Below are 461373 nucleotides of genomic sequence, written 5' to 3'. Positions count from 1 at the left end.
ATGCGGGTTGCTGCAGCCCATGATATCGCCCTTGTTTTCAAAGATCTGGATGTGCTTGATCCATGGATAAGAAGCTAGGTCTTCAAATTCCGACTGCCATACGTCAACCACTTTGCTAATCTCTTTGGTGGTCATCTGGGGCAGGGTGAGGTCATGCCTCGGCGAGAAACTGATTACCCGGCAAATACCTTTCTGGCTGTTAGCTACCAGCAGTTCTTCTTCATTTAAACCGCCATCCGGCGTATTCAGCAACAGCGATGAATAGTCATTGGTAAACACAAAGCTTCCTTTATAATCGGGATTTTCGCTGCCATCGGCCCTTTTGTTTGTGGGGCACAGGTAACAGGCCGGATCATACTGCGGGCGGTCGTCGGCTTGTGTAGCCTCAACTTTGCCTTGCCACGGGCGTTTTGTACGATGCGGCGATACCAGGATCCAGTCGCCTGTTAAAATGTTTAACCTACTGTGAGGATGCTCTTTAAGATCAAAATTTGTGTCCATTAGTTTAAAATCAGGTAATAATTGGCTTATACATGTAAGGTAGACAGTTATACCTTAGCGATTTCAAAGTTGGTAAAAATAAATGTAAATCATACATTTAAAATAAATTTTTCAAAATAAATAGTTACGGTAGAAAGATTGAGAGTATTTGTAGAAAGGAGGGGGTAATGTCATACGAGTAGGAACGACGAAGCAACAACATTCTGTACAGGCGGCTATGCTTCCTTGCGGCTGCCGCGCTTCGCTCAATGACATGCTTTGGAAGTTTAGAATCCCAATCCACCGGCCTCCACCACTGCCGAATCGCAGATATAAGTTGGCACAATGCCGGTGGCGGTGATGCGGTTTTCGGCGTCTTTGGCTTGGGTATTACCGGATAGCACCAGTACGGTATCCAAACCAAATTTATTGCCGCCCAGAATGTCAGTTTGCAGGGTATCACCTACCATTACAATATCTCTTTTACTGATCGGCCTGCGCTCGCGGAGCAGATCGTAGGCAAACATGAACATTTGCGAATCAGGCTTACCGAAACGAATAAACTCTTTACCCACAATTTTTTCTATCATACTGGCTAAGCCGCCTATGGCTATAGATACATCATGCTTGGTTAGCGGATAGGCATGATCGGTATTGGCTACAATGGCCGGAATGGTGCGCTTACGCATGAGGTTAACTGATTTGTTCAGGTCACGTCCCCAGTCAAAACCTTCGTCATCTAAAAACACCAGCGCGTTAACCCTGTCAATATTGCTTTCGTTTACTTCGCTGATAGGCAATGTATGCAGCCCAGAGCTGTCAATGTAATGGGCAGAATCGGGCGTGCCTAAATAGGCTACGATACCGTCGTTCACCTTCAGGTCAAGATATTCTTTGGTAAGCATGCCCGATGATATGATCCTGTCGGGCGTTATGGCGGTCAATCCTTTGGTGGTATAGGATTCGGCTAATTGCACCGGGCTTCGTGATGCATCGTTGGTTACAATATAATACTCCTTACCTTGTTCTGCCAGGTAAGAAAAAGTGCGCTCAATACCCGGAAGCAGGCCGCCATAGTTTTTCAAAACCCCAAAAGCATCAAAAAAAACAACTTCGTATTTATCAATTATGGATTTAAAGTTGTCTATCCTGGTCATGCTTATCTGTTTTAGGGCTTTTTATAAAATAAGCCTGAAAGATAGTTAACCTATTTTAATTTTAAGGCCTCAATGATCTTTTCGGCATCAAAATCCCTGTCTACCGATGGTAAATAGATGTCAAAAGCTTCAGCCTGTAGTTTTTTGGCATATTGTTCGCTAAAAAAGTGCTTACCATCTTTAATTACGTAATTCAGGATAAAAAAACGATAAGCTTCTTTTAAAAAGCGGATCTCATCGGCAGTAAGCGGGTTAACTTTATGGTATTCTTTTAAAAAAATAATGAATCGGTCTTCCATCATAGTGTTGATCACGTAGCTGAAAACAGTACGGTCGCCAATATCAGAAACTACGCGACTGAAGAAATAAAAATCGAGCAAACGGTAACTCATCCTGAACCAGTCATAATCCCAGCGCGAGTAAAGCTCAAGATCAGGTGTTACCGAAAAGTTGCCGATATTCCAGTCGATAAATACAGGAATGATCTCGAACGAGCTCATGTTGTATTTGGAGCGGTTTTTCAAAAAGGTTTCACAGTGGTATTTTAAAAAGTCGGCCTGCATGCCGGTACCAAATTGTTTTGGGTTGCTCTCGATTTGTTGCTGCAAGGTCCAGATATCGGTGCGTAAAGTCTTTGACGATTTAGGCAGCACATTTTTAACCCTTGAGCAGGCTTTATGGAATTTGCCAACCTGCTGACCAAGTTTTTTAATATGGTTTTCTTCTAACCGGCGTGGCAGGCGCTGTAAAATACGTGTAGGGTTATAGAAAACCACCCAGGCATCGGTTTTGCCGTGTTTATGATGATAGATGTAAACGCGGTTGTTTTTTTGTAAAGAACGAGCCAGGAAATTCTCAAACGGGTAAAGCAGGTTAATAGCCAGCGTTTGAATAATGCGGTGGTCCTCCTTAAAATGTTCGAACTTGCCAAAGTATGAGAGTTTGGCTATGATAATATCATCGTCATCAAACGTAATACGGTACACGTGATTGGTTGAAACCATAGCGCTGATATCTTCAATATCGCGGATGGTTTTTGACGCGTCATACCCTTCCCAGGCCTTGCGGATAATAAAAGAATAGTCCATTTGTATGTGTCTGCCGGCAAAGTTACGCCATTGGCAGCATTCGGTTTATAATTAAGGGTGTAAATATATTGTCTGAACCCGAATTTTTCGAATTAAAAAATTAAACAGAATATTAATTCTACTCATTCCCAAAATTCGTTTAATTCGAGTTCAGACATCCTTCCGGTTCAGATTATATAATCTCAAAATACCTCTTCAACTCCCAGTCGGTAACGCTTTTGGCAAACTGGCGGTATTCCCACAGCCGGGTTTGGGTGAAGTGATCAACAAAACCTTCGCCAAAGAGCTCTTTGGCCAAGTCGGAGTTTTGCATTGCCGTGGCGGCTGTATGCAGGTTTGGCCATAGTACACCATTACGTTTGTCTTGGTAACCATTGCCTGTTGTTGGCTTAATATTTAGCTCAAGCTTGTTTTTAATACCGTACAAGCCCGAAGCCAGTGCTGCAGCCATGCCCAGGTATGGGTTGGTATCTGAACCCGGGATGCGGGTTTCCAGGCGGGTATAGTTTTCGGTGGTATTGATAACACGTAACGCGGTAGTGCGATTTTCTACGCCCCAGGTTATGGTAGTGGGTGCCCAGGCCCCTTCAACAAGGCGTTTGTAGCTGTTGATGGTTGGCGCGTACATAGGCAACAGGTAAGGCATGCAATATAGCTGGCCTGCAAGGTAATGCTTATGCAGGTCGCTCATTTTGTTTACATCATTGGCGTTGTAAAACAGGTTTTTTGATTGATCTTTAGTCCACAGGCTTTGGTGGATATGGCCGCTGCAGCCTGGCAGCGTTTCAGTCCATTTGGCCATGAATGACGCTATAATGCCGTGTTTATAGGCTATCTCTTTAACTGCGGTTTTAAACAGGGTTGCTTTATCAGCGGCAGCTAAAACTTCATCATGCAATATGGCAGCTTCATATACTCCCGGACCAGTTTCGGTATGCAGGCCCTCAATCGGGATATTGAATTTGGTAAGCAGATTAAACAGATCATAATAAAAATCGCTGTTTTCTGATGTACGCAGTATAGAATAGCCGAACATGCCCGGTGTGAGCGGTTCAATATTAGTGAACTTTTTATCGGCAAGGGTTTGCGGTGTTTCTTTAAAATTGAACCATTCAAACTCCTGTGCAAATTCGGCGTGATAGCCCATCTCATCACATTGCGCTTTAACATGTTTGAGCAGGCTACGCGGACAGGCCGGCAAGTCGTTGCCGTCGGGTTTGCTGAAATCGGCTAAAAAAAAGGGGATATCATCCTGCCAGGGCACATTACGCAGGGTCGACAGGTCAATACGGCAAAGTTTGTCCGGGTAACCGCTTTGCCAGCCGGTTAACTGTACGTTATCATAACAAACATCGCTGCTATCCCAGCCAAATACCACATCGCAAAAGCCATAGCCACTTTGCAATCCATCAATAAATTTTTTAGGGTGGATCACCTTACCGCGCAAAATGCCATCAATATCGGCAAAGGCGAATTTTATTTTCTGGATGTTATTCTGTTCTATATACGCTTTGATCTCTTCTGTGTTCATGGTATAAAAGTATGGCCGGTTAAGGTGCAGCAAGATAGCTATTATGGCTTAAACTATAAAAAAATAGCCTGTGCGTGTATAATACGCGTTTGCGCTTACCTTTGTTTGAGCTATTTATGGAAACAACAAGTCAATTTTTATTTGTGTATGGCACATTGCTGCAGCCCGGCAATGAGTTTGCAGCGTATCTAAATAAACACTGTAAATTTATAGGTGACGGAAGAATAAGAGGGCGACTTTATGATATTGGCGAATATCCTGGCGCAGTGATCGGTAATACTGAAGAACGCTACATTTACGGTAGTATTTTTATGATGGATGACCCCGACATTATATTAAAGGTAATTGACGATTATGAAGGTGTCGGTGGGTTATACCAACATCCGCATGAATATATAAGGGAAACGGTGAGCATCTATACCACTAATGATATCATGGAGTGTTGGATGTATCTTTATAATTTACCTGTAGCCGCTTATAATGAGATTGCCACGGGTGACTATATCCAATATTTAAAAGATACTTCTGTCAAAAATAATGTTGCTAAGCAGCCATTTAAATAACGATGTTTTTTCATTTCAAAGATAGATTTCCGAAGTTGAATGCCTATTGGGACAGATACCTGCCATTTCAGAAACGCATGGAGGTACCGGCTAAAACAGTGTTACTTCAGGAAGGCAAAATATCTCAGCATTATATCTTTATTGAAAAAGGTTGTGTACGAACATTTTTCAATAACAATGGTGATGATAAAACGGTACAATTTTTCTTTGAAAATGAAGGGTTAAGTTCTTTCGATAGTTTTGTAAACAACGTGCCAAGCTCGTTCACAATCGAAACTATTGAACCATCGGTTATTTATCTGTTGCCCAGGCAGTATGTTTCCCAATTAATGGATGAGTTAAGCCACGAGCCCGATTTTGCACAAATGATATTACAGATGACGGCCCGGCGGCAAATGCATTACATTAATGAGTTTGTTTCCATTATTCGCGATACACCTGAACAACGCTATCAGCTTCTTTTAAACGAGAGGCCGCATATCATACAGCGAGTACCTCAGCATTATATTGCCTCGTATCTGGGTGTAAGCAAAGTACATTTAAGCCGCATAAAAAGCAAACTGGCAAAAGGCAAATCGCATTTCTGAACTTGATAACATATGTTATCGTCCCGGTTTGTATGCCTGGCTAATTTTGTGTTATCAAAAAAAGAAAAATAACATGAAAGCAGCAGTAATGTATCAACAGGGAGGCCTACCTCAATATACAGATTTTCCTGAACCGGCGGTTCAAAACCCCGACGAAGTATTGGTTAGTGTAAAAGCAGTAGCTATTAAACATCTTGACAAAAGCAGGGCATCGGGCAAGCATTATTCGAGCGATGCACTTAATGAAAACGGTCGTGTAATTGGTGGCGACGGTGTTTGTGTTCTTGAAGATGGGAAACGCGTATATAGTATAGGTGTAAGCGGTATGCTGGCAGAAAAGGCTGTTATAAATAAAAACAGGATGGTGAAAATACCTGATGGTGTGGATGATGCCGTTGCGGCCGCTTTGCCAAATGCAGTTATTGGCGCCGCTATGGGACTTAAATTTAAGGCCAATATCAAACCCGGAGATGTTGTGCTTATCAATGGCGCCACCGGCTTTACCGGGCGTGTAGCCGTACAGATTGCCAAACACTACGGTGCAAAAAAAATAATTGCAACCGGTAGAAACAAAGCATCCCTTAACGAACTGTTGGCACTTGGGGCCGATGAGACTATTTCCTTAACGCAGGATGATGACGGCTTTAAAGCACGGTTATCAGCAGTACATTCGCAAACACCGATAGATATTGTCATAGACTATTTATGGGGGCATACTGCCGAAATGATCCTTACTTGCTTAAAGGGTAACGGTTCATTTACCAATAAAATAAGATATGTATCTGTAGGTAGTATGGCCGGAGATCTTGTACAGCTTTCGGCGGCAACCCTCCGAAGTGCTGATCTTCAGTTAACAGGGTCGGGACTTGGCGCATGGTCAAAAGCACAGGTAGGTGAACTTTTTAGGGAGATTTTACCGGAGATGTTTGCGCTTGCGGCTGCAGGTAAATTAAAAGGAGATACTGTTAAGGTGAATTTAGCAGATATTGCCGAACTCTGGAACCTGGAAGTGCCTAACGGGCAACGCCTTGTGGTGATAATCGACAATTGAGGCATTTCAAAGCATAATATCCCGGTACAAAAAATCCCCCGGTTATAAACCGGGGGATAAAATAATAACTATTTATTAGGGGGATTAAAGCTTAGCTGATTTTACAGTTTTGATGATCACAGCAGCAACTTTGTATGGATCGGCAGCTGAGTTAGGACGACGATCTTCCAGGTAACCGCTCCAGTTGTGGTCAACAGCGTACAGAGGGATACGGATAGAAGCACCACGGTCAGATACACCATAGCTAAAGTCATGGATAGAAGCTGTTTCGTGTTTACCGGTTAAACGCTGATCGTTATCAGCGCCGTAAACAGCGATACACTCAGCAACTGCAGGGCGGAAAGACTCGCAGATAGCTGTGAAAATTTCTTTGCTGTTTGCAGTACGTAAAGTAGTATTTGAGAAGTTAGCGTGCATACCTGAACCGTTCCAGTCTAATTGACCAAGCGGTTTGCAATGCCAGTTAACAGCAACTCCGTATTTTTCGCCAATTCTTTCCAATAAATAACGTGCAACCCAGATCTGGTCACCAGCTTCTTTAGCACCTTTAGCAAAGATTTGGAATTCCCACTGGCCGGCAGCAACCTCAGCGTTGATACCTTCAACGTTTAAGCCTGCTTCTAAACATACGTCTAAGTGTTCTTCAACAATTTCGCGACCGAAAGCATTGTTTGCACCTACTGAACAGTAGTAAGGGCCTTGCGGGCCAGGGTAGCCACCTGCAGGGAAACCAAGTGGTTTGTTTGTTGCGGGATCCCACAGGAAGTATTCCTGCTCAAAACCGAACCAGAAATCATTATCATCATCAGCAATGGTAGCACGGCCGTTTGATTCATGTGGTTTGCCATCAGCACTTAATACTTCGCACATTACTAAGTAAGCGCTTTTTCTTTGCGGATCTGGAACAACAAAAACTGGCTTTAAGATACAATCAGATGAACCACCTGGTGCCTGCTCAGTTGAAGAACCGTCAAAGCTCCAGTTATCTAAATCTTCTACTTTTCCGCTAAATTCTTTAACGATTTTTGTTTTGCTACGCAGGCTTTGTGTTGGTTTATAGCCGTCAAGCCAAATGTACTCGAGTTTCGTTGCCATTTTTTAATTAATTTGTAAAGTTGGGGTTCTAATTATAGTTTTTGTATTAATCTCAATAATTATTAAGGCGAATTTAAATTATTTTTACAAAATTCATTACAAATGTTAAGAAATTTTGTATTTTTTTTCAATAACACGTTAATTATAGCTGCAAACCTGTAAAAAAGGGTCTGTAAAACTGTGTTTTTAACAATTTCATATTTTCGGAAATGAATAAGGGCTGTTTTTTATCAATAATGCAAATGTGCATGTACGGGGTAGCCTTGCAGGTATAATACAAGCAGATATACTTGCCTCTTCCGGTAAGGCTGAGATAAAAATTATTGATACAGGAACTTAGTCGCTTAATTTTTCTGATATGTTCTTAATAGCGTCGTCGAGCCTGGTGGCCGAATCGTAAAGATGCTTTTCAACCTGTAAAAACTCCTCTTTTTTGTCTTTGCTTTCGCTCATCAGCTCAACAAGGCCTAATATATTGGTAAGATGTTTGCGTACCTCATGCGAGTTGATAAAAGCCAGCTCGTTTTTTTTGGTATCATATAGTAATTTTTCATAGTGCCGTTTTTGCCTGGCGCTGCGATATAACAGGGCAATAACAGCAAACATGAAAACTGTGGTAATGCTGATGAGGATCAAAATAAGGCGTTCGCGCCTGTATTTTTCGGCAGTATCGGTAAACGAGGTTTCAATTTTATCAATTTTTATTTGCGCCGATACGTTGCCCACCTGTGTAGTATTATTCAGGCTCTCTTCTGATTGTTTCAATGCAAGGTCAAAATTCTCGACAGCCAGTTTGTAATCGCCCCTGTCCCGGGCTATTTTTCCAAGCAATTGATAAAGATGATGCTTTATTTCAGGGTGATTATCAGAATATGGAAGCGCGAGCAGTTGGTTAGCTATAGCGCTTGCCGAATCCGGTTGTCCGTTCAGGTAAAAAGCATCGGCCAGATTTTGTTTCTCAACATCGTTAGGTACATATTTTTTGTCCCTTTGAAGGTTTTTGATTTGTGTTATAGCTTTGTTATAATCATGTTTTAACAGCGATATATAATAGGCAGTACGATATTGGTAGCTGAATAGTTTATAACTTTTGTTGTTTGGCCCCATTAAATCATCATGACATCGCTGCAGCGAATCAAGGTTTTTCATCCTAAAAAAATTCTCGGCCTTGTTATAGCTTATTATCGTGTAAAATCTGTCGTCCTTTATCTTATTTTCCTCCTTGATATGGAATGCCTGGTTAAGGTAATATAATGACTGGCTATACAGGTTGAGTTTGTAATACAGATCGGATATATTGATGTTCAAGAATACCTGCAATAGCGGATCGTTAAGTTTTAAAGCTTGTTTTTGAGCCAGGCCGTAACTGTATATAGCGCCTATTGGGTTGCCTTTATCTGTTTGAATAAAAGCAAGATGGCTAATAAACGAATAAAGCAAAAAATCGGCTTTGTTCTTTGAAGCCTGATTAATGGCTTTAACCATAGCACTTTCAGCTTCGGGGAGTTTTAAAAAGCGTTTCTGAATAATGCTTTCAATAAAGTATTTTAAAGCTTCCTTATCGCCCACATCGTATTTATCAAGCTCCTTATAAACTTCATTTTTACCCTGCGGGATTGTATTTACGGGCCCCTGCTGAAAGCGGAGCTTAATATAATTAACCAGTTTTTTATCCTGAAGATCCCTGTTCTGGATCTTTAAAAAATGAACAAGACTGTCTTCAGGAAGATATATATAAGGATCAGCTTTTGAATAGCTCACACCAAATATTACCAGCAAAAAACAGTAGAGGAATTTTTTTAAGCTACGCGGCATGGAGCATAAAAATACGTTGGCGCATGATAATTTCAAATACTTTGTACCATTTAATTTTAACTGTCAAATTTATCAAGCAGCTTCAAAAGCGTTTCAAAGTCTTTAGGATATGGAGCATGGATGGTAACTTCGGTTTCGGGATTGATACGAAATGTTACTTCATAAGCATGCAGGGCAAAGCGCTTCATGATAGGCAGCTCTTCCTGATCTTTACCCAAATGATATTTGCGCTTTATTTTAGAGAGAAAAACAGGCTCGCCCTTATACATCTCATCGCCGGCTATGGAGGCTCTTTGTGTAGCCAGGTGGATCCTGATCTGGTGCATACGGCCTGTAACCGGGCGGCATTCAACCAAAGTATAATGTTTATAATATTTTAACGACTGAAACCAGGTTTCGGCACGCTTGCCTTCCTGCCTGCTGATGGTTACACTGCCCTTGCCAACATTTAATATAGGCAAATCAACAAGCAGGTTATCGAAAGTATGTGTGCCGTCAATAACCGCGTGATATACTTTTTTAACCTTACGCTTTTCAAACTGAATGGAAACCGACCGGTAAGCCTCGGGATTTTTTGCAAAAATAAGCGCGCCGGATGTTTCTTTATCAAGGCGATGACAGATCTGCGCATCGTCCCAATAAGCCTTAGCCAGCCTTAACATGCTGATCTCGCTGCTGCCTTCGCCCCGTTCATCAAGTGAACTTATAAAAGGCGGTTTGTTTACAACAATAACGTCGTCGTTCTCAAACAGTATCAGATCGGCAAATTTGGGAAACTTCATAGCCCGCAAAAATACGGTTTATAATTTAAACAGCTGCCACCGTATTTTATTCATTTATGCTGCTAAATTAAAGCTGCAAACAGGGGGGTAAGGAATTAAGTTGAATGTTAATAAAAGTTTTAGCTAATATTTACTCCATATCATCATCGTTTAATAAATAAAACTTCCTGTTTTTCCTCGTTAAAAAAGTGTACCTTCGCGCCGTTATTTTCATGGTGGTGCTGAGCGCTTTTTTGCCTGTAATCCCTTCATCGACAATAAAAAAGAATTAAATAAACAATGAAAAAAATTGGCGACTACAGGAAACTCCTGAACGTGACCGAAAATGCAGAGTTAAGCGAGTTACGTTCGGTTTATAAAAGCATGATGAAAACCTGGCACCCCGACAGGTTTCAGGACGACAACAGGGCAGAGGCAGAAGAGAAGAGTAAAACAATTATTGAAGCTTATCATTTTTTGGTAAGCATTGCACCTGAAACCCGTGCTCAAACTTTGCCTGATTATACAGCTACCACAACGTTATCAAACATTGCCGATTTTGAGTATAAGCAACAGGTACTGAAAGTTACTTTTCTTGATGGTAATGTGTATGAATATTTTGGCGTGCCCAAAGCGGTTTATATCAAACTGATCAATGCTGATTCGCCCGGCCGGTTTGCCCGCAGGCATATTTTTAACGAGTTTGTATATCGCAGTGTAAATAAACTGGTTGCTTCGGCTTAATTATCTTATCCTACCTGGTTAAGCCTTTCTAAATCATCGGCGGTGTCAATGTCAATAGCGCCCAGCGGAAAAGGGAGTATAAAAACGTCATCGGTATGTGCTTCAATGATTTTTTTTGCACCTTCGGAGCCTTGCAGGTCAAGTAGTTCGGGGAAATATTTTATATCGAACAAAGCGGGCGCGCCCAAAACATCACGATAGCCGCAGGCAATAATACCGCAGTCATTAACTTCTTTTTTTTCCATTAATTGTGATATCAGGAATGAATCAACAAATGGCTGATCGCAAAGCATCAGGATAATTGAAGTTATGCGGGGTTCAAGCCTCAAAATTTCGGCTACACCAACTTTTATTGACGAGCCCATTCCCTCTTCCCAACGCGGATTGTGAATGACGCCTACAAGTTGTTCATCTATATTGGGACGGATTAATTGTTCATTGGCTCCTAACACCACAATAACTTTTTCGCAATGCAGGCAGGTAAGCGCGGTTTGAATTGCCCGCTGTAAAAGGGTTTTACCCTGGTAAATTTGGTTTTGCTTGGGCGAGCCAAAACGATTTGATGCGCCCGCTGCCAGAATAATAATCCCTGTCATTTTTTATAACTGTTACATTAGATGTTGGTATAACTGTTGTTGTAATGCCTTGTTAATGATCATGCATTACCATTTTGTAGCTTCCGGTCCTGCGGTTTATGTTTGTTAGGCTCAGGGGGCTTCCTTTTTATAAATTCTTTGGGGCGGATGCTTGCCTTAATACGGTAATAATTTAATTAAAGTTTTAGTCGGATCTATTCATTTATAACAATTTGATTTTTTGTGCTTTATGCGTGTATTGGAAAAGGGGTGTAACCCTGTTACGCTTTTGTAATTTTATTTCAGACCGGATATATCACTGAGGAAGGGAATAAAAATACATTTCGTAAACGTCTCCAAGCGGGGTAATGCTTATTTTTACAATTGCCGTGCATAAACTAAAAGGTGTAATGGCTGTTAATTAATTAAATTTACAGGATAAAAAAGCTATATTTTGTTAATAGATAATCATGGACGGAAGATCAGCTATATGCGCCTCGCGGTGACAGACAGGTGCAACCTGCGCTGTTTTTACTGTATGCCTGAGGATGGCTTGAACTGGCTTTCACGTGCCGAGCTCATGACCTATGAGGAAATGCTGCGCAGCTGCAGTTTGCTTGTAAAAATGGGTATCGAAAAAATCCGTATTACCGGGGGCGAGCCCTTTGTACGCAAAGATATTATGCATTTGCTCACAGCTATATCCAGGCTGGACGGCTTAAAAGAGCTGGGCCTTACAACTAACGGCGTACTTACAGCTCCTTATGTGCCCGAATTAAGAAAGATAGGTGTACGGTCAATAAACCTGAGCCTTGATACGCTGGATGCCAACCGCTTTTTTACCATTACCCGCCGCGACGAATTTGCTAGTGTGATGACAGCCTTAGATGCCATGCTGAGCCATGATATGGAAGTAAAGATCAATGCCGTGGTGATGGATGGCAAAAATATACAGGATATTATCCCGCTGGTTGAATTGGCCAAAGAGTTGCCGGTAAGTGTCAGGTTTATAGAAGAAATGCCTTTTAACGGCGATGGTCATGTGTACGATGGATTACATTGGGATTATCTTCGCATTTTAGATGAAATAAAAAGCAAGTATCCGCAAATAAAGAAACTGGATGACCCGGCTTATTCTACTTCATACAATTATCAGGTCCCGGGGCATAAGGGTACAGTTGGTATTATAGCCGCTTATTCGCGTACATTTTGCGGCAGCTGTAACCGGATCCGCATAACGCCTCAGGGTGGGTTAAAAACCTGTTTGTATGATGATGGCGTGCTCAATTTAAAAGATCTGATGCGTGCGGGAGCTTCTGATGAAGTATTGGAGGATGCCCTGTTAACCGCTTTTAGCCACCGCCCGGCAGATGGCTGGGAAGCCGAGCGGGCACGGGTAGCCAAAACAGGTATCCACGAGTCAATGGCCACTATTGGCGGATAGTTTTAAACTACATATATATGACAACGGTTGAAGAAGCTGAAAAACTGGTGCTTGCGCAAATTAGGGATTATGGTACTCAAAGCCTCCCGTTTGAACAGGCTCTGGGTTGTGCCCTGGCCGAAGACCTGAAGGCCGACCGTGATCTGCCGCCCTTTAACCGGGTAACCGTGGATGGTATCGCTATAAGATATGAAGCTATTGAGAGTGGGATCAATATTTTCCGGATCAAAACTACCCAGGCAGCCGGTGACGAGCCGGTTCAAATCGACAGCGCCGATGAATGCATCGAGATCATGACCGGTGCTGTGTTGCCCGCTTCGGTTGATACAGTGATCCGTTATGAGGATGTGGAGATCATCGCCGGGTCGGCGAGCGTACACACCCGCGACATAAAAAAGGGGCAGAACCTGCATTTGCAGGGCCTTGATAAAAAACAAAATGATGTTATATCAACGGCAGGACAGGTGGTAAGCCCCGCTATCATTAGTGTGGCGGCATCAGTAGGTAAAACCCACCTGCTTGTTAAAAAAATGCCGCGGGTGGTAATAGTTTCGTCAGGAGATGAATTAGTTGATGTGCATGAAACGCCGCTGCCGTACCAGATCCGCAAATCAAACAGCTATATGGTAAAAGCCGTTTTAAAACAACATGGTACCGATGCTGATATTTTGCATATCCCCGATGAGCCCGCGGTTACTAAAGAAAAGATCCAATACTGTTTACAAAACTATGATGTACTGCTGCTAAGCGGCGGTGTTTCGATGGGGAAGTTTGATTATATCCCCCGGGCACTTGAGGAATTAAAGGTTGAAAAGTTGTTTCATAAAGTAGCCCAGCGGCCCGGTAAACCCTTTTGGTTTGGCAGGCATAATAACGGTGCATTGGTGTTTGCTTTTCCGGGTAACCCTGTAGCCACATTTATGTGCCTGCACCGTTACTTTTTAACATGGCTTAATACAGCGCTCGGCTTGCCCGCGAAAGCCGTCACATATGCGGTATTAGGAAAAGATTTTACATTTCAGCCGGCTTTACAATACTATCTGCAGGTAAAGCTGCAAAGTAACGGGCAGGGCCAATTGATAGCTACACCCGTTGAAGGAAATGGTTCGGGCGATTTTGCTAACTTAGCAGATACCGAAGCTTTTTTAGAACTTCCGCCTGAAAAGAATAATTTTAAAGCAGGAGAGGTGTTTAAGGTTTGGAGGTTTTAGTTTTTGGGATTTCACCGATTTTCTTTGTTGATTACACCGATTTTTTGATTTGATCGAATCCATAACATAATAAGTCGCTATAAACAAACAAAGGAATCATGGCCCTAACAAATCGATGAAATCACAATAAGAAATCAGTGTAATCATAATAAAAAATAATGTTAACCCACATAAACAAACAAGGCGATCCTAATATGGTTGATGTAACTGAAAAGCAGGTTACACACCGTACTGCTACTGCGCGTAGCATTATTAGTTTGCCGGCAGAGGTATTTGAACTTTTAGCAGGGAATGAATTGCAGAGTAAAAAGGGCCCCGTTTTTCAAACAGCTATCATCGCCGGTATCATGGCCGCAAAAAAAACCGGCGACCTGATCCCGCTTTGTCATCCGCTGGGTTTGGATAACTGTAATGTTACTATCCGAATAAATGAGCAGCAGGAAGTGGTGGTTGACTGTACTGCAAGCATTACGGCAAAGACAGGTGTGGAAATGGAAGCGCTGGTAGGCGCTTCAATAGCGGCACTTACTATTTATGATATGTGCAAGGCCATGAGCCATGATATAGTGATAAAAGAAACCAAACTGATCTCAAAAACAGGAGGTAAACGTGACTTTAAAAGATCATAACCAGCCATCAGGCACGCATAAAAAACACGCTAAACTGGCCCGCCCTTCAACCGGTAACTTCGGCCGTAACGAATGGGCAATTTTAGGTGGCCCCTGTACCGTGATCAAATTATTGGCCGATGATGTGATCCGTTCACTTTCTCCGGTTTATAAATGTGCTTATGTGGATATGTCACATAATGATGATATTACTTTGCTGCCCGGCAGATTGGTGAGCGGCGCTTCGCTTGATTATACCGACCAGGTAAACTATCAGCAGTTTAACTATCAAAACCCGGTATATCCTTATCAGCTTAAACAGCAATTTTCGTCTGCCGACCTGGTATTAGTTAATGGAAATCACCAGCAGGCTAAGGCCCAGGTAGTTATTATCGACGTTAATAAAGAGGCGTCACTGCAAAAAAGGACAGGTCAGCTCAATAATATTCAGCTTTTTCTGCTGGCCGATAATGCAAGCGAAATCCCGGACTTTATACAGGAAGTTACACCCAACTGGCATCAGATCCCAATTTTAAAAGTAGATGAACGTGAAAAGATCGTTGCCTTTTTTGAAGCCGCATTAAAGTTAGCCAAACCCGTTTTAAATGGACTGGTATTGGCCGGCGGTAAAAGTACCCGAATGGGTTTTGATAAAGGTGCGGCCAAGTGGCATGGCAAGCAGCAACGATATTATATGGCCGATTTGCTCAAAACCTTTTGCCGGGAGGTTTACATTTCTGGTCGCCCCGGCCAGCAGCAGGAAATTGACCCTGCTTATCCCGTTATTGAGGATACATTTACTGGTTTAGGACCTTATGGGGCAATTCTTTCCGCTTTTCGCGAACAGCCGGATGCCGCCTGGCTGATCATAGCCTGTGATTTGCCTTTGATGGATGAAGCTACCCTTCGCAATTTAGTGGCCTGGCGAAACAGTTCGTCGGTGGCTACGGCTTATCACAGCCCGGTAACCAATTTCCCGGAACCTTTGATAGCCATATGGGAGCCTAAAAGCTACCCTGTACTTTTATCGTTTTTGGCGCAGGGGTATTCATGCCCGCGTAAGGTTTTGATCAATAGTGATATTACATTGTTAAACGCACCACAACAGGAGGCGCTGACCAATGTCAATACGCCTGAAGAATTGGAGAAAGTAAAATCAATGATCCACCATACAATAGTTGCTACTAATGAATCAGGATTTACAACGATATAACTGCCAGATAGCACTGCCCGGTTTTGGCGAGGAAGCCCAGCAATTATTGCAGCAAGCCCGCGTACTGGTTGTCGGGGCTGGGGGGTTGGGCTGCCCGGCTGCACAATACCTGGCATCAACCGGAATTGGCACATTAGGAATTGCCGATTTCGACCAGGTATCGATAAGTAACCTGCACCGCCAGGTATTATATAACCCTGCTGATGAGGGGAAAAATAAAGCTGAAGTGGCTTGTTTACGCCTACAGGCTCAAAATCCGAGTATTAAGCTCGTACCTCATGCCATCAAAATAACATCCGATAATGTGATGGATGTTATCAACAATTACGACATTGTGCTGGATGGTACCGATAATTTCGAAACCCGTTACCTGCTTAATGATGCCTGTGTTTTGGCCGGTAAGCCGCTTGTTTATGGTGCCATTTATCAGTTTGAAGGGCAGGTTGCCATTTGGAACGTAAGCAACCCCAAAGGGGCAAATTCGCCCAATTATCGTGATTTGTTCCCCGAAGTGGATGCTACCCAGATCCCTAACTGTACTGAAGGCGGAGTAGTACCTACACTGGCCGGAATCATTGGCTGTATGCAGGCCAATGAAGTAATCAAGTACATTACCAAAACCGGTGAATTACTGGCCGGGAAAGTGCTGATCTTTGATGCACAAAGCATGCAAAGCCGCATCTTTAAGATTGGCCCGGTAACAAAAACACATATCCGCAGGTTAAAAACAACTATCACTATTCCAACCATCAATGCAGATGAACTAAAAAAACGGATCCTTTTAGATGATACGGTAGAACTTATTGACGTGCGTACCATCCACGAGCGTGAAGCCTATGATATTGGCGGTACGCATATCCCGCTGGACGAAATAGAAGAGTACCTGGCCTACTTTACCAGCCCGAATACCAAAGTCCTTTACTGCTCATCAGGTAAACGAAGCGAGGAAGCCGTAAAACTTATCCTCAAAATGATCCCCGAGGCCGATGTGTTTTCATTGGAAGGCGGGTTAGAAGAGTATAAGGCTGATTAAATGATTTCGGATATCGGAATTTCGATTTCGGATTTTTTTAATTTGAATCGAAAGTTTGTGCCGTTGTTTGTGTTGTCACCAACAACTTTTTTGTATCCTAAGCTTTTATAATGACGAAACCTCCAACAAGCGGCAGCTACGGAGCGGGAGTTGTTGGTGACAACACCAACAACGACGAGGAAAATCTCCCATTGAAAATTGAAAAATCCGAATTTCAAGTTCCGAAATCCAACATCCCCAAATCCTAAGGATGTGCTGCTACCCAGACATCGCCGTCCTCAAAGCTTTCTTTTTTCCAGATAGGGACGGTTTGTTTAAGTGTATCGATGATGTACCTGCAGGCATCAAAGGCAGCGTCACGGTGCGCTGCTGAAACGGCAATAACAACCGGTACCTCGCCAACCTGCAGCAATCCGGTACGGTGGTGGATCAGTATTTTTTGTACCGGCCAGCGTTCAAAGGCCCAGGCAACAATCTTATTCATTTCGCTGATGGCCATTGGCTCGTAAGCTTCAAAATCGAGCCTTAAAACTTTTTTTCCTTTGGTTGAATTGCGTACGGTACCAATGAATACATCTATCCCCCCGGATTCATGTGACATGATCCAGTCGATACATGATTGGATATCCAGTGTTTGGGCCGATAGGAGGATCTGTGTGTTCATAGCAATGCAAATCTATATTTTATCTGCCAATGATTTCATGAGGTATTTGGGCGATTCAGTATAACCCTGCTTGTAATAAAACCGGTGGGCGTCGGTCCTGCGTGTATGGCAGTGCACCTCTATCCTGTCGGCATCACGTTCTTTGCCAAGTTCGGTAATATAACCCTCAAGAGCCTTACCAATACCTTTGCCCCGGGTGTTTTCATCAACAGAAAAACAACTTATGCGAATAAAATCACCCTTAACAACCAGTTGAGTTAAAAAATCAATGGCGATAAAACCTGCAACCTTACCTTCATCTTCATAAACCAAAACCTTCGATGAAGGTTGCTCTAACATTCGTTCAAGGTTACCCGGCAAAAAATCTTCAGTGCCTGGATAGCCCAATTGTGTTAGCAAATTTGATATTGCAGTATGATCGGCAAGCGTTGCGCTTCTGATGGCCATTCTATATTAAGTTGATTGTTTTATATTGATGAAATTGAGGGTAAGTCCTAAAATACTACTGCAAGCTGCCCACTAAAAACTGTAAACTGCCGCTAAAAAGTTTACTGCCACTGCTACTTAAAAACTGCAAACTGATCTACCCCCCGCTTACCGGCGGAATGATCGCTATTTCGTCGCGTTCGTGAATAGTATCGCCGGGCAGGGCATATTCGTTGTTAACAGCCAGCATGTATGATGAAAGCTGCTTTAAACGCGGGTATTGTTGCTCAAGCAGGTATTTTAAATTGGAGATAGTTGCATCGTTGGTCATTTCCAGGCTAACTTCGCTGCTTCCAAATATCTCCTTAGCCACTCCAAAAGCCAGTATGTTGATCTTCATATCTCAAAAATATTCAAATTAGCTTACAAAACGAGTACTGGGTTTTAAATTTAACAAATCAACATATGTAAGTTCATTATGCGGGTTAAAGCCTCCGGGTTTGAGCCTAAACAAAAAATAAGCGTGAAGCCTTAACCTTGCCGGGGTTTACATGTGTTAATACTATTTTTAATGTAATTAATTGATTGTTAATTGGATAGTATAAAATTGCTCGAATTTCTGTTAACCCTGTTAACCCCTTGCCTGCCTAAGTTAACGGCTGTTTTGCAGACGCTTGCCTCAAAAACAATTCAAACGAAGGGACTTAAACTTGCCTTCTGCATATAAACTTGCATAAACAAACTATGCCATAAATTGTATCTTTGAATATGTCTTCGCCATCAGTTATTCATATCCCGGTTGTAAAAGTTAACGCTAACCGAAGCGCAAGGGAGGAGGATAGCATAGCCATTGAAGAACCACTTGAAATTAAACTGGAATATGGTCCTGCAGATGGCAGAGAGTTACGTAATATCTCTGTAACTATGCGTACCCCCGGTCATGATGCCGAACTGGCAACCGGTTTCCTTTTTACCGAAGGCATTATTAAAAATGCAGATGAGATAAAATCAGCTAAACACAGCTTTATAACCTGCGCTGAAAACAAGAAGAATACCATGCTGGTAACACTTGAACAAGATGCACTGCCGTACCTTCAAAATACCGAACGGAATTTTTATACCACAAGCAGTTGCGGTGTGTGCGGAAAGGGTTCTATCAGCGCTATTCGCATAGTAAGCAATTTTGCCGCCGGGGCAGATGATGGCAATGTGATTCATAGTTTGGTACTTAATCAGTTACCGAAGATTTTGCGCGGGCACCAACGGGTATTTGATGATACGGGCGGTTTGCATGCATCGGCTTTGTTTACTCCTTTGGGTGAACTGTTATTATTAAGAGAAGACGTAGGCAGGCATAACGCTTTAGATAAGCTGATAGGTGCTGCTATGATGTATAACTGGCTGCCGTTGCAGCAAACAGTATTGTTACTTAGCGGCAGGGCGAGTTTTGAGCTTATTCAAAAGGCCGCGATGGCAGGCATCAGTATTATTGCGGCAGTAGGTGCGCCGTCAAGCCTGGCTATAGAACTGGCAAACGAATTTAATATTACACTGATTGGCTTTTTACGCGATGAGCGCTTTAATATTTACGCGGGCGCGCACCGGGTAATGGTCCCCGATGAGGCCGTACTAACGGCACCATCGGTGTAAACTGATTGATACCAATGAAAATAAGGATAAAAGGTAATTCACTAAGATACAGGCTCACTAAAACCGATGTAGCCAAACTGGCCGAAGAAGGTTATGTTCAGGAAACCGTCGATTTTGGCAGTCAGCAGCTTATTTATGCTTTGAGACTGGTTGATGATGAGCATCTTTCGGCAACCTATAAGGAGAATGCCATAACACTATATGTGCCAAAAGCTGTGGCCACCGGCTTTGCCGACGACGATAAGGTAGGTTATGAAGGTAAACACGGCAGTTTGCATTTACTGGTTGAAAAAGATTTTACGTGTTTGGATGAAGTCGCCGAAGATCAAAGCGATAATTATCCTAATCCCTTAGCAGCTAAAAAGCCATGAGCAAGCAAGCAGAACAAGGACCGGCAGCAGAGAATCCTGAGGAGCTACTCGACCTGAAAATAACACATCCAAAAGACTGGGCGGCGGGTGTCCCTGCTGTTACAGTGGCTATGGTTGATATATTAAAGGAAGCAGGCCTGGCAAGAGGTATGGAAGGCTTGTTTCATATGAACAAAAAGAGCGGTTTTGATTGTTCTGGCTGTGCCTGGCCCGACCCGGATGACGACCGTTCGCCCATTGCCGAATACTGTGAAAATGGTGCCAAAGCCCTTGCCGAAGAAGCTACTACCAAAAAGCTCACTGGTGATTTTTTTGCTGAAAATTCGGTAGCGGATCTTGCCAAACTTAACGATTATGAGATAGGGAAGAAGGGACGCATAGCCCAACCAGTATATCTGGCCAAAGGAGCTACACATTACACACCGGTAAACTGGGACTTCGCGTTTAAAAAAATAGCGAATGAGCTTAACGCTTTGGCGTCGCCCGATGAAGCTGCATTTTATACATCCGGCCGTACCAGTAACGAGGCTTCATTTACTTACCAGTTATTTGTGCGCGAGTTTGGTACCAATAACATGCCCGATTGCTCCAATATGTGCCATGAAAGTACCGGTGTTGGCCTTGCCGATACTATTGGCATTGGCAAGGGCACAGTCACCCTTAATGATTTTTACGATACCGATGTAATCATTATCATGGGGCAAAACCCAGGTACCAATCATCCCCGGATGCTTAGCGCGCTTGAAAAGGCTAAGCAGAAAGGCTCAAAGATCATTGCGGTAAACCCCTTGCATGAGGCTGGGTTAATGGGTTTTAAAAACCCGCAAACGGTAAAAGGCATTTTAGGTATCAAAACGCAATTGGCCGATCTGTACCTGCAGGTAAAAATAAACGGTGATATGGCTTTGCTAAAAGCCATGGAAAAACTGCTATATAAAGCCGAGCGGGAAAATCCCGGCAGCGTCTTCGATCATGAATTTATTAAAAAGAACACTACCGGTTACGTTGCCTTTTTAGACAGTCTGAACCAATATGAGGTTGACGACCTGGCTAAAGCTGCCGGTTTAACAGTGAATGAAATTGAACAGGCGGTTGATTTGATTAAAAATAAAAGCCGCATCATTATTTGCTGGGCTATGGGCATCACCCAGCATAAAAACGGAGTGGATACCGTAAAAGAAATTGTGAACCTGGCCATGCTTAAAGGCGCCATTGGTAAACCCGGTGCCGGTTTGTGTCCGGTGCGTGGTCATAGCAACGTACAGGGTAACCGTACCATGATGATCTGGGATAAGCCAAAACCGAAGCAGTTGGATAAACTCAAGGAAGTTTTTGGTTTTGAGCCGCCGCGGGGCCATGGTTATGATGTTGTTGAATCTATTAAAGCTATGGACGAAGGCAAACTTAAAGTGTTTTTTGCCATGGGCGGCAATTTCCTTTCGGCTACGCCGGATACCCTGTTTACGGCACAGGCCTTGCGTAAACTTAAACTTTCGGTACATGTATCAACCAAATTAAACCGTAGCCATCTGGTTCATGGTGAAGAAGCTTTGATCTTGCCAACACTGTCACGAAGCGATAGAGATGTTGTAAATGGCGAGGATCAATTTATAAGCTGTGAAAACTCCATGGGGGTTGTCCAAATGTCAAAAGGGATGCTGAAGCCTGTATCTGAACATCTGATGAACGAGAACCAGATCATTTGTAATCTTGCTAAAGCCACATTAGGTAATCGTGCCGTTGTCGACTGGGATAAGTACGCACAAAGCTATGATGCTGTGCGCGATGCGATTGCCAAAGTCATTCCGGGCTGTGAGGATTATAACCAAAAGGTACGTTTGCCCGGCGGTTTTTACCTGCCAAACGCCGCCCGCGAGGGTAAGTTTATCACCGAAAAGAATGGAGCTGTTGTGCCTTTCAATATCGCCCCGTTGCCGAAGCATGAACTGGCTGCCGACGAATACCATATGGCAACCATCCGCAGTCATGATCAGTTTAACACCACCATATATGGCCTTGACGACCGCTACCGGGGCATTCACAATGAGCGCCGGGTAATTTTGATGAATGAAAAAGATATGAAAAAAGCCGGTTTCAGGGCGCAGGAAAAAGTTAACCTGTTTAATTATGATGATGGTGTTGAGCGGGTAGCGAGGTTGTTTGTAGTTGTGCCTTACAACATCCCCGAAGGGAATACAGCTACCTATTACCCCGAGGCCAATGTACTGGTTCCTATCAACAGCGTTGCCGAACAAAGTAATACGCCCACATCCAAACTGGTTAATATCAAAATCAGGAAACACGTGGGTTAATAACCATTCTAAATACTTACACCTTAAAACAAAAGCGTTTACATAATACTTATCTCCTTAAAAAAAGTATTATGTCATTTGATCAATATCACGAGCCGGCAAATGAACTATCCGACGAAACCCGCACCTTTGCCCGAATGATAGTTTCATTAACCGAAGAGGCTGAGGCTATAAACTGGTACGAACAGCGGATTTCTGTCGAGAAAGATAACCAGGCCAAAGCCATTATGCAAAACGCACAGCAGGAGGAGTTTAAGCACTTTGGTATGGACCTTGAGTTTTTACTGCGCAAAAAGCCGGTATGGCGTACTACGCTGCAAGCTATCCTTTTTAAAGAAGGTGATATTGTTGAGCTGGGCACCAAAGGTGAAGAAGCGGCAGAATAATAGTCATTTTTACATTTTTAGTTTTATCATCGTTACATTAAGTTAGGGCTATTGTATTATCTTTAGCGCTTAAATTAATACGGCCCTACTATAAAAGAATATGATCTGGTACGAAGAGGATGTGAAGCAGCTGGAAATTAAGCGAACCAAGCTTGATTATGTGCCGCGGGTAATTTTTTATGGAAGCTCATCCATTCGTTTGTGGAATACGCTTGATGTTGATTTTGATGACATGCAACCAGTTAACCTTGGCTTTGGCGGTTCTACACTGGCTGCTTGCGTATGGTTTTTTGAGCGTATAATGCATTCTTATAACCCCGAATCCATCGTAGTGTATGCGGGCGATAATGATCTCGGCGATGGCCGCAACCCTGAAGAAGTTTTTATATTTTTTAAGCAGCTCACTGTCGAGGTTGAGCGGCTTTTTGGTAACATTCCCTGCTATTATATATCGCTTAAGCCAAGCCTTGCCCGCTGGCCTATTGTTGAAAAGTACAGGTACACCAATAGCCTAATTGAAAACGAGATAATACACCGCCATAAAAACTGGCAGTTCATCAATATATTTAATCAGATGATAGATGCTTCCGGTAAACCAATACGAGAATATTATGATAAAGATGGTTTGCATTTGAGCAGCGCCGGTTACGCTTTGTGGAAAAAAGCTGTTTTACAGCGAATGCCACAAAGTATCAAATTAGCTTAATATAGGGTTTACACGCATTTGTCATCTTTCAGCGGTTTAAAAGATGAAAAGAGAGTACCACAAGTGGTTCAGTCCGTCGCTTCAGCGCAATATGGAATTGCTGGTTTTTGGCCATGCGGGCGCCTCTGTTCTATTTTTTCCCACCCGCACAGCCCGGTTTTATGATTATGAAGACTGGAAAGTAATTGAAGCCTTACGCAGTAAAATTGAGGCAGGTCACCTGCAGGTCTACTGTGTGGATAGCATCGACCGTGAAAGCTTTTATAATGAGTTCAGTCATCCCTACCATCGCATGGAAAGGCACCTTCAGTATGAGCAATACATTTTACAGGAGGTAGTGCCCTTAATGAAAACACTTAACGCCGCCGGTTCAATTATTTCGGCAGGTTGCAGCATGGGGGCCTATCATGCGGTTAACATAGCGTTTAAACATCCCTTGGTATTTGTGAAAGTAGTAGGTATGAGCGGGCGCTATGACATTACCCAGGCTATGGGCAATTTCCGCGACCTGTTAGATGGGTACCGCGATGAGAATGTGTATTTCAATATGCCTAACCAGTTTTTAAATAACCTGCATAGCCCCGAAATTATTGACCAGATCAAGCGTCTCCAAATTATCCTGGCCGTGGGCGAGGAGGATGCATTTTTGGAAGATAATAAATACCTAAGCACCGTATTGGCCAGCAAAGGCATCCAAAACAGCTTGTATATTTGGCACGAGGAAGCACACCGCGCCCGTTACTGGCGTAAAATGGTGCAACTTTATTTCTAAAAGCAAAACACTTTCCTGTTTGTTTATCTGCTATAATTTAAAATATTATGGCACTATTGAATTAGTACAGGGCGATATCACAAAAATTAAAGCTGATGCCATTGTAAACGCGGCAAACACCTCGCTCATGGGCGGCGGCGGTGTCGATGGCGCTATCCATCGCGCCGGCGGACCGGAGATTCTGGAAGATTGTCGTAAGATAGTAGCCCGGCAGGGCGGCTGCAAAACCGGGCAGGCTGTAATTACAACCGGCGGTAAGCTGCCGGCTAAATATGTGATCCACACGGTTGGCCCCGTTTACAATAGTGGTAAAAGAGGTGAGAATGAACTTTTGCAATCCGCTTATTTAAATAGTTTGAAGCTTGCTGCCCAAAATGATGTGCATACCGTAGCTTTTCCTAATATCAGTACCGGCATTTATCATTTTCCAAAGGACAGGGCTGCGGCAATCGCTGTTAAAACGGTTAAAGATTTTTTGTCAGATAACGAAGTAGTTGAGAAAGTCATATTTGTCTGCTTCGATAACGAAAATTACAGCTTGTATAATAAGCTGCTTACTTAGCAGCAGACTGTGCTTATCCCTTATATGTTGTAGACCCAGACTTACGAAGTTTCTAAAACTTCGTAAGTCTTCACAGGTTAAAATAATCTGGAATTTGTCAACCCAATGCTAAGTGCATAAATTGCAACTATGCATCCTGCTTTAAAACAACATCTTGAAGATAAATTAATCCTCTCGCCTGAACATGAGCGGCTGATTGCTAATTGTTTTAAAACCCGTTTTACCAAACGAAACGAGATACTGGTTGAAAAGGGGAGCATCGCAAAGCATTTATATTTTGTGGTAAAAGGATGCCTCCGCGTGTTTTTAACCGATGATGAGGGCAACGAATCAACCCGGTTCCTGATATTTGAAGGGCGCATGGGTACCGCATTCCCGAGTTTCATATTGAAAGAGCCCTCTGTTGCATCTATTCAAAGCCCCGAGCCATCAGAATTATTGGTATTGAGCTATGCAGATCGCGATTTGCTACTGAAGGAGATCCCCGGCTTTGAAACTATGTACCGTACGGGTCTTGAGCTTGATTATATCGCATCCATCCAGCGGATAGAAAGCCTTATCACTATGGATTCAAAAGCCCGTTATAATATCCTGATGCAAACCCAGCCCGAAATCATCAAAAGACTGCCCAATAAAATAGTTGCCGATTACCTTGGCATCTCTCAGGAAACCCTGAGCCGCCTTAAATCAAAAAAGTGATTTATTGACTATTGTCAATCTTTTTGACTCACTGAATGTGTTGCTTTGTGATATAAACGCTAACATTATGTGGAAACAAACCTTCACCATTATTATAATCTTGCTATCAGGCCATCTTGCGATTGCCCAAAACTTAGGCGAGCGTACCCTCAATTTTAAGGACGAAAGCCGTAATAACCGTCCGGTGGTAACCGAAATCTGGTATCCAACTGCCGATACATTGAAGCCTGCAGATAAGCATTTTTCGCCCTTTTTACGGCAACCGACGGTCCGTAATGGCAAGCTTCCCGCAAATATACTGCCGCTTATCCTGCTTTCGCATGGCACAGGTGGCGGCCGGTTAACTTTGGAGTGGCTGGCCCAGGCCATCGCAAACAGCGGTTGTATAGTTGCTGCTGTCGATCATTATGGCAATACCTACGATCATAAAATTCCCCTTGAATTTGTTAAGCCATGGGAACGCCCGCTGGATATCAGTTTTGCTCTTACATCCTTATTGAATAACCCCGAGATCGGCCCCCTTATTAATCAGCAAAAAATAGGCGCAACCGGGTTTTCATTTGGCGGCTATACTATGATCGCCCTGGCCGGTGCAAAGCTCGATTTTGAACAGGCCCGCAACTATTACAAAACCACAGGCCGCAAAGAGCTGGAAATCCCCGAATTTCCGGGCTTGGTAAAATTACTGGACGATAGCTCCATGATCGCCGATTCTAAACATGTGCCCCCGCTAAAAGATAACCGGATCAAAGCATTCTTTTCCATATCGCCCGCATTAGGCTTTGGTTTCACTCGTAAAGAGCAGGTAGCTGATATTAAAGGCGCCTTGTATATTGTAGGCTCGCAAAGTGATAGCATAGCCCCGGTTAAAACCAATGCAAGGCATTATCATCAGCTCATTGGTAGATCAAAATATACAGAGTTGCCCGGTAAGGTTGGCCATTACGTAATGCTTGGTGAAGCCATTGACGCTGTAAAAAAAGAAGCTCCGATATATTTTACGGATGATCCTTCGGTTAACAGGCATGCCATTCACTTACAGGTGGACAGCTTGGCTGTCGGTTTTTTTAAGACGGCGTTAAAGTATTAGTCGGCCGGTAAAATTTAACAAAACCTTATCATTAGGTTAAAAACATTTTTATCGTGCAGGAGTTGATAGTTAAATCTGAATCGTAGAATTTTTTCCTGCCGATACTATGAAAGCTTTTGTGTTAGGTTTGCTTATCACACTTTTTGCCGGTGTTAATGCCGGTGCGCAACCAAAAAATGTAAGCGGCGTTTACGCCGGTATTGAAATAACCTTACCTGTTACTATGGGGGGAGGCATGGGCCGCAGTGATGTTGTTTTCCAGTTAAGGCCCGATGGTACTTTTAACGATTTGCTTGAAAAGCCCGATTGGAAAACACATGTTGCAGGTCGTTACCAGGTACAGGGCAATACGCTCAAATTGCAATACCTCAAAGGCTCCAAACAGGAGTATAAAATTGAATCTGACGGCGATATCGATGCGGGCTCTTTTAGTATCCTAAAGCTCAATACTGCCGACAGGGTGCCTGCCGGTTACTACCAATTTACCCACGCAAGTAGCATGGGAGGAGGGAATACCGGGCAGGTATTTGTTGGCACATCGGGCTCAAAAGGTCTTTATTTTGATGGGAAGGGTAATTTTAGCCAAAATAGCTCTTCAGCCACTATGGTATCGGGTGAAGGCATAGGCGGTGGCGGCGGTCGCAAAGACAGCGGGGCTGGTACCTATACAATTAAAGATGGAGTACTTACCCTAAATTACAATACAGGTAAAACCGAAACGCATAGTTTCTTTTGCCGTCCCGGTGAAAAGCCGGTAATGGCTGCCATAGACGGCAATATTTATTTTATGGAAGATAAAGCGCCTAAAAGCGCGTCATCTTCATCTAAAACAACATCCGGGTCTTCCGGCAATGCCAAAACAACTGCCGGAAACCAGGCAGCTGAAACCGGTGATAATGATGCTGCGGGTTTATTAAACAAGGCTGCCGAAGTACACGGCGGTGCAAAGCTCAATGCAATTAAAACCATGCAGATCTCTGCTACGATGACGGGCCTCGATTTTACCATTAAGATTGACCTGTCTGCTCATCGTGTCCGCTCTGAGATTCGCAAAGGTGGGAAGTTGTTGCAGGTTGAGCAAATGGAAGGTGATAATGGCTGGCAATGGCGTAACGGCGATAAAAAACCGCTTTCATCTTCCCGCATATCGCAATTGAAACAAGGTTTCCGTTCAGGAGCGTTATTATTCAGGAAAGAGAACCTCGACCATATTCAAAATGTTAAGGCACAGGAGGGTAAAAATAACGTGATGATAGTGAGCTATAGTTTTGACGGCGTAACCAGTTTTGCAGTGTTAGACGGTAAAAATCAGCTGGTTGGCGAAGGTACTAAAGTAGGTTCGGTAGTGCAGATATCGGCTTTTACCGGTTTTAAAACGGTTGATGGTATTGTTTTCCCTGCCGCCGAATTACAAACAGAGGGTGCGCAAAAAAGCAGCATTACATATAACGATTATAAAATAAATCCAGCCTTTACCGAAGCTGATTGGGCAGATGCCCGTTAAGATCATGCCATGGAGTTTTGATAATATATATTATCAAATAGCTGCAAACGCCAATTATATAATCCGCAATTGCAAACAAACCTTACATAATAGCTGCCGTTATCTCGCGGCCTTCCCGGCAGATGCCATAAATGATCAGCGTTAAAATTAGAAGGTACGCAAATGCCGAATTGGATTAGATTAGGGTTGTTACTATGCAAGTGGCGGGTTTAAACCTCATCACTCAAACGATATAGTTAAAATATACGGCCCCGGGCATGGCTGCACCCCACACAGGTTTATATATTTGAAGTTCCAACTCCAATACAACCTCATGAGAATTAAGTACTATCTGCCGCGGGTATTTGTGGCATCCGCTTTATCTATCAGCTTTAGCCTTGCAGCCTCGGCACAGCAAAAGAACATCTATCATAAAGGCTGGATAGATTTTAACAAGAACGGTAAAATGGATGTGTTCGAAGACCCGTCACAACCCATTGATAAGCGCGTGGCCGACCTGGTAAGCCAGATGACCGTTGAAGAGAAAACCTGCCAAATGGCTACCCTTTATGGTTATAAGCGTGTGTTAAAGGACGAAATGCCCGTCCCTAACTGGAAAAATGAAGTATGGAAAGATGGCATAGCCAATATTGATGAAGAACTGAATAATCTTACTTCGCATACTGATGATGCGCCTACACAATATTCATACCCGTTTAGTAAACATGCATCGGCCATTAATAACATTCAAAAATGGTTTGTTGAGGAAACCCGTTTAGGGATCCCGGTTGATTTCACCAATGAGGGGATTCACGGCCTTAACCATGACAGGGCCACGCCGTTGCCCGCGCCGATATCTATAGGCAGCACCTTTGATAAAGAACTGGTTTATGAGGCAGGTAGAACCGTTGGCCGCGAGGCTAAAGCTTTGGGCTATACCAATGTTTACGCCCCCATACTTGACCCCGCCCGCGACCAACGCTGGGGCCGTGTGGTTGAATGTTATGGTGAAGATCCCTTTCATATTGCCGAAATGGGCAAGCAGATGGTGTTGGGCATCCAGGAAGGCGGCGTAGCGTCAACCCTTAAGCACTTTGCTGTGTACAGCGTACCTAAAGGAGGCCGTGATGGCAGTGCCCGTACTGATCCGCATGTCGCTCCGCGCGAAATGCACCAGCTATATTTGTATCCCTTCCGCAGGGTGATCCAGGAGGCGCATCCAATGGGGGTAATGAGCAGTTATAATGATTGGGACGGCGTACCAATAACTGGCAGCTATTACTTCCTTACGCAGCTTTTACGTCAGCAATTTGGCTTTAATGGCTATGTGGTAAGCGATAGTGAGGCTGTTGAGTTTCTTTATTCAAAACATCATGTTGCTGCCGATTACAAAGAAGCTGTAAGGCAGGCTGTTGAGGCTGGCCTTAACGTGCGTACTAATTTCACTATGCCGCAAACCTTTATTATGCCTTTGCGCGAGCTGATCAAAGAAAACCGTATCTCCATGAAGATCATCGATACCCGTGTTGGCGAGGTATTAAAAGTGAAGTTCAGATTAGGTTTGTTTGATAGCCCTTATGTTAAAGACCCTAAAACTGCCGATAAAATAGTGCATACCGATGCGGATAAAGCCATGAGCCTGAAAATGAACCGCGAGTCGATGGTATTGCTAAAAAATGCAGGCAATCTGCTGCCGTTGGATAAAAAGAAATATCCTAATATCCTGGTAACTGGTCCGCTGGCTAAGGAAACTAACTATGTTGTGAGCAGGTATGGTCCATCGCACAACCCGGTTATTACCGCGTTTGACGGTGTTAAAAATTACGTAGGCAGCGATGCCAAAGTAAGCTATGCTAAAGGCTGTGACATGATTGATGCTACCTGGCCGGAGAGCGAAATTATTGAAACACCGCTAACCGCCCAGGAGCAGGCCGGTATTGATTCGGCAGTTGCACAGGCTAAACAATCGGATATTGTGATTGCTGTGGTAGGCGAGGATGTTGACCGTGTTGGCGAAAGTTTATCGCGTACGGGTTTAAACCTGCCGGGCAGGCAATTGAAGTTGATCCAGGCTTTGCAGGCTACCGGAAAACCTGTGGTAATGGTGATGATCAACGGGCAGCCGCTTACCATCAACTGGGAAAATAAATATGTGCCGGCCATTTTAGAGGCCTGGTTTCCGAGCGTACAAAGCGGGCAGGTGATTGCCGAAACCTTATTTGGCGATAATAATCCCGGTGGAAGATTGCCGATCACTTTCCCAAAAACAACAGGTCAACTGGAATATAATTTTCCTTTTAAACCGTCGTCACAGGCAGAGCAGGGCGGACAGAACAGCTGGGGCAAAACCAGTGTGAAAGGAGCTTTGTACCCTTATGGTTACGGGTTAAGCTACACCACATTTGAGTACAGCAACCTGCAGGTATCGCCCGAAAAAGGTAATTCTCAGGGACTTATGCAGGTTAGCGTTGATGTAACCAACACCGGGCAGCGCAAAGGCGATGATGTGGTGCAGCTTTACCTTAAGGATGAGGTAAGCAGCGTTACTACTTACGAGTACGATCTGCGTGGCTTTGATCGCGTTACACTAAATCCCGGCGAGAAGAAAACAGTGCAGTTTACCTTGCACCCTGATGATTTGGCCCTGCTGGATAAAAATATGAACTGGACTGTTGAGCCGGGTAAATTTATGGTGATGATAGGCAGTTCATCTGTTGATATCAAATTGAAAAAAGAGTTTGAGATAGAATAAAAGAGATGTTTATGACTTACGAAGTTTACAAAGCTTCGTAAGTCTGGTATCTATTAAGCAGAAGGGATGCTTTTACAAATGATTTTTTTGAATAAGTATACCAGATTTGGTCAAGCGTGACTATCTTTATACTAAGTATAGTTTTGCTTTAATTTTATATAAACATCTCTGCTAAACCTTGTAAAAACATCCCTTATGATCTTAGATGATACCTGGGTATCGGTAGAAGCCGTATCCGACGATGATATTCCGTTGCTGGTCCGCTACAGACCCAATTTATCAAACTTTTTTGAAACCGGTGTTTACCTGCAGCGGATGGATGTAACCTGGAACTATGAATCATTTGATCCGTCATTGTTGCCCCCAACTGATGAAATGTTGCTGATGGAACAGGTAGAGGATGCTTTAGTCGATCTGCTTGAAGATGGTCATCAAAGCATACTGGCCTTTGTATTTACCGGCGAAAACGAACGCTGGTGGGCCTGGTATACCACAGATATTGAGGAAGCAGGCGACAGGTTAAACGATGCCTTATCCGAATTTGATGAACTCCCGATTAATATCACGGTTATTGACGACCCGGAATGGGAAGAATATTTTGGTGTAATGGAAGATTTTGGAGAGGATGGGAAATAAAGATTGCCCCCGGTTAACCGTTAATTCCGATGCCCGTTTGGCCGTTCCAACTTCTGAAATGGTATTTTGAGGATATTCAAAAACTTGCCGGTAGTTTCTTTATCCATATGGGTATCAATGCCGAAACGGGTGTTTTCCTGTTCAAGTTCGCCAAAGGTGCCAAAAAGCCTGTCCCAAATACTTAGTACATCGCCGTAATTACGGTCGGTATGTGGTAGTTGATAATGATGGTGTACATGGTGCAGGTTAGGAGTTATAAAAATCAGGCCAACAATTTTGTTAACACGTTGTGGTAACCTGAACTCGGTATGGGCCAGGATATTAAATAATGATTGAAAAGTTTGCCTCAATACCAAAACGCCAATTGCCGGGCCGCAAATAAATACCCAAAGCATTAAGCAACAGGTGCGTACACAGGTTTCGCCGGGATGTTCACGTACTGTGGTCGAAACGTCAACATGAAGATCGCTGTGATGCACGAGGTGAAATTTCCACAGCGGATCTATCTTGTGCATTACCACGTGATAAACGTATTCGCAAAGGTCAAGCAGCATAAAAAGGCTTATATAGTAAACCCATTTATTATGATGACCGGGTATGTAATTGATTAGCCCCCAATGATGTGCGTTGGTCCAGCCAACTATGAGTAAAACAATCGTGGTAAGTAATAGTTGGATAGGGAGGGCTGTGAAAATGAACAGCAGGTTGGTTTTATTGTGCTGCCAGCGTTTTTTTACCGAAATCATACCAGAAGCAACGCAGACTTCCATCAGCCACAGTGAGCAGATAATAAAAGCATATAAAGCAACTTGCACAGCATCCTGATGCCGGTCGAGGAATTGGGTAATAGTCATTCTTAAATTAGTAGGGTAATCGCCTTTGATATTAGAAGGCAATTAGAATGCAATATCTTTTTTTTGAATGAATGTTTGATGAAGTATGTTAAGCGGTTGTTAATGTACTGTGAATGGAAGAGGAGCACATTTGACAGTATAATTTGTCCTGGGTTATCCGAACGCTGAAAAATCATTATAAATTTATCATATGAAGATTCCGAAAATTACCGGCATAATTGACAGGCGCATATTGGTGAACTTTACCGCGGATGCGGACATAGCAAAAAAAATAGTGCCACCGCCCTTTACTCCCAAGCTTGTTAACAGCAAAGCTATAGCAGGGATCTGTTTGATCAGGCTTAAGCACGTTCGCCCTAAAGGTATGCCTGCTTTTTTAGGCGTAGGTTCGGAAAATGGCGCACATCGAATAGCCGTACAATGGGAGGAAAACGGGGAATTGAAAGAAGGAGTTTATATACCTCGACGGGATACCTCGTCCTTATTTAATACGATTGCAGGTGGCAGGGTATTCCCCGGTAGACATCACCAGGCCAAATTTGACGTTAATGAGCACGACGACCAATATCACGTGGCTTTCACCAGTTCGGACGGAACGGTGATTAGTGTGGATGCAAAAGTTGCTGATGAACTCAATCCGGATTCGATATTCGGGACGCTTGATTGATGTAGCTTCTGATTTCTTTAAGGCCGGGGCAACGGGATATTCACCCAATGGCAATAAGTATGAAGGGTTAGTGTTATATACCGATAACTGGAAAGTACAGGCGCTCGAAGTGAGTGCTGTTAAATCAAGCTTTTTTGAAGATGAAAGCATTTTTCCGAAGGGTTCAGTAACGTTTGACAATGCGTTACTTATGACCAATGTTCAGCACGATTGGTCATCCGGCTGCGATAAACCGATGGTGGTGAGCGCTTAATTATTACTTTTAAATATCTTTGCGCTTACGCAAATGAAATTATCAGCTACAGAACAATCCACGGGCGGCGATCTGCTGCTGCTTATCAATGAAAAACATTTCGACAGGATGTTTTTTACCCGCGATCGTCAGCATAAATACCTTACCATAGCCTGGAACCGTGGCGAAAAGCAAACTGTAACCATCGATGAGGTGGATTATGATTTTCTGCCCAACACCATTCTGCCCCTAATGGTTAACCAATCTTTCCGTTTTGAGCGGCCTGAAGATATAGTAGCCTGGCAGTTTAACCGCGATTTTTATTGCATTGTTGATCATGACGAAGAAGTAAGCTGCGTGGGCTTCCTGTTTTATGGTAGCTCCGACCAGGTTTTCGTTACCCTTGACGAAGCCATGCAGTTTAAACTGCAACGCTTGTTGGATATTTTTATAGAAGAGTTTGAAACAGCAGATAATATCCAGATAGATATGCTCAGGATGCTGCTGAAGCGGCTTATCATTATCGTAACCCGCCTTGCCAAGGCGCACAGCGGGCCTCGTGAAGTTTTGGCCGATGAAAAATTTGGTACCATTCGTAAGTTTAATTTGTTGGTAGAGAATAATTACCGTGAACACCATACCGTGGCTTATTATGCGCAGCAGTTAAATAAATCGCCTAAAACGCTTTCCAACCTTTTTGCCCTGTATAACCATAAGACGCCTTTACAGGTGATACAAGAGCGTTTGATTATTGAGGCGAAGCGCCTGTTGTATTATACTGATAAATCGGCCAAGGAAATTACTTATGAATTGGGTTTTGATGACGCAGCTTATTTTAGCAATTTCTTTAAAAAACACACCTCATTTTCACCAACCGATTTCAGAAATAATAAGGTTTTAGTTGCCGAAGGGAAATAATTACAAGTACCCGGGAAATTTGCCCATTCCGCAGGGCTGCTTAAGTTGCCACCTTTGTATTGTTAATTCAAAACAACAAAAATTAACGTTACAAAAATGAAAACTTTCGCAATTCCAACAAGAGAACAAGTAACTCCAGAAAACCAAGCCATATTTGATACATTAACAAAAGTGGTAGGCCGTGTGCCAAACCTGTTTGCAGTTTTTGCAACTTCAGATCATGCGCTGGCTAACTATATAACTCTTTCAAACGGTAAAACATCTTTACGTGCTAAAGAAAAAGAAGCCGTAAACCTTATCGTGAGCCAGGTAAATGATTGTGCTTATTGTTCTGCCGCACACACTGCCATTGCTAAAATGAATGGGTTTAATGATGACCAGATCGTTGAGATCCGTGGCGGTTCAGCTTCATTCGACGCGAAAATTGATGCTTTAGTTAAGGTAGCTAAATCAATTACCGAAAATAAAGGCCATGCCGATCATCAACTGGTTGAAAACTTTTACGCTGCCGGTTATACACAAGCTAACCTGATTGACGTAGCCGTAGCAGTGGGCGATAAAACAATTACCAACTATGTATACGCCTTGACCCAGGTGCCGGTTGACTGGCCTGCTATTCCTGAATTGGTTAAATAATATCCCTGATTTATAATTATAGTTTACACCCTTATGCCCGCCCTGCACTGCAGGGTGGGCATAAGTATTTATCTTTAAATTGTTTACATCATGAACTTTGCACGTTTTGCTTTTACCGATGGTGTTAAAAAGCTGCAGCAAAAATATGGCAGCCGTAGTAGTTATGCCCGTATGGAAAGCCTCATGGCTGATAAAGATGGCATTTCCGAACCTGAACAAATATTTATTGAAAGCCGCGACAGTTTTTATATGGCCAGTATAGGCGAAAACGGCTATCCATATATTCAGCACAGGGGAGGCCCTGCCGGTTTTATCAAAGTTATAGATAACCATACTATTGGAGTGGTTGATTTCAGGGGGAACAAGCAATATATTTCGGTTGGTAACGTGATGACCCATCCGCAGGTATCTTTATTTTTGATGGATTATCCGCATAAAACAAGGCTCAAGATCTATGCTGATGCCCGTATTGTTGAACTTGCCGACAATCCCGAATTATTTGACCTGATTGATCCCGCTGAGTACAAACATACACCTGAAAGAATGCTCGTTTTCGATGTAAAAGCATTCGACTGGAATTGTCCGCAGCATATTACACCGCGCTACACCGTTGAGGAAATTAAGGAAGCCTTCGCACCGCAAAATGAATATGTGCTTAAACTGGAGTATGAAATAGCTAAGCTAAAAAAGCAACTGGAAGAAAAATAAGCGGCTTTGATAAATAGACCGCAATAGTTTACCTTTAATTAATGCTGATAACAGCAGGCGTAAATTAATGAACATAATTCAACAAATAATCCCCATGCTTGCCTACGAAGATGGTATTGCGGCCATGAACTGGTTGTGCGATGTTTTTGGTTTTACTGAAAATATGCGGATGACGGATGCGGCTGATCACCTTGCTCATGGGGAGCTCAAAATGGGCGAAAGCCTGGTTATGCTGGCTGAGCCTACGTCCCATTATCAAAGCCCGGCACATCATGCCCAGAATTGTGATATCGCTGCTAAATGGAGCGCTGTACCTTATATTATCAACGGGGTTTTGGTGTATGTAGACGATGTTGAACAGCATTACAGAACTGCTAAAAGTAAAGGCGCAACGATATTAAGTGAATTGGAATATGGCTTTCCCGGCACCCGCTATCGTGCTGCCGACCTGGAGGGGCAGCGCTGGATGTTTATGCAAATTAAAAGAGATTAAACCACCTTATGACTACGCTGTTCCATTTATTGTTTGTTGTAATTAAATCATCCATTCTTGGGTTGCTTTATACCCCGGTAGTCTGGTTTTTATGGGTGCTGTTTTTAAAAGCACAAAAAAAGTATACCGGCTTTAAATGGTTCAGCGTATTTGCAGTTTATAAAATTGTCAGTATATCGCTGATCGTGTTTTCCTTTACCTATTATGGCAATCATGGCCTCGGCGATGAATCCCGGATTCCTTTGGGGCATGGAGAAGCTATGGAGGAGAGCGACCAGTTTGCTTATTTTGTGCCTAAAGGGAAAAGTGAACAAATCCATGTGGATACTTATTTTAAAAGGCGATAACCTTTGCATGTCGATTGATTCGGGATATAAAGTTTATAACTTAAGAACTAAAGGTGTTGTTAATTTCAGTGATGAGCCAATGTATAACGCTTTTGCTGTTTCATACGGTTTACCATTATCGCGGCATTTAAAAGATTTCAGATCGCAATATGATGAATACTGGAGCGGATGGCGGTTTTGGCTGCTGCCATAGTAAATTATTGGGTTCAAATAGCCGTGATAGCAAGTTTTAATCAAAACTTTCGCATATTTTATATCGTACACCAATATAATAGATATTTTTGTGCGTTGTAGGCAAAAGGCACATTAATGGTGTCCATGTACATACAACAGGTTTACTGTAATATTTACAGTTGTACTTATTAACTTTATTTTTAATTTTATAAAATTCAGAACACTAAGGTGTTGCCTGTTATAAACCAAACTATAATAATTGTTGATGGAACTTACGAATAAAGGGGTAAAAGGCAGCCAGTTAAAAAATATGATCATTAAAAGGCTTTATTTTAATAAGGCCATGTCGTGTGCCGGATTAAGTGAGTTATTTGATAAAAGTATCCCGTCTATAGCCAAAGCTATAAACGAGTTAATGCACGAGGGTTTTGTGGTTGAACAGGGGTATGCCCCTTCAAGCGGCGGCCGTCGCCCGTTAATGTATTCGGTAAAGTCAAGCGCTATGCACATTTTAGCTATCGCGCTCGATCAGCTCACCGCCCGTATCCAGATGTTTGATCTGCTGAATAATCCGGTTGCCGATATGCTTACCTTTGAGCTTAAACTACTCAATAACCCCGAGGCGTTGCCCACGCTGGTTGAGCAGATTAACAACTACATAGCAAACAGTGGGATCCCTAAAGATAAGATTGCCGGAATAGGCATCGGTATGCCCGGCTTCATCAATATCACCGAAGGTATCAATTATACCTACCTTGATGCCGGCGGACAAAGCTTAACTGCCTACCTTACTTCCAAAACAGGCATCGCCACTTATATCGATAATGATTCAAGTCTGATAGCCCTCGCCGAACAAAAATTTGGTATTGCCAAATCACAGCAGGAAGTTATGGTAATAAACCTGGGCTGGGGTATTGGCCTGGGGATGATCGTAAATGGAAAACTGTTCCGCGGCCACAACGGTTTTGCGGGCGAGCTAAGCCATATCCCGCTATCGGAAGATGGTTCCCTTTGCGAATGTGGTAAACGCGGCTGCCTGGAAGCCGAAGCATCATTATTGGTAGTTGCTCAAAAAGCCATAGCAGGTATCAAAAAAGGCCGTGTAACCAGCTTAAAATATAATGAGGAAGATCACTCCAAACTAATGGGAGATGCCCTGATAGAGGCTGCCAATAACGGTGACCAGTTTGCTATCGAACTGTTATCCGACGCCGGTTATAAAATAGGGAAAGCCCTGGCCATCCTTATCCACATCATGAACCCCGCCATCATCGTATTAAGTGGTCGCGGAGCTAAAGTTGCCAAGATACTGATGGCCCCGATACAACAAGCCCTTCACAAGTACTGTATCCCGCGTCTGGCAGGCGGTACCGAACTATTGGTATCTGAACTTGGGTTTGATGCTGAGTTAATTGGTGCGGCTGTATTGGTAATGGAAAACTTTGACAGGGTGGTGAAAAGCAAAGCTGCAAAAGCGGCTAAAAGCGCGGCAGCGTAAAAAATATCCGGTTACCGTCATTGCGAGGCACGAAGCAATCGCGAACTATACAGAGGTACTTGCACAGTTACTCTGCTAATTGGGGATTGCTTCGTACCTTATAATGAGGTATTGGGGGGATGATCTTTATTTTCATCCAAACACTTTCTCCGAAAATTCCATCGCCTCCTGGAATTTATCCATATTAAGCCCTGTGGGCTCATTTTGTATTTTAAGGTAGCCTATCAGGTTTTCGGTAGCAATGTTGCCTGTGAGGTCGTCTTTGGCCATTGGGCAGCCTCCGTATCCTTTTAATGCAGTATCAAAACGCTTGCAGCCGCTTTCATAGGCTGCTGTTATCTTAGGTTGCCAGGTATTTGGTGTGGAATGAAGATGGATGCCAAACTCAACGTTGGGGAATAACCGACAAAGATTAGGATAAATACTGCCGATCTGTGCCGCATCTGCGATGCCTATAGTATCGGCAAGGGCAATGTCCTTTATTCCCTCGGTTGTCATTTTTTCAGCCCATTGTTCAACAATGCCGGTATTCCATTCATCGCCATAGGGATTACCAAAACCCATAGAGAGGTATACCAATAACTGTTTGCCGTTTTTACCACACAATTCATTCATGCGCTGCACATTTTCAAAGGCTTGCGTTATAGTGGTATTGGTATTTCTAAGCTGAAATGTTTCGGATATGGAAAATGGATAACCAAGGTAAGTGATCTCTTCATGTTTAGCCGCGTCTTCTGCCCCGCGATAGTTGGCTATAATAGCTAATAGCTTTGACCGAGTATTACTCAGATCGAGTTTCTTTAATACCTCCGCTGTGTCCTGTAACTGGGGGATAGCCTTGGGCGATACAAAGCTGCCAAAATCTATCGTATCAAAACCCACCTGTAAAAGCAGGTTAATGTATTCCGCCTTTATATCGGTAGGAATAAAATCATGAATGCCCTGCATGGCATCGCGGGGGCATTCGGTTATTTTGATGCTCATTTTTGGAAATCTTAGGTTTTAAGTCTTAAGTCAAAAGTCATCAATTTAGTTTAGAAAACGCTAAACTTCCAATTTAAAACTTTTGACTTAAGCCTTAAAACCCGAGACTTTAGATTCAGGACTTAAGCTAATCAACTGTATTAGGCAAATGCTGATCCTCAGTTAAGCCTTCACGCTCAAATTTGCGGATAATAAGCCTTGTACCGCCATTATAGGTTACATAGCTCGATACCCAGTTAATGAATACAATCACCTTATTACGGCCGCCTAAAAGCGATATCAGGTGCACAAACATCCATACAAGCCAGGCAAAAAATCCCTGGAATTTTACTTTGCCCAAATCGGCCACCGCCTTATTGCGGCCAATAGTTGCCAATGAGCCTTTATCGTTATACTTAAACGGTGAGGTTTGTTCGCCGTTAATGATATGAATGATATTTTTAGCCACGTGCTGGCCCATTTGTATGGCTACCTGCGCTACGCCGGGGTGTCCCTTAGGGGTTTCATCGGTGATCATGGCTGCAACGTCGCCAATTGCAAATACGTTGTTAAAGCCGGCAACGCGGCCAACGCTATCCACTTTTATTCTATTTCCACGTTCAATAACCTCTTTATCAAAGCCATCGGGCACAACACCCATAACCCCGGCACTCCAGATCACATTTTTGGTGCGAATGCTTTTACCGCCTTCAAATTTGATTTCCTCGCCGTCGTAGCTTTCCACCTTTACGCCGGTTAGCACTTCAACGCCCATATTGGTCAGGAAGGTGCGGGCCGCGTTGGATGCCTGGTCGGAGAAGGGGCCAAGTACTTTCGGTAAAAAATCGACCAGGTACACCTTCATGTCCTCCTTTTTAAGTTCAGGGTAGTCTTTAGTCAAAACGTGATTACGAAGCTCGGCCAGTGAGCCTGCAAGCTCAACACCCGTTGGGCCAGCGCCTACCAGTACAAAAGTAAGGTAGGGATCGCGCTCGGCCTTGCCAACTTTAAGCAGGGCTTCTTCAATGTTCTGCAAAATAGAGTACCGGAGGTTCAAGGCCTCGGGGATCGACTTCATCGGCATGGAATAATGCTCGATATCTTTATTGCCAAAAAAGTTGGTTGTTGAGCCTGTTGCTATCACCAGGTAATCATAAGCTATATTGCCTATGGTGGTTTCGAGTATGTTATTTTCCGCATCCACCCTGGTTACTTCGGCAATCCTAAACCGGAAATTTTTTTGACTGGCAAAATTTTTCCTTAATGAGAAAGCTATCGACTCCGATTCGAGGCTGCCCATAGCCACCTGGTATAAGAGGGGCTGAAAGGTATGGTAGTTGTGCTTATCCAGCATCAAAACGTCCACAGGTTTGTCCTTTAGTTGTTTTGCTACCTGCAGGCCGCCGAAGCCGCCGCCTACGATCACTACAAGTGGAAATTTTGAATTATTTGATGTGTTCATTTGTGCAGGGTATCTGTTAAAAAACTTTTTAAGGGCAACGTAATGCGCTTTTGGGAATATAGCGCAATCTCCGTGCCGCCAATAACATTTATATGAAATACGGTGTAAGTATAGTTCATTGTACGCGATATGCAACACCATCTGTCGGTGATATTATGGCTTTTTCTAATGAGCAGTATTGCATTGTACATCAACAAAAAAGGCCCCAAATTACTTTGGAGCCTTTCAATAATTTATTCTTTTCCTTATTTCAGGTCTTTCTTTCCAAAGTCAACGATCACCGGTGTTGCCACACAGATCGACGAGTATGTACCGAAAAGAACACCAATTAATAACGCGAACGAGAAGCCTTTGATAACGTCACCACCAAAGATGAACAATACTAACAATACGAATACCACGGTTAATGCAGTGATAATTGTACGGCTTAATGTACTGTTGATGGCTTTGTTGATGACCTCTTCTGGTTTTTCGTTTTTGTTAGAGTGATCAAGGAACTCGCGGATCCTGTCAAATACTACCACGGTATCGTTAATTGAATAACCAATAACCGTTAATATAGCCGCAATAAACGCCTGGTCAATATCCAGTGAAAACGGAAGGAAGCCATTGAACAACGAGAAGAACGACAATACCAATAAGGCATCGTGAGCGGTTGCAATCATGGCACCCAAGCTGAACTGCCATTTACGGAAACGGATCAGGATGTAAGCCGAAATCACAAAGATTGCGAACAATACCGTGTAAATAGCTGATGTTTTTAACTCATCGGCAATAGTAGCACTTACTTTTGAACCACCTAAGTCGCTGTTAGCAATTTTGGTTTCGGGTTTTTTATTTAACAAGTCCACCAGTGTGCCTTTTACTTTAGCATCAGCAGCTGTTGAGTTATCGTTAAACAAATAGTTGGTAGTGATACTGAATTTATCCCCCATGGTTTTAACCTCGGTACTACGGCCTAAGGTAGCATCAATAGCCTCGTGAATTTGTTCTGTAGTTACCGCTTTGTTGGTAAAGCTAACAATGTAGTTACGGCCGCCTTCAAAATCCACACCGTAGGTAAAGCCGCGGGTGAAGATAGATACCAAACCCGCTGCAATGAACAAGCCCGAGAAAATGTAAAACTTAGTACGGTTTTTAACAAACGCAAAGTTTGCATTTTTGAAAGTATGTGAGCTCCATGGGTTTGAGAACTTGATATCCATTCCTTTGTCAAGCATCCACTCAAATATAACTCTTGAGATCAATAGTGAACAGAACAATGAAGTAGCGATACCGATCATCAATGTAGTTGCAAAACCCTGGATAGGGCCTGAACCGAATACGAACAGGATTAAACCGGTAAGGAATGTACTGATCTGTGAATCGAGTATTGAAGGTAATGCATGTTTGAAACCATCGGCAACTGCAATCCTTAATGATTTGCCTAAGTTTAATTCTTCACGTACACGTTCATAAACCAGTACGTTGGCATCTACCGCAATACCTAAGGTTAATACGATACCCGCAACACCAGGTACCGTCAATACCGCACCTAAGCTGGTGAGTACGCCCATCAGGAAGAAAATGTTGATAATTACCGCAACTACCGCTACAGTACCTGCACGGTTGTAATAAGCGATCATGAAGATCAACACCACAACTAAACCTAAGATACTTGAAGTAATACCTGCTGAAATAGCTTCCTGCCCTAATGACGGACCTACAATTGACTCAGATACGATGTGGGCAGGAGCCGGTAAACGGCCTGCTTTTAATACGTTGGCTAAGTCGCGCGTATCATCAATGGTAAAGTTACCGGAGATTGATGATACACCGCCCGAAATTTCGTTTTGTACGGTAGGAGCAGAGTATACGTTATCATCTAAAACGATGGCGATAGCTTTTTTGTTGGTGCCCGATGATGCTTCGGCCGTAACCGCACGCCATTTTTGAGCACCTTCTGAGTTCATGATCATCACAACCTCAGGGCTGCCTTTCTGGTCGTTATCGGCACGGGCGTCGTTAATTACGTCGCCTGATAATACCGGGCCATTTTCGGCACCAGTAAGTTTAATAGCGTATAACGCGAAAGTTTTGGTGTTTTTGATGGGTTTTACTTCCCACAAAAATTTGATGTTACGTGGAATAACTGCTAAAACATCTGCACTGTGCAGGTATGAATTTACTTTAGCAGTATCCTGAAGTGGAGCATAACCAACAACAGGGCCCTGGCCTAATTGCTGCTGGCCGTTTGCACCCTGGCCAACGTTTAATGACATTACTGCAAACAACGGGTGTTGTGCAGCTAATTTTGTTTTGCTTAATGAAGCAGCTGAAGTATCGTTTTTAGCAGCATTCTTTTGAACTTTGCTTAACAATGAACCTCCTTTAGCTGTATCAGCTTTTCCGGCTGCAAGTTTAGCAGTGGTATCAGCTTTCGCTGATTTACCAGTGTCCGCTTTGGCAGTTTTGCTTTTTGCCGCAAGCAGGTTGTCAATGTTGATCAGGTACTGGTAAGCTTCCGCATTATCAAAAGTTTCATAGAACTCCAATTTGGCAGAACCCGAAAGCAATTTGCGAACACGCTCTGGTTCTTTAACGCCTGGCAGCTCAACTAAAATCCTGTTTGAGCCTTGTTGCAACTGGATGTTTGGCTGGGTTACACCAAACTGGTTGATACGGGTGTTTAAAACAGTAAATGATTGTTTAACCGCAGTTGAAGCCAAATCCTCAAGATAAGTTTTAACCTCGCTGTTTGAAGCGTTGAACTTCAGGTGGTCCTGGTTATCTTTTGTTGAAAAGATAGCGGCAAGTTTACCATTGGGGTTTAGCTTTTCGTACTCGCTTACAAATAAAGCGATGTAATCTTTTTGGTTGGTTTGAGCATTGGCCTGCAATTTATCGGCGTTAGCCAAAGCCTGGTTAAAAGTAGCATCAGGATTGTTGTTGGCAATTTTCCTAACCAGCTCATCAAGCTGGATCTGCATAGTAACGTTCATGCCACCCTTAAGGTCAAGACCTAATGCAATTTCCCTTTGCAATACATAAGCGTAATCATGTTTTAATAGCGGATAAACCGGTTGATTGGAAATAGAATCCAAATAAGCTTTTTCTTTCTCAGGATCTCCCTTTGAGTATACTTTGGCATCCTCCCTAACCTTATGGGCCACCCACGTAAATGATAGCTGGTATAAGCACACCACTGCCAGTAGTATGGCGAAAAATTTAATAACCCCTTTGCCTTGCATCGAATTTGTAATATGTAATAAATTAGTTTATAAGCTTTTTTTCAATAAGGCAGCAAATCTAATAAAATTTCGTAAGCACAAAATTTTAAATTAAAACAAAATCATGACAAAAAATGTTAGCGCCGCACAAGTGTGATAAAAGAATATTTATACTTGTTTTTTTCGTCGGGCTCAAAATCTTCACGATCTGTTTCCTGCCATTCATCAGGATTTAATTCCGGGAAGAAGGTATCGCCTTCAAAATCCTGGTCGATAATGGTGAGATATATGCGGTTTGTAAAGGGAATAGCCTGCCGGTAGATCTCAGCTCCGCCAACAATAAAAACTTCGTCCTCGGCCTTGCAAAGCTCAATAGCCGCTTCAATGGATGGTACTACCTCGCAACCTTCAATACTGATGGCCTGCCGGGTAATAACAATGTTGCGGCGTTTGGGCAAGGGCTTACCAACCGAATCAAAAGTTTTACGGCCCATGATCACGGTATGCCCGGTAGTAACATCTTTAAAATGCTTCAGATCATTAGGCAAATACCAGAGTAATTTATTGTCTTTACCGATAGCGTGGTTTTTGGCTATGGCTACGATGATGGATAAAATCATTTTATTTGGTCATTAAGTCATTGCGTCATTTGCTTCGTGTCATTTTGCTTTGCATCATTTTACTTCGCGTCATTGAGTCATTTTTTGACTTGTAGTTATGCATTGCCTTTCCCAATGAATTTGATATAGATGTTTAATTTTACGTGAATTGTTTCTAATTCCCGGAGCAGCGATTGATATTCGTCGTCATTGATCAGGCTTCTCGTATTTGCCTTTTTGAGCCAACCTTTGGTTTCAATTACTGATCCGCGGCTAAAATAGCAGAAGTTCTTATTCTCCTTGTAATGATAGCGTCCAAATCCTTCAGCAATGTTTGCACCAATCGAATCAGATGAGCGAACAATTTGTTTACCCAAAGTGTCTTTAGCAAAGTATTCCCATTTAGCCACTATAAACCAAACCCTGTCGGAAAATGCTTCTGAAAGATTATACACTTCAAGTTCTTCAATTCTATTACTCATGATAAGATTAGGACAGCTAAAAGCAGGACAAGCAAAAAATGACTTAATGACCCAATGACGCGAAGCAAATGACCAAACTACACCGCCACTTCGGCCTTAATATGCGGCCAGGGATCATAATTCTCCAAAGTGAAATCTTCAAACTTGAATGAGAAGATATCTCTTACCTCCGGATTGATTTTCATGGTTGGCAGGGGGCGAGGATCGCGGCTTAGCTGCAGGCGCGCCTGGTCCATATGGTTGTTGTACAAATGGGCATCACCAAAAGTGTGTATAAAGTCGCCAAGATCAAGGTCGCATACCTGTGCCATCATCATGGTGAGCAACGCATAGGAAGCTATGTTGAACGGAACGCCAAGGAAAATATCTGCACTGCGTTGGTACAACTGGCACGAAAGTTTTCCCTTTTGTTCCCCCTTCAGGGGGTTAGGGGGCTCTACGTAAAACTGGAACAAACTATGGCATGGCGGCAGGGCCATCTGGTTAACCTCGGCAACGTTCCAGGCCGACACGATGATACGGCGCGAGTCGGGATTGTTTTTAAGCTGGTTCACCACCTGTTTGATCTGGTCGATATGACCGCCATCTGGTGTAGGCCACGAGCGCCACTGTTTGCCGTACACGGGGCCAAGGTCGCCATTTTCGTCGGCCCACTCGTCCCATATTTTTACGCCATTTTCTTTCAGGTAGCGGATATTGCTGTCGCCGCTCAAAAACCAGATGAGCTCATGGATGATAGATTTGAGGTGCAGTTTTTTGGTGGTTACCATCGGGAAACCATCCTTGAGATTGAAACGCATCTGGTAGCCAAACACACTTACTGTACCGGTGCCGGTTCTGTCATGCTTTTGCGCTCCGGTTTCCATCACATGTCTCATCAGGTCAAGATACTGTTTCATTTTATTTTAAGTTAGATTCGGTTGATTGAGTTAAATTGGGTGATTAGGTTAATGCTTTGAGAAGGCAATGACTTAATGACCTAATGACTCAATGACCAAAGTTTCAAAAGGCAAAGAAAAATAATCTACCTTTGGTTTCCTACGGATGTTGGCAAATACATCACGTGTTAATTAATTTGTATGATTTTATTTCCGAATGCAAAAATAAACATCGGCCTCAATATTACCGAACGCCGGCCGGATGGTTATCATAATCTCGAAACCATTTTTTACCCTATCGACATTAAAGACGCCCTTGAAGTAGTGAAAAGCGACAAATTTAGCTTCACCTCAAGCGGGCTGGATATTCCTGGCCTACCGGAGGATAATCTCTGCGTTAAAGGTTATCAAATGCTCAAGCAGGACCATGACCTGCCACCGGTGAGCATTCATCTGCATAAGCATATCCCGATAGGCTCGGGGTTGGGCGGGGGATCGGCCGATGCCGCATTTTTTATCAGGTTGATGAATGATGAATTTAAACTCGGTCTTTTGGTAGATGAAATGACCAATTACGCGCGCAGCCTCGGTGCCGACTGCGCTTTTTTCATCGAGAACAAACCTGTGTTTGCTTTTGAACGCGGTGATGAATTTGAGAACATCAGGCTCGACCTGTCGGCTTACAAAATTGTGTTGGTAATGCCGCCTGTCCATGTATCAACAGGGGAAGCTTTTCGCGGTATAAAGCCGACCCCGGTAAAAGATTCATTGTTCGATTTGATCAACGAACCGATAGCTGATTGGAAGAAGCTTATCAAAAATGATTTTGAACAAACCGTGTTTGAAAATCATGCAGAAATCAGAGGCATCAAAGCGGCCCTTTATGAGGCAGGGGCCATATACTCAAGCATGAGTGGAACCGGAGCATCCGTGTTCGGTATTTTTGCTGAAACTCCCGATTTGAAATTTTTGGAAGGGGAGAACCAAGTGTTCTATTTGTGATGTCGGATTTCGGATGTTTGATTTCGGATTTGGTAGGATTCGGGAAGCTGTCCCGAAGCAAAATAAAAGCATCATTGCGAGGTACGAAGCAATCCCCGATTGGCAGGCCATCCGTGTATTGTTTGGGATTGCTTCGTACCTCGCAATGACGTTGTGATATAAAGCAATTCTGCTACCAAACTTAATCATCCTGCTGCATGTAAATGCCGGATGATTTATCGATCATTTTATCAGTCGATAGACCATCCGGCATTTTCTTTAAAAGAAATATCCGATTCCAAAATCCTATTTCCAAAATCCGAAATCAAACATCTGAAATCCGAAATCAAAGCCCCGCGTCTTCACTCACGCCTCGCCCTATGCCTTCCACCCAATCGTGCTCGCCCCAGCCTTTGGCAATAGCGGTTAATAAACGGCCGTGTACGGCGTTTGCAATAGGCATGGGCATCTCGCTTGTCTGCGATAATTTAAATGCGAGGCGCGCATCTTTATAACCCAATTTTGATTTGAAGCCTACTGGTTGATATTGCTTGCCGGCAAGGGCCTTGCCGTAGCTCTGGAAAATTGGAGCGTTGAAAAGCGTCGAGCTGAAAAAGTCGGCTACCTGCATTCTGCTTAGTCCGTTTTTTTCGGCAAGGGTGAATGCCTCGGCCATCATTTCCATGGATGCCATGATCATAAAATTGCCTGCTATTTTAACCACATTTGCACCTCCCGCCGAGGGGCCAAAATCAATCACTTCCTGGCCAAGTAAATCAAGTATAGGACGAGCATCAGTTTTAGTTTGTTCATCACCCGAAACGCAGATCCAGAGCTTACGTGCAGCGGCTGCTTCGGGCCTTCCGAATACAGGAGAAGCGAGGTAACGATTTCCTGCCTGTTCATGTAACCTGGCCAGTTCTTCAGAAGTTCCAGGTGAAATAGTGCTCATGGATATGTGTACAGCATTTGGCTGTAGCGTTTTTAAAATTCCGCCGTCGCCTACAGCCGATTCTCGCAGCACTTCGTCATCTGATACCATAGTGATCAAAAATGGCACATTTGCCGCGGCTTCGGCAGGACTCTGGCATTTGGTTACACTGTCGGTGCCAAGCTCGTCTACCTTTGAAAGTGTGCGGTTGTAAACCTGCAAATGGTACCCTGAGTCAATGAGGTTTTTGGCCATGCTGGTACCCATGTTGCCAAGGCCTATAAATCCAATCTTTGTTTTCATATTTTAGCTGATGTATTCCCTGTCTTCGTCACTTAGTGTATCGGTGTCGTCTTTTTTGTGCATGGCGTCATGATAGCCTTCAATATCGAACTTTTGTTTTTTAGGCCATGCCACGATCAAACCCAATATAAAACCTGTTACCGCAACTACCAGCATCATCATTAGTTTGGATACCCTGAAAGTGGCGAACAAAAATTTGAAGTAAACCTCGTCGGTATTTTGCATTAGTACGATGGTAAGCAAAACTGCGATGGCTACAATGACTATTGTTTTAATGCTCATGATGGATGTTGGTTTTAGAGTAATACAATATCCGCTTTTTAAATGTTTAATAAAAATTGATCTCATGTAAATCGAGGTCATGGAATTTGATCGCGAAATAGTGCGGAGATGTGTCTGCATTTTTAGGTTCATATTTTATTGGCTGTGTCCACCTCTGGTAGCTCTTCAATTTTAAGTCGCCCAGATTTTGCCCGGTTGATAATTGCCCTTTCAAAAATGAGGTGACAATAACCGCAGTGAAATTTTGCCCGTATTTTTCAAAGGCTAAAATCAGAACTTTTAATACCCCTGGAATTTGATATTGCGAGGATTTCTTTCGCCCAAAATTTCTTTGCGAGAATCCTACGAGAGTGAAAAAAAATCCGTTCGAAAACTGATTTTGTATACAAGCAGGAGAGATGCTGCGATTTTTTTTGATTCCCGAATAGTTACTTCATTACACTTTGTAAATTGGGTTTTGACTTTTGGTTGATTAGAAGGTTTACACTAAATAATTACATGTATTTATTTGATTTTTAAATTTATATGATACTTTAAATCGGCTTTAAATTTAAATGCTAATATTTTTAGTTTTTGGAGATTTTACTTAGATGAATTTTGATTAACTATCTATTTATTTAAATTTTATAAGTAATTGATTTTTAAATTTATATGTTTAGTATATAATTGAATTATTTAAGTTTGTAGATTTTAAAAAATGGCTAAAAATAGGAATACGTAGATTCGATGCCCTGATTTTTATATTGATATTTAATACACTAAGTTAAAAATGGATTTTGCCCCTGTTTGGCGCTAATGCATTAGTTGAGCCGGGAATGTCTTAAAAAATTTAAATGGCTTAGGGGGGCTAAAAAAAGGCTAAAGCAGCCTTAGGTGCTTAGCCCCTATTTGGGAGAAAATGACGAAAAAATTAAGGTGATTTGAGTTGTTGAAAGGCTGCTTTAAGAACAGGCAGAACCACGGCTATTATAAGTGTTTGTATAAAACAAGAATATGGGGAGTTAAGAATTAAGCTACAGTTTTGCGCCTTGTTATTTGCTTTCGGGCTACGGGGTACAAAAAAATTGTTGACAGGATAAGGAATGCTCCGCCCCAAAATCCGGGCGTCATTTTGTTGAGATCTCCGAAAAAAATAAACGAAAGGATGATACCGTATACCGGCTCGAGGTTGGTAATGAGCGCCACCCGGAAAGCCGAAAGTTCGCGCATTACAGATACGCCGGCCACGTAAGCAAGCGATGTGCATACGGTGCCAAGTAGTACCAGGTAACCGATATCTGCTGGTTTCAACAGCATGGCCCTGGTGTAACCGGAGGTTATAAACAGGTATATCGAGATCCAGACAAAGGCTCCGGAAAGTTCATAAAATGCAATAACCGGCGCTTGTACTTTTTGCACCTGACGCGAATTAATGATAGAGAAAAGGCTGGCACAAACAGCGCTGGCAAGCCCTGTTATGATACCCTTAGTGTATCTGCTTTCGAATTTGAAAATCAAAACAATGCCAGTGATAATTAAGATGCCGGCCAATATTTCAAGTTTCGAAATACTTTTTTTGTTGATCAACGGTTCAAAAATTGCCGTGAAAAGTGTGATGGATGAGAGGCAAACCAGGGTGACGGCGACTGTGGAAAGTTTGATGGCAGCGAAAAAAAGGATCCAATGCCCGCCCACAATCGCGCCAGTGAGTACCAATTTTACAAGGGTTTTTCTGTCAACCTTAAAATCAGTTTTGTTGAATTTGAAATACAAAAATAACGATGAAAAGGCAATAAGTACCCTAAACCACACCAATTGTACGGCCGAAATGGTGATCAGTGCGCCCAAAATTCCGGTAAATCCCCATACAAAAACTGTAAAATGGAGAATAATTAGGTTCTTATTTGGGGATGAAGGGGTGTTTTGCGTCATTATTTGGGTGCTTTTAAAAGCAGATAGTAACCTAAAATGCCAAAAACGATGTTAGGAATGAATACCGCTATTAAAGGTGTCATGCCCCCTTTTACCGAAAATACAAGCGCAAACCGTTCTAATATAATATAAGCGAAGCATAATAAAATACCTATCCCCAGGGGTAATCCAACACCTCCGCGTACCTTTCTTGACGATATGGAAACACCGATTAAAGTAAGTACAAAGGCTGATAAAGGGTATACAAAACGGTGATATTTTTCAAAATAAATGGCCTTTAAATATTCCGGGCGGCGCAGTTTTTCCTTGTCAATATTCTTGTTCAGGTCGCTTAAAGACATGGCCTGGTATACGTTATCATATACAATAAAATCGCTCGGGTGCATATCCAAAACAGTGTCTTTTGGCGTGTTACTTGTAATGAATTGTTCTTTCATTCCGTTTACATATTTAACACTGTATTGTTTAAGCGACCAGATCCGTTTTAAAGAATCGTATTGAATTTGTTCGGCAATCAGTTTTTCACGCAACGTATCACCATTAAATTTCTCCATTATAAAATTGTAACCGAAGTGAGTTGTGGGATCGTAATTGGCAAGATAAACAAAAGTATGTTTGTCAATTTGCATGTGTACCTCCACCTTAGTCGGGTCATTGTCCATCATGCCATTGGCATTTTCAAAGTCGATTTTCAGCCGGTTTGTGAAAGGAATAAGGTATACATTTGCAAAAAAAGACACCACAAATATGATTGATGAAGCGATTACATAAGGTCTTAAAAATCGATTAAAACTTGCCCGGCCGCTCAATATCGGAACAATTTCTGTTTGGTTTGCCATCTTGGCTGTAAAGAAAATCACCGCCAAGAAGTTGATCAGCGGCGATAACATATTCAAATAAAATGGAATAAAACCCGCGTAATATCTGAAGACGATATCGTGCAAACTGGCGTGTTTATTCAGGAAGTTATCAAGCTTTTCTGACACGTCAAACACTACAGATATCACCATGAAAATGCCCATAGTAAATATAAAAGTGCCAAGGTATTTGCCAATAATAAACCTGTCGATGATCTTTAAATATCTATGAAAAAAAGCTTTCATCTGTCGGTTGTTTGATTGTTAATTTCCATGTTTTTCCTGGAGATTTCTTGTGATTTTATGAGTTGTTATAAACGCTGTCCAAGGCGCTTTACCATCATGTTTTTCCAATCGTAAAACTCACCCGCAATAATTTTTTTTCGCGCCTCTTTAACCAACCATAGATAAAAATGGAGGTTGTGCAAGGTGGCGATCTGAGCGCCTAACATTTCGCCAGAGTGGATCAAATGACGTAAATAGGCTTTGCTGTAATCCCTGTCGGCAAACAGATCGCTGTCATCTTCAATGGCCGAAAAGTCGTTTTTCCATTTCTCATTTTTGATGTTGATGATGCCGTTTTTGGTGAAAAGCATGCCATTGCGCGCGTTCCTGGTTGGCATAACGCAATCAAACATGTCAATACCCAGAGCTATGTTTTCCAAAATGTTTACAGGCGTACCTACACCCATTAAGTAACGCGGTTTTTGCTGCGGTAATATATTGCATACAATTTCGGTCATGGCATACATTTCCTCGGCCGGTTCACCGACCGAAAGGCCGCCTATGGCATTACCTTCACGCTCATATGAGGCTATTACTTCGGCAGATCGTACACGCAGATCTTTATATACCGAACCCTGTACAATTGGGAAAAGTGTTTGACTGTAGCCATATTTTGGTCCGGTGCTGTCAAACCTGTCGCAGCAGCGTTTCAGCCAGCGGTGGGTCATTTCTATCGATCGTTTTGCGTAGTTGTAATCGCAGGGATAGGGGGTACACTCATCAAACGCCATGATAATATCGGCGCCGATAATGCGCTGAATGTCCATTACATTTTCGGGAGTAAACAAGTGTTTTGATCCGTCAATATGCGAGCGGAAAGTAACCCCTTCCTCTTTTATTTTGCGTACCTCGGTTAATGAATATACCTGGTAGCCGCCGCTATCGGTTAAGATGGGACCGTCCCATCCATTAAATTTATGTAGTCCTCCGGCGCTTTCAAGTGTATTTAAACCGGGGCGCAGATATAGGTGGTAAGTGTTGCCCAATATAATTTGCGCCGAAATATCCTGTTTAAGCTCGTGCTGGTGCACCGCCTTTACAGTGCCGGCAGTGCCTACCGGCATAAAAATAGGGGTTTGTATGGTACCGTGGTCGGTAGTGATCTCGCCGGCTCGGGCCTTTGAAAGCGGGTCTTGTGCTGTTAAGTTAAATTTCATTTTAGGGTTGCAAAATTAGCAAAAAAAACCCTCATGCCCGTCCTTTCCAAAACGGCGGCAGGATAAAAGCTATTTATAAACGTGCTGAATATTAAAACCATGTTAATTAAAGTACTTTTATTTTAAGGGGGATTAAATAAGAGTACATTAAACTTCAAATTAACGCTGATATTGAGCCTTAATTTCATTGATTTTTAACAAATTTGCCTCATTATTTTTTTTGTTTGGAAACGTACTTACACGACGCGCTTTTTATTCTTTTTCAGCTTTGTTTTATAGTTCAGCTATATTACCTGGTAAGCAGGCATACCCGCCTTGCAGGCCATAAACCCGCCGAAGGGCCGCCGCCCAGAGTCTTAATCCCCATTTCTGTTATTATCAGCGCCCGCAACGAAGCCCGTAACTTAGAGGAAAATCTCCCATCGATACTGGAACAAAACTATCCTGATTTTGAGGTGGTTGTTATCAATGATTGCTCTTTTGATACTTCCGACGAGGTGCTTGAAACCATGCAAAAAAAATACGCCCACCTGAAAGTTGTTACCATTACCGAGCATGACCGCTTTAAAACAGGTAAAAAGTTTGCCCTTACCTTAGGCATCAAGGCATCAAAAAATGAACACCTTTTATTTACCGATGCTGATTGTAAGCCAGCTTCCGAAAACTGGATAAGCCGTATGGCAGCCAATTTTACAAGCGGTGTGCAAATAGTTTTGGGGTACTCTCCTTATTATAAAAAAGGTGGTTTTATTAATGCTTTTACCCGCTTTGAAACCATAAAAACAGCAACCAATTACCTGTCGGGCGCGTTAACCGGCGACCCCTATATGGGTATTGGACGCAACCTTGCCTATACAAAAACGTTATTTTTTAGTGCAAAAGGTTTTGCTTCGCACATGCACGTAATATCAGGCGATGATGACCTGTTTGTTAACCAGCATGCTACTCCTGATAACACAGTAGTTGAATTGAGCCCCGAATCATTTATGTTTACAGAGGCTAAAACCACATTTAAATCGTGGTTTAAACAAAAAAAGCGACACATGGGGGTGGGGAAACTGTATAAAAACCAGCACAGGCGTATGCTTAGTTTTGATGCAGTTAGCGGCTTTATATTCTATATTTTATTAATATTATTCCTTATTTTAAGATATGAACCGTTACTGGCATTAGGTTTGTACGTTTTTAGGTTGATATTACAAATGGCCATTTATAATCGTATATTTAAAAAACTTAATGGCAAAGACCTTTGGTGGTATCTCCCCTTTTTTGACCTATTATATTATACATATTTAAATGTTTTTGGATTGATCGGTACCTTTTTAAAAACTACTCAATGGAAATAAACGCCAACTTTACCGAGAACGCAAAGAATGATTTTCACCTGGTAGTGAAGGCCAGGCAAGGGGATCAAAAAGCCTATGCCGATTTGATGCACCGTTATAAAGACTCGATTTATTTCATGGTGCTTAAGATGGTAAACAACAAAGAAGATGCAATGGACCTAACGGTTGAAACGTTTGCCAAGGCATTTGAAAAACTTGAAAAATACCAGCCCGATTTTGCTTTTAGCACCTGGCTTTTCAGAGTAGCAACTAACAATTGCATTGATTTTATCCGCAAAAAGAAACTAAGCACCATGTCAATTCATGGCATGATGGACGATGAAGGGGATGAAAAACCGCTGCAAATTAAGGCGGATAGCCTTAACCCCGAAGAAACATCTATCAAAAAGCAACAAACTCAGGAGCTAAGATCATTAATTGAAAGCCTCCCCACGCGTTATAGGAACCTGATTACCTTACGCTATTTTGATGAGCTTTCGTACGAAGAAATAGCCCAGCAACTCGATCTCCCGTTAGGGACGGTAAAGGCGCAATTATTTAGGGCAAGGTACCTGCTTGGCAATATTATTAACCGTTTTAACAGGGATGACATCTGAAATAATTCTACAATATTTTCCTGATTTAAGTGCCGAACAGCGTGAGCAATTTGAAAAATTGCCAGCTTTATATGAACACTGGAACAGCCAGATCAACGTAATTTCCCGCAAAGATATTGATCTTTTATTTGAACGTCACGTGCTCCACTCGCTTGGGATTGCCAAAGTAATGGCTTTTTTACCGGGCGAAAATGTGCTTGATGTGGGTACCGGTGGGGGCTTTCCTGGTATTCCCCTGGCTATTTTATTCCCCGAAACACAATTTCATTTGGTTGATTCTATAGGCAAAAAAATCAAGGTTGTTACGGAAGTAGCTGCAGCCTTAGGCCTCAGAAATGTGAAAGCATCACACCTGCGGGCCGAACAAATTGCGGATAAATTTGACTTTGTAGTATCACGCGCTGTTACCCAATTAAAGGATTTTTATCCATGGGTAAAAGGTAAATTCAACAAGCAATCGAATAACAAATTACCCAACGGTATCCTGTATTTAAAGGGCGGCGATTTGGAGCAGGAGATCAAAGAATCGGGCTTAAAAGTTATCCAATATCATCTGAAAGATTACTTTAAAGAGGAGTTTTTCGAAACAAAACAGGTGATATACGTGAAGGGATAATCTATTTGTAATCCACCTTTCTGATTATAAATATGCACATAAAGACGCTACTGCGTTAAAGTAAATCACTTTACGCCTTCGCGTCTTTGCGAGAAATCATTTATAAAATGCGGTTTAACTTCTATATCAAATGATCATGATGCTGGTTGTCGGTGCGTGATGCTGCCCAAAAAACAAACCCCAGGAAAAATAACGCACCACCGGCAAAAACAGGTAGTTTAAATGTCCATCCACCATTTAAGCCGGTAGTAATAATTGAACTGCCAGAGCTATCTACCGCATTGATGGTATGCTTATAAAAAAAATTACCTGCAATAAGCATCACAATGCCTACTATTGCTAAAATGATCCCAAACTTTTTCATATTATGAGGTTTAAAAATGAACAAAATCAGGTTAACGGTAAGGTCCAGGAAGTATAATTGGTACTTATTAAACAAAGCGTATTTTAATGTGTTTGCTTTGTTTTAGATATATTTTAAAAGAAATTGTCCCGATTGGATATATCTAAGTTACAAATTTTTGGATACTAAAAGAAATTATTTAGCTATTTGTAAAACAGGGCGGTTAAAGAGAACGGAGGGATTTACGCAGAAAATTGCCGGGACGGTTTTAGGCCGGTCGGCAATTATAAAAGCTTGTTTAAAGCTTTATCTTTATTTGTTTTCTTTTGCGGGGTAGCCTACCACAATAACTTCGCGAAGGGTAGTTGAAGCTTTTGTAGAAGCCATTGCCTGATCATATTGCTTTGAAGGTACAGGGGGGTAATAGTTATGATTGTCAGCAACTAAAGCCATAGATATGGGTAAATTATAATGGCCTGATTTTATGCCGAGATTACCGTCGAAATTATTTACAACTCTTAATATTTCATTATCTATATCCTGATCAACGCCTTCGACAAGGGCCACTTCACTTATTTTACCATTAATAATATTAAAATTTAACGTCACTTTTCCCGAAATGTGGTTTTCACGTGCTTTTGACGGATAGCGTGTGTGTTTAGCGACGTACATATATAGGGTTTGAAATGGATCTGCAGGTGGCGGGGGCGGCGGGACACGTTCTGCAACAGCTGGTGTGGGGGCCTTCGGGGTAACAGGTGCCCCTTCTATCACTTTAGGTGCTTTCTTTATCTTTTCCGGATTTGCAGGCGGTGGCGGAGGTGGCAGCTTTACATCAATAACCTTAGGTTTTTTGCTGTTTGCGGGTGGAGCAGGCGGAGGTGGTGGAAGCTTTGGATAAATTAACATTTTAGGAAATGTATAGCCGTATTTAGTTTTCAGTGTAGCCAGTTCTTCCGGGGTAGCTTTGCTTTTATAGTATTCTTTTTGCTCTCCGTTCTTTTCGGTAATAATTACCCTGAAATCGGTTTTTTTATTAACAAGGTAACCGGTTTCTTCGTATTTAAAACCTTTGGCAGTAACATCTGCTTTTTTTATTCGGACTGGGTCTACTTTTACAGTGTCGGCGGGGGCTGTATGCGTATTGGCCACCTTTTTATTGACAATTTCCTGTTGGGGTATCAGATCGAAAAAAACATAAGTTTTACTGAATACCAGGGTTGATGCACAAAGCAGGCCGGCGCATATGGGTACGGCCACGAGGTATTTTAGCCTGGCTAATTTCCCCGAACGTTTTTGGTTTAACATAATTATCCTCTTTTTTAATAAGTTATAATTGAAAAATGAATGCGCCAGGGGCGAGCCGTTTAACCCATAAGCATTGCTTACCAAAAACGACGAATAGCTGAGGGCATCACTTTCCTGCGCGGCAGTTTGCTCGTCGGCTATATATTCATGGATGGTTTTCAGGCTGATTTGCAATAAATAAACCAGCGGATTAAACCAATTGATAATCTTGATCAACTCCAGAAAAACAATATCAACCGAGTGTTTTTGACGAATGTGAACCAGCTCGTGCCTGATAATGATATTATTAGCTTGGGTTTTTGTGCCAATAAAAAGGTAGTTAAAGAAGGAAAAGGCGGTGTTTGATCCCTCTATATTGATGAGTTTATACTTATCATTAACCAGAGTTTTGGTGGCCTTTGTTAGTTTGACCAATTGATAAAGCCTGATAAAGAGTACTGTGGTAAGTACTATTGTACCAAGTATATAGGCGTAAACCAAAATATCGTTAAAGGTTAACGTTGGCTGCACAGTAAGCTTTTGCACGGTGGTTTGGTAAGCCGTTTGCGGAATGATAACGATTGTTTTTGTTGCAGTTTTAACCGGTTTTAGCCAGCCAATTTGTACAACGGGTAATACAAATGAAATCACACAGCTCAATAACAGGTATATACGGTTTAAGGTATAGTGTGTTTCTTTATTTAAAAACAAGCAGTACCCTGCATAAAATACGCATAGGTACAAGTTTGCTTCAAGCAAATAATATAGCCAGTTCATTGTTGTTTGCTTTTAAGTTTATCAATTAATGATGTTAGCTCGTCCAGTTCTTTTACGCTGATGTTCTTTTCATCCACAATAAAGGATACCAAACTTTGATATGAGTTGCTGAAATAGTTTTTCATCATCTTATCAAATGTGAATTTTTTGTACTCCGCATCGCTGATGAGCGGAAAGTAAACATGCGAGTTACCATAGGCCTTATGGTCGATAAAGCCTTTGCCCTCCAATACCCTTACCACAGTCGACACTGTGTTATAAGCGGGTTTAGGCTCCGGCATTTCTTCAATAATGTCTTTAACAATAGCTTCTTTCAGTTGCCAAAGGATCTGCATTACCTGCTCTTCGGCTTTGGTTAGTTCTTTGATACGCATAGTAAACTATTTTTATAGTTGAATAAAGGTAAAACTATTTTTATAGTTTGCAAACTATTTTTGTAGTTTTTTAATAGGCGTGCGAATTAGGAATGTGCAGATATGCAAATTAAATAAGGAAAGACATATGGTTTAAAGTTGAATATGATATCCACACTTTATATATTGTATTGCAAATAACAGGTCCTGCTTGAAAATCGCCCGAATATTTATAATTTGCAAGGCTATAATCCGTACGTCTAAACCCAATGTCATTACTCCATAAAGTAGCTTTATCTTTTGTTAAAAACCTCGGGCCGGTAGCGGCTAAGTCACTGATCGCATATCTTGGCAGCGTAGAAGAAGTGTTTAATGCATCGCCCGAAAAAATGACCAGGATTCCGGGAATAGGTGAGAAACGCGCTGTAAAATGGGATTTTGACGATGCTTTGAGGCAAGCCGAAAAGGAGCTGAAGTTTTTAGAAGGTCACAATATCGATGTTATTTTTTATACAGATGCCCGTTACCCCAAGCGCTTAAAAAATTGCCACGATTCACCGGTGCTGCTTTATGCGAAGGGCAAAATGGATCTTAACCCGCCCCACATTATTAGTATAGTGGGCACCCGTAACGCTACCGATTATGGCAGGCAATTATGCCGCCAGTTAGTTGAGGAATTACAGCAATATAATGTATTAATAGTAAGTGGTTTGGCACATGGTATTGATGTAGCGGCACATAAAGAATGTGTAAAGCTAAACGTGCCAACCATCGGTGTACTTGGCCATGGGCTTGACAGGCTTTATCCTGCTCAAAACCGGGCCACTGCCGATAAAATGCTCGAAAACGGCGGCTTACTATCCGAATACCCTTCAGGCACCAACCCCGACAGGGAAAACTTTCCGCAGCGAAACCGGATAGTTGCCGGTATTGCCGATGCAACCGTGGTGATTGAAGCCAGTATAAAAGGAGGTGCACTCATCACGGCCGAAATTGCCAACTCCTATAACCGGGATGTTTTTGCTTTTCCGGGCAGATTGGGTGATGAATTTTCTGAAGGATGTAACTTCCTAATCCGTAATAACAAAGCAAGCTTGCTCACCTGCACCGCCGATCTGGCTTTTAGTCTTGGCTGGGAAAAGAACGATGCCAATAAACCTACAGAGCAATTTATGCTGCCTTTTGATTTGTCGGCAGATGAACGGCTGATCATGGAGATATTGCAGCAGAATAAAACGCCGCTTGCCATAGATGATCTTACTTTAAGGGCTAATATGCCTATGAGCCAACTGGCCATGAACCTGCTTAATATGGAAATGCAAGGGTATATCAGTTCGCTGCCGGGGAAAACTTATAGAGTGAATTGAGTGGGGAGTCCGAAAGTCGGTAAGATTCTTATTTAACGGTAATTTTTTTCCGTAAAATTTGAAATAGTTTCGCCTCGCTGGCGACTGATGAAGGTCAAATAGTATTTTTTCTTTCGGACTTACGGACTTCTCTGACTTTCGGACACAACGCTACCCCTTCGGTGAATCAAAATGCGTCAGTGTCCCGTCTTCTTCGCTGATGGATTGCCATGTATCGTTTTCAAAGGTAATGATGGCCACGGCACAGGTAGGCATCTCTTTTAGCTGGCTGGTGAGGTAATATAGTATTTGGCTTATACCCGGGTTATGGCCAACTATGCCTATATAATCATATTCATCGGGCAGGCTATTAACTACTTTAACCCAGGTGTTTTCGCTGGCTTCGTAAATTCTTTTGTCTTCCCCAGGAGCCGGTAATTTAAACTGGTTAGCAAAAATTTCGGCAGTAGTTTTGGTACGCAGTGCAGGGCTGGTTATTATAATTTGAGGTATTTGTAACTGTCCTTTTAAAAGGGTGGCCATTAAAACCGCATCCTGCATACCTGATTGTTTTAAAGGCCGGTCAAAATCAACATAACCGCTTTCATGGGTAGCTTTTGCGTGGCGTATTAATAATAACTTTTTCATGATTTTGAACGGCTTAGCGATCGGTTTATAATGTTACGGCCTTGTGATTATAACGTGAGACATTTATAATAAGTTTCCAATAATACTAAATAAATAAGGAGAAGCTGTTGCTTCTCCTTATAATAAAAGACAGACAAAGTCTGCTTCAATTTTTTCACCGGGTTAATTAAAACGCATAACCAACTGAAATGCCGAAAACACGGTTTGTAAGTTTAATGCCATCAACGTTTGTGATGTTGGTAAGACCCCAATCATAATTAGCATTGATCAGGAAACCGGTTTTGAATTTAAAGCCAACAATGGCATTTAAACCAGCGTCTGTTCTTTTGATCTCGTCCTGGCCGCTGCCAAATTTAATGTCTTCAGAATTGCCGTTGTTGTCTTTTGCTTTGCCGGAAATACCCATGCCAAGGTAAGGGCCGGCACCAAAGTAAAAGTCACCGACCACCGCAGGCACGTGGTACACAACATTTACCGGAACTTGCAGGTAATAGAGTTTTACTTTGCCGCCAGAGTTTGCTTCGCCATCAAAAGAAACACTTGATGATCCGCCTTTACCGGTAAAGTTTAAGGCTGGTTGTAACGATACATTGCCAAATTTAAAATCGACAAAAGCGCCTACATTGAATGTGGTTAAGCTGCCCGAATTACCGGAGCCGCTAATCCCGTCAACTGTAGCATGTAACGTTGCGAAGTTTACACCTCCTTTAAAACCAACGGTAGGTAATTGTGCAAATGCTGCGAAAGATGCCATTAAAAGGCACAGGCTTAGTAATGTTTTTTTCATCGTGTAAGGGATTTAAGTTAATACGCAAAAGTATACAAATACACTAACATTAAAAGGTATCTGATGCTTTTTAGTAAAATATTAACAATTGTGGATTTGTAAGTATACCTTAGGCAAGGTTTTATACTCTTAATTAGCGATTGGAGAAATCTACAATATCGGTCTCTGGCATATCATTCATACATTTAAAGTGTCCGAGCGGGCATTTTTCAAGTCCGAATTTGGAGCAGGGGCGGCAGGGTAGTTCGATACCGGCGATCAGCGTTTCTTTTACTTTGTAAGGCCAAACTCCCAGCAGATCGGGCGTTGTGCCCCCCCAAACCGAGGCTATCGGCACATTAAAAGCTTCGGCAATATGAGTTAAACCGGTATCAAAACCAATTATATTTTTTGCGCGCGATACCAGGAAAACCGATTCATCAAGAGAGGTAATACCACAAGCATTGTAAACAGATGTGCCTACAGCCGCGGCAATTTCATCGCCGTTAGCCTTTACATCATTGCCGCCCAACAATAAAACAGGCAAATTAAGCTGCCTGCAAATGCTGATGATCTTGTAATTAGGCATCCTTTTGGTAAAATGTGTAGCGCCTATTACAAAAGCAACATAGCCATGTTGATGGCTAACCGGCAGTAATTTAGTTATATCGTGTTGGGCTTTGATATAATAGTCTATAGGTTTATCGTCATTAACTACGCCTAAAAATTTAACGGCTTTTAAATACCTGTCTACAAGGTGTTCCTCACTTACCAGGTTGCGTTTCAGCTTTAAACTCAGCCATTTCAGGATCGGCTGTTTTTTGTAGGTGGATGCCCTGACGCCTGTTCGCAGCTTGATGATGCTTGTGCGAAGATTATTATGTAGATCAATGATCTGATCATACTTTTCTGCCTTAATGTCGTTAATGGTATCTGTTAACGAGGGTTTTAGTAACAGCAACTTATCAACATACGGGTTATTATCGTAAATGTATTTGAAAGCTGGTTTGGTTAAAAAATGAACTTCAGCATCGGGGACCTGCTTTTTGAGGCCGCGCACAACAGGCGTAGTATAAATTATATCACCCATCGAGCTAAAGCGGATCACCAGTATCTTCATGTCGTTATTAAGTTCAGGAAATCTGGTTCCTGATTTTTTCGATTATGGAAGTGGATGAATACCCTTCAACAAAATTAATGGTTTTAACCTCGCCTCCGTTTGCTATCACTTCTTTAGCCCCTACAATGTTTTCAACCGCGTAATCAGCGCCTTTTACCAGGATATCCGGCAGGAGGGAGCTGATTAAATTCAAGGGCGTATCTTCCTCAAAAACCACAATAGCATCTACAAAAAATAATGCCGCCAACAGTGCTGCACGGCTGTTTTGATCATTTACCGGGCGGGTTGGCCCTTTGATGCGCCTTACCGAGCTATCGGCATTAAGGCCGATCACCAGCTTGTCGCCAAGCTCTGCCGCTTTGGCCAGGTAGGTGAGATGGCCTATGTGCAGCAGGTCAAAAACACCATTGGTGAACACTACCTTTTTGCCTTCGGCCTGCCAGTTTTTGATCTGCGTTTGCAGTGATTGCAGGTCGGTTATTTTATCAAGAAGGGTTTTTTCGAAGCCGGTTCTCATTTGTTTTTTCTGTAGAAACGCTTCTCAGGCGTCCCCTTGTTATTGCTCACTATAAGACGCATGTGATGCGTCTCTACGGTATTATTTAATCAAAAAGGTCATCAACGGCGGTACATAGGATATGCCCGATAAGGATATGCATTTCCTGGATACGCGCGGTAATGTTTGATGGCACGATAATATTCAAATCGCAAAGTCCGTTCATTTTACCGCCATCCCTGCCCGAAAGTCCTAAAGTTTTAACCTCCAGTTTTTTAGCCGACTCAAATGCCGCCAGGATCCCCGCACTGTTTCCACTGGTCGAAATGCCGACGAACAAGTCGCCCGGTCTGGCAAAGGCCTCCAGCTGGCGCGAAAATACATGCTCGTAACCATAATCATTAGCGATAGAGGTAAGCGCGGAAGTATCAACTGTTAAGGCGATGCCAGGTAAAGGTTTACGATCTTTCACATAACGCCCGGTAAGTTCGGCTGCGATATGTTGTGCATCTGCAGCGCTGCCGCCGTTACCTGCCAGCAGTACTTTATTGCCGTTTTTTATGGTTGAGGTAATCATATCACAGGCTGTCTCGATATCGCCGCCAAGCGTATCAATTACCCTTTGCAGCGTATCCTGGTGATCTTTAAGTTCGTTTAATATTTTTTCGTTCATTCGTTCACTGGTTCATTAGTTCATTGGTTGGTTAGGGCAAGCACATTCAAACCATTGGCCTTTAACCTCTGCCTTACCTTTCGCTTTTTAAAATATCCTCAACAATCTCATCTACCGTAGTTGTTGCGCTGCCCACGTGGCGAATTACTATAGCAGCCGCGTGGTTGGCCAGTTCGCATGAATCCTCAATGCTTAAGCCTCCCGCCATAAAGTATGCCATGGTGGCCAGTACAGTATCGCCGGCACCTGTTACATCAAACACTTCGGTTGCCTTTACCGGTAAACTTTGATAGCCCTCTTCGCTTAATATTACCATGCCTTCTTCGGATAAGGTAACTACTATATATTGAGTCCCGGTTTGTTCAAAAATTACCTTACCGGCCTGTTGCAGGCTTTCTATCGAGTTGATCTTATCGGTTTTAGCAGCTTCAGACAATTCCTTGCGATTAGGCTTAATGATAAAAGCGCCTTTGTATTTTTCGTAATTAAGCCCTTTGGGGTCGATGATTACTTTTTTGCCTTTAGCATTTGCTGCTTTTATAATGCCCTGGGTTAGGAACGGCGAAAACAGGCCTTTGTTATAATCAGATAAAAGTACCATATCTGCGTTGTCAATATAACCGCTTAGCTTACTAATAAGCTCGTTGGCAATAGGCTCCGATACTTCGTCGGTAACTTCACGGTCAACACGTACCAGTTGGTGGCTGCCAACAACAACGCGGGTTTTTACTGTGGTAGGGCGGTTGCTATCTTTAATAATAGTGTCAGTTTCAACCCCTTCGTCGGTCAGGATTTTGATCAATTCTCCGGCAGCCTGGTCATTTCCAATTATGCCGGCAACAATAACTTTTGCACCTAATGATACCAGGTTTTGAACCACATTACCGGCACCACCTAATGTAGTGGTTTCGTTTTTAACGTTTACAATAGGCACAGGCGCCTCGGGCGAAAGGCGGGTAGCATTGCCCCATATATAATGGTCAACCATCAGGTCGCCAATTACCAGTATTGCCGGTTTGTGAGCTGCGGCCTGTATGGATTGTACTTTATCTTTTAGGTTCATTTAATTTAGTCATTGTTTCATTGCGTCATTAGGTCATTGTTTATCGCGTAAAAAACACTAACATCTGATCACTAACATCTCTTTGCAGCAAACGCCTTCGTAATTTCAGCCAGGGACATAGCGTTCATACACATTTCTTTATACAAACCGCCTTTACGTGCGGCAAGAATACCGTAATGCATATCTGTGAAGCCTTCAATACGGTGGGCATCGGGGTTTATAGACAACATAACACCTTTATCTAAAGCATATTGGTGCCAGCGCCAGTCGAGGTCGAGCCTTAACGGGTTGGCATTGATTTCAATAACTACGTTATTCGCTGCGCAGGCATCTATCACTTTTTTATAGTTGATAGGATATCCGCTACGACTTAGTAAAAGTCTGCCTGTTGGGTGTCCCAATATAGTTGTATAAGGATTTTCGATTGCGGTGATCAGTCTTGACGTAGCCTTTTCCTCGTCCATTTTGAGGATTGAATGAACTGAGGCTACAATGAAATCAAACTTTTGCAGGATCTCGTCAGGATAATCAAGCGAACCATCATACAAAATATCCGATTCAATACCTTTAAAAATATGGAAACCGTCGAGTTTTTTATTCAGGGCATCTATTTCTTCATGTTGCTGCAATACCCGTTCAATGCTTAAGCCCTTGGCATAAAAGGCGCTTTTACTATGATCACACATGCCCAGGTATTCCAGTTTCAGGGTATCCCGGCAGTATAAGGCCATTTCTTCAATGCTGTTTACACCATCGCTCCATGTGCTGTGGTTATGGAGCGTGCCTTTCAAGTCGTGCCAGTTAATGAGCGTTGGCAGTATGTTCTTTTCGGCTTTTTCAATAAACAGGGTACCTTCACGCAATTCGGGCTGCATCCAGCTTAAACCGGCTTTGGTGTAGATCATTTCTTCTGTTTCTGGCTGTTCAACAGGAACATTAATCCTGTCGAAAACGGCTTGTACATGATCATCAGTACCTGTATTGATAAATAGTTCTTTGTAATAATCAGCCTTATCTACACAAACAATATCAACGAGCAAGCCATTTTGCAACTCGCCCTGAATATGGTTTTGATTTTTACTTATATTGCAAAGTATGGTTGAATTTACCAGCGCTTCGTAGGCAACGTCATGGTTAAGACTGCCAACTACAATCACAATTTCGGTAATGATCTCATTTAAACGCCTGAATTCGCCCGCGAAGTGTTTTAGCGCATCAGGGAAAATGGCTTTTACCTCATCCATCAGTTCGTTGGCCTCCTTTTCAACCTGGGCAAAAAGGAATTTACCATTGCTCGCCATCCTGAACTCAATAGCCTTACGGATCTCTTCCTGCGTTTTAAGACCGAAGCCCTTTGCCTCTATCAGGCGGTTTTCATTGCAGGCATAAAAAAGCTCACCGGTATTTTCAATGCCCAGCTCTTTCCAGATAACAGCTACCTTTTTGGGGCCGATGCCTTTAATACCCATCATTTCAACCACACCGGCAGGGGTTTTATCCAACATATCCTGCAGCTCGGTCATGGTGCCGGTTTCAAGCAACTCAGCAACTTTGCCGGCTATGCTTTTACCTATGCCATCAATCTTCTCCAGTTCGTCCAGTTTTTTACCGGCGATAGGGAAGGGGAGCTTATCAACCTTAAAAGCTGCGTTGGCTACCGATTTGATCTTGAACGGATTAGCCTCATGCAGTTCCATGAGTTGCGAAAGTAATCGAAGTGTGCGGGCTATGGGTTTATTTTCCATAATTACAATGAGGCGGTAAAAATACAAAAAGCCATTGTAATGACAGCTTAGGTGGTGGGTTTGTTTTTGCGGAAGCGATTTTCACGCAAAGCCGCTAAGCATTCTTAAATTATATGATAAGTAATCATTGGATTCTTTAACTTTAATAAAAAGATCATGCCCGGTTACAACGACATCCTTTATGCTGCCGAAACTCATTCTGTTGATGGGATAAAAGCGTATTTTAATAAAGGCGGCAGCCCGAACGAAGTTCATGATGGCATGCCTGTTTTTACCATGATGGTTGAAATGTATGCCCGCAGTCTCCGGTTTAAAGAATGTGTACAGGCATTTATTGATGCGGGGCTTGAGTATGAAGATAAGGCACTACTGGCGGTTTTGGCCGATGATGAAGAAATGTTAAAACAGGCCTTGACGATAGAGCCATCTGCTGTTAACAAAACCTATTCTTTATATAATAATACCTATACTCCTTTAACGGGTGGAACACTCATGCATTTTTGCGCCGAATATAATAGCCTTGCCTGCGCCAAAATACTTTTACAGCATGGGGCTGATGTAAATGCCAAAGCAGCTTATGATGATCATGGTTTCGGCGGACATACACCTATTTTTCATACGGTTAATCAAAACGGGAATAGTTCTGTTGATATGCTTCATTTCCTGTTACAAAATTGTGCAGACTTGTTGTACAGCGTTACAGGATTGATATGGGGCAGGGGATACGAATGGGAAACGTTTATTCCGGCAGTAAACCCGATAAGCTATGCTATGATGGGCTCATTGCCACAATTTCGCCGCAGAGAGCAGAGTATTATGGAGGTAGTTAGCCTGCTTATAAAGCACGCCTACGGGATTGACTATGTGCCGGTGAACGTTCCAAATGCTTATTTGAAGAGGGGATAAGATGTATTATATTTAACAGACTTATGCAGTTTTCAAAATTTTGCAAGTCTTACCGGACAACAAAAAAGCCACCCAAATCGGGCAGCTTTTCACAATCAAAATTAAATGTATTAATGAAATATTATTTGATCACCAAATCGTAAGGAAGGCGGGCTTGCGGAGTGCGCATCATTTGAGTGATGCCTTTGATCTGTTGATAAACACGGTAATTTTCGCCAAGTTCGTTTTTCACCATGCGGGTTTGTACTTCGGCGCTTAAACCGCTGCCCACCTTGTTGAAAAAGCTTTTTTGCTCGGGGTAACTTACAATATTATAGGTTTTGACCTTGGCTTTTTTGGCAGCTGAAGTGATAGCGTCGTTGATATTCCCCAAACGGTCAACCAGGCCAATTTTTAGGGCCTGCTCTCCGGTCCAAACACGGCCCTGGCCAATGCTGTTAATGTAAGCCTGTGTTTTGCCGCGGCCTTCGGCCACTGCTTTCGTAAATTCATCATAGCCACGGTTCACACTGTTTTGTAATATCAGGCGCTCGTCGGGATTAAGCGGACGGCTAATATCGCCCAAATCTGCATACTTCCCGGTTTTTACACCATCAAAGGTTACACCCAGTTTATCGTTAAACAGTTTTTGCATGTTTGGCAATACGGCGAAAATGCCGATAGAACCGGTAATAGTATTAGGCTGGGCAATGATCGAATCGGCCGCACATGAAATGTAATAACCACCCGATGCAGCATAATCGCCCATAGAAACAATGATCGGCTTCTTTTCGTGGATCAACTTTACTTCGCGCCAAATCACATCAGATGCCAGTGAGCTGCCGCCCGGCGAATTTACACGCAATACCACAGCTTTAACTTTATCATCCAAACGGGCTTTGCGTAATGCTTTCGAGATAGTTTCCGAACCGATACTGTTGTCGTCGCCATCGCCACCGGTAATATCACCTGATGCATAGACAATAGCAATGCGGTTTTTAGATGATGAATCATCCTCCTTATCGTCCGAATCATCACTTTTGCTTTTGGCGTAATCCCTAAGGTCAACGCTTTTTAAGTCGTCTTTTAAATCGGTACCGGTCCGCCTTTTCAAATCGTTCAGGATCTCATCTTTATATTTTAAGCCGTCAACCAGTTTCAATTTATAGGCATCTTCAGGAAATTGAATGCGCATATTATCAGCATAGCTGAATAATGAATCCCTGTTAAGGCCCCGGCTTTTGCTGATGCCGGTTAAAAAATGATTATATAGTGAACCAAGATATGAAGTTACCTGTAGTTTATTGGCATCGCTCATCTTGGTAAGGAACAACGGTTCAACAGCGCTTTTAAAGGTGCCAACTTTAATGATCTGTGCTTCTATGCCTAATTTGTCCAGTGCACCTTTTAGAAAAGTGGTTTGGGAGCTGAAGCCATGAAACTCAAAAATGCCTTTTGGGTTAATATAAACTTTATCGGCAACCGATGCCAGGTAATAAAAGCCCTGTGTATATACTTCGGCGTAGGCTACAATAAATTTACCTGATTTTTTAAAGTCGATAAGTGCGTTGCGGATCTCTTCGGTAGTGGCCTGGCCGGCGGTCATATAACTCTCATCAATGTATATGCCTTTAATATTATCGTCGGTTTTGGCTTTTTTAATATCAGCCAGGATATCATTTAAGCCGATTGATTTATCTTCATTCAAACCCAAAAAATCCAGACCGGCAAGAGGATTGTTTGGTGTACGCTCGGTGATCTGATTTTTTAGCGACATGTATAAAATAGAGTTTGGGCTAACATCTACAGTTTTATCACTGCCGGCGGATGCAATAAGGCCGATAACAAGAACTGCTCCTACAACACCTATTATTATACCCGAAATAATTACCCCTACAATAGTGGCCAGAACGAATTTGAAGAATTGTTTCATTAATGTTATAAATCTTTTTAACTATGCAAACTTAGTAATAAGGAGCCGTATAATGCTAAGAGCGGTTTCCATTATATTTGTTACAACATGATTGATGTTTTTTTACTGCTTGGGAGCAACCTCGGTACCCGCGAATTGTTTCTGCAGCAGGCAATTGAATCTATTTCGGCCCAAATTGCTCCGGTTAAACTGATATCGTCGGTTTATGAAACCCAGTCGTGGGGTAAAACCGATGAGCCCGACTATTTAAACCAGGTGCTGATGCTCCAAACTGATCTTTCGGCGCAGGATGTGTTGGAAAAAATATTGGGTATCGAATTACAAATGGGCCGTAAGCGGGAGGTTAAATGGGGATCGCGCATTATTGATATTGATATTTTGTTTTATGGCGATGAAGTGATCCATGATTTTAACCTGGTGGTGCCCCATCCCGAATTGTATAAGCGCAGTTTTACGCTGATCCCCCTGGCCGAGATAGCGCCTGATCTTATTCATCCTGTGTTCAAAAAAAATATTTTGCAGCTAAAGGATGAACTAAAGGATAACTTAATCGTAAAAAAGCATATTTTTGAATAAACACAAAGCTTTTATAATGGCAGATATTTCACCAGAACAGGACCTTGATCTTTCTTTTTTATACGAGATTGCCGATGGCAGCGACGATTTTATTGTTGACTCGATCGGGATGTTCCTTGAGCAATCGCCCGATTTACTTAATACGATCAGCAACGCGTTAAATAACCAGGATTGGGCTTTAGCAGCCCAGGCAGCTCATAAATTAAAGCCTAACCTTGGTTTTTTTGGTATGCCCATAAGCCAGGCTACCATACAGGAAGTTGAGCTGGCCTGTAAAGCCGGTGGTCAAAACCCAACCGAAATATTTGAAAAATTTAACCAGGTAAACAGCATGGTGTCAGCAAACCTCATCACTTTAAAACAAATTAAGGCAGAGAAGGAAGCTAATTTATAGGTGAAAGGTGAAAGGTGAAAGGTGAAAGGTGAAAGGTGAAAGGTGAAAGGTGAAAGGTGAAAGGTGAAAGGTGAAAGTTTCGCCGGTTAGATATAAAAAGCAAAGGCAAGAGGTTTCCCTTTTGCCTTTTGTATTTTATAAAGTTTTAGTTGTTTATGCAGATAAGAAACCTTTGGCCTTTTACCTTTCGCCTTTATCCTAAAAAAGCCTTTCGCCTTTAACCTAAACTTCTGATATTTTAAAAGTATAGCTTTCCATAATCAGGTTGGCCAGTAGGTTTTTGCAGGCCTGGTCAACTTTGGCGCTGGCAGCTTCGGCATTTTCGGCTTCTATTTCAAGCGTAATGTGTTTGCCAATGCGCACGTTGTGAATTTCGGCTAAGCCAAGGTTTTTCATGCTACCGGTTACTGCTTTTCCTTGTGGGTCAAGTATTTCTTTTTTTGGCATTACGTCGATTTCAGCCTGGAACTTTGTCATTTGTGAGTTTTGTTTGAATTAGAGATAAGGTGATATAAATAAATATAACCACCGGAACGGCCACAAATTTAAAAAATAGTATGAGTATTGCCGAAAACAAGAGCAGTAAATAACGGAAAATGTTTTTGTTAAAGTCGCGGTTCTTGAATTTAAGCGACATGAGCGGTATTTCCGATACCAGTAGCGTACACATTATTAAAACCAGAACTGTTAGAAAGTAAGGATTTAAAATGTAATGCGCCAAAGCATCGTACTGTTGTACTATTAAAGGCAGCGATGCTATAAGGATGGCGTTTGCTGGTGTCGGTAACCCGATAAAGCTATCTGATTGCCGCGTGTCGTTATTGAATTTTGCAAGCCTCAATGCCGAAAATACCGGTAAAAGGAATGCAACGAAGTTTAACAGGTGACTTATGCCGTTTAATTGCGGGGCCTGTAAAAATAGTTCGTACATGATCACTGACGGCAATACGCCAAAGCTTACCATATCGGCCAGCGAATCGAGGTCTTTGCCTATAAATGAATAAGAGTTTAAAACCCTTGATGCAAGGCCATCAAAAAAATCAAATATTGAGGAAAGAAAAATGGCATACGCAGCCACTATGAGGTTACCCTGGAAAGCGAAAACTATACCTATACAACCGCTAAAAAGGTTGGCGCAGGTAATAGCATTTGGAAGGTGTTTTTTGACGCGTCTCTTCATTTCGCCATCGAAATTATCAGGAATTTATTAAGTAATAATGAAGTTACAAATAATATTCTACTTACTTATAACTTCATTATCGCTAAAATATTACGAATTCATCGAAATCAGAAATTCTTCGTTAGTTTTTGTGCCCCTAATTTGAGCTTGTAAAAACTCCATTGATTCCTGCGAATTCATATCAGCAAGGTGGTTGCGGAGAATCCAGATACGCTGAAGCGTGTCACGGTCAAGCAGTAAGTCGTCGCGGCGGGTACTTGAAGCTGTAATGTCGATAGCCGGGAAAATACGTTTATTCGATAATTTACGATCCAGTTGTAACTCCATGTTACCGGTACCTTTAAATTCTTCAAAAATAACCTCGTCCATTTTTGAGCCGGTTTCGGTAAGCGCTGTAGCAATGATAGTTAATGAACCGCCATCCTCAATGTTGCGGGCGGCACCAAAAAAGCGTTTAGGTTTGTGCAATGCGTTAGCATCAACACCGCCTGATAATATTTTACCTGATGCAGGGGCAACAGTATTATAAGCGCGTGCCAAACGGGTGATAGAGTCAAGAAGGATCACTACGTCATGACCACACTCCACCATACGCTTTGATTTTTCAAGCACAATGTTAGCAATTTTTACGTGGCGCTCAGCAGGCTCATCAAAAGTGGATGAAACAACTTCGGCGCGTACGCTGCGGGCCATGTCGGTAACCTCTTCCGGACGTTCGTCTATCAGCAATATAATAAGGTATACTTCGGGATGGTTTTTGGCAATAGCATTGGCCACATCCTTTAATAACATGGTTTTACCTGTTTTTGGCTGTGCCACGATTAAACCACGCTGACCTTTACCAATAGGCGAAAACAGGTCCATGATGCGGGTTGAATAGTTGTTCGGATCGGTGAAGAGGCTCAGTTTTTCGGAAGGGAACAATGGTGTTAAGTGATCAAAAGGAACACGGTCACGCACCTCGGCAGGGATGCGGCCGTTGATGGCCTCAACACGTACCAGCGGGAAGTATTTTTCACCTTCTTTCGGTGGGCGGATGCTGCCCCTAACCGTGTCACCTGTTTTAAGGCCGAATAGTTTTATCTGTGATTGTGATACGTAAATATCATCGGGAGAAGTAAGGTAGTTGTAATCAGATGAACGAAGGAAGCCATAACCATCAGGCATAATTTCCAAAACACCTTCATTTACAATTACATTATCAAAGTCGAGATTGATTGGCGGTTCCTGTGCTTTTTGCTGATTTTGGTTGTTGCTGTTAACCCTGCGCTCAAACTTTTGCGGGCGGGCTTCCGGAACAACTTCTTCCGTACGGGCAACTATTTCACCGGCTTGCGGCGCTTCTGTTTCTGCAGTTACAGCAGGAATTTCCGTTTCCGGATCATCCTGTGATGGCTCATCATCCTGTGCATCAAAAAGATTGGTATCATCTAAAGGAACCTCTATACGTGGTTTTGATGAATCTTTGGTTTTTATAACACGGGTCCTTTTTCGGGGCTTTTCAATTGTTTCAGCAGGCGCTTCGCCTGGCGCGGGTGTAGGGGTATAGTTTGATTCAATCAGATTTTGTTGAGCCCTGGCGGCTTCAATAAGCTGTTGTTGTTCAATAATACGGGCAACAAGCTGAGCTTTACGTAGTTCGTCGGCCTCAGCAATACCTAAATTTCTGGCAATTTCGCGCAACTCAGAAACGAGTTTGTCGTTCAATTCAATTTTATCAGACATGATATGAATTATAGTTCAATGGGATTTTTTAATTGTAATTTGTTTTCAAACGGCAAAAATTTCTATGCAAGTGTTAAAGCTTGACCACATGTAAAAACATATGAGGCTATAATTGAAAGAAATTGATCTTGAAACCTTGTTTTAGTAAACATCCAAACCCATGCAAGTATTATATAAAGTGATAATAAAAAGCGTGGTGATTTAAATTGTTTCTTTAGTGCAAGAAAAATTCAATGGAAAACGATGCAAGTGTAAACAATTATTCTTTAATTTCAAATTAATTAAATAAATATCACTTATATCAGAACACATAAGCCAAATTTTTAGTTTTTTTGACAATTAAAATATTATTCAGCCGCTGATGATGTCCCGCCAGGAGTTAATTGAACAAATCAAAAAAAAGAAATCGTTTTTATGTGTTGGGCTTGATCCCGATCTCAACAAGATCCCGGAATTTTTAAGATCGTATCCCGATCCTGTACTTGAATTTAACAAACGCATCGTTGATGTTACGCAGGATCTCTGTATAGCTTATAAGCCTAATGCTGCTTTTTACGAAGCCTATGGTATAAAAGGATTACAAAGCTTAATTGATACCTATAAATACCTGCCCAAAGATTGTTTAAGTATCATTGACGCTAAACGGGGCGATATCGGCAATACATCCGATAAATATGCCAAAGCATTTTTTGATGAGCAATCGGGCGGGATGAGCTTTGATGCCATTACCATTACACCTTATATGGGTAATGACAGTGTTACGCCATATCTTGCTTACGAAGGTAAGTGGGTTATTATTTTGGCCCTAACATCATCTGTTGGCAGTAAGGATTTTCAATACCTGCAAACCGGGAACGGCTATTTATATGAAAATGTGATAAAAAAGGCCAACACCTGGGCCGGAGCCGACAGGATCATGTATGTAGTAGGCGCAACCAAAAGCACCGAGTTTACTAACATCCGCGCATATGCGCCTGATAATTTTTTATTAGTACCCGGAGTAGGGGCACAGGGAGGAAGCCTTGAAGAAGTTTGCAAATACGGCATCACTAAAGATTGCGGCCTTATCGTAAACTCGTCGCGTTCTATATTATATGCAAGCAATGGCGAAGATTTTGCCGATGCCGCCCGTGCGGAAGCACTAAGTTTGCAGCAACAGATGCAGGCGGAGTTAGAAAAGGCAGGCATTATATAAAGCAAGTCAGGCGTGTACGCTTCAACTTTCTTTAAGCTAAAAAGCCCGAAGTCATAGTAACTCCGGGCTTTGCATATACCTTTCAGCTTTCGCCTTTATCCTTTTACCTGAAAAAAATATTATTCAAAATATTCCTTCATCCGTTCAAAGAAACTTTTTTCGTTTTTGCCCGGATTGGGTTTAAAGTTAGGAGAGCCCTGCAGTTTTTCCAGGATCTCGCGTTCCTCGCGGCTTAATGCTTTTGGTGTCCATATGTTAATGTGCACCAGTTGATCACCGCGGTGATATGAATTTACTTCCGGTAAACCCTTGCCTTTCAGACGCAGGATTTTGCCCCCTTGTGTTCCGGGGTCAATTTTTATTTTGGCTTTACCGTCAATGGTTGGCACTTCAATAGATGTGCCTAAAGTTGCATCAACAAAGTTTACATGCAGATCATAGATCACATTGTTGCCATCACGTTTTAATGTTTCGTGAGGTACCTCTTCAATCAGGATGATCAGGTCGCCGGGAACACCGCCGCGTGGGGCTGCATTACCTTTACCGCTCATGCTCAACTGCATACCTTCGCTAACACCTGCAGGCACCTGGATGGTGATCAATTCTTCACCGCGAACCACGCCGTCACCATGACAAACGTTACATTTTGACAGTATGGTTGATCCTTCGCCGTTACAGGTAGGGCAGGTGCTGGTAGTTTGCATCTGACCCAAAATGGTATTGGTTACTCTACGTACCGCTCCTGAACCACCGCAGGTTTTGCAGGTTTGGAACGATGATTTGTCTTTAGCCCCGCTGCCATCGCAGGTTTTACAGATGATCTGTTTATTTACTTTGATCTTCTTTTCGGCGCCGTTGGCAATTTCCTCGAGGGTTAAGCGTACTTTGATACGCAGGTTGCTGCCGCGGGCTACACGCCTGCCGCCGCCACCGCTTTGACGGCCGCCGCCAAAGAAACCTTCAAACGGACTACCACCACCAAAAATATCGCCAAACTGGCTAAATATGTCGTCCATATTCATACCACCGCCACCATAACCACCACCATTTGGCGATGAAGCGTTGGCTGCGTGACCAAACTGATCATAACGCTGACGTTTTTCGGGAGTGCTTAATACTTCGTAAGCTTCGGCAGCTTCCTTAAACTTTTCTTCCGCTTCCTTATCGCCCTGATTTTTATCAGGGTGATATTTAATAGCCATTTTACGATATGCTTTTTTTATGTCATCAGCACTTGCGCCTTTCGCAACCCCAAGCACATCGTAATAATCTCTTTTAGCCATAATTTTAAAAATTTCGGATTCCGAAATTCAGATTTCGGATTTATTATTATTTAATATTGTGTAAGATCAGGATAGACTATCACATCCGGATAAATCCGAAATTGAAAGTCTCAAATCCGAAATCAGTTACGCTCCTACAACCACTTTAGCAAAGCGGATCACTTTGTCGTTAAGGGTGTAGCCTTTTTCCATTTCGTCCATTACCTTGCCTTTAAGGTCATCAGTAGGTGCCGGAATATTGGTAATAGCTTCATGCAGGTCGGCATCAAAGGCATTGCCTATTGATGTCATTTCTTTCAGGCCTTTTTGGCCAAGTATATTTTTTAGCTTGTGTTGGATCAAAGTAACGCCCTCTTTAATCGGGGCAACTTCGGTAGCCTTATCCATGGCACGCTGCGCGCGTTCAAAGTCGTCAAGTACAGGTAGTAAAGCCACAATTACATCTTTGCCTTCAGTTTTGCGGGCTTCCTCGCGTTCTTTAATGGTACGCCTTCTAAAGTTATCAAATTCGGCATATAAACGCAAGTACTTGTCATTAGCCTGTGCCAGCTCGTCTTTCAACTTTTCTTCGGCAGTTGGGGCAGCGGCAGTTCCCTGTTGGGTTTCCGTGGCTGTAGCTTCTGCTACCGGGGCTTGTTCCTGCCCTTCATCATGTAATTGCTCGTTGTTCACTTCGTTTATATTTTCAGTATTATCCGTATTTTCTTTCTTCTTTTTCTTCAACATATCGTTAAATTTCATAGCGAGTAGTGCCAATCAAGTATCTTGCCACAACTGTAAACCAGTCAAGCTGTCAGTAGCATGAAATGATTTTAAGAAAGGGTGACAGGCGAACCGTTGATTTGTCACCGTTGGTTTTTGATTGCGCTGATTTCGTTTATTGTACTTGAAGAGTGTTTATGACTATTAGCCGGCATGATTTTGACTTGCCGGCGAATTTAAAACATCAGTTCAATCATTAAATTAAAAGGTCAACGAAATCAACGTAATCATCAATGATCAGCGGTCATATCTCCACATCTTCCAAAACCTTACCGTTCTCGCATTTGATAATACGCGATGGAAAAGCGCGGATAATGTGATAATCGTGCGTGGCTACCAGTACGGCAGTGCCCGATTGGCTGATTTGTTTGAGCAGGAGTACAATTTCTTCAGATGTTTCAGGGTCGAGGTTGCCTGTAGGTTCATCGGCCAGGATTATTTCCGGGTCATTAAGCAAGGCGCGTGCTATAACTACACGCTGCTGCTCGCCGCCTGAAAGTTCGTGAGGCATTTTCTTTAATTTTGACCGCAGGCCAACCTTTTCAAGTACATCAAGAGCTTTATCTGCAATCAGTTTTTTATCGTTCCAACCGGTGGCGCGCATTACAAAGTTGAGATTTTGCTCAATGGTACGATCGGTAAGCAACTGAAAATCCTGGAAAACTATACCCAGTTTACGGCGCAGGTAGGGAATGTCGCGGCTGGGCAGCTTGCTTAATTCATAGCCACAGGCATGACCGGTACCCGCTTTAATCCCCAAGTCGCCATAAATTACTTTCAGCAGGCTGCTTTTCCCTGATCCTGTCTGACCTATCAGCCACACAAAATCACCTTTATCAACATGTAAATTCACGTTTGAAAGTACCAGGTGAGCCTGTTGAAAAATATCAACGTTGTTTAGTTTTATTATAGAATTTCCAATCATTGTTTTATAACTCTAATTTTAAGATCTGTCCAAACGGCAGGTCTTTGATAATATTCATGATCTCGTCGGCCTTGTCGCCTAATCCAACCTTATCAAGCGATTTATCCGGTCTGTCAACCCTGAAATAAGCCAACAGCGTAAACTTATCATCACGTAGTTGTACATAATCGGGTATTTTGGCAACCCCTTTAACTTTTATGATATACATTTTTTTTAAGGTTAAAGCTGAAAGGCAAAAGGCAAAAGGTGCCTTTTGGGGTGAAAAAGGTAGTAACCTTTCGCCTTTTACCTTACTTTTTTATAATATACATTTTTTTAAGGTTAAAGCTGAAAGGCAAAAGGTGTCGTTCAAGTACAATAGGGTAGTAACCTTTCGCCTTTTACCTTTGTCCTTTCACCTTACTTCCCAAAGGTATTTATTTTATTTAAAGACTTGACAAAAATTCCATCGTATCCACGCCGTCGGCATAATCCCATAGTTTGGGTTGCTGGCTTTGTCCAAAACCTACCACCTGGCTTGTAACCTGCAGCGGTAGTTTGCTCACTATACACTGGATATTTTCGGCATTCTGATCAACGATATTTTCGGCCTCTGCCATGTCATGATAATAGTTAAAAAACAATACTGACAGCGGAGATGTCAGCCTGTCATCTTCTTTAACCATCAAAAAACCATTATCAAAATGTTTATCACCATTAACCAGGTAAATGGATTTATTATAATCGTAATTATTGTTGTATTTATGATGATTAATGATGGCTTTATGATCTTCTATCGATTCGAAAAAGAAAGTAAAGTCATACCCCTCCGGTACCAGTATTTTGGATACGTTACGACAGCCAAGGCCATAATAATCTAAAATATCATGTCCCAGGCTAAATAAGTCTGCAGCGCTTTCCTTGCCGCTTAAAACGGCAATACTGTTACGGTTTTTACGAATGATGTTAGGCACTTTGCCAAAGTAATAATCAAAATAACGTGAGCTGTTGTTGCTGCCTGTGGCTATGATGGCGTCAAAACCTTCCAGCCTGTCAACAAAGTTAAAGCTGCCGGCAAAAGCAGGATCAATAGCTACCAGTTTTTCCAATACAGCTTTGATGAGTCGTGCATCCTGTGATGAGGCTTTGATAAGCGCCTTGTTGCCGGAAGCAATAACACAAAGCACGTCATGAAACCCTACCAGCGGGATGTTGCCTGCCAGTATAAGCCCTACGTTTTTTGCAGGTTTGCCTGTTTCAAGCACATATTTCGAAAGCCATGTAGTTAGATCTTCCACGTTAAGCATGGCGCCTATGGCTGTAACGGCTTCTGAAACACTTGCCGGCGTAAACCAGGCATTATGATATTGTTCGTTTTCAATGAGTGCGCTTAATGCCGCATCGGGGGCCAGGAGTTGCCTGCCTAACTCCGAAAATGAATTTATTGAGTTTTTTGGATTAATTTTTGACATATATATGTTAAGGGATTAAACCCTTAAAGCCTTTTTTTGTTATATTTGTACGCTTGTAATTTGCAGGCAAAGTTAATTGAGATTATTAGATATTTAGAAATATGGCGATTAAAATCACCGACGAATGCATAAACTGCGGGGCCTGCGAACCGGAATGCCCTAATAATGCTATTTATGATGCAGGAGCGGCCTGGCGTTTCAGCGATGGGACTGGCCTTAGAGGGATAATTGATTTTGGCGATGGTAATACCCTGAATGCCGAAGAAACACAAGCTGCATTATCTGACGATATTTATTATATAGTACCCGATAAGTGTACCGAATGTGTAGGTTTCCATGATGAACCCCAGTGTGCTGCGGTTTGCCCTGTAGATTGTTGTGTTGATGACGAAGATATCCGCGAAAGCGAAGAAGAGTTGCTTGCCAAAAAAGAGTGGCTGCATATGAACGAATAGGACATTATTTTAGGGATATAAAAAGGGATATGCAATGCATGTCCCTTTTTAGTTAGCGATGATTCGGCGAGTGATAAATTAAGTATTAAGGATTGCCGGAAGATTTCTGTTGGGTTAAATATTTCAAAAATATTTTGTATTATCGTATAGCTTTTACCCCAAAAGTTACTGATACCAATTATTAAATAATATCATATTAAAATGTTAACCGCGTATAGATTAAAAAATACGTGCCAGATTTTTGTTTATTTGACATTACAGAACTATGGAGTACGGGATATGTAATCTTGCTGTAATCCCGCTAAGGGCCGAGCCCAGTGAGCGGAGTGAGCAGGTATCGCAATTGCTATTTGGCGAAGTGTTTGAAATTACTGAGTGGCAAAACAACTGGGTTAAGATCATTGCCGAGGCGGATGGGTATATCGGGTGGATAGGCCGCTTGCAATTTGCTATGCTTGGTCATGTAGCGTATAAAAATATCAGGAACCATCCCTCAAAGCTCACTTACCAGCCGGTTACGCAGGCATGGAAAATGAGCGACAATAGTGTTGTTTATTTGCCGGCGGGCAGCTCGCTTGCTTTTTTAGAAGGGACCTCATGCCGCATTGGCCATGAACGTTTTGAAATAATTGGTAAAATTGGTGAGCCTGAAGATATTGCTGCCACCGCTAAAGCATTTCTGAACTCTCCTTACTTGTGGGGCGGGCGAACGCATTTTGGTATTGATTGCTCGGGCTTTACACAAATGGTTTACAAACTTAAAGGCCTCAGAATTAAGCGGGATGCAAGCATGCAGGTGAAAGAAGGTATCAAGGTTGATTCGATAAAGGAAGCACGGTTAGGCGATCTGGCTTTTTTTGATAATTCCGAAGGCAGGGTAACTCACGTGGGTATTATACTTAATAATGAGCACATCATTCATGCATCGGGCAAGGTTAAAATTGATACTATTAACGAAGATGGTATATACTCACGGGAGCAAAAAAAATATACCCATAACCTGTGCGGCATAAGGCGTTTTTTTAATTAGCTCCATGCCTTATTTACCCCAATAATGTAAAGGCATACGGAAGGAAGATAGTTTAATTTGGTAAGACAAGTTTCCTGAAAAAAAGAAGGATGTCAACTAAATTTAATCTCCCATGAAATGATCTTTTTATCGTCACTTACCGAAAGGAGTTGGTCGGGAGTTCCCCATGCTAATTTATTGACAGATAACACATGGCCTGGATAGCCTTTTTCCCTGCTGATATTTTTGTAGAGTTTAAAATCGTCCGATCCCCAAATCTTGATACTTTTATCCATGCTGGCGGTAGCAAAATAGGGTAGGGTGGGATGGAATGCAATATGGTTCACCGCAAATAAATGGGCAGGAACATTTTTTATTTCATGATAACTGCTGCTATCCCAAATCTTTACCTGTGCATCTCTTGAGCCGGAAGCGATGTAACTCCCATCGGGACTGTAGACAAGCGCAAAAACAGCCATAGTATGGCCGTGAAGAGCTTTAATAATAGTATAATCTTCCAGGTCGTAAATGGCGATGTGATTATCCCGGCAACCGAATGCCACCTGTTTTTGATCCGGCGAAACGGCAATACAACGAACGGTGTCCCTGGATACTGTTATGCTGTGCACCATTTCAAGCGTTTTAAGGTTCCATACAGATACGGTGCCATCTTCCGATGCTATTAATAACTCATCTTTTTTAACTGATGATTTGATATCGAAGATAGCCTTGCGGTGGTGCCTTAAAGGTTTGAGCAATTTTTGCTGAATAAAATCAAACACCAGAACTTCGCCGCTGCGCAAACCCGCAAACATTAGCGGATATCCCTCCGGACAATGAATAGCATAAATAGATGCATTGACCGGGAACATCACTTTAATAAAAGTGAAATCATTCAAGCCCCATTCAACCAGTCCTTTATCATTTCCGCCCGTAAACAATATGCCCGGCTTTTGCGATAACTCAAGCGTGAATATTGGGTTGGCATGGCCTGTGAGCTCGGCTGTTTTTTGGATGGTGATCATTTCAGTTTGCAGTTGCCGGTTGGTAGTTTATAGTTTTGTATTTTGCAATATTAGTTAAAACTCTCCAACTGCCTGCTGCAAACTCAAAACTGCCAACTATTTACTTATGTCTTGATTCTAAATTTTTAGCGATAGTTTCCAGTGTTAAACCTTTTTCACGAAGCAGAACCAATAGATGGAAAACCAGGTCTGATGATTCATTGATCAGGTCGGTTTCTGTTTCGGCAAGGGCGGCGATAACAGTTTCAACTCCTTCTTCACCAACTTTCTGGGCTATTTTGTTAAGGCCTTTGTTGCGAAGTTTATTTACATATGATCCTTCAACCGGGTTAGTATATCTGTCGGCAATGATATTTTCCAGCTCCAGGATAAAATTTTGATTAAATTCGGTATTGAAGCAGCTGCGTGAGCCTGTATGACAGGTTGGGCCGTCGGCTTTCACTTTGATCAGCAGCGTATCATTATCGCAATCAATGCTGATGCTTTTTACATGCAGGAAGTTGCTGCTGGTTTCCCCCTTAGTCCATAAACGGTTTTTTGTACGGGAATAAAAAGTAACGATATTTTCCTGAACGGTTTTATCATAAGCTTCCTGGTTCATGTAACCCAGCATCAGTACCTCTAAAGTTTGCTCGTCCTGTATAATTACGGGGACAAGTCCGCCGGTTTTTTCAAAATCTATATTCATTCTTTTCTTTTAATTTCCTCCCTGGGGAGGGGTGTATTGGGAATGTGCAATGGCAGGGAGGGGGGTACATCTGTTGCTGAAACCCCTCCCTACACCCTCCAAGGGAGGGAATCGCGCAAGGCCGCCGCGTTGTCTCAAATCCTAACTTCTATTTTATTGCTTTGCAATATCCGCTTTAAATCCGGTATCAAAATCTCACCATAATGAAACACTGAAGCCGCCAGTGCTGCATCCACATTGGTTTTCTCAAATACATCAACAAAGTGTTCAACCTTGCCTGCACCGCCCGAGGCTATCACCGGGATATGCACGGCATCATTAACAGTTTTCAGCAAACCATTATCAAAGCCGCCTTTGGTGCCATCATGATCCATAGAAGTGAGCAGGATTTCGCCTGCACCACGGCTTTCAGCCTCCAGGATCCACTCCAGTGTTTGGCGCTCGGTTGGCAGCCTGCCACCATTCAGGTGTACTATATTTTTATCACCAATGCTACGGGTATCAACCGCTATTACTACAAACTGAACACCGAAGGCATTAGCAAGTTCATCTATCAGCTTAGGATTACGTACCGCGGCCGAATTGATGGAGATTTTATCGGCTCCGGCATTGAGCAGTGCATCGGCATCAGCAATTTCATTAATGCCGCCGCCAATGGTGAATGGGATATTGATCTGCCTGGCTACTGCTTTCACCAGTTCAACCATAGTTTTACGGCGTTCAACGGTTGCTGTAATATCCAGAAACACCAACTCGTCGGCTCCCTGGTTCGAGTAATTCCAGGCCAGCTCAACCGGGTCGCCGGCATCGCGCAAGTCAACAAAGTTTACACCTTTTACCGTACGACCGTCTTTAACGTCAAGACAGGGGATGATTCGCTTGGCTAACCCCCCCCGCCCCCTAAAGGGGGAGCTTTTGATTTGCGTATTTATATTTTCCAATACTTTTTCTAAATTATTAAGCACCTGGTCATTGGTAAAGCGCAATACTTTAAGTCCATCGGAAACCAAGTTGTTTTGTCTAACAATATCATTTTGAATTACATCAGGAAGATTATGAATACTTCCATCCAATTCAATGATTAATTTATGTTGGTGACAATAGAAATCAGCGATGTAAATTCCTAAAGGATGCTGCCTTCGAAATTTTACACCCAACCGTTTACCCTTTAATTGTTCCCAAAGTAACTCTTCGGCAACTGTCATTCTATAACGAAGTGCTTCTGCGTTTTGAAAGACTAATCGATCTGCTCCCAAAAACATTTTTCTTTTCATTATAAAACTATTGTTCCCCCTTTAGGGGGTTAGGGGGCGATTATATCGATATCAGCGCGTCCAAATTCCAGTGTTTCACGTTTTCAATGGTGATATGGCCCTCATATATGGCTTTGCCAACTACTACCGACTCAACTTTTAAGCGGTTAAGCTTTTCGATATCGCTCATAGAACTAACGCCGCCTGAGGCGATCAGTTTAATGAATGGAGAATGGTCAAGCAGTTTTTCGTATAGCTCAATGCCGGCACCGCCCAATTTACCGTCCTTATTAATGTCAGTACAAAGGAAACGGAAGAAACCTAAAGCCAGGCATTTATCAACGTAATCCATCAGTTTGATGGGGGAGCTTTCCATCCAGCCTGAGTATTTGATTACCTCGTCAAGTACGTCGATGGCTACTACCACCTGGTCGGAGCATTTGTCTTTGCCGCAGATCTCTTTGCTCAGATCTGGTAAAAAATCAGGGTTGGTAAGTGCCTGCGTGCCAACGATAACGCGGTGAACGCCTGCATCTATCAGCTCTTTTACTTTTTCGATGCTGCGTATACCACCGCCATACTGTACCTTCATATCAGTTTTACGGATCACGTCAAACAGGTACTGCTGATTGCTGAAATCATTTTTTGCGCCGTTAAGGTCGATAATGTGGATGAAGTTGGTGCCGTTGCTCTGGTAGCGTTCAATCATTTCTTCAAGGGTAACATCGTATTCGGTTACCTGTTTGTAGTCGCCTTCACGAAGACGGACAACCTTCTTGTTCAAAATGTCAATGGCAGGAATAATGTACATATCCTTTATATTTTTGAGAAATTAGTTAACAATGTTTCGCCAAACACGCCCGACTTTTCGGGGTGAAATTGTACGCCGTAAAAATTATCAAGCCAAATTGATGCCGAAAATTGATTTCCGTAATCGGAGGCTAATAAAGTGTATGCTTTATCATACTCAATAAAGTATGAATGTACAAAGTAAAAATGTGAACCTGACGGTATATTTTCAAATAGCGGGTTGTCCTTTTCAGGGTAAACCCTGTTCCAGCCCGTGTGCGGCACTTTATGATCGGCGCTATCTTTAAACCTTAAAGTTTTAACCGGTATGATATCCAACAGGTTAGAGTCGCCCTCTTCAGAGTAAGAGGTAAGCAATTGCATACCTACACAAATACCGAGGGTGGGCTTTTTTAACGCTTTGATGGAAGGTACAAGCCCGGTAGCTTTAAGCTTATTCATGGCTGCGCCCGCATGTCCGACACCGGGGATGATATAGCGGTCGTACTTGTCAAAATCCTCCTCGCTGTTTATAAAGCCATAGGGGATACCTAAGCGCTCTAAAGCGGCAGTTAGGGAAAATATGTTTCCGGCTCCGTATAGGATGATGCCGATACCCCCCCCGCCCCCTGAAGGGGGTGCCTCTGCGAGGCTTTTATCGGTTCCCGATGTATTGTTTTGATCTGGTGTTTCCATTTTGATTAGTTACTCCCCCTTTAGGAGGCTGGGGAGTTACAAAAGCCCTTTAGTGCTTGGTAAAACCATCTTATCTACATCACGTTTTACAGCCACTTTTATTGCCTTGGCAAAGGCTTTAAATATAGCTTCAATTTTGTGATGTTCGTTTTGTCCTTCTGCTTTTATATTCAGGTTGCTTTTTGAGGCATCGCTGAATGATTTGAAGAAGTGGTAGAACATTTCGGTAGGCACATCGCCTACTTTTTCGCGTTTAAAATCGGCTTCCCAAACAAGCCAGTTACGGCCGCCGAAATCAATAGCAGCTTGTGCAAGGCAATCGTCCATTGGCAAACAGAAACCGTAACGTTCAATTCCCATTTTGTTGCCCAAAGCAGCGGCAAATACTTCGCCTAAAGCAATGCCGGTATCTTCAATGGTATGATGCTCGTCGATATGCAGATCTCCTTTGGCTGTAATTTCCAGGTCAATACTACCATGACGGGCAATCTGATCCAGCATGTGGTCAAAAAAATGCAAACCGGTTGATATTTTGGCATCGCCCTTACCATCAAGGTTTATTTTGATATAGATATCGGTTTCCTTAGTGGCACGGCGATGTTCAAATACCCGCTGACCAAGTTTCAGAAACTCATAGATCTTTTGCCAGTCGGTAGTTTCAAGGGCGATAACGTCATCAATATGATCTGCTTCGCTAAACTCGTTGCCGCCAAGGTTGCTGTTGTTGTTAAGCCAGATAGCTTTTGCACCCAGGTTTTTTGCCAGCAGCACATCGTTTTTACGATCGCCGATGGTAAACGAATTTTTCAGGTCGTATTTATCCGCATCTAAGTATTGCGTTAACAGTGCAGTGCCCGGCTTACGGGTGGGGGCATTATCACGCGCAAAAGTACGGTCAATGATCTGGTTAGCAAATTTTACGCCTTCACCTTCAAAGGTTTGCAGGATGAAATTGTGGACAGGCCAAAATGTATCTTCAGGATAAACAGAAGTTCCTAAACCGTCCTGGTTGGTAACCATTACCAGTTCAAAATCAAGTTCTTTGGCTATTTTGGGCAGATAGGTTAACGCGCCCGGATAAAACTCCAGCTTGGAAAATGAATCAATTTGCTCATCAGCAGGCTCTTTGATCAGGGTGCCGTCGCGGTCGACAAATAATATTTTCTGTAAACTCATTCTTTATAATTAGTGAATTAGCGAATTATTGAGTTAGTGATTTTTTTATTTAAAGTTTTGAAGCGCTTCGAGTAAAATAGTGTTCTCATCTGGTGTGCCTACAGTGATGCGCAGACAGCCCTCGCAAAGCTCAACTTTTGAACGGTTGCGCACTATAATGCCCTGTTTTACCAGGTAGTCGTAAATACCGTTAGCATTGGTGGTTTTTACAAGGATAAAGTTGGCATCTGAAGGGTAAATATCTACCACAAACTCAAAATCTTTCAGTTGTAAAACCAACCTGTCGCGTTGTGTAAGGGTTTCTTTAATCCATTCATTAACCTGACCAACGTTTGCCAGGGCAGCCAATGCCAGCTGTTGTGAGGACTCGTTAACGTTATAAGGCGGCTTTACTTTGTTCATCACCTCAATGATTTCCTCGCTGGCGAAAGCCATACCAACACGTAAACCGGCCAGGCCCCAGGCTTTGGAAAGGGTTTGCATTACCACAAGGTTGGCACATTCGGTCAATTCCTGTATAAATGACTTTTGACGGCTGAAGTTGATGTAAGCCTCATCAACCACTACAATTCCGCTGAAGTTGGCCAGCAGGGTTTGAATATCATCGCGGTTGATAGAATTGCCAGTCGGGTTGTTGGGCGAGCAGATAAAGATGAGCTTGGTGTTTTTGTCGATAGCTTCGGCAATTCCCTCTAAATTTAGCTGATAATCTTCCGTAAGGTTTACTTTGCGGGCCTGGATATCGTTGATATTGGCCGATACCTCGTACATGCCATAAGTAGGCGGCACCAATATCACATTGTCAACACCCGGGTTACAAAAGCTGCGGAACAGGATATCGATAGCTTCATCACTGCCGTTGCCTACAAAAATATTGCGCGGCGGTACGCCTTTAATTTCGGTAATGCGTTTTTTTAAATCGTACTGTAAAGGATCAGGGTAGCGGTTAAACTGCTGATCTAAAGGAGAGCCAAAAGCATTTTCGTTGGCATCCAGGAAAACGCTTGCTTCACCCTGGTATTCATCGCGTGCCGATGAATAGGGTACAAGACGTTTTATATTTTCTCTGAGTATATTATTTATGTCGAACATTTTAATTGTAAGGCTTAAAATCCTTTGTGAATTTTCATAATTTTTTATTCTCTCCGTCAAAATAGATGGTGTCATTTTTTAAATATGGCGCTGAAAAATAGTTGGCATCATCTGTTTCGATATAATCATCAACCAAATAATAATTCGTGGTTTTCTTGGTAACCGGATCATATTTAGCAGCCGATATACTGTTATTACCTGTTGTATCTATTTTTTTTATTTGCCAGAAATAAATGTTGCCGTTTATTACAGATGGTGAAGAAAAATAGTCATTAAAGTCAGTTATAAACGCTGACAGATTTTGTTTTTTACCATTTACGACCATTATATAACTGCCCAAAGACCCACTGATTGATTTTTGAGATTTCTGTGTTTTCGAAGTATAATCTTCTCCCGGCCCTGTACCTGTTATTGTTAGATATAAATAGTTATCGTTGCCAATTTTCTCAATTCCGTAATATTTGTCAATAGTATCGGCAAGCTTTCCGTTTCTTGTTACAACGGCATAGCTGCCTCCCATAACAGTTGCATCAAAAATACCTGTGTCAATTACAATGTAGTCTTTATTAAGCTGATAAGGCTTAAACGAGGTAGTGGTATCTCGTTTAACTGTATCAGATATTAATTGTTTATGATTACCGTTGTGACAAGCAGTGAGTGCAAACAAACTCAAAAGGTATGCAAGCTTTTTCATGATCAACTATTGTTTCTGACACTCACAGCATTCCTGTGTGCATGTAAACCCTCCAATTCGGCCAAAACTTCAACTGTTGGACCGATGTTTTGGATCCCTTCGCGAGTGATATGCTGAAACGTGATCTTTTTCACAAACGAATCAACTGACACACCCGAATAAGCCCTTGCATAACTGCTGGTTGGCAGGGTATGGTTGGTTCCTGATGCATAGTCACCTGCGCTTTCTGGTGTTAAGTTTCCTAAAAATACTGAACCCGCATTGATGATGTCTCCGGTGATCTGTTCCCAACTGTCGGTTGCCAGGATCAGGTGCTCAGGAGCATATTGATTGCTGAAACTCATTGCTTCGTTCAGGTTATCAGTGATCACCACATATGAATTATCGATGGCCATTTTGGCTATCTCCCCACGGGGCAATACAGGCAGTTGTTTTTCAACTTCGGCAATGGCTTTTTCGGCAACATCAACGGAGGTACAAACCAATACAGCCTGGCTGTCGATGCCATGCTCGGCCTGGGCCAGCAGATCGGCTGCAATGTATGCCGGAATAGCCGTTTCATCTGCAATAACCAATACTTCCGACGGGCCCGCAGGCATATCAATTGCCGTTGTGGTGGTTGACTGGATAATGGTTTTAGCTTTGGTTACAAACTGGTTGCCGGGCCCGAAGATCTTATCTACCTTAGGGATGCTTGCAGTTCCGTAAGCCATTGCCGCCACAGCCTGCGAACCACCTGCCAGGTAGATCTTATCGATCCCCAGCATCAGCGCTACATAAGCTATAAAGGCATTTACCCTACCGTTTTTTTGCGGGGGTGAGCAAACTACTATTTCATGGCAACCGGCAATACATGCCGGGATTCCCAGCATCAAAAACGTACTTGGCAATACAGCAGAGCCACCGGGGATATACAAGCCTACTTTTTCAATCGGCCTTAATTCGCGCCAGCAGGTTACGCCGGGCATGGTTTCAACTTTGTCCTCGGTTTTTAGCTGCGTTTGGTGAAACTTGTAAATGTTGTTATACGCTGTTTCCAACGCTGCTTTCTGATCGGCAGATATGGCTTTGGCAATTTCTTCCAGTTCGGCTCTATCGAGGTAAAGCTTGTTCAGCTCCACCTTGTCAAACTTTAAAGCATAATCAAGCAGGGCCTTGTCGCCATGCTGCTGCACGTTGGCAATCACATCTTCAACAATAGTCCTGATCTCATTGGCCGGGTCAACATTACGCTGAACCAGCTTCTGGATATCGGATGCAGTAAGTTCTGAATAATTGTATGTCTTCATTCCAGTTTGCAGTTATCAGTTTGCAGTTTGCAACAATCAGCAATTTACCATAGTGCAAACTGCCAACAGCCACTGCCAACTACTATAAAATGATCTTCTCAATAGGCATTACTACAATGCCTTGCGCGCCGGCCTGTTTAAGCTGGCTTATACGGTTCCAAAAATCACGTTCGGGAATTACAGTGTGTACTGCTACCCAGCCATCTTCGGCCAATGGTACTACCGACGGGCTTTTTACGCCCGGCAATAAAGCAATAACGGCATCGAGGTTTTTTTTCTCAACGTTAAGTACCACGTATTTAGTTTCTTTAGCGCGTAAAACTGATTGAATACGCTGGATCAGTTCCTGCACAAGGTCGCTTTCGGCAATGGCCTTGCTGCCTATCAGTACCGCTTCAGATGACATTACATCGGCAAAAGGTTTCAGTCCGTTGCTTTTAAGGGTACCGCCTGTTGATACCAAATCGCAAATGGCGTCGCTAAGACCTAAGCCAGGTGATATTTCAACCGAACCGGAAATGGTGCGGATATCTGAAGTAATATTTTGTTGTTTTAAAAACTTGCCTAAAATGGCAGGGTAGGTGGTAGCAATTGCTTTGCCGTGTAAATCGGCCAGTGAGTTGATATCGCTGTTGTTGGGCACTGCTATCTTGAGCGAGCATTTACCAAAACCAAGGCGCTGCAGATAGCTTACTTCAACTTCGGTTTCCTGGATCACATTTTCGCCTACGATACCTAAATCGGCAATACCATCCTGTACATATTCAGGGATATCATCATCACGGAGGAAAAGGATCTCTAAAGGGAAATTGGATACCGGAGAGATAAGCGAGCTTTTGTAGTTTTCAAAGTTTAAGCCGCAATTTTTTAATAATTCAACAGATTTTTCGTTGAGCCTACCCGATTTTTGGATAGCTATTTTAAGTGTTTTCAAAAGATTGAATTTAAGAGACTATGATAAAAAAGAATATAAACGGAGGTTGTTATTTCGCGTAGAAACATACATATTAGCTGATCACCACATGGTGGTGATGCAGATGAAGATGATGTAGTGCGATACCGTTCATTTTTTATATAGTAAAACTATAGATTAGCGGTGCAAATATAGACAGATGTTTTTTAAATCAAAATTTAATGTGAAAAAGTATACGGGTGCGTGAAATTTTCAAGAAGTTTTATGTCCGATTGAACAAGCTTTTAGAATTTAATTTTGTTAACCTTTGCCGTTGTTGGTGACAATAGCAATCGCTGATTGCAATGAGAGGGGGTTAACAGGGTTAACATAAATTTGAATATTCGAAATTAAGTTACTAGCTGTCAATTACTTGATTTAGATAGGGGGTTACGGCAAAAGATTTGTTAAAATATTAAACTTGTGGTCAGCTTGTCATCGCTTTTGCCGTTGTTGGTGTTGTCACCTACAACTTTTACGCTATGCATAGCGGCCTTATAGGTTCATAAAAAGATACGGGAACAAGTTGTTGGTGACAACACCAACAATGGCGGGAGCGTGTCATCACCAATAACGGTGGGAACGGAATTCATGGTAATCCTAAAATCCTATAAATCATGGTTCAGACTTATATTCATAAATCGCCCCTTCTTCGCCAAAATCCTTGATCTTTTTAAGGTTTTTAACTTTTTGAATATCCTTCAGGTTGATCAGTTCAGGGTTCTCCAATACATTAAACCAAATAAGATAATAATGTTTCACCTTATAAAACTTATCGATATCCTTAGTAAAGAAACGGTGCGGCACCAGGTATGATGACATGCCCGAGAAAAAGTAAACGGCTTCATGCGCGTCGGTATAAATTTTGACGCCGGGTTTAAACAGGCTGTGGTCTGTCCCCCTTAAATAGGCTGCAAATTCCGAATCTATCCAGCTTTCGTCGGTATAGCCGGGGTTACCGTATTCGTCGGCTACCTGGTCGTTGTACCGGGCTTTATCTATCAAAAATTCGCTGGTGATAAAACCCAGCATCAGCATAATCATTACAGCACCGATAATGCGCCGGGTAGTGGTATTGTTTATTTTTTTCAGCAGGAGCAAAGCCCAACTGGTATATCCCCATAAAGCCGAAATGTACAATGGCGATAACAGGCGGTGATTGATCCGTTCATACCTTGAGAAAGTAGATGAGAGCACAATAAAAGCCCCGTAAACCAATGCGAAAGTAATGGCCAAATTTTCAAAGCTATCCAGCTTGCGGCGATAATAATTAAATGCCAGGGCAGCGATAAAGCCTAGGAAAATAATAATAGCTATAGGTGTAGCAGCCCAGTATTGATTGGGAGTGAGACCCATCCAGTCGCACATTACGGTGCCGAAGTAATACAGGTTTTTGCTAAACGGAGTGATAGATGGCTCCCGCGGACCGGTTGTTGTACCTGTCACAAAAGCATTGAATACGAGGTTACTTACCAATAGCGAGATACAAATTAGCCCGTAAACAATGATATGGGTAATCTTCTTTTTAAGGGGCAATACCCTGTCCAATAGCAAAAGTAAACCGCCTGTACCTACAATGGTAACAGCCGCGTACCTGGTTATGCAACTTATTGCTGCTATAACGGCTGCCACTATAAGTGCTTTAAGCGTGTGTTTTAAAAGGTATTCGCGGAAAGCAACCAAAAAAAACAGGATCTCAAGAATGAACAAGGTCTCCGACCATAAGTATGAATATACCTGTAACAACGGTGGACTGAGGATAATTGCCGCCAGCATCAGCCATTTATAAATTCTTGAGGCAGGTACAAAGTGTTCCATGATCCAGCCGCTGGTGAAAATGAGTGTGGCGAACATGATGCCATTCAACATTGCGCCAAACTTAACAGGATCTATCTGGGTGATAACTGAAATTATACCAAGATAAATAGGATAGAAAACCGGAAAGTCAACAATAGGTACATGGTTAAACGTTAGCAGGGTACCGTGCTCTTTAAAGTTCCTGGCCGCGCTGGTATACATGATACTATCCGGAGAAACTCCTACACCGCTATACCTGAAAAACAAGCTTAATATAAACCAGCCGATTAAGGCGGCTATTACAGCATCAAGGTTTTTTAAGTAGCGGCTTTTTTGCATAGGATAATATAAATATTTGTAAAAAGCAGGAGAGAAGAAAATGTTTTAGGGAAAGGGCTTTATTTTTATGTCATTGCGAGGAGGAACGACGAAGCAATCTCGTAGCCAAGCAGATCGGAAATGCATTGGCTACGAGATTGCCGCGCTACGCTCGCAATGACATATGTTTTTGCTTTTACAATATCAGATCCAGTACCGTACTAATCGGCTGGTCGCTGTCTATCAAAATACCTTTTACACCTGCAGCTGTACCTGCTTCAACATCGCGTTCACGGTCGCCTATAAAGTAAGATTTTGACGGATCAATGTTATATTTAGCTATGCCTTGCAGCAGGAGCCCCGGTTTTGGTTTGCGGCAATCGCAGTCGCCGGTAAAGTTGGGGTGATGCGGGCAGTAAAAAAAGTCGGTAAGTTCAACGCCGTGTTCATGATAAACCTGTTTCAGGTGAGCGTGCATTTTTGCCAGTTCCTCTTCGGTATACCAGCCTTTGGCCAAACCACCCTGGTTGGTAGCAACAAGCAGCATATAGCCGCGATCCTGCAGGGTTTTAAGGGCATCAAAGTTATCAAGTACATGGAAATCCTCAAAACGGCGAACGTAATCACCCATTTCCTGGTTTAACACACCATCACGATCTAAAAAAACAGCTTTAATTTTATCAGGCATCTATTTTAATTTTTTGGCGAAGGTACGTTTTTTAGTCCATAGTCGATGGTCTATAGACCATGGCTTATAGTTCATAGATCATGGTTGGTGGTTTAAGGAGCATGGGTAGTTTGCTTCGATTACTTAAATTGAAAACGGAGTTTGCGTTGGTTAATAGCGGATACCGGCTATGTTTCTGACCTGGATTAAACGGATTTTAGGATTTGCTCTTAATTCAGATATCATTAGCGATTGTATATGCAAAGAAACTAATCTCTAACCTCCAGCCACTAATCTCTGATCACAACCATTGATCTCAAAAAATAAAAACAGATATTTACGTAATATCGTTAACCATACTACATCTAAATAAAAATCAGGCCGGTTAAATTGCTGGCTAACAAACTTAAACTAAAAATGGATACATCACTTATTACTACCAGTACAGCCTTAGATGGCTACAGGGTTACCAGGCATTTAGGCGTTGTACGCGGCATTACGGTGCGCAGCCGCAGCGCCTTGGGCAATATTGCCGGCGGTTTTCAATCGCTGTTTGGCGGCAGGCTTTCAATTTATGTTGAACTGTGCGAAAACGCACGCGAAGAGGCTTACCAGCTTTTAATTCAGCACGCGCAGGCTATTGGTGCCAATGCCATTATTAACATGCGTTATGATGCCAACGAAGTAATGCAGGGCGTTACAGAAGTGCTTGCTTACGGTACCGCTGTCGTGGTTGAAAAGGTTTAATAAAAAAGGAAAAACCACCCTGGTATGATTTTAGGGTGGTTTTTCTGTTTTATAGAGTACTGCTTTACTTTATTTAAAATATGAAAGTGGGATGGTTTTCCACATGCCGTGGGCAAGGTGGCCTATCAACAGCTCATATATCAGGTAAACAGGCCAAAATATGTAATGGATAATAAGTAAAATAACACTGTGATTGTAATACCAGCTTATCATTAAACTATATAATCCTAAAACAAGATATAGTATACTGGTTTCGCGCTTTTCCATTTTCTTGACCTTTTATTTTTTAGCTAATTTATAAATTGCGTTTAAATTAACGGCAATTTTTCATGCTGTAAATTACTGTATAATCAGCTGTGCTGTTGGTTTGTTGCTTGCCGGTTTTGGGATCGTACCTGTAAGGCTTTTGGGCAAGCTGGTTACCCCTTAGCTGAAACTCTACGCTCAGCGTATCCGTGCGGCCTTCCTGCCCGTAAGTCCATAAGGCTTTAATAACATTGCCGTTTAAATTGCCCATCAGGCTGCCTTTACGGGCATCTTTTTCTTTAGGCAGCCAGTCCATATCGCCGGTAACTTTATTGCCGTTAATATGCAGGTTAACTTTTGTAGTATCCTGGCTGGCGGTACCTTCAGTTGTATAAAAGCAATACTCCATATTTACAGCCGGCGCGTCGGGTGCATTAGCCATGGCAGTGTCTTCCTTTTTTATTGCCGTGTCGGCATCATTTGTTGAATGATTGCCCGAGCAAGAGGCAACCGTTATTGTGATAAGGGAAACAAAGCCTAATTGAAATTTCATAACTGTGGTTAATTTTTTTGTTATGACAATTAAAATACTAAAAGGTTCAATCACTCCGGACTACCGCCACGAAATAGTTACAATGTAACGACTATATACTATTACGGGCCGGCAAGTTTAAGGGGTTGCATAATCCGATTAATTGTGATAGTAAAAGCCTTGTGCTGTTTAATTAACTGTCACAATGACTATATTTAGCCCGTAAACCAACCCAAAAAACCTCATGAAACGCAGAAACTTTGTTCAAAGCTCGGTACTGGCCGGGGCTTCACTTTTTACCACAGGTGTTTTAAAAGCCTCCGCGCTTACCGGTTGCGCTCAACCTACAGGAGAAGTAGCTGCTGTAGCCGGCGATAAACCTTTTAACCTTAACTATGGCATTCACGACGGCATGTTTAAAAGCCATGCAGGCGATGATTTTATCGACCAGATAAAATTTGCATACGATAAAGGTTTCCGCGCTATTGAGGATAACGGGATGAGCGGCCGGCCGGTTGAGCAGCAAAAAAAGATTGGCGAGATATTAGCAAAGCTGGGCATGGCAATGGGCGTTTTTGTGCAGCCAGGCTTGGGCAACGATAGTAACATGCTGGCAACCGGCAATGCCGACCAGGTTGAAAAGTTCATCGCCTCCTGCAAGCAGGCGGTTGAGGTAGCCAAACGCATAGGCAGCAAACTGGTTACCGTGGTCCCCGGCGATTTTGCGCGGAAACTTCCTATCGGTGTGCAAACAGGCAATGTTATTGAAGCCATAAAAAAGGGAACTGCTATACTGGAGCCGCACGGCATTATCATGGTTTTGGAGCCGCTAAGCGATAATCCGGATCTGTTCCTGCGTACACCCGACCAGGCCTATGCTATCTGTAAGGCTGTGGGAAGTCCGTCATGTAAGATCCTGTATGATATGTATCACGTCCAGCGTAACCAGGGTAATATTATCCCGACACTTGATTTGGTTTACGATGAGATAGGCTATTACCAGATAGGAGATAACCCCGGCCGTAAAGAACCGGGAACCGGTGAGGTTAATTATAAAAACATATTCAAACACATTTATAATAAAGGCTATAAAGGCGTAATGGGTATGGAACATGGCACAGCCGGAACAGGAAAAGAAGGTGAGCTTGCATTAATTAAAGCATATCGCGAGGCGGACAGTTTTATTTAAAATGCCGCTAACGCAGCCGGTTATTAACATTATTTATGCTTAGTCCCAACTTTAATCCGTTTCCTGTTTTGGTAACTGAGCGCCTTATATTAAGGCGTTTTACCCGTGATGACGCTGCCGATTTGTTTGAAATGAGATCGAACGAAACCGTGATGCAGTACATTCACCGGCCAATCAACAAAACCATTGATGACGCTGTTGCACTGATAGACGTGATAGAAGACCTGCTTGGCAAAAATGATGGTATTACCTGGTGTATCTGCCTGAAAAACAATAATAAATATATTGGGAGCATAGGTTTTTGGCGGATAGAGAAAGACAGTCACCGTGCCGAGATCGGGTACCTTTTAAACCCGGTATACCAGGGTCAGGGGCTCATGCAGGAGGCAATAACAGCCGCTATCGACTATGGTTTTAATGTGATGAAACTGCATTCTATAGGAGCTTATGTAAGTCCGGCGAATTTCGCTTCAATTAAATTATTGCTCAAAAATAAGTTTGTGCAGGAGGCTTATTTTAAGGAAGATCATTTGTATAACGGTCGTTTTGAGGATACGATGGTATATTCGTTATTAACACAAACTTAAATCTGTTAACAAATTATTTATCCCAGCTATTTTTAATTAAAAAAAAATGATGCATGTTTACGCATAGAAACCAATTATACCTGTGCTGAAAACAATTCAGTTTAAATGGGGTTAACATTAAAAAACAAAAGAAACTTATCATGGCAACAGAAAAAGGAAGTGGCATCACCGCTTATTCAGTGAAAACAAAAACTAAAAATGTACCAATGATCAATCCCGTTATCGACGTAAAATCGGGCAGATACATTGCAACAGGAACTGACAGTGAAGGTAACAAAATGGCTGCCATCATGGGCAAAGCAACTGCCGAAGAGCATATCAAAAATGGTAATGCTAAAAAAGGCTCTGGCTGGTAAATAAAACTAAACATAAAAATGCCCTGTATTTGTTGAAAATGCAGGGCGCTTTTGTTTAGTAACCATTTGAAATTTTTTATTTATCCGAAGGATTCTTCTTTTTATTCTGCAGCATTTCCACCATTTTAGTTAAGCGGTCCTGGCGGGTTTTTTCCTGTTTGGCTGTAAGGATCCAAAGTACATACTCCTTTTTATGGCTGTAAGCCAGCGATTGAAAGTAGTCAAGCGTTGCCGGATGTTGCTCCAATGTTTCTTTTACGTAATCAGGGAGGGTTACTATTTTATTATCCACGTCAATATAATCGCCGTACTCATTATTTCGTACAGCCTCATTTCGTCCTTCAGAAACTTTTACAGCTTCAACCGGCCGAAAGCGCAATGCAGTCCATACTTCGTTAACAGCAGCTGATGCTACAGGCCGTAAGCCATACAGAGCAGGGGCGTCCCAACTGCTCATCATTTCCAGATCTGTTTGGATACTTGAACTTTTTTTAGGGTAGATGATCCAGAAAACAGTATCGTCTTTAAGTAAGGGGGTGATTACCTTAAGTTCGGATGTCAGTTCTGTACTGTTGGTCACAAATAGCTGGATACCGTTAAATTCGCCTTCGGTGTTAAATACAAGGCTGGCATTATCCGGCAGGGGAGACAAGCTATCCTGGTAACCTGCGGGCGCATTTTGCAACAACCAGCGTGAATTTGGTTTGATCTGCAGTTTTTTAGCAAGGGCATTCATTGTAAACGTTTTATAATGGATAAAGCTAATGTAAGCAATAAATTAAAATTGAATGACAAGCCCAAACCCTGCTGCATGGTATTTTTAATAGCTTTGCCTTGATGGAACATGTACTTGACAACCCGGCCTGGAACGCCCTTAGCACCGGTAATAAAGCTTTTGCGGGCGGTAATGATATAGCTAAATATTTCCCGAAGGAGGTTTCGCCTTTTGTTGCTATTCCCGAAATATCTGCGGAAAATTTCAACCTGCTTTACGATACCATTCCTTTTGAAAGCCACTTTATATTTATTGCACCACATGATGTTGTAATCCCGGAGCAGTGGAACATAGTACACTATCTGAAGTGTCTGCAGATGGTTTTTGAGGGAGAGGTGCCTGCTGGTTTTGCTGATGACGATCTGTTGCCGCTTACAGAGCAACATGTACACCAAATGATTGAACTTACTCAACTAACCAATCCTGGCCCCTTTATAGAGCGAACTATTGAGTTTGGACATTATCACGGCATATTTGATAGAGATAAGTTGGTTGCTATGGCCGGCCAGCGCTTAAACCCTGCACCCTATGCCGAGATCAGCGCAGTTTGTACACACCCCGATTATCTGGGGCGTGGTTATGCAGGCAAATTATTGTTAAACCAGGCTAAGCGGATCAAAGCAGCTTCTGAAATTCCATTTCTGCATGTGAAAAGTGAAAATGAAAGGGCTATTAAAGTGTATGAAAAGCTCGGTTTTGTAACGAGGAAGGAAATGTCGTTTTATGTGTTGAGGAAGTAACCCCCTCTAAATCTCCCCCGAGGGGGGAGACTTTAAGAAGCAATTTTTTAAGCCCTCTCCTTTGGAGAGGGTTTGGGTGAGGTTCTATATCGCCATCTTAGCAAAAAAATCCCAAAGCACGATGCCTGCCGATACTACAATATTAAACGAATGCTTAGTGCCAAACTGGGGGATCTCAATACAGGCGTCAATCGCTTGCATTACTTCATCACTTACACCGTTTACTTCGTTACCAAAAATCAGGGCGTATTTGCCATCTTCAGCGGGTTTAAACTCGTGAAGCATGGTGCTGTTTTCGGCTTGTTCAATGGCTATGATTTGGTAGCCATCGTTACGTAATTGTTCAACAGCCTGCAAAGGAGTTTCGTAATAAGTCCAGTTTACTGATTGGGTTGCGCCAAGGGCTGTTTTTTCAATTTCGCGGTGAGGGGGCTGGGCTGTAATACCGCAAAGGCAAATCTGTTCAACCGCAAAACCGTCAGAGGTGCGGAAAATAGAGCCAATATTGTGCATACTCCGCACGTTATCCAGCACCACGGCTACCGGCAATTTATCCTGTGCTTTAAATTCATCAACCGTAGCCCGGTTCAGCTCATCCAATTTTAATTTGCGCATACTCTTTAGTTCATGGTTCATAGACCGTAGTTCATAGCCAATATGTGTTTAATAACAGGCTATGAACCATGAACTATCAACTATGAACCAAATGCAAAAATACAAAAAAGCCGTTAGTTAAGCACTGAAGCCAATACACCTACACCGTCGCCGATAAGCGAGCTGTAAACAGATGGGGCATATCCTATTTTTTGCGTGTAATATTCGGTTATTTCTTTGCTGAAATTATCGTACGCATCACCTTTTACCAGGGCAATGGCACAACCGCCAAAACCTGCACCCGTCATACGGGCACCCGCAACATCAGGGTTGGTTTTGCTATATTCGGCAACGGCATCCAGTTCAACACCGCTTACTTCGTATAAATCGCGCAGGGAATCATGTGAGGCGTACATCAGCCTGCCAAACTCGGTCAGGTTGTTATCTGCAAGGGCTGTTGCGGCCAGTTTTACACGGTCGTTCTCTTCAATTACGTGTTTGGCGCGTTTCAACACAACCGGATCGGTTATCAGGTGTTTGTATTGCTCAAAAGTAGTGCTATTGATCTCGCAAAGATATTTAATGTCCAGTTGCTGTTGCAAGGCCATTAGGGCTGCCTGGCACTCCTCTACGCGTTCGTTATATTTTGATTCGGCCAGTTTGCGGGGTTTATTTGTGTTGATAATGGCAAGTACATAATCGCCAAGATTACTGTCAACCGCCTGGTAATCCAGGGTATCGCAGTTAAGCATCAGGGCTTTGTTCTTTTCGCCAAAGGCAACTGCAAACTGGTCCATAATACCGCAGTTAACACCTATAAAGTTGTTTTCTACATCTTTTGACAGTTTAACCAGGTCGAGCTTGCTATAGCCGCTGTTAAACAAGTCGTTAAGTGCATAGGAGGTAACCACCTCGATAGAAGCTGATGATGACAAACCCGAGCCAATTGGGATATCGCCATAAAATAACATATCCAGGCCTTTTAACGGGTGACCATCCTTAATAAAGCGGTCAATAACACCAATAGGAAAGTTAAACCAGTTTTCGCCGGTTTTTTCATAACTGATTTGCAACGGAATATCTTTTTGCTCACTAAAATTTAAACTCCTGAAGCGGAAAACGCCATCCTCATTAGGGGAGGTTAGTAAATAAGTACCAAAAGTAATGGCGCATGGCATAACCAAACCACCGTTATAATCAATATGTTCGCCAATAAGGTTTACACGACCGGGCGAAAAGTACGCGTTGTCTGCTTCTTTGTTAAAGATCTTAATAAATTCCTGGTGCAAATTATTCTTCATTATTCAGGTTGGTTTTTCGGGAAACAAATATTGTAAAAATTGTCAACTTTACAGTTATAAATTTAATTTAATTTTTAATTTATTTTAATGGGATAGTTTTGCAGATATTCGGACCTGATAAAAGCATGCATGCGCAAAAACTGCATGCATGTTATTTAAATACCAATTAAAATAGATACCCATGAAACAATACCTCGTTACCGCCTACGATTATACCGATGCCGAAGCATTTGAACGTCGGTTAGGTGCCCGCCCTCATCATCTTGATGGTGCCAGGGCTTTAAAAGCCAATGGTAATTTTGTGTTAGGAGGAGCTATGCTGAACGAAGAAGGCAAGATGATAGGCTCAACCATGATAGTACAGTTTGAAACCGACGAAGAGATGGAAGTCTGGAAACAAAATGATCCGTATGTTACTCAAAAAGTATGGGAAAGCGTTGATGTAAAGCCCTTTAAAGCGGCCGACGTTTAAGGCGGTTTGCAGTCATTAGTGTGCAGTTTGCAGTGACAAAAAACTCCGCTGTTCGAAGCCAGAGACTTCGGACAGCGAATCACAGAACGTCAAACAGATTTTCACTGCAAAAAGCTAACTCAAAACTTGCCTACTGCCTATTGCTCCGCCCATCTGCTCATTTGCCAGTATCCCTGATCATCTTTAGTATAAAAAGCAGTATAACCTTTGCCCTGCATCGTAAAATTAAAATCAAACTCATTTATCGAACTGTCATCGGGCAAAAAATTGGCGACTACATTATCAGCTACCGCGGTTATCATAGCACTGAAGTCATCCTGTACCTGTTCCTTAGCCTGGGTACTCGCCATAAAATCATTAAAAGTTTCAAACTCGTAAGCTTCGTTACTTTGTTTCCTTGCTGCGTTAAAAGCCGCTTCGGCCCATTGTTGTTTGTAGGCTTCCATAGCGTTGAGCAGGTCTTCGGCTGATATTTCCGGCAGGCCATCCTTGCCTGTAGTGTTATAGTTGTTTAGTATTTCTTCTTTACTTTTCATTTAGGATTGATGTTTCATAATAGCTGCCGGTGTTCATTCCTTTCAATTTGATTCAAAATTAAAAGGATGCCAAATTAATGACATCCTTTTAATTTTAGCTCTTCAAATGGTTTATTTATGCTTCAGATAGGCTGTTCAATACATCTGTATCATCATCTGACAGTTGAATATCGGCGGTTCTCATATTTTCCTCCAAATGTTTAACACTTGATGTGCCGGGGATAAGCAGAATGTTTGGCGAATGATGCAATAACCAGCTTAATGCCACTTGATGAATGGTAGCATCGTGTTTGGCGGCAATACGGCCTAATATGTCTTCGCCCTGTACGTTGCCGCCGCCAAGCGGGAACCATGGGATGAAGGCGATGTTATGATCGCGGGTGTATTCCAGTTCGGCCTCCCATTTGCGGTTATCAACGCTGTACATGTTTTGTACTGATACTACTTCAAAGTATTGCTGGGCAAGCTTGATATCCTCAACGCTTACTTCAGATAAGCCTATATGCCTGATCTTACCTTCCTGCTGTGCTTTTTGCAAAAACTCAAATGATTTTTCGGCAGGAACTTTAGGGTCAATGCGGTGTAGCTGGTACAGATCTATACGATCAACCTGGAGGCGTTTCAAACTGCCCTCAAGAGCCTCCTTTAAATGCTCCGGCGAGGCGTCCACAGGCCATTCGTTAGGGCCGGTACGTAATAAGCCGCCTTTGGTACCTATCAGGAGGTCGGTAGGGTATGGGTGCAGGGCTTTGGCAATTAATTCTTCCGATACATTTGGCCCATAGCTATCGGCTGTGTCAATAAAATTTACACCGAGTTCAATAGCGCGCTTCAACACACGGATGCTTTCGTCTTTATCTTTCGGCGGTCCCCAGATGCCGGAACCTGTAATACGCATTGCGCCGTAACCTAAACGATTAATGGTAATGTCGCCACCAATGGTGAATGTCTTTTCAAATGAACTTGTTGTGCTTGCCATGGTAATGTATTTTGGATTGACTACTGTAAAGTTCAACTAAAAAGTACCGGTATTGTTCATGGATTATATAACATCAATGTCATTTTGAACCTACATTAATTGCACTAATGGGTGTGAACGAATTACACGAATTAAAGCTTGATGACTATTTGTGCAATTCGCATAAATTCGTTTTCTATTAGTGAACCATCTTATCTCCAGGCACCTAATATTAAGCCCATCAGGGTTAGGGATACCACGCTGTAACCGCCGTTTATGAAGATCAGCCGCCAGCTTTTGAGCTCAAACAGGCTGTGAATAGCGATAGCGCAAAACGTCCAGATGCCCGCAAGAAAACCCGCTGTCGCTCCCCAGGCAAGATCAGTTTTTGCATCGGCTAAAAATATAGCAAGGTTTACAGCCATAATGATAGAAAAGAAGGCTGTAAAGCCGAAGGCCCTGCCTTTATTGGAAGCCTGTAATTCGGCACTGGTTAGTTTATTATCTGCCATCCATGCACTGGCAAACAGCGCAGGAGAGTACCAGATACCGCCAACTAAAAACGCGGATAATGCTGCAACCACAACGGCCAGCCAGTTGATAAGTTGAAAATTCATGATGATATGTTTAAATTAATTGGTTGTACTAATATAACTATTAATAGGTAAAAGCTGAATGCACAAGGCTTAAAGCTTTTTGAAAAAAACACTGAATAGGTATAAATGGAAAACCCCGATTGCTGCTTAAGCGATCAGGGTTTTCAAAGTATAATAACCGGGGGTGAGTTATCTTATTTTACGTTATAATGTATCACACTTCGGCCGATATTACCTTCGGCGTCAATCCCTTCAATTATAGCACGGTATGAGCCGCGCTGATCGCTGTTAAAGAAGCTGATGGTTGCAGTGCCGGTTGCTTTATCGGTAATTACGTTAGGTTTCCAATAAATAGTATTACGCAAATCGCCGCCAAGCGTGCCTGCTTTGGTTACATCATATTTAGGCGAGTAAAACTCTTTGGCTTTAGTGTAGCCCTGCACTGCAAAAGTGATCACATTTTGCTTGGGAATAAGTTCCTGTAATTGTGCAAGTGTTATCTTTTGTTTTTTAACAACCTTTTTGTTAATCACCAGTACACCCTTGGTTTGGGTACTACGGTTGATGCCGCTTACCCCATCATTTAAAAAGATCTCTACAGATTCAACCTCGCTCGATTGTATGCTTGATAAAAAGTTGGCATCAACAGGCAGGCTGCCTACATATACCTGCACAGGGGTGCGGCCGCCTGCATTGTAATCGCGGGTAACGTAAAAATTGTTGTCGATATAGGTAAGGCCCATTGCCATGGTTGATAAACAGTTTAACAACAAAGGGCAGCCCTGCAATTGTTGTGCCGATACTTCATGATCGGCCTGCATAGGTAAACCTGAGAAGGTGCCATAATCGGCATGGCTGGCTTTTTTTACGATCTTGGTTGATTTTACAACAACCTCCTTTATAGTGCGTGAGCTTTGATATTGCTTATAGCTGTTTTGTAAATAAGGACGGAAAGTACTGTCAATATTCAGGATCTCATCGGGGATGTTGTTGTTTTTGCTCAGTTTTTGATAAGCTTCGCCATTAACCGATATGACCATGTTGCGTCCGTTAGGGTTGTTGCGGGCGCTCAGGGTAATTTTTGATGTATCCGGCACATTCACGTTTGAGAATTTAAAATTGCCCGACATATCGGTAATTGTTTCTGCCGAAAAGTTTTTATCTGGAATGAGCAACCTTAAGCTGCCTTTGGCTACCGGAAGACCTGCATTGGTCCTCAATGTTCCTGTTACGTCAATGCCTTGCTCCGGCATCAGGTATATAGGCGGATTTTTGTCGGCCAGTATATCCTCATAATCAAAGCGACGGTAACCCTGGGTAAGCATCAAAATATCCAGGTTGGTCAGTTTTTCATCATCAGGTTTATTGAAATAATAGTTCGGTTTTTCGATGTATCCTTTCAGATCGGAGGTGAGCAGCATATTACTCAATATGGTTGATTCTGCATCTTCATTTGACGGTACTGTACCATCATCAACAACAGCTACCGAAAAGCTGCCTTCGGCCGGGGTTGTATTGTTTTTTGCCGATACAGTGATCTTAACGTTGCCCCTTGTAGTGTATGATGGTTTATCAGTTTTAAGGGCGAGGTTCATCTGGTCGTTATGCTGAATAAACACAATCCGCTCGCACAGAGCATACCCGCCCGATGAAAACAGCGTTACCTGCACAATACCTGTGGGGAACTTGCTTTTAGGGATATTGGCCGAATAAACTGTGCTTTGCAATACAGTTTGCGCCGCGTAGTAAATAACGCCACCGCCTTGCGCCACCAGGTAAAAGCTTTTGTTTTTTTTACGCTGAAAGAACAGGTCGTTAGCCGATATTTTTACAGTAAGATTGGTTGGGTCATTGTTGTAAACGGCAATATTTATTCCCATTGATTGTACGCGAGGCAAATTATAGGTAGCCTGTGATCCATCCGGGAAAGTAATGTTCGCTTTGTATGATCTTTCAAGATCCGGCGTGATGGCGAAAATTCCCATGCCTAAATGCGCGCTGCTGATCTGGGCTATTTCGGCGCCTTTATCGTCAACTATCGTTCCTTTAATGTCTACACCCAAACCGCTTGAAGCTATGGCTTTGAACGCAACTTTAGTACGAATCCCATTGGTTAACTGGCCACCTTCGGGGAAAAACTGTACATCATAACCTTTTACTGCAGTACGCATTGAAAAGCTGCTGCTAATGGTTTTACGGTCGCCAACGTCAATGGATGTAACCAGGATACCGCCGGTAATTACATCGGCCTGGCTTTCGGGCAGGTCAACCTGCAATACGCCTTTATCGTCTGTAACGCCGTGGCCTTTGCTTACGGGGTCGCCGTTTTTCATCAGTTGCCAGTTTACTTTTTTGTTGGCATACGGACTGTTGTCCGGCCCTTTGTAAAGGATGGTGGCATCAACTTTAACGCCTGTTCTTTTGCTTGAACTTTTATAAGTGATGTTGGTGCGTACCTGGTTATCTATGGCGTTGCCAACATTAAAAGTATGGTCATAAAAATAATCCGGGTCAAAATTACGCATCCAGTTGGTGTAGCTTCGCAGGCGGTAAGCTCCCTGTTTATAAGTATCGCCGTTAAGTACAATGTTACCACTTGCAAAACCATTTGTAACCGCGATGCGCTGACTCTCAACTACGGAATCGCGGTTGTTGATCAGGTCGACATAAACTATGCGGCTCAATGCTGACGGCTGGTGCTTTTCAATGGTTACATAGGCCTTAAACCAAATGGTATCGCCAACAGCGTAATAAGGTTTATCTGTATGCAGGTAAACTTTCTCGATAGGGTAGCTGCTGATAAACTTGCTTGTTTTTTCGATTATGGTTGTTAGGGGGATGCTATCCTGCTGGGCAAAAACAGATGCGCCAAATGCGGTTAACAGGCATAATAGGAGTAAAAATCGACGTATGATCATCAATATAAGTTAAAGAAGTAACAGGGGCTAATATAAACATTTAGCCGTATTGCATTTTTAGCGGCTGTTTATTTAACACTTTTTTACAAATGCTTTTTTTAGCCGCTTGCGAAAGTTAAACGCTAAAAGCTATACGCTTATACAAAATAGCACAATTGTTACTTGGCTGCAGTTTTGGCCTTGCCCTCAACATGTACCGAGACCATGCTTGAGTGGATGATGCCCAGGGTTGTACCAGGCTTTACATTAAGGTAAAATTTAAAGTAGCTGTCCACAACGGCTTTTGAGGTATGAATATAATCGGCTTCTCTTTCCTGGTCGCCGTTAAATCCGACAAGCGGGGCACCGTAGTACAAACTACCTTTATCATCAACATACATGGTGAAGGAAAAATAGAAATCCTTATAGGCATTTTTGATCACAATGTCGTAAGTAGGGTCGAGGTAGTCATCAGAGTTATCGAAATTATTAAGTATGTCCGGTTTGGTAGTGCGGCGAGATACGGTTACCAGCGGGCTATTGCTGGTTATTGTAGCTGGCTGTCTGGCTGCAAAAGCCTTGGTATAATCTGCAGTTGCTTTAGCGGCAAGCGAACGGATGAATACTGTATCGGCACGGCTTGGCCTTCTTAATGTAGCGGTATCGGTGTGCAAAACGTTTTTTACATAATTATCAGCAAAAAATCGCATGAACACCTTGGTGCCTTTAACATCAAGTGAATCCCCTTTCTGGATCAGGATCTCCATGGTGATACTGTCTTTATTGATTTGCCTTATCTTTAACCATGAGCGCGCTGCGTTGAAGATTGAATCATAGCCACGTGTTAGCGGGAAATTAATAAATGCATTTTTTGTTGGACTGAAAATGCTTATCGAATCGTCTGAAACAAATTTTAGCTTCCACTGCGGCTCCAGTTGATAACCGTATTCGTTAAACGAGAGGCCATTTTTTTGACGTCTGGATACTTCAGAGTAGTTGATGCCATTGTAAGGTTTAAAGGAGATCAACTCTCTTTTCTTGTTACCTGAAGAGCCGCTGCCGCAACCTGAAATAAAGGCAGATATAATGATGAGCAGCCCAAATGCTGCCGGTTTTAACTTTTTAAGATTGATAAGTAGCATTGCTGCTAAAGATATAGATAATTTGATAAATGGCTAAAAAATGGACCGATATCATTATAAGCCACTTTTGCCGGTAACGTTTACTGCAATCTCGCTGGTATGCACAATGCCAAGTGTACTGCCTGGCTTCACATCAAGATAAAACTTGAGGTAAGTTTCCATTACGGCTTTTGAAAGATGGGTATTGCTTACCCTTTGAGTTTCTTCGAAAAATACCCGTAGGGGTTTACCATAATGCATCCGCCCCACGGGGTCAACAAAAATTGAGAACGAATAGTAAAAGTTTGCATAGGCTTTGTCAATAGTGATGTCAAACTCGGGGCGCATATAGTCGGATGGGTTAAAATTGTTGAGCATGGTTGGCTCGGTATGGAGTTTTTTTATTTTTATCCGGTTACTGCTGCTGCTAAGCTCAACCGGTTGGCGGGCTGCAAAAGCTTTTTTAATGTTTTTATTGGCAGCTTCGGCTAACTGCTTTATATATATCGAGTCTTTGCGGTTAGGGCTTTTACATTTGCTCAAATCACCGTGAAGTGTGTTTTTAATATAATTATCGGCATAAAAAACCATATAAACCTTTGCGCCACGGGTATCAACTGAATCGCCGCGAGCTTTAAGCATTTCGATGATCATGCTATCCTTAGTCATGGTCTTAATTTTTAACCAGCTGCGGGCGGTATTAAAAACGGAATCGTATCCGCGGGTAAGCGGAAAATTGATAAATTGTTTTTTTGTCGGGCTGTAAATGCTGACTGAGTCATCGGAAACGAATTGTATTTTCCATTGCGGCTCTAATTGATAACCGGAGTTATTAAATGACAGCCCGTTATCTGATCTGCGCGCTATTTCTGTATAGCTGATACCCAATACAGGTTTAAACGAAATCAGGTCTTTTTCGCCATTGTGTTTAACAATGTTACGTTGTTTGCAGCCCATGCAAAGCAAAGCCAAAACAATGCAGGTTAATTTTGCTATAGATTTGTTAGTTATCATATAGGTATTTGTTAAATATATGACTTATTATGAACGCTAAAACGAGGAGGTTACATAACCTCGTGACTTGAATCTATACGCCCCGGTTTCCCGTAACATGAACGGCTATCTCACTGGTATGCACTATACCAAGTGTTTTACCGGGAATAAAGTTCAGGTAGTATTTAAGGTAACTGTTCATTACCGCTGTAGAGAGGTGAATATAATTTTCCTCGTAGCTTTTTTCTGTAAATACCGTAAGGGGTTTTCCATAATGTATTTGCCCGGCCGGATCAATAAACATGGAGAATGAATAGTAAAAATTGCTGTATGCTTTATCGATGGTAATATCAAACTCGGGGTTCATATAATCATAGGAAGTATCGAAGTTGTTGAGCATGGTGGGCTCTGTATGGCGTTTACTAAAAGTAACATGCGGGCTTTTGCTTTCGAGTTCAACAGGTTGTCTTGCGGCAAATGCTTTGGTAAAATCTTTATTGGCTGCATTGGTTAATGATTGTATATATACAGTATCCCTTCGGCTGGGACTTTTGCATTTGCTTAAATCGCCATGAAGTACATTGTTTATATACTTATCCGCATAAAAAACCATGTAAACTTTAGCGCCGCGAGTGTCAACCGAATCTGCATAGGCCTTGAGCAATTCAATGATCATGCTGTCTTTTGTCATGGTTTTAACTTTGAGCCAGGTGCGGGCCGTATTAAAAATAGAGTCATAACCACGGGTAAGGGGAAAATTGATGAACTGTTTTTTTGTTGGGCTATAGATACTGGTAGAATCATTTGAAACAAATCGCATTTTCCATTCCGGTTCTAACTGGTAACCAAAATGGTTAAATGATAGCCCGTTTTGTGAGCGCCGCGCAATTTCGGTATAGCTGATGCCAAAGACAGGTTTAAATGAGATCAGATCTTTTTCGCCGTCATGTTTAACAATGTTGCGGTGTTTACAGCCAAGGCAAAACAAAGTCAATACAATGCAGGTTAAATTTGTAAAAGGTTTAGCAATTAGCATATAGGTTCGATATATTATAAATATATGATATTTACCAATGCCCAAATGTTAAATAATGCTAAAATTGCAGATTGTAAGTAAATCTGATATAAGCTGATGGCAATTGAAATAGAACGTAAATTTTTGGTAGATCGGGAAAAATGGCAGCTGGTAACAAAGCCTGAGGCAATGTATTTCAGGCAGGGGTATATTTTTAGTGATGAAAAGAAAACAATAAGGGTACGGGTTACTGATACCGAAGCATATATCACTATAAAAGGAAGTACAGCAGGTTTTAGCCGAAGCGAGTTTGAATATACTATTCCCGCAGCCGATGGCGTTCAGTTGCTTGATAATTTTGCCGCCTCCGAGTTGGAAAAATACCGCTACCGCATTATTTATGCCAGTAAACTTTGGGAAGTTGACGAGTTTTTAGGCGATAACCAGGGCTTACTGATGGCCGAAATTGAACTTGGCAGCGAGGATGAAGAGTTTGAACTGCCGCCATGGGTAACAACTGAGGTAACCGGCGATGATCGGTATTATAATGCCAGGTTAAGCGTTCATCCTTTTAAAAACTGGTAGCAACATTTCAGGCACATTCCGGTAAGCCGAGCAGATAGTCGGGTTTCGATTCGTCGTAAACAGTCTTCACATACTTGTTGCCCTTGGGGCAAACAGCAGGGATCAAGCTGGTTTTATTGCCTTTGTCATCAATAATGTAAGCCTCACCATCCTCATGTTTTATCCAGTCATAAAGTTTCGACCTTTCGGTGAGGCCTTTTACATTGATCCGCTCGTTGATCCATTCAAGTGAGTCGATGGCCACATACGGGTTATCGTGCGGTGCGCTGTCGGTTTTTATAGATACTATACGTATTGCCATTGTATTAAATTGCATTAAACATTCAGGTGGGATAAAAATATGGTAAAAAGCAATACCCCGAAATAGGTATAATCACCCAATTTTCACTACGTAAAATTACCTATGGTATAGGCGCTGCTGCTTGCTGACCATATCGCTTATTTGGCGAATAATGAAATGATTTGAGGATAGGGGTGTATTGCATATGCTTGTAAATAAGTATGTTGAAAGTAAAGTAGCACCCTGTAGGTGCGTGTTGCGTCTTTTTAAGAAAATTAAAATAGATATTGCGTAACCAAATGGTTTCATTTATATTTGTAACCGAACGGTTTCATGTTTCCGTTCTGTTACTATGCGAAGAGATGTTTTCCAGGCCATTGCCGACCCAACCCGTCGTGAGATCATTAACCTGCTGGCCAGCCGGCAAATGAACCTTAATGCCGTGGCCGATAATTTTGATATCAGCAGGCCGGCCGTATCCAAACACATAAAAATATTAACCGAATGCGGTTTGCTCATTATTAAGCAACAGGGGAGGGAACGCTATTGCCATGCCGATTTGAAACAGTTAAAGCAAGTTACAGACTGGGCAGAGCAATACCGCCGGTTTTGGACGCAGAAACTGGATGCCCTCGACGCTTTTTTAACCAACGAACAAAATACAGATAACCATAAAAACAGCAAACTATGAGCACACAACCATTTGTAATTGAACGTGTTTATTCGGCGCCCATTCAAAAGGTATGGGAAGCCATTACCGTTAAAGAAAAAATGAAAGAATGGTATTTTGACCTTGCCGAATTTAAACCCGAGGTAGGATTTGAATTTGAATTTACGGCGGGAGATAAGGATAATTTTCAATACCGTCACCTGTGCCGGGTAACTAAAGTTGTTGAGGGTAAAACTATTGCTTATACCTGGCGATATGATGGCTACGACGGCGACTCGGAAGTTACGTGGGAACTTTTTCCTGAAGGGAATGGCACCAAATTAATCCTCACCCATAGCGGTCTGGAAACTTTCCCGCCGTTGGATTCCTTCAAAAAAGAAAATTTTGTTGCCGGCTGGACACATATTACGGGCGTATCGCTTAAAGATTATCTGGAGAAGTAAAAAAACAATATCGTAATCCTATTTATTCCAAAGGCACTTGTTCCCCAACAGGTGCCTTTTTATTATTGCTTGTTAATTTTGCATAAAGTTATCGCTTCGGAATACTCGATATGCCAATATCTTTTATATTAGTGCTTGCTTAAACCTGTTACAATTTTATATGATCAAATTTTACTTATCAAAACCCTCTTTTTTTAGATCACTTACAGCTTGTTCAAAATTAAGATACTACACTTTTTTATTATTGTTTATAATTTCGTCGTTAGTTTCGGCCCAGCAAAGAAGTAATTATACCTTGCTGTGGCGCATTAGCGGAAAAGGCTTAACTCAGTCTTCGTATTTGTTTGGTACCATGCACGTAAAAGATAAGCGTGCCTTTGGTTTTAGCGATTCGGTAATGCTGGCAATCAAAAATACTTCGGCTTTTGCCCTGGAGGTACAGCCCGATACCCTGATTAAAACCATGTTTAATCAGCTCGGCTCACGCGATAGTTTGCGCAGCCTTCGCAAATGGCTTTCGCCTACAGAGTATGCTAAACTTTCAAAGCGCTTTAAACAGAAAAAGGGTTATGATATGGGTAATATGGACCCGATGAGCCTTGAAGCGGCAATGCGGCCCGAATATGATAAACCGGGCGATAAGGCCGCGGTTGTTGATGCTTATTTGTATGGAGTAGCCCAAAGCCTCGGTAAAGAAGTTTATGGACTGGAGAACACGGCCGAACAGTTTGATAGTTACTTTGGCCTGCGGTCAAATATCAAAGAACGTGTAAAAGACCTGGTAGAAGAAGATAAAGGGAGCGACGCAAGATATCTTGACGCTATAGAAACTATGATCAGGTTATATAGTGCCGGTAACCTTGATAATATGAAGGCGTTTATGACCGAGGAACAGTTGAACGATGACGAGCTTATCACACGAAACAAGGTCATGTTTAACAGTATTGTTAATCATATTCATAATCAAACTATGTTTTCGGCGGTGGGAGCTGCGCATTTACCTGGCGGGCACGGTTTAATAGCCTTGCTGCGAAACGCGGGCTACACGGTTACACATGTTAAAGCCAGTTTTACCGGCGTTGCTGATAAATTTAATACCGATTTTACCAAATCTAACTGGGAAATCTACAAATATGAAAGTGATGGCTTCTCCATAAACCTGCCTTTTGCGCCTGTTAAAACAAAAATATTTTATGAAATGCCTACCGTTATTTATGCTGATATAGCCAACGAGGTTTTTATGGGCGTGTATTCTACAAAAATAGGATCGGGTCTTAAACCTGTTGATGCGGAAAAGGTATTAAACAATATGACCGGCAACTTCAAAAAGAAATCAGAAGATCGGGTTTTGAGTCAGAATACCATTATTGTAAATGGTCAGAAAGTACGTGAATTGATAATGCAAACCAAGGGGCAAACCCTGCGTGCAAGGTTCATGGTTGTAAACGATTATTTATATATGGTTTATGCAGGGTTGAAGCTGTCAACTATCCGTTCACCTTACGTAAACAGGTTTTTTGATTCATTTCAAACATTCAAACCGGTTCCAAAATCTAATCCAGCCTGGATAACTTATAAAAATGATACGGCTGCGTTTTCTGTTCATTTGCCGGGCAATCCCCAACCAATATTAAAGGAACTTCCATCCGGAGATTCGTTGAGTGAGCCTTATCGCATCCATCTTTTAATGGCTATCGATACGAATAATATCGAAAATTACATCATCAGGTATAACGATTATCCTAAAGGCACTTATCTTGCTGACAGGAAAGCATTGTTTGGAAATATGAACCAATTATTTGGTAATGCCACCAAAATCATCAAAGCTCCCCATAAAATTATAAAAGAGGGATACGAGGGCTTGGAAGAAGAGGTGCTTATGGCCGAAAAATATTACTGCAAAATACAATTGCTGTTGAGAGGTAACCGCACTTATGTGCTATTAAGACAAAATTTGCAGCCTGGGGCTAAGGATGATAAAACTAACGACGACTTTTTTGAATCCTTTAAGCTTTTACCCTATAATAAGGCGGTAATGGATCAATATCCTGTTGATGGCGGCAATTTCACAGCAGGAGTATTTCAAAAAGAAAAAAGTGTTGTTGATAGTAGTTATGCTTCTGCTTTTGGTAATTCGGTAACAATGTATTCAACCAACATTGCTTCGGGTGGGTTATATGGTATTGAACATGCGCGAATAAGCGGATATTATCGCGCTAAAAGCGTGGATTCCATATTTCATTCTTTTACGCATAAAAGGATAAAATACACCGATACCCTTTTGAAAGATGATACCATAACAGTTAATGGCATCAAGGGGCATGAATTTATAACTCAAAATAAGGAAAACGGCACCAGGAAACGGAACAGGATATTTATTGATAACGGAGATCTGTTTTATTTAACAGGTTACCTGGCCGATGAGGAGCTTTTTAACGAAACCAGTAACGCGTTTTATAATTCGGTAAAGAAGATAAAGCCAACTAATACAATAGATCTGGCATCTTCAAAAGCATCCAAAATTGCTGATGGCTTGGCATCAACCGATGCAACCAAATTTAAATACGCTCATGGTGCCTTGTCATATTATGATTTTAACAAAGATGAGTTGGCTTATGTTTATAAAGCTCTTGAAAAAAGCTACGCCAATGACAGCACCTATGAGGGAACAACCCATAAACTGGTACGTATACTGGAATCAACACATGATGATAAGACCATCGATGTGCTTGCATCGGTATATAAAAATTCGCAGATAAACGCCAATGTAAAGCCGGATATATTGGCGGCAATTGCTCAGATTGGTAAACAAAAAGGGTATAACGTATATCTGGACCTGCTCACCAATGTCCCGGTACCCAAAGCCGAATACAATTATAACTCATTTGTGCCCCTTATTGATTCAAATGATTATGTAGTAGCTAATTATAAGCGTATTATACCACTGTTAAAAAGTGAAGATTGCCGTTCAAATTTATTGATGGTATTTGAAAAAATAGCCGGGAATAAGAAGGGCCAATATGATGATTTTATCCGTGCTCATTTTAACGATTTAGTAACGTTTGCCAATAGCGATCTTGATAAGCTGTTGAGCAAAAAAGATAGTAATAAAATGTATTTGCCGGTTTATTATTACTTGTCACTAATGCAAAAAGTTAAAGGGCAGCCCATAACAGCTAGTTTTACCAACAAGATAATAAAGCAAAACGATATAGAAAAATATTTGCCAACCGCTGTAATTACACGTATTAAAAATCGTTTGCCGGTAAGTCAGATTTTAGTGAACAGGCTTTTGGACAGCATCGCTCAACGCTATGATCTGATGCTGGAGCTCGATAAAGAAAAACAACTTGCAAGGGTTCCTGAAAAATATAAAACACAGGCAGCTTTTGCTAAATTATGCGTTTATCAAAACGCCATTGCCACTGATGAAGATGAAAGCCCAAGTCACATAAAACTTTTAGGTACAATCTCCGATAAGGGAAAACTGTTTTATGTATTCAACTACAAGAGCTATTATGATGAAGAAGACGATAACTTGCAACTGGCTGTTAGTGGTCCGTACACGCCGGGAGCTTCAAAGCTTGATTTTAGCAGCTACCATACTTATTATGAACGAGTTGATAAAGATTTGGACTGGCAAAAGCAGGCAAAAAAGATGCTGCCAGATCTTAAAAAGCAAAATGATAAGGAATTGGCCGGCAAAATTGAAAGATAAACCGGAACAAACAACAAAGCCGGGCAAAACCCGGCTTTGTAATTAAAAATGATATGACAGGGAGATCTCTTCAAAGAAGTAACTAACCTCTGATCTCAAACCTCCAATCTCTACCACTAAAACACCTGGTCAAACTGGTTAACAGCATCTTTGCTTTCCAGCAGAGAGTGGCCCATTAAAAACTCGTCAACCTTGCGGGCAGCTTCGCGGCCTTCAGATATAGCCCAAACCACCAATGATTGTCCGCGGCGCATATCGCCTGCTGTAAACACTTTGCTTACGTTGGTACGGTAAACACCTTCTTTGGCTTTAACGTTTTTACGGTCGTCAATTTCAACGCCAAGCTGGCTGATGAAAGTATCATGCTGTGGATGTAAGAAACCCATAGCCAGGAATACACGCTGACAAGGGATTTCACGCTCCGAACCTTCAACTACATGGAATTTTACAGGGCGACCCATAAAATCCTGTTCCCATTCAACATCAACTACTCTCAGGGCACGCAGGTTACCTTCTTCATCGCCTAAAAATTCTAAAGTATTAACACCCCAGAAACGGTCGGCACCTTCCTCGTGTGAGCTGGTAGTTTTCAGTACCATTGGGTAAGTAGGCCATGGCATATGCTGTGTACGCTGAGCCGGCGGCTGGAACATCACCTCAAATTGCTTGATTGATGCAGCACCCTGGCGGTTTGAAGTACCCACACAGTCTGATCCGGTGTCACCACCGCCAATTACCACTACGTCTTTACCTGTAGCTATAATATCTTCGGCAGTAACTTCAATATTGCTAACACGTTTGTTTTGTTGTTTCAGGAAATCCATTGCAAAATGGATGCCTTTTAACTCACGGCCCGGAATGTTAAGGTTACGCGGGATTGTTGAACCTCCTGCTAAAATCACCGCATCGTTGTTACGTACCAGTTCATCAGCAGCTACGTTTACACCAACCTCGCTGTTGTATTTAAATACAACGCCATCTTTTTCCATTACTTCAACGCGGCGCTCAACAACCCATTTTTCCAGTTTAAAATCGGGGATGCCATAGCGAAGCAAGCCGCCTGCACGGTCATCACGTTCGTAAACGGTAACGGTGTGGCCAACTTTTACCAGTTGGGCTGCTGCGGCAAGACCCGCAGGGCCCGAACCGACAACGGCTACCTTTTTGCCCGTTTTAACAAGCGGTGCAGTTGGTTTTACAAGGTTTTTCTCATAAGCGATCTCGATGATGTGGCGCTCAATTTCCTCAATAGCAACAGGCGGCTTGTTGATGCCTAACACACATGCAGATTCGCATGGAGCAGGGCAGATGCGCCCCGTAAACTCAGGGAAGTTATTAGTTGATGATAATATATGGTAAGCTTCTTCCCAGTTTTTACGATACACGGCGTCGTTAAACTCAGGAATGATATTACCAAGGGGGCATCCCGAATGGCAGAAAGGGATACCGCAATTCATACACCTGGCCGATTGCTGGTTAAGCTTCTCTTCAGTATATAAATTCACAAATTCGTTATAGTTCTTAACGCGTTCAGCAGCCGGAACTTTTGATGGAAGTTCGCGATTAAACTCCTGAAATCCTGTAGGTTTTCCCATTTCTTAGCCTATGGTTTGATATTGTAATTTCTCTAATACTTTTTTATACTCTCTCGGGAATACTTTCACAAACTGGGTTGATGCTTCATTCCAGTTGTTTAGTATCTTTTGCGCCAGCTTGCTGCCGGTTAAGGTGATGTGTTTACGCAGCAGGGTGAGGATCTGCTCTTCGTCTTGTACGCTTAGCGGGTCAAGGTCAACCATTTCGGTATTGCAATTTTCTGCAAAAGTACCTTCAGGGTTATAAACCCAGGCTATACCGCCGCTCATACCGGCTGCAAAGTTGCGGCCTGTTTTACCAAGAATCAATGCACGGCCACCGGTCATGTACTCGCAACCGTGGTCGCCAATACCTTCAACAACCGTGGTGGCACCTGAGTTACGTACCGCGAAACGTTCACCGGCCATACCGCCTACAAACAACTCGCCAGATGTAGCGCCGTAAAGGGCCACGTTACCGATGATGATGTTATCTTCAGGTACAAATGTTGCATTAGCTGCCGGATAAACGGCTATCTGAGCGCCCGAAAGACCTTTACCTACATAGTCGTTAGCTTCGCCTTCCAGCTCGAAAGAAACACCTTTAGTGGTGAAAGCAGCAAAGCTTTGACCAGCCGAACCTTTAAATTTGAAGTTAACGGTATTATCTGGCAGACCAGCCGAACCATAAACTTTAGAGATCTCGTTAGATAACAAGGTACCGATGGTACGGTCAACGTTGATCACATCAAATGAGGCAAATACCGGGGTTTTATCTTCAATAGCAGGCTTCGCAGCTTCCCATAGTTTCCAGTCGAGGATATTGGCCATGCCATGATCCTGTGATTCGCTGTTGTAAAGCGTCATGCCTTTAGTATTGGTAACCGGGTGCAGGATGCCGCTCAAGTCAATCTTTTTGGCTTTCCAGCTTTGCAGGTTATCTTTCACTTTCAGGAACTGTACGCGGCCAACCATTTCATGAATAGTACGGAAACCAAGCTCGGCCATGATCTCACGCAACTCTTCGGCCATAAAGCGGAACAGGTTAACGATATGCTCAGGTTTGCCCGAGAATAATTTACGTAATTCAGGATCTTGAGTAGCCACACCTACAGGGCAGGTGTTCAGATGGCATTTACGCATCATGATACAACCGCCGGCAACAAGGGCAGCAGTAGCCACACCCCATTCTTCGGCGCCCATCAGGGCTGCGATTGCCAAATCGCGACCAGTTTTCAGTTGACCGTCTGTTTGTAGTACCACACGGCTGCGCAGTTTATTACGTACCAGTGTTTGGTGAGCTTCGGTTAAACCAAGCTCCCATGGTAAACCAGCATGTTTGATAGAGCTTATTGGCGATGCACCAGTACCACCGTCATAACCTGCAATCAGGATTACGTCTGCGTGTGCTTTGGCAACACCGGCTGCAATAGTACCTACACCTGCTTTTGATACCAATTTAACGTTGATACGGGCTGCACGGTTAGCATTTTTAAGATCGAAGATAAGCTGTGCCAAATCTTCGATAGAGTAAATATCGTGGTGCGGCGGAGGAGAGATCAAACCTACACCCGGAGTAGAGTGACGGGTTTTAGCGATCCAGTCGTCAACCTTGTGGCCCGGCAGCTGACCGCCTTCACCTGGTTTTGCACCCTGTGCCATTTTAATCTGCAACTCATCGGCGTTGGTAAGGTAGTTTGAAGTTACCCCAAAACGGCCCGATGCTACCTGTTTAATGGCAGAACGTAACGAATCGCCGTTTGGCAATTTGTCGTAACGCATCTCGTCTTCGCCACCTTCACCAGTATTACTTTTACCGCCAATACGGTTCATGGCAATAGCCATGGTGCTGTGCGCCTCGTGTGAGATAGAGCCGAATGACATGGCGCCTGTAGCAAAACGCTTCATGATGCTTTCTGCAGGTTCAACCTCATCAATGCTGATCGATTCGCGGTGGTGGGCAAAATCAAGTAAACCACGGATGGTGAAGTGTTTTTCAGTTTGCTCGTTTACTGCCTTAGCATAGTTTTTATATACCTCGTAGCTATTAGTACGTGTGGCGTGCTGTAACAGGTGAACGGTAGTAGGATTAAACAAATGGGCTTCGCCTCGGCGTTTCCACTGGTAGATACCACCTTCAGGTAACAGGTTGTCAGCTCCTTTAGCTTCAAAGCCCATTTTGTGTTTGCAAAGTGCTTCACGGGCAATTTCATCGAGGCCTAAACCGCCTATGCGGGTAACTGCACCGTGGAAGTATTTGTCAACAACGGTTTTGTTTAAACCAAGGATCTCGAATACCTGTGCGCCATGGTATGACTGTAAGGTTGAGATCCCCATTTTCGAGAAGATCTTCAACAAGCCATCGTTAATAGATTTAACGTAGTTATTCCGCAGCTTTTTGATATCGTAGCTGGTTTCAAGGCTGCCATTATCTTTAAGGGTTTCAATAGTTGAAAGCGCCAGGTACGGGTTGATAGCTGTAGCACCAAAGGCCAGTAAGCAAGCAAAGTGGTGTACTTCCCAGGCATCGCCGGTTTCAACAACCAGGCCAACAGCGCCACGGCGACCTTTGCGGATCAAATGGTGGTGTACTGCTGATACAGCCAGCAGGGTAGGGATAGGGGCATGCTCAGAATCAACCGCACGATCCGAAAGGATCAATACCTCAAAGCCGTCATCAACAGCATCCTCGGCGTAGCGGCAAAGGCGTGCAATGCCTTTTTCCAGTGAACCCGGCAGGCCATCAGCCTTAAAGTATGTTTGCAGTGTTTTAGCGTGGAACAGGCCGGTATCGATACTGCGCAGTTTTTCTAACTGATGGTTTTTCAATATCGGGTGTTTCAATACCACGCAATGACAATGCATTTTATCCTCATCAAGCAGGTTGCCATTGTTGCCAATAAAGGTAGCAAGGCTCATCACCAAACGCTCACGGATCGGGTCGATTGGCGGATTGGTTACCTGCGCGAAGAACTGTTTGAAATAGCTTGACAGGTGCTGAGGTTTGTCCGAAAGGATAGCCAAAGGCACATCGGTACCCATTGAGCCTACCGGCTCTTTGCCATCTAATGCCATTGGTTTAATGATGGTGTCAATATCCTCACGGCTGTAGCCAAATACCTGCTGGTAACGGTAAACAGAAGCTTCAGACAGGCTGGCGAAAGCCAAACGCGGTTCTGAAAGCTCGCTCAGGTTAATTTTATAGTTTTCTAACCAGCGGCCATATGGCTGCTGTGAAGCAACTTGTTTCTTGATCTCCTCATCTGTAATGATACGGCCTTTTTCAGTGTCGATCAATAACATTTTACCGGGCTGTAAACGGCCTTTGCGTAAAACAGTGCTTTCGTCGATAGCTAAAGTACCTGCTTCAGAAGCGGCTATTACACGACCATCGTTGGTTACCACGAAGCGCAGTGGGCGCAAACCATTGCGGTCAAGCAGGGCTCCTACCAGTTTACCATCGGTAAAGGTAATTGCGGCAGGTCCATCCCATGGCTCCATTAGTGTAGCGTGGAACTCATAGAAGGCTTTTTTAAGCGGATCCATGGCTTCGTTGCCATCCCATGCTTCAGGCACCAGCATCATCATCACATGGGGCAATGAACGGCCGGAGTGCAACAATATTTCAATGATATTATCCAGACAGGCAGAATCCGACTGGTTGTTATCAATCACCGGCAACAACATATCCATTTCTTCGGCAGTAAAGTACGACGAAGCGTATGATTTCAGGCCGGCATAAAACCAGTTTAAGTTACCTGTAAGGGTATTGATCTCGCCGTTATGCGCAATTAAGCGGAATGGTTGGGCCAGTTTCCATGAAGGGAAAGTATTGGTAGAGAAACGCGAGTGGATCATGGCAAAGCCCGATGCAATACGCGGATCAGAAAGATCAGTATAGTATTTACGCAGTTGGTAGGTAGTAAGCTGCCCTTTGTAAATAATTGTTTTACAGCTTAACGATGTAAAATAAAAATTATCAGAAGCGCCGGCTACCGTTTCAGTAATGGTTTTGTTGATATACCTTCTGAGCACGAATAATTTGCGTTCAAAATCATCGGCGTTGGTAATATGATGTGGGCGGGCAATATAAATTTGCTCAATATCAGGCTCGGCCTGGCGGGCTGTTTCACCAATAACTGATGAATCAACGGTAAGCTTACGCTCGCCCAGCTTATGTAAACCTAATTTTTCAATAGCATTGTTAATAATGGTACGGCAGGCCTTTTTCTGGGCCGAATCTTTAGGTAAAAATATCATACCTACACCATACTCGCCGGGTTCCGGCAGGCTGATCTCGAGGTTTGAGCATTCTTCCATTAAAAACTCATGGGGCAATTGTATTAAAATTCCCGCACCGTCCCCGCTCTCGGGGTCGCATCCGCACGCACCGCGGTGTTCCATGTTTTCAAGCATGGTTAACGCGTTATCAATAATTTGGTTGGTTTTATGACCGTTGATATTGGTTATAAATCCCGTTCCGCACGAATCGTGTTCAAATTCCGGTCTGTAAAGACCCTGGTGGCTATCAGTTTGATCCATTGTTTAAATTAAACCGTTTACAATTTTATAAGGGGTGTAACCACGAAGTTACCAAAACTCAAATAAATTATAAAATTTACGGTAATTTTTAAAGATTTCTAAAAAATCAATTATTTAAATCATAATTATTTAACATTATCTCAACAAAAAGAGATAAATATTATGATGTACAAAATGAAAGTACGAAAAAAATTATTTAGAATCAATATAAAGTTATACCAAACTTGTGCAATACATTTATTAAAGCTGACTTTTTAGCTATAGCCAAATTAAATTTTGTGATGTTTCCCTATGTGATTAGTAGGATTTGGGAAGTTAGTTCATAGTTGATGGTTCATAGATCATGATTGAAAGTTGGATTAATTGAGGAAGATAGGAGAAGTTTCGGGATACCGGAGGCACATAATATCTTTGCAGGGTAAACGAAGGAATAGTTTAATTCGGGTTCAGACAAAAAAACGGCTAACCGCCTACTTTAAGCTGCCAACTGAATGGGCGTTGCCTGCGGCGGGCTATCCGCTTATACTACACAGGATTAGCCACGGGCCGGTATCCGCTCCTATTATTCCTAATGCACGATTCGCTTCAAATTATTGATCGGTCCTATGAACCATCAACTATGATCCATGAACCATAGTTATAAACTATCTGTAAGTACACAAATATGAACTCTGTATTTCTGTTTTTACTTTAAATGATGTATTGGCTTCAACCTCAAATACTTGACCGTTGGTAAAAGTTTGCCATTGGCTTTGGCCTGGTAATAAAGCTTCAAGGCTGCCTTCAATTACGGTCATGGTTTCGTGACTTGATGTGCCAAATTCATATTCGCCGGGTTCAATAACGCCGATGGTTGAGCGCCCTTGCGGAGTGGTGTATGCCAGTGATTTTACGGCACCTTCAAAATATTCGTTTACGTTGATCATGTTTAAAAATTTCGGCCTAATATGGTTAAATAAAATGAATTGTATTATAATTGGGGCTTAACTATTAAAAGCCGCCGTGCCGGCGAATGTTAAAATATGTGAAAAAAGTAATTTCGGTTGTGATTATTACTTCTTAAACATCGTTATTTGCATAAAATTTATATATGAGGAAAATCCAACTATTAATGCTGTTCGTTTTATCAGCTATAATATTCCAGGGCTGTAAAAAGGACGTTGTTACTTCTGCTTCCACTACTTCTGACCAAATACTTGCCGCAACTATAAATGGTACATCATGGATCCCTGATGATGTTACCGCTACTATAAATTATGATGCTACTGCTAAAATAAAATCATTTAATGTAGTTGGTACTGCTGACCTGAAAAGAGTAAAATGGACGATTACTTTAAGTGATGCTAATGCTACCAATGTCAATACTTTTCCGGTGGCTACTTATAAGGTTGACGCTACCAACAGGGTAAATATGGCTTACTTCACATCAACAGGCGGTACATCCTATAATCAGGTGGGGGTGGTTGAGCCAGGTTCGGGTTCTATCATAATTACCTCTATAGATCCATCAAAAAATGTGATAACCGGTACCTATAGCATGACCACGAAAAAAGTAAACTATAATGATGATGGTACCATTGCCTCTATTGAAACGTCGCAGATATTAGGTGGTACATTCACTAATCTGCCTTATACCTTTACCCAGGTCAGTAATTAAATAAATTAGAAAATATAACATGAACGCCTCGGGTTGCAATATCCCGGGGCGTTCTTTTTTAAACCGATCCGTAATTATTGGCCAGGACTTGGCCTGGTTGGGCTCGACGGATTAGGTGTCGGGCTTGGTGTTGTCGGGCTTGGCGTATTTGGTATAGGGCTTGGGTTAGGGGTGTTTGGCTGCGGCGCCGGATTAGGGGTATTAGGTGTTGGTGAAGGGTTTGGTGTTGGCGTTGGCGCAGGAGTTGGTACCCGATTTGGATCAGTAGGCGTTGGTGTCGGCGTTGGTGTTGGACTTGGCACAGGATCTGTTGGTTTTGGTGTGGGTACCGGAGTTTTTGGTTTCTTTTTATTTTTATCTGGCACAGTATCAGTAGTCAATGTGTACTTTGTTACTGATACACCGGTATTTTGACCTTGGTGTCCGTTAGCTAATGCCAAAGAGCCGGCTAATGACAGGGCGATAGCTGCGGCTGTTATTCTTAAATTTTTCATATTTTTTTCTTTTTATTTATGAAAAGTTAACTATTAAGATAACTTAACGAGAAAGGAATAGTTTTTGAAATTTGAAATGAATCCAAGTCCAGTGCATTAACCACACCTATTGAAGCAAATGCCCTGGTAATGCAACGAATTATAACAGCGTTTGCATTGTTGATGAGTGGCCGGTTTAAATATTGAGCACCTATATTTGCCTGTAACCTGCATATGCAAACATTACCCTATGACTGAACTTGAAAAAATGATATCCGGCGAACTGTATAATGCCGGAGATGCCGAACTTGTTGCCGCCCGTTCAAAGGCCCGGCAATTGTTTACACAATACAATGCCGCAAGCTATGATGATAAAGAAACCAAAACCGCCCTGTTAAAACAACTGCTGGGAAGCTTTAAAGGCAATATTGATATTCAATCGCCTTTTTACTGCGACTATGGCTTTAATATAATAGCCGGGGATAATCTGTTTCTGAATTTTAACTGCATTATATTGGATTGTGCCCGTGTTACCTTTGGCGATAACGTGTTCCTGGCGCCCAATGTGCAGCTCTATACAGCCTATCACCCGGTAATAGCTGCCGAACGGATCAAAGGCCCCGAATATGCGGCACCTATTACTATTGGCAATAACGTGTGGCTGGGTGGTGGTGTAATTGTTTGTCCCGGAGTCACCATAGGTGATAATACGACAATAGGTGCAGGAAGTGTGGTGACCAAAAGTATTCCGGCAAATATAGTTGCTGCAGGAAATCCATGCCGGGTGATCAGGGAATTGTGATTTCATTATAATTTCGGATTTCGGAATTTCGATTTCGGATTTGGGGACTTTGGGAGCAAGCTATTTTAGACATATGTGAAGGAACTGAAGAAACTTCTTTTATGCTTAGCCCCTTTACTTGAAATTACCGAGCTTGACATTGTGAAAGTATTCAAGCTGATAACACCGGTAACGGCTTTGTGCTGTCTTTTAATAATTTCAGTTCGGCAACAATGATAAAGCTTACAATTACCAGGAAGGCCCAGGAGCTTATTTTCTGATAATTTACTACTGTCCAGGCATGGTGCTGGTATGCATAGCGCCAGGCCCCAAGCCGGGTAGCTATATTTTCGGCAAGCCAGATGAAAAAGCCTATAAGCATAAATGATAATATTGTTAGCATGCGATAAACTTTTCCCTGTAAATGAAAAACTACTACTGACCGCCTGAAAAAATAAATGATCAGAACGCCTATGCCATAGCGGATATCGGGCATAAAATGATTGCTAAAAAAATTAAAGTATATCAAAATACCTATAGTGCGGGCAATGTAGCGGGTAGGCCAGTTTTGTATTTGCAGGTTAAGCCTTCGCCAAGCCTGGCACATATAGCTGGCAACGCTGGCATACATAAAGCCGCTATATAGCGGAACGCCGCCTATTTTCAGATAAGCAAACTCAGGATAAGCCCATGAACCGTAGTGAACTTTAAAAAGCTCCATCAACAGGCCCAGCAGGTGAAATATGCAAATTACCAGTGCTTCATCCTTAGTTTCAATCCCGGTATAATATAAAGCCGCCTGGATAAGCAGGCAAGCTATCAGCATAAAGTCATAACGGGGCAAAATGCCTGCAAACAAATGCGAAAGTGCCAGCATGGCAAATACCAGAACCGGGAACAGGCAAGAGAGCGCCTGCTGCTGCACAAAGATCCCGAAATGTTTAATAGCTGTTTTCATGGATTAATTTAAAGCATATGCCTGGTCCATTCCCTGGATCTGGATTTTGTATTGCACCGGCAGGAGAGCATCCCTTAAAAACTTTCCGGGTTTAAGGTTTTTTATTGCCTTATATACCTTTAGTACAGGCCAAAGCCAGGCTATTTTACCCAGCGGCAGTTGTTGGCTAACCTGTGTGGGCACGGTTAGCAACTGTGCCTGCTTCAGAATCTGATACCTGGCAAAACCAAGATGTTTTTTATACTGATGATATAAATCGGCAGTGAAGGCGCTGTTAATTAAATTGTGTTCAAGGTGTTCTTTGCGCATTTGAAGATAGTGTTGATAATCTGATGGTATCCCTGTTAGCCGCATTCGTTCGCCAACCCGGTTAAATACGTTAAACACTTCGGCTTTTTCGGCTGCGCTAAGAGGCTTTTCCAGTAATTCATATGAACGGATGGACAGATCGATCAACAGGAACAGCACATCACGATAAGCCCAGTCGGGTATTTGGGAACCACGGGCGGTTTCAACACCTTTATGAATGGCATTTATTTTATCAATAGCCTTTAAAGCTTCATCGCGTTCCGAAAAAATGATTTGCCGCGAATAGGCTACGGTGCTAAACAGGCGTGCTAAAGGATCGGCAGGAAGTTTGCCCGTGAAATAAAGCCAGTCGACAGCCTTATTTAAAGCAAACTCGGCTGCGGCCCCGGCGAAAATGAACAGGATGGTATCTGCCTTGCCCCAGATCCTGCGCACTATCGAATGTTCATCTACAAAAAGGTTCATGTTATATGTTTTTTGTTGCTATTACTTTATTTTATAAAAGTACTTTGTATTTCAAAGTTATTAAAATGATTTGAGTTTGCAATAGGAAGCAGGTGATTTATTTAGAGTGGTGGAAGGTTGGTATCAGATTCAGTTACTAATTGATTGCTAATTTTTATGGCTTTTTAATTATTTAAAATTTTTTTGCTAATTTTTATAGTTTTAGAATTACTGTTGGTATACTTGTATTTTAATAAGGAATATATTTGGAGCAGGCTTATGGTAAATGCAGTTTTTGAATTTGAATTTAATAATCAGGTTGTTGAGTTTGATATCAGCGATAAGGATTTAATGATCAATGCCACAGAAATGGGCAAGATCTTTGGGAAAAACCCAACAGAATTTTTAAAGCTGAAACAAACTAAAGATTTTATTGACGAATTGAAAAGCATGCCCTTGCCTTTTAATGAATCGAATTTTGAAGGGAACAGCACAAAGAATTCTGCTGATCTGGAAGCAATGATATTTGTGAACAAACTGGATGGACTATGGATGTGCGAAATTTTAGCGTTGAAATTTGCCGGCTGGCTTAACCCTAAGTTTGAAGTGTGGGTGTATAGCACCATCCGGGAATTTTTGCCCAACTTAAGGGATAACAACGAGGCCTATAAGCAAATTGTAAAGTTTGAAGATCAGTTGGATAAACTGGTGAAGAAACTACAGGGCAATGCCGATTTTCAGGCCTATATGCAATTACAGGAAAAATTGAAAAAGCTGCCTTACCGGATCAAACGAAATAACCAGGCCACTTTAAGGCAATACAGGCAATTGAAAGCTATTTGAATATATTGTTTATAAAAGAGGGGATCAGCTTTCCAAGGACTCGTTTTCCGCTCTTAAAAATATTTAGCGCTCCAGTTTGCCAACCTAATGTCATTAAATCACCGTTGATTTAGTATTAAATAATTGTAATCCAATTTTCTTTACTTTCGCTTTTTATTAGCTCCCGGGGAAATTAGGATTTGATCAATCCCTGCCGGTCAAACCTTTGGGGAAACTAAAGCAACGTGTTTTTCATGGAAAGTAAATTGAGGTTGGCCGAATATAAAGTACTTTTATACAGGCTGTTTTTGGGGTATTTGTTTTATTTTATTGCAAGGGTATTGTTCTTTGCATTCAATACGCACCTGTTCGCTGTTGATAGCTTTTGGGCGCTGCTCAAATTGTGCTATTACGGTATGGCCTTTGATACAACGGCTTTACTGTACATCAACAGCCTGTTTATCCTGCTCAGCGTTTTGCCCTTAACTGTAAATACCCGGCCGGCTTTTCAAAAAGGTATGGCTATCCTGTACTTTGTTACCAATTTGCTTGCTTACGCCACCAACTTTGTTGATATCATTTACTATCGCTTTAGCCAGGTGCGTTCAACCAAGGCAACACTTGACGTATTGGCCGATGAAAATAACAAGAAACTGTTATTTACCCATTTTTCGGAAGCTTACTGGTATGTGATCATCATATTTATATTATGTTCTGTTTGCTGGGTTTGGCTGTACAAACAGGTGAAGTTAAAACCCGCTGCGGTAACGGATAAGAAAGTGTATTTTCTGTCGTCGATAGTTTCCTTCCTGTTGATCCTTACCCTGGTTATTGGTGGTATCAGGGGCGATTTTGCACATAGCACACGGCCTATCAACATGGTTGATGCATATAAACACATCACTGTTCCCAACCAGGGCGATATTGTGCTGAACACCCCTTTTGCTGTATTCCGCACACTGGGAACCAATAACTACAAGCTTCAACACTGGGTAGACGAAGCATACATCAGCAGGAATATCAAACCCGTAAAAAAATACAATACCAAACCGGCTGCTAAACCCAACGTAGTTATCATTATACTGGAGAGCATGGCCCGCGAGTATTGGGGCAGCATGAACCGCGATGTTAATATACCAGGCTTTAAATCATATACGCCGTTTTTGGATTCACTATCAAACGGCAGTCTTATTTTTACCAATGCTTACGCTACAGGACGGCAATCCATTCATGCTGTATCATCGGTAATAGCGGGGATCCCATCTTTTCAGAATGCTTTTACATCATCGCCTTATGCTAAGCAGAATATCCAGTCGGTGGTATCAGTTTGTGACAGTATGGGATATCAAACCTCGTTCTTCCATGGGGCAGCCAATGGGTCGATGGGGTTTCAGGGTTTTGGCAGTATTTTGGGGTACAAAAATTATTATGGCCGTACCGAATATAACGACGATAAAGATTTTGACGGCATCTGGGGCATTTGGGACGAGCATTTTTTCCAGTTTATGGGGCGTACGCTAAGCACACAGAAACAGCCCTTTATGGCTACGCTGTTCACACTGTCATCGCATGATCCGTATCAACTGCCCGAAAAGTATAAAGCCAGGTTTAAGGGCGGTCCGCTGGCTATTGATAAATGCGTTCAGTATACAGATAATTCCTTGCGGATCTTTTTCAACTACGCTAAAACACAGCCCTGGTTTAACAACACCATTTTTGTGATCACAGCCGATCATACCAGCCAAACTTATTATCCCGAATACAGCAAACAGGTTAACCGTTTCGCAGTGCCAATTCTGTTTTACAGTGCCAACAGCGCTTATAATCTGAAAGGTGTACGCACCGACCTGGCATCGCAAATGGATATTTACCCAACATTGGTCGATTTAGTCGGTTATAACAAACCCTTCAGGTCATGGGGCAGGAGTTTGGTGAGCAACCTGCCCGATGAGCAGCCCAGGGTTATCAACTCAACAGGTAACATATACCAGTTTATGCAGGGTAATTATACCTACCTGTTTGATGGTAAAAACTTCACCGGCATTTTTGCTGTGAGTGACAAGGGGCTGGAGAAAAATCTGATGACCGCGCAACCCAATGCCGAAATGCAAAAAGGCATGCAGGATTGTAAAGCCTTGATACAGGATTATGCAGACAGGATTGTGAACGGGAAGTTGGTGGCGAAGTAGGGTTTCGGTAGAAACGGATACGCCTAATCAGTGTGGAAGATACACTTATTTCTACATATCCACACTACCCCAACTTTTCAACAATACCCTAAAACCCCCGCTAATGCATTAACTTTACCCGATTAACAGAAGGAGTAACCGCTTGGCTAAAGATACTACCAAAGAAACCCCCTTAATGCAGCAATATAATGCTATCAAAGTGAAGTACCCCGGTGCTTTGCTGCTGTTTAGGGTGGGCGATTTTTATGAAACATTTGGCGAAGACGCCGTAAAGGCTGCCGGTATTTTAGGCATCGTACTAACCCGCCGGGCAAACGGCGCCGCTACACATATTGAGCTTGCCGGTTTTCCGCACCATTCGCTGGATACTTACCTGCCTAAGTTGGTACGCGCAGGGCAGCGTGTAGCCATCTGCGATCAGCTGGAAGATCCGAAAACTACAAAAAACATCGTTAAACGCGGTGTAACCGAACTGGTTACCCCCGGCGTAGCCACTAACGATAACATCCTTCAGCAAAAAAGCAATAATTACCTGGCCTCGCTGCACTTTGAAAAAAATACGATAGGTATTGCCCTGATAGATATCTCTACCGGTGAGTTCATGACCGCCCAGGGTAACAGCGATTATATTGATAAGCTGCTGCAAAGTTTTTCGCCCAGCGAAGTGATCTATCCCAAAAGCCGTACACGCGATTTTAAAGACACTTATGGCGACCGCTTTTACACCTATGCGCTTGACGAATGGCCCTACAGCGGCGATTACGCCACTGAAACGTTGCTTAAGCACTTCGGTGTAAAATCGCTCAAAGGCTTTGGTATTGATAAACTGAATTTAGGCATCATCGCTGCCGGCGTGGCTATTCATTATTTGAATGAAACCGAACACCGCAACCTGGGCCACATTTCAGCCATCAGCAGGATAGAGGAAGATAGGTACCTTTGGCTCGACAGGTTCAGCATCCGCAACCTGGAGCTGGTTGGCTCGGCTAACGAAAACGCCATGACGCTGGTTGATGTACTTGATCATACTTGTTCGCCCATGGGCGCGCGTTTATTGCGCCGCTGGATTGTAATGCCGTTGAAGCAGATCAAAGCTATCAATGATCGTTTAGGTGTGGTTGAATACCTGATAGAAAACGAAGAACTAAGGGAAGAGCTGCTACAATACCTGCGCCAGATAGGCGACCTGGAAAGGCTCATCTCAAAAATTGGCCTCCAAAAAGCCAACCCGCGCGAGGTTTGCCAGTTAAGAAAAGCACTTACTGCCATAGCACAAATTAAGCGGATTGCCGAATCATCACAAAGTGCCCCGCTGCGTGCCATTGGCGAGCAGCTTAACCCCTGCGCTTTGATCTGTGAAAAGATAGAACGGGAATTGAACCCCGAGCCGCCGGTGATGCTGGTAAAAGGCTCTGTAATGAACGAGGGGATTAATGAGGAGCTTGACAGGCTGCGTAAGATCGCCTTCGGTGGTAAAGGCTACCTGCTGGAGATTCAGAAGCGCGAAGCTGAATTAACGGGGATCCCATCGCTTAAAGTATCGTTCAATAACGTATTTGGTTACTACCTGGAGGTTACCCATGCCCACAGGGATAAAGTACCAACCGAATGGATCCGCAAGCAAACGCTGGTTAATGCCGAGCGGTACATTACGCCCGAGCTTAAAGAATATGAAGAACAGATTTTAGGTGCCGAAGAAAAGATCCTGGCGCTTGAAACACAATTATATAATGACCTGCTGTATTCACTGGCCGAATATATCAAGCCAATCCAGTTGAATGCCCAACTGATAGCCCGTTTGGATGTGCTGCTCAACTTTGCAACCATCTCCATTAAAAACTACTACGTTAAGCCCGAAATTAATGAAACTAAGGTACTTGACATTAAGGGCGGTCGCCACCCTGTTATTGAAAAGAACCTGCCAATAGGCGAGGAGTACATCACCAACAGCGTTTATCTCGATTCGGAAACCCAGCAGATCATCATTATTACCGGCCCTAATATGGCAGGAAAGTCGGCTTTATTAAGGCAAACAGGCTTGATAGTACTGATGGCTCAAATGGGTTGTTTTGTGCCGGCTAAAGCTGCGTCAATAGGCCTGGTTGATAAGATCTTTACAAGGGTGGGAGCTTCGGATAACCTTTCATCCGGCGAATCAACCTTTATGGTAGAGATGAATGAAACGGCAAGCATCCTCAATAACCTGAGCGACAGGAGCCTGATCCTGCTGGATGAGATCGGTCGTGGTACATCAACCTATGATGGGATTTCCATTGCGTGGTCGATTGCCGAATACCTGCATAACCATCCAACGGCAAGGGCTAAAACCTTATTTGCTACACATTATCATGAGCTTAATGAATTAAGCAACTCATTTAACCGGGTTAAAAACTTTAACGTATCGGTAAAAGAAGTGGGCCAGCAGATCATATTTTTACGCAAACTGGTACCGGGTGGCAGCGAACACAGCTTCGGGATCCACGTAGCTAAACTGGCTGGGATGCCCTCAAAAGTGTTAAGCCGCGCCAATGAGATCCTAAAGAAATTGGAAAACGAACGTACCGGCGGCGAACATATTAAAGAAAGTATCCGTAAGGTGCAGAAACAAGCTGTACAAATGCAGATGTTTTCGATAGATGACCCGGTACTGGTGAAGATCCGTGATACGCTGAACAACCTTGATGTAAATACCCTAACCCCGGTTGAGGCACTCATGAAACTGGATGAAATTCAAAGGGTGGTGAAGAGTTGATTTTCGAGGTTCGAAAGTCCGATGTCCGAAAGTCGGCGAGTCAGAAAGGTCGAAGTTTGTAAAGGTTTTAATTTAAAGAAATTAACTTCCGGACTTTCGGACATCGGACTTGCACACTTCTTTCACCCATGTTAATATGTTAAAAACATCCGCATCCTCTCAATAAACATTAAAGTTAATTTTACTTTATGAGCATATACCTGCGTCGTAGTTTTTATTTGTTTATACTTTTCCTTTCCCCATTTATATTAAGTTCATGTCACTCGCGCAAGGCCGCTATGCGCGGCCAGCCGGGTGAGGTGGTTAATCCCTCGCCTGATATCGCTTCAAAATATTCCGAAATTATGGAGGTTGATAAGGGCAGTATTCAAAATGGTCGCCTTTACGCTTTTATTGATCAATGGATGGGAACACCCTATAAATTTGGTGGATTAGATAAAGACGGGATCGACTGTTCAGGGCTGACTTTTTTGCTGGAACAGCAGGTTTATGGTATTACCATTCCCCGCATGACCAGCAAGCAGATATCCGTCATAAAACGAAAATATGAAGACGAGCTAAAGGAAGGCGACCTGGTGTTTTTTGATTTCGACGGAAAGCAGTTTAGCCATGTGGGTGTTTACCTGCAAAATGGGTATGTTGTGCATGCCAGCTCGCGCCGTGGAGTGATCATCGTAAAACTGCGCGATCCATCATTATACAAGTACTTTTCGAGGGCAGGTTCTATTGAAAACGTACCTACAAGCATGAATTAAGTAACACAAATTTTAGAAGGATTTTTGCGAATTACACCAATATTAAGCTTAAATCGCATTCGTGTAATTCGTTAAAATTTGAGCCAATTGGTGTGTTTATTTTCAATAATTTTGCGCTGTTATGGCCGATAAAAAACAAGATTACTCATTCTGGACTAAGTACAAACGGTTCGCAGGCACCGAGATCATGCTTTATGTGATCATGGTGCTTGGTATTATCCTCGGTATCGTGATATTTAGTTACCTTTAACTAAGGTAACGTTATCATTATCTACATCCGCAATTGACTGGTAAAAATCAACAAGGTCCTGATAGGTGTCTTTACTATATGTACCATCTATGATCTGTAGCTTGCGACTGTATACCAACTTATCCCCATTTACAGTTGCACTTGATTCAAACTTTCCGAAAGGTTTTTCGATACTTACTTTTTTAGGGCGCATATCAACCTTGTATCCTGCGGGTAGGGTATAAGTGATCTCATCCTCATCGGTATATCCACGGTTAATGTAAACATCGTTATGTCGGTTACGGACCTCACGTAACGGCGAACTTACACGGTTGGCCGGATTGGCCAGAAAAATTATTTTTCCGTCAGATACCGAGCCATAGTCTGTAGCCGAAATTTTTAACGTTTCGGTGGTGTATGGTTGTTCAACTTTAAACTGCTTCAGATCTGCACTTTCAATATCAAGGTTATTAATGGGATAAATCTTCTTCAGATCTTTGATCTGTTCTGTTTTCGATTCATAGATCACATGGTCGCGATCTTCATAATTAGTGCCCTTGAAATTGGTAACCATTGTACCCGACAGGTTACCGTTGGCACTCAATGTAAAATTGGCTTTGCGCTGTTCGAGATTAGCCTGGGCCGTGTATTTTGGCGTACGCATTAATTTGCCGCCCTGTGGGGTACAGGCCAGTACGATCCTGTCGTCGGTGAAATCACCTAAAAAGCCAAAAGGTATGTTCTGACTGGTACATTCTAAAAAGGTGGTATCATTTTTAAAAGGCAGGCATAAAATAACATGATTGCCCTGGTCAATGCTTGCAAAGTCGGGCTGGAAATTTACCTTCGATGATCCTGCATACACCACGCAGTAATATGAATCGATGTCGACAGCCTTTAATAACGCCTGTGTGTAGTTAACGAGGGCTTTGCAATCACCATAATTTTGAGCGTCAACATCCGAAGCCAGGAAGGGTTGTAAGCCGCCTATCCCTACTTGGATGCTGATATAATGCGTTTTGCCCTGCATGTATTCATAAACCTTACGCGCTTTGGCTTTAGGATCGGTTATTGATGCTGTAAGCTCCTTCATGTTTGCCACAGTTTGAGGCGAAAGCTGTTGACGGCCTGCATTAAGCTTGTCATATTGCCATTGCCCAAGTTCTTTCCAGTTGGTAAATGAGCCACTGATACCACGGTAAATGAATTTTTCGGGCACTATTTCCAGGCCGGGCATTATTGATCGGTAAACAGGGCTATATGGCTCATGCTTTAAAGCTTTAAGGTTATTAGTTTGCCAGGTGTATGTTTGCATACCCTGTTTATTGGTACCAATTGTTGGTTTAACAGATAAATTGGTTTGTTTGTATTTGATCTTAAAATCGGGTTTGCAAATTAACGTATACGAGCTTTTTTCAACTGCTATACCATCCGAAGGTATCGGGTGCCAACTCTCAAGGTCAAGTGATTGTTTTGACTTTACATCATACTCATAACTTACGGTGTAAGGATAATCATTTACCCTGGGTTGATAATGTTTTATCTTTAGGTCGGTAAAAAGCGAAAAGCCATCGTGGTTGCTGTCATCATCAAAGTCGCTTTCTGAAAATTTACCTGTGGGCTTGCCCCATTGGTTGTAAATCATTCCTTTTATATCCTTAATATAACGACTTTTGTCATGCCATATCGCTATATCAACGTCATCGTCGCCATTTTTATTGAGTACGGTTATTACTTGTTTTACGTGACAAAGTGTGTTATCTAAGTCTTTAACCTCAACAGTAACTTCCTCATTACGCACTATTGAGCTGGCATAAGGCAAAAGGTCTTTTGAAATGAGCGATACGTCGTAGTTTTCCTGTGCTTTTACACAGGTTACCGCCAAAAAGATAAAAAGAGTAGTTAAAAATGCTTTCATTATTTTTTCCTGAAGATCATATCCCCTTTCTCCGTTAGAATGATCTTATTAAACAACTCCTTAAGATAAGGGTATTCGGCCGAATCATAAACCGACTTGTTAAACTGGGTAATGTTTGAAAAGGTAAAACTGTTATTGTCCTGGCTCTCAAACGTGGTAGCAAACATGCCGCCTTTGTTTGGTAATGAAAACGCCACTATCTGGGGCGGGGTTTCAATGATATATTGTGCAGGCAGGTGCATTACCAAAACCAGCCTCTTGTCTGAGGCAAAGGCCCAGTCTACCGGATAATCACGTTCGGCAAGTTTGAAGGGATTGGTAGTACGTTTTTCCCAAAAATAAGGGTTAAATGCAAGCTTATCATGATTGGTATTATCAAAAGCATCTATCTCCACTTCAAAGGTTTCACGTAGCGGGTTGTCAAGGCTGTCGAGATTTGCTATATCTGATTTAAATACTTTTAATTTAGGTTGTTTCTCATCAAAATCTTCAACGTATTCATCAACTGTATTAAACTTTTTAATGGCTTTGCGTTTTTCATAGGCATCATAACCTTTGTAGTAATTGGTTATAGTTCCTTTTAGCTTTCCATTATCAAGCAGTGTAAGATCGAACATCCGTGTGGTGGCCGCTTTTTGCTGAGTGCTTAACTCTATCCAGTATGATGGTTTATTAAGGCTAATCACTCTTCCCTTATCGTTTATACATTTAAGAGGGAGTAAACCGAAGGACAATAACGGATCGGTAGCATCGAGCAGGTAGGTTTGATCGCCAATAGTTAACCTGGCTATAACGTAGTTAAAGTCGCTAAGTACCGGGTAAAGGTTATTCACCATTCCATGGTCGCGGGTTGAAAGCAATACGGCATCGGCGTTAAGGCCAGCGGCGCTTAGCGCGGTAATAAGTGTCAGATTAATATCGGCGATACTGCCGGCATGTGTATCCAATGATTTTTTTACGCCATCGGTGCTGTAGATACCTATATAATCATTCCACTTTATTTGGCTTTTGATCCATGCATAAATAGCTTTTGCCTTGTCAAGGTCATTTGCCTTACCTGCAATTACCGGCCCAATGCGTTCTTTAAGTAAGCTGGTCCTTTTCATTTGAACGCCAAATTCATCGGATATCTTTAATTGATGGTCAACGTCGCCCCATTCTTTTGTCATAACAGTTTTGACGTTGTTATAAGGGTTGGTGTATTCAACAAGCTCAAAAAATATAGCTGATAAAAAGTTTTTACGGGCGGTCATATAATCTTCATCAACAAATGCAGGAATGTCCTTCATGTTGTAAGTAATATGTGAGCAATCGGCTTTTGCACCTCCCGATGAAAAGCATTCACGCTCAACTTCCGAACTACTTTTGGTTAATTTCAGCGCCCCGCGTAACGAAGCGTTGAATGTCCAAAAGCCCGGGATGTGTACTTCATACTGCGAATTTATTTTGGGGATATCGTCCTGAAATGCCCATTCCCGGAAATTGTCCCAATATGGTGAGATAAGTTCGTATTTAAATTCAATAACGCAGCCGGGCCGTAATGCCGGCAACGCAAACTTTACAGTGCTGCCATATTTATAATCTTTAGATGTAAATACCTTTTTGGAATCAAGTTCGGCCTTTTGAATAATACCGTTATCATCTTTATAATAAGTAAACCCGCTAACATTGTTAACTTCTTCTGCGGAGTTATCGCCATTGTGGATAGGTATAGCTATAGTACCGTGAGTTAATCCTTCCTTGGTGAAAATTTTAATTTTGGCATGATAGGTGTGAATGAGCCTGATATGGTCCATGTATTCATCTATACGAACACTGCCAAACTCGTTTAAAAAAACGGCGTTGGCCTGCGGATCTTTATCATATTTAACCATATCAATTTCCGGTCCTTCTATACCGGTTTCAAAGTCCTGGCCCGACGCGAGGTGTGATAAGGTAATGAAAATCAAAAGAATAAGAAGAAATCTGTTCATGCAAATTGTGATAATTAGGGATAATCAAATTAAATAATAAATTGGTATATTAAATAAATTAAAAAATTTATTCTGCTGATTAATTTTAGGACATTTGCGACCTTTGCATCTCTGAACACTTACAAATGAAATTAAATTTAAAACGGCCCCTGGCTTTCTTTGATCTTGAAACAACAGGTACCAATATCGGTGCCGACCGTATAGTTGAAATATCTGTTATCAAGCTTAACCCTGATGGCAGCGAAGAAGTGAAAACGTGGCGTGTTCACCCGGGCATTCCTATCCCACTCGAGTCGTCGCTGGTGCACGGCATTTATGATGAGCATATACAAAACGAAAAGCAATTTAAAGAACTTGGACAGGAAATAGCCGATTTTATTGGTGATAGTGATTTGGCCGGATACAATTCAAATAAGTTTGATATCCCCATGATTATGGAGGAATTTTTACGTTCCGGAGTGGATTTCAACCTGGATGCCCGCCATTTTGTTGATGTACAGAACATATTTCATCAAATGGAGCAACGCACGTTAAAGGCGGCCTACCAGTTTTATTGCAATAAAGTAATTGAAAACGCCCATTCGGCCGAAGCAGATACCCGCGCTACCATGGAGGTTTTGCTGGCGCAGATTGAGCGTTATGAAAATGTAGAGTGGGAAGATAAAAAAGGCAATAAAATAATCCCTGTTGTGGGCGATGTTGAAGCGCTGCACGCATTTACTAACCTGAGCAAACCGGTTGATTTTGCCGGTCGTATGGTTTATAATGAACAGGGCGAGGAGTTGATAAACTTTGGCAAACATAAAGGCAAACGTGTTGAAGACGTATTAAACGCCGAGCCAAGTTATTATTCGTGGATGATGCAGGGTGATTTTCCGCTTTATACCAAGCGCAAGCTCGAAGAAATTTATACCCGCTGGAACGCCAAAAAAGTTGCCGAGCGTCAGGCAAACAAAGCAGCCCAGCCAAAACCGGCCGATCAACAACCTGCTGCCCCCAAACCTGAGTATCAGAAAAAAGAATACACAAAGCCCGATCATACTAAAAATCAACATTATCAAAACAAACCTTTCAAAAAGAAGGATGAGCCTGCCCAGCCTGTTAACGATGATATGCTGGCTCAGTTAGCTTTGAAGTTTAAAAAGGGGTAAATTTGTCTGAACCCTGATTTTTAGGATTAAAGGATTTTCAGGATTTTTTATGAAGCCCTTGCAGGTATTTGTGCAAGGGCTTTTTGTTGATAATATTCTGAAACCTAAGCTTCATGGATTCGTTCAACTTTAGCCTTTAGCCTTTAGCCTTTAGCCTTTAGCCTTTAGCCTTTAGCCTTTAGCCTTTAGCCTTTAGCCTTTAGCCTTTAAAAAATCAATATTCCTTTTTAGCCCGCTAAATTTCGTGCGTTTAACAGCCGAGTTTTTGAATACTTTTTGAAAAATATCCTGGGTAATGTCCTGCCAGTCGGTAGTTTTCAAGTGTAGCAAATCGGGGTGCGGAGTAAAGGCCGGCTCGGTATTAAGCACCGAGAAACGGTTCCAGGGGCAAACATCCTGACAAACATCGCAGCCAAACATCCAGTTATCCATCTTGCCTTTAAACTCCTGCGGAATTTCATTTTTAAGCTCGATGGTTAAATAGGAGATGCAGCGGCTGCCATCAACCACATATGGGCCAACTATAGCATCGGTAGGGCAGGCGTCGATACAATTGGTGCAGGTGCCGCAATGATCGGCTGTGGGGGCTATATCGTATTCCAGTTCAAGGTCAATGATCAGTTCGGCCAGGAAAAAGAACGAGCCGGCTTTTTTGTTGAGCAGGTTGCTGTTTTTGCCAATCCAGCCCATTCCTGCTTTACGTGCCCATGCCTTATCAAGTACTGGAGCCGAATCAACAAACGCACGGCCGCCTACTTCACCAATTTTATCATTAATGATTTGCAGTAATAGCCTCAGCTTATCTTTAATCACCGTGTGGTAGTCAATTCCATAAGCGTATTTAGAGATTTTGGGCGATAACGGATCATCCTGTTGCTGATCGGTATAGTAATTTATACCAAGCGAGATGACAGATTTTGCCCCATCAACCAACAAACGAGGGTCAAGGCGCTTATCAAAATGGTTCTCCATGTACGCCATTTCGCCATGCATGTTTTTATTAAGCCAGGCTTCAAGGCGTGGAGCTTCGTCTTCCAAAAAATCAGCCCTGGCGATGCCGCAAAACAGAAAGCCAAGTTTTTGCGCCTCGTTTTTAATGAGTTGACTGTATGTTGATTTGTTTTGCTGCATTTGTGCAAAGATACTATAAATTGAAATTGGTGAGTGTACAGAGACGCCCCCCCAATCAGGTTTGTATACTTGCATAAGCACATTATTCGTTATTATACTTTACTCCGTTTTGCTATAAGTTTACTATTGGTTCAGTTTTTGTATCTGATTAAAAAATAAGAATTTATAGCATGCTTGAGCATATTAAATATTTGCCTGCGCATGTGTTAGGGATGCATGCAGCAGGCCACGTTACTATTGGCGATTATGAAAGGGCTTTACGACCATTGCTTGAGCAACAGGTAAAACAAACCGGGCGGATAAACTTTTTACTGGTGCTGGAAACTAATATTAAAAATTTTACAGCAGGTGCCTGGTGCGGTAATATCAGGCTGGGCCTTAAATATTTTACCCGATGGAACAAAGTTGCTGTTGTAACCGATCAGGACGGTGTTCGGGAGTTCAGTCATTTGTTTAAATATATTTTACCGGGCAAGTTTGCAGGCTATAGGCTGGAAGAATTAGACGAAGCCGTAAAATGGATAACAGGAAATAAATAAATATCATTATGGAAACTATAGATGAAAGAGCAGCTATGAATAATGATGATTCAGATCTGCACAATGATGAGTTAGGTGAAAATACCGGTGATGATACCATAATAGCCGAGATAGTTCATTTAAAACCCGACGAAAAGGATATTAGCAAAATGCCGTCGTCAAACAAAGGGCAAGGCCCGGCGGGTGAGGATTTGTGAGGCGTCCGCCCCCAAAAGGGGAATCGCAAGTTCCCAGCTTTTTAGTCCTTAAATTGATGGCTATGCCTAAATAGATGGCAGAAAACAAGAAATGCCAACTCTTTGAGCCGGCATTTCTTATTTAAATATCCTCCGTATCTCCCCTTTAAGGGGGCGGGGGCTAAAAGCTGTTCCTGATACTGTTGCTTAACGTTTTAGCGCTCCAGTACCCGCTATCCAAAATCCGGCGCACAGTCATTAATGGATCGGCTTGATCACGTTTATCAGCTAATTGGAAAGCCATTTTAAAACCACGTTTCCTAAGTTCAGGTAAAGCGGCTTTGTTCCAGATACCAAACGGATAAGCAAAGTAGTCCATTTTTTTGCCGGTGATTTCTTCCAATGTTTTAGTTGGTTTTTCGATTTGGGTAACCCAGTCGTCCACCGGGCGATTGGTTATTTTACCATTTTTGCCGATGATCTTAAGGGTTGATGTATGTGAATAACGGTCAACACGGTGGTGGTCCCAGGTGTGGCTGGCAATAACGTTACCTTCGTCAGATAGTTGTTTTACCTGCTCTTTGGTCATGTAATGCGGACGGCCTAACGATACGGTCATCACAAAATAAACTGCCTTAAAACCATACTTTTTAAGGGTAGGATTGGCAATGGTGAACTGATCAAGGTCAGTATCATCAAACGTAAGCATGATAGGCTTTTTAGGCAGCGGCGCGCCCTTGGTAAGGTATGCATAAAGCTGATCGGGCAGTATGGTATGGTAACCGCTGTCGGCCAGCATTTTGATGTGCTCTTTAAAAGCAGCAACCTGAACTATATAATCTTTAGCGTTTTTTGAATCGGTAGGCTTCCAGTCGCGGATTTGGTGGTAGCAGAGGATAGGTACCTGTTTGCGGGCTAAAATAGCGGCCGCATCACCCTGTGATGTTGCATTGGCAGCCGGAACTTCGGCAACAGGGGCAGCAGTAGTTGATTTATCTGATGGCTTCGACTGGCATGAAACAGCGCCGAAAGCACAAAGGGCCAGCATGGCTAACGTTTGTTTTATCATATTATAGGTTGGTTTTATTCCTTAATTAACGGCAGCTAAAATAATAATTATATAACACGCAAGCCTTGCGATGTAAACAAAATTAATTAAGACTTTAAGTATGATAACCGGATAATTATTCGCTTTTATTGATGATCTGCTTCAGGCCCGGCTCGCATGTAAGCAGGTGCCATCCGCCAAAAACTACAAACACTTTGTTATGGGTTTTAAGCAGATTGTCAATGGTGCGAAGCAGGCTTTGATCCCTGATCTCTTTGGAGGCTCTGCCAATTTCCTGAAATTTTCCTTTGGGGTCAAACGGATTGGTAGGTTCCAGCTCCTCGAGCTTAAAAGGGCGGTTAAGCAGTTTTTGATAGGCGGCTTCAAAATAATCCAGGGTTTGCTCAGCAGGTGAAAGCTTTACTCCACCTGTTTTCATGATATAGCCTTGTATAAATTTAGCATAATTTGCTTTAAATGCCGCGCTATCGGTAACAGGAAGCCGTTGGCCCCACATAAAACGTTCGGTAACTATATAAGCTAAAAATTCGCTGGTAGTGTATCTCTTCAATAGCTCTTTAAATTCAAGGCTATCGGTCATGTCGCCGTTAACGGTTATAATTTTAAGGCTATCTGCAAGGGTTTTGGTAAGCCCTATTTCACCATCTTTTTGAATGGCTTCTTTTTTTGAGGCGAAAACCTTTTTTGAAACATCTCCTCCTTCGTTAACACATACATCAGGTCTGAATTCAAAAAATGCCTTTTTGATCCCCTTAAACATCGGATTTTCGGTGTCGTTGTTATCCGGCAAATGGTTAACGCCACAAAAAACAATCTCCTTTTTGTCGTTTTTAAACCTTAATATGTAGGGATTGGCAGGCAGGTGCCCGGCAGCATCAAGTTTGATCTTTAAGTAACTAACCGTTGGGTAAATCTCAGCGGATGCTTTGTCTTTTTTGGTTCTGCAGCTTAACAAGGCCGAGGAAAATAACAGTAATAAAGTTATGTATTTCATCGGCCCTGTTGTGTTTGTTATAAAACTATACGCTTTCCTTCTTTTATTGACCGCTTGGCGGCATCCAGGATTTGCATAACAATCATATTGTATTTTAATGATGAACGGTCATCCGGGTGCCTGAGCGGATTTGCGAGGGCCGAAGTAAAATAGGCTACCGGCGCATCAGCTGGGGCTACCAGTGGGACAGCTTTATAACCTCTTACACGGTTATTAACTCTTATTTCAACACTATCCTTATCGAAGGCATGGATATAACCCTTAGCACCGAAAATCTCCATGTCCTTGATACTGAAAGGCCAGTTCCAGGAGGCTTCAATCTGCCCGGTGGCATTGGCGTATTCAACCAATATGGTGGCATCATCCTCAACCTTCGGATATACGGTTGGTTTATAATGCCTTGCGATAGCGGTTACTGCTATCGGGCGCTGGCCCTTCATTAGCCAGGTCATCAAATCAGCGCCATAGCAACCAAAATCATTCAGGGCGCCTGCACCATTTAATACAGGATCTGTTAACCAGCTCAAAAAGTCCTCGCTGCAGCCAATTTCGCGTGGCCCCTGGTGCCCGTCATGCACCACCATTTTACGGATCAAACCTATGCTGTCCTGCTTAACGGTATTATAAACATCCTGAAAGGATGGGTACCAGGTAGTTTCATAATTTGTTAATACTTTGACGTAGTATTTAAGGGCCAGAAACTCCATGCGTTTAGCCTGCTCAAGGGTGGCGGCCAGCGGTTTTTCAACCATTACTGAAATACCTAAGGGTGCGCAGGTCTCCACAATATCCACATGTTTGCCAACAGCGTTGTAACCCAACACAATAGCAGGCTTACGGGTGGTGCACATTTTCCTTAGGTCATCAAAAAACAGGGAATCGGGCAGGTTATATGCTTTGCCAAATTTTTCCCAAAGCTTTTTATCGGGTTCGGCAATGCCTACAATATTTACGTTTCCCTTTCGGTACTCACTTAATATGAGGTGGATATGGTCATGGTTTAAGCCCATAATACCTACTTTTAGCGTCGGTACGGGCTTGTGTATCACGGGTATGGTGTCTTTTTTTGCCTTGTTAACTGAATCGGTAGGTGCCGTAACCGAAGGGGCTGGTGCTGTACCTGGTGGTGGTGGTGTTGTTTGTGCCGATGCGATAGTTATGCAGCTTAAAAAGAGCGTAGTAGTAGTGAGCAGTAGTTTTAATTTGGTTTTCATGATTGGTGGCGATGTATACGTTTATCTCAAAATAAGGATGGATTTCCTCCCAGCTTTATCTTTCCTAAATGTTTGTAGGCAGCTTCAGTAGCTTCACGGCCGCGGGCCGTACGCATTAAAAAGCCTTCCTGTATTAAAAACGGTTCGTAAACCTCTTCAATTGTGCCCTCGTCTTCACCAACTGCTGTTGCAACGGTTTTTAAACCTACCGGACCGCCTTTAAACTTATCAATAATGGTAAGCAGGATCTTGTTGTCCATTTCGTCCAATCCGTGACTATCTACATTTAAAGCGTTCAATGCATACTGGGCAATCTCCGTATCAATCTTGCCATTTCCTTTGATTTGGGCGAAATCACGTGTGCGGCGAAGTAATGCATTGGCAATACGGGGGGTACCACGGCTGCGGCGGGCGATTTCATAAGCACCTTCATCAGTAATAGGTGTTTTTAGTATCGACGCCGAACGTAGTACAATGGTGGTAAGCAGTTTGGCATCATAATATTCCAGGCGCGAGTTGATACCAAACCTGGCCCTTAGAGGCGCAGTAAGCAAGCCGGAACGGGTAGTTGCGCCTACCAGGGTGAACGGATTAAGCGAAATTTGTACCGAACGGGCATTGGGGCCGCTCTCCAGCATAATATCTATCTTAAAATCCTCCATGGCCGAGTAAAGGTATTCTTCAACCAGCGGACTTAAGCGGTGAATTTCATCAATAAAAAGAATATCCCCGGTTTCAAGATTGGTAAGCAAACCCGCCAAATCCCCGGGTTTATCTAAAACAGGGCCTGAGGTGATCTTAATGCCTACACCCATTTCATTGGCGATAATGTGTGAAAGGGTGGTTTTGCCTAAACCCGGAGGGCCATGCAGCAATACATGATCAAGCGCCTCTCCACGCTGGCGGGCCGCCTGTACAAAGATCTTTAAATTAGCTAATATTTTATGCTGACCGGTAAAGTCTTCAAATTGCTGCGGGCGCAATACTTTTTCAATATCACGTTCGGCCGGACTGAGACGTTCGCGTTCAGGGTCAAGATGCTCATTCATTGCCAACGAAATTAGTAATTTTTTAGGCCAAAGGTGAAAGGTTAAAGGTAAAAGGTTTGTTTCTTTTGAGGGGGCGAAAGGTTAAAGCTAAAGGGCAAAAGGTTTTTTCTTTCAGTGGATAGATTAATTTGCTTTAAAGACAAAAAGTTAAAGTTTTGTAATGTAACCTTTAACCTTTCGCCTTTATCCTTTCACCTTTAAAAAATCACCCCTCCGGGTACTTCCTGAAAATGCTGTTGATCTTCATCTGGATCACGCCTAAAAATGCTTCCCGGAAAATACGCGTCGACATTTTGGAGGTACCGGCAGTGCGGTCGGTAAATATAATCGGGACTTCTACCAGCTTAAAGCCATGTTTAATGGTAGTATATTTCATCTCGATCTGGAAAGCGTAACCAACAAACTTGATTTTATCCAGCTTAACGGTTTCAAGCACCCTGCGTTTGTAGCACATAAAACCCGCGGTGGCGTCTTGCACTTTCATGCCGGTTATAAAACGTACATATACTGATGCAAAATAGCTCATCAACACCCGGCTCATGGGCCAGTTTACCACGTTTACGCCAGTTACATAACGGGAGCCTATTGCCGCGTCGGCACCATCAATACAGGCTTGCCTTAGTTTCAACAGGTCATCCGGATTGTGCGAAAAGTCGGCATCCATCTCAAAAATATAGTCGTAATGGCGGGCTATACACCATTTAAAACCATGTATATAGGCAGTGCCCAATCCCTGTTTACCGGCTCGTTCTTCCATAAAAAGCCGACCGTTATATTCAGCTTGCAAACTTTTTACTATCTGCGGCGTACCGTCGGGTGATCCGTCGTCAATGATCAGGATATGAAAATCATGAGGCAAGGAAAATACCTTGCGGATCATCCGCTCGATATTTTCCTTCTCGTTATACGTGGGTATAATTACTATGCTATCGGGCACTGAATCGTATTTTGAAAAATGATGTAAACGTTTAAGGTGCGAAAATAATCAATTTACAGAGCATCAAAACAAAAAAACAGGAAAGCTTGCGCAATCCTGCAATTTTGGGTAATATTTTACAGGTTATGAGTGTCGGCAATAACCTGGTTTTCCACGTAAGGGTCGGTAATGTAATTTCTTTCTTTAAGGCGTGGAGAAACGATCAGGAATATGATGATGAATACACTGATGAAAGCCACAAAAAACCATTCGTAATTGGCACCCTTAAGATTTTCAGCCCACCAGCCCCCGTCTTCAATAAGACCATTTACAAGGGCGGTGATCAGGTTTCCAAACGAAACAACCAGGAACCAAATTCCTGACATAGTACTTTTCATTGATTTTGGAGAATGGGTATAAGCATATTCCAAACCGGTAATTGACACCAATACTTCCGCAGCTGATAATATTAAAAAGGCCAGCACTTGCCACCACATTGACGGAGAGCCACCATGATCAATACTTACATGTGTAAAACCGATAACTACAAACGATAACGCCGTCAAAATCAAGCCCGCTCCGAGCCTGCGCAAAGGTGTTGTTTTCAACCCGATCTTATCTAAATTTGGATAAATCACATAGTTAAAAAGCGGGATGAATAACAGGAGGAAAATGGTATTAAATGTAGACATTGAACCCGGTTCTATCTGGAATGAGGTAAAACCAAGATTGATGTTTCGATCCATTTTTGCAGCATACAGCGTCCATTCTGAAAGGCATTGGTCCCAAACAGCCCAAAACGCCAGCGCAAAAAAGAATACAGAAATTACGCGGTATACCGCTTTAACTCCTTCAACACGTTCCGGGTCATAACTTTCTTTGGCAATATCAAGTAATGATTGCCCTGGTTTCTTTTTACTTAAATGGGTAAGTGCATACCAGGTAATAAACACCAGGTTATTTCGGTTTACGCCCTGCGGAGGCACTTTTACATATTTTTTGCGGCCCATAAAAAATATCACAGTTGCCAAACCCATTAATATGCCGGGAACACCAAAAGCCCATTTAGGGCCGTAATATTTGTAAATGGTAGGGATAGCAATCGTTGATAACATAGAGCCTGCATTGATGCTAAAGTAAAACCAACCGTAAACTTTTGAGAGCAAATCCTGGTTGCTGGCATCAAACTGGTCGCCTACGTTGGCCGAAACGCACGATTTGATACCACCCGCACCGATGGCGACAACAAGCATACCTATCTCAAAGCCACTAAGGCTTGTATCAAACATCGCCAGCAACAGGTGTCCAAAGCAATATACTACAGAAATATAAAGGATGAGCTTGTATTTGCCGGTAAACCAGTCGGCCACCATGCCGCCTACAAATGGTAAAGCGTAAGCCACCATAACAAATAAATGGTTCAGCTTATTGGCATGGGCATCAGCCTGTTGGGCTAACGCGGGATTACCTGCAGGGTTAAAGAATTGTTTTACCAAAAAAAGGGTAAGTATGGAACGCATGCCATAAAAGCTAAAACGTTCAGCGGCTTCATTGCCAATAATGTAAGGGACGCTCTTGGGGAATTTTGATTTTAGTGGAGCAGTTTTTTCTTGCATCAGTTAACTTAAAATTTGCTAAAGGTAATATAAATCTTCCAATCCGAAATTTAATACCGAAAGTGTTACAATTTAAACAATAAAAGTGTTGATTTTGGGGCTATTGCTGTTGTTTAATTTCTTAATGTTTTACCGGTAAAAGGGCGCGGTCTTTTGCGGCTTGCTTTTTGGGATCAATATATTCGTTATCGGTGGCCGAATTGCCGTCGGCAATGTTGCGCATGTCAAGGTTTTCTATATAAGTCCAGCGGCCATCTTTTAATTGGTAGCCATCGTAACTCAAATCGGGGCCAAAGGTTTCAGGTTTGTCTTTACTCCGGCCATCTGGCGCCGAAAGATGGTCAAAAACAATAATATTTTTCTCTGGCACAAATCTCAATAGCATCGATACCTGCCGGGCGTACTCAAATATAACACGGCTGCGGGTTTTGCCATTGCCGTTAAACACGGGCATGCCAAACTGCGGCACACCATTGTTAAATGAAATTGCATCGATCACTTTTTTTGTGGATTTAACGGTATTACCTTTCCACCCTAATAATACATAATATGGTTTGGGGCCGTACACCGACATTATCTTATAGTATTGGGCACCATACCATTTATGGCTATCGGTTACCGAATCCTCTGGGTTCTTCAATAAAGGCGAATAATCTTCGAGTGGGTACATTTTGAGCGGGCCGCCGGTATTTATTTGAACAGTTCCATAAAAGCGATAACTGCCATCGAGGTTTGTAACATGCCAGCTCAGGATGCGAAAACGGTTATCGGGTGAGTTAACAATGCTGATGCTCTTAACAGAATCAAAGGGGAACAGGAAGGAGTTATTGATTTTTAACGCCTGTACCAGTGTTTTAATAAACTGGTAATTAGCGTTTTTACGCTCCATGTCATTCTCATCATTTACAATCTTTTTGCCAAGGCGAGTGAGACTATCCTGGTATTCGTTAAGTTTTTTGAGCCTTGTACCTTCGTCATAGTATTGCGCAAAAGTTTGCATGCAAAGCAGTATGGAGAGGATAGTAAGAAGGGTTTTTTTTGTCACTATTTTAATTTAATTAGTTGAGCTTATTTTTTATGTCTTTGCGAGATGGCTTTGCAAGTTTCTTTATATAGAATAAGATTGTTTCGTTTCTTATAATGATGTAATTGTAAGCTGTTGGTTAGTATTGTATTTTATAATCTATTTTATAAATATGGGCGTTGCCTGCGGCCCGGGCTTTCCGTTACAAGTCCTCGCTTTTCCTGCTCGCAACCGCAACCCGCGCTGTGGGCTTTTCACTGCAATCCCTAACGCGCCCACACGCAACATCACTAAAAATATATTTTGCTTATAATGACGTTATTTATAAAATACTAACGTAAATTTTCGATAACCATTGCACTGGCACCGCCGCCTCCGTTACAGATACCTGCAGCGCCATATTTACCGTTATTTTGCTTTAATACGTGTAAAAGGGTAACAATGATTCGCGCACCCGAAGCGCCGAGAGGGTGGCCCAATGAAACAGCACCACCGTTAACGTTTACTTTTTCCGGGTCGAGGTTCAAAAGCTGGTTGTTGGCTATTGATACTACAGAGAAGGCTTCATTGATCTCAAAGAAGTCGATATCGGAATTTTGCAGGCCCGCCCTGTGCAGTGCCAGCGGAATAGCTTTTGAGGGCGCAGTGGTAAACCATTCGGGTGCCTGCTGGGCATCGGCATAAGATACTATTTTAGCAAGCGGCTTTATGCCAAGTTCATCTGCTTTTTCGCGGCTCATAAGCACTACAGCTGCTGCGCCATCATTCAGGGTCGACGCGTTGGCGGCCGTAACCGTGCCGTCTTTTTTAAATACGGGTTTTAATGATGGGATCTTGTCAAACTTAACTGTTTGAGGTTCCTCATCTTCGGCGAACATCGTGATATCGCCTTTTTTGTCTTTAAGGCCAACAGGAGTTATTTCATCTTTAAATTTTCCGTCTGCCTGTGCTTTTTGGGCACGCTGGTATGATAGGATGGCATATGCATCCTGTTCCTCCCGGCTGATGTTGCAGTCGGTAGCGCAAAGTTCGGCTGCTGAGCCCATATGATAGTCGTTGTAAACATCCCAAAGACCGTCTTTTACCAAACCGTCAATGATTTGCCCGTTACCTAAACGGTAACCGTTGCGGGCCTTATCCAGGTAATAGGGTACGTTGCTCATACTTTCCATGCCGCCGGCAACAACAATGTCGTTTTGCCCTATGGCTATGCTTTGGGCGGCTAACATAATGGCTTTCATACCCGATGCACAAACTTTATTAACCGTTGTTGCGGGCAGATAGGGGAGCCCGGCAAAAATAGCTGCCTGTGTTGCCGGCGCCTGCCCAACATTGGCCGACATTACATTGCCCATATAAATTTCCTGAACCTGATCGGGCCGTAAGCCCGCTTTTTCAACTGCCGATTTGATGACTGCCGCGCCTAACTGTGTGGCGCCGATAGCAGCCAGGCTGCCTCCAAAACTACCTATAGGTGTGCGTGTAGCCGCTACTATTACAACTTCTTTCATGTGTCCCTCATTAAAATTGGTGGGCAAATTTAGTGATTTGGATGAAAGAAAATACTATGCATGCATAATAAAATTAGTTGCAGTTTTTTAGTTGCAGTAGCAGGTTTTAAATCAGTTGATAGTTTAGTTTGCAGTTTTTTGATTATGTAAAATTAGGGCTTTTGTAATAGGACAATAATTATACTAACTGCAAACTATAAACGGCAAACAGTTGCTACCTACTGCTACTGCCACTAATCACTATCTTCCTTTTTCTTCTTCGAACTTCCTTTTTTCCTGGCGTGCAGGGCTTGTTGCATGAGGTATTCGATCTGGCCGTTGGTGCTTCTGAATTCTTCGGCAGCCCAGCTCTCAATCTCCTTCAGCATGTCGGGGTTAATGCGTAATACAAATGCTTTTTTTTCGGCCATATCAACTTGCGGCCGCTGCCTGGGCCTGTTTTAACAAAACTAAATTTATGCCCAGTAACGCCAATAGCGGCAGTTCTGGTACTTTTTTGATCATATCGAGGTTCATTTTTACAATAAATGGCTTTTTCCGGCTCCATATTTTGGTTTCTACATTCAGGATATCGCCCAATTGCTCGTTTACCAAGGTACAGGTGCGTGAAAGGATCTTTTTGTTATAAAAAGTAGCCATGAGCCCATTGTTTAAATTGAGCGTTATCTTACGGTTCCAGATGTCTGGTGTCACCAAACCTGTTTCCATGCCATCGGACTGCTCAATAGCAAGTTTTCGGCCTAACCAGTTCTTGCGTTTTACTATCCAGTTTCCATTCGCTGTTTCCAGTAAGCAAGCGCGTTTTAAAGCTCCCGTATAGGTGAGCTTACCATAGCTAAACTGCCCGTCGGTAAGTTCGTACCATGGTCGCCAAAAACCATGCCTCAGTACTGGTAATTCCGATACGCGGAGCTGATCAAAGCTTCTGAATTGATCCATGGTATTAATGGTATAAAGTACCGGTATTAACAACAGGGTTAACAGCTTTATCACCGCAAAGTACAACCAGCAGATTGCTTACCATGGCTGCCTTGCGTTCCTCGTCAAGTTCAACTATGTTTTTTTCGGATAGCTTGTTCAGTGCCATTTCAACCATGCCAACGGCACCTTCAACTATCAGCTTACGGGCTGCTATGATGGCCGATGCCTGCTGTACCTGCAGCATGGAATGTGCAATTTCAGGCGCGTAGGCCAAATGGGAGATGCGGGCTTCTAATACCTCAATGCCGGCGCGGTCGAGCCTTTCGTTCAATTCCTTCTCCAACATTGAGCTTACCTGTTCGGCGCCACCGCGCAGGGTGATGGCTGCGGTTTCATCCTCCAGGTTATCATAAGGAAATGAGTTGGCCAAGTGCCTTACCGCGGCTTCGCTCTGGATATTTACATATTGAATGTAATTTTCAACTGCAAACACGGCAGCGGCGGTATCTTTTATCTGCCATACAATAACAGCGGCAATTTCAATAGGGTTACCAATGCTATCGTTTACTTTCAGTTGTTGGCCGTTAAGGTTAAAGGCTCTTAATGATACTTTTCTTTTTACGGTGAAAGGGTTCACCCAAAAAAAGCCATCTTTTTTTACAGTACCCAGGTACTTGCCGAAAAGGGTAAGCACTTTTGATTCGTTAGGATTAACGACAACAAGTCCCGGGAGCAGAAAAACGAAGCCGATGATAGCTAACATAGCGCCAATAGGTTCTTCACCCGCCCAAAAGCAAAGGGCAGCTATTACCAGTAATGCAAGGAATACAATAAGCACAGCAAAACCCGATGGCGGGTTGATGGTTTTTTCAGGATTCATGATTTAGTTTGATTTTAAAATGATATCATAAAGATATCAAATTTATTTTTACAAAAGCAAGAAAAACTGCATATAACAGAAACTTATATTATTTTTGGCAGGTTAATCATTTAAATGGCAAAACTATCCACTTCGCGCCAAAAGGCTTTACTGCGCAAATACGCCCGTAATGTTAAGTTTTTGATGATGCTGATTAGTATCGTGCTTATTGTTTACTTTTTACCGAAACAGGCAAAATTTAGCTACGAGCACGAAAAGGGGAGGATCTGGAACCAGAAAGACCTGGTATCGCCCTATAATTTCGCAATACTAAAAACACCGCAGGAAATCATGGCCGATCAAAAATCGGCGCTGGAAAGCATAACGCCAATTTACCAGCTGGACGCAGGGATGCAAAGCCAGCAGATTGAAGGTTTTAAAGCCGACCTGGAAATTAAATGGCACAATGCCGGTATCAATGATAAACTTAAGCCAAAGTACATTGCTGTCGGTACCGATTTATTGACCGAAATTTACCAGACAGGGGTTTTTAAGCCTAATGCCAAATACCAGCAAAGTTCAGAGAATTACCCTATACGAATCCTGGATAAGAATGTGGCCACTGATAAAAACACCAGTGAGCTGTTTACCAAAGAAAAAGCGCAGGCTTATTGTGATAAGGTATTGAGCAGGCATACTGATTTAGATAAAGCCTTCCTGCTCGATCTGATCAGCAACCGCCTCCAAAATAATCTTGCCTATGATAATAACCTTACTTCAAGACTGGAGAAGGAAGTTGTAGATGGTCTTTCGGTAACACGCGGAATGGTGCAAAAAGGAGAGGTGATAGTTTACAAAGGCTCGGTAGTTAATGATGATGTTTATCAAAAACTGGAATCATTTAAAAAAGCGTTTGAGGATAACGCCCGTGTTAACGGTAACAGAAACTTAGTCCTCTTGGGGCAATTTTTCCTGGTGGCTATAGCTATCTCGCTGCTCATGATTTTCCTGTATCTTTTTCGTAAGGATATTTACGCCGATAACAGGTTGGTAAGTTTGATATTACTGGTAATTACTACCATGCTGGCCACTTTATCGCTGGCTATAAAACTCCAGTTCCCGACTAATTTGTACTATATCCCTTATTGTATAGTACCTATTATTATCCGGATATTGTTTGATACCCGTTTGGCGCTTAATATCCATTTGCTGGTGGTGCTCATAGCCGGTTTTTTTGTGCCTAACAGCTTTGAGTTTGCTTATTATGAAATTACGGCGGGTATGGTATCCATCTACAGTATTAAAAACCTGGTACGCCGCGAACAGTTTCTGATCTCGGCAGTGATCATCATTTTTACCTACTTCGTGGCATTTTTGGGGATTACCTTTATTCGTGAGGGTGATTTCCTGAACATCGACTGGATGGACTTTTTGCCTTTTGTAGTTAGCGTACTGCTTACCCTGCTGGCTTACCCGCTTATTTATTTGTTCGAGAAGGTTTTTGCCATCACTTCCGAAATTACGCTCATCGAATTAACCAATACCAATGCGCCATTGCTGCGCGAACTGGCTTTTAACGCTCCGGGCACCTTTCAGCATTCGCTGCAGGTAGCTAACCTGGCCGAAAACGCTATTTATGCAGTTGGCGGCAACGCCTTACTGGTTAGGGCAGGGGCGCTTTATCATGATATTGGCAAAATGGAAAACCCTTTGTTTTTTATCGAAAACCAAAGTTCGGGCTTTAACCCGCATGATAAACTGCCTTATGAAGAAAGTGCCCAGATCATTATCCGCCACGTGAGCAGGGGTATTGAAATGGCACGCAAGTCCAACCTGCCCGAGGTGGTGATTGATTTTATCCGTACCCATCATGGTAATACCCGCGTGGATTATTTTTACCAGTCGTCATTGAAAAATTTTCCGGAAAAATTCATTAACGAGAACATTTTTCGCTATCCCGGCCCCATTCCTTTTACCAAAGAAGGTGCCGTTTTAATGCTTGCCGACTCAGTTGAGGCCGCATCGCGCTCATTAAAAGAGCCCGATGAAGAATCCATTAGTGTACTGGTAGACCGTATTGTAAAATACAAGCTTGATCAAAACCAGTTGAAAGACAGTAATATAACTTTGAAAGACATAGAAACAATCAAGGCTATTTTTAAGCGCATGCTGATGAGTATTTATCATGTTAGAATAGATTATTAAAAAATGTAATTTTTTTTTGCGGGGATACTTGAATTACTATATTTGCAGTCCCTGAAAAAAGGGATATAGTTTAAAAAACAAAACGGAGAGATGCCTGAGAGGCCGAAAGGAACAGTTTGCTAAACTGTCGTACTGGAAACGGTACCGAGGGTTCGAATCCCTCTCTCTCCGCTTCGCAAGAGGATCGCAAGTTGCGGTCCTTTTTTTGTTTCTACAGGTCCCGTCATAAAAGCCGATACTGTTTACTTACATCCATTAAACGCTTACATTTGCACAAATGGAAGCTATTGAAATACCATTTTGATTGCCCCTTTTCACCAATTTCATTTACATTCTTAACTATTTGATCCTGATAACTAAGGCAGTCAAAACCAAATTGGCTAACAAGGGGCAATATGTTGTGGCTTATCCACTATCGATGGAAACTCTAAAAAAACGGTTTACAAATGGTGTAAACCTTATGTGCAGTCATATACAATTTAATACCATTATTTTACTCTTGTTGTTTCTTTAAAAACATACCTATAAATTGGTTCTGTAATCTAAATATCAGTCACTTTTATATCGGCATTATTTGATTTTCGATAAAGGGTTAATATGTATTAATCTGCTCTGTTACTTGTCGCCAACCTGGCTGATATAACCGATTTTAATTAAGTAAAATAAATTTTATACCAATCATGATTGAACAGGGAACTTACCTAAAGTCGAAAATTTATGATTTAATGAACCTGATGATCAACGATGAAAGCGGGTTGTTTGAAGTAGGCGATTTGGATGGTTATATTGATAAGTTAATTGAAAAAGCATGTATCATAACTATTATGGCACAGGATGCTTTACAGGGTTTTTTGGCTTATTATGCCAATGATTATGAGAATAAAGTTGGGTTTATCTCCATGCTGATCATTGATCCTTCTACAAAACGGATGGGTTATGGCCGAAGGCTTGTTGAATTTGCATTAAAAGATTTAACAATGAAGGGATTTGAAAAATGCCGCACCGAGGTGAATGCTGACAACATCAAAGCAGTAAATATTTGTAAAAGGTTAGGCTTTATATATGTGGGTAATAACGATGTATATATGGTGTTTGAAAAACAGCTATAGTTTCCTCAAATAATCCTGATCATTTGCATTGAAAATTAGTTGTTGCTTTCACTTCGAAGCGTTTTTCAAAATGTAGAAAAGCGGCTCTTTGATATTATAGCTGAAGGGGCCAAAATCAAAAAAAGCATTTCCGATAAGGAGGTCGGGTTTTCCATCACCGTTTATATCACCGGCATCAAGAGTTACCGCACGTTCAAACTTTGTATCGGCAGGGAAAGCATATGGGACAAAGTTTAAGTTGCCGATGTTTTTTAGATATACAAAGCCTTCTTCAGGCTGCTTTGCATCGGTAAAAAGACTGATCGTTGCAAGATCAATATTCCCGTCACCATCAAAATCTTTAGCGATAGCTTTATAGCAGCCGTTTATAGGGTAAAAATATCGCTGTTTGTAATCGTCTTTTCCGTCGTTTAAAAAAATGTAGACACCATGGTATGGTTTTAATACCAGCGTTGCATTCCCGTTATCGCCGCAGGTGTAAACTATGTCTTTATACCCGTCATGGTTCATGTCAACCATTTCAAAGTAGGATGACCCATAGATCGGCGGGAACCTTAAAATTTCCTTTGAATCAAATTTGCCGCTCCCTTTGTTTTCGAAATGGAAAATCCCTTCTTCGCCCTGTGCAAAAAGCACGTACAGGCCGGATAATTTTTTATCCTTATAATCAATATATGCTTTTATGGCTCCGGGTAAATTACTTATTACATGCTTGGTAAAAGTGCCGGTACCCAAATTTTCCATCCAGCAAAGCCCGCCCGTTATACTCCCAAATTCACAAATAACATAGTCGGTTTTGTTGTCGTTATTCAAATCGGCCGCCAGTATTTGAACCGGGCGACCAAGCTTATTGAATACAGGCTGAGATGCTAATTGCATTTTGCCTTCGGCGGAAATGGTTAATGGGGTTATAGTCCCCAGTTTATCACTGTTGGCACCTAATTCATTGCCTATGGTGCAGACCATGGTATTGCCATGGTCGAAAAGCATATCAACCACAGGGCCGGTTGTTGATACCGAATCGATGATATTTAATTGACCTGATAAAAGATAAAGCTTTTTTGTTTGCCCGTTGGCAATAAAAACACGGGCGGGCTTAACGCTGTTGTCAATTCTTACATAGCAGCCCAACACCTGTTTGCCGTCAAATGATTGCTGTGGTTTTTGGATGTTAAAAAAGGGAAGCTCCCGTTTAATAGCCATAGGCCTGTTTTGTGCAGGTAAGGCAATAGGGGCGGTGTTCATGTAATAATCGATAATATCCTGCCATTGTTCCTCATTTAATGCGGGCTTGTCGGGCACAATCAAATCGTCGCCCTTAATTGTACCAACGTATGATTCGCCTCTGTAAGCTTTAATGCCCATACGTAAACCCATTTGCGGAAATACATTTTTCCACTTAAACCTGTTAAGCAGGGCTGGGTCGGGCAGCATATGGCACGAGCGGCAGTATTGTTGAGATAAGATCTTTCCCCTGGCAATGCTTTGAAGGGTTGCCAGGGGGTAATCGGTACGTAGATCTGTACCGGCATTATCCTGTTTGTTTTCAGAGAAATGCCATATTGAATAAACTACCAAAACGGTTATGACCAAAACAATCGAACCAACAATTACAACTTTGCGATTTTTTGCAGGACGGTGACTATCAGGTTTATTATTCATGAATATTTTAGAAGGCGTTTAATATACAAAAGCTAAAAACAGAATGCACAAAGCTTAAAGCTAAAAAATATTAATCGGTGAGAGTAGTTTTTAAATACATAACCCCTGGACATTTGCCCCGGGGTTATTTAAAATCAAAGTATTAATCTTTAGTATCCTGGGTTTTGTACCAGTTTTTTATTCTTGTCAATTTCCGCTTGCGGAATTGGCATCCAGTTTTGCCGCTCGAAGAAGGTATTGGTAAATATCTTAACCGGGGTATACGTTAGCCCTGACCCACCGGCTTCGATCTTCATGCCATATTCCGGCGTGGTAAGCACACCGTTTGTGCCGGTAGTTATCAGCCATCTGCGGATGTCAAACCATCGCTTATCCTCAAATGCGAGCTCAATACGCCGTTCGCGACGAATATATACACGCATTTGATCCTTGGTTAAGCCGGCTTTTACAGCAGGCAAGGCAGATCTCGCCCTCACCTTATTAACCGCGTCATAAACCGACGCATCCGGTCCAACCGCTTCATTTTGCGCTTCGGCATAACTTAGCAATACTTCCGCATAGCGGAAAATAATGTAATTGGCAAAACTTGGCGCCAGGTTGATACTGGTTTGCCCGGTGATGCTTTCATCAAGCGTTTTACGGGCATAATAACCGGTATTGGTGATATCGCTTGCAGAAGCAAGATCTATCTGGTTACTGCCGCCTATCCGCGTTTTTATGATATCTCCCTGCCAGGCTGCACCATCGTATAATATAGATTGATAAAAACGTTGCTCACGATGGGTGTAAGGGGCTTGAGGGTTATATCCTGAAGCCGCATCTGTAATAGGCAAGCCATTATCCATCGAGTAATCATCAATCAGGCCCTGTGTTGGAGCAAGGTTTCCCCATGACTGCTGAACGCCGTTGACATAAACCGGGCCCAGGTAACCTTCCCGGTGACTACCCTTTGCAGGCCCTGTAGCATAACCACGGGCAAATATCGTTTCAACATTCCAGTTGTTTGCCGATAGAAACTGGTCGGCATAAGAAGTAGCCGAAGTGTTGAACAGGCTATAAGTACCCATATCCATCACTGATTTGTTGGTAGCTGCTGCTTTACTCCATTTTCCCGCGTCATTGGCCGTGTTTACCAACGGACTGGCTGCAAAAAGCTCTACCCAGCCCTTAAGTGTTAATGCGGCGCCTTTGGTAGCTCTCCCGGTTTGTGCTGCTTTTGTGGGTAAAACAGCGGCTGCGGCATCGCAATCAGCCTCAATAAAAGCAACAGTCTCATCAATAGTGCCACGGGCGGTAAAAATGTCGCTTCCATTCCGGTTGTCAAGTGGGACAGTAATAATAGGCACCCCGCCATAAGCTGTGAACAACAGTGAGTAGAAGTAAGCTCTTAGAAATGTAACCTCCGCAACGCGTTGCTTATACCAGTCGTCGGTATACTTTGCTTTATTTAAAGCAGCCTGCTGCAGAAATACATTGCATTTTCGTATTTTGGTATAGTTCCCTTCCCATGACCACATACTGCCGGGGCCGGTAGGTACGTTGCTTGGTCCAATTGAACCAACCCTTACTGTAGCTTGCCCGTTTTCCCAGGCCGCTCCGCAAAAACTATTATCAGCATATTGCTCGGTAAGCTGATAGTCGTTATTGACATCGGGAATTTGATTGTATATATCGTTCACAAAAAGGTCTGCGTTACCTTGCGAATTGAATGTCGCTTGGTCTGATAGTGATGCTTTATTCGTAACATCTAAAGAGCTGTCCTTTTTACAACCACTGATACTTATAATAAGCAAAGCAAGTAAAAAAAGCTCTCTGTATTTTATAAAATTCTGTTTCATCGCTTTTCTTATTTTTAGTTAAAAGGTGACATTTAAACCTAATGAAAATACACGCTGTTGGTAGTAGTTGGTATTGCTACCGCTGTTTTCAGGATCAATGATCTCCTTTACGTGCGGTAAGTAGTTAATAACGTTTTGACCTGCAAGATAGATCCTAATTGATTGAATCTTGTTTTTCAGTAGCCTGTTTGACAAAGTGTAACCGAGTTCAAAGCTTTTTAATCTGATGTAGGAGTCATTCCTGACAAACCAGGACGAGGTTTGTGTATTATTTGAGGTCGGTGTACCGGTAACCCTCGGATATAAGGCATTTGGGGTAGAAGGTGTCCAATGGTTGTCATACACCAACTGTGACGCCGAACCAGACGCGTTGAATGGGAAGGCGAAATAGTTGCTGATAACAATATTACTATTACCCGAACCTTGGAATAAAACATCAAGATCAAAGTTTTTAAACGTTAACCTCGGTTCCAGACCATAGATGATCTCCGGGGTATTTGGATGACCGATTACCGTTTGATCGTTAGCATCTATCTTGCCGTCTGGTTTTCCATCGGGCCCACTTAAATCAGCATATTGGATATCACCTGCTCTAACCGTCCCGAAAGAAGGAACTGGTATACCAGCTTTCAATGATCCATCTGGGTTAAAATCTGTTGTTTTAAAATAACCTAATGCCTGGTAGCCGAATATCGTGTTTAAAGGCCTGTCCGTCTGTCTTCTGTTAGGATTATTTGCCGTTGCGCTGTTTTCGAAAGTTTGTAATAGCTTGTTCCTTGCAAATGTAAAAGTACCCGTAACATCTAAACGCAGGTCTTTTGAGAAGCTATGGGAACTTTGCAATGTCAGATCGATACCATGATTGCTCATGATGCCTCCATTTACAAGGCCCACGCCTAATCCATATTCTCCAGGTAGCGTGTTTGCGATACTCACAAGCATGTTGCCCCTTTTTTCATAAAAGTAATCTGCCTCAATATTTAAAAGGCCTTTCCATAATGTAGCTTCAAACCCGATGTCGGTTTTCGTTGCTTTTTCCCAGGTAATATTAGGATTGCCCTGCCTTGTTTCGTAGATACCTTGGGTAGCGCTGCCATTGATAACAGCGGAGTTTGCGTAAGGTGTGTAGGGGCTTTGATACTGATATGTTTGGATTGTGCCACCGAGCCTTGGATATGCACCTGATTTTCCCCAAGATGCCCGGATTTTTAAATTGTCAAGCCAGAGAATATTGTCTTTTATAAATTTTTCTTCAGACAAGCGCCAACCGGCAGAAAAAGCAGGGAAAAAGCCATATCTGTGGCCGGGTGCAAATAAATAGCTTCCGTCATATCTTCCTGACGCTTCAAGCAGGTATTTTTTGTCATAGGAATATCCCACCCTATAAACATAACCAATTTGTTTTTGGCCTTCGGAATGACCGAAGTTAGTTGCATCCGCGGCGGCCGGGCCACCAAAATCCAGTTCGTCAATATTAAGGTTATAATTGTATTTAGTGGCACCAAAAATTTGATATTTTACGCGGCGGCTTTCAAATACGCCTAAAGCCGTGATATCGCTTTTACCAAATGAACCTGAATACGATAACAAGCCCTGTATAGTTAATGTGTGATTTTGGCTGTAGTTTTCGGTAAATGTAGCTTTATCATTGCCTTGTATACCTGTATTGTAAGTGTAAGGAATATGGCTTGTGTCAACGTTGTAAAAAGGTATCGGTGTGGCGTAAATACGCTGGAAAGATGTTTGATTTCCTGTGAACAACGGATCAGGCCCATTATCATAACTAATTACGCCCTTCAGGCTTAAACCTTTGATCGGAAGCTTTTGGTCAATAGTAAACTGCGACAATACGGCCGTATTTTCATTAAATTGATAACCGCTATGATAAATTTCGCCTATTAATGATTGACCGATATAGCCAGACCACAAGCCATTACTGTAGTAAATAGGTGTGGTTGGTGCCTGGCGTTGTGCCTGACCTATAATCGTTGCAGCACTCTGGGATGGGAAATGCTGATCCTCTACATAGCTGTTCACAGACAATGATATTGTAGTGGTTTTAGTAGCGTTTGCCGTTAGGTTTAACGAGCCATTGTACTTGTTAAGATAAGTTGTGCTCCACATACCATCCTGGTGCGTATAACCTAAAGCAGCAAAATATTTAATATCTTCTGTACCGCCAGATAGTGTTACGTTATGATAGGTTATGGGGCGGTTTTTTTGGATAATTTGCTGTAAAGGGTGACCATCAGCGTGACCATCAGGATCTGAATGGTCTTTGAATTTTTGAAGATCGTCATCTGTTGCAAACGGAACATAAGGAACACCTTGATCTTTTGCATCATTGGCATTGGCCTCATTACGCAGCAATGCATACTCATACGAACCCACAAAGGTTGGTACTTTGGTGGGGTTCTGGAGGCCATAATAACCGTTATAAGTTAAAGTAGGTTTGCCCGATTTACCTTTTTTGGTAGTAACCAGTATTACGCCATTTGCGCCCGCCACACCATATGGAGCAACAGCAGCAGCGTCTTTTAATACCGATACGTTTTCGATAGTGTTTGGATCAAGACGGCTGAAATCGCGTGGCACACCATCAACAATAAGCAGGGGAGAACTGCCGCCGGTTGATCCGATGCCCCTGATCAATATGTTTGAACCGTCATAACCTGGTTCGCCGCTACCCTGGGTTATGATTAAGCCAGAGGCACGGCCAACAAGGCTGTTGGTTAAGTTAACCACCGGTTTTTTCGCAATTTCGGTAGTTTGAATGGTTGATACGGCTGCAGTTGAAGATGTTTTCTTTTGGGTACCGTAACCTACCACGATTACCTCATTCAGGTTTTTGGCATTTACCTGTAACCTGATGGTTACCGAGGTTTGTCCGTTCAACGGGAACTCAGCCTGTTCATAACCGATGTAGGAAATCACCAGAACTGCGTTAGGGTCGGCATTAAGCGTGAAGCTACCATTTACGTCTGTAACGGCACCTGTGCTGGTTCCTTTGATTTTTACAGATGCGCCGATGATGGTTTCGCCGGTGGTTTTGTCAATTACTTTACCTTTAATAGGTACAGCGGCGGTATATCGGTTAAGTTTTATTCCGCTGAAAGAATTAAAGACAATAGCTGCATAGCTGCTTGTTTGCATAGCTATCAGCAGGATCAGTGATAAAACTACTGACCCGGATTTTCTTCTCAAAGATATTTTATCAGGTAAAAAATATTGCATAATTGGGAGTGATTAGAATTTAAAACTTGGCATTTGTTAATGCGTTTGGATCGTGGTCCGTTTTCCTTTTTCCTTTTTAGTTTTTCTGTCTTGCCATAATTTTTTGTTAGGTTATGAAATGAGTTAATAGAATAATTGTTAAAATAACAGTTTAAATTTAGGGCGCAATTCAGGTAGTAATTTCAAAGAACAATGGTAGCTTCCCGTTTTAAGCTTGCATTAATAATTATAGCCTGGTGTTTCTTAAAACTTAAGAAGCTATATTATTGAACAACATCAGCAGGCAATTTTTAACAAATAAAAAATCTGTACGAAAAGGCTGTATAATTTTTTTGCAGGGTATAACAAACAGTCTATGTTAATTGGTAGCGACAATTAAGCGCTATTTTTTTGGAAAAAAAGGGGGTAAAGCTGTAAAAAAAAGGGGATAAAATCCATTATATGCAACGTTTTTAAAATAAAACGGTCTTATGTCCCTGTTTTTGGTGAGGAATAATGTATATATGACAATTTTAAAAGGCAGCAAACAAAATGTATTGATCCGGCGCTTTAATTTTTTTGATACACCCGAACGTAATCAACTTCAAACCGTTTAGGGAATTTTGTGGCAGATGGATCGCCACCATTGTCGCCCCCTATTGCAAGGTTCAGCAATATATAATGAGGCTGCATAAAAGGGTTAAATTGAGTGCCGTCCTGATTAATAAGATCTTTTAGCTCGACATGATTGAGCAGGCTATCATCTACATATAAACTTATAGCTGTGGCATCCCAATCCATGCGCCAGGTATGAAATTTCTTACTCCAGTTGGCTTTGAAAGTATTGAGGGTCTTGGTGTTACTATACCATTTGGCTTTATAGGGCAAAGCCGTACCGCAGGCAATATTAGCCAAAAGCTTATTCTGGTAATATTCCATAATATCAATTTCTCCGTTAGACGGCCAGGGCTTTTCGATACCTAAGGTCCAAAAAGCGGGCCATAGGCCGGCATCGGTACTTATACGGCCGCGCATAATAAAGCGGCCGTATTGGAAGCTGTGTTTGCCCCTTGTATTGATGCTTGACGATGTATAATTTATAAATTGTCTTTTCTGTTTCCAGTTGGTACTGTTAGGTACGTACCCAGGATTTGTCAGGTGTACCCTCTGTGCTTCGATTATCAATTTGCCGTGGCGGCAAATTGCATTTTGCTCCTGATACCATTGATCTTCATTATTCCGTACAAAACCGGATTCAAATGCCCAATTATCCGGATTAGGAGAGCCGTACTCGTCAAACTCATCTGCCCAAACCAATTTATAACCGCCCACCGTATCCTGTTGGCATTTACCGACGAGCGGAATTGCTATCAGCAGTAGGACAGTAATTATTTTAGTAATCATAATAATGAAATAAGTTTAAATCTTAAATGATCTTATTGATTTCGTCCGAAGCAAAATAAGGCATAGTTTAACGCATAAAGGAGGGATAAAACCATAAACTAAAGGGGGAGAAAATTATGTTCAAGGTTGTTCTTCTTTTTTAAGACAGCTGATGTTTCTTCTTCCCAATTTTGCACCATTGATATTTAATTTACGGGAGGTTTTTCAAACTCGTTTAAGCGATAGGAGACCTGGAAATTTGCCCGGTGTTTTCTGATAAATTCTGATGGATTGACGCCGAATTGTTTGTGAAATTGTTCCCTGAAATATTTGATATCGCTGATACCTACCTGTATTGCCGCCTCATTGATATTACAATTGGTTTGGATCAGGAGCTCGGCGGCTTTACGCAAGCGAACAAACCTGATAAAGTTGTTGATAGACTGACCGGTAGTGCTTTTGATCCTTTTAAATAATGTTGGATAACTAATGCCGACTGCATCGGCAAGGGCATAAACATCAAAATTGTCGCTGTTGAAATTTTGCTCAATAACAGCAATACAGTTGTTGAGCAGGTCTTTATTTTCCCGCGAAATATTAATGGCTATGTTTTCCTTCGTAACCTCCTTATAAAAATATTGCTGAAGTTTGGTTTTATTCCTCAACACACTTTTAACCCTTGCTGTGAGCAATTCTTTATCAAATGGTTTTCGCAAAAAGTCAATTGCGCCTTGTTCAAGGCTTTTAACCATAATATCGGGTGTGGTATCGCCGGTGAGCAAAATAACCGGGATATGCTTTATGGCTGCATCATCCATAATCATTTTACATAAATCCAACCCGTTTATTCCGTCCATTACAATATCGCTGATGATCAGATCTGGTATGTATTTTTTAATCAACTCAAGACCGGTTGTTCCATCTTTTGCTTCAAGAACTAAATAGTCGGCAAAAAATATTTTTTTGATATATGTCCTGATCTGTTCATTATCGTCAATAACAACGAGGGTATGCTTTTCCTGGCTAAACAGTTCAAGCTTCTGCAATTCATTATTTTCTTCAACCAAATCTTTGCTGTCATGATCTATAAGGTCATTTACAAAATTATAGTCAGGAGCTGTTACAATATTTATCTCCTCTACCGAAAAGTGTTTTATTCCTTTTGATAGCTTTAAGGTAAAGGTTGTTCCGCCATCTTTATTATTTAAATAGTTTATCGTGCCCTTATGGCAATCAATAAATACTTTAACCAGGTACAAACCGATACCGAAACCCTTTTTAAAGTAATTATTATCCTTTACCTGGTAGAATTTATCAAACAGTTTATCGCCGGTTTCGGTATTGATACCAATACCATTGTCTGTTATTTTAAAGTAAACATGTGTGTCATCTTCTTCCACAAAAATCTTGATGGTGCCGTGATCTGGTGTAAACTTAACGGCGTTCGAAATAAGGTTAAACAATGAGATCTCTATTTTTTCGACATCGGCAAATACCGTAATATTCCTGCTGGTTGTTTCAATGTTAAAATTCAGGTTTTTGATTTTAGCCTGATGTGCAAAGCAGGAAAATACCTCTTCGCATACCCGCACAAAATTTATCTCACTTATATTTAACTGCGGGTTTTCGCTTTCAGTTTTGCGGAACAGCAGTAGGTGATCTACCAATCCTAATAAGCGCCGGGCATTCCTATATACCGTATTTAGCTCGTCCGAATGGCTTTTGTTTTTCTCAAGCAGATCCTTGATAGGATTAATGATCAGCGTAAGCGGCGTTCTGAACTCGTGCGAAACATTGGTAAAAAAAGCGAGCTTCTTTTCATTCAGTTCTTTTTCCTTTTCAACATTTAAGTTAGCCAGGTTAATTTCAAATTTAAGCTTTGCCTGCTTTACCCGGTATAGGAAATAAAGGTACATTATCCCAAAGATAATAACCAGGTATACCCCGTAGGCCCACAACGTTCTGTACCATGGCGGAAACACAATAACTTTAACACTGATCTGTTTCGGCATCCAGTTTCCCCGGGTGTCTGTAGCTTTGATCCTTAGCCTGTAATTGCCTTCATTTAAATGAGTGTAATATGCAGATTTGGTCTTGCCCACATAGTTCCACCCATGGTCCCATCCCTCAAGATAATAAGCGTATTCAATTTTATCCGGAAACGAATATTCGAGCGCCGTGTAATGAACGGTAAGCGCAGCCTGTTCATAATTAAGCCGGATTGTTTTAAGATCCGCTACAGATTGATTTTTGAGCAATTCGCTGGAGCCATCGGTTTCTGAATTGTCAATTTTCAAGCCGGTAATGCGAAGATCGGGCCTATGGTCTGCTACCTGTATGCTGTCGGGATTAAAAATGTTAAATCCATTAATCCCTCCAAAGGCCATATTGCCCGATTGAAGCCGGATAGCCGCGTTGTAATTAAATTGGAGGCTTTGCAAACCGTCAGAAACAATATAATTTGTAAACTTATTTTTTGCCGGGGAAAACCTGCTTAAACCATTGTAAGTACTGCACCATAGGTTTTCTTTATTGTCGATAAGGATATTAAGGATGGAATTACCCGGCAAACCATTGGCCTTGGTATACCTCACACGGACCATATCAGGAAGGTTGAATTTTAACAATCCACCACCCTCAGTTCCAACCCATAAATGATTTGAATTATCAGCCGCTATGGTTCTGATGCCATAACCCACATTAAAAAAATGATGAGCCTTCTTAACGGTATCTATTTTAATGAGCCGGGTGTAATTGCCTGCCCACAAGTTTCCATTACTGTCTTCAAATATAGCATGTATGTTAACGAGGTTTTCATCAAATAGTTCAAAGCGGTCATTTTTTCGGTTATAAAGATACAATGGGCCGCCCCTGGTAGTACCTGCCCATAAATGGTGCCTGGAATCTTCAAAAAGTTTCCATAGGTTTCTATCGGTTGTTTGAGTTAATGTATTATAGCAGTTGTAATGCTTGAATTTGCCGGTAGCTTTGCTAAACTGGTCAATACCACCGTTGAAAGAAGCCACCCATATTTTATTATCGAAGGTTTTAAGTATGCTCACGATAAAATCGGTACTCAGGCCCCCACCGGTTGATGCATGAGTATAACCGGTGTATAAATTATTTTTTATGTCCCAGTAAGAAAGCCCGCCGCCATCTGTGCCTATCCATAGGTTATGCTTTTCATCTTCACAAAATGAAAGGATAAAATTGTTGATCACGCTGTTTTTATTGAAGGGATCATTGTTAAAAAGTGCGAACGGCTTTTTAAAGTTGTCTACGACACTAACCCCGCCGCGCAGGGTTGCTATCCATTTTCTTGATTCCATGTCATGATAAACCGCGGTAACAGCCCCGCTGCGCAATGAACCTGCTTTGTTACCATTGGTAATAAAAGTGAGTTTGCCACTATCTGTATTTAAAATATTGATGCCGCCACCGTCGGTAGCTATCCAGATATTACCTTTTTCGTCGAGAGTTAAATTGGATATGTTATCGCTTGTAAGTTTATCAATAGTCTGGTTAAACCTCTTGATAGCTAGTGTTTTACTGTTAAATATAAACAAGCCGTTTTCGGTGCCTATCCAAAGGTTACCCGCTTTATCTGAAAGCAGGCAACTGGCACTGTAAAGTTGAGTATTGATGATATTTATACGATCAGATTTTGGATCGTATAAACCCAGTCCGCGGTTTTTTACAAATACCCAAACTCCTGCCCGGGTGAGGCATAATGCTTTTACACTATAATTATATTGGTTGGTAAGGCCCGTTTGCAGGTAAAGTTTCCTGGTTTTATCATATCTCAATAATCCCAGCTCATCGGATCCTATATATATGCTACTGTCCTTACCGGTTACAATAACATTGATATTTGAAGCTATTTTTAACCGGTGCCCGCTGTTGTGCTCCCGGAAATATTCCGGATAGAAATAAGAGTTGGGGTAATTATAAAAAACAAGCCCGCGTTGTGTGCCTATCAATATTTTGTTACCAACACCATTTAAGGCACTTATATGATTGTATGGGAGGGATTTGTTGTTGTTCCACTCGTTTCTGTAGACTTTAAATTCATCACTGTCATACCGGTTTAAGCCATCATAAGTACCCATCCACATAAAACCATATTGATCCTGGTAGAGAGATGTAACCGCATTATTAGATAGTCCGTTTTCGATACCAAGATACCGCACGGGCTGCCCGGCTGTGAAACCAAAAACATTTAGGTAAACGAAAAGGAACAGGAAACTAAAGTATATTTTCGGATTTAAGACGTTATTTATCCTACTATGCATTATAAATTATTAGTTAATAATTGGTAAGTAAAAATATCAAATTGATTTACAAAAGTGTCTTGTTTTTTAATCCAAGTGATAATGTTACAAAGCAAGGGCAGGGGTAGTGTTCATGGTGCTGTTTTGAGTATATGTCTATAGTTAATTGCTTCTATACTACCAGATAGTTTTCTGTATCTTGATTTTTACAGGCAATTTATTTTACCCCCTTAAATTTAGGGCTTTACCCCCTTTTTTTCTAATTCTATTATTGCATTTTTGATCAGCAGCCAGTTAAACCTATGTAGCAATCTGCTTTTTTATTTTTCGGGCAATAAACTAATAGTTAGATAATAAAAAAATATGTTATGATAAAGCGTGGACTCATTCTTTCAACACCGAGTGTTTTATTTTTAATAAGCCTGTCCATATTACTGGCGTTTAAACGCCCGGATCCAAAATTGAAAGTTAAGTGGGAACAGCTTTTTAACGGAAAGGATTTAACGGATTGGACTGTTAAAATCAGGAAACATCAATTAAATGAAAATTTTGGTAACACCTTCAGGGTTGTTGATCATAAGATCCAGGTAAGTTATGATCAATATGAAAAATTTGATGACCAGTTTGGGCACTTGTTTTACAAAAAGCCTTTTTCTTATTACCTGATAGGGGTAGAGTATCGTTTCACAGGTAACCAGGTAAAAGGCGGCCCCGGATGGGCGTTCCGCAACAGCGGAATTATGATACATGGGCAAGATCCTAAAACTATGAAGGTAGACCAGGATTTTCCAATATCCATTGAGGTTCAGTTGTTGGGCGGTAATGGTAAAGATAAACGGCCGACGGCGAACGTGTGCACCCCTAGTACACAGTACGTTTTAAATAACTCGGTAGTTAAAAGTCATTGCCTGGATTCAAAATCGGAAACCTTTCATGGCGATCAGTGGGTTAGGGTGGAGGCCCTTGTTTTGGGCGATTCGCTGGTGGTACATTATGTAAACGGAGAAGAAGTGTTACGTTATCAGCGTCCGCAATTAGATCCCGTTGGCAGCGCAGAGGAGGGTGCGTTGTTAAAAAGCGGTACAATTTCCCTGCAAAGCGAAAGCCATCCAGTTGAGTTTAGGAAAGTTGAAATTGTTAATCTTGAAAAATACGCGCATGATCCTCAGAAATTAGCCGACGTAATTAAGCAGTTGACCGCTGAGAAACGGATTCCTAAACAATAAATAAAATAAAAAGACTAATTTGACTGCCTTTTACCTGTATAATTAAAAAATAACAATGTTAAAGTTTTCCTTAACCCTATTCCTCTGTTTCTCTTTCATTTTGACGTTCAAATATTTTGCAAATATCCACAGTAACGAAGCGGGACCCACTAAATCAAATACTTTGGCTTCAATACGAGGACAAAGTCATTCTAAGAGCGATTCGCTCCATTGGCCAGCCGGCTTTACAATCACCAGGTTTGCCGGACCTGAGCTTACACCAAGTCCGGCTTGTTTAGCTGTGGCTGCCACAGGCGAGGTGTTTGTTGGCGTTGATATGATTGGTTCGCTGGGTAAAGATCCCGGGAAAGGGCGGATAATTAAACTTATCGATAGCGATAATGATGGCAAGTTAGATAAGCATACAGATTTTGCTGATGTTGATGATCCGCGCGGTATACTCATCATGGGCGACCAGGTTTTTGTGCTCCATACAGTTTTTTCAAAAGAAACTCTTAAGGCGACCGGTATGATCCTTGAAGTTTTTGAAGATAAAGATCATGATGGCATAGCCGACGGGCCGCCAAAACCACTCGTCGAGCACCTGAGTAATGCTCACATGCTGGTTGAACGCGGAACAGACCATGCTACTAATGGCATCCGTATGGGGATTGATGGATGGATCTACATAGCTGTTGGCGATTTCGGCTTTCATGATGCTACCGACCGCGATGGTAAAAAACTGACCATGCTTGGCGGCGGCATTATAAGGGTAAGGCCTAATGGCAAAGAAATGGAGGTTTATACTCATGGTACCCGCAATATTTATGATGTTGCCATAGATCCGTACATGAATGTATTTACCCGAGACAATACCAATGATGGCGGCGGATGGAACATCCGTTTTTCGCATCATATTCAATCGGGCGAATATGGTTACCCCTTATTATTTCAGCATTTTACAGATGAGATTCTGCCCGCCCTGGTTGATTTGGGCGGCGGTTCAGGCACAGGTTCGCTATTTATGGATGAACCTACCTGGCCCGAAAAATATAACCATGTACCTATGACGGCAGACTGGGGACGGAGCGAACTTTATATAAATAGGGTAAAACCAGATGGTGCCAGTTTTAAACAAACTGAGGAACCGTTTATTGAACTACCTCAGATCACTGATCTGGATGTTGATGGTTCGGGGCGGCTTTATCTTTCGGCCTGGGATGGCGCGGGATATTCGGGTAGTGCATCAAAGGGCTATGTTATCAGGGCTATACCTAATGGATGGAACTATAAAGCATTTCCTGATGTTAAAGCGCTGGCCGTAGCTGATTTGGCCAATATGTTAAAATCAGAAAGCGCAGTGGCGAGATTAAATGCTTCACAGGAACTTATTACAAGACCGGCTGACGAAAGCAGCAAGGCAGCTTTTGCCGTAGCATCAGATGCAAGTGTTGCTTTATATGCACGGGTGGCTGCTCTTTTTACTTACGGACAAATTGCCCGGGAGAGCGGAATAGCTAACCTTGTACAACTTACGGAGGATAATGCTTTGAGGGAATTTGCATTACGAGCCTTAACAGACAGGAAAGAAGGAATAGCACAAGTGCCAATAGCTCCCTTTTTGAACGGGCTGAAAGATCCGTCTCCGCGCGTGAAGGCTGCGGCAATTATAGGTTTGGGTCGTCTTGGCCGTTTAGACGCAGCTTCTGAATTACTTAAAACACAAGTTCCTGCAAGTTTTGCAGCGCCCGCTAAAAATACCGAAGGGCCGCACGCCACACCCAATTCGGCCATAATACTGCCCCACCTGGCTGTGAGGGCACTTGTAAGCATGAATGCGGTTGATGCATGCGTTGGTGCAATTGGAACTACCAATTCAACATTAGCATTATGGGCATTGCGATATATGTACGATACTAAAGCGGTAAATGGTTTGATTGCTGCTTACCCTAAAATCAAAGATGTAAAAATAAAGAAACAAATATTGGTAACCCTGGCACGCCTTTATAAGCAGGAAGCTCCTTATGATGCATCCTGGTGGTGGGGAACCCGGCCCGATTCACATGGCCCAATTTACAAAGGTATAACCTGGGAAGGCTCGGCTCGTATCGAGAAGTTCCTGACGCTTGAACGAAGCAAAGCAGGCGCTGCGGACAAACAATTTTATGCCGACCTGAATGAGCGCCACCAAATGGGAATTACAGCTTTTGGCGGTGAAGAAAAAAGTGTTCCAACAAAAGAGGTTAAAGTAGATTTGTCAAAGATCCTGAACAAAAAAGGGCAGATCGGTAATTCATCTATTGAAGATGTGATGTTGATGTTAGCCAAAGTTAAAGGAGATCCAAAGAAAGGAAGGGCACTCTTTACGCAGCAAGGTTGTGTAGCCTGCCATAGCCTTACCCGTGGCGAAAAATTAAAAGGGCCGTTTATGGGACAGATAGGATCTATCATGAACCGCCAGCAAATTGCCGAATCCATCCTAAAACCCAGCGCTTCTATTTCGCAGGGATTTGCCACGGTGATGATCACAGCTAAAGGAAATAAAAATTATATGGGATTTATTACAGATGAGTCTGCCCAAAAAATAGTGATGAGAAACATTACCGGAGATGTATTTACCATTAAATCCAGCGATGTGATTACCAGGAAGGAACTGAAAACATCTATGATGCCTGTAGGGCTTGCCAATGCATTATCATATGATGAATTTGCCTCATTGGTTACTTTTCTATCTCAGCAAAAAAATTGACATTAAAAGCGAATTAATTAGTTATTTGAAAATCGACGGCCATGAAGTATCTTGGTATCTAATTAACCTGCAATCTGCGTTATGTTTACGTAGATTGCAGGTCGAAATCTAAAGCCACAAATATGCAACACAAAGCTATATCACTCAGGCCGTTCATCGGTGCAAAAGATTTTGAAACCTCTCGCAGTTTTTATCGTGACCTGGGTTTTGAGGAGGTTGTGTTGGATCCTAATATGTCGGTGTTCAAGACAGGTCAGCTGGCATTTTATCTTCAAAACGCATATGTTAAAGATTGGATAGATAACACCATGTTGTTTCTGGAAGTTGATGATGTTGCCCGCTACTGGAACGAGTTGCTGGCTCTTGATCTGCCTGCAAAATATGCCGGAGTAAGATTAACCCCAATCCGTGTAGAGCAATGGGGTAGGGAATGTTTTTTACATGACCCTTCCGGAATCCTCTGGCATTTTGGTGAATTTTTTAATAAACTTTAGTTCTTATAGCTCCATTGCAGGCATTAATGCCTTTTTATTTCCCAACCGATTTTCCGACTGATCGAGGATAATATCAAGGCCGAAAACGGCGCGTAACGCTTAAACATCAATGAAAGTCCGCTCAGTATCTGTACACCTTTTGCAAAGGATAAAAATATCCTTTGCCTCTTAAACCTGCTTAATTAATCTCGTAGCTTGATCATTACTCTGCCGGCACTTAATAAGCTTTAAGTGGATGTTTTAATATCTATTTGCTTGATTTTGTATGAATTACGCCAGATTTAGTTTAAATTAGGTTAAAAGTATCCATATGGAAAACTTCTGGCAGGAAAAAAAGGAATGGCTCAATAAATTGACCCTGGAAGATGCAAAGTTCATATTTGAACAGGCCGAAAAATCATATAACTACACCATAGAAACGGCAAAGGGTATTTATGAACGATCAAACGGATTATTAACCCTGGTTTCAGGTGTTTTAATTGGTCTTGTGGCTTATGCTATCGGAAAATGGAAGGATACACCTCACTTGGATAGTTTGTTATTTACAGCAATTGTAGGAATCTTTTATTTTTTGATAGTAGGTTTAATGTTTGTACTGCAAGGCTTAACCCCAAGTGAATATCTTTTGCCAGGTACAAATCCCAAAGTATACTTTGATAAGGCATTTTTCCATAAGGATATTGCTGATGATGAAAGGATCCTGAGGTTTTACAAAGTTGAGATCATCAATTACCAGGAACGGATTGAGCAAAACACAAAGAAAAACGATTATAGATGGAATATTTACGTACTTTGTTTACGGGCAATATTTTTTTCGCCCATAGTTATGGGGATAGCTTTTGCTATTGCAACTATAGCTTCCTGACTACTCCGCTCCCAGATAATCCGCCTGATCAGACGATGACAGGTCGTTATCATCCCATAAACCGGGTGTACCTATATCCCCTTCCAAATAAGGCTCGCTGTCTTCGGCACAAGGCATGGCCTCATCCAGGTTAATGTCTGATCTGCCCACACGGCCCTTGCCTGATGTTTTGATATCCCAGATGTCAGGGATATTTCCACTGTCTTCTTCAGGGGTTGGGGTTTCGTCAGGATCTGGAAATTGGCTCATAATCAAATAATTATTGCTAAATAAAGTTAAATTATTGCCGAGATAAAAACAAATGGAAAATGTGATTAATTGATGCAGTGAGAAACGAGTATATTGTTTTAAAGATTTTATTTCTTTGGATTATTTATTGTCTCTAATTCGATGGGCAATAAGGAATGACAATTAAATATTTTTTAATAAAAGCTAAAGGCCTATGGAGTTTTATATCCATAAGCCTTTGGCCTTCCAATCTTACAATAAAATTTGTATGTTTCAGTATTTGAAAGGATATGTTCCCGGTCCGGGAGATGTAGTATAAAGTTTAAAGAAGCTGCCCGAATTTGGACTTGTAGCTCCGCCAAAGGTACGTGTATCCGCTAAATTTACAGTAGAAAGAGAACCATTTCCATTTACACCATCAGCAATTATGGCAAGGTCTCCGTCAACGGTAAGCACCAATTGAGTATTTTGAGGATTTTGAGATCCACATTTGAAATAATATGTCTGTGATTCAAAAACAGGAGGCCCATTAACTTGATACAAAACGAGATTTAAATCATTTTGTAGATCTAATCTGGTTTGTTTATTACTTGTGTTGCTGGCCCATAATACTTTTCCTGTTGAATGGACATAAACTACAAGGTTACCGTCGCCTTGGTTGTTAAAGGCATAAATTCCTGCTTGCCATGTACCTTTAGGAACAACAACTGATGGAAATGAAGACGAAGAAGGGAACGTGCCAATTACTGTATAGTAACTTGGTGAAAAATGAGTAGTGCTTCCTACTTGTGATAAGGCGCATGAAATACTGTTAACTGATACGCGCTTAGTTATTTCAGTTTTGTTAGTATTAGATAAACTGTCCGCCCCACTTTCATTGGTGCCTGAAGAGGTTATTCCGAAAGGATTTTGTGTTTTTTTCGCGTCGTTCGCGATTGGATGATTAGATGGGTTTTTAGAGCATCCACAAATTAAAAGAATGAATGCAATACATAGGTTTTTTTTCATTTGGAATAGGTTTTTTTCCAAAGGTATTATTATATATCGAGTTGCAAAAAAAATATTATATTATTATTGAATTATTAAATTGTAATAAACGATAACTGCTAAAATGTTAAACAGCGGTATCGATAAATTCTGTTGTTTTAGGATTTTCTGGCCTCTCAATATTTTATCTCACGCGTTCTTTAACGCCGACAAATCGCATTGCAGATCTTTATCCCAATTTCCCGTTTTAGCCGCGGCGTCATAGGTGGATTGTAAAAATTGAAGCAAAGTCCTTTCCGGGTCGGCCGATCGGGAAACAACTTCGTAGGTCAATAAAAACTCACCCATTTCCCCGCTGTAAAATGCTTCGGGAGGCGATACCTGCTGTGTGGCAAAATCTTCCGGAGTCGGGTAGCAATATGCGTAAAAAACGGGATGAGGGAAAGCATCCGAACCCGGCCAAAAGCCGCATGAGCTCACCTCCTGCGAATAGGCTTCCTGCATTACTATCGCGGGCATATTGGGAACGCTGCCCTGATGTTTTGGTGCGGGCCTGCCCGAAAAGCGGGTGACCGCCAGGTCAAATCCTCCCCAAAAGAAATGTACCGGACTATTTTTCCCTTGAAACCCGGCCCTGAACTCTGTGAAAACATTATGGATCCTTACCAGTGCCTGCCAGTAATCATGCATAATGGAAGCGTTATAGTTACATGGCGTATGATTTTCGGCAAAAGGAATAGCCGGTTCCACTTCATTCGGCACCGCATATATTTCTACACTTGCATTAACTGAAGCAATGCTGTCCATCAGGGAACTGTAAAAGGCGGACACACTTCCGGTACCGAGCTCAAACGATCGTTTTTCTCCGGTACTGGTGGATATATTCAGGGTATGACTGATAAAATCAAGATCTATCTGGAAAACGCCGCCCTCAAATGGCATACTTCCGGTAGTTAGACCGGTTGAACTTACATAAAGGGTTACCTGCCATGAATGATTGATCCAGGGCATTTGTTTTAATCTTACCTTACCAATGATTTGAGTCCACATATGAACACTTGCAAGGGTATCTTTAAGATCATGGTAATCAAGCCTGGGCCAGCGTGTTGTTGTCGGGTTGCTCATAGGTATAATTTGTTGAGTTAAATCGCGTAATCCTAAATTACAAATGTTTTGCGGGATGTTAGCTTTAATTTTCAGTCAAATAAAAATTAAAGCGGATATCTCAATTTTTGCTCCACTGTCACATTTTTATATCATTTGCAGTTGTTAACGGTGAGCTAACATGAGTGGGCTAAGTTGGCTGCCGAAAGTATTACAAAATAAAAGATCGACAAAATTACTTATGGTACTAAGCACTAACAGGAACATTGGACTGTTAATTAAAACCGGTTTAATAATTATGGTTGCGGGCTGCATCAGCGGTTCGGCATTGGGGCAATCGGCCCATGTAAACCCCTGGGCTCCCAAACCGCTGGGCACACTGCCGCCGCCGGCCAGTCTCAGTCAGGGTGTCTGGCTTAAAGGCGAGCTGCATATGCACTCCAGGCATAGCAAGGAGTCGTCAAATAATTCAATCAGCAAGATCATTACTTTTTGCAAGTTGGCAGGGATCGATTTCCTGGCTATTACCGATCACGATAATCATGTAGAAGGCGACATAGCCCACAATACCTGGGCTGATCCGGAGTTTAAATCAGATTCGGTATTGCTGCTTTACGCTGCCGAATGGACAACTACCCGAGGCCATGGCAACGCCTTTTCGGCCAGGCCTTATGATCATCAACAGTTATTTGACGTGCGCGATCAGCGCGATACTGTGGTGGGGCGCATAAAAAATAAACTTGGTATTCACCTGTCGGCAAACCATCCCAGCGGTAAAGATCATTTTGGGTATTCGTATGATATGGTTAATTCTATCGAAGTATGGAATTCGGCCATATGGTCAAAAAATGCCAATGCGATCATGATCTGGGATGATATGCTGTCATCGGGCCGAAAGCTAACCGGCAGGGGAGGGAGCGATGCACATCACGGCGTGCCTGTAGGGGATGAAAAACCAGGCCCTAATACTTACCAGGCTAAAGCCAATTATGCAGGAACGCCTACTACCTGGGTATTTGCAACTGCACGTACTAAGCAAGCTGTTATTGACGCCTTAACCAACGGACGGGTATCTATAAGTTCAAACCCATATGCTCCCCGTGTTGAGTTTTATGCTGATTTAAATGGCGACGATAAAATGGATATGATGATGGGTGATAATGTGAAGGCAACAGGTAAGCCGGTTAAATTTAAAGTTCAGTTAACCGGGAACAGTATAAAGGATACTACCTACACTATCAATGTAGTAAAAAACGGCAACCCGTTTGGTGCTTTTAAAATGGAAGGAAAAATGCCCATGATTGAATTTACCGATACACCGGCAATAGCCGGCCGTACTTATTACCGGGTTACGGTTGAAGGGCCGTCTACGCCTTACCCTCAGGTGCCGCAATCAGCAGCACTGAGCTGTAATATGGTAGGATTGTCAAACCCGATCTGTTTTAATTTTGATCCGAATTTCTGACAACCGAATATAATAGGGAAAACCGTACACGAGCTTACTGTGTACGGTTTCTTGTAGTAACTATTAACTAAAAGAACGAAGCTGCAGTTAAAAGTGTTGGTGTTTTATAATAATTATTAAAACCCCAATTCAATACGGATTTGTTTAGTTTAATAAGGTCAGTATGTCATCAATTATGTGATGTAACAGGATATAAAAAGAGCCGCATTATGCAATGCAAAACGGCTCTTTTTTGATTTTTTATTATTTGTGTTTGATAGTTTCTTCAACAACACGGTCGCCCGTACCGGCTGGATATCTGTAATTCAATATAAAGCTTTTAGTGGCAGGGTCGTAAGTACTTTTCTTTCCGGCAACAGGTAATAACGGTTGGGTTGCACTAACATTACCAGAAACAGTTACCTCATTTGTAGCTTCATTTACGGTCAGGGTCATTGATCCGCCGATATCACCAATTTCTGTGCTTACGGCTGTAGCACCAGCTGTAGTAAGGGTTTTATCCCTGTCTATTGCGCGGTCGCCGTTTACAGGATGGTGGAAGATTCCGGTTGAGTGATATTCCCCGTCATACTTGTTCTTAATAGCAAAGAAAGCATATAAAGTGTCTTTGCTTTCAGCATGTACGGTTAAACCGGCAGCGTCACTGATTATATAAGCAAGCGCATATTTTTTGGTCAGATCAAACTTACTTCCATCCAATTTGATAGTGAAATAGTTCTGGAAATCCCCGGGAGCAAATTTAGCATTAAGGTTTCCTGAAGTTCCGGCAGTAACTTTGGTGCTGCTTATTGTATACAGACTTGTTGGCAGTAACTCATACTCGGTGCCATTATCATCGTTGTATTTAGTGATTGCATCGGGGATTGATTTCAAAACCACAGTTTGATCTTTTTGCAAATCCGCCGTGCTTTTTGCATCGCGTTTGATCGAAAATACATCAACGGTCTTAATGTTGGTAAACGGATCAAAGAAGTGGGATTGTTCAAGTCCGTCAGGGAATCCGATGAACGACTTGCCATTGTCCATAGCCTGCCCTGTAACCTTGTCGGCAACAGTTTCTTTCCGGCAGCCTGAAAAAGCGATTGCAGATGCGATACAGGCAAGAAGTAAATATTTTGAAATGTTCTTTTTCATCTTGTGTGTTAATTTTAATTAATTATTTAACGTCCCACCAAACACGTGAATCCTGAGTGTCACCTCCTGATAATCTTGCTACCGCGGCGTTTACACTTGCACTGTTTGTACTGTATTCAGTTGTAGAATACACGAATCGGCGAACAATTTGCTTGGAAGCGTTTGTTGCATCAGGGGCAGGAGTAAGTTTCGGATAGTCTGATTTTCGCCATATATTCCAAGCCATATGGCCATCAGGATAACTTGCCACCCAACGTTGAATTGACAGGTTTTTGATATTGTCGATGCTCGGACCAGCTGTTATCTTAAACTGACTTTCGAAAGATTCAGGAACACTACCAACGCCCCACTGCGCAAACGATTCGGTTAAACCCTTGTGGAAATCGTCGCTAACGCTTTCACTGACCCAGCCTAAATTAGCTGCTTCAGCTCTTGCTAACCACGTTTCAGCTGCGCTGATCAATACAACGGTTCCGGTTTCAAGCCTGAAGTCACCACGCAATACACGCGCCCATTTTGGGTTAGCATCGGTAAATGCGGTTACCGCTAAGCGTGCTAAACCATAAGGTACTCCAACACTTGATGTATTAAGATTACCTGGTTGTTCGCTTTCGCCTCCAAACGCGGCCTGACGGGCATCGTTTGTACTTGCTGTGTAATCAGTTAGTGTTTTTGATTCAGCAAAATCTTTTCTGCCGTTATAGAGGTTCCACCAAGGACTTTTGTATGAACTTCCCGGATATTTAATTACGAAGTTTTGATCTTTACCGATTATAACTCCCGATGCAACGGCCTCTTTCGCGGCCGCTGAAGCTAAACTTGCTACACTTGAAACTTTCGACATCTGAACGGCAATGAGTAATTTGAGTGAATTTGCCATTCTTTTCCATGAGGCTACATCGCCACCATAGATCAAGTCGCCTGATATAGGTGATGAATCAAACGAGTTTATAGCAGTTGTTAAAGTGGTGAGCATGCCTTTGTAAATATCCTCTTGGGTATCATATTTGGGCAATATGTTCGCTGAACCCTGTAATGCTTCACTGTAAGGTACATCTCCCCATGAATCAGTAACAACCCAAAAGATGTATTGCTGAAGGATCTTAGCTACGTTTACCATGTTTTTATTAGGGTTTAACCTAACAATGATCTGCAGGTTATTTAAGTTACCTCCATAGTTGCCGGTAAATGAGTTTTGTGGTAAATTATAAAGAGAGGTACCAGAATATTGCGTTTCGGTAAAATACTGTGCATATTGACCGCCGCTGATGGCTTCTGTTCCGGTGGAGGCGTACCCCCCAAGTCCTGCTTCCACAGCCGATAATAGAGCCGATGGAATTGGTGTTACTGTTGCTCCGGGGTTGTTATTAACATCACCGAAGTCTTTAATTTTATTACAGCCGGCACCTAAGAAAATAAGTGCGCTTGATATGGTATATAAATATATCTTTTTCATTTTTTTTCTCTCTGATATCCGTTAATCTTAGAATGTTACTCTCAGGTTAAAACCAATGCCCCTCGTGCCGGGGTATTGCGCTGTTTCACCTTCTGTTGCGGTAATCTCTGAAGGATCGAAATCTTTAGATTTTGCGTACATCAGCCATAAGTTGCGGCCGGTTAGTTCAAATCTTGCAGACTGCAACGCTTTACCTAAACCCCATTTTTTGATAGGAAGGTTGTAACCAAACGCTATCTCACGAAGTTTAATAAAAGTAAGGTCATAGATATACGGGTCGTAAGTTTTGTTGTTGGTTAAGCCCTGGTAATATGCTTTCGCGTCAACATAGTATGTAACCGGATTGTTGTTAGCATCAACACCGCTAACTTTAACACCGCCACCGTCAGCAACAGGGTCACGTACCGATAAGCCCTTATCATTAAGCGCTGCGGTATTGGCAGTTAAACCGCTGTACTGGCCCCACCTGTTTGAAAGGGATACGAATTTACCGCCAAACTGATAGTCGATATTAACATTAAGGACAAAATCTTTAAATAGGCTAAATGAGTTTTGCAAACCGCCTGTATATTTTGGTAGCGCGCTTCCGAAATACACGTTAGGATCGTTTATATACATGCCTGACGAAGTAAGGATTGGAACTCCCTTAGAATTACGTTTGATACCATTACCATAGATTTGTCCCCACCATTTACCCTTTTGATTGATGAGCAAAGGCATGTCTGAACCCCAAACACCTGCAACATTTACCCTGTTAACGCCATATTTATCACTGATCTCTACTACCGTATTATCTATCAGCTGAGCGAAATTTGCATTAATAGTCCAACTGAAATTTGGTAGTTTTATAGGGGTACCGCCTGCCATTAATTCAAGGCCTTTTCTCTTGATCGAACCTACGTTGGTTTGAATGAATGATACGCCGCTGGCAGCATTTACACTTAGAGAAGTAGGAAAATCCTTGTCTTTTGCCGCATAATAGGTAGCCCCTAAGTTCAGCCTGTCGTTAAAAAAGCCAAGGTTAAAGCCAACTTCAGTTGTTTCTGTTGTGCTTCCATGTAAGTTTGGATCAACAAAGTTATTTGGCCCGGCTTCTAAAAGGTAGCCATTGAATTTACTGCCTGCTACGTTATAAACAGTGTTATTTACGTAAGCGCCAAATGTTTCAGTACCATTACTTAAGGCACGCGGGATCTGGCCCCATGATGCCCTTACCTTACCAAAGCTTAACCAGTCTTTAAATTCGGGAAGCAATTCGCTGAACACAAATGAACTACCGAATGATTTTGATAATACAGAGTTGGCGCCGTTGGCTGAAGGTAAGGTAGAATACCAGTCGTTACGTAATGTTCCGTCAACATATACTATTGCTTTGTAACCCAGCGAAACTTTGCCAAATAAAGCGCGGTATTGTTCCTGCGTACGGCCGTTACCGTATGCGATAGGATCTACCGAGTTTGATAAAGTATAAAGATCCGGCACACTTAGCCCATTTTGGGTACTGGCCGAAACATCTTTATAACTCCAATTATAGATATCCGAACCTGCATTTGCGTTAATGTGAAAATCTTTTATCTGCTTATTATAGCTTAGTAAGGTTTCGTAGTTTTCGCGGTTTGAATATGTGTTGGAAGTGCCATAAGCGGCTTTTTGACCGGTTTGGGTACCACTGGCCTGAATTTCTGAAGAGATCCTTCCTTCGTTCCAGGTATTGGTTTGGTTACGGCGGTAGGTAACTTTAAAACTCAGGTCTTTTATGATGTTATACTGGAAATAGATAAGTCCGTAGAAACGGTCACGCTGATTGAGGTTTTGCCATTGTTTTTGCCATAAATATGGGTTATACCAATAGTTGCCGGCATAAAACTGCGATGGGTTTGAAGCATCGTAAGAATTAGGGTTTTGGTGATTCCAGCTTACATAGGTTCCATCAGGTGATTTCAGGTCCTGTAATTCTTTCATGATGCCCATATCCAAATCACGGTGGAACCAGGAGTTAAATGATCCGCTGGTCGCGCTTGCATAAGCGTCACTGATCTGGCCATTTAGCTGTGTGCCTACAAAATTAATATTTGCGCCTACACTAAAATGTTTGTTAAGGTCATAGTTAACATTTAAGTTAAATATGTTTTTAGTTAGCTTGGTCTCAGGCACTATACCGCGTACATTTTGGTTATTGTATGACATCCTGATGTTGTAGTCATCCCCAGCTTTGCTAAATGCAATACTATTGTTCAAGCTTACACCGGTTTGAAAGAAGTCTTTCGCATTATCTGGTTGTGGTAGCCATTTCGCGGTTTTGAACGAGTATTTGGTGCCGGCTGCCCATGCATACCATGGAATATATTCCTGACCAACCATTTTGGGGCCCCAACTGCTATCATCTGTATAGTCCGGATAGTATTTACCATCTAACGCTTTCCAGCCCTCCGGATCGCCATCTTTCCAGTGATACTGGATAAAATCGGCAGATGCACCACCTCCATAAGTGTTTTGGTAGTTAGGCATGATGTAGGCCTTGTCAAAGTTGGCTCCTATGTTAACTTCCAGTCCAATGCCACGACCTTTTTTTCCTTTCTTGGTGGTCATAACGATAGCGCCAAATGCTCCCTGTGAACCAAATTGTGCTGAAGCGGCAGGACCTTCCAGTACGCTCACCGATTCCATATCATCAGGGTTAAGATCATCTGAGTTAGGTAAAATAGTGCCGTCAACTACATAAAGCGGATTGTTACCGCTCCCAAAACCAACAGCACCGCGTAGTCTAATATTGGTACTACGGCCCAGGGCGGCAGCTGATTGACTGCGAACTTGTATACCGGCTACTTTACCAGCTAAGGCATTGTTAATGTTGGGCTGCCTAATAGTGTTCAATTCTTCGGACTTTACAACTTGCGCCGCATATGATGCAGAACGTGATGATTGCTTTGTTCCGTAAGCACCAGAGATAACAACCTCTGATAATTTGTTAGCGCTGCTTGATAATTTTACATCTAAGGGAGCCGAACCTATTTCAACAGTTTGAGATGTAAAACCAATAAAGCTAAAGCCTAAAGATTTTGCAGAGGCAGGAACAGATAAAGAAAATTTACCATCTGCATTTGTTTGTGTACCGAGCGTGGTACCTACAACTCTTACGGACACGCCTGGCAGCGGTAGTCCATCGTCTTTTGAAGTTACCCGGCCGGTAACCGTTTTGTTTTGTGCATGTACCACACTAATAAATAGCATGAACAAACACCAGCTTGCGAGTAGGAGTTTTTTCATTGTTAAAAAATCAGTTTTAGTTAATATTCAAAACTACAATTTTTGTAATAAAATGAAAAAAAAGTTAAAAAAATTTTAAAGTTTTTTGCATATATTAAAATATTTATAAAAAAATTGATAAAACGTTAATGCAAAATAAGTGAAATGTGGTTTTTTTTGAATTCTTCATATGAAATTCATATAAAATCTATATGAATTTTAATTTTTGAGGCGGTTGCCACGATGTTTATGGAAAATGACGTGAAATATTACTTTATAAAGTCAATATTAATGAGATATGTAAGTAATAATTGAAAAAGCGTGTTCTTTTTTTTAATTTAAAAACTAAATATACATTTGAGAAAAACGTTTTAGTTTACTTTTTAAAAATAATAATATTTTTTGTAAAAAGAAAGTGACAAATGGCTGAATATTAAAAAAATAATTGGTGAAAGCTTTTGCTTGTAATACCCGAATTGCCTTTGTGAATATTTAATTAATTGACTGTTAGGTTTTTAGTGATTTTGTATTCTGTATATATTATTATTTTTTGTCGGATTCTGTTTTTAAATAAAATGTTTAAAAAGAATTTAATTGTCAAACTGTGATAGCAAGGTATTTTGATTGTACCCCAATTAATCGAATTTTTGTGGTTTACTAAAAATGGGGGCGGCACTTAGCACTTCAATGCAGCTTAATTACTTCATTAATTGTCAGGTAGCAAATATCCGTTGCCATGAAGTTGTCATCTGCCGGTTATGCAACCTTAAAGGATTGTTTGTAATAGTTGCAGGCAGGAGCGAAGAAGCTTAAATTGCATTGTGAGCAAAAAGCGTTTGCGACATTTGTATCTTTTTCAGTATTTGATTGCATAGTTGGGTTAGGCTTTGGTTGTAATACTGTTGTCCCGTTAAAATTTGAAGGATAGACGAGCCTGGCTGTTGATGATGTCGCTAATGCATCTGTTTGAGGTTCATATTCACTAACAGGTAATTGAGGGGATATCCCCGAAACAAAGTGAGGGGCTTTGTTATATTTAAGTAGCCGGTACTCTCTTCGGTCTGGAAGTTTGCTCTGAGGCCTTGGTAAAACTATCCCGTTGTCATAAGATTTATCCTGCAATAATGCGATTATACAAATCAGCATTATTATAAATGTGCTAATAAAGTATTCCATCACTTTTTCTGTTAATAGATTTCGGTATATATTGGATACAGTAACCGGGTAAGCGTAATTCATATAAATAAGATGTGCGATGGCTTTTCATTTATTTAAGTTTGTTTCGGTAGAACAATTTTATGAACAGAGGCTGGGATGCACAATACAAATCAGTTGGTATTTTATGAAATAAAGATAAAATATAGATTTACAGTGAATTTATTATATGGAAAGCACCGTGGAAAAATTATCAGTAATAATAGCAGATGATCATACTTTATTTATAAACGGTTTACACATGTTGTTGCAGGGAGAGCCGGATATAGAGGTAATAAGTATTGCAGCAAACGGTAAGGAGTTATTGCATTCGTTACACACCAAAACGCCCAATCTGGTATTGCTTGATATCAATATGCCGGGTATGAACGGGTTTGACGTACTTAAGCGCATAAAGGACTACTATCCTAAAATTAAGGTAATCATGCTTTCTACATACAATGAGGAGCACCTGATTGAAAAAGCAAAAGCTGAAGGAGCTAACGGCTACTTGTTCAAAAATGCCGAAAAGGCGGAACTATTACAGGTAATGCGCTCCGTAGCGCAAGGGCAACTGTGTTTTCCCTGCAAGCAGCCGGTTGTTAATTCCATGCCTAATGAACCAGATCCTTTTTTAAAGCAGTTCCAGCTTACTAAGCGGGAAACTGAACTTTTACAATTTATAAAACAGAATTTTACCAACCAGCAAATGGCCGATCATCTTCACTTAAGTATTTATACTGTTGAAACACACCGTAAAAATATTATGCAAAAGCTTAATCTGAAAAATCCGGTTGAGCTTAACCGGTTTATCATGCAATATAACTTATAAAGGTTTATTGGTGAGTGGGATATAAATAGAAACAAGTGTGCCCCTGTTAGGATGCGAATCAAATTCAACCATGCCTTTTAAAAAATTTATCCGCGACATTAGATTGTTTAAGCCCATGCCTTTAAAAATATCAGGATTGGTTGCGTCAAAACCTATGCCATTATCTTCAATAGTGAGGCTGATGTTTTCATCACTTCTTATAAGTGAAATGTCAACCCTGTCGGCATGAGCGTGCTTCATTACATTGTTTACACTTTCCTGTAATACCCGGTATAAAATGATCTCGATGGTATCGTCAAACGGCGAATCAAATCCCTGGCAAAAAAAGTTTATTGCAATATTATTGTTCTTGATATTCTCAATAAATTGTTTAATTACTTGTGCTAACCCTGTTTTATGAAGTGTCCAGGGCATCATATTGTGTGATATCGTTCTTACCTCTTTAAATCCATAATCAACAAGGTTAATTGCTTTTTCAAAACGGGTTCTTTGCTCTTCGTTTATGAAAGCTAATTCACTGCCTATAACTGACAGGTTTATTTTTGCCGCCGATATTATTTGGCTCACACTATCATGTAAATCCCTGGCAATTCTTTGCCTTTCACTTTCTTCAGCTGCAATTATAGCCTGCATAGCCATATTGCGCTGTTTTAGCTTGTTTTGTTTATAGTAAAAAAAGCCTGTAAAGAACATTAAAAGTATAAAAACACAGATACCCGCCATCCAGTAATTACGCTTTGTTATTTCAAATTGTTGTTGCAGTACCTGATCTTCACGTTGTTTTATTTCGTATTTTGCCTGTAGTTCATCAATGGTGCTGTTGCCTGAGGTTTTAATTGCTGCATGCCTTTTTAAGTAAATCAGCGATTGCTTATAGTCGCCCAATTGCTCATACAAATCAGCTATTTCATTTGTGGCGCTTCTTTGCATATCTGCATAATTTATTTGTGTGGCAAACTGAAGGCTGTTTTTTAATGCATCGAGAGATTGTAGATATAACCGTTTGTTTTTATACAATACGCCAAGGTTAAAATAGTTAATTGAAAGCGCAAGGGTATCATTTAATGATTTTTTGACATCGATGATTTTTAAAATTTCCTGCTCTGAATCGTTTGGTTTAATACTTCCCATAACATCCCCCATAAATTTATGGCTGTAGGCTTCAGAGGTGTTTTCATTTGTTTGCCGGGCAAGGTTTAAAGAGTCGTTTATGTCGAAAGCCTGCCTGGAGTAATTTAAGGCCTCCCGGTAATTGTTTTTTGCCTCATATAACGTTGCGGCCAGGTTTAAAGCTTCTATCAATTCTGTACGGTCGCCGGTTTTTTGGGCATACGAAATTGCCAGCATGCAAAATTCAAGCGCTTTTTTATGATTTTTTAATTTTACATACGCTTTCGCTAACCTGTAGTAACCATCGGTTAAAATGTACTGTTGATTTATTTTGTTGAGTGCAACCGCGGCAAGGTTGTAATAATATGATGCGGAATCATATTGGTTAGTTTGGAAATAAGCTTCTCCTAAAGTTTGCGATAGTAAAGTAATTGCTTTTTTATTGTTTAGCTTATGTGCAAGGTTCAATCCTTCTTTTGCAACTATAATGATTTTAGTCGGATTTTTTTCAGCCGGATAGTTGGCAATCTGAGTAGCGGCGGTTAAGCGTTTTTGTATGGGTGATTTGCTGAAAACAACCTTTTCTAAACTGTCAATATTTTGACCGCAACACGGAATTACAGCCAAAATAAGCAGAAAAAACAAAGGGTATTTCATGTCCGGGTTTTTGGTCCCGGTTAAAGATAGCAATTTGATATTTATCAGCAAAAGCCGTTGGGCTTGGGGTTGTTACCGGTTAATGTGTTTTTAAAATCTGGAGATGAATATTATTAAAGCAGATAATACGGCTAACACGAAAAACATAATTTGCCGTTGCCTGGCACTGATAATGTTGGGTATTTTGCCTGTTCCCTGCAATTTGTCGAGCTTAAATTTATACATAGCCGATAATCCCATAAAAGTTAGGGAAACAAAGCCCGCGAGGTAATTTAAAGTACTTTCCATGGTTTTTTTAATTTAGATGAAACGCGATGAATTAATTTGGTCAAAACCATTATGGCTTTGTTTTATATTATTTCACCATCGTGCTTGACAGTACAATTTTATGGAGAGGCCGAAATTCACACAATACAAAGCAGTTGGTATTTTGGAGTAACACCATAAAGCTTATTTTTACAGATGAAATATTGGAGGTAAGTATATCATGTAGAAACACTATTTAGTATTATACAGATAGCATATATTGGAAAGCCGTGTGCCGTAATCGATAAAAAGGATTAACTTTAATAATGATTTTACAATATAATTCTAACCTATACCTAAAATCATTATTGCTCATTAACAATCAATAAAAATTAAATTAATAAGCTATTATTCACCAAATAAAACTGACTGACTGTATTGAAAGCAATCGCTTTCTGCATAAAGATAATTAAATGGAAATGTCATACATCGTCCAAAAAAAGAAGAGAAACCGGCGACTCAACAGCTTAATACCATGCTTTATTTGGTTATTAGTTGCCTGGGGGGGCTTAAGTAATACTATGGCCCAGAGCCGCAATAATCAGTCGGACTGGAACGTGCCGCCGCCATTAACGCCTGGTACAATTACCAAAGGAAACACTCAAGGCAATGGTTCGGCGGGTAAGCCGATTGTACTTACGCTTACGGATATCCCCGTAGTTGCTCAGCCCTTTGTTTCAGCAACTCAAATGCCTGTGCTGGCTGCAGTTGGCTCAACGCCACCTGTGGTTGATGCACCCGACCAACCCGATGTTAATGGTTCAACTGCGGGGTTACCTGAAATTCCATCGCCTGAAGCGCCCGAGGCTCCACATTTGCCAAAGCAAACAATGCAGGACCTTCAGTTTTCAGCTGTTATGGACCTCCCTTTGCCAGAATCGCCGGAATTGCCGCCAGCGCCTGTTGAGCCAACCGTATCAGGCCAGGTGAATATTATAAAAGGCCCCATTCCGATAATGCCCGATATAACAAGTACGGTGCCGCTTTTACAGCCTTCCGAAAATCTTACACCCTGGTCTATCCCGGAAATTCCCGAAAGCGAGAGCTTTAAAATGATATCGCCTGCGGGAACGAAGGATGATAAGTTAAAAGGCAAACCCCAATCAAACAGGAAAAAACACTAACTGTGACATAATGTCAAATTATTAAAGGCATTATAACAAGAATACCAAAATGAAAAGTACCCCAATTGAGTTAAAATATATATTTGTTATAATATTAGCTTTTGCGAGCGGTGTTACCTATGCCCAGGGCAGATTTAAACAGGGAGATGAGTTTCAAAGGCAGGTAAATACAAAGTCAAATTGTGTTTTACAGCGCGGCAGCCAAACTTTGCGTGTTGGTTCGGTTTCAATAGTTATTAAAACGTACAAGGTAACCGATGCTTCTGAAAGGGGGGCCTCTTTTACTATTACTACTGATAAGCTTATCGATACCATAAATGCAATGAACCAGAACCTGGTATATAACTCAGGTAAACCTGCCGACCCAAATTCTGTTATCCAGGTTGGTTTGCAAAAGATGTTCAATAATCAATCGATAGTTTCAGTAAACAACAAAGGCGAGATCCTGAATTTAAAACGCCCGGCTGTTGCCAATGATACACTTTTATCTTTTGCCGGCATCCAGCCCGAACGGTTGTCGCCAGGGACCACACTACAGTTAATGGTTGATTTTCCAGTAAGCGTCGCGCTTAAAAAGGGCTATTCATGGAAGGTGACTACTTCATCGGCCGAAACCAACTATACAGTTTATGCTATAAGCAGCACAACTACCGTTGTTACCTATAAAACTTCGGTTTTAGGCGGTAGCTTAAATAGCCGGATAAACGGATCAATGCTCATAGATAACAACACCGGGGTTATTTTAAAACGCTATTCGCAAAGCGTTTCTACTGGCTATGAAATGGTAAATGGAATAGTTTACACTGCCACCCGCCGTACTGCTGTTACAGAGATCTGTAATAAAAAATAGACTTTTAATATCCTTTGATTTATTTAAAAAGCGTCGCTGTAAATTTGTAGCGCATTGAAAAACTCACCTCGTGACAGAGTATAAAAAGGAGTTGAAATTATGAGGGTATGGTTTTTGAAGATAATGGTATCGACCTTAAGCATTAATGTTTAGTTGTTTTTTAACCCGATCTGATGGTTGCCATAATCGGTTAGGTATTCATTACTGATGAAAAAATCGAGACTGAAAATGGTACGGTAATCACCCGTATTATTGGGATTTTGCACTTCTGTTAGGTTTCCGGTGCTTGATGTGGTATAAGTATAAACAAAGCCCTTGTTGGTAGTTATGGTTACGGTCGAATTTGCGGGAAGGCTGCCTATTGAATTGGTTGCCAGCCTGTCTTCAATTACAGTAGTTGATGGGGTTCCGGTATCAAACAAAATCTGTCCGGAGATGGTCTTTCCATTGTAAGTGATAGTTGCAGGGATATTAGGTGAGTATCCGCCGCTGTTTGAATAAGAAAGCGGGTGCATAATGAATCCGGATGATGAAAGATCACTGTTGCTTAAGCCGATAGTTAACAGATTGCTTACATAAGTTCCACTGGTGGAAAATAAGCTTTTATTTAACGTGGCCAGCTTAAATCCGCTTGTAAGACCTGTGCCGGTGCTAAAGGATCTTAACGGGCTCTGAATCAGACTGGTTACATAACTTGTACCGGGGCCAACACCAAAAACATCGCTGGCATGGGCCGATAGTTGCGCACCAGTTTCATCAACTATTTTGTAGTATAAAAAAAATGGCACCCTTTTTAACGTAAGGTTGCCCTGTGCGTCGCCGATGGTGATATTGGCGTAGGCTAAATTGCCGTATTCTTTTGTGGAGCTTAACTGGTCGCCAAAGCTTATTGTGCCCTTGGTATTAGTAACCGTAATACCGTTCACAACCACCGAGTCCCCGGTAAACTGGATGCCTGACGATGTGATCATTGATGCAGGCAGGATACCTGCGGCATCAAGCGTCATCCCCGATGAACCCGTATCAAACACGGTATAATAAGTCACTGCTTTTGTGCCTACCAGCGTAATGGGTAAAAAGATCCGTTTGTTTACCCCGCTGGCGTATTCATATAAACCAAGTGTAACAGGACTAACTTGTGTTTGAGGCGCTGCGGTTTTATCTTTTTTACAGGAAAAAAAGGCAACCGTTATTAATAAACAACCAATAATTTTGGAAGTAAAAAGTAAATGTTTTGCAGTCATATATGTCTGTATATAAACCCGGTTGGTAATAATTACGATAAAAGTGCCGTTTTAGTTGAGCTTAAAATTAAGATAACAATTTGATATACCGGGTTAATGAATCGATAAAACTGGGTGTTGAACCGATTAATTATCCGGACATATAAACGGACGGAGAACGCTGCTATTGTGTAAGTTAAAGCAAATGATTGGTTTCTTTGATAATATCCATTACAAAAGTGCTTTTTGAGTGGCCAATACCCTTTACTTCGCTTAGTTTATTTACAAAAAACGAATGGTAACTATCCATACTTTCAGAAACAATTTTGAGCATAAAATCAAAATCGCCCGATATGTTATAGCATTCTATCACTTCGTCAAATTCCAATACAGCGTTAATAAAATCGGCACCTGCTTTGCGGCTATGTTCGCGCAGGGTTACCATGCAAATAACCATGATGCGTTTGTTCAGCATCCGCTTATCTAAAATGGCGGTATAGCTTTTAATAACCCCCGCTTTTTCAAGGCGTTTAATGCGTTCGTGCGCAGGCGTAGGGCTTAGGTTGATCTTAACAGCTATTTCCCGCACAGTAAGCTTGGCATTCCGTTCAACCAGCCGTAATATTTCGTAATCTTTTTCATCAAGCTGGATGCCGGCTTTTTCTTGTTCTGTTTGTGGGGCCATAACGGTGTGTTAATTGGGCGTTTGTTCTTTTAAAGCGCTTTAATTTTTAATTATGTTCCAAAATTATAATAAATAATATTGTTAATTTCTATTAACATAGTTTTGAAAGGACAAAAATCAAAATTATGGCACAAAAAAAGAACAAAGTCCTGATCATAGCCTCTATGGCCATATTTGTCGAAGCGCTTGACATCGCCATCATTAACCTCACCATTCCGGCAATACAAAAGCAGTTTGTGGTCACTAACGACCAAGTTCAATGGCTTCAAACGCTCTATGTGCTATTGTACGGTGGTTTCCTGATTATAGGAGGGAAGCTGTCTGATGTTGCCGGACCAAAGAAGGTCTTTATTACCGGTGCGGTATTATTCCTGGTAACTTCATTAGGTGCCGGCTTATCAGGTACTTTTGTGTTTCTTAGTTTATCGAGGGCTGTACAAGGCTTGGCAGCAGCGTTGATCATGCCATCAGCACTTTCCATAGTAACGCATACTTTTACCGAAGAACTGGAGCGGAGCAAGGCTATCGGGATCTTTAGCTCATTCGCGGCGGTTGGTTCAGGAAGCGGTCTTTCCATTGGCGGAATCATCAGCACTTACTTAGGCTGGCATTGGGTGTTTTTGATCAACGTGCCAATACTGGTTTTTATTATTGTTATAGGCTGGCTGTCCCTGGCTAATGACGCTCCTGAACAAAAGCAGCCATCCCCCGATTTGTTTTCGGGTATTTTATTGGTGATAGGTTTGCTGATGCTTAGTTATGGTGTGCACCAGCTTGCAGATATCAAACAACAATATACTTTTATTATGCTTTGTGCTATAGGCGTGGTTATTTGCATGAGGCTCTTATATGTCCGTTTAACCCGGAGTGCAAATCCGCTGATCGATCTTTCAGTTTTTAAAGCGTCATCAGTTATTACCGCAAATGGCGTATTCATTTTATTAGGCGCATTTTTTACCGGTTACCTTTTCATTATATCTCAATTATTGCAAAAAGATATGCATTACACCGCAGCACGGTCAGGCTTGTTACTGGTACCTTTTAGTTTTTTATCAGCTATTGTGGCTAAGTTTATGCTACCCGGCATCATGAAACGGTTAACAACCGAACAAACAGGATTGTTGGGTATGAGTTATATGTTAACCGGGGGACTGGTTTTAATTTGCGCGGTATTTACAGGTTACTCTCTCGCTTTACTGCTGTTATCCGCTGCTTTTATATCCGGTTTAGGTATGACCATCTGTTTTACAAGCTTGTCGGTACTTGCTGTAAAAAACATCCCCAAACAACACTACGGGTTGGCATCAAGCCTGGGTACTACCGCTTACTTTTTAGGTGCCGGAGTAGGTTTGTCTATACTCGCACTTTTTATGCAAACAAGCGATGAAGGCGCTTCCGTGAGCACTTTATCGCTTGTTATACTTAGTATGTATGCTTTAATCGGTTTGCTATGGCTCATTATTTACGTTGTAAATTCGGTAGCCAGGAACATGCAGGTATCATTAAATGAATCATAAAGACTGCCCGACGTTTTTTAACTGGTGAATGTGCTTTTGAGTATGATAGCAAATAAGATAGAGCCATTCTAACCGGGTAAGCTCACCAAAAAAAGGAACTACCAGATCAGTACTAATGGCATAAAGATCTTTGGAGTTAATTATTTCTCTAACCTGGATGATAACTGTTTGTAATAATTCGATAAGCTGAGATTTATTGTGAGGCCCGTCTGATGGCAATATGTTTGGTGCTGATTTGAATTTAGCCTCAAAATCAAGAAACAGGTCTTTTATCATTTTGACTTTTTCGGCCGGGTCTCTTTCTGCTGGTTTGTCGGAGCCGGTAAGTACCGGAACAAGTTGTAAAGCCGATTTAAAAACATGTTCCGCTATCTGTCCGGCTGTCCATCCGCCGTGGGGTGGTATAATATTAATTTGTTGCTCATTGAATAAAGCAATGGTTGATAAAAGGTTGCTGGCAGTATCCTCAAATACTGCCAGTAAGTTAATACGTGCATCGGTTTGGAGGGTGGTGGTTATTTGATTTTCCATGATGTTTTGAAGATTGATTAATACAAATCTCCATGCAAAATCAAAATTTACACCTTGTCGTTTGTGCCATAATTGGGGTGGTTTTGCGCCATCGTATGTGCAGGCGTTTATCTTTTCTTTTCACCCAATGAAAACCAATTACCCGAGTCGTCTTTGAATAAGGCTTCAAAGCCGTAAAACTCTTTAGTGGGGGCTTTAGTAAACTCAACGCCTTTCGCTTTTAACTCTTCGTAAGTAGCTATAAGGTCGTTGCATTCAAAAACCCCGAACCCAAAGGTGCCGCGCTGTACCAATTCGCGCATTTGATGTGCCGACTGTGCGTCGAACATCATTCCCTCCGTTACAGCCATGAGTGATATTTCCAATTCGGGCTGCCCGGGAGGACATACAGTAAGCCAGCGCATTCCCGGCCCCATGGCAGCATCTGTATTTACGGTAAAGCCTAATTTGTTTACATAAAAATCATAAGCGCTGTTCTGGTCAAGTACAAATACGCTTACATGGTTTAATTTGGTTATCATGTTAATGTTGTTTGATAAACCAAAAGTCGTTATCAAAAAAGAACCGGGCTTATTGAAAATTGCGATTTCGCAGCCATTCTTTTTCCCGGGCAAAGCAACCGGGTATAAATTTGAGGGGCGATTGCTGCATCTCCGCCTGCCGTTTAAGTTCTGTTTGCTGGTAGTTTGCAGGAGAACGGGAGGTGATCTTTTTAAATAAAGCAGAAAATGAAGTAACACTGTCAAAACCTACAGCATAACAAACATTAGCAATGGGAAGGCCTTTTTTTAATTGCAGCCGGGCGTTTTCAACCCGCACCTGGATGAGGTATTGGTGTGGTGTTTTACCATAGATGTTTTTAAACAACCTGATGAAATGATATTTGGAAAAATAGGCCTCGTCGGCAATATCGTTCAGGTCGATCGGTTCATGATAGTTTTTATCAATGAACAACTTAGCCTGTACAAGCCTGCGGTAGAGGTATATTTTGGGTAATTGATTGGTCATTTCAGGTATAAATATCGGCTTTTTATTATTTGAAAACGCGCTACCTGTTAAAACCGAACAATTGAACATGTTCGTTCTTTCTCTCCATGATAAGATCATGGAGAATTTCGGCAGCTATTACGCTAAAAGTGATACCATTACCTCCAAAGCCAAGCGCAAAATAAGTGTCTGGTCTTTCGGGGATACAGCCAATATAAGGCAAGCCATCTTTCGTGTTGGCAAAAGCACCAGCCCACCTAAAATCAGCTTTTAACGGGATGTGCGGCATTTTTTTGAGAAAAGCCTGCTGTAACATGTCCGTCTTTCGTTTAATAACAGAAGGCTGTATATGCGGATGATGAAAAGGGTCATCGCGGCCTCCAACCAGGATGCGGTTTTCACTTACAGCCCTAAAGTACATGTAGGGTACAGCAGTTTCCCAAATCAAACTGTTCTTATACCAAAAACGTACATCGGGCAAAGGCTCCGAAACCAGTGCGTAAGTTGAGTTAATTTCGGCTATTTTTTTAGGGACATATTTTAAACTTTCGTAACCACATGCAATAATCAACTTTTTAGCTTTGATAACTGAGCCGTTGCCGGTTTGCAGCGTTATGCCTTGTTTATGATGCTCAATGGCTTTAATATCGGTATTGCTGTATACTTTATGACCGGCTTTGGCAAAATTTGCAAGTAAAGCATGGGTAAGCAGATATGCATCAACCTCCCCGCCATCTGCAGAGAAAATAGCCCCGGAAGCCTTAAACCCGAATTTCTGTTCAATTTCATCAGCTTCGAGCCATTGTACCTCAAAGCCATGCTTTTTACGGAAGTTATATTCCTGATTTAGTGAATTTGTATGTGTTTTGAAGCTGGCATACTGCAAACTTGGCCTCAAGCTAAAATCAAAGGCGGGTTTAAGCGATTTACATAAATCAGCAATGTCATAAATAGCTTTGCGGCAAAGTTGATAGCTTGTTACGGCATTTGCTTCGCCAACCAGGTGTTTTAAAGATGTAAGGGGCGTATCAATTTCATATTGCAGGAACGCAGTGCTGGCCGCGGTACTGCCCATACCAACGTGGCGCTTATCAAAAACAGCTATACTTAAACCCGAGTTGCGGAGCTGCCAGGCTGTTAAAGCGGCGCTGATGCCGGCCCCAATAATGGCCACATCCAGCTTCAAATCTTTTTGAAGAGAAGGGTAGGAGGCAATTATGCTATTTTTTATTAGCCAGTAAGGCTGTTGTTCATATAAATTCATGGATTTGAACAGCTATAGCATAACAACATGCAATCCTTTTTTAAGTTTTTTGGGGGGAAATCAAGTGTAATAACAGGGTTATTCAGTATTTTGAGAAACCATAAAGAATTTAATTTAAGGCAATATTTTGTTAATGAGCAGATTATAGGCAGGCTTGCAAAATCTTTCAAAAAAAATTTTGCAACTTAATTTAAAATCATACTTTTGCACACCCAATCAGGGAGACGGGATGTAGCGTAGCCCGGTATCGCGCCACATTTGGGATGTGGAGGCCGCAGGTTCGAATCCTGCCATCCCGACTAAAGCGATACCAAGTATCAAAACCCTCTAAATTGAATTTTAGAGGGTTTTCTTTTCTGATTGGCGAAATAGTATGCCAGCGCAGGCTGAATAAAAAAACGGGATGTAGCGTAGCCCGGTATCGCGCCACATTTGGGATGTGGAGGCCGCAGGTTCGAATCCTGCCATCCCGACAGAAAGCGATATCAAGTATCAAACCCTCTAAATTACAATTTTAGAGGGTTTTCTTTTTACAGATTCATGTTTACTTGCTTCCATGCTTGATCTTCTTTAACGGGGAGCAGGCAGAATCATTTCCTCGCTTACAAGCATATTTTGTCGCAATTGTCCCCTAAGTAGTCGTTTTTGTACGCTATCAAACCCTGAAATGAGTTCCATCTTTGTATTGTTAATAAAATCAAACTTAACCGCCATGAAAAATTTACTCCAAGCACTTAACCCTCTTAAATCAATACTGTTAATTGTAATTATGTTTGCAACATCACGATCAAATGGACAACAAATCAAGCCTTCCAACGGTGGCTACGCGCCTGTGAACGGTATCAAAGTTTATTATGAGGTATATGGCGAGGGTAAACCGCTCATTTTACTACATGGTGCTTTTATGACAATTGAAGGAAACTGGGCCGAATTGATCCCTGAACTATCAAAAAACAGGAAAGTAATTGCCATTGAATTACAGGGACACGGGCATACACCGTTTTCGGATAGAAAGTTATCATATGCTACCTTAGCTAATGATGTGGAAGGAGTTATGGACTACCTGAAAATTGACAGTGCCGACGTAGCAGGGTATAGTATGGGTGGCTCTGTGGCTTACAAGTTTGCTTTACAAAGCCCTAAACGGTTAAAAAAATTAGTGATCATTTCTTCTACTTATAAAAGTAGCGGATGGCTGCCTGAAATAACCAATGTTTTCAAATCCTGGAAGCCCGGGCTTTTTATGAATACTCCTATGAAAACCGCATACGATGCAATAGCACCAGATAAAACAAAATGGACAAAGTTTATAGGGCAGATGATCGCTTTCGCGCAGGAGCCGTTCGACTTCGGTGATGACAATATTTCGAAAATTTCTGCTCCGGTATTGATCATAGCCGGTGATAACGATGGGCTGGACAAAATTGAATTGGCAAAAACATATAGATTATTAGGCGGCGGCGTTTCTGCTGATTTAGCACCAATGCCAAAATCGCAATTGGCCATTGTCCCTTCGCAAGGACATGTAAGCCTGATGATGCAGACAACAACGGTGTTGACCTACTTGAACAATTTTTTAAAGTAAGCTGATGCAAATGCATGCTAACAGAAAAGCGTTATCAGAATTTAACTTTTAATCAGGCCGCTTCTCTCGTAAGAATATTATTCGCAAGTATTTGAAAGAGTAGTTCGAATGATCTTTTGAAGAAATGCTTTGAACTTCTTGCCGCTCAATCAACACTTTTTGCAATCAAATCTTCATCGTAATTGTTGTTACCTAAAAAGGAGGAAGCATGCCCTGGTATAACGGAGACTACCCGCCATCTTACAAAAATCAACCTCCCAAATTGCGGGAAAAGGCGGTAGAAATTGCCAATGAAATTTTGAAGGAAAGCGGCGATGAAGGCATTGCCATAGCCACAGGTTTAAAAAAGGCACGGGAATATTTTAAAGATCATCCCGAAGAAGCTGATGCTGACAACGATTAAATTGTTAAGGAGGCTATTAAAACATCGCTGTGCTTTTAGACGTTACTTTCCCGATCCTTTTATTCCTGCGCAAAACAAGTTCGCACAGCTGTATTGCCGAACTCTCAAAATCATCGTGGCTGTCACTAAGCAGGAGCCAGGCCGTATCAAAGCCCTCGTCTAATACAAAATCAGTGATGGCCGGTATTTCCCCTTTGAGGCTGGCATGATTTTCCCGCCTGGTAGAGATCCAAATACCGTTATGCTGCGGATTTTTACTAACCTTTCGGAAGATCAGCACAATCTTTTTATCGAAATAGATATAGAACATGCCTACCGCCGGCTTGATGATTATACCTGTCGGTAGGTAATCGAGCAGGAAGTCAAATGGCACGGGTTTTTTCATGGTTTTTCAATGAATGTGCAATATAATATACCCTGATGAAAATAGAGGGCTTTTCATTTGGTTTTACAGACCGACGGTGAACGAACTCATGTCATAATATGCCGCTTAAATGTCACTAATGCACCTTGTCTGTCCATGAAAAACCAATTAGTTTTGAGGTAGTTAATAAGAAAAATCAGAACAGATTAGGGTCTTGAGTTCTTAGTCCGGATAAAGGCTGCAAGGTGAAGCCTTAGCCGGCGGTGTTGCCTGTAAAAACAATTAACGCTTACAATTTTTTATTATATATCACCACTAAAATCATTTACCCATGTTACCCATCAAACCACACATCTGGTTCGACCAGGATAAAGCCCGGGAAGCTGCCGAGTTCTATGCAACTTTAATGCCTGATTCGGCTTTAAACTATGTTAATCATTTCCCAATGCCCGGCGGGGAGTGCGAAATAGTTGAATTTACCTTTGCCGGCCAGCCATTCCTGGGCATCAGCGCCGGGGATGGATTAAAGATCAGTCCCTCTATTTCTTTTATGATCAATTTTGATCCGTCGCGTGATCCAGATGCCGCAGGGCGTATTGACGAAGTTTGGAGCAAACTATCAGAAAGCGGAAAGATAATGATGCCGCTCGACCGCTATCCTTTCAGCGAGCGTTACGGTTGGGTAAGCGATAAATATGGTGTGTCATGGCAACTGATACTGACCAATCCGGCAGGTGAGGAAAGACCAGTGATCGTTCCGTCGCTGATGTATACGGGCTTGGTGGCCGGTAAAGCTAATGAAGCCATCGACTTTTATTGTTCTGTGTTTAAAGATGGTAAACGAGGCATTACTGCCCCGCGCCCCGAGGATATAGGGCCTGATAAAGCCGGCACGCTTATGTTTGCCGATTTTCATATCGACCAAACCTGGCTGGCAGCGATGGACAGCGCGCATCCACACGGTTTTAGTTTTAACGACGCGGTGTCGCTATTGATCCCTTGTGAAATACAGGAAGAGATCGATTATTATTGGTCAGCGCTTTCAGCTGATGGCAAACCCGGCCAATGCGGTTGGCTGAAGGACAAATATGGCGTGTCCTGGCAGGTTGCATCAACAGTTATGTTAAAAACACTGAAAAACGGCAGCCCCGAACAAATTGCACGCGTTACGCAGGCTTTTATGACGATGAAGAAAGTTGACGTCGCAGCCCTACAGCAGGCCTCTGATAGCCGTTGACCCATGTTGGCGTGATACCACTATTTAGTTGTTAATTTACCCAATTTGGCATATTCCACATCATTAGGTTCCCATAGTTCAATTTTGTTGCCCTCGGGTCCATCAGATGTACAAAGTTGCCGTAACTGGCTTTCTCTACTGAATCGGTCGGCAGGATGCCGGCCGATTTGAGATTGGAATCATGAATCGAGGCATCTGCAGCTTCAGTACCGTATGCTTTTACTGTTGTTGTTTTCATAATCGTTTATTTTGAATATTGATCATCACTTACTTTCTCCAGCCAGGTAACCACCTCGCCGTTAACGGCTTCCTGAATGGCTATATGACTCATAGCTTTACCCGGCGATGCACCATGCCAGTGTTTCTCGTTTGGTTCAAACCAAACTACATCACCCGGCCCTATATCTTCGATCGGCCCACCTTCGCGTTGTACCCGGCCAAGACCGGAAATAACAATAAGTGTTTGACCTGCCGGGTGAGTGTGCCAGGCTGTTCTGGCGGCAGGCTCAAAGGTGACCAACGCACCCGCGCCTTTGGTAGCTTCTTTTTTTGCAAACAGGGGATCTATACGCACGGCGCCGGTAAACCAAGCTTCCGGACCTTTTACTGATGCTTGCGCACCGTTTTTAATTATTTCCATAATAAATAGATTGAGAGAGTTTATATGGTTTTGACATCAATGACATAATGTAGTGTATTTTTCAGCCATTATATTTTCCTGGCTTCGTTAACTTGTCGTGCTTTAATAACCTGTATTTGTGGGTAAATGTTATTATCTGTATAGTAATTAACTTTTTAAGTTTCCGATATGCTAATGCGCCATTGTTCTTCATTGTTCAATAGTTTTTAAAATTTTTGCCGGAATACCCCCGACAACAGTATTTGCCGGCACATCTTTGCTAACAACCGCACCCGCGGCAACAACGGCATTCTCTCCAACGGTTACACCCGGCAATATAGTAGCGCCAGCACCAATCCATGCGTTGCGCTTGATAACGATAGGTTTGCAAATCATACCCCGCCGGTTGACCGGGTCGAGTGGATGATTTTCAGTGATCAGGTTTACCTTAGGGCCGAGGAGTACATGATCTTCCAGCGTAATACCGCCCATGTCAAGAAACGAGCAGGCATGATTAATAAACACATGCTTGCCAATACTAATGAAACGGCCAAAGTTGGTATGGAAGGGTGCGAACAAAGTGGTGCTTTTGTCTATTGTTGCGCCAATAATGTTGCTAAGTTGCTGGTGGATCTGCTCAACGGTGGTTGCTGCATTGAGTGCAGGCGACAACGCCAGAGTGCGGGCCACCACAGCATTTACCTTGTAAAATTCCAGGTCAGTAAGCGGAACAAATTCCCCTGCTTTCAACCGTTCGAAAATATCTTTCATAATAATGTGGTTATTTAACGATATTGTATTCATTATCAGAAATATGTAGCCATGTCGCAATGCCTTTTTCTATATTGAAATTCAGTGCTATTTGCGTAAAGCTGTTTTGGAACGTAGTACCATGCCAGTGTAAGATGCCCGGCGAAATGGTGACCACATCACCTTTATGTAGAAATTTTTGCGCCGTGGCACTTAGTGAAAACAGACTACCTGCAGCTAAAATCATCAGCTGCAGTATGATGGAAGTTTTGTATCTGCCGATGTTTTTCATTTTGCAAAGTTAGTGCTGTTGCCAACTTTGCTGTTTAAGAAAATCAAACCAATGCTTATGAAAATCAAACTTCCATGGTGCGAAGCGAACTTGGATTGGTGCCAGTCATGCGTTTAAAATAGTTGTTGAAGTAGCTGGGATATTCAAAGCCAAGTGCATAAGCAATGTCGGCTATGTTCCAGTCAGTATGTTGTAACAGTGCTTTTGCTTCGCTGATAATCCGCTCTGCAATGTGCGCAGATGTTGGCCTGCCGGTAACTTCCTTTACCATACGGTTGAGGTAATTTACGTGAAGGGCGAGGTTTTGGGCGTAGTCCTGGGCCGTCTTCAACTGCAACGGCTTATTGGGGCTTTCTACAGGGAATTGTCTTTCAAGCAATTCCATAAATACAGCAGCGACCCGGTAGGCAGCGTTTTTATGCTGATCAAAATTTTCAGAGGGCTGCATTTTCATCGCTTCATGCATGATCAGGTTGATGTAACTGCGTATCAGGTCGTCTTTATATACGTAACTACTGTTTTGCTCATCTATCATCTTCTGAAAGAGGATGTTCAGAGACGCTCTTTGCTGTTCGGTGATCTTTAGTACCGGTGTGCCGCCGATCTTGAAAAAGGGTGATTGCTGCAGCATATCGGTACGTTCTGAAACGCACAGAAATTCTTCGGAAAAGAGACAGGTATAACCCACATAAGTGGTTGAGATAGTTTCCCAGGAATATGGAATATGCGGATTGCCAAAAAACAAAACAGTGCCCTCCACTTCAAAGCTGCGGTCGGCATAGTGAATCTTGCTTTTGCCTGTAGTTAAACAAATTTTGTAAAAGTCTTTTCTACTGTAAAACCGAACAGCCTGATCGTCTTCTTTTATCTGGAAAACATTGAAGCCTTTTAACCTGAGGTCATTGTTAAAGAGAGAAACCGATCTCGCTATTTTATTGTCCATGACTTAAAGTTATGAAACTCAAACTTTCAATTTCCAATTAAAAAGACAAGCGCTAACCTTTGATGTAATTGTATATCCCGTTCCCGAATTGTAAACAGGCGGTTCCGCTATATTAAGCAGCGCTGATCGATTTAAGCAAAATTACTCTCCCATAAACTTTTCACATTAAAGCTTACTTATTTTGTAAAGATTGCCATTGTCCGTAACACCGTATAATGCGCCGTCCTTACCGGTAACAAGAGAACGCCAGCGTTCGCCCTTGTCTTTCAGCAGGCGTTCTTCCGCTACAATCTTATTGTCTTTAATAATAAGCCTGATGATATGTGATCCACCTAAGGCGCCTACAAATAGATTTCCTTTCCATTCGGGAATCAGGTTGCCCGTATAAAAGGTTATGCCGCACGGTGAAATGCTTGGGTTCCAGTAATAAATGGGTTGGGCCATGCCTTCTTTTTGCTGTATTCCATCGCCAACTTTTACACCCCGGTATTCGATGCCGTAAGTAATAACCGGCCAGCCATAGTTCTTTCCCGGCCGGATAATGTTAATTTCATCACCTCCGCGCGGACCGAATTCTGATTCCCATAATTCGCCGGTATTTGGATTCATCGTCATACCTTCGGGGTTTCTTAAGCCATAAGCATAAATTTCGGGCAAAGCGCCGGCTTTTTGCGAAAATGGTCCGCCAGGCACCGGTTTCCCGTCACGGGTTATATGCAATACTTTTCCGATTGCAGTATTCAGGTCCTGGGCCTTGACACGCATTTCATCATCCCCATGTTCGCCTGTGCTTACAAACAGATTGCCTTGTTTATCGAAAACGATTCGTGAGCCGAATTGCAGATGACCGTTATAAGCAGGTTTAGCATGATAGATTACCTTTACATTTTCGAGCCTGCTGTAATCGGACGAAAGCACACCAGTGGCGACAGCCAACTGGAATCCCTCAGGAACTTTTTCGGAGTATGACCAAAATAACATCCGGTCTTTTACAAAAGAAGCATCAAAATTAACATCTAACAAACCGCCCTGGCCACCCACTGCCACTGCCGGTAAACCTTGAATGTTCTTGTCTAAACCGCCATCAGCCTTTAATATCCGCATGGTACCGCCTTTTTCCGTAATTAAAAAGCGCCCATCGGGCAGACAGCGTAAAGCAAAGGGTTGCTTCAGCTCATGATTGATCACGTTTACACTGAGTTTGGTTTTAGTTTGTGCACCAGGGGCCCTTGTCTGACCCGGAAAAGCGGGCTTGTAGTCGGCCGTTGGCGATTGCGTTTCAACGGGCGGCAGTGACTGGGCAACAGCCTGCGTAATATCAAAAAAAGAGCAAAGTGAAGCAATTGCACAGGTAACTAACAAGGGTTTGATTGTTTTTGACATGGGTAATATGTATTTGTTGTGAAGATAAATAATATGCCGGCAAATGTTAAAATGTGTTGAACAAATAAATCTGCCTGCTCCGGTAACATTAACCGGCCATCAGGTTGTAATAGAGGTTAATAACACTGATTAATTATCAATGCATATAAAGAGCGTTGCGATGTTTGAGATATCTCCCCCTGGCCGATATGAAATTGGCTGGTTAGTGTCTACAGCTTGGGATTTAAGTACCCGCGGCATTTTACACCGGCATTTAAAAAGGTAAGCGGCCAAACACGCCAGGAATATAGAACATTGAATTGAGAAACGGCCGTGGCGGTTCACCCTGGCGCCAGATTTAACCTGCAATAGATTTAAAGAAAAATAACTATTTGATTTACACTGGTATTCCTGGTAGAAATATTTAAATTTAATTATTAATTCCCGATCTCAAGCCTAACTTAAACTCTTCGATATGATAGCGATAACAATCAATGGGAAACAGCGGGAGGTTGCCGCTGACCCGGACATGCCTTTACTGTGGGTTATTCGTGACCTTTTAGGCCTTACCGGCACCAAATTCGGTTGTGGCGTGGCGCAGTGCGGAGCATGTACTGTACACCTGAACGGCGAAGCTGTACGGTCATGCGTAACAAAAGTGAGCCGTGCGGCAGGGCAGCAGGTCACTACAATTGAAGGACTGTCTAAATTAAATGACCACGCTTTGCAAATTGCCTGGGCCGAACTCGATGTTCCGCAATGTGGTTATTGCCAGTCGGGGCAACTCATGTCTGCAGCTGTTTTGCTGCGGGAAAATCCCAACCCAACAGATCAGGATATTGATGATGCGATGTCAGGTAATATTTGCCGTTGCGGTACTTATCCCCGCATCCGGTTGGCTATACACAAAGCGGCAGAACTGCAGCGGGAAGGAGCAAAATCATGAACAGGCGTAACTTTATACAATCAGGTGCATTATTGAGCGGTGGCTTGCTTATCTCATTTACTATTCCAAAGGCCAATAAGCTTGCTGCCCTTGCAGATACGGCTGATTTAAATGTGTTTGCCCCGAATGCATTTTTAAATATAGGTACAGACAATAGTATTTCGGTATATCTGAGCCACGTGGAAATGGGGCAGGGGATCTGGACTACACTGCCCATGCTTATCGCGGATGAGCTTGATGTGGATCTGAAAAAAATCAATATTAAACATGGCGGTGCCGATAAGGCGTTTAACCATGTTATTTACGGTGCCCAAATTACCGGCGGGTCAAGTACCACCTGGTCTGAGTTTGACAGGTATCGTAATGCCGGCGCAACCGCGCGGACGCTCTTGCTTCAAACAGCCGCTACCCGTTCGGGGACTGCTGTTGAAAGCTGCAAAACGGAAGATGGGTTTGTTATTGCCGGGAGCAAAAGATACACTTATGGAGAGTTAGCTAACGATGCCGCAAAGTTACCTGTACCAGCAAAGGTTCCGCTGCGTTTATCTACCGACTGGAGGTATATAGGCAAAGGAAGCAAAAGGATGGATGCGCGAGTAAAGACTGACGGTACTGCAAAATTTGGCATGGATATCCAGTTTCCCGGATTACTCACCGCAGTTGTTGCCCATGCACCTGTTTTTGGTGGTAAAGTTAAATCGTTTGATGCCGGTAAGGCGAAAGTAATTCCCGGCGTAAGGGAGGTTGTTCAAATCCCAACTGGGGTGGCTGTTATTGCCGACCACTTCTGGGCGGCCCAACAGGGACGGAAGGCCTTACAGATAACCTGGGACCATGGCGCCGGCGTGCAGTTAAATACCGGTACGCAAACTGCGGCTTACCGAAAACTGGCTGCATCGGATGGGCTCCTGGTTCAGAAAAAAGGCGATGTAAAAACAGCGTTTACAAAAGCGGTAAAAACCATTTCGGCAGAATATGTTTTTCCTTATCTGGCCCATGCTCCTATGGAACCGCTGAATTGCACCGTGAAGATTGAAAATAACAGCTGCGAGATATGGACAGGTACACAGTTGCCAGGCGGAGAACAGGCTGCCGCAGCAAAAATTCTTGGATTTAAGCCGGAGCAGGTAAAAGTAAATATACCATTCCTTGGGGGAGGCTTCGGCAGGCGTGCTACACCTGCCTGCGATTTTGTTTCGGAGGCGGTTCATATTGCGAAAGCAAGCGGCAGGCCGGTAAAAATGGTATGGACACGGGAAGATGATATGAAGAGCGGCTTTTACCGGCCTTTTTATGTCCATAATGTAAAGATTGGCGTTGATAAGGACGGTCTTCCCATTGCCTGGAACCATAATATTGCAGGTCAGTCAATTATGGCGGATGCGGCAATACTTTTTGGTCCGCCTCCGGCAATAGATGATACAACGGTGGAAGGCGTAAAAGGATCACCATACCTGGACGAGATACCAAATCATTTTGTAGGCCTTCACACCACTAAAGAAGTAGTACCTGTTTTGTGGTACCGGTCTGTAGGTGGTACGCACACTGCATTTGTAATGGAAACGCTTATAGACCAGCTTGCCCACAATGTAAGTATCGACCCTGTGGAGTACCGCCGCGGCTTATTTAAAAATCATTCGAGGCACCTGGCTGCACTTAATCTTGTGGCTGAAAAAGGCAATTGGAACCGAACGCTGTTACCAGGGCGGTTTAAAGGCATGGCGGTACATGAGGCTTTTGGCAGCGTCGTAGCTATTATAGCCGAAGTAAGCGTTGATAAAGGAGTTACGAAGGTACATCAGGTAGACTGTGCAATTGAGTGTGGCCTTGCCGTGAACCCCGACGGTGTAAAAGCCCAAATGGAAAGCGGGATAATTTTCAGTATCTCGATGGCAATGTACGGCGAGCTAACGTTCGTTAATGGAGAATTGCAACAAAATAATTTTTATGATTACCGGATCACCCGGATGCACGAGGCACCCCGGATCAATGTTTACATTGTGGATAGCAAGGAAAAAATGGGAGGTGCCGGAGAATGTGCAGTTCCGCCAACAGCACCGGCTGTAGCTAATGCAATTTTTGCAGCAACCGGAAAACGGATTTACAATTTACCTATCGTTAACAACCGACTCGAAAAACAGGCATGAAAAAACTAATAATCACCATGATCGTTTTGTTTATGTCAAGTGCGGTCATATTATCGTTCAAAGAGGAAAAATCAACATTTAATTATACGGCACTACCTAAAGATAGTGTGGCTTCTATTGCAGCTTTTAAACAAGTTTACACCGTATTGATGAGTGCCCGCTGTATGAATTGTCATCCCTCGGGAGATATACCACTGCAGGGTGATGATAATCACTTGCACACTATGTTTCCCAAAAGAGGGGTTGATGGTAAGGGTGTTTATGCCATGAAATGTGCCAATTGCCATCAGCCAACAAATACTCCGGGCTTACATACGCCCCCGGGCAATCCCAATTGGCATCTCCCACCAGCCGATATGAAAATGGTTTTCCAGGGGAGAACACCCCGTCAGTTGGCAAAACAAATCATAGATCCCAAGCAAAACGGGCATAAGGACATGCAGAAGCTCATTGCACATGCAGATGATGGACTGGTGCTGTCGGCCTGGAAACCAGGAGAAGGCCGTAAACTTCCACCAATGAGCCACGCCGCATTTAAGAAAGCCTGGCTTACCTGGTTAAAAACGGGCGCGTATGCCCCGGCTAAATAAAGTGAGGCAAAGCCGGGATTACAAAGGATGGAGTAAGCTAAGTTTTCTAATACCCCCGGCTGTCTAAGTTATTGATTTATTATGCTGTTTATTTAAATGGAGTTTTATTAATAATAAAGCGCCGTCCTTGGTCAGCGCTTTATTATTAACTATTATCAAAATGCCGGCAGCTTCCTGCAATAGTTCGTCGGACATAAAAAGTTTAAGCTATTTATAAGACAAAAAAAAGCCCGATACATTTTGTACCGGGCGCTGTTAGTTAGTTGTTTGATATTTTATCTATTAATTGCCACTGACCGTTTTATTATCAGGCTGACTTAAAGATGCGGTATTAACGGTATTAAGCATCCCGTTCATAATGCGCTGATTGATGTACGCTGAAAACTTTAAAGCTCCTTTGAAATTCAAATGCCCAAAATCGGCAAAGTCATCATTTTTTAGCGGAAAGTTATTGAAGTCCAGGAATTTTATATCGCTAAAGTAACGCTCACGGATCCGCGAAAACTCTGCCTCATTATTTCTGTACTCATACAATGGATGTTGCGGGCTCCTGATCAGGAAAACACTTTTATGCATGCCGTTGCAATAATCTATTATTTTCCTTAGATATTGAATATTGGTTGTTGAGATTGCACTTTTATTCGATGCTGCTTTAATAATTTTACCCGCCGGATTATTTGAAGGTAAAGGCCTGGAACCTTCTATTTTGAAATATCCTCCTGTTTTTCCTGTGTAATCATAATTGAATGAAAGTGCTTTAATAAAATTGGTACGCGCAGCTATGCCTACACAATTCATAAAATATTTTGAATTATGCTTAGCCAGCAATTCAAAATCGGCCAGGCTCATAAAAGAGGCATATTGCGGAAACATATTTGACATGTAGGTGTACCCCCATGTCCAGTCATCCATTTTTGTGTCAATCTGGTTATTTGAAAATTCTATAAGTACAGTGGTTATCTGAGGGTTTTGCGACAGGTATTTTTTAACCTTCTGAAAGGTGTAAAAATAAGATTCGGCTGAGTGCGACAGATTGGTTAGTTTGGGTATCAGGGTATCATTGTAGGCACATTCTGAATGTGAATGACCAAAAAGTGCAATAGTATTGTCTTTCTTTACACTAAACTTTGAAAATTTATTTACCATATAACCCGGAATCAGGGCAATAGCCAATATGAGCAGGCAGCTCATTAAAACAAATGATATGGTTTTAATTAAAAAGCGGTGCATTGCTTAAAATTGAAAGTAAATAAACTGCTGCTCTTTTCCTGTAAATAAAAAAATCACCACAACCAATGTATAATAAAAGGTCAATCTGTACCCTCTTTTTCTTAACCAGCTTAACTTCTCAATGGCATATTGGTTTTCCCGTCCCTGCCACTCAACTATTATAAAACATAGGATAAGAATGATCACTTCAAGCAATTGTGCTTTGTTAACATCTAATTGAGGTATGGAAAAAAGCGATCGTGAAAAAATCCGGCCGATATATTTAAAGGCTTGTGTAACACTATCAGCCCTAAAAAAGATCCAAGTAAAAATTACCTGCAGAAATGTGGCTCCCATTTGCATGAATTCGGTGAACGTTGGCATAGCTTTGCCTTTGGCTGCAATTTCGAGGTGGTTTCTGTTTGTTTTTAAAAGGATAGAAGGGAGAATGAATAAAGCATTTAGAAGGCCCCAGATGATGAAGGTCCAGTTGGCGCCGTGCCAAAAACCGCTAACCAAGAAAATGATTAATGTGTTTCTTACTTTGAGCCAGGTGCCTGTTTTGCTGCCCCCAAGAGGTATGTATAAGTAATCTCTAAACCATGACGATAGTGAGATATGCCATCTGCGCCAAAACTCGGCCATATCTCTTGAAAAGTACGGGAATGCAAAATTTCTCAGCAGTTCAAATCCAAAAAGTTTTGCTATGCCTAATGCCATATCAGAATACCCCGAGAAATCGCAATAGATTTGGAATGCAAAAAATATAGCGCCTAAAACCAGGGTACTGCCTGGATAATGCGAACTATTTGCAAATATCATGTTGGCATAGTCGGCACATTGATCGGCAATTACAGCTTTTTTAAACAGGCCCCATAGAATTTGCCGCAGCCCATTAATTGCCTCCTGGTAGTTAAACTCTCTCTTGGTTTTTACCTGGGGCAAAAGGTGTGTTGCCCGCTCGATAGGGCCGGCCACCAAAAGCGGAAAAAAACTTACGAACAATGAATAGTCAATGAAGTTCCGTTCGGCTTTAATACGGTTTTTATAAACATCAATTACATATGATAAACCATGAAATGTATAAAAAGAGATACCGACAGGCAGGATTACATTTAGAGTAAACGGGCTTAAATGAATCCCTATACTGGCGCATAGGCCGGCAAGCGATGCTGCAAAGAAGTTGTAGTATTTAAAAACACCCAAAAAACCCAGGTTTACAGATATGCTTAACCAAAGCCAAAAGGTTTTTAGGCTATGTGTTTTTGCCTGGTACATTTTTAGCCCGGTAAAATAATCTAAAAGGGTAGAAAAAATTAACAACAAAAGAAACCGCCAGTCCCAGCATGCGTAAAAAAAATAACTTGCAGTGAGCAGTAACAAATTTTGCTGTTGCAGTTTTCGGTTTAGTACAAACCAATAAAGCACAAAAACCACAATCAGAAATATTCCGAACCCAAAGGAATTAAAAAGCATGATGGTGAATTTTAAAAAATAGCCAAAGTGGCTGACTTAGGAATATTTAGTAAGTACAGAGGCTGGAAAATAGGTGGAGGTAGATGTATAAAAAAGCAACAAAAAATTGATTGCTGTTTACAACAACCAACTTATAACAATATAAAAAAGTAAAGGTCTTTTGTCAATATAATAATTTTGTAATACCGATGGACCTGTCAATCTGGTTTTAATGTGTTCTCGTTACGCAAGGCTTCATTGAATTTTTCAAGCAATTTAATATACTTGTCCATCCAATAATATATGGCATCAAGCGGAGCGTCTTTTGCCTCATGGGTTTCGATATCCTTTTCGGCATTCGGCGAGTTAAATCTCAAGGCAAATTCGTTGGGAAATTCCTTTGAAAAATCGTGTTCGATAACAATTCCGATCTGACAAATTATATCAAAGCTAAGCCTTTTGGTGTTGAACCAATTGTATAAGGTTCTGCGGCTTACGTTGAGTTTCCGGGCGATTTCACTTATCCCCATATGGTCACGTCTAACAATTCGCTCTACAATTTTGCCAAAATGTAAATCTTGAGTGTCATTAATACCAATAGATCTTTGATCATTATTGATATATGAGCTAACAGGGTAATAAACTTTGCTGTGCATAAGATTAGATTCGATTAGGTGTCAATTTTAGTTGGTTAGCATAATTAAATTTAGGTTATAATAAACTGCAAGTTATTTATAGATACTTATGATCGTAAATATCGGTTCTCGGCTTTTTCTGAATCATGATTTGAGTTTAGGTTATTCATTTGTTTAGTATTTAGTGCTTCACATTTGTTTATCAATAAACAAACGATGGCCTTATTTGATAATTCGTATCATCGTTTGTGAATTAAATTTATGTATACTTCCGTTGTTAATTCAACCTATAAAAGGCCAAATTATACCTGTAGAAGGCGTTAATATACACTAATTGGGAATGGTAAAAATGGCTCTGCACGTTTTTGGGGCCAATATTTGCCAGGTTTTGTGAGTGGTAGTTAAGTTATTAAACTGTTATCCATCCAATGAAGTGTTATTTTAGTTAATTTTACTAATGGTGTAATTTATTTCAAAATAAGATAAATTTAGCGCATGGAGCTAATGCAAACGCATAAATTCATAAAATAATGGCGAATTATCATTTTTTTTGTCTTCCGGTTGGAGATCATCACGATAAAGTATTTTTCTAAACAGCTCAATCCGTCAAAAAGTTGGCCGTTTTAAAAGGTGAAAGAGGAGTGATATCCAGTAATATTCCAGATAGCTTTTTACACTTATTATTTTGAAATTCAGGATAACCAATAATTCTTATTTTTCTTGAATTACCTTTGGCGGTTATCATATCAACTTCAATATCAAAAGAGCTTCCGTATTTTAATGCGTCTTTTAAAGCTTTTTTACTAAGCCGCTCGCTTTTACCTTGTTTAAAAAGCTTCCATATCGTTTTTATATCAGGTACAAAGTACTCAGGTACTTCAAGGATGCTTTTTATAACGTTATCCCACTGCATAGTATGGGTAAGCAGATCCCGAGTCCAGGTACCTATTTTTGACAAGGTTGCAGCTCTTTTTAAAAGCTTCTCGGCCTGTTTGTTTTCTTTCTCTATGGCTTTAATTTTGGAGATATCTTCGGTATGGATAAATAGTCCGCCTGTTTCTCCCGAAGTTGTAAACCAGGGGTGAATATTCCACTTTAACCAAACGCGGGTACCATCATTCTTTTTTAAGAGCAGGCCATCACATTGATATATATTACCTTTTAAGCAATGATTGTGGAGCTTTTCGCATTTCTTTTTTGTAGCCGGTAAAACTTCATAAATACTTTTTCCAATAAAACCTGTGCTTTCAAGTTTATATTCGGCAATCCATCTTTTTGAAGCAGCAATAAATTGCATCTGGTTATCGAACATGGCAATAGCAATAGGGGCCTGTTCTATAAGCATTTTATTATGCGTATTATCTTCTTTTTGTGTTTCGATGAGCTCACTATCGGATGATTTTTCTTCTAAATATCTATGATAACATGCCGAAAAATTCGACGGATTGGAAAAATTAAGCATTACTGCCATTTGGTTTTTATTGCAGCGCTTTTCCCTGATATACCTGTCTGCAATTTCCATTTGCAGATACCGGTAATAGGAAAAAATAGTTCTGCCGAAACTTTGCTTAAAATCCCTTTTTAATTTTGACTCGGATACAAAATGTTTTTTTGAAAGTGCAGAGATACTCGGAAATCCGATAAACACATTCTCATTTAGTGTTTTTGCAACATTTTCAAGGAGCTGGTCATTTTGAGTTACAAACTCCGGTAGTTTTTCTACCCCTGTTTTATTATTATCGTGGGATTTATTATTTAGCGGGCTAATGTCTGCCATATGTGCATAAAATCCCTTTATTTCACCTTCAACATAGTTGGGATGATAAGTTACCCGCACATTTTTTGCTCTGCCTGAATACAAATGAATTACCTGGTCAAAAACCTGTATTTTACCGCCTAACACACCATTAATATAAGGAAGTTGTATTTCAAATAATGTTCCTAAAATTTCTGAAAGATGTGATTTATTGATCATGTGCTCCGGGGTTATCCCAAACCAATCGGCGGTAGCTTTATTGGCATAGCGGCAAATCAGGTTTTTATCCCAATAAGCCAGCATAGCCTCTGTATGCTCCGTCACGTTGAACGCTATCTCAAAAAAATCAGAATTCGGATCAAAGGACATTAGATTTCCTCTTTAAAAATAACAATCATCAGCTTTACCCATCGTGATGTAAATGGGATCTTAGGTTTTAATTTGCTTAAATCTGCAAATTATTATTGATAACCTATAAGATAAATCATATAAATTAAAAAAAAGCTCAATTTACCATTTGTTTATCAATCAATTTTATGTCGAGCTTTTCATATTGGGAGTTGTTGCTGATGTAATCAGGCAATATGGTTTTCATTTTCGATACCATCAAATCAACTTCATTATGCAGGTTAAGTTCCAAAAGGTCCTTTATTAAATTATTGATCTTAGCGTAACTAACCGGGATATTTTTGGAGATTTTGATGTCTTTGTTATAAGTAGGTATTACCTCTTCTTCCGCGTTTAACAACTCTTCATATAGTTTTTCGCCAGGCCGCAATCCGGTATAAACAATCTGGATATCTTTTCCCGGAACAAGACCAGCCATTTTTATCATATTCGCCGCCAGATCGGCGATTTTTACCGGCTCGCCCATGTCAAATAAAAATATTTCACCTCCTTTGCCCATTACGGCTGCCTCAAGTACCAGTTGTACAGCTTCGGGTATAGTCATAAAGTATCTTGTGATATCCGGATGGGTAACAGTGACGGGCCCGCCTTTTTCAATTTGTGCTTTAAAGCGAGGGATCACGGAGCCGTTTGACCCAAGGACATTGCCAAAGCGGGTTGTTATAAACCTGGTTTGGTTGCCTTTTGACGGATCGGAGTTAAAAAAATGCTCTTCAAACAACAGGTTATTTAACGATTGAATATACATTTCGGCTATCCGTTTTGAGGCCCCCATGATGTTTGTTGGACGCACCGCTTTATCTGTTGAGATCATTACAAATTTTTCGACATTAAATTCTATTGAAATATCTGCCAGGATTTTTGTGCCCCATACGTTGGTTAAAATAGCTTCGGTTGGATTATTTTCCATCATCGGTACATGCTTGTAAGCTGCCGCATGAAATACTATTTGAGGCCTGTATAAATTAAATAGTGTTTTTATACGACCGGCATTTTGAATATCAGCAATAAAGATCCTGGTGCGGTTACCGTACAAACCATCTTCAATTTCCATTTGAATATCATGCAGCGGGGTTTCGGCCCTGTCACATAATACAACAAATTCGGGACTATACATTAACACTTGCCTTACCAGCTCAGAACCTATTGAACCGGCAGCACCCGTGATCAAAATCCTTTTACCTTTAATGTCATCTAAAATATGTTCATTGCAGATTTTTATGGGTTTTCGCTCCAATAGGTCTTCTATTTTTAAGTCTTTAAACTGATTTAGGTTTGGCTTGCCGTTGATCCACTGGTCTGATGACGGCACAATAATTACTTTTATGCCAAGTTCAATGCATTTTTCAACCGCTTTTCGTTTTCCATCGATTTTTATATCCTCGGATGTTATCAGCATTGACTTTATATCGTAGCGTTTTTTTAGCATATCAATTGATTTGATAGGATAAACTTGCTTTTGCTCAATGCATTTTGATATTCTGTCAACCCCGGTGTCGATAAAGCCCTGAACATTGAGTATAAATCCTTTTTGCGCTTCAAGGGCATTTTTAATTAGTATGGAAGGTTCGTTGGAGCCGTAGATCAGTACATTTTCTTTTTCAACTTTATAGCTTGTTGCCTCAATGTATTTAAAAACATCCTTGATAATAATACGCATACACATAAGCATAGACGAAGTGATAAAGAAATTGATCAGCAGCACGTCCATCAATCCGCTGACATCTATTTTAAGATAGAAAGCGAAGAACAAATGATAAAACAGCAGAAAAGTAACGTTACTTGCCAGTACGGTTATTAAAATCCGCATCATATCGCGTGTGTTGGAATACCTGATAATACAGGTATGTATTTTCATTATCATAAAAACCAACACCGCATTGCTGCAATAAAAGAGCATATAATAAAGACTGATGGGATCAAACTGAAGCCGGTTTTTAAAATATAGTGATGTCCATAATGATAACAAAACTACCATCAGGTCAATTACCAGGATTAGCCATCTTGAATGGAACTTATCCTGGAACAACAAATTTTTGAGGTATATCATAACTGGTTTATTTAGGTATTATCTTAAGCGTATCTGTATAGTGGAAAAAAGTCTACTTCGGCATTTTCTTCAATGCCCTTATCCTGCAAAAGCTTTTGGTATATTTCGGGATTGGCAATATATCTCCATGTTTTAAAGTCAAGATGGAGGTCGGAGAAGGCACATTTCCAGTCAAAGAGCTTGTCGTTTTTAAATCCAAGGCCACCACCCAGGTTGTAATATTTCATTCCTTTTTCTCTGCCTATCTGCGTTATGCAATCGGCCAGAAATTTGGTTGGACTATGATGTAAATATTCTGCGCGGGCACCTACTAAATGGGCTTGAATAATGCCATTTGTAAAGGTTATTATAGTGCTTGCAATTGCAATGTCGTTGTAGTAAACAGTTAGCAAACGGGCTTCATATTCAGATGTGTTTAATATTTCTGAAAAGTATTTTTCATTAAACAGGTAGTAGCTGCTGGCGCCAACGCGTTTCATGTTTTCGGTATAAATTTCGACAAAGGTGTTTATGCCGTCAGCATTTGTTTCGTCCTTTACTTTAAACCCCCTTTTCCATGCGTGCTTAATAGCATCCATGGTTGATTGCCTGTATTTTTTGCGCTGTTCATCAATAGGCACTGAAAGGTCAAATACTACCGTTTTTCCGTTTTCGTGAACACCTCCAAATTTATCCAGTAATTTTTGCTGCTTATAAAAAGGATGAAGTCTTACAAAAACAGATATGTACTTTTCCTTTATAAGGAAATTGTTGAAAGCGCTTTTAAAATTTTCCATCAGCTCCTCATCTATCTCATCAATTTTTTTGTTTGAAAACGGGCCCGAAAAACCATATACGCAGGTTAGGTCGCTATAATCAGAACCCGGAATTTTTCGCTGCAGCAGGGGGAAGCCGATATAGGTATCTGACTCCTCATAAATAAATAGAACAGGATCTCCCGCTGTTTCAAGGGAGTGATAATGCCATGTATGATAAAAATCATATTCGGCCGAATTACCGACGTAAGAAATCCATTCCTCTTTATTGAGCAGGGTAAAGATCTTAATCATTGAATTAAAGTTTAGGAGATAGTAAATTATGATTGTTGATTTTGAAGGCAAACAAATTTACTTTTGGTAATACTCATTGTAATCAAATCATTTACCTTACCTGTAATTTCAAATCCGGCCTTTTCATAAACAGTGATTGCCGCGATATTTGCAGGGTGTACCTTTAAATAAATCTCATCCAGTTCCTTTATTAAAAAGCCATATCGTATCATCTGCACTGTTGCCTGGTAACCAATTCCTTTACCCCAGTAAAGTTTGTTACCAATAAACAGGTGCAGTTCTGCGTCATGATCAGTAATATCGAGCAGTTGTATATTCCCTATATATGTATTAAGTTCTTTAACACAAATTGCAAATCTAAGCTGATCGGGCTTGGCCAGCTTTTCACGTAACCAGGCTGTTTCTATTTCCGAACTAATATAATGAGTGGGTTTGTAGCCTGTATATACCCATATCAATGGGTCGTTACGCCATGCGTAAGATACGGACGCATCTTCTATTACAAGGGGGCGTATGTAAACTGAAATGGTCATAAAAAAAGTCTTAGCGTATTTAACATATAAAACATATCCTGAAGGTCATACCGTTGATCAATTGGTAATGGCACTAAGCACCGGGCCAGATAATTTTCGTTGGTGTTTTTCTTAGTCCACTTAAATACATTAGGCCAGTAGGTAGCAACATATATTTTTTTCTGGATCAGATGTACTTTTAAGTGCCGGTCATTAGTTAAAAAAGGGTATACCAACGGTACTGTGTGCTCATCAGCGGCATCAAACTTGAGCAGGTTAAATTCAGCAAGGTGCTTATGCAAAAAATTAAAGTTTCGTTGCCTTGCAAATACACATTCGTTGTAATTGATGCTTGTAAGTATCTTTCGGGTCAATAACGACATGGACCTGATCTCGTTGTTTTCCAGATCCTTGCTGTTGTTTATATAGTCAGAATACCCGGCTTCTATACCTGCGTCTATACTTTTTATAAGGTGCGAAAATCGGTTTACTGAGCTATCTACGGGCAACTTTTTAGTAAGTTTTCTTTTAATGCTTAAGTATGCGCCGTCTGGAACGCCAAAAAACTTACGGCACGAGTAAAATGTATCAATGCCGGCAAGGGGCTCTGAAAAAAAGGCTTGCGAATTATCAATTATAAGATTTTTGATTTTGCCGCTAAGCTCTAATGCTTTTGTTTGTTTTATGCCAAAGTAATTGGTATATAAAAAACAAGCGTCAGGCTCAATCTCAAAATCGATGATGGGATCTAACTGCCGGTCAACATGATAAAACTGGTATTGAATACCTGTTCGTGCAATTGGTTCAAGCAGTACATCGCAGGTGAAATAAGGAATATAAATTTTATGATATTTTTTTTGTATCAATATGTATTCTAACGCATTACGTCCTGTGTTTAACCTAACCAAATCGGGATAGTATTCATTCCCTTTGGGCAGTTCCAGCTCCAAATACCCGCCTATCGGTTTTAACGCGGCTTTATTTTTTTGCATGACTGTAAATTGAGTGTGAAAAATAAAGTTGTTATCCCTGGTCGCTTTTATACATTCTTAAATGAATGGGTTGATAATATTCTTCCAGGCTTTCCGGGATACGTGAATTGTAACCCAATACCTGCCGCTGATCAGAGCTAAGCTTATCAATAAAGTCGTAACCTAATACCCTTGGGTAGTCCATTTGTGGTTTAATAAAAGGGCGGGTGAATCCCAGTGTTAATGCCCGGCGTTGCTTAATTGTTTTGTTTTCTCCGGCAGCATGCCATATGTTGGAGTCGAAAAGGATGATGCTTCCTTTTGGTGTTACAGCCCTTTCGGCGGTTTCGTAGAAATAATTTTCGTTAGGTTTGATATCTGTTTTATGTGAGCCCGACAGAAAATAGGTAGCACCGTTTTCTGCGGTAAAATCATCAAGGGTAACTATCATTTGCACTAATAATTTCGTATCGCCTAAAAATGTGCGCACATCACGGTGCATGTTACTTACATAAGGATGTTGCTGCTGGGTGTGTATTACAGCATTAAAACCATTCAGTATATAATTACCACTCAAAAAATAAGCTATTTCATCGGCACAATACATTTTTTCAATAAACGGCAAGCTGAAATTGTCCTTTTCAACAAGGTGATGAAGTGTGCCGGCCATGTTAGAGCTTATCCCATTTTTTTCCTGAATGGCCCGTCGTTTTACGTACGCTTCCTTTAAATCCTCATTAATAACTGCAACAAAATCGCTGTCTAATGCATTCTCAAAAATAACCCATCCGTAATCACGCATCGCAACGCGGAAATCTTCAAAATGCCTGTCTCCGTAGTTAAGTCTATTTCTCATGAATTTGTATTGTTGATTTTCGGCTAATTAATTCAGGTCCATAATCTGCATCATCATAGCATTTACTTTATGCACATCAAATTTTTCCTTTGCCAAGGCCAGTCCGTTAAGCCCGAAACTGCTGATAGCTTCCTTGTTGGTTATGAAATACTCCATCTTGTGCACAAGTTCGGCTGTGTTTTTTACGGGTATTAAAAATCCATTGCTGTTGGGTGACGCATCAACAGTTTCCCTGCAACCAACAGAATCGCAGGTTATAATGGCACGCGCCATAGCCATGGCTTCAAGTAAACACCGTGGAATTCCCTCCCGATAGTATGAAGGCAGTACCACAACAGACGAACTGCTTATATATGGTCTTACATCATCAACGGCACCCAGGTAGTTAATTACACTCCGGTGCTTTATCTCCGAAAATAAGTCGGGGTGAATGGCGTCAACATTATCATCATAGGATCCGATTAGCTTGAACGTTACCTGCGGATGCTTTAGGAATACAATTTGCGCTGCTTCAAAATATTCGCGGATCCCTTTGGCATTGATTAGCCTGGATACCATGATAAAGCTTATGTTATTAATGTCCGGCCGGGTAGGGGTATAGTAGCTCAAGTCTACTCCCGATCCGTTAACTACTGCGGTTTGATGTTTTGCTGATATTATTTTAGAATCAAGCAGAGTTTGTACATCATCTTTATTTTGAAATATGACAGACAACCCCTGCCTGTTTTTAAGGCTGAACCTAAGCAGGAAGCGGGTAATTTTGCTTGTTAAAGATGTGTTACCGCTAACAAAGTTATAACCAAGGCCCGAAAGCATTGGGGTTATTTTTCGCACGCCGCCCAGTTTGGCTGCAAGTGTTCCATATATAACCGGTTTAAGGGTGTATGGAAAAAAAACATCCGGCTTTAGCTGTTTGATGAGCCGGTAAAGTTTCAACGCATATTTCAGATCAGATAAGATCGATACATTACTTCCGTTTAGATTATTTTCAAATAAAACGATGTTTAACAATGCCAGTCTTGCGCGTTGCTCGGGCGGTATCGCAGGGATAAAAGCATAAACAGTATGTTCTCTCCGCATCAGCTCAACTAATTTACCTCTAAAATCAATCAACGATTTGGCCGAATCGCAGGCGATCAGCACTTTTTTGCTTGCCATGATGGTATAATAAGCAATAGGTTATTATGAGCGAGGATTTAATTGGGGATGTAATGCTGGTCAAAGACAATGCACTGTTATCGGGGATGTATTTTAGTGAACAAGGACCGGCTCAGGGCTGGTGCTTTTAATATGGTAATATTTTTTATACCATGCAATAAATCGCTCAACCCCTGTATGGACAGAAACCTGGGGCTTGTAGTTCAGCATTTCATCTAAATTTGAAACATCAGCACAGGTTTCGGCAACGTCGCCATCCTGCATCGGCATTAGTGTTTTGATTGCTTTTTTGTTCACCTGTGCCTCAATTTCGCTTACAAAATCAAGTAGGTTAACCGGTGCTCCTCTGCCAATGTTAAACACCCTGAAAGGTGCAGATGATGTAGCCGGATCGGGATCTTTGGCATCCCACAGAAAATTGGTCTCAGCCGGTTGATCAATAACATGTGTAATGCCTTCAACAATGTCATCTACGTAGGTAAAATCGCGAAGCATATTGCCGTTGTTAAAAACTTCAATAGGCCTCCCCTCCAGAATTGCTTTGGTAAAAATAAATAAAGCCATGTCCGGCCGGCCCCACGGCCCGTAAACTGTAAAAAAACGTAACCCCGTAGTTCGCAGATTAAATAAATGGCTGTAGGTATGGGCCATCATTTCATTGGCTTTTTTTGATGCTGCGTATAATGAAACCGGATGGTCGGCAATATTATGCTCGCTGAAGGGCATTTTTTTGTTTAAACCGTAAACGCTTGATGAACTGGCGTAAACAAGGTGATTAATCTTGAAATGCCTGCAGCATTCCAGGATGTTTAAAAATCCTTTTACGTTTGTGTCAATATAAACATCAGGATTAGTAAGACTGTAGCGTACACCGGCCTGTGCGGCCAAGTTACAAACGGCATCAAACTGATAGTTTTGGAATTGCTGCTGCAGATTTTCTTTATCCGTTATATCCAGTTTTATAAACGTATAGTTTGGATGTTTTGTGCTGCAAACAGGTTTGTTATAAACCATTCCTGATACTTTTATGCCGGCATCCAGCAATCGGGCGTGCTTTAGCTTTACATCGTAGTAATCGTTAATATTATCAATGCCTACAACGGTGTCACCGCGTTTAAGTAATTTTTGGGTTAAATGATAGCCGATAAATCCCGCAGTGCCGGTAATTAAAATTTTCATAAATAAGTGAAATTAGGTTTAAATGAAAGCCTTAGAGAAAGGCGTTGATTATTGGTTGATTATAAGCGCGAACGCTTAACTAATTGTAAATGCCTGTATGAAAAAGAATCAGGAATGGTAACGAAAAAGGAGGTAGATGTACTTGTTGCAGAATACTTTTGAGTAAGGAGTTTATCAAATTGCGCGCGTTTGAGTGTGATTTGATAAATCTTACTTCATGGTATAAGTGTATTTTCTCCCGTTTGTAAGTGGATTACTATTGTCCGACGTTGAGAAATACAATGTGTTGCCCCAATGGCTAAATTGTCCCAGTCCAAAACTGCGGATATCATGGTGGGTAGAGTGGGCCGGCCCCAGTTCAACGCCATTTTCAAACAGCCTGAGCTTTGAAACAGTTGGAGAGGTGTTTGAATCCCCAATTTCAGGTAAATCATAGCCAATTTTGTAACAAAAGCCGCTATCTACTCTCAACCCTATCAAGCTTATCGATTTGATAGATTCGTCCTGTGGTGTTGTAACCGGAGGAGTAGTTGTAGGCGGTGTTGGAGTTGGTGTTGGCTGGTCGGCTTTTTTACAGCCGTTAATAGCAGATAGCATGGCTACAATTGTTATTATAGGCAACACAACATTTCGGGTGGATTTAATAATTGTTTTCATAAAAATTTTATTTTAGTTAGTTAAAGTTGTTGCGCTACTATGTATAAGTCAGGGGCTGTTTATACCAGTGCATTCAGTATCGACTTGATGAATATTTCGGGGGTGCGGTCTTCTACGTATTGCATTATAAGGTCTTTATGATTGCTATTAGTGCTGAGGGCGGTGTTTACCGTTGTTGTTAACGAGTTTACATTATCGGCTTCAGCCAGGTAAATGCCCGGGATCTCATCGATACCTCCCGCGCAATTGGTGCTGATTACAACAGGGTTCAGGATCATCATTTGCAACAATACGTTCGGAAAGCCCTCTTTTATTGATGATATAACGCAGGCTTTTGCATGCTTAAAATAAGGCATTGGGTTTGCGACCCACCCTTTTAATACTACCCGGCCTTCCAATTTTAATTCACTGATCAGTTTCTGAAGCGAAGCTTGCTCGGGGCCTTCGCCAAATATCAGGAGCTGCAAATGGGGCTGGGAAGCTTTAATTTCATCAAAAGCGATAATTAGTATATCAAAACCCTTTTCAGGAATCAGCCGCCCGGCTGCGCAAATAAATTCAGCAGTGGCATCGGCAGCGGGCAGTGCTTCTTCGGCCTTTATTAGGTTTTGTTCAATATCGATCGGGTTTTTCTGAATGATAACCCTTCGCTTGTCGATGTATGGGAGATGCTGTACAAAGCTATCCCGCATGCTGTTGGTTTGGCATACAACCAAATTTACCCCGGGGTAGCCAAGCCAATATGCTATCTGGTAACTCAATTTTTTTAAACCGCTGTACCGGGTTAAAACAGAAGAGCATTCCCTTACTATGAGTTTTGATTTTAAATATCCAATGCGCTTTAAAAAACCCAGGAAAGCATTTAAGTAAGGATGTGTACTAAAAATAATATGATCTGTGCGGTAAGGGCTTAAGCTTTTTATTAACCTTGAAAAGCCACTTAATATGCTTCCGTTGCTCACATATTCCACTTGTTGATCGATGGGAATATTTAACCCGCCGCTTTCAACTTTCTTTAAAAATAGCAGAGAAGCGTTACTCGCACGGGCGGCTTGTAGCAGTATGTTCTCGGCGCCGTTTGCCTTGTTGGTAATTGAAACAAAAAGTAATTTAGGCTTCATCTTGGGCATTAGTTAGCGTTATTAAGGGTCTTCAGTTTCCTGATCACTTTTTTAAAGGGGCCCATTGCACTCAATACTTTGCGTTTTCCATCAACAATCAACAATCCATCTTCAAAATTTATAGTATGCAACCCTTCGTCATAAGGTGCCTGGGGAAGTAGTTCAAAAGCAGTATGGTATTGAAAATCTGTTTCGGTTATAGTGGTTATTTCATTGATCATTACCGAGCCTCCATAACACCTTTTAGGGTTTTGGCTGGGCATATAAAGTTTTTGCCCAACTACAAATAGCCTCCCTGCCGACCGGCTCACGTTTGACGCCACATTTATCGGGTTTTGTTTATGTGCCTTAAATGGAGCGTCGAGTGTGTCGGCATAAAATAAGTACAGTACACCCTGTTCACCCGAAACACTTGTAAAGAGCCAATATTTGTTGTTATAATGGATAATAGAACTGTCAACAAATGCCTGGCCTTCCAGCAATACCCTAATCTTTTCAAACTTATAAGGGTTGTTCATATCAATTTGATAAAGAGCCACCTGTTTAGCTCTGCCTGTTTCCGGAATACAGTATAGCCGGTTACTATCAGTGAACATGTGAGGATAAGAGAGGTGTATTTCGTCTTCCATGATGCCATTTACTTTTTTCTTATTTTTGAAATGCATGTTATCCGTCATCATGATTTCGCCTTTTCCCTTCCAAAAATTAAGCTCTTCATAATAGAGATGTAAACGGCCGTTGATATTTGCAGTAAAAGGATCGGCCGTATAATCCGCCTTATCTTCTGATAACCAATTGATTTTTCCGTTTAGCTGCTGAGTGTGGATAAGGTTTTCTGGAGATTGTGATATATAACCTATATTCCATTTGTCATAACTAAACACTCTGTGAATAAATGAAATGAATGAGGAGATAAGGTCTTTCATAATCGAAATGTTTTTTTTAAAAATGACAGGAGCGTTAGTGATATAGGCAGATAATCGGTTTCCTGCAGCAGGCTTCCACCAAAACTATCTTTGAATTTGTTGATCTTTAAAAGTTCGGCATCCGATGTATTGTAAGCATAGCCGCCCAAATCATATATTTTAAACCCAAGCTGTTTAAAAAAGCGGATATCTTCAAAATGCAGCAAGCGGTTTGCCCGGCCTGTGACAGCTCTTAACTGGCTGTCATTTTCATTTCTGAACAGGGAAGCCGAATGCAATAATCTTACTCTTTGCGATGAATGATCGCGGATGTAAGCGTGCATAACAATATCCTGGTCCTGGTAAACCGCTTTGGAGATAAACAGGTGCGGTTTGTATTTATAAAATTCTTTATTGATTTTTTTTAGGCCCTTGGTAACTGCAAATGCATTGTAAAAGTCAATAAAGGGTTTAATGCCGGTACCCATCACGGTTGATACGCCATCTTTAAGGGCCCTGCGTATTTCGTATGTTGTGTTTTTGTCAAAATTGGCTTCAATAGCAGGTACAGGTACGGTTATATCAATTATTTTTGTAAAAAAATCCTCTTTACGATATCCCGGAACAGTTTCGCTGCTTTTACTTTGTTTATAGTATTTTAACAGGCAACCCCATAAATTGGGCTTAGCGGCAAACCACACAACTGTGTATGGTACTATACGCATAGCCCTGTTGTTAATCTGGATCATAAGGTTAGAATGTTTTAAGCTACCTGGTATGTTGAAATTGCTTTTGAACGCTGATCTTTAAGCCATTGTGTATACACAAGCAGTTTCCAGATCTGGGTTGCCCTGTTCCATTTGCCGCTCATGTGATCGTTTATCATAGCAAATGATTTTTGTACGTTAATACCGGGGATGTTCTTTAGCTCGCTGATTGAAAGATGATCCATCACGTGATCTCTCAGTTCGTTTTTAAACCAATGGCTTAGCGGCATTGTAAAGCCGGATTTTGGCCTGTCAAACAGTTGCGCCGGCGCATATTGGTATAGTATATCTTTCAAAATCCTTTTTTGAATGCCGTATTTAAATTTATAGCTGTCGGGCAAGGTTTGCGCAAATGCAATTACCCGGTAATCCATAAGCGGCGCCCTTGCTTCTAACGAAAAGGCCATTGTGCCCCTGTCAACCTTAGTATTTATATCACCGTTTAAATAGGTCTTGGTATCAAATGCCGACAGCTTTTGAAGCATGCTTGTTGATTTTGACGACCAGATATCCATGAAGGGAACCTGCAGGCCAATGTTAGGATTTTCGAGCCAGGAGTATTCCAGGCCGCCCAGCATAAGCCCGTAAAGTGATTTGACCTCCGGATTGCAGATCCCCATTGCAATTAGTTTATGACGATAGTTAGGGGAGATGCTAATTAGATCGGCTATTTTTTTACGCAGCGCCAGCGGGCATTTAAACAGCTGGTTAACCATATTAAACCATTTATAACGGCTGTATCCTAAAAAGCTTTCGTCGCCGCCATCACCGCTTAAAACCACGGTAACGTGTTTTTTGGTGTGTTTACTTAACAGCAGGGATGGGATGGCGCTTGAATCGGCAAAAGGCTCATCATAATAGCGGCCGAAACTCTCAATTAGTTCAATGCCTTCTTCTTTATTACATTCAATTGTATGATGATCTGTTTTTAAATGATCGGCAATTTTTTGTGCAAAAACGCTTTCATCAAAACCTTTTTCTCTGAATTTTATGCAAAAGGTTTTTACATTATCATAGTTTTTTGAAGCTATAGCCGCAACAAGTGATGAGTCGATACCGCCTGAAAGGTATACTCCAAGGGGCACATCGGCATGCATGCGTATATCAACAGCGTTGGTAATCAGCCGGGTTAAATCGGCCTGTGCTTGCTGATATGCTCCTTCATAGCGTTCGGCATGGTTTAAGTCCAGTTCCCAGTATTTTCTTTTTCTGAAACTGCCGGTGTTGCAATCAAAACAAAATGAATGCCCGGCCTCAAGCTTTTGGATTTCGTTCCAGGCCGATTTGGGTTCGGGAACGTATCCCCATACAAAATATTCGTTAATAGCCTGTTCATTGATAGTTACATTCCGGCCTATACATATTTGCGATGGCTGGCTGGCAAATTCAAAATCTAAACCATTTTGGGTATAATAAAACGGCTTTTTGCCAAGCCTGTCGCGGGCGCCAAAAAGCTGGAGCGTACGGGTGTCAAAAATTACAAAGGCAAACATCCCGTTGAAATGGTTGACACAGTTTTCGCCGTATTCAAGATAGGCGGCTGTAATAACCTCTGTATCGGAATCGGTCAGGAATCTGTAACCCAGGGCTGTGAGCTTTACCTTTAAGGTTTTATAGTTGTAGATTTCGCCATTAAATACAACTTTAAGGTGATTGTAAGTTAAGGGCTGATCTGACCGGTGGTCCAGATCAACAATAGCCAGCCGGTTATGGCCCAGGGTAACCGGACCATTGTGTTCAAAGCCAGAATAATCGGGCCCCCTGAAATCGGCCCTTGCCAGTTTTTGAAATATGATGTTATCGTCATATCTCACTGTTGATCCGTAAATGCCGCACATAAAAAAACGCTAAGGGGTTAATAGTTTTGTTTAATTAGCAAGCAGGGTTTCATATTCCATGCCTATTTTCTCGAGACTAAAGCGATCAACGATATCGGCTTTGATATTAGGATGCTGCCAGGTTTGATTGCATGCCCTGATAATTTGATGGCGTAGTGTGCAAAGATCATTTTGTTCGGCTATAAAACCGTTAAAGCCTTCCCTTATCAGTTCGTTAACACCGCCAACTCTGAATGTAACTACCGGAACGCCTACCGACAGTGCTTCGAGCACTACATTAGGGAAGCCTTCGGTAAATGAGCTTAAAACCAGTAAGTCATGCTTAGAAATAACATCGGCAACATTTTTAATTTCGCCGATGAACTTCACGCGTTCGTTGAGGCCGATATTTTGTACCTCTGCTTTTAAGGTATCCATCAGCGGGCCCTTGCCGGCTATAGTTAGAACATAGTTTTGAGGCAGTGCTTTCATAACCTCAAGCAAGCGAAATAATCCTTTCTCTTTGATGAGCCGGTTAACTGCAATAAGCCTCTTTAGTCCCGAAATTTGGTTTTGAGGTTTTATTGCATTCGTTATAATAACCGGGTTATGAATAACTATAAGCTTGTTTAGGTTGATGTTATAAAACCGGGCAATGGATTGCTTCATTTCTTCCGACTGGCAAACTATTGAGTTAAAGCGTACAAACAAAAACCTGGAAAAGTAATTGTAAAAACGGGATTTAAACCCATAAAACTGTGCCATTTGCTGCGGATTGTTAGATGCCCTGGCTATTAAATTAGGCACTTTAACAAACATTGAAACAAAGGCTACCAGGATATTAATATGATCGGTAGTTGAAAAAACAGCGTATGGTTTTTCATCTTTCAGCAGTTTGCGAAGTTTAAAAAATGAGCGTGAAGCCTTTATTGTTTTCAGGTTTAAAAATCTGATACCTGCTATTTCTGTTGAGAAACTGCACTCGTCTCCATTAAGCAATACTACAACTACCTCATAATCGGGTTTGTTGAAATATTGCGATAACAGCCAGTAAACACGCTCAGAACCACCTGTGCCAAGCGAGCCAAGAACAAGGAAAATCTTTTTTCTCATTATAAATAAAAATCTGGATCAAGTTTTAAGCGACAGCTAATTCTTCCTGCACTGGTTCGGTTTGTTTTACAGGGTCTTTTAACCTGTTGTAGTGTAATACGGCGAAATAAATAAATATAGTAGGGCCGTCCACGCTCATCAGCCACCCGTTATGTGACAGCGCGTTTAATGAAATTGCTATAAAAGTGAAAAATATAGCTACATAAATTGCACTCCCTTTATGCTTTACGTTTTTTATAGTTTGCCAAAACAGTCGGACAGTTTTGTAATATATGGCCCATAGTAACCCCAGCCCCAAAAACGGGCCAAGCAGGGTAATAAACATCAGGTAGGCATTGTGCGATGATAATCCGAAAGTGAACAAGGGGTTCCGGTAAGTTACGTCGTTCCAGGTTTTACCATAAAATATAAGTCCGAAAGGATAGTCAGCAAATATTTTAAGGTTTTCGGCAGCCATGTCGGCCCTGTTAAAATCATTTGCCTCTTTAGCCTGATTTTTTGACAGGATGTTGTTTTTGTCATCAGTGTTATCTTTTAATACATAAGTGTACAACCCAAAACATATGATCACTGTAGCTGCAACCAGGAAAACGGCTCTATAGCGATAGTAAATAAACAGGAAGAGCGTTACACCGGCTCCAAAGCTTATAAATGCCGACCTGTTCATGCCAAGGTAAATGCAAACAATGCAGGCCGCTAAAACCAATGCTCTTACTATAAGATATTGCCCGGTAGTGCATGATGCAATAAAGGCAAACGTGGTAATGGCTACAACCTGGTACCCGAAGTTGAATTGCGTTACTGCCAGGCCGGCTGGACTTTGTTTAACCGGCTCGCCCAATAGCATGCTCCTGATCGGATCAATGGTGCCTGCCATGCTGTGATCAAGTACCATAATGATCATAGAGCACATGAGCAGAAAGAAAAACATTAATATTGAAGCGTAATAGCGCGATTTATTTGCACCAACAAAATAGTTGAAGTATAACGAACATGGTATTATAGTAAGGAGAATGGCAAAAAAGGTAACATAATTGTTCATCCCTACTACCTGATATAAAAAAACGCCGATTAAAAAAATTATTAACTCCTTGGTATAGCCGAAATCCAGCAAAGGTTTTTGCACAAAGAATAGCAGCATGCAAAAAATTACAGGCGCAGGAATCCTCAAAGTATCTGTCATGAAAATGTTAAAAGCAAGTGTGTACAGATAGAAGAGCATTAAACCATAAAAGAGGCACTTTTTAAGCAGCATAATAAAGTGGAACTATTGAAAAATTCGTTTTATTGTAGATAGTATTATCTTCAGATCCATGAAAAGATCCTGATTGTCGATGTATTCGAGATTCTTGCTGATCTTTGATGGAACTATTACCTTGATATACATATCTTCAGGATCATCGCTGCCGGCCAGGATATCATTTTCATCAAAATATTTGATGGATGCCCAGTCTGTTACTCCCGGTTTAACACTTAATACCCTTAGTTGAGCAGGTGTATACAGGTTTACATATTTCCGTACTTCGGGGCGCGGGCCAACAAAGCTCATGTCACCTTTTAACACGTTTAGTAATTGCGGCAGTTCATCAAGTTTATATTTCCTGAGCCAGTAACCAACACTGGTGATCCGGTAATCTTTACTGCCTATGGTTAATAATCCGGCCCTGTCCGAGTTTATGTACATGGTCCGGAATTTGAACAGTTCAAACTCATTTCCATCTTTCCCAACCCTTGTTTGTTTATAAAATGCGCTTCCCCTCGAATTTATTTTAATAGCTATGGCAATTAAAATAAACAATGGGAGCAACATTATCAGTGCTATAAGTGATATGACAATATCAAAAAGCCGTTTAATCATAACTCTATTTTATAATTCCACTTTTGCAAGTTCTTTACACTCATCCAGCACAGTGTTAACCGAGTTTATGACGGTTGTAATTATGAAATCAATCTGCTCGCCGGTAAGTTGAGGATAAATGGGCAGCGAGATTTCATTTGCGTAAAGAGCATAAGCTGATGGATACTGAGCGATCTTATAACCCAGATCTTTAAAAAGAGTAAGCATTGGCAGCGGGGTAAAATGTACATTGGCCATGATCCCTTCAGCCATAATACTTTCAATTATCTGGTCACGCTGTGTCTCTGATATGCCTTTGACCCGCAGGGCAAACAAGTGGTAGGATGATTCCCTTTGCTCGTTTTTTAGTGGCGGTTCAACAAACCAGTCCATTGATTTGAACCTGTCACAATATACGGATGCAACATGCTTGCGCATAGGGAGCAAGCTGGCCTCATAATTTCTGAGCTGGCCGAGGCCTATCGCGGCACAAATGTCGGGCATATTGATTTTGAGGCCCATAAACAGAATATCGTATTTCCAGCCGCCGCCATTACTTTTGGTGAAGGCATCTTTGGTTTGGCCGTTAAGAGTATATAGTTTTAAATACCGGTATTCTTCAGCCGAATTAAAGCGGGCAGGTAAATTGATGCAGATACAACCTCCTTCGGCTGTAGTGATGTTTTTTACCGCGTGAAAAGAAAATATCGATACGTCACTATACTTTGCTGCCGGCAATTCATTTATGGTTGCACCGATTGAGTGCGCTGCATCGGCAATTAAGAGGATCCTGCCTAAAATCTTTTGCTTAGGGCTTTCAGCAACGAATAATTTTTTAATTTCCGGTTTATTGATAATCGCCTTTAATTCTTCGTAGTTGCATGGCCAGCCGGCTATGTCAACAGCAATAATTGCTTTTGTTTTTGGAGTTATTGCTTTAATCACAGCTTCTGTGGAGATGCAGCAGTCGTCATCAACATCAACTATCACCGGCGTAGCCCCGCAATGCATTACACTTAAGGCGGTAGCACAATAGGTGTATGCTGGTATGATAACCTCGTCGCCTTCCTTTATGCCGAACCATTTCAGCATCAGGATAGCTCCTGATGTCCAAGAGTTTACGCAAACAGCTGCATCCGAAGCTGTAAGCTGCTTCATTTGCTGTTCAAGTGCGGCTACTTTGGGCCCGGTGGTTATCCAGCCAGAATTAAGCGTGTCCATAACCTCGTTTATAACAGCCTGGTCAATGTAAGGTGGCGCAAAAGAAATTTTCATATCAGGTTTAATAGAGTTAGTTTCCGGCAGGGACCCGTTCCAAAAAAGCGATTGCTTTTTGAGCATAATCACGGGCTAATCGTTTATAAATGCAATATTTTTCGGCAAGGGCATCTGCCCAGGTATAATTTGAAAAATCGAGGTCATCCAATGAAACAAAAAGGTGATGGTTTTTTTCTATGAAAATTTCAAGCTCAGCAAACGTTTTGTCAGAACAGGTTTCGGGATGATAATTGAATGTCCAGGTGTATTTTGTTTTTTGTTCAACTTCTGATAGTTGAACAGGTACCCAATTAAAGCCAAATCTTACATAAGGTGACTTAAGCAGGCCGTCACTTATTATTTTAATGTTGGTGTATTCGTGTAAAGCAAGCAATGTATTACGGTCAAAAGTATGTGCAGGAGCAATAAAAACAGTGGGGTTGATATTTTCACGTTTGAAAATTTGGGCTGCTTTTCTTATTTTTTCTTTTTGTGTTTGCAATGGTAAGCCTGCAAATTCCGACCGGTTATTCATCTTCAGCAAGCCGGAGTTGTGATTTATGTAATAATGATCAAAACCGTGCATGCCTATCACATAATTTTGATTTTGAAGTTCGCGCACCAACTGCCAGTAGTAAGGATTGAAATTACCGCAGGCTTTTAACTTTGGGTCTTTATTTGCCGGTATAACAGCAATTATGGGTTTTATGCCATACTTGTCAAACAGGGTGAAGAAACGTTGCCATTTTTGGAGGTTATTTGTCGGGCATAAATCATCCAAACGAATTAAGTACTGTAGCATATTAACAGTTTGATAGTTTTATAAAGCTGGTTGGCTGTTTGTTAGTTGTGCCGCTGTTGCAATTGCAGCGACGTGCTTTTTGATTAACGTTTCCCATTCTCCCAGTATCTTATCAGGATGGTTGGTTTTAGATATGACGCGGGCCTGATTTCCAAGAGTTGTTTTTACAACCTCATTGTTGGCCAAACGGTGCATTGCATCGGCTAAATCACTTATTGATCCTCTTTTTACCAATATCCCATTTTGGCCGTTGTTGATGATCTCCGAAGGTCCAAAATTGCAATCAACTGCTATGGAAGGGCATCCAAAGCTCATAGCCTCAACTAAAGCATTAGGGTATCCCTCGTTGCGCGATGGTAAGACAAACATTTCGGCCTGGTTGTAATAATCCTGAAGGTTGTTTTTGCTTCCAGGTAGCAATACCCGTTCTCTTAACCCCAGATTAAAGATCTGGCAAACGAGGTTAGCACGTTCTTCGCCATCGCCAACGATTATCAGATCGACGTCGGTAAGGCTTGATTTTGCATAGGCCTCAATAAGGATATCAAAGCCCTTTACATAGGCCAAACGGCCAACTCCCAAAATAAACCTCCGATGGTGAACCTTCTCCTCTGACGGTAATGGGAAAATAGTAACAGCATTTGTTATGCGCTCGATGTTTGTTAGCACTTTAAAGTCTTTGTCCTTAAGCAGGCAGTCCTCAACTCCTTTAGCACTTACTACAACCGCTTCGGCTCTTTTATATAAGTTTAAAGCCAGTTGTTTACGCAAATAGTTAAACCTGATAACGCTTCTATCGGGCGAAGTGCGCTCTGAAACAATGTAAGGTACCCGGGTAAACCAACAGGTAATACCAGTCCAAATATTGGCGGATGTGATAAATGATAAAGCGCACACCGGTTTTTGAGCCCGCAATAACTTGATAAGTTTAAAAAAAGTTTCGGCAATATGATACAACCTGTAAACAAACAAATTTTTTTGACGGTCAGCAAGGTAAAATACCTTAACATCATTATCAATTTCATATGCTGGAACATCATTGTTTAAAGAAATAAGTACCGACTGGAAGTTGTTTTTATTAAAATAATTAGCAAGCGAAATGATAACTCTTTCTGCTCCTCCGCCTCTAAGCGACGGAATAATGAAAAACAGAACGGGTTTTGAAAAAGGGGCGGCTTGTATGTTCATGTTAATGTTAAATGCGCTGGGCAGTTATAGCAGGTATTTTACCGTATCGTAAGCTTTACGAAACCGCTTGTTTTGTAATTCAAAAAGCAGATAGCGTTTTATGTAAAGCAGCAAAAGTCTTTTTTTAGCGATCGCGGAGTATGTGAAGTTCTTGATGATTAAATTGAAATCACTTATAACCATTTCCATGCGTGCTTTGGCGTTGATCATGCTCCACACACCTCCTTCATGATTGCGGTAACAGCTCATTACCTCGGGTATTACATAAATTTTACCGCCGGTATGCTGGGTGGCCCATAGCTTAAACATTTTATCGCCGGCAAAACATTCAAAAAACCAGGGGGCAGCGAACAACTGATGAGTTTCGGGAATATTGCGATAAACAACTGTTGCCGTTTTTGTTTCTTCCTGTTTCCCCGCCAGCAAATCGGCATATGTATGTATTAGCGGTGTGGGGTTAGGATGTACGTAAAGTGTTTTGTTATTAACGTTTATCACTTTGTGGTAATGGCAGCAAATAACGAAGTCGGCATTGTTTTCTAAAAAATCAACCTGCTTTTGCAGTTTATATTCATTTATCCAGTAGTCGTCGCCCTCGCAAAGAGCTATGTACCTGCCCCTGCACTGTGTAACACAATTAATTAAATTTTTATGCGTGCCTAAGTTGGTAGGGGAGGCTATAAGCTTGATCCTGCCGGGATAGGTTTCTGAGTAAAATTTAATTATTGACTGGGTTTTATCTGTCGAGCAATCGTCGCCAATAATGATCTCAAACTTAAAGTTGGTTTTCTGCATCAAGAAGCTTCGGATAGCCTCGGAAATGAATTTTTCATGGTTGTAAGTAATACAAAGAACACTTACCATTATTTCTTCATCATTCATACCGTTCCATTTACATTCGCTGCCCTTACATTTATTTCAGATTCAATTTTATCTGTCACCAGTGTGCCAAAATGTTTCGGTTTAAAGTTGTTGTCGAAGTTTTGTGCGCGGAGCAACAACCTGCAAATAAGGTCGAGATCTGACAGCGACAGCGTATGATATAAAGGAAGACAAACCACCCGTGACGCTATGGAATCGCAAACAGGCATTGGTTGGCTTTTTACGTATGGCAATGATGACAGTGAGGGGTAAAAATACCTCCTGCAATAAATCTGTGCCAACTCTAATTTTGCTTTACTTTGATGCATAAGGGCCTCTGTTTGAAAAACGACGGGGAAATATGCATAATTGTAATCCTGTTCGTTTTCAAGTTTTTGAAACTGAACATCCAGGTTTTCCAGGCGCTGCAGATATTGCTCATACAAATACTTTCTTTTTTTAAGTATTTCGTCAACATGGTGCAGGTTGCATAAACCCATTGCTGCATGAAACTCGCTGTTTTTTGCGTTGATACCTTCTTCAGAAAAAGTGTCAACACCTGAATATCCGAAGTTGCGCATCAGTGCCATGGTTTTTAATAACTCCGGATCCTGGGTAAATACAGCGCCGCCTTCGATAGTGTGATATAATTTGGTTGAGTGAAAGCTGGTTACACTGATGTCGCCATATTCAAATACGGAGCGGTTTTTATAAAAAGTACCGAAGCAATGCGCGGCATCATAGATCACCTTAAGGTTATGTTTATCAGCAATAGCCTGTATGGCTGTTATATCGCATGGGTTACCAAATACGTGTGTTGCCAGTATAGCCGATGTGTTGGGTGTGATGGCTGCTTCTATTTTAGCCGGATCAATATTCAGCGTCTCAGGGTCGATATCCACAAATACAGGTTCGCAACCCTGCCATACAATAGTGCTTGTAGTAGCAACAAATGAAAATGGCGTTGTGATAATTTCTCCGCTTAAGTTAAGGGCTTTGATGGCCAGTTGCAAAGCTATTGTACCGTTTGTAACAAACAGCATATGACTAACGCCCAGGTATTGTTTTAACTTTAATTCGAGCGTGTTCACAAGGGGGCCGTTGTTGGTGAGCCATTGCCTTTCCCAGATACTTTTAACATAGGCTCTGAACTCCTTTTCGGCAGGGAGAAATGGTTTGGTTACTGGAATCATCTTTTTAGGATTAATTGGTTAAAATCTTTAATAGCGGAGAGCTTAATTAATAAACTGGCACCATAATAAACCGCAATGAATACTATGAGTAATATGCCAATTTGCATAGTCGGGATGAAAAAATCATTGATCAGCAACTTGTCAAGAAAATAACAGCAGAGGCCGATACTTCCGGCCAACGTTACTGTTGGCAAAATATCTTTCACCTGTTCGGTAACCGGGTAGTCAATTAAGCGCCCGCTGTAAATGGAATTGATGTAGTAGGCTATTATGTTAAAAAGTAACTGAAAGTATAATAACCCATAAATCCCGAAGGGAATAAAGAGCAGGATGCCGACTACACTTAAAACCTTTTTAATAACCTCTAACTTTAAAAATAATGCGCTTTGCCCCATTACTTTCAAAACATTTAAGTTGTATGAATGAAGCGGGTACATGATGCCACCTATGCATAGCAACTGGAAAAACGGAACGGCTGGCAGCCATTTGTCGGTCAACAAAATGTGAAACAAAGGCCTGGCAATAACGCTGAGCAATATAAGTGCCGGTGCGTTCCAGAATACTACCTGCTGCATAAGCCGTTTATATACATTTTTTAGTTGTATTGGGTCGTTTGAGATCTCTGCGAACATTGGGTAAGTAACTTTATTTATAGCTGCTGAAATATTACTTATCGGTAATTGGCTTATCGAATCGGCCCGGCTGTAGTAGCCAAGCTGGGTTGCCGAAAAGAACTTACCTATGATTATCAGGTAAATGTTTTGATAAACGGTATCAATTAAACCTGATAATGTCATTTTGTAGCCGAAATGGATATGTTTTTTAAAACAAGCCTTATCAAATATCAGTGCCGGTCGCCAGCTTGAAGTGATCCAATGTATGGCCGTTGATAAAAAAGATGTGCATAAGCCCATCCAAACCAGGCTCCAAACTCCGTATCCTAATTTTGCAAGTATGATACCCAATATTCCGCCGCCAATGGCCGACGGGACTTGAATGTTGGTTTGTTTTTTAAACTTCAGATCCTTGACCAGTAAGGTGCTTTGTACCCCAAAAAACGCGTTTATAATTAAAATTAAGGTGTAAACGCGCACAACAGAGGTTAACAGTGGCTGGTGATAAAAAGCGGCGATGAGCGGCGCAGTTATAAAAAGTATCAGGTAAAGAATGCTGCTGCCAATGATATTAAAATAGAAAACGGTTGAATAATCGCGCTGATCTGCATTGGTGGTTCGGATCAGCGAGGCTGTAAGGCCGCCGTCCAAAAGGCTATTGCCTATCGATATAAAAAGATACAGCATAGCTATCAAACCAAATTGTGACGGCTCCAGGATCCGTGCCAGAAAAATGGATATGCCAAAGCTCACCACCTTTGAACTTAATTGCTGCCACAGCGCCCATACTATACCGGACACGGCTCTTTGTTTGTAGGTCATAAATTTTTAAAGCCGGGCGTTAACAACGTTTTCTGGTAAAAATGCCTTCAAATCATACAATACTGCATTGGGTTTGCAAAGCGCTTTTACATTCATTTCTTTAAACTCTTCGTGGGCAACAGCAAGTAAAACCCCGTCATAGGTACGGGTTTTTGATTCGCCGTTTTCGCAGATGATGCCATACTCTTTTTTGGCATGTGCCGCGTTGGCCCAGGGATCATGGATATGCACTTTTACTTTATACTCCTTCAACCGTTTAACAATGTCTATCACACGGGTATTCCTTACGTCGGGGCAGTTTTCTTTAAATGTGAAACCAAGTATCAGCACCTCACTATCTGTTATTGAAGTACCGCGACAAATCATCTGTTTAATAAACTGATCGGCAACATATGCACCCATAGAGTCATTGATACGCCGGCCAGCCAAAATAATTTCAGGGTGATACCCTGCTTCCTGGGCCTTTTGTGCAAGATAATATGGGTCAACCCCGATACAGTGGCCGCCAACAAGGCCCGGGCGAAAATTCAGAAAGTTCCATTTAGTGCCCGCCGCCTCCAATACTTTATGGGTATCGATACCCAGTTTATTAAAGATCATGGCCAGCTCGTTCACAAATGCAATATTTATATCGCGTTGCGCATTTTCAATTACCTTAGCAGCCTCAGCTACTTTTATCGAATGCGCTTTAAATGTGCCGGCTGTAATAATTGATTGGTAAAGCTTATCTACAGTTTCGGCTGTTTCCGGAGTAGAGCCTGATGTAATTTTGCGGATTTTTGAAACGGTATGTAATTTATCTCCGGGATTGATCCTTTCAGGCGAGTAGCCCGCAAAAAAATCAACATTATAGGTAAGCCCCGATACTTTTTCTAAAATAGGCATACATTCATCTTCTGTTACCCCAGGATATACGGTTGATTCGTAAACCACGATATCATTCTTTTTTAACACTTTGCCTACAACCCTGCTGGCGTTTATTAACGGTGAGAGATCAGGCCGGTTATTTTTATCAACAGGGGTTGGCACAGTTACAATGAATATGGAACATTGCTGTAGTTTTTCAATTTCATCAGTAACGTATAAACCGGTTGCGGTTGTACAAACAGGGGTAATTACAGCATTTAATTGATCGGGGTCGATCTCTAAGGTGTGATCAATGCCCGATTTGAGCTCATTAATGCGATCTACATTAATGTCATAGCCAATAACTTTGTATTTTTTTGCAAATTCAACGGCCAGGGGCAAGCCTACATAACCAAGACCGATAATGCCTAATTTAGGTTGGTAATTCTCAATTTTCATGATTTCTGCTGATGTTATGAACTGATAAGTTTTGGATTGAAACACGTGTTACCAAAGCGCAATTGATGGTTTCAAAAATCATTAATACATTTTTACCCTGTATCTGCAACACCTTACCCATTTGATTTACAAGAGCGCCATCTTTTATTTTAACTGTATCACCAATACTGAGGTTGTTAAGGCTCACAATTTCCATGTCTTTGTAGCGTACAAGATTTGTCCTGATCTCGTCTATTACGTTGTCCCTCACTACAGCAGGTTTACCCATATAGTAAACAAAGCCTAACGCCCCCATTACGTAAAGCGCCCTTGACTGCTCATAAGCATCGACATGAACAAATACGTAGGAGCTAAACAGAGGAACACTGATCTCCTTTTTCCTGTCAGACCATTGGCTTACTACATCTCTGACCGGGCAATAGCATTCAATGCCATTTTGCTTTAAAAGCTTGTCCACCTTTTTTTCCCATCGGGGCTTGGTGTAAATAACAAGCCATTTTTTTTCATGATAATTTGTCATGCGAAATTGCGGTGTTCTTAATTGGGTTTCCATAAAATGAATAAAGTTGGATCGGGGAATTAATAAGGGCTTATTATAGCTTCGCCAACTCACTCACATGGCGCAAGTGATGATGGTTTTAAAAAATAGTAATTGAAAATTACTAACCTGGTTATCTGATTTATTACGGACGCAGCCTGTGCTGGCTGTGGCTCCGCCAATCCAGTCACATGGTTAGGCGGTTAATAAAAAATAATCGAACTAATAGTTTATAATATTCGCCGGTTTTTCCCGTTTACTATAAAATATAACAGGTGTCTTAGTCTCTCTGCGGCTTCGCCAATCCAGTCACACTGGCCAGACCGTAAAAAAGCAAGCTAACGGCTTATATCGTTCTCCGGTTACCCGGTTATTGGTTCATAACAACTGCAACTTACGTTGCTTAAGACTCCGCCAATCCAGTCACATGGAACAGCAGTAAAACAGTCTAACTAAAAGTTTATAACACGTATTAGCATTAACCTTATGCCATTGTAAAAATGATAGCTATCAACTGCCATATGCCGATGCGTATCCATAGCCACCGTAGGCGTACGCCTCCCGGTTTTCTTTTTTCGCATCGTTAAACACTACCATAAGGTTATTTAATTTATCATTATCATAAATATCTCTGAGGATACTTAATTGCTCGGTATTGGTATAATTATACCGTACAATATAAATACTCAACTCGGCGTATTTAGCCAGGCTAAAAGCATCGGCAACGGCACCAACAGGCGATGTGTCAAGCACGATATAGTCAAACTCTGTTTTGCACCAGTTAAAAAGCAGGTCAAGCCGTTTATCTGACAATAGCTCGGCGGGGTTAATTGCTTTACTGCCGCTTCCCATTACAAAAAGGTTATCTGATTCATTATAAGCCTGGATGCATTCGGCCGGTGAATTGGTATCACCCATTAAAAAATCTGTAATGCCCTTGGTTTGCTCCATGTTGATGTTTTTAAGCAAATCGGGCTTGCGCAGGTCAAACTCCATAATTAATACCCGTTTATTGAGCATGGCAAGCGTTAAGCCCAGGTTGATGCTGAAAAAGGTTTTGCCTTCGCCTTTCATAGACGATGTAACAAGCATGGTTTTGTGCTGTGTTCCCTGGTTCAGGAAGCCAATATTGCTCCTGATATACCTGAACAGTTCTGAAATGTTGGTATTACTGCCGTTAGATATAACTACAGGGCTCTGACCTTCATTATTATGGCATAATTCGCCCAGGATCTTTACGCCTTTTATATTCAGCAGGCTTGATTGATTCCTGATTTTCAGGCTAAATTTATCTTTCAGGAAGATGTAAATTCCCGGCATAAATAACCCGGCTATAATAGCGAATAAATAGGTGAGCTGTTGCTTAGGAAATTCAGCTATCGGATTAGCGGCAGGTTTATCAATCAATTGCGATGAAGGAATTGTAGCTGATAACGACAACGCCGTTTCTTCTCTTTTTTGCAACAAGTATTGGTATAAATTAGTTTTTACCCCCTGTTCACGGCTCCGCTGTAAAAGCCCCCGTTCAAGCGACGGAACCGAGCGGATGCGGGAGTCATACTGGGCAGAATTTTGGCTGAGCAATTTGTGGCTGATTGAGAAGCCTTTTTTAATATTACTGAGGTTTTCCATGATATTTACACGAAGGCTGGCTATCTGGTTGCTCAGGTTTTCAATAAGAGGGTTGGCAGGGTTTGCGCTGCCCAGCATGCGGTTCCTTTCCAACTGCAGGTCGTTGAAACGGCTAACCAGTGTATTTAACGCCGGATCCTTCAATCCCATGGTACTGGGTACAGCATCGTATTGGTTAGCCGAGTTTTTTAAATATGCTTCAATGGAATTCACAATACCCAACTGAGTATTTGATTCTTCAAGCAGTTGATTATATTCTGCAGATTTTGTCAGATTTACCTGTGTGCTTGCATTGATCTCTGCAGCTCCATTCCTTTGCTTGAAAGTTTCAATGTCACCTTCGGTGTATGACAGGTCCCGTTCTAAATCATGTAATCGTTTATCAATGAATAATATGGTGTTTACGGCTGTAACGTTTTTCTTAACAACGTTTTCGGCGTTATAGGTAGATATGATGTTGTTCAAAATATCAATCCCTCTTTCGGGCACAGCATCAACCAGGCTTAAGGTTAAGGTGTTTGATTCTTTAACTACAGGGTTAACCTGTAATGATCCGGCGCTGTAAGCTGCTGCCAGCCCGGTAAGGTTTTTAAACTGGATCAGTATCGGCGTGTCATTATCTGCAAGGGCCGGCCCTTTTTCTACTTTAAAGGAATAATCCTTATGATTAATCAGTTGGTTATAGCTGTAAATCCATGTTTTGGTTTCCTCTTTTAACAAAAACTTACTTTGTGAATATGGCTGGATATATAGTTTTTTCAAATAGCCGGTTTTCCCTATTCTCTTTACAGTAACGGTGAAAGGCCGCTCATTACCATACAGTTCTTTTACTTTAAAGCCGCTTTCATCAAAATAGGAAGTTTCCAGGTTAAGTTTTTTGAATACGCTATAAATCAAATCTTTTGATCGTAATACCTCCATTTCATTATCCACGGTTTTAGTTTCCTGAAACATGTTCAGGTCACTGAAAGCAGTAGCTTTTAAAATACCATCGCCTTTTTTATCGTCAGGGATTTGCAGTGTACTTGTTATTTTATACAGCGGGGTAACATAGTTAAGGTATGTCCAGGCTGCGCCAAAACAGATAACCATGCTTATCAGGAATAAATACCAGCCATTTAAATAAGGCTTAATGTTGTTCCTGAACTTGTTGCCCGGCAAAGGTTCTTTTAAAATAAAATTATTATCCATGTCAGCTATTCTTAGGTATCTTTAAAACTGTATTTTATCTTCTTAACAGTACTGCCGCCAATACGGCCAATGCCGAAATTGAGGCTACTACTATTGGTGCTAAGCGTGTGCTTTGGCTATACTCAACCGCCTTTGATTTGTCGGGCTCCACATAAACAATATCATTTTGTTTAAGGTTGAAGTAAGGCGAATCCATTGATTCAACTTTATTAAGGTTAAGGCGGTTCATTGTTCTGCGTCCGTTTTCTGTGCGGATCACCAATACATTTTCCCTGCGTCCATAAACTGTCATATCCCCTGCCATACCTAATGCTTCAAGTAAGTTTACATTTTCATCAGTTATTATAAATGTTGATGGTTTGTTAACCTCGCCTATCACGCTTATTTTAAAATTTAGGAGTTGGATGTCAACTACCGGGCTTTTAACAAAAGCCGATAGCTTTTTAGCTATTTCAGTCTGTGCTTCCTCAATGGTTTGCCCTTCAATTTTATAGTCACCTATAAGCGGTAAATTCACAAATCCATTTTCGTTTACTTTATATCCGCCGCGGGTTGATTGATTGTTTAAGCCTACATTTTTGTTACCGTTGAACAACATATTCGATTCGGGATTTAAGCTGGTAACAGTTACATTTAAAATGTCTTTCTGATGAATGACTACTGTTCCGCTTGTATTGTTATTTGCTGCACCTGTATTTGCCATGTTGCTGAAGTAAACAAGATCCCGACTTCCGGCACATCCGGTTATCAATAGCAATGTTGTAATGAAACAGTATATATTAATTTTTTTCATCATCAATAGTTTAAGAGAGTTTAGGGAACTATTTTGAACTGGTTTATTTGGTTAGTCAAATTTATCTATTTGGGCATCGATAGTATACGGTTTTAGTCGATTGCCGTTTTTTTGTAAACCTGTATCTTAGTCTTTACAGAACATGTAAAGCAGTAATGCAGGCATGTGTAAAGGGATGAGAAAAAAGTGTCTGAGTTGGGAATTTGGGGCTGCACGTTCATATAATAGTGGTTACACCCAGAAATAACAGCACATAAAAAAAGCAGGCCTGAGCCTGCTTTTTTTATGGAGTTTGTTGGTTAATTATTCCAAATTATTCTACTGTAACCGATTTAGCCAGATTACGGGGCTGATCAACATTACAACCCCGTTTTACGGCTATATGATAGGAGAGAAGTTGTAGCGGGATAGTGGCCAGCAGTGGTAAAAAGGCTTCGTCGGCATCGGGTATTTCAATGCAGTAATCGGCCATGTTTTTCACTTTAACATCACCACGGGTAACAATAGCTATTACTATTCCTTTCCGGGCTTTAACCTCCTGTATATTACTGATCACTTTTTCATACGATGAGTTTTTTGTGGCGATGAAGATCACCGGCATCTGCTCGTCAATTAACGCAATTGGCCCGTGCTTCATTTCGGCGGCGGGATAACCTTCGGCATGGATATAGGAGATCTCCTTCAGTTTTAAAGCCCCTTCCAAAGCAACCGGGAAACCGAAACCACGCCCTAAGAACAGGCAGTTAGGGGCATTCTTTATTTTGCAGGCAATGTCTTCAATCAATTCATTATCCTGCAGCAGAGTTTGTATTTTATCGGGTATGGTATCAAGCTCCGTTAATAAATTGGTGAGCCTGCCTGGTGTTAAAGTACCTTTGTGCTGCGCAATATATAAAGCAATTAAAGTTAAAACAGTAACCTGCGCTGTAAAGGCTTTTGTCGAGGCAACGCCTATTTCCGGGCCGGCATGGGTGTAAACCCCTGCATCAGTTACGCGCGGAATTGAAGCGCCAACAACATTGCAGATCCCCAGGATAGTTGCACCCCGTTCTTTAGCTATTTCAATGGCGGCTAATGTATCGGCAGTTTCTCCCGATTGGGATACCGCCATTACAATATCCTTATCAGTAATTATGGGGTTACGATACCTGAATTCGGAAGCATATTCAACTTCTACCTTAATGCGTCCGTATTCTTCAATAAGGTATTCGCCTGTTAGGCCGGCATGCCACGAGGTACCGCAGGCAATAATAATTATCCGCTCGGCATTTTTAAGCTTGTCGGTATATTGTTTAATGCCACCTAACTCAACCTTGCCTTCAAGCGGAAAGATGCGACCACGCATGCAATCCCTTATAGAACGCGGCTGCTCAAAGATTTCCTTCATCATAAAGTGCTCAAAGCCGCCTTTTTCTAACGATTCAAGTTTTAATTCTAACTCCTGGATCAATGGGGTTTGAACAACATTGTCAAGCTTCTTTATTAAAAGCCCACTGGGTTTAACCTGTACTATTTCGTTATCTTTTAAATACACTACGTTTTTGGTGTACTCGATAATAGGAGTGGCGTCTGATGCAATAAAATACTCGCCATGGCCAACACCAATAACCAATGGACTGCCTTTTCGGGCGGCAATCAGCTGATCGGGGTTTTCCCGGTCCAGGATAACTATAGCGTAAGCACCTATCACTGTATTTAAAGCCAATCGGACAGCCTCCAGTAAATCAGTTTGTTCGATATTTTGAATTTCCTCAATTAAGTGGATCAGGATTTCTGTATCTGTTTCACTTTTAAAGGTATGCCCACGGGCAAGTAGTTCTTCTTTAAGGATCAGGTAATTTTCGATGATCCCGTTATGGATAATGTGCAGGCGGTTATCGTTTGAGCTATGCGGATGCGAATTTGCATCAGATGGGGCGCCATGTGTGGCCCACCGGGTATGTCCTATTGCAACATGCCCGCTTTTGTCTTTATCTGCTGTGTGAGCCTCAAGACACGCCACTTTTCCGGTTTTTTTATACACATTGAAGCCTACATTATTTATGATAGCAATACCGGCGCTATCATAACCACGATATTCTAATCGTTTGAGGCCGTTCAACACAACGGGCCACGCATCTCTTGATCCGATGTAACCAACAATTCCGCACATAGTTTTAGGTCTTTAAATGATAAATTAAGTTTATTTGTTACTTGGTGAGTAAAATTATTTAATTGACTATCAATAAAGTATGAGCTAAGTTCAATTGCCCGTAAATTGTAAATCTGACGCCATTTTACACGTTTAAACTGTAAAAGGATATAAATCGCTTTACATTTTAGTTGTTGTGTTATATGATAAGCCGGTTAAAGATTTTTTATCAAATGGTTGGAGAATCAATTCACTTTGGGGTTACAGTGCATGTATTCCTGAACTTGCAATGTGCTGATCAGATTTTGGCTGTGAAGTTTGTTGCGTGATTTTACAGAATGATTTACGATCGCAGTGCTCCTATTTTATATCATTTTATTTTCAGTTAGGTTTAATTAACCAAAAAGAACCTGGCGATGATATTCAACTCATTTACTTTTCTGCTGTTTTTTCCTGTGGTAACGGCTTTATATTTTCTGGTGCCTCATAAATTTAGGTGGCTGTTGCTGCTTATAGCAAGCTGCTATTTTTATATGTTCTTTAAAGCTATTTATATCCTCATCCTGTTTTTTACAATAATTATCGACTATACCGCGGGCATTTACCTGGAAAAAGTTAGTGACCCTAAGAAGAAGAAGCTTTTGTTAATATTAAGCCTTACGGCAAATATTGGCGTACTGGCTGTATTTAAGTATTTTAATTTTTTTAATGCCAATTTATCGGGATTGCTATACTGGATGGGGTACACTAACCCGATTCCGTTTTTACAGATCCTGCTTCCGATAGGGTTGTCATTTCACACTTTTCAGGCCATGAGCTATACTATTGAAGTTTACCGGGGCCATCAAAAGGCCGAACGGCATTTCGGTATTTATGCTTTATACGTGATGTTTTATCCGCAATTAGTTGCCGGCCCTATTGAACGTCCTCAAAATCTGTTACCGCAATTTAAAACCGAACATCATTTTAATGCCCTGGATGTTTCTGAAGGGTTAAAACGAATGCTGATCGGTTTTTTTAAAAAGGTTGTTGTTGCCGACAGGTTATCTATATATGTAAAAACTGTTTTTAACAATTATCCTGAACACGGCTCGGCCACAATTGTGCTTGCTTCATTGTTTTTTGCAGTCCAGATTTATTGCGACTTTTCGGGCTACTCGGATATTGCGATAGGCAGTGCCAGGGTGATAGGCTTTAAGCTGATGGAAAATTTTAAACGGCCTTATTTTGCAAAAAGCATAAACGAGTTTTGGAGCAGGTGGCATATCTCACTTTCTACGTGGTTTAAAGATTATGTGTATATACCCTTAGGAGGCAACCGGGTTAGCAAAGGCCGGTTGTATTTAAATTTATTTGCAGTGTTTATGATCAGCGGTTTGTGGCATGGCGCTAATTGGACATTTATTGTTTGGGGCGCTTTACACGGGTTTTACCTCATTTGCGGAATGGCAACGCAGAAGTGGAGGACGGCAACAGCAAGTAAATTAGGGTTAGGCAGTGGAGTATTTGCCAATTTCTTAAATATATCTTTTACAATATTCCTGGTCACTATAAGCTGGATCTTTTTCAGGGCTGTATCATTAGAGCAGGCCTGGGGTTTGTTAAAAGGTGTTTTTATTTATAAACCCGGCTTTTTCATAGGCGAACCTTCTTATTTTCTGTATGACTTGATGGCTATAGCCGCCTTGTTTTTTTACGAAATAAAGCAGGAATACGGCCATCATTCATTACGGTTTCTTCACAATGAAAATTGGGGGATCCGCATGGCTTCCTATTTAGGGTTGGTTTTTATAATCCTGTTGTTTGGCGTTTTTGACGGCGGACAATTCATTTACTTTCAGTTTTAGATTATGAAGCAGTTGAAAGAAAACAGCAATAAGTTTTTTATCAGGTTGTTATTGATGATTGTGGCTTTTGTGGCTGTTGATCAGGCAGCCGGTATGTTCCTTTATTATTTTTTTACACACCAGGTTTCCGGCGAATACGCTGTCGCTAATCACGTTGTGTATAATTTAAATGAAGATGTGTTGGTTTTGGGAAGCTCAAGAGCTTCTCATCATTATAACTCATCGATTATAAAGGATGGTTTACACCTAAGTTGTTTTAATGGCGGCCGGGATGGCGAAGGGCTTTTATATAGTACAGCAATTTTTGAACTGGCATTACAGCACCACGTTCCTAAGGTTGTTGTATTAGATGTAACGAGCGATGTGTTAAGTGAAAAGGAAGATGAAAAGAACAGGCTTTCCATTTTACTGCCTTATTTAAAACAATCGGATGTTATCGGCAATATGATTGAAAAGAAAGACCGGCTGGAGCTACTAAAAAGCCATCTTCAAACATACCGCTACAATGGCCAGGTGGTTTCTATATTTCAGCATTACTTTTTATCATCAGGAAACACTGTCATGGGCTTTAATCCTTTAGATAATAAAATGGACGTCAGCCGGGTTTCAACCCATACATCGCTTAAGCCATATTCAGACAGCATATCGGCCGATAATGTAAATGCGCTGGATTTGTTTATAAATGAATGTAAGCGGCAAAAAATTCAATTGTTTGTTTTTGTATCGCCAAGGTATAACGATGATACCCAACAGAATTCCTATTTAAAATTGAAAAGTACTTGTAACAGTAACAAGGTTGTTTTTCACGATTTTACCAACGATGTATATTTTAAAAACCCGGAATACTATTCGGACAGGGCGCATTTAAACGGCAGAGGAGCCGACCTGTATACCGATACCATTGTGGCTTTTATGAAAAAAAGATTAAGCCCTGCGGCTAACGTTCAATACTTCAGTAAAAACCAGGAGCCCCTGCGTGAAAATTGATTATTGTATCGGAGCTGGGATCAATAAAAAGTGAAAGGCCGCTTTTATGATAATTCATAAAGCGGCCTTTCACTTAGCATGGGGATGAATAATTTAATTAATTAACTGTTTTAACGCCGGCACCTGCTGTTACCACTGCCGGAACGTTTGCAGCAGCATCAAGCAACGTGCTGTAAGCGTATGACGGCACCCAACTTGATAAAGATGAGGTGATGTCGTTAGCACCGCAATTAGAATAAATGTTGGTTGATATACCGCTGAAGTAACCTACAGGGTCGCCATCTAAGTTAGTAGTAAGTGGCTTCCTGCAGCCTGAGAAATATTCATTATCTGTCCTTACTGTACCACCGTATCTTGCACCGATGGAATAACCATCGTTGTTTAAGTGGTAGTTATTGTACATGTGGATAGTACCGAATACCAAAGTTGGCTCCCTTTCAGACACATTGTACCAGTAGTTGTGGTGCAATGTAACGTGTAGTTTGCCGGTGTTGGCTGTAACAGCATCGCTTGTTACCGAACCAATAAGCAATGACAAGTAGGTGTCATGGAATTTGTTCCATGAAATGGTTACGTAGTCAGAGCCTTCGGCAACGCCGATATCTTTACCCCAGTAATCCCAGCCATGGCTGCGGTCTGTTGCAAAATCGCAATGGTCAATCCAAACGTGGTTCGACTGGAATTTAACGTAAACACCGCATTCGGTTACGTAGTTTCTAAACGTAACGTTTTGGATAATGATATTGCTTACAGTGAACAGGTAAAGGTTAAGGCTTGATAAAACGGCGCCGGTTTTACCGATGATGGTGGTATTTGAACCAACATACACAGGAGTTACGCCTGATCCGCTAATTGTTCCGGAAACATACACAATCTTGGGCGAATTGCCTGACACCGCAGATTTGAACGCAGCCAGTGTGTTTACAGTTACCGTGGTACCGCCTTTACCACCGGTTGTTGTACCGTTAACAGCAGCGTAACCGGTTAATACTGTACTCAAAACGGAGCCCGATGCGGTTGTTGTTGAAGTACTTGTAGCCGGAGCGGTTGTGGTGGTAGTAGTTGTTGTACCGGTAAGGGTGTAAGTGTACTTTCTTCCGTTTGTCAGTGGGCTGCTATTGTCGGAAGTTGAGAAATACAATCCGGTATCCCAGTGACTGTAACGCCCTTTACCAAGGTTTCTGATGTCACTGTGAACAGAATGAGCCGGACCTAACGCAACACCATTTTCATAAAGTTGGAGTGTTGACGCTGTTGGCTGCGTGTTTGAATCGCCGCTTACCTGAACGGGGCTGAATTTGTAAGCGTAACCTTGATCTAACCGGATTGAAGATGTGGCCATCGTGTAGACGGTGGGGGCTGTTGTTGCCAGGCTTTTGCTGGCGTTTAAATCATTAATTGGAACGGTTACTGGTTGGTCTGCATTTTTGGAGCAACTTCCGATGAGGATAATTGCGCTCAGTGCCAAACTGCCAAAAGTCATTTTTTTTAAAGATTTTGTTTTTTGCATGTTATAATTTTTAATTAAGCCCTCGAAACGTGGTCTTATATTAAAAATTACCGTTGATTTTTTCCTAAAGATATAGACTAAAAGCTTAAATAGTTCAAAAATGCTGATTCTGCTGTTTAAACGTGTAAAGTTATGTGTATTTGTGACACGTATAGTTGTGAAGTATTTTACACTTCATGACATTTTGATGACAATTTTAGTTCAGAAGAAAAAACAATTTTCGTCGATTATTGTCTTATGTCACTTTAAAACCAAGTTTTGCCCAGTATTTTTAACTTGCAATTAAAGCATTAAATTGTGAAAGCAGCTTTACAAAAAGTTGGCGCTTAACGTGGTCACTATCGCGTTTTTCAATATTCTTATTGAATTTTAACTTCTCCTTCAAACGATTTCACAAATAATTTTGGAGAAAATGATGACATAAATTCTTCGGCTTTGAGTACCATATCCATTGAGCCAATAAATATGGAGGATCGCTGGTGTAGTTCCTTTACTTCAATTTCCATAATTCTTTTGTATCCGTCTGATGCTTTGCCGCCGGCTTGCTCAATAATATAAGCCATAGGGTTACACTCGTAAATCAGCCGCAGTTTTCCCTTTTTTGCGCCTGTAGTAGGGGGATAAATAAAAATTCCGCCTTTTATTAAGGTCCGGTGTATATCCGCAACCATCGATCCTGTGTACCTGGAAGTATATGGTCGGTTGGTATCCGGATCTTCTACCTGGCAATATTTGATATATTTTTTTACCCCATCCGGAAAATGAATGTAATTGCCTTCGTTTATTGAGTAAATTGTTCCTGCTGCCGGAACAGTCATGTTAGGGTGCGAAAGACAAAACTCACCGATTGAAGGATCAAGGGTAAAGCCATTAACACCCTTGCCTGTGGTATATACAAGCATCGTTGAAGATCCATAAATGACATATCCTGCAGCCACCTGCTCGGTACCAAGCTGTAATACATCTTCGTTTGTGGAATGTTTCCCTGTGTCTGATTTTCGTCTGTAAATAGAAAATATGGTTCCTACGCCTACATTGACATCGATATTGGATGATCCGTCTAAAGGATCAAGTGCAACAACGTAGTTTGCTTCTTTTGAAATATCCGAATCTATAACCAGGTATTCATCATTTTCTTCCGAAACAACTATACAGCATTCCCCGCCGCTTCTTAATGCTGCTATAAACTGCTCATTGGCATAAATGTCCAGCTTTTTTTGTGACTCTCCCTGAATATTGGAGGAGCCGGCATCACCTAAAATATCAACAAGGCCGGCCTTGTTAATTTCCCTGTTTACTATTTTGGCGGCGATCCCAATATCACGAAGTAGCCGAGAAAGCTCGCCTTTGGCATAAGGAAAATCTTTTTGCCGCTCAATAATAAATTGTCCAAGAGTTTTAAATGCCGTCATATTTTTCGATGTTTAATGTGTTTAACCCGGTAGCTTAAAAGAAATTGGTTAACAGAATACTTACCGATTACCAATTATAACATGGTATTTACATATTGCACCCACAATGCTGTTAATTATTTACGCAAACGTTTGCGTTTTTGCTTGGTTAACCAATTTTATGGAAATGTTATTTTTAATTGATAAACAGTCTGTTAGCATAGCTTCGCATGGTGTATTTTTAAGCTATCGTGTTAATCGGGGATAATCAGCTACCTTGTTTTCGAGGATAGTAGCATCAACAGGTTAGGAGTTGATCCTACCTAAAATAAAAGCCGAATAAGCTGAAAGGACAGCCTTGTTATAGAAGCTGCCCATCTTAATTTGGAGGTAATTAATGCAATTCAGCCTTTTATGTTAAGCATTTATTAAGTTTGGGTTATCTAATAGTTTTAGGCTCTTTTATTCAATTTTTCTCCAGTTTTCAGCGGGTTTCTTTGCGGAAAATTAAACCCGTTGTTCATGAAATACACCTACTTTCTTTACAGGCTATTGCTCTTGTTTTCAATATGCCTGTTATTTTCTGTTTCGGCTAATGCCCAAACCATAAGGGGAAAGGTAACCGATACTAAAACCGGCGAACCCCTTACCGGAGCAACAGTTCACTTAACCCAGGATGGGGTTAGCAAATTTGTTGCGGTTAACCTTAATGGCGCTTATAGCTTTAAAAATTTAAAGAATGGGCCATACAAAATACAGGTAAATTATGTTGGTTACGGCCCTTCTAAAGTTAGGGAGGGCAATATTACATCGGTCAATGAAGTCATTACGGTAAACGTGGCCTTGCAGGACGCCGATATGCAGATGACAGAAATACAGGTTAAAGCCCAGACAAATAAAGAATCTGATGGCGCTGTGCGTAGCATTGAAAAAAATGCACCGATGGTTATCAACGTACTTTCGGCAAATGCAATAAAGTTATTGCCCGACGTTACTGTGGCTAACGCTTTACAGCGTGTTAGCGGTGTAACCATTCAGCGTTCGGCAAGTGGCGAAGGTCGTTACGCTATCATTAGGGGTATGGACCAGCGTTACAACTCAACATTGGTAAACGGTATTAAAATACCAAGCCCGGATGCTCAATACCGGTTTGTGCCTATGGATATATTCCCTTCAGAAATGCTGGAAAGGCTTGAAGTGATCAAAGCGCTTACCCCAAGTATGGAAGGCGATGCCATTGGCGGCGTGATGAACCTGGTGATGAAAAGTGCTCCAAGCCAGTTTACTTTCAGCGCTAACGTATCAGGTGGCTTTTCTACCCTGTTTTCGTCAAGCAGGCCATTTGTTGGTTTCAGCGCATCTCCTAACAGCAAATCTCCGGCAGCAATCAATGGTAACAGCTATGCCGCTACCTATGCCGATTTTAGCAATAAGGCGCTTACAAGCGATAAAAATATTTCAACTCCTTTTAGCTCAACCGCCGGCCTCACTATTGGTGATAGGTTTTTGAATAAAAAATTAGGCGTTATTGTATCTGCAAGTTATCAGAACATATACCGTGGTTCTAACTCAAAGCAGCTTACGCCAAATGCGCAGCCTTCAGCTATCCCACTACCAAACTCGCCGCAGTTTTCTGATGCTTATGACCGTACTTATTCAACCCAAACAGAACGCGTAGGTATCCACAACAAAATAGATTACGCGATTAACGACAAAAACAAGATCTCGTTATACAACCTATACATTCATCAAAGCGAATTTGAATCGCGCTTTACTTCTGATACCCTTGGTTTGGGCTTAAACTCAACTGGCTTAAGCAAGCAGATCACCATCTCAAACAGGAGTATGCTAACCAAGCAAAATATCTATAACTCAACCTTGCATGGTGATCACTGGCTTGGTAACGAGTGGCGCTTAAACTGGGATGGGGTATATTCTGAAGCTACGAGGCACCAGCCGGATAGAACCGAGTTTTTTTATGATGCCAATAAAACCCTCAATAACTCGGGAGCCGTCACTGCCGAGGTTGACAACAATACCCAGTTAGACCATCATTGGGAAAATAACCGCGATAAAGACATTTCGGGATACGCTAATCTGATCTATACTCCTAAAATTGCCGGTAAAGATGTTGAGTTTTCTGCAGGTGGTTTATATCGCCATAAAGTGAGGGATGCTGATTATATCACTTATTCATTAACCGGTGGTAAATCAACCTTGTTCAATAATAATTTCGACGCTATCCCTTTTGCATTCAATTCGGCTGCTGATGGTATCGGTGCCAATAACCCCGATCTGCAAAACAACTACCACGTAAGGGAAAATGATAATGCCGAATATTTACAGATTAAGTTTGATCTGTTCCCGAAACTGCAGATATTAGGCGGCGTGCGAATCGAAAATACCGATTTGACCTACAACACCCAATCGCCCGAAACGGTTACACAAAGAAGCGGTAACATTAAATACACCGACGTATTACCAAGCCTTCACTTAAAATACCAGTTAACAGATAATCAGAATATCCGTGCATCGTACTTTGCAGCAATCAGCCGTCCGGGCTTTGGTGAGCAGGTGCCATATAAAGTTACGGGCGAATATTATGACCAGGTAGGTAACCCATATTTAAAGCATATCACTGCCGATAATTACGACGTACGTTATGAGTTTTTCCCCGGCGGTGCCGATCAGTTATTGTTAGGCTCTTTCTACAAAAAGATCTATAATCCAATTGAGTACTTTGTCGTGCGCAACGGTGGTCCGAGCGATCAGGTTATTAAACCTCAAAATGATCCTGGTAATGCTACCAACTATGGTTTTGAAGCTTTGGCTACTAAATTCTTTGGTGTGATAGGCTTTTCAATCAACTATACTTATACCCACTCAAGGATAACCACCAACAAATTGCTTTACTCAAATGACCCAACATTGGGTTTACAGCAAACCAATGTGAATCAAACGCGTCCGCTGCAAGGTCAGGCAGATCATGTAGGTAACGCATCTGTACTGTACAAAAGCGCGAAGTTAGGTTTGGATATGCAACTGGCTTTTGTTTACACCGGCGAGCGTTTGGCGCAGGTATCACCATATTATAACCTCGATTTTTACCAGCATGCCTACAACCAGTTAGATTTTTCTTTCGAAAAAACTATCGCCAAAAGATTTTCTTTCTATGGCAAGGTTAATAATATCACCAACGCGGCCAGCAAAATCTATTTGAAATACCCGCATGGTAGTCTTGATGCAAAGCAGCAGGAGTTTTTAGGCAAACAGGACATTGCAGGTCAAACGCTTGTACAAAGCGACTATTACAAAACACTATTCCTTGGTGGTTTCAGGTATAAATTATAATAAAAACAACGATGAAAAAATATATAATCCCAGTTATTTGTATCCTGATGGCGGCCGCGTTTTCCGGTTGTCAGAAATGGAAAGGTGAGCACATGGACATTTACAGCTATACACCACCGGCTGCAAACCCGGTAAGTGATAAAGCTCCGCTTTCGTGCAGCTCAAGCGGTTCAACAGTAATCCCGGTAAAAGGTACCATGCTTACCGGCAAAACATACACCGTTGAAGACGGTTGTGATTTGGTGATCAACCCAACTGATACTTTATTATTGCAGCCTGGTGTAAGATTAAACATGGGTGCCGGGAGCAGCCTTATTGCGCTTGGTACCCTGGTGAGTAACGGGTCAAAAAATCAGCCAAACTGGATCACCGTTCCTGGTATTGTGAAAAATGATGCGCCCGGTGGCTTTACTGCTGCTGTCGATCCTGCATACGCTGGTAAATGGAAAGGCATTATTGGCGGACCAACCTGTAATTTATTAGTGCTAAGATGGACTCACGTGGAGTATGCCGGCTTAACCGAGGGAAAAGCCACATCAACTATTGCCGGCTCGGGCACAGGCAACCAATACAGTATTTTATTTGCCAATTATAAAGGCAATTTCATTATGGAAGATTCCTGGCTGTACGGTGGGATAGATGACCCTATTAGGATCTCAGCAGGTAAAATAGCCATCTTCAGAAATACTTTTGAAAAAAATGGTGTCAGCGGCGGTGATTGTTTAAATGCCAAAGGCGGTACTGTAGGTACAATGGCCTACAATATGTTTATCGGTACGGCTACTAATGGCCAAAAAGCATCAAACAAAGGTCAGGCTACGGGTGCACCGCAAACCAATATTGTAATGTATAACAATACATTTGTTAGTGGTGGTTACCGCCAGGTGCAAAGCGGTCGTGGTGGTTGTATCAATTTTGAAGAAGGTGCAGCGGGCATGTATTACAATAACGTGGCAATCAATTGCAAGTTTGGTTATCGTGTGGTAGGCAGCCCGGTTGCCGATGTTGCCCACCTTTCATACGGTAATAACTATCAATGGGCCGATTCATTAAGTGTAGCCAACCAGTTTTATCCAACAGGCTACATCACGCAGCCGCAAAGCACGGATATTCCATCAATCACAACATCGGCAAAATACCTGCCTTCAAATTATACTTTAGGTTCTATTTATGATGGCAGCGATGTTGTACAAAAAAATAACCCGATGTTCCTGAACTTTCCGCTGCCAACTGTAGGTCATCCGTTGTACCAATATAACGCCATAGGTAACTTTAACTTCCGTTTGCTGGCCGGCTCGCCGCTTATCGGTAAGGGTAACACTACCATTAAACCGTTAATTACGGTACCGCTTGATAAGGTTTATGGCTTATCTGACGCAACATTACCTGGTGCCGATCTTGGGGCATACCAGTTAAATGGCTCAGGAAATCAGCATTAAATTATTAACTATTTATATAAGGATGAGGCTGTATCATATATCATCGGCCTCATTTTTTGACTTATTCAGATGCTTAAGCGATATATAATTCCGGGTTGAATTTACTAATAAAAGGGGAGGTAACAGGGTTAACACAATTCAGGGTTAACATTTAATTATATATCTGATAATCAGTTAATTGAATTTGTTTTTATCCAAAAAAGTGTTAACCCCCTTTTTTGTGTAAATATTTAATTATGTGTCTAATAATCAGTTGGTTGGTAGTTTTTTATTCAAAAAACATGTTAACCCCGTTTTGTATAAATATTATCGGCTGAATTTCAATTCACAGGTAACATAACTCCAAGGTAGTCAATTCGACTAATGATACGGCCTCGTCCTTTTAAAGACTCAATTACAAAAATGAAAAAGATCATTCGTATCCTGTTTTTATTTATCATATCCCTGTTAGCTATACTATCAGTTAAGGCGCAATCAACTGATTTAAAGATTGTCTTTATCCGTCATGCCGAAAAGGCATTGAAGGGCGATAATCTGAATTGCCAGGGAATAAACAGATCGTTAAAGTTACCGGCTATACTAACCGCCAGATTTGGAGTGCCTGACAAAATATTTGTGCCCGGCCTGGGGCTGGGAGAGGCTACCAAACACTCGAGAATGTTTCAGACCATTGTGCCGCTTGCTGCCAAATACAATTTAACGGTAAACAGCTCACGTACCGAGAAGGATTCTTTAGGTTTGGCTGCCGATTTAAAAAGCCGTACCGGTGTAATATTAGTGGTATGGGAGCATGGCGGCATTGCACCAATAGTACGTTCCTTAGGCATAAAACAGGATAACCTGAAATGGCCGGATGATGATTACGATAGCATTTGGGTTGTCTCCTTTGAAAACGGCGAAGCTGTTCTTACCCGCGATAAGGAAAATATCGATCCAGGAAAAGATTGTAATTTTTAAGTTGTTTGAAAATGAAAGTTTCATAGCCGTTGACTTTAGTCAATGGCTATGATTACCTGTAATGCCAAATTGCTTAAAAATCCGGGGCGAAACTAAATTTAACGCCATATTCCGCAGCCCCCGGATGGTCAAGGTAATTAAACCTTTTGATCCCGTCTATCCGCAAAAACTTAAAGATATTACCTATACCTACTCCGGCTTCTATATAAGGTTTAGTGCCTAAAGCATAAGTACCATTTGCCCCGTTACCACCTACCGGGAACCGGAACAAGTTAGGTGAATAAAGTGGATTATTTTCGTTGCGCAAGCCGCCGAATAGTATTTTGGCTGATAGAAATTCCCTCCATTTCAGGTGTTTTATCAATGGGAATTTATTCAGCAAAAAGCCGCTGAAGCTATGGGTTAAGTTAATACCCGCATAATGATCGCTTACAAACTCAAGGTAGGTTTGCTGGTTATAGGCATCCTCATCATAGGCGAGTGACTGGTTAGCCGGGGCCAGATTGAGGAGTGGAAATGGCACTTTACCCACTAAATAATTTCCAAGTACAGTAATATCAGTATAACCAAGCTGAGACAGGTAAAACCGTTTGAAAATGCTTGCTTTAACACTGGTGAAATCATATTCACCATTGAACAGGCCTTTAAAGCCATGATTGATCTGCAAATTTATGATCGGGTATTTGCTGTAGATGGTGCGGCGGTATACCGTTCCCTGTAAAATTTGCTCATGCGGTGCATACCTGAAAGCGAGGTTCAACTCGCTGGTAGTAATGTCATGAACCATAGTGTTGGCATCATCATTATATTGAAATACTAATGCCGCGGCGGGGCGCTGGTTCCAGTTTCTAAACGCGAGATCGAACGAAAAATGGTTTTCAAAGTCCTTTACATATTCAATTTTGGCAATCTTACTATAAAGCCAGTATATTGTTTTTCCTGTTGAAAACGATGCAAGCGCGGCTTGCTGATTGATAGTAGAAAGGTCCCTCCCCGGTACATTAACATCATTTAAATAGCTTGCCTTAAGGTAGTCATTAGGGTAGCGGTAAAAAGGTGTTTTATTGAATGAGTAAAAAGTTGCGATATTGTATTTATAAGCCTTATCGCGAGTACCATAGGCGCCAAATCCTTCAAAATAAATTGATTTGCTTAAATCGGTGGTGGTACGTCCGCCAATCTGAAAGCGGGAGCCTTCCTGGCTGTCCCGGGAATAAAATGTGCCAATGGGGCCTATCAGCACCGGGCCCGCCTTGGCATAACCTCCGGTAAAAGTAGCTGCAAACCAGGTTGCCCGTTTAAATTGCGGCATTTTTTCTAACCGGGAGATGCGCGGGTACATCTTCGACTGATGATCGGTTAGTGTATCCGGCCGGTTACGAGCCCAGTATGAGGTGTCGGGCTTGTCTGCATCGGGAGCTATCTGCAATTCTTTGCCCTCATAAAATGCGGCGGGAAGCGGTTTGTCTGCTATATAGTTAGAGAAAATTACCGTTCGTTCGCCCATTAACCCCAGGCCTTTGTTTTTTAAGATGCCGAAATCGGCTTTAACGTCGCTTTTGCTTAAAAAATACCGGCCGTTAGGGTTCTGCTCAAAATCAAGCGTGATCTTGAGCGTTCGCATGAAGTTAATGTTGATCTGTTTGTTCACATTAAGTTCACAGCCCCGTACGGCATAGTTGCCCGTCATACTTACAAGCAATTTACCTTCAAAAAGCAAGTCGCCTTTGGTACGTGGTATAAAACTTAGTTCAATCAGTTTTTCCTTAGCAGTCTGTATGGTATCGGTAATAAAAAATTTGTAATAATTAGGAGAGTGATCTGCAATAGGGCTCAGGAACTGGTTGGTAATGATAAAAACATTGTTATCATAAATATCAATTACATTACCGTAAAGGCGGTTCATATAAACATCAAGGCCTGCCGTATCAATAAATTTAAGGATGTTGGCTTCCTTTTGCGCTTTGAGCACACTGATGGATTTAGCCGGATCTTTGCGATAGTAATTTTGATATTGCTTTTCGCTAAGATACGCGGGAAGCAACACCTGGGTTTGCCCGTTATCTTTTACAGTATCAAGCATAAACTGGTACATCTTAAAATAACGGCTGTTCATCAGTTTAGAAGGAACGTCGATAAATGACAGATTGATGCGCTCATATTGGTCATATTGCAGGTAATCGGCGCTTTCCATGCGGTTTTGCTTTTTATGGTCGATCACCTGCTGGATAAGCTCAACCGCAGGGTTGCCTTTATTACGGTATCGTTGTTTCTTTCCGGAAACAACCTTAACCTCTTTAAGCTGGGTTTGACTATCATGTAACCTGATGTGCAGAACGTTTACCTGTCCAGGTTTAATCACTTTTGTAACGGTTTGATAGCCAATATAAGAGAAGGTAACATGCGTAAAAGCTCCCGGGGCGTTTAACTCAAATTTCCCGTCCGGTTCTGCAATGGTTCCGTACCTGCCGCCAACAACTTTAACATTAATACCCGGAAGCGGCTGCCCCGAGGCGTCATCTACCACTTGTCCTTTAATGCTCGTTATTACCTGAGCTGATGGTTTTTTAACGCTGTCTGGTTGTTGTGCTGTGCTGCACAACGGAAACAACATAAGGATAAGCAATGGAGTTAAAAGATTAGAGAATAGCAGTCTTGTTGAGTTTGACGTTCGGGAATAAATCTCAAAAGAGGATAGCAAATTGTGGTAGATTAAGGGTACAAAAAGTGTTCAGTTTTATTCATATTTCGGGCGTGTGCCCGGAATATGCTTTTCAATTGTTTTAAACGTACAAATTAAATTTGAATTGTTACAAAAGATAGTATTATTTTAAGATTAACAGGATTGTGACGGCTATATTCAATCAATTTTAATGAACTTTCCTTTTTGGTCAAATAACAGATCTTTCCCTTTTATTTCTGCCTCAAACATCTTTTTGCCCGCCGCATTGGTTACACGCCCGGCTTCTTTAATTTTTGTGCCTTTATAATTAGTTTTAACATATTCAAAAACAGCAGGAGGTAGTTGGTTAACCGGTATGGCATCCCCCTCTTCTACAAATTCGCCTTTGGGGGTAAAAGTTACCGAAGTATCCTCGCCCGATTTGCCTCCCCAATTGGCTTCATAATTTCCTTTTTCTTTTTCCCAGGTAACTTTTGTGGCATTTGGATATTTTTTGGCGAGGCTTTGCTTTACAGCGACTGGTACTTCTAAACTGCCGGTTGCTTTTACCACGGCACCGGTACCAAGCAGGGCGGCGGTGATGATTAATAAAATGGCCTTTTTCATAAGTGCTTTTATTTTGATTTACACTAATTTAAGAGAGCAATCTGGAGGAATATGGTACGGGCAAAACAACTTGATTTTAATTGAAACAAACTTGAATGGGTTTGAACCGGTGTTTGTAATTAACCACCGCTAACTTTGTTTTGCAGATAGTAAATCCAATAAAATAAACATAACCATTTTACCATGAGAATTTTAATTTTCCTGCTTGTGTTGTGCTGCTTTTATAGCTGTGTAAGCGCTCAAAGCAATTTTTTCAATAGCAAGGACGCTTATCTTGGACAGCAGCGCCCTGATGATACACCGCGTGTTTTTGCGCAACACATGTTGGTGCCCGATAGTGGCATAGCCATGGGGCGGTCGGCCTTTTCTGCAAATGGCAAGGAGTTCTATTACGGCAACTCCATACACTGGTTTAATGCAAAAGGTAATAAGATCCGTTATTTTAAATATGATGATAACAGATGGCAAGGCCCTTTTGTACTTAACTATGATTATAGCACACCAACTTTTTCTGTTGATGGCAGGAGCATGTACTTTGCAGGCAAAGGCGATGGTAAACATTCATATGTTTGGATATCACATCGCAACAAAGATGGTTGGACAGATCCATATGTATTTCTGAAAAAGGGTTATGGCCTTTACAATTTTATGCCGACCAACAGCGGAACTTTTTATGTAGGTAGTAACGGTGATAAGGGCAACGTAAGGGACTATAGTACTTACGATTTCTGCACGCTTACCATCTCCAAAACAGATACAGTTATTAAAAGCTTAGGACCGGTTATCAATACACCGGCATTCGACGGCGATTTCTATGTAGCGTCCGATGAGTCATACATGATCATCAGCTATAAGGAAAAGCCAGATTACGAATGTGAGCTCGGGATCACTTTTCGTAAGCCCGATCATAGCTGGACAGCACCGTTAAACCTTGGTCCGCTGATTAATGATGGTGATGCCCACCGCTGGGGTGAATATGTTACTCCTGATGGTAAATACCTGATTTATACCAAAGGCACCAGTGAAAAGGATTGTTGCCTTTATTGGGTACGGTTTGATACTTTGAAGGCAAAACTAAAAAAGGAGGCGTTGGGTAAATAACTCGCCAGGCTTACTTTATTTCCGGTCCATAAAATTTCAAACCTAAAACACCTGTCATGATCAGTAGCATGAAAAATATTTCCACGTAGGAGAGGCGCTGATTTAAAAACGAAACTTCTACTAATTTAATCAGGATGAGGGTTACCGCTGTCCAAACAGCATATGCTACGGCTGTTGGCACCAGTTTTATTGCCAGCGAAAAAAAGTAGATATTGCCGATGCCAAAAACAATATAGCCAACAAAAGGTAACCATACTGGCAGGCCATGTTGCAGGCTTAAAACAGAATTAAGACGAAGTGCCTTCAAATCGCTGAATTTCATGAATTTTAGCGAGAATGTCCAGGCCGCTTCAAATGCGGCTGCGATTAAAATATATAGCCAGGCCAATATGTTTTTAGTTTTGTTGTAGTACGTTTTCTTGTTCGGATACTAAGGTAACGGGTTGCTGCTCAATCTCCAATTTAGGTGCATTGTTTATTTTAACAGGAAGTAAAGTTTTCATCCAATTCATAAACCGTGGCCGCAGGTGATAATACCAGTTAAACCAGCGGTATTTGAGCAGCGTTTTTTCGTCGAAGCGTTTTACGCTGAATGCATGCTGCAAAAAGTAATCTTTGGGGTAATCATAATAGAGGCCCCAGTTTTCGGGCTTGTTGCCAGGCGTGTGGCCCGGGTCATAAACGGTACCGAAAAGGTAATCCCAAAATGAAAACTTCGTTGCGAAGTTGGCGTGAAAAACTTCCTGGTAATTGGCATGGTGCCATAAATGCAATTGGGGCGAGTTAATGATGTACTTAAGCTTGCCCATGTTTACCTTAATATTGCCGTGTATAAACATGCCAAACATGGCATCTAACATAGCTTTTATCGGTATAACTATTGGGTTGGCACCTAACAAAATGATAGGTGCAAACTCAATGGTTTGATTAATGATGATCTCCATGATATGCGAACGCGAACCGGCTAAAAAGTCAACCTCCTTGCCCGAGTGGTGCGCCTCATGAATACGCCAGAAAAATTTATTGGAGTGCTGAAAGCGGTGAAACAAATAAATATAAAGGTCATGCGTAAGCAGGAAAAACAAAACTTGTAATGCTACAGGCCAGTTACTTATTAAATGCATATGCGACAGATCAAAATGCGCCTCTAAAGGCTTAATGATATAATCGAAAATGAGGATTTTTAAAAAATAACTTTGTATCAGTGTATACCACACTAAATCAATCCAAAACCCCTCCCTGAAAAATTTCAAGCCTTTTCTGTAAGGCGATATTCGTTCCCAGGCAATGATGAATCCTATCCAGCAAAAAAGGATAATAGATGTAATTATGGTGGCTAGTTTTTCCGGAGACATTATGATTTAACGCTTGGTTTCTCTTTATATTCGTCGCTGATGTTTACCCTTAAACGTTTCATTGGTGCAAGTTCTGATTCGTAAACACGTTTTTCACCGTCACCAGCTGCCGTTTCAACATCCCTGATGTCGCGCACTAAACGTTGTAAACCCTGAGGCTCAACAGAAGCAGCATGGTCAGATCCCCACATGGCACGGTCGAGCGTAAAGTGGCGCTCAACAAAAGTTGCGCCCATAGCTACTGCACCCACGGTAGTTGCCAAACCTGTTTCGTGGCCCGAATAGCCGATAGGGATGCCCGGATATTTATTCTCCAGCGTCTGGATCATTTTAAGGTTAAGCTCATGCGGAGGGCATGGATAAGCTGAAGTTGAATGAGCAATAAACAGTGGATAGTTTTCATCAAAGGCATTGATATAATCCATAGTTGTTTCGATCTCTTTCATGGTCGACATACCGGTTGAAAGCATTAACGGTTTGCCGGTTTCAAGGATACGCTGGATCAGGGCAAAGTCGGTTAATGACGCCGACGCCAGTTTGTATAGGATGGTATCAAACTGTTCCATAAAATCGACAGATGGTGCGTCCCAGGCAGATACAAACCAGTCGATACCTACTTTTTTGCAATATTGGTCGATGGTTGCATATTCGGCTATGCCAAATTCGGTTTTACGTTTGTAGTCGATATAGGTAATGCGGCCCCATGGGGTGTCACGCATAATTTCCCACTGATCGCGCGGCACGCAAATTTCAGGTGTGCGTTTTTGAAATTTAACCGCATCGGCTTTGGCTGCTACAGCCTCATCAATTAATTTCTTACAAATATCAAGTGAACCATTGTGGTTGATGCCAATTTCGGCAATGATATAGCTTGGTTGGCCTTTGCCAATTATCCGGCCGTTTTGTAAAGTGATGGTGCCATTTCTTTTACCCGATAAGTATTTTTCGTTTTTGGCTTCGATAATCAGTTCGGCAAACTCCCGGAAGCACCCGTCGCCACCATTTAATGAACTTACGAAGTCTACCTGTGCTTTAACGTGCGGTAAAGCATCGGCAGGAGACGCGGTAAGGCCGGCCAGTTTCATCACTTCCAGGTCGTTGTAATCATCGCCGATAAAAGCAACTTCGGTAGGTTGCAGCTCTAAGCGGCCGCAAATTTCTTTAAAAGCAGCTACTTTATCTTTTGTACCTAAATGCAGTTCGGTGATGTGTAATTTTTCTGCTCTTTTAATTAATGACGGCGAGTTTTCGCCGGTAATAATACCAGTATTTACATCAGCAAATTTGCGAAGGCGTTCAACCCCCATACCATCGCGCATGCTGAATTTTTTTAAAAGCTCGCCGTCGTGATTGTAGTATACTCCGGCATCTGTTAAAACCCCATCGTTGTCGGTAAGCAATAATTTAATGCCGGCCGCTTTTTGTTTTAAAATCTCGTTCATAATAGTTGGTTTAAATTAAATAGCTGTCCACCCCCCGTCCACAACCAGGTTAGCGCCGGTCATATAAGCCGATGCCTCGCTGGCCAGGAATATAAGCGCGCCCTGATAGTCTGACGCTTGGGCCATGCGCCCTAATAAAGTTTTTGCTGAATAGTTGCCAATGAAATCTTCGGTTTGCCCGGCTTCAACGCCGCCCGGAGAAAGGGTATTTACCCTCACGCCGGTATGGCCCCAATAGGCTGCTAAAAAGCGGGTGAAATTGATGATAGCCCCCTTAGTAACCGGGTATGCTGCCGACTTGTAAAAAGTCTGCTGACCGCGCGAATCGCGGTAAATGCTTTGATCTGGCCCAACAATGCCATAGGTTGAAGCTATATTAATGATACTACCGCTGCGTTGCAAGGCCATGTGTGTACCAAATACCTGTGAGCATAAGAATACGCCGGTAACATTTACATTAAGCGATTGCTGAAAAGCTTCCAGCGGATAGTTTTCAAACGCAGATAGCTCCTTAGCCATGGCCGGGTTCTCGAACTTATCGTTAATGGCGGCATTATTTACCAGTACATCAACCGAATCATATTTATCAAGCGCTACGTTAAGCGCGTCAATTAATGAGTCCTTACTGGTTACGTCAACGCCCAGGCCCAGGTGGTTACCCCCCAGTTGTTCGGCAAATGCCTTGGTCGCTTCGGCGTTTATGTCGGCAACTATCACGTTTGCACCTGCTGCTGCAAGGGCTTCGCAATGTTTACGGCCGATGAGCCCTAAAGCACCCGTTACAACTGCAGTTTTCCCTTTTAATGAAAACAGATCCATGACTTAGGCTATACTTTTAGGTTTGATGTTGTAATTGCTCACCTTACGGAAAACGGCCTCTAACACTTCACCTTTTAGTTGACCTTTGATGTTACCGCTTTCGATGGCTGCTTTTAGCAATGGCAATACATCACGGTAAGCAGCAAGGATGTAGTCGATATCCTCGGTGGTGTGGCTGTAGCACATATTGTGGAAGCCAGCCCAAAGCACGCCGCGTTTTATCATTTCCTGCTGCATGAAGGTTTTTACTTCCAGACCGTTACCTGCATCAGGAGTAAAGGTTACCATGCTGCGGCAGTTAAAACCTACACAATGGGTGTATTTATCAACGCCCAACTCAATGGCAAGGCTGTTGTAGCCATCTTTTAAAAGTGCACCATGTTCGTCAAGGTATTGTGGTACCTTTTTATCGCGAAGCTCATTGATCGTAGCGATGCAAGCCGCTAATGATAAAGCTTCGCCGCCAAAGGTTGTATAGCTGAATACTTCAGAGTTGAACAACTCCATCACATCGGCACGGCCTGTTAACAATGCTATTGGCATACCGTTGGCACATGCTTTTGAAAACACAGCCAAATCAGCTTTAACATTGAAATACTCCTGCGCGCCACCAACTGCTACACGGAAGCCTGTCCACATTTCGTCAAAAATGAGCAGGGTGCCATTAGCTTTGCAAACTTCTGCCAGTTCCTGCAGATAGCCCGGTTTCGGTGCCTCAAAAATGAAAGGCTCCAGTATAAGGGCAGCAACTGTTTCATCCAAAGCTGCTTTTACTGATTCAATGTCATTATATTCAAAAGTGTAAGTTAAATCCTGGATAGCTTCAGGCACACCCGAGTTGCGACTGGTGATACCAATATACCAGTCGTGCCAGCCATGGTAACCACAGCAAAATACCTTATCGCGACCAGTAAATGCACGTGCTACGCGGATAGCTGCCGAACAAACATCAGCTCCTGTTTTAGAGATCTTTACCGCTTCAGCATTAGGTACAACCTGTTGTACCAGTTCTGAAAGTTCAACCTCAAGTGGGTGCATCAATGAAAAGGTAATACCATCATTCAATTGCTGACTAATAGCCTCGTCAACAGCAGGGTAGGCATAACCCAAAGAAATAGGGCCGATAGCCGAGTTCAGGTCAATATATTCGTTACCGTCTACATCCCATACATGCGATCCTTTACCTTTTACAAGATATTTTGGCGCTACACCTTTGGTAAATTGACCCGGGCCTTTAGCGAGGGTTTGAGTAACCGGTTTCTGAACTTTTAAAGCGCGTTCGTATAATTTATCTGACTCGGTAATGTTTGGATAATCGTTGTTAAGGTCTATTTTATTAGCCATGGTCAATATTTTTATTCTGAAAATTCAGGTGTTAAAATTTGTGGTTGGTTGTGGGTAGTTTGGTAGCCCAGTATTTTTTCGGCAATCTGTTTGCCTGTAAAACCTTCATGCTCCAATACAGAAGGAAGCAGTGCCGGCCTGAACCATTTTTCGTTCAGCGCCATAGGCAGTACGTTAGCTGTGGTACGGTGTTTTAATAAAACTTCGGCTACAATGGCGTAAAGACCACCGGTTAAAAAATGGTCTTCAAGCGTAACTACCAGTTTGCTTTGTGCCGATGCTTTTAATATAGCCTGCTCATCAACAGGTTTAAGGCTGCGCATGTTGATCAAACCCACAGAAAGGCCTTCGCTTTTCAGCATTTCAACAGCGATGAGCGCCTGCTCAAATAACAAGCCGTAGGTTAAAATAGTTACATCGCTGCCCTCAGCTATCACTTCGGCTTTGCCTGGGGTAAAAGGTTCGTGTACGTAAGTGGTTTTGCGTGTGTTGATGCGGGTGTATGCCGGGCTTTTGCTTTCCCAGATCTGAGGCAGCATTTTTACCAGGTCATCTTCATCAGCCGGGGCAAATACGGTTACATTAGGGATGCCACGCATAATCGAGATATCTTCAACAGCCTGGTGGGTTGGCCCGTTACCATCTGATAAAAAACCGGGGATGAATGAGCTCAACTTAACCGGCAAATTGGCTATGCCAACATCGGTACGTACAAACTCAAACGCACGCATGGTTAAAAAAGCGGCAAGCGCGTGTACTACCGGGGTACGACCACGCAGGGCAAGGCCCGCCGCCGCACCAATCATGGTTTGCTCGGTAATACCGGTATCAATAAAACGTTTGCCTAATATACCGGGCAGGTTACGTACCAGCGCGCGGTTTTCGGCGGTCATTACAATCACTTGCTCGTTGGCAAGGGCTGTTTGGGTTAAAAGTTCTTCGTAACTCATCTTATCGCACCACTAAAGTTTCTGATGTTAATGTTGTTTGATGTTCGCCGTGCAGCTCTAATAAAAGCTGCTGAATCTCGTCTGCATTGAAATTACAAAACCACCTATCTGCACGTTCCTGTATGCTTGGCAGGCCTTTGCCGCGCACTGTATCGGCAATAATGACATTAAGTTTTTCGGCCTGAAAAGGGAAAGCGCCAAAAGCTTCGTCAAGCTCAGCAAAACTGTGTCCGTTTATTCTTTTAACGGCTGCGCCAAAGGCTTCAAACTTATCGGCAAGCGGTTCCAGCGGAATCAGGTCTTCCGTACGCACATTGGCCTGGAAGTGGTTACGGTCAACCACGAATAGCAGGTTATCCAGTTTATAAGCGTTGGCTACCAGCATGGCTTCCCAGCAGGTGCCTTCGTTCAACTCGCCATCGCCCAAAATGCAAACAACTTTGTTTGTGCCGCCGCTGATCTTCAAATCCATAGCAACGCCAATAGCTACCGAAGGTAAATGACCTAATGAGCCTGAGTGGAACTCAATGCCTGGAATTTTGGTGTTTGGGTGCCAGTAAATATGATCATTAAGTAGCAGGTGGTTTTTTAAACGTTCTTTCTCCAATAAACCCAGCTCGGCAAAGGTGCCGTACAGGGCGGGCACATCGTGGCCTTTTGACAGAAAAAGGTAATCGCGGTTTGGATCATCAAGATTATCCTTGTTAATGTTTAAAAAGCGGCTATATAAATAAACAATAAGGTCCACCGCCGATAGCGATGCACCTGTAAAACACCCGCCATCGGTAGACATGCGGATGATGTGCTCCCGTACCTTCAGAGCGGTGCCTGTTAATTCCTGGTAATTGTTGTTCTCCACTGTTATCATTCGCTTGTTATAATTCCTGTAAGTTTTTTGAGGGTGCCTGTTTGGTTTGGGCAGATGTAATGGTTTTTAGCTCATCTACATGGTGCCTGTACCAGTTTACCCCGGCATATTGTGCATTGATATTATAGATCTCGGGTTTTTGAGTTAGCAGGTTAAGAATATCATCGCACGAGAAATTATTGTTATCTGCATATAATTCGCGGAATACCCGTTCTATGAAATAATAGTCTTCTGCATAGTCAATCGTAAACCGGTGCGACATGGAATAATCCAAACCGGCAGGCCAGGTTACGTTACCAAGCCTGAATAATTGAGGATTTTCCCATATATAAGGAGTGGTATGCTCCAGTTCCAGCTCCCGGCTTGCTTGTTCCCAAGCTTTGGTGAGGCAATCCATGGTCATGATCTCCACATCGTTGCCATCGGGATATGTAGCCGGGTGCAGGTTGCTTACAAAATCAAAGCTGTTTTGGTTGGCAAAAAAGTAATCCAATACATGGTCCACAATACGCGGATCAATGAGCGGGCAATCAGAGGGGATCTTTAATACAACATCTGCATTATGCAATTTCGCTGCCTGGTAATGCCTGTCGAGCAGGTTATTCAGACTGCCGCGATAATAAGGGACACCTATGTTAATAGCTTCATTGATGATGATATCATCAGCCGGCGTTTCGGATGTGGCAATGATCACTTCAGCCTCATGGCTAATCATTTTAAGCCGCTCAATCATCCTTGCCAGCAGGCTTTTACCCAATATAGGCAGCATTACCTTACCCGGTAAACGGCTCGAAGCCATGCGGGCCTGTACTACAATTAATATTTTCTGTTTCACGGTAAATGATTACCAGTTAGCTATTAGTTCTTCGGTTAATTGCGTCTCCGGCTTATTAACCTGGTATTTATCCATAGCCGTGTGCGGGTCAAAACTTTTCTTATCGCCATCGTGGTTTAAAAAACCGCGGCAAATGGCAGCGATATTTCTTGCTGATACGCCATCGTTTTGTATCGGTGCAAGTCTTTTAAGCTCATCGACATCAAAAAGTGAATGAACTTTTTTGCCTAAAGCAATACCTGTATAAACTACAGTTGAGTATTGTGTAATAAGCTCACAGCAATTAGCTATCATATGGTTAGTATTGCCTTTACTGTATACCAATGTACCGGCCGGCGTATTGGCGTAGATTTCTTTTTCTGCACGCCCGACATTCTCATTCGGATGAAGTTTAAAGAGCAATGGACGGCCATTGGCAATTTTTACTGCTTTTTTAATAAAGGCAATCCTGTTTTCAATGCGGAATGTTTCGCGCATATCAGTAGTGGCTACCATTACATAGTTGTGGTGCGGAAAATCATTATTAACGTGCTGAACCAGGTTATCATAGTTTGGCATGCCGGTTACCACAATTTTGCGTTCGCTGGTACCTTTACCTGTAAAGTACTGTTTGTAACCTTCTGATGCGGCACAATAGACATCACATATGTTTGACGAACCGTTTAACGAGGTGTTGCCGCAAAGTGTAGGAGGAAGCTTTAGGGCTTTAACAACACTGCTCCAGGGAGTGTAACGATCAATCATACCCTCTTGCACCCAAATGGTTTTAATGTTGCGCATGCGCGGAGGCACAATCAAATCGGTACAGAATACAACAAGGTCATATTTGTTTTTTTGTGCCCTGAAATCAATTTGTAAAGCATGTTTTTGAAGGTACTCTTCAGAAATAAGCCTGAATTTGGTAGAAAGCACTGTGCCGCTAAGCAGGGTAGTTTTATTAATAATGGTATTTAAGGTAGTATTATCAGTAAACAACTGGCTAAACCAGCAGTCAAACTCAGGCAGCTCATTAGCTATCTGGTGCATTTGAGTGGTTTGGTTAATTGAACCTGTAATGAATAATATTTTCTTCATCCTTTTATTTCAATTAGCTTTAATTCCCGAAATTTTGTTTGTGAAAGGCATTAAGGTATAGACCGATTTTGTATAGATTCTGTAGTTAGCCGTTGTGAAAAGAAATTGGCCGGATGACATAGTAATATTGTTAGGTTGAGTAGTTGTCATATCAAATTTCAAAATATTGCATGGCCAATTCTTTACAAATTCCTGATTCAGAATTTAAATAAGAAGTTGCCATATCCGGCTAAAACTTATGATTTGATAAATGTAGGAGGGTAGTTTTTAAATAATGAAAACCCAAAGTTATCAAATCGTTAAGCCGTAATTTTCAGTAAATTATTTATTAACAAACGCGCCGCTCTGTTAATTGCTTTAAACAGAGTATTATAGTGCAGGAGAGAGAAATTAAAAAATGCAGTAAGGTTAATTGAAATACAAGTTACAATCAATTTACACTATTGCAAAATTTTTTTTACAAACAATAAATTGATATATGTAATGACTAATTTAACTGGTTTTTGAAGTTTGAATATCAGTTGGGGAAAGTAAATATTGCCCTCGGGGGGGTAGATGCTTTTAATGTTGTAGGTCTCTTTATAATAGGTTATCTTGAAAAATTTAGTGGTATATTTAGTATGGCTAAACCATTATTTTAAACAAGATCAGTATAGCCGTTATGAATAGCACTATCATCCCACCAAGGAAAAGGTAATCTGCCACGGCTTCCGAACGTCCGCCGGGTTTTATATTTCCCCGGATGGACAGAAAAGACAGTATACAGCTTAGCATAAAAAAAACAAGTGCTATGGTTACTGTTTCGTCAATATAGGTCCGGTCGGACATTTTCAGGAATTTCAATGAGGTAAGCACCACAAAGCACAAGCCCAGTAAATTTGATGCTGCGTTAAGGATGTGTGGCGATTTATCGTTGCGGGTCATACAATCATAAAACTAATAAAATTTAGTATTTAGAGGCTGTTTGCTTTCAAAATCTTTTTCGGTCAATATCAGAACGGTAATAACATAACCGCCTGCCTGATGTGTAAAATGATTACAGATTGATTATTTTTACCTGTGTAAGAGTTTAAAAGACTATTAAGATAACAGCGATATTGTTGTGTTATTCAGAATCGCCTTTTAAAATAACGATATATCGCTACTTTTTTTGTGCTGATTTTTGTTAAGTATCTGTATTTTAGATGCTTGCGTGTTTGGTATGTCTCTTGTTAACAGTTTAGTTTATTGTATTTTAAGTCCTGCATCTTAAACACATCACCTCATGACAAAAAGGATACTTACTATTTTATTTCTTACGGGCTCGGCAGTGTATGCTAATGCCCAGGCTATAGCGCCATCGGCCTGGCAAAAATTTCCGGATAGCACTGTTGTAAGTGTTCACGCCTCATATGATGATGTAAGCGGGATTCACCGTTGGCTGTTCGGCGAAAACTATCGTAAGGACTGGGCCATGAAAGTGAAGCTTCCCGTTATAAAACTATCGCAAATAAATGGCGGACTATCACCTATTAAACAAGGTGGTGGTATGGAATCAAAGTCGTTACGTTTGGAAGATAAAACCGGCCGCGAGTGGGTATTGCGTAGTGTTGAAAAAACACCGGATAAATTGTTGCCTGAAAATTTGCAGGGTACCTTTGCTGTTGATTGGGTTGGTGATGAATTTAGCGGCCAGCACCCATATTCCGCTTTGATTGTGCCACCGCTTGCCGAAGCTGCGCATGTACCGCACGCCAACCCGGTTATAGGTGTTGTAGCCGACGACCCGGCGCTTGGACAATACAGCAAGTTGTTTGTTGGCACCGTATGTTTGATAGAGGAAAGGGAGCCTGTTGGTTCATCAGATAATACCCTTAAAATGGAAGGGCAACTGCTTAAAAGCTATGACAACAGGTTGGATGGAGAAGGCTTTTTACGCGCCCGAATGCTTGATCTTTTAATGGGTGATTGGGACAGGCACGAAGATCAATGGCGCTGGGCTGATACTAAAAATGGTAAAGGTAAAACCTATGTTGCTGTACCACGTGACCGTGATCAGGTATTTCACGTTACACAAGGTGTGTTTCCGAGTATTGCAGCCCTGCCATGGATAGATCCCTTACTTGAAGATTTTACAGGGGATATTCCGCATGTGAAATATTCTCTTTTTAAAACAAGGTTCATGAAGCAGTATCCGGATGCACAAATAGGCTACGAACGATGGATGCAGATTGCCAATGAATTTGTTAAAGCCGAAACTGATGCTGTGCTCGAAGAAAGTTTAAAACGCCTGCCTGCAGAAAGCTATAAATTGAGGCATAAAGAGTTGCTTGCCATATTAAAACAACGCCGGGATAATATACCGGCAGCAATGAGTGAGTATTATAAATTCACTAATAGGATAGTGGATATCCGCGCTACTGATAAAAGCGAACTGATCACCGTTGCCGATGCGCCCGACAAGGCTATGCGTATAACAATTAATAAACTGAATAAAGATGGCGAAACCAAAGATCAGTTTATGGATATGGTGTACAAGCCCGAAATCACTAAAGAAATAAGATTGTATGTTTCTGCCGGAAATGACCGCATAGTTATTAATAATGCCAATTCGCCCATTAAGTTAAGATTGATTGATAGTGTAGGTAGTAAAACTGTTGAGGTTAAGCAGTCGGTACAAACAATAAAATTTTATGGTCGGCGGGATAGCACCAATTTTACCGGCAACGTCGGCCAATTAAATAAGCATCTTTCAAATGATACCTCAAATACTCAGTTTTTACCCACCAATTTATACAATGTGTGGATGCCGCTTGCCACTGCAGCGTTAAATAAGGATGATGGCTTTTTACTTGGCCTGGGTTTTCAATATACCGGTCATGATGGTTTCAGGAAATTGCCTTATTCAACATTACAGCAGGTAATGATCACCCATTCGTTTGCTACGGATGCTTTCAGGATCAAATACCGGGGGGAATGGATAGATGCCGTTGGCAAAGCTGATTTTACTATGCAGGCCAACATCCAGTCGCCTGATAATACGGTGAACTTTTTTGGCCTGGGTAATGAAAGCCCGTTAAATAAATTTCCTGGTTATCGTACTTACTACCGTACACGGTATGATATTTATCAGTTTGATCCGGCTTTACGCTGGCATACGGGCAAGAACAGCGATATCAGTGCTGGTCCGTCATTTCAATATTATCATCTCAATCTCAATGACAATACCGGGCGGTTCATCAATCAAACATCGCTCATCAATTCTTACGATAGCTTAACAGTTGGGAAAAATAAAGCTCATCTTGGCGCACTGATCAATTATATCACAAATCAACGTGATAATAACATCCTGCCTACAAAGGGCTACTATTTTACTGTAACGGTACAAGGTTATGAAGGACTTAACAGTTATTCCAAATCTTTTGTACAGATTAAGCCAGAGTTTACTTTCTATCAAAAACTAACCCCTGGCGGTGCTATTGTATTATCTGATCGTGTTGGTGGCGGTGTAAGTTTTGGAAAGCCGGCCTTTTATCAATCAATGTTTTTGGGCGGACAAGGCAACCTATTGGGGTATCTGCAAAACCGGTTTGCAGGCAAGCATATCGTGTTCAATAATTTACAGGCAAGGGTTAAACTTGCTGATATAGCCAGCTATATTTTACCTGGCCAGTTGGGTTTGGTAGGCTTTTATGATACGGGGCGTGTTTGGATAGAAGATGAGCATTCGGATAAGTGGCATACCGGTACCGGCGGCGGGTTATATTTTGCACCGGCAAGTTTAACAGTATTGCAATTGCTGGCCGGTCATTCAAGTGAGGGCTGGTATCCTTACATATCGCTTAACTTCAGGTTGTAGTGAATCTTTGCCGAAGTTGGTAGAGGTAAAAAAATCAAAAAAATTGCAACGTTTTTTTTGAAAAAGCGTCATATTCTTAAACACGCGATCATGAAAAAACTAATCTTCTCACTTATGGCTTCGTTACTAACGGTTTCGATAGCCTTTAATGCTTCCGCGCAAACTGTAACCCGCAACGTATCGGGTTATAACGGTATTGCCTGTGGTGGCCCATTTAACGTATTTATTAAAATTGATGGAACCGAAAGCCTGAAACTTGATGTTGATGCCAATGTAGTTGATGATATTAAAACTGAAGTAGAAAACGGCATATTAAAAGTTGAATTTAAAGATCACTGGAAAAACCACCGCAATATGCAACGCGCCAACATTTACATCACCGCAAAAAGCCTTGGATACCTTGCTAACAGCGGTTCAGGAAATGCAACTGTTGATGGTACAATGACCGCCGAAAATGCCAAAATTGCGTTAAGCGGTTCTGGTAATATTAAAACTGCTGTTAAATCAGGTACTTTGGATCTGAAAATCAGCGGATCGGGCTCAATTGATGTTAATGGCAGTACAGGTATGGCCGACTGCCGTATTTCAGGTTCGGGAGAGATCAACGGTAAATCATTAAGAACTGAAACTGTTGAAGCTTCAATTGCAGGTTCAGGAAATATTAATTTGATTGCCAGTAAAACAGTTTCTGCGCGTATTTCTGGTTCAGGAAGTGTTGTATATTCCGGTACCGCAACAATTGGTACAACCCGTTACGCGGGATCAGGCAGGGTTAGCAAAGCTGATTAAAACCTGGTTAACTTACTATATCGAAAGACTGCTTCTTCCGAGCGGTCTTTTTTTGTTATTAGTGTAGCGAATTAAAAGTTTCTATCGTACGGATAGGTAAAACCTTCACTTTATGATTAAGCCTGTATTGATATTTAAGAATTTAACTGTTTGCCTGTTGCTGTCGGTTTTGTTTTCTCTTGGCGCCTGTAAAAAAGACAAGGCGCAGCAACCCGTCAAAAAAAATACATCCCTTTTTGGCCAGTGGTATATTCCGGTTAAAGAGGGGGAACAAGCGCGTTATTTAGTATTCTCGTCGGATAGTACTTTTATTTTGGCTGATGTAACTTATAAAAATGGTAATTCAACAACGGTTCAGTACACCGGGAAATTTCATACTAAAGGAGATGGATTAAACATTGTTATCGCAAAAAAAATCGTAAGTGAAGGTAGTAATGTTATCAGTACCGACCCTTCTAACGCTCAATTTTATACCAATTCGGCGTTTGTTGTCGACAATTATAAATTGACCATAAACTATAAAGACAATACCGGGGCTGCTATGAAAAGTATTTTTTCGATGGTACTTCAGGATAAAGTTATTTGATTTAGTTTTGTTTTTTAAGCACCCCGGTCGGGGTGCTTTTTTGTTTATACTTTATTAATTCCGCCGGCCACACGTTGAGCCTAACGAATACATGATTCCCCTTGCTTAAATTATCGGCATAAGTGCCGGCGAAATATCAATTCACATAGCTGGAGTAAACCCTTTGCGTTGGCCCTTTAGTTTAATCGCCTGGTATATCATAATCAGAATAAATAACACCAGCATGATCAAAAGTCCCATTTTTACTACAGGAGAGCCAGGTCCTTCAGCCAGTGGTTGTTCAACCGGAAGTCTGGTGAGCGTTTCAACTACAGCAGGTACTAATGAGAAAAATAAGGTGGCTGTCATGCCTATAGTTTGTACATAATCGGCCTTGCTGCCAAAAATGCGCAGGGAGGGGGCATAGTAAACAACAGGCAATAATATTAAAATAAGAAACGAAAGGTTGTGGGCACTGCTCAGGTGACCGGTTTTCATAACCAAAAATGAGGATAAACAGGCCAGCACGGTAAAAACACCGTAAAGCCTGCCGTTTTTTGTTTTAGGGGCGATTTTCCCGTCCTGAAACAATGCAATAAAACCGATGGCAACTCCCACAAGACTTATGGCTGTATGAATAACTCCTAATGTTGATAAATGATTTGGCATAACAGTGATTTTTAAGGTTAATAATATTTTGAAAAGTGATTTGCTTAAGAATAAACAGGTTTTATCAATACTTATGCCTTTTTGTTATATTATTGATAATGAGTTATTTGTAATCTGTTTGACTTTGAAATGACGAAATCTCGTCACGATTTGCCATTACTAACGGAATATAGCAATTGTGAGTTATAAAATAGTAAAACAAACTTATCTGCGGCGTTAAGGTTAGTTAAAATAGTTGCATGCTAAATCTGAAACAAATGTTGAGCATTTATTATAAGATCTGGGTTGACGCCATTACGCAGGAAAGGGCGAAGAAAGGCGAAGATGGCAAGTATTGGAAGGCATTTACAATTATCCCCATATCTTTGATTCAGGGGGTTAACCTGCTAACATTATTGTTTTTCCTTCGTTTTTTTACTGATATTCCTATTCTTTTTACGCTCGACCTAACCCGGGATAAAGCCATAAATGCTTTCATTGCCGGTTTACTTGTGTTTTTTATCCCCTTTGTGCTATTGAATTACCTGCTTATATTTTACAACAATCGTTATAATAAGTTGATGAACTTATATCCCGCTAAGGATAGTAAGCTCTATCGTAATTATGTTTTAATAAGTTTGGGTATAATAGTGATCCCTTTTGTGCTTAAGCTGATTTTTTAACAAATGGATTGTATTAATAAAATCTTTTAAACGGTTATGATCTGATTTTTGATGGCAAAAAGTACCATGCCCGTTCTTGATTTAAGCCCAAACTTTTGAAATAACGATTCGCGATAATTATCAATAGTATGCGGGCTCAGGTTCATTTCGTCAGCAATTTGCCTGTAGGTGAGCTCAGAGCAGCTTAGTTTCAGAAATATAAGTTCATTGGAGCTAAGCTCTTTGGATTTATCGGCGGGTGTATTTTTATTTTGCATGGTATAAAGCAATTTGCCGCTTACCAGTTCATTTAGATAATAGCCGTGCTTTTGGATAGTTTGCATCGCATAAACCACGTCTCTTATCTTCGATTCCTTAAGCATATAGCCAACAGCCCCGTTCTTAAGCATGTTTATAATCGGTTTATCTTCGTCAGACATGCTTAACGCCAGCACTTTTACTGTAGGGTGATTTTCACGTAACCAGGCCGTAGCTGCGTAACCATCCATTACCGGCATGGTTATATCCATCAATATAATATCAGGTAAGGAGGATTTTTTTAGCTTGCTGATCATATCCTCTCCATTTTCGGCGTCAAAAAGGATATTGATCTCTTTAAAATCGCCCAGTAGGCTGATCATTCCCTGTCTAAATAAGGTATGATTATCAACTATGGCAATTTGTACAGGCCCGGTAAATGTTGAAGTGTGCATTAATATTAGGTGTATATGTTAACTGATGTTAATCATATTGCCAAAGTAAAAAAAATAATGAACTTATATTTCATTTTACCATGCAGTTTAAAGCAAAAAAGGGTGGTTTCACCCTTTTTAATTCTTAATTGTTAAGCGAGATTTGGGTTGTTGAAAGAAATATACCCAACTTTTAATTTACACACCTGATAAAATAAATATTCAAGTGCTGCGAAGAGGCGTCGGGATATTGAAATTACAGCTCGAAACGATATTAACTGAATTTAAGGAAGCCCTAAACCTTTTTGCTCAATTATTTAATATTGATGTTTAGCCCATTATAAGAGTCATCGGCTTTCGTAATGGGCTATTTCTTTTTACAGCCGCCTGTCTTCTTCTTTGATGGGCAGATCATTGATGCTGGCATAGCGCTTTTGCATTAAGCCGTTTTCGTCAAACTCCCAGTTCTCGTTGCCATAAGCACGAAACCATTGGCCTTCGGCATTATGATATTCGTACTCAAAACGTACTGCAATACGGTTATCTGTAAAGGCCCACAGTTCTTTTTTTAATTTATAATCGAATTCTTTTTCCCATTTGCGGGTTAAAAATTCCACTACCTGTTGGCGCCCGTTTACAAATTCCGAGCGGTTGCGCCATTCGGTGTCAATGGTGTAAGCTAAAGAAACCCTTGCCGGGTCCTGGCTGTTCCAGGCGTCTTCGGCTAATTGCACTTTTTGGGTGGCTGTTTCAAAGTTAAATGGCGGTAATGGCAGCTTTTGTTCCATGATGGTAATAATCTGATTTGATATATCAAAGTTAAGACGATGCAGGGTTATTTAATGGTACTATTCAACGTTCCTTTGGTATTATGTTTTCTTTTTTTAAATTTAGATAGGCCCTCTTAACCAGTTTATTACCTGTTAATCATGAAAGCCAAAAGTACCAAACCAGTTGTCCTTGCCGACTCGGCAGGGGTAGACAGTTATATGCAAAAGCTTGATCACCCATTGAAGGAAGTGTTAGGAGCGCTGAGAAAAATTATCCTGGCTATTGACGATGAAATTGGCGAGCATATCAAATGGAATGCACCGAGCTTTTTATATATCGGTGAAATGAAACCCTTTGATCCTAAAGAGTATAAAAGATATATTATCGTTTCGAACGTGTACCAAAAAGATTGTATCAGACTGGTATTCCCCTCAGGGGCAAAGATCAATGATACATCCGGTTTGCTTTCCGGCGATTATGCCGACGGCCGCCGGTTGGCTTTTTTTCACAATATGGAAGAAGTTAAGGCAAAAGAAGAAGCTTTGCGAAATGTTGTGAAAACCTGGTTGACTTTGCTGGATAAATAAAAGGAGAAAGCTATGATCAAATTTATTCAGCACATAAAAGAACTTAACGTTGGAGCTGTTAAAGTGATGATCGAAGAAGACCACGGCTGGCTTACCTGGGCTGAAGACAGCGGTAAAAACGCACTTCATTACCTGTGTGGCATTGAAATCGCCAAACGCCCTGCAAAAGCCGAAGAAAGTTTGACCATGCTTAAGCTGTTGCTGGCAAAAGGCATGGATATCAATTCAATCCACCGGATAAAAGAGGAATGCGGCTTTTTTCCGGCCACCCCGCTTTGGTATGCTTATACCCGGGGAAGAAATAAGCTGTTATATGAATATTTGCTGGCTAATGGCGCCAATCCGGAGCATTGCATGTATGCCATAACCTGGTATAATGATGTGAAAGCCGCCGGTCTGTTTAAAAGCTATGGTGCACAAACAGACCCGGGTGCTGGAGATGACAGCCCGTTTATGGCCGCATTCAACTGGAAACGCTTTGAAGTGGCCGAATGGTTTTTAAGCAATGGCGCCGATGTAAATTTTACCGATAAAGACGGGAATACTGCACTTTTTTATGCGGTGAAACGAAAGTATAAACTGGATCAGATCAGGTTGTTGCTGAAATATGGCGCCGACTTTAATATAGAGAATAAACAGGGGATATCAGCCAGGAAATTGGCAGAGCAAAATAATCAGACCGGGGTTTTGAAGTTGTTTATCTCTTGAATTAAATAATTATTCTTATAATGAATGTCTAAAAAGTAGTGTTGACCCGGGGCTTTTTTTAATTGTTATAATCGGGTAAGAAATGATTATAGGCATGTTTTTAAGCATGTGGCTCATAACAATATTTGAATCTCAGTACTCCACAGCTGTGTCCTGTTTGTAGCGCCCATTATAAATTGCTGTTGATTCTGTAGGTGGCTCCTAATCTACATGTAAACATCGCCATTTTAGTATTCGCAATCTGCCCATTTTATTTAATTTTGCCGAATGGATTTTATCATAGAAGCGGCCGTAAAAGCAGTTAAACAATTATACCAGACTGACATTGAACCGGCTGCCGTTAGCATACAGGAAACACGTAAGGAGTTTGAAGGACAAGTAACCATAGTAACCTTCCCGTTCACCAAATTTTCGCGCAAAGGCCCGGAACAAACCGGTGCCGAAATAGGGGAGTTCCTTAAAAACGAATTAAAGGAAGTTGCCTCCTTTAACGTGATTAAAGGTTTCCTTAATCTTTCTATAACCGACGAATACTGGATCGGTCGTTTATATAACAACATTACTTCCGATGATTTTGCGGTAGCAAAGCCTAACGGACAAAAGGTAATGGTAGAGTATTCATCGCCCAATACCAACAAACCGCTGCACCTTGGTCATATCCGTAACAACCTGTTGGGGTATTCAGTTGCTGAGATACTGGCTGCTGATGGTTACGAGGTGATCAAAACCAATCTGGTTAACGACCGCGGGATCCATATCTGTAAATCCATGCTGGCCTGGCAAAAATTCGGTAATGGCGAAACGCCTGAATCTTCGGGCATGAAGGGCGATCACCTGGTAGGTAAATATTATGTGCTATTTGATAAAGAACTGAGGGAGCAGCTTAAACCTGTTTTGAGTGATGTTTATGAAAAGCATGATCTTTCGGCCTTTAAAGAAAACCAAAAAGCAAAGATTGAAGAATCGTTAGCTACCATAGCTAAGGTAAAAGAAAAAGTTACTCAAACCGACGAAGCAAATCAAAAGCTTATTGGCGAACTGGACGATAAAATTGCCGGCGAAGAAGACAAGATTAAAGAGATAGCCAAAAATGCCACTCCTATCATGATCGAAACCCAGCAGATGCTGCAAAAATGGGAAGCCGGTGATGAAGAGGTAATGAATCTTTGGCGCACCATGAATGGCTGGGTGTACGCCGGTTTTGCTGAAACTTACAAGCAACTGGGTGTTTATTTTGATAAATACTATTACGAATCCAACACTTACCTGTTAGGTAAAGATATTATTGAAGAAGGGCTTACAAAAGGCGTATTCTTTAAAAAAGCGGATAACTCGGTTTGGATAGACCTTACCTCAGAGGGGCTTGACGAAAAGTTGGTACTTCGTGGTGACGGTACTTCAGTTTATATTACCCAGGACATGGGTACCGCACAATTGAAGTACAACGATTATCATATGGATAAGTCCATTTATGTGGTGGGCAACGAGCAGGATTATCATTTTAAGGTGCTGTTCCTGATCTTACAAAAATTAGGTAAAACGGGTGCGGATGGATTGTTCCATCTGTCATATGGTATGGTTGACCTGCCTTCAGGTAAAATGAAATCGCGCGAGGGGACGGTAGTGGATGCCGATGACCTGATGGCCGAGATGGAAACAACCGCTAAAGAGCAAACCGAAGCCATGGGCAAGGTTGACGCGTTTAGCAAGGAAGATAAAGTTGCGTTATATCATACTATTGGTATGGGCGCGCTTAAATACTTTCTGTTAAAAGTTGATCCTAAAAAACGTTTGCTGTTTGACCCTAACGAATCGGTAGATTTTCAGGGGCACACAGGACCATTTATTCAATATACCCACGCCCGGATTAAGTCGGTATTAAGTAGGGCTGATTATCAGGTTGGAATTAAACCGACTGTAACTGAACTGGCAGGCGTTGAACGCGATTTAATTGTATTACTTGATAAATACCCTGAAACAGTTAAAGAAGCTGCAAACGGTTATAGCCCGGCAGTAATAGCCAACTATGTATATGAGCTTGCTAAAACATATAACAAGTTCTATCATGAAAAGTCGATCTTACAGGCTGAAGATGAGGATTCAAAACAATTCCGTTTGGCCTTATCGGCATCATCAGCCAAGGTGATCAGCAAAGGGATGAAACTTTTGGGGATTGAAGTGCCTGAGAGGATGTAATTGCCCCCTAACCCCCTGAAAGGGGAACGAGCACGGTTAAAAGAAAAGCCTTTAGCAGAAAAAATTGCTAAAGGCTTTCTGTTTTATAACTCCCTCTTTAGGGGGCCGGGGGGCTACCTCCAATACCCCCTTACCCAAACATATCCCCGATTGGTTGGTTGCCAATGTCCCTGAACATATACCCGGTTATATCTTGGCCTTGCATAAAAGCCCTGGCGGTAAACGTAATGGTTACCGCGCCAAACCCATTCGCCGGGTACCCAAACCGCATTAGGGTAGGGAGCTACCGGACGAACATAAACCGGTTCAACCGGGCGTTCGGTTACGTAAGCCTGGCTTGAGCATGATGCAAATAATGAGCCTGTTAGGGCGAGTACTATTCCTAATTTAGCAATGGTTTTCATTTCAGATGTTTTTAGTTGTTCAGTATAATAACTTTTGACAACATCCAACATCGAAAGTTTAACGACGTTTAGGCTATGAATTTATCGGCCACAACCAAATCTTTGCTGCCCGCGGAGTATTTATAAAATCCACTGCCTGTCTTGGCTCCTAAGTGGTCAGCCGTAACCATATTTACCAGCAGCGGGCATGGGGCATATTTAGGGTTTCCGAAGCCATCATGCAATACCTTCAAAATAGCAAGGCAAACATCCAGCCCAATGAAATCGGCTAATTGCAGCGGCCCCATCGGGTGGGCCATACCCAGTTTCATCACCATATCAATTTCCTGTACGCCAGCAACGCCTTCATATAAGGTATAAATAGCCTCGTTTATCATGGGCATTAAAATGCGGTTGGCTACAAAGCCTGGATAGTCGTTTACCTCAACCGGATCTTTGCCTAATGTACGCGAAAGCTCCATAATGGCTTCGGTAACAGCATTGGTTGTGGCGTACCCTCTGATCACCTCCACCAGTTTCATTACCGGTACAGGATTCATGAAATGCATGCCTATTACATTGCCGGGGTGCCTGGTAACCGAAGCAATTTTAGTAATGGAGATAGATGAGGTATTGGAAGCAAGGATAACTTTATCATTGCAAATTTCGCTGAGCTGTTTAAACAGTTTTAGTTTTATTTCCTGATTTTCGGTAGCAGCTTCAATTACCAGGTCTGCATTTTTAGCTCCTTCAGCCAAATCAGTAAAAACTTGTATGCGGCTTAGGGTTTCGGTTTTACCCTCTTCTGTTATAGTGCCTTTTTTTACCTGCCTCACCAGGTTGTTGCTAATGGTTTGCAGGGCTTTGCTCAATGCATCATCGCTGATATCAACCAATGATACCTTAAATCCATGCTGGGCAAAGGTATGGGCAATGCCGTTGCCCATCGTTCCGGAGCCAATTACGGTAATGTTCTTCATAGTATATGTTTACGAAACCGGCAAAATATCGGTTTATATAAGCTGCCGGTATTACAAGGTAATAAACTTACCGGCCTCTTTAACAGTTTTTTTGTTGATAGTTTTAAATTCAGGAATCTGTCCGAGATCGGCAGCTTCTGAATATTCAAGAATATAACTTTTTGAATAGATATCCTTATCACCGTTAAAAATCACTCCCATAACAGGGATGCCATATTTTTTTAACGCGTGTAAGGAAAGCAGGGTATGGTTAATGCTGCCCAAATAGTGTTTGCTTACCAGTATTACCCGGGCATTAAGCTGTTTAATAAGGTCGATAATAAGAAAGTTATCATTCAATGGTACCATAAGGCCGCCGGCACCCTCAATAATTAGCTGGTTATCTGTTTTTGGCAGAATGATATTTTCAAGTTCTATGGTCACTTTATCAAGAGCCGCAGATTTATGAGGCGAAAAGGGTTGCGTGAGTGCGTAGGCCTCGGGGAAAAAATGGCTGACCTTATTTGAGATAAGGTTTTTAACTTTCAGTGTATCGCTGTTATCAAGGTCGCCCGATTGTATGGGCTTCCAATAGTCTGCGTTTAGTTTTTCAGTTAAAATAGCCGAAACCAGGGTTTTACCTATTCCGGTATCAATACCGGTAATAAATATCGGTTGCGTATCAGGCATGTAGTAATATAAATTTGTTAAGAGTTACAGCCAGCAAAGTTAACTCATTTTCCGTATTAAAGCTATGCAGGCAAATCCTGATCCGCTCGGTACCCTGTGCCACCGTGGGGCTTAGGATAGGCCGCACATCAAAGTTGTTCATTTGCAGTTGTTTAGCTGCTTCTCTTGCCATTTCATTGCTTTTGAGTACGATACATTGAATAGCGCTATCACTATTTAGTAAAATGAAATTTTTGCCTGTGCTTACTTGCTGTTTAAACAGTTCAATGTTCTTCTTTAGGCAGAAGATGGCCTCGCGGGAATTTTCCAATAACTGATAGGCCATTTTGATCGCTGCCAGCTGATGAAAAGGTGCTGCTGTTGTATAAATAAAGGAGCGTGCAAAATTGATTAAATATTTCCGTAAGTTATTACTACCAAGCACTATAGCCCCGTGGCTGCCCAGTGCTTTGCCAAATGTTATTACACGGGCAAAGATCCTGTGCTGTAAACCAAGCTCGCAAACCAACCCTTTGGGATAAAGACCTACAGCATGTGCTTCATCAACTATGAGGGCGGCATTATATTTTTCAGTGAGGCTGAGGATTTCAACAAGGGGAGAAACATCACCATCCATGGAATACACACTTTCAACAACCACATAACAATTACCTTTGGATAATTTTAACTTGGTTTCTAAACTTTCCAAATCGTTGTGCCTGAAACTGTAGCGATTGGCATAACTTAGTCTCGCTCCGTCGATGATTGAGGCATGTACCAACTCATCTAAAATAACGGTATCGCCGCGCTGGGCAAGGGATGAAAGCAGGCCAAGGTTAGCATCATAGCCCGAGTTAAAAAGCAGGCCGGCTTCACTTTGATGATAAATGGCTATTTGCTGCTCCAGATCTTCGGCATATTGTATGTTTCCTGATAGCAATCTTGATCCGGCGGCACCATTGAGGCTAAGCGGATGAGTGTTCACCTCATTTATTATGCTTTGTTTTAAAACTGCCGACCGCGCAAAGCCCAGGTAATCGTTTGAGCAAAAGTCTGTCAAGCCGTTTTCGGGTCTCAATTCACGGTAGGTGCCCGATTGCCGCCGCTCGTGTAATTTGTTTTTTAAAAAATCTTCGGCAGGTTTCAATGTGCTTCGTTTGTGCAAAAATAAAAAAAGCGACCATTGGTCGCTTTCTTGTATGTTATAAATGTTTACTGGCCACCGCCGCCCTGGCGCATGCGGTCCATTCTTTCTTTCATGGCCTTATCATAAGCCGCAGCTTGTTCGGCTGTTAAAATAGCTTTGATCTTGGCGTTAGTTGCTTCCATCATTGGGCGCATGGCAGAGCGCATTGCATCCCTGTCGCCATTGGCCGCAGTGCGTACGCTGTCCATTTTGGTTGCCTGCTCTTTATAAACCGCAGTGATCTTGGTTGTTTGATCGTCTGTTAATTTAAGCTGGGTTTGCAATTCTTTTGCTCTTTCTTCGGGGCTTCTCCTCATGCCGCCCTGCGCGTAGCTGGCTGCAGAAATTCCTAAAAGGAAGCAGCACATTAACAATAATTTTTTCATAGCTTTTTTAATTTAATTTACGTTTTATCAGTATGATAAAGATATATCGTAATAGTTTAAAAAAGCCGATGTAACTTAATTGTTGCCTTGCTGTAAGTTAGATATAGAGCGCTGCATCTGGGCCATCATTGCTGTAAGGCTCTCCATGGTTGGCTCCGGTGAGGGCGATGGCAATTGGGTGGAGATATAACCTTTTGCTTTCCACAGTTCCAGTACATCCTCGCCCGATATTTCATAAGGTTCGTAAACCGGGTTGTCAGAAATAAGCTTTAGCTTTTTGTTCTCCTTAAATTTATTGCCAATGCGTTTGTAAACCACGCCGTCATTTTTAGATATTACCACATAAGTTTCGCCGCTTTTTACATCGCCCCAGTTTTCTACATATTCACCTATTATAATAGTGCCTGATACAAGTGGGAGCATGGAGTCGCCTTTGATCTCAAAAGCGCGGTAAGTGCCCTGTTTAAACATAGGCAGGTAAAACTTCGGAAGCTGTGCCACGTATTCAGGATCGGCATAACCATTAAGGTATCCGGCGCTGGCTTTTACGGGCACCATTTCTATATTTTCATTTTCTTCCTTATCAACAGAAATACTCAGGATCCGCAGGTTGGCGGGGTTGCCTTTTGGTTTTGGCTGCCATTTTTCGTTGATGGTTTCGTTGATAAAGTCATCAATAGTAACATCAAAATAGGTTGCTAATGTTTTTAGTAAGTCGTATTTGGGATCGGCCCGGTCTTCTTCGTATGCGCCTACTAATGAACGTTTTATACCTAATTCATCCGCAAATTGCTGTTGCGTTAAACCCTTCTTTTTGCGGAGAAACTTAATATTTTGTGAAATTATTGACATAAAATTTGGATTTGCTAAATTTATTAGTAATTTTATGCTCATAAAGTTAGTAATAATTATCTGTTCACCAAATTTTTTATCATAAAATGAAACGTTTTGTTTATATCATTACCGACAGGAACCGTAAAAATCTGCATGTAGGCTTATGTTCAGACCTGATGAAAACCATCCAGTTTTACAGCGAAATGCCGACTTTGTTTTTCGACAATGCGCAGCAGCTTAACCGTTTGGTTTACTTTGAGGAGATCAATACCGAAGAGCAGGCAATGGAACGTTTTAAAGTGGTGAGCACTTTTACACGCCCGCAAAAAGAAAAAATGATCAGATCTGTTAATGCCGACTGGATAGATTTGACCATTGGGTTAAAATATGAGCAGGGCTTACGTGTAAGGCCGCAGCTACGCCCGTCCTTAAATGTGAACCGCAGGGTTATGGCTTTTTAATAAATTTTAAAGCCCCTGAGTTCATGCAGTACCTTTTGCCGCCGCGGTCGGCAGGTCCGTCATCAAATACGTGGCCAAGGTGTAAGCCTGTACTTTTTTCAATAACTTCATCACGGCTCATGCCGTAGCTGTTATCAGTAATTATTGCTACTTTTTTCGAGTCGACAGGTTTAACAAAACTTGGCCAGCCCGTACCGCTATCAAATTTGTCATCAGAGGTGAATAGCGTATCGCCGGTTGCGGCGCTTACGTAAACACCTTTTTCATGATTGTTCCAATACTCGTTCTGATAGGGAGGCTCGGTGCCGCTTTCAACCATAATATGGTATTGATTGGATGTAAGCGTCTTTTTCCATTCATCGGCAGGTTTGCTCAGTTTACGTTTAGCGTCCTGTCCGTTGGTATTTTGGCATCCAAATGCTATCAGGATACTTAAAGCTATCACTGTTAAGATGAGTGTTTTCATAACCCATTATGTTTTGATGTTATCTTAATTATAGATGCTTCCTTTTCGTTGCCGGAAACTACTATATGCTTTAACTCAAATACGAAATTTTATTATATGGGGATTGTCATTTGGCAGTCTGTTTATATGAGCTTCTTTTTGGGTACCAGTACTTTGTTTACCAGATGTACTATACCGTTGTTTTGTTTAATATCAACCTGACTGATTGTACTTTTACCGCCATTGCCGTCAATCAAAACAATATTACTGTTGCTATCTATTTTAGCGAATAATTTACCACCCGAAAGTGTGGTAAATGTGGCTATGCCTTTTCCTTTATTGATCTTTTTCTGAATGTCTCTTGCCTTTAGCTGTCCTGCAATGGCATGATAAGCTACTAAATCTGTAAGTTCCCAAATATGCGCAGGTTTGGCAAGGGAGTCGAACTTACCGGTAGGCATGTCGCTAAACCCGCCATCAATCGGTACAAATACGGTGATAGGCCCGCGGCTTGTGTAAGTGAGTGCGAGGTTTGTTTTTTGAATGAAAATATAAAATGTATGCGTATTGGGCGCTACAGATATGTTTTTTACAATATCATTGGCAGGAAGCATTGTTGTTGTATTACTGCTTTTGCTGTCGGTTTGGGCCAGCAATAATGCCGGGCAAAATACAATGGATATTAAAAGCAGTAACTTTTTCATAGTGTGTAGGTTATAGGTTAAACATACAAAATATAAATAGGTTTTAAAATGGATAGCCGGGTTGTAGATTATAAGCTACCTTTGTTAACCTATGGAAATCTTCCCTACGCAATACTCAACCTTATCATCAAAAGCACTGAATATAAAACTTCAGGAAAGTTATGGTTTAAGTCATACAACGTGCCGGTTATTGATCCGCAATGTGAGCGACACTTATATTATAGAAAATGCAGCCGAAAAGTACATTTTTAAAATTTACAGGGATGCGCACCGAAAGCTGGAAGAGATCAAAGGCGAGGTAGAGTTATTAACTATCCTATTTCAAAGAGGTGCAAAAGTGTCCCGACCTATCTCTGATAAAAGCGGTGAAATGTTACAGGTATTCAATGCTGCTGAAGGAACCCGGTATGGTGTTTTGTTTGCATGGGCACAAGGTAACGTTGTTTATACTATGAATGATCGGCAGATTGAAACCGTTGGAAGGGAGATGGCTGTGATACATAATATTACATCTGCAATTGAACTTAGCTATCACCGTCATACGTACTCAATAGAAACTGTTATCGTTAATCCACTTAAAATACTTGAGCCTGCATTTGCAGGCCTTGAAGATGACCATGCCTATTTAAAGCAAACTGCCGCTGAAGTAATGGAGAGGTATAATCAGTTTGATGAAGGTTTTAGCTATGGCTATTGCCATTTTGATTTTCTTCCGAAAAACTTTCATTTCGATGATGCGGGTGAAATAACTTTTTTTGATTTTGATTTCGTAGGTAAAGGTCTGTTGGCTTATGATATTACATCTTTTTTTATTCACTATTTTTTAGAGTTTACCTACGGAAAAATCACTGAGCAAGAAGCGCGTGATGCTTTCCGGACTTTTGTTAATAATTACTGTAAAGTACGGCCCTTATCAAATGAAGAAATAGCAGCCATACCATATTTAGGTTTTGGATTTTGGGTGTTTTATTTTGGCTTTCAGTATGAAAACTTTGATGACTGGTCGAATTTGTTCTGGGGGCCTAAGTTTATGAAAGACCGCGTCGCATTGATTAAGAAATGGATGGAGACAGCTCATCTTTTATTGTCATAGCTTATTGTTAGGCATATAAAACAGAAAAAGCGGCCATGCAGCCGCTTTTTCTGTTTTATCATCATATAAGTGATATTACATATTACCAACCTGGTGTAAAACCTAAACCAAACAACGGTTTTTTAACATCGCTGCGGTTAAATGGAACAGCCAGGTAAGGCTCTAATATAAAGGCACCAAAAACGTTTATTCGCAGGGAAATACCTGCACTCAATGCAGGTACCCGGCCGTAAATGTTTTGTGTTGTAGTAGTACCATCAGAGTTTATAAAATCCTGCTGACCAATCACCGGAGGATCTTTCTGAAAATAGATATGATCGCCGGCATTCCAGGCCAATCCCGCATCAAAAAACAAGTTAAGATCGGTAAACAGGAATTTGGATTTAATAGCAGCCAATTTTTCGGGACCGGTAAATGGCAAGCGCACCTCAAAGTTAAACACAGCTAAACGACTGCCTGATAATTGATCGATAGTAAAGCCATTAGTCGAAGCCTTGCCGTTGTTATAAAATGTTTGGCCTTCGTAACCCCTGATATAAAAAGGATAGCCCACAAATAATGGATAAAGCCCTTTATCGTCGCCAAAACGACCGGTTGCAAAAAACCTGGCAGCAAAGGTAACCGGTGCTGTACGTACATATTTTCTTACATCAATTGTTGGCGCAAAGAACTTATAGGTGCCAAAATTATAACCGGCTTCCAGCCTGTACCTGAAACCATTCAACGGTGCTGTAACGCCAAAAAATGAGTTGTCACCAATTAGCGCGGTTGAAAGCGTTAAAATGGAATATGATTTTAAGTTATAGAAATAAGTGGAACCGTAGTTTTGATTAAGGGTTGCAGACTCTTCTTCGTTAGGGATTTTTTTCCTGTCGGATGTGATGTAGTTACCAATACCTACCTGGGGTTTGCCATTTACCATAGCGGTATCAAGCAGGTAATAATCGCTGTAACGGTCAACACGGTAATAGTTGTGTGAGGCTGCTCCGCTCACTTCAAAGCGTGTTGTCCTGGAAATAGGGTATGAGGTAAACACCCTGCCCGCATCCTCAAAATTGCGGATAATGTCAATGTTATCAGAATAAACGGTTTGATTTTTACCGCCCACATTCCTTACCGGGTAAGTGGTTGTATTGAAGCCGAACTGGTAAGGGATGTGGGAAACGCCCACACCAAGGTTCCAGCGGCCGGTTTGATTTACGTAGGTTACAGCAGCACCTGAATCATAGATCTGCCCGTTTACCGATGCCGCGGCAAAGATCTGGTTGCGGCCTAAAATATCACTAAATACACCCTGGATCCCGCTTGAAAGACTCGTGCCATAGAAGTTACTTACACCAACACCTATACCACTACCGGCAAGGTAATCAAGTTTGAATTTTGAACGGAATGGGATTGCTTTAACAGAATCAGTCGGGATTTTACGGTAGGCTAAAAAGTTGTTCAGGTTAGAGTTGATCAGGTCGACGCCAACAGAGCGGTTTGGCGGCAGAGTGCCTGCTGCAAAGTTAACTTCACCCGGCTGCACAACAACAGGAGTAAAGTCGGACGCTTTGGCGTTATAAATGGAATATTTTTGCGCGCGATAGTAAGAGTAAACCACATCATCGTGATTGGAAATACTTAATGCCGGTGAATATTCTGTAATGCCGGAGATGCCGGTAAACAGGTTGGTCATTTGTTCTATCTGACGCGACGCGATAGTATAGCGGTAAAGGTTACGGAAGCCATCGCGGTTTGACAGGAAGTAGATCTGCTTGCCATCAGCCGAATATTGCGGGTTCAGATTGTTTGCGCCATTGAAGATCTTAATATCGGTTACTTTTCCCGTTGTTAGATCAAGTTCGGCAAGGTTAAAAGGGATATCCTGTTCCAGGCTTTGATCGTACGTAGTCCTGTCGCTTGAAAAGATGATCTTTTTACCATCCGGCGAATAGCTTGGCTGGTAATCAGAAAACTTATCGTTGGTAAGCTGCGTAATCTTTTTGGTATCGAAGTTATAAGAATACAAATCGCTCTGCCCTTCAACCAATCCCTGGAAAACAATATCCTTGCCATTGGGCGACCATGAAACGTTACTGAACTGACCTACCTGCTCCATCGAAATATCGTCAATTACATTGCCGCTTTTCAGGTCAACTACATCAAGCCTGTTACGGCCCTTGCTAAATACGCTAAATGCAAATTTAGTTCCATCCGGCGACCATGCACCCGCCGATTCGATGAAGTTAAACTCATCAATATGGGTATTGGATACCTTACTCGTGAGTTTTCGTAATATGCGCCCTGTTTTAGCATCGGCCAAATAAAGATCAATGCTGAATAAACTTTTGGCTGATAAAAAGGCGACATATTTACCATCGGGACTAACGGACGGGGCAACCACAAGGTCGCCACCGTTTTTACTGTCAACCAGTTTGATGCCTTTAGGTGTTTGAGTGGTATCCTTTAAAAAGGGTTTATAAGTAGCCTCGATAGAGTTTTTCCAAAGTCGGGAGAGGGTGCGATCATCATAACCAAACGTACGCCTGATGCCATACTCTAAACCGTATTTGGCCGCGTTTTTAAAGAAGGGCACTACAACCGTATCACCATAAGTTGAACCTATGAATGACCAGAATGCTTCGCCATAACGATAAGGGAAGTATTTGCTGCTTTCGGTAAGATCGCGAACGGTAGGGATATCATGGTTCAAATACGCGTCACGCATCCACATGGCTGTATAGCTGTCCTTCTTACCTAAGGACAGGTACTCGGCCATACCCTCAATCATCCAAAGCGGAATGTTGTTTATATTTTCATATTCGGACGAATCATGTCCCATCAGCAGGCGATACTGAAACGCATGCACCAGCTCGTGGCCTATTACGTGCCTTGTGGTTTGGTTGGTTTCCATCACCGGCATTACCACACGGTTTTTAAGGCCTTCGGTAACACCGCCGGTGCCAACGCTAATTTCACCATCAATAGCGGTTGTTTGCTGAAAATCGGGATGGTTGGCGTATAGGATTATCGGGTTGGCGTGTTTAAAGGTATCTCTGAAAACTTGTTGGTGCAAGGTATACCAAAGCTCACTTTCCTGGGCAAAGCGTTTTACCATACTATCGTTTTTCAGGTAATAGTAAATCTCGAAGTGAGGGGTTTTATAAACGTTAAACTTAAGGTTTTTGTACCTTACCTTGTTTTGGCCAAAATATTGTGCCCTGGCATTGATGCTTATCAACAGCGAGCCAACAAAACAAATGAATATAATGGTGTGCTTTTTAACTCTATTGAAAAGTGAGTAAACTTTATTCATATATTATTTAACTAAATAGATATGGCTAATTTAATAAAATAAGGTTGTTCTTAGTTCAAAAAACAACCTTATTCATTTTCTCTTCACAGTATGGAAAAAAACGCCTGTATCCGTTTACCGTTGGTTATTAGGCGGTGTGCTTTCCGGGTTTTCCGGATTGTTTTCCTGTACAGGTGTTACGCCTGTTGTATCAATAGGGTTGCTTATGCTATCAGTTGAAGTTGTATCTTCTTCAATATGCGGCGATGGGCAATTATAAGTTTTGGTGATCTTGGTCCATGGTTTGGGGAATGGTCCGTAAGTATAACCTAACGACTGATCGGCATATACTTTTTCCATAAACCTGCCGAAGATAGGCAACGCCGTATGTGAGCCTTCGCCGGTTTCGGATGTGGTAAAGTGTACTGAACGGTCATCAGCACCAACCCAAATGCCTGTTACCAGATCTTTGGTGATACCCATATACCAGCCATCCACATAATCGGATGATGTACCGGTTTTGCCGCCTATCTGGTTGTCTTTTTTCCAAAGGCCGTTGTATTCCCAAAGCGCCTGTGAGGTTCCGCCAGGTTCTTCCATCCCCCCGCGGAACATGTAAAGCATCAGCCAGGCAGTTTCTTCACTTAAGACTTTCTCGGTTTTAAGCTTAAACTCCTGTATCACATTGCCTTGCTGATCAGTGATTTTAGTGACCAGTAACGGATCCAATTTTTCACCCTTGTTAAGAAAGGTGCTATAAGCCCTAACCATTTCATAAACCGAAACATCATTTGAACCCAATGATACCGATGGAACGGACTTTAAAGGGCTTTCGATGCCGCAGCGGTGAGCATATTCCACAATTTTATCCCAGCCCACTTTTTCGGTTAGTTGTGCCGTAATGGAATTTACAGATTTACCCATAGCCCAGCGCAGTGACATTTCACGATAGGAGAAATGGAAGTCGGCATTGTTAGGCTCCCAAACTTTGTCCTCGCCATTGTCTTTGTACTTGATGGATACCGGCTTGTCGGTAAACTTATCGCAAGGGGTAAAGCCATTATCAAGCGCTGTTAAATAGGCAAATGGCTTAAAGGTGGAGCCTGCCTGTCTGCGGCTTTGGTTTACGTGATCGTAATTAAAGAAACGATGATCGATACCACCAATCCAAACTTTTATTTTACCGGTTGATGGCTCCAGTGTCATCATGCCGGTGTTCAGGATCTTAGCGTAATATTTTATAGAATCTATAGTAGAAAAAGTAGTGTCCTGTTCTCCATGCCAGGTAAACACGGTCATCCGTTTTTTCGTTTTAAAGTAATCCTGGATCTTAATCGTATCACCGCCGTATTTTTTTTCAAGTAGCTTGTAAATAGGGAGCCTTTGTTCGTTTTTGAGGATGAAATCTTTGATCTCAACGCCTTTTGAATCGCGCCACGGATTTTTGTTCCCCCAAAGGTTATAGAAGCGTTTTTGCAGCATCTTCATTTTTTCGGTAACAGCTTCTTCGGCATATTGCTGCATTTTTGAATCGATGGTAGTATAGATCTTCAGGCCATCTTCATAAAGGTTGTAATCATTTTCCTTACACCATTTATCCAGCCATTTCTCAACGGCGCGGCGCAGGTATGAATCGCCGTGGGAGTCGTCTTCAACATAACTCAGGTCGAGCCCGAGTGGCAATGCGACGTTACTTTTATACTGGTCGGCAGTGAGGAACTTATATTTTTCCATTTGTCCCAATACAGTATTGCGCCTTTCGGTAGCGCGCTGCGGATTTTTAATGGGGTTGTAGCTCGATGTGGCTTTCAGCATGCCGATAAGTAAGGCTGATTCGGCAGGGTTTAAGGTGCCGGGCTGCTTATTAAAATATTTTAACGATGCTGTTTTAATACCGTATGAATTGTTGCCAAAGGGCACGGTATTGAAGTACAGCGTCAATATTTGCTGCTTGCTGTAAACGTGCTCAATTTTAAAAGCGGTAAGCCATTCCTTGCATTTATAAACAATGGTACGCAGTACCGGGATATGCTTAATGACGCCCTGCGATTTCTTTTTACGTGTTTCAAAAAGGTTTTTGGCTAACTGCTGGGTTATGGTACTGCCGCCGCGGCGGTCGCCTTTGGCTGTTGAGAGTACACTGGTAAAAAAGGAGTAAAAATCTACGCCGCCGTGACTGTAAAACCGTACATCCTCAGTTGCCACAAGGGCGTTTATGAGGTTGGGGGAGATCTCTTTAAATTCAATTGGTGAGCGGTTCTCCTTGTAATATTGGCCTATTAGCTTTCCATCGGCAGTGTAAACTTCTGATCCCACCGAAAGTACGGGGCTTTTAATATCCTGCATGTCAGGTGAGTATCCGAAAAGCCAAAGGAAGTTAAGCTCAATAGAACAAAAGAATATAATTACGAAGTAAATGAATATGACAAAATATCTCAGAAATCGGTTGCGTATACGTCTGAACATTGGGTAAAGATGTAAAATTATGACACTATATCATAGTGCAGTTTAACAAATATAAACAACGTAAAATAGACAGGTAAATTTTAGGTTAACACTGGCATAATACATATTTATATTGTGCAAAGTACACAATAAATAAATCAAAAGCTGTTTGGATATAAAAAATCGCCTATTGAAAGTTGCCGCGTGTATTTGAAATCAAGTTGCTAAAACTTTAATGTGGTTTTTGTACTTTGTACGGATATCTATTTATATGAAAAGTTTAACAGAACAATTTAAAGTACCAAGTAATAGCAAATTTTCACTGAATGATCATGATCCTGCATTTAGTGATGGTTATGAAAAAGAAGATGCTCGGTCTGTTTTGGATGAACTGATAGCTGAAACTTCTAAATTGGAGGCGCAACTTTATGCCTCAAATAGTTATTCATTGCTTATTATTTTTCAGGCGATGGATGCTGCCGGGAAAGACAGTGCTATAGCGCACACCATGTCGGGCATAAACCCGCAGGGTTGCCAGGTGTATAGCTTTAAACAGCCCAGTTCAGAAGACTATGACCATGATTTTTTATGGCGACATTATAAAGCCCTGCCTGAAAGAGGGCGTATTGGTATCCATAACAGGTCGCATTATGAAAATGTGCTTGTCGTTAAAGTCCATCCGGAGCTTGTTTTAAAAGAAAATAACCCCGCGATAAAACAAGTAGAAGATATTGATAAACAGTTTTGGGAACAACGGTATGAGAGCATCCGCAATTTTGAAAAGCATATCTGTAATAGCGGTACTGTTGTGATCAAATTTTTCCTTAATGTTTCAAAGCAGGAGCAAAAAAAGCGGTTTTTAAAGCGAATAGATAACCCTAAAAAAAATTGGAAGTTCCAGGCCAGCGATATTGCAGAACGGGAGCATTGGGATGAGTATATGAAAGCTTATGAAAAAGCCATTAACGAAACCGCTACAGATGATTGCCCCTGGTATGTTATCCCGGCTGATAAGAAATGGTTTACGCGCATCGCGATATCAACTATAATCAGAGATACCTTGAAAAAGTTGAAGCTGGAATTCCCTGTTTTGCCTAAAGACGAAATGGAAAAACTACAGGAGGCTAAACAGTTGTTAGAAAAGCAATAACGGAAATATTAAGACTTACGAAATTTTCAAAATTTCGTAAGTCTGCGATGGTATTCTGAATCTTAAATGCCCGAAAACATATTTTGTGCGGGCTCTCCAATAAGCGGCATCGGTTTTCTTTCGCCATTAACAGCACCAATTAAGCCGATAACCCATATTATCAGTAAGCCTAAACGTATAATCCAAAGGATTGACGCACCTATGAATATTCCTGATGTTACAAAGGCCATGCCTATAATAAAACCGGCAAGCCATGAAATTACGATTGAAACGAGATGAAACAATAATGTTTGTCTCATCTGGTAGGCAGCCAGCGGTGTTTTATTATTAGTGTACAACGCAAAGTAGGCAATAAGCCATCCAATAAGCGTAAAATAACTGATGATGCCGGCGGTCTTACCGTCGTCAGAGGTAGGTTTGTAATTTTCCATGTGTGGTAAAGTTTTTTGTATAAAGCTAACCGTTTAAAAATGAAATAGTTTTATTCATTTTTAAATGATATCTCATAGCAGACTTTATTTATCCGCACATCAAATCATTACTCTATTGTTATTTCATCGGCAAAAATGTAGGATTGATTGCCTTTGTTCTCATGCCAGTCGGGTAGCTGGCCGTATTGCTTGGCTATCAGTTTAATATAACGGGCACTGGTGTTTAACGGCGCAGTAAATTCCTGCGTTTGCACGTTGGTATCTTTAATATCAACTTTGGTGTTAATGGTGGTCGCCAGTTTGTAAGTTTTGCCATCATTTGATGTCCAGAACTGTACATATTTAGGGAACACAATCCAGGCGCGGCTATCCTGCAAGGTACTGACGCTAATTTGTTTGATCGGTTTAACCGCGCTCATATCAACGATGGCTATAAAATCCTTTCCCTGGTAACCCTGCCAATTGCCTAAACGCCAGTTGGTAGTGCCGTGCTGTCCATCAATTAATGTTTCATCGCCTTTTGCTGCGTAATTAGGCAGGTATTTATTCAGTATAGTTAGCTTAATATCGTTGCGGAGTTTAATAAAACTTGCTTCGTCAATAAAGCTGCTTTTGCCCTCCTTTATGGCAATGGCTTTTACAGTGATGTCATCGCTAATAGTAATTGGCTGTGTATAAGGTGTTGACGATGCAGTAGGAGCAGAGCCATCGAGTGTGTAATAGATTTTTGCATCAGTATCCTGATCTTTGATCTGGATGCTGAACGGCTGCTTGAATGACCTGGCGGGCGATATAATGTAAGGATTAGGTACGATAAGGTTATCCGTAATCTTTGAAACTGGTTTTTCCAGATCCTGGGTAAAGATCTTATTAGCCAGCCTGCCGGTAAATACTTCAAAATCCCCGCCTTTGATAATATCATCGTAGTTGATAAAAAGCTTACTGTACACCTTTTTATCAAGGTTCATGCCCTGCAGATAGATATTGCTGCGGGTAATGCCGGCGCCGGGGTTAATAATGCTGAATTTTTTGCCGTTCTCCAAATTGATCACTGCCTTATCAAACTGCGGGATCCCGATCTGAAAATCCTGCTGACCGGGTGCAATGTTGTAAATTCCTAAAGAACTCATCACATACCAGGCCGACATTTGCCCGCAATCCTCATTACCGGCTAAACCATCAGGTTTGTTGCTGTATTCTTCCCGCAAAATACGGCTCACATAAAACTGGGTTTTATCCGGCGAGTCGGTAAAATTATATAAGTACGCCATGTGATGACTTGGTTCGTTGCCATGGGCGTATTGGCCTATCAATCCGCTTACATCGGGAATGTCACTGCCGCTAAGTTTTGATTGTGTGCTAAACAATTCATTGAGCTTATTTTCAAATGCCTGTTTGCCGCCCATTTTATCAATCAGGGTTCCTACATCGTGGGGTACCAGGAACGAATACTGCCAGGAGTTGCCCTCGGTATAATTGCCGTTGATCTCTGCAGGGTCGAAAGGCTCCAGCCAGCCGCCGTTGGTACGGGCTTGCATAAAAGTATTCTGATTGTTGAAGACGTTTTTCCAGTATTGTGCCCGCTGAATGTATTGGGTGTAATCGTCGGTTTTATTGAGCATTTTTGCCATTTGGGCTATACACCAATCGTCATAAGCATACTCCAATGTTTTAGACACAGACGCATCTTCTTCGTCTGATTGAACAGCTCCGTTTTGGCGATAATTATCCAGCCCAAACTGGTTACGGTTTACGGCGGCTTTCATGGCGGTGAAAGCTTTCTCGGCATCAAAATCACGAATGCCCTTCGCGTAAGCATCCACTATAACCGGGATAGAATGATTGCCGATCATGCAATAAGTTTCGGTACTCGCAAGCGGCCATATCGGTAATAAGCCGCCCTGATCATACATCGCCATAAAACTCTTGATAAAATCGAGCGTGCGCTTGCGGTCTATCAGCGTAAGCAGCGGGTTCTCAGCCCGGTAGGTGTCCCATAAGGAAAACACGGTGTAATAATCAAATCCCTGAGCTGTATGTACCTGTTGATCCATACCACGGTATTGCCCATCCACATCACTGTAAATATTGGGAGCAACCATGCTGTGGTATAAGGCGGTATAAAATACGGTTTGTTTGATTTTAGCATAGTCTGGCTGCACTACTTTTTTAGCAGGAGGAGCATAACTGTAGGGGCTGGTTCCGCCTACGGGTTGGGTTTGGGTTGCCGGGGCCGGTGCGCCGCCCTCTACCTGAATCTTATTCAATTCATGGTTCCAGGCTATTTTGGCATCTTTCTGAATTTTTTTAAAGTCGAAATCAGGTATTTCTGCATCCAGGTTTTTTAAAGCACCTTCGGTGCTTACCGACGAGATACCCACCTTGCTGATCACTTCGCCGGGATTATCAAACTGCAAAAACAGCTTTACATTCTTGCCCTGTGCTTTGCTTTGGCCATTTTGTATCTGGTTATTTAAAGCAATACCGTAAGTTTTAAAAGGCTTTGAAAACTTAGCGTAAAAATATACCTGCTGTTTATCGGCCCAAGATTTCGACATACGGAAACCACGTAATTCATGATCATTTACCACTTCTATCCATGAATCCAAAACCTCATCGCGGTGCTGCAAATCGATAATGATATTTGCCTTATCGGTTGAAGGGTAAGTGTAGCGATGCATACCTACACGGGTAGTTGCAGTTAGCTCAACGCCAATATTATATTTATCGAGCAGTGTTTTATAATAACCTGGTGTGGCACTCTCATTCTTTTTGCTGAAGTGCGAGCGGTATTCGGTGTTTTTAAATTTAGGATCGCCGGTGGTTGGCATAAACAATACATCACAGTAATCAGGCACACCGGTACCGCTCAGGTGCGTGTGCGAGAAACCATATACCAGGCTATCGGTATAATGATAACCGGAACAGCCATCCCAACCCTCCAACCGGGTATCCGGACTAAGCTGTACCATGCCGAAAGGCCTCACCGCACCGGGATAAGTATGCCCATGTCCGCCAGTACCTATAAATGGATCAACCAGTTGGGCGTAGTCTTTTTCCTTCTCTTTTTTCTTTTGTGCCAATGATAAAAAAGGCAGAACAAGCAACAGGGCGACCGGCAAAGCAGAGCGGAATACAGGTTTGATCAATGACATATTATTTAAAACCAATTATATGATTTGAGTGTGCACAAATTACACTAATTACCACGAATATTTACTAACAGGAAAGTTCCCTATTTTATTATTAGTGTAATAAATGGTCACTAAAAACAAATAGCGACAGGCATATCCCTATCGCTATTTGTTTTAGAATAACTAATTCGTGAAATTCGATTTAATTCGAAATAATTAGTGTTCAGTTTTATCCTTTTATCATACCTACTTTTTTCAGCAGCTTACGGTTTTCACGAAGGTGTATTAAACGGTACACGATTGCGTAAATAATAGGTAATATCAATAAGGTTAGTATGGTAGATGTCACAAGCCCACCTATAACTACTATAGCCAGCGGTTTCTGAGTTTCCGAACCAATACCGGTTGAGATAGCCGCTGGCATTAAACCAATGGCAGCCATCAGCGCGGTCATCACTACCGGGCGCACACGTGATATCACGCCTTGCATAATGGCCTCATCAAGGTGCATTTTTTCTTCAATGTTTTTCTTAAACACTGAGATCAGAATCACACCATTCTGAATACATACGCCAAACAAGGCAATGAAACCAATACCAGCTGATATACTAAAGTTTGTATTAGTAATATGTAATGCTAAAATACCGCCTATCAACGCAAACGGCACGTTCAGGATAACCAACACTGCATCTTTAGCGTTACCGAAGGTGATGAACAGGATCAGGAATATCACCAGTAAACATACAGGCACTACGTGCGCTAATGTATTTGATGCCCTGATCTGGTTTTCAAACTCACCGTTCCAGGTAAATGAATATCCCTGGTCAAGTTTTACAGCGGCGCCTACTTTTTCCTGCGCTTCGGCTATAGTGCTACCTAAGTCGCGGCCACGCACCGAGAATTTCACAGCGATGTAACGCATGTTGTTATCGCGGTAAATAAATGCAGGGCCGGTTAATGTGGTGATTTTGGAAATCTCTTTGATTGCAATTTTTGAACCGTTAAGTGTCGGTACCATCAGGTTCTCAATTTTGCTTTGAGTATCCCTGAATTGTTTTTGATAACGGATCCGGATATCAAATTTACGTTCGCCTTCATAAAGCTGCGAGGCTGCTTTACCGCCTATCGCCATCTCAATAACCGAGTTGGCATCGGCAGTAGACACACCGTAAAGTGCCATCTTGCGCTGGTCAAGCTCAATACGAAACTCCGGCTGACCGAGGTTTCGTAAAATACCAAGGTCTTCAACACCATGGATCTTCTTGAGCACAGCCATTACCGAGTCGGCCTTCTGATCAAGCACCTGGAAATCAGGCCCGAATATTTTTACTGCCATAGATGCCGGTACGCCGGCAACTGCTTCGGCTACGTTATCGATAATAGGCTGCGAATAGTTAAATACAATACCCGGAAACTGACTCAGTTTTTTATCCATTTCGGCTATCAGCTCTTCTTGGCTGATGCTTCGTTTCCATTCTTTTTTAGGCAGAAGGTCAACCTGGATCTGAACGTTAAAGAAACCTTTCGGGTCGGTACCGTCGTTGGTACGGCCAACCTGCGACAGGGTTTGTTTCACTTCGGGGAAGGTTGAAAGGATCTGCCTCATTTTATCAGTTACCTTAACCGAACTTTCCAGCGAGGTACTCATTGGCAGCTGCGCGGTTACCCACAGGGCGCCCTCGTTAAGCTGCGGAAGGAATTCCGAACCTAAAAACTTAGCCGAAAAGAAGGTAACCGACATAAAGGCTATTGCTACAATGAGACTCAGTTTTTGGTTACGGTAAGTGTAGCTAAACATACGGCGGATACCGTTTTCAAAGAATATCACTACCGGGTTATGCTTCTCCCTTACATTTTTGTTAAGTAAGATACTTGACAAAGCTGGTACCAGGGTAAGGGTAAAGATCAACGCGCCAAGCAAAGCAAAACCCAAAGTGTAAGCCAGCGGAGAGAACATTTTACCTTCAACCTTTTGGAAAGCGAAAATTGGTACCAAACAGGTAAGGATGATAAGCTTGGAGAAGAAGATCGCTTTACCCATCTCGGCGCCGACATTTTTGAATAGGCCAAGTTTAGCCAACCCGTTGAATTTTTGCATCCCTACTTCCTTAGCCCGGTGATCAAGCGCCACGAAGATCCCCTCAACCATCACCACCGCGCCATCTATAATAATACCAAAATCGACTGCACCCATAGAGAGCAGGTTGGCGCTCATTCCCTTTAATCGTAAACAGATGAAAGCAAACAATAATGCCAGCGGTATAATGATAGCAACAATGAGCGTTGTGCGCCAATCGGCCATAAACAGGAATACGATAACGGTTACCAGGATAATACCCTCGCATAAATTATGGATCACCGTTTCGGTACAAAAATCCATCAGGTTGGTACGATCATAAAAGGTGGAGATCTTTACATCGGCAGGTAACACGCTTTTGTTGAGGTCGACAACTTTCTGGTTAATGAGCTTTAATACCTCAGCAGGGTTTTCACCTTTACGCATTACCACAATACCTTCAATAACGTCGTTGTTTTTATCCCGGCCCACCTGGCCTAAACGCGGTAAACCACCCTCTTTAATCTCGGCAATATCACGGGCCAGGATAGGAACGTTATTAACGTTTTTGATAATAATATTCTGAATTTCTTCGATATTATTAATTAAGCCAATACCACGCACTACATAAGCCTGGTCGTTTTTTTCGATGATATCACCACCTACGTTAATGTTACTACGATTAAGGGCCGTGTAAACATCAAGCGAAGTAAGACCGTATTTTTGTAACAGCGAAGGGTTTACACTCACTTCATAAGTTTTTTCCTCGCCACCAAAACTGTTCACATCAGCTACGCCGGGGATTGATTTAAACTGGCGGTCAAGCACCCAATCCTGTATAGCGGTAAGGTCATGCAAAGATTTGGTGTGGCTTTTTAGGGTGTAACGGAAAATTTCACCTGTTGGGCCGTATGGCGGTTCAACCTCGGGTTTAACACCATCAGGTAAATCAGCGTTGCCCAAGCGGCTTAATACCTGTTGGCGGGCAAACGCATCATCAACATCATCATCAAAAATAATACGGATGTATGATAAACCGAAAGATGATGTGGTACGGAGGTTAGCCTTTTTTTGCACCGAGTTTAAAACGGTTTCCATTGGTATGGTAACCATTTTTTCCATTTCTTCGGCACTGCGGCCCGGCCATTGGGCTATAATAATGATCTGCGTATTGGTAACGTCGGGAAAAGTCTCGATAGGAGTGTTGGTATAGCTCCACACACCCAAAGCTACCAATACCAGTGTCATAAAAAACACAAAGTAACGGTGCCTGAGCGAGAAGTATATAATATTTTTGATGAACTTGTTCATTGTTGTCTTTGTATTTTAAAAACGTAAATGCCTGGTTTTAAAACCAGGCAATTTTTGGTTTATCCACCTGTTAGTTGTTGCCGGCAATGGCATCATAAAAAAGCAGCTGGTTTTTTGAGATGATCTTATCACCGGCTTGCAAACCTGATGATATATAGGTGGTGTCTTCAACGGTTTTGATAACCGCTACCTGGCGCACCTTCAAATCGTCTTTATTGTTATAAACCACTACAAAGTTTTTGCTATTGTCATAAACAACGGCTTTAGCTGGTATAGCAACCGACTGCGCTTTTTCGCTGTTGGCTATTACCACACTGGTGAACATCTCCGGCTTAAGCAGCATGCCATCGTTAGGTAGTACTATTTTGATTTTCAATACCTTGTTGTCCGGATCGAGTACAGAACTAACGGCGTCTACCTTGCCGGTAAATACCTTATCCGGATAAGCGATAGTGGTAACCTTCGCGGTATAACCAACTTTAACACGGCTAATGTCTGATTCAAACACGTTTGCCCAAATCCAAACATCTTTCATGTTGGAAATGGTGAACATGCTGTTATTATTATCCGGACGGATATAGCCGCCTGCCGTAATATTTTTTTCAACCACAAAACCGCTTTCAGGCGCTTTGATCACCAATGTACCGCCGGGGCTGGTATTACCGCCGCCGTTGATTGCAATCTGCTCTTTTACTTTGTTGTAGGCGGCTTCGGCTTTGTTGAAATTTTCTTTAGCCTCGGTATAATCGCGCTCGCTTGAGATGCCGTTTTTGTAGAGGTATTCGGCCTGTTCAAGCTGGCGTTTGTAAATAGCAAGGTCGGATTTTGACGAGCTCAGGTCGGTATAATTACCTGCAACATCAGCGCTGCGTACAATGGCGAGGGTTTGGCCTTTGCTCACTTTATCGCCCAGCGAAACTTTTACATCTAACACCTGCCCGCTTGAAAAAGGGAATACTTTAACAACAGTGTTGTCATCATATGATACCTCGCCCGAAAGTGTAAGCTCATTTTTTATGGTAGCGATTTTGGCAGTATCGATTGTGATAATTTTAGCCATCGAATCACTCACAGTTACCTGTTTGTTTTCAACAGCGGGAGGTGTCTTGCCTTTGCAAGCGGCAAGTAGTAGCAAAGCTGAGATGCCGGAAAACAGCGTTTCTCTTTTCATCATAGTAAGTCTTAAAAGTTTAGTCAGGATTTTATTACGGTTGTGCCAACGGCAAAATTGAGGTCGGCAATTGCTTTTTGCAGGTTGAATTGCTGTTGCAATATTTTTAATTTGGTGTCCTTATAGGTGTCAAAAAAGTCTACAAACTCCACAAGGCTTATCTGGCGCTGCTGGAAGCTCTTGAGCATTGCGCCAAACAGTTTGTCGTACTGCTCATTAAAGGAGATTTGCTGGGTTGAGAACAACTGCACGTTTAGCTTATATTGATTAACAGCAGCAACTACATCATTTTTAAGCTGGAATTCATTTTGTTTCAGGGTGCTCTCTTGGCTTTTGATATTGTATTGTGCCGACTTGATATTGCCCTGGTTGCGGTTAAACAACGGTATCGGGAAACCAATTTGTAAACCATAGTAGTGCGCGGCGTAGCTGCTGTGTTGATCGTAGGATACACCTAAGGTAACATCAGGCACTGCAAGTGCTTTCTGATAAGCGAGGTTATGGGTAGCCGAACTTAACTGGTATTGGTTTGACAGGTAGTCGGGCCTGTTGGTCATGGCCTGACTAATGAGCGATTGCACATCAAGATCAACGGTTTCAACCGGCTTATCATTTATGACAGGCTGTACAAATGTGGTTTCCTTGGTTTGGAGTAATGTTTTAAGCTCTGTTTGCAGATCATTGATCTGGCGGTTATTTTCAACCATGTCATTTTGCAAACCGAACAATAGAGCTTTCAGGCGGATAAGGTCCTTCATGGAGGTATTACCTACATCAAATGATTTTTGAATAGCATTAACCAGTTCAGTGGCTGATTTAATTTCGTTTTGATAAACTAATTGCTGTGCATTCAAGGAGCCCAACTGGCTAAAATCAAGCTGCAGATTATAACGCAGGTTACGCATCAAGTCATTAAAGGCGGCTTCCTGAACTTTAGCATCGTCTTCGGCTACTTTTACCTGTTTGCCGCGTTTGCCGGCAGTGGCAAACACCTGGTTTAACTGGACAAATATTTGTCCGCCTCCGTTTGAGTGGTTGAAAAATTTATTGGTGCTGCCGTCATGAATGTTCTGATCGGTGCTTAGGGTTGGGTTATCCCATAGTTTAGCTTGTTGAATGAGCGCCTTTGAGGCATCAACATTATACTTTTGGGCAAGCAGGCTCAGGTTATTTTCAATGAACTGTTTTTCAGCATCAGGGAAAGTGATCTTTAACGTATCTGTTTGTGCTTCGGCCTTTTGTGTTAATAAACTAAAAAATAACGGTGATATAAATAGCAGGGATTTTATAGTACGCATGTTTCCTTCTTCAATTCTACAGTACAAAATTTCAAAACGGTTATGAATTTTGTATGAAGTGAAAGAAAACTAATGGTAAGAAGGGGAACTGTCTGAACTCGAATTAAACGAATTGAAGAATTTATTGAATTCTATATTCTGGCAATTCAATAAATTCTTCAAATTCCGGTTCAGATAAAATCAAGAAATCTTCAAATCCCATGAATCAGGGTTATTTCAGATATTTATTTCAAAATCATCCGCATCTTTCAAAAAAGGTAGTGCACGGCGTACTTTTTCAACCTCATCACCTATGATACTGAAAGTATAAAGGTCTTCTTCATCACGTTTATAGTAAACTACCTTACCGTTAGGATCGATACAGGTGGAATCCCCGCTATGGTAAATTTCGTTTCCATCGTGGCCTACGCGGTTAACTGCTATCACGTACGACTGGTTTTCAACCGCACGGGCAGGTATCAGGGTACGCCAGTGTGCAGCCCTGCGCTCGGGCCAGTTAGCAACCACGATGAGCAGATCGTAAGGATTAGCTTCTATATTACGCAGCCACACCGGGAAACGCAGGTCATAACAGATTACCGGGCAAATTTTCCAGCCGTTAAGTTCAACGAAAAGCTTTTTGGTGCCGGCGGTGTAGGTATTGTGTTCCTGGCCAAGTGCAAAGAGGTGACGTTTGTCGTAATGTTCATAACTGCCGTCAGGACGCATCCAGATTAACCGGTTGTAGTACTTGCCACCTTCTTTAATAATAATAGTCCCGGTTATCACACAATCATATTGTTTGGCTGTTTTTTCCATCCATTGCATGGTTTTGCCATTCATAGGCTCAGCCAATTCGGCAGCGTTCATAGTAAAACCCGTACTGAACATCTCGGGCAGTATGATGAGATCTGTTTTTTCGCGGATCCCTCCCGATAACCTGAGGGTAATATTCTGAAGATTTTTATCGGTATTTTCCCAAAAAAGGTAGCCTTGAAAAACAGTAATTTTAAGATTCTCCATAATATTTGGTTCATAGTTGATGGATCATGGATCACGGCAAAAAACGCATGATGATTGGTTGACCCATACGGATAAAACTTATACAATTTGGCTATGATCCATGAACTATGGACCATGATCCAAAATCAAACTTATGATCTGGCTATTATCCATAAACTATGGATCATTAACCAAAAATTAAACTCGAATTAACCTATCAACGGCTTTATCTAAAGTTTCTTGCCTTTTGGCGAAACAAAACCTTAACACATGGTGATCAATCCCCTTGCTGTAAAAGGCCGAAACAGGTATGGACGCTACCCCAAACTCCTTTGCCACACGGATAGAAAAGTCGGCATCTTTTTCGTCGGTAATAGAGCGGTAACTTACTGACTGAAAGTATGATCCTGAACATGGCAAAAGCTTAAAACGGCTTTGTTCAAGGCCTTTTCTAAAATAGTCGCGTTTTTCCTTGAAAAATTCGGCCAGGCCGAGATAAGTTTCTTCGTTTTTTAAATGCTCGGCGATGGCATACTGAATAGGAGTGTTTACGGCGAATACCAAAAACTGGTGGATTTTCCTGAACTCATTCATCAAATAAGCAGGCGCCATGCAATAGCCCACCTTCCAGCCAGTGGCATGAAAAGGCTTGCCAAACGATGCTACGATGAAGCTGCGCTGCTGCAGATCAGGGTAGCGGGCCATGCTGTGGTGGGTTTCGCCATCATAGATCAGGTGTTCATATACCTCATCGCTAAGGATCAGGATATCCTGGTTTTTTACCAATGCGCTCAACTCGTCAATATCTTCCTTATGCAAAATAGTTGCCGTTGGGTTATGAGGCGAGTTAAGGATGATCATTTTTGTTTTTTGGTTGATCAACCGCTTAACCATGTCCCATGCAATGCGGTAATTAGGCGGCTCAAGGGCAAGCGATTTTACAACGCCGCCCATCAGTTTTATGGCAGGGGCATAGCAGTCAAAAGCCGGCTCGAATATGATCACCTCATCGTTGGGGTGAATTACAGCACTTATAGCTGTAAAAATGGCCTGTGTACCACCGGCAGTGATGGTAATCTCTGTTTCGGGGTTATAAACCGCGCCGTAAAGCTTTTCGGTTTTTTCGGCAATACGCTCTCTTAAAGCCATGACACCAGCCATGGGCGCGTATTGATTATGCCCTTCTTTCATGGCTTTATTTACAAGCTCAATCAGGTCGGGCGAACAGTCATAATCAGGAAAACCCTGCGACAGATTTATTGCACCCAGTTCGTTGGCCAGGGCCGACATAATGGTGAATATGGTAGTTCCGGTTTGGGGTAATTTTGAAACAACAGGTATCATCAATGGCTAAAGTAGGGAAAAATCATTATGAACGTATCCCCATAACCCGGTATTTTTTGTATTTGGAAATATTTTAATTTAAAGGTTTAAACATATTGCTGTGCCATGATTTTTAGGATTAGAAGATTATTCTGATACTATAGAGAGGAGATTATAGGTCTTTACCCTACATTACCTGGCGTCAGGGCAATCCTAAATCCTCTAAATCATGGTTCAAGCAATATACTATCCGTAATCTTTGCAATATCGTAGCTGATCTTATTGATAAAGCCCAATTGCTCTTTCAACAAAGCATCTTCGGCCTGGGCTACCGGCTTTAGAGCTTCCGGGTTAACAGGGGGGATTTTACCTATATTAAATTCAATATTTTGAGCATGCAGTTTTTGACCGGTATCGTTCAAAACGGTTATACTTTTTTTGATGAGCTTCATGGCTTCGGGGTGTGCAACCGGGATTTCCTTTTTGCTTTGTGCTGATGCAATGGTAGCGATGTATGATGAAAGGATATGGTTAAGCACCACAAATTTATGTACATCCTTTATTTTACGCTGTTTGCTTTTAGGTTCTGATGTCATGCGCTCAAAAGCGGCCGAAAGGTTGGCCGATTTTACATAAACCTCTTTACGCGCCAGCTTATAAGTTGTAATGCTGATCATTTTGCCCGAAATGCTTTCGGCAATGGTAACCAGGTAATTGATGTTGGCTACAATGACGTCCCGAAGCGTTTCCTGGATCTGTTCAAACTCCCAGGTTGGGAAAATGAGGTAGCTGGCTACCAGGGCAATGGTTGAGCCAATAATAGTATCGATGATCCTTTCCTGCGCCACATTTAACAGTCCCACACCTAAAAACTTGAATAGGATAAGCACATACGGGGTCATGAAAATTACGCTCACTACATAATTAAGCCGTTGAAAACTGTAGGCGCCCATCATAAATATCACCAGGAAAATAAACTGCACAGTAAGATTAGGGATAAAGGTAAGTATGGCTATACCTATAACACCACCGCCAATGGTGCCTATTAAACGCTGGTAGTTACGCTGTTTTGAAAGACTAAACCCGGGCTTCAATATTACAATGATGGTAAGCAGTACCCAATAGCTGTGATGGCCTAATGAAACCAATTTAGCTGTGATAAAGCCTACCAAACATACCAACGCTACACGCAGGGCATGTTTGAATGCGCCGGATGCCAGCGTAAAGTTGTCGAAAAAAATATGCGGTGCAAAATCCTGGTGGGTAACAAAAGCCGAATACTCCACATCACCTTTGGGCTCATTTAATGATTCGGCGGCTTTTGAGCTGTAGTACTTGTAAATATTGTTGATCCCCTCGCTAAGTGAACGCAGGTTTACCAGCACCTTTTTAAGCACCAGATTGCTGGTTTCCTGGTTGTTTTTTCCGATGGAGTCGATCTTTACTTTTAGCTTCTCCAACTCAATTGTAAAATCGGTAAGATGGCGGCGGCGTGTGTTGGATAATATAATATAGGCTATATCGTCAAGCTCATCGGCCATATTATGGATAATACGGGCTATTTCGGTTAGTACGCCGGTGTCTTTGAATTTTTCGCGAATGTGGTTGTAATCATAGTGCGTGGCCATGATCTGTTCGTAAATATCAACAAGGTCCACAAAGGTGAGTACCAGGATCCTGCTTGGTGCTGTTGATTCGCGGGCCATGATGCGGCTTTTAAAAAGCAGTTCGCGCACAGCATCCTGGTGCTGGCTCACCTGAATTTGTTTGGAAACCAGCTTGCGGTAGTTTTCGTCGATATCGGTATCCGATAAATAAAAATCGGCTTTGATGCGTAAAAAACGTGCTATATCGGTCACATTTTCGCCAAGGGCCTGCTGCGCCGCGCGGTAAGGGCGGATACCGAAAAACAACAAACTGAAGATCATATACCAAACACCGCCTGCTAAGATAGTCGCACTATAACCCAATACCTCGGGAGCTGTCAATGCCTTATCCATCATAAAGATCATGATCAATAATGATGAAGTACCTACGGATGCTGCCCTGTTGCCATAAACCGTAAACATGGAAAACAAAAAAGCGAAGAAGGTGATCTCGAAGCCAAGGGTAAATACATTGAGCCGAGCAAACCCGGTAATAGCGGCAACCAAAAATAAACATAGGTTGCCGGCCGCCATAGCATTACGCTTGTGCGATACCGGCCCGGGAGTATCTATAACGCAGATACACAATGCGCCCAGTGAAAGTGTGAGGCCCAGATCAAACTTATCAAACTGCATTAGGAGCAGTGAGGGCAATAAAATGCCTATACAAATGCGGATCCCATCAGAAAAATATTGACTGTAAAAGAAACTTTTTATCTCCCTGATGTTTATAGACATGGTAGCAGTAGCTTTGTAAATAACAGAACTATTATAAGCAATTTTGTTTGTTCGGCCTGTTTTTATTAAATATAATTTATTGGCCTAAAATGACGTTTCAAATTTACATAATTTTAATTTATGTATCTGTTTTTGATAAAAATGGCATTAATTGAAGATTTGTGTTAATAAATATTTACTTTTTGATGAAATTAAATTAAAGATCAGTAAATTCACCCCCCGGAAAAGGCCAAAAGCTAAACCAATCAATTTTACCTCAATTTAATTTTTTACTATGTCGCCAACGTTAAAACTCAGCCAAAGAGAAGCAGCCTTCAATAACGAGGTTGTTACCCGATTTGAGTTATATAACAGTTTGTTTCAAACACTTCCGTTTTACCAGGTAAAGGATACAGGGATCTTATTACCGTTTTTCAGTTCACATTGTGAGAAAGGCGCTATCACCCATGATTCGCCGACAGATATTATCGAGTCGTTTTTTGAAAAGTATGTACCGGATATCGATCATCGCGAGCAGATTAACCGCATGTTTAGGTTTATTCAGTACATTGAACGGCAGGTGGTTTTATTTGACGCCATTGAAGATTCCTCATTTAATAAAATAGGTAAGTTTGATGACAGTGGTACCCTGCAAAGCTTGTTGCAGCATGCAGCCATCAGTGATGAAAGCCGGCAGGATATCAGTGACAAATTAAAAGATTTTTCGTTACGCCTGGTGCTTACTGCTCACCCCACGCAGTTTTATCCAGGTACGGTGCTTGGCATCATGACGGATTTAATTGAAGCTGTAAAAACCAATGATATCAATAATATTGATGTATTGCTGCAGCAATTAGGTAAAACGCCATTCTTTAATAAAACATCGCCAACGCCGGTTGATGAAGCTATCAGCCTTTCCTGGTTCCTGGAAAATATATTTTATCATGCCGTATCTGGGATCCAGTCAAAACTGGAAGAGGAGTTTGATATCGACGCCGCAAGCCGTCAGATACTGGAACTTGGTTTTTGGCCGGGTGGCGACCGTGATGGTAACCCTAACGTAACAACCCAAACCACTAAAGAAGTTGCCAGCTTTTTAAGACAGCGCCTGTTCAGGTGTTACTACCGGGATTTCAGGGTACTTAAACGCCGAATTACTTTCCGCGGTGTTGAAGGGGCCATGACTAAACTGGAAACGCTGTTTTACAAAAACGCTAATGAACAGTTAACCCCGGTTGATCTTCAAGGCGAACTGCTGGAGTTGCTGCTTTCTATAAAAGAAGTTATCCTTCGGGATCACGATGGTTTGTTTGTGAATATTGTTGAGGATATGATCCAGAAGGTACGCCTTTTTGGATGTTATTTTGCAACACTTGATATCAGGCAGGACAGCCGTATTTTACGTAAGGTGTTTGAATATGGAACCCAAAATATTGACACAGGCGTAGCGGAAGGTTATTCGGAACTAAGTGAAGAAGATAAAATAAAGAGCATCACTTTTAAAGAGGCCGATTTTGTTTGCCCTAAAGAGGAAAAAGATGCTATGATCCACGATACACTGGATACCATCAGGTTGGTTAAGCAAATTCAACAGGGTAATGGTGAAAGGGCGTGCCAGCGCTTCATTATCAGTAACTGTCAGCGCGCTTCGGATATTTTGCAGTTGATTAACCTGTTTTTATGGAGCGGGTGGAAAAAAGACAGCTTAAGCATTGATTTTATGCCGCTGTTTGAAACCGTGAACGATCTGGAACATGCTGCAGGCATCATGGAACAGTTGTATACACATCCGTTTTATGCAGAACATTTAAAAAACAGGGGGAGCCAGCAAACAATCATGCTTGGTTTCTCCGACAGTACTAAAGATGGCGGTTACCTGATGGCTAACTGGTCAATATATAAAGCTAAAGTTGAGCTTACCGCGATGGCCCGCAAATACGGCATCCAGCTGGCGTTTTTTGATGGCAGGGGAGGGCCGCCTGCCCGCGGTGGTGGTAAAACACACCGTTTCTATGCATCGATGGGTAAAGAGATTGCTAACGAGCATATCCAGTTAACTATACAAGGGCAAACCGTTAGTTCGCAATATGGTTCGGTTGAAACGGCCCAATTTAATATGGAGCAGCTGATCAATGCAGGTATTATTTCAGCATTGCACCCCAACCGTAACGATCTGCTGGATAGCCGTCACAAGGAACTCATTCAGCAAATGGCCGACGTGAGCTACAAGCTGTTTATCGATCTGCGCGCACATCCGCTGTTTGTTGAATACCTTGAAAAATTCAGTCCGCTGAAATTATTGTCGAGGATTAATATCAGCAGCCGCCCAACTAAACGTAATGCAGGGGCTCAATTGAAACTGGAAGACCTTAGGGCTATCAGTTTTGTAACTTCATGGAGCCAGTTAAAGCAAAGTATCCCCGGTTTTTATGGTGTGGGTACAGCACTTAAACAGGTTAAAGAAACTGGCGGTTGGGACGAGATTAAAGAGCTTTATCAAACCTCAGGCTTCTTTAAAACTATGCTGGATAACTGTATGATGTCGATGTCGAAGTCGGACTTCAGGGTTACAGCGTACCTGGAACAGGATGAAAAATTTGGCACCTTCTGGAAAATGCTTCGCGATGAGTTTATTCTTACCCGCGAAATGCTTCTTGAACTAACCGGCAGCACCGTACTGATGGAAGAATACCCGGTTGAGCGCCGTTCTATCGCTATTCGCGAAAAAATAGTGTTACCGTTGGTGATCATTCAGCACTACGCCCTGCAATGTATCAATTATGAAAAGGATACTGAGCTTAATGATGTTTATAACAAGCTGGTGATCCGTACGGTTTACGGTATTGTAAATGCCGGGCGCAATTTGGCTTAAGAGTTTATTGTTTTAATTTATATCCCCATCCACCTGTTAGCAATAGCAGGTGGATTTTTTTTTGATTTAATTATATGATCATGATGGGCTGCGTCAAAAGCTTTCAAAGGTTTTGACATTTAGTCTGAAAAGCCTCTGCCGTCAAACTTTAAGAAAAAACCGTGAGCCATTATAAAGTTAAAAGCAGAATACGTAAAGCTTAAAACTAATAAGTTGGTTATCCGTGTTTGTTCAATTGCTTTATATGCAAAAAAAGACCGCATCATTTGTATATGATGCAGCCTCTTTTGTATTTAGGGGAAAGGATTTTATTTCAATTCGAGCGTTACGATTGATTTTGCAGGCAGATTTACTACCAATTTGTCACCATCTTTTTTAGCGCCGGTAAAAGCGTTAAGGTGAATTTTGTTGGCATCTTTAAATGTATTAATATCTGTTAATTTAGCCGAAGTTAATACCTGGCCGCTAACGGTTTGCCATTTTATATCGCTTAGGTTGGTTGTAATAGTAATGGTATTGTGCGGATCAAGGTTAACTAATGAGATGTGTACCTTGCCGGCCGCATCCTGCGAAGCAGATGCATTTACAGCTTCAATTTTTTTGCCGTCAACTTCGTAATCAGGTACGCTCAACTTAATGGGCAGATATTTGGCATCCTGGTGTACTTTATACATATCAAATACATGATAGGTAGGCGTAAGCACCATTTTTTCTTTATCAGTTAATATCAACGCCTGCAGTACGTTGATGGCTTGTGCAAGTGCAGCCATTCTAACGCGGTCGCTATGGTTATTGAATATATTAAGCGTTGTGCCTGCTATTAAAGCATCGCGCAAGCTATTTTGTTGATACAGAACACCCCAGTTGCCGGGTTCCGGATCGGTCCAGATGCCCCATTCGTCAACAACGAGGGCCACTTTTTTATCCGGGTCATATTTATCCATAATGGCCGAATGTTTGGTAACCAGTTCCTCCATTTTAAGGCAATTTACCATAGTGCTGAAGTATTCTTTTTCGTCAAAGTTAGTTGCCGAACCTTTTTTGCCCCAATTACCTGTTGGTATGGTATAATAATGCAACGATAAACCTGCCATCATACCGCTCGAGATGTTTTTCATGCAAACCTCCGTCCAGCGGTAATCATCTGCATTCGGTCCGCTGGCTATTTTATTTAATTTAGCGCCGGGGTAATCTTTAGCGAATGAAGCATATCGTTTAAAAAGGTCGGAGTAATATTCAGGTGTCATATTACCGCCGCAACCCCAGCTTTCGTTACCTACGCCCCAAAATGTTACTTTATAAGGAGCTGGATGCCCATTCTTTTTGCGTTCCTGTACTACCGTACTGCTGCTGTTTGAGTTAAGATATTCTATCCATTTCGACATTTCGTCAACCGTGCCGCTGCCAACGTTACCGGCAATATAAGGTTCACAACCCAGTAAATCACAAAGTTCCAAAAACTCATGCGTACCAAAGCTATTATCTTCGGTAACACCGCCCCAATTAGTATTTACCATGCGTGGGCGCGCGGTAGCCGGACCAATACCATCGCGCCAGTGATACTCGTCGGCAAAGCATCCGCCGGGCCAGCGCAGGTTAGGGATCTTTATCTTTTTGAGGGCATCAACAATATCAAGCCTGATGCGGTCCTGTTTTTTTACAGGGAGGGTTTTATCAACCCAAAAACCTCCATAAATACCACGGCCAAGGTGTTCGGCAAATTGACCATAAATGTGTTTGCTAATGGTTGTTTTTGAATCGGTACTGATATTAAGTGTACCTGTTTGCCCGAAGGATGCCGAGCTCAATAAGGACAAAGCGATAACGCCGAGGTGTAAAAACGGGTTCTTTTTCATTGAAACTTAGGATTTAACTAATTGTGCAGTAAAGAAAAGAAAAAAAATGAGAATAAGTGTTAAAAGAACAATAAAAAATATTGACCATGATTAGCTTGATTAAAGGATTACCTTGAATTATAAGCATAATTGAATAAAACCGGTGGTTAGCCTTTAAGAAAAGTATTATCAGGGAATCCTTTAATCAAGCTAATCAAGGTTCCTCATAAATTTTTCAAATTCTTCGCTGCTATAATCTGCCGCGCCGGAGTGCTTATAAATAAGCATGCCCTCTTTATCAAATACGAGGGTAGTAGGGATAGTGCCATCCAGTAAAGTGCCGGGTACATTGCTCATTTGTATATATAAAGGTAGGTCGTAGTTGTTTTTAAGCATAAAAGCTTTGGCTTTGGGCAGGTCGTTATCTACATCAACCAAAAGAAAGGCTACTTTTGGATCGTTCCTGAATTTTTTGTAGAGTTCATTTACTTTGGGCATTTCGGCGATGCAGGGAGGGCACCAGGTAGCCCAATAGTTTATAAATACCACTTTAGATTTTAAGGTGCTTAACGATATGGTATTACCGGTTGCATCTTTAAACTGGATATCCGGTACATTGGTAACATTTTCGGGATGCTTAACGTATCCCCCGGGATCGGGCTGGAAAAAGCCCAGCGACATCAATCCCCTGATCAGATGGCCTTTTGCATTTGGATTAAAAATTACCAACAACGCCAATGCCATAATGAGGATGCTGAAAATATTTGAAACCGGGATCTTTTTTTGTTGGCTCATGAAGTGATATTAAGGGCTTGTAAATTCTTTGCTGCTTTGCGCCTTTGCATGAAATTAATTTAATGTTGTAATTTTTCTCTGAGCAAGCCATAAACCCATGTCCCCAAAATAGCGCTTAAAAGCGTAACCGAAGTGACCAAAAAGCCGCTTCCAATCTGCGCAAACAACGGACCGGGGCAGGCACCTGTAATTGCCCAGCCTAAACCAAATATCAACCCGCCATATACGTTGCCCCAGCTAAATTTTTTGTCGGGAATAACGATGGCATCGCCGGTAAGGGTTTTGATCTTATAGCGTTTAATGATCATAACAGAGATCATCCCTACAATAATAGCGCTGCCAATGATACCATACATATGAAACGATTGAAGCCTGAACATTTCCTGGATCCTGAACCACGATATCACTTCTGATTTCACCAGCACTATGCCAAAAAGGAGGCCTGCAAATAGGTATTTGATATTGCGCATATTATAAATGTAATAGGTAGGGTAAAATAAACCAGGTCATGATAAAGCCGCCTGCCATAAAACAGCATGTTGCCACAAGGGATGGCCCCTGCAGGTTGGAGATGCCCATAATGGCGTGGCCTGATGTGCAGCCGCCTGCATACCGGGTGCCAAAGCCTACCAAAAAGCCGCCTATCACCATAAAAATAAAACCTCTTAAGGTAAGGAGCTGATCGAAGCTAAAAACATCTTTTGGCAGTAACCCGTTAAAATCCTTAACGCCCTGTTGCCGCAACACAGCGTGGGTTTGCGGATTAATATCGACCGGGTGATTGGCTGATAAAAATTCCGCGGATATGAAGCCTCCTAAAACGATGCCGGCAACAAAAAACAGGTTCCAGCTTTCCTTTTTCCAATCGTACTTAAAAAAGGAAATATTAGCCGGAATGCATGCCGCGCAGATATGTCTCAGTGATGATGAGATACCAAAAGTTTTATTTCCGATAATAAGCAGGGCAGGTACAATAAGGCCTATCAGCGGGCCGGCTACATACCAGGGCCAGGGTTGGGTTATCAGATCCATAGTTTACGGGTTAATACCCGCAAATATATCTAATGTAGATTGGCAAAATCCTAATTAGGCTGGCGTTTAATTGTGATTGATACAATTTTACTTTTTATTTGTTTTAACAATATTGTTACATATATTTACTGGCAATTATATACCCTAACAAAAATTTCTTTTGGTGAAGAAGCTTATAGCGATACTTTTATTAAACGTACATCTGTTCAATTTGGGCGGATACAGTTTAGTATTTGAGTATTTTATTCACCGGTCCGAAGTGCAAATTGTTAAGCAGATCTATGAAAATAAGGTTGACGCTACCAAACTTGTAGAGATCAAGATTCCTGTACATCTTCCAAAAATCCACAGTTGGAACGGGTACGTGCGCGATCAGGGCCAGTTACAATTAAAAGGTGTTTACTACAACTACCTGCGTTATAAAGTTACACAGGATACCATGTCATTTATTTGTATAGCCAATAGTGTTAAAACCCGTTTGGTTAATGCAAACCTCATTATTGCTAAAGAAATAAGCGATGTGCCCTTAAGTAAAAAGGGGCATGATTCATCGCAAAAAAAGATAAACGCTGGAGGCGAATACAGCTTCCAGATTATGCATTACCAATTCTTATCTTACGGAAGGACATTAAAGGTAAAACCACGCCCTATAGCCTACCATGTAAATTCACCCTTCATCGAGTCACCCGGCAAGCCGCCAAACTCTGCCTGCTGATTATTGCCTGTAAATTATGAGTTAAATTGATTTGTGTGCCTGTATTTTAAGGATACAAACCGTTTTTATCATTTGGCTTTTTGGACTGCACATTGTCTGCGCGCCCTATTTAGGGACAATAGCTTCTTTTTTTACGGCTTTGATCATGCTCTTTAATGCTGAGATATTATCAACAATCGGTGGTTAAGCGATTTCAGTTGATAATGTTGATCCGGCTTTTGTTTTACCATTTTTTTATACCCTTTATTTAAACGTAATGAAATTTATGTCGCTGTATTTTTACAGATGTTGTATTGTAGTTTCTTTTTTAATGGCTGTTGCACAATGTGCCAAAGCCCAAACCGATGCTGACGCATTGATGATCCCTAAAAATTATTTTTGTGCTGCCGCAGTATACACCCATGGGAGTTGGGACCACTACTGGGAGGGTACCTTTAAAAGGGATAATCCAAATTTGGGCACTGTAAGTACCAATGTTTACAGTCTGGGTGGAAATTATGGTCTTTCAAACCGGATCAACCTGCTATTTATGGTGCCTTACGTAACCACCAACGCCTCTGCGGGTACTTTAAGGGGCGAAAAGTCATTTCAGGACCTTATGGTTTCATTTAAATGGATGGCGGTAAAAGAAGAGATAGGCCGCGGTTTATTCAGCGTTCATGCAATTGCTACAGGTAGTTTGCCGTTAGCCAATTATGAGGCCGATTATTTACCCCTATCTGTAGGTTTACATAGTAAAAGTGTAGCGCTCCGTGCGTTGCTTAACTATCAAACAGGCAGATTCTTTGTGGCAGGCTCAGGTCAGTACATTCGCCGCGATAATATTACTATCGATAGAAATTCATACTACACTACCGAAATGCATTACACCAATGAGGTGCAGTTACCAAACGCTACCAACTTTATGTTTAGCAGCGGCTACCGCAGCCTCAAATTTAATGCCGAGGCCACTTTTACAAAGATTACAAGCACAAGCGGCTTTGATATCCGTAAAAACGATATGCCTTTTCCAAGTAACCGCATGAATAGCACAGCTGTTGGTTTAATATTGAAATACAGTTTCCAGTCTATCAGCGGACTTGAGTTTACTGCAGGCGGTAACTATGTTTTAAACGGACGTAATGTAGGCCAAACCCGGTCGGGATTTGCAGGTGTGTACTATGTGTTTAGCACCAAAAAGGAGAAGTAATAACAGGTTGGACAATCAATGATCAATGAAATGAAAAAAACTATACTTAATATATTTACAATCACAGCTTTGGCGGCGGTAACCTTTAGCTCATGCCGAAAGGATATTTTAGACCGTACTTCGCTGTATCCCGCACTTAAACCCTCAAATCTTGACCTTACTGCCGATACCTGGAACCCCGTGCTTGTTAAAGATTTTAGTGTGTTGAACGTAGGCGCGCCTGATGCTGTTACATCACCGGCCTATGTAGCCGATCTGAACGAGATCAAAGGATTACAGAAAAATCTAACCAGTGATCAGCAGTCAAAGATCCAATATTGGAGCGCGGGCTCTGTATTAAGATGGAATGAGATTTTGCGCGAACTGGTAGCCAAACATAATATACCGCCATACCAAAACCCTGATGGTACTTATCCGGCTCCAAGTTCTACCAATCCTTTTAATTACCCTGAATTTCCGTTTTCAAACCCGCCTTATGCTGCACGTGCCTACGCTTATGTAAGTGCTGCACAATATGATGCGCTGATAGCTGCATGGCATTTCAAAAACGTTTATAAACGTACAGCACCATATAAAAATGACTCAGGTGTTAAAGCACTGATCCCGGCATCCGAACTGCCCTCGTACCCAAGCGAGGACGCGGTAGTATCTGGTGCGACATCTGAGATCATGAAATTATTATTCCCTGCGGATGTAGCCTATATACAACAAAAGGTTGATGAAGAAAGATTATACAGGATGGCATCAGGAGCTAATACCCGTGGCGAATTTGCTGCCGGCGAATCGTTAGGCAGGCAGGTAGCCGCCATATTTGCTACCCGCGCCCGTAATGACGGTGCAGGCAAGGCCGGCGGTTCTCCTGCTATCTGGAAAAACTTTGAAACCATCACCGCTGCAAAAGGCGAGCAATTTTGGGTGAGCCTGGAAACCCCCAAAAGGCCACCAATGCTGCCGTTGTTTTCAAAAGTTACGCCTTTCTTGTTCGATTCAACTACTGTAGCTGCAATCAGGCCCCCGGCTCCGTACGCAACAAATTCGGCCGAATTTAAAAAAGAAACAGAAGAAGTATTGTCATTCAGTAAAGACCATAGCCGCGATCATGAAGAGCTGGTTGCTTTCTGGGCCGATGGTGCCGGTACTTATACGCCTACAGGTCACTGGAATGCTATTGCAGCTGATGAATTTGTAAAACAAAATTACAGCGAAGTACGCTGGGCTCGTAACTTTGCCTTGTTAAACATGGCCGAAATGGATGCTGCTATTGTATGCTGGGATACCAAATATTTTTACTTTAACCAGCGTCCTTCGCAAGCCAATCCAAATATCAAAACCTTAACCGGGGTGCCAAACTTCCCGGCTTATACATCAGGCCACTCTAACTTTAGCGGTGCGGCTGCTACTGTGCTAACCTATTTGCTGCCTGATAGGGGGAGTAAATTTACCGATATGGCGCATGCGGCGGCTATGTCGAGGTTGTATGGGGCTATTCATTATCGTAGCGACTGCGAAGTTGGTTTGGTAACCGGAAATAAAGTTGGCCAGTACGCAGTTAACAGAGGGAAGGCTGATAGGGCAGACGCAAAATAACAGGATGTTGAATTGAGGACGAATAAACAATGCGCAGCTTAACAAACGATCAGAAAATATATCACACGCTTCGCCTGGCTGTAGTTATGTGCTTTATAGGGCACGGTTGCTTTGGTATTATTACCAAACAAATCTGGTGTAACTACTTTGGTGTTTTCGGTATCGGTAAAGAAATGGCCTATACACTGATGCCTTATGTAGGTACCGTGGATATATTAATGGGCATTTCTATGCTGGTTTATCCAACCCGTGCCATAGCTGCATGGCTGGTGGTTTGGGGACTGGCTACTGCATCTATGCGCCCACTGTCGGGCGAACCTTTTGCCGAGTTCATTGAACGTGCCGGCAACTATGGTGCACCGTTTGCTTTACTGTTGGTACAGGGAGGGTTCCCATTAGGTAAAAAACAATGGTTTGCCCATATGGATGATAATGTTAGTATCAATGCCGAAACCCTGGCTAAAGTTATTACCTGGTTAAGGGTATTTGCATTTTTGCTGCTAATAGGCCATGGCTGGCTCAACCTTATCCAAAAGCAAGGTTTATTAAGTCAATACCATACGCTTGGTTTTGCTGAACCGGCTAAAACGGCTCAGTTTGTTGGCTTGTTTGAAGTGCTGGCTGCGTTAACAGTGCTTATTCGTCCTTTTAAAAATATACTCCTCGTTTTTATTATATGGAAAATATCCAGCGAGCTCTTTTATCCAAAATACGAAATGTTTGAGTGGATAGAACGCGGCGGCAGCTACGGTGTATTGCTGGCCTTATGGTTTGCGGTTAAAAAAGCACCGGCTGGTTATGTTCTCTGGCCTTTTAAACATACATCACATTTAAGAGCAAGCTAAATCACCAAAACATAAAAAAGCTTATTGAACAGGGTGAAAAATTACCCTGCTTTGTAAACATATTAACTAAACAATTGCAAATGCACACAAATACTTATAATACTATGAAAAAACTGGTACTGAAATTTATTGGCGTTACAACGGTCATCATATTTGCAACCTTTGCAAAGGCAAATGCACAAGGCTGCGTTGCCATCAGGAGCACAGGCGGCTTATGCACTATGGATGAACATCCTGATAGTGTTTCCAACAATGGCAGCTGGCTGTTAAACAGCAATAACCGTTACTTTCGCTCGTATAAACACTTTGTTGGTACCAAGGAGCAAAAACAACGAATTCAACAAGGAACTAATGTAATTAATCATTCATATACACAAGATCTTACTTTAACCCGCATATTTAATAACCGTTGGTCGTTTGCTGTTGATTTACCTATAGTTGATAACAGCCGCTCATCATTATATGAGCATGGAGGTAAGGAGCGTTTGGAAACACATTCCTTTGGTTTGGGCGATGTACGTTTAACCGCTTACGCCTGGTTGCTAAACCCAGCAAAAGCCCGCCGCGGAAATATCCAGGTTGGTTTGGGTTTAAAACTGCCAACCGGAAACTACAACTATCAGGATTATTTTTATCATACAGCTGCCAACGATGGCAAAACGCTTGGACCGGTTGATCAATCCATTCAGTTGGGTGACGGCGGAACCGGTATCACCACCGAGATCAATACCTATTACAATTTTACACACAGCTTTGGTCTGTATGGCGGCTTTTACTACCTGATTAGTCCAAGGGAGCAAAATGGTGTATCATCGGCCCGTGGCGGTACACCAAGTGCCAAAGCGGTTGCTAACGGCAGCGATGTTATGAGCGTGCCCGACCAGGTAATGATCCGCGGCGGTGCAAGCTACGGCGTCAGCAAGTTTGATTTTTCAGCCGGTATACGTTACGAATGCCTGCCGGTGCATGACCTGGTAGGGGGCAGTAATGGCTTCCGCAGGCCTGGATATATCATCTCTGCCGAGCCTGGCGTTACCTATCGTGTTAAATCATTTTCAATTTATGCTTTTGTACCTGTAGCCTTAAAACGCGACCGTACGCAAAGCGTACCGGATAAAATTACAACCCGCTTAACAGGAACTTATGCCCAGGGTGATGCTGCATTTGCAGATTATGCCATTAACGTGGGGGTAACTTTTAGAATTAAATAGAAAATTGGTTTTGTTGATTTTAAAGTCGGGATTGAGACCCCGACTTTATTTAACCACTGCTTAAGGTGCAATTACATTTAAACAACATATTATGAAACATACTTTACAATTTCTTTTTTGCACGGCGACGTGCCTGCTGCTTACCTATACCGGTGTACACGCGCAAGGCTGCGTTGCCATTAAAGGAGATGGCCCGTTCAGTAACATGGAACATACTACGCAGGACACTTCATACAAAGGTTGGGAGCTCACCGCTTCATGGCGCTATTTTAAATCGTTTCGCCACTTTAAGGGCAGCGACGAGCAGAAGCAGCGCCTGGTGATAGGTAACGAGGTGATCAACCATCAGCATACTTTTGATCTAAATCTTACCCGTAATTTTAACCAGTATTGGTCAGTATCTGTTGGTGTACCTTATCTTGTTAATACCCGCTCTTCATTATATGAGCACGGCGGTAAAGAGCGCCATAATTCATACTCGCAGGGTATTGGCGATGCCCGCATCGTTGTTAACAGGTGGTTGTTTGATAGCCGTAAAACCAGGGGAAATATCCAGGTTGGTTTAGGTATCAAGTTGCCTACCGGCGATTTTAATTATAAATCACATTTTTACAATGTCATCCCTTCCGAGCGCCCTGTTGATCAATCCATCCAGTTAGGCGATGGTGGCCTGGGCATCATTGCCGAAGCAAACGGTTACCTGGGTTTTGGCAGCGGCTTTAGCGGGTATACTAACTTGTACTATATGAGTAATCCGCGCAATACCAACGGCACCCGCACTTATCGTGAAACTTTGAGCTCATCACTGGCCAACGAAGCTATTTCAAGTGTGCCCGATCAGTATCTGGCTCGTTTAGGTGTTAATTATACCATAGCGCATGTGTTTACCATATCTGCAGGTGGCCGTATTGAAGGGATCCCTGTTCATGACCTGATAGGTAAAAGCGATGCTTTCCGCCGTCCGGGTTATATCATTTCTGCAGAGCCTGCCCTGAGCTATGCATTTAAAAGGGTAAATATCTTTGCCAGCGTGCCCATCGCCCTGAAACGCGACCGCACACAAAGTGTTACTGATAAAGAAAACTCGATAGCCACCGGTAAATACGTTATCGGCGACGCGGCATTTGCCGATTATGCTATCAATTTTGGTGTGTCGTTTAAATTTTGAGATTATATATACTACTTAGTTGATTTGGTGAAGCCGGGAGTGAGATCCCCGGCTTTTTTATTTAAAACTAATTTTTCCGAATTAAATTCTCTTCGGCAGACAGCATTCGTGTAAAATTATTTTTTATGGATACTTTTTTACTTAAAAACAATAGTTTTACGTTCATGAACACTCCCGAAGAAAACTTTGCAGCGCTGGGTTTAAATCTGCCGCCTGCACCAAAGCCGCTTGGCGTTTATAAACCATGTTTAGTTGATGGTAAATATTTATACCTGTCGGGCCATGGTCCGGTACAGGATGATGCTTCGCTGATTATTGGCCGCATTGGTGAAACAGTAAGCCAGGAAGATGGCAAGCTTGCTGCACAACAGGTTGGTTTAACTATGCTCGCTACCATTAAAGCCAACATCGGCAGTTTTAATAAAATTAAACGTGTTATAAAAGTGCTGGGTATGGTTAACTGTACACCCGAATTTGAAAAGCACCCATTCATCATAAATGGCGCAAGCGAACTTTTTGCCAAAATTTGGGGCGAGGAGAACGGCATAGGCGTACGCAGCGCGGTGGGTATGGGCTCATTACCTGATAATATCCCCGTTGAAATTGAAGCGCTGTTTGAATTAGAATAAAATCTACAATTTCCATTCTGGAGAGACGCATAATTGCGTCTCCCGCTTGCAGAGGCACCATAAGGGCGGCTCTGGATGTTCGAAGACGCAATTATGCGTCTTTACATGAAAAAATATTAAACCCATGACGCCCAACTGGTATAATATACAGGATGTTGATAAGCTGGATACCCCGGCAATGGTTGTTTATCCCGACAGGGTTAAAACAAACATTATTAGGCTCACCGACATGATCGGTGATGTTGCCCGTTTGCGCCCACATGTTAAAACCTATAAAAATGCTGAGGTTACTGGTTTGCTGCTGGAAGCCGGCATCCGTAAGTTCAAATGCGCCACCATCGCCGAGGCCGAACTGCTGGCCATAAACAAGGCCCCCGATGTTTTGCTGGCTTACCAACCCCTGGGGCCTAAACTGCACCGTTTCATCAGGCTGATCCATGCTTATCCGCACACGCGTTTTTCGTGTTTGGTTGATAACTCCACATCGGCAAAGGAGATTTCTGACGAAGCGGTAAGATTTAATGCCAATATCGACGTATACCTGGATTTGAACGTAGGCATGAACCGCACCGGTATAACGCCTGGTTTTGAAGCCCTTCAGCTTTATATGGACTGCGGCGTACTGCCGGGCATTAACCCCGTGGGTTTGCATGCCTATGATGGCCACATCCATGATGTAGACCTGCAGAAACGGGCCGAACGCTGTAATTTTGCGTTTGATCCTGTGCTTAAATTGCAGCAAACTATAAAAAGTAAAGGTTACCCCGAACCGGTTATCGTAGCAGGAGGCTCACCAACTTTTCCTATCCATGCCAAACGTAATTATGTTGAATGCAGCCCGGGTACGTTTGTTTACTGGGATAAAGGTTACCAGGTGGGAATGCCTGAGCAGGACTTTTTACCTGCAGCATTGATTGTTACCCGGGTGATTTCCCTGCCCGGCCCAACAAAGCTTTGTCTGGATGTGGGGCATAAGTCGATATCGGCTGAAAACGAATTAAGCAAACGTATTTATTTTTTAAATGCGCAGGAGCTTTACCCGGTGAGCCAAAGCGAAGAACATTTGGTGGTTGAGGCAGGCGATAATCATCAATATCAAATAGGCGATGTGCTTTACGGCATTCCGCACCATGTTTGCCCTACGGTTGCGTTGTATGAGCGCGTTTATACTATCGAAAACGAAAATGTTACCGGTGAGTGGCTTAACAAGGCCCGCGACCGCAAAATTACCATCTAAATACCCCTGATACCATGTTTGTTATAGATGCCCATTTAGATTTAAGCATGAACGCCCTGGAGTGGAACCGCGACCTTACGCGCCCGCTTGCTGAAGTAAACCAACGCGAAGAAGGCTTAACCGATAAGCCAGATCGTGCCAACGCTGTTGTTACCTTGCCCGAATTGCGTAAAGGGAATATTGGCCTGGTAGTAGCTACCCAGATAGGGCGTTATGTAGCGCCGGATAATCCGTTGCCCGGCTGGCATTCGCCCGAGCAGGCCTGGGCACAAACCCAGGGACAAGTAGCCTGGTACAGGGCTATGGAAGATGCAGGCGAAATGGTGCAGGTGAATGATCTGCCGTCGCTTGAAAAACACCTGGAACTTTGGAATGATGGTACCCCGGCAGAAAAAAAGCCGGTGGGGTATATTTTAAGTTTGGAAGGTGCCGATTCGATAGTGACGGTTCAGCATTTGGAACGGGCTTATAATTATGGCTTGCGGGCTGTTGGTCCGGCGCATTATGGCCCCGGCAGGTATGCTCAGGGTACTGATGCTACCGGCTATATGGGGCCTAAAGGTCATGAGTTGCTTAAAGAAATGGAGCGGCTGAATATCATTTTAGATGCTACCCATCTCTGCGATGACAGTTTTTGGGAAGCACTTGATCATTTTAACGGGCACGTTTGGGCAAGTCATAACAATTGCCGGGCACTGGTAAATCATAACCGCCAGTACAGCGATGAGATGATCAAAGCCCTTATCGACCGCGGCGCAGTGATCGGCGCCGCCCTTGATGCCTGGATGATGGTGCCCGGATGGGTAAGGGGTGTATCTACCCCAAAAGGAATGAACTGTAATATGGAAGTTATGGTTGATCATATCGATCATATTTGCCAGATTGCCGGTAATGCCCTGCACGTAGGTATGGGTACTGATTTGGATGGCGCTTTCGGACGTGAGCAATGCCCTTATGACCTTGAAACCATTGCCGATCTGCAAAAAGTGCCCGATCTGTTAAAGAGACGCGGTTATACTGATGAGGATATTCAAAATATGATGCACGGCAACTGGCTCAGGTTTTTAAGGAATGCATGGGCGTAAATCAGTTGGCAGTTTTTAGTTTGCAGTGGGCTGTGCAGCATGTTAATCTACTTTGATATCGATGAAGCGGATTTCAATAATGGCTTTTGCTGTGATATTGGTTAGCTGTAATAAATTGAGCCCGGCAGGGTTTTGGAAAGGGTTTGACAGCGATCATATCATAAAATCTGCCAGCGATCAGGGACCATGGGGCGGAACACGCACGATTGCCTGGAAAAATCGGTTACGTAATTATAATAGCCAGGATGTAATCAGATTTGCAGAAGGCAACGGTTGGAGGTTACTACAGACCATGGTTATCGACACCATTAGAAATAAAAAAATCTCCATCAGAAACGAAGGCAATAAAACACCAGATAAAGCAGATTTAGCAGTTTATGGTGGTAATACCGAAGCTGATTTAAGTTTTTCAGGTTGCGTTAACGATTACTGTACCCTGTATGAATTTAATTCTGGTTGGACTTATGTAACTGAGGGAGAGGCTATGATAGCAAAAGGGTATGTATTGGTAGATGCCAATAAGCACCGGATGACAATGTTTCATTCTTGGGGCGAATGGTAGATTTATAAGACAGAAGGTTAAGTCGTCGATAAGTTTTAGTCGAAAGAGATACCCCCAAATCCTTCCATTTCTTCATTAAACAGTAAAACCTGCCTTTTATATCTGTAACTTTCCTTAATTAAATCTACTTTGCGAAACACTTACCTTAAATTAGGGATAGTGTAAATTGTCATCTAAACTATGAACGCAGAACAATCAAGGTTAAAGGATACAGGTTGGAAAAAGTGGGGGCCTTACGTAAGTGATAGGCAGTGGGGTACCGTGAGGGAGGATTACAGTGCAAATGGTGATGCCTGGAACTACATAACCCATGATATGGCCCGCAGCAAAGCTTATCGCTGGGGCGAGGAAGGTATAGCCGGCATTTGCGATAGGCAGCAATATCTGTGTTTTGCAATAGCATTGTGGAATAAGAAAGACCCTATAATTAAAGAACGATATTTTGGTTTAAGCAACCCCGAAGGTAATCATGGCGAGGATGTGAAAGAGATGTACTACTATCTGGATAGTACACCTACACACTCGTACATGAAAACGTTGTATAAATATTCGCAAAACGAGTTTCCGTACAAATGGCTGGTTGATGAGAACAAACGCCGCGGCCGCCAGGATCCGGAATTTGAACTGATGGACACGGGGATCTTTGATCGTAACGAATATTTTGATGTTTTTACCGAATATGCCAAAAGCGCGCAGGAAGATATCCTCATTAAAATAACTATTCATAACCGGAGTGAAGAGGATGCCCCGCTTAATGTAATGCCTACTTTATGGTTCCGCAATACCTGGGCTTGGGGATATGATTCGCGCAAACCAGATCTTTGTGCTTCTTCGGATAAAGTGATCAGCATTTTTCATAAAGACCTTGGGCAAATGTGGCTGCACATCGAAGGGCAAGCTCAACTCCTGTTCTGTGATAATGAAACTAACTCGCGCAGGCTTTATAATTATGACGATGGCCGAAAGTATTATAAGGATGGTATAAACGATTACATTATTCATGCTGCCGATACGGTAAATCCTAAAAACATGGGCACCAAGGCAGCTATAAATTACGATTTGAATATCCCGGCCAGGCGAAGCGTAACCATACGCTTGCGACTGTCTGAAGATGCAAATTATAGTTTTGAGGATTTTGACGAGGTTTTTGCTGTTCGCCAAACAGAGGCCGACCAGTTTTATAACGATATTCATGGCGCTACCATGAACCCCGATCGCCGCCTTATTCAGCGGCAGGCTTTTGCCGGCATGTTATGGAACAAGCAGTTTTACTATTCAGATACCCGCCATTGGCTTAGCGGTGATAAAGGGATGCCCCGCCCGCCTGCACAAAGGCAAAAAGCCCGAAACAGTAAGTGGACGCATCTTAATACCCGCGATATTGTTTCAATGCCAGATAAGTGGGAATATCCCTGGTTTGCCGCCTGGGACCTTGCTTTTCACTGCCTGCCGCTGGCAACCGTTGATATGGCCTTTGCCAAAAATCAGTTGATTTTGCTTACCCGCGATTGGTATATGCACCCTAACGGCCAGTTGCCTGCCTATGAATGGGATTTTGGCGATGTAAACCCTCCGGTACATGCCATGGCTGTATGGAACGTATATAAAACCGATAAGGAAAATAACAATGGAAAAGGGGATACTTATTTCCTGGAGCGGGTTTTTCACAAACTGATGCTCAATTTTACCTGGTGGGTTAACCGCAAGGACCAATCGGGCAATAATATTTTTGAGGGTGGTTTCCTGGGGATGGATAACATCGGTGTTTTTGACCGTAATATGCATTTACCATCCGGGCAGCATTTGGAACAGGCCGATGGCACCAGTTGGATGGCCATGTATTCGCTTAACCTGCTTCGTATTGCCACCGAGCTTACCGAAACCGACAAAGCCTACGCTGATATCGCTTCTAAGTTTTTTGAGCATTTCATTTATATTGTTGGGGCCATGTCAAACCTGGGCGAAAACAATGAAGGCCTTTGGGATGATGACGACGGCTTTTTTTATGATCAGATCCGTTTCCCTGATGATGGTTCTATTAAAATGCGGGTTAGGAGCATCGTAGGGTTGATTCCACTGTTTGCTACCGAGGTATTGGATGAAAAAGATATTACGGAAAGCCCGGTGTTTAAAGACCGCATGAAATGGTTTGCCGAAAATCGCCCCGATCTTGCATCGCTGGTTTCACGCTGGAACGAGAAGGGAAGCAACGGCAAACACCTGATAAGTTTGCTGCGTGGTTACAGGATGAAGTCATTGCTCAAATACATGTTAGATGAAAATGAATTTTTAAGCGACTACGGGATCCGGTCACTTTCAAAGTATCACCTTAAACACCCTTACCATGTTTCGGTAAATGGAGTTGAATTTGGCATATCCTATGTGCCGGGCGAAAGTGACAGCGGTTTATTTGGTGGTAACAGCAACTGGCGCGGCCCTATCTGGATGCCCATCAATTACCTGATTATTGATAGTTTGCACCGGTTCCATATGTTTTATGGCGACGAGTTTAAAATAGAATGCCCAACCGGTTCGGGAAATTTTATGAACCTGAAAGAGGTAGCGAACGAGCTATATGCCCGGGTTTCCAAACTGTTTATGAAAAACGAAAATGCTGAGCGGCCGGTGTATGGTAAAAATCCCAAACTGCAAACCGATCCGCATTTTAAAGATCACATTTTGTTTTATGAGTTTTTTGATGGCGATACAGGTCTTGGTTTAGGTGCCGCACATCAAACCGGCTGGACAGGACTGATTGCCAATTGTTTGTATCTGGAATAGGGTGTATGTATATAATAACCTGGCACGGTGCTATAAATCAACACTGTGCCATGGTGGGACTGCTGCAGATAAATATTAAAACTTCCATCTGTCAATTAACCTTCAGTATGATACTTTTAGCTTGATATGAATTATTGTGTAAAAAAGACACAATAAAATTTCCTGGCTTATTATTAATTAATTAGCTTTACTGTACCAGTTAATTATTAACCATTATCAAGCATGATTTACAGCAGAAGAAATTTTATTAAAGGCACCGGTGCATTGGTGCTTGGCGGCATGGCCTTATCGGGTAAAGCAGCAAGTTTTTTGAGTAACATGGAGCATCATCCTGTAGGACTGCAGTTGTTTACTTTTTTCGGCGTTATTGACGAAGATGTAAAGGGCACATTGAGCAAAATTGCAGCTATAGGATACAAGGAATTGGAATCGGCCTTTAGTAAAAAAGGCGGCTATTATGGTATGAAGCCTAAAGAATTTAAAGCCATGGTGAATAACCTGGGCATGAGCTGGACCTCGCACCATGTTCTTGGCGCTCCGTTTAAACTGCCACCGGGAGCAAAAATGCCTGCAGGTGCAGATGGTAAGCCGATGGTATTGCCTCCTGTATTGAACCTGCGCGATAATATGCAGCAGGTGATTGACGAGGTTGCTGACGGCGGCGTTCAATACCTGGTTTGCGCCAATTCGCCTACGGCTACGCTTGATGAAATAAAATCGACTATTGAGGTATTAAACAAAACAGGAGAGGCCGCGAAAAAAGCGGGGATCCAGTTTGCTTATCATAACCATGATATGGAGTTTCACGCAGTTGATGGTAAAGTGCCTTATGACATGCTATTAAGCGAAACAGATGCGGGTAATGTAAAAATGGAGCTTGATTTGGCCTGGGCTGTTAAAGCGGGTAAAAATCCGGTAGAAATGTTTAAGGAACATCCCGGTCGTTTCCCGCTTTGGCATGTGAAAGATTTGGATGCAGGCAGGCAGAATATACAACCTGTAGGAGGTGGCACTATTGATTTTAAACCAATTTTTGTAGCGGCTAAATCAGCAGGTATGCAACACTTTTTTGTAGAGCATGATATGCCTAAAGATGCCTTTGCAAGTATTACAGCCAGTATGGGATATTTGAAGGATAAGCTGATGGTGTAAATAGGGGAGTGATATCCGAATCGTTAACTATTAATTGTTTTATAATAGAATTGCAGCCGATAAATTAAGTTTTATCGGCTGTTTTGTTTGCTAACGATTGTTGTTTGCCTCTTATTTTAGTTTATGAGCTTTTTTTGTAAAAGAAGACGCCGGAACTTGTTGTATTTTTCGGAAAAGTATGGCTTAACAATTCCATAATGTACCGTAATTTTGATTTAACTTGCCTGTTGAGTAATTTAAGGCGATAAAATATTATTTATAACGGCGGCGCATGGCAGAAACATCTACAGAACATTTAAAAAGGGTTTTGAAACCTATCCATTTATGGGCCATAGCCGTAGGTCTGGTTATTTCGGGCGAATATTTCGGGTGGAATTTGGGATGGGCTGTATCCGGCACTATAGGTTTGCTCATAGCCACCCTGGTTATCACCTTGATGTATATTACATTTATTTTTAGCTATACCGAACTCACCGCCTCCATACCTCATGCGGGAGGCGCTTTTGCTTATGCGTATCGGGCTATGGGACCGTTTGGCGGGTTAATTGCCGGTTACGCTACCCTTGTTGATTTCCTGGTGGCTACGCCTGCTGTAGCAGTTTCTTTAGGAAGCTACCTGCATTTTTTATACCCGGCTATCCCAATAGCAGAGGCCGCTATGGGCTTTAATGTTCTTTTTATCCTTTTAAATATGCTTGGGGTAAAGGAATCGGCGACGTTTTCGGTGTTCATTACCATACTTGCCGTAATTGAGCTGCTGCTTTATCTGGGCATTGTTTCACCGCATTTTAAAATGGTAAACTACCTCACCAATCCTATGCCCTTTGGCTGGGCTGGTGTGTTTGCAGCCCTGCCTTTTGCAGTTTGGTTTTACCTGGCCATTGAAGGGGTTGCGATGGTGGCCGAAGAAGTGGAGAACCCGAAAAGGAATATTCCCCGCGGCTATATATCGGCTATTATAACGCTGGTAGTGTTAGCGCTGGGTGTAATGGTCATAACCGGCGGGCTTACCGACTGGCGCAAACTAAGCCATTTAGACTACCCCTTGCCCGAGGCTATCGGGATAGTATTGGGCAAAGGAAACGGTTTAACCAAAATATTTGCGAGTATAGGTTTATTTGGACTGATCGCGTCGCTGCATGGTATTATTCTCGCCTCTTCGCGGCAGGTGTTTGCCATGGCACGCAGCGGTTATTTGCCCCGGATGCTGTCGGACATTAATCACAGATTTAAAACACCACATTGGGCGCTTGTTGTAAGTGGTATAGTAAGCTCCATCTTCATTTATAAGTTTAAGACGGATCAGATCATCATGCTGTCGGTGCTTGGTGCTGTGGTTATGTATATTATGAGCATGCTAAGCCTTTTTATACTACGCAAAAAGGAACCCCGTTTAAGCCGACCATTTTTGGCTCCAATGTTCCCGGTTTTCCCGGCAATAGCTTTGGTAATTTGTGTAGTATGCTTATTTGCAACGATATATTTTAACCCTGATATGAGCCTCATTTTTGCAGGAGGATTAGTAATTGTATTGCTGATTTTTATAGTGATGGGCAAGCATAAAGTGGCATTAACAGAAGACCTGATGAGCGCACCAATGGATAAGGAGGTCATTAATCATTGAGTCATTAAATCATTTGCTTGTTCGCTTTTTGAATAATGAACCAATGACATAATGATTGAAAAAAATGACCCAATGACCAGTGAAATAATGATATAAAGAAATGTACCGCCACAACATACATCACCGGGTTTATAAGTTTCCCAACCTGAAAACATTGCTGGGCAAGGCGTCACCTTACCGCTCGGGCGATGAACTGGCCGGGCTTTGTGCCGTGGGGTATGAGGAACGTGTGGCTGCACAAATTACCCTGGCCGATGTGCCGCTTAAAAACTTTTTAAATGAAGCGGTAATCCCTTATGAGGACGATGAAATTACCCGCCTGATTATTGACGATCATGATAAGGCTGCCTTTAGTCACATTGGCCATTTAACCGTTGGCGAATTACGTGATTGGTTATTAAGTGACGAAACCGACTGTGCTATTTTAACAACTATAGCTCCCGGCTTGACACCCGAAATGGTTGCTGCAGTATCCAAACTGATGCGCAACCAGGACCTGATTGCTATGGCCAATAAATGCCAGGTGGTTACCCGCTTTCGTAATACCATAGGCTTAAAGGGACATTTTAGTACCCGTTTACAGCCCAATCACCCAACTGATGATCCGCGGGGAGTAGCGGCCAGCATTATCGACGGTTTATTATTTGGCAGCGGCGATGCTGTTATAGGCATCAACCCGGCAACTGATAGTCCAGCGGCGGTAAGCAGTTTATTAACTTTGATGGATGACTTACGGCACCGTTTCGACATTCCTACACAAACCTGCGTGCTAAGCCACATAACTACCACATTACAATTGGTTAACGAAGGTGCCCCTGTCGACCTATGTTTTCAATCTATTGCAGGCACGGAAAAAGCTAATGCCAGCTTCGGGGTTAATTTAAGCTTGATTGAGGAAGCTTACCAGGCCACACTATCGTTAAAGCGGGGTACTGTTGGCAATAATGTAATGTATTTTGAAACCGGACAGGGTAGCGCCCTATCGGCCAATGCCAATTTCGGGGTAGATCAGCAAACCTGCGAAGTGAGGGCCTATGCCGTCGCCCGTAAGTTTAATCCTTTGCTGGTGAATACTGTCGTTGGTTTTATTGGCCCCGAATATTTGTATGATGGCAAACAGATTATTCGTGCCGCGCTTGAAGATCATTTTTGCGGAAAACTGCTTGGCTTGCCCATGGGAGTTGACGTTTGTTATACCAATCATGCGGAAGCCGATCAGGACGATATGGATAACCTGCTTACGTTGCTTGGTGTAGCGGGTTGCAACTTCGTGATGGGTATTCCGGGCTCGGATGATATTATGCTTAATTACCAGTCAACATCGTTTCATGATGCCCTTTACCTGCGCAAAGTATTAGGCTTGAAACCAGCCCCCGAGTTTGAGGGGTGGTTGATAAAGCAGGGGATTGTTGATGATAAAGGCTATATGCTACCTGTTAGGGAGCATGGGTTGTTGAGAGGTTTTTGATTGAAGGCGAAAGGGTAAAGGCGAAAGGTAAAAGGTTTTTTGAACTGACGAAAAATAAAAAATACGGTGTCATCCTCTGCCGTCGCTCGGCTCCAGCCGAGTGTCAGCTATCTCACGGCCTCTGGCCGACGTAAGCTCTTATGGCACACAGGCCGGAGGCCTATGAATAATGGTCATTCAGCTGGAGCCGAGCGAAGGCAGAGTGACAGGTTGCCGCTATATCAAGGACATAAGTAAACCATTAAATGAAACGAAATATCCCACAGGAAATTGAGCCACTAAAAGCTTTGCAGGAATTTACTTCTGCAAGGATAGCTATTGGCCGGGTGGGAACGAGTATCCCCTTGAAGCAATCGCTTGAGTTTAAACTGGCGCACGCACATGCCCGGGATGCTGTATATTCTGAATTAAATTCAGGCAAACTAACTAATTCCCTTAAACACTTTGAACAGCCTATCCTGCACCTGCATAGCCAGGTAACAGACCGGCGGCAATACCTGCAACGGCCCGATCTTGGGCGTAAACTTAATAAAGCCTCATTGAATGAGTTAAACGGCTACAGCATTGAAAGTGATGTGGCCATTATGATAGTTGATGGTCTCTCTGCAACAGCGGTAAATGAAAATACAATTGGTTTGCTCGATGCACTAATTCCTTTGTTGGTTGCCGATGGTTTAAAGCTTGCGCCAATAAGTCTGGTTGAACAGGGGAGGGTAGCCATTGGCGACGATATTGGGTATGGCCTGAAGGCTAAACTTTCGCTGATCCTGATAGGTGAACGCCCTGGTCTAAGTGCCGCGGATAGTCTTGGTGCATATCTTACCTATAATCCCAAACCCGGTTTGACAGACGAATCACGAAACTGCGTTTCTAATATCCGCCCCAAAGGTTTAACCTATAAAAAAGCAGCAAAGAAAATTTTTTATTTAATTAATGAAGCGTTTAAACGGAAACTGTCGGGAGTGGAGCTGAAGGATAATGCGGGGTTGATAGAGTCTTAAGTACTAAGTCGGAAGTCATAAGTTATAAAGCTCGATATAATAGAAAAGTCCGAAAGCTCCATATAGCAAATTTCGGACTTAATACTTAGAACTTCGTACTTAAGACTCACTTCCTCCTCGCTTCCACATAACCATTGAATGATATTGGGTCGCGGTTACTGCTGATCACTTGCAGGGAGCCGTATCCATCCTGCGAAATACTTAGGTTAAATGTTTGTACATCGCGCCAGTCGGCTATGTTTTTTTCTTTGGGTTTGATCGTGATATTCCATCCGCTTCCCTTTTTTACTGACGAATATGTGAATTTGGTAGTATTAACTTTGATGCCGCCATCTGTTGTTCCCGGAGGAGGCGCTACATAGGCCCGGCCAAAGTAAGGTAAAAATGATACAATGGTATCTTTGCTTATCGTCATGTCATAATCAGAGGTAAGCGGCCTGGTACCGCCCCGCATCGGTAAAGCATAATTTGCCTTAAATACAAAGTTTTGGTCCTCTACCATCTTTTTGATTTCAGCCTGTTTGGCTGCCTTTTTTTCAGCCTTGGTTTGAGCAAAGCTTACGTTAACGCCAATAAATATGAAAGCAGCCAAAAGGGCTATTTTGTTTAAGATTTTCATGATATAAATGTTTAAGTGGTTAGACAGTAAAGAGTTATTTAGGTTTAAGTACATTCAAATTTAAGCAATCTTTTAAACAAAAAAGCCCACTGGTAATTCAGTAGATTTAGGCACTAAAAAGATATTGAAATTATGTTTCGGCTATTTAATAGAAAAAAGTCAAAGCGCCCTGTACAGGATTGGGAATTGGTGCTGATGTATAAAACGCTTGAAAAACTGCCAACGGAGTTTGAATATCTGAAACGCCAGATAGAAGCAGATATATTTGCCTCATCTCTTGTTGGTTATAGTGCCTCTTATCCTGATTATGTGGCATTTTCTTATGCCGACGGGATTAGTGCTTTTGAACGCAAGCGCGAGCATGGCTATAAAATTACCAATATAAAAGTGCGGGATATTGGCGGGAGTAAAACATTTATGTATGTAATATACGTACATAACGGAGTTATCACAGGATATTCTATACACGGTTTAAAAAAACAGATTATTGATGTTATTAGTGCTGATACAGATGCTTATGTCAAGGAGTTTTATGCGGATGACAATGAGGATTATGAAAGCCTGAAAAGGATAATAAGTAAAGATGACCTGAAGTTGATTAAGCCGGAGAATGTTTATAAACTAAACCTGAAAGGCCGGGTGTTTTATCATATAGAAGATCTTGAAGACGGTGATTTTATAGGGATTGAAAGTAATGGCCAAATCTGCAAAATAACACATGATCCTTTTGAAATTATTCTTCTTAAAGAAAACTTAGCAGAGATCCTTTCAATGTAAAAGGCCACCTGTTTTTCAGATGGCCTTTAAAGTAAAGGATTTGCTGCTTTATTAAAGCAATGTATTATATCAAGCTAACACTGCGTTTAACAAACTCGGTTAAATCGGCACCGGTTAATAAGCCTTGTGATAACAATGCCAAATCAAAAGCTTGTTTTGAAAGTTGTGCCTGTACAGTTTCGTCTTCTTCCTGCAAAATACGGCTTACCAGTTTGTGGTTGCCATTTACAATTACTTTGTAGTTATCAGGCATGTTTCCGTAAAAACTCATGCCACCGCCCATAGCTGCCATATCTTTCATGCGGCGCATAAACTCGTCCATAGTTACGGTAACCGGTAACTCGTCTGGGTTAAGGCTTTCTATTTGAACGTTGTAAGCTGGCCTGTTAATGGCTTTATCAAAAATGCTTTTTACCTGGGTGCTTTGTTCTTCGGTAAGTACCGTTTCAAGCGCGTCATCCTTTTTAATCAGTTTATCAGCAACATCAGCATCAACACGTTTTAATGATGTTTTCTCTAATTTTTGCTCCAACTGGCTGATGAAGTGATTGTCAATAGGAGAGTTCATCACCAATACATCATAGCCTTTTTTATTGGCAGACTGGATAAACGAATCCTGTTTCGCAGGGTCATTGGTGTAGATGTAAACCAATTGACCGTCTTTATCTGTTTGGTTAGCTTCAACTTTGTCTTTATACTCGGGCAGCGTAAAGTTTTGTTTTTCGGTGTTGGTAACCAAAACAAAGTCTTTGGCTTTGTCATAAAACTTGTCTTCGCTCACCATACCATACTTTACAAACAGGCCAATGTCGGTCCATTTTTCTTCGTAAGCTTTACGGTCTGCTTTGAACAGGTCTGACAATTTATCAGCTACCTTTTTGGTAATATAACTGTTGATCTTTTTAACATTGCTGTCCGCTTGCAAAAAGCTGCGTGATACGTTAAGCGGAATATCTGGTGAATCGATAACACCATGCAACAGCATTAAAAATTCAGGGACAATATCTTTTACTTCATCAGTAATAAATACCTGGCGGCTAAATAATTTGATCTTGTTTTTTTGGAACTCAAAATCATTTTTCAGCTTAGGGAAATATAGTACACCTGTTAAGTTGAAAGGATAATCAACATTCAGGTGGATCCAGAACAATGGATCTTCGCTGAAAGGATAAAGCTGTTTGTAAAAGTCAAGATAATCTTCATCTTTTAATTCAGATGGCGCTTTTGTCCAGATAGGGTTGGTAGTGTTGATGATATTATCAACCTCCACTGAAGTATATTTTGGTTTGCCTTCTTCATCAACGCCATCTTCAACAGATTCGGTTTTGGTGCCGAATTTGATAGGTACAGGCAAAAATTTGCAGTATTTATCAAGGATTTCCTGTAATCTGTACTGGCTTAAAAACTCGGCCGATTCATCATTGATATACAAAGTGATCTCAGTACCGCGCTCTTCTAAAATACCTTCGCCAATTTCAAATTCGGTGCTGCCATCGCATACCCAGAAAGCAGGTTCTGCACCTTCCTGGTAGGATAGGGTTTGGATCTCTACTTTATCAGCTACCATGAAAGCCGAATAAAAACCTAAACCAAAGCGACCGATGATCTCGTTGGCATCTTTTGCTTCTTTGAATTTCTCCATGAATTCAGTGGCGCCTGAGAAAGCGATCTGGTTGATATATTTCTTAATCTCTTCGGCGGTCATACCGATACCATTATCGCTAATGGTGATGGTCTTTTTGTCTGCATCAAAAGCAACCTCAACACGGAGGTCGCCAAGTTCGCCGGTGTACTGGCCTAATGAAGCTAAACGTTTAATTTTTTGGGTAGCATCTACCGCGTTTGATACCAGCTCGCGCAAAAATATCTCATTATCAGAGTATAAGAACTTCTTAATGATCGGGAAAATGTTCTCGGTGTGGATCGAAATGCTGCCTTTTTCTTGCATAACTATATTTTAATAGGATTGATTTAATGATTGTCGCCAATGCAACATCAATGTGTGTTCCAATTGTTATTATATTGTCAAAATGGCAGGGGCAGGGGAATTTGGTCAGATAAGTCGTGGAGGTAAGGCTTATTCACCCGTTATTGCGAGGTTCCAAGCAATCCCCAACTTTACAGACGGCTATGTAAGTGCCCCTGCAGAGTTCGCGATTGCTTCGTCGTTCCTCCTCGCAATGACGATTTTCCAGAAGCTTATAGCAAAAAATAAGGGATAAACATTTAAGCTTATCCCTTACCATATAAAGATTGATTATATCGTTAATTGGCCATCATCTTAATAAACGAAGCTAATTTTTCTTTCATTTCTCTTCTGTCGACAATGAAATCAAGGAAACCATGCTCCTGCACAAACTCGGCAGTCTGGAAACCCTTCGGGAGATCTTTTTTAATAGTTTCCTTAATTACCCTTGGCCCTGCAAAGCCTATCAGCGCGCCCGGTTCGGCAATGTTGATATCGCCTAGCATGGCGTATGATGCTGTTACGCCACCAGTGGTTGGATCGGTAAGTAAAGATATATAAGGGATTTTTGCCTGTGAAAGCAAGGCAAGCTTAGCCGATGTTTTAGCCATTTGCATCAGTGAAAATGCCGCTTCCATCATGCGCGCACCACCCGATTTTGAAATCATCAGGAACGGAACTTTATGTTGGATACAGTAATCAATAGAGCGGGCTATCTTTTCGCCAACTACCGATCCCATTGAGCCCCCAATAAAGTTAAAGTCCATACAGGCGATAACCAGGTCCTGACCGTCAATTTTACCGGCGCCTGCCCTTATTGCATCTTTTAAACCTGTTTTGTGCTGAGTTTCCTTAAGCCGGTCGGTGTATTTTTTGGTGTCCTCAAAATGAAGCGGATCACCGGATGTAAGCTCAGGAAAAAGCTCTGTAAACTCGTTATTATCAAATAGTACCGAAAAATATTCTTTTGAACCTATGCGCAGGTGGAAGCCACAGTAATGGCACACATATTGATTTTCTACCTGCTCAGAATAGTGTAAAGGTTTCTTACAATTAGGGCATTTATTCCAGATGCCATCGGGGGCTTCCTTCTTTTCCTCAGTAGTCGTAATTATCCCTTTCAACTCTCGTTTAAACCATGCCATATCTGTGTCTAACTCTTTCAATTGGGTACAAAGAAACAAAAAATATTAAACATGTGGTGCCGGTATATAAAAAGTTATAGGGGGCAAATTGTTTGCTTGAAAGTTTAATTACTTATTTAATGCTATTTTTGTAATAAAAGGATCGGATTGTTAATTAATTATATCATATTTTTAAATTAACCCTATTTTTACTACCGTTTTAATATACTTTTAAGATTGCTTATCCGAATTCAATAAATTTTATAACTTCGAGCCCCAAATAAACGCTAATGGATTTAAAAAATTATAGAGGTGTTCTGCACGGCGATCAGGTGCAGGAACTATTTGAAGCAGCAAAAAAGCACCAGTTTGCTTTACCGGCAGTAAACGTTATTGGTACTAATACTATCAATGCAGTTATGGAAACAGCTAAAGCTGTTAACTCTCCGGTTATTATTCAGCTGTCAAATGGCGGTGCACAGTTTTACGCCGGCAAATCATTGGATAATTCAAAACTTCAGGCCTGTATTTTAGGTGGTGTATCTGCTGCAAAGCATGTTCACCTGTTGGCTGAGCATTACGGCGTTGCGGTTATCCTGCATACAGACCATGCTGCCAAGAAATTGTTACCGTGGATTGACGGCTTGTTAGATCATGGCGAGAAATTTTTTGCCGAAACAGGCAAGCCTTTATTTTCATCGCACATGCTTGACCTTTCAGAAGAGCCTATCGAAGAGAATATCGAAATTTCGGCTAAATATCTTGAGCGTATGGCTAAAATGGGCATGACCCTTGAAATTGAGTTGGGTGTAACCGGCGGTGAAGAAGATGGTGTTGACAATTCGGATGTTGACAGTTCACGTTTATATACCCAGCCAGAGGAGGTTTCTTATTCATATGAGCACCTTTTAAAAGTAAGCCCCCGTTTTACCGTAGCTGCTGCTTTTGGTAACGTTCATGGTGTGTACAAACCAGGTAATGTTAAGTTACAACCGGTTATCCTGCATAACTCACAGGAGTATGTTAAACAAAAATTTGGTTTAACTGCCGAAAAACCGATCAACTTTGTATTCCACGGTGGTTCTGGTTCAAGCCAGGAAGAGATCCGTGAAGCTATTTCATATGGTGCTATCAAAATGAATATTGATACCGATATGCAGTGGGCTTTCTGGGAGGGCATTAAAGATTACTACCAATCAAAAGAAGGCTATTTGCAAAGCCAGATCGGCAGCCCAGATGGCGAGGATTCTCCCAACAAAAAATATTATGACCCACGTGTTTGGTTACGCAAAGGGGAAGAAAATTTTGTTAAAAGGCTTTCTGCCGCGTTTGAAGACCTTAACTGTATCGACGTTTACAGCAAATTATAATATTCATCAGAAATTAACAAAGCGCTTGTACATTTGTTGTACAGGCGCTTTGTTGTTTACAGGCAGCTGGCGATTCCATTAAAAAAGATAAAGTCTGCTATATGGTTGAAATTAATAAAAAGAAAAAGAATTTGTTTGAACGCTTTGCCAATTGGGCCACTATAGCCACGGGCAGTTCGGGCGCATTTATCACGGCTTTTGGTATTATCATTGTTTGGGGAATAACCGGACCGTTATTCCATTATTCAGATACCTGGCAACTGGTTATCAATACCGGTACTACTGTGGTTACTTTTCTGATGGTTTTTTTGATCCAGAAATCACAAAATAAAGATTCGAAGGCTATACATTTGAAACTGAATGAGCTGCTTGCCTCGCACCAGGGGGCAAGTAACCGGATGGTTGATATTGAAGATATTACCGAAAAGGAGCTCGATCAATTGCATAAATTTTATGTGGAACTGGCCGGCCTTGCCGAAGAGGAAGATGATATCACCTGTACGCACTCTATTGATGCCGCGAGGGAAAACCACACCACAAAACTCAATCATTTCAAAACAAAACCGCATTACATCAATGCCCGCAAAAATCAGAGTAAAAAAAGTAACGGAACAGGCCGATCTTGACACAGTGCATGCCATAAGGCACGAGGTATTTGTTATTGAACAAAATTGTCCCCCCGAGCTGGAATATGAACATGAAGATGTATCCCATCATTTTTTAGCTACTGCTGATGGGAAACCGGCCGGTGCCTGCCGCTGGCGTAAAACCGAAAATGGTTATAAGCTTGAACGGTTTGCCGTATTGAAAACGTTCAGAGGGTTTGGTATAGGAGGGGAGCTGTTGAAAGCGGTGTTAACTGATTTGCCGGCCGATGCGGATTATGTTTATCTTAATTCGCAAACCCACGCGGTACCTTTTTATGAAAAACTGGGTTTTGAAGCATCAGGGCCGGAGTTTGAAGAAGCCGGGATCAAACATTATAGAATGGTGAAGAAGTAAAACGTTGTCGTTTTGCAACGACCTATTTAAAAGTAAAGAAAGCGTTGTTGCTTCCTACCTGCCCATGACAAGTTAAAAAGGATGTCATGTTGAGGCTCTCGAAACATGGTGGGCGGGGCCTCTGCGCGCGAGTCTTCGACCGGTTCAGACTTGACAGTTCAAAGTTTGTCATTACACCTTCAGGGGCCATCGGATTTAATCACTCAGACTGACTACTATGGTCGATAAACCAACGGCGAATAAATGAGGGTTATTTCTTTTTGGATTTCCTCTTTTTAGATGCTTCTGCCAGCGGATTAAATTCAAGGCACAAATTAATCCAGTAATTCAGCTGGTCGTTGGTTTGCAGGTTGAAGTCTTCAACATAAACATACCCTTTCATTACCCTTTCGCCGCTTACCATTTGATTGCAGTTCCCCTTCTCAAGCTCAACAGATGCCTGTTGCTCTCCAATGCGGCACAAGATGCTATTATCGCGTACGCAAACACATAACTTATCATCTACCATAAAACAAACTCCCTGGAACATTTTCTTTTCTTCCACTACCGGAAGGTCCATTAATGTTTCGCGGATACGATCAGCCATTTGTTCGTTATATGCCATAAGGGTTATATTTTTTGACTCAAAGGCGCCAAGACACGCAACGGAAATCCGGGTTCTTAGCGCCTTCGTGAAATAAAATTACAATTAATTCTTATCAACAAATTTGTAATTAGCCTCGTTATACCTGTCGCCGGTATCCGGGTATTTAGCTAAAACGGTTTCAATATCCTGTAAATCATTGGCTGTTAATTCCACATCAACCGAACCTGCATTGTCCAAAAGGTATTTTCTCCTCTTTGTTCCGGGAATAGGGATAATATTATCGCCTTGTGCCAGCACCCAGGCAAGCGCTAACTGGGCAGGTGTGCAATTTTTTTGAGCGGCAACTTGTGCAAACTCATGGGCCAGCCCCATATTATTTTCGGCGTTGGCATCCTGATAACGGGGCAGGCTTTTCCTGAAATCATTATCAGCCAGTTTGGTTACATCCAACGCGTTTGTTACCAAACCGCGCACCAGCGGACTGAATGGCACAAATGAAATCCCAAGCTCTTTGCAAACCGGCAAGATCTCAGCCTCAACATCGCGGGTTAATAAAGAATATTCACTTTGCAAGGCGCTGATTGGATGCACCGCATGTGCACGACGGACAGAATTTGCCGAAGCTTCAGACAGGCCCAGGTATTTTACCTTACCTTCTTTTACCAGATCGGCCATGGCGCCAACCATGTCCTCAACAGGCACATTTGGGTCGATTCGGTGGGCGTAGTACAAGTCAATCACATCCGTTTTTAAGCGTTTTAAGCTCTGCTCAACCGCGGTTTTAAGATAAGTCGGCGAGCCGTCAAATTCAGTCAGCCTGCCATCGGCACCGGCCCTGAAACCAAATTTGGTGGCAATGAAGATCTTATCACGATTGGGTACCAATACCTTGGATACCAGTTCTTCATTTCGGCCATTGGCATAAACATCGGCCGTATCCCAAAAGTTAATACCTATTTCTATTGATTTTTCAAGGGTGGCTATTGATTCATCATCATCCGGCTGGCCGTAAGCATGGTTCATGCCCATACATCCCAGTCCAATGGCCGAAAGTTGTACTTCGGTTTTTCCTAATTTTCTGTATTTCATAACGTGGTAGTATTGTTGTACTATCAAAGTACGTGAAATTACAAAAGCACATCAACCTCAATTTATAAGTATTATGTAAGGTTATACATTGCAGATTAACTTTTTCTGGTTAATTTGAAAAAAAAATCGAGTGGTTGTCCAATTCAGCTAAACCTGATCGTCTTTTGGTTTTTAACCATTAAATTCAAAAAACATGAACGAGTTCTTATTGATCTTCAGAAGAGACGCAGAAGCCACTGCAGCAACGCGGTCGCCCGAGCAAATGCAAACCATGATGAATTACTGGCGCGAATGGATTGGCGGGATTGCCGCGCAAAACAAACTGGTTGCTGTAGGCAACAGGTTGGATACCGCCGGCAGCGTAGTAAAACCTGACAATGTGGTAACAGACGGACCTTATGTTGAGGTTAAGGAAGCCATAGGCGGTTACAGTATTATCAAAGCGTCATCGCTGGAAGAAGCCACGGAGTTATCAAAGGGCTGCCCGATCCTGTCGGTAGGGGGAAGTGTTGAGGTGCGTCCTATCATCCCAATGGAAATTTAATTGATTTGCGGCCTCCCATATACGGGAGGCTGCTTGTTTTATGCAGCAAGATCAGCTTCTACCACATTTGTTCCGCTCCGAGTATCAAAAGATAATCGCGGTATTATGCCGTTATTTCGGCTTTGAACATATAGAAGCCGCCGAAGATATTGCCAGTGATACTTTCCTCACTGCTGCCGAAACATGGGGGATCAAAGGGTTGCCGGATAACCCTAAAGCATGGTTATATACTGTGGCCCGCAATAAAGCAACCGATTATGTAAGGCGTGGCTCCAGGTTTAAGCAAAAAATAGCCGAAGGGGTTGTTGCAGAGGATAATTACGATGTAGAGATCGATCTTTCTGACCAAAATATTAGCGACAGCCAGCTGCAAATGATGTTTGCTATTTGTCACCCGGTATTGCCGGCCGAGGCGCAGATTGGCCTGGCGTTACGTATCCTTTGCGGTTTCGGAATTGATGAAATTGCGGAGGCTTTCTTATCAAATAAAGAAACCATTAACAAACGTCTGTTCAGGGCTAAGGAAAAGCTTCGGGAACAAAAAGTAAAGATCGTTTTTCCTGAACCGGCTGATATTATTAACCGGCTGGGCATCGTACTGAAAACTTTATACCTGCTGTTTAATGAGGGCTATTACTCCAGCTGCCAGAGCACTACATTGCGAAAAGATTTGTGTTTAGAAGCCATGCGGCTTAACTATCTCCTTATAGAAAACAAGCAAACCAACCTGCCCGAGGTGAATGCCTTGTTATCATTGATGTGTTTTCATGCTTCAAGGTTTGATGCCCGGGTAGATGAACATGGCGAAATGATCCGCTATGATGACCAGGACAGAATGCTTTGGAATGATGATTTGATAGTAAAAGGACGATACTACCTAAACCTTGCCTCAAAAAAAGGAAACGACGCCGGTAAATATCATATTGAAGCTGCTATAGCTTATTGGCATACCGTTAAAACTGATACTACCGAAAAGTGGGAAAATATATTAATGCTCTACAATAGGTTACTTATCGCTGCTTATTCGCCCGCGGCTGCGTTGAACCGGGCTTATGCCCTGGCAAAGGTAAAAGGGAAGGAGAATGCCATTATTGAGGCCGAAAAGTTAAAATTGGATACTAATCATTTGTACCATGTGCTGCTTGGTTACTTGTATACAGGGGTAGATCGTAAAAAGGCAGTATCGCATTTGCAAACTGCCCTGAAACTGGCTAAGACCACTACCGATAAAAGTAGAATTACGAAGGATTTAAAAGCTTTATTGTGAGTTAGTTATAAAAAAAACGTCATTGCGAGGAACGAAGCAATCCCCGATAAGCAGGTTCGCCCTGTATAGCTTGGGATTGTTTCGTTCCACGCAATGACACCTTTAAGTATTACCAGACTTACGAAGTTTTGAAAACTTCGTAAATCTTTATTAGTTTTTAATTAGATATCTTGAAATCAGCTACCAACTTTTCATCGGCCGAGCTGCTGCCCAGTACTATTTTGTAGCTGCCGGGATAAAGCTTCCATTTGTGTGTGGCAAGGTCCCATTTCTGTAAATCCTGAACAGGGATTTTCAAAGTAACGGTACCTTCTTTATCCTGCTCCAGGCTTATGCGTTTAAAGCTTTTTAATTCTTTAACAGGCATCCTGTCGATGTTGGGATATTTAATATACGCCTGCACTACTTCATCACCATTAAATTTACCGGTGTTTTTAACGTTTACTGTTACTGCAAGGGTATCGGTTTTTTTGTAGGTGGTTTTTAATTTACTGCCCAGGGTGTAGTTAAACGACGTATAGCTTAAACCAAAACCAAAAGGATATTGCACCGGACCGGTATAATAACGGTAAGTGCGGTTTTTCATATTGTAATCGCTGTAGTCGGGTAAATTGCTCATGTCTTTATAAAAAGTAAGCGGCAGGTGGCCCGAAGGCGAAACATCGCCAAAAATAATATCAGCTAATGCATTACCCCCCTGTTCGCCGGGGTACCAGGCAAATATAATGGCATCGGCATAAGGCTCAATAGCGGATATGTCAACATCGCTGCCTGCGGTTATTACTGCTACAAGGGGCTTGTTTTTTACGCTTTTGCGCAGTTCTTTCATAAAGGCAATTTCGCTGGCAGGCAGGCTCAGGTTTTTTTTATCGCCGCCACTTTCAGACAGGAAAGCATCGCCTGCTTCGCCTTCCAAAACGGGGGAGAGGCCTATGACAGCAATAGTAGCATCAGCATTACCCGCAGCCCAGGTGCCGCCAAAATGAGTGGTATCTTTATAATCACATCCAAGGTCATATTCAACGCGGGTAGCTTTATCAACCGCGCCGGTAATACCCTCAACAAAATTGATCACTTTGCTGCTGGTACCGTGGTAATTTGCTATCATGGCATCGAGCGAGGCCGCGTTTGGCCCAACCACCATAATGCTGGAGTAGCTGCTTTTTTTGAATGGCAAAACATTGTTGTTATTCTTTAACAATACCATGCTTTGCTGGGCCACTTTACGGGCCAAAGCCAAATGTTGTTCATTGTGAACACTGTCGGCGCCGTAACCATGATAAGGATTAGCGGCCGGGTCGTCATAAAAACCCAGTTTAAATTCGGTGCGTAAGATAGCGCTCAGGGCCTGGTCAACATCTTTTTCGGTAAGCAGGCCTTGTTTAATAGCTTTAATACCATCGTTCTGCAAAATGGACGAGCAATCCAGGTCAACGCCAGCCTTGATGGCAGCAGCGGCTACTTCAACCGCAGTTGGTAGTGTTTTGTGAGTAAGGTACACATCATCCAGGGCACCACAGTCGGTTACTACATGGCCGTTAAAGCCCCATTCTTTCCGCAGAATGTCGGTAAGTAGCATTTTATTGATAGAGTTTGGTACACCGTTAACACGGTTGTAGGCGCTCATTACCGATTCAACGTGGTTTTTAACCAGTTCGTGAAAAGCATACAGGTAGGTTTCGCGAAGGTCTTTTTCATCAACCTTAGCGTCAAATTTATCGCGGGTGGCTTCGGGGCCGCTGTGTACGGCAAAGTGTTTGGCCGTGGCAGATGTTTTCAGGTATTTAGGATCATCGCCCTGCAAACCTTTAACAAAAGCTGAGCCCATACGGCCGGTCAGGAAAGGGTCTTCGCCATAAGTTTCCTGCCCGCGTCCCCAGCGCGGATCGCGGAAAATATTGATGTTGGGCGTCCAAAAGGTAAGTCCCATGTATTGCAGGTGCCTGTCTTGTGCAATGGCCAGGTTATATTTTGCACGGGCTTCAGTTGATATTGCCGTTGATACCTGTTTTAACAGATCTTCATTAAATGTAGCCGACATCCCGATAGCCTGTGGGAATATGGTAGCTTCACCGGCACGGGCTACGCCATGCAAAGCCTCGTTCCACCAGTTATAGGCAGGGATGCCTAAACGTGGCACGGCCTGGCTGCGGTAGCCTAATAAGGAGATTTTTTCTTCGATGGTTAATTTCGATAAAAGATCTTTTACGCGTGAATCAATCGATTGCGAACCGTCTTTATAAAAAGGAGCTTGTGCATTTGTGGTAGAAAATTTTAGTAATGCCGTAAGCATTACCAAACAACATAGGAGTTTGTGTTTTATGGTGGAAGCCATTTTTAGATGATTTATTTTTTGAGTTTAAAGTTAATATTTATTCCGTAAGTATGGGTTGGCGGAAGGCTTGCTCCCTCAATTCCGGCATATTTTATATCCGGCGAAAATCCAGATTCCGGATCGATATTGGCCGAGTGCTTCATAATTGTCCACAAGTTTCTGCCTACCAGTGAAAAGGTTATGCCTTCAAATGGTGTTTTATTAAGAAAGCCCTTTGAAAAAGTATAGCCAAAAGTAACTTGCCGTAATTTGATAAACCTGCCGTCAAGCACATTTAATGCAGATACATTTTGGGCTAGCGCCTGGTAATAGTTTTGGGCAGGTACAGCAATCGTGTTCTTTTCACCATTGCTGTTTACGCCATTGCCAATAACGCCGTTTTCCCTGCCTGAAAGGGTAAGCTGGTTAAAGCCCCTGTAAATGCTATTATAATTTGTAGCCGATAATATCTTATTACCAAAACGGTAATCGATCAAAAATGAGAGGCTTAGTTTGCCAAATGCAAAATTGTTGTTTAATCCACCGTATATATTAGGCACCGCGCTGCCCATAGGTACACGCGGGCCGGCCATGGGTAAACCATTTCCGTCAAAAATGATCTGTCCTTTATCATTTCTAAGGTAATCGTTGGCCATAATCTGAGGCCCTGGCAAGCCTTTAACCAGCGCCGTAGCAGCATTTAGCGGGCGGTAAGTACCGAAGCTTATGTCTGCCGACTCGGGAGTGCCGTCTGTTTGAAGGATCTTGTTTTGTACATAGGTAAAATTAAACGATGGCGACCAGGTAAAACCGGTTGCTTTAACAGAAGAGCCGCTTAGCTCAATTTCAATGCCGTTGTTTTGGGTTGAGCCCGTAGGGATAAACCGCCGTGCAAAACCGGTTGCCAGATCAAGGTCGCCTTTAATGATCTCATTTTTTGTTTTACGGTGAAAATAGGCTATATCAATTCCAAGCCTGCCGTTTAAAAATTTAAGCTCGGTACCTGCTTCCATTTCGGTAAGCGTGTAAGGCTTAAGAAATAAATTGGGCAGGCTGTCGCTGAAACTGCCGATGGCAATACCGTTTATCGAATAATTTGTTGTGTAATATTGGGTTGTTACATATGCATCAGTTGGCTCGCCGCTCGTTTGCGCATACGATAACCTCAATTTTCCGAAATCAAGGCTGGGAATATGAACAAGATCGGAAAATAAAAGACTTGCCGATACCGAAGGCGTAAAGATACTCCGGTTATCGCTCGGCAACGTGGAGTAGGCATCGTAGCGGCCGGTAGTAGTTATGGTTAAATAGTCTCTGAATGAAAAATCAACAGCGTAATAGCTCGAATGCGTTTCGGTACTTTTATAGTTGTAGTTGCTGCTTTTGATGCTCAAATTATTATAGCTATAAAAATATGGTACAATGAATGGGCCTCCAAAAAGCTTCGTGTATTCGTATGTGTTTTTGCGTAGGTTAGTCCCGGCAGATATGTCAAAACTCAGCACCTTAGGAATGATGTCATGTTTGGCACCTATTAACAGGTCACTGTTTAGTTCAGATCGTTGGGTGTTTGACTGTTCATCAAGTCCGCCCGTTCCGCCGGCGTAATAAGCGGTTCCGGTTGGGGTAACCGTTTTTCGTTTATCGTAAAGGATGTCGTTGCCCAACCTCAACTGTGCATACAGCCAATTATTGAAATTGTATTTACCCGATAATGCAGCTATTAATCGGTTACGGTTTACATCATTAATAAACCTGTTAACGGTAAAATAAGGATTTGTTGTAAAGGTGTCACTATTCCATCTTATTTCACTGCCATCTGGGGCATAACCAGGCGCAAGGATAGCCTGATCTTCGTTGGCTGCCAGGTATTGAATGTTATTTACATTAAAAGGCCCATCGCTCAAGTTGGGTTTTAAATTAGAAGTTTCGTTGATAAAATTAGCTGCAACATTAATATTCAGTTTTTTGGTAACATTTTGACTTGCCGATAAGTTGAACGTTTTGCGGTTGAGATCACTGTTACGTACTATTGAGCCGTTGCTAAGGTTTGATAATGACAACCGGAAATTACCATTGTCGTTACCGCCGCTAAATGCAGCAGTGTTGGTAAAAGTATAACCCCGACGGTAAAATTTACTGATATTATCTGTTACAGCCGAGTAGGGGTAATATTCGCCATCAAATTGAATTGTGGGTTTACCGTCCAGTTTTTCGCCCCAGCCATAGTTGCCTGAGGATATTGCATTGGTTACGGTAGTCGGCCTTATCCCATACAAACCCTGGCCGTATTGCGTTTGATAATCAAAGGTATTAATTGCTTTATCAGTTTGATAATTGGTATTAAACTCAACACCAAATGGAGTGTTTTTTTTTCCTGTTTTGGTAGTTATTAAAATTACGCCATTGGCCGCGCGTGCTCCATAAAGTGCCGATGCCGCCTGGCCTTTTAATACGGTCATATTTTCAACATCGTCGGGATTTATATTGCTGATGCCATCGCCAAAGTCGGCCCCGCCCCATTCATTGGCTGAGCCCCTTTGAGTATTATCCATGGGCACACCATTAATAATAAAGAGTGGCGCGCTTGCACCAAAACTTGTAACGCCTCTTAGTAAAATACGCGCAGAAGATCCTGGTCCGCCGTTTATGCCATTGATACTTAAACCTGCTACGCGCCCCTCTAATGAGTATGCTACATTTGATTCCTTGGCTTTATCAAGTACTTCACCACTAATAGTTGTTACTGAATAACCCACCCTTTTTTGTTCCTTGTTAATGCCAAGCGCCGTTACAACTACCTCGTTTAGCACATTACTTACTGTAAGCGGAATAGTTAATGTTGCAACGTTATTAAGTTTTACCTCTTTTGTAATGTAACCTACAAAACTCACTATCAACGTTGACCCAGAGGGTACTTCAAGCGAAAACGCGCCCTTCGCGTCAGTGAGCGAGCCCATGGTTGACCCTCTTACCCTAACTGTAGCGCCGGCAAGCGGTGCGCCATTTTCATCAACAACAATGCCCGTTACCTTAACTACATTAACTATTTCATCAATTGGGGCAATTACTATTAGGTGATTGGCAAGCTCGGTATAAGCGAAGCCCGAATTGGCCAAAATTTTATCTAAAATGCTTTTAACATCTTCATTATCAACGTCTACGTCAACTTTGTTTAAAGTGGGGATTTTTCTTTCGCTGTAAACAAAATGATAAATGCTTTGACGTTCGATGGCTGAGATCACCTTTTTAAAATCGGCCGATTTTAAATTGATAGTGACGCGGGTTTGTGAATATACAGTTAATATAGCCAGTAAATTGAAGAATAATATTAACCTAAACCGTATTTTCATTTATACTGATAACCTAAACCTGTCGCCAACATCCATTGGGGATGCCTAAATTTACATAAATTTTATAATTAGCACAGGTAATAGTGTAAAATGACCGAATTGGTAGGTAACAATTACGAATATTGTAAAGCACAGCCAAGCCAACTGATGGGAACAAATGTACTGATAACTAACTGTAGAATTATTAGTTAGTAGATATAAATGGCAGCGTTTTTAATTTTGTAATGAAAATCTTCGGTAATGCGTAATGCGTCAAGAGCCTGGGTAATGGATTCTTTTTCATAAGTGCCGCTGAAACGGTACTTTTTCATTTCATCATTTTTAAATTTGATCTCAACACCATACCAGCGTTCCATGCGCATGGCGAGGTCGGCAAAGCTTTCGTCTCTGAAAATGAGTTTATTCTGTGTCCAGGATGTTTCTAAAATGGCACTGTCGTCCTGGTGAAGGCGGGTAAAGCTGGTTAAGACATATTGCGTACCGGCACTGCTGTCGATAGCTGGTGAAAGCTTGGCCTGGTTTTTACGTACAGTAGTAAACGAGCCCTTTTTAACAATCAGTTTTTCGCTTGGTTTTAAAATGATCCTGTCCGATGGCCGGTCGTCAAGGGTAACTTCAATGGCGCCCCTGATCAGGGTTGTTTCACTTGACGGATCATCGGGGTATGATTTAACGTTAAAAGCGGTACCCAGCACCTTAATGTTCATTTTTTCGGTATGGATAATGAACGGGTGTTCATGATCTTTATGTACATCAAAAAAGGCTTCGCCGCTTAAATAAACTTCGCGGGTTTTGCCTGTGAAGTTTGTTGGATATCTTAACGAACTTTGCGAATTAAGAGTGATACGTGTACCGTCGGTTAATACAATGGTTGATTTATCGCGGGCAGACGTATTTTTATTTTGCCAGGCGGCGGATGTTGTGCTTGCAATTCCGTGGCCCAAAGTAACTGTTTTTGAATAAAAAAGGTACGCGCAACCTGCTATTAAAACAACAGCGGCCGCAGCACGCCAAAGATAATGCATCGTGCCCTTTTTAACGGGGTTAATGGCCGCTGCAGGTTCAATAACTTCCTGTGCTTTAATTTTTGACTTTATTTTTTGAAAGGCGAGGGCATTGTCGGCATATTGGGCATCGCTATGTTTCCAGTAAGCAGAAAGGGCTTCGTATTGTTCACGAAGGGAAGCATCATTAGCTAAGCAACGCTGAAATTCATTATTTTCATCAGAGCTGATTTCATTCGACAATTTTTTGCCCACCAACTCTATAAATTTATCATTGCCCATCGTATAATTGCATCCTTATTTATGATAGGACAACTTATTTAGGTTAATTACTTACAAGGTTAAAAAAAATAATTGAAAATTACAATTGTGCTCCCTAAAATGTTGATTGCATTGGTTTTAACACAACTTCGTGGTGTTTATTGTATTGTGTCAAAACGACACTAAGCTTCTTGATCGCTCTGAAAAGTTGCGTTTGTACCGTGCGGGGCGAAATATTAAGAATTTCGGCCACTTCCTTATACTTCATACCATCCTCTTTTATCAGTCTGAAAACAATTCGGCATTGTTGGGGTAAACCGGCTATGGCCTGGTCCATCCTAAAAATAAGCTCTTTGTTTTCAATTTCCTTTTGAGGGTTATAGGTGTTTACAAATTCTACCGTATTGGTTTCTTCAATTTGTACAACGTGAATAGTTGAGTATTTTTTGATGTGGTTTAGCGATTGGTTTTTTACCGCTACAAATAAATAGGTTTCAGGGTTTTGAATTTCGGTAAGGTTTTTACGGTTAAGCCAGCATTTTACAAACACGTCCGAAACTATTTCTTCGGCAATCTCCCGTTGATGTACGTAGAGTACACAAAATTTAATGAGCGAGTTGTTAAGGACATGGAAAAACAACTCAAAAGCGTTCTCGTCATCATTGTTGCAAATGAGTTTCCATAATTTTAGCGTATCAACTTTTCTGTCTCTCAAACCGAAGATTTTTTAATTAATCAACTAAATTTAAACTTAATAATGGTGTAACAATAATAACATATTAAAATCGAAAAATGAAATTAATTGATGTAAGTTGCAATGTTTTTTAAAAAATTTTAAAAAGTGTGTAAGCAATACACCATATAAAATTGTCAGTAATTAATAAAATAATAGCTTGATGAAACGATTATTTACAGTATTTCTTTTGGTTTTCGGCTGCTTTGAAGTGTTTGGACAACAGCACAATATGTCAAAGCAATATGTTCCTGCAGGCGACCCTGCAGTTGAGCAAAAAATTGCAAATTGGCAGGATCTTAAGTTCGGTTTGTTTATGCACTGGGGTACCTACAGCCAGTGGGGGGTAGTTGAAAGCTGGAGCATTTGTCCCGAGGATGAAGGCTGGACACAACGCCGCGGTCCGTACGGCGCTACCTATAATGGTTATAAGGCGGCATACGAAAATCTCCAAACAACTTTTAACCCAACCAAATTCAATCCCGAAAAATGGGTAAAGGCGGCCAAAGATGCCGGGATGAAATATGTGATCTTCACGACCAAGCATCATGATGGTTTTTGCATGTTTGATACCAAAGAAACCGATTATAAAATTACGAGCAGTAAAACGCCTTTTTCAAGCAATCCAAGAAGTAACGTAACTAAGGAGATCTTCAACGCTTTCCGTAAAGATAACTTTATGATTGGCGCTTACTTTTCAAAGCCCGACTGGCATACTGAAAATTATTGGTGGCCATACTTCCCGCCAAAAGATCGTAATGTAAATTACGACCCTAAAAAATACCCTGATCGCTGGCAGAAGTTTAAAGATTTTACCTATAACCAGATCAGTGAGCTCATGAGCGATTATGGCAAGGTTGATATTTTATGGCTCGATGGAGGATGGGTACGCCCGAAAACTAGTATTGATACTACCGTAGACTGGCAGCGCGGAATCAAATTTGACCAGGATATAGATATGCCAAAGATAGCCGCAATGGGCAGGCAAAAACAACCCGGATTAATAGTGGTTGACCGTACCGTAGCCGGCAAATATGAAAACTACACCACTCCTGAGCAGGAAGTACCGGAAATGCCCCTTGATCATCCCTGGGAAAGCTGCATAACCATGGGTAATTCATGGAGCTATGTTCCGGGCGATCATTATAAATCGGTACAGCAAATAGTGCAGCTATTGGTAAAAATCGTATCGCGCGGGGGCAACCTGCTCATGAACATTGGCCCCGGCCCGGATGGGGACTGGGACCCGGTTGCTTATGAGCGCCTGCAGGGTATCAGCCAATGGATGAAGATCAATGGTGAAGGTATTTATGCCAGCCAGTCGGTAGCACCATATTCAACAGGTAATATATACTATACTAAAGCTAAGAACAGCAATACCATTTATGCCTTTGCTTTGAGTGATCAGGAAAAAGTGGTTTTCCCTGCTACAGTATCTGTAAAGCTTAAAGACATAAAGAAGGTAAAGAAAGTAACCTTGCTTGGCAGCACCCAAAGCCTTAAATGGAAACAGGTGGCCGATGGTATCGATATCAGTATCCCGGCAAAATTACAGCAAACAAGCGGGCTTAATGAAGCGGCCGGTTTTAAAATAGTTTATTAATATTTCATAACAGCCACATAACCACAATGTCATTTCGACGAATAGGGTAGGGCTAAAAAAGGTGAGGAGAAATCTTGTACAAACGACGGGCAAATTTTACAGGGCGTATAAGATTTCTCCTGATTACTACCACATACGCCTTGTATACTCGTCTAAATGACAATTATACCGACAAAATCCCATATTATATAGCCAAGTTTTTACAGCTAAAATGATTTTGCAGTTTTTAATTTTGATCATCCATCCAACCCAAATAAATGACAACAACCCGTTCGGCAGGCAGATCTGCATTGTTTAAATTTTCATTAGTGTTATCCGTCCTTGCTTCTGGCGTTTATCAAAACGCAGGGGCGCAAACCAGCTACGAGCTTAATAGCGGCTGGAAATGTACGTCAATGAATAGTGTTAAAGATAATGGCACTATTATATCTCAAGCCAATTATGATCTGGCTGCATGGAATCCTGCAGTTGTGCCTGGAACGGTGCTTACAACCCAGGTAGCCAACAAACAGGTACCTGATCCATTTTACGGGATGAATAATGAGAAGATCCCTGATATCTATAAGGTAGGCCGCGATTATTATACTTACTGGTTCGCCAAAGATTTTAAAGAGGCCGCGCCAACCGGCAGCAATCAAACTTACCTTAATTTTCGTGGTGTAAACTATAGCTGCGATGTTTTCTTGAACGGGCATAAACTTAACAACAAATTGCATAAAGGCATGTTTTTACGCCAGAGCTATAACATTACCAAATGGCTTAGTAAAAATGGCAATAACCGTTTGGCAGTTGTAGTATACCCTCCTGATGTTGTTGGTAACCCTAACGGCGGTCAGGGCGGTGATGGTACTATTGCTCGCGGCGTAGGTATCCAATACACAGCAGGGTGGGACTGGATCCAGCCCATCCGCGACCGCAATACAGGTATCTGGGATAAAGTGACCATTGAGCATACTGGCGCGGTGGTTATTAAAGACCCGCATGTGGTAACGTTAGTACCGGGTGTTCGCAAGCCCGAAGGTGCACAGCAGCCTGCTATTATACAGGTATCTGCCGAGGTTGAAAACGCTACAGGTGTTGCAGTAAGCGGTACTTTACAATATAATTTAGATGGCAAGCTGGTATCACAGCCCGTTACAATAAAAGCTAATTCAAAACAGGAAGTTAAACTGTCCGATTACAACCTTAAAAGTCCAAAGCTTTGGTGGCCTAATGGCTACGGTCCGCAAAATTTGTATAAGCTGAATTTGCAGTTTGTGGCAAGTGGTAAAGTATCCGACCAAAAGAATATCGAAGTTGGTGTACGCCAGATCACTACCGAGTGGAACAATAAAACGGAAAGTCGCCAGGTTAACATAAACGGTCAAAAGATCTTTATTAAAGGCGGCAACTGGATTATCTCCGATCAGATGCTTCGTTTCAGCGATGCCCGTTATGATGCCGAAGTTCGTTTTCATCGTGATATGAACCTGAACCTGATCAGGGTTTGGGGCGGTGCGCTGATTGAACGCCCTGAGTTTTATGAGGCTTGCGATAAATATGGGATGCTTGTTTTTCAGGATATGTGGGGATCCGGTGATTGTAATGGTCGCTGGATAGATCCGATGAAGGCTGATGACCAATGGACCCGCCGCAAATACCCTGATGATCATGACCTGTATTTAAAATCGGTTGCCGATCAGGTTAAACTGGTGCGTAACTTCCCATCGCTTGCTATCTGGTGTGGTGGTAATGAGATCACTCCGCCCGAAGATATTTTTGCGGCCCTGCGTGATACCATTATGCCTAAGCTCGATAATACCCGTTGGTTTATCCCGTATTCAAACTCCGAAGAAATGTCGCGCAATGTACAGGCCGGCAACGGCGATGGTCCTTACGGAATCCAAAGCCTCACAACTTTCTGGGATCATCAAACTTATCCGTTCAACTCGGAAGTCGGCTCAGTTGGGGTTAGCGATTATGAATCGTTAAAACGCTTTATTCCTGCCGAAAATATGGTTGTGCCTGAGTTTGATGCATCTACCGGCAAAACTAAAACAGACCCGGTTTGGGAGTATCATAAATATATCGGCTATGACGGATTTATTGATAAATACGGGAAAGCCAAAAATGTGGAAGACTTCGCAACCAAAGCACAGCTGGTAAATTATGATCAGTACCGCGCGCTAATGGAAGGCTTCAGTTCACATATGTGGGATTGGTATACCGGCACCATCATCTGGAAAACCCAAAACCCATGGACAGCCATGCGCGGCCAGATGTATGATTATTATCTTGATCCTAACGGTTGTCTTTACGGTTTGCATAACGGCAGCGAGCCTTTACACATCATGTATAACCAAACGGATGGTATGGTAATGGTAGCCAACAATACATTTAAAACGCATAGCAACATGCTGCTGGTAGCCAAAACCTATGATATGGATGGCAAGGAGAAAGTACTAACGAAGGTTTTTGCCGATGTTACACCAACTACTACTAAGCGCTATTTATCGCTGAAAAAAGAGATTGATAAAGAAGCAAAAGACAAAGGTGTTTTCCTTTGCCTGCAATTGCTTAAATCAGATAAAGAAGTAATTAGCGAGAATATTTACTGGTTACCTGATGCTAACGGAGATTTCTCGGGCTTACAAAAAATGCCTAAAGGTAATTTAGGTGCAACAGCTAAATATTTAAAGAACGGCAAGGTTGAGGTAACGCTGACCAACGAAGGTAATGGCGCGCTTGCATTTTTCAACCGCCTGTCTTTAGTTAATGCTGATACGAAACAACGCGTCCTCCCGGCCTTTTACAGTGATAATTATGTAACGGTATTGCCGGGACAAACTAAAAAAGTTGTTATCGACCATAATCCAGGTGCAGATAAAAACCTTGCAGTAACTATTGGAGGCTGGAACCTAACAGAACGTACTATATCTATCGGCAAATAACAAAAAGAAGACAATGAAGACTATTTCAAAATATTTGTCGGCTGCAGCATTATTGCTTGCCTGTACAAGTGGTGTTAATGCCCAGGAAACGGCGTCGAAATTTCCGTTGATACCTTATCCTGCCCAATTAACTGCGGGAGAGGGCTCATTTACTATCACCTCTAAAACGGCTATTGTAAATGCCGGCGCTTTTAATACCGAAGCTTATGCCTTGAAGGATTTGTTGCGCAAAGGTTTAGGTACGCCTATTGAAGTGAGCAAGGTAAAGAAAGCCCACGCCATAAATCTTGTTTATGATGCAAGCATAACTACTCCCGAAGCTTATCGCATGAGTGTTACTAAAGAGCAGGTGGTTATCCGCGCGAAAGATCCGGCAGGTGTGTTTCATGCGGTAGAAACCATTCGCCAATTATTACCAGTGGGCGTTGAAGCGGGAGTGGTGCAAAAGCAATTGTCATTGCCGGTTGTTGCTATAGAGGATGCACCTGTTTACGAATGGCGCGGTATGCATTTGGATGTATCGAGGCACTTTTTTTCGGTTAGCTACCTGAAAAAGTTTATTGACAGGATGGCTTTGTATAAAATGAACAAGCTGCACCTCCATTTAACTGACGACCAGGGATGGCGCATCGAAATAAAAAAATACCCGCTGCTTACCGAAGCCGGTGCATGGCGTACGTTCAATAACCAGGACTCGGCCTGTATGAAAAAGGCTAAGGATAATCCCGATTTTGTGATCGATAAAGAGCACATCGTTCAAAAAAACGGTAAAACCATGTACGGTGGTTTTTATACCCAGGACGAGATGAAAGGTGTAGTAGCTTATGCCACAGCAAGACATATCGATATCGTTCCGGAAATTGACATGCCGGGGCACATGATGGCTGCCATTAACTCATATCCCTTTTTAACCTGCGATGGCGAAAATAAATGGGGCGAATTGTTCACCAAACCAATCTGCCCGTGTAACGAAAGCACCTTTGAGTTTGCCGAGAATGTGTTTACCGAGATCATGCAGATCTTCCCGTCAAAATATATCCACATTGGCGGCGATGAGGTTGATCGCACCAATTGGGGCAAATCAGATGCTTGTAAAGCCCTGATGGCTAAAGAAGGTATTAAAGACCTGGCCGGCTTGCACAGTTATTTTATTAACCGTATGGAGAAATTCTTCAATTCCAAAGGTCGTAAGTTGATTGGTTGGGATGAGGTGATTGAAGGTGGTATTAGCCCTACAGCTATTATCATGTACTGGCGTACCTGGGTACCTGATGCACCGGTTAAAGCTGTTAAGAATGGTAATACCGTGGTCATGACGCCCGGCGAACCTCTTTATTTTGATAATCAGCCCGATCAGTATTCTGTTAGCAAAGTGTATCATTTTAACCCGGTGCCTAAAGTGCTGAATGCCGAAGAAGCAAAATCAATCATTGGTGCGCAGGCTAATCTCTGGTCAGAAATGATTCCTTCAGAAAAACGTGCCGATTATATGTATATGCCACGTTTAACCGCATTGTCTGAAATGCTGTGGACGCATAAGGAAAGTGAATACGATTCATATCTGCAGCGTTTAACTCAACAATATAAAAGAATGGACGCTATGAAGATCAATTATCGTTTGCCCGATCTGCCAAATTTGCTTAACCAGTATGTTTTCACCGATGAAGGCAAGCTAAGCATCGCGTCTCCATTACCAAGCTTGACTATCCGCTATACTACCGATGGTACTTTGCCAGATGCTAAATCACCTGTATTGCCATCTCCATTAACTATTTCAAAGTCGGAATTGGTAAGGGTTGCCGCGTTTACACCAACCGGGACACGTGGTGATGTTTATAATTTGAACTACACACAACAGCAAATGCTTGGTCCGGTAAAAATTGCTCCACCTAAACCCGGGCTTACAGCTACTTATTATAAGGCTTTCTTTAAAAAGACTGCGTTAATGCAAAATGCAAAGGTTGACAGCACGTTTAGTACTGATAAAATAGAAGTACCTGCGACGGTTAAAGCTCCGTCATTTGGAATCACTTACAAAGGCTATATAGATGTGCCAACTGACGGTATTTACAGCTTTTATTTAACCTGCGATGATGGCGGGGTACTGTACATTGGTGATAAAACCGTTGTAGATAACGATGGTAATCACTCGGCGCAGGAACGCAGCGGACAGGTTGCCCTAAAAATGGGTGCGCATCCATTTAAGCTTGATTTTATTGAAGGCGGTGGCGGCTTTAAGCTGTTGCTGAAATATAGTGTTAATGGCTCGGCCCCACAGGATGTGCCGTCATCATGGTTCAAAAACTAATTATCTGATACCAATTATGAAGAAGTTTACAGGCATTGCCTTATTATTACTTACGGCCGGTTTAAACGGTTTCGGCCAAACTGCTCCTAAACCTTATGGCGTATTGCCTACACAAGGGCAGCTTAACTGGCAGGAAACCGGGATGTATTGCATTATCCATTACGGCGTTGATACTTATACCAACAAGGAGTGGGGCTTTGGCGATGAAGACCCAAAGATTTTTAACCCATCGCAGTTTAGTGCACTGCAGATTGTGGCAGCCGCAAAAGCCGGCGGTTTTAAGGGTGTAGTTGTGGTTGCCAAACACCACGATGGTTTTTGTATTTGGCCAACTAAAACTACGGAGCACAATATCACCAAAAGCCCTTATAAAAATGGTAAGGGCGATATGCTGAAAGAATATCGCGAAGCTTGCGATAAACTCGGCATGAAACTGGGTGTTTACTGCTCGCCATGGGACAGGAATAATCCTAATTATGGTACTGCAGAATATGTAAAGACCTATCGTGCGCAATTGAAAGAGCTGTATACCAATTACGGTCCACTGTTTATTTCATGGCATGATGGTGCCAATGGCGGCGATGGTTACTATGGCGGCAAGCGCGAAGTACGAAAAATTGACCGCTCAACTTATTATGGCTGGGATACTACCTGGGCCATTACCCGCAAATTACAACCAAATGCTGTTTTATTTGGCGATGTTGGCCCGGATGTGCGTTGGGTAGGCAATGAGGAAGGCCATGCGGGCGAAACCTGCTGGGCTACTTACACGCCACATGCACCTGATGAAGGGAAAGTTCCCGCCAATGGTTATGTGAAAGACTACGAAGGCACTGAAGGTACCCGCAACGGCAGATACTGGATGCCTGCCGAGTGCGACGTATCGTTACGCCCCGGATGGTTTTACCATAAAACGCAGGATGAAGGTGTAAAATCGCCTTATACCTTGCTTGATCTTTATTATAAAAGCGTAGGCCGTGGTGCAGCGCTTGATTTGGGTTTATCTCCCGATCCTCGTGGTATTATTAATGAAATTGATGTTAAATCATTAACCGAGTTCGGCAACCTGCTTAAACAAACCTTCGCGGTTAATTTGGCAAAAGGCGCTACGCTTACTGCAAGTAATGTGCGTGGCGGTAACAAAGCCAAGTTCGGTCCGCAGTTTTTAGTAGATGACAACCGTTACAGCTATTGGGCAACTGACGATAAAGTAACTACCCCAACTTTAACTATCGACCTGCATTCGCCAAAAACATTTAACGTGATCCGCCTGCGCGAAAATATTAAGCTTGGGCAGCGTATTGAAGCCGTTGCCGTGGATGCTTATTTAAATGGCAAATGGGAGCAAATAGGCGAAGCTACCAGCATTGGCGGTAACAGGCTTATCCGCTTAACCCAAAATATCACCGCAAGCAAACTGAGGTTGAGGGTTACTGCTTCGCCGGTGGCAATTGCATTGAGTGATTTCGGGATATATAAAGAGCCGGTGCATTTAACAGCACCAAAAGTATCACGCAATAAAAAAGGAGAGATTAGTATTACCACCGAAGCGCCGGTAAGCGCTATACGCTATACGCTTGACGGGCATGAGCCAACATCGAGCTCTCCGGTTTATACTAAGCCGTTTGTGCTTAATGAGGGCGGAGTAGTAAAAGCCCGGAGCTTTGAAGGTAAAAATCAACAAAGTGAAAGCGCTTATGCATCATTCGGCTTTGCTAAAACCAATTGGAAAGTACTGGATGCCACTGCGGCTAATGACCAATGGAACAAGGCCGAAAATGCCTTTGATGAAAATACCGGCAGCCTTTATAGCACGCTGAAAAAAGAAGATGCGCAATTCCCGCAGCAGATCAGCGTTGATTTGGGTAAAGAGCAAAAGATAAAAGCATTTGGCTATTTGCCAAGGCAGGATAAACAGGCCGAGGGCATTGTTGATAGCTATGTGTTTTATGTCAGTAAAGATGGCAAAACCTGGGAAAAGGTGGCATCGGGCGAATTCTCAAATATCAAATCGAATCCAATTGAGCAGCCTGTAGCATTAAAGCAGGAGGTTAGCGCACGTTATTTAAAATTTGAAGCCGCACATGTAATTGCAGGCAATGGTATTACCGTAGCCGAATTAAGCGTTTATTAATAATCTATCAAGTATTGAGGTTTAATTGGCAACAAAATAAGCCTCAATACCATCATTTAAATAAAGAATGAAAAAGCAACTCGTTTTGGCCAGTTTACTGGCCTTGGTTAATTTAAGCTCTCAGGCACAAAGGCACCAATCGCAGCCTATGAAAAAGGTGAGTGGTTTAACGCAATATGTCGATCCATATATCGGTACCGGTTTCCACGGTCACGTTTTTGTTGGTGCAAGCGTTCCCTTTGGTGCGGTGCAGTTAGGCCCAACCAATATATCTGAAGGTTGGGACTGGTGCTCTGGTTATCACATTTCCGATTCAACCATTATCGGCTTTCAGCATACACACCTTAGCGGTACCGGTATCGGCGATTTAGGCGATATTTCCTTCATGCCAACAACCGGGCCAATCAACGTATACAAAGGCAGCAACAAGAATTTAAAAAGTGGTTATGTATCGCTATTCAGCCACAAGGATGAGGTTGTAAAACCCGGATATTATAAAGTAAAGCTTAAAAAATATGATATCGGCGTTGAGCTTACTGCCAGTACCCGTGTTGGTATGCATAAGTACACTTTCCCGGCGTCAAAAGATGCTCACATCCTTATTGATTTGCAGGAAGGCATCGGCTGGGACAGGCCAATGGAAACCTATATTAAACAGGTTGACAAGAATACCATTTGCGGCTACCGCTTTTCCAAAGGCTGGGCAGATGATCAGCGTATTTACTTTACTGCCGTGTTTTCAAAGCCCATTAAAATTTTCGCGGTTTATGACAGTACGGCCAACGTTAAAGGTACTGAGCTAAAAGGGGAAAAGGTAAAAGGCGTAATCAGTTTTACTACCACCAAAGGTGAAGTGGTTTATGCTAAAGTGGGAATCTCGCCGGTAAGCGCAGAAAATGCCATGCTTAATATTAAGGCGGAGATCCCGGGCTGGGATTTCAATAAAGTTGTTACAGATGCCGATGCAGCCTGGAATAAGCAATTCCAGAAAATTGTGATCAAAGCTGATTCATTGTCTCAGATGAAGAAGTTTTATACAGCTTTTTATCACACTATGATAGCGCCGTCTATTTTTAACGATGTAAATGGCGAATACTGGGGAACCGATAAAAAGGTGCACAAAAACGAAGGTTTCAATAATGTAACCACCTTTTCATTATGGGATACGTATCGCTCCAACAACCCGTTGTCAACCATTATCCACCCGGAGCATGTGAATGATATGATCAACTCTATGCTGGCTATCTACCAGCAACAGGGCAGTTTGCCGGTTTGGCATTTGATGGCTAATGAAACCAATTGTATGGTGGGCTACAGCGCAGTACCTGTTGTAGCCGATGCTCTCTTAAAAGGTTATAAAGGCTTTGATGCCAATTTAGCTTACGAGGCCATGAAAACCACCGCTATGGGCGATGACCGTGGTATCAAATATGTGAAAAAATATGGTTATATCCCGGCAGATAGTAGCCGGGAATCAGTTTCAATGGGTCTTGAATATGCCATTGACGATTGGAGCCTGGCACAGGTAGCCAAAAAATTAGGCAAAACAGAAGACTATGCTTACTTCAGCAAACGCGGCGCTTATTACAAAAACTACTATGACGCCAAAGCAGGCTTCATGCGTGGCCGTTTATCGCAGGATGCATGGCGTACACCTTACAGCCCGTTCATTTCTATCCATGAAACCGGCGACTTTACCGAAGGCAACGGCTGGCAATATACCTTCCTTGTTCCGCAGGATGTGGAAGGTTTGATTGATATGCTGGGTGGCGTTGATAAATTCAATACCAAGCTCGATTCATTATTTATTGCGCAAGGCGATATGGGTAAATTTAAATCGCCGGATGTATCTGGTTTGATAGGTCAGTATGCCCACGGTAACGAGCCAAGCCACCCGATGAGCTACTATTATGCTTACTCAGGCAAGCCATGGAAGACAGCCGAAAAGGTAAGGTTCATCCTTGATGATTTTTATACAGATAAACCAGATGGTATTATCGGTAACGAAGATGTTGGCCAGATGTCGGCCTGGTACGTGTTATCCGCAGTTGGTTTTTATCCGGTTAACCCGGCTAACGGCCTGTACGTATTTGGCAGCCCGGTGGTTAACGAGGCTACACTGCAATTGCAGGGAAACAAGAAATTCCATGTAGTAGTTAAAAATAATGGCCCTAAAAATAAGTATATCCAGGCCATGACGCTTAATGGAGCTAATTACACCAAAACTTATATCAAGCACACTGATGTGATGCAAGGCGGTGAACTGGTAATTACCATGGGCGATAAGCCCGGTACTGTTTGGGGCGTTGGGGAAGCTAACAAAGCGGTCTCGGTGTTGAAGTAGATCCTCTTGGAAGTAGATCATCTTGCTACGTCATTGCGAGCGTAGCGCGGCAATCGCACGGAAGCAGAGCCGCCATGTACAGCATGCAATTGCTTCGTACCTTACAGCAATGACATGAGTTTATTGAATTAAAAAGGGATGCCCGGCGGCATCCCTTTTTAATTTTTGCGCGTGGTCGGTGTTATCACTATGAGTGTTCGGAAGATTTCAAATTCCCCCCTTGGGAGGGGTGTGTTGGAAATGTGCGGTGGCAGGGAGGGGTTTATCCGCTATTTCAAACGAATAAGTACGTCAATGAAACCCCTCCCTGCACCCTCCCAAAGGAGGGAGTCGCACAGTCCCACGCTCTGTTATTTCTTCCGAACACTTATGGTATTATCACCGCACCAGCAGGCTGCTTACCTTTTCCAATGAAACAGGATTTATCAAATTATGCGATAGCATGATAACACAGGCAGCAGGAGGGGGTTAACAGGGTTAACATAATTTGAAAATTATTAAAATAAGTTATTGATTGTCAATTGTTTAATAAGATGTAGGGGTTACGCGAAAGATTTGCAATAATTCAGCTTGTGGCCGGTGTTAGCACGCTTGACCTTGCGGAAATATCTCCATATGATAAATTCCTAATTAAAACTTAATCCCCGTTCGGTATGTTATCCCAGCATGAACCGTCTCCTCAAAAAGCTCGAAAAAATTGGCCGCGATCCCAAGATCACTGCAAAGGCAGTCGGCCTGCGTTATGTTTCTGATTCATCACCAGGTTATACCCGCAAAAAATCGGGCAAGGGTTGGAGCTATTATGATGCGGATGGTAATCTGATAAAAGACAAAGAGTTAATAACAAGGTTCAATAAACTGGTGATCCCGCCGGCATATACCAACGTTTGGATCTCGCCTTATGACAACGGTCACCTGCAATTTACCGGTACAGATGCCGCTGGGCGCAAACAATACCGTTACCACACCTATTGGAACCAGATCCGCAATCAATCCAAATATCATCGCATGCAGTCTTTCGCCGCGCACTTACCGGCAATTCGTGAGCAGGTAGATAAAGATCTGGCAAGACGTGATCTTGGTCATGAAAAGGTAGTGGCACTTGTGGTAAGGTTAATGGAATTGACAAGTATCAGGGTAGGGAATGAGTCGTACAAAAAGTTGTATGGATCATTTGGTTTAACAACTTTGCAAAACAGGCATGTAAAGGTTGAAGGTTCTAATTTACGATTTGAGTTTAAAGGTAAAAAAGGGGTGTTTCACAAAGTATCGCTCCAGAGCCGTAAGCTGGCCCGTTTAGTAAAGCAATGCCGGGATATTCCGGGAAAAGAGCTTTTTCAATACTATAATGAGGATGGAACCCGTTGCAGTGTTGGTTCAGGCGATATCAATAATTACCTGCACGAAATAACCGGCGAGGATTTTACAGCCAAGGATTTCCGTACCTGGGCCGGCAGTGTGAGTGCGCTATACGCCTTTAAAGAAGCCGGGGAGTTTAATAGTATAACCGAATGCAAAAAGAAGATTGTGAGCGTTTTGGATGAAGTTGCTATAAACCTTGGGAACACGCGTACTGTTTGTAAAAAGTACTACGTGCACCCATCGGTTATTAAAAGTTATGAAGAAGGCACCATTTTTAAGTATATCAGCCAGCTTGATGAACGCGAAGAGGTAAAAGCCGCCGAACTTAATATTGCTGAGAAAGCCTTACTCAACCTGCTGGAAACGGAAAAACTGGCCGAGGCCAGTTGAAGGTTGATTATGTTTAAAGTTGCTTAAGAGGAGTGGTTATTTCTATTAAATATTAACTGATCTTATCTTATCGAAATAAAACTACTCACCTAATCCAACTTAATCAACCAATTACTTTACTTTTTACGGGTGGTAATCACTACTACACCGTCTTTGGCTTTATCGCCGTATTTTTTCGTACTGTCATCGCCTTTCAATATCGAAATGCTTTCTATTTTGTCGGGATTAAGTTTTTTAAAGGCTTCTGTGGAACTGGTTTTACCGTCTATTACAATTAATGGGTCTTTATCGCCATTAGTCATAATGCTCATTCCGTTTACGTTTAACGCCTTAACGTTTGCTTTTTTGCCGTAGCCGGTAACAACCACATCGCCTCCATTTGCCACTATCGCGTCATCATCGGATTTTATGCTGTATGAAAGGGCCGTTGGTTTAGCTTTTACGCCGTTTATGGTTATGCTGCTACTGCCAGTTCCGCTTGATGAGCTGGCAGTGTTTTTTGAAATGTAAGTTCTTACATTGCTGTAAGTTTTACCAACACTTTTACTAACCGGACCAACAGTTACTACGTTAATATTGTCATTGTCATTTAGCACAGTATAGCCGCTTAGGTTGGTGTTAACCTTTTTAAAAGTAACGTTGGGTACATCTTTTTCGAGCTCCTCCTTATTAGGAGCGTCTTTAGTAATTATGTAAGCAACTTTAACAGGTTTGTCATCATCAATTTTTACAAACTTCCGGGCGTTATCGCCGGTAAGTATATACATGTTCTCGATTTTTGTCGGATCGAGGGTTTTACTGGTAGATACCACGCCATTTATCACAAATACCAAAGAATCTTTTTTAATGAATGCAAAAGATATCTTTAGCTCTTTATTAGTATCCGGTTTGGCGGCCATTGGCGCGATAGCTATTAATGGTGTAAGTGAGGGTTGAGGCACGGCCGCCGGTGTAACCATTGGTTTTGCAGCAGGTGTTTTGTGGATTGGTTTACCTGCTTTTACCGGTTTTGCAGATGGAATTTCGTCTGCATTGATGTTAATGATCCTGGCCAGTGGTTGTACCGCGGCGGCAAGGGTGATCCTCACCGGTTTGGCAAAGTCAGCTTTTGAAATGCTGAATACCAGCAACAGGGCCATAACGGCCGGCACTACAAAAGCGTAGCGGGTGAGGTTAAGTTTCGACGATCTTTTCGCGTTCATCATGATTATCCGTTTTTTTATAGTTGAAATATTGAAATGGTTTACAATGCCGGGTTGGTTGTTGTTAAAGCTTACATTAACCAAACTGTATTGGTATGCTTTACTGTCGATACCGTTTTTGAGGATCTTTCGATCAGTAATAAACTCGATGTTTTCCCTTACCGCCCGCTTAATAAGCCAGATGCCCGGGTTAAACCAGTAGAAAATGCTGCTGAGCTCGGCTAACAAAATATCGGCAGTATGCCACTGGTTTACGTGTACCTGCTCATGCAGCAGGATTGATTTCAGATCGGCGGGTTCATGTTTGGCGGGGTTTACATAAATGCTTCGCCAAAAGGAAAACGGGGCGGAGTCTTTGTCCATCACCCTAACTAAATGGTCGCCTATGTATTGAGGTTTGGAGTTTTTATACAATCGTAAAAGGGAAAAAAGCTGTAAGGCCAGGCGGATGAGCAGCAAGCCGGCACCCGTCCAGAAAATAATGCTCAGCCAGTACCAGTAATCAAATGTTTGAACCGGCTGGTTCACCAGTTGAGCCGGCGACTGCCAGTTAATGGCTATCTGCTCCATAGGTTTGGCCAGCTCCTCATGCCGCTGCACAAAAGCCGAAAAATTGATCTGTGGATAAATACTGGCAAACAGGATGGCTGCAAGCAAATAGATCCGGTTAAGCGTATAAAAGGTGAGGGGCCTTAGCACCAGGTAATAGCCCGCGCAAAACAATAGCAGGGCTATGTTCACTTTCAGTAAAAAAACAAATGTTGCCGGCATGGTTGTAAGGTTTATTGTTTTTCAATGAGTTTAATGATCTCTTTCAGGTCGGTAGCGCTGATCTTTTTTTCGTTGGCAAAAAACGTCACCAGGTCTTTATAGGAGTTTTGAAAATAGTCGCTTACAAAACCGCTCATAAAGCGCTTTTTATATTCCTCTTCTTGTATCAGGGGCAGGTAGCGGAACGAGTTGCCTAATTTTTCGCTTTTCAAAAATCCTTTGCGTTCCAGGTTTTTTATGGTCGAGGCAAGGGTGGTGTAGGGTGGCTTAGGTTCGGCCAGCTGATCTAAAAAATCCTTGATAAATCCCGGGCCCGATTGCCACACCGCTTGCATTGCTTCTTCCTCTTGTTGCGATAGTTTTTCCATTGTTTTTACGATTGTTTCGTAAATCTACGAACTATTCGTAGTAATGCAAATTTATTTTAACTTTTTAACAGAATTTAACGTTTGGGAGGAGAGGTTAGTGATTGGAGATCAGTGATTAGGAGGTTGTCCGAATCAGAATTAACAGGATTTTAGAATTTACAGAATCTTGTCTTAATCAGAATTAACAGATTTAAGAATTAACTGAATGCTACTTCCATGAAAATTACCAATTCTGAAAATTTTATAATTCTGAAAATTCTGATTCAGACAAATGCGTTAGGGAGAGGAGCGGATACCAGCCAATGAGCGTAAGGCCTGCAGGCGTATGAGCGGAAAGCCCGGCCGCAGGCAACGCCCTTAATCTGAACCATGATTTTTAGGATTAATGGATTGGCAGGATGTTACTTTGAAATTGTCTGAACCCGAGTTAGACCAATTGTTATAATTTATTGAATTTGCCTGTTATTTTGTTAATTCATTAATTCTGAAAATTCTGATTCAGACTAAAATTCGAGTTCAGACAAAAACATCAACCATATCTTAACATAAATTCCCCGGTCATCAAAACAACGTTGTTAATTTTATAAAAGCTGTAACAAAAGTTGTTTTACGCTTAACATAAAAGCAAACAAAAAACTATATTTAAACCAGAGTTGATTGTAAAACATAAATACGCGCTTATTGAAAACTATTACCCGCAGGGACTTTTTAAGTAAAGGTGCCATGTTGGCTGGCGGTGCTTATCCCGCTATGCTTGCCCTTGGCTTATTGAAACCATCGCCAGCACATGCTTTCAATCTTGAGGGCAGCGGCAAAGGCAAACACATTATTATTTTAGGGGCCGGGTTAGCCGGCATGACCTGTGCCTATGAGCTTGGTAAGCTCGGCTATCAATGTACCATTTTGGAGGCGCGGCAACGCACCGGCGGTCGCTGCTTTAGTATTCGTAACGGCAGTACCAATACCGAAATTGATAAGCCTGCGGCTACAGCCCGTTTTGATGCCGGCCAATATTTCAATGCCGGCCCATCGCGCATACCACACAACCATGAGCTTACGCTGCATTACTGTAAAGAGCTGGGGGTGCCTATTCAGGTTTATAACAATGTAAATGAAGGCGCTTATTACTTTGCCGAAGGCAAAGGCCCTTTATCCAACAAAAAGATAAAGGTTAGGGAGGTGCATAATGATATCCGTGGATACATGACCGAAATGCTGGCTAAAAGCATTGACCACGGTAGTCTCGATAGCAGCTTTACCAAAGAGGATGGCGAAAAGATCATCGAATACCTGCAAGCCGAAGGTGGATTGGATGTTGATAAACTGTACAAAGCTTCGGCACGCCGGGGTTATGTCGAAACGCCGGGAGCCGGCGACAAGCCCGGTAAAGTTGCTGATCCGCATAAGCTGGCCGATCTGCTGCATTCAGGTTTGATGGATCCCGATTTTTATAATGTGGCCGAATATACCTACGAACTGCAGATGACCATGTTTCAGGCCGTGGGTGGGATGGATCAGATAGCTAAAGCGTTGGAAAAGAAAGTGGCGCCGTCAATAAAAACGGGGGCGGAGGTTACTGCCATTAATAATGTACCTGATGGTGTTAAGATAACTTATAAAGACGCTACAGGGGAGCATACCTTAAACGGCGACCTGTGTATTTGCACTATTCCGCTGCCGGTACTAAGCAATATCAGCAATAATTTCAGCGGTGATGTTAGTCGTGCTATTGATTATATCAGCTATAACCAAACCGGGAAGATTGGCCTGCAGTTTAAACGCAGGTTTTGGGAGGAGGATGAACATATATACGGGGGTATAACGCACACTAACAATGATTTAACGCAGATTTTTTATCCATCCTATGATTATTTAGGAAAAAAGGGTATCTTGATTGGATATTACAACTTTAACGAAAAAGCGCAAAAGATCGGCGCTTTAGGCTACGCCGAAAGGGAGAAGTTCGCGCTGGAAAAAGGCAGGCTGATTCACCCGCAATATGACAAGGAGTTTGAAAGCTCGTTTTCGGTAAGCTGGCATAAAACAAAATATAATTTAGGCGGATGGGCGGTTTATACCACAGAAACCCGCAAAACACAATACCCGGTACTGTTAAAGCCCGATAAGCAGGTATATTTTGCAGGTGAGCATTTGACATACCTTAATGCCTGGATGGCCGGTGCCTTTGAATCGGCCAGGAGCACGGTTGCCGCTGTACATGCAAGGGTTACCAACCAGCGTACCCAATACCCGGTTCAAAAATAAAACGACGTTAAAAAAACATTAAATACCACCACCATGTCAAGTACAATTAACCGCAGAAACTGGATCAAATCCAGCGCATTTATGGCCGGGGGACTGGCCCTTTTTTCAGGAACAATTGGTAAGCTGGCAGCCATGCCGGCCCGTGTATTTAAACCCTTAACCCGCGGCCTAACCGACCAGGAAGCTATTACCAATGCAGGCTTTGAATTAAAAGCAAGGCTCCTTGCTAACGAGAATCCGTTTGGTCCATCGGTTACTGTTAAAAAAGCCATTCAGGATGCTATTGATAAAAGTTATCAGTACCCTTTTATGCAGCTGTCCCAGATTTATGGGAAAATTGCTGCGTACGAAGGCGTAAACTCAAATAATATACTGATGGATGCAGGCTCAACCCCGCTTTTACTTGCGGCTGCCATGCATTTTACTAAGGGTGGTAAAAGCGTAATCACCGGCGACCCTTCATATGATGACCTGCCAGGCAGGGCCCAGGCGCTTGAGGGAAAGTGGGTAAAAGTGCCGCTGACCGTCGATTATAAACTCGACCTGGACGCCATGGAAGCAAAGGTTGATGACAATACCGGTTTAGTTTATATATGCAATCCCAATAACCCAACCGCTACTGTGGTTGATACCGAAAAGTTAAAGGCCTTTTGCGAGCGGGTGTCAAAAAAAACAACCGTTTTTGTCGATGAGGCTTATATAGATTACCTGCCTGATCCGAAGGCTGCAAGTATGATAAGTTCTGTCAAATCGGGTAATAATGTGATAGTTGCACGTACCTTTTCAAAACTTTATGGCTTTGCCGGCTTAAGGCTCGGGTATATTATATCGCAGCCGGATACCATCAAAACATTTGAAAAATATACTACCCAGGCCTGGAGTATTAGCGCAACTACACTCGCCGCCGCCATAGCGGGTTATCGCGAAGAAGCATTTCTGAAAGAAACCCTGGAAAAAACAAATGCTTCTAAGGAGTACCTGTACTCGGTGCTTAAAAAAGAAGGATATGAATACATCCCCTCATCGGCAAACTTTGTCATGTTCCCGCTGAAAATGGACGGCAAAAAATTTGTCGGCGAAATGATGAAGCGCGGCGTAGGCATTCGTAACTGGCAATTTAACGGCAAAGACTGGTGCCGCGTAAGTATTGGCCGCATGGACGAAATGGAAGCCTTTGCCGATGCGTTTAAACAGTTATCTTAAGTGATTGGAGGTTAGAGATTGGAGGTTAGGTTTCAATAGTTTTATACAAATAACCCTAACTTTCAATTTCTGACCATTCCCTAATCACTAATCTCCAACCTCTAATCTCTAAAACAAAGTGCACAAACTAACATTAACACTATTACTGAGCTCTTCATTGTATTTTGCCCAGGCGCAAACTGTAAACCCTCGTCCGCTTACTATGGATGAGTATAAAAAGGCGCAATCATTCGCGATTGCTAATTTGGATAATGACACCTACGTTAAATTTGAAAATACCTACGTACTTGACCGTTATGAAAACCGTAAGCCTTATTTTATAACCGGGGCCGACGGCTTGAAAAAACGTATCGACCTGTATAAACTGGTTGCCAAAGAAGGTATGCAGGAAATAGGTCTGATGGTGTTTTATACCAACGAAAAAGGCAAGCTTTACAAAGCCCTCGTGCCCGATTTTACTGCCGATGCTAAAGTTTGGGAGCAGTATTTTCAGGATATTGATAATATCAACAAAGTGGAGCAGAACTTTATCCTGAAGCTGTCGTACGTGCTGTCAAAGGAAGTTAGCTTTCAACAATATAAGGCACTTAACGCGGGTAAGGATCTGAAGGAAGAGGCAGCTACCTATGGCAATGATATCTGTTTTCCTGGCGAAGAACTGGTTACCATGGCCAATGGCGATAAAAAAATGTTGAAAGCTGTGAAAAGTGGCGATGAGGTAATAACGGTTGATCCGTTGACTAAAAAAAGTGCAGCTGTAAAAGTAAAAGAGCTTACCATACATGAGGCCAAAAACTACGCTTTAACGCAACTGGTACTGGTATCGGCCCAAACAAAAAACACGGCCGAAGGCAGGCAGGTAAAACTGAATAGTAAAGTGTTACAGGCAACACCTAATCACCCTATGTTAACCAAACAGGGCAATATAAAAATAGGAGAGGTAGCTACCGGCCAGGAAGTACTTTGCCTGAACGAGCTAACCGGCAAATATGAAACTTTCACCGTACTGCAAAAAACAGAACACGCGGGCGGTGTACAAAGAGTATATAACATTGTTGCCGATGGCGGTAGCACCCTGCTCATGAATGGTGTAATGGTAATGCAAAAGTAATTTAGTATTCCCTTCTCTGCTTTAATCAATTTCTACAAACCTGTTCCCCCTCTGGGGGATTTTACAATTTATTAAACATGTATTAATTGCCCAAGGACAGATGCACCAAAGGTGCAAAAGGCTTGTAGCTCGTAAAGTTATAGAATGCCCTTTGCCCCCAGAGGGGCGAAACACGACGACTTGCTGTTTAAACGACAAGCAATTTTGTGAGCAAATTTAAACTCGTGGAGGAACCTTAAGCTATTCCTAAAATACTTAGTTTCTTAACAATGTCGGCAGCAATGCGTAGTCCGGCCAGGTTAACTATCGGGAAACATGCTTCTGTAATAATGAAGTTACCGTGAATAATTCAATCATTTGCTTAAAAATGTTGCAACATTAAAACCAATGATTTAATTTAGATGACTTAAACATGACAATTATGCCTGTTAACAAAAAATTATTAGTTACACTCGGTCTGCTATCCATAGTAGTGTTTGGCGCCATGACCAACATTAAACCACAGGACGAAGGTTTTAAAAATCTTAAGGTTTTGCCTAAAAACATTTCGGGCGAGAACCTGCACAAGGTTATGGAAGATTGGGAACATTCATTAGGTGTACATTGCAACTTTTGCCATGCCCGTAATGAAGAAACTAAAAAGATGGATTGGGCAAGCGATGCCAAGCCTGAAAAAGCAATGGCGCGCGATATGTATAAAATGATGAACAAAATTAATCAGAAGTATTTTCATGCCAAAAAGGATTCTTTAGGCATGATTATGCAAAGTGGTGTTAACTGCAATACCTGTCACCGTGGTACAGCTCATCCTGAGGTTATGGTACCTGACGGAAAAGGTCCGGGTGGTCAGCCTGGTCCGCCGCCTGCTGGTCCTGCCCCGGGCAACCCTGCGCCAACTAAGCCATAATTAACAAGCGTATTAGTATAATTAAATGCCTTTGGTGATCCCAGGGGCATTTTTGTTTTATAGGGGTTATTATCAGCTGTGTTTACCTGCAAGTAAAAATTAGGTTAAGGATTTTGTATTTAACTATTGAATATTTATCCTTTTTGACAGATAGCTTCAAACTGTATTCATGAAAAATTCATGCTTGGTAACGATCTTTATACACGATAAAGATTCGTTGGTTTTATTTAGGAATTGCTGGTTGATTTATGATCAAATTTGCAATGTTGATTTATGAAACCGGGGACTGATTATTGTAACCTTTAATATTATCATAATTAATAAATGACTGCTGAGTTTCGGATTAAGCCACAGGAGCAAGCTAATGTCTCAACAAATTCCAGCGATTTATTTTGCCGGAATTGCAAAAGCCGGTTGAGCCGTATCAAACGGAGCAGCCTTGCCAAATTTTTATTGTTGGGTTTACCCTTTAAAAAATATATCTGTTATAAGTGCTCCCGTAAAACCTACAGGTGGGCACCCAAATAATATTTCAATCGTTTTATAAGCATTGGGTATGTAGTATCTTTTTGTGTAAATCAATTACATTTGTTTTATGCAGAAAATACTGGTTGCCAACCGTGGTGAAATAGCTTTACGAATTATGCGCTCGGCGCGCGAAATGGGTATTAAAACCGTTGCGGTTTACTCACATGCTGATCGGGACGCCCTGCACGTGCGCTATGCCGATGAGGCTGTAAATATCGGGGAAGCTCCATCCAGTCAATCCTATCTTATTGGAGAAAAGATCATAGCTGCATGTAAGCAAACCGGGGCCGAAGGTATCCACCCGGGATATGGTTTTTTGAGCGAAAATGCCGGTTTTGCCAGGCTGGTTAAGGATTCGGGACTTATTCTTATTGGCCCTTCTCCCGAGGCCATGGAAGTAATGGGTAACAAGTTATCGGCCAAAGCTGCGGCACTCAGGTATAATATCCCGATGGTCCCCGGAACGGAGGAAGCCATTACTGATGTTAACGAAGCTAAGAAGCGGGCTATTGAGGTAGGTTTTCCAATATTGATCAAAGCGGCTGCGGGGGGCGGGGGTAAAGGGATGCGCATTGTTGAAAGCCCGGCAGACTTTGAAGAGCAGATGCAGTTAGCGGTATCTGAAGCTACATCAGCTTTTGGCGACGGCTCTGTTTTCATTGAGCGCTATGTATCATCCCCCAAACACATCGAGATCCAGGTACTTGGCGATACGCATGGTAATATCGTGCACCTGTTTGAGCGTGACTGCTCGGTACAGCGCCGCCATCAAAAAGTAGTTGAAGAAGCTCCATCGGCAATATTAACGCCTGAAATCAGGGAAAAGATGGGGCGTTGTGCGGTTGATGTAGCCCGGTCTGTAAATTATACAGGTGCAGGTACGGTTGAATTTATCATGGATGAAGGGTTGAATTTTTACTTCCTGGAAATGAATACCCGTTTACAGGTTGAGCACCCCGTAACTGAACTGATAACCGGCATTGACCTGGTAAAGGAGCAAATCAAAATAGCAAGGGGGGAGGCTATCTGTTTTAAACAGGAAGATCTGAAGATTCAGGGTCATGCCATTGAACTTCGTGTTTATGCCGAAGATCCGGCTAATAATTTCCTGCCCGATATTGGTACATTGCAAACTTATATAACACCCAAAGGGCCCGGCGTACGGGTTGACGATGGGTTTGAGCAAGGCATGGAGATTCCCATTTACTACGACCCGATGATAGCCAAGCTGATAACCTTTGCGGATACCCGCGCTGAAGCAATTGAGCGGATGATAAGGGCTATAGATGAATATCAGATCACCGGTATTACTACCACCCTCGGTTTCGGCCGTTTTGTAATGCAGCACGAAGCTTTTACCTCTGGTAATTTTGATACCCATTTTGTAAAAAAATATTTTTCGCCCGAGGTGCTGCGCGAAAGTCGCGAGGATGAAGCTATAGTAGCAGCAATAGTAATGGAACAGCTCTTGAGCAAAAAAAGGGTTTCAATTGCAGCCCCGGTGGAGGTAGCTAACTCAAGCAACTGGATCAAGAACAGGAAGCAGATTTAATAATTGTTGATCGCGGCCAGTTCATCTATCAAAGCTGCCTGAGCAGGGTTGATCTTTATTTTTGCTGTCGCCATATCAAACCATTCGGCACGATCAATTTCATCAAAAGTTTGTTTTTTTCCTGAGCGAGGCGGCCATTCTATTTCAAATGTATTGCTTTTGATATTTCCCGGATCAATACTGCCTTCAACAGCCCAGGCCAGTACCGTTTTACCCCCTTTTTGTTTGATAGCGTTCAACGCAATAAAATCCCCGGTTATTTCATGCCCGGTTTCTTCCTGAAATTCACGCTTTGCCGCCATGAGGGGATCTTCATCGGGAAGATATTCACCTTTGGGTACCGACCACGAGCCTTCATCTTTGTTTTTAAAGAACGGCCCGCCCGGATGTACAAGAAATACCTGCAAACCATGAGCTGCTTTACGGTATAATAAGATCCCTGCGCTTTGCTTTGGCATGTTTAAGATTTAAAGGCAAGTTAATGAAAGGCTTAATTATAATTGTTATTTTTGATACAAACGCCCCAAACCGATATACAATTATTATGGCAGACAACAGATGGAGCAAATTTAAAGTAACTGCTGATGTTGATACGGACGTACGCAGTATGTATGAAGCCTGGGCTACTCCCGAAGGCCTGGAAACCTGGTTTTTGCGTAAGGCTGATTTTTTTGCCATAGCAGGCCGCCAGCGCGAACCGCAGGAGTTTATAAAAAAAGAGGATACTTATACCTGGCATTGGCATGGGTTTGATGATACCATTTCCGAAAACGGGCAGGTGCTGGAAGCCAACGGTGCCGATTTCATAAAATTTACTTTTACAGGCGGTAGTATAGTGAGTGTATCTATCACTGCTAAACTGGGCGTTGTTATTGTTGAACTGGTGCAGGAAAACATCCCCGAGGAAGCAGACCCCGAAAAAAACCTTTATGTGCAATGCCAACTTGGCTGGACATTTTATCTGGCCAATCTGAAATCGGTATTGGAGGGTGGCAAAGATCTTCGCAATAAGCGTAAAGACCTGTTCTCAAGTTTCAAATAATTTCATTTACTGCTGACAAACCATAGTGCAAAATATTTTAGCTTTGAGCCAATCAAAATAGCCCCTTTCAACGGGCCGGGAAGCATATGTTTACAGGAATTATAGAAACTTTAGGGAAGATCACCGATCTGCAGCAGGAAAAAGGCAACCTTAATATTACAGTAGAATCGGCTATATCGCACGAGCTCAAGATCGATCAATCGGTAGCGCACAATGGTGTATGCCTTACTGTGGTGGCTTTAGCCGATGGCTTGCACGTGGTAACCGCGATTGAGGAAACCTTAAATAAAACCAATCTTTCCCAGCTCAAAGTTGGCGACCCGGTAAACCTGGAACGCTGCATGCAAATGAATGCCCGGCTCGATGGCCACATTGTTCAGGGCCATGTTGACCAGGTGGCTGTTTGCACCGCGTTTAAAGAACTTGACGGCAGTTGGGAATATACCTTTGAATATGATGCAGCAAGCGGCAACGTAACCGTAGAGAAAGGATCCATTTGTGTGAACGGTATCAGCCTAACCGTGGTTAATTCGCACGCCAACAGCTTTTCTGTAGCAATTATTCCTTATACATTTGAGCATACCAACCTGCACAATGTGCAAGTTGGCAGCCAGGTTAACCTTGAGTTCGATATCATAGGCAAATACGTTGCCCGCTTGATGCAACGCTAAATCCCTAATGATTTAATGCGCTGTTTGGAGTAAGCGATATAAGTTTTTTGTGACTCTTTTGGCTTGCTTGCCAGGTACTTTTTATAGTACTTAATAGCTGTTGCCTTATTCTTCAGTTCGGTATCATACAAAGTGGCAAGCGCGTAATAAGTGATTGGATCCGGTTTATACAACAAACTTTTCTGATATGCTTCAACCGCGCTTTTAAGCTGATGCAGGCGATCGTATGAATCCCCTTTTTCGCTGTAGTAAGAGCCTACCCCGGTAGATATTGCCTCCTCAATGGCTTTATCTAAATATACAATAGCTTTAGTGTTATAATGTAAAGCCTTAAAACTCATTGCCGTGTAGTAAAATGAAGCTTCGGTACCGGTTTGGTTGTCCTCCAGTGTTTTGAATGTTTTGACGCAATCCGGATAATTGGCAGTCATGTAATAGGAGGTGCCCAGCATGGATACAATGCTGCCGGCCTGCTCACCTGCATCCATCAGTTTTTTAGTAATAGCAATAGTTACCGGATACCTTTTTAATGCGTACGAGGCCTGGGCCTTGCCTTTCAGGAGCAGCAAATTGGCAGTATCGGCAGCAAGCGCTTTGTCGATAATATTTTCAGCATTGCCATATAGTTTAAGGTTGATGAAGAAGGACGACAGGTCATATGCTACATCAGGGTTAAGCGGATTGATCTTATTGGCTTTTTGCAGATATACAATGCTCCCCTCTATATCGCCTAAATTTTGCGACAGGTCTGCCAGTTGCTTATACACATCAAAGTTGGTGGTATCTTTCAACAGGATCTTCTTTACAAACACGATCGCTTTTTTATTATTACCGCGCCTTTTAATGATCTCACTCATGTTATACAAGTTAGTTAGGCTGGTGGTATCAGTAGCGTAAATACGTTGATAATAGTTTTCAGCATCGGGCAGACGGGAGGCCATTTTGGAGGTGTAGGCCAGTTTAGCCAATACTTTTATGTCGGTAACAGGCTCGGGATATATTTTTTTGAGGTAATCTGCTGCGTCGGCAAAACGCTGGTTTTGATAATAATCAAGCAGGAGCGAATCATTAGCGGCTTGCTGAGCGCATAATTGCGATACTGGTAGGATAAGGAATAGGGTTATAAATAGATTTTTCATAACTAATTATTTAGTTGAACTAAGTTATTAGTTATAGGTGTTAATTCCAAATCTGAAACAATTTTTTATTGGTGTGGTTAAAATGTAAAGTGATACTTAAAACCACACATTATGGATAAGTTAAAGAAATTTGGACTGATGGAAAAAATTGTCCATGAACTGGAAGACTTGAAAAACAGCCAGCAGGCTATTATTGCTAAGTTAACTAAAATAGAAGTTGATAATATCGAACTTGGTGATAAACGCCTTGAAAAGGACCTGCCCGATATGCACCAGCGCGTATCCGAAAACCTGGATACTATTGCAGCTATCCTTGAGGATTTTGCTAATCAGACTGAAAACTTCAGCAATAGCAATAATATCGCAGCCCTGAAAGAACAGGAAGCATTAGGAAAATAAGTTAAAAAGAAAATCCCCGGGAAACCGGGGCCTTTCTTTTTATAGTTGTGTTAATACTAAAGCACTATTATTTTTTGTTGATTTTTCCACTATTCCGGTTATACCTTTTTATGGCCTGAAGATAATTTTTCCATTGGATGCTTTCAATTGCGTCAAGATCGTCACCAACCATAACCCGTAGATTTTCTTCGTTATATTGAACAATTGGCCCGTTGTTGAGCTGTATAGCAACGATGGATTTTGGATTGAACATTTTCCCTTCGGGGTCACTTAAAAGCGAGTATGCATTAATAGGGCCGCTTATAAATTTAAACATCCAGCAGCTATCTTTAGCAATACCTGCATAATAATGGGGGAGCAAAGTATTGGCATTTTTTTCAGCTGATGGAGATGTAAGGTTTCGGGCTATTTCAATAGTTTGTTCCGGATATATTACTTGTTCCCTGTTTGTATCCGCTTTAGATAGCGACTGGTCAACAAACAGCAGATAACTTTTGTGTGCATAGGCATCTACGTAAATTCTGGACTTAACTTCTTTTTTAGAGCCGTTGCGCATCGTTACCAGGAAAGTATACTCCGGGTTGTTGTACCCTTGTTGTTATCACTCCAAAAGTTCCACATAGCGAGAGGCGTCTGTTGACTCATTTGTAAGTCCATGTTTTGCTTGTTAAATGTATTGTTAACAGCGGGCAATCCGCTTTGAGCGAGGCACAGTTTCTTAAAATAACAAAGGAAAAAAGAGAAACATACTTTAATAAAAGTTTCATATATAAAGCTTAGATGGGTTAAATATATGAAACCAGTTTAACCAAAATGTTAACTTTTACCATTACTAAATAACTTATAACTTACGAAGCTTTTAAAGCTTCGTAAGTCTTATAGTTCATCACTACTGGTACTGGATATAAATAGGAGCAGGCTTTAGACTCAATATCTCTTTTGGAGTTAGCATTCTATGTGGCTCGTTCTTTAAGTCGTTTTTATAAAAAAGCTTAAAGCCGGTGAACTGCACAGGTTCTTCAGAAATAAAATATTTGTAGGTGCCTTTTTTTAGTTCGGGGCCGCCCCAGCCATCCATGTCCATCACTACCTGTATTTCGGGCCTTAGTTTAATGTCTTTGTAATTGGTCACCATGCGTTTGGTAAACCGGTGTACCACAAATATTTTGGGTGGGAGGTCATTCTTTTTTACCAGTTTGGCCAGATAGCCGGTTACGTAATTGATATCATCGGCATCAAAAGTACCGATGCGCTTGCCGGGTACGCTACCTTCTTTCATAGAAAATTCCGGGTCGATGCCTAAATGAACGTTTGGCATCTTCATGTATTTTTCTAATAAAGGTAACTCTGTTTGTACGGTGCTGAAGCCAACCTGTATATCTAAAAATACAAGCGCGTTTACACTTTTTGCCCAACTGATCACTGTATCTATCTGGCTGAATGGCATACGAAGGTTATGCAAACCGTTACGACCGGCATCGGCCTGGGCTGTTACGCAGATGTAATGTAAAGCAGGTACCACGTTAGTAGCTGTATCAGCCTTTTCCCAGTTCTTTACCTCTTCCTTTAATTTATTGAGCATGGTTTTGCGTGGGTATTGGCCCAGCACGCCCATGTTTTTTGAATAGAGGTTACCATAAAACGCTACAATGCGGTTAAATGGTAAAATAGCTCCGGGAAGCGGATATTCTTTGGTTTTTACCGGCCAGCGACCACTTTTATCGCCGTTGGCCAGTTTTTTCATCAGCGAATCGTACTTTAAAGTATCCAGCATGGATGACCTTGCCGACGTATCGCGGAAATGTTTGCGGGTTGTAGAACAGGCCGTATTAGCAACGGCAATAAAAATAAACAGGGCTAAAGCAGAAATTGTCCTTTTCAAATTTTAAGATTTTTGACTTAATGAGCAATATCTGTGCCTATTCTATACTTTTGCCCTTCATAGCTGTACTTATTGCCTGATCCATTAAGCGTTCGGCAAACGGACGAGTGAACTCGTTAACCTCATCAATCGTTTTTAAAATCAGGTCTTTATCGCCGCTGGTGAGGGCCTCTTTCAGTTTCTGAACAAGTTTGGTAGTATCGGCAATCTCTGTAACCGAAACATAATCAGCATTTTTTTGCAGGAAGCGTTCAACGGTATAAACCATTTGTTCGCCTTCAGTGCGCGCCTCAATAAGCATCCGCTGATTTACATCATCTTTGGCGTGGGTAATGCTGTCCATCAGCATTTGTTCCACCTGTTCGTCGGTAATGCCATAGGTTGGTTTTACTTCAACCTCCTGCTTTACGCCCGAACGTAGTTCGATGGCCTGTATGGTTAGGATGCCGTCGGCATTCAATAAAAAGTTAATATCAACTTTAGGGAAACCTGCAGGCATGGAAGGGATGCCTTTTAAATCAAACTCGGCGAGTTTACGGTTTTCTTTGATCAGATCGCGCTCACCCTGGTAAACGGCAATTTTCATGTTTACCTGTCCGTCTATTGATGTCGTATATTGCCTGCCGCCTTTGGTTGGCACTTTAGAATTTCGGGGGATGATCACATCCATCAGGCCGCCCATAGTTTCAATACCTAAGGATAAGGGGGTAACATCTAATAGTAAAATATCTTTACGGTTGCCTGCTAAAATATCGGCCTGTATGGCGGCGCCTAAAGCAACTACTTCATCAGGGTTCACATCATCATGCACCGGGCGACCAAAAAACTCAGCAACCATACGTTTAACCAATGCCGTACGGGTTGAGCCGCCAACCATAACCACTTCATCAATTTGATCGATAGTTAGTTTTGCATCCTTAAGCGCGTTTCGGCAACTGGTGACGGTTTGCTGTACTTTTGGTAATATCAGTTCTTCAAAAGTAGTGCGGTCAAGCGTACACCAGATCTCGCCTATTTTATCATTAACCAGGCTTTGGTAGGCAAAGGCTTTTTTGGCTTCTTCGGCCTTTAAGCGCAGTTGCTGGGCCAGTTCGGTATTGGCAAGCACTTCGGCTTTATTAAGCTGGTTTTTCTCAATCCAATAATCAACAATAATACGGTCGAAATCGTCACCGCCTAAAAATGTATCGCCATTGGTAGATAGTACTTCAAAAATGCCGTTTTGAATTTGCAGTATGGATACATCAAACGTACCGCCGCCAAGGTCATAAACTGCTATAGTTTTAGTTTCTTCGGGGTTTAGGCCTATCCCATAAGCCAAACTTGCCGCGGTAGGTTCGTTAACTATCCGCAACACATCAAGCCCTGCAAGTTTACCGGCATCACGGGTGGCCTGGCGCTGCGAATCATTAAAATATGCCGGAACAGTGATCACAGCACGGTTAACCGGGGTTTTAAGAGCATGTTCGGCGCGTGCCTTAAGTTCTTTCAATATCTGGGCCGATAGCTCGATAGGGGTGTAAAATTTATCGCCTACTTTGATCTTAACCAGGCTTTCGGTATCGTCGTCAATTACTTTATAGCTAAAAAAGTCTTTGTAGTTTTCAATATCGTGGTAACTGCGGCCAAGCAAGCGTTTAACCGAAAATATGGTGTTTTGCGGATCGGTTATCAGGAACTCTTTTGCTTCATTACCAACCAGCACATCGCCTGCATCGCCAAAATGAACTACAGAGGGCACCAATACACCTTTGCCTGCATCATTAATTACCTGCGGGTTTTTATCAGGGTTGATGAATGCTACCAGCGAGTTAGTGGTACCCAGATCGATGCCTACAATGATCTCTTCTTTTTGCAGTGAGCCTGTTGCCAGGTTGATAGAAACTTTAGCCATTATATTAAGTTAACAAAGCGCAAATGTACTTAGTTTTGGCTGAGGATATGTCTTCTCAATCTCTAATTTGTTAAGTTTTGTGCGTTTTGTAACATCATCGCAGGTTGAGCCTTTATTTCATTATACTGACAAACAAATACGCTTAACGCCGCTTTATCCCTGTAATACCCTAAATAAATTATTATGAAAAATCGTGAATTAGGAGCATCCGGCATATCAACAGCGCCATTGGTTTTTGGCGGAAATGTGTTTGGGTGGACTGTTAAAGGTAAAGATACAGCCCTTTTATTGGATGCATTTGTAGATGCCGGTTTTAACACTATCGATACCGCTGATGTTTATTCGCGCTGGGTTGAGGGCAATAAAGGCGGCGAATCGGAAACCGAAATTGGTAACTGGCTTAAGCAAAGCGGCAAACGCGATAAAGTAGTTATAGCCACTAAAGTAGGCGCCGAAATGGATTCGGGCAGTAAAGGGCTTAAAAAGGATTACATTATTAAATCGGCCGAGGCTTCATTAAAGCGCTTGCAAACCGATTATATTGATTTGTATCAAACCCATTACGATGACCCCTCAACCCCGGTTGAAGAAACCCTGCGTGCTTATGATCAACTTATGCAGGACGGTAAGGTGAGGGCTATAGGAACTTCCAATATGTCTGTCGAACGGTTGCATGAGTCGCTCAAAACGAGTATTGAAAAAGGCCTGGTAGCTTATCAAACGCTTCAGCCCGAATATAACCTGTTCGACAGGGAAAAATATGAAACTACTTACGAGCCTTTCATTAAAGAGCAAAACCTTGGGGTGATCAGTTATTTTTCGTTGGCCAGCGGTTTTTTAAGCGGCAAATACCGTTCGGAAGCCGACCTGAAGGGAAGCAGCCGCGCCGGTATGGTCAAAAAATATCTTAACCCAAGAGGCTACAGAATATTAAAAGTCCTGGACGACCTTGCCGGGCAGTATCAAACCAGTCAGTCGGCAATTGCACTGGCCTGGTTAATTGCAAGGCCTGGTATTACAGCACCCATTGTTAGTGCCACCAGTTTGGAGCAACTTACTGATCTTTTTGAATCAGCCGCTTTGAAATTAGATAATGAAGCTATTGAAATGCTGAATATCGCCAGTGTTTATTAAATATTAATTTATATTTCACTATATATAACAGCGCGCTTTTTAAATGAAAGCTGCGCTGTTTGTTTTTAGTTGCCTGATTAACATTTCAATCACTGACTTTGGATTACTTAATAATTACATTGATTTTTAATTTTAATTATTAAACAATAATATCCTGTTTTTTACTTTTTTAAACACTAAAGTTTTAAATATTTCCTGAAAAATAGTTTATTTACTAAACCGAACTCCCTGTTTTTGAGTATAAAGAGTTCTCTCTAATTAATTTTTTATTTTAAATGGAAAAACTGAAGCGGATTATTGGCTACGGGATGCCTGATTTGTCGCTGGAGAATAAGCTGTTTAATGCGCTCTCATTATTCATTTGTGCCAGCAGCGTTTTTTCGCTAATCTGCAATTTGTTTTTGGGCTTAAGTTATAAGCTTGAGCTTGTCGAGCTTTTTGTAATCCTGATGTCGGGCTGGGCTTTTTACAGGAGCAGGTTTGTTAAGTATAAAGAGGATGCAACCGTCATTTACATTTGCTTAGGGCTGTTTGCAATTATTCCGGGCTGGTTTTACAATGGCGGTATCTCCGGATCAACAACGCTTTCGGGAGTCTTTTTTATTGTACTTATAACCCTGCTTGTAAAAAAACGATATCATTATATTTTTATTGGCGCGCTGATAGCTATATTTTTAGGATGCTACTTTATTGAAAAACATTTTCCTGGTTTAGTACAGCCTTATGATAGCACGGCATCAAAAGAATCTGACCTCATCACTTCGGCTGTAGTAAACATATTGACTGTTGGGCTACTGGTAGGTTTTATTAAAAAAAGCCACGAAACCGATAAGCGCGACCTGATTCATAAGAGTGAAGAGTTACAAGCTTCTCAAATTGAACTTTCGGCCTCACGTGACCAGGCTGAGGCGGCCACGTTTGCCAAATCGAATTTTCTGGCCAATATGAGCCACGAAATTCGCACACCACTTAATGGTATCATCGGTACCGCTCAATTGCTATCCCGCACCAATTTACAGCCCGAGCAACAGGAACTGCTTCAAACTTTACAATCGAGCAGTAATTTATTGATTAACATCATCAGTGATATTCTTGATATTTCAAAAATCGAAGCAGATAAACTGGTCCTTCACCCGGTTTCAACGCATTTGCGTAACTGTATAAAAACAGTTATTGAGATTACCGAACCGGCCATTACATCTCTTCACAAACCCCTAAGCTTAACTTATGATGTTGATGCTAATGTAGCAAACTATGTAATAGCAGATGAGGGCAGGCTTCAGCAAATCCTGGTTAATTTGATCGGAAATGCCATTAAGTTTACCGACGAAGGTTCGGTAAGTTTACGCGTCACAGCATCTGAGATCAGGAACAACGTCCAGGACATAACCTTTAGCATCAAAGATGACGGGATTGGCATAAGTGAAGAGGCATTAGCACAGTTATTTAAACCATTTTCACAGGTAAATACTACCGCTTTGCGCAAATATGGCGGTACGGGGCTGGGCTTATCCATTTGCAAAAAACTTGTGGAGATGATGCACGGCAGAATCTGGGTAGAAAGTAAGGAAGCCCAGGGCTCATTGTTTAGTTTTACCTTGCCTTTACATGTTACCTATGGTATTATTGAACCGGAGATGCAACCGGATGAAAAGGAAGCTTTTCAGTACCGGCCTTTACGCATTTTATTGGCCGAGGATAATAAAATGAACCAGTTAATAGCCAGTAAGATTTTTAAAAAGGTTGGTTATAATATTGATATTGCCGAAAATGGACTGGCCGCGATAAATATGGTTGAGCAGTGTAACTACGATCTGATATTTATGGACATTCAAATGCCCGAAATGGATGGTTTACAGGCTACCCGCCATATATTAACAAAGCATGGTAAAGGCGCTCCGCCTATTATTGCCATGACAGCCAACGTGCTTAGCGAAAATGAGCGTGAATGCACCCAGGCCGGTATGAAAGATTTTGTAAGTAAACCTTTTACTTTTGAACGGCTGGAAGATATCATCCAAAAATGGACGTGATTTATCAAAAAAATGTCAATCGTTGATTAGTACCATACAAAATAAAAATAGTACCATTAAGGGCAAAGCTATTGTGTGTAGTTTTGTGTCATGTTACAAAGTATTCCAACAATTGATATTTGCACACTTGCCGATGATATTAAACAGGATGACATCCTGATCAGCAGGTTTGCGTCTTATTTGGATGCTCATAAAAACCTTTTCTTCCCGCACCGCCACTCGTTTTACCACCTGGTATTGTTTACTGATGGCGGAGGATCACATACCATTGACTTTGAAAGCTTTGAGGTAAGGCCGGGGCAGATTTACTTTATGATTCCCGGGCAGGTGCATTCATGGGCTTTTGAAGGTTTTACTGACGGTTATATCATCAATTTCTCAAGCTCGTTTATCCAGTCGTTTTTATTACGCTCAGGCTACTTTGACAATTTTAACTTTTTGAACGGCAATCCAAAGGATGAAGTAGTTGACTTACCTGCCAACCAGTTACCCGAAATCATTGCCCTTTTTGAAAGGATTGTATCTGAAGTTGAAAAGCCTGCAGTTTTGGGCAGCGATATGGTAAGGGTGCTTATGCTTCAGCTTTTTATTCTGATAAATCGTTGCCAGGGCAAAGGCGATAGCTTTGGCAAACAGGGCTATAATCAAACACTGATCCGTAACTTTCAGAAGCTGATTGAACAGCATTATATCGATGTAAAGCTTCCTAAAGATTATGCAGAACTGCTTTATATCACCCCCAATCATTTAAATGCGGTATGTAAAGATGTGCTTGGCCTGTCGGCAGGAGAGGTGATCCGTAACCGTACTTTGCTTGAAGCAAAAAGGCTATTAACTAATCCGCGACTTAATATAAGTGAAATAGCTTTTAACCTAAATTTTAGCGATAACTCCTATTTTACCAAGTTCTTTAAAAAAATTGAAGGCATTACCCCCGAAGAGTTCAGAAAAAAAACCTTAAACAATAAATCATAACGTTATGGAAACCCCTAAATATAAATTATCCGCCTGGTCTGCCTTTGTAAACGCCAAATGTCCGCGTTGCAGGAGGGGAGACTTATTTATCACCGGTATGTATGAATTTAAAGGACAGGAGATGTATAAAACCTGTTCACACTGCGGCCTGGTGTACGAGCGTGAACCCGGTTATTTTTATGTAGCAATGTTTGCCAGTTATGCGCTTAACGTTGCCGAGATGGTTACACTGGCAGTTGCTATCAGCGTTTTAACAGGTAGCAGTAACCCCTGGTTGTATGTAACTATTATTTTAGGGGTAGCGGTAATTTTAGCGCCGTTTAATTTCAGGTATTCAAGAGTGATGCTTTTGCACTGGCTTACACCGGGCTTGCATTATCATCCGGAGATGAGCGAGGATAAACCGGAATAATTTAATTGACTGAGATACACGCAGATGCCCTTGATTGAAAAATCAAGGGCATTTTCATTTAAACCAAAACCTGCAGCTACAGTCATAATAATAACAAGCTTAATTTATGTAAATTAAATAAGTATTTGAAATTAAGCTGTTTATAATTACTTAAAATCTATTATCATGAAAGCGAAACTTAAATCACTGAAAGCCGATCTATATAATGTATTTGTAGTTGGGAATGCCGATGACAGGCAATTGGCAAAAGCATACTTTTTGCTGGCTATCCCTTTATTCGCCATATTTTTTGGCCTGGGTTCATTTCCCAAATTCTGATCATAAAAAAACAGTCGGAGCGTTCTGCGGCGACTGTTTACAACTGTTCCTAACTAATTAACTAACTATTAAACTAAATTATTTTTCGATTGGATTAAGGCCCAGGTAATTTGCAGCAATAAATAAATTGTTATTGATTTTGTGCCAGGCCTGGTGGTTGCCGATTGTATACCGGTTTAAAACATCATAGTAATAAGAATCCGAGAATGTGAGCCGGGTGTTTATTTCTGAATTATACAATGAATCTTTGCCTAAGTAGATGCCGCTGCGTTGCGCAGGTTTATCGATTTTTTTTTCGGGTGTTGAGGAAAACATATTGGCACAAGCTACCAAAATGAGAGACGCCGCAACCAAAACAAGAAAATGGTAGAATAATTTCATAAGCAAGGTATAAGTTTTTAAAAGATGCCTCCGGATGTTCAGAAACATATTATGCTCCAAAAATAACCAACGCTTTATAAAAAATAATCAGGGATTTCACCGTTTTGCGTACGTAGTTTTACGCATTTTTTAATAGATACAGATGAATAGTTAAATGTAGAAAGAAAATTTGATATAACGTTATAAGATCGATAAAAAAAATTAAACTTTTTACGCTGTTACAAACAGCAGTTTATATTCGTAAACTTGTTTAAAAGATGAATAAATTTTCAGTTGTGATATTAGTGTTTAATCAGGTTAGCTTTTCCTGATTTTAATTCATTTGGCTCAGTACATTTATCTACAATAAAACCAATTAAGAGATCATCGATCTAAAACTACATTATGAAAAAAACTCAATTAGCCTTTTTTAAAGTGACCATATCATGCCTAATAGTTTTACTTGCTGTTTCCGCATGCTCAAAAAAAAATAATGATAACGCTCCCCAGGCGCTAAAGGTTGTAGTAAGCACATTTGCAGGCAATATAAATCCGGGCAAAGCTGATGGCGCCGGAACGACAGCGTCTTTTAACAGGCCCAGCGGTATGATCACAGATGCAGCAGGCAATATCTATGTAGCTGATGCTGGCAATAACCTGATCCGTAAAATAACCCCGGCTGGTGTAGTTACTACTTTTGCCGGGAGTGGTGCGCAGGGAGACACTGACGGTATTGGTACCGCTGCCAGTTTTAACAATCCTCAGGATATAACACTGGATGGGAACGGTAACTTATATGTAGCCGAAAGTACAGGTAAAGTGGTCAGGAAAATAACTTCGGCAGGTGCTGTTACTACATTGGCGGGGGGAGGGGCGAACGGGGTTGATGGTGCAGGCACAGCTGCAGGCTTCAGTGCGCCAACCGGAATAGCGGTAGATGGAAGTGGAAATTTATTTGTTGCCGATGTTTATAAGATCCGTAAAATAACTCCGGCCGGTGTTGTAACTACGTTTGCAGGTTCGGGTGTAAGTGGCTCAGCAAATGGAACAGGAACTGCAGCAAGTTTTTCACAGGTTACAGGTATTGTAATTGGTTTGTCGGGTAACCTCTATGTAACAGATTTGGGCAATAACATGATTAGGAAGATTACTTCTGATGGCGTTGTTTCGACATTGGCCGGTAACGGAATCAAAGGCTCGGCAGATGGTGCTGGTAATACTGCTACTTTTAACGCACCTGTAAGTATAACCGCCGACAATCAGGGTAACATTTATGTAGGGGATTCAGACCATTTTATCAGGGCTGTTGATACTTTTGGACAGGTTACCACGGTTGCGGGTACAGGTTTTTCGGGATTGGCCGATGGAGAGGGTTCTAAGGCAAGTTTTTCAGTTCCTTATGGTCTGTCTGTAGGAATAGGGAAGGTGTACGTGGCTGATACTTTTAATAATATGATAAGGGTACTTACAGCTCAATAACCCCATATTTCTTTACTTCCTAAATTAACATCAATCTGATAGCCGGCAGGAATAAAAAACCTTTACTTTTGCCGGCGATATGAATGATTCGCTTAAAAATAAATACGACAGCATAATTTTTGATCTTGATGGTACCCTTTGGGATAGCACTGCAAACGTAGCTCTTGCTTGGCAGGCAGCTATAAGCAAGGTTGATTATATTAAAGAGGAAATGACGCAGGAACGTGTGCGTTCCATCACCGGAATGACCTACGATGCCATTTTTGATAAATTATTCCCGGAACTAAATATTGAGCAACGTAAAGAAGTACAATCGCTTTGTGCTGTCAGCGAACTGGAAATATTACATACCAAAGGAGGGGAGCTTTATCCGCAATTGGTAGAAACGCTTAAATATCTTGCCGCAAACTATAAACTTTATATTGTAAGCAATTGCCAAAACGGTTACATCGAACTGTTTTTGGATCTGAACCAATTGCATAGCCATTTTCTTGGACACCAGTGCTTTGGCACAAAAGGAAACCCTAAGGCCGATAATATCAAAGATGTGGTTAACGATCACCAATTGAAAGCTCCAGTTTATGTAGGCGATACCATGGGCGATTACAATGCCGCCAAACAGGCCGGCGTACCTTTTATTTTTGCAAATTATGGTTTTGGCGTTGTGCCTGATGGCATGGTAGCAACCATCAGTAACTTTGCCGAGCTTAAAGAGCTGCTTTAAACTTATGTGTTTTTATCACATTGGGTTTGAATAGTTGTTAAGCTAATTGCCGGGAAAGGTAATGCAGTCAATAATATACAGTCTATCAATTATTATATATAATTAAATAACTTGGTAATCGGATTGTTGGCTTTTGGCTTTGTGCGTTCCGCTTTAAGCTTTCGTATAATGATAATCCTATTGTAAAACAATTTTCGGCTTTTGCCATTGTACTTTCAGCTTTACGGCTAAAAAGTTAATTTAGTAAAATGAAGTTTATCAAATATCTGCCGGTAACTATATTACTTGTTTTTTTTGTATCCTGTAAACCCAAAACCAAATCAATGCAGGTGCCTGTAGTTGGTTTTGTTGATGCTTTTGAAGATGCCACCATATCACAGGCCCGCAAAGGCTTTACTGATGCCTTGAACAAAAATGGTTTCAGCGAAGAAAAAAAGACCGTGCAAATTGAATACAGCAATGCCCAGGGCGATATCCCAACGCTTACGCAAATCGTTAACCACTTTGTTACTGATAGTGTTAACCTGCTGGCAACGTGTACAACGCTATCAACGGTAACAGCGCTTCAAAAAACAAAATATATCCCGGTTTTTGCCATGGTATCCCCAACTGCCGAACGCATGAAGGTTGTTGATGCCAACGGCAAAGCGCCCGCCAACCTTTTCGGCGCAGTAGAAGAGTTAAACTATATTGATACTTCGTTCAGTATTATTCCAAAGCTGCTTAAGCCTAAAGGCTCAAAACTGGTTATCGGGATGATCTATAATCAGTCGGAGCCGCAATCGGCCGATGCCTTAAACCGTATTAAATCATTGGCCGCAGGACTAAACGTTGATATTGTTGCGCTTCCGTTAAATGCATCTGCCGATGCGCAGTTGGTTACGCAGTCGCTGCTAAGTAAAAACATCGACGCCTTTTTTGCTAATCCGGACAATACCGTTTTTGCATCTTTTGAAACTATCCTTAAAAATTGTAATCAAAAAAACATCCCGATTTTTACAAGCGAAGCAGGTTTGGTACAGCGTGGAGCCGTCGCTGCTTTTGGGGCTGATATTTATCAATGGGGGTACCAAGCCGGCGAGCAGGCAGCCAAATTTCTTAAAACTCATAAAACCGATGACCTGCAACCCGAAATGGTAAAGGTCAGAAAGAGGGTATATAACCCGGCTGCTGCTAAAAAATACAATATTACCATTCCGCCAAATTTTGAGCCTGTAAAATAAATGGATTTTTACCTTACCGCTTTACTACAGGGCCTATGCTTTTCGGCCATAGCGCTGGGGATTTATATATCCATGAAAATCTTCAATATTCCGGATATCACAACCGATGGAAGTTATACACTGGGTGGCGTGGTTACGGCAGTATTGCTGACCAATCATCAGCCTGCCTATGTTATTTTACCAGCTGTGATTTTGGCAGGCGCAGCAGCGGGGGCGCTTACCGGCATTATTCATACCAAATTAAAGATCAATGCACTGCTGGCCGGCATCCTGGTTATGACGGCGCTTTACTCGGTTAACCTTACTATTTTAGGCCGCTCAAATTTACCGCTTATCAATTTGCCTTCGTTATTTACTATAGTAAGTGTTGTGAACGACCCTAATCAAAATACATTCTGGATCCTTGCCATTTTTGTTATCGTGATCACTTTTTTGATCGGCTACCTGCTCAAAACCGATTTTGGCATAGCCATGCGGGCTACAGGTAACAGTGAATCCATGATCCGTTCATTAGGCGTAAATACCGACAGGATGAAAATCACCGGACTGGCACTGGCCAATGCGCTCACGGCTTTGAGCGGCTACCTGGTGGCCCAGTTCCAGGGTTTTGCAGATATCAGCATGGGTATTGGGATTGTGATAGTAGGGTTAGGATCGGTGATCATTGCCGAAACATTAATTAATTGGTTTAAGCTTACCTCGGTATGGTTAAGTTTGGTATTGGTATTAGCAGGGGCAGTGATATTTCAGCTGGTTTTGGCGTTTACACTCTCAGTTGGTGTCGACCCTAAATTACTTAAAATAGTTACCGCCGGTTTTGTGCTGGTAATTGTAAGCCTGCCGCGTTTATCCTTATTAAGATCATCATGATAACGATAACCGACGTACATAAAACATTTAATAAAGGTAAAGCCAACCAGGTAAACGCGGTTAATGGCATTACGCTGGAGATACAAAGCGGTGAGTTTTTGGTGATAGTTGGTTCTAATGGCTCAGGCAAGACCACGATGCTTAATTTAATTGCCGGCAGCGTATCGCCCGATAATGGCACTATAAGTATCGACGGTAACGATGTAACCAACATGCCTGATTACAAACGCAGCCGGTGGATTGCAAGGGTGTTTCAAAACCCATTGAGTGGCACTGCGCCCGATTTGAGCATATTAGATAATTTCCGGCTGGCATCTATCCGCACAAAAAGAAAAGGTTTATCCGTTGGGGTAAATGACGCTTTTAAAAAACAGGTGCAGGAAAAAGTAGCCGGCCTTGGCATGGGTTTGCAGGATAAGATAGACCAGCCAATGGGTACTTTATCGGGCGGGCAGCGGCAGGCGCTTACCCTGCTGATGAGTGTAATGGATAGTTGTAAAGTTTTATTGCTGGACGAACCTACCGCGGCCCTCGACCCACGCTCGGCCGATGTGGTGATGCGGACAGCTGATACACTAATCCGCGATTTTAATTTAACGGCGGTATTCATTACGCATAATTTGAAGGATGCTTTTAATTATGGCACACGAATAATACAAATGGGTGAGGGGTTGATTATTAACGACTTATCGGGTACGGCCAAAGCTTCTTTAAAACAAAACGACCTGTTCGACTGGTTTGCATAAAAATTGGCAAAGTAATTGCATAGCTACCTGTACTATGAAAAACAATAATTTTGAAACCATATCCGACGCTTACCAGTTAGTAAGCGGTGCGAAAATAAAAGGCAAAAAGCACGACGAAATATTTGAACTTGGCGCATATGATGCCCTTAAACGCGGCTATGTACTTTACCCGCTTGAACATGGCGTTAAGTTTGATGATTTCAGCGTAATGATCTCTGAAAAAGAATTAAAAAACAACTTCCTGATTGAGGCGGTTAAACAAAATGCAATAGCAGCTTAATTTTAGGCTGCTATTTTTTTTACATTGCTTTTTCAAGTCATATAAAGGCAATAAACCTCATGCACAGGGTATTGGGCTGTGCATGAACACTTCCTCTCTTGCTTTTCTCGTTCAATAATTGTAAGTTTGTATTCATAAAGTACAAACCGATGCTGTTTAATAAATCAATCTGCTCAACAATAATGTGGCCCATGGTGTCACAGCAGAAGGGTTTTGTGTCGATAATTCTCTTCTCTACTCCGGTGTAGTGCTTTCGAAGCATCCAAACCGATCCTGCATTTACCACATTAGTATAACATTAAGCCTTACATAAACGTAAGCCTAACTGAATTTGAAATTTATATGGACAATTATTATTCAATAGAAGAAAAGTACCTCCAGGCTGTTGATGAACTATCGTTCGGAGAGACACCTAAGGGCTTAAACATATTAAACCAGATCATTACAGATGAGCCATTTTTTGCAAGGGCGCATTACCAGTTAGGGATGATCTACTATTACAAGATCCAGGATTACCAAACCGCAGGTTATCATTTTAAAACCTGTATGGAGCTGGAGCCATCTTTTCCGGATAATTACACCCATTATCTTGACCTGGTAGTATTCCTGGGAATGGATAAGCTGGTTTCAACAATTTCGGCCCAGGCTTTAACCACACCGGGAGTGAACAAGGCCCGCACCTTTGAGCTGCTTGGTTTATTTTATGAAAAGCAAAAGGACTGGAATAAATCCTTAGGCTATTACCAGGAAGCCTTTATGGAAGTGACCGAAAAAGACGAGCGTAAAGACATTGAAGATAGTTTTAAACGCGTACGCTCAAAAATGAAGCAAAAACAGGCTTACCTCTATTTCATTACAGAATAAACTTAAATAGCTGTTTAATTGGATACTTAACGAATAGGCCCCTGACGAAGGGGCTTATTCGTTAGTAAAAAATCCTAATTAATAACGTATGTTTAAGGATAAGTACCTGCTTATGCATATCGTCATAATGATAATTCTTTATCTCTGCAGTGCCTTCGCTCGATAGCTGCTAAGTTAAATAGTCGGTAAATGCACCTCTGCCATCATACACCTTGCGCTGCCGCCGCCGTTTGTTTCAATGGTATTGATATCAGCATGAACCAATTTGCCATACTGTTGTAAAGCGGAACGCTGCGCCTCAGTTAAAGCGCTAAAAGCATTTTGCGACATCACGATCAAAGTATCACCGGCTTTGTTCTGCACCTCCAGCATATTGCCTGCAAACTGGCTCATCTGCTCAAAAGTGATTTCATTAATTTCTTTGTGCGATGATTTTAACGATTCGATAACCGTTATTCTTTCATGCGGGTTAGGAATACTGTTTAGGCAGATCACCGCGAACCGGCTGCCGATGCACATCAATACATTGGTATGATAAATAGCCTTGCCTTTTTCATCTACAGCTTCAAAACTAATGGGCTGATAACCCGATTGCTCACAGAAATAATTAAGCACATCTTTATCTGTTCGGGGAGACAAACAGGCGTATGCTATTTTATTCTCCCTGTCAAGTACCATGCTGCCGGTGCCTTCCAGAAAGCGGTGCTCGTGCTCAAAACGGCTCAGGTCAATTACATGGGCTACTTTAAATTTATCCTCCAGGTCAGTTATGATATCTTCCCTGCGCTCAAGCCGGCGGTTTTCGGCCTGCATGGGGTAAAGGAAAATGCCGCCATCGTTGTGAAAAGATACCCAGTTGTTAGGAAATATTGAATCGGGTGTATAGGGCTGTGGGGTGTCATCTACAACGCTAACATCTACGCCATTATGGCGCAAAATGTTAACCATACTATTAAACTCACTCAAGGCTCTTTCCTGTACGCCATTTTTTTCGGCATCAGGGTTTTGGAAAGCATTGCTTGCAGCGGTTTCTTCGTTAAACCCGAAATTAACCGGGCGGATCATTAATATATGTGATGTTGATTGACTCATGATTTTTGTCATTATTTCATTGAGTCATTGAGTCATTTTTTTTAAATCATGCAAAGCAATGACTTAATGAACAGATGACTCAATGATAAATTAAATTACAGTGTCCCTGAATACCGGCATGCTCATGCAATGGAAACCACCGCGGGCACGGGAAAGTTCGGCTGAAGGCATTAATATCAGCGTATCAGTCAAACTTTGCGGATCAAGTTCATTATTCTCAAATTTTTGAAGCAGTTCGGCTACCCGGATCACATTAAAACCGCCTTCTTTAAAAGCCTCTACAGTTTTATCATTCCGATCATATCCAACAACAACGCCTTCTTTTAGGGCAAGCAGGTTGCAGGAGTCTGTCCATTGTTCACGGGCATCAAAGGGAAAGGTGTTGTTGCCCGAGTAAATAAATTTTGTTTTTACACCGCTTTTGAGATCGTTCTCGCTGATGTCGGAAAGCAGGTCCTCAATACAACCAAATAGCCTTGGTTTTTCATCTTTTTCAAACTGTACAATTTCCGCCCGTTCTTTTTGTTTTTTATCGGCAAACCATGATATCGGCTCCCGTTCTTCAATGGGGGCTTCGGCCACCGCAAGCGAGCGGAGCAACACCCAGGTATCGCGTTTTACCTGTGTGAATACAGTATCTATATGCATATAATCACGCTTGTTTGGGATTTTTACGATGGTTACCTTCTTCACTACATCGTGCTCAAACAACAGCCTGATAGCTTCATTAGCCCCGCTGACAGATGTCCGCTCGCTGCAGCCAATCACTAAATGATCAGGACTAACCATCATCACATCGCCGCCTTCTAAAGTTGTGCGTCCTTCAGCATCTTCGCCCGGGCGTAAAAAATGCTGCGCGGTTTCAGGAATTTCCAAAATATTATCGCGATAAGCCTCAAACAGCGGATGATTGAAAAATATGTAACGCATCAGCAAAGTTTCGCGGAAACGGGCTTTCTTTGCCGGCTTGTTGAGCAGCATATGATTATTCACTGCTATACCCAGATCCCTCGAAAAAATAAGGTTGGGGATAGGGGCAAAGATCATTTCTTCAGTTGTTAACGAGCCCGAAATAAAGATCTTGGCCAGCTCAATCGGGTCGGTATCGGTAAGCTGCTGTTGTAAACGGTAATTGCAGCTTTCAACCGCGCATACAGAAGCTACCAGTTTTTTACGGATATCCGGCTGCTGTAAAATATCGGCTAACAGGGTTTGGATCTCGATAACCTTATCTGATGAATGGAAGCCTGCATTATCAGGTTTAAAAAACGAACGGCGGGTAGCTTCATCATCAATTTGATGCAGCTTGCCTTTTATTTTATCCGGGTCAAGAAAATAGAGCAACAGCTTTACGTAGTAATCGTATTCATTCCTGCGTACCGTATCCAGGTGAATTATATCTTCAAAAAGCCAGTCCTGCGCCTTTGAAGGCACAACTTTGCCCAAACCGCTATCCGGACTATGAATAAGCAAAGTGCGGAGTGTGCCAATTTCGGAGGTTACATCTATTTTAAAATCGGAGTTGGTTATTGTCATAAAACACTATAATCGTAACACAAATCTATCAGAAATTAAATTACAAAACGGGCTTACCCGGCAAAATTAGGCCGGGTAATATTTGCCTGTTCTTTTAATTCAATATAAAACGTTTTATGTGTTGATTATATGTTGCTGGTTTCTAATCGGCAATCTCCCGGTAAGTGTTCCTTTCCATGCTTACCTTTAGCCTTTGCAACATCGCCTTCATATCAAAGCCCTGTTGCTGATATAGCTGCTGCACTGCTTCTTTAGCCTTTTGCAAAACATGTTCGTTTTGCCAAATGGCAGTTGTAATGCAAATGAGGTTGCCTTGCTCATCATAACGTTCAAAAGCCCTGTCTTCAATAAAGCCCTCAAGTTTTTTAATAAAATCCCTGTTGACTTTCATGCGTTCTTTAAATTCATGTTGAGCTGTTGCGGGAACAATAAATTGATCTATAAATATCTGTTTCATGATTATCCTTGTTTTTCTTCAAAAATCGGGATAATGAAAGCTCAATACTTGTAAAAAATCATTGATTTACCAGGCTTGCGGTATTTTAAAGAAATCGGTAGGGGTTAACCCTGTAAACAGTTTAAATTCCTTATTGAAATGCGGCTGATCAAAGTACCCGGCTTCTAAAGCTACCTGGCTGAGCGAAACGTTTTTAGGTTTACTATCAACTAACGACCTGATCTTAATAATATTGGAAAACTGCTTTGGCGAAGTACCAACCACTCGCCTGAAGCGTTTTTCAAATGCATCCTGGCTTATATAATGTGTATCGGCAAGGTCCTTAATTTTGATCATGCCTTTTGATAAGCGGATCTTTTGCAGGGCAGATATGATCAACTGGTCCTGTTTGTGGCTTTCAATATGTTTAAGCAGAAATTGTTCGGTGATGATTACCCGTTGCTGATTATTGGCAGCTTCTGCCAGTTGTTCTTCAATTAACGCTAATTCACACCGGTCAATAAAATTATCAAGCGGCAGAGTTGTTTCAAACAATTCATGAAGCGGATTTTTGAAAAACGCTGTCGCGCCGGCTGCTTTAAATAAAACCAACATATTGACTGTGCCTGATGCGTAATTAATTAGCCTGGGCGATTTTTTTAAGCCGGTGATCAAAGAAGAGGGAAGCTTACCGCTATGTGCCTCGGTAATATCGCTAATCTTGCCACCGTACCTGAATGCCATTACCAGCGATGTATCGGGCAAAATACGATTGACCAGATCATTTGCAGTCTCGATAAAAACGTATTGCCGTATAAAAGGCTTTAGTATTTCGCCGGGCGTAAAGCGTTCAATATGCATTTAACTAAGATACAGAATTTGTTAATCAGAAAATTCCCGCCCGGCACGACTCAAGATTGTATCAATACGGATCAACGTCGGGCTGTACAATACTGCCCGTGCTAAGTTTGGTTGTATAATACTGAGTGATCACATCCCTTAAAACAGTTTTTGCTTTTATGATAGAGATCCCATCCTTCTCAAATTTGAGCATAATGCTTTTAATGTAATAATTGCGGATCCTGCTAATGAGCGGCTGCTCCGGGCCAATCACGCGCTCGCCAAAATGCTCCCGGAGCCGTGCGCCAAGGTACTCTGCCTGGTTATGGAGCACATCGGGATTTTTATGCTTGATATCGAGGTTAATGATCCGGTAGAAGGGGGGGTATTTAAAGCTTTTCCGCTCTTCCATCTCGGTAAAATAAAGATCGGCGTAGTTGTTATCAATCACCTGCTTCAACACCCGGTGATAAATATCATAGGTTTGCACTACTACTTTGCCTTGCTTACCCCGGCGGCCGGCCCTGCCGCTTACCTGTGCAAGTAGTTGATAACCACGCTCATTTGCCCTATAGTCAGGGAATTTCAGCAGGCTATCAGCATTAATAATACCAATAAGTGTCACATCTGAAAAATCAAGCCCTTTGGCCACCATCTGGGTGCCAACCAATATATCTATCCTTTTCTCTTCCAGATCGTTGAGGATAGTTTGCAGGGAATTCCGTGATCGCGTAGTATCAAGGTCCATCCGGGCAATCCGGGCTTCGGGCAATAAAACGCTCAGTTCGTCTTCGATTTTTTCGGTACCGAAGCCTTTATATTCTAAATGGGTAGATCCGCAGGCGGGGCATATGGATGGCGTATCTTCCTTGTAACCGCAGTAGTGGCAATGCAGTTTGCCGCTGCTTTTATGATAAGTAAGGCTTACATCGCAGTTGATACATTTTGGAGTATAAGCACATACTTTGCACATCAGGATGGGGGCATATCCGCGGCGGTTTTGGAATAAAATCACCTGCTCTTTATTTTCAAGCGCCTGCTTGATGCCTTCCATCAGTACGCTGGTAAAGTGCGACTGGATAGTTTTTTGTTTGGTTTCGTGAGCGATGCTCACAACCTGCACATCGGGCAGCTCAACGCCGCCAAAGCGTTCGGTGAGCTCTGCAAAACCGTATTTGTGAGTGCGGGCGTTATAGTAGCTTTCAAAGGATGGCGTGGCCGAACCCAAAAGCACTTTACCCTGGTGCATGTTAGCCAAAAAAATCGAGGTGTCGCGTGCGTTGTAGCGCGGCGCCGGATCAAATTGCTTATATGATGTTTCGTGTTCTTCATCAACGATGATCAATCCCAGATCGGCAAAAGGTAAAAACACGGACGACCGCGCGCCGAGCACAATCTTATACTCTCCGCTTAAAACTTTCTGCCAAACCTCAACCCGCTCATTGTCATTAAAACGCGAATGATAAACACCGATATCCGCACCAAAATACATCCGTAGCCTTTCAATAATATGTGTTGTTAGGGCTATTTCAGGCAAAAGGTAAAGCACCTGTCTGCCGCTGCGTACAATCTCTTCTATCAGCCTTACATATAATTGTGTTTTGCCTGACGAGGTTACGCCATGCAACAGCGTTACATCTTTTTCTTTAAACTGCCCGCGGATACTTTGAAGTACCTCCGTTTGCTGTTCGCTCAATTCAAAGTTGTTGCCTTCTTCTCCTTCTTCCTCAAAATGCAGGCGGCTAACGTTCCTGTCTTCCGAAAAGAAGATCTCTTTTTCAATGAGCGATTTAATGCTTGATTCACCTGCACCGCTCTCTTCAATAAGTTCGTTTTTGGTGATGTTTTTTTGATGACGGGAAAGCTTGATGTAAGCTAATAGGGCATCGGCCTGTTTAGGCGCGCGCTTTTCCAATATCGGGAATAGCTCCCGCAGATTATCCTGGTTGTTATAAACCGGGTTAAGTGTAATAAAAGTGCGTTTGCGGGGCTTATAACGTTCGTTTACTTCTTCGGATATGTTGATGATGTTTTTTTCAAACATCAGCTTCAATATCGGCATTACAGTTTTCTGTCCCAAAAGCTTGGTAATATCGCTTATGGTAAGCTCCGGTTGAATTTCGAGGGCTTCAACAATTAAAAACTCTTTATCGTGAAGCGTGGCTTTATCTATCTCATATTCCCGGTTAAGCATGATGCGGGTTTCGCTGGCCAGCTTCAATGCCGATGGCAGCGCGGCGTTCATAACTTCGCCTATGTTGCACATATAGTAATCTGCCAGCCACTGCCAAAATTCGAGCTGCTTAGGAGTTACAACCGGGCGGTCATCCAGGATCTCGATGATATATTTTGCTTCGTACTTTTCGGGCGCCAGTTTACCTATCTCTTTAACAATAGCTGTATAAAGCTTGCTTTTGCCGAACTGCACCACCACTCTTTTGCCAATAGCAATAGCATCATTTTGCTCATAAGGAACCCGGTAGGTGTAGTTTTTTGAAATAGCCAATGGCAAAATCACTTCGGCAAAAAGTGTTTCACGATCGGTATGTTCAATTTCGGCAAACTCTAACATCGTTTATTATTTGTTGCGGATAGCAGCTAATGCCAGCATCAACCAGCCCAAAATAAACAATAAACCACCAATGGGTGTAATTGGCCCCATGGCTATAAGCCAGTTCCAGCCAAGCAGATCGCGACATGACAACAGGTACAGCGAACCTGAAAAGAATATAATGCCGAAAGTGAACAGGTAGTAAGCTGCCGATATTAAGCCCCCGCTCTTTTCGCGCGCAAAAACCGCTAAAAAAAGCAGGGCAAATACATGATAAAAGTTGTATTGTACAGCAGTATGCCAAACCTCAAGCTGGGCCGGAGCAAGCAATGCTTTTAAACCGTGGGCTCCAAAAGCGCCGGTTATAACGGCCAGCATACCTAAAAACGAAGCGGTAATAATTATTTGTTTGTTCATGCGATATAAAAAGCTAAGTTAACCAATTGAAAGTATTACTTTAACGCCGTGGGGTAAAATTCTATATTTGCTGCACGCCCCCTGCTATGAAACGACTGATAGTAACCACTATATTTTTGATTATAGCTACCGTGCTGATAACGGTGTTATATTTTAAAAATTTAAGTCCGCCGGGAGTGCGTACCGGGCAGGTTATGCGTGCTATTCCTGATAATGCGGTGGCAGTATTTGAGTTTGGTAATGAAAAGGGATTTTATGATATTTTTGCCGGCAACCAGCTCTTGAGCACTTTTGTTGGCCCCGCCAAATTACATGAACTTGATACCTTACGCAAGTTGCTCATTGCCTCTCCGCAGCTTGATCAGTTTTTTGCAGGCCAAAACATTTTCGTTTCCCTTCATCCAACAAATAATGATGATATAGACTTGCTTGTAACCACTTCAGCATCAAAAGCTTTTTCAGCAACTATGTTTAATCATTTAACAGGCAGTGCCAAAAACGCTTTACAAATAACGCCTATGCAGATAGCGGCAAGCCAGGGTTATAATATATATGTCAAGCCGCTCAATAAACATTTTTACCTCATTAAAACCGGCGACAATATATTTTCGGGCAGTTTTTCAAAAGATTTGGTTGATCATAGCGCCATCTACCAGCAGGATAAAGGCCATAATGGCTTTGTACCGTTGCCTGAGCAGCAAAACGCCAATTCACTTGCCAATCTTTATATTAATTACAACCAGCTTAACCCGTTTTTTGATCAGCTGTTCCTTAATAAAACTACCGATCTTTTTAAGAGCTTTAGAATGCTGCCGGCCTATGCGGCATTAAACTTAAATTATAAAAGCGATGCTTTGATGTTTAACGGGTTCACCACTAAACGAAATAATGCAACCAGTTATTTAAACATTTTTTCGGCCCAGCAACCTGTCGAGAATCATTTAAAAGATATTTTCCCGGCTACAACTGCCTACAGCACAAGCTTCGCCGTTTCAGATCCTAAAAAGTTTGAGGCCGACCTTTCACAATGGCATGATAAAGCGGGAGTGGGCAGGGAAAAGAATGAACTTTTGAACAAGGTAAAATCAGAAGCAGGGCTGTTTGTAAAACCTGAGTTTGAAAAGCTGCTCGGTAACGAGTTCGCGATAGTTACCACGCGGTACTTTGAAAAATTTGCCATCATTTCTGTTAAAGATGGTTCAAAGCTTTTTCCGGTGATGATGAACATCAGTAATATGGTTACTGATAAAGTTGGCCAGTTTAATTATGAAAAACTGCCTTTCTTTTTATTGGGCGATGCATTCAGCATTTTTCGGAAACCTTACTTTATGATCATTGATAATTATCTCATACTTGCCACTTCGGTATCCGAGTTAGAAAGTTATAACGACACCTACTTCAACCGCAAATTCATAGGCAAAACCGATCAGTATACCCAGTTTGATAATTTGCTGGCCGAAAGGAGCAATGTGGCCTTTTTTATTAACTTTAAAAACATGCAGCCTGTATTAAAGCGCGATTTAAAAAGGCCTTTTTACGATGCTTTTGAAAACAGCGACCCCGGTTGGAAAAATTATTATGGTGCTGCCTTCCAGCTCACCGCATCCGACAAAAACTTTTATACCAATTTTTGTATGCGCCTGAATGTTCCGGATACAAGTACAGTAAAAAAATAAATTTATTTACGTTTACACAACAATACCCGCTCAATTTCGTAGAACATTACAAATAGCAATTTGTAAAAATTTTACAGACAATCAGCTTTGAGTTCTTTTCTTTAAGAAAATTCGGGCAAGATATGTGGGCCAATTATGAATAAGATCTTCTTTACTATTCTTTTTTTTATCTTTTATTCTTTATCGGTATCGGCTCAACAGTTTTCGCAGTATAATACCGGCACCCTTTACGATTCATTTGAAAATCCTTCACAAAGAGCCTTTATCCCCGATTCGAGCCGGGAAATAGCTTTCAATTTTTTAATCCCGAATTTTAATGCTAATTTCTATATAACCGGCGATATACAACGGCCGCTAAAAAGCCGCGCATTTGCAAGCCCTTCTTATTATAATACCTCATCACTGCGCATCGGTCAAAATGCTTTAAATCATTTCAATGTAAACGCCAATGCATATGCGGTAATGGTTAAACTTTTCACCAGTTTAAACGGCAATGTTGAAATGGGCTTTTCGGCCCAAACCAAAGTAGAAGGTAAAGGCCTGGTCACCGATGAGTCTATAGCTTTTCTTGATGGACCGTCAAATTTTGCGCGTGATAATTATGATAATATATTCAACAACCATTATAGGATGCAGATGTATGACCAGTTAAGTTATATCTACCGGGAGCAGGTTAATAAACAACTCTCCTTAGGCTTTAAGCTGAGCTACCTGTCTGGTGTTCAATATAACAAAATAGATGTGGAGGAGTCGAGCCTGCAGATTAACCGGGACCCGGCAAATCCTGACAATGACAATGCCGACGTTTATATGAGGGGACGGTATTACAGGAGCTATGTGCCCGGCAGACTGGATGGGCGTGACTTTTTACCAACGTTTCGCAACCCAGGTGCGGCGATATCAATGGGTGCAACTTACCGAACAGAGGATGGGATCCTGATACAAGGTAATATAAAAGACCTTGGCTTTATTCACTGGAACAAGCGCTCAACCATTACTGATTTTAATAACACAACAAATATAACAGATATTACATCCCAGCATCGTGATGAGAATATATATAACGCTGTATATGAATTGGTCAGGGGCAACGGAATGGTTACTTCATTTAACACAAAAACCAATGCCAAAGCCGAATTGAGCGTATCCAAAAGCTATTGGCTTGATGATGAAAAAACATACAGATATTTCCCAACAGTTGTAGCCCAAAAAGAAATGTTCTTTTCCGGTTTTACCGGAGCAATGGTTAACTCGGTACAGAAAAACAACCTGATAGCTACCTTAACGGCCACTTATGACGATTATAAATTATTTAATCTCGGCGCACAAATTATGGTAAAATCCCCTAATGTCGAATTTTTTATAGGTTCCGAACGCTTACTAAATACGGGCCGCCTTACTCTGGCCGCTTTAAATAATACCAATCAAATAAATAGGGTAGGCAATTATAGCGGGGCGGATATCTTCCTGGGCTTTTCACTGAAATTTGGACGGGTAATTGAACATCCAATGAATTCCAGCTATATCCCTATGGGCGAAAAAGGGTTTTTGGGCCGTTTGTTTGGCCGTATTTTTAAAACCAATAATTAAAGCGCTTTTTTCCCGGCTATAAAATCTTTAAGGTAGTAAGGTTCGTAATAAGCTACATCTTCAAATGCGCCATCAGCAAATTTTTGAGCTGCTTTTTGAGTAAGATATGTTGCCGAATTTACAAAATCATCCAAAAACAAAGCATTTGGGCTTTCACTTAAAACAGCTTTGCATTTTTCGGCACCATCACCAAAAAACAGGATCTGATGGTCTTTCAAATAGTTGGCAAAGCTGTTTCCTTCTATAATATCAGCAGCTGTTTCACGCACCCTGTTGCCGGCAGCATCAAATAATGCTGTATAAACCTCCATTCGGCGGGCATCTATCATCGGGCATAACAGCATATTACCATCAGTAGCATCCCCCGGGCTGTTAATAACGCCATAAGCCATAGCCTCAAGTGTTTCAACCGCTATCAAAGGTTTATCAAGGGCGAAGCACAATCCTTTGGCGGTAGATACACCTATCCGTAAACCGGTGTATGACCCCGGACCGCTGCTTACAGCAATAGCATCAAGCTCGTTATAAGTTAATCCCGATTTATTCAGCAATTCATCGATATATAAAGTAATAACTTCAGCATGGATATTACGGATATTTATTTGCTTAAAGCCTAAAACCTTGCCGTCGCGGGCAAGTGCTACCGAGCAGGATGTTGTTGCTGTTTCTATTTGAAGTATAAGGCTCATATTATAAATTTATGGTACCGGATCATGCCCATGACCACCCCAGGGATTACAACTGGCAATGCGCTTTATGGTTAACCAACCACCTTTAAAAGCACCATACTTCCTGATGGCTTCAACACCGTACTGCGAGCAGGTGGGTGTATACCGGCATGATGCCGCCGAAAGCGGCGATATAAAATATTGGTAAAATTTGATCAGGATGATGAAAACTCCCTCAACTAATGCTTTTAAAAACCTGGCGATTGTATCCATAAGCCCATTCATGTTAATTAGCTGTGACGGGTATTGCAGCAGTTAACTCACCGGAAAGCTGGGCGAGCATCCTCAGCATTTTTTTTTCGATGAAAAGGTATGGTTCAATTTCTTTGCCTACATAGCCTACCGAAACAATTACCTTTTTATCCGATTGCTGCAGAATATCATAAAGATGCTGCTGTTTGTGGAGCCTGTACGCTTCGCGCATCAGACGTTTTACCAAATTACGGTCGACAGCGTGCTTATAACGCTTTTTAGGAACGGAAAAAAGAATTTGCGCAGGATAGGCCTGTGGCTCGGAATTGACAAGCCAGGATACCCGGAAGGGATAACATAAAAAAGAAGAACCGTTATGAAAAAGCTTGTCAATAAGCCTCTTGTTACATAACCGTTCTTCTTTTTTAAAAGTATACATAGTTGCCATTTTTGAACCGAAGGATAAAGCAGATAAGCGGTTCCAAACCCTTATAAATAGGGTAGGGCAACCTCAATTATGCTTTGTGCCTGCCTTCGTCAGAAACAGTTAACCTTTTTCTGCCTTTAGCTCTTCTGGCTGCTAATACTCTCCTACCGTTAGCAGTTGACATGCGTTCACGGAAACCGTGTTTATTTCTTCTTTTTCTTTGAGAAGGCTGAAACGTTCTTTTCATGGCTATATTTTATTCTATTCGTCTTTTTAAAACAAGAGCGCAAATGTAGTTATTTTATTTAATAATTCAAACACTATTTTTCTTATTTATAATAACATGTGTACCGCCGCCCGGCGGCTGTAAATCAGCGGCTCTTTTTTCGGAAAACTAATTGTACGCGCAATAATTAAATTCGAAATCCTGTTCATTATCTGAACTAAATAACAGCGGCAAGCTATCATTCCAAATCAAATTAAATAAAAAGTTAAATTTAACATTAATTATTTGTTACAGATTCAGATTTTGCAACAATGTGCACTCGCGAAGTGTGCATTTATTAAAAAAAGCTGAATAAACAGGTCCGAATCATTAACAAAGTGTAAATTCAACAGCTTATCCTAACAAATGAAATTAATCCTTTCCGTAATATTCATATTTCTATCGGCCGTTACCATAGCGCAGGAGCTACCTGCAACACATTATAAAATTTACAGCACATCCGCGCAAAAGACCATCACGCCCGACGATATTGTTAATGATATGGCCAATGCCGACGTGATTTTCTTTGGCGAAGAGCATAATGATTCAACAGCGCACTACCTGGAATTTAGCTTGTTCAAAAAGCTTTCGGAAAAATATCCGCAGAAAACAGCGCTTTCCATGGAGATGTTTCAAACTGACTGTCAGCTGGTGCTGAATGAATATCTCGCGGGGCTTATTCGCGAAAAAAATCTGGTAACAGATGCGCGTACCTGGCCAAATTATAAGGATTACAAACCGCTTATTGAACTTGCCAAATCCAATCATCTGCCGGTAATAGCAGCCAACGCCCCAACCCGCTATACTAACATGGTTACACGCGGTGGACTTGACGCTTTAAAGCAGCTTGATGCCCAGGCTAAAAGCTATCTTGCACCACTGCCAATTGATACCGCTACCGGAGCTTATTATGATAAATTTGCTAAAATAATGGGAGGTCATGCCTCAATGCCGGGCATGCAGATTTACCAATCGCAAAACCTTTGGGATGCTACGATGGGCTGGTCGATAGCGAAATTCCTGAAAAACCATTCCGGTTTTAAAGTATTGCAGCTTAACGGCGGCTTTCACAGTGAAGAAAAACTGGGCGCGGTAGCTCAGCTTAAAAAATACGCACCCAAATTACGTGTGCTTAACATAGCAACCTATATGGATGATAGTTTTGACAAGCCCGACTGGAGCAAATTAGTCGGCATGGCCGACTATATCATTTTAACTGATCCTAAGCTGCCCAAAACTTTTTGATAGTTCATGGTTGATAGTTCATAGTCGATGGACCATAGTTCATGGTTTTTGTGCTATATGGCTATGTATGAACCATTAACTATTTCCTAACTATCAATCATGGTTACCAAATTTTATGGTTCGCGGTTTTTCTTATAGCTATGAACTATGAACCATCGACTATGAACCATCGACTATGAACTAAATTCCATTAAGCTTTCTTAGCCAGTAAATCGCGGATTTCTGTAAGTAAAACTTCTTCTTTAGTTGGTTCTGGCGCTGCTGCTGGAGCGACTTCTTCTTTTTTCTTCAGCGAGTTGATTGCCTTAACAATTAAAAAGATACAAAAAGCAACTATAAGAAAGTCGATCACGTTGTTGATGAACAAGCCATAATTGATGGCTGTTTCCGGTGTTTTATCAACAGCTGGCTTAAGTACATACTTTAAATCTTTAAAATCAATACCCCCGGTTGCCATGCCAATAGGCGGCATAATAATATCTGCAACCAGCGAGGTAACAATTTTACCAAAAGCAGCGCCAATGATAACACCTACAGCAAGGTCAACCACGTTGCCCCGCATTGCAAATTCTTTGAACTCTTTTACTATTGCCATAAATTAAAGTTTGGTTACTTAAAGTTAATAATATTACATAAACTATCAATTCATATAGTTTTTTTGATAGCGCTAAAACAATTGGCATGCCTAAAACATTTAACAACTTTAAAGCAGATACCTCAAGTAATTTTTAGTTAATATTAATTTGATGTATTTTTGGCTACATCTTAATTATGCTTAAACAGAACCTTCAACAAAAACTTTTACAAAAACTTTCGCCCCAGCAAATACAATTTATAAAATTGCTGCAGGTGCCTACTGTTTCGCTTGATACCCGGATAAAAGAAGAACTGGAAGAAAACCCCGCACTTGAAGATCTGAGCCTTACCAACCTAAACGAACCCGAAGAACAATATCCTGACCGCGACCCCGACGAAGATAATTATAACAATGACGAGGAAAAGGGCGAGATGGATGAATTTAATATTGACGACTATCTGCAGGAAGACAACGTAAATGATTACGGATCGCGCTATGATCAAAATGGTGACGATGAGGATGAGCGTAAAGAGATCCCCATTGCTGTGCAAAGCTCATTTTTTGAAAGCCTGCAAGCCCAGTTAGACCTGCTTCCTTTGAGTGATAAAGATTTCATGATCGGCAAGCAGATCATAGGCAGCCTTGATGACGACGGCTATCTGCGCCGCCCCATCATGTCGCTAACCGACGACCTTGCATTTTCACAAAATGTATTGGCTGAGGATGACGAAGTAGAAGAGATGCTCAGGGTGATCCAGGGCTTTGACCCTCCCGGTGTGGGCGCGCGCAGCTTACAGGAATGCCTGCTGATCCAGCTTCGCAAAAAAGATGCAAACGACCCTATCATCAAAAAAGCGATACAGGTTGTTGAACATTATTTGGATGAGTTTACCCGCAAACATTACGATAAGCTTGAAAAATCATTGAATATGAACTCCGTTGAGTTGCGTGCGGTGGTCAATGAGATCTTGAAACTCAATCCCAAACCCGGCGATTCAAACGAAATCAACACCAAGCAAATGCAGGTGATCCCTGATTTTCATATCACTAACAATGATGGTGTGCTCATCCTTACCCTCAATTCAAAAAACGCCCCCGAACTTAGAGTAAGCCGCTCATACCAGGAAATGTTTCAGCATTATGACAAGGCTTCCCAAAAGGATAAAAAACTGAAGGAAGCAGTGCAATTTGTAAAGCAAAAGCTTGATTCGGCCAAATGGTTTATTGATGCCATTAAACAGCGCCAGCAAACGCTGCTCAAAACCATGAATGCCATTATGCAGTACCAGTATGAGTTTTTCCTTACCGGTGATGATAAAAATCTGAAGCCGATGATCCTGAAAGACATTGCCGACAGGATTGGCATGGATATTTCAACGGTATCCCGTGTAGCCAACTCCAAGTATGTACAAACCGAGTTTGGTACCTTCCTGCTGAAATCTTTCTTCTCTGAAGCCATCCAAACCGAGAGCGGCGAGGAAGTATCCAATAAAGAGGTTAAAAAGATTTTGGAAGAGCATATCGGCAAAGAAGATAAGCGTCATCCGCTTGCTGATGAAAAATTGACCGAGATTCTTAAAGATGCCGGCTACAACATAGCCCGCCGTACCGTAGCCAAATACCGCGAACAAATGAACATCCCGGTGGCAAGGTTAAGGAAGGAGTTGTAGCTTAGAGATTAGAGGCCGGAGATTAGAGATTAGTTGCAAATCACGATCCTTAACGAAAAATCCCCCATACCGTCATGCTGAACTTGTTTCAGCACCCCACTGGACGGGTGGGCGATTTGCTTGGCAGTGTGCTTAGCATATGAGGTGCTGAAACAAGTTACCCATGACAACTTAAAAAGAGAGGTGTCATACTGAGCCCGTCGAAGTATGGCGGGCAGGCCTCTGCGCACGAGTCTTCGACGGGCTCAGACTGACAAGCCCTCTTTGTCATTTCACCTTCAGAGGCCCCGGATTTAATTTACTCAGCATGCCCCTATCAAAGTAAAACGCCTTAAGAACCAGTCCTTAAGGCGTTTATAATATCAGTACTTTCAAAGTTTACACATTCACAGCACAAAGCTCGCGAACTTTAGCTACTACAAAATCAACTTCTTCTTTTGTATTATACTTTGAGAACGAGAACCTAACCGATGGCCTTGAAGAGCTGGCCCCGATAGCAGTTAACACGTGAGAACCAATATCGCTGCCCGAACTGCAGGCACTGCCGCCCGAAGCAGAAATACCGGCAATATCAAGATTAAACAGCAGCATATCGCTCATTTCCATCTCGGGGAAAGCCACGTTCAATACTGTATATAAACTTTTTTCGGGGTCGGTTTCGCCGTTAAAGCTTACACCGGGTACGTTAGCAACCAGTTGCTCCATCATGTATGATTTTAAGCCCTGAATGTGGTTTTGATGCTGTTCCATTTCGCCGTAAGCAAGTTCAAGCGCTTTGGCCAAACCTACTATGCCGTAAATATTTTCGGTACCGCCGCGCATGTTGCGTTCCTGGGCGCCGCCGTAAATAAATGGTTTTATTTTGATTTTATGATTGATATGCAGGAACCCTACACCCTTAGGCCCATGCAATTTATGACCGGCACATACCACAAAATGAGCTTTAAGCTTGCTCAGGTCATGCTGGTAATGGCCCATGGTTTGCACAGTATCACAATGATAAATGGCATTGTATGTTTCGCACAGGTCACCAATGCGCTCCATATCTGATAGGGTGCCTATTTCGTTATTGGCATGCATTAATGAAACAAAACTGCGTTCATTTTCTTTCAATAATGTTTCCAGATGATCATAATCAATAACGCCCTTGCTGTTTATGTTTACCAGGCTCAATTTAATAATGCCCGATTTTTCCATTGCTTCCAGCGTGTGGAGCACTGCGTGATGCTCGGTGGGGCTGGTGATAGCATGGGTAATTTTGTGATCAATGATCCCGCACCTGATAGCCGTATTATCGGCCTCCGTACCGCTTGATGTAAAAAAGATTTCGGCGGGCGAGGTGTGCAGTAAACCGGCAATCGTTTTCCGCGAACGCTCAATTAAAGTACGGGCTTCCCTGCCGTGGGCATGTATTGACGACGGATTACCAAACTGGCTTTCCATCACCTTATACATCTCCTTCATCACATCCGGATCAAGCGGCGTAGTGGCGGCATTATCAAAATAAACGCGCATTTTTTTAAAATTTATAAATTAATGGATCAGTAAATCAAAACACATGCCCGGTAATTATATATAAGCAAGCAACCAACGGTATTTACCGCCGGTTGCCTGCTATTTTTAATACCAGTAAAATTAACCTTTCAGCTGTAAGATCTCCTTAATATCGATGATGATCTTATTGGCCAAACCGTTTGCCACGGTTTCAGAATTGCCTTCAGAGTAAATCCTGATAATGGGCTCGGTGTTTGACCTCCGCAAATGTACCCATTCTTTATCAAATTCTATTTTCAGGCCATCTATTGTTGAGTGGGGCTGCTTGATGTATTTTTCTTCAACTTTCGCCAAAAGGGCGTCTATGTCCATTTCGGGTGTTAAAGTGATCTTATTTTTTGAAATAAAATAACCCGGATATGACGCGCGCAAACTCGAAACCGACTTACCATATTTAGCCAGATGAGTTAAAAACAACGCGATACCAACTAAAGCGTCACGACCATAATGTAACTCAGGATAGATAACGCCGCCATTACCTTCGCCGCCAATAATAGCGTTTACTTCTTTCATCTTGTTAACCACGTTAACCTCTCCAACCGCAGCCGCATGGTATTCGCCGCCTGCTTTTTCAGTTACGTCGCGCAGCGCACGGGTTGATGACAGGTTAGATACCGTGTTGCCCACATTGTTTTTCAAAACATAGTCGGCTACGGCAACCAGCGTATATTCTTCGCCAAACATGTTACCATCTTCGCAAACAAAGCAAAGGCGGTCTACATCCGGATCAACAGCAATACCCAAATCGGCACGTTTACCCACAACCTCTTTTGATAAAGCTATCAGGTTTTCGGGAAGCGGCTCAGGATTATGCGGAAAATTGCCATCCGGCTCACAATACAGTTCGTGAACGGTTTCCACGCCTAAAGCTTTCAGCAAGGCCGGCACAAAAATACCGCCTGTTGAGTTAACACAATCTATTACCACTTTAAAGTTGGCTTTCTTTATAGCCTCAACATCAACCAGCGGCAAGGCCAGTACAAGATCGATGTGTTTTTGAAGCCAGGTGTCATCATGAGTAACTTTACCCAGATCGTTTACATCGGCATAATTAAAGTCGCTGTATTCGGCAATTGTTAGCACTTCTTTGCCATCGGCATCACTGATGAACTCCCCGTTTGCATTGAGCAGCTTAAGGGCGTTCCATTGTTTTGGGTTATGGCTTGCGGTAAGGATGATACCACCCGCTGCCTGCTCACCGGTAACGGCAACCTCAACAGTCGGCGTAGTTGATAAACCAAGATCAATAACATCAATCCCCAAACCCTGCAGTGTGCCAATAACAAGATTGTTCACCATAGCACCCGATAAACGGGCATCACGGCCTACTACAATCTTTTTAATCCCTGATTTTTTTACAGCCCATGATCCGTAGGCCGAAGTGAATTTTACAATATCAAGCGGTGTTAAACCATCGCCAACAGCACCGCCTATGGTGCCGCGTATTCCTGAAATAGATTTTATTAATGTCAAAATGCGAAGTTTTTGGTGTGGTAAAAGTAAAAAATATAAGCTACAAATGATATTGTTTTAAGGATTTACGCAAACGCTTGCATATAAGGTTACGGCTAATTTACTGTTTTTTAATACGGTGCAGGGTGGTTTCAATTGTCATCCCTGCGCATTATTTTATGCTTAACGGGATAATGCTGCTGCTAAGTATTAAAATTTAAAGGATTTTTTAAGCTATTTGATAACTTTGGAAATTACAGCAAACAAACACCTATAGTAAAAAACAATGCCCGACTATCTTTTAAACCTCGACCGGCATTTATTTTATTTCATTAATCATGACCTGTCCAATTCATTTTTCGACTGGATCATGCCCTTGTTGCGTAACCCCAAATTCTGGATCCCGCTGTATATTTTCATTATTATTTTTTGTTTATGGCGATATAAAAAAACAGGCGCTATTATTATAATGCTGCTGGCGGCATCGGCAGGCGTTGCTGATTTCACCAGTGGAGTTATTATTAAGCACAATATTCAGCGGCTTCGCCCTTGCCGTGATCCGGTTGTATCTGCAACCGATATCAGCCGCGTGCCCTGTGGTAGCGGGTATAGTTTTCCATCAACCCACGCCACCGATCATTTTGCCATGGCGATATTCCTTAGCTTTGTGTTTTTCAGAAAATGGAGGTGGGTATGGTTTTGGGCGATACTTTGGGCAGGCAGCATTTGCTTTGCACAGGTGTACGTGGGGGTGCATTTCCCGGTAGATGTATTGTGCGGCGCTTTATATGGGGCCTTTGTTGGATGGCTGTTTTCATTATTATTTAAAAAATTACAACCTGCCTTTTAATGGGATATTGGAAAATTCTGCTGCTTTTTTTTGCTGCCTTTTTTGGCGGTACTTCTGTGTTTTTATTTAAGGGCGATAACCACAAAACGCTGAAGCTGGTACTGTCGTTCAGCGGGGCTTACCTGTTTGGTATTACCGTTTTGCACCTGATTCCCGATGCTTACCACGGTAATGATAACTACGTTGGCGTATTCATCTTGGTCGGTTTCCTGTTTCAGATTGTGCTTGAACAATTTTCGGACGGGATTGAGCACGGCCACATGCACAAACACCCGCATGATATGGCAGTTTTCCCGATTGGTATCATGGCAAGCCTTTGCCTGCATGCTTTTTTGGAGGGGATGCCGCTTGCCCAGGGCAACCAGGACCAATTAGTTTACGGGATTGCCTTACACCATATCCCGGCGGCCTTCGCACTGGCTACAGTGTTGCTCACAAACAAACAAGGCAAAAACAAAACCATACTTTTTGTGGCTGTATTCGCGGTAATGGCACCGGCAGGTTATTTTTTCAGCGATGCGTTAAGCAGCGGAAACATCGGTAACCTGCAGCATTATTTTAACAGGATCATGGGCGTTGTCATCGGCATCTTCCTGCATATCTCCACTACCATCCTCTTTGAATCGAGTGCTGATCACCGTTTCAATATGCGTAAAATGATGGCGGTATTAGCCGGTGTGGCCATTGCGCTGCTGGGCTTTTTGAAAGAGCTATAGATTATTCATGCTGTTACTTTATGTGAAATCAATTTCTATATAAACTTTTATTTTTCCAGCTCCAGGCCCCAGTCTTTTCCTTTATCAACTGCAGGTACGCCCTTATCCATCCAAACCGGCATTGGCGCGCCTTTTAAAAAGTGATCGAAGAATTGCTGCTCACGTATAGTAATATCTTTGCGGTTTTGGCGCAGTACCAGGTTATGAGCCTCGCCATTGTATTGCAGTAACCAAACAGGTTTACCTAAACGGCGTAAAGCTGTAAACATTTCAATCCCCTGGTACCATGGCACAGCGCCATCGGCATCATTACTCATGATCATTACCGGTGTTTTTACTTTGGGCAACTGGAACAAGGGCGAGTTTTCGATATACAGCTCGGGCTTTTCCCAAAGCGTGGCACCAATGCGGCTTTGTGATTTTTCGTACTGAAATTGCCTGTTTAGGCCCGATTCCCAGCGGATCCCCCCATAGGCGGAAGTCATGTTAGCTACCGGCGCGCCTGCCCAGGCTGCTGCATACATATTGGTTTGGGTAATGAGGTAAGCCACCTGGTAACCGCCCCAGCTTTGGCCCTGTAAGCCAATATGTGCAGCATCAACCCATGTGTTTTTCTTTAAGGCCTCAACACCCGAATTTACAAACTCGACCGCTGATGCCCCCGGATGACCGGTTTGATAGCTGATATCAGGTGCGAACACAAGATAGCCGTTGCTCACAAAAAATGAGATAGGCAGGCGGGAAGGAGTGGGAGCCGGAGCAATGTAATTATAAAGCCCGTCAGAAAGTTTCTCATAAAAATAAACTATCATCGGGTACTTTTTGGCCGGGTCAAAGTCTTCAGGCTTGTACAGGATGCCTTGCGACTGATAGCCTTTAGGTGTCGCCCACCTCACAAGTTCGGCAGTGCCCCAGTTATATTCATTTTGTTGCAGGTTGATGCTGCTCAGCTTGATCTCTTTCTTCAAATCAGATGAAAAGTACAAATCAGGCGACTGTTTATAGCTTGCCTTGGTGTAGATGTAAGCTTCGGCATTTTTAGCTTTCAGCAGGTTATCATAACTCATTGGGGCCATGGTCACTTTTTCGGGCAGATTGTTAGTCTCAGGAAACTTCCTGAAATATCCCCATTGCCTGGTTTCTTCGTTTTGGGTTAACAGCCACATCGGCTCTTTCAGGGGGATGAATTTTTGCTCCGGGTCTGTTTGATCATACCTGATGATCAGTTTGTTTTTGCGCCCGATGCCTTTGGTGAAGTTAAACGCGTCGCCCGTTGCCGGGTCAAAACGCCATATGTCGTACCGGTCATAAATAAATACAGCCTTGTCTCCTGCTAACCAGCCTGCTACACCGTAAGGCGAAGCATATCCGGGTACGTCGTTTAGCTCGTCGCCCATTTTTGTGCCAGTTGCCTTGCTCAGGTTTAGTTTTTGCCCTGTTGCAATGGTATAGCAATACCATGTCTGATCTTTAACATCAAACCAAAGCACATAATTGCCATGCGGCGAGATATAATAACGCCCCACGGAAGCGTTCACGAGCCGGTGGTTACCGCTTTTGGTGTCAATTAAAATAGCCTGTTGCCTGGTACTGCCTTCCCACTGGGCCGATACGCGGGCGCCGGTATCTGTAAGCCCTAAAACATAGCGGGCATCTTTATTTTCGGCAGTTAATATTTCGGGAATGGCCTTGCTACCTAATTGAATAATTTTGGCATTCGTTTCTTCAGGTTTTATCACTGCAAGATAGCTACGCTTCAACTCGGTTTGCAGGTTTTTGAGCTGCTGGGGCTGCAGGTAATCATCTTTGTAGTTCCAGATATCCAGCTTGGCTACCTCAAAATCAGCAAGGGTGGTATCGGCAGGTTTGGGGATAGGTGCAGTGCCAAAGAAAAGGCTATTGCCGCTTTTGCTAAAGCTTACTTTGCCATCGCCGCTTACCGCCCAGTTATTGGGTATGCCTGCAGATCCGACAGCGGCAATAACTTCCGCGCTATCTTTTGCAGTGTTGTAGTAATAAAGCTTAAATGGTTTTACCAATGCCTTTTCCGGATTTTTTTCGGCAGTAAAAGCTACCTGACGTCCGGCATCATCAATGCTGATGTTACGGTAATTACCCCTGCCGGTGCTTAATTGTTTAACCGCGTTTTTTTCCAAATCAAATAGATATAGACCAGATACAGTCTCTTTTTGTTTGGCCGGCGCTGTTACAGCAAACGCAATCCATTTTCCATTTTTGCTGACCTGGTATTCTGTAACATATTTAAAAGAGCGTTCGGCGGCGGTTTTTAACTTTCTAACTGTTAAGTCTGCACCTTCATGCGTAGGCGGGGCAACAGTTGCAGCTACCGCTTTTTTTGAGGTATCGTTTGATGCTGGTTTTTTAAGCGTATCGGCTGTTGCCAGGTAGGCTATAACAGCTGCATCTTCGGCTATTTTAAATGAACGGATGGCCGGGACTTTGCTTACGGATGATGATCCTAAAGTAATTATGCCTAAAGTATCTTTAGGGAAATCCGCCTGCTTTTTCTTCTTTATTTTGGCCTGCCTGGTATCCTTATAAAACGGCCGGATAAGGCATACAGCAAATTTTGAATCGCTGCTTATCTTAATTGTGTCAGCTCTTGGAATTTTTACCAAAGTAGCGTTCTTGGCGTCTTTTATAATCAGTTCAGCATCGCCCTGCTGCGGCTTTATGACGTAACCTATCCATTTGCCATCATTGCTGATGCGTTGGCCGGTTATACTTTGCCACCCATCAAACACAGTATGATCTAAAGGTTTTTTAGCTTTTTTTTGAGCAGATACATGAAACCCAATAGCTAATAACAGGCAGGCTGATAGTAAAAGTTTACGCATACAGGAAAGATGTCAAACCTAAATATGCTGAAAACTTATGGTTAAAAGAAATTAGTTACTGTAAAGTTACAATTGATGTAAAAGGTGAAAGGCATTAGGTTAAGCAGAAAACAAAAAACCTTTATCCTTTTACCTTTCGCCTTTTGCCTCCCTTAGCACATCGCCTTGTTCAAAGCGCGGATCGCCTCATCGAAATCTTCGCGGGCTATCAAAAACTGGATATTGACCATTCTTAGTGCAAAGCCACAGCTTTTGATATTGATCCCTTTTTGGGCCAGTGCTGTTGCGGATTTGGCCAGTAAGCCAGGCTGATCCATGTTGGAACCTATCAGGCAAACCATCGCCATTTTTTCAACAGCAACTTTTTCGTAATTGTCTTCCAGTTCGCCAATCAGTTTTTTATTGTAGTCCTTCTCCCATATCACTATAGAAATGCTGTTAGCGCTGGTGGCTTTGAAGCTGTAGCTAACGCCAAACTTGTAAAACAACTGCATGATATGAAAATCGGTACCTACATTACCAACCATTGATGGGTCATAAATATCGATCATGATCACCTTATCGGTGCCGGTGATAACCTCAACACGCTTTTTATCGCAAATATATTCGCGGGTAATCAGCGTACCCGGGTGTTCCGGTTGAAAGGTGTTTTTGATCCGTAGGTCGATATCATTTATTTCCAACGGTTTTGACGCTTTTGGGTGGATAGCTTCCATGCCCACGTCGGCTAACTGATCGGCAACATCATAGTTGGTATTACCTACCGGGAAACAGTTTTCAACGCCAACCAACTGAGGGTCGGCAGTACAAAGGTGGTATTCTTTGTGGATGATGGCTTCCTGCGGCTGTACAGCAACGGCAATTTTACTGAAAGTAACTTCCGAATAGCCGCGGTCGAACTCGCGCATGATCCCTTCGGTGCCCTTGGCGTAGCCGGTAACAATGGTAATGGTTTTTGAAAAATCGATATGGGCAAGGTCTTTCTTAATGCGTTGATCAATGGTTAATGCGCGGTGGTCATGAAAACCGCTCAGGTCCACCAAAGTAGCATTGATACCCATATTTTGCAGGATATTGGTAAAGTTAAAAGCCGAGTGGCTTTCACCTATTGAGGCCAGGATCTCTCTCGCGGCCTGTAAAATGCCTTCTTTACCTACGTATCCCGATGCCAGGATATTAGCCAGGTTCTCCAGATAGGTTTGTGCATCGTTGATCCTTGTTTCAATGTACCTGTCGGCTTCGGCTATGTTCAAACCAAGGCCTTCATAAGTTTTATTGATCTGCTTCAGGCGCGTAATCAATTGTTTTAACGGCGTATGAAAATCCTTGTAATTGGCAAGCTTGTGATATACGCCCGGCGCGCCTGTCTTTTTGTTTTCGAGCAGGAGGTTGGTTACTCCCGAAAATGCCGATACTACAAAGATGCGGTTGTAAAGTTGTTCCCCGCTGCGTTCAAACAGGATAATGTTTTTAATAACATCACCCAAAGCGGTCATGGATGTACCGCCAATTTTTTCTACTGTTAACATTTTATATTGAAAGATCGACAGTCAAATACCATAACCATACCAGTTGTTGTAGCTATTTATTAATTGGTTGAATGTAAATAGCTTGTATCTGAACTGCTTTTTTAAAAATAACTCATTTTGATATACGCTATCAAAACGATTGAAATATAATGATTAAAAAGCTTTAAGCCTTCCGCATTAAGCTTTCTGTTTAAATTAACTGTCCTTTTTATACAAATCGCCTGCTTTTTCGGCCGAAAGACGGATGCCCTTGATCATGGCCGAACTGAAACCATGGTGCTCCATTTCATTTAAGCCGGCAATGGTACAGCCGCTTGGTGAGGTTACCTTATCAATTTCCTGCTCGGGGTGCGACGCCAGTTGCAATAGCAGGTCTGCCGCGCCTTTAGCGGTTTGCGCAGCCATTTTCAAAGCGTCATGAGCATGGAAACCAATCTCCGTTCCGCCTTGTGAAGCAGCGCGGATCGACCTTAAAAAGAAAGCGATACCACAGGCACAAAGAGCTGTTGCCGAGGTCATCAATTCTTCATTGATCTGGATAGTTACACCAACCGTATCAAACAATGATTTGGTCATGTTGATGTTTTTATTGGTGCCGTTATCTGTAGCGATACAGGTCATAGAGTGGCCTATCGCAATCGCGGTGTTCGGCATTGCCCTGATCACCTGTACATTGAGGTCAAGGTGCTGGCGGATATCGGCACAGCTAACACCGGAGATAACCGAGATCAATAATTGCTTATCCGGCTTTAACGAAGGTTTGATCTCGTCTAACAGTTTATTGAGTTGTTGCGGCAGTACGGCCAGCACAATAATATCGGCTTTGCGCACGGCACGCAGATTATTGTCTGACACATGGTACCCCTGCTCGGCATATTGGGCCAGCGCAGCTACGTTACGACGCGTTAATGATATTTGCTGGGGTTTGCAAATACCCTTTTTAACTAAACCTTTGGCTAATGACAGCCCTATGTTACCGGAGCCTAATATTGAAATGTGCTGTTGTGCGTTCATGCGCTTTTTGTTAAACGTGTTCCAAATGGTTTGTTATCTTTCAATTGGCCCAAATCATCTGATTTGCCAATAATTACCGCCTTTACACCACAAGCAATTGCGGTAAAAGCGTTATCAAGTTTAGGTAGCATACCACTGTGTATTATCCTTTCCACTTTAAGTTCCTCGTAGTGCTGCGGGTTAATTTCCCTAATCAGCGATTCATCATCATTAATATCTTTTAACACGCCCTTTTTTTCAAAACAGTATATGAGGGTGGTGTCATATAATCCCGATAACGATACCGCCAGTGCCGAAGCAATGGTGTCCGCATTGGTATTTAGCAGTTGCCCTTCGCCATCATGCGTTATAGCACAGAAAACGGGGGTAAAGCCTGCTTCCATCAACCGGCTTATATTTTGGGGGTTTATCGAATCTTTAACAATATCGCCCACAAAACCATAGTCAATAGTTTTTACCGGCCGTTTAACCGCTTTAATAAAGTTGCCATCGGCACCGGTGAGGCCTATGGCGTTGTTGCCAAAACGCTGCAACTGGGCTACGATATTTTTGTTGATGAGGCCTCCATAAACCATGGTAACCACCCTAAGCGTTTCAATATCGGTGATGCGCCTGCCATCAACCATTTTCGATTCAATACCTAAATCTTCGGCCATTTGTGTGGCCACTTTTCCACCTCCGTGTACCAGGATCTTCAGGCCGTCGAGTGCTTCAAAGTCTTTTAAAAAATGATATAGGTTTTCAGAGTTATCAATAACGTTTCCACCTATTTTGATTATATAAAGGCTCTTATTTGATGGTAATTTATTCGTTTTGATATGATCTGTATCAATTTTATTCATTCCAGCTGTTAATATAACTCTTTTAGTGCCAAATTTCCACTTTTTTAAACGGAAAACTGTTAAAATTACGAAAATATAGTGTGTTTTTTCAAAAATTGATTTAAAAATGAATAATTGGATCTGCAGTTTAAGTTTACAATTTGATTATGAAAGAATTAGTAATATTGGAAAACTTTAAGGCATTATCCTTGCTTATAACTATCTATGGAGCAAAAAAAGAATACCAGGCCGCGGGTGGCAATTATAGGGGGAGGATTTGGCGGGATCCATTTAGCTAAAAAACTAAAAGATGCACCCGTTGATGTACTGATGATTGATAAGCATAATTATCACACTTTTCAGCCTTTGTTGTACCAGGTGGCAGGAGGCTCCATAGCTGCCGATTCAATTGGCTTTCCATTGCGCCGGATCTTTACCAGGCAAAAGAATTTTCGCTTCGCGCTTGCTGAAGTGCAAAAGATCAATCCCGAAACTAATACGCTTGATACTGATATTGGTACCATTTATTACGATTACCTTGCTATAGCTACCGGCTCCAATACCAACTTTTTTGGTAACAAAGAGATAGAGCATTTTGCTATGCCGATGAAGAATATCCCGGAGGCCTTAAACTTAAGGAGCCTGATCCTCCAAAACCTCGAAATGTCGCTCGTATCTAAAGACCCGGAAGAAAAAGCGGCGCTAATGACCTTTGTGGTTGTAGGCGGTGGCCCAACCGGTGTGGAACTATCCGGTGCACTTGCCGAAATGCGTGAGCTGATATTAATGAAGGATTATCATGGTTTGCGTAAACACAGCATGAGTGTTTACCTTGTTGAAGGTAAAGCGGAACTGCTGGCCGCGTTTTCCCCGGGGGCGAGGGCCAAGGCCAAAAAGTTTTTGCAGGATATGGACGTAACCATTTATAACAGCGCCCACGTGGAAAGCTATAATGGCTATGAACTGAAGATAGATAATGGCACATCGTTGTTAACCCGTAATGTACTTTGGGCGGCAGGAGTAAAGGGGGAATTTCCTGAAGGTATTTCAGTTGATAATATAACCCGGGGTAACCGCATCCTGGTTGATGAATTTAATAAGGTAAAAGGCTACGAGAATATTTACGCCATAGGTGATGTTGCCGCTATGATCACCGAGGAGTATCCAAACGGGCATCCGGGTGTTGCACCGGTAGCTATCCAGCAGGGACAAAACCTGGGTGAGAACGTTTACCGAATGTTCGACCGTAAACCGTTGGTGCCCTTTAAATATAGAGATAAAGGTTCGCTTGCTACCATAGGCCGAAATAAAGCGGTGGCCGACTTGGGGAAAATCCATTTCCAGGGATTTTTTGCCTGGCTGGTATGGGGATTTGTACATATCATGTCGCTGGCAGGCTTTACCAATAAGGGCATCATATTTTTTAGCTGGGCTATCAACTATTTCACCAAAAACAGCGACAACCGACTCATCGTACGCTATTTTGATACCGAAACCCGAATGACGGATCCCGAATCGAGATAAAAGCAAACGATGAGCGATTTAATATTAAAATTTAACAGTAATCACATTGCTTATAATCAAATTGTTAGCTTTAGGCTTTGTGCATTCAGCTTTTGGCTTTAAGTATTTATGGATCTGTTTGTTGTAATAGCTTTGCTGGTTATTGTCAGCGCGATATTCTCGTACCTTAACGCCCGCTTTATTAAGCTGCCGGGCACCATTGGCATTGTACTGCTGGCAACCATTACTTCTATCACGATACTTATTGTAGATAAGATTGATTCGTCGATAGCGGATTACCTGGGTACACTTGCCAAAAATATCAACTTTTCAAAAGCGGTATTGAATGTGCTGCTTGGTTTCCTGCTTTTTTCAAGCTCATTTAACCTGGATGGCCGGAAGTTGAAGAGAGAAATGCGACCTGTATTTGTGCTGAGCACATTGGGGGTTATCATTTCGACGGCGGTGTTTGGATGCCTGTTGTTTTATGTAGCCCCATTTTTTCATATCCATATGCCGCTGATCTATTGTCTGTTGTTCGGCGCTTTGATTTCACCCACCGATCCGGTAGCGGTTGCAGCCATTATCCGCAATTCGAAATTGCCTGCCAATCTTGAAACCATTATTTCGGGTGAGTCGCTGTTTAATGATGGAATTGGGCTGATCCTGTTTGTGATCATCCTGGAGGTGGCGCGGGTAGGAGAAGAGAAAATTGAACTGGCTAAGGTTGTAGCGCTTATTGTTAAAGAAATTATTGGCGGGATAGTAGCCGGCGTCATTTTAGGTTATGTCGCTCACCGGTTGATGCGCTCGGTTAAGGATTTTCAGACTATCGTATTGATCTCGCTCGCTTTGGTAATGGCGCTATCAGTTTTGGCCGTATTGCTTGGGTTCTCGCTTCCGCTATCGGTTGTTATTGCTGGGTTATTTGCCGGCGGTCAATCCATTAATCAGGACAATAAAGAAAAGTCGCACGAGGCGTTAGAGAAATTCTGGAAACTGGTTGATGAGATCCTGAACACTATTTTATTTGTGATGATAGGCCTGCAATTGGTTAACCTGCCCTTTGTAAATAACTATTGGGTAACGGGAAGTGTCTCTATTGTTACTGTTTTAATAGCCCGCTGGTTGAGTATCATGCTACCGCTTACCTTTTTACGACGTACCCTCAAGGTAAACTACAGTAATATCAATATTATGACCTGGGCGGGATTGCGTGGCGGTATTTCTATCGCGTTGGCTTTGTCACTTCCTAATACACCTTACAGGCATCTGATCCTGTCGGGAAGTTATTTTATTGTTATATTTTCGGTAATTGTGCAGGGATTAACGCTGAACAGAATGATCAACAGTGCATCAAAGAAAATAGAAGAATAACATTCAGACATTCTGTAATCTGCCGCGGGTTTAGCGCAGCGTAACCCGTGGTAAACGATATTTGAAGTTTTCAATTTCATCGGTTAAGTTGGAAACTTAACCGATATGCCCCACGGGTTACGCTGCGCTAAACCCGCGGTAGTTAACTTATTTAAGGCGCGACATATATTTGCCAATCTCAGCTTCAACCGTATCGCCACTATTACTTAATTCGTTTATGATATTTTCCCGCTCCGTTTCGCTCCGGTTTTGACTAAGCTTTTGTTTGCCCTGCAAATCATCAACGATGATCTCAAAAGCTACAATCCCTTTCATCATTCGTTGCTTATATTCATCAGGGAGGTTATTCCATTGAGTTAGATAGTCAGCCTCGTAATTACTGATCATTTGCGATAGCAAACCGGCAGTTTGTTCACCCTCCGATAAAATGGTTGCTTTGCCATAAGCGTGTACAGCGATATAATTCCAGGTAGGTACGTTGGTTTCCTTTTCGTAATGTTTGGGTGAGATATAGGCGTGGGGCTCAGTAAATATTACCAATACATCTTTCCCGATGATCTCCGCAGCTTGTGGATTTGCCTTTGCGAAATGAGATGAAAGAACAATTTTATCACCGCACTTGCTTACCAAAAAGGGCAGATGGGTAGCGAATGGAACATTATCGGTAGCGGTTACAATTGTTGCAAAACTGTAACGCCGCATAAAGCTGATTGCTTCCTGCTCATCGCTTAACTGAAAATGTTTGGGAGTATACATAGGGAGGAAAGATTTAAGAAAAGAAGAAGCAAGAACCAAGACAGATTTGCTTTGATTCTTGCTTTTATATGAATAACAATTACTTACAAACTTTCCAGCATCTGTTTAAGCACCGCTTGCGCAGCCCAAACGCGGTTGCCGGCTTCGTGCACCACAATGGAGTTTGGCCCGTCTAATATTTCATCAGAAAGCTCCAGGTTACGGCGTACCGGTAAGCAATGCATTACTTTGGCATTGTTGGTTTGCTCCAGCTTTTTGTTAGTAAGCATCCACTCTTCGTGTTTGCCTAATATATTGCCATAAGGCTCATACGCCGACCAGTTTTTTACGTATATGAAATCTGCACCGGCCAAAGCTTCGTCCTGATCATAAGTGATGTTTGCACCCTGGGTAAAATCGGTACAAAGCTCATATCCTTTAGGCTGCACGATAGCGAAGTCGACATCCGCCTTGCACATCCACTCCGAGAATGAGTTAGGAACAGCCTGCGGCAAAGGTTTGATATGCGGCGCCCAGGTTAAAACCACTTTAGGACGCGCTGTTGTTTTCAGTTCTTCAATAGTGATCAAGTCGGCCAAACTTTGCAGCGGGTGGCGGGTTGCTGATTCCAGACTAACAACCGGCACTTTGCAAAACTCAACAAACTTGTTAAAAATCATCTCACTATAATCTTCCTCGCGGTTCCTTAAGCCGGGGAACGAACGCACACCGATAATATCAGCGTATTGTCCCATAACGCCTGCAGCTTCACGGATATGCTCAACAGTAGTGCCGTCCATGATCACGCCGTCGCGCAGTTCAAGTGCCCAGCCTTCTTTATCGATATTGAGCACCATTACATTCATGCCCAGGTTAAGGGCAGCTTTCTGTGTACTCATACGCGTACGCAGGCTTGGGTTTAAAAACACCAGGGCCAGCGTTTTATTTTTGCCAAGCTGCTGATGAGCAAAAGGATCCTGCTTAAGCGCCAATGCCTCTTTTACAAGTGCGTTAACATCGGCAACATCATTAACAGAAGAAAATAGTTTCATGAACTTTACAATTAATTAGTGTGTTTTCTGTTATCTATTTTTTTAAATCTCCCCTAAAGGGGAGATTTAGAGGGGGCGTCTTATTGATTCAATACATTAACAAAAGCTTCCAGGAACCTATCAGCATGGGCCTTAGTTAAATTCAAGGCGGGTAACAGCCTGATCACGTTTGGTTTAGCTTCCCCGGTAAATATATGGTGCTTGTTCAGCAATTCTTTACGCGCATGGGCCAATTCCTCAGGCAATTCAATGCCGATCATTAAACCACGACCACGAACCTCCTTAACCTGTTCCAGCTTGTTAAGCTCCTTTATTAAGTAGCCGCCAATTTCAGCCGCATTTTGTAATAGGTTGTCCTGCTCAATGGTTTCAAGTACAGCTAAACCTGCCGCACAAGCTAAGTGGTTACCACCAAATGTAGTACCCAACATGCCATAAGCCGGCTGTATTTTAGGCGATATGATAATACCACCAACAGGGAAACCATTACCCATGCCTTTAGCCATGCTGTAGATGTCGGCATCCACACCGGCAAAATCATGTGAGAAGAATTTTCCGGTACGACCGTAACCGCATTGCACGGAATCGGCAATGAAAACGGCATTATACTGGTCGCACAGCGAGCGGGTTTTTTGCAGGAAGCCTTCAGGTGCAACCTGGATACCACCCACACCCTGGATGCCTTCGATAATTACCGAAGAGATTTCATTGTTTTTGAAAGCTTCTTCCAGTGCGGCTTCATCTGCCCAAGGCAAAAAGATCACGTTATCAGTTTCGTTGATAGGCGCAACAATCTTCGGGTTATCGGTTACAGCAACCGCTAAAGAAGTACGGCCATGAAATGATTTGCTGAAAGCAATAACTTTCTTTTTACCATTATAAAAAGAAGCCAGTTTTAAAGCATTCTCGTTAGCTTCAGCACCGGAGTTACACAGGAATAATTGGTAATCTTCTTTACCCGAAACCTTACCTAATTTTTGCGCTAACTCTTTTTGAATAGGAATCTCGATAGAGTTAGAGTAAAAGCCAAGCTTGTGTAATTGATCTTCTAATCTTTTAACATAATGCGGATGGGTATGACCGATAGAAATAACGGCATGACCACCATACATATCAAGGTATTCAGTATCGTGATTATCGTACACTAAACTTCCTTGTCCTCTTACTATGTTGATCGGATTTATAGGATATACGTCGAACAGATTCATATTATTGAAGCCTCAAAGGCAATTAAAATTAATATTAAACAATTACTCCCCCTTTAGGGGGCAGGGGGGCTAAAACGCTATTCCCTTAAGTCGTAAGCCTGCGCGTTCGTCCAGCCCGAACAATAAGTTCATGTTCTGTACTGCCTGGCCGGAAGCGCCCTTAAGTAAGTTGTCCATTATGCTGATAATGAATATTTTGTTGTCGTGTTTTTTTACCTGGATAAAGCATTTATTGGTGTTTACAATTTGCTTTAAATCAATATTGCGATTGGTGACATGCGTAAAAGGATGCCCATCGTAGTAGCTTTGGTAAAGTGCTAATGCTTCTTCCTCGCTCAGATCGCTCTCAGTATAAATTGAAGCGATAATGCCACGGGTAAAATCGCCACGGTAAGGAATAAAGTTGATAGCCTTATCAAAACCGGCTTGTAGCTGCCTCAATGACTGACCGATCTCGTTTAAATGCTGGTGACTAAATGCTTTGTAAACAGAAAGGTTATCATTACGCCATGTAAAATGCGAGGTAGGTGACAAGCTTTGACCTGCACCAGTTGAACCTGTTGTAGCAGTAACGTGTACTTCGTTGTTTAGCAAACCTTTTGAAGCCAAGGGAAGCAGGCCCAATTGCAAACAGGTAGCAAAACACCCCGGGTTAGCAATATTAGCAGCCGTTTTTATGGCTTCACGATTTAATTCTGGTAAGCCATAAACAAAGCTTTTGCCGTTTAAAGTTGAGTTTTGATTAAGCCTGAAATCCTGGCTTAAATCAATGATCTTAACCGAATCGGGAATAGCGTTTGCTTCCAGGAACTTTTTGGCATCACCGTGGCCAACGCAAAGGAAAAGTACATCAATATCTGTAGATAATTCGGCCGCAAATTTCAGATCGGTATCACCAAACAGGTCGGTATGTACCTGGTAAACATAGTTACCCGCGTTGCTGTTGCTATGAACAAAAGCAATCTCCACGTTAGGATGGTTGATCAGGATCCGGAGCATTTCGCCACCGGTGTACCCTGCTCCGCCAATTATGCCTGCACGTATCGCCCCCCCGCCCCCTGAAGGGGGAGCAAGAGTAGCGTCATTATTATCTTTAAATTCAGTCATAATTTTAACAATTATTCCCCTTTAGGGGGTTAGGGGGCTAAATTTATCCGATCATTATTTGTAGATGGATATGAATATAAAATAAACTCGAGGTCGCTCCGGTCGTTATTGCTGATGAAATGCTTTTGACCCGGATGGATCTCGATACCCTGTTCGGGCTTCAATACCGTAACCTCGCCGTCTATCGAAAATGTAGCCCTTCCTTTCAAAATAAAAAACACCTGTGTGGCTTTTTCGTGGTAATGCAATTGCTCTGCAGTATCTGGCGGCATCAGCTCCTGCTTAACGGACAGGGCTTCAGTATCAATGAAGGTCCATCCGTGGCAATCATCGCCCCAGTTATAATGCTTTATGCAGTCACCTTTTGAAAACGCCGTATTAATCATTTTGGCTGTTTACTTTATGATAGATCATTACCTGGTTGCCAAATATTTTGGAGAACCCTTTAACGTCTTCGCCGCTCCAGGCGTTGTTCATTTCTCCATAGCTGCCAAACTTGTTCGACATCAGATCGTATGGTGATTCAATGCCTACTACCTGGAAGCGATATGGGTGTAACTGAACAAATACTTTACCTGTAACGTTTTTCTGAGTATCGGTTAAAAAAGCTTCGATATTGCGCATGATCGGGTCATGGAACTGACCTTCATGCAGCCAGTTGCCATAGAAAGATGATAACTGATCTTTCCATGAAAGCTGCCATTTGGTTAGCACATGTTTCTCTAAAGTATGGTGAGCTTTGATGATCACCATAGGAGCAGCGGCCTCAAAGCCTACACGGCCTTTAATGCCGATAATGGTATCACCAACGTGAATATCCCGGCCAATGCCATAAGGCTGAGCAATAGCCTGTAAGGCCTGGATAGCTTTTGTTGGATGATCGTATTTTTCATCACCGATGGCTACCAACTCACCTTTTTCAAAAGTAAGCACAAGATCTTTTACTTCAGATGCAGTTACCTGGGTAGGCCATGCTTCTTCTGGCAGGCCAAGGTTTGAAGTCAAAGTTTCTTTACCACCTACCGATGTACCCCAGATCCCTTTGTTGATAGAATACTTAGCTTTTTCGAAGTTCATATCAACACCATGTTTTTTCAGGTATTCGATCTCTTCTTCGCGGCTCAGTTTCAGGTCGCGGATAGGAGTGATGATCTTTACTTCCGGTACAAGGATATTGAAGATCATATCAAAACGCACCTGGTCGTTACCGGCCCCGGTGCTGCCGTGGGCAACAAATTCGGCACCAATTTCTTTAGCGTAGTTAGCAATAGCAGTTGCCTGGCTTACGCGCTCGGCACTTACAGATAGCGGATAGGTATTGTTTTTTAATACGTTACCATAAATTAAAAAGCGTACGCAGGTGTTGTAAAAGTTTTCGGTTTCATCAACCACATGATGCGAAGTAACGCCCATTTTATAAGCGCGTTCCTCAACGCCTTTTAACTCTTCCTCGCTAAAACCGCCGGTATTTACAATAACCGAGTGAACCTCATAACCAAGATCCTGTGTTAAATAAATACAGCAAAATGAGGTATCCAAACCTCCGCTATAAGCTAATACTACTTTTTTCATTTTTTAAGGTTAAAGGCGAAAGGTTAAAGCTAAAAGGTTTCGCCTTGTACGTTTTATATTAATTATCGCTTCTCAAAAATTTTATAAACCCAATTAACATCGCTTTCACTTCGTTAATCGAGGTGTTTGTTTTATCGTAAATTTCAGTTGGAATAAATCCCAGATCATAAATCAGATAAACGGTATATTCTACTTCATGCGCAGATCCTAACGCGTTATCCAGATAATGAGTGAAATCTTTATCAGTGTTTTTACCACACCCTTCAACTATATTTAAAGGGATAGAATAAGTGGATCTACGTAGTTGATTAGTTAAGGCAAATTGTTCTTCACGGGGCATTATGGGCAGTATATCCGCATACACTTGCTTTGTAAGCAAATGCGCCTTTTTCCAAACATCAAGTTTTTTGTAATCTCTCATTATGTTGCAGCTACCTTTAACCTTTCGCCTTTAACCTTTCGCCTTTAACCTAATCCTTAAACATCATGTTTTATACGTTTCTTTATGGCGTTCTCAATACGCTCAAGCAAAGTCGCTTTGTGCGTAATGCGCTGCATTTTCTCCTCGTATTCTTTTTGTTTTTCGGCAGGATCAAAAAGCATGGCGGTGCACATGCAGTTTTTGCGGTTTTTGCTGGTTAAAATGTCAAAGTTTACGCAGCTTTTGCAGCCGGCCCAAAAGTTTTCGTCCTGGGTTAGTTCTGAATAGGTAACCGGCTCGTAACCAAGCTCCGAGTTGATCTTCATTACCGCCAAACCGGTTGTTAACCCAAATATTTTGGCATTAGGGTATTTGGTACGCGATAACTGGAAAATTCGGTGTTTGATGGCTTTTGCCAATCCAGCCTTACGGAACTGCGGATTAACAATAAGTCCCGAGTTAGCAACAAAGTCGCCATGGCTCCAGGTTTCAATATAGCAGAAACCGGCCCAGGTACCGTCTTTATGCAGGGCTATAACAGCCTTGCCTTCCAGCATTTTATTAGCAACGTATTCGGGCGAGCGTGTAGCTATACCAGTTCCGCGCGCCTTGGCCGATTCGGCCATCTCATCGCAAATCATGGTAGCATAATCTACATGCTGTGCAGTAGCAACCTGAATATCAAAATCTTGTATTGTCATTTAAATAGATAATTACCGTGAAATTAATTGGCTTTATAAGCCTTAAATAATTAGATGGTTTTTTTAAAAAGACGTTTAAAAAACTCTTTTTGTGTGGACAGGAGAAAAATTAATTCAAACCCGTGGCATGTAGGTCCTTCGTCGGAGAGGGCAGTTTAAAAAAACAGTTGAACCCAAGGCAGCAGCAACCGGAGCAAAATTTGCTCTTGTAGCGGGCTTATTTAAGCTTGGTGTATTCATTTTTTTGTTGAATTACTGTGTTTTTAATTTGCTGCAAATTAGGCTATAAAATTTTATTTATACAAGAAAAAAATGTGATTATTTGTTGGTTGGTGAATGGTTGATTAAGTTTATTGAATGAGTGGTTGGTTTGTTGTTGTAACTCGCAGATTTACAGCAATAACTATTCACCTAATCAACCCAATCAACCGTTCACCTCCCTGCCACAATATCATTGATGATCATATCAGCATGAACGCGGGAGTTTTCGATGAACCAAAGATGGGTATCAAGGCCGCCGCAAACCACGCCTGCAAGGTATAAACCAGGCATGTTTGTTTCCATGGTTTCGGGGTTGTATTGGGGGATGAATTTATCTTCAGAAAGGATAATGCCCAGTTTTTTCAGGAACTCAAAATTGGGTTTATAGCCTGTCATCGCCATTACAAAATCATTAGGGATAGTGATTAATCCTTCCGGTGTTTTGATATCGACTTCATTTTCACGGATGGCTTCGAGGTTTGCATTGAAATAGGCTTTAATGCTGCCTTCTTTGATGCGGTTAATAATATCCGGCCGCACCCAGTATTTAACCCGGTTGCTCACTTCGCTGCCGCGGATCACCAGTGTTACCTCGGCTCCTTTACGGTAGGTTTCCAGGGCCACATCAATGGCCGAGTTGCTTGAGCCAACTACCACCACTTTTTGCAGGGTATAATAATGGGGGTCCTGGTAGTAGTGTTTTACTTTGGGCAGGTTTTCACCGGGGATATCAAGGTTTACCGCGATATCATAAAAGCCGGTTGAAAGGATCACCTTTTTAGCTTGGTATGTTGCCTTTTTTGTGATGATGGTATAAAAGCCATCTTCCGGCTTTACTTCGGTAACTTCTTCAAAAAGGTGAATAGGCAAATTATTTGAAAACGCAACCCGGCGATAATACTCCAAAGCATCATTACGGGTTGGTTTGTTGTGTACGGTAACAAAAGGAACGCTGCCGATCTCCAATTTCTCAGATGTGGAGAAAAACGTCATGGTAGCAGGGTAGTTGTATAATGAATTTACAAGTGTGCCTTTTTCAACAATTACAAAACTTAAACCAGCTTTTTGAGCGGCAAGTCCGCAAGCTAAACCTATCGGGCCACCACCAATAATGAATATATCGAGCATTTATATACAGTTAAGAAATTAAAGAAATTGTGAACCGGTGCAGGTTCGGGGCACGTTTGCCGGTACGGCAAAAATAAGAAAATAAAAAAGGGTAAGCTACTTTTATCGCGCCGCTCAACTCTCTACCCTTGCTGTGTTCCCACCCTGGGGGAGTTCAAGAGGAGCTGGCCGTAAAAGACTTACCCCGGCGCAAATATAGAAAAAGGTAGCGTTTATGGTTAAGAAAATGTTAAAAAAGGCTTATCTGTTGATTTATAGATGGATAATTTTTAATTTGCCTTGCTATAGCCAGATTATCGTACTTCGTTAACACGTTTTCATCTCCCCGAAATTCAAATTCGCGATAAGTTTTGGCATGTTGATCAAGATCCAGCAGCAGATTTTTCAAAATAGTAAGCCGGTTCACAACAAATTTTACCTTCATTTCCCTTTTTTGAAAATAGGGCCAAAGCAGGTTAAATTGTTCGGGCGTTATGGCCCTTGCTATGGTAATATGAGGTATGGTACTGCTATCGCCAACAATACCCTTCAATAGTTTAATCCAATATTTATTTTGTTCGGTGAGCTTAAGCCTGGCAAAAATGGTTTTGTTATAGTCATTACTCTCATTAAAGCAATCAAATCCATCTGTTTCAAAAACAACGGGAGGCAGCAAACTAAGTTTACGGCTCAAAAACGAGAAGCCCTGAACGTCCACATCAAGCGGTTTGCGCGGATAATTGTTTATGGTGATATGCGACCGGGCATGCATGCTGGGATAATTACCGATAACACGTTTTGCTTCGCTTTTTAATTTCCGGATCATAACATCTACATGATCAGGTATCGGGAGGATAAAATGATAAAATGCATAGTCCATGATTGTTAAATTTTAAATGAATAAATTGATTTGATCAGGGTCGCCGGCTTTAAGCAGTTCCAGTTCATCGCGGGTGTAGCCCGGGCCGGTCATGTTTTTAAATTCAAAAACCTTAAACTTATCCCATTTGGCAAAGGCGTCAAGTGTATCGCGTTTCAATATGGTAAGTTCTTTGATCCAAAAAGGCTCCACCAATTTTTTATGCTTAAAATGCGACCAAAGTGCATCGAAATCTTTTTCGGCAATATCACGCACAACCGTTATATGGGGGATGATATTCTTTTTGATCCGTAACTTCTTCTTTAAAGTGTTAAACCATTCGTCGGTAGCGGGTGTTGCGCGGATGTTGGCATAGATTGTCATCCGGTTATGCAGATGAGTAAAATGGGCAAAACCGTCCATGTGCAATAATACAGGTGGCATGGTATTAAGGGCCTGTTCCATCAATTCCAGGTTTTTGTCGGCCATAAAGGGCTTTTGCCTTTCCAGGTGTTGTATAGAGATATGAGCAGGCGAATCCATACTTTTATAATTGCCGATGAGTCTCGCCGATGCTTTTTTATAGCGTGAAATCTCATGCCTCACCGTTTCGGGAGGGGATAATAACAGCAGGTAATCTTCATATATACTCATTTGCTTTACAATTTCTATATGTCAAATATGCTAATAAAATTAGCAAAATACAAAAAATATTAGCATTTTTGTTATGTGGAAGCTAAACGTTATATTGTTCATATCGATCTTGATTCGTTCTTCGTTTCAGTGGAACGTAAGTTTCATCCCGAGCTTATCGGTAAGCCTGTGATCATAGGAGGCTCGGCCGAAAGGGGAGTTGTGGCTTCCTGCAGTTATGAGGCAAGGGCTTTTGGTGTGCATTCGGCTATGCCTACCCGGCAAGCTTTAAAGCTTTGTCCGCATGCCATTCTTATTCGCGGCTCGCACGGGCGCTATGGCGAAGCCTCACGCGAGGTTACACAGATCATTCACGACACAGTGCCCCTGTATCAAAAAACATCGGTTGATGAATTTTATATAGATTACACCGGTATGGACCGCTTTTTTGATTGCTACCATGAGGCCACCAAGCTTAGGCAGAAGGTAATTAAAGAAACAGGCCTGCCTATATCTTTCGGTATGGCATCGGGCAAAACCATAGCAAAAATGGCTACAAACCAGGCCAAGCCCAACGGGCAAATGTTTGTAAAGCATGGCGATGAATTGAAGTTTCTGGCCCCGCTTAACATTGGTAAGATACCCGGCCTGGGCGAAAGTACCCGCAATAAATTATATCAATACGGCATCGAGAAAATTGGCGATCTGCAGCGTACCAATATCCGTTTTCTCGAAACTGTTTTTGGTAAATACGGGCATTCGCTTTGGGAAAAAGCCAATGGTATTGATCATAGCGAAATCGTATCCCATTCCGACAGAAAATCTATTAGCACCGAACATACCTTCCATACTAATGTGTTTGATCACCGCACACTTGAAACTATTTTAGTATCCATGACGGAAGAGCTATCGTCCAAATTACGTCGGGAAAACAAGCTTTCATCATGCCTGGCTATTAAGTTGCGATACGGTAATTTTGAAACCCATACCCAACAGCAAAAGATAGCACTTACCGCGGCAGAACATATCCTGATCCCCGGTGTAAAGAACCTGCTTAAAATGGCCTGGGACCAGCACCGGCCCATCAGGCTCATAGGTGTAAGGTTGAGTGATCTTTGTACAGGCAGTTACCAGATCAACCTGTTCGAGGATAATGAGGAACGCATTAAACTTTACCAGGCCATGGATCAGATCAATTTCAAGTTTGGTGATAAAACCATCTGCCGGGCGGCAGGGATGGAAATTGGTACACGAAATTTTAATCCGTTTATGCGCGGCTGACCGTTGATTGTTTTGTGACGAGTTAATTGTTTAAAAAAGGCGCAGGATTGTGCGATTCCCTCCCCTGGGAAGGTGTAGGGAGGGGTTTCATCGTTTTGCCTATTCCTTTGAAATGGCGGATAAACCCCTCCCTGCCACTACACATTCCAGCCACACCCCTCCCAAGGGAGGGAATTAAAAATCTTCCGAACGCCGCTCGGCTCCAGCCGGGTGGCAACTATCAAACGGCCTCTGGCCGCCGTGGGGAATGTTCTTGTTTTCTACCAATGGTCAAAGGTTTTTTACCATTGGTCAAAGTAATTTTATGGGGCGATGGGTTGTGACTTCTTTTGATAAAAAAAGAAATCATGGAAACCACACAACGTCAAACCTACCTCGATTGGCTGAGGATCTTATCCATATTGGGGGTGTTATTTTTTCATTCGGCAATGCCTTTTGTTGCCGAGGATGGCTGGCACATCAAAAACCACGAAACCAGCAACCTGATGATGGAATCGAATCATTTTTTGCACCTTTTTCGCATGCCGCTGCTCTTTTTTATTTCAGGTACCGTGAGTTACTACATGATGCAGCGGCGTTCTACACTCAGTTTCATCGGTTTGCGTTTCCGCCGTCTTTTTATTCCGCTGTTGGTGGGGATGTTCATCATAGTGCCGCCGCAGATCTACATGGAACGATTGGCCAATGGTTACAAAGGCTCATTCCTGGATTTTTATCCCAGTACATTTAACTTTCAGCCATATCCCAAAGGCAATTTCAGCTGGCACCATCTTTGGTTTATTGCCTATCTGTTTCTTTATGACCTCATCTTCGCGCCTTTATTTGCCTGGATGATCTCGCCCAAAAGCAATGGTTTTAAACAAAAGCTTGCTATTTTGGCCCGGGGAAAATGGGTTTATTTATTGATGCTGCCCGGAATCCTGTGGTTTACCTTCACCAGCTGGGACCTCCCCGAAACCAATGACCTGATCCATGATGGCAGTTACTTTGTTTACTGGCTATTGTTCCTCCTGGCAGGTTTTATCTGCATCCTGCAGCCTAAACTGATGGACAGCCTTGAGCGCAATCGCCGTTTTGCCTTAACCATCGGTTTTTTAAGCCTGATGATGTGGGAGGTAATGCGCTGGAACGGCATCGAACCTTTGCATCCTCACTGGCCTTTTCAAAATATCGCATTCTCCTATGCTTTTACCGCATTGCGCCCAATCATTGCCTGGGGATGGGTGTTGGCGCTGGTTGGCTATGGCAAACATTATTTAAATAAGCCTCATAACGCGCTCAATTATTTAAACCAGGCGGTATATCCGTTTTACATATTGCACCAAACCGTTATTGTATTAATTGCCTATTATATTGTGCAAACGCAAAATGAAAGCATCCTATCAAAATATATTTATACTGTAGGCATTACCTTTTTTGTAACGGTGCTTACCTATCATTTGTTAGTACGCCCTTACGCTTTAACCCGGTTTTTATTTGGTATGAAACCAAAGGAAAAACTCAAAACTGTGCCGATCCCGGAGATAGTAGAGACAAAACCCGAACCTGTCCTTTCTGCCTTAAATTTGTAATTTGCTGATATGAAATTTTTCAGGAAGTACATTTTTCCGGCATTGTATGGCTTATTGGTATATTTTACCATAAGGCTGTTACATGATACTGACATTGGTCAGCATTTTTGGGAAAGGGATTTTTATGTTAATGGCATTGAAATGGCCTGTTCAATATTGGTGGGCTATTTGGCAATCTATATTTTTGAACGGCTTTTTACTTACTATGACAGGCACCAGACTGTACAGTTATCCTACCGGGCCGTAGTGCGCGAGTTGGCCATATTGGTGGGAGCAAATTTGATATTAGTGAACGTTGTATTTGTTCCGATGGTCATGGCCCTGCACGTAAGCCAGGGCATAGATGAGCTGATGCCCTGGGCAGACGTGGCCGATATTAATATGATCCCCACTTTGTACGCTATTGTTTATTATGGCATCGCCCGCAGCAGTACCTGGCTGAAGGCTTATGTAAATAATAAGATGCAACTGGAAAAGCTCACCAACGATCAGCTGGAAACTGAGCTGAAGTTTCTAAAAGCCCAATACCATCCGCATTTTTTATTTAATGCCCTGAATACTATTTATTTCCAGATGGATGATGATGTTCCGGGTGCTAAAAAAAGTACCGAGTTGCTATCAAGTTTACTACGTTATCAACTTTATGATCAGCATCAACAGGTGCCGGTAAAACAGGAGTTGGAATATCTTGAAAATTATATCCGGCTGCAGCAGATCAGGGCGAGCAGCAAAATGCAGCTCAATGTTAATTTTGAAGGATGTTTAACGGATCAGCTCATCTATCCGCTGCTTTTGCTGCCACTGGTTGAAAACGCTTTTAAGTATATAGGCGGTGAATATAAAATAGCCATTGAAGGGCGCATTATTGACCATGAATTTGTTTTTAAAGTTTATAACGATGTGCCGCCGAATATGAAAGCGCCCGATAATTACAGCGGTATTGGTTTGGAAAACTTAAGCCGCAGATTGCAATTGCTTTATCCGGATAAACATAAACTAATCGCGGGCCGCGAAGAAAATCACTACACAGCAGTACTTGAATTGAATATATAAAAGATGGCGTTAATTAGCTGCATTATTACCGACGATGAACCCTTTGCCCGTAAGGGCCTGGAAGGCTATGTTAAAAAAGCCGGTTTTTTTGACCTGAAAGCACAATGTGAAGACGCTATGGAATTAGGAGCGTTGTTAGCGCAGCAACCTGTAGACCTGCTGTTCCTGGATATCCAGATGCCACATTTAACCGGCGTTGAATTTATTCGTTCGCTGCCTAACCCGCCAAAAGTGATCTTTACTACCGCGTTTAAAGAATACGCTACTGATGGTTTCGACCTGGATGTGCTCGACTATCTCCTTAAACCTATACCTTTTGAGCGTTTTATGAAGGCAGCCTTTAAAGCTAAGGATTACTTTGATTTAAGGAACAATACAGATAGTGTAGATTATCTGTTTGTTAAAAGCAATGGTAAGCTCGAGAAGATAATTTTTGACGAAGTGTTGTTCATTAAAGGCATGGAAAACTATGTAGAGGTTTATACCCCGGCGCGTAAGATCATAACCCACAGTACCCTGCGGGCCTTTGCCGAAAAGCTACCTCCGCGTAAATTCATGCAAACGCATAAATCATACATAGTTGCAAATAATAAGATCACATCGATAGAAGGAAATATGTTGCATATAGGCACATTTGAGGTGCCGATCAGCAGGCAGCTTAAAGACCAGGTAATGCACGCGTTGATTAATCAGGGCAGATAGTAATCAAGTTTTAATAGTAGGATCAGAAATTTCTACGCGATTGCTTTTCATACCGGTCCCAATTAATCGAATCACACGAATTTTTCAATAGCGTAAATTTGAAATTGATGTAAAAATTAGTCCGGAAGTTTCTTATTTGTTCGCTTCTTCTTAGAAACCTATAAATTTTGTTTGAGAAGGTTTTACGTAGAGACGCATCACATGCGTCTTCCATAGGACAAGCCGCTTTGTAATAAATCATTAAGTTTGGGAATTTGCATTTGGGAGACGCATGTGATGCGTCTCTACGTTTAAAACAGTTAAAGTTAAACAGCTGCTCACCATGCTTTTTAAAGTAATTTCCCTGTGTATAATTAAAACTATTTTGTAATATGCATTTATTCTACGTTGCATTACTTACAAAACCTCATGGGCGGCAAAAAACTGTTCAACGCTTTATCTCTTTTTTTAACGGCTGGCATTTGTTTAGCCGGCAATATTTCATATGCTCAAACCCCTGCCGATAGTATTAAACTGGCCATCGAACCATCTTATAATAATGTAAGCGGTACCCACCAATTTTTTTTAGGCGATAATTACCGTAAACTTTGGACTGCACCTGTCACACTGCCTGTATTCCATCTTACCACAGAAAAAGGTGGTCTTAAAATATTGCAAAGGGGCGGGGGCAAGCAAACCAAATCATTGCGATTGCAGGATCCTACGGGGCAGCAATGGGTATTGCGTACTATTCAAAAATATCCCGAAAAAGGTCTGCCTGTTGATTTAAGGCCTACGGTAGCTAAAGATATTCTGCAAGACCAGGTATCGGCCGCTCATCCCTTTTCGGCGCTTACGGTACCCCCGCTGGCCGAAGCATTAGGCGTTCCGCATTCAAACCCTAAAATTGTTTATATTCCTGATGATCCTGCTTTTGGCGAGTATCAAAAGGATTTTGCTAACCAGGTTTTTTTATTTGAAGAACGTGAACCGCTCGACGCCGAAAAAACTGATAACACCGAAAAAGTACAGCGTAAACTACAGGATGACAACGATAACCGGGTTGACCAGAAGATTGTGCTGCGCGCCCGCCTGTTGGATATGCTTTTAGGCGATTGGGACAGGCATGAAGACCAATGGCGCTGGGAAAAGATCGACGGAAAACATGAAACCGTTTATGAACCTGTTCCACGCGATCGTGACCAGGTGTACTATAAAACTTCGGGTGTGTTGCCCTGGATAGTAGCGCACCAATGGCTTAAATCAAAATTTCAGGGTTACAGCGACGAGATCAGGGATATCAATGGATGGAATTTCAATGCCCGTTATTTCGACCGCTATTTCCTGAACCAGTTGAGCGAAGATGACTGGAAAGAGCAGATAGCCTATGTGCAAAGCAAACTGACCGATGCCCTGATCAAAAAAGCGGTGCATTTAATGCCCGATACCATCTACAAACTTTCGGGACCTGAGATCATCAGCAAAATGATAGCGAGGCGTAACATCCTGCAAAAACAGGCACTCGAATATTATAAATTCATCTCCATATATGTCGATGTACCAGCGAGTGATAAAACGGACAAATTTACTGTGGCTCATGAAACTAATGGTGACATCACGCTTACTATAAATAAGATAAAGAAAGACGGCAGCGTTGATAAGGTTACCTACCAGCGTACCTTTAAACCCGATGTTACCAAAGAGATCAGGATGTATGGTTTTGATGGCGATGATTTATTTAAGGTGACGGGCTCAACGCCATCACCCATAACTGTGCGGATGATAGGTGGGGAGGGGATGGACACCTTTGCAGTTGACAGCAGTTTAAATAATAAAGGCAAAACCTATATTTATGACCGTTCGGATCAAAAAAATGTACTTCCTCCTTCATCGCTGGCTAAAAACCGTACATCAACAGACACGGCGGTAAATAGTTATGATAAAACTGCCTTTAAGTTCGACAGGTTTGAGCCTATTATCCTGGCTAATTACAGTAATGATATTGGCATTTTGTTGATTGGAGGTTTCTCATACGAGCGGCACGGGTTTCGTAAGGAACCATATGCTTTCCGCGAAGAATTTTTGACCAATTATTCACTGGGGCGTAAATCATTTTTGTTTACCTATACCGCCGACTGGAAAAAAGCCATCGGTGAAAACGACCTGAAGATCAACCTGCTTTCGCGCGGGCCAAGTAACCTGAGCAATTTTTTCGGAATTGGGAATAACACCGTTTTTGAAAATAAGGACGACAGGAAGATCTCGTACTATCGTAACCGCTATGATTATGTTACCGGCGACGTTTCCCTGCACCGCAGTTTTGGAAACCTGCACGTAAGCGCCGGCGTTACAGGGCAGTTTTATAACAGCAAGGCATCAAACAATACTGAAAGATTTTTGAATGGCTACAATGCGACGTTTCCGGATGAGAAGGTATTTGGCACTAAGGTCTACGGCGGCTTAACAGCCAACGCAACGGTTGATACACGGAATAAACTGATCATCCCTACACAAGGCATTTTATGGACAACCACCGTGAGCGGCTTTAGCGGCGGTGGTTCAGGTAGTCATAATACTTACGGACAGGTATTATCTGAGTTTAGTTTCTATCTAAATCCCGACAGGGACTCGATATTGGTAATAGCTAACCGCACGGGATTAGGTACTACGATAGGTAATGCAGCATATTTTCAACAGATGAAACTGGGCGGCTCGCAAAATTTCAGGGGATTTCATACCAATAGGTTTACCGGTAAAACAATCGCTTATAATAACCTCGAGTTACGTTTAAAGGTTATGGATTTCACATCGTACCTGCTTCCCGGCTCATTTGGTTTGATCGGCTTTAATGATGTAGGCAGGGTATGGGTCCCCGGCGAATTATCCGACAGGTGGCACGATGGATATGGCGGCGGTTTGTATATTATTCCAGCGCAATTGGTGCTGATTGAAGCCGTAATGGGCTTTTCAAAAGAAGGATCGTTGCCTTATATATCTATTGGGTTTAGATTTTAAAATAGCTGCATAATAGCCGCGGGTTTAGCGCAGCATAACCGTGGTAAGCATGGTTAAAGTTTTCGGCTTTAACTAAATTAACCGCATTTTTTGGTGGCTCTGTTCTGTCAGTACCTTCCTGTCAATTTTAGATTTGAGCGAAAAAATCAAAAAAACAACCCAAAAATCACCAAAAAACAAGGGTAAATAAAGTGCTTTTGGAAACGCGTATTTTTTATTCTTAAAAGTTTTATTCATTGATTATCAGTTATTAGTGTCGTTTCGGGCGATATATTAAATCATTGATTTTCAGTTTGTTTCATTTTCAAGGCGTTTCGTGTTTTTACACTCAAAAAATGGAACATTTAAAAATCGGCGTCTGCGCGTTTTCATTTTTTTATGGAGAACGGCGATTTTGGGACAGGCACTTTTTTACAATTCTCCCATAAAAATAATTACACTATCAGTCCCATAGATTACCTGCTTTTATATATTTGCATATGAATCACCTCATAGCACCATCTATCTTAGCGGCCGATTTTGCCAACCTGCAACGCGATATTGAAATGATCAATAACAGCGAAGCCGACTGGATCCACGTTGATATTATGGATGGCATGTTTGTTCCAAATATCTCTTTTGGCTTCCCGGTTGTTAGCGCGGTAAAAAAACACGCAACTAAACCACTCGATGTTCACCTGATGATAGTTGACCCCGATCGTTACCTGAAAGCGTTTAAAGATGCCGGAGCCGATAGTATTACTGTTCACCAGGAAACATGTCCTCATTTGCACCGCACTATTCAGGCTATTAAGCAATTAGGTTGCAAAGCCGCCGTGGCTATTAATCCGGCAACACCTGTTTTTTTATTGGAGGATATTGTTGCTGATCTGGATATGGTTTTGATCATGTCGGTTAACCCCGGCTTCGGCGGACAGCATTTTATTGAAAATACCTACAAAAAGATCAAAGAACTCAGGACACTAAGTGCCGAAATAAATCCCGGTCTGTTAATTGAGATTGACGGTGGGGTAGATGCTAACAATATCACCAAACTGATAGAAGCCGGAGCAAATGTGTTTGTTGCGGGCACTTCAGTGTTCTCGTCGGCCAACCAGGCGGCCGCAATTTCAAAACTCAAACATCCCTAAAAGTTATTATAATGATAATAATTAAACCAGCCCTGTAGGGTTAGTTTAATTATTTGCAATCAAAGGCCCGTTTGTTGATTAATTGTATATTTTTTCAAAAAATGTAAATAATGTCTATATATTTTGTCAAATTAATTAACTTCGGCCCAACAAAATACAAACTTCCTAATAGTGTATTTAGAACCTACAATTCGTTAATATTATGAAACATAATTTTGGTGCCGGACCTGGCATTCTACCACACGAAGTTTTAAAGCAAGCTTCAGAAGCAGTTATTGATTTTAATGGTACTGGACTCTCTTTGCTTGAAATTTCGCACCGATCAAAAGAGTTTGAGGCCGTTTTAGACGAAGCTGTAAGCCTGGTAAAAGAATTGTTCAACGTTCCTGAAGGTTATTCGGTATTGTTTCTGCAAGGTGGCGCCAGCACTCAGTTTGCTTTAGCTCCTTACAACCTGTTACCAGAAGGCGGCAAAGCTGCTTATGTGGAAACCGGTGTTTGGGCTAACAAAGCTTTAAAAGAAGCCAAATATTTTGGCGAAGTACAAATTGTAGCTTCATCAAAAGAGGCCAACTTTACTTACATCCCTAAGGATTTTGAAATCCCGGCTGATGCTGCTTATATTCACATTACTTCTAACAATACCATTTACGGTACGCAGTTACAGGAGTTCTTTAAATCGCCAATTCCGGTGGTTTGCGATATGTCGTCAGATATTTTCAGCCGCGTGGTTAACGTTGCCGATTTTGGTTTGATTTATGCCGGTGCTCAGAAAAATATGGGTCCTGCAGGTGTTACTTTGGTTATTGTTAAGGATGACCTGCTTGGTAAAACCGGTCGCAAAATCCCTGCAATGTTCAACTACCAAACTCAAATTGAAGGTGGTTCAATGTATAATACCCCACCGGTATTTGCTATCTACGTATCAATGCTTACCCTTAAATGGTTAAAAGCAAAAGGCGGCGTGCCGGCAATTGAGCAGGAAAACATTACCAAAGCACGTGTACTTTACGAAGAAATTGACCGCAACCCATTGTTCAAAGCAGTGGCCGCTGTTGAAGACCGTTCAAAAATGAACGTTTGCTTCGTAATGGAAAATCCTGAATTGGAAAAACCATTCCTGAAACTTGCCGAAGAACGCGGTATAGTAGGCATTAAAGGCCACAGGAGTGTAGGTGGTTTCCGCGCCTCAATTTACAACGCATTGCCAATAAGCAGCATCTATGTGCTGATTGATGTAATGCAGGAATTTGCTGAAAAGAATAAGTAGCCCCCTAACCCCCTAAAGGGGGAACAACAATTTTAAATAATTACCCCCGGCCCTTAAAGATGTGGAATAATCACTCCCCCTTTGGGGGGCCGGGGGGCAAAACTTTAGACATGATCAAAATATTAGCTAATGACGGTATCGACCCGATAGGTAAAAAAATGCTGGAAGATGCCGGCTTTTTCGTTGATACCAACAATATCCCACAGGACGAGCTTCCTGAAAAATTGAAAAACTATGATGCTATTACAGTACGTAGCGCAACTAAAGTACGTAAAGCATTAATCGACGCTACGCCTAACCTGAAACTGATTGGTCGCGGTGGTGTAGGTGTTGATAACATTGATGTTGATTATGCCAAAGAAAAAGGCATTGGTGTTTACAACACGCCAGCATCTTCTTCATTATCAGTTGCTGAATTGGTATTCGCCAGCTTATTTGGCGCTGTACGCTTTTTGCCGGATAGCAACCGTAAAATGCCGGTTGATGGCGGTACCAAATTTAACGACCTGAAAAAAGCTTACGCTAAGGGCGTTGAGCTTCGCGGCAAAACTTTAGGTATTGTAGGTTTTGGCCGTATCGGCAGAGAAGTAGCTAAAATAGCTATCGGTGTTGGTATGGATGTTTTAGCTTATGACCTTTTTGATTTTAACCCCGAGTTAGATCTTGTTTTAGGCGGTGGTATCACTGTTAAAGCATCTGTTAAAAAATCTACTCTTGATGAGATCATCACTACCGCAGATTTCATTACCCTACATACTCCATTTATCGACAAAGCCCTTTTTGGTGCTGAGGAATTGGCTAAAACTAAAAAAGGTGTTGGCCTGGTAAACATCTCACGCGGTGGTTTAATTGATGAACTTGCTTTGGTTGACGCTCTAAACAGCGGCCAGGTTTCATTTGCTGCACTTGACGTTTTTGACAATGAACCAACCCCACGTGCCGAGATCTTGACCCATCCAAAAATTTCCCTGACCCCGCATATTGGCGCCGCTACCAACGAGGCCCAGGAAAGAATTGGTGTTGAGCTTGCAAGCTTGATCATCGAGCATTTCAAAAAAGCATAACACGAATTTGCTCTAATTAAAGCGAATACAAACTATAAAACAAACGGCACGAATTGATGAAATTCGTGCCGTTTGTTTTATATATCTTATGTAATTGCGGGCGTAGCACGGCAATCGCATGCTGTACAGGGCCGCTATGCTTCCGTACGATTGCTTCGATCACTGCCGCGGGTTTAGCGCAGCGTAACCCGTGGTTTAAAATAGTTTGAGTTTTCAACTCAAGTGGAAAGGGGCTAAAGTTGAAAACTTTAGCCATAGGCGGCCACGGGTTACGCTGCGCTAAACCCGCGGCAGATATTACTTATAATTTGTGTAATTCGCTTTAATTCGGGAGTATTCGTGTTATATAGTATACGACACACCTTTCTCCGGCAAAGTAACACCATAACCTTCCTTCTCAAGGTCATCGGCCAATAACTTCATACTTTCACTTTCACCATGTACCAGGAATATGTGTTTGAGTTTTGCTTTATCAATTGCTTTTACGGTGCTCATCAGGTCGTCATGGTCGCCATGGGCACTAAGGACGTCAGTTTGCTTAATGGTAGCATAAACGGCCAGTTCGCGATCTTTGATGTGGACGATGGAATCACCACGTAACAAACGATGGCCTAATGTTCCTTTGGCGCAGTAGCCAATGAACAGGATAGTGGCGTAGTAATTTTGGATGTTATAAAAAAGATGGTCCTGGATACGCCCTCCTTCAAGCATCCCTGCGGATGAAATAATGATGCAAGGCTCCCAATAATTGGAGATCTGCCGGCTATCCTTTAGTGTTTCTACGTAAGTGAGGTTATCAAACTCAAATTCATCGCCGCGTTTTTGGTAAAACTCCTGGGCTTCCTGGTTAACGTGGTTATGGTATTTCCGGAATACCTCGGTAGCCTGCGTAGCCATCGGGCTGTCAACAAAAACTTTAACAGGCGGCAGTAAGCCTGTACTGAAGATTTTGTTCAACGTATAAACCAAAGATTGCGTACGGCCAATACTAAACGCCGGAATAATTAAACGGCCCTGCTCTTTAATACAGGCCTTTTCAATAACCTCTATAAGGGTTTGTTCAACTGTTTTGTCCTTACTATGATAGCGGCCGCCATAAGTTGCTTCAGAAACCAGGAAATCAACAAGAGGGAGGGGCTGAGGGTCATTTAGTACGGGGTAATTCTTCCTGCCGATATCGCCGGTAAAGGCTATTGATTTTTCTTCGCCTTTATCATTTATTTTAAATACGGCTGCAGCAGCACCTAACAGGTGGCCCACCGGTACAAAAGTTAGCTCGATGTCGCCGGTGATTCTAAACGGTTTGTTGAATCCTATGGTAACGAAGCGCTCTACCGTGTCCATAACATGCTTTTGCATGTATAGGGGCTGTGCGTGGGTGTTAAATTTGCCTCTGCCGCGTTTATGGTGACCGCCCTTGCTTGCCGCTTTGCGCATGAATATGTTTACAGAATCGAGCAGCAATAATTCAGTCAGGTCTGCCGTGGGAGGGGTGCATAAGATCTGCCCCTCAAAACCTAAGCGGATCAGGGTAGGCAGGTTGCCCGAATGGTCGATATGAGCGTGGGTAAGTACTACCACGTCAATGTCTTCGGGCCGAAAAGGAAAGTTTTCGTTAGATATGATACTGCGGTCCTTTTCATAATCAAGTCCGCAATCCACTAAAATTTTATATTGTCCAACCTCGAGCAAATGCATGCTCCCGGTTACCTGCCGGGCCGCCCCGTGTATAGTTAGTTTCATTTTTATAAGTGATACCTGTGCTAAAGCGGGTATCGATAATTATATTACGTTGTAAGTAATCTTCAGTTTGTGAATATAACGGTTTACACCCGCTTTATTGCGAGTGTAAACGTATTAATGCTTTATAAGTTTAGTTAGAAACCAATAAGTTTTAAGGAGTGTTACTAAGCCTGGTTGCTTTCAAACTGAAGCTGGCTTAAGTATTTATAAAGACCTTGTTCATTGCCAATGAGTTCGACGTGGCTGCCGCTTTCTACTATATGGCCTTTTTCAAGTACGATGATCTTATCTGCTTCGCGAATAGTTGACAGACGGTGAGCTATGATGATCGACGTACGATCTTTCATTAATTCCTCAAGCGCCTCCTGTACAAGGCGTTCCGACTCAGAGTCTAACGATGATGTAGCTTCGTCAAGTATCAATATCGAAGGGTTTTTTAGCAATGCTCTCGCAATGGCAATCCGTTGCCTTTGTCCGCCTGAAAGTTTAACACCACGCTCACCCACAACGGTTTCATAGCCTTCTGGGAAGGAAGATATAAATTGATGAGCGTTAGCGCGTTTGGCAGCCTGGATGATATCTTCTTTTGAGGCATTTAAACGACCGTAGGCAATGTTTTCCATAATGGTGCCCCCAAACAACAATACATCCTGCGGAACAATGGCTACCTGGTTACGGATATCGGTAAGAGAATAGTTATCTGCTGGCTTGCCATCAAATAAGATGTTGCCGTTTTGTGGGTGATAAAACTGCAGGATTAATGAAGCCATGGTTGATTTTCCCGAACCGCTTGGCCCAACAATAGCAACACGCTGCCCTGCATCAGCATTAAAAGAAATACCTTTTAATACGGTGATTTCAGGGCGAGAGGGATATGCGAACAATACATTATCAAAAGCAAGACCACCTTTAATAGGCTGTTTAATGCCGTTTTTACTTTCAATAATGGAAATATCTTCACCCTGTTCGTGAAGGATCTCAAGTACACGCTCACTTGCGCCAACCGCTTTTTGCAGATTGGCATACAGATCAGGAAAGCTACCCATGGCGGCGCCTACAAATATCGAGTACATGATAAAAGTAGTTAGGTCGCCTACATATATTTCATGATTAGCTACCAGCACCGAGCCATACCAGATTACACCAACAAAGGTGCCGAACAAGCAGAATACGATGAATGAGGCAAAGGTACCCCTGAATTTTGCACCCCTAACAGCGATGTTAACCACCTTGCGCAGAATTTTATCGTAACGATTAGCCTCGTAAGCTTCGTTAACAAAAGCTTTTACGTTGGCAATGCCTTGCAGTGTTTCCTCAACTATGGTATTTGATTCGGCTAATTTGTCCTGAGCCTCGCGAGATAGCTTACGGATATACCTTCCGAAGAATACAGCGAATGCAACCAGGAATGGCAATATAGCTAATAGCGCAAGTGTAAGTTTGATAGACACTATTGCCAGTAAGGTAGTGCTGCCTATCATGATCACCAACTGGCGGATCATTTCGGCAAAAGTGGTGGTCAACGTATCCTGGATTTGGGAAAGATCGGCAGAGATACGGCTGTTCAATTCACCAACCCTGCGGTTGGCAAAAAAGTTCATGGGTAGGGTAATGAGCTTAAAATAGGTATCACGCCTGATGTCGGCTAAAGATTTTTCGGCCACCTGCACAAACCAAACCACCCTAAAAAACGACACAAAAGCCTGTGCAAATAATATAATAAAACCCATGATGGCAATGGCATTTAAGCCATGCGGCAGGTACTTGTATTTATAAATGCCTTGTGCTGCATCAATCAATGCACCCAGAATGGCGGGGAATGCCAGGCCTACCAGGCTTGACAAAAACAGGAAAACTAATCCGGCTATGAATTTAACCCGGTAAGGTTTTAAGTAAGTGAGCAGTTTAGCTACGTTGCGCAGGCTGCTCCGGTTTATTTTTGCTTTAGGTAATTCTGCTTCGGCCTTGCTGCCACTGTTCAGTCGTCCTCTTGCCATGTATGCGTTTGAATGTTATAAGCCGCGAATTTACGCTTTAACACGGTTCTTTTTAACAAGCAGAAATAAAATTGACGCAATCATGAAAAGTATCACTAATACAAATATGTTTTGCCGGGTTTTGAAGTGTTCTTCTGAATTGTTTAACTGTTGTTTAAGATGCGCATTTTGTTGCCTTAACCTGTTAATTACCTGTATATAACCGGCAGCTGTAGTTTCTGCCTCCTTGCTGTGACTTTGGATCCGTCTTTGCTGAAAATCACGGTATTCAAGCAGGATCTTGAGCTCTTTAAAAATAGCATCGTCTGTTTTGGCGATATCCATCAGGATGCCGGCCGAACGTCGGACATCACCTTTGGTTTGAAAGCCGAAAATGCCGGTATGCTGACCCAGGCTTTGTTCATATTGCCCGAATTTTTGTTTACGGGCAGCCAGCATATTATTTATTTTTTTACGCTGAAGCTGGTAAGCTACCGAATCGGAGTTAACAGGGCTTTGGGCCGATGCCCAACCGGTTGTTATCAAGCAAAATAAAAAAAGCAGTACTTTTTTTTTCATTTATATAAATTGCCTTATTGAAATTCAATAATCACCTTATCATTCAGGTTCAGGCCTAGAAGGCCACTTGCATTGCCTTTATTTATGGCAATTTCCAAATGGTCGCTGATACCAAACAAACAAAGTTTTTCGCCAACGGGTACTTCATTATAATGCCAGCTTAAATGGTTTATGGTTTCGTTGCGCTTAAAATTGAGCACAAAACGCCTGCCTTGCTGCACACTGTTAAAAAACTCCTTAGTTATATTGGTTATCACATTCTGAAATGAATCGATATAAATTACAACACCTTTGATCATGTTTTTTTCAATAACAGGCTGCAAATTCATTTTGTTTTCAATATCGCTCACCGGCAGGCCTATTTCATCCAGTTTGCCGCCTTTTGCTAAATGGCAGGCCGTTTTAACAAAGATATCGGCCAGGGGGAAGTGAAGGAATTTAAGGTCCTGCATAATGTTGATCTCAACTATCTCTTCGGGTTCCTGGTCAAACATCAGCGAAAAAATACCGTTATCAGCCCCCACAAAGTAGTGCTTTTTGTAGCGGACAGCGAGGTATTTGGTATGGTCATTATAAACGGTATCAATACCGATAAGGTGTACGGTATCTTCCGGGAAATAATGAAAGCTGTTTTTAAGTATAAAAGCGGCCTGCTGTACATTAAAGGCCGCAACACTGTTGGTAATATCAACAATATTTACTGTAGGCAACAATTTGTAGATACTGCCTTTTAACGCAGCCTGGTAAATATCTTTATCGCCTAAATCAGTAGTTAATGTTATAATTGCCATTAATTTTATAAATATTTATTGCTAATCTTGTAGTAGCATTTGAAGCTACAAATATTCAATTTTTAATTCATAAAAATCCGTAACTAAAAAATCAAATTAGTATTGAACGAACTTAAGCTATCAATTGAAAATGTAAACCCTGCAGTACTGTGGGGGCCTAATAATGATCATTTTGAGATCATTAAGAAACAATACCCCAAGCTTAAAATAGTTGCTCGCGGCAGTGAAGTGAAGGTTTTGGGCGATGATAACGAACTGAATATTTTCCAGGAAAAATTTTCCCATCTGATAAATCACGTTGAGAAATTTGAAAATCTCAACATAACTGATCTCGAGCGGATCCTTGGTTCGAAGGTTAATAATGCAGCTACATCTGAACCTGTTACTGCCGATAAATTTGCGAGTGGCGAAGTGATTGTGTTTGGGCCTAACGGCGTAATGGTTAAGGCGCGTACCACCAATCAGCGCCGCATGGTTGATAGTATTAACAAAAGCGATATCCTTTTTGCAATCGGGCCTGCGGGTACCGGTAAAACGTATACTGCGGTGGCATTGGCCGTAAGGGCACTTAAAAACAAAGAGATTAAACGCATTATACTAACCCGCCCGGCGGTTGAAGCAGGGGAGAACCTTGGTTTTTTACCGGGCGACCTTAAAGAAAAGATCGACCCATACCTGAGGCCTTTATATGATGCGCTTGATGATATGATCCCGGCCGAAAAACTGAAGGTTTACCTGGAGAACCGCACCATTGAGATTGCACCGCTGGCCTTTATGCGCGGCCGTACCCTTGATAACTGTTTTGTTATTTTGGACGAGGCCCAGAATGCCACCGATATGCAGCTTAAGATGTTCCTGACACGTATGGGGCCATCAGCTAAATTTATTGTAACCGGTGACGTAACACAGATTGATTTGCCAAAAAAACAACAATCCGGCCTGCACACTGCTTTAAGGATCCTGACCGATATCAAAGGTATCGAGATAGTATACTTGAGCGGCGAAGACGTAGTAAGGCATAAATTAGTACGTAAGATATTAGAAGCTTACGGGGATATACAGTAATTAGTTGATTAGAGGTTGGTGGTTAGAGATTAGTTGCAAAGCTCATTTCTAACTAACAACCTTTAGTCTTCAATATAAAGTGATTTGAGGCTATTGAAAGGGAAGCAAACTTGCAAATCCTAATCTCTAACCTCCAATCTCTAATCACTAAAAACAATGAACTCAATAAAAGAAACACATTTCAGCTTTCCGGGGCAAACGGCTTTTTACAAGGGGAAAGTACGCGATGTTTATACGATAGATAATAAATACCTGGCCATGGTTGTTACCGACCGGATTTCGGCCTTTGATGTTGTATTACCTGAAGCTATTCCGTTTAAAGGACAGGTGCTTAACCAAATAGCAGCCCGTTTTTTAAAGGCTACAGCCGATATTGTTCCGAACTGGGTTATTTCTGTTCCGGACCCAAGTGTTACCATTGGTCGTATTTGCGAGCCGTTTAAGGTAGAGATGGTGATCCGTGGTTACCTGGCCGGTCATGCTGCCCGCGAGTACGCTGCAGGCAGGCATCATGTATGTGGAGTGGCTTTGCCTGAAGGCTTAAAGGAGAATGACATACTGCCTCAACCTATCATTACCCCTACTACTAAAGCATCAGTAGGACATGACGAAGATATTTCACGCGAGGAGATCCTGTCAAGAGGCATTGTATCGGAAGAAGATTATGTAAAGCTTGAGGCCTATACCCAGGCACTATTTAAACGTGGTACCGAGATTGCAGCGAAACAAGGCTTAATATTGGTAGATACCAAATATGAGTTTGGTAAAGTTGATGGTCAGATTTACCTGATCGACGAGATCCACACGCCTGATTCTTCAAGATATTTTTATAAAGAAGGGTACGAGGAACGTCAGCAAAAAGGTGAGCCGCAGAAACAGCTTTCTAAAGAGTTTGTACGCAAATGGCTTATCGAAAATGGCTTCCAGGGTAAAGAGGGGCAAGTAGTGCCGGTTATGACCGAAGAGATTGTTAATTCGATATCTGAGCGTTATATAGAGCTTTACGAAAAGATTATTGGCGAGCCATTTGTTAAGCCTGCCGAAGGGAATGTATTAGCCCGCGTTGAAACAGCAATTAATAACGCGTTGAGCGTTATGTAATTTTAAAATATCCATAAAATATTTATCTTAGCTTATTAAATTTAATAAGAATGAAATTTACTGTAGATAAACATGAGAAATATATATTATTGAAACTTAATGAATCAAAATTAAATTCAATAGTAACGCCTCAGTTAAAATCAGAACTGATTTTGATCAATACAGAGGGGCAGCGCAACATCATTCTCGACTTGTCGCAGGTGAAATATGCCGATTCATCAGGCTTAAGCAGTTTGTTGGTTGGTCACCGCTTGTGTAAAAATGCTACGGGTTCATTTATTTTGGCGGGTTTAAATGACGCAGTTGCGCGTTTAATAACCATATCACAATTGGATAATGTATTAACCATTGTCCCAACCGCCGAAGAGGGGGTCGATCTTATTTTTATGGAAGAGATTGAAAAGGAATTAAAAAAGGAAGCAAGATAAACCATTTGATTGTTTACCTATTATGAAATTTGAGGTAACAATACTTGGCAGCAGCTCCGCAACCCCCATCTTTAACAGAAATCCTACTTCACAGGTGCTCAATATCAATGAGCGCCTGTATTTAATAGACTGCGGCGAAGGCACTCAGCAACAAATGCTCCGTTTTGATATCAAAGCCAGTCGCATTGATCATATTTTTATAAGTCATCTTCACGGCGATCATTATTTAGGCCTGGTTGGTTTATTATCATCCATGCACCTTAACGGTCGTAAAAAGGCGCTTAAACTGGTATGCCCCGTGCAGTTGAAAGAAATAATTGATCTGCAATTAACATATTCAGATACCGAACTGCAATTCCCTGTTGAATATATATTTACCAATGCCCAACAAAGTGAAGTGGTGATCAATAATAGTGATGTTGTAGTTGAAACGATACCACTTGATCACCGCATTGCCTGTACCGGCTTTTTGTTTAAGGAAAAGAAAAGACTTCGTAAACTTATTAAGGAGAAAATAGAAAGTCTCGACATCCCGGTTGCTTATTATTCGGTATTGAAAAAAGGGGGGGATTATACTGATGAAAAAGGCAAAGTTTACAAAAATGAAGAGCTAACTATCGATTCGGCCGAGCCTAAAACCTATGCCTACTGCTCCGATACGATGTATAATGAAAACTATTTCGGCCAAATCGCCAACGCCACATTGCTTTATCACGAGGCTACTTTTTTAAATGATATGCTTGACAGGGCAGTTATAACCCATCACACCACCGCGTTGCAAGCCGGAGAGATAGCCCTGAAAATCAACGCCAAAAAACTGCTCATAGGCCATTTTTCGGCCCGTTATAAAACCCTGAATGAGTTACTGGATGAGGCTAAAATAAATTTCCCCTCAACTGAACTTGCAATTGAGGGGAAAACCTTTTTTATAGAGTAGGGAGCTGAAAGCTTCTAAATTATATAAAGTTATTGATTAACTCCACATATAGCCTTGGGCTTTATGCGTTCTGCTTTCGGCTTTTCCTTAATCCTTTTTACCGCCAAATACCGAGAAGCTCACATAACGTTTTGGATGTGCCTTCAGATCAATAAACAGGTTATTGAGGTTGTTTGATGCATCTGTAAGGTTTTTGTACATTTTATCGTCATTAAGCAAAAGGCCCAAAGAACCCTGACCGGAGTTGATTTTGGCAATAGTTGCCTGCAAATCGGCCATAGCTTTATTTGCATTATCAAGTGTTTGTTTCAGGTTAGCAGCAGCAACGTCATTACTTACTTTTTCAAAGTTAGCTGTCATTCCGTTTAGGTGTGCTGTGCTTGTCTTTAAGCTGCCTGATACTTCCTCGGCATTGGTAAGTATGGCGTCGATATGTCCGGTTTGTGAACCTACCAGGTGGTCTATTTTTTTGGTAGTGCCTTCAAGCGTTTGCAATGAGTTCGCAATGCTCATGAAACTGCGGTCAATGTTTTTCTGAAAGTTAGGATTCAGGATCTTGTTAACAGCGCTCAGTGACGAATCGAGTTTAGACATCAGCATCTCTGCCTTTTTTTGTATGGGCTGCAGGCTTTCCGCAAGGCTGCCCTGGATATCGGCTTTAAGTGTATCCTGGTCTTCGGCGGGCACATTGCTGTTACCTAACTCAAAAACAATGGCTTTACTGCCCAGCAGATCGGTACTTTCAAGCTTGGCGAGGGTGTTTTTAGGCACAACCACATCTGGCTCAATTTTAAATTCAACCACGGTACGCCCGTCTGGCTGAAGCTTCATTTTAGAGATGCGGCCTATCTGGTAACCGTTTACCAATACTGGTTTTGAAACGGTTAAACCTTCAACGCTGTTATAAATAGCATAGTATTTATTTGATCCTGAAAAAACATCATTACCGCGTAAATAACTGTAACCTAATATGAGTATGGTAATTGCTATTGCCGTAAGTGCACCAATTTTGGTTTCGTTAGAGATTTTCATTAAGTAGAGTTTATGCGTTAATTGTGTTTAAGGCTATAAACCTGCAACCAGGCTTATATGTTTTATGATGTACGTTTTATTTACAAGGAAGGTAACAGTTTGGCTTTTATAATTATTGCGAAATCTGTTCCATCTCTTTTTTATAGGTTGTTAATGCACGGATAATTGAAGCTACAATCTCATTTTGTCCTTCTTCTGAATTAAGGTACTTTTCATCGTCGGGGTTATTGATATAGCCGGTTTCAACCAATACTGATGGCATTGCGCTGTGGCAAAGTACGTAAATGCCCTGCTCCCTGATCCCTTCGCTACGCCTTCCATCGGTATCAACAAACTCGCCGTTAATTAAAGTAGCCAGCTTGATACTCTGCTGCCTGAACTTTCTTTTGTACTCGTTTGTTAAAATAATGGTCATGGGGTCGTTCGGGTCCAGTGCGCCGCCGTCGAGTTCGGTCTCTTCGCCAACCTGGTTTTTTTGAATGGCGTTTTCCTCTTCGCGGGTACGGTGTAAACCATAAACTAAAATCAGTACGCCTTTGCCCGACCTGTCCGGAACCCTAACGGTACGGTATACCGCTTTATGACGTTTGGTGCCAACTTTTTCGCGAATTGTTCTGTCGGATAGCGAATTGCAATGCAGGGAAATGAAGAGCTGCCCTTTGTTTTCATTGGCTATTTCAGCCCTGCGTTCAAACGAAACATCATCTTCGGTAGTACGGGTCATTACAGCTTTAACACCGCTTAATTCTTTTTCTATAGCGGCTTGCAATTTAAAGCCGATAGCCAGCGTTACATTCCTTTCTGACGAATAAGAGCCCGATGCACCGTGTGAATAATGACCTGTAGAGGCTGATGGTTTACCACCATGCCCGGGGTCGATAATAATGGTTTTAATCTTAAAACCGGTACTGTTGACAACAGTGTCTGTTTGACGAGGACGACTATTGGTTAAAATAGAACTGTATGATTTAAAGGGAAAAAATGAAAGGAGAACCAGCAACACCCACAAACTATAAATCAATCTTTTCAATGCCTTATTTTTCATTATTTTTGAACGCTGTTAACTATATCTGCAAAAATACTATTCATAATCAATTTTGAAATTCATAACCTTTTTTTTTCTGCTTGCAATTATATTAATAGTAAACGGACTTGCTGCTAATGCCGGCACTGTTTTAAATAACAGCCATGGCAGGAGGCCTTTAACTGATACTATTATCAAACTTGATTCGCTTCGTGATAAGAAACTTCTTAAAGGTAAACAATCCGGCTCAATAACGCCGTTGAGAAACGGTAAGCCGGTAAATTCTTTACCTGCAAATGATACCACTAAAAAGAATAAAGGCGGTCTGCAATCAGAAGTAAAGGCAACTGCCGAGGACTCGACCCACTCAGACCGGGAGCACCAGGTTACCTATTTTTACGGCAAGGCCCGTGTAACCTATGAAGATTTTGAGCTTGACGCAGACTATATCAGGGTTGATGATAAAAACCACCTCATATTTGCACGGGGAAGCATTGACCCGCGTACACACCAATATGTCCGCAGGCCTATTATGAAGCAAAAAACGGATAAGCCCGTAGCATCCGATTCGCTGATTTTTAATTATCAAACAAAAAAAGTAAAGATATATAATCCTGCATCCGAGCAGGAAGGCAACTTTATTTCGGGCGGGCAGGCAAAAAAACTCAATGACGATGAGGTTGCATACCGTAACGTTATTTTCAGTACCTGCGATTTGCCTTACCCAGATACACACTTTGGTATAGTGATTACACGTGGCATCGGCGAAAAGAAACGCATTATATCCGGGCCCGCCTACCTGGAGATTGAAGGGGTCCCCTTACCGCTTGCCATTCCTTTTGGTTTTTTCCCTAAGCCGGACACCAGGACATCAGGTGTTATTTTGCCAACTTTTGGTGAGGACAACACCCTGGGTTTCTATTTAAAAGGGCTTGGATACTATATTGGCATAAGTGATTATGTAGATTTGACTACAACCGGGTCTATCTACTCAAAAGGCTCGTATGAACTAAGCAGCACGGCACGATATCTTAAACGTTATAAATATACAGGCAACGTTACGCTAAGCTTCGGCTCGCATAACTATGGCCTTGAGGGCGACCCGGCCACTAAAGACGCGCATATTTATTGGTCGCACGTGCAGGATGCCAATGCTAATCCCGGTTCAACTTTCAGTGCTTCGGTTGATGCAGGTACTTCCGGTTTTTTTAGGAACACGCCATCGGCAAGTAACTATAATGTTAACTCCATTGCTCAAAGTAGTTTACGCTCAAGTATCGCTTATGGTAAAACCTGGGCAGGTACACCGTTTAACTTAAGTGTAGGCATTTCGCATAGCCAGGATATAGCCCGTAAAACGGTGAATATCGAGTTGCCCACTATTGCCTTCGGTATGTCGTCGATAAACCCATTCGACTCTAAAAACAGGGTTGGCGAACAAAAATGGTATCAGAAAATTACCGTGAGCTATAATTTAGTAGGTACCAACAAGCTTAACGATATACCCGAGTCCCAATTATTTAAAGGCGAAACTTTATCAAAACGGTTACAAAATGGTTTTCAGCATACCATCCCGGTTAGTTTGGGCTTAAACGTATTAAAGTACTTTCAGTTTAATAACAGTGTTAACTATACCGAACGCTGGTATTTTCAAAGCATTAATGAAAGATTTGAAAGGGGAAGCATTGCCGGTTCAAATCAGTTAATTATTGATACTATACCTGGGTTTAAGCGTGCCGGGGAGTATAGCATCAGTACAGGTATATCAACTAAATTGTACGGTACCATAAACTTTAAACATGGTAACCTGAAAGCAATTAGGCACGTGGCAACTCCGTCAATAAGTTTTAGCTATCGTCCCGACTTCAGCGACCCAAGCTTTGGCTATTACAAAACAGCTGTTAGTACAGCCACGGTTCCTTATCCGTATACCTATCAAAAATATTCTATTTTCCAGAACGGAGTTTACGGCGGCCCCTCAGCAGGTAAGCAGGCGGGTTTAAACTTTTCGGTAGATAACACGATAGAAGCTAAGGTAAAAGCTAAAAGCACGGACACATCCGGCACCGACCGAAAAATCATGATTTTACAAGGTTTGTCGTTCTCCACCTTTTATAATTTTGCAGCCGACTCAATGAAACTTTCTGATATTTCATTTTCGGGGCATACCGCTATTTTCAATCAAAAATTAAGTATCAGTTTTTCGGGAGTGTTTAGCCCATACGTAACCAAGGTAAGCGATTCAATCTCTAATAATCAGATTGTAAGAACAAGCCGTTATATAAACAGGTATGCCTGGCAGGACGGCAAATTCCCAACTTTATCAGGTTTAAACATCTCTATGGGTGGGAGTTTGAATTCAACTAAAGCAACTCCGGGAAATGCCGCCCTGAATACTATCGCAACCATGAATCCCACCCAAGCTCAGAGACTGGCCCTGGTAAATAGCGATCCGAATGCATACGTTGACTTTAACGTGCCGTGGAATATCTCGCTCAATTACAGTTTTAGCTATCAAAACTACTTAAACAACAAAACAACCAGTAATACACTCCAGATCTCGGGCGATGTGAACCTTACGCAAAAGTGGAAGATCCAATATTCTACTACGTATGATATCAAGGCGGCGAAATTTGCAAGTGCTACCTCGTTTTCAATATACCGCGATTTGCATTGCTGGGATTTGGCCTTTCAATGGATTCCTTTCGGTGTATACAAAATGTATAACGTAACTTTAAAGGTTAAAGCTTCCATTTTGCAGGATTTGAAACTAAGCAAGAAAAGCGATTACAATCCACAATCATCTTTTTATTAATATAATAATGCTGGCAGAAATAATTACCATCGGCGACGAGATACTTATCGGACAAATTGTTGATACCAATTCGGCCTGGATGGCTACCGAACTTAACAAGATAGGGATAAGGGTAAAGCAGATCTCATCAATAAGCGACGATAAAGAACATATCCTGAAGGCATTAGCCGAAGCAGCAAGCCGGGCCAGTATCATTTTTATTACCGGTGGACTTGGCCCTACAAAAGATGATATCACTAAAAAAACATTAGCTGAATACTTTAGGGTTGAACTTGTTGAAAACGAGGATGCATTTGCTAATGTAGAACGCATTTTTGCCAAATATAACCGCCCGTTATTGGAGATCAACAAACAGCAGGCGCTTGTTCCGGCTAATTGCGAGGTTGTATTGAATGAAAATGGCACTGCACCGGGTATGTGGTTTAACCACAACGGTGTCATCTATATGTCTATGCCGGGTGTTCCCTTTGAAATGATGTATATGATGGAAGAGCAGGTATTGCCTAAAATTAAGGCTACCTTCAACCTTCCGTCAATTATACATAAAACACTGCTTACCGTTGGCGAAGGTGAATCATTTTTGGCCGAACGCATTGCGGATATCGAAGATGATTTGCCATCACATATTAAACTGGCCTATCTGCCCAAGTTAGGCCAGGTGCGTTTACGCTTAAGCGCTTTTGGCAATGATGAAACTGCTTTGCAAAAAGAGGTGGATGCATTTGCCTCCCGTTTAATTGAACGCATAGGTTCACCGTTTGTTATTGATCAGGACATCCCGCTTGAAAAGGCCATACTTGACAGGATGGAAGCAAACGGCCTCACTTTATCAGTAGCCGAGAGCTGTACCGGAGGCTATCTGTCCCATTTGTTTACCCAGCATCCTGGTTCATCACAGGTGTTTTTAGGAGGCGCTGTATCCTACTCATATGAGTTAAAGGAGAGTATTTTAGGAGTAAAGAACGAAACTTTGTGGCAACATGGAGCCGTTAGTGAAGAAACGGTAACGGAAATGGTAGAAGGCGCACTGTTAAATTTCAAGTCGGATTTGGCTGTCGCTATTACCGGTGTAGCTGGTCCGGGCGGCGGCACAGAGGATAAACCCGTTGGTACTGTGTGGATTGCAGTTGCCGCAAAGGAGAAATCAATCATAAAGAAATATACATTTGGCAGTAAACGCAGGCAAAATATTGAGCGAAGTGCTGTGATAGCGCTGTCAATGTTGAATACTTTGCTTACTGAAATTAAAAAGTAAAGATTTAAATACATAATTTTGGGGTTAAACTATATTCTACTGTATGGCCAGATACCAGCTGTTATTGCCAAAAATGGGGGAGAGCGTTGCTGAGGCAACCGTTATCAAATGGGTTAAAAATCCGGGTGATAAGGTAAATGCCGATGACGCGGTAATGGAAATCGCTACCGATAAAGTCGATTCTGATGTACCTTCGCCTGTAGCAGGTAAGTTAGTTGAACAACTGTATAAAGAAAATGATGTTGTACAGGTAGGCGCGGTTATAGCTATAATTGAAACTGATGAGCCTGAAACTGCACCGATAGTTGCCCAGCCTGAAGAGGTTGCGCCACAACCTTCCGAAGAACCAAAAATAGCAGACTCAACTTATCACGAAACTGTTCCGACTAAAGAAGTTGAAAAAACTCCTGAACCGGAACTGAGCGAAATTCAGGCGGAAAATTTATCGGATATTCCCGGGATTGATCAGCTTGAGCAAAAAAGTTCGCCTGCTGCTCCGGTATTTAAATCCGAAGGGCGTTTTTATTCGCCCCTTGTAAGAAATATTGCCACACAGGAAGGTATCAGTATCGGGGAGTTGGACAGCATCCCCGGGACGGGGTCGGATGGCCGTTTAACCAAAGACGACCTGCTGAACTATCTGCAGGCAAAAACTTCATCAGTTCCAAATACGCATCCGTCAGCTCATGTTGAGTCGTTTACTACTCAAACTGCCGGGCAACCTGTAAAAACTGCTGAGCCTGCTAAAGAAGCACGACCGGCTGCTGAACCGGCGCCGCAACCAATAATTACTGCGGCTCCAGAACCTGCAAAAACGGAAACGCCAAAAACTGCCCCTGTTGAGCAGCAGCCTGCTCCGGCTGTTTCTGTATCCGGCAGTGATGAGATCATAGAAATGGACAGGATGCGCCGTTTGATTGCCGACCACATGGTAATGAGCAAGCAAACATCGCCTCATGTTACCTCGTTTGTTGAGGCTGATGTAACCAACCTGGTATTATGGCGCGAAAAAGTAAAAAATAGCTTTGAAAAGCGCGAAGGCGAAAAAATAACCTTTACACCTATATTTATTGAAGCGGTGGCGAAAGCCATTAAGGATTTCCCGATGATCAATGTTTCGGTTAACGGCACGCAAATCATTAAAAAAGCCGCGATCAATATCAGTATGGCTACGGCTTTACCAAACGGCAACCTTATTGTGCCGGTAATAAAGAAAGCTGATGAGCTAAACCTTGTTGGTTTAACTAAGGCCGTTAATGATTTGGCAAACCGGGCGCGTAACGGCAAGTTACTGCCCGATGATGTGAAAGAGGGTACATTTACTATTACCAACGTTGGCTCATTTGGCAACGTAATGGGTACCCCTATAATTAATCAGCCGCAGGTAGCTATTTTAGCTGTCGGCGCTATCAAGAAAAAACCGGCTGTTATTGAAACAAAAGAAGGCGATATGATCGCTATACGCCACATGATGTTCCTTTCATTATCATATGATCACCGCGTTGTAGATGGTGCCTTAGGTGGCTCGTTTGTACGGCGTGTGGCTGATTATCTGGAAAAGTGGGATAATAGCAGAGAGGTGTAATTCTTTACTATATAAGGAAGACCGGGTTAATTAACCCGGTCTTCCTTGTTTTAGGATCATGCTGTTTAAAAAATAAATTTTAAATTTTTATGAATGAAGCACATAAACAGCTCCAGGCATTAAAACCCGCTTAAATCATATATAAGCCCCAAATGCTGTGAAAATTCGTATTAACTTTGCCTTTGAAAATGGCTTACAAGTATATTGATAATTACCGCGAACAGGGCGCCCGTAAAAGATTGGTTGATGTTTTAAGAAAAAAAGGAATTAGTGACGAACACGTTTTAGAGGCTATTGGTAAGGTAAAACGTCATTGCTTTTTTGATGAAACTTTCTGGAACCAGGCTTACAGGGATATTGCGTTCCCGATAGGCGAGGGGCAAACCATCTCACAGCCATATACTGTGGCCTATCAAACCGAATTGCTGCATATCCGGAAGGGAGATAAAGTTCTTGAAATAGGCACAGGTTCGGGCTATCAAACCTGCATACTGCTTGAGCTTGGGGCTACCGTTTATACTATCGAGCGGCAGGAAAAGCTCTACCACCGCACTAAATATGTATTGCCTAATGAAATGGGGTATAACGCTCATTTTTTTCTGGGGGATGGCTCTATCGGTATTTCCGAATATGCGCCCTATGATAAGATCATTGTAACTGCCGGAGCGCCTACCGTACCCGACGTGCTGTTAAAGCAATTAAAAATAGGCGGTATCCTGGTTATCCCGGTTGGTGATGAGGAAACCCAAAAAATGGTTACAATTTTAAAGGTAGGTGAAAACGATTATGAAAAGATTGTGCTGGATACCTTCAGGTTTGTGCCTTTGGTAGGGGATAAAGCCTGGTAAATCGCCCCCTAACCCCCTAAAAGGGGAACTTTTGATTAGCAGCATGTTAGCAACAAGGCCCGGATTTTTAAACCCGGGCCTTGTTATTATTTCAATATTTGATCAATTATGCACTTAACCTCCCCCTTTAGGGGGCTGGGGGGCGACTATCTTTTCATCACCCTGTCCAGTTCAATTTTGGTATCGCGCTCCTTCATGGTTTCGCGTTTATCATATGTCTTTTTGCCTTGTGCAAGGCCAATTTCAAGTTTGGCAAAGCCGCGCTCGCTGATAAATAGTGCCAGCGGAACTATAGTTAATCCACGTTCTTCGCCACGGGTCTGGAGTTTCTTGAGTTCTTTTTTATTTAGCAGCAGGATACGGTCGCGCTTGGCTTCATGGTTATAGAACGAGCCGAATGAATATTCAGAGATATGCAGGTTGCGTACATATAACTGATTATTAATAAATGTACAAAAAGCGTCATTAATGTTAGCCTTCCCCTGCCTTATCGACTTGATCTCGGTACCGAGCAACTGTATGCCTGCCACATACTTATCAAGTATATGATACTCAAAGTAGGCTTTTTTATTTTTTATATAGATGTTATCCTGGCTCATAATTATTCAGCCGCAAACTTACAAAATTAGTTTGACTGTGGCTTTACCACCAGTACTGGCACATTAACCTTGTGCCTTACAGAGTTTACAGTGGTGCCAAATATGAGGTCTTTCAAAGCTTTGTGCCCATGCGAGCCCATGACAATGAAATCAACATTCTCGTCTTTCACAATTTCGGCAATAGCACTGGCCGGGTTGCCGTAGCCAATCTGGCCTTGTGCGCTGTAGCCAAGGTTTTTTAGGGTGCACACGTATTTGTCAAGATTATCAAAGTCAATCTGGGTTTCATTATCCAGCACCTGGCCGCCATAGTAACGGGCGCCGGCAGTTTCAACAACGTGTATCAATGTATAACCTGCCTTTTTTCCACCCTGCATAATGGCATGGCGCAGGCATTCGGTGTCATTTTTTGAAAAGTCAATTGTTACGGCGATGCGGCTGTAAGTTATGGCATCCAGCTCGGTGATGGCATTCGCTATACCATGTGGTACAAAAGTAGGTCGGTCATAATGTTTAAACAGCAACGGACGTATAAAAACATAGATTAACAAAATTCCAATTCCGATAACACTCGGAACCACAATAGCATAGATCCAAACCGGTGAGGATGTGGTATTTACCCAATCGCCAATTTGTTCGTATACCAGTTTGGCGTTTAAGGCAACGATTAACACGGCGCTTGCCCAGGCCAATGCCCTTGTTTGGAAATTGATAGTAAACTTGCCCATTCTTTTCCGGTCGGAGGTGAAATGGATGAGTGGGATTACCGCAAAACCCAACTGAAGGCTTAATACAACCTGGCTTAAGATCAGGAGTTTTCCTAAACCTTCCTCGCCATAAAAAAGTATGGTGAACACTGCTGGTACAATAGCCAATACACGGGTAAGCAGGCGGCGTAACCAGGGCTCTATTCGCAGGTTAATATGCCCTTCCATAATGATTTGCCCGGCAAGTGTACCGGTAATGGTTGAGCTTTGCCCCGAGGCAATGAGCGCTATGGCAAATAAAGTAGGCGCTATTGCACCGAAAATATGCTCCAGCAGCTTGAATGCATCCTGGATCTCCGCTACTTCAAAATAACCGTTCCTGAAAAAGGCGCTTGCTGCTAATATCAAAATAGCCGCATTTACAAAAAAAGCAAGGTTAAGGGCTATAACCGTATCAAAAAGGTTAAACTTAATCGCCGCCCTGAAGCCTTCTTCGGTACGTGTTATTTGGCGGGTTTGCACCAGTGATGAATGCAGATACAGGTTGTGTGGCATTACCGTAGCGCCAATAATGCCTATAGCTATATAAAGCATTTGCTGGCTTATTTTATCACCTTTAAATAGGTTGCCGGGAATGAAACCTTTTGCTACCTCTATTACATCGGGTTTAACGATAAACATTTCGACTAAAAAGGAGAGACCGACTATAAAGATCATCGAAATGATAAAGCCCTCGAGTTTGCGCATACCCTTATTCATGAGGTAGAGCATTAGCACGGTATCGGTAATGGTAAGCGATACACCCCAGATTAACGGCAGGTGAAACAGCAGCTTTAACCCAATCGCCATGCCAATAATTTCGGCCAGGTCACATGCTATAATGGCTATTTGTGCCAGTATATACAGGCAAAGGTTTACAAAACGAGGATAGGCATTTTTGGAAGCCTGTGCAAGGTCGAGCCCGCGCACTATCCCCAACCGGGCTGCCAGTGACTGCAGCAGAAGGGCAATCATGTTGGATATAAACAATACCCAGATCAGCTTATATCCAAAAGCACTGCCGCCTGCGATATCCGTTGCCCAATTTCCAGGATCCATATACCCTACGCTCACCAGGTAAGCCGGGCCCAGGAAAGCCATCAGCTTACGCCAGCCGTTTTTGTTTTCGGTGGTTACTGATCCGTGTACATTGCCTAAAGATTCGTTGTGTGTATTGTTCATAGGGCTATAAGCAAGTTGTTGGCTACTTCGCGGCTGATATGCACTTCTTTATTGCCGGTTTGTACCACTACCGAATGGTCATATTCAATAATATCAGTGATCATTATTTTGCAGCCGATGGTAAGCTGTTTTTTATCGAGGTATTGTAAAAAGGATGAGCTATGGTCGCGTACGCCTGAAATTATACCGCTTTGGTTAACTGTTACTGCCGAAACCGGTTTTAACTCGTGCGTGTTAAAACGGCCATTACAGTCAGGTATAGGGTCGCCGTGTGGGTCATGTTTTGGATAACCCATAAACTTGTCAAGGCGGTCAATTAACTCTTCAGACGAGATATGTTCCATCTCTTCGGCAAGGTCATGAACCTGGTCCCATTTAAAATTGAGTTTCTCTACAAGAAAGTACTCCCACAGCCGGTGTTTGCGGATAATGCTTATCGCTATTTTCTCGCCGGAAGGGGTAAGGCTTACTCCCTGGTAAGGGGTGTAATTGATGAGCGCTTTCTCAGCAAGTTTTTTTAGCATGTCGGTAACCGAAGACGCTTTGGTATTTAGCGAGGATGCGATTTGATTTGTACTTGCATTTCCATCATTTACAGAGAGATGATAGATGGATTTCAAGTAGTTTTCCTCGGCTAAAGTATTCATTTAAACAAATCTAATAAAAAATTTAGACTAATCTAAAAAAATAAACGTTAGGAAATATGTTTTCGTTGAAGTACTTTAACGAAAAATTAAATTTTGCGAAGCAAGGAAAATACTATATTTGCATACAACTATGGCCGCCGAATTAGATAAAATAGACCTACAAATACTCAAGATTTTACAGGAAAACGGAAGGATAACCAACCTCCAGTTGTCTAACGAGATAGGGCTTTCGCCAGCACCTACTCTTGAACGCGTGCGTAAACTTGAGAACGCCGAATACATAAAAAGTTATCATGCACTGGTAGATGAAGAGAAGTTAGGATTAGGAATCAAAACCTTTATCCAGATCTCCCTTGATTTTCATCAAAAAAATACCATTCAAACTTTTTTGGATGAGATCAAGAATATTAAAGAAGTAACTGAGTGTCATCACGTCACCGGGCAGTGTGATTTTCTGTTAAAGGTATACGTACGCGACATCAAATCATACGAGCAACTCATCATGGAAAAGATCAGCCGCATTACTGTGGTTAAAACATTCCAAACCATGATGATCATGTCTACCAGTAAAAAAGAGCCTATAGTGCCGCTGGAGTATTAGATAAGAGTCAAGAAGAAGGATTAAATATCTTTCATTTCTTGACTCTTTTTAGTTTCAAACTTTTTTAAATCTTGATTTCTTGACTCTTGCCGTCTTGATTCTTTCCCCTAATGTATTTGCCAGTCAATCTCTTTTTTACCTTCTTTTTTCAGGATCTCGTTAGTTTTTGAAAATGGTTTGCTGCCAAAAAAACCGCGATCGGCTGAGAAAGGCGAGGGGTGGGGAGAGCGAATAATGAAATGTTTTTTCTCATCAATCAAAACCGCTTTTGATTGGGCAAAGGCTCCCCACAGTATAAACACGATGCCTTCTTTTTTATCGGAAATGGTTTTGATTACCTCATCGGTAAATTCTTCCCATCCTCTTTTTTGATGCGAACCTGCATTGCCTGCCCTAACGGTTAATGTAGCGTTCAGTAACAATACACCTTGTTTAGCCCATTCTTCGAGGTTGCCATGTGCGGGGATTTTAAATCCGGGAATATCGTTTTGCAGCTCTTTGTAAATGTTTATCAATGATCGGGGAATAGCAATGCCCTTTTGTACTGAAAAGGAAAGACCATGGGCCTGGTGAGCGCCATGATAAGGGTCCTGCCCTAATATAACAACTTTAACATCATCAAAAGGTGTAGTATTGAAAGCATTGAAAATTTCGCCGTTTTTGGGATAAACAACTTGCCCTGATTGCTGCTCTTCTTTTAAAAATTGTTTAAGTTTTATCATGTAAGGTTTGTCAAATTCCTGTTGTAAAACCTCAAGCCATGATGGTGGTAATGCAATCGCCATAAATATTTAGATAGAAGTTGATTAAGCGTACAAATAAACAGATATTTGCGCTAATATTAGTATCACAAAATTATGTCAAATATTGTTCGGTTAGTTATTGCTTGTGTAGTGATGGGTGCGGCGGTTGCGCTATGTGCATTCGGTTTTTGGGGATGGGGTATTTTTGTTCTGTTAATGGGCGGTGTTATACTGCTTAGCTTCTTCTTTAACGAGAATATGATCATCGCCCAGTATTTTTTACGTAAGGAAAATTCTGAAAAGTCGGAAGTATGGTTGTTGAAAATTACCGATTACGAAAAACAGCTTCACAAAAACCAGCACGGTTACTACAACTTGCTGATCGGTTTGATCGAATCACGCAAGGCGCCAATGAAATCAGAGAAATACTTTAAGAAAGCTCTGTCGCTGGGTATGAAAATGTCGCACAATATAGCTTTGGCGAAGTTGAGCCTGGCCGGCATTTCAATGGCTAAGCGTAACAAGCGCGAGGCGCAAATGTATTTGTCAGAAGCTTCAAAAGATGATAAGAACAAATTGCTTACCGAACAAATTAAAATGATGAAAGGCCAATTAGCTCAAATGGATAAGCAAGTAGTAAGAGGTGGATATCGTCAGTTCTAAGAAAAAGAACAGGTAAGAAAAAGGGATAAAAATAAAAGGGACGCGAAAACCGCGTCCCTTTTATTTTTCTTCAATGGCGCTGAAATAATCAGGCGTTGCTGAATGGTTTTGATAAGGCTGAACGTAGCTGTCTGTGTATGATGAATATTCAGATTCTTCAGACGGATTGGCCACTTCAACAAGTTTCAATAAACTCCTGATGAACGACAGGTTAAAATTGCTCCTGTTAAGTTTGATCAGGTATTCGTTTTCGGTGATCTCTAATATTGAGTTGGTCATGATATTTGTAATATATGTTTATTACAATAATAGCTAACTCTTTTTAAATGAAAGTATTATTTTTTTTAAGCTTTTGTTAAGAAATTATAACCGCTGAATGGAGGGATTACGCTGATTGCGTTGATTTTCTTGATTGAAAGATTTTACGATTGATTATAAACTAAAATGGCCTGCACGAAGCAGGCCATTATTAAATATCAGGGTAATCCGAAAATCCTACAAATCAAGGTTCAATTATTCAAACCAAGCCATTACCTCTTCTTTGGTTGGCATGGTAATATCGAGTTTTAGTTTTTTACGCATCCCGCCAAGATCATTAAATACCTTGTTGGGGTTAGCTGCTTTTAATTCTTCAACGGTATTAAAGCCCATTTTATTCAATACCGGTACCCATTCGGCTCGTACGCCAATATTTATAAAATCATCGGCGGTAGCTACTTTAGCTTTTTTCTCCGGGCGCATTTGCGGGAAGAACAATACTTCCTGGATGGTGCTTTGATTGGTCATCAGCATTACCAGCCTGTCGATACCGATACCTAAACCAGATGTTGGCGGCATGCCATATTCAAGCGCACGTAAAAAATCGTCATCCATGGCCATAGCTTCGTCATCACCGCGACCGGCCAGGATCAGCTGCTCTTCCAAACGCTCACGCTGGTCGATAGGGTCATTCAGCTCCGAGTAAGCATTTGCTATCTCTTTACCATTTACGAATAACTCAAAACGCTCAACCAAACCTTCTTTAGTACGGTGCTTTTTGGCAAGAGGGGTCATTTCGATAGGGTAGTCGGTAATATAAGTAGGCTGGATCAGGTGATGCTCAACTTTAGCGCTGAAAATCTCGTCGATCAGTTTGCCTTTGCCCATGCTTGGGTTTACTTCTATTTTTAGTTCTTCGCAAACCTCGCGTAAGCCTGCTTCGTCCATTGCAGATACGTCAATACCGGTGTATTTCAGGATCGAGTCATACATCGATAATTTTTCGTACGGGCCTGCAAAGTTGATCTCATTGCTGCCAACCTGCACAACCGGGATTCCGTGAACTGCTTTGGCAACAGTTTCCAGGCATTCCTCAACCATAGCCATCATCCATATATAGTCTTTATAAGCTACATAAATTTCCATGGCAGTAAACTCCGGGTTGTGGGTGCGGTCCATGCCCTCATTGCGGAACATTTTGCCAAACTCATAAACACCGTCAAAGCCGGCAACGATAAGCCTTTTTAAGTAAAGCTCGTTGGCAATACGTAAAAACAAGGGCATATCCAGCGTGTTATGGTGCGTAGCAAACGGACGGGCCGCTGCACCACCATGCACAGGCTGCAGAATAGGGGTTTCCACTTCCATCCATCCCTGGGTATTAAAGTAACCGCGCATAGCGCTGATCACTTTTGAGCGGTTGATGAAAATTTGTTTATAATCGGGGTTAACCGTTAAATCCACGTAACGCTGGCGGTAACGCAGTTCAGGGTCGGTAAAACCATCATGGATAGTTCCGTCTTCTTCGCGCTTAACAACTGGTAGCGGTTTCAGAGATTTTGAAAGCACAACCAGCTCACGTACGTGAACCGAGATCTCGCCTGTTTGAGTAAGAAACACATAGCCTTTTACGCCAACGTAGTCGCCAATGTCCAGTAGTTTTTTGAATACGGTATTATATAAGGTCTTATCCTCGCCAGGGCAAATATCATCGCGTTTCAGGTAGATCTGCACACGACCGGTTGAATCCTGCAGTTCGGCAAAAGAAGCGCTGCCCATAATACGACGGGTCATGATGCGGCCGGCAATTACAACATCCTGGTAGGCCTCGGGTTTATCCTTAAAATTATCGGCTATATCCTGTGCCCAGGCGTTAACATTAAAAGCTTCGGCAGGGTAAGGGTTAATTCCCAGTGCACGTAGCTCCTGTAAAGATTTGCGGCGAATGATCTCCTGTTCGGATAATGCAATACTCATGTGATGTACGGTATTTTAATAAAGGTGCAAAAGTAAGGTTTTTTAAGTTATCACGCTATCACACCGATCAAAAATGTGTTTGGTAAGCGTAGTCAGGTGGGTTTATCTTCAATCCTACAAAACTACCACTTGTATCAAATATTTTACTCCTTTAAAATAATCGGTCTCAAAAACATATTACTTTAGCAAAACCATTATAACATTCCGTAAACCATGAAAAAAGTCTCTACTTTCATTTTATTGATATCGGCGCTCTCTGTTAAAGTGTTTGCACAAACCGATGCCAATTTGTACGACCCCAATACAAAACCCCAACTGGTTGCCAAACAATTCTCCTTTACCGAGGGGCCGGCTGTCGA

General features: G+C 42.0%; 409 protein-coding genes, 3 tRNA genes, 1 other RNA gene and 1 pseudogene (2 of these 414 running past the window's edge). 173 read left to right on the top strand and 241 right to left on the bottom strand.

Features of this window, described 5'->3' with window-relative positions; all coding sequences use genetic code 11:
* The 4 genes from IEX80_RS09700 to IEX80_RS09685 all read right to left on the bottom strand — a co-directional run.
* Positions 1-501, bottom strand: the 5' portion of a protein-coding gene (locus IEX80_RS09700; protein WP_188832751.1) for a UDP-glucose--hexose-1-phosphate uridylyltransferase. The gene continues 552 nt to the left of window position 1, outside the view; the window shows 501 of its 1053 coding nt (coding positions 1-501); it begins with the start codon at positions 499-501; the stop codon falls past the left edge of the window.
* Between the two features lie 266 nt (positions 502-767).
* On the bottom strand, positions 768-1637 hold the full coding sequence (locus IEX80_RS09695; protein WP_188832750.1) for an HAD-IIA family hydrolase: 870 nt from the start codon (positions 1635-1637) through the stop codon (positions 768-770).
* Between the two features lie 50 nt (positions 1638-1687).
* The gene (locus tag IEX80_RS09690; RefSeq protein ID WP_188832749.1) at positions 1688-2725 is read right to left on the bottom strand and encodes a hypothetical protein; all 1038 of its coding nucleotides are present in this window, start codon (positions 2723-2725) and stop codon (positions 1688-1690) included.
* A gap of 172 nt (positions 2726-2897) precedes the next feature.
* Positions 2898-4256 carry a glutamine synthetase family protein gene (locus tag IEX80_RS09685; protein ID WP_176627665.1) on the bottom strand — a complete coding sequence of 453 codons (1359 nt, stop codon included), beginning with the start codon at positions 4254-4256 and terminating at the stop codon, positions 2898-2900.
* Between the two features lie 116 nt (positions 4257-4372).
* On the opposite strand from IEX80_RS09685, the gene IEX80_RS09680 reads away from it, so the two are divergent.
* The 3 genes from IEX80_RS09680 to IEX80_RS09670 all read left to right on the top strand — a co-directional run bounded on the left by IEX80_RS09680 (position 4373) and on the right by IEX80_RS09670 (position 6457).
* A complete protein-coding gene (locus tag IEX80_RS09680) occupies positions 4373-4819 on the top strand; it encodes a gamma-glutamylcyclotransferase family protein (RefSeq protein WP_090526413.1) in 447 nt (148 codons plus the stop codon).
* A 2-nt stretch (positions 4820-4821) separates the two neighbouring features.
* Positions 4822-5406 (top strand): Crp/Fnr family transcriptional regulator, encoded by a 585-nt coding sequence (locus IEX80_RS09675; protein WP_090526416.1) that lies wholly within the window; start codon positions 4822-4824, stop codon positions 5404-5406.
* Between the two features lie 73 nt (positions 5407-5479).
* Complete coding sequence (locus IEX80_RS09670) at positions 5480-6457, top strand: quinone oxidoreductase family protein (RefSeq protein ID WP_090526418.1); 978 nt, start codon at positions 5480-5482, stop codon at positions 6455-6457.
* An 84-nt stretch (positions 6458-6541) separates the two neighbouring features.
* Here IEX80_RS09670 and IEX80_RS09665 read toward each other — a convergent pair whose 3' ends face one another.
* From IEX80_RS09665 to IEX80_RS09655, 3 genes are all read right to left on the bottom strand, one after another.
* The gene (locus tag IEX80_RS09665; RefSeq protein ID WP_090526420.1) at positions 6542-7552 is read right to left on the bottom strand and encodes a glutamine synthetase beta-grasp domain-containing protein; all 1011 of its coding nucleotides are present in this window, start codon (positions 7550-7552) and stop codon (positions 6542-6544) included.
* A 336-nt stretch (positions 7553-7888) separates the two neighbouring features.
* Positions 7889-9313, bottom strand: a complete 1425-nt coding sequence (locus IEX80_RS09660; RefSeq protein WP_229701578.1) for a hypothetical protein — start codon at positions 9311-9313, stop codon at positions 7889-7891.
* A gap of 110 nt (positions 9314-9423) precedes the next feature.
* Positions 9424-10149 (bottom strand): RluA family pseudouridine synthase, encoded by a 726-nt coding sequence (locus tag IEX80_RS09655; RefSeq protein WP_090526425.1) that lies wholly within the window; start codon positions 10147-10149, stop codon positions 9424-9426.
* A gap of 279 nt (positions 10150-10428) precedes the next feature.
* Here IEX80_RS09655 and IEX80_RS09650 point away from each other — a divergent pair, with 279 nt between their 5' ends.
* A complete protein-coding gene (locus tag IEX80_RS09650) occupies positions 10429-10872 on the top strand; it encodes a KTSC domain-containing protein (RefSeq protein ID WP_090526427.1) in 444 nt (147 codons plus the stop codon).
* 5 nt (positions 10873-10877) lie between these two features.
* Here IEX80_RS09650 and IEX80_RS09645 read toward each other — a convergent pair whose 3' ends face one another.
* Complete coding sequence (locus tag IEX80_RS09645; RefSeq protein WP_090526429.1) at positions 10878-11468, bottom strand: nucleotidyltransferase family protein; 591 nt, start codon at positions 11466-11468, stop codon at positions 10878-10880.
* Positions 11469-11901: 433 nt separating this feature from the next.
* Between IEX80_RS09645 and moaA the strand changes: the two genes are divergently transcribed.
* From moaA to IEX80_RS09620, 5 genes are all read left to right on the top strand, one after another.
* Entirely contained in the window at positions 11902-12891 is a 990-nt protein-coding gene (gene moaA / locus IEX80_RS09640) for a GTP 3',8-cyclase MoaA (protein WP_188832748.1), read from the top strand.
* 17 nt (positions 12892-12908) lie between these two features.
* Entirely contained in the window at positions 12909-14102 is a 1194-nt protein-coding gene (locus IEX80_RS09635) for a molybdopterin molybdotransferase MoeA (protein ID WP_229701577.1), read from the top strand.
* 158 nt (positions 14103-14260) lie between these two features.
* Positions 14261-14731, top strand: a complete 471-nt coding sequence (moaC, locus tag IEX80_RS09630; RefSeq protein ID WP_090526435.1) for a cyclic pyranopterin monophosphate synthase MoaC — start codon at positions 14261-14263, stop codon at positions 14729-14731.
* Complete coding sequence (locus IEX80_RS09625; protein WP_229701576.1) at positions 14712-15923, top strand: NTP transferase domain-containing protein; 1212 nt, start codon at positions 14712-14714, stop codon at positions 15921-15923. Before moaC ends, IEX80_RS09625 begins: the two co-directional genes overlap by 20 nt.
* On the top strand, positions 15898-16956 hold the full coding sequence (locus IEX80_RS09620; protein ID WP_176627661.1) for a HesA/MoeB/ThiF family protein: 1059 nt from the start codon (positions 15898-15900) through the stop codon (positions 16954-16956). The genes IEX80_RS09625 and IEX80_RS09620 overlap by 26 nt, the downstream gene beginning before the upstream one ends.
* 244 nt (positions 16957-17200) lie before the next feature.
* Here the strand turns inward: IEX80_RS09620 and IEX80_RS09615 are convergent, their stop codons facing one another.
* The 3 genes from IEX80_RS09615 to IEX80_RS09605 form a co-directional block, all read right to left on the bottom strand.
* Complete coding sequence (locus tag IEX80_RS09615) at positions 17201-17620, bottom strand: molybdenum cofactor biosynthesis protein MoaE (RefSeq protein ID WP_090526441.1); 420 nt, start codon at positions 17618-17620, stop codon at positions 17201-17203.
* Between the two features lie 12 nt (positions 17621-17632).
* Positions 17633-18067: a GNAT family N-acetyltransferase gene (locus IEX80_RS09610; protein WP_090526445.1), complete on the bottom strand. Its 435-nt coding sequence runs from the start codon at positions 18065-18067 to the stop codon at positions 17633-17635.
* 136 nt (positions 18068-18203) lie between these two features.
* Complete coding sequence (locus IEX80_RS09605) at positions 18204-18446, bottom strand: MoaD/ThiS family protein (RefSeq protein WP_090526447.1); 243 nt, start codon at positions 18444-18446, stop codon at positions 18204-18206.
* A gap of 368 nt (positions 18447-18814) precedes the next feature.
* Here IEX80_RS09605 and fdhD point away from each other — a divergent pair, with 368 nt between their 5' ends.
* The 12 genes from fdhD (at position 18815) to IEX80_RS09545 (ending at position 31465) form a co-directional block, all read left to right on the top strand.
* Entirely contained in the window at positions 18815-19696 is an 882-nt protein-coding gene (gene fdhD / locus IEX80_RS09600; protein WP_176627659.1) for a formate dehydrogenase accessory sulfurtransferase FdhD, read from the top strand.
* Between the two features lie 14 nt (positions 19697-19710).
* On the top strand, positions 19711-20067 hold the full coding sequence (locus IEX80_RS09595; RefSeq protein ID WP_176627658.1) for a DUF7009 family protein: 357 nt from the start codon (positions 19711-19713) through the stop codon (positions 20065-20067).
* The gene (locus tag IEX80_RS09590) at positions 20064-22379 is read left to right on the top strand and encodes an FdhF/YdeP family oxidoreductase (RefSeq protein WP_176627657.1); all 2316 of its coding nucleotides are present in this window, start codon (positions 20064-20066) and stop codon (positions 22377-22379) included. The genes IEX80_RS09595 and IEX80_RS09590 overlap by 4 nt, the downstream gene beginning before the upstream one ends.
* 71 nt (positions 22380-22450) lie before the next feature.
* Positions 22451-22765, top strand: a complete 315-nt coding sequence (locus IEX80_RS09585; RefSeq protein WP_091162212.1) for a ferritin family protein — start codon at positions 22451-22453, stop codon at positions 22763-22765.
* 100 nt (positions 22766-22865) lie between these two features.
* Positions 22866-23471, top strand: coding sequence for a GDSL-type esterase/lipase family protein (locus IEX80_RS09580; protein ID WP_090526457.1), 606 nt, complete (start codon positions 22866-22868; stop codon positions 23469-23471).
* 43 nt (positions 23472-23514) lie between these two features.
* Entirely contained in the window at positions 23515-24243 is a 729-nt protein-coding gene (locus IEX80_RS09575) for an esterase family protein (protein ID WP_176627656.1), read from the top strand.
* A 19-nt stretch (positions 24244-24262) separates the two neighbouring features.
* Positions 24263-24805 carry an O-acetyl-ADP-ribose deacetylase gene (locus IEX80_RS09570; protein WP_218117242.1) on the top strand — a complete coding sequence of 181 codons (543 nt, stop codon included), beginning with the start codon at positions 24263-24265 and terminating at the stop codon, positions 24803-24805.
* 129 nt (positions 24806-24934) lie between these two features.
* Positions 24935-25504, top strand: a complete 570-nt coding sequence (locus tag IEX80_RS09565) for a Crp/Fnr family transcriptional regulator (RefSeq protein WP_090526461.1) — start codon at positions 24935-24937, stop codon at positions 25502-25504.
* Between the two features lie 67 nt (positions 25505-25571).
* The gene (locus IEX80_RS09560) at positions 25572-26594 is read left to right on the top strand and encodes an alpha/beta hydrolase family protein (protein ID WP_188832747.1); all 1023 of its coding nucleotides are present in this window, start codon (positions 25572-25574) and stop codon (positions 26592-26594) included.
* 106 nt (positions 26595-26700) lie between these two features.
* Positions 26701-28098, top strand: coding sequence for a hypothetical protein (locus IEX80_RS09555; RefSeq protein ID WP_176627654.1), 1398 nt, complete (start codon positions 26701-26703; stop codon positions 28096-28098).
* A gap of 313 nt (positions 28099-28411) precedes the next feature.
* Positions 28412-30829 (top strand): glycoside hydrolase family 3 N-terminal domain-containing protein, encoded by a 2418-nt coding sequence (locus IEX80_RS09550; RefSeq protein ID WP_188832746.1) that lies wholly within the window; start codon positions 28412-28414, stop codon positions 30827-30829.
* A 195-nt stretch (positions 30830-31024) separates the two neighbouring features.
* Positions 31025-31465, top strand: a complete 441-nt coding sequence (locus IEX80_RS09545; RefSeq protein ID WP_090526468.1) for a DUF695 domain-containing protein — start codon at positions 31025-31027, stop codon at positions 31463-31465.
* Positions 31466-31485: 20 nt separating this feature from the next.
* On the opposite strand, the gene IEX80_RS09540 is transcribed toward IEX80_RS09545, so the two are convergent.
* Entirely contained in the window at positions 31486-32319 is an 834-nt protein-coding gene (locus IEX80_RS09540) for a sterol desaturase family protein (RefSeq protein ID WP_090526469.1), read from the bottom strand.
* A gap of 190 nt (positions 32320-32509) precedes the next feature.
* On the opposite strand from IEX80_RS09540, the gene IEX80_RS09535 reads away from it, so the two are divergent.
* From IEX80_RS09535 to IEX80_RS09500, 9 genes are all read left to right on the top strand, one after another.
* Complete coding sequence (locus IEX80_RS09535; RefSeq protein WP_229701575.1) at positions 32510-32986, top strand: DUF2071 domain-containing protein; 477 nt, start codon at positions 32510-32512, stop codon at positions 32984-32986.
* Positions 32979-33239: a hypothetical protein gene (locus IEX80_RS27785; protein ID WP_229701574.1), complete on the top strand. Its 261-nt coding sequence runs from the start codon at positions 32979-32981 to the stop codon at positions 33237-33239. The genes IEX80_RS09535 and IEX80_RS27785 overlap by 8 nt, the downstream gene beginning before the upstream one ends.
* A 33-nt stretch (positions 33240-33272) precedes the next feature.
* Positions 33273-34136 (top strand): helix-turn-helix domain-containing protein, encoded by an 864-nt coding sequence (locus tag IEX80_RS09530; protein ID WP_188832745.1) that lies wholly within the window; start codon positions 33273-33275, stop codon positions 34134-34136.
* A gap of 96 nt (positions 34137-34232) precedes the next feature.
* Positions 34233-34772 carry a carboxymuconolactone decarboxylase family protein gene (locus IEX80_RS09525; RefSeq protein ID WP_112655760.1) on the top strand — a complete coding sequence of 180 codons (540 nt, stop codon included), beginning with the start codon at positions 34233-34235 and terminating at the stop codon, positions 34770-34772.
* Positions 34773-34862: 90 nt separating this feature from the next.
* Complete coding sequence (locus IEX80_RS09520; RefSeq protein ID WP_188832744.1) at positions 34863-35480, top strand: pyridoxamine 5'-phosphate oxidase family protein; 618 nt, start codon at positions 34863-34865, stop codon at positions 35478-35480.
* Positions 35481-35547: 67 nt separating this feature from the next.
* Positions 35548-35973, top strand: coding sequence for a VOC family protein (locus tag IEX80_RS09515; RefSeq protein ID WP_090526479.1), 426 nt, complete (start codon positions 35548-35550; stop codon positions 35971-35973).
* A gap of 8 nt (positions 35974-35981) precedes the next feature.
* Positions 35982-36320 (top strand): hypothetical protein, encoded by a 339-nt coding sequence (locus tag IEX80_RS09510; protein WP_090526481.1) that lies wholly within the window; start codon positions 35982-35984, stop codon positions 36318-36320.
* Entirely contained in the window at positions 36292-36513 is a 222-nt protein-coding gene (locus tag IEX80_RS09505) for a hypothetical protein (protein ID WP_090526483.1), read from the top strand. The genes IEX80_RS09510 and IEX80_RS09505 overlap by 29 nt, the downstream gene beginning before the upstream one ends.
* A 246-nt stretch (positions 36514-36759) precedes the next feature.
* Entirely contained in the window at positions 36760-37992 is a 1233-nt protein-coding gene (locus IEX80_RS09500) for an ROK family protein (RefSeq protein WP_090526485.1), read from the top strand.
* A gap of 132 nt (positions 37993-38124) precedes the next feature.
* Here IEX80_RS09500 and IEX80_RS09495 read toward each other — a convergent pair whose 3' ends face one another.
* From IEX80_RS09495 to IEX80_RS09470, 6 genes are all read right to left on the bottom strand, one after another.
* On the bottom strand, positions 38125-38976 hold the full coding sequence (locus IEX80_RS09495; RefSeq protein ID WP_090526487.1) for a hydroxymethylglutaryl-CoA lyase: 852 nt from the start codon (positions 38974-38976) through the stop codon (positions 38125-38127).
* Positions 38977-39103: 127 nt separating this feature from the next.
* A complete protein-coding gene (locus tag IEX80_RS09490; protein WP_188832743.1) occupies positions 39104-40417 on the bottom strand; it encodes an NAD(P)/FAD-dependent oxidoreductase in 1314 nt (437 codons plus the stop codon).
* Between the two features lie 245 nt (positions 40418-40662).
* On the bottom strand, positions 40663-43647 hold the full coding sequence (gene secDF, locus IEX80_RS09485; protein WP_188832742.1) for a protein translocase subunit SecDF: 2985 nt from the start codon (positions 43645-43647) through the stop codon (positions 40663-40665).
* A 116-nt stretch (positions 43648-43763) separates the two neighbouring features.
* Positions 43764-44246: a dihydrofolate reductase gene (locus tag IEX80_RS09480; protein WP_188832741.1), complete on the bottom strand. Its 483-nt coding sequence runs from the start codon at positions 44244-44246 to the stop codon at positions 43764-43766.
* A 95-nt stretch (positions 44247-44341) separates the two neighbouring features.
* Complete coding sequence (locus tag IEX80_RS09475) at positions 44342-44707, bottom strand: four helix bundle protein (RefSeq protein WP_188832740.1); 366 nt, start codon at positions 44705-44707, stop codon at positions 44342-44344.
* Positions 44708-44784: 77 nt separating this feature from the next.
* Positions 44785-45606: a thymidylate synthase gene (locus IEX80_RS09470; protein ID WP_188832739.1), complete on the bottom strand. Its 822-nt coding sequence runs from the start codon at positions 45604-45606 to the stop codon at positions 44785-44787.
* Positions 45607-45786: 180 nt separating this feature from the next.
* Here IEX80_RS09470 and ispE point away from each other — a divergent pair, with 180 nt between their 5' ends.
* Complete coding sequence (gene ispE, locus IEX80_RS09465; protein ID WP_188832738.1) at positions 45787-46587, top strand: 4-(cytidine 5'-diphospho)-2-C-methyl-D-erythritol kinase; 801 nt, start codon at positions 45787-45789, stop codon at positions 46585-46587.
* Between the two features lie 325 nt (positions 46588-46912).
* On the opposite strand, the gene IEX80_RS09460 is transcribed toward ispE, so the two are convergent.
* From IEX80_RS09460 to tgt, 5 genes are all read right to left on the bottom strand, one after another.
* Entirely contained in the window at positions 46913-47800 is an 888-nt protein-coding gene (locus IEX80_RS09460; protein ID WP_188832737.1) for an NAD(P)-dependent oxidoreductase, read from the bottom strand.
* Between the two features lie 3 nt (positions 47801-47803).
* Positions 47804-48082, bottom strand: a complete 279-nt coding sequence (locus IEX80_RS09455; RefSeq protein ID WP_167516085.1) for a lipopolysaccharide assembly protein LapA domain-containing protein — start codon at positions 48080-48082, stop codon at positions 47804-47806.
* A 1008-nt stretch (positions 48083-49090) separates the two neighbouring features.
* Positions 49091-49993, bottom strand: coding sequence for a DMT family transporter (locus IEX80_RS09450; protein ID WP_188832736.1), 903 nt, complete (start codon positions 49991-49993; stop codon positions 49091-49093).
* Positions 49993-51096, bottom strand: coding sequence for an LptF/LptG family permease (locus IEX80_RS09445; RefSeq protein ID WP_188832735.1), 1104 nt, complete (start codon positions 51094-51096; stop codon positions 49993-49995). Before IEX80_RS09445 ends, IEX80_RS09450 begins: the two co-directional genes overlap by 1 nt.
* A gap of 65 nt (positions 51097-51161) precedes the next feature.
* Positions 51162-52292 (bottom strand): tRNA guanosine(34) transglycosylase Tgt, encoded by a 1131-nt coding sequence (tgt, locus tag IEX80_RS09440; protein WP_090526509.1) that lies wholly within the window; start codon positions 52290-52292, stop codon positions 51162-51164.
* Positions 52293-52516: 224 nt separating this feature from the next.
* Between tgt and IEX80_RS09435 the strand changes: the two genes are divergently transcribed.
* The 3 genes from IEX80_RS09435 to rsmG are packed head-to-tail and all read left to right on the top strand — an operon-like array spanning position 52517 to position 54850.
* Entirely contained in the window at positions 52517-53638 is a 1122-nt protein-coding gene (locus IEX80_RS09435; protein WP_229701573.1) for a glycosyltransferase, read from the top strand.
* Positions 53629-54234 (top strand): RNA polymerase sigma factor, encoded by a 606-nt coding sequence (locus tag IEX80_RS09430; protein WP_090526513.1) that lies wholly within the window; start codon positions 53629-53631, stop codon positions 54232-54234. The genes IEX80_RS09435 and IEX80_RS09430 overlap by 10 nt, the downstream gene beginning before the upstream one ends.
* On the top strand, positions 54224-54850 hold the full coding sequence (gene rsmG / locus IEX80_RS09425) for a 16S rRNA (guanine(527)-N(7))-methyltransferase RsmG (RefSeq protein ID WP_176627638.1): 627 nt from the start codon (positions 54224-54226) through the stop codon (positions 54848-54850). The genes IEX80_RS09430 and rsmG overlap by 11 nt, the downstream gene beginning before the upstream one ends.
* Before the next feature lie 121 nt (positions 54851-54971).
* Here rsmG and IEX80_RS09420 read toward each other — a convergent pair whose 3' ends face one another.
* The 3 genes from IEX80_RS09420 to IEX80_RS09410 all read right to left on the bottom strand — a co-directional run bounded on the left by IEX80_RS09420 (position 54972) and on the right by IEX80_RS09410 (position 57631).
* Complete coding sequence (locus IEX80_RS09420) at positions 54972-55214, bottom strand: hypothetical protein (RefSeq protein WP_091162272.1); 243 nt, start codon at positions 55212-55214, stop codon at positions 54972-54974.
* 291 nt (positions 55215-55505) lie between these two features.
* Positions 55506-57257 (bottom strand): M56 family metallopeptidase, encoded by a 1752-nt coding sequence (locus IEX80_RS09415; RefSeq protein ID WP_176627637.1) that lies wholly within the window; start codon positions 57255-57257, stop codon positions 55506-55508.
* Positions 57254-57631, bottom strand: a complete 378-nt coding sequence (locus tag IEX80_RS09410; protein ID WP_176627636.1) for a BlaI/MecI/CopY family transcriptional regulator — start codon at positions 57629-57631, stop codon at positions 57254-57256. The genes IEX80_RS09415 and IEX80_RS09410 overlap by 4 nt, the downstream gene beginning before the upstream one ends.
* Positions 57632-57879: 248 nt before the next feature.
* Here IEX80_RS09410 and dprA point away from each other — a divergent pair, with 248 nt between their 5' ends.
* A complete protein-coding gene (gene dprA / locus IEX80_RS09405) occupies positions 57880-58977 on the top strand; it encodes a DNA-processing protein DprA (protein WP_188832733.1) in 1098 nt (365 codons plus the stop codon).
* Between the two features lie 150 nt (positions 58978-59127).
* On the opposite strand, the gene IEX80_RS09400 is transcribed toward dprA, so the two are convergent.
* The 7 genes from IEX80_RS09400 to IEX80_RS09370 all read right to left on the bottom strand — a co-directional run bounded on the left by IEX80_RS09400 (position 59128) and on the right by IEX80_RS09370 (position 65467).
* Positions 59128-59604, bottom strand: a complete 477-nt coding sequence (locus IEX80_RS09400) for a SixA phosphatase family protein (protein WP_090526524.1) — start codon at positions 59602-59604, stop codon at positions 59128-59130.
* Between the two features lie 166 nt (positions 59605-59770).
* Complete coding sequence (locus IEX80_RS09395) at positions 59771-60391, bottom strand: porin family protein (RefSeq protein WP_188832732.1); 621 nt, start codon at positions 60389-60391, stop codon at positions 59771-59773.
* Positions 60392-60524: 133 nt separating this feature from the next.
* Positions 60525-61490, bottom strand: a complete 966-nt coding sequence (locus tag IEX80_RS09390) for a glycosyltransferase family 9 protein (RefSeq protein ID WP_188832731.1) — start codon at positions 61488-61490, stop codon at positions 60525-60527.
* A gap of 13 nt (positions 61491-61503) precedes the next feature.
* The gene (gene rfaE2, locus IEX80_RS09385; RefSeq protein WP_188832730.1) at positions 61504-62007 is read right to left on the bottom strand and encodes a D-glycero-beta-D-manno-heptose 1-phosphate adenylyltransferase; all 504 of its coding nucleotides are present in this window, start codon (positions 62005-62007) and stop codon (positions 61504-61506) included.
* Between the two features lie 85 nt (positions 62008-62092).
* A complete protein-coding gene (gene gmhA / locus IEX80_RS09380) occupies positions 62093-62659 on the bottom strand; it encodes a D-sedoheptulose 7-phosphate isomerase (RefSeq protein ID WP_188832729.1) in 567 nt (188 codons plus the stop codon).
* Positions 62660-62732: 73 nt separating this feature from the next.
* The gene (rfaE1, locus tag IEX80_RS09375) at positions 62733-63722 is read right to left on the bottom strand and encodes a D-glycero-beta-D-manno-heptose-7-phosphate kinase (RefSeq protein ID WP_188832728.1); all 990 of its coding nucleotides are present in this window, start codon (positions 63720-63722) and stop codon (positions 62733-62735) included.
* A gap of 71 nt (positions 63723-63793) precedes the next feature.
* Positions 63794-65467: a DNA polymerase/3'-5' exonuclease PolX gene (locus tag IEX80_RS09370; protein WP_188832727.1), complete on the bottom strand. Its 1674-nt coding sequence runs from the start codon at positions 65465-65467 to the stop codon at positions 63794-63796.
* Positions 65468-65623: 156 nt separating this feature from the next.
* On the opposite strand from IEX80_RS09370, the gene IEX80_RS09365 reads away from it, so the two are divergent.
* Entirely contained in the window at positions 65624-66373 is a 750-nt protein-coding gene (locus IEX80_RS09365; protein WP_188832726.1) for an ankyrin repeat domain-containing protein, read from the top strand.
* A 121-nt stretch (positions 66374-66494) separates the two neighbouring features.
* Here the strand turns inward: IEX80_RS09365 and sppA are convergent, their stop codons facing one another.
* On the bottom strand, positions 66495-68285 hold the full coding sequence (gene sppA / locus IEX80_RS09360) for a signal peptide peptidase SppA (RefSeq protein WP_188832725.1): 1791 nt from the start codon (positions 68283-68285) through the stop codon (positions 66495-66497).
* Between the two features lie 87 nt (positions 68286-68372).
* Between sppA and folK the strand changes: the two genes are divergently transcribed.
* Together folK and IEX80_RS09350 are read left to right on the top strand one after the other, a co-directional pair.
* A complete protein-coding gene (gene folK / locus IEX80_RS09355; protein ID WP_188832724.1) occupies positions 68373-68861 on the top strand; it encodes a 2-amino-4-hydroxy-6-hydroxymethyldihydropteridine diphosphokinase in 489 nt (162 codons plus the stop codon).
* A gap of 16 nt (positions 68862-68877) precedes the next feature.
* On the top strand, positions 68878-69255 hold the full coding sequence (locus IEX80_RS09350) for an Hpt domain-containing protein (RefSeq protein WP_090526544.1): 378 nt from the start codon (positions 68878-68880) through the stop codon (positions 69253-69255).
* A 222-nt stretch (positions 69256-69477) separates the two neighbouring features.
* Here IEX80_RS09350 and purS read toward each other — a convergent pair whose 3' ends face one another.
* From purS to rho, 3 genes are all read right to left on the bottom strand, one after another.
* The gene (gene purS, locus IEX80_RS09345; RefSeq protein ID WP_090526546.1) at positions 69478-69732 is read right to left on the bottom strand and encodes a phosphoribosylformylglycinamidine synthase subunit PurS; all 255 of its coding nucleotides are present in this window, start codon (positions 69730-69732) and stop codon (positions 69478-69480) included.
* Positions 69713-70435 carry a CDP-diacylglycerol--serine O-phosphatidyltransferase gene (pssA, locus tag IEX80_RS09340; protein WP_090526549.1) on the bottom strand — a complete coding sequence of 241 codons (723 nt, stop codon included), beginning with the start codon at positions 70433-70435 and terminating at the stop codon, positions 69713-69715. Before pssA ends, purS begins: the two co-directional genes overlap by 20 nt.
* A 90-nt stretch (positions 70436-70525) precedes the next feature.
* Positions 70526-72160, bottom strand: a complete 1635-nt coding sequence (rho, locus tag IEX80_RS09335; protein WP_188832723.1) for a transcription termination factor Rho — start codon at positions 72158-72160, stop codon at positions 70526-70528.
* A 364-nt stretch (positions 72161-72524) separates the two neighbouring features.
* Here rho and pyrF point away from each other — a divergent pair, with 364 nt between their 5' ends.
* The gene (gene pyrF / locus IEX80_RS09330; RefSeq protein ID WP_188832853.1) at positions 72525-73355 is read left to right on the top strand and encodes an orotidine-5'-phosphate decarboxylase; all 831 of its coding nucleotides are present in this window, start codon (positions 72525-72527) and stop codon (positions 73353-73355) included.
* A 119-nt stretch (positions 73356-73474) separates the two neighbouring features.
* Here the strand turns inward: pyrF and dnaJ are convergent, their stop codons facing one another.
* The 5 genes from dnaJ to IEX80_RS09305 all read right to left on the bottom strand — a co-directional run bounded on the left by dnaJ (position 73475) and on the right by IEX80_RS09305 (position 77776).
* Complete coding sequence (gene dnaJ / locus IEX80_RS09325; RefSeq protein WP_090526554.1) at positions 73475-74638, bottom strand: molecular chaperone DnaJ; 1164 nt, start codon at positions 74636-74638, stop codon at positions 73475-73477.
* A gap of 126 nt (positions 74639-74764) precedes the next feature.
* On the bottom strand, positions 74765-75379 hold the full coding sequence (locus tag IEX80_RS09320; RefSeq protein ID WP_229701572.1) for a nucleotide exchange factor GrpE: 615 nt from the start codon (positions 75377-75379) through the stop codon (positions 74765-74767).
* A gap of 265 nt (positions 75380-75644) precedes the next feature.
* Positions 75645-76325, bottom strand: coding sequence for a cell division ATP-binding protein FtsE (locus IEX80_RS09315; protein WP_090526556.1), 681 nt, complete (start codon positions 76323-76325; stop codon positions 75645-75647).
* 4 nt (positions 76326-76329) lie between these two features.
* Positions 76330-76533 carry a fructose-6-phosphate aldolase gene (locus IEX80_RS09310; RefSeq protein WP_090526558.1) on the bottom strand — a complete coding sequence of 68 codons (204 nt, stop codon included), beginning with the start codon at positions 76531-76533 and terminating at the stop codon, positions 76330-76332.
* A gap of 217 nt (positions 76534-76750) precedes the next feature.
* Complete coding sequence (locus IEX80_RS09305) at positions 76751-77776, bottom strand: aldehyde dehydrogenase family protein (RefSeq protein ID WP_188832722.1); 1026 nt, start codon at positions 77774-77776, stop codon at positions 76751-76753.
* A gap of 101 nt (positions 77777-77877) precedes the next feature.
* Between IEX80_RS09305 and IEX80_RS09300 the strand changes: the two genes are divergently transcribed.
* Positions 77878-78231, top strand: a complete 354-nt coding sequence (locus tag IEX80_RS09300) for a 4Fe-4S dicluster domain-containing protein (RefSeq protein ID WP_090526563.1) — start codon at positions 77878-77880, stop codon at positions 78229-78231.
* Between the two features lie 265 nt (positions 78232-78496).
* Positions 78497-79261 (top strand): C40 family peptidase, encoded by a 765-nt coding sequence (locus tag IEX80_RS09295; protein WP_188832721.1) that lies wholly within the window; start codon positions 78497-78499, stop codon positions 79259-79261.
* Between the two features lie 92 nt (positions 79262-79353).
* On the opposite strand, the gene IEX80_RS09290 is transcribed toward IEX80_RS09295, so the two are convergent.
* The 13 genes and pseudogenes from IEX80_RS09290 to IEX80_RS09235 form a co-directional block, all read right to left on the bottom strand.
* Positions 79354-80265 carry a WD40 repeat domain-containing protein gene (locus tag IEX80_RS09290; protein WP_176627626.1) on the bottom strand — a complete coding sequence of 304 codons (912 nt, stop codon included), beginning with the start codon at positions 80263-80265 and terminating at the stop codon, positions 79354-79356.
* A 100-nt stretch (positions 80266-80365) separates the two neighbouring features.
* A complete protein-coding gene (gene hisIE, locus IEX80_RS09285; protein ID WP_091162321.1) occupies positions 80366-80953 on the bottom strand; it encodes a bifunctional phosphoribosyl-AMP cyclohydrolase/phosphoribosyl-ATP diphosphatase HisIE in 588 nt (195 codons plus the stop codon).
* Positions 80954-81087: 134 nt separating this feature from the next.
* The gene (gene hisF, locus IEX80_RS09280; protein ID WP_229701594.1) at positions 81088-81873 is read right to left on the bottom strand and encodes an imidazole glycerol phosphate synthase subunit HisF; all 786 of its coding nucleotides are present in this window, start codon (positions 81871-81873) and stop codon (positions 81088-81090) included.
* Positions 81874-81882: 9 nt separating this feature from the next.
* A pseudogene (locus IEX80_RS27780) lies at positions 81883-82215 on the bottom strand (endonuclease domain-containing protein); the annotation flags it as partial.
* A gap of 52 nt (positions 82216-82267) precedes the next feature.
* Entirely contained in the window at positions 82268-83017 is a 750-nt protein-coding gene (locus IEX80_RS09275; protein WP_090526572.1) for a 1-(5-phosphoribosyl)-5-[(5-phosphoribosylamino)methylideneamino]imidazole-4-carboxamide isomerase, read from the bottom strand.
* A 5-nt stretch (positions 83018-83022) separates the two neighbouring features.
* Entirely contained in the window at positions 83023-83691 is a 669-nt protein-coding gene (gene hisH / locus IEX80_RS09270) for an imidazole glycerol phosphate synthase subunit HisH (RefSeq protein ID WP_090526574.1), read from the bottom strand.
* 36 nt (positions 83692-83727) lie between these two features.
* Positions 83728-84867: a bifunctional histidinol-phosphatase/imidazoleglycerol-phosphate dehydratase HisB gene (gene hisB / locus IEX80_RS09265; protein ID WP_090526576.1), complete on the bottom strand. Its 1140-nt coding sequence runs from the start codon at positions 84865-84867 to the stop codon at positions 83728-83730.
* A gap of 45 nt (positions 84868-84912) precedes the next feature.
* Entirely contained in the window at positions 84913-85959 is a 1047-nt protein-coding gene (gene hisC, locus IEX80_RS09260) for a histidinol-phosphate transaminase (protein ID WP_090526578.1), read from the bottom strand.
* Between the two features lie 34 nt (positions 85960-85993).
* Positions 85994-86653: a hypothetical protein gene (locus IEX80_RS09255; RefSeq protein WP_188832720.1), complete on the bottom strand. Its 660-nt coding sequence runs from the start codon at positions 86651-86653 to the stop codon at positions 85994-85996.
* 2 nt (positions 86654-86655) lie between these two features.
* A complete protein-coding gene (hisD, locus tag IEX80_RS09250; protein WP_090526582.1) occupies positions 86656-87942 on the bottom strand; it encodes a histidinol dehydrogenase in 1287 nt (428 codons plus the stop codon).
* 82 nt (positions 87943-88024) lie between these two features.
* The gene (hisG, locus tag IEX80_RS09245) at positions 88025-88876 is read right to left on the bottom strand and encodes an ATP phosphoribosyltransferase (protein ID WP_090526584.1); all 852 of its coding nucleotides are present in this window, start codon (positions 88874-88876) and stop codon (positions 88025-88027) included.
* Positions 88877-89509: 633 nt separating this feature from the next.
* Positions 89510-91030 (bottom strand): hypothetical protein, encoded by a 1521-nt coding sequence (locus tag IEX80_RS09240; protein ID WP_188832719.1) that lies wholly within the window; start codon positions 91028-91030, stop codon positions 89510-89512.
* Between the two features lie 175 nt (positions 91031-91205).
* Positions 91206-91697 (bottom strand): D-glycero-alpha-D-manno-heptose-1,7-bisphosphate 7-phosphatase, encoded by a 492-nt coding sequence (locus IEX80_RS09235; RefSeq protein WP_090526588.1) that lies wholly within the window; start codon positions 91695-91697, stop codon positions 91206-91208.
* A gap of 396 nt (positions 91698-92093) precedes the next feature.
* On the opposite strand from IEX80_RS09235, the gene IEX80_RS09230 reads away from it, so the two are divergent.
* Positions 92094-92423 (top strand): YbjQ family protein, encoded by a 330-nt coding sequence (locus IEX80_RS09230; RefSeq protein WP_090526590.1) that lies wholly within the window; start codon positions 92094-92096, stop codon positions 92421-92423.
* Between the two features lie 69 nt (positions 92424-92492).
* Here IEX80_RS09230 and IEX80_RS09225 read toward each other — a convergent pair whose 3' ends face one another.
* Together IEX80_RS09225 and IEX80_RS09220 are read right to left on the bottom strand one after the other, a co-directional pair.
* Complete coding sequence (locus IEX80_RS09225) at positions 92493-92690, bottom strand: hypothetical protein (protein WP_090526592.1); 198 nt, start codon at positions 92688-92690, stop codon at positions 92493-92495.
* Positions 92691-92736: 46 nt separating this feature from the next.
* A complete protein-coding gene (locus IEX80_RS09220) occupies positions 92737-93222 on the bottom strand; it encodes a hypothetical protein (protein WP_090526595.1) in 486 nt (161 codons plus the stop codon).
* Positions 93223-93445: 223 nt separating this feature from the next.
* Here IEX80_RS09220 and IEX80_RS09215 point away from each other — a divergent pair, with 223 nt between their 5' ends.
* The 3 genes from IEX80_RS09215 (at position 93446) to IEX80_RS09205 (ending at position 95333) form a co-directional block, all read left to right on the top strand.
* Positions 93446-94390 (top strand): hydroxypyruvate isomerase family protein, encoded by a 945-nt coding sequence (locus tag IEX80_RS09215; protein WP_090527600.1) that lies wholly within the window; start codon positions 93446-93448, stop codon positions 94388-94390.
* A 35-nt stretch (positions 94391-94425) separates the two neighbouring features.
* Positions 94426-94977, top strand: a complete 552-nt coding sequence (locus tag IEX80_RS09210) for a GNAT family N-acetyltransferase (protein ID WP_090526597.1) — start codon at positions 94426-94428, stop codon at positions 94975-94977.
* A gap of 140 nt (positions 94978-95117) precedes the next feature.
* Positions 95118-95333 carry a hypothetical protein gene (locus tag IEX80_RS09205; protein ID WP_090526601.1) on the top strand — a complete coding sequence of 72 codons (216 nt, stop codon included), beginning with the start codon at positions 95118-95120 and terminating at the stop codon, positions 95331-95333.
* A gap of 76 nt (positions 95334-95409) precedes the next feature.
* Here the strand turns inward: IEX80_RS09205 and IEX80_RS09200 are convergent, their stop codons facing one another.
* Positions 95410-96069, bottom strand: coding sequence for a YdeI/OmpD-associated family protein (locus tag IEX80_RS09200; protein WP_188832718.1), 660 nt, complete (start codon positions 96067-96069; stop codon positions 95410-95412).
* Positions 96070-96170: 101 nt separating this feature from the next.
* Here IEX80_RS09200 and IEX80_RS09195 point away from each other — a divergent pair, with 101 nt between their 5' ends.
* On the top strand, positions 96171-96848 hold the full coding sequence (locus tag IEX80_RS09195; RefSeq protein ID WP_188832717.1) for a GNAT family N-acetyltransferase: 678 nt from the start codon (positions 96171-96173) through the stop codon (positions 96846-96848).
* Between the two features lie 84 nt (positions 96849-96932).
* Here IEX80_RS09195 and IEX80_RS09190 read toward each other — a convergent pair whose 3' ends face one another.
* Both IEX80_RS09190 and IEX80_RS09185 read right to left on the bottom strand, forming a co-directional pair.
* Entirely contained in the window at positions 96933-97463 is a 531-nt protein-coding gene (locus IEX80_RS09190; protein ID WP_091162906.1) for an RNA methyltransferase, read from the bottom strand.
* Between the two features lie 113 nt (positions 97464-97576).
* A complete protein-coding gene (locus IEX80_RS09185; protein ID WP_188832716.1) occupies positions 97577-98743 on the bottom strand; it encodes a galactokinase in 1167 nt (388 codons plus the stop codon).
* 181 nt (positions 98744-98924) lie between these two features.
* Here IEX80_RS09185 and IEX80_RS09180 point away from each other — a divergent pair, with 181 nt between their 5' ends.
* Positions 98925-99215: a YciI family protein gene (locus tag IEX80_RS09180; RefSeq protein ID WP_188832715.1), complete on the top strand. Its 291-nt coding sequence runs from the start codon at positions 98925-98927 to the stop codon at positions 99213-99215.
* A gap of 137 nt (positions 99216-99352) precedes the next feature.
* On the opposite strand, the gene IEX80_RS09175 is transcribed toward IEX80_RS09180, so the two are convergent.
* The 7 genes from IEX80_RS09175 to IEX80_RS09145 form a co-directional block, all read right to left on the bottom strand.
* The gene (locus tag IEX80_RS09175; protein ID WP_188832714.1) at positions 99353-99751 is read right to left on the bottom strand and encodes a hypothetical protein; all 399 of its coding nucleotides are present in this window, start codon (positions 99749-99751) and stop codon (positions 99353-99355) included.
* Positions 99752-99866: 115 nt separating this feature from the next.
* Entirely contained in the window at positions 99867-100730 is an 864-nt protein-coding gene (locus tag IEX80_RS09170; protein WP_188832713.1) for an aldo/keto reductase, read from the bottom strand.
* Positions 100731-100921: 191 nt separating this feature from the next.
* Positions 100922-101326, bottom strand: coding sequence for a DUF1761 domain-containing protein (locus tag IEX80_RS09165; protein WP_090526616.1), 405 nt, complete (start codon positions 101324-101326; stop codon positions 100922-100924).
* A 173-nt stretch (positions 101327-101499) separates the two neighbouring features.
* Positions 101500-104223: a carboxypeptidase regulatory-like domain-containing protein gene (locus IEX80_RS09160; RefSeq protein ID WP_188832712.1), complete on the bottom strand. Its 2724-nt coding sequence runs from the start codon at positions 104221-104223 to the stop codon at positions 101500-101502.
* A 158-nt stretch (positions 104224-104381) separates the two neighbouring features.
* On the bottom strand, positions 104382-105344 hold the full coding sequence (locus tag IEX80_RS09155; protein ID WP_090526620.1) for a hypothetical protein: 963 nt from the start codon (positions 105342-105344) through the stop codon (positions 104382-104384).
* Between the two features lie 54 nt (positions 105345-105398).
* Positions 105399-106337 carry a hypothetical protein gene (locus IEX80_RS09150; RefSeq protein WP_090526622.1) on the bottom strand — a complete coding sequence of 313 codons (939 nt, stop codon included), beginning with the start codon at positions 106335-106337 and terminating at the stop codon, positions 105399-105401.
* Positions 106338-106410: 73 nt separating this feature from the next.
* Positions 106411-107352 (bottom strand): hypothetical protein, encoded by a 942-nt coding sequence (locus IEX80_RS09145; protein WP_090526624.1) that lies wholly within the window; start codon positions 107350-107352, stop codon positions 106411-106413.
* 96 nt (positions 107353-107448) lie between these two features.
* On the opposite strand from IEX80_RS09145, the gene IEX80_RS09140 reads away from it, so the two are divergent.
* The gene (locus IEX80_RS09140) at positions 107449-107916 is read left to right on the top strand and encodes a CYTH domain-containing protein (protein WP_188832711.1); all 468 of its coding nucleotides are present in this window, start codon (positions 107449-107451) and stop codon (positions 107914-107916) included.
* 7 nt (positions 107917-107923) lie between these two features.
* On the opposite strand, the gene IEX80_RS09135 is transcribed toward IEX80_RS09140, so the two are convergent.
* A complete protein-coding gene (locus IEX80_RS09135; RefSeq protein ID WP_188832710.1) occupies positions 107924-108217 on the bottom strand; it encodes a hypothetical protein in 294 nt (97 codons plus the stop codon).
* A 331-nt stretch (positions 108218-108548) separates the two neighbouring features.
* Here IEX80_RS09135 and IEX80_RS09130 point away from each other — a divergent pair, with 331 nt between their 5' ends.
* From IEX80_RS09130 to IEX80_RS09120, 3 genes are all read left to right on the top strand, one after another.
* Positions 108549-108887, top strand: coding sequence for an ArsR/SmtB family transcription factor (locus tag IEX80_RS09130; RefSeq protein WP_188832709.1), 339 nt, complete (start codon positions 108549-108551; stop codon positions 108885-108887).
* Entirely contained in the window at positions 108884-109309 is a 426-nt protein-coding gene (locus tag IEX80_RS09125; protein WP_188832708.1) for an SRPBCC family protein, read from the top strand. Before IEX80_RS09130 ends, IEX80_RS09125 begins: the two co-directional genes overlap by 4 nt.
* Before the next feature lie 160 nt (positions 109310-109469).
* Positions 109470-113027 carry a TraB/GumN family protein gene (locus IEX80_RS09120; RefSeq protein ID WP_229701571.1) on the top strand — a complete coding sequence of 1186 codons (3558 nt, stop codon included), beginning with the start codon at positions 109470-109472 and terminating at the stop codon, positions 113025-113027.
* A gap of 116 nt (positions 113028-113143) precedes the next feature.
* Here the strand turns inward: IEX80_RS09120 and IEX80_RS09115 are convergent, their stop codons facing one another.
* The 3 genes from IEX80_RS09115 to ppnP all read right to left on the bottom strand — a co-directional run bounded on the left by IEX80_RS09115 (position 113144) and on the right by ppnP (position 120069).
* A complete protein-coding gene (locus tag IEX80_RS09115; protein ID WP_112655527.1) occupies positions 113144-114622 on the bottom strand; it encodes a glutamate synthase subunit beta in 1479 nt (492 codons plus the stop codon).
* A 3-nt stretch (positions 114623-114625) separates the two neighbouring features.
* Positions 114626-119143: a glutamate synthase large subunit gene (gltB, locus tag IEX80_RS09110; protein ID WP_188832706.1), complete on the bottom strand. Its 4518-nt coding sequence runs from the start codon at positions 119141-119143 to the stop codon at positions 114626-114628.
* A 644-nt stretch (positions 119144-119787) separates the two neighbouring features.
* Positions 119788-120069 carry a pyrimidine/purine nucleoside phosphorylase gene (gene ppnP / locus IEX80_RS09105; RefSeq protein WP_090526637.1) on the bottom strand — a complete coding sequence of 94 codons (282 nt, stop codon included), beginning with the start codon at positions 120067-120069 and terminating at the stop codon, positions 119788-119790.
* A 164-nt stretch (positions 120070-120233) separates the two neighbouring features.
* Between ppnP and IEX80_RS09100 the strand changes: the two genes are divergently transcribed.
* The 3 genes from IEX80_RS09100 (at position 120234) to IEX80_RS09090 (ending at position 122075) form a co-directional block, all read left to right on the top strand.
* A complete protein-coding gene (locus IEX80_RS09100; RefSeq protein ID WP_188832705.1) occupies positions 120234-120800 on the top strand; it encodes a DUF6252 family protein in 567 nt (188 codons plus the stop codon).
* A 33-nt stretch (positions 120801-120833) separates the two neighbouring features.
* The gene (locus IEX80_RS09095) at positions 120834-121214 is read left to right on the top strand and encodes a hypothetical protein (protein ID WP_188832704.1); all 381 of its coding nucleotides are present in this window, start codon (positions 120834-120836) and stop codon (positions 121212-121214) included.
* Between the two features lie 309 nt (positions 121215-121523).
* Entirely contained in the window at positions 121524-122075 is a 552-nt protein-coding gene (locus IEX80_RS09090) for a sugar O-acetyltransferase (protein WP_090526642.1), read from the top strand.
* Positions 122076-122226: 151 nt separating this feature from the next.
* Here IEX80_RS09090 and IEX80_RS09085 read toward each other — a convergent pair whose 3' ends face one another.
* Positions 122227-123012 (bottom strand): DUF817 domain-containing protein, encoded by a 786-nt coding sequence (locus IEX80_RS09085; protein WP_188832703.1) that lies wholly within the window; start codon positions 123010-123012, stop codon positions 122227-122229.
* A gap of 3 nt (positions 123013-123015) precedes the next feature.
* The gene (locus IEX80_RS09080) at positions 123016-123786 is read right to left on the bottom strand and encodes an oxygenase MpaB family protein (protein ID WP_188832702.1); all 771 of its coding nucleotides are present in this window, start codon (positions 123784-123786) and stop codon (positions 123016-123018) included.
* Between the two features lie 258 nt (positions 123787-124044).
* Between IEX80_RS09080 and IEX80_RS09075 the strand changes: the two genes are divergently transcribed.
* The 5 genes from IEX80_RS09075 (at position 124045) to IEX80_RS27905 (ending at position 130533) form a co-directional block, all read left to right on the top strand.
* Positions 124045-124608 carry a KilA-N domain-containing protein gene (locus IEX80_RS09075; RefSeq protein WP_091162386.1) on the top strand — a complete coding sequence of 188 codons (564 nt, stop codon included), beginning with the start codon at positions 124045-124047 and terminating at the stop codon, positions 124606-124608.
* Between the two features lie 233 nt (positions 124609-124841).
* The gene (locus tag IEX80_RS09070; protein ID WP_188832701.1) at positions 124842-126776 is read left to right on the top strand and encodes an LTA synthase family protein; all 1935 of its coding nucleotides are present in this window, start codon (positions 124842-124844) and stop codon (positions 126774-126776) included.
* 142 nt (positions 126777-126918) lie between these two features.
* Positions 126919-129528, top strand: a complete 2610-nt coding sequence (gene mutS, locus IEX80_RS09065) for a DNA mismatch repair protein MutS (RefSeq protein ID WP_229701570.1) — start codon at positions 126919-126921, stop codon at positions 129526-129528.
* Between the two features lie 188 nt (positions 129529-129716).
* The gene (locus tag IEX80_RS09060; protein WP_176844331.1) at positions 129717-130283 is read left to right on the top strand and encodes a C40 family peptidase; all 567 of its coding nucleotides are present in this window, start codon (positions 129717-129719) and stop codon (positions 130281-130283) included.
* Positions 130284-130404: 121 nt separating this feature from the next.
* The gene (locus tag IEX80_RS27905; protein ID WP_255485375.1) at positions 130405-130533 is read left to right on the top strand and encodes a hypothetical protein; all 129 of its coding nucleotides are present in this window, start codon (positions 130405-130407) and stop codon (positions 130531-130533) included.
* Here the strand turns inward: IEX80_RS27905 and IEX80_RS09055 are convergent.
* Both IEX80_RS09055 and IEX80_RS09050 read right to left on the bottom strand, forming a co-directional pair.
* Entirely contained in the window at positions 130520-132430 is a 1911-nt protein-coding gene (locus IEX80_RS09055; protein ID WP_188832700.1) for a DUF3858 domain-containing protein, read from the bottom strand. The genes IEX80_RS27905 and IEX80_RS09055 overlap by 14 nt on opposite strands.
* Positions 132430-134403: a DUF3858 domain-containing protein gene (locus IEX80_RS09050; protein ID WP_188832699.1), complete on the bottom strand. Its 1974-nt coding sequence runs from the start codon at positions 134401-134403 to the stop codon at positions 132430-132432. Before IEX80_RS09050 ends, IEX80_RS09055 begins: the two co-directional genes overlap by 1 nt.
* 125 nt (positions 134404-134528) lie before the next feature.
* On the opposite strand from IEX80_RS09050, the gene IEX80_RS09045 reads away from it, so the two are divergent.
* Positions 134529-135554, top strand: coding sequence for a 3'-5' exonuclease (locus IEX80_RS09045; RefSeq protein ID WP_176627595.1), 1026 nt, complete (start codon positions 134529-134531; stop codon positions 135552-135554).
* Positions 135555-135746: 192 nt separating this feature from the next.
* Here IEX80_RS09045 and queG read toward each other — a convergent pair whose 3' ends face one another.
* Positions 135747-136685 carry a tRNA epoxyqueuosine(34) reductase QueG gene (gene queG, locus IEX80_RS09040; protein WP_090526662.1) on the bottom strand — a complete coding sequence of 313 codons (939 nt, stop codon included), beginning with the start codon at positions 136683-136685 and terminating at the stop codon, positions 135747-135749.
* 170 nt (positions 136686-136855) lie between these two features.
* Between queG and IEX80_RS09035 the strand changes: the two genes are divergently transcribed.
* Positions 136856-137224, top strand: coding sequence for a SpoIIAA family protein (locus IEX80_RS09035; protein ID WP_090526664.1), 369 nt, complete (start codon positions 136856-136858; stop codon positions 137222-137224).
* An 8-nt stretch (positions 137225-137232) separates the two neighbouring features.
* Positions 137233-137421, top strand: a complete 189-nt coding sequence (locus IEX80_RS09030; RefSeq protein WP_090526666.1) for a hypothetical protein — start codon at positions 137233-137235, stop codon at positions 137419-137421.
* Between the two features lie 160 nt (positions 137422-137581).
* On the opposite strand, the gene IEX80_RS09025 is transcribed toward IEX80_RS09030, so the two are convergent.
* From IEX80_RS09025 to IEX80_RS08975, 11 genes are all read right to left on the bottom strand, one after another.
* Complete coding sequence (locus IEX80_RS09025; RefSeq protein ID WP_188832698.1) at positions 137582-138469, bottom strand: polysaccharide deacetylase family protein; 888 nt, start codon at positions 138467-138469, stop codon at positions 137582-137584.
* A gap of 115 nt (positions 138470-138584) precedes the next feature.
* Positions 138585-139463: a hypothetical protein gene (locus tag IEX80_RS09020; protein ID WP_188832697.1), complete on the bottom strand. Its 879-nt coding sequence runs from the start codon at positions 139461-139463 to the stop codon at positions 138585-138587.
* Positions 139464-139480: 17 nt separating this feature from the next.
* Complete coding sequence (locus tag IEX80_RS09015; protein WP_188832696.1) at positions 139481-140677, bottom strand: Gfo/Idh/MocA family protein; 1197 nt, start codon at positions 140675-140677, stop codon at positions 139481-139483.
* Between the two features lie 26 nt (positions 140678-140703).
* The gene (gene ruvB, locus IEX80_RS09010) at positions 140704-141726 is read right to left on the bottom strand and encodes a Holliday junction branch migration DNA helicase RuvB (RefSeq protein WP_090526672.1); all 1023 of its coding nucleotides are present in this window, start codon (positions 141724-141726) and stop codon (positions 140704-140706) included.
* 205 nt (positions 141727-141931) lie between these two features.
* Complete coding sequence (locus IEX80_RS09005) at positions 141932-142663, bottom strand: polyprenol monophosphomannose synthase (protein ID WP_188832695.1); 732 nt, start codon at positions 142661-142663, stop codon at positions 141932-141934.
* 116 nt (positions 142664-142779) lie between these two features.
* Positions 142780-144258, bottom strand: a complete 1479-nt coding sequence (locus tag IEX80_RS09000) for a POT-type proton-dependent oligopeptide transporter (RefSeq protein WP_090526676.1) — start codon at positions 144256-144258, stop codon at positions 142780-142782.
* 121 nt (positions 144259-144379) lie between these two features.
* Positions 144380-145303 carry a hypothetical protein gene (locus tag IEX80_RS08995; RefSeq protein ID WP_188832694.1) on the bottom strand — a complete coding sequence of 308 codons (924 nt, stop codon included), beginning with the start codon at positions 145301-145303 and terminating at the stop codon, positions 144380-144382.
* 311 nt (positions 145304-145614) lie between these two features.
* Positions 145615-146793 (bottom strand): acetyl-CoA C-acyltransferase, encoded by a 1179-nt coding sequence (locus IEX80_RS08990; protein ID WP_188832693.1) that lies wholly within the window; start codon positions 146791-146793, stop codon positions 145615-145617.
* A 233-nt stretch (positions 146794-147026) separates the two neighbouring features.
* Positions 147027-147203: a type II toxin-antitoxin system antitoxin gene (locus IEX80_RS08985; RefSeq protein ID WP_188832692.1), complete on the bottom strand. Its 177-nt coding sequence runs from the start codon at positions 147201-147203 to the stop codon at positions 147027-147029.
* A gap of 1 nt (position 147204) precedes the next feature.
* On the bottom strand, positions 147205-147732 hold the full coding sequence (locus IEX80_RS08980; protein WP_188832691.1) for a hypothetical protein: 528 nt from the start codon (positions 147730-147732) through the stop codon (positions 147205-147207).
* Between the two features lie 4 nt (positions 147733-147736).
* Positions 147737-148594 carry an SPFH domain-containing protein gene (locus IEX80_RS08975; RefSeq protein WP_090526686.1) on the bottom strand — a complete coding sequence of 286 codons (858 nt, stop codon included), beginning with the start codon at positions 148592-148594 and terminating at the stop codon, positions 147737-147739.
* 114 nt (positions 148595-148708) lie between these two features.
* Here IEX80_RS08975 and IEX80_RS08970 point away from each other — a divergent pair, with 114 nt between their 5' ends.
* The 3 genes from IEX80_RS08970 to IEX80_RS08960 all read left to right on the top strand — a co-directional run bounded on the left by IEX80_RS08970 (position 148709) and on the right by IEX80_RS08960 (position 151887).
* The gene (locus IEX80_RS08970) at positions 148709-150778 is read left to right on the top strand and encodes an HD family phosphohydrolase (protein ID WP_188832690.1); all 2070 of its coding nucleotides are present in this window, start codon (positions 148709-148711) and stop codon (positions 150776-150778) included.
* 84 nt (positions 150779-150862) lie between these two features.
* A tRNA-Ser gene (locus IEX80_RS08965) sits at positions 150863-150949 on the top strand.
* Positions 150950-151458: 509 nt separating this feature from the next.
* A complete protein-coding gene (locus tag IEX80_RS08960; RefSeq protein WP_176627586.1) occupies positions 151459-151887 on the top strand; it encodes a GNAT family N-acetyltransferase in 429 nt (142 codons plus the stop codon).
* Between the two features lie 48 nt (positions 151888-151935).
* Here IEX80_RS08960 and IEX80_RS08955 read toward each other — a convergent pair whose 3' ends face one another.
* The 5 genes from IEX80_RS08955 to IEX80_RS08935 form a co-directional block, all read right to left on the bottom strand.
* Positions 151936-153549, bottom strand: coding sequence for an FG-GAP repeat domain-containing protein (locus IEX80_RS08955; RefSeq protein WP_188832689.1), 1614 nt, complete (start codon positions 153547-153549; stop codon positions 151936-151938).
* A gap of 149 nt (positions 153550-153698) precedes the next feature.
* Positions 153699-155387 (bottom strand): RagB/SusD family nutrient uptake outer membrane protein, encoded by a 1689-nt coding sequence (locus tag IEX80_RS08950; RefSeq protein ID WP_176627584.1) that lies wholly within the window; start codon positions 155385-155387, stop codon positions 153699-153701.
* Between the two features lie 18 nt (positions 155388-155405).
* Positions 155406-158591, bottom strand: coding sequence for a SusC/RagA family TonB-linked outer membrane protein (locus IEX80_RS08945; protein WP_229701569.1), 3186 nt, complete (start codon positions 158589-158591; stop codon positions 155406-155408).
* Positions 158592-159170: 579 nt separating this feature from the next.
* Entirely contained in the window at positions 159171-160004 is an 834-nt protein-coding gene (locus IEX80_RS08940) for a glycoside hydrolase family 16 protein (RefSeq protein WP_188832688.1), read from the bottom strand.
* Positions 160005-160189: 185 nt separating this feature from the next.
* Positions 160190-164275 (bottom strand): hybrid sensor histidine kinase/response regulator transcription factor, encoded by a 4086-nt coding sequence (locus tag IEX80_RS08935; protein ID WP_188832687.1) that lies wholly within the window; start codon positions 164273-164275, stop codon positions 160190-160192.
* Between the two features lie 347 nt (positions 164276-164622).
* On the opposite strand from IEX80_RS08935, the gene IEX80_RS08930 reads away from it, so the two are divergent.
* From IEX80_RS08930 to IEX80_RS08915, 4 genes are all read left to right on the top strand, one after another.
* Complete coding sequence (locus tag IEX80_RS08930) at positions 164623-165480, top strand: 3-keto-disaccharide hydrolase (RefSeq protein ID WP_188832686.1); 858 nt, start codon at positions 164623-164625, stop codon at positions 165478-165480.
* A gap of 163 nt (positions 165481-165643) precedes the next feature.
* Entirely contained in the window at positions 165644-168208 is a 2565-nt protein-coding gene (locus tag IEX80_RS08925) for a DUF7133 domain-containing protein (RefSeq protein ID WP_229701568.1), read from the top strand.
* Positions 168209-168330: 122 nt separating this feature from the next.
* Complete coding sequence (locus tag IEX80_RS08920) at positions 168331-168702, top strand: VOC family protein (RefSeq protein WP_188832684.1); 372 nt, start codon at positions 168331-168333, stop codon at positions 168700-168702.
* Between the two features lie 310 nt (positions 168703-169012).
* Positions 169013-169567 carry a hypothetical protein gene (locus IEX80_RS08915; protein WP_188832683.1) on the top strand — a complete coding sequence of 185 codons (555 nt, stop codon included), beginning with the start codon at positions 169013-169015 and terminating at the stop codon, positions 169565-169567.
* Here the strand turns inward: IEX80_RS08915 and IEX80_RS08910 are convergent, their stop codons facing one another.
* The 3 genes from IEX80_RS08910 to IEX80_RS08900 form a co-directional block, all read right to left on the bottom strand.
* Positions 169568-169816: a hypothetical protein gene (locus tag IEX80_RS08910; RefSeq protein ID WP_188832682.1), complete on the bottom strand. Its 249-nt coding sequence runs from the start codon at positions 169814-169816 to the stop codon at positions 169568-169570.
* Between the two features lie 252 nt (positions 169817-170068).
* Positions 170069-170803, bottom strand: coding sequence for a hypothetical protein (locus IEX80_RS08905; protein ID WP_188832681.1), 735 nt, complete (start codon positions 170801-170803; stop codon positions 170069-170071).
* A 168-nt stretch (positions 170804-170971) separates the two neighbouring features.
* The gene (locus IEX80_RS08900) at positions 170972-171907 is read right to left on the bottom strand and encodes a DUF5996 family protein (protein WP_176627577.1); all 936 of its coding nucleotides are present in this window, start codon (positions 171905-171907) and stop codon (positions 170972-170974) included.
* 220 nt (positions 171908-172127) lie between these two features.
* Between IEX80_RS08900 and IEX80_RS08895 the strand changes: the two genes are divergently transcribed.
* Positions 172128-173351: a CehA/McbA family metallohydrolase gene (locus IEX80_RS08895; RefSeq protein WP_188832680.1), complete on the top strand. Its 1224-nt coding sequence runs from the start codon at positions 172128-172130 to the stop codon at positions 173349-173351.
* Between the two features lie 243 nt (positions 173352-173594).
* Here the strand turns inward: IEX80_RS08895 and IEX80_RS08890 are convergent, their stop codons facing one another.
* From IEX80_RS08890 to IEX80_RS08875, 4 genes are all read right to left on the bottom strand, one after another.
* Positions 173595-174485, bottom strand: coding sequence for a BT_3987 domain-containing protein (locus tag IEX80_RS08890; protein WP_176627575.1), 891 nt, complete (start codon positions 174483-174485; stop codon positions 173595-173597).
* A gap of 22 nt (positions 174486-174507) precedes the next feature.
* Positions 174508-175941, bottom strand: coding sequence for a SusD/RagB family nutrient-binding outer membrane lipoprotein (locus tag IEX80_RS08885; RefSeq protein WP_176627574.1), 1434 nt, complete (start codon positions 175939-175941; stop codon positions 174508-174510).
* 27 nt (positions 175942-175968) lie between these two features.
* Complete coding sequence (locus IEX80_RS08880) at positions 175969-179208, bottom strand: SusC/RagA family TonB-linked outer membrane protein (RefSeq protein WP_188832679.1); 3240 nt, start codon at positions 179206-179208, stop codon at positions 175969-175971.
* A 735-nt stretch (positions 179209-179943) separates the two neighbouring features.
* Positions 179944-180363, bottom strand: a complete 420-nt coding sequence (locus IEX80_RS08875; protein WP_188832678.1) for a hypothetical protein — start codon at positions 180361-180363, stop codon at positions 179944-179946.
* 208 nt (positions 180364-180571) lie between these two features.
* Between IEX80_RS08875 and IEX80_RS08870 the strand changes: the two genes are divergently transcribed.
* Positions 180572-181213 (top strand): response regulator transcription factor, encoded by a 642-nt coding sequence (locus IEX80_RS08870; RefSeq protein WP_090526719.1) that lies wholly within the window; start codon positions 180572-180574, stop codon positions 181211-181213.
* Here IEX80_RS08870 and IEX80_RS08865 read toward each other — a convergent pair.
* Together IEX80_RS08865 and IEX80_RS08860 are read right to left on the bottom strand one after the other, a co-directional pair.
* Positions 181208-182980: a tetratricopeptide repeat-containing sensor histidine kinase gene (locus tag IEX80_RS08865; protein WP_188832677.1), complete on the bottom strand. Its 1773-nt coding sequence runs from the start codon at positions 182978-182980 to the stop codon at positions 181208-181210. The genes IEX80_RS08870 and IEX80_RS08865 overlap by 6 nt on opposite strands.
* A gap of 90 nt (positions 182981-183070) precedes the next feature.
* The gene (locus IEX80_RS08860) at positions 183071-183268 is read right to left on the bottom strand and encodes a hypothetical protein (RefSeq protein WP_090526723.1); all 198 of its coding nucleotides are present in this window, start codon (positions 183266-183268) and stop codon (positions 183071-183073) included.
* A gap of 539 nt (positions 183269-183807) precedes the next feature.
* Between IEX80_RS08860 and IEX80_RS08855 the strand changes: the two genes are divergently transcribed.
* Both IEX80_RS08855 and IEX80_RS08850 read left to right on the top strand, forming a co-directional pair.
* Positions 183808-184410: a hypothetical protein gene (locus tag IEX80_RS08855; RefSeq protein WP_090526725.1), complete on the top strand. Its 603-nt coding sequence runs from the start codon at positions 183808-183810 to the stop codon at positions 184408-184410.
* A 49-nt stretch (positions 184411-184459) separates the two neighbouring features.
* Positions 184460-185260: a hypothetical protein gene (locus IEX80_RS08850; protein WP_090526727.1), complete on the top strand. Its 801-nt coding sequence runs from the start codon at positions 184460-184462 to the stop codon at positions 185258-185260.
* A gap of 149 nt (positions 185261-185409) precedes the next feature.
* Here IEX80_RS08850 and IEX80_RS08845 read toward each other — a convergent pair whose 3' ends face one another.
* A complete protein-coding gene (locus tag IEX80_RS08845; RefSeq protein ID WP_090526729.1) occupies positions 185410-186504 on the bottom strand; it encodes a pepsin/retropepsin-like aspartic protease family protein in 1095 nt (364 codons plus the stop codon).
* A gap of 175 nt (positions 186505-186679) precedes the next feature.
* Positions 186680-187168: an Lrp/AsnC family transcriptional regulator gene (locus tag IEX80_RS08840; protein ID WP_090526731.1), complete on the bottom strand. Its 489-nt coding sequence runs from the start codon at positions 187166-187168 to the stop codon at positions 186680-186682.
* Positions 187169-187293: 125 nt separating this feature from the next.
* On the opposite strand from IEX80_RS08840, the gene IEX80_RS08835 reads away from it, so the two are divergent.
* A complete protein-coding gene (locus tag IEX80_RS08835; RefSeq protein ID WP_188832676.1) occupies positions 187294-188685 on the top strand; it encodes an MFS transporter in 1392 nt (463 codons plus the stop codon).
* Here the strand turns inward: IEX80_RS08835 and IEX80_RS08830 are convergent.
* The 4 genes from IEX80_RS08830 to IEX80_RS08815 all read right to left on the bottom strand — a co-directional run bounded on the left by IEX80_RS08830 (position 188680) and on the right by IEX80_RS08815 (position 191467).
* Entirely contained in the window at positions 188680-189216 is a 537-nt protein-coding gene (locus tag IEX80_RS08830) for a DinB family protein (protein WP_188832675.1), read from the bottom strand. The genes IEX80_RS08835 and IEX80_RS08830 overlap by 6 nt on opposite strands.
* A 107-nt stretch (positions 189217-189323) precedes the next feature.
* The gene (locus IEX80_RS08825) at positions 189324-189737 is read right to left on the bottom strand and encodes a VOC family protein (protein WP_090526737.1); all 414 of its coding nucleotides are present in this window, start codon (positions 189735-189737) and stop codon (positions 189324-189326) included.
* A gap of 49 nt (positions 189738-189786) precedes the next feature.
* Positions 189787-190224 carry a helix-turn-helix domain-containing protein gene (locus tag IEX80_RS08820; RefSeq protein WP_176627566.1) on the bottom strand — a complete coding sequence of 146 codons (438 nt, stop codon included), beginning with the start codon at positions 190222-190224 and terminating at the stop codon, positions 189787-189789.
* Between the two features lie 40 nt (positions 190225-190264).
* The gene (locus IEX80_RS08815; protein WP_188832674.1) at positions 190265-191467 is read right to left on the bottom strand and encodes an NAD(P)/FAD-dependent oxidoreductase; all 1203 of its coding nucleotides are present in this window, start codon (positions 191465-191467) and stop codon (positions 190265-190267) included.
* A gap of 225 nt (positions 191468-191692) precedes the next feature.
* Here IEX80_RS08815 and IEX80_RS08810 point away from each other — a divergent pair.
* The 4 genes from IEX80_RS08810 (at position 191693) to IEX80_RS08795 (ending at position 193455) form a co-directional block, all read left to right on the top strand.
* Positions 191693-191766, top strand: a tRNA-Pro gene (locus tag IEX80_RS08810).
* Between the two features lie 100 nt (positions 191767-191866).
* Positions 191867-191940, top strand: a tRNA-Pro gene (locus IEX80_RS08805).
* Between the two features lie 239 nt (positions 191941-192179).
* Entirely contained in the window at positions 192180-193052 is an 873-nt protein-coding gene (locus tag IEX80_RS08800) for an alpha/beta fold hydrolase (RefSeq protein ID WP_176627564.1), read from the top strand.
* Positions 193053-193260: 208 nt separating this feature from the next.
* Positions 193261-193455 carry a DUF2188 domain-containing protein gene (locus IEX80_RS08795; protein WP_090526743.1) on the top strand — a complete coding sequence of 65 codons (195 nt, stop codon included), beginning with the start codon at positions 193261-193263 and terminating at the stop codon, positions 193453-193455.
* Positions 193456-193471: 16 nt separating this feature from the next.
* Here IEX80_RS08795 and IEX80_RS08790 read toward each other — a convergent pair whose 3' ends face one another.
* The gene (locus tag IEX80_RS08790) at positions 193472-193840 is read right to left on the bottom strand and encodes a hypothetical protein (RefSeq protein ID WP_176627563.1); all 369 of its coding nucleotides are present in this window, start codon (positions 193838-193840) and stop codon (positions 193472-193474) included.
* A gap of 310 nt (positions 193841-194150) precedes the next feature.
* On the opposite strand from IEX80_RS08790, the gene IEX80_RS08785 reads away from it, so the two are divergent.
* Positions 194151-195056 carry a VOC family protein gene (locus IEX80_RS08785; protein ID WP_188832673.1) on the top strand — a complete coding sequence of 302 codons (906 nt, stop codon included), beginning with the start codon at positions 194151-194153 and terminating at the stop codon, positions 195054-195056.
* 31 nt (positions 195057-195087) lie between these two features.
* Here the strand turns inward: IEX80_RS08785 and IEX80_RS08780 are convergent, their stop codons facing one another.
* The 6 genes from IEX80_RS08780 to IEX80_RS08755 form a co-directional block, all read right to left on the bottom strand.
* Positions 195088-195294, bottom strand: a complete 207-nt coding sequence (locus IEX80_RS08780) for a hypothetical protein (protein ID WP_175489975.1) — start codon at positions 195292-195294, stop codon at positions 195088-195090.
* Positions 195295-195300: 6 nt separating this feature from the next.
* A complete protein-coding gene (locus tag IEX80_RS08775; protein ID WP_090526749.1) occupies positions 195301-195696 on the bottom strand; it encodes a (R)-mandelonitrile lyase in 396 nt (131 codons plus the stop codon).
* Between the two features lie 189 nt (positions 195697-195885).
* A complete protein-coding gene (locus IEX80_RS08770; protein ID WP_188832672.1) occupies positions 195886-196446 on the bottom strand; it encodes a DapH/DapD/GlmU-related protein in 561 nt (186 codons plus the stop codon).
* A gap of 10 nt (positions 196447-196456) precedes the next feature.
* Complete coding sequence (locus IEX80_RS08765) at positions 196457-196717, bottom strand: cupin domain-containing protein (RefSeq protein WP_090526751.1); 261 nt, start codon at positions 196715-196717, stop codon at positions 196457-196459.
* 64 nt (positions 196718-196781) lie between these two features.
* On the bottom strand, positions 196782-197660 hold the full coding sequence (locus tag IEX80_RS08760) for a helix-turn-helix domain-containing protein (protein WP_090526753.1): 879 nt from the start codon (positions 197658-197660) through the stop codon (positions 196782-196784).
* Between the two features lie 165 nt (positions 197661-197825).
* Positions 197826-199043 carry a PQQ-dependent sugar dehydrogenase gene (locus IEX80_RS08755; RefSeq protein ID WP_188832671.1) on the bottom strand — a complete coding sequence of 406 codons (1218 nt, stop codon included), beginning with the start codon at positions 199041-199043 and terminating at the stop codon, positions 197826-197828.
* Between the two features lie 454 nt (positions 199044-199497).
* Here IEX80_RS08755 and IEX80_RS08750 point away from each other — a divergent pair, with 454 nt between their 5' ends.
* From IEX80_RS08750 to IEX80_RS08740, 3 genes are read left to right on the top strand one after another with little or no spacing between them, the layout of a single operon-like run.
* On the top strand, positions 199498-199968 hold the full coding sequence (locus IEX80_RS08750; RefSeq protein ID WP_112659114.1) for a (2Fe-2S)-binding protein: 471 nt from the start codon (positions 199498-199500) through the stop codon (positions 199966-199968).
* On the top strand, positions 199965-202115 hold the full coding sequence (locus IEX80_RS08745; RefSeq protein WP_188832670.1) for a xanthine dehydrogenase family protein molybdopterin-binding subunit: 2151 nt from the start codon (positions 199965-199967) through the stop codon (positions 202113-202115). Before IEX80_RS08750 ends, IEX80_RS08745 begins: the two co-directional genes overlap by 4 nt.
* The gene (locus IEX80_RS08740) at positions 202112-202705 is read left to right on the top strand and encodes a hypothetical protein (protein WP_188832669.1); all 594 of its coding nucleotides are present in this window, start codon (positions 202112-202114) and stop codon (positions 202703-202705) included. The genes IEX80_RS08745 and IEX80_RS08740 overlap by 4 nt, the downstream gene beginning before the upstream one ends.
* A gap of 282 nt (positions 202706-202987) precedes the next feature.
* On the opposite strand, the gene IEX80_RS08735 is transcribed toward IEX80_RS08740, so the two are convergent.
* The 30 genes from IEX80_RS08735 to glmS all read right to left on the bottom strand — a co-directional run bounded on the left by IEX80_RS08735 (position 202988) and on the right by glmS (position 238508).
* A complete protein-coding gene (locus IEX80_RS08735; protein ID WP_188832668.1) occupies positions 202988-203935 on the bottom strand; it encodes an LB_356 family protein in 948 nt (315 codons plus the stop codon).
* A gap of 3 nt (positions 203936-203938) precedes the next feature.
* The gene (locus tag IEX80_RS08730) at positions 203939-205192 is read right to left on the bottom strand and encodes an MBOAT family O-acyltransferase (protein ID WP_229701567.1); all 1254 of its coding nucleotides are present in this window, start codon (positions 205190-205192) and stop codon (positions 203939-203941) included.
* Positions 205193-205587: 395 nt separating this feature from the next.
* Positions 205588-206025: a helix-turn-helix domain-containing protein gene (locus IEX80_RS08725; protein ID WP_090526765.1), complete on the bottom strand. Its 438-nt coding sequence runs from the start codon at positions 206023-206025 to the stop codon at positions 205588-205590.
* Positions 206026-206602: 577 nt separating this feature from the next.
* Entirely contained in the window at positions 206603-208129 is a 1527-nt protein-coding gene (locus tag IEX80_RS08720) for a PAS domain-containing protein (RefSeq protein ID WP_188832666.1), read from the bottom strand.
* Between the two features lie 136 nt (positions 208130-208265).
* The gene (locus IEX80_RS08715) at positions 208266-210218 is read right to left on the bottom strand and encodes a polysaccharide biosynthesis protein (protein ID WP_176627553.1); all 1953 of its coding nucleotides are present in this window, start codon (positions 210216-210218) and stop codon (positions 208266-208268) included.
* 23 nt (positions 210219-210241) lie between these two features.
* Positions 210242-211267 carry a GNAT family N-acetyltransferase gene (locus IEX80_RS08710; RefSeq protein ID WP_188832665.1) on the bottom strand — a complete coding sequence of 342 codons (1026 nt, stop codon included), beginning with the start codon at positions 211265-211267 and terminating at the stop codon, positions 210242-210244.
* 26 nt (positions 211268-211293) lie between these two features.
* Positions 211294-211800, bottom strand: a complete 507-nt coding sequence (locus IEX80_RS08705) for a GNAT family N-acetyltransferase (protein WP_090526775.1) — start codon at positions 211798-211800, stop codon at positions 211294-211296.
* Positions 211797-212771: a hypothetical protein gene (locus IEX80_RS08700; RefSeq protein WP_188832664.1), complete on the bottom strand. Its 975-nt coding sequence runs from the start codon at positions 212769-212771 to the stop codon at positions 211797-211799. Before IEX80_RS08700 ends, IEX80_RS08705 begins: the two co-directional genes overlap by 4 nt.
* Positions 212772-212802: 31 nt before the next feature.
* Positions 212803-213606 carry a phytanoyl-CoA dioxygenase family protein gene (locus IEX80_RS08695; protein WP_090526781.1) on the bottom strand — a complete coding sequence of 268 codons (804 nt, stop codon included), beginning with the start codon at positions 213604-213606 and terminating at the stop codon, positions 212803-212805.
* A 27-nt stretch (positions 213607-213633) separates the two neighbouring features.
* Positions 213634-214764, bottom strand: a complete 1131-nt coding sequence (locus IEX80_RS08690; protein WP_090526783.1) for a glycosyltransferase family 4 protein — start codon at positions 214762-214764, stop codon at positions 213634-213636.
* Between the two features lie 93 nt (positions 214765-214857).
* Positions 214858-215943 (bottom strand): NAD-dependent epimerase, encoded by a 1086-nt coding sequence (locus IEX80_RS08685; RefSeq protein ID WP_176627551.1) that lies wholly within the window; start codon positions 215941-215943, stop codon positions 214858-214860.
* Between the two features lie 210 nt (positions 215944-216153).
* The gene (locus tag IEX80_RS08680) at positions 216154-216600 is read right to left on the bottom strand and encodes a hypothetical protein (RefSeq protein WP_090526788.1); all 447 of its coding nucleotides are present in this window, start codon (positions 216598-216600) and stop codon (positions 216154-216156) included.
* Positions 216601-216659: 59 nt separating this feature from the next.
* A complete protein-coding gene (locus IEX80_RS08675; protein ID WP_188832663.1) occupies positions 216660-217721 on the bottom strand; it encodes a glycosyltransferase in 1062 nt (353 codons plus the stop codon).
* Positions 217722-217729: 8 nt separating this feature from the next.
* Complete coding sequence (locus tag IEX80_RS08670; protein ID WP_090526792.1) at positions 217730-218647, bottom strand: glucosamine inositolphosphorylceramide transferase family protein; 918 nt, start codon at positions 218645-218647, stop codon at positions 217730-217732.
* Positions 218644-219375 (bottom strand): GNAT family N-acetyltransferase, encoded by a 732-nt coding sequence (locus tag IEX80_RS08665; protein ID WP_090526794.1) that lies wholly within the window; start codon positions 219373-219375, stop codon positions 218644-218646. The genes IEX80_RS08670 and IEX80_RS08665 overlap by 4 nt, the downstream gene beginning before the upstream one ends.
* A gap of 14 nt (positions 219376-219389) precedes the next feature.
* Complete coding sequence (gene asnB / locus IEX80_RS08660) at positions 219390-221231, bottom strand: asparagine synthase (glutamine-hydrolyzing) (protein ID WP_188832662.1); 1842 nt, start codon at positions 221229-221231, stop codon at positions 219390-219392.
* 30 nt (positions 221232-221261) lie between these two features.
* Positions 221262-222323, bottom strand: a complete 1062-nt coding sequence (locus IEX80_RS08655) for a glycosyltransferase (protein WP_090526798.1) — start codon at positions 222321-222323, stop codon at positions 221262-221264.
* A 25-nt stretch (positions 222324-222348) separates the two neighbouring features.
* Entirely contained in the window at positions 222349-223506 is a 1158-nt protein-coding gene (locus IEX80_RS08650) for an O-antigen ligase family protein (protein WP_188832661.1), read from the bottom strand.
* Between the two features lie 84 nt (positions 223507-223590).
* Positions 223591-224181: a sugar transferase gene (locus tag IEX80_RS08645; RefSeq protein WP_090526802.1), complete on the bottom strand. Its 591-nt coding sequence runs from the start codon at positions 224179-224181 to the stop codon at positions 223591-223593.
* 9 nt (positions 224182-224190) lie between these two features.
* Positions 224191-225435: a DegT/DnrJ/EryC1/StrS family aminotransferase gene (locus IEX80_RS08640; RefSeq protein ID WP_188832660.1), complete on the bottom strand. Its 1245-nt coding sequence runs from the start codon at positions 225433-225435 to the stop codon at positions 224191-224193.
* A gap of 16 nt (positions 225436-225451) precedes the next feature.
* A complete protein-coding gene (locus tag IEX80_RS08635; RefSeq protein ID WP_176627543.1) occupies positions 225452-226219 on the bottom strand; it encodes a DUF2334 domain-containing protein in 768 nt (255 codons plus the stop codon).
* Between the two features lie 18 nt (positions 226220-226237).
* Positions 226238-227407 carry a glycosyltransferase family 4 protein gene (locus IEX80_RS08630; protein ID WP_188832659.1) on the bottom strand — a complete coding sequence of 390 codons (1170 nt, stop codon included), beginning with the start codon at positions 227405-227407 and terminating at the stop codon, positions 226238-226240.
* Between the two features lie 24 nt (positions 227408-227431).
* Positions 227432-228289: a glycosyltransferase family 2 protein gene (locus IEX80_RS08625; protein WP_090526810.1), complete on the bottom strand. Its 858-nt coding sequence runs from the start codon at positions 228287-228289 to the stop codon at positions 227432-227434.
* Positions 228286-229461 carry a DegT/DnrJ/EryC1/StrS family aminotransferase gene (locus tag IEX80_RS08620; RefSeq protein ID WP_188832658.1) on the bottom strand — a complete coding sequence of 392 codons (1176 nt, stop codon included), beginning with the start codon at positions 229459-229461 and terminating at the stop codon, positions 228286-228288. Before IEX80_RS08620 ends, IEX80_RS08625 begins: the two co-directional genes overlap by 4 nt.
* On the bottom strand, positions 229458-230897 hold the full coding sequence (locus IEX80_RS08615) for a lipopolysaccharide biosynthesis protein (protein WP_090526813.1): 1440 nt from the start codon (positions 230895-230897) through the stop codon (positions 229458-229460). Before IEX80_RS08615 ends, IEX80_RS08620 begins: the two co-directional genes overlap by 4 nt.
* 6 nt (positions 230898-230903) lie before the next feature.
* The gene (locus tag IEX80_RS08610; RefSeq protein ID WP_090526815.1) at positions 230904-232202 is read right to left on the bottom strand and encodes a nucleotide sugar dehydrogenase; all 1299 of its coding nucleotides are present in this window, start codon (positions 232200-232202) and stop codon (positions 230904-230906) included.
* On the bottom strand, positions 232192-232755 hold the full coding sequence (locus IEX80_RS08605; RefSeq protein ID WP_188832657.1) for a UpxY family transcription antiterminator: 564 nt from the start codon (positions 232753-232755) through the stop codon (positions 232192-232194). Before IEX80_RS08605 ends, IEX80_RS08610 begins: the two co-directional genes overlap by 11 nt.
* Before the next feature lie 495 nt (positions 232756-233250).
* Complete coding sequence (locus IEX80_RS08600) at positions 233251-235563, bottom strand: GumC family protein (RefSeq protein ID WP_090526817.1); 2313 nt, start codon at positions 235561-235563, stop codon at positions 233251-233253.
* 34 nt (positions 235564-235597) lie between these two features.
* Complete coding sequence (locus tag IEX80_RS08595) at positions 235598-236266, bottom strand: polysaccharide biosynthesis/export family protein (RefSeq protein WP_229701566.1); 669 nt, start codon at positions 236264-236266, stop codon at positions 235598-235600.
* Positions 236267-236669: 403 nt separating this feature from the next.
* Complete coding sequence (glmS, locus tag IEX80_RS08590; RefSeq protein ID WP_090526820.1) at positions 236670-238508, bottom strand: glutamine--fructose-6-phosphate transaminase (isomerizing); 1839 nt, start codon at positions 238506-238508, stop codon at positions 236670-236672.
* Between the two features lie 395 nt (positions 238509-238903).
* Here glmS and IEX80_RS08585 point away from each other — a divergent pair, with 395 nt between their 5' ends.
* Together IEX80_RS08585 and IEX80_RS08580 are read left to right on the top strand one after the other, a co-directional pair.
* Positions 238904-240334, top strand: a complete 1431-nt coding sequence (locus tag IEX80_RS08585; RefSeq protein WP_188832656.1) for an MBOAT family O-acyltransferase — start codon at positions 238904-238906, stop codon at positions 240332-240334.
* Between the two features lie 3 nt (positions 240335-240337).
* Entirely contained in the window at positions 240338-241321 is a 984-nt protein-coding gene (locus tag IEX80_RS08580; RefSeq protein WP_188832655.1) for a hypothetical protein, read from the top strand.
* 97 nt (positions 241322-241418) lie between these two features.
* Here IEX80_RS08580 and IEX80_RS08575 read toward each other — a convergent pair whose 3' ends face one another.
* Both IEX80_RS08575 and fbp read right to left on the bottom strand, forming a co-directional pair.
* On the bottom strand, positions 241419-242831 hold the full coding sequence (locus tag IEX80_RS08575) for a pectate lyase family protein (protein ID WP_090526827.1): 1413 nt from the start codon (positions 242829-242831) through the stop codon (positions 241419-241421).
* Between the two features lie 359 nt (positions 242832-243190).
* On the bottom strand, positions 243191-244243 hold the full coding sequence (fbp, locus tag IEX80_RS08570) for a class 1 fructose-bisphosphatase (protein ID WP_090526829.1): 1053 nt from the start codon (positions 244241-244243) through the stop codon (positions 243191-243193).
* Positions 244244-244744: 501 nt separating this feature from the next.
* On the opposite strand from fbp, the gene IEX80_RS08565 reads away from it, so the two are divergent.
* The 3 genes from IEX80_RS08565 to IEX80_RS08555 all read left to right on the top strand — a co-directional run bounded on the left by IEX80_RS08565 (position 244745) and on the right by IEX80_RS08555 (position 249969).
* On the top strand, positions 244745-247573 hold the full coding sequence (locus tag IEX80_RS08565) for a TonB-dependent receptor (RefSeq protein WP_188832654.1): 2829 nt from the start codon (positions 244745-244747) through the stop codon (positions 247571-247573).
* An 11-nt stretch (positions 247574-247584) separates the two neighbouring features.
* On the top strand, positions 247585-249012 hold the full coding sequence (locus IEX80_RS08560; RefSeq protein WP_188832653.1) for a hypothetical protein: 1428 nt from the start codon (positions 247585-247587) through the stop codon (positions 249010-249012).
* 402 nt (positions 249013-249414) lie between these two features.
* The gene (locus IEX80_RS08555) at positions 249415-249969 is read left to right on the top strand and encodes a histidine phosphatase family protein (protein ID WP_188832652.1); all 555 of its coding nucleotides are present in this window, start codon (positions 249415-249417) and stop codon (positions 249967-249969) included.
* A 73-nt stretch (positions 249970-250042) separates the two neighbouring features.
* On the opposite strand, the gene IEX80_RS08550 is transcribed toward IEX80_RS08555, so the two are convergent.
* Together IEX80_RS08550 and IEX80_RS08545 are read right to left on the bottom strand one after the other, a co-directional pair.
* Positions 250043-252583, bottom strand: a complete 2541-nt coding sequence (locus IEX80_RS08550) for a DUF5686 and carboxypeptidase-like regulatory domain-containing protein (RefSeq protein WP_188832651.1) — start codon at positions 252581-252583, stop codon at positions 250043-250045.
* A 246-nt stretch (positions 252584-252829) separates the two neighbouring features.
* Complete coding sequence (locus IEX80_RS08545) at positions 252830-253258, bottom strand: PepSY-like domain-containing protein (protein ID WP_176627534.1); 429 nt, start codon at positions 253256-253258, stop codon at positions 252830-252832.
* 183 nt (positions 253259-253441) lie between these two features.
* Between IEX80_RS08545 and IEX80_RS08540 the strand changes: the two genes are divergently transcribed.
* The gene (locus IEX80_RS08540) at positions 253442-254359 is read left to right on the top strand and encodes a PD40 domain-containing protein (RefSeq protein ID WP_188832650.1); all 918 of its coding nucleotides are present in this window, start codon (positions 253442-253444) and stop codon (positions 254357-254359) included.
* Positions 254360-254369: 10 nt separating this feature from the next.
* Here IEX80_RS08540 and IEX80_RS08535 read toward each other — a convergent pair whose 3' ends face one another.
* The 10 genes from IEX80_RS08535 to IEX80_RS08490 all read right to left on the bottom strand — a co-directional run bounded on the left by IEX80_RS08535 (position 254370) and on the right by IEX80_RS08490 (position 263970).
* On the bottom strand, positions 254370-254747 hold the full coding sequence (locus IEX80_RS08535; RefSeq protein ID WP_208102497.1) for a DMT family transporter: 378 nt from the start codon (positions 254745-254747) through the stop codon (positions 254370-254372).
* A gap of 7 nt (positions 254748-254754) precedes the next feature.
* The gene (locus tag IEX80_RS08530; protein WP_090526845.1) at positions 254755-255714 is read right to left on the bottom strand and encodes a sterol desaturase family protein; all 960 of its coding nucleotides are present in this window, start codon (positions 255712-255714) and stop codon (positions 254755-254757) included.
* Positions 255714-257156 (bottom strand): N-acetylneuraminate synthase family protein, encoded by a 1443-nt coding sequence (locus IEX80_RS08525; protein WP_188832649.1) that lies wholly within the window; start codon positions 257154-257156, stop codon positions 255714-255716. The genes IEX80_RS08530 and IEX80_RS08525 overlap by 1 nt, the downstream gene beginning before the upstream one ends.
* 15 nt (positions 257157-257171) lie before the next feature.
* Positions 257172-257975: an SDR family oxidoreductase gene (locus tag IEX80_RS08520; RefSeq protein ID WP_188832648.1), complete on the bottom strand. Its 804-nt coding sequence runs from the start codon at positions 257973-257975 to the stop codon at positions 257172-257174.
* A gap of 3 nt (positions 257976-257978) precedes the next feature.
* On the bottom strand, positions 257979-259319 hold the full coding sequence (locus IEX80_RS08515) for an aminotransferase class III-fold pyridoxal phosphate-dependent enzyme (protein WP_188832647.1): 1341 nt from the start codon (positions 259317-259319) through the stop codon (positions 257979-257981).
* An 11-nt stretch (positions 259320-259330) separates the two neighbouring features.
* Entirely contained in the window at positions 259331-260269 is a 939-nt protein-coding gene (locus IEX80_RS08510) for a transketolase family protein (protein ID WP_188832646.1), read from the bottom strand.
* Between the two features lies 1 nt (position 260270).
* Entirely contained in the window at positions 260271-261137 is an 867-nt protein-coding gene (locus IEX80_RS08505; protein WP_188832645.1) for a transketolase, read from the bottom strand.
* 7 nt (positions 261138-261144) lie between these two features.
* Positions 261145-261972, bottom strand: a complete 828-nt coding sequence (locus tag IEX80_RS08500; RefSeq protein WP_229701565.1) for a cytidylyltransferase domain-containing protein — start codon at positions 261970-261972, stop codon at positions 261145-261147.
* A 9-nt stretch (positions 261973-261981) separates the two neighbouring features.
* Entirely contained in the window at positions 261982-263046 is a 1065-nt protein-coding gene (locus IEX80_RS08495; RefSeq protein WP_188832644.1) for a UDP-N-acetyl glucosamine 2-epimerase, read from the bottom strand.
* 624 nt (positions 263047-263670) lie between these two features.
* Positions 263671-263970, bottom strand: coding sequence for a hypothetical protein (locus IEX80_RS08490; RefSeq protein ID WP_090526856.1), 300 nt, complete (start codon positions 263968-263970; stop codon positions 263671-263673).
* A gap of 340 nt (positions 263971-264310) precedes the next feature.
* Between IEX80_RS08490 and IEX80_RS08485 the strand changes: the two genes are divergently transcribed.
* From IEX80_RS08485 to IEX80_RS08475, 3 genes are all read left to right on the top strand, one after another.
* Positions 264311-266884: a BamA/TamA family outer membrane protein gene (locus tag IEX80_RS08485; protein ID WP_188832643.1), complete on the top strand. Its 2574-nt coding sequence runs from the start codon at positions 264311-264313 to the stop codon at positions 266882-266884.
* 90 nt (positions 266885-266974) lie between these two features.
* Positions 266975-267673: a head GIN domain-containing protein gene (locus IEX80_RS08480; protein ID WP_090526860.1), complete on the top strand. Its 699-nt coding sequence runs from the start codon at positions 266975-266977 to the stop codon at positions 267671-267673.
* A gap of 112 nt (positions 267674-267785) precedes the next feature.
* A complete protein-coding gene (locus tag IEX80_RS08475; RefSeq protein ID WP_129567630.1) occupies positions 267786-268259 on the top strand; it encodes a hypothetical protein in 474 nt (157 codons plus the stop codon).
* Positions 268260-268400: 141 nt separating this feature from the next.
* Here the strand turns inward: IEX80_RS08475 and IEX80_RS08470 are convergent, their stop codons facing one another.
* Positions 268401-268907 carry a hypothetical protein gene (locus IEX80_RS08470; RefSeq protein WP_176627525.1) on the bottom strand — a complete coding sequence of 169 codons (507 nt, stop codon included), beginning with the start codon at positions 268905-268907 and terminating at the stop codon, positions 268401-268403.
* Between the two features lie 239 nt (positions 268908-269146).
* Between IEX80_RS08470 and IEX80_RS08465 the strand changes: the two genes are divergently transcribed.
* Positions 269147-269569 (top strand): hypothetical protein, encoded by a 423-nt coding sequence (locus tag IEX80_RS08465; RefSeq protein ID WP_176627524.1) that lies wholly within the window; start codon positions 269147-269149, stop codon positions 269567-269569.
* 26 nt (positions 269570-269595) lie between these two features.
* Here the strand turns inward: IEX80_RS08465 and IEX80_RS08460 are convergent, their stop codons facing one another.
* On the bottom strand, positions 269596-270261 hold the full coding sequence (locus tag IEX80_RS08460; RefSeq protein WP_090526870.1) for a response regulator transcription factor: 666 nt from the start codon (positions 270259-270261) through the stop codon (positions 269596-269598).
* Positions 270262-270617: 356 nt separating this feature from the next.
* Positions 270618-271028: a nuclear transport factor 2 family protein gene (locus IEX80_RS08455; protein ID WP_090526872.1), complete on the bottom strand. Its 411-nt coding sequence runs from the start codon at positions 271026-271028 to the stop codon at positions 270618-270620.
* 141 nt (positions 271029-271169) lie between these two features.
* Between IEX80_RS08455 and IEX80_RS08450 the strand changes: the two genes are divergently transcribed.
* From IEX80_RS08450 to argS, 3 genes are all read left to right on the top strand, one after another.
* Positions 271170-271598 carry a DUF1801 domain-containing protein gene (locus tag IEX80_RS08450; protein WP_091162577.1) on the top strand — a complete coding sequence of 143 codons (429 nt, stop codon included), beginning with the start codon at positions 271170-271172 and terminating at the stop codon, positions 271596-271598.
* A 12-nt stretch (positions 271599-271610) separates the two neighbouring features.
* Positions 271611-272306 (top strand): ankyrin repeat domain-containing protein, encoded by a 696-nt coding sequence (locus tag IEX80_RS08445; protein ID WP_176627523.1) that lies wholly within the window; start codon positions 271611-271613, stop codon positions 272304-272306.
* Between the two features lie 267 nt (positions 272307-272573).
* Positions 272574-274502, top strand: a complete 1929-nt coding sequence (argS, locus tag IEX80_RS08440) for an arginine--tRNA ligase (RefSeq protein ID WP_176627522.1) — start codon at positions 272574-272576, stop codon at positions 274500-274502.
* Positions 274503-274615: 113 nt separating this feature from the next.
* Here the strand turns inward: argS and IEX80_RS08435 are convergent, their stop codons facing one another.
* From IEX80_RS08435 to IEX80_RS08410, 6 genes are all read right to left on the bottom strand, one after another.
* On the bottom strand, positions 274616-274906 hold the full coding sequence (locus IEX80_RS08435) for a YXWGXW repeat-containing protein (RefSeq protein WP_175489978.1): 291 nt from the start codon (positions 274904-274906) through the stop codon (positions 274616-274618).
* 68 nt (positions 274907-274974) lie between these two features.
* A complete protein-coding gene (locus IEX80_RS08430; protein ID WP_188832642.1) occupies positions 274975-275865 on the bottom strand; it encodes a 3-hydroxybutyryl-CoA dehydrogenase in 891 nt (296 codons plus the stop codon).
* A gap of 51 nt (positions 275866-275916) precedes the next feature.
* Positions 275917-276534 (bottom strand): dethiobiotin synthase, encoded by a 618-nt coding sequence (gene bioD / locus IEX80_RS08425; RefSeq protein ID WP_188832641.1) that lies wholly within the window; start codon positions 276532-276534, stop codon positions 275917-275919.
* Positions 276527-277660, bottom strand: coding sequence for an aminotransferase class I/II-fold pyridoxal phosphate-dependent enzyme (locus IEX80_RS08420; protein WP_188832640.1), 1134 nt, complete (start codon positions 277658-277660; stop codon positions 276527-276529). Before IEX80_RS08420 ends, bioD begins: the two co-directional genes overlap by 8 nt.
* 65 nt (positions 277661-277725) lie before the next feature.
* Positions 277726-278085, bottom strand: a complete 360-nt coding sequence (locus tag IEX80_RS08415) for a DUF4890 domain-containing protein (protein ID WP_188832639.1) — start codon at positions 278083-278085, stop codon at positions 277726-277728.
* 75 nt (positions 278086-278160) lie between these two features.
* The gene (locus tag IEX80_RS08410) at positions 278161-278937 is read right to left on the bottom strand and encodes an XRE family transcriptional regulator (protein ID WP_090527624.1); all 777 of its coding nucleotides are present in this window, start codon (positions 278935-278937) and stop codon (positions 278161-278163) included.
* 86 nt (positions 278938-279023) lie between these two features.
* On the opposite strand from IEX80_RS08410, the gene IEX80_RS08405 reads away from it, so the two are divergent.
* Positions 279024-279380: a GIY-YIG nuclease family protein gene (locus tag IEX80_RS08405; protein ID WP_090526890.1), complete on the top strand. Its 357-nt coding sequence runs from the start codon at positions 279024-279026 to the stop codon at positions 279378-279380.
* Here IEX80_RS08405 and msrB read toward each other — a convergent pair.
* Together msrB and IEX80_RS08395 are read right to left on the bottom strand one after the other, a co-directional pair.
* Positions 279367-279846, bottom strand: a complete 480-nt coding sequence (msrB, locus tag IEX80_RS08400; protein WP_090526892.1) for a peptide-methionine (R)-S-oxide reductase MsrB — start codon at positions 279844-279846, stop codon at positions 279367-279369. The two genes, IEX80_RS08405 and msrB, sit on opposite strands and share 14 nt — an antisense overlap.
* Positions 279847-279968: 122 nt before the next feature.
* A complete protein-coding gene (locus IEX80_RS08395) occupies positions 279969-280529 on the bottom strand; it encodes a fasciclin domain-containing protein (protein WP_090526894.1) in 561 nt (186 codons plus the stop codon).
* Between the two features lie 91 nt (positions 280530-280620).
* Between IEX80_RS08395 and IEX80_RS08390 the strand changes: the two genes are divergently transcribed.
* The gene (locus IEX80_RS08390; RefSeq protein WP_188832638.1) at positions 280621-281622 is read left to right on the top strand and encodes a phosphotransferase enzyme family protein; all 1002 of its coding nucleotides are present in this window, start codon (positions 280621-280623) and stop codon (positions 281620-281622) included.
* 82 nt (positions 281623-281704) lie between these two features.
* Here IEX80_RS08390 and IEX80_RS08385 read toward each other — a convergent pair whose 3' ends face one another.
* Positions 281705-284920, bottom strand: coding sequence for a DPP IV N-terminal domain-containing protein (locus tag IEX80_RS08385; protein WP_188832637.1), 3216 nt, complete (start codon positions 284918-284920; stop codon positions 281705-281707).
* 114 nt (positions 284921-285034) lie between these two features.
* Entirely contained in the window at positions 285035-287365 is a 2331-nt protein-coding gene (locus IEX80_RS08380; protein WP_090526900.1) for a penicillin-binding protein 1A, read from the bottom strand.
* Positions 287366-287615: 250 nt separating this feature from the next.
* On the opposite strand from IEX80_RS08380, the gene IEX80_RS08375 reads away from it, so the two are divergent.
* The gene (locus tag IEX80_RS08375) at positions 287616-288494 is read left to right on the top strand and encodes a polyphosphate kinase 2 family protein (RefSeq protein ID WP_188832636.1); all 879 of its coding nucleotides are present in this window, start codon (positions 287616-287618) and stop codon (positions 288492-288494) included.
* Between the two features lie 62 nt (positions 288495-288556).
* Here the strand turns inward: IEX80_RS08375 and IEX80_RS08370 are convergent, their stop codons facing one another.
* From IEX80_RS08370 to IEX80_RS08335, 8 genes are all read right to left on the bottom strand, one after another.
* Positions 288557-288925, bottom strand: coding sequence for a magnetosome magnetite crystal formation protein family (locus IEX80_RS08370; protein ID WP_090526902.1), 369 nt, complete (start codon positions 288923-288925; stop codon positions 288557-288559).
* 107 nt (positions 288926-289032) lie between these two features.
* Positions 289033-292080 carry a GH92 family glycosyl hydrolase gene (locus tag IEX80_RS08365; RefSeq protein WP_188832635.1) on the bottom strand — a complete coding sequence of 1016 codons (3048 nt, stop codon included), beginning with the start codon at positions 292078-292080 and terminating at the stop codon, positions 289033-289035.
* Positions 292081-292288: 208 nt separating this feature from the next.
* Positions 292289-295426 carry an efflux RND transporter permease subunit gene (locus tag IEX80_RS08360; protein ID WP_188832634.1) on the bottom strand — a complete coding sequence of 1046 codons (3138 nt, stop codon included), beginning with the start codon at positions 295424-295426 and terminating at the stop codon, positions 292289-292291.
* A 70-nt stretch (positions 295427-295496) separates the two neighbouring features.
* Positions 295497-296600 (bottom strand): efflux RND transporter periplasmic adaptor subunit, encoded by a 1104-nt coding sequence (locus IEX80_RS08355; RefSeq protein WP_229701564.1) that lies wholly within the window; start codon positions 296598-296600, stop codon positions 295497-295499.
* 20 nt (positions 296601-296620) lie between these two features.
* Positions 296621-297895 (bottom strand): TolC family protein, encoded by a 1275-nt coding sequence (locus IEX80_RS08350; RefSeq protein WP_188832633.1) that lies wholly within the window; start codon positions 297893-297895, stop codon positions 296621-296623.
* A 216-nt stretch (positions 297896-298111) separates the two neighbouring features.
* The gene (locus IEX80_RS08345) at positions 298112-298897 is read right to left on the bottom strand and encodes an amidohydrolase (protein ID WP_188832632.1); all 786 of its coding nucleotides are present in this window, start codon (positions 298895-298897) and stop codon (positions 298112-298114) included.
* A 177-nt stretch (positions 298898-299074) separates the two neighbouring features.
* The gene (locus IEX80_RS08340; protein WP_188832631.1) at positions 299075-300220 is read right to left on the bottom strand and encodes a methionine aminotransferase; all 1146 of its coding nucleotides are present in this window, start codon (positions 300218-300220) and stop codon (positions 299075-299077) included.
* Positions 300221-300426: 206 nt separating this feature from the next.
* Entirely contained in the window at positions 300427-302583 is a 2157-nt protein-coding gene (locus IEX80_RS08335; RefSeq protein ID WP_188832630.1) for an FUSC family membrane protein, read from the bottom strand.
* A gap of 274 nt (positions 302584-302857) precedes the next feature.
* Here IEX80_RS08335 and IEX80_RS08330 point away from each other — a divergent pair, with 274 nt between their 5' ends.
* A complete protein-coding gene (locus tag IEX80_RS08330; protein ID WP_188832629.1) occupies positions 302858-305434 on the top strand; it encodes a phosphoenolpyruvate carboxylase in 2577 nt (858 codons plus the stop codon).
* A gap of 308 nt (positions 305435-305742) precedes the next feature.
* Here the strand turns inward: IEX80_RS08330 and IEX80_RS08325 are convergent, their stop codons facing one another.
* From IEX80_RS08325 to IEX80_RS08310, 4 genes are all read right to left on the bottom strand, one after another.
* Positions 305743-307290, bottom strand: coding sequence for an alpha-N-arabinofuranosidase (locus IEX80_RS08325; protein ID WP_090526922.1), 1548 nt, complete (start codon positions 307288-307290; stop codon positions 305743-305745).
* Positions 307291-307479: 189 nt separating this feature from the next.
* Positions 307480-308064 (bottom strand): TlpA family protein disulfide reductase, encoded by a 585-nt coding sequence (locus IEX80_RS08320; RefSeq protein ID WP_176627505.1) that lies wholly within the window; start codon positions 308062-308064, stop codon positions 307480-307482.
* Positions 308065-308123: 59 nt separating this feature from the next.
* The gene (locus IEX80_RS08315) at positions 308124-308534 is read right to left on the bottom strand and encodes a DUF6691 family protein (protein WP_090526928.1); all 411 of its coding nucleotides are present in this window, start codon (positions 308532-308534) and stop codon (positions 308124-308126) included.
* 1 nt (position 308535) lies between these two features.
* The gene (locus tag IEX80_RS08310; protein WP_090526930.1) at positions 308536-309096 is read right to left on the bottom strand and encodes a YeeE/YedE family protein; all 561 of its coding nucleotides are present in this window, start codon (positions 309094-309096) and stop codon (positions 308536-308538) included.
* Positions 309097-309259: 163 nt separating this feature from the next.
* Between IEX80_RS08310 and IEX80_RS08305 the strand changes: the two genes are divergently transcribed.
* From IEX80_RS08305 to eutC, 15 genes are all read left to right on the top strand, one after another.
* Entirely contained in the window at positions 309260-309811 is a 552-nt protein-coding gene (locus IEX80_RS08305; RefSeq protein ID WP_139159965.1) for a hypothetical protein, read from the top strand.
* Between the two features lie 310 nt (positions 309812-310121).
* Positions 310122-311000, top strand: a complete 879-nt coding sequence (locus tag IEX80_RS08300; protein ID WP_188832628.1) for a transporter — start codon at positions 310122-310124, stop codon at positions 310998-311000.
* Between the two features lie 30 nt (positions 311001-311030).
* Positions 311031-312587: a vanadium-dependent haloperoxidase gene (locus tag IEX80_RS08295; protein ID WP_188832627.1), complete on the top strand. Its 1557-nt coding sequence runs from the start codon at positions 311031-311033 to the stop codon at positions 312585-312587.
* Positions 312588-312616: 29 nt separating this feature from the next.
* Entirely contained in the window at positions 312617-313432 is an 816-nt protein-coding gene (locus IEX80_RS08290; protein ID WP_188832626.1) for a hypothetical protein, read from the top strand.
* A gap of 104 nt (positions 313433-313536) precedes the next feature.
* Entirely contained in the window at positions 313537-314643 is a 1107-nt protein-coding gene (locus IEX80_RS08285) for a hypothetical protein (RefSeq protein WP_188832625.1), read from the top strand.
* Positions 314644-314734: 91 nt separating this feature from the next.
* Positions 314735-315811: a hypothetical protein gene (locus IEX80_RS08280; RefSeq protein WP_188832624.1), complete on the top strand. Its 1077-nt coding sequence runs from the start codon at positions 314735-314737 to the stop codon at positions 315809-315811.
* A 125-nt stretch (positions 315812-315936) separates the two neighbouring features.
* On the top strand, positions 315937-316440 hold the full coding sequence (locus tag IEX80_RS08275; RefSeq protein ID WP_223266270.1) for a RidA family protein: 504 nt from the start codon (positions 315937-315939) through the stop codon (positions 316438-316440).
* A gap of 124 nt (positions 316441-316564) precedes the next feature.
* A complete protein-coding gene (locus IEX80_RS08270) occupies positions 316565-317677 on the top strand; it encodes a D-TA family PLP-dependent enzyme (RefSeq protein WP_176627501.1) in 1113 nt (370 codons plus the stop codon).
* A 14-nt stretch (positions 317678-317691) separates the two neighbouring features.
* Complete coding sequence (locus tag IEX80_RS08265; protein ID WP_176627500.1) at positions 317692-318762, top strand: dipeptidase; 1071 nt, start codon at positions 317692-317694, stop codon at positions 318760-318762.
* A 61-nt stretch (positions 318763-318823) separates the two neighbouring features.
* A complete protein-coding gene (locus tag IEX80_RS08260) occupies positions 318824-319324 on the top strand; it encodes a hypothetical protein (protein WP_139159966.1) in 501 nt (166 codons plus the stop codon).
* A gap of 180 nt (positions 319325-319504) precedes the next feature.
* Complete coding sequence (locus IEX80_RS08255; protein WP_188832623.1) at positions 319505-322105, top strand: MGH1-like glycoside hydrolase domain-containing protein; 2601 nt, start codon at positions 319505-319507, stop codon at positions 322103-322105.
* A gap of 222 nt (positions 322106-322327) precedes the next feature.
* Positions 322328-323257, top strand: a complete 930-nt coding sequence (locus tag IEX80_RS08250) for a sugar phosphate isomerase/epimerase family protein (protein ID WP_176627498.1) — start codon at positions 322328-322330, stop codon at positions 323255-323257.
* Positions 323258-323528: 271 nt separating this feature from the next.
* Positions 323529-324881 (top strand): ethanolamine permease, encoded by a 1353-nt coding sequence (gene eat / locus IEX80_RS08245; RefSeq protein ID WP_188832622.1) that lies wholly within the window; start codon positions 323529-323531, stop codon positions 324879-324881.
* Positions 324882-324981: 100 nt separating this feature from the next.
* Complete coding sequence (locus IEX80_RS08240) at positions 324982-326349, top strand: ethanolamine ammonia-lyase subunit EutB (protein ID WP_188832621.1); 1368 nt, start codon at positions 324982-324984, stop codon at positions 326347-326349.
* Positions 326350-326594: 245 nt separating this feature from the next.
* Entirely contained in the window at positions 326595-327350 is a 756-nt protein-coding gene (eutC, locus tag IEX80_RS08235; protein ID WP_188832620.1) for an ethanolamine ammonia-lyase subunit EutC, read from the top strand.
* Positions 327351-327456: 106 nt separating this feature from the next.
* Here the strand turns inward: eutC and IEX80_RS08230 are convergent, their stop codons facing one another.
* Complete coding sequence (locus IEX80_RS08230; protein ID WP_176627494.1) at positions 327457-327969, bottom strand: DUF4251 domain-containing protein; 513 nt, start codon at positions 327967-327969, stop codon at positions 327457-327459.
* Between the two features lie 132 nt (positions 327970-328101).
* On the opposite strand from IEX80_RS08230, the gene IEX80_RS08225 reads away from it, so the two are divergent.
* Entirely contained in the window at positions 328102-328746 is a 645-nt protein-coding gene (locus tag IEX80_RS08225) for a hypothetical protein (RefSeq protein ID WP_090526957.1), read from the top strand.
* Positions 328747-328810: 64 nt separating this feature from the next.
* Here IEX80_RS08225 and htpG read toward each other — a convergent pair whose 3' ends face one another.
* Positions 328811-330694, bottom strand: a complete 1884-nt coding sequence (gene htpG / locus IEX80_RS08220; protein ID WP_090526959.1) for a molecular chaperone HtpG — start codon at positions 330692-330694, stop codon at positions 328811-328813.
* 317 nt (positions 330695-331011) lie between these two features.
* Positions 331012-331857 (bottom strand): acetyl-CoA carboxylase, carboxyltransferase subunit beta, encoded by an 846-nt coding sequence (accD, locus tag IEX80_RS08215; RefSeq protein ID WP_090526961.1) that lies wholly within the window; start codon positions 331855-331857, stop codon positions 331012-331014.
* A gap of 269 nt (positions 331858-332126) precedes the next feature.
* On the opposite strand from accD, the gene fbaA reads away from it, so the two are divergent.
* From fbaA to IEX80_RS08200, 3 genes are all read left to right on the top strand, one after another.
* A complete protein-coding gene (fbaA, locus tag IEX80_RS08210; protein ID WP_188832619.1) occupies positions 332127-333206 on the top strand; it encodes a class II fructose-bisphosphate aldolase in 1080 nt (359 codons plus the stop codon).
* Positions 333207-333307: 101 nt separating this feature from the next.
* Positions 333308-333832 (top strand): low affinity iron permease family protein, encoded by a 525-nt coding sequence (locus tag IEX80_RS08205; protein ID WP_188832618.1) that lies wholly within the window; start codon positions 333308-333310, stop codon positions 333830-333832.
* Positions 333783-334208 carry a GNAT family N-acetyltransferase gene (locus IEX80_RS08200; RefSeq protein ID WP_188832617.1) on the top strand — a complete coding sequence of 142 codons (426 nt, stop codon included), beginning with the start codon at positions 333783-333785 and terminating at the stop codon, positions 334206-334208. Before IEX80_RS08205 ends, IEX80_RS08200 begins: the two co-directional genes overlap by 50 nt.
* Positions 334209-334458: 250 nt before the next feature.
* Here IEX80_RS08200 and IEX80_RS08195 read toward each other — a convergent pair whose 3' ends face one another.
* Both IEX80_RS08195 and IEX80_RS08190 read right to left on the bottom strand, forming a co-directional pair.
* The gene (locus IEX80_RS08195) at positions 334459-334812 is read right to left on the bottom strand and encodes a TfoX/Sxy family protein (RefSeq protein WP_188832616.1); all 354 of its coding nucleotides are present in this window, start codon (positions 334810-334812) and stop codon (positions 334459-334461) included.
* Positions 334813-334896: 84 nt separating this feature from the next.
* Complete coding sequence (locus tag IEX80_RS08190) at positions 334897-335883, bottom strand: aldo/keto reductase (RefSeq protein WP_188832615.1); 987 nt, start codon at positions 335881-335883, stop codon at positions 334897-334899.
* A gap of 193 nt (positions 335884-336076) precedes the next feature.
* Between IEX80_RS08190 and IEX80_RS08185 the strand changes: the two genes are divergently transcribed.
* Both IEX80_RS08185 and IEX80_RS08180 read left to right on the top strand, forming a co-directional pair.
* The gene (locus IEX80_RS08185) at positions 336077-336427 is read left to right on the top strand and encodes a YciI family protein (protein ID WP_090526971.1); all 351 of its coding nucleotides are present in this window, start codon (positions 336077-336079) and stop codon (positions 336425-336427) included.
* A gap of 67 nt (positions 336428-336494) precedes the next feature.
* Positions 336495-337694 (top strand): RNA polymerase sigma factor, encoded by a 1200-nt coding sequence (locus tag IEX80_RS08180; RefSeq protein WP_229701563.1) that lies wholly within the window; start codon positions 336495-336497, stop codon positions 337692-337694.
* A gap of 157 nt (positions 337695-337851) precedes the next feature.
* Here IEX80_RS08180 and IEX80_RS08175 read toward each other — a convergent pair whose 3' ends face one another.
* The 4 genes from IEX80_RS08175 to IEX80_RS08160 form a co-directional block, all read right to left on the bottom strand.
* Positions 337852-340029 (bottom strand): glycoside hydrolase family 3 protein, encoded by a 2178-nt coding sequence (locus tag IEX80_RS08175; RefSeq protein ID WP_229701562.1) that lies wholly within the window; start codon positions 340027-340029, stop codon positions 337852-337854.
* Between the two features lie 11 nt (positions 340030-340040).
* Positions 340041-343361 (bottom strand): SusC/RagA family TonB-linked outer membrane protein, encoded by a 3321-nt coding sequence (locus tag IEX80_RS08170; RefSeq protein WP_188832613.1) that lies wholly within the window; start codon positions 343359-343361, stop codon positions 340041-340043.
* Between the two features lie 188 nt (positions 343362-343549).
* Complete coding sequence (locus tag IEX80_RS08165; RefSeq protein WP_176627487.1) at positions 343550-344647, bottom strand: FecR family protein; 1098 nt, start codon at positions 344645-344647, stop codon at positions 343550-343552.
* A gap of 94 nt (positions 344648-344741) precedes the next feature.
* Positions 344742-345341 carry an RNA polymerase sigma-70 factor gene (locus tag IEX80_RS08160; protein WP_188832612.1) on the bottom strand — a complete coding sequence of 200 codons (600 nt, stop codon included), beginning with the start codon at positions 345339-345341 and terminating at the stop codon, positions 344742-344744.
* A gap of 181 nt (positions 345342-345522) precedes the next feature.
* Here IEX80_RS08160 and IEX80_RS08155 point away from each other — a divergent pair, with 181 nt between their 5' ends.
* The 6 genes from IEX80_RS08155 to IEX80_RS08130 all read left to right on the top strand — a co-directional run bounded on the left by IEX80_RS08155 (position 345523) and on the right by IEX80_RS08130 (position 358430).
* Positions 345523-346962 (top strand): alpha-L-fucosidase, encoded by a 1440-nt coding sequence (locus tag IEX80_RS08155; protein ID WP_188832611.1) that lies wholly within the window; start codon positions 345523-345525, stop codon positions 346960-346962.
* 257 nt (positions 346963-347219) lie between these two features.
* On the top strand, positions 347220-349892 hold the full coding sequence (locus tag IEX80_RS08150; RefSeq protein WP_188832610.1) for a glycoside hydrolase family 2 protein: 2673 nt from the start codon (positions 347220-347222) through the stop codon (positions 349890-349892).
* Positions 349893-349905: 13 nt separating this feature from the next.
* Positions 349906-352200 carry a family 20 glycosylhydrolase gene (locus IEX80_RS08145; RefSeq protein ID WP_188832609.1) on the top strand — a complete coding sequence of 765 codons (2295 nt, stop codon included), beginning with the start codon at positions 349906-349908 and terminating at the stop codon, positions 352198-352200.
* A 16-nt stretch (positions 352201-352216) separates the two neighbouring features.
* Positions 352217-354334, top strand: a complete 2118-nt coding sequence (locus IEX80_RS08140) for an alpha-L-fucosidase (protein WP_188832608.1) — start codon at positions 352217-352219, stop codon at positions 354332-354334.
* Positions 354335-354401: 67 nt separating this feature from the next.
* A complete protein-coding gene (locus tag IEX80_RS08135) occupies positions 354402-356678 on the top strand; it encodes a GH92 family glycosyl hydrolase (protein WP_188832607.1) in 2277 nt (758 codons plus the stop codon).
* Positions 356679-357344: 666 nt separating this feature from the next.
* Complete coding sequence (locus IEX80_RS08130; RefSeq protein WP_188832606.1) at positions 357345-358430, top strand: DNA topoisomerase IB; 1086 nt, start codon at positions 357345-357347, stop codon at positions 358428-358430.
* A 116-nt stretch (positions 358431-358546) separates the two neighbouring features.
* Here the strand turns inward: IEX80_RS08130 and IEX80_RS08125 are convergent, their stop codons facing one another.
* Entirely contained in the window at positions 358547-360403 is a 1857-nt protein-coding gene (locus IEX80_RS08125; RefSeq protein ID WP_188832605.1) for a M56 family metallopeptidase, read from the bottom strand.
* Between the two features lie 11 nt (positions 360404-360414).
* Positions 360415-360771 (bottom strand): BlaI/MecI/CopY family transcriptional regulator, encoded by a 357-nt coding sequence (locus IEX80_RS08120; RefSeq protein ID WP_090526995.1) that lies wholly within the window; start codon positions 360769-360771, stop codon positions 360415-360417.
* A gap of 681 nt (positions 360772-361452) precedes the next feature.
* Between IEX80_RS08120 and IEX80_RS08115 the strand changes: the two genes are divergently transcribed.
* From IEX80_RS08115 to accC, 5 genes are all read left to right on the top strand, one after another.
* On the top strand, positions 361453-363036 hold the full coding sequence (locus IEX80_RS08115; protein WP_217633152.1) for a flavin monoamine oxidase family protein: 1584 nt from the start codon (positions 361453-361455) through the stop codon (positions 363034-363036).
* Between the two features lie 33 nt (positions 363037-363069).
* Positions 363070-364239 carry a pyridoxal phosphate-dependent aminotransferase gene (locus IEX80_RS08110; RefSeq protein WP_188832604.1) on the top strand — a complete coding sequence of 390 codons (1170 nt, stop codon included), beginning with the start codon at positions 363070-363072 and terminating at the stop codon, positions 364237-364239.
* Between the two features lie 118 nt (positions 364240-364357).
* Entirely contained in the window at positions 364358-365350 is a 993-nt protein-coding gene (locus IEX80_RS08105; protein ID WP_139159967.1) for a Hint domain-containing protein, read from the top strand.
* 421 nt (positions 365351-365771) lie between these two features.
* A complete protein-coding gene (locus tag IEX80_RS08100; RefSeq protein ID WP_090527645.1) occupies positions 365772-366257 on the top strand; it encodes a c-type cytochrome in 486 nt (161 codons plus the stop codon).
* Positions 366258-366852: 595 nt separating this feature from the next.
* Entirely contained in the window at positions 366853-368337 is a 1485-nt protein-coding gene (gene accC, locus IEX80_RS08095) for an acetyl-CoA carboxylase biotin carboxylase subunit (protein ID WP_188832603.1), read from the top strand.
* Here accC and IEX80_RS08090 read toward each other — a convergent pair.
* Positions 368334-368795, bottom strand: coding sequence for an NUDIX hydrolase (locus tag IEX80_RS08090; RefSeq protein WP_176627477.1), 462 nt, complete (start codon positions 368793-368795; stop codon positions 368334-368336). The two genes, accC and IEX80_RS08090, sit on opposite strands and share 4 nt — an antisense overlap.
* A gap of 86 nt (positions 368796-368881) precedes the next feature.
* On the opposite strand from IEX80_RS08090, the gene IEX80_RS08085 reads away from it, so the two are divergent.
* Together IEX80_RS08085 and IEX80_RS08080 are read left to right on the top strand one after the other, a co-directional pair.
* Positions 368882-369379: an SRPBCC family protein gene (locus IEX80_RS08085; RefSeq protein WP_175489979.1), complete on the top strand. Its 498-nt coding sequence runs from the start codon at positions 368882-368884 to the stop codon at positions 369377-369379.
* 86 nt (positions 369380-369465) lie between these two features.
* The gene (locus tag IEX80_RS08080; protein WP_176627476.1) at positions 369466-370050 is read left to right on the top strand and encodes a riboflavin synthase; all 585 of its coding nucleotides are present in this window, start codon (positions 369466-369468) and stop codon (positions 370048-370050) included.
* On the opposite strand, the gene IEX80_RS08075 is transcribed toward IEX80_RS08080, so the two are convergent.
* The gene (locus IEX80_RS08075; RefSeq protein WP_188832602.1) at positions 370047-371189 is read right to left on the bottom strand and encodes a tetratricopeptide repeat protein; all 1143 of its coding nucleotides are present in this window, start codon (positions 371187-371189) and stop codon (positions 370047-370049) included. The two genes, IEX80_RS08080 and IEX80_RS08075, sit on opposite strands and share 4 nt — an antisense overlap.
* A 111-nt stretch (positions 371190-371300) precedes the next feature.
* On the opposite strand from IEX80_RS08075, the gene IEX80_RS08070 reads away from it, so the two are divergent.
* Positions 371301-371588 (top strand): hypothetical protein, encoded by a 288-nt coding sequence (locus IEX80_RS08070; protein WP_090527010.1) that lies wholly within the window; start codon positions 371301-371303, stop codon positions 371586-371588.
* Positions 371589-371655: 67 nt separating this feature from the next.
* Here IEX80_RS08070 and IEX80_RS08065 read toward each other — a convergent pair whose 3' ends face one another.
* The 3 genes from IEX80_RS08065 to hscA form a co-directional block, all read right to left on the bottom strand.
* Positions 371656-372144 (bottom strand): hypothetical protein, encoded by a 489-nt coding sequence (locus IEX80_RS08065; RefSeq protein WP_188832601.1) that lies wholly within the window; start codon positions 372142-372144, stop codon positions 371656-371658.
* Between the two features lie 333 nt (positions 372145-372477).
* Positions 372478-373470 (bottom strand): hypothetical protein, encoded by a 993-nt coding sequence (locus IEX80_RS08060; RefSeq protein WP_188832600.1) that lies wholly within the window; start codon positions 373468-373470, stop codon positions 372478-372480.
* Positions 373471-373507: 37 nt separating this feature from the next.
* Positions 373508-375364, bottom strand: a complete 1857-nt coding sequence (gene hscA / locus IEX80_RS08055; RefSeq protein WP_188832599.1) for a Fe-S protein assembly chaperone HscA — start codon at positions 375362-375364, stop codon at positions 373508-373510.
* Positions 375365-375547: 183 nt separating this feature from the next.
* Here hscA and IEX80_RS08050 point away from each other — a divergent pair, with 183 nt between their 5' ends.
* From IEX80_RS08050 to IEX80_RS08030, 5 genes are all read left to right on the top strand, one after another.
* Positions 375548-376498, top strand: a complete 951-nt coding sequence (locus IEX80_RS08050; RefSeq protein ID WP_090527019.1) for an aldo/keto reductase — start codon at positions 375548-375550, stop codon at positions 376496-376498.
* A gap of 275 nt (positions 376499-376773) precedes the next feature.
* Positions 376774-378531, top strand: coding sequence for an ATP-binding protein (locus tag IEX80_RS08045; protein ID WP_188832598.1), 1758 nt, complete (start codon positions 376774-376776; stop codon positions 378529-378531).
* Positions 378532-378621: 90 nt separating this feature from the next.
* Positions 378622-379506 (top strand): helix-turn-helix domain-containing protein, encoded by an 885-nt coding sequence (locus IEX80_RS08040; RefSeq protein WP_090527023.1) that lies wholly within the window; start codon positions 378622-378624, stop codon positions 379504-379506.
* Positions 379507-379510: 4 nt separating this feature from the next.
* A complete protein-coding gene (locus IEX80_RS08035) occupies positions 379511-379918 on the top strand; it encodes a DUF983 domain-containing protein (RefSeq protein WP_090527025.1) in 408 nt (135 codons plus the stop codon).
* Between the two features lie 165 nt (positions 379919-380083).
* Positions 380084-380236: a hypothetical protein gene (locus tag IEX80_RS08030; protein ID WP_167516102.1), complete on the top strand. Its 153-nt coding sequence runs from the start codon at positions 380084-380086 to the stop codon at positions 380234-380236.
* A gap of 78 nt (positions 380237-380314) precedes the next feature.
* On the opposite strand, the gene IEX80_RS08025 is transcribed toward IEX80_RS08030, so the two are convergent.
* Positions 380315-380617, bottom strand: coding sequence for a hypothetical protein (locus IEX80_RS08025; protein WP_139159968.1), 303 nt, complete (start codon positions 380615-380617; stop codon positions 380315-380317).
* A 384-nt stretch (positions 380618-381001) separates the two neighbouring features.
* Between IEX80_RS08025 and IEX80_RS08020 the strand changes: the two genes are divergently transcribed.
* The 7 genes from IEX80_RS08020 to IEX80_RS07990 all read left to right on the top strand — a co-directional run bounded on the left by IEX80_RS08020 (position 381002) and on the right by IEX80_RS07990 (position 386782).
* Complete coding sequence (locus tag IEX80_RS08020; RefSeq protein WP_188832597.1) at positions 381002-382075, top strand: NHL repeat-containing protein; 1074 nt, start codon at positions 381002-381004, stop codon at positions 382073-382075.
* Positions 382076-382154: 79 nt separating this feature from the next.
* A complete protein-coding gene (locus tag IEX80_RS08015) occupies positions 382155-382799 on the top strand; it encodes an HAD family hydrolase (protein ID WP_188832596.1) in 645 nt (214 codons plus the stop codon).
* A 248-nt stretch (positions 382800-383047) separates the two neighbouring features.
* Positions 383048-384022, top strand: a complete 975-nt coding sequence (locus IEX80_RS08010; RefSeq protein ID WP_188832595.1) for an ABC transporter substrate-binding protein — start codon at positions 383048-383050, stop codon at positions 384020-384022.
* Positions 384023-384892, top strand: a complete 870-nt coding sequence (locus tag IEX80_RS08005) for an ABC transporter permease (RefSeq protein ID WP_188832594.1) — start codon at positions 384023-384025, stop codon at positions 384890-384892. It abuts the gene before it with no gap.
* Positions 384889-385638, top strand: a complete 750-nt coding sequence (locus IEX80_RS08000) for an ABC transporter ATP-binding protein (RefSeq protein ID WP_176627465.1) — start codon at positions 384889-384891, stop codon at positions 385636-385638. Before IEX80_RS08005 ends, IEX80_RS08000 begins: the two co-directional genes overlap by 4 nt.
* Positions 385639-385672: 34 nt before the next feature.
* Positions 385673-385918, top strand: a complete 246-nt coding sequence (locus IEX80_RS07995) for a hypothetical protein (protein ID WP_091162656.1) — start codon at positions 385673-385675, stop codon at positions 385916-385918.
* 342 nt (positions 385919-386260) lie between these two features.
* A complete protein-coding gene (locus tag IEX80_RS07990; RefSeq protein ID WP_090527040.1) occupies positions 386261-386782 on the top strand; it encodes a tetratricopeptide repeat protein in 522 nt (173 codons plus the stop codon).
* Between the two features lie 174 nt (positions 386783-386956).
* On the opposite strand, the gene ctlX is transcribed toward IEX80_RS07990, so the two are convergent.
* The 6 genes from ctlX to IEX80_RS07960 all read right to left on the bottom strand — a co-directional run bounded on the left by ctlX (position 386957) and on the right by IEX80_RS07960 (position 393654).
* The gene (gene ctlX, locus IEX80_RS07985) at positions 386957-387874 is read right to left on the bottom strand and encodes a citrulline utilization hydrolase CtlX (RefSeq protein ID WP_188832593.1); all 918 of its coding nucleotides are present in this window, start codon (positions 387872-387874) and stop codon (positions 386957-386959) included.
* 90 nt (positions 387875-387964) lie between these two features.
* Positions 387965-389410 carry an arginine deiminase family protein gene (locus IEX80_RS07980; RefSeq protein ID WP_188832592.1) on the bottom strand — a complete coding sequence of 482 codons (1446 nt, stop codon included), beginning with the start codon at positions 389408-389410 and terminating at the stop codon, positions 387965-387967.
* Positions 389411-389552: 142 nt separating this feature from the next.
* On the bottom strand, positions 389553-389867 hold the full coding sequence (locus IEX80_RS07975) for a hypothetical protein (RefSeq protein ID WP_090527044.1): 315 nt from the start codon (positions 389865-389867) through the stop codon (positions 389553-389555).
* Between the two features lie 66 nt (positions 389868-389933).
* Positions 389934-390707: a helix-turn-helix transcriptional regulator gene (locus IEX80_RS07970; RefSeq protein ID WP_188832591.1), complete on the bottom strand. Its 774-nt coding sequence runs from the start codon at positions 390705-390707 to the stop codon at positions 389934-389936.
* A gap of 61 nt (positions 390708-390768) precedes the next feature.
* Positions 390769-393258 carry a replication restart helicase PriA gene (priA, locus tag IEX80_RS07965; RefSeq protein WP_188832590.1) on the bottom strand — a complete coding sequence of 830 codons (2490 nt, stop codon included), beginning with the start codon at positions 393256-393258 and terminating at the stop codon, positions 390769-390771.
* A 6-nt stretch (positions 393259-393264) separates the two neighbouring features.
* Complete coding sequence (locus IEX80_RS07960) at positions 393265-393654, bottom strand: DUF423 domain-containing protein (protein ID WP_090527050.1); 390 nt, start codon at positions 393652-393654, stop codon at positions 393265-393267.
* Positions 393655-393740: 86 nt separating this feature from the next.
* Here IEX80_RS07960 and IEX80_RS07955 point away from each other — a divergent pair, with 86 nt between their 5' ends.
* The gene (locus IEX80_RS07955) at positions 393741-395330 is read left to right on the top strand and encodes a hypothetical protein (protein WP_188832589.1); all 1590 of its coding nucleotides are present in this window, start codon (positions 393741-393743) and stop codon (positions 395328-395330) included.
* A 135-nt stretch (positions 395331-395465) separates the two neighbouring features.
* Entirely contained in the window at positions 395466-396920 is a 1455-nt protein-coding gene (locus IEX80_RS07950) for a DUF5723 family protein (RefSeq protein ID WP_188832588.1), read from the top strand.
* Here the strand turns inward: IEX80_RS07950 and tsaB are convergent.
* The 4 genes from tsaB to rpmH all read right to left on the bottom strand — a co-directional run bounded on the left by tsaB (position 396917) and on the right by rpmH (position 398514).
* Positions 396917-397609: a tRNA (adenosine(37)-N6)-threonylcarbamoyltransferase complex dimerization subunit type 1 TsaB gene (gene tsaB, locus IEX80_RS07945; protein WP_090527056.1), complete on the bottom strand. Its 693-nt coding sequence runs from the start codon at positions 397607-397609 to the stop codon at positions 396917-396919. The two genes, IEX80_RS07950 and tsaB, sit on opposite strands and share 4 nt — an antisense overlap.
* A 9-nt stretch (positions 397610-397618) precedes the next feature.
* Positions 397619-397861: a membrane protein insertion efficiency factor YidD gene (yidD, locus tag IEX80_RS07940; protein ID WP_188832587.1), complete on the bottom strand. Its 243-nt coding sequence runs from the start codon at positions 397859-397861 to the stop codon at positions 397619-397621.
* A 13-nt stretch (positions 397862-397874) separates the two neighbouring features.
* Positions 397875-398279, bottom strand: coding sequence for a ribonuclease P protein component (locus tag IEX80_RS07935; protein WP_188832586.1), 405 nt, complete (start codon positions 398277-398279; stop codon positions 397875-397877).
* 76 nt (positions 398280-398355) lie between these two features.
* Positions 398356-398514, bottom strand: coding sequence for a 50S ribosomal protein L34 (rpmH, locus tag IEX80_RS07930; protein WP_083878950.1), 159 nt, complete (start codon positions 398512-398514; stop codon positions 398356-398358).
* Between the two features lie 384 nt (positions 398515-398898).
* Here rpmH and IEX80_RS07925 point away from each other — a divergent pair, with 384 nt between their 5' ends.
* Positions 398899-399777, top strand: a complete 879-nt coding sequence (locus IEX80_RS07925; RefSeq protein ID WP_188832585.1) for a ChaN family lipoprotein — start codon at positions 398899-398901, stop codon at positions 399775-399777.
* 190 nt (positions 399778-399967) lie between these two features.
* On the opposite strand, the gene mscL is transcribed toward IEX80_RS07925, so the two are convergent.
* Entirely contained in the window at positions 399968-400372 is a 405-nt protein-coding gene (gene mscL / locus IEX80_RS07920) for a large-conductance mechanosensitive channel protein MscL (protein WP_229701561.1), read from the bottom strand.
* A 176-nt stretch (positions 400373-400548) separates the two neighbouring features.
* Between mscL and rpoN the strand changes: the two genes are divergently transcribed.
* Positions 400549-402024 carry an RNA polymerase factor sigma-54 gene (rpoN, locus tag IEX80_RS07915; RefSeq protein ID WP_090527066.1) on the top strand — a complete coding sequence of 492 codons (1476 nt, stop codon included), beginning with the start codon at positions 400549-400551 and terminating at the stop codon, positions 402022-402024.
* Between the two features lie 378 nt (positions 402025-402402).
* Here the strand turns inward: rpoN and IEX80_RS07910 are convergent, their stop codons facing one another.
* Together IEX80_RS07910 and glmM are read right to left on the bottom strand one after the other, a co-directional pair.
* Positions 402403-403539 carry a cysteine desulfurase family protein gene (locus IEX80_RS07910; RefSeq protein WP_188832584.1) on the bottom strand — a complete coding sequence of 379 codons (1137 nt, stop codon included), beginning with the start codon at positions 403537-403539 and terminating at the stop codon, positions 402403-402405.
* A gap of 120 nt (positions 403540-403659) precedes the next feature.
* Positions 403660-405051, bottom strand: a complete 1392-nt coding sequence (gene glmM, locus IEX80_RS07905) for a phosphoglucosamine mutase (RefSeq protein ID WP_188832583.1) — start codon at positions 405049-405051, stop codon at positions 403660-403662.
* A gap of 265 nt (positions 405052-405316) precedes the next feature.
* Here glmM and IEX80_RS07900 point away from each other — a divergent pair, with 265 nt between their 5' ends.
* Both IEX80_RS07900 and IEX80_RS07895 read left to right on the top strand, forming a co-directional pair.
* The gene (locus tag IEX80_RS07900; RefSeq protein WP_188832582.1) at positions 405317-405880 is read left to right on the top strand and encodes a phosphatase PAP2 family protein; all 564 of its coding nucleotides are present in this window, start codon (positions 405317-405319) and stop codon (positions 405878-405880) included.
* Positions 405880-406596 (top strand): ZIP family metal transporter, encoded by a 717-nt coding sequence (locus tag IEX80_RS07895; RefSeq protein WP_188832581.1) that lies wholly within the window; start codon positions 405880-405882, stop codon positions 406594-406596. The genes IEX80_RS07900 and IEX80_RS07895 overlap by 1 nt, the downstream gene beginning before the upstream one ends.
* 47 nt (positions 406597-406643) lie before the next feature.
* Here the strand turns inward: IEX80_RS07895 and IEX80_RS07890 are convergent, their stop codons facing one another.
* From IEX80_RS07890 to argB, 4 genes are all read right to left on the bottom strand, one after another.
* Complete coding sequence (locus IEX80_RS07890) at positions 406644-409454, bottom strand: S9 family peptidase (protein WP_188832580.1); 2811 nt, start codon at positions 409452-409454, stop codon at positions 406644-406646.
* Between the two features lie 152 nt (positions 409455-409606).
* Positions 409607-410983, bottom strand: a complete 1377-nt coding sequence (locus tag IEX80_RS07885; protein ID WP_188832579.1) for an aspartate kinase — start codon at positions 410981-410983, stop codon at positions 409607-409609.
* A 195-nt stretch (positions 410984-411178) separates the two neighbouring features.
* Complete coding sequence (proC, locus tag IEX80_RS07880) at positions 411179-411997, bottom strand: pyrroline-5-carboxylate reductase (RefSeq protein WP_090527080.1); 819 nt, start codon at positions 411995-411997, stop codon at positions 411179-411181.
* Complete coding sequence (gene argB / locus IEX80_RS07875) at positions 411994-412839, bottom strand: acetylglutamate kinase (protein ID WP_188832578.1); 846 nt, start codon at positions 412837-412839, stop codon at positions 411994-411996. Before argB ends, proC begins: the two co-directional genes overlap by 4 nt.
* 204 nt (positions 412840-413043) lie before the next feature.
* On the opposite strand from argB, the gene IEX80_RS07870 reads away from it, so the two are divergent.
* Both IEX80_RS07870 and IEX80_RS07865 read left to right on the top strand, forming a co-directional pair.
* Positions 413044-414342, top strand: a complete 1299-nt coding sequence (locus tag IEX80_RS07870) for an NAD(P)/FAD-dependent oxidoreductase (RefSeq protein WP_188832577.1) — start codon at positions 413044-413046, stop codon at positions 414340-414342.
* 108 nt (positions 414343-414450) lie between these two features.
* Positions 414451-415698 carry a cation:proton antiporter gene (locus tag IEX80_RS07865; protein WP_188832576.1) on the top strand — a complete coding sequence of 416 codons (1248 nt, stop codon included), beginning with the start codon at positions 414451-414453 and terminating at the stop codon, positions 415696-415698.
* Positions 415699-415845: 147 nt separating this feature from the next.
* Here IEX80_RS07865 and IEX80_RS07860 read toward each other — a convergent pair whose 3' ends face one another.
* The 12 genes from IEX80_RS07860 to IEX80_RS07805 form a co-directional block, all read right to left on the bottom strand.
* Positions 415846-416454: an FMN-binding negative transcriptional regulator gene (locus IEX80_RS07860; protein WP_188832575.1), complete on the bottom strand. Its 609-nt coding sequence runs from the start codon at positions 416452-416454 to the stop codon at positions 415846-415848.
* An 83-nt stretch (positions 416455-416537) separates the two neighbouring features.
* A complete protein-coding gene (locus IEX80_RS07855; RefSeq protein ID WP_188832574.1) occupies positions 416538-417485 on the bottom strand; it encodes an N-acetylornithine carbamoyltransferase in 948 nt (315 codons plus the stop codon).
* An 80-nt stretch (positions 417486-417565) separates the two neighbouring features.
* Entirely contained in the window at positions 417566-418693 is a 1128-nt protein-coding gene (locus IEX80_RS07850) for an aspartate aminotransferase family protein (protein WP_176627442.1), read from the bottom strand.
* Between the two features lie 69 nt (positions 418694-418762).
* Positions 418763-419692, bottom strand: coding sequence for an N-acetyl-gamma-glutamyl-phosphate reductase (argC, locus tag IEX80_RS07845; protein WP_229701593.1), 930 nt, complete (start codon positions 419690-419692; stop codon positions 418763-418765).
* A 137-nt stretch (positions 419693-419829) separates the two neighbouring features.
* Positions 419830-420186, bottom strand: coding sequence for a cupin domain-containing protein (locus IEX80_RS07840; protein WP_188832572.1), 357 nt, complete (start codon positions 420184-420186; stop codon positions 419830-419832).
* Positions 420179-421372: an argininosuccinate synthase gene (gene argG / locus IEX80_RS07835; RefSeq protein ID WP_188832571.1), complete on the bottom strand. Its 1194-nt coding sequence runs from the start codon at positions 421370-421372 to the stop codon at positions 420179-420181. The genes IEX80_RS07840 and argG overlap by 8 nt, the downstream gene beginning before the upstream one ends.
* A gap of 58 nt (positions 421373-421430) precedes the next feature.
* Positions 421431-421793, bottom strand: coding sequence for a four helix bundle protein (locus IEX80_RS07830; RefSeq protein WP_090527095.1), 363 nt, complete (start codon positions 421791-421793; stop codon positions 421431-421433).
* Positions 421794-421849: 56 nt separating this feature from the next.
* A complete protein-coding gene (locus IEX80_RS07825) occupies positions 421850-422494 on the bottom strand; it encodes an N-acetyltransferase (RefSeq protein ID WP_090527097.1) in 645 nt (214 codons plus the stop codon).
* A 432-nt stretch (positions 422495-422926) separates the two neighbouring features.
* Entirely contained in the window at positions 422927-423883 is a 957-nt protein-coding gene (locus IEX80_RS07820) for a YpdA family putative bacillithiol disulfide reductase (RefSeq protein WP_188832570.1), read from the bottom strand.
* Positions 423884-423969: 86 nt separating this feature from the next.
* Positions 423970-424068, bottom strand: an RNA gene (gene ffs, locus IEX80_RS07815) — signal recognition particle sRNA small type.
* Positions 424069-424112: 44 nt separating this feature from the next.
* Entirely contained in the window at positions 424113-424742 is a 630-nt protein-coding gene (locus IEX80_RS07810) for a 2'-5' RNA ligase family protein (RefSeq protein ID WP_091162683.1), read from the bottom strand.
* Positions 424743-424754: 12 nt separating this feature from the next.
* Positions 424755-425375, bottom strand: a complete 621-nt coding sequence (locus tag IEX80_RS07805) for a 2'-5' RNA ligase family protein (RefSeq protein WP_188832569.1) — start codon at positions 425373-425375, stop codon at positions 424755-424757.
* A 75-nt stretch (positions 425376-425450) separates the two neighbouring features.
* Here IEX80_RS07805 and dinB point away from each other — a divergent pair, with 75 nt between their 5' ends.
* From dinB to IEX80_RS07765, 8 genes are all read left to right on the top strand, one after another.
* Entirely contained in the window at positions 425451-426635 is a 1185-nt protein-coding gene (dinB, locus tag IEX80_RS07800) for a DNA polymerase IV (protein WP_188832568.1), read from the top strand.
* A 347-nt stretch (positions 426636-426982) separates the two neighbouring features.
* Positions 426983-428206 carry an acyltransferase family protein gene (locus IEX80_RS07795; RefSeq protein ID WP_188832567.1) on the top strand — a complete coding sequence of 408 codons (1224 nt, stop codon included), beginning with the start codon at positions 426983-426985 and terminating at the stop codon, positions 428204-428206.
* 9 nt (positions 428207-428215) lie between these two features.
* Complete coding sequence (locus tag IEX80_RS07790; protein WP_188832566.1) at positions 428216-429259, top strand: sensor histidine kinase; 1044 nt, start codon at positions 428216-428218, stop codon at positions 429257-429259.
* Positions 429260-429262: 3 nt separating this feature from the next.
* Complete coding sequence (locus IEX80_RS07785; RefSeq protein ID WP_188832565.1) at positions 429263-429961, top strand: LytR/AlgR family response regulator transcription factor; 699 nt, start codon at positions 429263-429265, stop codon at positions 429959-429961.
* 408 nt (positions 429962-430369) lie between these two features.
* Positions 430370-432955, top strand: coding sequence for a BamA/TamA family outer membrane protein (locus IEX80_RS07780; RefSeq protein WP_229701560.1), 2586 nt, complete (start codon positions 430370-430372; stop codon positions 432953-432955).
* A gap of 479 nt (positions 432956-433434) precedes the next feature.
* Positions 433435-434085 carry a ribulose-phosphate 3-epimerase gene (gene rpe, locus IEX80_RS07775; protein ID WP_188832564.1) on the top strand — a complete coding sequence of 217 codons (651 nt, stop codon included), beginning with the start codon at positions 433435-433437 and terminating at the stop codon, positions 434083-434085.
* Positions 434086-434287: 202 nt separating this feature from the next.
* On the top strand, positions 434288-435355 hold the full coding sequence (gene serC / locus IEX80_RS07770; RefSeq protein ID WP_188832563.1) for a 3-phosphoserine/phosphohydroxythreonine transaminase: 1068 nt from the start codon (positions 434288-434290) through the stop codon (positions 435353-435355).
* Positions 435356-435465: 110 nt separating this feature from the next.
* The gene (locus IEX80_RS07765; protein ID WP_188832562.1) at positions 435466-436419 is read left to right on the top strand and encodes a D-2-hydroxyacid dehydrogenase; all 954 of its coding nucleotides are present in this window, start codon (positions 435466-435468) and stop codon (positions 436417-436419) included.
* Positions 436420-436761: 342 nt separating this feature from the next.
* Here IEX80_RS07765 and IEX80_RS07760 read toward each other — a convergent pair whose 3' ends face one another.
* From IEX80_RS07760 to IEX80_RS07745, 4 genes are all read right to left on the bottom strand, one after another.
* Complete coding sequence (locus IEX80_RS07760; protein ID WP_188832561.1) at positions 436762-438162, bottom strand: MBL fold metallo-hydrolase; 1401 nt, start codon at positions 438160-438162, stop codon at positions 436762-436764.
* 164 nt (positions 438163-438326) lie between these two features.
* Entirely contained in the window at positions 438327-440159 is a 1833-nt protein-coding gene (locus tag IEX80_RS07755) for an ABC transporter ATP-binding protein (RefSeq protein ID WP_188832560.1), read from the bottom strand.
* A gap of 30 nt (positions 440160-440189) precedes the next feature.
* Positions 440190-440717 carry a hypothetical protein gene (locus IEX80_RS07750; RefSeq protein WP_229701559.1) on the bottom strand — a complete coding sequence of 176 codons (528 nt, stop codon included), beginning with the start codon at positions 440715-440717 and terminating at the stop codon, positions 440190-440192.
* Between the two features lie 14 nt (positions 440718-440731).
* Positions 440732-441508, bottom strand: a complete 777-nt coding sequence (locus IEX80_RS07745; RefSeq protein ID WP_090527124.1) for an SAM hydrolase/SAM-dependent halogenase family protein — start codon at positions 441506-441508, stop codon at positions 440732-440734.
* A gap of 102 nt (positions 441509-441610) precedes the next feature.
* On the opposite strand from IEX80_RS07745, the gene IEX80_RS07740 reads away from it, so the two are divergent.
* From IEX80_RS07740 to IEX80_RS07725, 4 genes are all read left to right on the top strand, one after another.
* Positions 441611-442573, top strand: coding sequence for a PhoH family protein (locus tag IEX80_RS07740; protein ID WP_090527126.1), 963 nt, complete (start codon positions 441611-441613; stop codon positions 442571-442573).
* Positions 442574-442729: 156 nt separating this feature from the next.
* Positions 442730-443674 (top strand): phosphoribosylaminoimidazolesuccinocarboxamide synthase, encoded by a 945-nt coding sequence (locus tag IEX80_RS07735; RefSeq protein ID WP_176627427.1) that lies wholly within the window; start codon positions 442730-442732, stop codon positions 443672-443674.
* 50 nt (positions 443675-443724) lie between these two features.
* The gene (locus IEX80_RS07730) at positions 443725-444102 is read left to right on the top strand and encodes an STAS domain-containing protein (RefSeq protein ID WP_090527130.1); all 378 of its coding nucleotides are present in this window, start codon (positions 443725-443727) and stop codon (positions 444100-444102) included.
* A gap of 22 nt (positions 444103-444124) precedes the next feature.
* On the top strand, positions 444125-445039 hold the full coding sequence (locus IEX80_RS07725; RefSeq protein ID WP_188832559.1) for a ribonuclease Z: 915 nt from the start codon (positions 444125-444127) through the stop codon (positions 445037-445039).
* A gap of 87 nt (positions 445040-445126) precedes the next feature.
* Here IEX80_RS07725 and IEX80_RS07720 read toward each other — a convergent pair whose 3' ends face one another.
* Together IEX80_RS07720 and IEX80_RS07715 are read right to left on the bottom strand one after the other, a co-directional pair.
* The gene (locus IEX80_RS07720; protein ID WP_090527134.1) at positions 445127-446071 is read right to left on the bottom strand and encodes an MlaD family protein; all 945 of its coding nucleotides are present in this window, start codon (positions 446069-446071) and stop codon (positions 445127-445129) included.
* Between the two features lie 112 nt (positions 446072-446183).
* The gene (locus IEX80_RS07715; protein WP_090527135.1) at positions 446184-447116 is read right to left on the bottom strand and encodes an N-acetylmuramoyl-L-alanine amidase family protein; all 933 of its coding nucleotides are present in this window, start codon (positions 447114-447116) and stop codon (positions 446184-446186) included.
* Positions 447117-447168: 52 nt separating this feature from the next.
* On the opposite strand from IEX80_RS07715, the gene IEX80_RS07710 reads away from it, so the two are divergent.
* The 4 genes from IEX80_RS07710 to IEX80_RS07695 all read left to right on the top strand — a co-directional run bounded on the left by IEX80_RS07710 (position 447169) and on the right by IEX80_RS07695 (position 453598).
* Positions 447169-449910, top strand: coding sequence for a putative LPS assembly protein LptD (locus tag IEX80_RS07710; protein ID WP_090527137.1), 2742 nt, complete (start codon positions 447169-447171; stop codon positions 449908-449910).
* Between the two features lie 7 nt (positions 449911-449917).
* On the top strand, positions 449918-451165 hold the full coding sequence (locus IEX80_RS07705; RefSeq protein WP_188832558.1) for a competence/damage-inducible protein A: 1248 nt from the start codon (positions 449918-449920) through the stop codon (positions 451163-451165).
* 43 nt (positions 451166-451208) lie between these two features.
* Entirely contained in the window at positions 451209-452750 is a 1542-nt protein-coding gene (locus tag IEX80_RS07700) for a dihydrolipoamide acetyltransferase family protein (protein WP_188832557.1), read from the top strand.
* A 188-nt stretch (positions 452751-452938) separates the two neighbouring features.
* A complete protein-coding gene (locus tag IEX80_RS07695; protein WP_188832556.1) occupies positions 452939-453598 on the top strand; it encodes a protein-L-isoaspartate(D-aspartate) O-methyltransferase in 660 nt (219 codons plus the stop codon).
* Positions 453599-453744: 146 nt separating this feature from the next.
* Here IEX80_RS07695 and smpB read toward each other — a convergent pair whose 3' ends face one another.
* The 3 genes from smpB to IEX80_RS07680 are packed head-to-tail and all read right to left on the bottom strand — an operon-like array spanning position 453745 to position 456772.
* Positions 453745-454197, bottom strand: a complete 453-nt coding sequence (gene smpB / locus IEX80_RS07690) for an SsrA-binding protein SmpB (protein ID WP_090527145.1) — start codon at positions 454195-454197, stop codon at positions 453745-453747.
* Positions 454198-454223: 26 nt separating this feature from the next.
* Positions 454224-456125: an Nramp family divalent metal transporter gene (locus IEX80_RS07685; protein ID WP_188832555.1), complete on the bottom strand. Its 1902-nt coding sequence runs from the start codon at positions 456123-456125 to the stop codon at positions 454224-454226.
* Entirely contained in the window at positions 456122-456772 is a 651-nt protein-coding gene (locus IEX80_RS07680) for a metal-dependent transcriptional regulator (RefSeq protein ID WP_176627421.1), read from the bottom strand. Before IEX80_RS07680 ends, IEX80_RS07685 begins: the two co-directional genes overlap by 4 nt.
* 130 nt (positions 456773-456902) lie before the next feature.
* On the opposite strand from IEX80_RS07680, the gene IEX80_RS07675 reads away from it, so the two are divergent.
* Complete coding sequence (locus IEX80_RS07675) at positions 456903-457373, top strand: Lrp/AsnC family transcriptional regulator (RefSeq protein WP_022832833.1); 471 nt, start codon at positions 456903-456905, stop codon at positions 457371-457373.
* 107 nt (positions 457374-457480) lie between these two features.
* Here the strand turns inward: IEX80_RS07675 and ung are convergent, their stop codons facing one another.
* Positions 457481-458158: a uracil-DNA glycosylase gene (ung, locus tag IEX80_RS07670; protein ID WP_090527151.1), complete on the bottom strand. Its 678-nt coding sequence runs from the start codon at positions 458156-458158 to the stop codon at positions 457481-457483.
* Positions 458159-458230: 72 nt separating this feature from the next.
* On the opposite strand from ung, the gene IEX80_RS07665 reads away from it, so the two are divergent.
* On the top strand, positions 458231-458779 hold the full coding sequence (locus IEX80_RS07665) for a hypothetical protein (RefSeq protein WP_090527157.1): 549 nt from the start codon (positions 458231-458233) through the stop codon (positions 458777-458779).
* Between the two features lie 60 nt (positions 458780-458839).
* On the opposite strand, the gene IEX80_RS07660 is transcribed toward IEX80_RS07665, so the two are convergent.
* Together IEX80_RS07660 and lysS are read right to left on the bottom strand one after the other, a co-directional pair.
* Positions 458840-459058, bottom strand: a complete 219-nt coding sequence (locus IEX80_RS07660; protein ID WP_090527160.1) for a hypothetical protein — start codon at positions 459056-459058, stop codon at positions 458840-458842.
* A 234-nt stretch (positions 459059-459292) separates the two neighbouring features.
* Positions 459293-461014: a lysine--tRNA ligase gene (lysS, locus tag IEX80_RS07655; protein WP_188832554.1), complete on the bottom strand. Its 1722-nt coding sequence runs from the start codon at positions 461012-461014 to the stop codon at positions 459293-459295.
* A 213-nt stretch (positions 461015-461227) separates the two neighbouring features.
* Between lysS and IEX80_RS07650 the strand changes: the two genes are divergently transcribed.
* Positions 461228-461373: the 5' end (the start) of an SMP-30/gluconolactonase/LRE family protein gene (locus IEX80_RS07650; protein WP_188832553.1), read on the top strand. It continues 748 nt past the right edge of the window; only the first 146 of its 894 coding nucleotides appear in the window; it begins with the start codon at positions 461228-461230; its stop codon lies beyond the right edge, outside the window.

Source organism: Mucilaginibacter rubeus (assembly GCF_014643835.1).
GTDB lineage: Bacteria > Bacteroidota > Bacteroidia > Sphingobacteriales > Sphingobacteriaceae > Mucilaginibacter > Mucilaginibacter rubeus.
Note: the sequence above shows the minus strand (reverse complement) of the source record. Positions and strands in the feature narration are given on the sequence as shown.

Excerpts from the sequence above, each read along its gene's own strand:
- IEX80_RS09695 (WP_188832750.1), bottom strand. The coding sequence starts at position 1,637 with ATGACCAGGATAGACAACTTTAAATCCATAATTGATAAATACGAAGTT.
- IEX80_RS09690 (WP_188832749.1), bottom strand. The coding sequence starts at position 2,725 with ATGGACTATTCTTTTATTATCCGCAAGGCCTGGGAAGGGTATGACGCG.
- IEX80_RS09685 (WP_176627665.1), bottom strand. The coding sequence starts at position 4,256 with ATGAACACAGAAGAGATCAAAGCGTATATAGAACAGAATAACATCCAG.
- IEX80_RS09680 (WP_090526413.1), top strand. The coding sequence starts at position 4,373 with ATGGAAACAACAAGTCAATTTTTATTTGTGTATGGCACATTGCTGCAG.
- IEX80_RS09675 (WP_090526416.1), top strand. The coding sequence starts at position 4,822 with ATGTTTTTTCATTTCAAAGATAGATTTCCGAAGTTGAATGCCTATTGG.
- IEX80_RS09670 (WP_090526418.1), top strand. The coding sequence starts at position 5,480 with ATGAAAGCAGCAGTAATGTATCAACAGGGAGGCCTACCTCAATATACA.
- IEX80_RS09665 (WP_090526420.1), bottom strand. The coding sequence starts at position 7,552 with ATGGCAACGAAACTCGAGTACATTTGGCTTGACGGCTATAAACCAACA.
- IEX80_RS09655 (WP_090526425.1), bottom strand. The coding sequence starts at position 10,149 with ATGAAGTTTCCCAAATTTGCCGATCTGATACTGTTTGAGAACGACGAC.
- IEX80_RS09650 (WP_090526427.1), top strand. The coding sequence starts at position 10,429 with ATGAAAAAAATTGGCGACTACAGGAAACTCCTGAACGTGACCGAAAAT.
- IEX80_RS09645 (WP_090526429.1), bottom strand. The coding sequence starts at position 11,468 with ATGACAGGGATTATTATTCTGGCAGCGGGCGCATCAAATCGTTTTGGC.
- IEX80_RS09635 (WP_229701577.1), top strand. The coding sequence starts at position 12,909 with ATGACAACGGTTGAAGAAGCTGAAAAACTGGTGCTTGCGCAAATTAGG.
- moaC (WP_090526435.1), top strand. The coding sequence starts at position 14,261 with ATGTTAACCCACATAAACAAACAAGGCGATCCTAATATGGTTGATGTA.
- IEX80_RS09620 (WP_176627661.1), top strand. The coding sequence starts at position 15,898 with ATGAATCAGGATTTACAACGATATAACTGCCAGATAGCACTGCCCGGT.
- IEX80_RS09615 (WP_090526441.1), bottom strand. The coding sequence starts at position 17,620 with ATGAACACACAGATCCTCCTATCGGCCCAAACACTGGATATCCAATCA.
- IEX80_RS09610 (WP_090526445.1), bottom strand. The coding sequence starts at position 18,067 with ATGGCCATCAGAAGCGCAACGCTTGCCGATCATACTGCAATATCAAAT.
- IEX80_RS09605 (WP_090526447.1), bottom strand. The coding sequence starts at position 18,446 with ATGAAGATCAACATACTGGCTTTTGGAGTGGCTAAGGAGATATTTGGA.
- fdhD (WP_176627659.1), top strand. The coding sequence starts at position 18,815 with ATGTCTTCGCCATCAGTTATTCATATCCCGGTTGTAAAAGTTAACGCT.
- IEX80_RS09595 (WP_176627658.1), top strand. The coding sequence starts at position 19,711 with ATGAAAATAAGGATAAAAGGTAATTCACTAAGATACAGGCTCACTAAA.
- IEX80_RS09590 (WP_176627657.1), top strand. The coding sequence starts at position 20,064 with ATGAGCAAGCAAGCAGAACAAGGACCGGCAGCAGAGAATCCTGAGGAG.
- IEX80_RS09585 (WP_091162212.1), top strand. The coding sequence starts at position 22,451 with ATGTCATTTGATCAATATCACGAGCCGGCAAATGAACTATCCGACGAA.
- IEX80_RS09580 (WP_090526457.1), top strand. The coding sequence starts at position 22,866 with ATGATCTGGTACGAAGAGGATGTGAAGCAGCTGGAAATTAAGCGAACC.
- IEX80_RS09575 (WP_176627656.1), top strand. The coding sequence starts at position 23,515 with ATGAAAAGAGAGTACCACAAGTGGTTCAGTCCGTCGCTTCAGCGCAAT.
- IEX80_RS09565 (WP_090526461.1), top strand. The coding sequence starts at position 24,935 with ATGCATCCTGCTTTAAAACAACATCTTGAAGATAAATTAATCCTCTCG.
- IEX80_RS09560 (WP_188832747.1), top strand. The coding sequence starts at position 25,572 with ATGTGGAAACAAACCTTCACCATTATTATAATCTTGCTATCAGGCCAT.
- IEX80_RS09555 (WP_176627654.1), top strand. The coding sequence starts at position 26,701 with ATGAAAGCTTTTGTGTTAGGTTTGCTTATCACACTTTTTGCCGGTGTT.
- IEX80_RS09550 (WP_188832746.1), top strand. The coding sequence starts at position 28,412 with ATGAGAATTAAGTACTATCTGCCGCGGGTATTTGTGGCATCCGCTTTA.
- IEX80_RS09545 (WP_090526468.1), top strand. The coding sequence starts at position 31,025 with ATGATCTTAGATGATACCTGGGTATCGGTAGAAGCCGTATCCGACGAT.
- IEX80_RS09540 (WP_090526469.1), bottom strand. The coding sequence starts at position 32,319 with ATGACTATTACCCAATTCCTCGACCGGCATCAGGATGCTGTGCAAGTT.
- IEX80_RS09535 (WP_229701575.1), top strand. The coding sequence starts at position 32,510 with ATGAAGATTCCGAAAATTACCGGCATAATTGACAGGCGCATATTGGTG.
- IEX80_RS09530 (WP_188832745.1), top strand. The coding sequence starts at position 33,273 with ATGAAATTATCAGCTACAGAACAATCCACGGGCGGCGATCTGCTGCTG.
- IEX80_RS09525 (WP_112655760.1), top strand. The coding sequence starts at position 34,233 with ATGAAAACTTTCGCAATTCCAACAAGAGAACAAGTAACTCCAGAAAAC.
- IEX80_RS09520 (WP_188832744.1), top strand. The coding sequence starts at position 34,863 with ATGAACTTTGCACGTTTTGCTTTTACCGATGGTGTTAAAAAGCTGCAG.
- IEX80_RS09515 (WP_090526479.1), top strand. The coding sequence starts at position 35,548 with ATGAACATAATTCAACAAATAATCCCCATGCTTGCCTACGAAGATGGT.
- IEX80_RS09510 (WP_090526481.1), top strand. The coding sequence starts at position 35,982 with ATGACTACGCTGTTCCATTTATTGTTTGTTGTAATTAAATCATCCATT.
- IEX80_RS09505 (WP_090526483.1), top strand. The coding sequence starts at position 36,292 with ATGTGGATACTTATTTTAAAAGGCGATAACCTTTGCATGTCGATTGAT.
- IEX80_RS09500 (WP_090526485.1), top strand. The coding sequence starts at position 36,760 with ATGGAACTTACGAATAAAGGGGTAAAAGGCAGCCAGTTAAAAAATATG.
- IEX80_RS09495 (WP_090526487.1), bottom strand. The coding sequence starts at position 38,976 with ATGAGCATCAAAATAACCGAATGCCCCCGCGATGCCATGCAGGGCATT.
- IEX80_RS09490 (WP_188832743.1), bottom strand. The coding sequence starts at position 40,417 with ATGAACACATCAAATAATTCAAAATTTCCACTTGTAGTGATCGTAGGC.
- secDF (WP_188832742.1), bottom strand. The coding sequence starts at position 43,647 with ATGCAAGGCAAAGGGGTTATTAAATTTTTCGCCATACTACTGGCAGTG.
- IEX80_RS09480 (WP_188832741.1), bottom strand. The coding sequence starts at position 44,246 with ATGATTTTATCCATCATCGTAGCCATAGCCAAAAACCACGCTATCGGT.
- IEX80_RS09475 (WP_188832740.1), bottom strand. The coding sequence starts at position 44,707 with ATGAGTAATAGAATTGAAGAACTTGAAGTGTATAATCTTTCAGAAGCA.
- IEX80_RS09470 (WP_188832739.1), bottom strand. The coding sequence starts at position 45,606 with ATGAAACAGTATCTTGACCTGATGAGACATGTGATGGAAACCGGAGCG.
- ispE (WP_188832738.1), top strand. The coding sequence starts at position 45,787 with ATGATTTTATTTCCGAATGCAAAAATAAACATCGGCCTCAATATTACC.
- IEX80_RS09460 (WP_188832737.1), bottom strand. The coding sequence starts at position 47,800 with ATGAAAACAAAGATTGGATTTATAGGCCTTGGCAACATGGGTACCAGC.
- IEX80_RS09455 (WP_167516085.1), bottom strand. The coding sequence starts at position 48,082 with ATGAGCATTAAAACAATAGTCATTGTAGCCATCGCAGTTTTGCTTACC.
- IEX80_RS09450 (WP_188832736.1), bottom strand. The coding sequence starts at position 49,993 with ATGACGCAAAACACCCCTTCATCCCCAAATAAGAACCTAATTATTCTC.
- IEX80_RS09445 (WP_188832735.1), bottom strand. The coding sequence starts at position 51,096 with ATGAAAGCTTTTTTTCATAGATATTTAAAGATCATCGACAGGTTTATT.
- tgt (WP_090526509.1), bottom strand. The coding sequence starts at position 52,292 with ATGAAATTTAACTTAACAGCACAAGACCCGCTTTCAAAGGCCCGAGCC.
- IEX80_RS09430 (WP_090526513.1), top strand. The coding sequence starts at position 53,629 with ATGGAAATAAACGCCAACTTTACCGAGAACGCAAAGAATGATTTTCAC.
- rsmG (WP_176627638.1), top strand. The coding sequence starts at position 54,224 with ATGACATCTGAAATAATTCTACAATATTTTCCTGATTTAAGTGCCGAA.
- IEX80_RS09420 (WP_091162272.1), bottom strand. The coding sequence starts at position 55,214 with ATGAAAAAGTTTGGGATCATTTTAGCAATAGTAGGCATTGTGATGCTT.
- IEX80_RS09415 (WP_176627637.1), bottom strand. The coding sequence starts at position 57,257 with ATGAACTGGCTATATTATTTGCTTGAAGCAAACTTGTACCTATGCGTA.
- IEX80_RS09410 (WP_176627636.1), bottom strand. The coding sequence starts at position 57,631 with ATGCGTATCAAAGAACTAACCAAAGCCGAAGAGCAGGTAATGCAGATC.
- dprA (WP_188832733.1), top strand. The coding sequence starts at position 57,880 with ATGTCATTACTCCATAAAGTAGCTTTATCTTTTGTTAAAAACCTCGGG.
- IEX80_RS09400 (WP_090526524.1), bottom strand. The coding sequence starts at position 59,604 with ATGAAAAAGTTATTATTAATACGCCACGCAAAAGCTACCCATGAAAGC.
- IEX80_RS09395 (WP_188832732.1), bottom strand. The coding sequence starts at position 60,391 with ATGAAAAAAACATTACTAAGCCTGTGCCTTTTAATGGCATCTTTCGCA.
- IEX80_RS09390 (WP_188832731.1), bottom strand. The coding sequence starts at position 61,490 with ATGAAGATACTGGTGATCCGCTTTAGCTCGATGGGTGATATAATTTAT.
- rfaE2 (WP_188832730.1), bottom strand. The coding sequence starts at position 62,007 with ATGAGAACCGGCTTCGAAAAAACCCTTCTTGATAAAATAACCGACCTG.
- gmhA (WP_188832729.1), bottom strand. The coding sequence starts at position 62,659 with ATGAACGAAAAAATATTAAACGAACTTAAAGATCACCAGGATACGCTG.
- rfaE1 (WP_188832728.1), bottom strand. The coding sequence starts at position 63,722 with ATGAACCTAAAAGATAAAGTACAATCCATACAGGCCGCAGCTCACAAA.
- IEX80_RS09370 (WP_188832727.1), bottom strand. The coding sequence starts at position 65,467 with ATGGAAAATAAACCCATAGCCCGCACACTTCGATTACTTTCGCAACTC.
- IEX80_RS09365 (WP_188832726.1), top strand. The coding sequence starts at position 65,624 with ATGCCCGGTTACAACGACATCCTTTATGCTGCCGAAACTCATTCTGTT.
- sppA (WP_188832725.1), bottom strand. The coding sequence starts at position 68,285 with ATGAAACAATTCTTCAAATTCGTTCTGGCCACTATTGTAGGGGTAATT.
- folK (WP_188832724.1), top strand. The coding sequence starts at position 68,373 with ATGATTGATGTTTTTTTACTGCTTGGGAGCAACCTCGGTACCCGCGAA.
- IEX80_RS09350 (WP_090526544.1), top strand. The coding sequence starts at position 68,878 with ATGGCAGATATTTCACCAGAACAGGACCTTGATCTTTCTTTTTTATAC.
- purS (WP_090526546.1), bottom strand. The coding sequence starts at position 69,732 with ATGACAAAGTTCCAGGCTGAAATCGACGTAATGCCAAAAAAAGAAATA.
- pssA (WP_090526549.1), bottom strand. The coding sequence starts at position 70,435 with ATGAAGAGACGCGTCAAAAAACACCTTCCAAATGCTATTACCTGCGCC.
- rho (WP_188832723.1), bottom strand. The coding sequence starts at position 72,160 with ATGTCTGATAAAATTGAATTGAACGACAAACTCGTTTCTGAGTTGCGC.
- pyrF (WP_188832853.1), top strand. The coding sequence starts at position 72,525 with ATGTCCCGCCAGGAGTTAATTGAACAAATCAAAAAAAAGAAATCGTTT.
- dnaJ (WP_090526554.1), bottom strand. The coding sequence starts at position 74,638 with ATGGCTAAAAGAGATTATTACGATGTGCTTGGGGTTGCGAAAGGCGCA.
- IEX80_RS09320 (WP_229701572.1), bottom strand. The coding sequence starts at position 75,379 with ATGAAATTTAACGATATGTTGAAGAAAAAGAAGAAAGAAAATACGGAT.
- IEX80_RS09315 (WP_090526556.1), bottom strand. The coding sequence starts at position 76,325 with ATGATTGGAAATTCTATAATAAAACTAAACAACGTTGATATTTTTCAA.
- IEX80_RS09310 (WP_090526558.1), bottom strand. The coding sequence starts at position 76,533 with ATGTATATCATAAAAGTTAAAGGGGTTGCCAAAATACCCGATTATGTA.
- IEX80_RS09305 (WP_188832722.1), bottom strand. The coding sequence starts at position 77,776 with ATGTCAAAAATTAATCCAAAAAACTCAATAAATTCATTTTCGGAGTTA.
- IEX80_RS09300 (WP_090526563.1), top strand. The coding sequence starts at position 77,878 with ATGGCGATTAAAATCACCGACGAATGCATAAACTGCGGGGCCTGCGAA.
- IEX80_RS09295 (WP_188832721.1), top strand. The coding sequence starts at position 78,497 with ATGGAGTACGGGATATGTAATCTTGCTGTAATCCCGCTAAGGGCCGAG.
- IEX80_RS09290 (WP_176627626.1), bottom strand. The coding sequence starts at position 80,265 with ATGATCACCATCCAAAAAACAGCCGAGCTCACAGGCCATGCCAACCCA.
- hisIE (WP_091162321.1), bottom strand. The coding sequence starts at position 80,953 with ATGAATATAGATTTTGAAAAAACCGGCGGACTTGTCCCCGTAATTATA.
- IEX80_RS09275 (WP_090526572.1), bottom strand. The coding sequence starts at position 83,017 with ATGTACATTATTCCTGCCATTGACATTTTGAACAAGAAGGTTGTCCGT.
- hisH (WP_090526574.1), bottom strand. The coding sequence starts at position 83,691 with ATGGAAACACCAGATCAAAACAATACATCGGGAACCGATAAAAGCCTC.
- hisB (WP_090526576.1), bottom strand. The coding sequence starts at position 84,867 with ATGAGTTTACAGAAAATATTATTTGTCGACCGCGACGGCACCCTGATC.
- hisC (WP_090526578.1), bottom strand. The coding sequence starts at position 85,959 with ATGTTCGACATAAATAATATACTCAGAGAAAATATAAAACGTCTTGTA.
- IEX80_RS09255 (WP_188832720.1), bottom strand. The coding sequence starts at position 86,653 with ATGAAAAAGCTTGCATACCTTTTGAGTTTGTTTGCACTCACTGCTTGT.
- hisD (WP_090526582.1), bottom strand. The coding sequence starts at position 87,942 with ATGAAGACATACAATTATTCAGAACTTACTGCATCCGATATCCAGAAG.
- IEX80_RS09240 (WP_188832719.1), bottom strand. The coding sequence starts at position 91,030 with ATGCAAAAAAGCCGCTACTTAAAAAACCTTGATGCTGTAATAGCCGCC.
- IEX80_RS09235 (WP_090526588.1), bottom strand. The coding sequence starts at position 91,697 with ATGCCTGATAAAATTAAAGCTGTTTTTTTAGATCGTGATGGTGTGTTA.
- IEX80_RS09230 (WP_090526590.1), top strand. The coding sequence starts at position 92,094 with ATGGATACATCACTTATTACTACCAGTACAGCCTTAGATGGCTACAGG.
- IEX80_RS09225 (WP_090526592.1), bottom strand. The coding sequence starts at position 92,690 with ATGGAAAAGCGCGAAACCAGTATACTATATCTTGTTTTAGGATTATAT.
- IEX80_RS09220 (WP_090526595.1), bottom strand. The coding sequence starts at position 93,222 with ATGAAATTTCAATTAGGCTTTGTTTCCCTTATCACAATAACGGTTGCC.
- IEX80_RS09215 (WP_090527600.1), top strand. The coding sequence starts at position 93,446 with ATGAAACGCAGAAACTTTGTTCAAAGCTCGGTACTGGCCGGGGCTTCA.
- IEX80_RS09210 (WP_090526597.1), top strand. The coding sequence starts at position 94,426 with ATGCTTAGTCCCAACTTTAATCCGTTTCCTGTTTTGGTAACTGAGCGC.
- IEX80_RS09205 (WP_090526601.1), top strand. The coding sequence starts at position 95,118 with ATGGCAACAGAAAAAGGAAGTGGCATCACCGCTTATTCAGTGAAAACA.
- IEX80_RS09200 (WP_188832718.1), bottom strand. The coding sequence starts at position 96,069 with ATGAATGCCCTTGCTAAAAAACTGCAGATCAAACCAAATTCACGCTGG.
- IEX80_RS09195 (WP_188832717.1), top strand. The coding sequence starts at position 96,171 with ATGGAACATGTACTTGACAACCCGGCCTGGAACGCCCTTAGCACCGGT.
- IEX80_RS09190 (WP_091162906.1), bottom strand. The coding sequence starts at position 97,463 with ATGCGCAAATTAAAATTGGATGAGCTGAACCGGGCTACGGTTGATGAA.
- IEX80_RS09185 (WP_188832716.1), bottom strand. The coding sequence starts at position 98,743 with ATGAAGAATAATTTGCACCAGGAATTTATTAAGATCTTTAACAAAGAA.
- IEX80_RS09180 (WP_188832715.1), top strand. The coding sequence starts at position 98,925 with ATGAAACAATACCTCGTTACCGCCTACGATTATACCGATGCCGAAGCA.
- IEX80_RS09175 (WP_188832714.1), bottom strand. The coding sequence starts at position 99,751 with ATGAAAAGTAAAGAAGAAATACTAAACAACTATAACACTACAGGCAAG.
- IEX80_RS09170 (WP_188832713.1), bottom strand. The coding sequence starts at position 100,730 with ATGGCAAGCACAACAAGTTCATTTGAAAAGACATTCACCATTGGTGGC.
- IEX80_RS09165 (WP_090526616.1), bottom strand. The coding sequence starts at position 101,326 with ATGAATTTTCAACTTATCAACTGGCTGGCCGTTGTGGTTGCAGCATTA.
- IEX80_RS09160 (WP_188832712.1), bottom strand. The coding sequence starts at position 104,223 with ATGATCATACGTCGATTTTTACTCCTATTATGCCTGTTAACCGCATTT.
- IEX80_RS09155 (WP_090526620.1), bottom strand. The coding sequence starts at position 105,344 with ATGCTACTTATCAATCTTAAAAAGTTAAAACCGGCAGCATTTGGGCTG.
- IEX80_RS09150 (WP_090526622.1), bottom strand. The coding sequence starts at position 106,337 with ATGATAACTAACAAATCTATAGCAAAATTAACCTGCATTGTTTTGGCT.
- IEX80_RS09145 (WP_090526624.1), bottom strand. The coding sequence starts at position 107,352 with ATGCTAATTGCTAAACCTTTTACAAATTTAACCTGCATTGTATTGACT.
- IEX80_RS09140 (WP_188832711.1), top strand. The coding sequence starts at position 107,449 with ATGGCAATTGAAATAGAACGTAAATTTTTGGTAGATCGGGAAAAATGG.
- IEX80_RS09135 (WP_188832710.1), bottom strand. The coding sequence starts at position 108,217 with ATGGCAATACGTATAGTATCTATAAAAACCGACAGCGCACCGCACGAT.
- IEX80_RS09130 (WP_188832709.1), top strand. The coding sequence starts at position 108,549 with ATGCGAAGAGATGTTTTCCAGGCCATTGCCGACCCAACCCGTCGTGAG.
- IEX80_RS09125 (WP_188832708.1), top strand. The coding sequence starts at position 108,884 with ATGAGCACACAACCATTTGTAATTGAACGTGTTTATTCGGCGCCCATT.
- IEX80_RS09120 (WP_229701571.1), top strand. The coding sequence starts at position 109,470 with ATGATCAAATTTTACTTATCAAAACCCTCTTTTTTTAGATCACTTACA.
- IEX80_RS09115 (WP_112655527.1), bottom strand. The coding sequence starts at position 114,622 with ATGGGAAAACCTACAGGATTTCAGGAGTTTAATCGCGAACTTCCATCA.
- gltB (WP_188832706.1), bottom strand. The coding sequence starts at position 119,143 with ATGGATCAAACTGATAGCCACCAGGGTCTTTACAGACCGGAATTTGAA.
- ppnP (WP_090526637.1), bottom strand. The coding sequence starts at position 120,069 with ATGATCAACGTAAACGAATATTTTGAAGGTGCCGTAAAATCACTGGCA.
- IEX80_RS09100 (WP_188832705.1), top strand. The coding sequence starts at position 120,234 with ATGAGGAAAATCCAACTATTAATGCTGTTCGTTTTATCAGCTATAATA.
- IEX80_RS09090 (WP_090526642.1), top strand. The coding sequence starts at position 121,524 with ATGACTGAACTTGAAAAAATGATATCCGGCGAACTGTATAATGCCGGA.
- IEX80_RS09085 (WP_188832703.1), bottom strand. The coding sequence starts at position 123,012 with ATGAAAACAGCTATTAAACATTTCGGGATCTTTGTGCAGCAGCAGGCG.
- IEX80_RS09080 (WP_188832702.1), bottom strand. The coding sequence starts at position 123,786 with ATGAACCTTTTTGTAGATGAACATTCGATAGTGCGCAGGATCTGGGGC.
- IEX80_RS09075 (WP_091162386.1), top strand. The coding sequence starts at position 124,045 with ATGGTAAATGCAGTTTTTGAATTTGAATTTAATAATCAGGTTGTTGAG.
- IEX80_RS09070 (WP_188832701.1), top strand. The coding sequence starts at position 124,842 with ATGGAAAGTAAATTGAGGTTGGCCGAATATAAAGTACTTTTATACAGG.
- IEX80_RS09060 (WP_176844331.1), top strand. The coding sequence starts at position 129,717 with ATGAGCATATACCTGCGTCGTAGTTTTTATTTGTTTATACTTTTCCTT.
- IEX80_RS27905 (WP_255485375.1), top strand. The coding sequence starts at position 130,405 with ATGGCCGATAAAAAACAAGATTACTCATTCTGGACTAAGTACAAACGG.
- IEX80_RS09055 (WP_188832700.1), bottom strand. The coding sequence starts at position 132,430 with ATGAAAGCATTTTTAACTACTCTTTTTATCTTTTTGGCGGTAACCTGT.
- IEX80_RS09050 (WP_188832699.1), bottom strand. The coding sequence starts at position 134,403 with ATGAACAGATTTCTTCTTATTCTTTTGATTTTCATTACCTTATCACAC.
- IEX80_RS09045 (WP_176627595.1), top strand. The coding sequence starts at position 134,529 with ATGAAATTAAATTTAAAACGGCCCCTGGCTTTCTTTGATCTTGAAACA.
- queG (WP_090526662.1), bottom strand. The coding sequence starts at position 136,685 with ATGCAGCAAAACAAATCAACATACAGTCAACTCATTAAAAACGAGGCG.
- IEX80_RS09035 (WP_090526664.1), top strand. The coding sequence starts at position 136,856 with ATGCTTGAGCATATTAAATATTTGCCTGCGCATGTGTTAGGGATGCAT.
- IEX80_RS09030 (WP_090526666.1), top strand. The coding sequence starts at position 137,233 with ATGGAAACTATAGATGAAAGAGCAGCTATGAATAATGATGATTCAGAT.
- IEX80_RS09025 (WP_188832698.1), bottom strand. The coding sequence starts at position 138,469 with ATGATAAAACAAACGTTAGCCATGCTGGCCCTTTGTGCTTTCGGCGCT.
- IEX80_RS09020 (WP_188832697.1), bottom strand. The coding sequence starts at position 139,463 with ATGAAATACATAACTTTATTACTGTTATTTTCCTCGGCCTTGTTAAGC.
- IEX80_RS09015 (WP_188832696.1), bottom strand. The coding sequence starts at position 140,677 with ATGAAAACCAAATTAAAACTACTGCTCACTACTACTACGCTCTTTTTA.
- ruvB (WP_090526672.1), bottom strand. The coding sequence starts at position 141,726 with ATGAATGAGCATCTTGACCCTGAACGCGAACGTCTCAGTCCGGCCGAA.
- IEX80_RS09000 (WP_090526676.1), bottom strand. The coding sequence starts at position 144,258 with ATGCAAGAAAAAACTGCTCCACTAAAATCAAAATTCCCCAAGAGCGTC.
- IEX80_RS08990 (WP_188832693.1), bottom strand. The coding sequence starts at position 146,793 with ATGAAAGAAGTTGTAATAGTAGCGGCTACACGCACACCTATAGGTAGT.
- IEX80_RS08985 (WP_188832692.1), bottom strand. The coding sequence starts at position 147,203 with ATGGCCGAAAAAAAAGCATTTGTATTACGCATTAACCCCGACATGCTG.
- IEX80_RS08980 (WP_188832691.1), bottom strand. The coding sequence starts at position 147,732 with ATGGATCAATTCAGAAGCTTTGATCAGCTCCGCGTATCGGAATTACCA.
- IEX80_RS08975 (WP_090526686.1), bottom strand. The coding sequence starts at position 148,594 with ATGAATCCTGAAAAAACCATCAACCCGCCATCGGGTTTTGCTGTGCTT.
- IEX80_RS08970 (WP_188832690.1), top strand. The coding sequence starts at position 148,709 with ATGGCAAAACTATCCACTTCGCGCCAAAAGGCTTTACTGCGCAAATAC.
- IEX80_RS08960 (WP_176627586.1), top strand. The coding sequence starts at position 151,459 with ATGATTGAACAGGGAACTTACCTAAAGTCGAAAATTTATGATTTAATG.
- IEX80_RS08955 (WP_188832689.1), bottom strand. The coding sequence starts at position 153,549 with ATGAATAATAAACCTGATAGTCACCGTCCTGCAAAAAATCGCAAAGTT.
- IEX80_RS08950 (WP_176627584.1), bottom strand. The coding sequence starts at position 155,387 with ATGAAACAGAATTTTATAAAATACAGAGAGCTTTTTTTACTTGCTTTG.
- IEX80_RS08940 (WP_188832688.1), bottom strand. The coding sequence starts at position 160,004 with ATGATTACTAAAATAATTACTGTCCTACTGCTGATAGCAATTCCGCTC.
- IEX80_RS08935 (WP_188832687.1), bottom strand. The coding sequence starts at position 164,275 with ATGCATAGTAGGATAAATAACGTCTTAAATCCGAAAATATACTTTAGT.
- IEX80_RS08930 (WP_188832686.1), top strand. The coding sequence starts at position 164,623 with ATGATAAAGCGTGGACTCATTCTTTCAACACCGAGTGTTTTATTTTTA.
- IEX80_RS08920 (WP_188832684.1), top strand. The coding sequence starts at position 168,331 with ATGCAACACAAAGCTATATCACTCAGGCCGTTCATCGGTGCAAAAGAT.
- IEX80_RS08915 (WP_188832683.1), top strand. The coding sequence starts at position 169,013 with ATGGAAAACTTCTGGCAGGAAAAAAAGGAATGGCTCAATAAATTGACC.
- IEX80_RS08910 (WP_188832682.1), bottom strand. The coding sequence starts at position 169,816 with ATGAGCCAATTTCCAGATCCTGACGAAACCCCAACCCCTGAAGAAGAC.
- IEX80_RS08905 (WP_188832681.1), bottom strand. The coding sequence starts at position 170,803 with ATGAAAAAAAACCTATGTATTGCATTCATTCTTTTAATTTGTGGATGC.
- IEX80_RS08900 (WP_176627577.1), bottom strand. The coding sequence starts at position 171,907 with ATGAGCAACCCGACAACAACACGCTGGCCCAGGCTTGATTACCATGAT.
- IEX80_RS08895 (WP_188832680.1), top strand. The coding sequence starts at position 172,128 with ATGGTACTAAGCACTAACAGGAACATTGGACTGTTAATTAAAACCGGT.
- IEX80_RS08890 (WP_176627575.1), bottom strand. The coding sequence starts at position 174,485 with ATGAAAAAGAACATTTCAAAATATTTACTTCTTGCCTGTATCGCATCT.
- IEX80_RS08885 (WP_176627574.1), bottom strand. The coding sequence starts at position 175,941 with ATGAAAAAGATATATTTATATACCATATCAAGCGCACTTATTTTCTTA.
- IEX80_RS08880 (WP_188832679.1), bottom strand. The coding sequence starts at position 179,208 with ATGAAAAAACTCCTACTCGCAAGCTGGTGTTTGTTCATGCTATTTATT.
- IEX80_RS08875 (WP_188832678.1), bottom strand. The coding sequence starts at position 180,363 with ATGGAATACTTTATTAGCACATTTATAATAATGCTGATTTGTATAATC.
- IEX80_RS08870 (WP_090526719.1), top strand. The coding sequence starts at position 180,572 with ATGGAAAGCACCGTGGAAAAATTATCAGTAATAATAGCAGATGATCAT.
- IEX80_RS08865 (WP_188832677.1), bottom strand. The coding sequence starts at position 182,980 with ATGAAATACCCTTTGTTTTTTCTGCTTATTTTGGCTGTAATTCCGTGT.
- IEX80_RS08860 (WP_090526723.1), bottom strand. The coding sequence starts at position 183,268 with ATGGAAAGTACTTTAAATTACCTCGCGGGCTTTGTTTCCCTAACTTTT.
- IEX80_RS08855 (WP_090526725.1), top strand. The coding sequence starts at position 183,808 with ATGGCCCAGAGCCGCAATAATCAGTCGGACTGGAACGTGCCGCCGCCA.
- IEX80_RS08850 (WP_090526727.1), top strand. The coding sequence starts at position 184,460 with ATGAAAAGTACCCCAATTGAGTTAAAATATATATTTGTTATAATATTA.
- IEX80_RS08845 (WP_090526729.1), bottom strand. The coding sequence starts at position 186,504 with ATGACTGCAAAACATTTACTTTTTACTTCCAAAATTATTGGTTGTTTA.
- IEX80_RS08840 (WP_090526731.1), bottom strand. The coding sequence starts at position 187,168 with ATGGCCCCACAAACAGAACAAGAAAAAGCCGGCATCCAGCTTGATGAA.
- IEX80_RS08835 (WP_188832676.1), top strand. The coding sequence starts at position 187,294 with ATGGCACAAAAAAAGAACAAAGTCCTGATCATAGCCTCTATGGCCATA.
- IEX80_RS08830 (WP_188832675.1), bottom strand. The coding sequence starts at position 189,216 with ATGGAAAATCAAATAACCACCACCCTCCAAACCGATGCACGTATTAAC.
- IEX80_RS08825 (WP_090526737.1), bottom strand. The coding sequence starts at position 189,737 with ATGATAACCAAATTAAACCATGTAAGCGTATTTGTACTTGACCAGAAC.
- IEX80_RS08820 (WP_176627566.1), bottom strand. The coding sequence starts at position 190,224 with ATGACCAATCAATTACCCAAAATATACCTCTACCGCAGGCTTGTACAG.
- IEX80_RS08815 (WP_188832674.1), bottom strand. The coding sequence starts at position 191,467 with ATGAATTTATATGAACAACAGCCTTACTGGCTAATAAAAAATAGCATA.
- IEX80_RS08800 (WP_176627564.1), top strand. The coding sequence starts at position 192,180 with ATGAAAAATTTACTCCAAGCACTTAACCCTCTTAAATCAATACTGTTA.
- IEX80_RS08795 (WP_090526743.1), top strand. The coding sequence starts at position 193,261 with ATGCCCTGGTATAACGGAGACTACCCGCCATCTTACAAAAATCAACCT.
- IEX80_RS08790 (WP_176627563.1), bottom strand. The coding sequence starts at position 193,840 with ATGAAAAAACCCGTGCCATTTGACTTCCTGCTCGATTACCTACCGACA.
- IEX80_RS08785 (WP_188832673.1), top strand. The coding sequence starts at position 194,151 with ATGTTACCCATCAAACCACACATCTGGTTCGACCAGGATAAAGCCCGG.
- IEX80_RS08780 (WP_175489975.1), bottom strand. The coding sequence starts at position 195,294 with ATGAAAACAACAACAGTAAAAGCATACGGTACTGAAGCTGCAGATGCC.
- IEX80_RS08775 (WP_090526749.1), bottom strand. The coding sequence starts at position 195,696 with ATGGAAATAATTAAAAACGGTGCGCAAGCATCAGTAAAAGGTCCGGAA.
- IEX80_RS08770 (WP_188832672.1), bottom strand. The coding sequence starts at position 196,446 with ATGAAAGATATTTTCGAACGGTTGAAAGCAGGGGAATTTGTTCCGCTT.
- IEX80_RS08765 (WP_090526751.1), bottom strand. The coding sequence starts at position 196,717 with ATGAAAAACATCGGCAGATACAAAACTTCCATCATACTGCAGCTGATG.
- IEX80_RS08760 (WP_090526753.1), bottom strand. The coding sequence starts at position 197,660 with ATGGACAATAAAATAGCGAGATCGGTTTCTCTCTTTAACAATGACCTC.
- IEX80_RS08755 (WP_188832671.1), bottom strand. The coding sequence starts at position 199,043 with ATGTCAAAAACAATCAAACCCTTGTTAGTTACCTGTGCAATTGCTTCA.
- IEX80_RS08750 (WP_112659114.1), top strand. The coding sequence starts at position 199,498 with ATGATAGCGATAACAATCAATGGGAAACAGCGGGAGGTTGCCGCTGAC.
- IEX80_RS08745 (WP_188832670.1), top strand. The coding sequence starts at position 199,965 with ATGAACAGGCGTAACTTTATACAATCAGGTGCATTATTGAGCGGTGGC.
- IEX80_RS08740 (WP_188832669.1), top strand. The coding sequence starts at position 202,112 with ATGAAAAAACTAATAATCACCATGATCGTTTTGTTTATGTCAAGTGCG.
- IEX80_RS08735 (WP_188832668.1), bottom strand. The coding sequence starts at position 203,935 with ATGCACCGCTTTTTAATTAAAACCATATCATTTGTTTTAATGAGCTGC.
- IEX80_RS08730 (WP_229701567.1), bottom strand. The coding sequence starts at position 205,192 with ATGTACCAGGCAAAAACACATAGCCTAAAAACCTTTTGGCTTTGGTTA.
- IEX80_RS08725 (WP_090526765.1), bottom strand. The coding sequence starts at position 206,025 with ATGCACAGCAAAGTTTATTACCCTGTTAGCTCATATATCAATAATGAT.
- IEX80_RS08720 (WP_188832666.1), bottom strand. The coding sequence starts at position 208,129 with ATGTCCTTTGATCCGAATTCTGATTTTTTTGAGATAGCGTTCAACGTG.
- IEX80_RS08715 (WP_176627553.1), bottom strand. The coding sequence starts at position 210,218 with ATGATATACCTCAAAAATTTGTTGTTCCAGGATAAGTTCCATTCAAGA.
- IEX80_RS08710 (WP_188832665.1), bottom strand. The coding sequence starts at position 211,267 with ATGATTAAGATCTTTACCCTGCTCAATAAAGAGGAATGGATTTCTTAC.
- IEX80_RS08705 (WP_090526775.1), bottom strand. The coding sequence starts at position 211,800 with ATGACCATTTCAGTTTACATACGCCCCCTTGTAATAGAAGATGCGTCC.
- IEX80_RS08700 (WP_188832664.1), bottom strand. The coding sequence starts at position 212,771 with ATGCAAAAAAATAAAGCCGCGTTAAAACCGATAGGCGGGTATTTGGAG.
- IEX80_RS08695 (WP_090526781.1), bottom strand. The coding sequence starts at position 213,606 with ATGAGAAATAGACTTAACTACGGAGACAGGCATTTTGAAGATTTCCGC.
- IEX80_RS08690 (WP_090526783.1), bottom strand. The coding sequence starts at position 214,764 with ATGGCAAGCAAAAAAGTGCTGATCGCCTGCGATTCGGCCAAATCGTTG.
- IEX80_RS08685 (WP_176627551.1), bottom strand. The coding sequence starts at position 215,943 with ATGAAAATTTTAATTACCGGCACTGCGGGATTTATCGGCTATCATTTA.
- IEX80_RS08680 (WP_090526788.1), bottom strand. The coding sequence starts at position 216,600 with ATGAAAACAATTATTAAATCCACCCGAAATGTTGTGTTGCCTATAATA.
- IEX80_RS08675 (WP_188832663.1), bottom strand. The coding sequence starts at position 217,721 with ATGAAGCCTAAATTACTTTTTGTTTCAATTACCAACAAGGCAAACGGC.
- IEX80_RS08670 (WP_090526792.1), bottom strand. The coding sequence starts at position 218,647 with ATGAAAGACCTTATCTCCTCATTCATTTCATTTATTCACAGAGTGTTT.
- IEX80_RS08665 (WP_090526794.1), bottom strand. The coding sequence starts at position 219,375 with ATGATCCAGATTAACAACAGGGCTATGCGTATAGTACCATACACAGTT.
- asnB (WP_188832662.1), bottom strand. The coding sequence starts at position 221,231 with ATGTGCGGCATTTACGGATCAACAGTGAGATATGACGATAACATCATA.
- IEX80_RS08655 (WP_090526798.1), bottom strand. The coding sequence starts at position 222,323 with ATGAGAAAAAAGATTTTCCTTGTTCTTGGCTCGCTTGGCACAGGTGGT.
- IEX80_RS08650 (WP_188832661.1), bottom strand. The coding sequence starts at position 223,506 with ATGACAGATACTTTGAGGATTCCTGCGCCTGTAATTTTTTGCATGCTG.
- IEX80_RS08645 (WP_090526802.1), bottom strand. The coding sequence starts at position 224,181 with ATGATTAAACGGCTTTTTGATATTGTCATATCACTTATAGCACTGATA.
- IEX80_RS08640 (WP_188832660.1), bottom strand. The coding sequence starts at position 225,435 with ATGAAAATTTCTTTTGCGCCACCTTACATTGACCAGGCTGTTATAAAC.
- IEX80_RS08635 (WP_176627543.1), bottom strand. The coding sequence starts at position 226,219 with ATGCTACAGTACTTAATTCGTTTGGATGATTTATGCCCGACAAATAAC.
- IEX80_RS08630 (WP_188832659.1), bottom strand. The coding sequence starts at position 227,407 with ATGAACATACAAGCCGCCCCTTTTTCAAAACCCGTTCTGTTTTTCATT.
- IEX80_RS08625 (WP_090526810.1), bottom strand. The coding sequence starts at position 228,289 with ATGAATGATGAAGAAATAATGGTAAGTGTTCTTTGTATTACTTACAAC.
- IEX80_RS08620 (WP_188832658.1), bottom strand. The coding sequence starts at position 229,461 with ATGATTCCAGTAACCAAACCATTTCTCCCTGCCGAAAAGGAGTTCAGA.
- IEX80_RS08615 (WP_090526813.1), bottom strand. The coding sequence starts at position 230,897 with ATGACCTACAAACAAAGAGCCGTGTCCGGTATAGTATGGGCGCTGTGG.
- IEX80_RS08610 (WP_090526815.1), bottom strand. The coding sequence starts at position 232,202 with ATGAAAATTGAGAATTACCAACCTAAATTAGGCATTATCGGTCTTGGT.
- IEX80_RS08605 (WP_188832657.1), bottom strand. The coding sequence starts at position 232,755 with ATGGAAACCCAATTAAGAACACCGCAATTTCGCATGACAAATTATCAT.
- IEX80_RS08600 (WP_090526817.1), bottom strand. The coding sequence starts at position 235,563 with ATGGATAATAATTTTATTTTAAAAGAACCTTTGCCGGGCAACAAGTTC.
- IEX80_RS08595 (WP_229701566.1), bottom strand. The coding sequence starts at position 236,266 with ATGGCAAATACAGGTGCAGCAAATAACAATACAAGCGGAACAGTAGTC.
- glmS (WP_090526820.1), bottom strand. The coding sequence starts at position 238,508 with ATGTGCGGAATTGTTGGTTACATCGGATCAAGAGATGCGTGGCCCGTT.
- IEX80_RS08585 (WP_188832656.1), top strand. The coding sequence starts at position 238,904 with ATGATATTCAACTCATTTACTTTTCTGCTGTTTTTTCCTGTGGTAACG.
- IEX80_RS08580 (WP_188832655.1), top strand. The coding sequence starts at position 240,338 with ATGAAGCAGTTGAAAGAAAACAGCAATAAGTTTTTTATCAGGTTGTTA.
- IEX80_RS08575 (WP_090526827.1), bottom strand. The coding sequence starts at position 242,831 with ATGCAAAAAACAAAATCTTTAAAAAAAATGACTTTTGGCAGTTTGGCA.
- fbp (WP_090526829.1), bottom strand. The coding sequence starts at position 244,243 with ATGACGGCATTTAAAACTCTTGGACAATTTATTATTGAGCGGCAAAAA.
- IEX80_RS08565 (WP_188832654.1), top strand. The coding sequence starts at position 244,745 with ATGAAATACACCTACTTTCTTTACAGGCTATTGCTCTTGTTTTCAATA.
- IEX80_RS08560 (WP_188832653.1), top strand. The coding sequence starts at position 247,585 with ATGAAAAAATATATAATCCCAGTTATTTGTATCCTGATGGCGGCCGCG.
- IEX80_RS08555 (WP_188832652.1), top strand. The coding sequence starts at position 249,415 with ATGAAAAAGATCATTCGTATCCTGTTTTTATTTATCATATCCCTGTTA.
- IEX80_RS08550 (WP_188832651.1), bottom strand. The coding sequence starts at position 252,583 with ATGTTGTTTCCGTTGTGCAGCACAGCACAACAACCAGACAGCGTTAAA.
- IEX80_RS08545 (WP_176627534.1), bottom strand. The coding sequence starts at position 253,258 with ATGAAAAAGGCCATTTTATTAATCATCACCGCCGCCCTGCTTGGTACC.
- IEX80_RS08540 (WP_188832650.1), top strand. The coding sequence starts at position 253,442 with ATGAGAATTTTAATTTTCCTGCTTGTGTTGTGCTGCTTTTATAGCTGT.
- IEX80_RS08530 (WP_090526845.1), bottom strand. The coding sequence starts at position 255,714 with ATGTCTCCGGAAAAACTAGCCACCATAATTACATCTATTATCCTTTTT.
- IEX80_RS08525 (WP_188832649.1), bottom strand. The coding sequence starts at position 257,156 with ATGAACGAGATTTTAAAACAAAAAGCGGCCGGCATTAAATTATTGCTT.
- IEX80_RS08520 (WP_188832648.1), bottom strand. The coding sequence starts at position 257,975 with ATGGATCTGTTTTCATTAAAAGGGAAAACTGCAGTTGTAACGGGTGCT.
- IEX80_RS08515 (WP_188832647.1), bottom strand. The coding sequence starts at position 259,319 with ATGGCTAATAAAATAGACCTTAACAACGATTATCCAAACATTACCGAG.
- IEX80_RS08510 (WP_188832646.1), bottom strand. The coding sequence starts at position 260,269 with ATGAGTTACGAAGAACTTTTAACCCAAACAGCCCTTGCCAACGAGCAA.
- IEX80_RS08505 (WP_188832645.1), bottom strand. The coding sequence starts at position 261,137 with ATGATAACAGTGGAGAACAACAATTACCAGGAATTAACAGGCACCGCT.
- IEX80_RS08495 (WP_188832644.1), bottom strand. The coding sequence starts at position 263,046 with ATGAAGAAAATATTATTCATTACAGGTTCAATTAACCAAACCACTCAA.
- IEX80_RS08490 (WP_090526856.1), bottom strand. The coding sequence starts at position 263,970 with ATGACCCGCAACGATAAATCGCCACACATCCTTAACGCAGCATCAAAT.
- IEX80_RS08485 (WP_188832643.1), top strand. The coding sequence starts at position 264,311 with ATGACAAAAAGGATACTTACTATTTTATTTCTTACGGGCTCGGCAGTG.
- IEX80_RS08480 (WP_090526860.1), top strand. The coding sequence starts at position 266,975 with ATGAAAAAACTAATCTTCTCACTTATGGCTTCGTTACTAACGGTTTCG.
- IEX80_RS08475 (WP_129567630.1), top strand. The coding sequence starts at position 267,786 with ATGATTAAGCCTGTATTGATATTTAAGAATTTAACTGTTTGCCTGTTG.
- IEX80_RS08470 (WP_176627525.1), bottom strand. The coding sequence starts at position 268,907 with ATGCCAAATCATTTATCAACATTAGGAGTTATTCATACAGCCATAAGT.
- IEX80_RS08465 (WP_176627524.1), top strand. The coding sequence starts at position 269,147 with ATGCTAAATCTGAAACAAATGTTGAGCATTTATTATAAGATCTGGGTT.
- IEX80_RS08460 (WP_090526870.1), bottom strand. The coding sequence starts at position 270,261 with ATGCACACTTCAACATTTACCGGGCCTGTACAAATTGCCATAGTTGAT.
- IEX80_RS08455 (WP_090526872.1), bottom strand. The coding sequence starts at position 271,028 with ATGGAACAAAAGCTGCCATTACCGCCATTTAACTTTGAAACAGCCACC.
- IEX80_RS08450 (WP_091162577.1), top strand. The coding sequence starts at position 271,170 with ATGAAAGCCAAAAGTACCAAACCAGTTGTCCTTGCCGACTCGGCAGGG.
- IEX80_RS08445 (WP_176627523.1), top strand. The coding sequence starts at position 271,611 with ATGATCAAATTTATTCAGCACATAAAAGAACTTAACGTTGGAGCTGTT.
- argS (WP_176627522.1), top strand. The coding sequence starts at position 272,574 with ATGGATTTTATCATAGAAGCGGCCGTAAAAGCAGTTAAACAATTATAC.
- IEX80_RS08435 (WP_175489978.1), bottom strand. The coding sequence starts at position 274,906 with ATGAAAACCATTGCTAAATTAGGAATAGTACTCGCCCTAACAGGCTCA.
- IEX80_RS08430 (WP_188832642.1), bottom strand. The coding sequence starts at position 275,865 with ATGAAGAACATTACCGTAATTGGCTCCGGAACGATGGGCAACGGCATT.
- bioD (WP_188832641.1), bottom strand. The coding sequence starts at position 276,534 with ATGCCTGATACGCAACCGATATTTATTACCGGTATTGATACCGGAATA.
- IEX80_RS08415 (WP_188832639.1), bottom strand. The coding sequence starts at position 278,085 with ATGAAAAAATTATTGTTAATGTGCTGCTTCCTTTTAGGAATTTCTGCA.
- IEX80_RS08410 (WP_090527624.1), bottom strand. The coding sequence starts at position 278,937 with ATGTCAATAATTTCACAAAATATTAAGTTTCTCCGCAAAAAGAAGGGT.
- IEX80_RS08405 (WP_090526890.1), top strand. The coding sequence starts at position 279,024 with ATGAAACGTTTTGTTTATATCATTACCGACAGGAACCGTAAAAATCTG.
- msrB (WP_090526892.1), bottom strand. The coding sequence starts at position 279,846 with ATGAAAACACTCATCTTAACAGTGATAGCTTTAAGTATCCTGATAGCA.
- IEX80_RS08395 (WP_090526894.1), bottom strand. The coding sequence starts at position 280,529 with ATGAAAAAGTTACTGCTTTTAATATCCATTGTATTTTGCCCGGCATTA.
- IEX80_RS08390 (WP_188832638.1), top strand. The coding sequence starts at position 280,621 with ATGGAAATCTTCCCTACGCAATACTCAACCTTATCATCAAAAGCACTG.
- IEX80_RS08385 (WP_188832637.1), bottom strand. The coding sequence starts at position 284,920 with ATGAATAAAGTTTACTCACTTTTCAATAGAGTTAAAAAGCACACCATT.
- IEX80_RS08380 (WP_090526900.1), bottom strand. The coding sequence starts at position 287,365 with ATGTTCAGACGTATACGCAACCGATTTCTGAGATATTTTGTCATATTC.
- IEX80_RS08375 (WP_188832636.1), top strand. The coding sequence starts at position 287,616 with ATGAAAAGTTTAACAGAACAATTTAAAGTACCAAGTAATAGCAAATTT.
- IEX80_RS08370 (WP_090526902.1), bottom strand. The coding sequence starts at position 288,925 with ATGGAAAATTACAAACCTACCTCTGACGACGGTAAGACCGCCGGCATC.
- IEX80_RS08365 (WP_188832635.1), bottom strand. The coding sequence starts at position 292,080 with ATGTCATTGATCAAACCTGTATTCCGCTCTGCTTTGCCGGTCGCCCTG.
- IEX80_RS08360 (WP_188832634.1), bottom strand. The coding sequence starts at position 295,426 with ATGAACAAGTTCATCAAAAATATTATATACTTCTCGCTCAGGCACCGT.
- IEX80_RS08355 (WP_229701564.1), bottom strand. The coding sequence starts at position 296,600 with ATGATGAAAAGAGAAACGCTGTTTTCCGGCATCTCAGCTTTGCTACTA.
- IEX80_RS08350 (WP_188832633.1), bottom strand. The coding sequence starts at position 297,895 with ATGCGTACTATAAAATCCCTGCTATTTATATCACCGTTATTTTTTAGT.
- IEX80_RS08345 (WP_188832632.1), bottom strand. The coding sequence starts at position 298,897 with ATGGAGAATCTTAAAATTACTGTTTTTCAAGGCTACCTTTTTTGGGAA.
- IEX80_RS08340 (WP_188832631.1), bottom strand. The coding sequence starts at position 300,220 with ATGATACCTGTTGTTTCAAAATTACCCCAAACCGGAACTACCATATTC.
- IEX80_RS08335 (WP_188832630.1), bottom strand. The coding sequence starts at position 302,583 with ATGTCTATAAACATCAGGGAGATAAAAAGTTTCTTTTACAGTCAATAT.
- IEX80_RS08330 (WP_188832629.1), top strand. The coding sequence starts at position 302,858 with ATGTCGCCAACGTTAAAACTCAGCCAAAGAGAAGCAGCCTTCAATAAC.
- IEX80_RS08325 (WP_090526922.1), bottom strand. The coding sequence starts at position 307,290 with ATGAAAAAGAACCCGTTTTTACACCTCGGCGTTATCGCTTTGTCCTTA.
- IEX80_RS08320 (WP_176627505.1), bottom strand. The coding sequence starts at position 308,064 with ATGAGCCAACAAAAAAAGATCCCGGTTTCAAATATTTTCAGCATCCTC.
- IEX80_RS08315 (WP_090526928.1), bottom strand. The coding sequence starts at position 308,534 with ATGCGCAATATCAAATACCTATTTGCAGGCCTCCTTTTTGGCATAGTG.
- IEX80_RS08310 (WP_090526930.1), bottom strand. The coding sequence starts at position 309,096 with ATGGATCTGATAACCCAACCCTGGCCCTGGTATGTAGCCGGCCCGCTG.
- IEX80_RS08300 (WP_188832628.1), top strand. The coding sequence starts at position 310,122 with ATGGCTGTTGCACAATGTGCCAAAGCCCAAACCGATGCTGACGCATTG.
- IEX80_RS08295 (WP_188832627.1), top strand. The coding sequence starts at position 311,031 with ATGAAAAAAACTATACTTAATATATTTACAATCACAGCTTTGGCGGCG.
- IEX80_RS08290 (WP_188832626.1), top strand. The coding sequence starts at position 312,617 with ATGCGCAGCTTAACAAACGATCAGAAAATATATCACACGCTTCGCCTG.
- IEX80_RS08285 (WP_188832625.1), top strand. The coding sequence starts at position 313,537 with ATGAAAAAACTGGTACTGAAATTTATTGGCGTTACAACGGTCATCATA.
- IEX80_RS08280 (WP_188832624.1), top strand. The coding sequence starts at position 314,735 with ATGAAACATACTTTACAATTTCTTTTTTGCACGGCGACGTGCCTGCTG.
- IEX80_RS08275 (WP_223266270.1), top strand. The coding sequence starts at position 315,937 with ATGGATACTTTTTTACTTAAAAACAATAGTTTTACGTTCATGAACACT.
- IEX80_RS08270 (WP_176627501.1), top strand. The coding sequence starts at position 316,565 with ATGACGCCCAACTGGTATAATATACAGGATGTTGATAAGCTGGATACC.
- IEX80_RS08265 (WP_176627500.1), top strand. The coding sequence starts at position 317,692 with ATGTTTGTTATAGATGCCCATTTAGATTTAAGCATGAACGCCCTGGAG.
- IEX80_RS08260 (WP_139159966.1), top strand. The coding sequence starts at position 318,824 with ATGAAGCGGATTTCAATAATGGCTTTTGCTGTGATATTGGTTAGCTGT.
- IEX80_RS08255 (WP_188832623.1), top strand. The coding sequence starts at position 319,505 with ATGAACGCAGAACAATCAAGGTTAAAGGATACAGGTTGGAAAAAGTGG.
- IEX80_RS08250 (WP_176627498.1), top strand. The coding sequence starts at position 322,328 with ATGATTTACAGCAGAAGAAATTTTATTAAAGGCACCGGTGCATTGGTG.
- eat (WP_188832622.1), top strand. The coding sequence starts at position 323,529 with ATGGCAGAAACATCTACAGAACATTTAAAAAGGGTTTTGAAACCTATC.
- IEX80_RS08240 (WP_188832621.1), top strand. The coding sequence starts at position 324,982 with ATGTACCGCCACAACATACATCACCGGGTTTATAAGTTTCCCAACCTG.
- eutC (WP_188832620.1), top strand. The coding sequence starts at position 326,595 with ATGAAACGAAATATCCCACAGGAAATTGAGCCACTAAAAGCTTTGCAG.
- IEX80_RS08230 (WP_176627494.1), bottom strand. The coding sequence starts at position 327,969 with ATGAAAATCTTAAACAAAATAGCCCTTTTGGCTGCTTTCATATTTATT.
- IEX80_RS08225 (WP_090526957.1), top strand. The coding sequence starts at position 328,102 with ATGTTTCGGCTATTTAATAGAAAAAAGTCAAAGCGCCCTGTACAGGAT.
- htpG (WP_090526959.1), bottom strand. The coding sequence starts at position 330,694 with ATGCAAGAAAAAGGCAGCATTTCGATCCACACCGAGAACATTTTCCCG.
- accD (WP_090526961.1), bottom strand. The coding sequence starts at position 331,857 with ATGGCATGGTTTAAACGAGAGTTGAAAGGGATAATTACGACTACTGAG.
- fbaA (WP_188832619.1), top strand. The coding sequence starts at position 332,127 with ATGGATTTAAAAAATTATAGAGGTGTTCTGCACGGCGATCAGGTGCAG.
- IEX80_RS08205 (WP_188832618.1), top strand. The coding sequence starts at position 333,308 with ATGGTTGAAATTAATAAAAAGAAAAAGAATTTGTTTGAACGCTTTGCC.
- IEX80_RS08200 (WP_188832617.1), top strand. The coding sequence starts at position 333,783 with ATGCCCGCAAAAATCAGAGTAAAAAAAGTAACGGAACAGGCCGATCTT.
- IEX80_RS08195 (WP_188832616.1), bottom strand. The coding sequence starts at position 334,812 with ATGGCATATAACGAACAAATGGCTGATCGTATCCGCGAAACATTAATG.
- IEX80_RS08190 (WP_188832615.1), bottom strand. The coding sequence starts at position 335,883 with ATGAAATACAGAAAATTAGGAAAAACCGAAGTACAACTTTCGGCCATT.
- IEX80_RS08185 (WP_090526971.1), top strand. The coding sequence starts at position 336,077 with ATGAACGAGTTCTTATTGATCTTCAGAAGAGACGCAGAAGCCACTGCA.
- IEX80_RS08175 (WP_229701562.1), bottom strand. The coding sequence starts at position 340,029 with ATGGCTTCCACCATAAAACACAAACTCCTATGTTGTTTGGTAATGCTT.
- IEX80_RS08170 (WP_188832613.1), bottom strand. The coding sequence starts at position 343,361 with ATGAAAATACGGTTTAGGTTAATATTATTCTTCAATTTACTGGCTATA.
- IEX80_RS08165 (WP_176627487.1), bottom strand. The coding sequence starts at position 344,647 with ATGGGCAATGATAAATTTATAGAGTTGGTGGGCAAAAAATTGTCGAAT.
- IEX80_RS08155 (WP_188832611.1), top strand. The coding sequence starts at position 345,523 with ATGAAACGATTATTTACAGTATTTCTTTTGGTTTTCGGCTGCTTTGAA.
- IEX80_RS08150 (WP_188832610.1), top strand. The coding sequence starts at position 347,220 with ATGACAACAACCCGTTCGGCAGGCAGATCTGCATTGTTTAAATTTTCA.
- IEX80_RS08145 (WP_188832609.1), top strand. The coding sequence starts at position 349,906 with ATGAAGACTATTTCAAAATATTTGTCGGCTGCAGCATTATTGCTTGCC.
- IEX80_RS08140 (WP_188832608.1), top strand. The coding sequence starts at position 352,217 with ATGAAGAAGTTTACAGGCATTGCCTTATTATTACTTACGGCCGGTTTA.
- IEX80_RS08135 (WP_188832607.1), top strand. The coding sequence starts at position 354,402 with ATGAAAAAGCAACTCGTTTTGGCCAGTTTACTGGCCTTGGTTAATTTA.
- IEX80_RS08130 (WP_188832606.1), top strand. The coding sequence starts at position 357,345 with ATGAACCGTCTCCTCAAAAAGCTCGAAAAAATTGGCCGCGATCCCAAG.
- IEX80_RS08125 (WP_188832605.1), bottom strand. The coding sequence starts at position 360,403 with ATGCCGGCAACATTTGTTTTTTTACTGAAAGTGAACATAGCCCTGCTA.
- IEX80_RS08120 (WP_090526995.1), bottom strand. The coding sequence starts at position 360,771 with ATGGAAAAACTATCGCAACAAGAGGAAGAAGCAATGCAAGCGGTGTGG.
- IEX80_RS08110 (WP_188832604.1), top strand. The coding sequence starts at position 363,070 with ATGTCAAGTACAATTAACCGCAGAAACTGGATCAAATCCAGCGCATTT.
- IEX80_RS08100 (WP_090527645.1), top strand. The coding sequence starts at position 365,772 with ATGCCTGTTAACAAAAAATTATTAGTTACACTCGGTCTGCTATCCATA.
- accC (WP_188832603.1), top strand. The coding sequence starts at position 366,853 with ATGCAGAAAATACTGGTTGCCAACCGTGGTGAAATAGCTTTACGAATT.
- IEX80_RS08090 (WP_176627477.1), bottom strand. The coding sequence starts at position 368,795 with ATGCCAAAGCAAAGCGCAGGGATCTTATTATACCGTAAAGCAGCTCAT.
- IEX80_RS08085 (WP_175489979.1), top strand. The coding sequence starts at position 368,882 with ATGGCAGACAACAGATGGAGCAAATTTAAAGTAACTGCTGATGTTGAT.
- IEX80_RS08080 (WP_176627476.1), top strand. The coding sequence starts at position 369,466 with ATGTTTACAGGAATTATAGAAACTTTAGGGAAGATCACCGATCTGCAG.
- IEX80_RS08075 (WP_188832602.1), bottom strand. The coding sequence starts at position 371,189 with ATGAAAAATCTATTTATAACCCTATTCCTTATCCTACCAGTATCGCAA.
- IEX80_RS08070 (WP_090527010.1), top strand. The coding sequence starts at position 371,301 with ATGGATAAGTTAAAGAAATTTGGACTGATGGAAAAAATTGTCCATGAA.
- IEX80_RS08065 (WP_188832601.1), bottom strand. The coding sequence starts at position 372,144 with ATGCGCAACGGCTCTAAAAAAGAAGTTAAGTCCAGAATTTACGTAGAT.
- hscA (WP_188832599.1), bottom strand. The coding sequence starts at position 375,364 with ATGGCTAAAGTTTCTATCAACCTGGCAACAGGCTCACTGCAAAAAGAA.
- IEX80_RS08050 (WP_090527019.1), top strand. The coding sequence starts at position 375,548 with ATGAAAAATCGTGAATTAGGAGCATCCGGCATATCAACAGCGCCATTG.
- IEX80_RS08045 (WP_188832598.1), top strand. The coding sequence starts at position 376,774 with ATGGAAAAACTGAAGCGGATTATTGGCTACGGGATGCCTGATTTGTCG.
- IEX80_RS08040 (WP_090527023.1), top strand. The coding sequence starts at position 378,622 with ATGTTACAAAGTATTCCAACAATTGATATTTGCACACTTGCCGATGAT.
- IEX80_RS08035 (WP_090527025.1), top strand. The coding sequence starts at position 379,511 with ATGGAAACCCCTAAATATAAATTATCCGCCTGGTCTGCCTTTGTAAAC.
- IEX80_RS08030 (WP_167516102.1), top strand. The coding sequence starts at position 380,084 with ATGAAAGCGAAACTTAAATCACTGAAAGCCGATCTATATAATGTATTT.
- IEX80_RS08025 (WP_139159968.1), bottom strand. The coding sequence starts at position 380,617 with ATGAAATTATTCTACCATTTTCTTGTTTTGGTTGCGGCGTCTCTCATT.
- IEX80_RS08020 (WP_188832597.1), top strand. The coding sequence starts at position 381,002 with ATGAAAAAAACTCAATTAGCCTTTTTTAAAGTGACCATATCATGCCTA.
- IEX80_RS08015 (WP_188832596.1), top strand. The coding sequence starts at position 382,155 with ATGAATGATTCGCTTAAAAATAAATACGACAGCATAATTTTTGATCTT.
- IEX80_RS08010 (WP_188832595.1), top strand. The coding sequence starts at position 383,048 with ATGAAGTTTATCAAATATCTGCCGGTAACTATATTACTTGTTTTTTTT.
- IEX80_RS08005 (WP_188832594.1), top strand. The coding sequence starts at position 384,023 with ATGGATTTTTACCTTACCGCTTTACTACAGGGCCTATGCTTTTCGGCC.
- IEX80_RS08000 (WP_176627465.1), top strand. The coding sequence starts at position 384,889 with ATGATAACGATAACCGACGTACATAAAACATTTAATAAAGGTAAAGCC.
- IEX80_RS07995 (WP_091162656.1), top strand. The coding sequence starts at position 385,673 with ATGAAAAACAATAATTTTGAAACCATATCCGACGCTTACCAGTTAGTA.
- IEX80_RS07990 (WP_090527040.1), top strand. The coding sequence starts at position 386,261 with ATGGACAATTATTATTCAATAGAAGAAAAGTACCTCCAGGCTGTTGAT.
- ctlX (WP_188832593.1), bottom strand. The coding sequence starts at position 387,874 with ATGAGTCAATCAACATCACATATATTAATGATCCGCCCGGTTAATTTC.
- IEX80_RS07980 (WP_188832592.1), bottom strand. The coding sequence starts at position 389,410 with ATGACAATAACCAACTCCGATTTTAAAATAGATGTAACCTCCGAAATT.
- IEX80_RS07975 (WP_090527044.1), bottom strand. The coding sequence starts at position 389,867 with ATGAAACAGATATTTATAGATCAATTTATTGTTCCCGCAACAGCTCAA.
- IEX80_RS07970 (WP_188832591.1), bottom strand. The coding sequence starts at position 390,707 with ATGCATATTGAACGCTTTACGCCCGGCGAAATACTAAAGCCTTTTATA.
- priA (WP_188832590.1), bottom strand. The coding sequence starts at position 393,258 with ATGTTAGAGTTTGCCGAAATTGAACATACCGATCGTGAAACACTTTTT.
- IEX80_RS07960 (WP_090527050.1), bottom strand. The coding sequence starts at position 393,654 with ATGAACAAACAAATAATTATTACCGCTTCGTTTTTAGGTATGCTGGCC.
- IEX80_RS07955 (WP_188832589.1), top strand. The coding sequence starts at position 393,741 with ATGAAACGACTGATAGTAACCACTATATTTTTGATTATAGCTACCGTG.
- IEX80_RS07950 (WP_188832588.1), top strand. The coding sequence starts at position 395,466 with ATGAATAAGATCTTCTTTACTATTCTTTTTTTTATCTTTTATTCTTTA.
- tsaB (WP_090527056.1), bottom strand. The coding sequence starts at position 397,609 with ATGAGCCTTATACTTCAAATAGAAACAGCAACAACATCCTGCTCGGTA.
- yidD (WP_188832587.1), bottom strand. The coding sequence starts at position 397,861 with ATGGATACAATCGCCAGGTTTTTAAAAGCATTAGTTGAGGGAGTTTTC.
- IEX80_RS07935 (WP_188832586.1), bottom strand. The coding sequence starts at position 398,279 with ATGTATACTTTTAAAAAAGAAGAACGGTTATGTAACAAGAGGCTTATT.
- rpmH (WP_083878950.1), bottom strand. The coding sequence starts at position 398,514 with ATGAAAAGAACGTTTCAGCCTTCTCAAAGAAAAAGAAGAAATAAACAC.
- IEX80_RS07925 (WP_188832585.1), top strand. The coding sequence starts at position 398,899 with ATGAAATTAATCCTTTCCGTAATATTCATATTTCTATCGGCCGTTACC.
- mscL (WP_229701561.1), bottom strand. The coding sequence starts at position 400,372 with ATGGCAATAGTAAAAGAGTTCAAAGAATTTGCAATGCGGGGCAACGTG.
- rpoN (WP_090527066.1), top strand. The coding sequence starts at position 400,549 with ATGCTTAAACAGAACCTTCAACAAAAACTTTTACAAAAACTTTCGCCC.
- IEX80_RS07910 (WP_188832584.1), bottom strand. The coding sequence starts at position 403,539 with ATGCGCGTTTATTTTGATAATGCCGCCACTACGCCGCTTGATCCGGAT.
- IEX80_RS07900 (WP_188832582.1), top strand. The coding sequence starts at position 405,317 with ATGCCCGACTATCTTTTAAACCTCGACCGGCATTTATTTTATTTCATT.
- IEX80_RS07895 (WP_188832581.1), top strand. The coding sequence starts at position 405,880 with ATGGGATATTGGAAAATTCTGCTGCTTTTTTTTGCTGCCTTTTTTGGC.
- IEX80_RS07890 (WP_188832580.1), bottom strand. The coding sequence starts at position 409,454 with ATGCGTAAACTTTTACTATCAGCCTGCCTGTTATTAGCTATTGGGTTT.
- IEX80_RS07885 (WP_188832579.1), bottom strand. The coding sequence starts at position 410,983 with ATGTTAACAGTAGAAAAAATTGGCGGTACATCCATGACCGCTTTGGGT.
- proC (WP_090527080.1), bottom strand. The coding sequence starts at position 411,997 with ATGAACGCACAACAGCACATTTCAATATTAGGCTCCGGTAACATAGGG.
- argB (WP_188832578.1), bottom strand. The coding sequence starts at position 412,839 with ATGAATAAAATTGATACAGATCATATCAAAACGAATAAATTACCATCA.
- IEX80_RS07870 (WP_188832577.1), top strand. The coding sequence starts at position 413,044 with ATGGAGCAAAAAAAGAATACCAGGCCGCGGGTGGCAATTATAGGGGGA.
- IEX80_RS07865 (WP_188832576.1), top strand. The coding sequence starts at position 414,451 with ATGGATCTGTTTGTTGTAATAGCTTTGCTGGTTATTGTCAGCGCGATA.
- IEX80_RS07860 (WP_188832575.1), bottom strand. The coding sequence starts at position 416,454 with ATGTATACTCCCAAACATTTTCAGTTAAGCGATGAGCAGGAAGCAATC.
- IEX80_RS07855 (WP_188832574.1), bottom strand. The coding sequence starts at position 417,485 with ATGAAACTATTTTCTTCTGTTAATGATGTTGCCGATGTTAACGCACTT.
- IEX80_RS07850 (WP_176627442.1), bottom strand. The coding sequence starts at position 418,693 with ATGAATCTGTTCGACGTATATCCTATAAATCCGATCAACATAGTAAGA.
- argC (WP_229701593.1), bottom strand. The coding sequence starts at position 419,692 with ATGCTCCGGATCCTGATCAACCATCCTAACGTGGAGATTGCTTTTGTT.
- IEX80_RS07840 (WP_188832572.1), bottom strand. The coding sequence starts at position 420,186 with ATGATTAATACGGCGTTTTCAAAAGGTGACTGCATAAAGCATTATAAC.
- argG (WP_188832571.1), bottom strand. The coding sequence starts at position 421,372 with ATGAAAAAAGTAGTATTAGCTTATAGCGGAGGTTTGGATACCTCATTT.
- IEX80_RS07830 (WP_090527095.1), bottom strand. The coding sequence starts at position 421,793 with ATGAGAGATTACAAAAAACTTGATGTTTGGAAAAAGGCGCATTTGCTT.
- IEX80_RS07825 (WP_090527097.1), bottom strand. The coding sequence starts at position 422,494 with ATGACAATACAAGATTTTGATATTCAGGTTGCTACTGCACAGCATGTA.
- IEX80_RS07820 (WP_188832570.1), bottom strand. The coding sequence starts at position 423,883 with ATGCTCGATATATTCATTATTGGTGGTGGCCCGATAGGTTTAGCTTGC.
- IEX80_RS07810 (WP_091162683.1), bottom strand. The coding sequence starts at position 424,742 with ATGGACTATGCATTTTATCATTTTATCCTCCCGATACCTGATCATGTA.
- IEX80_RS07805 (WP_188832569.1), bottom strand. The coding sequence starts at position 425,375 with ATGAGTATATATGAAGATTACCTGCTGTTATTATCCCCTCCCGAAACG.
- IEX80_RS07795 (WP_188832567.1), top strand. The coding sequence starts at position 426,983 with ATGGAAACCACACAACGTCAAACCTACCTCGATTGGCTGAGGATCTTA.
- IEX80_RS07790 (WP_188832566.1), top strand. The coding sequence starts at position 428,216 with ATGAAATTTTTCAGGAAGTACATTTTTCCGGCATTGTATGGCTTATTG.
- IEX80_RS07785 (WP_188832565.1), top strand. The coding sequence starts at position 429,263 with ATGGCGTTAATTAGCTGCATTATTACCGACGATGAACCCTTTGCCCGT.
- IEX80_RS07780 (WP_229701560.1), top strand. The coding sequence starts at position 430,370 with ATGGGCGGCAAAAAACTGTTCAACGCTTTATCTCTTTTTTTAACGGCT.
- rpe (WP_188832564.1), top strand. The coding sequence starts at position 433,435 with ATGAATCACCTCATAGCACCATCTATCTTAGCGGCCGATTTTGCCAAC.
- serC (WP_188832563.1), top strand. The coding sequence starts at position 434,288 with ATGAAACATAATTTTGGTGCCGGACCTGGCATTCTACCACACGAAGTT.
- IEX80_RS07765 (WP_188832562.1), top strand. The coding sequence starts at position 435,466 with ATGATCAAAATATTAGCTAATGACGGTATCGACCCGATAGGTAAAAAA.
- IEX80_RS07760 (WP_188832561.1), bottom strand. The coding sequence starts at position 438,162 with ATGAAACTAACTATACACGGGGCGGCCCGGCAGGTAACCGGGAGCATG.
- IEX80_RS07755 (WP_188832560.1), bottom strand. The coding sequence starts at position 440,159 with ATGGCAAGAGGACGACTGAACAGTGGCAGCAAGGCCGAAGCAGAATTA.
- IEX80_RS07750 (WP_229701559.1), bottom strand. The coding sequence starts at position 440,717 with ATGAAAAAAAAAGTACTGCTTTTTTTATTTTGCTTGATAACAACCGGT.
- IEX80_RS07745 (WP_090527124.1), bottom strand. The coding sequence starts at position 441,508 with ATGGCAATTATAACATTAACTACTGATTTAGGCGATAAAGATATTTAC.
- IEX80_RS07735 (WP_176627427.1), top strand. The coding sequence starts at position 442,730 with ATGAACTCAATAAAAGAAACACATTTCAGCTTTCCGGGGCAAACGGCT.
- IEX80_RS07730 (WP_090527130.1), top strand. The coding sequence starts at position 443,725 with ATGAAATTTACTGTAGATAAACATGAGAAATATATATTATTGAAACTT.
- IEX80_RS07725 (WP_188832559.1), top strand. The coding sequence starts at position 444,125 with ATGAAATTTGAGGTAACAATACTTGGCAGCAGCTCCGCAACCCCCATC.
- IEX80_RS07720 (WP_090527134.1), bottom strand. The coding sequence starts at position 446,071 with ATGAAAATCTCTAACGAAACCAAAATTGGTGCACTTACGGCAATAGCA.
- IEX80_RS07715 (WP_090527135.1), bottom strand. The coding sequence starts at position 447,116 with ATGAAAAATAAGGCATTGAAAAGATTGATTTATAGTTTGTGGGTGTTG.
- IEX80_RS07705 (WP_188832558.1), top strand. The coding sequence starts at position 449,918 with ATGCTGGCAGAAATAATTACCATCGGCGACGAGATACTTATCGGACAA.
- IEX80_RS07700 (WP_188832557.1), top strand. The coding sequence starts at position 451,209 with ATGGCCAGATACCAGCTGTTATTGCCAAAAATGGGGGAGAGCGTTGCT.
- IEX80_RS07695 (WP_188832556.1), top strand. The coding sequence starts at position 452,939 with ATGGCTTACAAGTATATTGATAATTACCGCGAACAGGGCGCCCGTAAA.
- smpB (WP_090527145.1), bottom strand. The coding sequence starts at position 454,197 with ATGAGCCAGGATAACATCTATATAAAAAATAAAAAAGCCTACTTTGAG.
- IEX80_RS07685 (WP_188832555.1), bottom strand. The coding sequence starts at position 456,125 with ATGAACAATACACACAACGAATCTTTAGGCAATGTACACGGATCAGTA.
- IEX80_RS07680 (WP_176627421.1), bottom strand. The coding sequence starts at position 456,772 with ATGAATACTTTAGCCGAGGAAAACTACTTGAAATCCATCTATCATCTC.
- IEX80_RS07675 (WP_022832833.1), top strand. The coding sequence starts at position 456,903 with ATGGCCGCCGAATTAGATAAAATAGACCTACAAATACTCAAGATTTTA.
- ung (WP_090527151.1), bottom strand. The coding sequence starts at position 458,158 with ATGGCGATTGCATTACCACCATCATGGCTTGAGGTTTTACAACAGGAA.
- IEX80_RS07665 (WP_090527157.1), top strand. The coding sequence starts at position 458,231 with ATGTCAAATATTGTTCGGTTAGTTATTGCTTGTGTAGTGATGGGTGCG.
- IEX80_RS07660 (WP_090527160.1), bottom strand. The coding sequence starts at position 459,058 with ATGACCAACTCAATATTAGAGATCACCGAAAACGAATACCTGATCAAA.
- lysS (WP_188832554.1), bottom strand. The coding sequence starts at position 461,014 with ATGAGTATTGCATTATCCGAACAGGAGATCATTCGCCGCAAATCTTTA.